Annotated in this window: 367 protein-coding genes, 29 tRNA genes, 9 rRNA genes, 17 pseudogenes, 1 riboswitch and 1 other annotated feature (2 of these 424 cut by a window edge); of the genes and pseudogenes, 78 read left to right on the forward strand and 344 right to left on the reverse strand. The window is 46.1% G+C overall.

Annotated features, from left to right (window positions below; all coding sequences use genetic code 11):
• The 7 genes and pseudogenes from QMK20_RS21495 to QMK20_RS21530 form a co-directional block, all read right to left on the reverse strand.
• Positions 1-144, reverse strand: the 5' end (the start) of a protein-coding gene (locus QMK20_RS21495) for a TetR/AcrR family transcriptional regulator (RefSeq protein WP_283653240.1). Its footprint begins 429 nt before the window's first position; 144 of the gene's 573 nt are visible here — the first part of the coding sequence; its start codon is at positions 142-144; its stop codon lies beyond the left edge, outside the window.
• A gap of 140 nt (positions 145-284) precedes the next feature.
• On the reverse strand, positions 285-461 hold the full coding sequence (locus tag QMK20_RS21500; RefSeq protein WP_283653241.1) for a hypothetical protein: 177 nt from the start codon (positions 459-461) through the stop codon (positions 285-287).
• A gap of 10 nt (positions 462-471) precedes the next feature.
• Positions 472-1,485: an NADP-dependent oxidoreductase gene (locus tag QMK20_RS21505; RefSeq protein WP_283656325.1), complete on the reverse strand. Its 1,014-nt coding sequence runs from the start codon at positions 1,483-1,485 to the stop codon at positions 472-474.
• An 881-nt stretch (positions 1,486-2,366) separates the two neighbouring features.
• Complete coding sequence (locus QMK20_RS21510; RefSeq protein ID WP_283653242.1) at positions 2,367-3,446, reverse strand: alkene reductase; 1,080 nt, start codon at positions 3,444-3,446, stop codon at positions 2,367-2,369.
• Between the two features lie 46 nt (positions 3,447-3,492).
• Positions 3,493-4,245 carry an SDR family NAD(P)-dependent oxidoreductase gene (locus QMK20_RS21515; protein ID WP_283653243.1) on the reverse strand — a complete coding sequence of 251 codons (753 nt, stop codon included), beginning with the start codon at positions 4,243-4,245 and terminating at the stop codon, positions 3,493-3,495.
• Between the two features lie 198 nt (positions 4,246-4,443).
• A pseudogene (locus QMK20_RS21520) lies at positions 4,444-5,228 on the reverse strand (SDR family NAD(P)-dependent oxidoreductase).
• Between the two features lie 169 nt (positions 5,229-5,397).
• Positions 5,398-5,976: a TetR/AcrR family transcriptional regulator gene (locus tag QMK20_RS21530; RefSeq protein WP_283653246.1), complete on the reverse strand. Its 579-nt coding sequence runs from the start codon at positions 5,974-5,976 to the stop codon at positions 5,398-5,400.
• A gap of 159 nt (positions 5,977-6,135) precedes the next feature.
• Between QMK20_RS21530 and QMK20_RS27445 the strand changes: the two genes are divergently transcribed.
• On the forward strand, positions 6,136-6,342 hold the full coding sequence (locus QMK20_RS27445) for an aldo/keto reductase (protein ID WP_349361870.1): 207 nt from the start codon (positions 6,136-6,138) through the stop codon (positions 6,340-6,342).
• On the opposite strand, the gene QMK20_RS21540 is transcribed toward QMK20_RS27445, so the two are convergent.
• The gene (locus QMK20_RS21540) at positions 6,264-7,157 is read right to left on the reverse strand and encodes a LysR family transcriptional regulator (RefSeq protein WP_283653247.1); all 894 of its coding nucleotides are present in this window, start codon (positions 7,155-7,157) and stop codon (positions 6,264-6,266) included. The two genes, QMK20_RS27445 and QMK20_RS21540, sit on opposite strands and share 79 nt — an antisense overlap.
• A 394-nt stretch (positions 7,158-7,551) precedes the next feature.
• Here QMK20_RS21540 and QMK20_RS21545 point away from each other — a divergent pair, with 394 nt between their 5' ends.
• Positions 7,552-8,136 (forward strand): LysE family transporter, encoded by a 585-nt coding sequence (locus QMK20_RS21545; RefSeq protein WP_283653248.1) that lies wholly within the window; start codon positions 7,552-7,554, stop codon positions 8,134-8,136.
• A 19-nt stretch (positions 8,137-8,155) separates the two neighbouring features.
• On the forward strand, positions 8,156-8,638 hold the full coding sequence (locus QMK20_RS21550; protein ID WP_283653249.1) for a YbaK/EbsC family protein: 483 nt from the start codon (positions 8,156-8,158) through the stop codon (positions 8,636-8,638).
• 391 nt (positions 8,639-9,029) lie between these two features.
• On the opposite strand, the gene QMK20_RS21555 is transcribed toward QMK20_RS21550, so the two are convergent.
• From QMK20_RS21555 to QMK20_RS21590, 8 genes are all read right to left on the reverse strand, one after another.
• Entirely contained in the window at positions 9,030-10,067 is a 1,038-nt protein-coding gene (locus tag QMK20_RS21555) for an aldo/keto reductase (protein ID WP_283653250.1), read from the reverse strand.
• Between the two features lie 639 nt (positions 10,068-10,706).
• Complete coding sequence (gene ptsP, locus QMK20_RS21560; protein ID WP_283653251.1) at positions 10,707-12,437, reverse strand: phosphoenolpyruvate--protein phosphotransferase; 1,731 nt, start codon at positions 12,435-12,437, stop codon at positions 10,707-10,709.
• Positions 12,437-12,703 carry a phosphocarrier protein HPr gene (locus tag QMK20_RS21565; protein WP_283653252.1) on the reverse strand — a complete coding sequence of 89 codons (267 nt, stop codon included), beginning with the start codon at positions 12,701-12,703 and terminating at the stop codon, positions 12,437-12,439. The genes ptsP and QMK20_RS21565 overlap by 1 nt, the downstream gene beginning before the upstream one ends.
• Before the next feature lie 51 nt (positions 12,704-12,754).
• Positions 12,755-13,342 carry a DUF6198 family protein gene (locus QMK20_RS21570; RefSeq protein ID WP_283653253.1) on the reverse strand — a complete coding sequence of 196 codons (588 nt, stop codon included), beginning with the start codon at positions 13,340-13,342 and terminating at the stop codon, positions 12,755-12,757.
• A 50-nt stretch (positions 13,343-13,392) separates the two neighbouring features.
• Positions 13,393-14,832 (reverse strand): glycoside hydrolase family 1 protein, encoded by a 1,440-nt coding sequence (locus QMK20_RS21575; RefSeq protein WP_283653254.1) that lies wholly within the window; start codon positions 14,830-14,832, stop codon positions 13,393-13,395.
• Between the two features lie 18 nt (positions 14,833-14,850).
• Positions 14,851-15,198, reverse strand: a complete 348-nt coding sequence (locus QMK20_RS21580) for a PTS lactose/cellobiose transporter subunit IIA (RefSeq protein WP_283653255.1) — start codon at positions 15,196-15,198, stop codon at positions 14,851-14,853.
• Between the two features lie 20 nt (positions 15,199-15,218).
• Positions 15,219-16,448: a PTS sugar transporter subunit IIC gene (locus QMK20_RS21585; RefSeq protein WP_283653256.1), complete on the reverse strand. Its 1,230-nt coding sequence runs from the start codon at positions 16,446-16,448 to the stop codon at positions 15,219-15,221.
• 16 nt (positions 16,449-16,464) lie between these two features.
• A complete protein-coding gene (locus QMK20_RS21590) occupies positions 16,465-16,773 on the reverse strand; it encodes a PTS sugar transporter subunit IIB (RefSeq protein WP_283656326.1) in 309 nt (102 codons plus the stop codon).
• Between the two features lie 158 nt (positions 16,774-16,931).
• On the opposite strand from QMK20_RS21590, the gene QMK20_RS21595 reads away from it, so the two are divergent.
• From QMK20_RS21595 to QMK20_RS21620, 6 genes and pseudogenes are all read left to right on the forward strand, one after another.
• Entirely contained in the window at positions 16,932-18,839 is a 1,908-nt protein-coding gene (locus tag QMK20_RS21595; protein WP_283653257.1) for a BglG family transcription antiterminator, read from the forward strand.
• Between the two features lie 74 nt (positions 18,840-18,913).
• A complete protein-coding gene (locus tag QMK20_RS21600) occupies positions 18,914-19,498 on the forward strand; it encodes a TetR/AcrR family transcriptional regulator (protein ID WP_283653258.1) in 585 nt (194 codons plus the stop codon).
• 107 nt (positions 19,499-19,605) lie between these two features.
• Positions 19,606-19,946 (forward strand): annotated as a pseudogene (locus QMK20_RS21605) (DMT family transporter).
• Between the two features lies 1 nt (position 19,947).
• A complete protein-coding gene (locus tag QMK20_RS21610; protein ID WP_283653259.1) occupies positions 19,948-20,262 on the forward strand; it encodes a DMT family transporter in 315 nt (104 codons plus the stop codon).
• A 948-nt stretch (positions 20,263-21,210) separates the two neighbouring features.
• Positions 21,211-21,576 (forward strand): site-specific integrase, encoded by a 366-nt coding sequence (locus QMK20_RS21615; protein WP_283653260.1) that lies wholly within the window; start codon positions 21,211-21,213, stop codon positions 21,574-21,576.
• Positions 21,522-21,902 (forward strand): tyrosine-type recombinase/integrase, encoded by a 381-nt coding sequence (locus QMK20_RS21620; protein ID WP_283656327.1) that lies wholly within the window; start codon positions 21,522-21,524, stop codon positions 21,900-21,902. Before QMK20_RS21615 ends, QMK20_RS21620 begins: the two co-directional genes overlap by 55 nt.
• Before the next feature lie 45 nt (positions 21,903-21,947).
• On the opposite strand, the gene QMK20_RS21625 is transcribed toward QMK20_RS21620, so the two are convergent.
• The 32 genes and pseudogenes from QMK20_RS21625 to uptA all read right to left on the reverse strand — a co-directional run bounded on the left by QMK20_RS21625 (position 21,948) and on the right by uptA (position 42,195).
• A tRNA-Leu gene (locus QMK20_RS21625) sits at positions 21,948-22,029 on the reverse strand.
• An 11-nt stretch (positions 22,030-22,040) separates the two neighbouring features.
• Positions 22,041-22,115: transfer RNA gene (locus tag QMK20_RS21630), tRNA-Cys, on the reverse strand.
• A gap of 12 nt (positions 22,116-22,127) precedes the next feature.
• Positions 22,128-22,199: transfer RNA gene (locus tag QMK20_RS21635), tRNA-Gly, on the reverse strand.
• 7 nt (positions 22,200-22,206) lie between these two features.
• Positions 22,207-22,281, reverse strand: a tRNA-Gln gene (locus QMK20_RS21640).
• Positions 22,282-22,293: 12 nt separating this feature from the next.
• A tRNA-His gene (locus QMK20_RS21645) sits at positions 22,294-22,366 on the reverse strand.
• Between the two features lie 19 nt (positions 22,367-22,385).
• Positions 22,386-22,459 (reverse strand) — tRNA-Trp (locus QMK20_RS21650).
• A gap of 7 nt (positions 22,460-22,466) precedes the next feature.
• Positions 22,467-22,552 (reverse strand) — tRNA-Tyr (locus QMK20_RS21655).
• A 5-nt stretch (positions 22,553-22,557) separates the two neighbouring features.
• A tRNA-Thr gene (locus tag QMK20_RS21660) sits at positions 22,558-22,633 on the reverse strand.
• Between the two features lie 22 nt (positions 22,634-22,655).
• Positions 22,656-22,728: transfer RNA gene (locus QMK20_RS21665), tRNA-Phe, on the reverse strand.
• Positions 22,729-22,767: 39 nt separating this feature from the next.
• Positions 22,768-22,844, reverse strand: a tRNA-Asp gene (locus QMK20_RS21670).
• 25 nt (positions 22,845-22,869) lie between these two features.
• A tRNA-Met gene (locus QMK20_RS21675) sits at positions 22,870-22,943 on the reverse strand.
• A gap of 27 nt (positions 22,944-22,970) precedes the next feature.
• Positions 22,971-23,046 (reverse strand) — tRNA-Val (locus tag QMK20_RS21680).
• Between the two features lie 69 nt (positions 23,047-23,115).
• Positions 23,116-23,187: transfer RNA gene (locus QMK20_RS21685), tRNA-Glu, on the reverse strand.
• 17 nt (positions 23,188-23,204) lie between these two features.
• A tRNA-Ser gene (locus tag QMK20_RS21690) sits at positions 23,205-23,296 on the reverse strand.
• 3 nt (positions 23,297-23,299) lie between these two features.
• Positions 23,300-23,375: transfer RNA gene (locus QMK20_RS21695), tRNA-Asn, on the reverse strand.
• Positions 23,376-23,442: 67 nt separating this feature from the next.
• Positions 23,443-26,370, reverse strand: a 23S ribosomal RNA gene (locus QMK20_RS21700).
• A gap of 404 nt (positions 26,371-26,774) precedes the next feature.
• Positions 26,775-28,332 (reverse strand): 16S ribosomal RNA (locus QMK20_RS21705).
• The 16S and 23S rRNA genes sit together here with 15 tRNA genes alongside, the layout of an rRNA operon.
• Before the next feature lie 497 nt (positions 28,333-28,829).
• A complete protein-coding gene (locus tag QMK20_RS21710) occupies positions 28,830-29,708 on the reverse strand; it encodes a nucleotidyltransferase-like protein (protein ID WP_283653261.1) in 879 nt (292 codons plus the stop codon).
• A 132-nt stretch (positions 29,709-29,840) separates the two neighbouring features.
• Positions 29,841-31,559: a glycosyl hydrolase family 18 protein gene (locus QMK20_RS21715; protein ID WP_283653262.1), complete on the reverse strand. Its 1,719-nt coding sequence runs from the start codon at positions 31,557-31,559 to the stop codon at positions 29,841-29,843.
• 165 nt (positions 31,560-31,724) lie between these two features.
• Positions 31,725-32,171, reverse strand: a complete 447-nt coding sequence (perR, locus tag QMK20_RS21720; protein WP_283653263.1) for a peroxide-responsive transcriptional repressor PerR — start codon at positions 32,169-32,171, stop codon at positions 31,725-31,727.
• 109 nt (positions 32,172-32,280) lie between these two features.
• Positions 32,281-33,684 carry a DUF4097 family beta strand repeat-containing protein gene (locus tag QMK20_RS21725; protein ID WP_283653264.1) on the reverse strand — a complete coding sequence of 468 codons (1,404 nt, stop codon included), beginning with the start codon at positions 33,682-33,684 and terminating at the stop codon, positions 32,281-32,283.
• 7 nt (positions 33,685-33,691) lie between these two features.
• On the reverse strand, positions 33,692-34,345 hold the full coding sequence (locus QMK20_RS21730) for a hypothetical protein (RefSeq protein ID WP_283653265.1): 654 nt from the start codon (positions 34,343-34,345) through the stop codon (positions 33,692-33,694).
• Positions 34,346-34,427: 82 nt separating this feature from the next.
• On the reverse strand, positions 34,428-35,141 hold the full coding sequence (locus tag QMK20_RS21735; protein WP_283653266.1) for an MgtC/SapB family protein: 714 nt from the start codon (positions 35,139-35,141) through the stop codon (positions 34,428-34,430).
• A gap of 76 nt (positions 35,142-35,217) precedes the next feature.
• Positions 35,218-35,679 carry a GNAT family N-acetyltransferase gene (locus tag QMK20_RS21740; protein WP_283653267.1) on the reverse strand — a complete coding sequence of 154 codons (462 nt, stop codon included), beginning with the start codon at positions 35,677-35,679 and terminating at the stop codon, positions 35,218-35,220.
• 162 nt (positions 35,680-35,841) lie between these two features.
• The gene (gene gatB / locus QMK20_RS21745; protein ID WP_283653268.1) at positions 35,842-37,287 is read right to left on the reverse strand and encodes an Asp-tRNA(Asn)/Glu-tRNA(Gln) amidotransferase subunit GatB; all 1,446 of its coding nucleotides are present in this window, start codon (positions 37,285-37,287) and stop codon (positions 35,842-35,844) included.
• Between the two features lie 26 nt (positions 37,288-37,313).
• Positions 37,314-38,771 carry an Asp-tRNA(Asn)/Glu-tRNA(Gln) amidotransferase subunit GatA gene (gene gatA, locus QMK20_RS21750; protein ID WP_283653269.1) on the reverse strand — a complete coding sequence of 486 codons (1,458 nt, stop codon included), beginning with the start codon at positions 38,769-38,771 and terminating at the stop codon, positions 37,314-37,316.
• 27 nt (positions 38,772-38,798) lie between these two features.
• The gene (gene gatC, locus QMK20_RS21755) at positions 38,799-39,086 is read right to left on the reverse strand and encodes an Asp-tRNA(Asn)/Glu-tRNA(Gln) amidotransferase subunit GatC (RefSeq protein ID WP_283653270.1); all 288 of its coding nucleotides are present in this window, start codon (positions 39,084-39,086) and stop codon (positions 38,799-38,801) included.
• Positions 39,087-39,454: 368 nt separating this feature from the next.
• Entirely contained in the window at positions 39,455-39,841 is a 387-nt protein-coding gene (locus QMK20_RS21760; protein WP_014278076.1) for a hypothetical protein, read from the reverse strand.
• Between the two features lie 80 nt (positions 39,842-39,921).
• Positions 39,922-40,131: a hypothetical protein gene (locus tag QMK20_RS21765; RefSeq protein WP_283653271.1), complete on the reverse strand. Its 210-nt coding sequence runs from the start codon at positions 40,129-40,131 to the stop codon at positions 39,922-39,924.
• Between the two features lie 244 nt (positions 40,132-40,375).
• Positions 40,376-41,005, reverse strand: a complete 630-nt coding sequence (locus tag QMK20_RS21770) for an MBL fold metallo-hydrolase (protein ID WP_283653272.1) — start codon at positions 41,003-41,005, stop codon at positions 40,376-40,378.
• Positions 41,006-41,008: 3 nt separating this feature from the next.
• Positions 41,009-41,579, reverse strand: a pseudogene (locus QMK20_RS21775) (thioredoxin family protein).
• A gap of 1 nt (position 41,580) precedes the next feature.
• Positions 41,581-42,195, reverse strand: a complete 615-nt coding sequence (gene uptA, locus QMK20_RS21780; RefSeq protein ID WP_283653273.1) for an undecaprenyl phosphate transporter UptA — start codon at positions 42,193-42,195, stop codon at positions 41,581-41,583.
• Between the two features lie 144 nt (positions 42,196-42,339).
• Here uptA and QMK20_RS21785 point away from each other — a divergent pair, with 144 nt between their 5' ends.
• Positions 42,340-42,663, forward strand: coding sequence for a dehydrogenase (locus QMK20_RS21785; protein WP_283656328.1), 324 nt, complete (start codon positions 42,340-42,342; stop codon positions 42,661-42,663).
• A gap of 115 nt (positions 42,664-42,778) precedes the next feature.
• Here QMK20_RS21785 and QMK20_RS21790 read toward each other — a convergent pair whose 3' ends face one another.
• The 4 genes from QMK20_RS21790 to yyaC all read right to left on the reverse strand — a co-directional run bounded on the left by QMK20_RS21790 (position 42,779) and on the right by yyaC (position 46,312).
• A complete protein-coding gene (locus QMK20_RS21790; RefSeq protein WP_283653274.1) occupies positions 42,779-43,993 on the reverse strand; it encodes a class I SAM-dependent methyltransferase in 1,215 nt (404 codons plus the stop codon).
• Positions 43,980-44,636, reverse strand: coding sequence for a DUF6483 family protein (locus QMK20_RS21795; RefSeq protein ID WP_044644449.1), 657 nt, complete (start codon positions 44,634-44,636; stop codon positions 43,980-43,982). Before QMK20_RS21795 ends, QMK20_RS21790 begins: the two co-directional genes overlap by 14 nt.
• Positions 44,637-44,840: 204 nt before the next feature.
• Positions 44,841-45,635: an alpha/beta fold hydrolase gene (locus tag QMK20_RS21800; RefSeq protein WP_283653275.1), complete on the reverse strand. Its 795-nt coding sequence runs from the start codon at positions 45,633-45,635 to the stop codon at positions 44,841-44,843.
• Positions 45,636-45,721: 86 nt separating this feature from the next.
• Positions 45,722-46,312, reverse strand: coding sequence for a spore protease YyaC (gene yyaC / locus QMK20_RS21805; protein ID WP_283653276.1), 591 nt, complete (start codon positions 46,310-46,312; stop codon positions 45,722-45,724).
• A 121-nt stretch (positions 46,313-46,433) separates the two neighbouring features.
• Here yyaC and QMK20_RS21810 point away from each other — a divergent pair, with 121 nt between their 5' ends.
• The 5 genes from QMK20_RS21810 to QMK20_RS21830 all read left to right on the forward strand — a co-directional run bounded on the left by QMK20_RS21810 (position 46,434) and on the right by QMK20_RS21830 (position 49,085).
• Positions 46,434-46,661: a DUF1128 domain-containing protein gene (locus QMK20_RS21810; RefSeq protein ID WP_283653277.1), complete on the forward strand. Its 228-nt coding sequence runs from the start codon at positions 46,434-46,436 to the stop codon at positions 46,659-46,661.
• Between the two features lie 354 nt (positions 46,662-47,015).
• Positions 47,016-47,729: a phosphatase PAP2 family protein gene (locus QMK20_RS21815; RefSeq protein WP_283653278.1), complete on the forward strand. Its 714-nt coding sequence runs from the start codon at positions 47,016-47,018 to the stop codon at positions 47,727-47,729.
• 141 nt (positions 47,730-47,870) lie between these two features.
• Complete coding sequence (locus QMK20_RS21820; RefSeq protein ID WP_283653279.1) at positions 47,871-48,128, forward strand: GlsB/YeaQ/YmgE family stress response membrane protein; 258 nt, start codon at positions 47,871-47,873, stop codon at positions 48,126-48,128.
• A gap of 41 nt (positions 48,129-48,169) precedes the next feature.
• Complete coding sequence (locus tag QMK20_RS21825) at positions 48,170-48,574, forward strand: YtxH domain-containing protein (protein ID WP_283653280.1); 405 nt, start codon at positions 48,170-48,172, stop codon at positions 48,572-48,574.
• Between the two features lie 97 nt (positions 48,575-48,671).
• The gene (locus QMK20_RS21830; RefSeq protein WP_283653281.1) at positions 48,672-49,085 is read left to right on the forward strand and encodes a DUF5665 domain-containing protein; all 414 of its coding nucleotides are present in this window, start codon (positions 48,672-48,674) and stop codon (positions 49,083-49,085) included.
• A gap of 91 nt (positions 49,086-49,176) precedes the next feature.
• On the opposite strand, the gene QMK20_RS21835 is transcribed toward QMK20_RS21830, so the two are convergent.
• From QMK20_RS21835 to QMK20_RS21890, 11 genes and pseudogenes are all read right to left on the reverse strand, one after another.
• Positions 49,177-50,145, reverse strand: coding sequence for a magnesium transporter CorA family protein (locus QMK20_RS21835; RefSeq protein WP_283653282.1), 969 nt, complete (start codon positions 50,143-50,145; stop codon positions 49,177-49,179).
• Positions 50,146-50,255: 110 nt separating this feature from the next.
• Positions 50,256-51,029, reverse strand: a complete 774-nt coding sequence (locus QMK20_RS21840; protein WP_283653283.1) for a sigma-70 family RNA polymerase sigma factor — start codon at positions 51,027-51,029, stop codon at positions 50,256-50,258.
• Complete coding sequence (rsbW, locus tag QMK20_RS21845; protein ID WP_283653284.1) at positions 51,026-51,478, reverse strand: anti-sigma B factor RsbW; 453 nt, start codon at positions 51,476-51,478, stop codon at positions 51,026-51,028. Before rsbW ends, QMK20_RS21840 begins: the two co-directional genes overlap by 4 nt.
• 18 nt (positions 51,479-51,496) lie before the next feature.
• Entirely contained in the window at positions 51,497-51,835 is a 339-nt protein-coding gene (locus tag QMK20_RS21850) for an STAS domain-containing protein (RefSeq protein WP_283653285.1), read from the reverse strand.
• A gap of 112 nt (positions 51,836-51,947) precedes the next feature.
• Positions 51,948-53,618 carry a response regulator gene (locus QMK20_RS21855; RefSeq protein WP_283653286.1) on the reverse strand — a complete coding sequence of 557 codons (1,671 nt, stop codon included), beginning with the start codon at positions 53,616-53,618 and terminating at the stop codon, positions 51,948-51,950.
• A 19-nt stretch (positions 53,619-53,637) separates the two neighbouring features.
• Entirely contained in the window at positions 53,638-54,507 is an 870-nt protein-coding gene (locus tag QMK20_RS21860; RefSeq protein WP_283653287.1) for a CheR family methyltransferase, read from the reverse strand.
• A 79-nt stretch (positions 54,508-54,586) separates the two neighbouring features.
• Positions 54,587-58,285 (reverse strand): response regulator, encoded by a 3,699-nt coding sequence (locus tag QMK20_RS21865; protein WP_283653288.1) that lies wholly within the window; start codon positions 58,283-58,285, stop codon positions 54,587-54,589.
• Positions 58,269-59,450, reverse strand: a complete 1,182-nt coding sequence (locus QMK20_RS21870; protein WP_283653289.1) for a PP2C family protein-serine/threonine phosphatase — start codon at positions 59,448-59,450, stop codon at positions 58,269-58,271. The genes QMK20_RS21865 and QMK20_RS21870 overlap by 17 nt, the downstream gene beginning before the upstream one ends.
• 234 nt (positions 59,451-59,684) lie before the next feature.
• Positions 59,685-60,026 carry a YflT domain-containing protein gene (locus QMK20_RS21875; protein ID WP_283653290.1) on the reverse strand — a complete coding sequence of 114 codons (342 nt, stop codon included), beginning with the start codon at positions 60,024-60,026 and terminating at the stop codon, positions 59,685-59,687.
• A 100-nt stretch (positions 60,027-60,126) separates the two neighbouring features.
• Positions 60,127-60,641 (reverse strand): annotated as a pseudogene (locus QMK20_RS27450) (hypothetical protein).
• 51 nt (positions 60,642-60,692) lie between these two features.
• Positions 60,693-61,214 carry a DUF948 domain-containing protein gene (locus QMK20_RS21890; protein ID WP_283653293.1) on the reverse strand — a complete coding sequence of 174 codons (522 nt, stop codon included), beginning with the start codon at positions 61,212-61,214 and terminating at the stop codon, positions 60,693-60,695.
• 259 nt (positions 61,215-61,473) lie between these two features.
• Here QMK20_RS21890 and QMK20_RS21895 point away from each other — a divergent pair, with 259 nt between their 5' ends.
• Positions 61,474-61,641: a DUF1328 domain-containing protein gene (locus QMK20_RS21895; RefSeq protein WP_283653294.1), complete on the forward strand. Its 168-nt coding sequence runs from the start codon at positions 61,474-61,476 to the stop codon at positions 61,639-61,641.
• Between the two features lie 140 nt (positions 61,642-61,781).
• Here the strand turns inward: QMK20_RS21895 and QMK20_RS21900 are convergent, their stop codons facing one another.
• Both QMK20_RS21900 and QMK20_RS21905 read right to left on the reverse strand, forming a co-directional pair.
• Positions 61,782-62,951, reverse strand: coding sequence for a C40 family peptidase (locus QMK20_RS21900; RefSeq protein WP_283653295.1), 1,170 nt, complete (start codon positions 62,949-62,951; stop codon positions 61,782-61,784).
• Positions 62,952-63,142: 191 nt separating this feature from the next.
• Entirely contained in the window at positions 63,143-64,012 is an 870-nt protein-coding gene (locus QMK20_RS21905; protein ID WP_283653296.1) for a cation diffusion facilitator family transporter, read from the reverse strand.
• A 541-nt stretch (positions 64,013-64,553) separates the two neighbouring features.
• Here QMK20_RS21905 and QMK20_RS21910 point away from each other — a divergent pair.
• Positions 64,554-64,739 (forward strand): hypothetical protein, encoded by a 186-nt coding sequence (locus tag QMK20_RS21910; protein ID WP_283653297.1) that lies wholly within the window; start codon positions 64,554-64,556, stop codon positions 64,737-64,739.
• A 178-nt stretch (positions 64,740-64,917) separates the two neighbouring features.
• On the opposite strand, the gene QMK20_RS21915 is transcribed toward QMK20_RS21910, so the two are convergent.
• The 8 genes from QMK20_RS21915 to isdC form a co-directional block, all read right to left on the reverse strand.
• On the reverse strand, positions 64,918-66,546 hold the full coding sequence (locus tag QMK20_RS21915) for an ABC-F family ATP-binding cassette domain-containing protein (protein ID WP_283653298.1): 1,629 nt from the start codon (positions 66,544-66,546) through the stop codon (positions 64,918-64,920).
• A 258-nt stretch (positions 66,547-66,804) separates the two neighbouring features.
• Complete coding sequence (locus tag QMK20_RS21920) at positions 66,805-67,608, reverse strand: ABC transporter ATP-binding protein (RefSeq protein ID WP_283653299.1); 804 nt, start codon at positions 67,606-67,608, stop codon at positions 66,805-66,807.
• Positions 67,598-68,581: a FecCD family ABC transporter permease gene (locus tag QMK20_RS21925; RefSeq protein ID WP_283653300.1), complete on the reverse strand. Its 984-nt coding sequence runs from the start codon at positions 68,579-68,581 to the stop codon at positions 67,598-67,600. Before QMK20_RS21925 ends, QMK20_RS21920 begins: the two co-directional genes overlap by 11 nt.
• A 14-nt stretch (positions 68,582-68,595) precedes the next feature.
• Positions 68,596-69,531, reverse strand: coding sequence for a heme ABC transporter substrate-binding protein IsdE (isdE, locus tag QMK20_RS21930; protein WP_283653301.1), 936 nt, complete (start codon positions 69,529-69,531; stop codon positions 68,596-68,598).
• A 158-nt stretch (positions 69,532-69,689) separates the two neighbouring features.
• Complete coding sequence (locus tag QMK20_RS21935; RefSeq protein WP_283653302.1) at positions 69,690-74,372, reverse strand: NEAT domain-containing protein; 4,683 nt, start codon at positions 74,370-74,372, stop codon at positions 69,690-69,692.
• A gap of 93 nt (positions 74,373-74,465) precedes the next feature.
• Positions 74,466-74,963 (reverse strand): NEAT domain-containing protein, encoded by a 498-nt coding sequence (locus tag QMK20_RS21940; protein ID WP_283653303.1) that lies wholly within the window; start codon positions 74,961-74,963, stop codon positions 74,466-74,468.
• A gap of 32 nt (positions 74,964-74,995) precedes the next feature.
• Positions 74,996-75,463 carry an NEAT domain-containing protein gene (locus QMK20_RS21945; protein WP_283653304.1) on the reverse strand — a complete coding sequence of 156 codons (468 nt, stop codon included), beginning with the start codon at positions 75,461-75,463 and terminating at the stop codon, positions 74,996-74,998.
• Positions 75,464-75,534: 71 nt separating this feature from the next.
• Positions 75,535-76,050: a heme uptake protein IsdC gene (gene isdC, locus QMK20_RS21950; protein WP_283653305.1), complete on the reverse strand. Its 516-nt coding sequence runs from the start codon at positions 76,048-76,050 to the stop codon at positions 75,535-75,537.
• A 397-nt stretch (positions 76,051-76,447) separates the two neighbouring features.
• Between isdC and QMK20_RS21955 the strand changes: the two genes are divergently transcribed.
• From QMK20_RS21955 to isdG, 4 genes are read left to right on the forward strand one after another with little or no spacing between them, the layout of a single operon-like run.
• Complete coding sequence (locus QMK20_RS21955) at positions 76,448-77,428, forward strand: ABC transporter substrate-binding protein (RefSeq protein ID WP_283653306.1); 981 nt, start codon at positions 76,448-76,450, stop codon at positions 77,426-77,428.
• A gap of 3 nt (positions 77,429-77,431) precedes the next feature.
• Positions 77,432-78,430: a FecCD family ABC transporter permease gene (locus QMK20_RS21960; protein WP_283653307.1), complete on the forward strand. Its 999-nt coding sequence runs from the start codon at positions 77,432-77,434 to the stop codon at positions 78,428-78,430.
• Positions 78,427-79,218: an ABC transporter ATP-binding protein gene (locus tag QMK20_RS21965; RefSeq protein WP_134912656.1), complete on the forward strand. Its 792-nt coding sequence runs from the start codon at positions 78,427-78,429 to the stop codon at positions 79,216-79,218. The genes QMK20_RS21960 and QMK20_RS21965 overlap by 4 nt, the downstream gene beginning before the upstream one ends.
• A gap of 1 nt (position 79,219) precedes the next feature.
• Positions 79,220-79,576: a heme oxygenase gene (isdG, locus tag QMK20_RS21970; protein WP_283653308.1), complete on the forward strand. Its 357-nt coding sequence runs from the start codon at positions 79,220-79,222 to the stop codon at positions 79,574-79,576.
• 114 nt (positions 79,577-79,690) lie between these two features.
• Here isdG and QMK20_RS21975 read toward each other — a convergent pair whose 3' ends face one another.
• The 4 genes from QMK20_RS21975 to QMK20_RS21985 all read right to left on the reverse strand — a co-directional run bounded on the left by QMK20_RS21975 (position 79,691) and on the right by QMK20_RS21985 (position 83,381).
• Entirely contained in the window at positions 79,691-80,695 is a 1,005-nt protein-coding gene (locus tag QMK20_RS21975) for an MBL fold metallo-hydrolase (RefSeq protein WP_283653309.1), read from the reverse strand.
• A gap of 194 nt (positions 80,696-80,889) precedes the next feature.
• Positions 80,890-81,000 (reverse strand): cytochrome bd oxidase small subunit CydS family protein, encoded by a 111-nt coding sequence (gene cydS / locus QMK20_RS27755; RefSeq protein WP_404520786.1) that lies wholly within the window; start codon positions 80,998-81,000, stop codon positions 80,890-80,892.
• A 6-nt stretch (positions 81,001-81,006) separates the two neighbouring features.
• Positions 81,007-82,038, reverse strand: a complete 1,032-nt coding sequence (locus tag QMK20_RS21980; protein ID WP_283653310.1) for a cytochrome d ubiquinol oxidase subunit II — start codon at positions 82,036-82,038, stop codon at positions 81,007-81,009.
• Positions 82,035-83,381, reverse strand: a complete 1,347-nt coding sequence (locus QMK20_RS21985) for a cytochrome ubiquinol oxidase subunit I (protein WP_283653311.1) — start codon at positions 83,379-83,381, stop codon at positions 82,035-82,037. The genes QMK20_RS21980 and QMK20_RS21985 overlap by 4 nt, the downstream gene beginning before the upstream one ends.
• A 465-nt stretch (positions 83,382-83,846) precedes the next feature.
• Between QMK20_RS21985 and QMK20_RS21990 the strand changes: the two genes are divergently transcribed.
• Complete coding sequence (locus tag QMK20_RS21990) at positions 83,847-84,980, forward strand: virulence factor (protein WP_283653312.1); 1,134 nt, start codon at positions 83,847-83,849, stop codon at positions 84,978-84,980.
• A gap of 122 nt (positions 84,981-85,102) precedes the next feature.
• Positions 85,103-85,304, forward strand: a riboswitch (Lysine riboswitch).
• A 134-nt stretch (positions 85,305-85,438) separates the two neighbouring features.
• Positions 85,439-86,905 carry an amino acid permease gene (locus QMK20_RS21995; RefSeq protein WP_283653313.1) on the forward strand — a complete coding sequence of 489 codons (1,467 nt, stop codon included), beginning with the start codon at positions 85,439-85,441 and terminating at the stop codon, positions 86,903-86,905.
• A gap of 122 nt (positions 86,906-87,027) precedes the next feature.
• On the opposite strand, the gene QMK20_RS22000 is transcribed toward QMK20_RS21995, so the two are convergent.
• Entirely contained in the window at positions 87,028-88,368 is a 1,341-nt protein-coding gene (locus QMK20_RS22000; RefSeq protein ID WP_283653314.1) for an MFS transporter, read from the reverse strand.
• A gap of 52 nt (positions 88,369-88,420) precedes the next feature.
• Complete coding sequence (locus QMK20_RS22005; RefSeq protein ID WP_283653315.1) at positions 88,421-89,548, reverse strand: transglutaminase domain-containing protein; 1,128 nt, start codon at positions 89,546-89,548, stop codon at positions 88,421-88,423.
• Positions 89,549-89,829: 281 nt separating this feature from the next.
• Between QMK20_RS22005 and QMK20_RS22010 the strand changes: the two genes are divergently transcribed.
• Genes QMK20_RS22010 through QMK20_RS22020 form a run of 3 tightly spaced genes read left to right on the forward strand, consistent with a single transcriptional unit; the run spans position 89,830 to position 92,288 of the window.
• Positions 89,830-90,075, forward strand: a complete 246-nt coding sequence (locus QMK20_RS22010; RefSeq protein WP_044644606.1) for a FeoA family protein — start codon at positions 89,830-89,832, stop codon at positions 90,073-90,075.
• Positions 90,066-92,075 (forward strand): ferrous iron transport protein B, encoded by a 2,010-nt coding sequence (feoB, locus tag QMK20_RS22015; RefSeq protein ID WP_283653316.1) that lies wholly within the window; start codon positions 90,066-90,068, stop codon positions 92,073-92,075. The genes QMK20_RS22010 and feoB overlap by 10 nt, the downstream gene beginning before the upstream one ends.
• A gap of 36 nt (positions 92,076-92,111) precedes the next feature.
• A complete protein-coding gene (locus QMK20_RS22020) occupies positions 92,112-92,288 on the forward strand; it encodes a FeoB-associated Cys-rich membrane protein (protein WP_082067089.1) in 177 nt (58 codons plus the stop codon).
• An 87-nt stretch (positions 92,289-92,375) separates the two neighbouring features.
• On the opposite strand, the gene xylB is transcribed toward QMK20_RS22020, so the two are convergent.
• Positions 92,376-93,899 carry a xylulokinase gene (xylB, locus tag QMK20_RS22025; protein ID WP_283653317.1) on the reverse strand — a complete coding sequence of 508 codons (1,524 nt, stop codon included), beginning with the start codon at positions 93,897-93,899 and terminating at the stop codon, positions 92,376-92,378.
• A 57-nt stretch (positions 93,900-93,956) separates the two neighbouring features.
• Complete coding sequence (gene xylA / locus QMK20_RS22030) at positions 93,957-95,273, reverse strand: xylose isomerase (RefSeq protein ID WP_283653318.1); 1,317 nt, start codon at positions 95,271-95,273, stop codon at positions 93,957-93,959.
• A gap of 159 nt (positions 95,274-95,432) precedes the next feature.
• Between xylA and QMK20_RS22035 the strand changes: the two genes are divergently transcribed.
• From QMK20_RS22035 to QMK20_RS22045, 3 genes are all read left to right on the forward strand, one after another.
• A complete protein-coding gene (locus QMK20_RS22035; RefSeq protein WP_283653319.1) occupies positions 95,433-96,605 on the forward strand; it encodes an ROK family transcriptional regulator in 1,173 nt (390 codons plus the stop codon).
• A gap of 355 nt (positions 96,606-96,960) precedes the next feature.
• Positions 96,961-97,401: a DUF4879 domain-containing protein gene (locus QMK20_RS22040; RefSeq protein WP_283653320.1), complete on the forward strand. Its 441-nt coding sequence runs from the start codon at positions 96,961-96,963 to the stop codon at positions 97,399-97,401.
• Between the two features lie 75 nt (positions 97,402-97,476).
• Entirely contained in the window at positions 97,477-97,830 is a 354-nt protein-coding gene (locus QMK20_RS22045) for a hypothetical protein (RefSeq protein WP_283653321.1), read from the forward strand.
• 484 nt (positions 97,831-98,314) lie between these two features.
• On the opposite strand, the gene QMK20_RS22050 is transcribed toward QMK20_RS22045, so the two are convergent.
• Positions 98,315-98,545, reverse strand: a complete 231-nt coding sequence (locus tag QMK20_RS22050; RefSeq protein WP_014278134.1) for a glutaredoxin family protein — start codon at positions 98,543-98,545, stop codon at positions 98,315-98,317.
• A 61-nt stretch (positions 98,546-98,606) separates the two neighbouring features.
• The gene (trxB, locus tag QMK20_RS22055) at positions 98,607-99,548 is read right to left on the reverse strand and encodes a thioredoxin-disulfide reductase (RefSeq protein ID WP_192511426.1); all 942 of its coding nucleotides are present in this window, start codon (positions 99,546-99,548) and stop codon (positions 98,607-98,609) included.
• Positions 99,549-99,829: 281 nt separating this feature from the next.
• Here trxB and QMK20_RS22060 point away from each other — a divergent pair, with 281 nt between their 5' ends.
• The gene (locus QMK20_RS22060; protein WP_044644496.1) at positions 99,830-100,561 is read left to right on the forward strand and encodes a ZIP family metal transporter; all 732 of its coding nucleotides are present in this window, start codon (positions 99,830-99,832) and stop codon (positions 100,559-100,561) included.
• Positions 100,562-100,640: 79 nt separating this feature from the next.
• On the opposite strand, the gene QMK20_RS22065 is transcribed toward QMK20_RS22060, so the two are convergent.
• Positions 100,641-101,099, reverse strand: coding sequence for a hypothetical protein (locus QMK20_RS22065; RefSeq protein ID WP_283653322.1), 459 nt, complete (start codon positions 101,097-101,099; stop codon positions 100,641-100,643).
• Positions 101,100-101,109: 10 nt separating this feature from the next.
• A complete protein-coding gene (locus tag QMK20_RS22070) occupies positions 101,110-101,664 on the reverse strand; it encodes an NAD(P)H-dependent oxidoreductase (protein WP_283653323.1) in 555 nt (184 codons plus the stop codon).
• A gap of 132 nt (positions 101,665-101,796) precedes the next feature.
• Here QMK20_RS22070 and QMK20_RS22075 point away from each other — a divergent pair, with 132 nt between their 5' ends.
• The 3 genes and pseudogenes from QMK20_RS22075 to QMK20_RS27760 form a co-directional block, all read left to right on the forward strand.
• Positions 101,797-102,432, forward strand: coding sequence for an HlyD family efflux transporter periplasmic adaptor subunit (locus QMK20_RS22075; RefSeq protein WP_137060298.1), 636 nt, complete (start codon positions 101,797-101,799; stop codon positions 102,430-102,432).
• 9 nt (positions 102,433-102,441) lie between these two features.
• Positions 102,442-103,965: a DHA2 family efflux MFS transporter permease subunit gene (locus QMK20_RS22080; RefSeq protein WP_283653324.1), complete on the forward strand. Its 1,524-nt coding sequence runs from the start codon at positions 102,442-102,444 to the stop codon at positions 103,963-103,965.
• A 461-nt stretch (positions 103,966-104,426) separates the two neighbouring features.
• Positions 104,427-104,621: pseudogene (locus QMK20_RS27760) on the forward strand (winged helix-turn-helix domain-containing protein); the annotation flags it as partial.
• Here the strand turns inward: QMK20_RS27760 and QMK20_RS27765 are convergent.
• Both QMK20_RS27765 and QMK20_RS22090 read right to left on the reverse strand, forming a co-directional pair.
• Positions 104,615-104,824, reverse strand: a complete 210-nt coding sequence (locus tag QMK20_RS27765) for a pentapeptide repeat-containing protein (RefSeq protein ID WP_404520810.1) — start codon at positions 104,822-104,824, stop codon at positions 104,615-104,617. The pseudogene QMK20_RS27760 and the gene QMK20_RS27765 overlap by 7 nt on opposite strands.
• Positions 104,825-104,903: 79 nt before the next feature.
• Positions 104,904-105,326 (reverse strand): MerR family transcriptional regulator, encoded by a 423-nt coding sequence (locus QMK20_RS22090; RefSeq protein ID WP_283653326.1) that lies wholly within the window; start codon positions 105,324-105,326, stop codon positions 104,904-104,906.
• Positions 105,327-105,497: 171 nt separating this feature from the next.
• On the opposite strand from QMK20_RS22090, the gene QMK20_RS22095 reads away from it, so the two are divergent.
• Positions 105,498-106,619, forward strand: a complete 1,122-nt coding sequence (locus QMK20_RS22095; protein ID WP_283653327.1) for an NADH-dependent flavin oxidoreductase — start codon at positions 105,498-105,500, stop codon at positions 106,617-106,619.
• A gap of 500 nt (positions 106,620-107,119) precedes the next feature.
• Here the strand turns inward: QMK20_RS22095 and QMK20_RS22100 are convergent, their stop codons facing one another.
• The 37 genes and pseudogenes from QMK20_RS22100 to QMK20_RS22280 form a co-directional block, all read right to left on the reverse strand.
• Complete coding sequence (locus QMK20_RS22100; RefSeq protein ID WP_283656329.1) at positions 107,120-109,102, reverse strand: heavy metal translocating P-type ATPase; 1,983 nt, start codon at positions 109,100-109,102, stop codon at positions 107,120-107,122.
• Positions 109,103-109,422: 320 nt separating this feature from the next.
• A complete protein-coding gene (locus tag QMK20_RS22105; protein ID WP_283653328.1) occupies positions 109,423-110,880 on the reverse strand; it encodes a PEP-utilizing protein in 1,458 nt (485 codons plus the stop codon).
• A gap of 273 nt (positions 110,881-111,153) precedes the next feature.
• Positions 111,154-113,568 (reverse strand): heavy metal translocating P-type ATPase, encoded by a 2,415-nt coding sequence (locus tag QMK20_RS22110; RefSeq protein WP_283653329.1) that lies wholly within the window; start codon positions 113,566-113,568, stop codon positions 111,154-111,156.
• Positions 113,569-113,755: 187 nt separating this feature from the next.
• Positions 113,756-114,124: an ArsR/SmtB family transcription factor gene (locus tag QMK20_RS22115; protein WP_014278144.1), complete on the reverse strand. Its 369-nt coding sequence runs from the start codon at positions 114,122-114,124 to the stop codon at positions 113,756-113,758.
• A 160-nt stretch (positions 114,125-114,284) separates the two neighbouring features.
• Positions 114,285-115,409: an NADH:flavin oxidoreductase gene (locus tag QMK20_RS22120; protein WP_283653330.1), complete on the reverse strand. Its 1,125-nt coding sequence runs from the start codon at positions 115,407-115,409 to the stop codon at positions 114,285-114,287.
• Between the two features lie 180 nt (positions 115,410-115,589).
• Complete coding sequence (cyoD, locus tag QMK20_RS22125; RefSeq protein WP_283653331.1) at positions 115,590-115,925, reverse strand: cytochrome o ubiquinol oxidase subunit IV; 336 nt, start codon at positions 115,923-115,925, stop codon at positions 115,590-115,592.
• On the reverse strand, positions 115,926-116,534 hold the full coding sequence (gene cyoC / locus QMK20_RS22130; RefSeq protein WP_137060315.1) for a cytochrome o ubiquinol oxidase subunit III: 609 nt from the start codon (positions 116,532-116,534) through the stop codon (positions 115,926-115,928).
• The gene (locus QMK20_RS22135; protein WP_283653332.1) at positions 116,534-118,510 is read right to left on the reverse strand and encodes a cbb3-type cytochrome c oxidase subunit I; all 1,977 of its coding nucleotides are present in this window, start codon (positions 118,508-118,510) and stop codon (positions 116,534-116,536) included. The genes cyoC and QMK20_RS22135 overlap by 1 nt, the downstream gene beginning before the upstream one ends.
• 25 nt (positions 118,511-118,535) lie before the next feature.
• A complete protein-coding gene (cyoA, locus tag QMK20_RS22140) occupies positions 118,536-119,513 on the reverse strand; it encodes a ubiquinol oxidase subunit II (protein WP_283653333.1) in 978 nt (325 codons plus the stop codon).
• Between the two features lie 367 nt (positions 119,514-119,880).
• Positions 119,881-120,129: a hypothetical protein gene (locus tag QMK20_RS22145; RefSeq protein ID WP_283653334.1), complete on the reverse strand. Its 249-nt coding sequence runs from the start codon at positions 120,127-120,129 to the stop codon at positions 119,881-119,883.
• 216 nt (positions 120,130-120,345) lie between these two features.
• Positions 120,346-121,692, reverse strand: a complete 1,347-nt coding sequence (locus QMK20_RS22150) for a GH1 family beta-glucosidase (protein WP_283653335.1) — start codon at positions 121,690-121,692, stop codon at positions 120,346-120,348.
• Positions 121,689-124,179 (reverse strand): annotated as a pseudogene (locus QMK20_RS27770) (glycoside hydrolase family 95 protein). Before QMK20_RS27770 ends, QMK20_RS22150 begins: the two are co-directional and overlap by 4 nt.
• Positions 124,180-124,295: 116 nt before the next feature.
• A complete protein-coding gene (locus QMK20_RS22160; RefSeq protein ID WP_283653336.1) occupies positions 124,296-125,990 on the reverse strand; it encodes an ABC transporter substrate-binding protein in 1,695 nt (564 codons plus the stop codon).
• A gap of 74 nt (positions 125,991-126,064) precedes the next feature.
• Entirely contained in the window at positions 126,065-126,967 is a 903-nt protein-coding gene (locus QMK20_RS22165; RefSeq protein WP_283653337.1) for a carbohydrate ABC transporter permease, read from the reverse strand.
• Positions 126,968-126,982: 15 nt separating this feature from the next.
• Entirely contained in the window at positions 126,983-127,996 is a 1,014-nt protein-coding gene (locus QMK20_RS22170; RefSeq protein WP_283653338.1) for an ABC transporter permease, read from the reverse strand.
• Positions 127,997-128,261: 265 nt separating this feature from the next.
• Positions 128,262-129,047, reverse strand: a complete 786-nt coding sequence (locus QMK20_RS22175; protein WP_283653339.1) for an ABC transporter ATP-binding protein — start codon at positions 129,045-129,047, stop codon at positions 128,262-128,264.
• Positions 129,048-129,066: 19 nt separating this feature from the next.
• On the reverse strand, positions 129,067-129,312 hold the full coding sequence (locus QMK20_RS22180; RefSeq protein WP_283653340.1) for an ABC transporter ATP-binding protein: 246 nt from the start codon (positions 129,310-129,312) through the stop codon (positions 129,067-129,069).
• A complete protein-coding gene (gene nikB / locus QMK20_RS22185; protein ID WP_283653341.1) occupies positions 129,309-130,250 on the reverse strand; it encodes a nickel ABC transporter permease in 942 nt (313 codons plus the stop codon). Before nikB ends, QMK20_RS22180 begins: the two co-directional genes overlap by 4 nt.
• A complete protein-coding gene (gene nikA / locus QMK20_RS22190) occupies positions 130,247-131,758 on the reverse strand; it encodes a nickel ABC transporter substrate-binding protein (protein WP_283656330.1) in 1,512 nt (503 codons plus the stop codon). Before nikA ends, nikB begins: the two co-directional genes overlap by 4 nt.
• A 209-nt stretch (positions 131,759-131,967) precedes the next feature.
• Positions 131,968-132,384, reverse strand: coding sequence for a cupredoxin domain-containing protein (locus QMK20_RS22195; RefSeq protein ID WP_283653342.1), 417 nt, complete (start codon positions 132,382-132,384; stop codon positions 131,968-131,970).
• Between the two features lie 130 nt (positions 132,385-132,514).
• Complete coding sequence (cydC, locus tag QMK20_RS22200; protein WP_283653343.1) at positions 132,515-134,335, reverse strand: thiol reductant ABC exporter subunit CydC; 1,821 nt, start codon at positions 134,333-134,335, stop codon at positions 132,515-132,517.
• On the reverse strand, positions 134,316-136,115 hold the full coding sequence (gene cydD / locus QMK20_RS22205) for a thiol reductant ABC exporter subunit CydD (RefSeq protein ID WP_283653344.1): 1,800 nt from the start codon (positions 136,113-136,115) through the stop codon (positions 134,316-134,318). The genes cydC and cydD overlap by 20 nt, the downstream gene beginning before the upstream one ends.
• The gene (cydB, locus tag QMK20_RS22210; protein ID WP_283653345.1) at positions 136,115-137,128 is read right to left on the reverse strand and encodes a cytochrome d ubiquinol oxidase subunit II; all 1,014 of its coding nucleotides are present in this window, start codon (positions 137,126-137,128) and stop codon (positions 136,115-136,117) included. Before cydB ends, cydD begins: the two co-directional genes overlap by 1 nt.
• The gene (locus tag QMK20_RS22215) at positions 137,115-138,521 is read right to left on the reverse strand and encodes a cytochrome ubiquinol oxidase subunit I (protein ID WP_283653346.1); all 1,407 of its coding nucleotides are present in this window, start codon (positions 138,519-138,521) and stop codon (positions 137,115-137,117) included. Before QMK20_RS22215 ends, cydB begins: the two co-directional genes overlap by 14 nt.
• Positions 138,522-138,928: 407 nt before the next feature.
• Positions 138,929-140,569 (reverse strand): response regulator transcription factor, encoded by a 1,641-nt coding sequence (locus tag QMK20_RS22220; protein ID WP_283653347.1) that lies wholly within the window; start codon positions 140,567-140,569, stop codon positions 138,929-138,931.
• Positions 140,562-142,352: a cache domain-containing sensor histidine kinase gene (locus QMK20_RS22225; protein WP_283653348.1), complete on the reverse strand. Its 1,791-nt coding sequence runs from the start codon at positions 142,350-142,352 to the stop codon at positions 140,562-140,564. The genes QMK20_RS22220 and QMK20_RS22225 overlap by 8 nt, the downstream gene beginning before the upstream one ends.
• A gap of 161 nt (positions 142,353-142,513) precedes the next feature.
• The gene (gene def / locus QMK20_RS22230; protein ID WP_283653349.1) at positions 142,514-143,095 is read right to left on the reverse strand and encodes a peptide deformylase; all 582 of its coding nucleotides are present in this window, start codon (positions 143,093-143,095) and stop codon (positions 142,514-142,516) included.
• Positions 143,096-143,325: 230 nt separating this feature from the next.
• Entirely contained in the window at positions 143,326-145,842 is a 2,517-nt protein-coding gene (locus QMK20_RS22235) for a glycoside hydrolase family 3 N-terminal domain-containing protein (protein WP_283653350.1), read from the reverse strand.
• Positions 145,843-145,844: 2 nt separating this feature from the next.
• Positions 145,845-147,110: a PTS sugar transporter subunit IIC gene (locus QMK20_RS22240; protein WP_283653351.1), complete on the reverse strand. Its 1,266-nt coding sequence runs from the start codon at positions 147,108-147,110 to the stop codon at positions 145,845-145,847.
• Positions 147,111-147,145: 35 nt separating this feature from the next.
• The gene (locus QMK20_RS22245) at positions 147,146-147,460 is read right to left on the reverse strand and encodes a PTS lactose/cellobiose transporter subunit IIA (protein ID WP_283653352.1); all 315 of its coding nucleotides are present in this window, start codon (positions 147,458-147,460) and stop codon (positions 147,146-147,148) included.
• A 43-nt stretch (positions 147,461-147,503) separates the two neighbouring features.
• Complete coding sequence (locus QMK20_RS22250) at positions 147,504-147,818, reverse strand: PTS sugar transporter subunit IIB (protein ID WP_192511402.1); 315 nt, start codon at positions 147,816-147,818, stop codon at positions 147,504-147,506.
• A 16-nt stretch (positions 147,819-147,834) separates the two neighbouring features.
• Complete coding sequence (locus QMK20_RS22255; protein WP_283653353.1) at positions 147,835-149,772, reverse strand: BglG family transcription antiterminator; 1,938 nt, start codon at positions 149,770-149,772, stop codon at positions 147,835-147,837.
• Positions 149,773-149,987: 215 nt separating this feature from the next.
• Complete coding sequence (locus QMK20_RS22260) at positions 149,988-150,962, reverse strand: polysaccharide pyruvyl transferase family protein (protein ID WP_283653354.1); 975 nt, start codon at positions 150,960-150,962, stop codon at positions 149,988-149,990.
• Positions 150,937-152,316 carry a lipopolysaccharide biosynthesis protein gene (locus QMK20_RS22265; RefSeq protein WP_283653355.1) on the reverse strand — a complete coding sequence of 460 codons (1,380 nt, stop codon included), beginning with the start codon at positions 152,314-152,316 and terminating at the stop codon, positions 150,937-150,939. The genes QMK20_RS22260 and QMK20_RS22265 overlap by 26 nt, the downstream gene beginning before the upstream one ends.
• Before the next feature lie 73 nt (positions 152,317-152,389).
• Positions 152,390-153,343 carry a glycosyltransferase family 2 protein gene (locus QMK20_RS22270; protein ID WP_349361973.1) on the reverse strand — a complete coding sequence of 318 codons (954 nt, stop codon included), beginning with the start codon at positions 153,341-153,343 and terminating at the stop codon, positions 152,390-152,392.
• A gap of 40 nt (positions 153,344-153,383) precedes the next feature.
• A complete protein-coding gene (locus QMK20_RS22275) occupies positions 153,384-154,325 on the reverse strand; it encodes a glycosyltransferase family 2 protein (RefSeq protein WP_283653357.1) in 942 nt (313 codons plus the stop codon).
• A 204-nt stretch (positions 154,326-154,529) separates the two neighbouring features.
• Positions 154,530-155,330: a DUF1836 domain-containing protein gene (locus tag QMK20_RS22280; RefSeq protein ID WP_283653358.1), complete on the reverse strand. Its 801-nt coding sequence runs from the start codon at positions 155,328-155,330 to the stop codon at positions 154,530-154,532.
• 223 nt (positions 155,331-155,553) lie between these two features.
• On the opposite strand from QMK20_RS22280, the gene QMK20_RS22285 reads away from it, so the two are divergent.
• Both QMK20_RS22285 and bacA read left to right on the forward strand, forming a co-directional pair.
• Positions 155,554-156,924, forward strand: coding sequence for a hemolysin family protein (locus tag QMK20_RS22285; RefSeq protein ID WP_283653359.1), 1,371 nt, complete (start codon positions 155,554-155,556; stop codon positions 156,922-156,924).
• A 128-nt stretch (positions 156,925-157,052) separates the two neighbouring features.
• Complete coding sequence (gene bacA, locus QMK20_RS22290) at positions 157,053-157,850, forward strand: undecaprenyl-diphosphate phosphatase (protein ID WP_283653360.1); 798 nt, start codon at positions 157,053-157,055, stop codon at positions 157,848-157,850.
• Positions 157,851-157,990: 140 nt separating this feature from the next.
• Here bacA and QMK20_RS22295 read toward each other — a convergent pair whose 3' ends face one another.
• From QMK20_RS22295 to QMK20_RS22325, 7 genes and pseudogenes are all read right to left on the reverse strand, one after another.
• Positions 157,991-158,317, reverse strand: coding sequence for a thioredoxin family protein (locus QMK20_RS22295; RefSeq protein WP_044644532.1), 327 nt, complete (start codon positions 158,315-158,317; stop codon positions 157,991-157,993).
• 207 nt (positions 158,318-158,524) lie between these two features.
• On the reverse strand, positions 158,525-159,436 hold the full coding sequence (locus QMK20_RS22300; RefSeq protein WP_283653361.1) for an aldo/keto reductase: 912 nt from the start codon (positions 159,434-159,436) through the stop codon (positions 158,525-158,527).
• 243 nt (positions 159,437-159,679) lie between these two features.
• The gene (locus QMK20_RS22305; protein WP_283653362.1) at positions 159,680-160,663 is read right to left on the reverse strand and encodes a siderophore ABC transporter substrate-binding protein; all 984 of its coding nucleotides are present in this window, start codon (positions 160,661-160,663) and stop codon (positions 159,680-159,682) included.
• Positions 160,664-160,675: 12 nt separating this feature from the next.
• Positions 160,676-161,434 carry an iron ABC transporter ATP-binding protein gene (locus tag QMK20_RS22310; protein WP_283653363.1) on the reverse strand — a complete coding sequence of 253 codons (759 nt, stop codon included), beginning with the start codon at positions 161,432-161,434 and terminating at the stop codon, positions 160,676-160,678.
• Positions 161,428-162,378, reverse strand: coding sequence for an iron chelate uptake ABC transporter family permease subunit (locus QMK20_RS22315; protein ID WP_283653364.1), 951 nt, complete (start codon positions 162,376-162,378; stop codon positions 161,428-161,430). Before QMK20_RS22315 ends, QMK20_RS22310 begins: the two co-directional genes overlap by 7 nt.
• Positions 162,368-163,321 carry an ABC transporter permease gene (locus tag QMK20_RS22320; RefSeq protein WP_014278186.1) on the reverse strand — a complete coding sequence of 318 codons (954 nt, stop codon included), beginning with the start codon at positions 163,319-163,321 and terminating at the stop codon, positions 162,368-162,370. The genes QMK20_RS22315 and QMK20_RS22320 overlap by 11 nt, the downstream gene beginning before the upstream one ends.
• A gap of 221 nt (positions 163,322-163,542) precedes the next feature.
• A pseudogene (locus QMK20_RS22325) lies at positions 163,543-164,072 on the reverse strand (GNAT family N-acetyltransferase).
• A gap of 250 nt (positions 164,073-164,322) precedes the next feature.
• Here QMK20_RS22325 and QMK20_RS22330 point away from each other — a divergent pair.
• Positions 164,323-165,294 (forward strand): ring-cleaving dioxygenase, encoded by a 972-nt coding sequence (locus QMK20_RS22330; RefSeq protein WP_283653365.1) that lies wholly within the window; start codon positions 164,323-164,325, stop codon positions 165,292-165,294.
• A gap of 162 nt (positions 165,295-165,456) precedes the next feature.
• Here QMK20_RS22330 and QMK20_RS22335 read toward each other — a convergent pair whose 3' ends face one another.
• The 4 genes from QMK20_RS22335 to QMK20_RS22350 all read right to left on the reverse strand — a co-directional run bounded on the left by QMK20_RS22335 (position 165,457) and on the right by QMK20_RS22350 (position 172,065).
• Positions 165,457-167,154 carry a M3 family oligoendopeptidase gene (locus QMK20_RS22335; RefSeq protein WP_283653366.1) on the reverse strand — a complete coding sequence of 566 codons (1,698 nt, stop codon included), beginning with the start codon at positions 167,152-167,154 and terminating at the stop codon, positions 165,457-165,459.
• Between the two features lie 199 nt (positions 167,155-167,353).
• Positions 167,354-168,163 carry a bifunctional hydroxymethylpyrimidine kinase/phosphomethylpyrimidine kinase gene (gene thiD, locus QMK20_RS22340; RefSeq protein WP_044644540.1) on the reverse strand — a complete coding sequence of 270 codons (810 nt, stop codon included), beginning with the start codon at positions 168,161-168,163 and terminating at the stop codon, positions 167,354-167,356.
• A 190-nt stretch (positions 168,164-168,353) separates the two neighbouring features.
• Positions 168,354-169,760 (reverse strand): DNA-binding protein, encoded by a 1,407-nt coding sequence (locus QMK20_RS22345; RefSeq protein ID WP_283653367.1) that lies wholly within the window; start codon positions 169,758-169,760, stop codon positions 168,354-168,356.
• A gap of 343 nt (positions 169,761-170,103) precedes the next feature.
• Positions 170,104-172,065, reverse strand: a complete 1,962-nt coding sequence (locus QMK20_RS22350; RefSeq protein WP_283653368.1) for a bifunctional 2',3'-cyclic-nucleotide 2'-phosphodiesterase/3'-nucleotidase — start codon at positions 172,063-172,065, stop codon at positions 170,104-170,106.
• Positions 172,066-172,304: 239 nt separating this feature from the next.
• Between QMK20_RS22350 and QMK20_RS22355 the strand changes: the two genes are divergently transcribed.
• From QMK20_RS22355 to phnE (QMK20_RS22370), 4 genes are all read left to right on the forward strand, one after another.
• A complete protein-coding gene (locus QMK20_RS22355) occupies positions 172,305-173,273 on the forward strand; it encodes a phosphate/phosphite/phosphonate ABC transporter substrate-binding protein (RefSeq protein WP_283653369.1) in 969 nt (322 codons plus the stop codon).
• A 134-nt stretch (positions 173,274-173,407) separates the two neighbouring features.
• Positions 173,408-174,178, forward strand: coding sequence for a phosphonate ABC transporter ATP-binding protein (phnC, locus tag QMK20_RS22360; RefSeq protein WP_044644544.1), 771 nt, complete (start codon positions 173,408-173,410; stop codon positions 174,176-174,178).
• On the forward strand, positions 174,175-175,029 hold the full coding sequence (gene phnE / locus QMK20_RS22365) for a phosphonate ABC transporter, permease protein PhnE (RefSeq protein ID WP_283653370.1): 855 nt from the start codon (positions 174,175-174,177) through the stop codon (positions 175,027-175,029). The genes phnC and phnE (QMK20_RS22365) overlap by 4 nt, the downstream gene beginning before the upstream one ends.
• The gene (phnE, locus tag QMK20_RS22370) at positions 175,026-175,823 is read left to right on the forward strand and encodes a phosphonate ABC transporter, permease protein PhnE (protein ID WP_283653371.1); all 798 of its coding nucleotides are present in this window, start codon (positions 175,026-175,028) and stop codon (positions 175,821-175,823) included. The genes phnE (QMK20_RS22365) and phnE (QMK20_RS22370) overlap by 4 nt, the downstream gene beginning before the upstream one ends.
• Before the next feature lie 90 nt (positions 175,824-175,913).
• Here the strand turns inward: phnE (QMK20_RS22370) and QMK20_RS22375 are convergent, their stop codons facing one another.
• From QMK20_RS22375 to QMK20_RS22455, 17 genes are all read right to left on the reverse strand, one after another.
• Positions 175,914-177,041, reverse strand: a complete 1,128-nt coding sequence (locus QMK20_RS22375) for an aminotransferase class V-fold PLP-dependent enzyme (RefSeq protein ID WP_283653372.1) — start codon at positions 177,039-177,041, stop codon at positions 175,914-175,916.
• 165 nt (positions 177,042-177,206) lie between these two features.
• A complete protein-coding gene (cysW, locus tag QMK20_RS22380; protein WP_283653373.1) occupies positions 177,207-178,082 on the reverse strand; it encodes a sulfate ABC transporter permease subunit CysW in 876 nt (291 codons plus the stop codon).
• Positions 178,083-178,157: 75 nt separating this feature from the next.
• Positions 178,158-178,991: a sulfate ABC transporter permease subunit CysT gene (gene cysT, locus QMK20_RS22385; RefSeq protein WP_283653374.1), complete on the reverse strand. Its 834-nt coding sequence runs from the start codon at positions 178,989-178,991 to the stop codon at positions 178,158-178,160.
• A gap of 27 nt (positions 178,992-179,018) precedes the next feature.
• Positions 179,019-180,080 (reverse strand): sulfate ABC transporter substrate-binding protein, encoded by a 1,062-nt coding sequence (locus tag QMK20_RS22390; RefSeq protein ID WP_283653375.1) that lies wholly within the window; start codon positions 180,078-180,080, stop codon positions 179,019-179,021.
• 372 nt (positions 180,081-180,452) lie between these two features.
• On the reverse strand, positions 180,453-181,136 hold the full coding sequence (locus QMK20_RS22395) for a hypothetical protein (RefSeq protein ID WP_283653376.1): 684 nt from the start codon (positions 181,134-181,136) through the stop codon (positions 180,453-180,455).
• Between the two features lie 121 nt (positions 181,137-181,257).
• Positions 181,258-181,752, reverse strand: a complete 495-nt coding sequence (locus QMK20_RS22400) for a hypothetical protein (protein WP_283653377.1) — start codon at positions 181,750-181,752, stop codon at positions 181,258-181,260.
• A 63-nt stretch (positions 181,753-181,815) separates the two neighbouring features.
• A complete protein-coding gene (locus QMK20_RS22405) occupies positions 181,816-182,547 on the reverse strand; it encodes a leucine-rich repeat domain-containing protein (RefSeq protein ID WP_283653378.1) in 732 nt (243 codons plus the stop codon).
• Between the two features lie 29 nt (positions 182,548-182,576).
• Positions 182,577-182,861, reverse strand: a complete 285-nt coding sequence (locus QMK20_RS22410; protein ID WP_283653379.1) for a hypothetical protein — start codon at positions 182,859-182,861, stop codon at positions 182,577-182,579.
• A 112-nt stretch (positions 182,862-182,973) separates the two neighbouring features.
• On the reverse strand, positions 182,974-184,164 hold the full coding sequence (locus tag QMK20_RS22415; RefSeq protein ID WP_283653380.1) for an MFS transporter: 1,191 nt from the start codon (positions 184,162-184,164) through the stop codon (positions 182,974-182,976).
• A 47-nt stretch (positions 184,165-184,211) separates the two neighbouring features.
• Entirely contained in the window at positions 184,212-184,784 is a 573-nt protein-coding gene (locus tag QMK20_RS22420; RefSeq protein WP_283653381.1) for a TetR/AcrR family transcriptional regulator, read from the reverse strand.
• 252 nt (positions 184,785-185,036) lie between these two features.
• A complete protein-coding gene (locus QMK20_RS22425) occupies positions 185,037-186,338 on the reverse strand; it encodes a pyrimidine-nucleoside phosphorylase (RefSeq protein ID WP_283653382.1) in 1,302 nt (433 codons plus the stop codon).
• Positions 186,339-186,370: 32 nt separating this feature from the next.
• Positions 186,371-187,078: a purine-nucleoside phosphorylase gene (gene deoD / locus QMK20_RS22430; RefSeq protein ID WP_283653383.1), complete on the reverse strand. Its 708-nt coding sequence runs from the start codon at positions 187,076-187,078 to the stop codon at positions 186,371-186,373.
• A gap of 54 nt (positions 187,079-187,132) precedes the next feature.
• Positions 187,133-188,314: a phosphopentomutase gene (gene deoB, locus QMK20_RS22435; protein WP_283653384.1), complete on the reverse strand. Its 1,182-nt coding sequence runs from the start codon at positions 188,312-188,314 to the stop codon at positions 187,133-187,135.
• Between the two features lie 32 nt (positions 188,315-188,346).
• Positions 188,347-189,525, reverse strand: coding sequence for a NupC/NupG family nucleoside CNT transporter (locus QMK20_RS22440; protein ID WP_283653385.1), 1,179 nt, complete (start codon positions 189,523-189,525; stop codon positions 188,347-188,349).
• Between the two features lie 77 nt (positions 189,526-189,602).
• On the reverse strand, positions 189,603-189,998 hold the full coding sequence (locus QMK20_RS22445; protein ID WP_044644559.1) for a cytidine deaminase: 396 nt from the start codon (positions 189,996-189,998) through the stop codon (positions 189,603-189,605).
• A 30-nt stretch (positions 189,999-190,028) separates the two neighbouring features.
• Positions 190,029-190,691 carry a deoxyribose-phosphate aldolase gene (gene deoC / locus QMK20_RS22450; protein WP_283653386.1) on the reverse strand — a complete coding sequence of 221 codons (663 nt, stop codon included), beginning with the start codon at positions 190,689-190,691 and terminating at the stop codon, positions 190,029-190,031.
• A gap of 312 nt (positions 190,692-191,003) precedes the next feature.
• Positions 191,004-191,939, reverse strand: coding sequence for a DNA-binding transcriptional repressor DeoR (locus tag QMK20_RS22455; protein WP_283653387.1), 936 nt, complete (start codon positions 191,937-191,939; stop codon positions 191,004-191,006).
• 266 nt (positions 191,940-192,205) lie between these two features.
• On the opposite strand from QMK20_RS22455, the gene QMK20_RS22460 reads away from it, so the two are divergent.
• A complete protein-coding gene (locus QMK20_RS22460; protein ID WP_283653388.1) occupies positions 192,206-192,619 on the forward strand; it encodes a chemotaxis protein CheW in 414 nt (137 codons plus the stop codon).
• A gap of 99 nt (positions 192,620-192,718) precedes the next feature.
• Here the strand turns inward: QMK20_RS22460 and QMK20_RS22465 are convergent, their stop codons facing one another.
• From QMK20_RS22465 to QMK20_RS22485, 5 genes are all read right to left on the reverse strand, one after another.
• On the reverse strand, positions 192,719-193,837 hold the full coding sequence (locus QMK20_RS22465; protein ID WP_283653389.1) for a slipin family protein: 1,119 nt from the start codon (positions 193,835-193,837) through the stop codon (positions 192,719-192,721).
• Positions 193,838-194,198: 361 nt separating this feature from the next.
• Positions 194,199-194,321 (reverse strand): hypothetical protein, encoded by a 123-nt coding sequence (locus QMK20_RS22470; protein WP_283653390.1) that lies wholly within the window; start codon positions 194,319-194,321, stop codon positions 194,199-194,201.
• 721 nt (positions 194,322-195,042) lie between these two features.
• Positions 195,043-196,143 carry a bifunctional diaminohydroxyphosphoribosylaminopyrimidine deaminase/5-amino-6-(5-phosphoribosylamino)uracil reductase RibD gene (gene ribD / locus QMK20_RS22475; RefSeq protein WP_283653391.1) on the reverse strand — a complete coding sequence of 367 codons (1,101 nt, stop codon included), beginning with the start codon at positions 196,141-196,143 and terminating at the stop codon, positions 195,043-195,045.
• Positions 196,140-196,904, reverse strand: coding sequence for a GTP cyclohydrolase II (locus QMK20_RS22480; protein ID WP_283653392.1), 765 nt, complete (start codon positions 196,902-196,904; stop codon positions 196,140-196,142). Before QMK20_RS22480 ends, ribD begins: the two co-directional genes overlap by 4 nt.
• 71 nt (positions 196,905-196,975) lie before the next feature.
• Positions 196,976-198,079 (reverse strand): FAD-dependent monooxygenase, encoded by a 1,104-nt coding sequence (locus tag QMK20_RS22485; protein WP_283653393.1) that lies wholly within the window; start codon positions 198,077-198,079, stop codon positions 196,976-196,978.
• A 351-nt stretch (positions 198,080-198,430) separates the two neighbouring features.
• Between QMK20_RS22485 and QMK20_RS22490 the strand changes: the two genes are divergently transcribed.
• The gene (locus tag QMK20_RS22490; protein WP_069290443.1) at positions 198,431-198,766 is read left to right on the forward strand and encodes a winged helix-turn-helix transcriptional regulator; all 336 of its coding nucleotides are present in this window, start codon (positions 198,431-198,433) and stop codon (positions 198,764-198,766) included.
• Between the two features lie 125 nt (positions 198,767-198,891).
• On the opposite strand, the gene QMK20_RS22495 is transcribed toward QMK20_RS22490, so the two are convergent.
• Positions 198,892-199,275 carry a winged helix-turn-helix transcriptional regulator gene (locus QMK20_RS22495; protein WP_192511468.1) on the reverse strand — a complete coding sequence of 128 codons (384 nt, stop codon included), beginning with the start codon at positions 199,273-199,275 and terminating at the stop codon, positions 198,892-198,894.
• Between the two features lie 160 nt (positions 199,276-199,435).
• On the opposite strand from QMK20_RS22495, the gene QMK20_RS22500 reads away from it, so the two are divergent.
• Positions 199,436-199,954: a DJ-1/PfpI family protein gene (locus QMK20_RS22500; RefSeq protein WP_283653394.1), complete on the forward strand. Its 519-nt coding sequence runs from the start codon at positions 199,436-199,438 to the stop codon at positions 199,952-199,954.
• A gap of 36 nt (positions 199,955-199,990) precedes the next feature.
• Here QMK20_RS22500 and QMK20_RS22505 read toward each other — a convergent pair whose 3' ends face one another.
• Positions 199,991-201,058 (reverse strand): DUF1835 domain-containing protein, encoded by a 1,068-nt coding sequence (locus QMK20_RS22505; RefSeq protein WP_283653395.1) that lies wholly within the window; start codon positions 201,056-201,058, stop codon positions 199,991-199,993.
• Between the two features lie 115 nt (positions 201,059-201,173).
• Here QMK20_RS22505 and QMK20_RS22510 point away from each other — a divergent pair, with 115 nt between their 5' ends.
• Entirely contained in the window at positions 201,174-201,878 is a 705-nt protein-coding gene (locus QMK20_RS22510; RefSeq protein ID WP_349361871.1) for a YoaK family protein, read from the forward strand.
• A gap of 7 nt (positions 201,879-201,885) precedes the next feature.
• Here QMK20_RS22510 and QMK20_RS22515 read toward each other — a convergent pair whose 3' ends face one another.
• Entirely contained in the window at positions 201,886-203,061 is a 1,176-nt protein-coding gene (locus QMK20_RS22515; protein ID WP_283653396.1) for an alanyl-tRNA editing protein, read from the reverse strand.
• 22 nt (positions 203,062-203,083) lie between these two features.
• The gene (locus QMK20_RS22520) at positions 203,084-203,959 is read right to left on the reverse strand and encodes a LysR substrate-binding domain-containing protein (protein ID WP_283653397.1); all 876 of its coding nucleotides are present in this window, start codon (positions 203,957-203,959) and stop codon (positions 203,084-203,086) included.
• A gap of 117 nt (positions 203,960-204,076) precedes the next feature.
• Between QMK20_RS22520 and QMK20_RS22525 the strand changes: the two genes are divergently transcribed.
• The 4 genes from QMK20_RS22525 to QMK20_RS22540 all read left to right on the forward strand — a co-directional run bounded on the left by QMK20_RS22525 (position 204,077) and on the right by QMK20_RS22540 (position 208,572).
• Positions 204,077-205,237 carry an MFS transporter gene (locus tag QMK20_RS22525; protein ID WP_283653398.1) on the forward strand — a complete coding sequence of 387 codons (1,161 nt, stop codon included), beginning with the start codon at positions 204,077-204,079 and terminating at the stop codon, positions 205,235-205,237.
• A gap of 117 nt (positions 205,238-205,354) precedes the next feature.
• Positions 205,355-205,885: a MarR family winged helix-turn-helix transcriptional regulator gene (locus QMK20_RS22530; protein ID WP_283653399.1), complete on the forward strand. Its 531-nt coding sequence runs from the start codon at positions 205,355-205,357 to the stop codon at positions 205,883-205,885.
• 133 nt (positions 205,886-206,018) lie between these two features.
• Entirely contained in the window at positions 206,019-207,338 is a 1,320-nt protein-coding gene (locus QMK20_RS22535; protein WP_283653400.1) for an HlyD family secretion protein, read from the forward strand.
• The gene (locus QMK20_RS22540; RefSeq protein ID WP_283653401.1) at positions 207,322-208,572 is read left to right on the forward strand and encodes an ABC transporter permease; all 1,251 of its coding nucleotides are present in this window, start codon (positions 207,322-207,324) and stop codon (positions 208,570-208,572) included. Before QMK20_RS22535 ends, QMK20_RS22540 begins: the two co-directional genes overlap by 17 nt.
• A gap of 89 nt (positions 208,573-208,661) precedes the next feature.
• Here QMK20_RS22540 and QMK20_RS22545 read toward each other — a convergent pair whose 3' ends face one another.
• Positions 208,662-209,222: an NAD(P)H oxidoreductase gene (locus QMK20_RS22545; RefSeq protein ID WP_044644578.1), complete on the reverse strand. Its 561-nt coding sequence runs from the start codon at positions 209,220-209,222 to the stop codon at positions 208,662-208,664.
• 164 nt (positions 209,223-209,386) lie between these two features.
• Between QMK20_RS22545 and QMK20_RS22550 the strand changes: the two genes are divergently transcribed.
• Entirely contained in the window at positions 209,387-209,773 is a 387-nt protein-coding gene (locus tag QMK20_RS22550) for a winged helix-turn-helix transcriptional regulator (RefSeq protein WP_283653402.1), read from the forward strand.
• A gap of 108 nt (positions 209,774-209,881) precedes the next feature.
• Here QMK20_RS22550 and QMK20_RS22555 read toward each other — a convergent pair whose 3' ends face one another.
• Positions 209,882-210,466: a LysE family transporter gene (locus tag QMK20_RS22555; RefSeq protein ID WP_283653403.1), complete on the reverse strand. Its 585-nt coding sequence runs from the start codon at positions 210,464-210,466 to the stop codon at positions 209,882-209,884.
• A 112-nt stretch (positions 210,467-210,578) separates the two neighbouring features.
• Here QMK20_RS22555 and QMK20_RS22560 point away from each other — a divergent pair, with 112 nt between their 5' ends.
• Together QMK20_RS22560 and QMK20_RS22565 are read left to right on the forward strand one after the other, a co-directional pair.
• Positions 210,579-211,133: a helix-turn-helix domain-containing protein gene (locus QMK20_RS22560; protein WP_283653404.1), complete on the forward strand. Its 555-nt coding sequence runs from the start codon at positions 210,579-210,581 to the stop codon at positions 211,131-211,133.
• Positions 211,134-211,164: 31 nt separating this feature from the next.
• Positions 211,165-212,391, forward strand: coding sequence for a sugar efflux transporter (locus QMK20_RS22565; RefSeq protein WP_349362261.1), 1,227 nt, complete (start codon positions 211,165-211,167; stop codon positions 212,389-212,391).
• A gap of 176 nt (positions 212,392-212,567) precedes the next feature.
• Here the strand turns inward: QMK20_RS22565 and QMK20_RS22570 are convergent, their stop codons facing one another.
• Entirely contained in the window at positions 212,568-213,785 is a 1,218-nt protein-coding gene (locus QMK20_RS22570; RefSeq protein WP_283653406.1) for a macrolide family glycosyltransferase, read from the reverse strand.
• Between the two features lie 275 nt (positions 213,786-214,060).
• Positions 214,061-217,426, reverse strand: coding sequence for a pectinesterase family protein (locus tag QMK20_RS22575; protein WP_283653407.1), 3,366 nt, complete (start codon positions 217,424-217,426; stop codon positions 214,061-214,063).
• A 231-nt stretch (positions 217,427-217,657) separates the two neighbouring features.
• Here QMK20_RS22575 and QMK20_RS22580 point away from each other — a divergent pair, with 231 nt between their 5' ends.
• Positions 217,658-218,497: a helix-turn-helix transcriptional regulator gene (locus QMK20_RS22580; RefSeq protein ID WP_283653408.1), complete on the forward strand. Its 840-nt coding sequence runs from the start codon at positions 217,658-217,660 to the stop codon at positions 218,495-218,497.
• Positions 218,498-218,725: 228 nt separating this feature from the next.
• On the opposite strand, the gene QMK20_RS22585 is transcribed toward QMK20_RS22580, so the two are convergent.
• The 12 genes and pseudogenes from QMK20_RS22585 to QMK20_RS22640 all read right to left on the reverse strand — a co-directional run bounded on the left by QMK20_RS22585 (position 218,726) and on the right by QMK20_RS22640 (position 231,246).
• Entirely contained in the window at positions 218,726-219,763 is a 1,038-nt protein-coding gene (locus QMK20_RS22585) for a threonine aldolase family protein (RefSeq protein WP_283653409.1), read from the reverse strand.
• Positions 219,756-220,178 (reverse strand): MarR family winged helix-turn-helix transcriptional regulator, encoded by a 423-nt coding sequence (locus QMK20_RS22590; RefSeq protein WP_044644586.1) that lies wholly within the window; start codon positions 220,176-220,178, stop codon positions 219,756-219,758. Before QMK20_RS22590 ends, QMK20_RS22585 begins: the two co-directional genes overlap by 8 nt.
• Before the next feature lie 207 nt (positions 220,179-220,385).
• Positions 220,386-220,850, reverse strand: a complete 465-nt coding sequence (locus QMK20_RS22595) for a hypothetical protein (protein WP_283653410.1) — start codon at positions 220,848-220,850, stop codon at positions 220,386-220,388.
• Positions 220,843-222,867: a S9 family peptidase gene (locus QMK20_RS22600; protein ID WP_283653411.1), complete on the reverse strand. Its 2,025-nt coding sequence runs from the start codon at positions 222,865-222,867 to the stop codon at positions 220,843-220,845. Before QMK20_RS22600 ends, QMK20_RS22595 begins: the two co-directional genes overlap by 8 nt.
• A gap of 45 nt (positions 222,868-222,912) precedes the next feature.
• On the reverse strand, positions 222,913-223,917 hold the full coding sequence (locus QMK20_RS22605; RefSeq protein WP_283653412.1) for an ABC transporter ATP-binding protein: 1,005 nt from the start codon (positions 223,915-223,917) through the stop codon (positions 222,913-222,915).
• Complete coding sequence (locus QMK20_RS22610; RefSeq protein ID WP_044644590.1) at positions 223,914-224,891, reverse strand: ABC transporter ATP-binding protein; 978 nt, start codon at positions 224,889-224,891, stop codon at positions 223,914-223,916. Before QMK20_RS22610 ends, QMK20_RS22605 begins: the two co-directional genes overlap by 4 nt.
• Before the next feature lie 23 nt (positions 224,892-224,914).
• Complete coding sequence (locus tag QMK20_RS22615) at positions 224,915-225,847, reverse strand: ABC transporter permease (RefSeq protein WP_283653413.1); 933 nt, start codon at positions 225,845-225,847, stop codon at positions 224,915-224,917.
• A gap of 17 nt (positions 225,848-225,864) precedes the next feature.
• Positions 225,865-226,782 (reverse strand): ABC transporter permease, encoded by a 918-nt coding sequence (locus QMK20_RS22620; RefSeq protein WP_044644592.1) that lies wholly within the window; start codon positions 226,780-226,782, stop codon positions 225,865-225,867.
• 84 nt (positions 226,783-226,866) lie between these two features.
• Positions 226,867-228,421 (reverse strand): annotated as a pseudogene (locus tag QMK20_RS22625) (ABC transporter substrate-binding protein).
• Between the two features lie 57 nt (positions 228,422-228,478).
• Positions 228,479-229,675 (reverse strand): M20 metallopeptidase family protein, encoded by a 1,197-nt coding sequence (locus QMK20_RS22630; RefSeq protein WP_283653414.1) that lies wholly within the window; start codon positions 229,673-229,675, stop codon positions 228,479-228,481.
• Between the two features lie 48 nt (positions 229,676-229,723).
• Positions 229,724-230,449 (reverse strand): FadR/GntR family transcriptional regulator, encoded by a 726-nt coding sequence (locus QMK20_RS22635; RefSeq protein ID WP_283653415.1) that lies wholly within the window; start codon positions 230,447-230,449, stop codon positions 229,724-229,726.
• 269 nt (positions 230,450-230,718) lie between these two features.
• Positions 230,719-231,246, reverse strand: a complete 528-nt coding sequence (locus tag QMK20_RS22640; protein ID WP_283653416.1) for a hypothetical protein — start codon at positions 231,244-231,246, stop codon at positions 230,719-230,721.
• A 383-nt stretch (positions 231,247-231,629) separates the two neighbouring features.
• Between QMK20_RS22640 and QMK20_RS22645 the strand changes: the two genes are divergently transcribed.
• On the forward strand, positions 231,630-232,982 hold the full coding sequence (locus QMK20_RS22645) for an alkaline phosphatase (RefSeq protein WP_283653417.1): 1,353 nt from the start codon (positions 231,630-231,632) through the stop codon (positions 232,980-232,982).
• 287 nt (positions 232,983-233,269) lie between these two features.
• On the opposite strand, the gene QMK20_RS22650 is transcribed toward QMK20_RS22645, so the two are convergent.
• Positions 233,270-234,142, reverse strand: a complete 873-nt coding sequence (locus tag QMK20_RS22650) for an SDR family oxidoreductase (protein WP_283653418.1) — start codon at positions 234,140-234,142, stop codon at positions 233,270-233,272.
• 149 nt (positions 234,143-234,291) lie between these two features.
• On the opposite strand from QMK20_RS22650, the gene QMK20_RS22655 reads away from it, so the two are divergent.
• Entirely contained in the window at positions 234,292-234,675 is a 384-nt protein-coding gene (locus QMK20_RS22655) for a winged helix-turn-helix transcriptional regulator (RefSeq protein ID WP_283656332.1), read from the forward strand.
• A 256-nt stretch (positions 234,676-234,931) separates the two neighbouring features.
• Positions 234,932-235,324 carry an IS630 family transposase gene (locus QMK20_RS22660; RefSeq protein WP_283653419.1) on the forward strand — a complete coding sequence of 131 codons (393 nt, stop codon included), beginning with the start codon at positions 234,932-234,934 and terminating at the stop codon, positions 235,322-235,324.
• A gap of 607 nt (positions 235,325-235,931) precedes the next feature.
• Here the strand turns inward: QMK20_RS22660 and QMK20_RS22665 are convergent.
• From QMK20_RS22665 to QMK20_RS27785, 13 genes and pseudogenes are all read right to left on the reverse strand, one after another.
• Complete coding sequence (locus QMK20_RS22665; protein WP_283653420.1) at positions 235,932-237,419, reverse strand: serine hydrolase domain-containing protein; 1,488 nt, start codon at positions 237,417-237,419, stop codon at positions 235,932-235,934.
• A 34-nt stretch (positions 237,420-237,453) separates the two neighbouring features.
• Positions 237,454-238,809: an FtsX-like permease family protein gene (locus QMK20_RS22670; RefSeq protein WP_283653421.1), complete on the reverse strand. Its 1,356-nt coding sequence runs from the start codon at positions 238,807-238,809 to the stop codon at positions 237,454-237,456.
• Entirely contained in the window at positions 238,784-239,560 is a 777-nt protein-coding gene (locus tag QMK20_RS22675) for an ABC transporter ATP-binding protein (RefSeq protein WP_137060489.1), read from the reverse strand. The genes QMK20_RS22670 and QMK20_RS22675 overlap by 26 nt, the downstream gene beginning before the upstream one ends.
• Before the next feature lie 139 nt (positions 239,561-239,699).
• Positions 239,700-240,776: a sensor histidine kinase gene (locus QMK20_RS22680; RefSeq protein ID WP_283653422.1), complete on the reverse strand. Its 1,077-nt coding sequence runs from the start codon at positions 240,774-240,776 to the stop codon at positions 239,700-239,702.
• Positions 240,773-241,507, reverse strand: coding sequence for a response regulator transcription factor (locus QMK20_RS22685; RefSeq protein WP_283653423.1), 735 nt, complete (start codon positions 241,505-241,507; stop codon positions 240,773-240,775). The genes QMK20_RS22680 and QMK20_RS22685 overlap by 4 nt, the downstream gene beginning before the upstream one ends.
• Positions 241,508-241,608: 101 nt before the next feature.
• The gene (locus QMK20_RS22690) at positions 241,609-251,256 is read right to left on the reverse strand and encodes an amino acid adenylation domain-containing protein (RefSeq protein ID WP_349362262.1); all 9,648 of its coding nucleotides are present in this window, start codon (positions 251,254-251,256) and stop codon (positions 241,609-241,611) included.
• A 2-nt stretch (positions 251,257-251,258) separates the two neighbouring features.
• Positions 251,259-259,034 (reverse strand): non-ribosomal peptide synthetase, encoded by a 7,776-nt coding sequence (locus QMK20_RS22695; RefSeq protein WP_283656333.1) that lies wholly within the window; start codon positions 259,032-259,034, stop codon positions 251,259-251,261.
• Positions 259,008-259,790: pseudogene (locus QMK20_RS22700) on the reverse strand (condensation domain-containing protein); the annotation flags it as partial. The pseudogene QMK20_RS22700 and the gene QMK20_RS22695, both read right to left, overlap by 27 nt.
• Before the next feature lie 11 nt (positions 259,791-259,801).
• Positions 259,802-268,252: a non-ribosomal peptide synthetase gene (locus QMK20_RS22705; protein WP_283653425.1), complete on the reverse strand. Its 8,451-nt coding sequence runs from the start codon at positions 268,250-268,252 to the stop codon at positions 259,802-259,804.
• Between the two features lie 134 nt (positions 268,253-268,386).
• The gene (locus QMK20_RS22710; protein WP_283653426.1) at positions 268,387-280,914 is read right to left on the reverse strand and encodes a non-ribosomal peptide synthetase; all 12,528 of its coding nucleotides are present in this window, start codon (positions 280,912-280,914) and stop codon (positions 268,387-268,389) included.
• 11 nt (positions 280,915-280,925) lie between these two features.
• A complete protein-coding gene (locus tag QMK20_RS27775; protein WP_481857805.1) occupies positions 280,926-284,021 on the reverse strand; it encodes a condensation domain-containing protein in 3,096 nt (1,031 codons plus the stop codon).
• Positions 283,998-285,260: pseudogene (locus QMK20_RS27780) on the reverse strand (amino acid adenylation domain-containing protein); the annotation flags it as partial. The gene QMK20_RS27775 and the pseudogene QMK20_RS27780, both read right to left, overlap by 24 nt.
• A gap of 24 nt (positions 285,261-285,284) precedes the next feature.
• Positions 285,285-286,607 (reverse strand): annotated as a pseudogene (locus tag QMK20_RS27785) (condensation domain-containing protein); the annotation flags it as partial.
• 636 nt (positions 286,608-287,243) lie between these two features.
• On the opposite strand from QMK20_RS27785, the gene QMK20_RS27790 reads away from it, so the two are divergent.
• A complete protein-coding gene (locus QMK20_RS27790) occupies positions 287,244-287,375 on the forward strand; it encodes a transposase (RefSeq protein WP_404559674.1) in 132 nt (43 codons plus the stop codon).
• A 148-nt stretch (positions 287,376-287,523) separates the two neighbouring features.
• Here the strand turns inward: QMK20_RS27790 and QMK20_RS22720 are convergent, their stop codons facing one another.
• The gene (locus QMK20_RS22720; RefSeq protein ID WP_283653428.1) at positions 287,524-287,949 is read right to left on the reverse strand and encodes a TetR/AcrR family transcriptional regulator; all 426 of its coding nucleotides are present in this window, start codon (positions 287,947-287,949) and stop codon (positions 287,524-287,526) included.
• Positions 287,950-288,199: 250 nt separating this feature from the next.
• Between QMK20_RS22720 and QMK20_RS22725 the strand changes: the two genes are divergently transcribed.
• The gene (locus QMK20_RS22725; RefSeq protein ID WP_283653429.1) at positions 288,200-288,343 is read left to right on the forward strand and encodes a hypothetical protein; all 144 of its coding nucleotides are present in this window, start codon (positions 288,200-288,202) and stop codon (positions 288,341-288,343) included.
• 266 nt (positions 288,344-288,609) lie between these two features.
• On the opposite strand, the gene QMK20_RS27795 is transcribed toward QMK20_RS22725, so the two are convergent.
• Positions 288,610-288,753 (reverse strand): hypothetical protein, encoded by a 144-nt coding sequence (locus QMK20_RS27795; RefSeq protein WP_404521949.1) that lies wholly within the window; start codon positions 288,751-288,753, stop codon positions 288,610-288,612.
• A gap of 859 nt (positions 288,754-289,612) precedes the next feature.
• On the opposite strand from QMK20_RS27795, the pseudogene arsM reads away from it, so the two are divergent.
• From arsM to QMK20_RS22740, 3 genes and pseudogenes are all read left to right on the forward strand, one after another.
• Positions 289,613-289,906: pseudogene (gene arsM, locus QMK20_RS22730) on the forward strand (arsenite methyltransferase); the annotation flags it as partial.
• Positions 289,907-290,222: 316 nt separating this feature from the next.
• Positions 290,223-290,936, forward strand: coding sequence for a beta-glucanase (gene bglS / locus QMK20_RS22735; RefSeq protein ID WP_283653430.1), 714 nt, complete (start codon positions 290,223-290,225; stop codon positions 290,934-290,936).
• Between the two features lie 766 nt (positions 290,937-291,702).
• Positions 291,703-294,552 (forward strand): alpha-amylase family glycosyl hydrolase, encoded by a 2,850-nt coding sequence (locus QMK20_RS22740; RefSeq protein ID WP_283653431.1) that lies wholly within the window; start codon positions 291,703-291,705, stop codon positions 294,550-294,552.
• A gap of 402 nt (positions 294,553-294,954) precedes the next feature.
• Here the strand turns inward: QMK20_RS22740 and QMK20_RS22745 are convergent, their stop codons facing one another.
• Both QMK20_RS22745 and QMK20_RS22750 read right to left on the reverse strand, forming a co-directional pair.
• On the reverse strand, positions 294,955-295,191 hold the full coding sequence (locus QMK20_RS22745; RefSeq protein WP_254349036.1) for a hypothetical protein: 237 nt from the start codon (positions 295,189-295,191) through the stop codon (positions 294,955-294,957).
• Between the two features lie 208 nt (positions 295,192-295,399).
• Complete coding sequence (locus tag QMK20_RS22750; protein WP_028541752.1) at positions 295,400-295,801, reverse strand: VOC family protein; 402 nt, start codon at positions 295,799-295,801, stop codon at positions 295,400-295,402.
• A 1,366-nt stretch (positions 295,802-297,167) separates the two neighbouring features.
• Between QMK20_RS22750 and mprF the strand changes: the two genes are divergently transcribed.
• On the forward strand, positions 297,168-299,813 hold the full coding sequence (mprF, locus tag QMK20_RS22755) for a bifunctional lysylphosphatidylglycerol flippase/synthetase MprF (protein ID WP_283653432.1): 2,646 nt from the start codon (positions 297,168-297,170) through the stop codon (positions 299,811-299,813).
• A 410-nt stretch (positions 299,814-300,223) separates the two neighbouring features.
• Here the strand turns inward: mprF and QMK20_RS22760 are convergent.
• The 7 genes from QMK20_RS22760 to QMK20_RS22790 all read right to left on the reverse strand — a co-directional run bounded on the left by QMK20_RS22760 (position 300,224) and on the right by QMK20_RS22790 (position 307,164).
• Positions 300,224-300,987, reverse strand: a protein-coding gene (locus QMK20_RS22760) for an IS5 family transposase (protein ID WP_283653433.1) whose coding sequence is annotated in 2 segments (ribosomal slippage) — positions 300,224-300,648 and positions 300,648-300,987 — 765 coding nt in all. Because the reading frame shifts where the segments join, the coding sequence is not laid out codon by codon here.
• 184 nt (positions 300,988-301,171) lie between these two features.
• The gene (locus QMK20_RS22765; RefSeq protein ID WP_283653434.1) at positions 301,172-301,648 is read right to left on the reverse strand and encodes an RNA polymerase sigma factor; all 477 of its coding nucleotides are present in this window, start codon (positions 301,646-301,648) and stop codon (positions 301,172-301,174) included.
• 93 nt (positions 301,649-301,741) lie between these two features.
• Positions 301,742-302,956: an ABC transporter permease gene (locus tag QMK20_RS22770; RefSeq protein WP_283653435.1), complete on the reverse strand. Its 1,215-nt coding sequence runs from the start codon at positions 302,954-302,956 to the stop codon at positions 301,742-301,744.
• Positions 302,953-303,690 (reverse strand): ABC transporter ATP-binding protein, encoded by a 738-nt coding sequence (locus tag QMK20_RS22775; protein ID WP_283653436.1) that lies wholly within the window; start codon positions 303,688-303,690, stop codon positions 302,953-302,955. Before QMK20_RS22775 ends, QMK20_RS22770 begins: the two co-directional genes overlap by 4 nt.
• Positions 303,687-305,081 carry an efflux RND transporter periplasmic adaptor subunit gene (locus tag QMK20_RS22780; RefSeq protein ID WP_283653437.1) on the reverse strand — a complete coding sequence of 465 codons (1,395 nt, stop codon included), beginning with the start codon at positions 305,079-305,081 and terminating at the stop codon, positions 303,687-303,689. The genes QMK20_RS22775 and QMK20_RS22780 overlap by 4 nt, the downstream gene beginning before the upstream one ends.
• A gap of 181 nt (positions 305,082-305,262) precedes the next feature.
• On the reverse strand, positions 305,263-306,279 hold the full coding sequence (locus QMK20_RS22785; protein ID WP_283653438.1) for a TolC family protein: 1,017 nt from the start codon (positions 306,277-306,279) through the stop codon (positions 305,263-305,265).
• A gap of 210 nt (positions 306,280-306,489) precedes the next feature.
• Positions 306,490-307,164: a phosphatase PAP2 family protein gene (locus QMK20_RS22790; RefSeq protein WP_283653439.1), complete on the reverse strand. Its 675-nt coding sequence runs from the start codon at positions 307,162-307,164 to the stop codon at positions 306,490-306,492.
• Between the two features lie 455 nt (positions 307,165-307,619).
• Between QMK20_RS22790 and QMK20_RS22795 the strand changes: the two genes are divergently transcribed.
• From QMK20_RS22795 to QMK20_RS22805, 3 genes and pseudogenes are all read left to right on the forward strand, one after another.
• Positions 307,620-308,210 carry a class I SAM-dependent methyltransferase gene (locus QMK20_RS22795; protein WP_283653440.1) on the forward strand — a complete coding sequence of 197 codons (591 nt, stop codon included), beginning with the start codon at positions 307,620-307,622 and terminating at the stop codon, positions 308,208-308,210.
• An 88-nt stretch (positions 308,211-308,298) separates the two neighbouring features.
• Positions 308,299-308,979, forward strand: coding sequence for a response regulator transcription factor (locus tag QMK20_RS22800; RefSeq protein WP_283653441.1), 681 nt, complete (start codon positions 308,299-308,301; stop codon positions 308,977-308,979).
• Positions 308,972-310,121: pseudogene (locus tag QMK20_RS22805) on the forward strand (sensor histidine kinase). Before QMK20_RS22800 ends, QMK20_RS22805 begins: the two are co-directional and overlap by 8 nt.
• A gap of 193 nt (positions 310,122-310,314) precedes the next feature.
• Here QMK20_RS22805 and QMK20_RS22810 read toward each other — a convergent pair.
• From QMK20_RS22810 to QMK20_RS22835, 6 genes and pseudogenes are all read right to left on the reverse strand, one after another.
• Positions 310,315-311,013, reverse strand: a complete 699-nt coding sequence (locus QMK20_RS22810; protein WP_283653443.1) for a polysaccharide deacetylase family protein — start codon at positions 311,011-311,013, stop codon at positions 310,315-310,317.
• 46 nt (positions 311,014-311,059) lie between these two features.
• Positions 311,060-312,229 carry an MGDG synthase family glycosyltransferase gene (locus tag QMK20_RS22815; protein ID WP_023990452.1) on the reverse strand — a complete coding sequence of 390 codons (1,170 nt, stop codon included), beginning with the start codon at positions 312,227-312,229 and terminating at the stop codon, positions 311,060-311,062.
• A gap of 549 nt (positions 312,230-312,778) precedes the next feature.
• Positions 312,779-312,904: pseudogene (locus QMK20_RS22820) on the reverse strand (winged helix-turn-helix domain-containing protein); the annotation flags it as partial.
• A 1-nt stretch (position 312,905) separates the two neighbouring features.
• Positions 312,906-313,502, reverse strand: a complete 597-nt coding sequence (locus QMK20_RS22825; protein ID WP_068938306.1) for a DedA family protein — start codon at positions 313,500-313,502, stop codon at positions 312,906-312,908.
• Positions 313,503-314,048, reverse strand: coding sequence for a class I SAM-dependent methyltransferase (locus tag QMK20_RS22830; protein ID WP_404580128.1), 546 nt, complete (start codon positions 314,046-314,048; stop codon positions 313,503-313,505). It lies immediately after the preceding gene.
• Positions 314,049-314,113: 65 nt separating this feature from the next.
• On the reverse strand, positions 314,114-314,578 hold the full coding sequence (locus QMK20_RS22835; RefSeq protein ID WP_283653445.1) for a DedA family protein: 465 nt from the start codon (positions 314,576-314,578) through the stop codon (positions 314,114-314,116).
• Between the two features lie 1,066 nt (positions 314,579-315,644).
• On the opposite strand from QMK20_RS22835, the gene QMK20_RS22840 reads away from it, so the two are divergent.
• The 3 genes from QMK20_RS22840 (at position 315,645) to QMK20_RS22850 (ending at position 318,152) form a co-directional block, all read left to right on the forward strand.
• Positions 315,645-316,211: a class I SAM-dependent methyltransferase gene (locus QMK20_RS22840; protein ID WP_283653446.1), complete on the forward strand. Its 567-nt coding sequence runs from the start codon at positions 315,645-315,647 to the stop codon at positions 316,209-316,211.
• A gap of 164 nt (positions 316,212-316,375) precedes the next feature.
• Positions 316,376-317,056, forward strand: a complete 681-nt coding sequence (locus QMK20_RS22845) for a response regulator transcription factor (RefSeq protein ID WP_023990458.1) — start codon at positions 316,376-316,378, stop codon at positions 317,054-317,056.
• Positions 317,049-318,152 carry a sensor histidine kinase gene (locus tag QMK20_RS22850; RefSeq protein WP_283653447.1) on the forward strand — a complete coding sequence of 368 codons (1,104 nt, stop codon included), beginning with the start codon at positions 317,049-317,051 and terminating at the stop codon, positions 318,150-318,152. Before QMK20_RS22845 ends, QMK20_RS22850 begins: the two co-directional genes overlap by 8 nt.
• Positions 318,153-318,642: 490 nt before the next feature.
• Here QMK20_RS22850 and QMK20_RS22855 read toward each other — a convergent pair whose 3' ends face one another.
• Complete coding sequence (locus tag QMK20_RS22855; protein WP_283653448.1) at positions 318,643-318,990, reverse strand: helix-turn-helix domain-containing protein; 348 nt, start codon at positions 318,988-318,990, stop codon at positions 318,643-318,645.
• A gap of 728 nt (positions 318,991-319,718) precedes the next feature.
• A complete protein-coding gene (locus QMK20_RS22860) occupies positions 319,719-320,660 on the reverse strand; it encodes a zinc-binding dehydrogenase (protein WP_283653449.1) in 942 nt (313 codons plus the stop codon).
• A gap of 126 nt (positions 320,661-320,786) precedes the next feature.
• On the opposite strand from QMK20_RS22860, the gene QMK20_RS22865 reads away from it, so the two are divergent.
• Positions 320,787-321,665 (forward strand): hypothetical protein, encoded by an 879-nt coding sequence (locus tag QMK20_RS22865; protein WP_283653450.1) that lies wholly within the window; start codon positions 320,787-320,789, stop codon positions 321,663-321,665.
• 100 nt (positions 321,666-321,765) lie between these two features.
• Here the strand turns inward: QMK20_RS22865 and QMK20_RS22870 are convergent.
• A pseudogene (locus QMK20_RS22870) lies at positions 321,766-322,545 on the reverse strand (transposase); the annotation flags it as partial.
• A 309-nt stretch (positions 322,546-322,854) separates the two neighbouring features.
• On the opposite strand from QMK20_RS22870, the gene QMK20_RS22875 reads away from it, so the two are divergent.
• Complete coding sequence (locus tag QMK20_RS22875) at positions 322,855-323,856, forward strand: IS110 family RNA-guided transposase (protein WP_283653452.1); 1,002 nt, start codon at positions 322,855-322,857, stop codon at positions 323,854-323,856.
• A 711-nt stretch (positions 323,857-324,567) separates the two neighbouring features.
• Here the strand turns inward: QMK20_RS22875 and glmS are convergent.
• The 26 genes from glmS to QMK20_RS23005 form a co-directional block, all read right to left on the reverse strand.
• Positions 324,568-326,400, reverse strand: coding sequence for a glutamine--fructose-6-phosphate transaminase (isomerizing) (glmS, locus tag QMK20_RS22880; RefSeq protein ID WP_283653453.1), 1,833 nt, complete (start codon positions 326,398-326,400; stop codon positions 324,568-324,570).
• Between the two features lie 632 nt (positions 326,401-327,032).
• Positions 327,033-328,373, reverse strand: a complete 1,341-nt coding sequence (gene glmM, locus QMK20_RS22885) for a phosphoglucosamine mutase (RefSeq protein ID WP_014278283.1) — start codon at positions 328,371-328,373, stop codon at positions 327,033-327,035.
• Positions 328,374-328,431: 58 nt separating this feature from the next.
• Positions 328,432-329,901, reverse strand: coding sequence for a CdaR family protein (locus QMK20_RS22890; protein ID WP_283653454.1), 1,470 nt, complete (start codon positions 329,899-329,901; stop codon positions 328,432-328,434).
• Positions 329,898-330,731, reverse strand: a complete 834-nt coding sequence (cdaA, locus tag QMK20_RS22895) for a diadenylate cyclase CdaA (protein ID WP_283653455.1) — start codon at positions 330,729-330,731, stop codon at positions 329,898-329,900. Before cdaA ends, QMK20_RS22890 begins: the two co-directional genes overlap by 4 nt.
• Before the next feature lie 221 nt (positions 330,732-330,952).
• Positions 330,953-331,573, reverse strand: coding sequence for a zf-HC2 domain-containing protein (locus tag QMK20_RS22900; protein ID WP_283653456.1), 621 nt, complete (start codon positions 331,571-331,573; stop codon positions 330,953-330,955).
• Positions 331,574-331,722: 149 nt separating this feature from the next.
• Positions 331,723-332,289 carry an RNA polymerase sigma factor SigW gene (gene sigW, locus QMK20_RS22905; protein WP_149096482.1) on the reverse strand — a complete coding sequence of 189 codons (567 nt, stop codon included), beginning with the start codon at positions 332,287-332,289 and terminating at the stop codon, positions 331,723-331,725.
• A gap of 189 nt (positions 332,290-332,478) precedes the next feature.
• A complete protein-coding gene (ppc, locus tag QMK20_RS22910) occupies positions 332,479-335,271 on the reverse strand; it encodes a phosphoenolpyruvate carboxylase (RefSeq protein WP_283653457.1) in 2,793 nt (930 codons plus the stop codon).
• Positions 335,272-336,019: 748 nt separating this feature from the next.
• Positions 336,020-336,090, reverse strand: a tRNA-Gly gene (locus QMK20_RS22915).
• A gap of 9 nt (positions 336,091-336,099) precedes the next feature.
• Positions 336,100-336,173, reverse strand: a tRNA-Pro gene (locus QMK20_RS22920).
• A gap of 18 nt (positions 336,174-336,191) precedes the next feature.
• A tRNA-Arg gene (locus tag QMK20_RS22925) sits at positions 336,192-336,268 on the reverse strand.
• A gap of 5 nt (positions 336,269-336,273) precedes the next feature.
• Positions 336,274-336,348: transfer RNA gene (locus tag QMK20_RS22930), tRNA-Gly, on the reverse strand.
• A 10-nt stretch (positions 336,349-336,358) separates the two neighbouring features.
• Positions 336,359-336,439, reverse strand: a tRNA-Leu gene (locus QMK20_RS22935).
• An 11-nt stretch (positions 336,440-336,450) separates the two neighbouring features.
• Positions 336,451-336,526: transfer RNA gene (locus QMK20_RS22940), tRNA-Lys, on the reverse strand.
• 4 nt (positions 336,527-336,530) lie between these two features.
• Positions 336,531-336,605: transfer RNA gene (locus tag QMK20_RS22945), tRNA-Gln, on the reverse strand.
• A gap of 55 nt (positions 336,606-336,660) precedes the next feature.
• Positions 336,661-336,736: transfer RNA gene (locus tag QMK20_RS22950), tRNA-Val, on the reverse strand.
• An 11-nt stretch (positions 336,737-336,747) separates the two neighbouring features.
• Positions 336,748-336,819, reverse strand: a tRNA-Glu gene (locus tag QMK20_RS22955).
• An 8-nt stretch (positions 336,820-336,827) separates the two neighbouring features.
• Positions 336,828-336,900 (reverse strand) — tRNA-Thr (locus QMK20_RS22960).
• Between the two features lie 5 nt (positions 336,901-336,905).
• Positions 336,906-336,978 (reverse strand) — tRNA-Asn (locus QMK20_RS22965).
• Positions 336,979-336,997: 19 nt separating this feature from the next.
• Positions 336,998-337,114 (reverse strand): 5S ribosomal RNA (rrf, locus tag QMK20_RS22970).
• Between the two features lie 154 nt (positions 337,115-337,268).
• A 23S ribosomal RNA gene (locus QMK20_RS22975) occupies positions 337,269-340,198 on the reverse strand.
• 265 nt (positions 340,199-340,463) lie between these two features.
• A tRNA-Ala gene (locus QMK20_RS22980) sits at positions 340,464-340,539 on the reverse strand.
• A gap of 21 nt (positions 340,540-340,560) precedes the next feature.
• Positions 340,561-340,637, reverse strand: a tRNA-Ile gene (locus QMK20_RS22985).
• Positions 340,638-340,675: 38 nt separating this feature from the next.
• Positions 340,676-340,792 (reverse strand): 5S ribosomal RNA (gene rrf, locus QMK20_RS22990).
• 159 nt (positions 340,793-340,951) lie between these two features.
• Positions 340,952-342,509, reverse strand: a 16S ribosomal RNA gene (locus tag QMK20_RS22995).
• A 439-nt stretch (positions 342,510-342,948) separates the two neighbouring features.
• The gene (locus tag QMK20_RS23000; RefSeq protein ID WP_013312131.1) at positions 342,949-343,179 is read right to left on the reverse strand and encodes a hypothetical protein; all 231 of its coding nucleotides are present in this window, start codon (positions 343,177-343,179) and stop codon (positions 342,949-342,951) included.
• 194 nt (positions 343,180-343,373) lie between these two features.
• A complete protein-coding gene (locus QMK20_RS23005) occupies positions 343,374-343,988 on the reverse strand; it encodes a stage II sporulation protein M (RefSeq protein WP_283653458.1) in 615 nt (204 codons plus the stop codon).
• 99 nt (positions 343,989-344,087) lie between these two features.
• Between QMK20_RS23005 and pdaB the strand changes: the two genes are divergently transcribed.
• A complete protein-coding gene (pdaB, locus tag QMK20_RS23010) occupies positions 344,088-344,867 on the forward strand; it encodes a polysaccharide deacetylase family sporulation protein PdaB (protein ID WP_283653459.1) in 780 nt (259 codons plus the stop codon).
• 106 nt (positions 344,868-344,973) lie between these two features.
• A pseudogene (gene gerD / locus QMK20_RS23015) lies at positions 344,974-345,713 on the forward strand (spore germination lipoprotein GerD).
• 34 nt (positions 345,714-345,747) lie between these two features.
• Here gerD and QMK20_RS23020 read toward each other — a convergent pair.
• The 4 genes from QMK20_RS23020 to QMK20_RS23035 form a co-directional block, all read right to left on the reverse strand.
• The gene (locus QMK20_RS23020) at positions 345,748-346,854 is read right to left on the reverse strand and encodes an Mrp/NBP35 family ATP-binding protein (protein ID WP_283653460.1); all 1,107 of its coding nucleotides are present in this window, start codon (positions 346,852-346,854) and stop codon (positions 345,748-345,750) included.
• A 60-nt stretch (positions 346,855-346,914) separates the two neighbouring features.
• Positions 346,915-347,691, reverse strand: coding sequence for an N-acetylmuramoyl-L-alanine amidase CwlD (gene cwlD / locus QMK20_RS23025; protein WP_283653461.1), 777 nt, complete (start codon positions 347,689-347,691; stop codon positions 346,915-346,917).
• Between the two features lie 69 nt (positions 347,692-347,760).
• Positions 347,761-348,930, reverse strand: a complete 1,170-nt coding sequence (gene sat / locus QMK20_RS23030) for a sulfate adenylyltransferase (protein WP_283653462.1) — start codon at positions 348,928-348,930, stop codon at positions 347,761-347,763.
• Between the two features lie 51 nt (positions 348,931-348,981).
• On the reverse strand, positions 348,982-349,674 hold the full coding sequence (locus QMK20_RS23035) for a phosphoadenylyl-sulfate reductase (RefSeq protein ID WP_283653463.1): 693 nt from the start codon (positions 349,672-349,674) through the stop codon (positions 348,982-348,984).
• Positions 349,675-350,046: 372 nt separating this feature from the next.
• Between QMK20_RS23035 and maeA the strand changes: the two are divergent.
• Positions 350,047-350,836, forward strand: a pseudogene (maeA, locus tag QMK20_RS23040) (oxaloacetate-decarboxylating malate dehydrogenase); the annotation flags it as partial.
• A 362-nt stretch (positions 350,837-351,198) separates the two neighbouring features.
• Here the strand turns inward: maeA and rpsI are convergent.
• The 92 genes from rpsI to QMK20_RS23495 all read right to left on the reverse strand — a co-directional run bounded on the left by rpsI (position 351,199) and on the right by QMK20_RS23495 (position 434,776).
• Positions 351,199-351,591 carry a 30S ribosomal protein S9 gene (gene rpsI / locus QMK20_RS23045; protein ID WP_013312140.1) on the reverse strand — a complete coding sequence of 131 codons (393 nt, stop codon included), beginning with the start codon at positions 351,589-351,591 and terminating at the stop codon, positions 351,199-351,201.
• 20 nt (positions 351,592-351,611) lie between these two features.
• Positions 351,612-352,049: a 50S ribosomal protein L13 gene (gene rplM, locus QMK20_RS23050; protein WP_014278298.1), complete on the reverse strand. Its 438-nt coding sequence runs from the start codon at positions 352,047-352,049 to the stop codon at positions 351,612-351,614.
• Between the two features lie 183 nt (positions 352,050-352,232).
• On the reverse strand, positions 352,233-353,018 hold the full coding sequence (truA, locus tag QMK20_RS23055) for a tRNA pseudouridine(38-40) synthase TruA (protein ID WP_025685927.1): 786 nt from the start codon (positions 353,016-353,018) through the stop codon (positions 352,233-352,235).
• Between the two features lie 150 nt (positions 353,019-353,168).
• Entirely contained in the window at positions 353,169-353,534 is a 366-nt protein-coding gene (gene rplQ / locus QMK20_RS23060; protein ID WP_013312143.1) for a 50S ribosomal protein L17, read from the reverse strand.
• A 34-nt stretch (positions 353,535-353,568) separates the two neighbouring features.
• Positions 353,569-354,513 (reverse strand): DNA-directed RNA polymerase subunit alpha, encoded by a 945-nt coding sequence (locus QMK20_RS23065; protein ID WP_014278300.1) that lies wholly within the window; start codon positions 354,511-354,513, stop codon positions 353,569-353,571.
• A 134-nt stretch (positions 354,514-354,647) separates the two neighbouring features.
• On the reverse strand, positions 354,648-355,043 hold the full coding sequence (gene rpsK / locus QMK20_RS23070) for a 30S ribosomal protein S11 (protein WP_013312144.1): 396 nt from the start codon (positions 355,041-355,043) through the stop codon (positions 354,648-354,650).
• 19 nt (positions 355,044-355,062) lie between these two features.
• Positions 355,063-355,431, reverse strand: a complete 369-nt coding sequence (rpsM, locus tag QMK20_RS23075; protein ID WP_007432560.1) for a 30S ribosomal protein S13 — start codon at positions 355,429-355,431, stop codon at positions 355,063-355,065.
• A gap of 21 nt (positions 355,432-355,452) precedes the next feature.
• Positions 355,453-355,566: a 50S ribosomal protein L36 gene (rpmJ, locus tag QMK20_RS23080; RefSeq protein WP_003333770.1), complete on the reverse strand. Its 114-nt coding sequence runs from the start codon at positions 355,564-355,566 to the stop codon at positions 355,453-355,455.
• Between the two features lie 118 nt (positions 355,567-355,684).
• Positions 355,685-355,900, reverse strand: coding sequence for a translation initiation factor IF-1 (gene infA / locus QMK20_RS23085; RefSeq protein WP_006212898.1), 216 nt, complete (start codon positions 355,898-355,900; stop codon positions 355,685-355,687).
• A gap of 2 nt (positions 355,901-355,902) precedes the next feature.
• Positions 355,903-356,211, reverse strand: coding sequence for a KOW domain-containing RNA-binding protein (locus QMK20_RS23090; protein ID WP_134912322.1), 309 nt, complete (start codon positions 356,209-356,211; stop codon positions 355,903-355,905).
• 9 nt (positions 356,212-356,220) lie between these two features.
• Positions 356,221-356,760, reverse strand: coding sequence for a M24 family metallopeptidase (locus QMK20_RS23095; protein WP_283653464.1), 540 nt, complete (start codon positions 356,758-356,760; stop codon positions 356,221-356,223).
• 5 nt (positions 356,761-356,765) lie between these two features.
• On the reverse strand, positions 356,766-357,410 hold the full coding sequence (locus tag QMK20_RS23100; RefSeq protein ID WP_283653465.1) for an adenylate kinase: 645 nt from the start codon (positions 357,408-357,410) through the stop codon (positions 356,766-356,768).
• A 90-nt stretch (positions 357,411-357,500) separates the two neighbouring features.
• On the reverse strand, positions 357,501-358,799 hold the full coding sequence (secY, locus tag QMK20_RS23105; RefSeq protein ID WP_025685931.1) for a preprotein translocase subunit SecY: 1,299 nt from the start codon (positions 358,797-358,799) through the stop codon (positions 357,501-357,503).
• Entirely contained in the window at positions 358,799-359,239 is a 441-nt protein-coding gene (gene rplO / locus QMK20_RS23110; RefSeq protein WP_013312149.1) for a 50S ribosomal protein L15, read from the reverse strand. The genes secY and rplO overlap by 1 nt, the downstream gene beginning before the upstream one ends.
• 43 nt (positions 359,240-359,282) lie before the next feature.
• A complete protein-coding gene (gene rpmD / locus QMK20_RS23115) occupies positions 359,283-359,468 on the reverse strand; it encodes a 50S ribosomal protein L30 (RefSeq protein WP_014278305.1) in 186 nt (61 codons plus the stop codon).
• A 12-nt stretch (positions 359,469-359,480) separates the two neighbouring features.
• On the reverse strand, positions 359,481-359,978 hold the full coding sequence (gene rpsE / locus QMK20_RS23120) for a 30S ribosomal protein S5 (RefSeq protein ID WP_013312151.1): 498 nt from the start codon (positions 359,976-359,978) through the stop codon (positions 359,481-359,483).
• A gap of 27 nt (positions 359,979-360,005) precedes the next feature.
• Positions 360,006-360,374 (reverse strand): 50S ribosomal protein L18, encoded by a 369-nt coding sequence (gene rplR, locus QMK20_RS23125; protein WP_010348806.1) that lies wholly within the window; start codon positions 360,372-360,374, stop codon positions 360,006-360,008.
• Between the two features lie 114 nt (positions 360,375-360,488).
• Positions 360,489-361,031, reverse strand: a complete 543-nt coding sequence (rplF, locus tag QMK20_RS23130) for a 50S ribosomal protein L6 (protein ID WP_014278307.1) — start codon at positions 361,029-361,031, stop codon at positions 360,489-360,491.
• Between the two features lie 33 nt (positions 361,032-361,064).
• On the reverse strand, positions 361,065-361,463 hold the full coding sequence (gene rpsH, locus QMK20_RS23135) for a 30S ribosomal protein S8 (protein WP_014278308.1): 399 nt from the start codon (positions 361,461-361,463) through the stop codon (positions 361,065-361,067).
• A 32-nt stretch (positions 361,464-361,495) separates the two neighbouring features.
• The gene (locus tag QMK20_RS23140) at positions 361,496-361,681 is read right to left on the reverse strand and encodes a type Z 30S ribosomal protein S14 (protein ID WP_013312154.1); all 186 of its coding nucleotides are present in this window, start codon (positions 361,679-361,681) and stop codon (positions 361,496-361,498) included.
• A gap of 76 nt (positions 361,682-361,757) precedes the next feature.
• Positions 361,758-362,303, reverse strand: a complete 546-nt coding sequence (gene rplE, locus QMK20_RS23145; protein WP_014278309.1) for a 50S ribosomal protein L5 — start codon at positions 362,301-362,303, stop codon at positions 361,758-361,760.
• 31 nt (positions 362,304-362,334) lie between these two features.
• On the reverse strand, positions 362,335-362,688 hold the full coding sequence (gene rplX, locus QMK20_RS23150; RefSeq protein ID WP_013312155.1) for a 50S ribosomal protein L24: 354 nt from the start codon (positions 362,686-362,688) through the stop codon (positions 362,335-362,337).
• Between the two features lie 36 nt (positions 362,689-362,724).
• Positions 362,725-363,093, reverse strand: coding sequence for a 50S ribosomal protein L14 (rplN, locus tag QMK20_RS23155; protein ID WP_007432573.1), 369 nt, complete (start codon positions 363,091-363,093; stop codon positions 362,725-362,727).
• 34 nt (positions 363,094-363,127) lie between these two features.
• A complete protein-coding gene (gene rpsQ / locus QMK20_RS23160; RefSeq protein WP_007432574.1) occupies positions 363,128-363,391 on the reverse strand; it encodes a 30S ribosomal protein S17 in 264 nt (87 codons plus the stop codon).
• Positions 363,392-363,441: 50 nt separating this feature from the next.
• The gene (gene rpmC / locus QMK20_RS23165; protein WP_014278310.1) at positions 363,442-363,639 is read right to left on the reverse strand and encodes a 50S ribosomal protein L29; all 198 of its coding nucleotides are present in this window, start codon (positions 363,637-363,639) and stop codon (positions 363,442-363,444) included.
• Entirely contained in the window at positions 363,629-364,063 is a 435-nt protein-coding gene (gene rplP, locus QMK20_RS23170; RefSeq protein WP_007432576.1) for a 50S ribosomal protein L16, read from the reverse strand. Before rplP ends, rpmC begins: the two co-directional genes overlap by 11 nt.
• A 2-nt stretch (positions 364,064-364,065) precedes the next feature.
• Entirely contained in the window at positions 364,066-364,731 is a 666-nt protein-coding gene (gene rpsC, locus QMK20_RS23175) for a 30S ribosomal protein S3 (protein WP_044647211.1), read from the reverse strand.
• A 13-nt stretch (positions 364,732-364,744) separates the two neighbouring features.
• A complete protein-coding gene (gene rplV / locus QMK20_RS23180; protein ID WP_013312157.1) occupies positions 364,745-365,077 on the reverse strand; it encodes a 50S ribosomal protein L22 in 333 nt (110 codons plus the stop codon).
• Positions 365,078-365,113: 36 nt separating this feature from the next.
• The gene (gene rpsS / locus QMK20_RS23185) at positions 365,114-365,392 is read right to left on the reverse strand and encodes a 30S ribosomal protein S19 (RefSeq protein WP_044647210.1); all 279 of its coding nucleotides are present in this window, start codon (positions 365,390-365,392) and stop codon (positions 365,114-365,116) included.
• 72 nt (positions 365,393-365,464) lie between these two features.
• A complete protein-coding gene (gene rplB, locus QMK20_RS23190) occupies positions 365,465-366,295 on the reverse strand; it encodes a 50S ribosomal protein L2 (protein WP_134912313.1) in 831 nt (276 codons plus the stop codon).
• A gap of 30 nt (positions 366,296-366,325) precedes the next feature.
• Positions 366,326-366,616, reverse strand: a complete 291-nt coding sequence (rplW, locus tag QMK20_RS23195) for a 50S ribosomal protein L23 (RefSeq protein WP_013312159.1) — start codon at positions 366,614-366,616, stop codon at positions 366,326-366,328.
• Positions 366,616-367,239 carry a 50S ribosomal protein L4 gene (gene rplD, locus QMK20_RS23200; RefSeq protein WP_013312160.1) on the reverse strand — a complete coding sequence of 208 codons (624 nt, stop codon included), beginning with the start codon at positions 367,237-367,239 and terminating at the stop codon, positions 366,616-366,618. Before rplD ends, rplW begins: the two co-directional genes overlap by 1 nt.
• Before the next feature lie 26 nt (positions 367,240-367,265).
• Positions 367,266-367,889: a 50S ribosomal protein L3 gene (rplC, locus tag QMK20_RS23205; protein WP_013312161.1), complete on the reverse strand. Its 624-nt coding sequence runs from the start codon at positions 367,887-367,889 to the stop codon at positions 367,266-367,268.
• A 32-nt stretch (positions 367,890-367,921) separates the two neighbouring features.
• Complete coding sequence (gene rpsJ, locus QMK20_RS23210; RefSeq protein WP_005544556.1) at positions 367,922-368,230, reverse strand: 30S ribosomal protein S10; 309 nt, start codon at positions 368,228-368,230, stop codon at positions 367,922-367,924.
• Positions 368,231-368,569: 339 nt separating this feature from the next.
• Positions 368,570-369,760 (reverse strand): elongation factor Tu, encoded by a 1,191-nt coding sequence (tuf, locus tag QMK20_RS23215; protein WP_028542619.1) that lies wholly within the window; start codon positions 369,758-369,760, stop codon positions 368,570-368,572.
• A 94-nt stretch (positions 369,761-369,854) separates the two neighbouring features.
• Positions 369,855-371,933 carry an elongation factor G gene (gene fusA, locus QMK20_RS23220; protein WP_283653466.1) on the reverse strand — a complete coding sequence of 693 codons (2,079 nt, stop codon included), beginning with the start codon at positions 371,931-371,933 and terminating at the stop codon, positions 369,855-369,857.
• A gap of 47 nt (positions 371,934-371,980) precedes the next feature.
• Positions 371,981-372,451: a 30S ribosomal protein S7 gene (gene rpsG, locus QMK20_RS23225; RefSeq protein WP_007432586.1), complete on the reverse strand. Its 471-nt coding sequence runs from the start codon at positions 372,449-372,451 to the stop codon at positions 371,981-371,983.
• 50 nt (positions 372,452-372,501) lie between these two features.
• Positions 372,502-372,924 carry a 30S ribosomal protein S12 gene (gene rpsL, locus QMK20_RS23230; protein ID WP_007432587.1) on the reverse strand — a complete coding sequence of 141 codons (423 nt, stop codon included), beginning with the start codon at positions 372,922-372,924 and terminating at the stop codon, positions 372,502-372,504.
• A gap of 143 nt (positions 372,925-373,067) precedes the next feature.
• Entirely contained in the window at positions 373,068-373,319 is a 252-nt protein-coding gene (locus QMK20_RS23235; RefSeq protein WP_014278316.1) for a ribosomal L7Ae/L30e/S12e/Gadd45 family protein, read from the reverse strand.
• Between the two features lie 234 nt (positions 373,320-373,553).
• Entirely contained in the window at positions 373,554-377,168 is a 3,615-nt protein-coding gene (rpoC, locus tag QMK20_RS23240) for a DNA-directed RNA polymerase subunit beta' (protein ID WP_044647203.1), read from the reverse strand.
• A gap of 144 nt (positions 377,169-377,312) precedes the next feature.
• Positions 377,313-380,858: a DNA-directed RNA polymerase subunit beta gene (rpoB, locus tag QMK20_RS23245; RefSeq protein ID WP_044647202.1), complete on the reverse strand. Its 3,546-nt coding sequence runs from the start codon at positions 380,856-380,858 to the stop codon at positions 377,313-377,315.
• 314 nt (positions 380,859-381,172) lie between these two features.
• Positions 381,173-381,814, reverse strand: a complete 642-nt coding sequence (locus QMK20_RS23250; protein WP_283653467.1) for a class I SAM-dependent methyltransferase — start codon at positions 381,812-381,814, stop codon at positions 381,173-381,175.
• Positions 381,815-381,963: 149 nt separating this feature from the next.
• Positions 381,964-382,329, reverse strand: coding sequence for a 50S ribosomal protein L7/L12 (gene rplL / locus QMK20_RS23255; protein WP_025685943.1), 366 nt, complete (start codon positions 382,327-382,329; stop codon positions 381,964-381,966).
• Between the two features lie 69 nt (positions 382,330-382,398).
• A complete protein-coding gene (rplJ, locus tag QMK20_RS23260) occupies positions 382,399-382,902 on the reverse strand; it encodes a 50S ribosomal protein L10 (protein ID WP_134912299.1) in 504 nt (167 codons plus the stop codon).
• A gap of 72 nt (positions 382,903-382,974) precedes the next feature.
• Positions 382,975-383,126, reverse strand: a sequence feature (ribosomal protein L10 leader region).
• 68 nt (positions 383,127-383,194) lie between these two features.
• On the reverse strand, positions 383,195-383,887 hold the full coding sequence (gene rplA / locus QMK20_RS23265; protein WP_014278322.1) for a 50S ribosomal protein L1: 693 nt from the start codon (positions 383,885-383,887) through the stop codon (positions 383,195-383,197).
• Positions 383,888-383,975: 88 nt separating this feature from the next.
• Positions 383,976-384,401, reverse strand: a complete 426-nt coding sequence (gene rplK, locus QMK20_RS23270) for a 50S ribosomal protein L11 (RefSeq protein WP_014278323.1) — start codon at positions 384,399-384,401, stop codon at positions 383,976-383,978.
• 73 nt (positions 384,402-384,474) lie between these two features.
• Positions 384,475-385,008, reverse strand: a complete 534-nt coding sequence (gene nusG / locus QMK20_RS23275; RefSeq protein WP_014278324.1) for a transcription termination/antitermination protein NusG — start codon at positions 385,006-385,008, stop codon at positions 384,475-384,477.
• A gap of 22 nt (positions 385,009-385,030) precedes the next feature.
• Positions 385,031-385,222: a preprotein translocase subunit SecE gene (gene secE / locus QMK20_RS23280; protein WP_044647199.1), complete on the reverse strand. Its 192-nt coding sequence runs from the start codon at positions 385,220-385,222 to the stop codon at positions 385,031-385,033.
• Between the two features lie 20 nt (positions 385,223-385,242).
• Positions 385,243-385,392: a 50S ribosomal protein L33 gene (gene rpmG / locus QMK20_RS23285; RefSeq protein WP_023990562.1), complete on the reverse strand. Its 150-nt coding sequence runs from the start codon at positions 385,390-385,392 to the stop codon at positions 385,243-385,245.
• 333 nt (positions 385,393-385,725) lie between these two features.
• On the reverse strand, positions 385,726-386,370 hold the full coding sequence (gene sigH, locus QMK20_RS23290; RefSeq protein ID WP_014278325.1) for an RNA polymerase sporulation sigma factor SigH: 645 nt from the start codon (positions 386,368-386,370) through the stop codon (positions 385,726-385,728).
• 177 nt (positions 386,371-386,547) lie between these two features.
• On the reverse strand, positions 386,548-387,069 hold the full coding sequence (locus QMK20_RS23295) for an NYN domain-containing protein (protein WP_044647198.1): 522 nt from the start codon (positions 387,067-387,069) through the stop codon (positions 386,548-386,550).
• A gap of 4 nt (positions 387,070-387,073) precedes the next feature.
• Positions 387,074-387,820: a 23S rRNA (guanosine(2251)-2'-O)-methyltransferase RlmB gene (gene rlmB, locus QMK20_RS23300; RefSeq protein WP_283653468.1), complete on the reverse strand. Its 747-nt coding sequence runs from the start codon at positions 387,818-387,820 to the stop codon at positions 387,074-387,076.
• Between the two features lie 58 nt (positions 387,821-387,878).
• Positions 387,879-388,337: a Mini-ribonuclease 3 gene (locus QMK20_RS23305; protein WP_014278328.1), complete on the reverse strand. Its 459-nt coding sequence runs from the start codon at positions 388,335-388,337 to the stop codon at positions 387,879-387,881.
• Positions 388,334-389,737, reverse strand: a complete 1,404-nt coding sequence (gene cysS / locus QMK20_RS23310; RefSeq protein ID WP_283653469.1) for a cysteine--tRNA ligase — start codon at positions 389,735-389,737, stop codon at positions 388,334-388,336. Before cysS ends, QMK20_RS23305 begins: the two co-directional genes overlap by 4 nt.
• Positions 389,738-389,761: 24 nt before the next feature.
• Positions 389,762-390,442, reverse strand: a complete 681-nt coding sequence (cysE, locus tag QMK20_RS23315) for a serine O-acetyltransferase (protein WP_283653470.1) — start codon at positions 390,440-390,442, stop codon at positions 389,762-389,764.
• Between the two features lie 491 nt (positions 390,443-390,933).
• Complete coding sequence (gltX, locus tag QMK20_RS23320) at positions 390,934-392,394, reverse strand: glutamate--tRNA ligase (RefSeq protein WP_283653471.1); 1,461 nt, start codon at positions 392,392-392,394, stop codon at positions 390,934-390,936.
• Between the two features lie 24 nt (positions 392,395-392,418).
• Positions 392,419-392,910 carry a 2-C-methyl-D-erythritol 2,4-cyclodiphosphate synthase gene (gene ispF, locus QMK20_RS23325; protein ID WP_283653472.1) on the reverse strand — a complete coding sequence of 164 codons (492 nt, stop codon included), beginning with the start codon at positions 392,908-392,910 and terminating at the stop codon, positions 392,419-392,421.
• Positions 392,907-393,605 (reverse strand): 2-C-methyl-D-erythritol 4-phosphate cytidylyltransferase, encoded by a 699-nt coding sequence (gene ispD, locus QMK20_RS23330; RefSeq protein WP_283653473.1) that lies wholly within the window; start codon positions 393,603-393,605, stop codon positions 392,907-392,909. Before ispD ends, ispF begins: the two co-directional genes overlap by 4 nt.
• Positions 393,606-393,675: 70 nt before the next feature.
• Complete coding sequence (locus QMK20_RS23335) at positions 393,676-394,761, reverse strand: PIN/TRAM domain-containing protein (RefSeq protein WP_283653474.1); 1,086 nt, start codon at positions 394,759-394,761, stop codon at positions 393,676-393,678.
• A gap of 192 nt (positions 394,762-394,953) precedes the next feature.
• Positions 394,954-395,700 (reverse strand): CDP-diacylglycerol--serine O-phosphatidyltransferase, encoded by a 747-nt coding sequence (gene pssA, locus QMK20_RS23340; RefSeq protein WP_044647190.1) that lies wholly within the window; start codon positions 395,698-395,700, stop codon positions 394,954-394,956.
• Positions 395,701-395,754: 54 nt separating this feature from the next.
• On the reverse strand, positions 395,755-396,831 hold the full coding sequence (gene disA / locus QMK20_RS23345; protein ID WP_134912280.1) for a DNA integrity scanning diadenylate cyclase DisA: 1,077 nt from the start codon (positions 396,829-396,831) through the stop codon (positions 395,755-395,757).
• A 12-nt stretch (positions 396,832-396,843) separates the two neighbouring features.
• Positions 396,844-398,217 (reverse strand): DNA repair protein RadA, encoded by a 1,374-nt coding sequence (radA, locus tag QMK20_RS23350; RefSeq protein WP_134912279.1) that lies wholly within the window; start codon positions 398,215-398,217, stop codon positions 396,844-396,846.
• Positions 398,218-398,518: 301 nt separating this feature from the next.
• Positions 398,519-400,963: an ATP-dependent protease ATP-binding subunit ClpC gene (clpC, locus tag QMK20_RS23355; protein ID WP_044647187.1), complete on the reverse strand. Its 2,445-nt coding sequence runs from the start codon at positions 400,961-400,963 to the stop codon at positions 398,519-398,521.
• Positions 400,964-401,007: 44 nt separating this feature from the next.
• A complete protein-coding gene (gene mcsB, locus QMK20_RS23360) occupies positions 401,008-402,072 on the reverse strand; it encodes a protein-arginine kinase McsB (RefSeq protein ID WP_283653475.1) in 1,065 nt (354 codons plus the stop codon).
• A gap of 29 nt (positions 402,073-402,101) precedes the next feature.
• Positions 402,102-402,626: a protein-arginine kinase activator protein McsA gene (mcsA, locus tag QMK20_RS23365; protein ID WP_044647185.1), complete on the reverse strand. Its 525-nt coding sequence runs from the start codon at positions 402,624-402,626 to the stop codon at positions 402,102-402,104.
• A gap of 69 nt (positions 402,627-402,695) precedes the next feature.
• The gene (locus tag QMK20_RS23370; protein WP_283653476.1) at positions 402,696-403,160 is read right to left on the reverse strand and encodes a CtsR family transcriptional regulator; all 465 of its coding nucleotides are present in this window, start codon (positions 403,158-403,160) and stop codon (positions 402,696-402,698) included.
• 569 nt (positions 403,161-403,729) lie between these two features.
• Positions 403,730-404,917, reverse strand: coding sequence for a GNAT family N-acetyltransferase (locus tag QMK20_RS23375; RefSeq protein ID WP_283653477.1), 1,188 nt, complete (start codon positions 404,915-404,917; stop codon positions 403,730-403,732).
• A gap of 161 nt (positions 404,918-405,078) precedes the next feature.
• Positions 405,079-405,195 (reverse strand): 5S ribosomal RNA (rrf, locus tag QMK20_RS23380).
• Between the two features lie 154 nt (positions 405,196-405,349).
• Positions 405,350-408,278: ribosomal RNA gene (locus tag QMK20_RS23385) — 23S ribosomal RNA — on the reverse strand.
• 265 nt (positions 408,279-408,543) lie between these two features.
• Positions 408,544-408,619, reverse strand: a tRNA-Ala gene (locus tag QMK20_RS23390).
• 151 nt (positions 408,620-408,770) lie between these two features.
• Positions 408,771-410,328: ribosomal RNA gene (locus QMK20_RS23395) — 16S ribosomal RNA — on the reverse strand.
• 395 nt (positions 410,329-410,723) lie between these two features.
• Positions 410,724-412,739: an NAD-dependent DNA ligase LigA gene (gene ligA / locus QMK20_RS23400; RefSeq protein WP_283653478.1), complete on the reverse strand. Its 2,016-nt coding sequence runs from the start codon at positions 412,737-412,739 to the stop codon at positions 410,724-410,726.
• Between the two features lie 87 nt (positions 412,740-412,826).
• The gene (gene pcrA / locus QMK20_RS23405) at positions 412,827-415,151 is read right to left on the reverse strand and encodes a DNA helicase PcrA (RefSeq protein ID WP_283653479.1); all 2,325 of its coding nucleotides are present in this window, start codon (positions 415,149-415,151) and stop codon (positions 412,827-412,829) included.
• Between the two features lie 41 nt (positions 415,152-415,192).
• On the reverse strand, positions 415,193-415,885 hold the full coding sequence (pcrB, locus tag QMK20_RS23410) for a heptaprenylglyceryl phosphate synthase (RefSeq protein ID WP_459542286.1): 693 nt from the start codon (positions 415,883-415,885) through the stop codon (positions 415,193-415,195).
• Positions 415,886-416,031: 146 nt separating this feature from the next.
• Positions 416,032-416,904, reverse strand: coding sequence for a phosphatidylinositol-specific phospholipase C/glycerophosphodiester phosphodiesterase family protein (locus QMK20_RS23415; RefSeq protein WP_283653480.1), 873 nt, complete (start codon positions 416,902-416,904; stop codon positions 416,032-416,034).
• Positions 416,905-417,010: 106 nt separating this feature from the next.
• A complete protein-coding gene (locus tag QMK20_RS23420) occupies positions 417,011-418,411 on the reverse strand; it encodes an undecaprenyl-phosphate glucose phosphotransferase (protein WP_283653481.1) in 1,401 nt (466 codons plus the stop codon).
• The gene (locus QMK20_RS23425) at positions 418,408-419,316 is read right to left on the reverse strand and encodes a glycosyltransferase family 2 protein (RefSeq protein WP_283653482.1); all 909 of its coding nucleotides are present in this window, start codon (positions 419,314-419,316) and stop codon (positions 418,408-418,410) included. Before QMK20_RS23425 ends, QMK20_RS23420 begins: the two co-directional genes overlap by 4 nt.
• A gap of 269 nt (positions 419,317-419,585) precedes the next feature.
• Positions 419,586-419,678 (reverse strand): putative holin-like toxin, encoded by a 93-nt coding sequence (locus tag QMK20_RS27800; protein WP_219727884.1) that lies wholly within the window; start codon positions 419,676-419,678, stop codon positions 419,586-419,588.
• 186 nt (positions 419,679-419,864) lie between these two features.
• Complete coding sequence (locus QMK20_RS23430; RefSeq protein ID WP_283656334.1) at positions 419,865-420,803, reverse strand: glycosyltransferase family 2 protein; 939 nt, start codon at positions 420,801-420,803, stop codon at positions 419,865-419,867.
• 165 nt (positions 420,804-420,968) lie between these two features.
• Positions 420,969-421,841, reverse strand: coding sequence for a dTDP-4-dehydrorhamnose reductase (gene rfbD, locus QMK20_RS23435; protein ID WP_283653483.1), 873 nt, complete (start codon positions 421,839-421,841; stop codon positions 420,969-420,971).
• Between the two features lies 1 nt (position 421,842).
• Positions 421,843-422,862 carry a dTDP-glucose 4,6-dehydratase gene (gene rfbB / locus QMK20_RS23440; RefSeq protein ID WP_283653484.1) on the reverse strand — a complete coding sequence of 340 codons (1,020 nt, stop codon included), beginning with the start codon at positions 422,860-422,862 and terminating at the stop codon, positions 421,843-421,845.
• A gap of 27 nt (positions 422,863-422,889) precedes the next feature.
• Positions 422,890-423,438, reverse strand: coding sequence for a dTDP-4-dehydrorhamnose 3,5-epimerase (gene rfbC, locus QMK20_RS23445; RefSeq protein WP_283653485.1), 549 nt, complete (start codon positions 423,436-423,438; stop codon positions 422,890-422,892).
• A 23-nt stretch (positions 423,439-423,461) separates the two neighbouring features.
• Positions 423,462-424,205: a sugar phosphate nucleotidyltransferase gene (locus tag QMK20_RS23450; protein WP_283653486.1), complete on the reverse strand. Its 744-nt coding sequence runs from the start codon at positions 424,203-424,205 to the stop codon at positions 423,462-423,464.
• A 35-nt stretch (positions 424,206-424,240) separates the two neighbouring features.
• Entirely contained in the window at positions 424,241-425,164 is a 924-nt protein-coding gene (locus tag QMK20_RS23455) for an NAD-dependent epimerase/dehydratase family protein (RefSeq protein WP_283653487.1), read from the reverse strand.
• Complete coding sequence (locus QMK20_RS23460; protein WP_283653488.1) at positions 425,161-428,427, reverse strand: glycosyltransferase; 3,267 nt, start codon at positions 428,425-428,427, stop codon at positions 425,161-425,163. Before QMK20_RS23460 ends, QMK20_RS23455 begins: the two co-directional genes overlap by 4 nt.
• A gap of 36 nt (positions 428,428-428,463) precedes the next feature.
• Positions 428,464-430,185, reverse strand: coding sequence for a glycosyltransferase family 2 protein (locus QMK20_RS23465; protein ID WP_283653489.1), 1,722 nt, complete (start codon positions 430,183-430,185; stop codon positions 428,464-428,466).
• 9 nt (positions 430,186-430,194) lie between these two features.
• Complete coding sequence (locus QMK20_RS23470) at positions 430,195-430,836, reverse strand: hypothetical protein (RefSeq protein ID WP_283653490.1); 642 nt, start codon at positions 430,834-430,836, stop codon at positions 430,195-430,197.
• A gap of 37 nt (positions 430,837-430,873) precedes the next feature.
• On the reverse strand, positions 430,874-431,239 hold the full coding sequence (locus QMK20_RS23475; RefSeq protein ID WP_283653491.1) for a Wzt carbohydrate-binding domain-containing protein: 366 nt from the start codon (positions 431,237-431,239) through the stop codon (positions 430,874-430,876).
• On the reverse strand, positions 431,239-432,087 hold the full coding sequence (locus QMK20_RS23480) for an ABC transporter ATP-binding protein (protein ID WP_481857780.1): 849 nt from the start codon (positions 432,085-432,087) through the stop codon (positions 431,239-431,241). Before QMK20_RS23480 ends, QMK20_RS23475 begins: the two co-directional genes overlap by 1 nt.
• 15 nt (positions 432,088-432,102) lie before the next feature.
• Complete coding sequence (locus tag QMK20_RS23485) at positions 432,103-432,849, reverse strand: ABC transporter permease (protein ID WP_283653492.1); 747 nt, start codon at positions 432,847-432,849, stop codon at positions 432,103-432,105.
• Positions 432,850-433,158: 309 nt separating this feature from the next.
• Positions 433,159-434,004, reverse strand: a complete 846-nt coding sequence (locus QMK20_RS23490; RefSeq protein WP_283653493.1) for a glycosyltransferase family protein — start codon at positions 434,002-434,004, stop codon at positions 433,159-433,161.
• Positions 434,005-434,503: 499 nt separating this feature from the next.
• Positions 434,504-434,776: a hypothetical protein gene (locus QMK20_RS23495; protein WP_283653494.1), complete on the reverse strand. Its 273-nt coding sequence runs from the start codon at positions 434,774-434,776 to the stop codon at positions 434,504-434,506.
• A 352-nt stretch (positions 434,777-435,128) separates the two neighbouring features.
• Between QMK20_RS23495 and QMK20_RS23500 the strand changes: the two genes are divergently transcribed.
• Positions 435,129-437,585, forward strand: coding sequence for a Wzy polymerase domain-containing protein (locus QMK20_RS23500; RefSeq protein ID WP_283653495.1), 2,457 nt, complete (start codon positions 435,129-435,131; stop codon positions 437,583-437,585).
• A 77-nt stretch (positions 437,586-437,662) separates the two neighbouring features.
• Here QMK20_RS23500 and galU read toward each other — a convergent pair whose 3' ends face one another.
• The 4 genes from galU to QMK20_RS23520 all read right to left on the reverse strand — a co-directional run bounded on the left by galU (position 437,663) and on the right by QMK20_RS23520 (position 445,245).
• Complete coding sequence (gene galU / locus QMK20_RS23505) at positions 437,663-438,556, reverse strand: UTP--glucose-1-phosphate uridylyltransferase GalU (RefSeq protein ID WP_283653496.1); 894 nt, start codon at positions 438,554-438,556, stop codon at positions 437,663-437,665.
• A gap of 193 nt (positions 438,557-438,749) precedes the next feature.
• Positions 438,750-441,260 carry a U32 family peptidase gene (locus tag QMK20_RS23510; RefSeq protein ID WP_283653497.1) on the reverse strand — a complete coding sequence of 837 codons (2,511 nt, stop codon included), beginning with the start codon at positions 441,258-441,260 and terminating at the stop codon, positions 438,750-438,752.
• Between the two features lie 781 nt (positions 441,261-442,041).
• Positions 442,042-443,955 (reverse strand): stalk domain-containing protein, encoded by a 1,914-nt coding sequence (locus QMK20_RS23515; RefSeq protein ID WP_283653498.1) that lies wholly within the window; start codon positions 443,953-443,955, stop codon positions 442,042-442,044.
• Between the two features lie 48 nt (positions 443,956-444,003).
• On the reverse strand, positions 444,004-445,245 hold the full coding sequence (locus QMK20_RS23520) for a S1C family serine protease (RefSeq protein WP_283653499.1): 1,242 nt from the start codon (positions 445,243-445,245) through the stop codon (positions 444,004-444,006).
• Positions 445,246-445,587: 342 nt separating this feature from the next.
• On the opposite strand from QMK20_RS23520, the gene QMK20_RS23525 reads away from it, so the two are divergent.
• Positions 445,588-447,213, forward strand: coding sequence for a nitrite/sulfite reductase (locus QMK20_RS23525; protein WP_283653500.1), 1,626 nt, complete (start codon positions 445,588-445,590; stop codon positions 447,211-447,213).
• Positions 447,214-447,370: 157 nt separating this feature from the next.
• Here QMK20_RS23525 and QMK20_RS23530 read toward each other — a convergent pair whose 3' ends face one another.
• The 3 genes from QMK20_RS23530 to uvrB form a co-directional block, all read right to left on the reverse strand.
• Positions 447,371-448,585 (reverse strand): hypothetical protein, encoded by a 1,215-nt coding sequence (locus QMK20_RS23530; RefSeq protein WP_283653501.1) that lies wholly within the window; start codon positions 448,583-448,585, stop codon positions 447,371-447,373.
• 408 nt (positions 448,586-448,993) lie between these two features.
• The gene (gene uvrA, locus QMK20_RS23535) at positions 448,994-451,855 is read right to left on the reverse strand and encodes an excinuclease ABC subunit UvrA (RefSeq protein ID WP_283653502.1); all 2,862 of its coding nucleotides are present in this window, start codon (positions 451,853-451,855) and stop codon (positions 448,994-448,996) included.
• Between the two features lie 169 nt (positions 451,856-452,024).
• Entirely contained in the window at positions 452,025-454,016 is a 1,992-nt protein-coding gene (gene uvrB, locus QMK20_RS23540; protein ID WP_283653503.1) for an excinuclease ABC subunit UvrB, read from the reverse strand.
• Positions 454,017-454,224: 208 nt separating this feature from the next.
• On the opposite strand from uvrB, the gene QMK20_RS23545 reads away from it, so the two are divergent.
• Positions 454,225-455,052, forward strand: a complete 828-nt coding sequence (locus tag QMK20_RS23545) for a flagellar motor protein (protein WP_134912246.1) — start codon at positions 454,225-454,227, stop codon at positions 455,050-455,052.
• The gene (locus tag QMK20_RS23550) at positions 455,036-455,848 is read left to right on the forward strand and encodes an OmpA/MotB family protein (protein ID WP_044646901.1); all 813 of its coding nucleotides are present in this window, start codon (positions 455,036-455,038) and stop codon (positions 455,846-455,848) included. Before QMK20_RS23545 ends, QMK20_RS23550 begins: the two co-directional genes overlap by 17 nt.
• A 231-nt stretch (positions 455,849-456,079) precedes the next feature.
• Here QMK20_RS23550 and QMK20_RS23555 read toward each other — a convergent pair whose 3' ends face one another.
• Positions 456,080-456,304, reverse strand: a complete 225-nt coding sequence (locus QMK20_RS23555) for an aspartyl-phosphate phosphatase Spo0E family protein (protein WP_283653504.1) — start codon at positions 456,302-456,304, stop codon at positions 456,080-456,082.
• A 257-nt stretch (positions 456,305-456,561) separates the two neighbouring features.
• Positions 456,562-457,983, reverse strand: coding sequence for a DNA-binding protein (locus tag QMK20_RS23560; RefSeq protein ID WP_283653505.1), 1,422 nt, complete (start codon positions 457,981-457,983; stop codon positions 456,562-456,564).
• Between the two features lie 256 nt (positions 457,984-458,239).
• Here QMK20_RS23560 and QMK20_RS23565 point away from each other — a divergent pair, with 256 nt between their 5' ends.
• Entirely contained in the window at positions 458,240-458,611 is a 372-nt protein-coding gene (locus QMK20_RS23565) for a helix-turn-helix domain-containing protein (protein ID WP_283653506.1), read from the forward strand.
• 99 nt (positions 458,612-458,710) lie between these two features.
• Here the strand turns inward: QMK20_RS23565 and QMK20_RS23570 are convergent, their stop codons facing one another.
• A complete protein-coding gene (locus tag QMK20_RS23570) occupies positions 458,711-460,108 on the reverse strand; it encodes a helix-turn-helix domain-containing protein (protein WP_283653507.1) in 1,398 nt (465 codons plus the stop codon).
• A gap of 43 nt (positions 460,109-460,151) precedes the next feature.
• A protein-coding gene (locus QMK20_RS23575) for a helix-turn-helix domain-containing protein (RefSeq protein WP_283653508.1) crosses the window boundary here: on the reverse strand, positions 460,152-461,373 show its 3' portion. Its footprint extends 176 nt past the window's final position; the window shows 1,222 of its 1,398 coding nt (coding positions 177-1,398); its start codon lies beyond the right edge, outside the window; the stop codon is at positions 460,152-460,154.

Raw genomic sequence — 461,373 nt, forward strand, 5'->3', positions numbered from 1 at the left:
AAAAGTATCATAGATGCTTTTTCTGTGAATTCCCATAAAGTCGACTAATTCTTGCATCGAGGTTTTCTCGTACCCTTGCATCCAAAAGAGTTGTATCGCTTTATCTAATACTTCATTAACTTCAAATTCTTTATATCTTGCCATTTCCATCACCTCATGCATTCATTATACATTTAAGTAGATGATCAGCAAACGTGAGGGTAAAACTCGAAAAAAATCAAGCGTGCGCTTTCGAAGCCTTGAAGTATATTCGAACAACCGAAAAACAGTTCGATTTATCAACTTTATGTTGTTGTTTCTCCCTCTTGTATAGTCATAAGAATCTTTCCTTGAGCTGTCCCTTTAACGCCCGCTACATATGTTTTGATCAATACTTGATGTTTGTTTATTCCAGGAATAGGAAAATCGTTGATGTGAGCTTCTAGCTTTTTTGAGTAGCCGTATATTTGTACTGCTTTCATCATTTTCTCCTTAAAAATTAATAATCACCTTCCCTTTTGGACGTCCATTTGCGACTAGTTCTAGCGCTTCATTAACGTTGCCTATGGTAAATAGTGTTGGATGAATCGGTGGAACAATGTTGTTTTTTTCAATGATTTTGGTAATCTCTTTTAGTTGTGCGCCGTCAGAACGAACGAAGATAAAGCGGTATTCCACGTCGTGTTTCTTGGCTTTGTTGTCATACTTTGCGCCAACAACAGAAAATAGCTTTTGTTTCCACCATGGAAAGTTATTGTCTTCTGCGAAACGTTTATTGGGTCCTGTACGAAGAGAGAGTAATCTTCCGCCCGGTTTAATGATTTTTAATTCATTGTCAAATTCTTCGGCTCCCAAGGTATCAATCACATAATCGACATTCGACAACAAGTCAACATAGTTTTCTTTCGTGTAATCCAAATATTGGTCTGCACCAATTTCCAAAGTGCGTTCTCGCGCTTGTGCGTTGCCACTAACAATGACATTTAGACCCATTGCCTTTGCGATTGGGACAGCCATTTGACCAAAGCTACCCGATCCACCTGGAATGAAAACAGATTTACCAGACTGTGCCTCAAGTTCTTCATGTAGACCTTGATACGCTGTGAGTCCAGTCAGTGCTGCAGCAGCGGCTTCCACATAGGATAAATTTTTTGGCATGGGGGAGATTGCGGCAGCGTCAATTGCGGCATATCCCGCAAAAGCACCAATTTTTTTTAGTGGGAGACGTGTATAGATATCGTCTCCTACGTAAAAGTTTGTCACATTTTTTCCGATTTTTTCGATAACGCCTGCCAATTCATTACCAAGCGTTAATGGGAAATCATAATCTTGAATCAGTTTCACGCTACCTGTGATAACCAACATTTCAAGTGGATTGACCGCTGCAGCTTTGACCTTTACCAAAACTTCGTTGTCAGCAATCTCTGGAATTGGAATGTCATTGACTTGGGCGTGGATTTTTTTTGAGTACTTGGTGATCTGAGCTGCTTTCATGAGTGTTTTCATTTTTAAATCAGCATCCTTCCGTTGAGTTACCTTCATTGGGTTTGTTCACCTTATTATTTTCACTTTCTAAATACCATAATCTAAATGAGCTTGTATTTTTTCAAAGTAGCGATAAGACAATAGTTTTCACTATTTCAATAGAAAAATGAGCACGATACTATACAGATAACCAAACTAATCGTTTCATGAATGCTATTGCTAGCTTCGGGTGCAGATGGATCAAAACACAAAAACCAGTGCTTGACAAAAGATATGGATTTATATGAAAAGCCACCTATTTCTATAATGTTGTAAGTCCTACCCAACACTGATGCGAATCCATGTGTATCATGAGCTGCGTGAACAACCGTTAACGAATATCCAGAGGCTGTCCAATAATTCCGAAGTTCTTCATATAGAAGCCTGGGCTAGAGGCACCTATCCCAAACCCTCCCAACTTGCCATTCCAAAGTGTATATAACTCGCAAAGGTTGCAACGACTCCAGAGTCATCTGGAACTTGACCGCTGAAGCCGGTGTTCCCGTACTCAATCGGTGGAACAGGCATTAAGATCTACATCGGCCCATAGCGTCCGAATGCAGTAAAAGCCTACCAGTACAGTGCAACCCATGCGTCAAGCACTGATTTTTAGATTGATCCAAGAAACTATACAAATATAATTTTATTTGACCTGAGGTTTTTTTCTCATAACATTGATGACTCACAGATAAATTTATGGCGTACAATTTTTTAGTTGTACGCCATTTTTAAACACTACTGTCTATATTGTAGTTTAAGTTTAAAACTACTTTGTTATTTCCTCTATTTCGTTTAAAAAATAGAGAATCACTTCCAGCTTCAAGCTGGTTGTAAAGCGTTGATATTTGCCATATAAGCTATACTTACCCCTTCTGAGATTCTAATTCTTTCAATGTAGGATAATCCGTATAACCCTTGCTTTCACCACCATAAAATGTTGCAGGATCTGCTTCATTTAATGGAGCGCCTGCTTTAAGCCGTTCCACAAAATCTGGATTAGCCAATGACCATCCCCCAATAGGTGCTAAATCAGCAAGACCACTATCGATATCAACGCTAAGATTTTCCAGTGCCCGTCCAGCCCGATTGACTAACAACGGATTCTTCCATAGAGATCGAATGTCTTGAAGCAGTTCTTCGTTTCCGAGGTGCATAATATGAAGGTAAGCCAAATTTAATTTAGCTAATTCTTGCGTCAGGTAACGATAAAGATCAGGACCTTGTTCACCATCTTGAATCCCACCAAGAGGAGTTCCTGGAGAAATACGGAAGCCAGTTCTCTCTGCCCCAATCTCGTCAACGATGGCTTTTGCTACTTCAATCGCGAAGCGAGTACGATTTTCTATAGAGCCACCATATTCATCCGTCCGTGTATTCGAATTTTCTCCGATAAATTGGTTAATCAGATAACCATTTGCTCCATGAATTTCAACACCGTCAGCTCCTGCTGCAATAGCAGCCGCCGCAGCTTTACGATAATCTGCAATGGTCGCTTGAATATCTTCTTTACTCAACTCACGTGGTACGGGGATATCCTGCATGCCTGTAGCCGTAAACGTTTCTAATCCTGGTGCAATTGCAGAAGGTGCAACCGGCTGCCGATGATGAGGTGTATTGTCAGGGTGCGATATACGACCGGCATGCATTAATTGGATATAAATATACCCGCCTGCTTCATGCACTGCATTGGTAACCTTTTTCCACCCTTCAATATGCTTTTCCGTATAGATCCCAGGTGTCCTTAAGTAACCTTGACCATCATCTGAAGGTTGTGCACCTTCCGTAATAAGAAGTCCTAAGGATGCACGTTGAACATAATAAAGTGCAGCCAACTCTCCAGGTGTACCATCTTCTTGCGCTCGACTACGTGTCATTGGTGCCATCGCTAATCGATGAGGCAATTCAATGTTACCAATTTTTGTTTTGCTCCATAATTTCTCCACTTTTATTCCTCCTATTTAAATGAGTTGCACGGATGTACAATTGGATTTAAAATTCTGAAATTACCGGATAGATTTGCCCTCTCAAATTGAAATTATAGTTCTGGTCTACAATTCCTACCACTTCGTTACTATCATAAAGATCCACCATGAAGCCCGCCATTTGCTTCGCAGTGTGATACTTAGGCATGTTTGCTTTAAAATCAAATTCTTCAGCATCTATTGATTTTTTCGCAAATTCCGTTTCCGTTATGGCTGGTGCTAAAACTTTTGCCTTCATTTTCGCACCTTTCAGTTCCAGTTCTTTTGCAAGCCCTTCGGTGAAGGCACTAACATAATATTTAGTTGCAGAATAAGTAACACTGCTAACGGCAACAGCATAACCAAGTGCTGAAGATACGTTAATTAACTGAGTTCCTTCTATATCAGCATAATCGTGTGCATATAGAGTAGAGAGAATTGTTAAGGTTTCTATATTAACACGCAGCATAGCTTCAACTTTATCTAAATTCTGATCCACTACAAAAGAGGATTCACCAAGCCCGGCATTATTAATCCAAGTCTCAATTTGATACTCCTTTAAATCGTTATACAGGGTATAGGCCTGATCAGTAACCGACAGGTCACTTGTAAGAATTACAACGTCTAAATCTGAATTTATTCCTTGAATTTTTGATTTAAGCTCTTCTAATTTTTCCAATCTTCTAGCTACAATAATCAAGTTTTTGCCGCGAGACGCAAAGGCCAATGCTGTCTCATATCCTATTCCTGAGCTCGCTCCTGTAATAACTGTGTACTTCATACGATTCTCTCCCTTTTAAAAAATATTATTTAGATAATTGAAGAATGATCATTCTACTTTAGTTAAAAAAATAAGAGTTAGATCTAACTTGGTCTAAGCATAGCATTTTTAGAATGATCAGTAAAGTATTTTTAATAAGAGGTGACCAATAGACCGTCAGCAGATTTAGCATTGCTTTGGATGTTATAGAAAATCAGGTCAATGCCCTGTTCTGTTTTGGGTGAATCTAACCATACGGGTCACCAATTTGCGTGGCAGTAATCGTGGAATGAACTTCATTAATCGGTTGCGAGCCCCTGGCATTATGAATGTCTTGCCGCGTAAAAAGCCTCGATAACCTTCCTCAGCTACCTGCCCGGCCTCCATGATAGCCCCATTCTGGAACAGTTTCGAGGCCCCCATACCCGAACGATCAACGAAGCCGGTTGATGTCAGACCTGGACATAGTGCCGTCACAGTCACGCCCGTTCCGTTCAATTCGTTTTCAAGAGCCTCGGTGAACGACAGCACATACGCCTTCGTTGCGTAGTAAACTGACATCATAGGTCCCGGAAAAAAAGCCACCAATGAAGCGACATTCATCACGCCTCCTTCGCCGCGTTTAACCATATCCGGCACGAACAACTTTGTCATAATCGTTAGGGCCTTTATATTGACGTCAATCATATTCGTCTCTTCCTCTAACTTCGTCTCCAAAAATGTCCCAAATAAACCAAAACCAGCATTATTGACAAGATAGTCGACGACGATCCCCTTCTCCTTGAGCTCCGCGAAAATCTCCTCCGGCACACCGTGCGACGCGACATCCTTGGCGATGACCGTCGCTCGGGTGTCATATTTTTTTTGTATTCTTTACCAAGCTCCACAAGCTTACTCTCACTACGCGCCACCAGCACCAAATCATATCCATCCTTGGCGAAACGATCTGCCAATTCTTTTCCAATCCCGCCAGATACTCCAGTGATAAGTACAGTTTTTCTCATCTTACAAGTTCACCTCTATTTTTTAGTATTAACCGTTTTTCAGCATTCAATAAGATTATTGATTTGAATGTTCGTTCTCCATATAAAAGACCTCTAATAAAGAGCGGCATGGAGAGATTGTACATACGAGAACGATTATTCTAGTAATGTGAAAAAAATATTAATCAAATCATTTTTCTAAAAACTGCATTGATATGTTGGCTATACGGTGAAGTTTCTCTCTGGGAATCGAGGTTCTTGCCATACTCCTTAATCCAACTCCTACATTATGCAGATACTCTGCCAATTCCCCAGCGTCGTAATCAGAGCTGAATTCACCGTCTCGTTGCCCCCAAAAAATTATTTCCTTGAGTAGTTGCTCTTCTGTTGTAAACGCCTCAGTAGACTTTTTATTAACATCGGCATCGCGCGCTGCCAATTCGACCGCCGAATTTACCATTAAGCAGCCGGAAGGCGAGTCCGTTTCCCCACTGATCAGGATGCCAACAATAAATTGTAGGGCTTCCGTTGCAGTCTTGGAACGTTTAACTCCTCCTGTAAGAGAGGCGTTGACTTTACTTTCATAACGATCCATCGCCTTTAGAAAAAGCGTATGTTTGTCGCCAAATGTGTCATACAAGCTTCTGCGATGGATGCCCATATGCTCAACCAAATCGGACATGGATGTTTTCTCGTAGCCCTGTTCCCAAAAAAGTTGCATCGCCTTATCCAATACCTTGGTCTCATCAAACTCCTTGTTTCTTGACATTTCAGTTCCCTCCTTCTTAAGAATTTAACATATCGGGAACGATCAGTAAAGAAAAAGCATGTTAAATACGTTTGCAGCCTCCCCACCATTATGCTCTCATGTGGATCAAATCAATCTCACAGCTCAAAATAATGGAGCAATCAAGCTGAAGAGGATAGTTTGCGAAGACTTCAAACCGATTATATCCATTTGCATCAACTACACCGACCTGATGTTCATACCAATATTGAAAAAACTCTTGATGCGCTTACGTATCTGGTCAGAAAAGGGAAGAATACTGCCTTACATTATACAGGTAGCAAAATTAATTCTTTCATCAGTCGAATGAATAATTCCATAGAGGAGCTTATCCACTTGTTTTTATGATAAGCACAAATTGCTGTGATTTTTTGTGTGTCAAGCTCTGTTTTGAGTTTTATCAAAGATTTATTTTTCAATTCTTCTTCGACTGTAAATTGCGGTAGATATGCCACCCCTAAATTACTTATCACACTTTGTTTAGTTGCTTCAATACTTGATAACTCAAGGGTGTTGTCAAGTACAATACCTTTATCTTTCAAGTATTGATCAAACATTTGCTGGAAAATGCTATCTGGATCATTATTGATCAAGCTGACCGATTTTCTTTGGTTTCCTTGCAAAAAATCCCTTTGATTGATTGGTAAGTTAGGCGAAGCAATTAAGGCCATGCCCAAATTGACAATAGGTTCAGTTAATATTGTTGGAGAGTACCCACCCACATCATAATGCACTGCAATATCTGCTCCACCGTTAATGATTTGGTCTCTTATTATATAACAATTTAATGCTTGCAACGATAACTTTACGTTAGGAGCCCGTTCTTTAAATGCTCTAAGTACAGGCTGCATCTTATAGATTAATAGCGACTCGGGCATGGCTACCTTTAGTGTACCGCTCATTTCGAGAATGCTTTTACCATAATTACTGATTTGCTCGGAAGATTGAATAATCGTATCAATGTACGGTAAAATATCCTTCCCCGCTTGTGTTAGGATCATTTTTCTCCCAATTCTTTCAAATAATTTTACTGATAGTTCTTGCTCTAATTGTTGTATCTGGAAGGTGACTGTGGACTGCGTATAATTGAGTTTACGTGCAGCATTTTGAAAGCTTCCAGTCTCCAAAATTGTTTTGACAGTGTTAAGATACTTTAATTCCATAGTTAATGACCCCTAAACATAATTCGATTTAATCGAATTTTAATATTTGCAATATCGATTTAATTAATATTTAGTTCGCAGAACTCTATCATAAGTAAAACAACCTGTCAAGGGGGATGTAAGGAGTAAATACGCGAGCAAGTTGTTTGAGATAACATTCAAAAATATAACAGAATCTATCCATTGCTTAATGGTGTGCCGTCAGTCCATGGCTTGGTTCTCGCAGATCTCCTTTCTATAATTCAATAATACTGAATCATAAGTTTTATTATTTCGATTTTTTTAATATTTTTATTTGTGGTATCGTTTCATAAAGTGGAGCAACCGATCCAGGAGGATATACGGAATAAAATAGATCTTTACTTTAAATGATATTGAAAGAAGGTTTATTTAGGTGAGTACAGTAATGTGGGTATCTTTCTTGTCTTATGCAATTACAACAGCTCTTTCGCCGGGCCCTAATAATATATTAGTCTTAAATGCAGTTAGCAACAATGGAATGAAGCGAAGTAAACAATTGATATTTGGAGTCTATTTTGGTTTTTTTAGTGTGATGGTCATATGTGGAATGTTTAGTGTAGTCCTCGCAAAGTATATACCTACTGCAATGCCATATATGAAGTACATTGGGTGTGCTTATATTTTGTGGCTTGCTTATTATACGGCAATAAGCAAGCCATCCAGCTCCGATGCCGAGGAAGGCTCTACTTCATTTATGCGTGGCTTTATTCTGCAATTTGTAAATGTAAAAATAATTTTATGGGGAATTACGATATTTACAGGCTATGTTCTTCCGTATTATTCATCTTTTGCAGCGGTAGCCGGTTTTATTGTTTTGGCTACTATTATTGGTGATGGAGCAACGCACCTATGGGCAATAGGCGGGGTAATCCTGCATAAAATCATAAATAAGTATTGGCGCCCAATTAATTTAATGATGGCATTGCTATTGGTTTACAGTGCATTAAGTTTAATATGAAATAAAAGGAGATTGGATTATGTCATTTGAAAAGGTTCGAAGCTATTTCGAAAAGCTTAACATGGGAGACAGAATCAAAAATTTTGATAGTTCCTGTGCCACGGTCGAACAGGCGGCAGAAACAATAGGTGTAGTTCCATCTCGTATTGCAAAAACACTGAGTCTAAGAAAAAACGATGGCTGTATGCTTATTGTGATGGCTGGAGATGCCGGTATTGATAATAAGAAATTCAGACATTTTTTTGGACTCAAAGCAAGGATGTTGACCGCTGATGAAGTGATGGAACAAATAGATCAACAGGTTGGTGGTGTATGTCCATTTGCAATTAAAGAGGATATACCAGTATATATCGATATTTCTGTTAAGCGTTTCGACTCCCTTTTTCCCGCTTGTGGAAGTCCGACAAAAGTCATCGAACTTTCTCCTGATGAATTATTTACCTATGGACACGCTATTGCATGGATTGATGTGTGTAAAGGCTGGGATTTATACCATCAGTAGTAAGCCATAAAATTCATTATGCATGGTTATATTAGCAGCCTATTTTTTTGGGGGGGGTGGCTTCTCAAAGCGTACGCTCTCCTTAAGCAGCATACCAGGGGGTTCGTGCACCATGTCCGGGTATTCTCAAGCTTTCTCAAAGTGATTTTCATCCAAGCGACCACGACATTCAATCTGTTACATGTGACCTGTTTCGAATGTCCCTCCTGAGACACCTTACACCTGCCATTCTTATTACCAATGCCAAAACACCTCCAAAGTTTGTCTGGGAAGTAATCTTTTGAAGGTGTTTTGGCTTATCTCACACTGAAGGTCATTTCCTCAACCTAAAACTTGCTCTCTTCCATAAAATTATTCCCTTTTTGCTGCTTTCAAATGTTCCATGACGTGTTTACCCATTGATTCTACGCTTGTCTGCTTGTAACCAATCGGGGGTCCATCCTTTTTCCATCGCATCCAGGGTCACTCCTGGCGGAACAATCGCATCTATCGCATCAAGTACATCACTGCTCAATCGAACGTCACTGCCCTTTAAAGTTTCCCGGAGCTGCTCGATCGTTCTAGCCCCAATGATGGCTGAAGTTATGGAAGGATGAGATTGTGTAAAGGCCATGGCCAGATGCGGTAAAGTTAACCCCGCTTCATCTGCAAGTGTTTGAAGCTTTGCTATGATTTCAAACTTGGTCCGGTTTTCTTCCCGATTAGGGTCGACAACAGATTTTAAGCTTCCCGCAAAGGTGGCTGCTCTTGAATCGGAGGAGTATGATTCCCCAAATCGGTATTTACCAGTTAATAGACCACCCGAAAGTGGACTCCAAACCAAAACGCCCATTCCGTATTTTGCTGTGGCAGCAAGCAAATCGAATTCGATACTTCGGTTTAAAATGGAATACGGGGATTGCTCAGAGACAAAACGTGCTGCATTTTTACGTTCGCTAGTCCATTGAGCTTCTGTTACTTGCCATGCTTGAAAGTTCGATGTGCCAATGTAGCGAATCTTCCCTTCTCTAACCAGATCCGTAAGCGCATCAAGAGTTTCTTCAATATCGGTGTTAACATCAGGCAGGTGTAGTTGATACAAATCGATATAATCGGTTTGAAGTCTTCGTAAACTATCCTCTACTGCTCGTTTGATCCAATATTTCGAGCTACCAGATTGATTGGGTCCACTGCCCATGGGAAAACCACCTTTAGTGGCCAAAAGGATATCCTCCCTGCGTCCTTTTAACAGTTCACCTAAAATTTCTTCTGCTTGACCACTTGAATAGACATCGGCTGTATCGATCAGGTTGACTCCTGCAGCCAGAGCTTCATCCAGAATGGGTTCACACTCTTTCTTCGTGTTGTTTCCCCAAAAACCAAATGTACCTGTACCTAATACAAAACTGCTTACTTTAAGACCTGTACTGCCTAATACACGATATTCCATCTTCACCCATTCCCCTCTGCTCGTTAATATTTAAACGAAAAATTTTTTCAGTACGGCAACCTCATTAATTTTCTTTTACAAACCGATTAACTAGATATTAAATTGAATAAAGGTTCCTCCTTGTTTAATACTCCTGCAAAATTAAAGAATGATCATTCTAAAAAGAATCGAGGTAGCCATTACATGTAGGGGGCAACTGTGTGCTCTTTAAATTCTTCACTTCTTGCCGTTGCATTTCCCTAGCTTGCATCATCAGTATAACATATCTAGAACGCTCGGTAAAGAAATGGTTTTTTATAGTGCTTTGTTCATCAACTAGACTCCGGCCAAAAAAAAGACACTGACTTTAGGCTGGTGTACTTCCTTGTTTCGCAGATTGTATTAGCCTTAAGGCAACGTCACTTGAAGATGTAGATTTATCTTTTTCCCGACTTTCTGCCATATGCATAATAAAGCTTCTTCCAATCCATTGGCAAAAACAGTTGCTCCATGGTATATTCCGTGTACAAAAAAAGCGAGTCCTTTGTAAAAGGTTGCTCGACACTTCCATTTTACCAAGGACTGGCTTCTTTTTGTGTTACATTTTTTTTGAAGTGGGCCGTCCCTCATTCATTTATGACTTTTGAGACAGCCCCGTCTTCATAAGGAGTATTCGATATAAAATGTCTTCTTTACATACTCGACGACCTCTTCCGAGGTTTTCAGGGAAAGAACGGCCTCTTTTATGCTTTTTGCCTGTTCTCCGGTCAGATCTCTGAGTTGCGTACGTACCGGAAGGATCGAGGTTGCGCTCATGGAGAACTCATCGAGTCCCAAGCCAAGCAATATAGGAACGGCCAGTGGATCGCCAGCCATTTCTCCACACATCCCAACCCACTTTCCTTCTTTGTGCGCTGCGTCAATAACCATTGAAATCAGCCGTAAAACCGCCGGGTTGAAGGGTTGATACAAGTAGGATACGCGTTCATTCATACGATCGACAGCCATAGTATATTGGATCAAATCATTGGTTCCGATGCTAAAGAAGTCAACCTCTTTGGCAAATAGATCAGCCATAACGGCCGTAGACGGTATTTCCACCATCATGCCGATTTCAATTTGCTCTGCTACTTTTACTCCTCTTTCCGCAAGCTTTTCTTGTTCTTCCATAAGAATAGTTTTTGCTTCCCTAAATTCAGATAATGTTGCAATCATCGGGAACATGATTTTCAAGTTTCCATAGACACTCGCACGTAACAAAGCGCGTAATTGCGTGCGGAAAATGTCCTGTTCTTCCAAGCATAAACGAATCGCCCTAAAGCCTAAAAACGGGTTCATTTCTTTGGGTAGTTTCAAGTAAGGCAGTTCTTTATCGCCACCGATGTCCAACGTACGGACAACCACCGGCTTCCCTTGCATTTTTTCCAAAACGGTTTTATAAGCGACAAACTGCTCATCCTCTGTCGGAAGCCTGTCTTTTCCCATGTAGAGAAACTCTGTACGGTAAAGCCCAACCGCTTCTCCTCCATTTTCCAACACACTTTTAACATCAGCCGGTGTACCAATGTTTGCGGCCAGTTCGACATGCACGCCATCTTTAGTTACCGTCGGCTCATGAACTAAATTCGCCCACTGTGCTTTTTGCGCTTCGTATTTTACTTTTTTCGCTTCATATTGAGCAATGACTTCTGATGATGGGTCAATGATGACTTCACCTTCCAAACCATCAACAATAACCACTACGCCGTTTTCAATCCTTGAAATAGCTTGTTTTGTTCCGACTACAGCCGGGATTTCCATGGAGCGGGCCATGATCGCCGAATGGGAAGTACGGCCACCGATATCCGTCGTAAACCCTTTCACATATCGGCGATTTAGCTGTGCGGTATCTGATGGTGTCAAATCCTCAGCGATGATGACGACTTCCTCGGAAATCAGGCTTGGATCGGGAATTTGCACCTCTAACAAATGCGCAGTCACCCGTTTCATTACATCGCGGATGTCTTTGGCGCGTTCCTGCATATATTCGTTTTCCATCGATTCAAGCATGGAAATAAACCTGTGGGCTGATTCTTTTAAGGCATATTCCGCATTTACGCCTTCCATACTTATGTTTTCGAAAACCGGATTTAATAGTTCCGGGTCATTTAACACCAATAACTGAGCAGCAAGAATTTCTGCTTTATCGGCGCCAAGCTCACAGTTTACGTATTCCGTAATTTTTTCAAGCTCTGCTTTTGACCGGCTGATGGCTTGCTCCAATCGCTGTTTTTCAGCTTCCTTGTCAATGACATTGTTCTTTAAAATTTGAAGCTCCAGTTCCTCCAGACGATAGGCTTTGGCGATCGCTATACCGGCTGACGCGCCGATTCCCTTTAAGCGATTCCCCATTACTCACCAAGCCCCTCGTTTTTCAATATTTCTTCAATCCCATGGATCGCCTTATCCGCATCGGAACCAACAGCAACAATTCGAAATTGTGCTCCTTGAGGAATACCCAGAGACATAACACCCACAATCGATTTCAAGTTGACACATCTGCCATTATATTCGATATTTAGCTCTGCATTATATTTGCTTGCGGCTTGAACCAGGATTGAAGCCGGCCGCGTGTGTATACCAACCTCATCAATAACTGTAAATGTTTTTTCCGTCATAGTCTCCTCTTTCTATATAAGTTGAATCTTTGGCGTAACTTGCGCTTTTTTTCAATTCACCTTATACAATCTTCCTAATTTCAATAGCATTTTTTCTAGCAGCATGGTTCCCGGTCCGGTTAAAGCAAACGCTATAACCGTTCCGATACCCACGATCCCCCCGAAAAAGAATCCGGCGCTTAAAAAGACGGCATCTACGCCGATTCTGCCGATATCATACCTTAATCCGAATTTTGACTCCGTATATCGCAATATAGCGTCTAAGGCATACATGCCGTTGCCAAAATTCATCAACAACACATAAGTGATGGAGAAACAAAAGTTAGCCAGGATGACAATGACGATTTTTATGAATAACGATAAATTAGACAGCTCCATATTGGCAATAAACGGATGAATCCAATTAATCAAGGGTCCTATCAAAAAGGAATACATAATGGAAGAAAAACCAATTGATTTATGATTTAACAAAAGACCCGCAGCCAGAAAAACAATACTTACGCAAAAGCTTGCAAGACCGACACTAACTCCGAGACTTTTATGCAATCCATCCAATAAAACCGTTAATGTATCGGATCCTATATTGCACTCGATAAATAAATTGACGGCTATAGCGCTTAACAAGGTGGCAACGGCCACAATAACCAATCGACCGCTAAATTTCGCAAAAGACGGGTATTTACACAACCTCAATCCAGATTTTCTCCATTAGAAGCGATCACTTTTTGCATCCAGTAAAAGCTGTCTTTCCGGAAGCGCTTTTTACTGCCCTTGCCGTAATCATCCTGATCCACGTAAATAAATCCGTAGCGTTTGCTCATTTCCGAGGATGAACAACTAACGATATCAATCGGTCCCCAAGCATAATAGCCTCTTAGATCCACCCCATCCTTAATGGCTTCTTTCATTTGCTCGATATGAGTCCGATAATAGTCAACCCGATAAGGATCATGGATCGAATTATTCTCTTCTAATTTGTCATGGTAGCCAACCCCATTTTCCGTGATATAAATAGGACATTGATACCGGTCATAAAACAGGTTAAGCAAGGTGCGAAGACCAATCGGATCAATCGTCCATCCCCATGAATTGGCCGGAAGTTCAAAATTGCGGTAAGGTCCTGTCTTGTTTTTCAAACTTTCTTCATCAAAAATGCGAGTATAGTAGTAGGAAAATGACATAAAGTCAGCCGTATTTCTCAATGCTTCTTCGTCGCCTTCCGCGAATTCAACGGTAATATTGTTGTCGTGGAAATAACGGAAAGCATAGCCAGGATAATATCCGCGCATTAACACATCGGAGAAAAAGTACTCCATTTGATTATTGCGCACGGTGGCGAATACATCTTCCGGTTTGCTGGTAGCCGGATAGGACGGTCCCCCGCAGAGCATCATCCCGATTTGCAAGTTGGAATCCAGGTTTTTGGCATACTTCGTGACCAAACCGCAAGCTACCATTTCATTATGCACACCTTGATATTTGGCGGAAGCTAAATCATCTACTACATCTTCCGCAATGCCCAGATGGTTAAAGGATTCATGAACAATCAAATTGATTTGATTAATAACAATCCAATATTTCACCTTTTTATGGTACCGATCAAGAATCACTTTGCTAAAGCGGACAAAAAACTCGATCATTTCTCTGGAGTACCAACCTTTATAAGCCAAGGTCAAATGCAGCGGCATTTCGTAATGGGACAGGGTGATCATTGGCTCCATCCCGTTCGCTATAATTTCGTCGATCAGGTTATCATAAAATTTCAAACCTTCTTCATTCGGCTGCTCTTCGTCACCGTTCGGAAAAATTCTTGTCCAATTGATCGAGGTGCGAAAGGTTTTGAGTCCAAGTTCGCTCAACAATTTCAAGTCTTCTTTATAAGAATGATAGAAATCGATTCCCCAACGTTTTGGAAAAATTCGCTCTTCATTTTGCATAGCTTCCTTAATATAGTCCATAGTCAGTTCTGTATTGTACTTTTTATCTAAAGGAATTTCATCCGTATATTCATTAATATCCGCTACGCTTAACCCTTTTCCGTTCACATTGTAAGCGCCTTCTGCCTGATTAGCAGCGATAGCTCCTCCCCATAAAAAATCGGCTGGAAATCCTGATGGAATATTTTTCATTTTTATTACTTCCTCCCTTTATTTATTGGTCATTTCTAATTGGGTCAGCCTCTGATTAAAACTCTCAAAAATATCGATTAACCGCTTGGCAATATTAATTTCACTATAGACCGTCATGAGCGTGTCTTGCGCATGGGCAAATAAAACCGAGTACTCTCCATTTGCTCCTTCTGTTTCTTTTTGGATGCAATTCGTTTGCACGCGATGAGCGATCACAATTTCCGCGTTGGCTAATTTCATCTTTTCCTTAGCGCCGTCAAAGTCGCTTTTTTCAATATCCTTTAAGGCATCCGTACAATGCTTTCTTGCTTCCCCTGCGTGCAAAATGATTTGCATCGCCTCTTGAGCTACTTGTTCCGAAGTCATAATAAAATCTCCTTAACAGATTAATTGGTTTGCGGCAATTCTTTTTCAAGTTCTTGTTTTTCGTAGGTTTTGAAAAATGGGTACCAAATCAGCGTAGCTACCCCGACGCAGATTAGCATCAAAATAATGCCTGTGATCGTTCCTGTCGTAATCCACGTGGAGATTGGAAAAGGAGCATACCACAGATCGAAGATCACTTTCGGGATGGAGCCGAAAGGAATGACTTTGGTCCCGATCCAAACGATCGCCGGCAAGATGATCCCCGTGATCCACATCGGCAGCATCAATATGGGGTTCCATACGATCGAACCGAATACCAAAGGCTCGTTGATATTAAAGATGGAAGGGACTAAACTTGCGCGTCCCAGCGCTTTTAGCTTGGTGCTTTTAGAGAAGACATGCATAATAACCAGGGGTAACGTACAGCCTACGCCGCCTACAAACAAGTATGCCGAAAAAATCGTTTCGGCCGTTACGAGATTATGCGCCCCCATGGTCGCGTTTGAGGTAATGGCCGCCAGAAAAATCGGTTTGGTGACAGGGGTTAACACCCAACTGGAGATCCCCATGGAATATAAGAAACAGTATAAAAATATAATCAGGATGAATCCCCAAGGCGTCTCTACCACGTTGGCCAACGGCATAAAAATATTTAAAATGATGTTGTATATATCAACATGAACGATATCGACCAACACCCAAGCCATAACCAAAGTGATACCGATGGGAAGCATGGAATCAAACCAGGCTCTGACAAAGTCCGGGATGACGGAATCTTCCTTGAAAAAAGAGAATTTTCCGAAAAGACTCATGATATATCCGGTGAAAAGAGCGGCGATGATGGCAACGAACATACCTCCGGTTCCCAAAGAACTATGGGAAAAGCCAACCGCACCGTCTTTGACGACCTGGGGAGTAATGATGATCAAGAAAACAATCAAACTGGTGCAACCGGCGATAAACCGCTGCTTTCTTAACTTCTTTTTCTCCATCAAATTGAACGGAATCAGGAAAGAAACCAAGAGCGAAAGCATGCCCATCGTCCATCCGAACGGAACCCAAAAATTAGGGTAGTTTTTGATTTGATAGACATCGCCGGGGATGGTGAGCAGGCAAAATACCGATCCCAGAAGAATGAAAGGCAATAGTTGCATGACGGAATCCTTGAGCGTGACGATCCATACATTGTTATTGACTTTATTCATCTTCGGAGAGAAGTCGTTTTTCAGCCATTCCATTAATTTGTTCATTTTCCTTATCCCCTTTTTAGCTGTTCAACTCATTCAGCATATCATCCAAAGCCGCTTCCCCATCCAAAGTGGAATAATAAGAAGGCTTCATTAAGAGCACTTTGACATCTGTATCTTTGGTAAGCTCGTTGATATCATCCATAATATATGCTAAATGTGGACCGACTAATAAAGCATCAATATCATGAATGTAATTTTCGATTTCCGCTTCCCCTCTGGCTTTGATGTCCATGTTCAAGTTTCTTTTTTTAGCGGCTTTGCGAATATTGGCAGCCATAAAGCCGGAGCTTGCTCCGGATCCGCAAACTAACAACACGTTTAACATTTCTTTTGTATTTCCCATGGTAATCCTCCTTGCTTTTATTTATAATGATTTGACAGCGCTATCTTTGTTACAACCAAACTATAATACAAACCCCAAAACGGGCTCAAATAAAAAAATGCACCCCTAGGGTGCAACATTTTAAAGCGAGGGATCATACCATGAAAACGCAGTATATTGATTTGATTCAATATTTAATCTCATATAACAATGAATGGATTTCATCGCAAAGTTTGGCGGACAAATATGATGTGTCCAAACGGACCATCAAATCTTATATAAGTGAGATTAATGCAATTCACCACGGGTTAATCCTATCTTCGAATAAAGGTTATAAGGTCAATACCGATCAAGTAAATAGGTTTCTAACCAGTGAACAAAAAGCAATCCCGCAAACCCAATCCGAAAGAATGGCGTATATTCTGAAAAAACTGGTGCAAACCAATGAGCCCATTTATATTTACGATTTAAGCGACGCTCTGTTTATCAGTGAGTCAACACTGAGACTGGATTTAAAGCTTATTAAAGAAAAGCTTACTAAAAACAACTTGGAATTGAGTTTGGTTAAGGAGCATCTAGGTTTACGAGGCAAAGAAAAGGACAAGCGCAAATTAATGAGTAGTATTTTGTACGAGGAGGCCAACGGAAGTTTTATTGATATCGATAAAATCAAAAGATTTTATCGGGATTTAAATGTGGATTATATTCGGGAAGCTGTCATTGAAACCTTTTCTTCCCATCACTTTTTTACCAATGATTTTTATTTAACCAATGTGGTCATCCATATTACCATTGCTCTGGACAGAATGAAACATGATTTTCAGTTTTTAAATAAGACTGTGAATTATACTACCAACAACACTACTTATTTAATCGCCAAAGAAATTGCCTTAAAATTGGAGTCTTATTTTCAAGTACAATATTCAGAAGACGAAATCGCTGATTTAGCGATCTTAATTTCATGCAATGGAACAAACGTTAACTTTACCCAAACCGAAATTAGTGACCTGGAACGTATTGCCGGAACAGATTGTATTGATTTGGTCAGTGAAATCGCAACCGACTTGGATAAATATTACTACATCAACATTATTGATGCAGATTTTATTATGCGTTTTACGCTGCATATTAAAAATCTTTTAATGAGATTAAAAAATCATTATTCGACGAAAAATCCATTAACGAATACGATCAAAAGAGAATGCCCACTCATTTATGATTGCGCCGTTCATGCTTCGCATGTGATTAAAGAAAAAACCGGCTATAGAATTAGCGATGATGAAATTGCTTATCTAGCTTTTCACCTGGGGTATGCCATTGATTTGCAGCGGCAAACGAACGTAAAAATCTCATGCACGGTACTGTTTCCACTTTACTACAGTATGAATGTGCAAATGATCAATAAATTACAGCAGTATTTTAGCGACGATATTTCGATTCATTCGATTGTAACCGATGAGAGCGATTTGAAATACGCAACAAGCGATTTTATTATTTCTTCCGTCCAATTACACAAAATTCCTGAAGTCCCTTATGTTGTGATAACTCCGTTTTTTGTTGAAAGCGACCTAAAAAAAGTATCGAACAAACTATTTGAATTAAAAGAGCAAAAAAAGAAAAATCAATTTAAGCTTTATTTAAAATCTTTTTTGGACGAAAGACATTTCTGCAACTCCACGGAAAGATGCGAGAAAGAAGACGTTTTACGTTTTATCTGTCACATCATGAACCGGGATGGTTATACGGACGAAGATTTTTTCGCCAAAATTATGGAACGGGAAGCGATGTCCTCTACCGCGTTCGGACAAGTTGCTATTCCTCATGCGATCAAAATGGAATCCCGCAAAACGGGCATGTTCATTTATTTGAATCCGAATGGCATCAAATGGGATAATTTTAACGTGAAAATTGTATTATTAATCACCGTCAGCGGGGAGGATCGAAAAATATTCCGCGACGTATTCGATGCACTCGCCACTATATTGACGGACGATAAACATGTGAATCTGTTATCTTCCGTTCATAGCTTCGATCATTTTATCAATCAATTAATCACCTGCTGGGAATAATTTTTCGACAGTATTACCACATTCTCGTATAATGAATGATAATCATTCACATTCAAGTAGGAGGGTAATGAATATTGGCAAATTTCTCTGATGGGAAATACAATCTCATTTTAAACGCGGCTATTGAGGTCATTACGGAAAAAGGATATGATAAGACGGCCATTTCAGATATCGTAAAAAAAGCAGGCGTTGCACAAGGAACGTTTTATTTATATTTCTCATCCAAAAAAGCGTTAATCCCAGCGATTGCAGATAATCTTCTGACCATTACTTTTAGTAAAATCAAAGAAAAAGCACAAGATAAAGAAAGCTTTTGGGAGGTGCTGGATATTGTAATAAACGAAACCTTCAACATAACCGATTCATACAAAGAAATCCTTGTCCTTTGTTACTCAGGTCTTGCTATCGATCATTCCCTGGAAAAATGGGAAGCAATCTATTCTCCTTATTATACTTGGCTTGAGGACATATTATTGAAAGCCATTAACAATAATGAGATCATCAGTGACCTTCATGCAAAATGGACTGCCAAACTTATCATAAATCTGATTGAAAATGCTGCCGAACGATTTTACATTGGCCTTGAACAAGAAGAACCCCTGAACGTATTTAAGACTCGGGTATTTAATTTCATAAAAAGATCATTATGGAGAACATGAAAAAGAGTACTGGAAAATCTGCATTTATTTTTTTGAAATAATATGACTGATGTTCATTCATTAATAGTCTGGTGACTTTTGTGAATTTCGGAAAGGAAAAATGGTCTATGAATAAGGGTTGGATTTTTGTCATTTTAACTTCTCTATTCGAATTATTTTGGGTTTTTGGATTTAATGTTGCCAACACTTGGTGGCACTGGATTATCATCATTACTATTATTATCAACAGTTTCTTTCAAAAGCATGTGAGTCATTGCCGACAGGTACCGTTTATGCCATTTTTGCAGCAGCAGGTACGGTAGGTACGGCTCTAATGGACATTATTATTTTTGAAGCGGAATTCAGTGTTGCAAAAGGTCTGTTTATGGGGATCCTGGTCATTGGAGTTATTGCATTGAAACTATTCGATAATAAGCCAGAATCTAGATCAGCAAAAGGAGCTCGTTGATATGGGTTGGCTATTCGTATTTATTGCTGCTCTATTGGAACTTATTGGAGTCATCGGTTTAAAAAAATTCAGCCAAAGGAAATCCATTTTGAACATACTGATGTTCTTTGGTGGATTTGGAGGTGCTCTTGCTTTTCTATACGCTTCCTTTAACTATCTTCAACTCAGCATTGCCTATGCTGTTTGGATTGGAATAGGAACTTTAGCTGCCGTTCTAGTAAACATGTTTTTTTTCAATGAATCAAAAAGCATTGGGCGCATTATAAGCATCATTATCATTGTTGTTGGTGTTGTTGGACTCAAAGCAGTTTCATAATGCCTGCAAAGCTGTATAAGCCATTTACAGCCCGGTTTATTTAAGGTTTATTATCAAAAAAGAGAATCAAATGCCGTCTCTTTCTCAGCTCGTGTACGGGAAAGTTTTTCTGAGGAAGGAATGCAGCGGTTTAAGCCTACCTCTCTGCCCCTAATAACAGAAGAAAACCCTAACAATCATCTGGCCCATTTCATTCACTTGTTTAAGCCAGAGAAGATGGGAAACGTGTATGTTCTGGAAGGAAATGAACTTTATATGACGGAGGAATTGAATCTGGACTACAACATAATTGTTATGGATTGCAGAGTTTTTGGAAAATAGCGCATTCAGGAAAACTTCGCAGGGGCGGATATTCACCTTCTCTGCGGATCTGCCATGCCCTATGAGGTGGCAAGATTTTATCGGGCAGTAGAGCAATGTAAGAGTCTCTCAGTGTGGTCCTTGGATTGTTTAACCCGCATGTAAATGATAAGGTTTATCGAAATTTGCTCGAAACTTAGATCATCGGCTGAAAAGATAGCGAATGAACGAATAATAGCAAGTAGGTGTCAATCATCTATGAACCAAGAGTATTTTGTCGCCGTGACTAAGAGGACAAGATTAGAACCAGACGGTTTGCTTAGGGACCGCTACTCCTAACATTGCGTCTTTTTTGACATAGCACCGAGAGTCCCCATTTATCCGCATAGATATGTTGCATTTCTGCCCCTTTTTAACCACAGGGTACGGCTTTGTCAATACATGCCACGACCAGAATTATCATATCCATTAAAGGCTACCTCTTCTTATTTGATATAGACGGGCAAAGCACAATTCGAACTAGGGATCGAGCTTTTGCAAAGCTATCCCTTACCTCTTGGCTATGGCGCCATCAATATTAAACAGAATACGAGCGGCCTTCTCCTTCTAAGATTTACTAGCTTCTATCTACTAAGAGTATAGCTATTATTGGCAGGTAATAAAACATCCAAAAACAAAGCCGAAATCTTGCTCCAGGAAGCCAGAAAGAATTATCACATGGAAGAACAGGCACTCGCGGAAGAAACCGAAAAAAATGCTGTAAAAGCAACAGAGGCTGTTCTGCTCTTTTCGGTTATAAGGGGCAAAAAAATTGAGCTAGCTGTGATACTTGCGGCTTTTTACGGACTAAGGAGAAGCGAAATCGTTGGACTTAAATGGTCAGCCGTTGATTTAACCAATCGCACATTACAATCAAACATACGGTTACATCTGGCAACCTCAATGGGAAGTACATTGAAATCGAGAAGGATCGAACAAAGAACAAAGCCAGTCGTCGAACCCTACCGCTGGTAGATACCTTTTATGAGCTTCTGGTTCGCATGAAGGAGCAACAAGAAGCCAATCGCTTATCTTACGGCAACGCTTACTGCACCGATTACCTGGAATATATTTATGTGGACGCATTAGGAGAACGCATCAAGCCGGGTTACCTGACACAGCAATTCCCGTATTTTCTGGAGAAGCACAGCTTCAGACGTATTCGATTCCACGATCTTCGGCATAGCTACGCCAGTCTATTGTTAGCCAGCAGTGTGGGCATGAAGGAAGTTCAGGAATGGCTGGGCCATAGCGATTATTCAACCACAGCCAATAAAATGAATGAGGTCATAAAAATATAAAAAAAGCTCATTAGAAAAATCTAATGAACTATCACGAGTTTTGATTGGTACCGGCGAGAGGACTCGAACCTCCACGGTTTCCCACTCGATTTTGAGTCGAGCGCGTCTGCCATTCCGCCACGCCGGCATATTCAATTATGGAGGCGCCACCCAGATTTGAACTGGGGAATAAAGCTTTTGCAGAGCTTTGCCTTACCACTTGGCTATGGCGCCAGAGTATTACAAAGCGGACGACGGGAATCGAACCCGCGACCCTCGCCTTGGCAAGGCGATGCTCTACCGCTGAGCCACGTCCGCATTAAGATGGCTGGGGATATAGGATTTGAACCTATGCATGACGGAGTCAAAGTCCGTTGCCTTACCGCTTGGCTAATCCCCATTAAAGGTAAAGGGCGACCGATGGGGCTTGAACCCACGAATGCCGGAGTCACAGTCCGGTGCGTTAACCACTTCGCCACGATCGCCGCAAAGACAAAAAAAATTTGGCAGGGGCAGCAGGAATTGAACCCACACCAACGGTTTTGGAGACCGTTGTTCTACCTTTAAACTATGCCCCTATAAAACTGGTGGAGGATGATGGATTCGAACCACCGAACCCGTAAGGGAGCAGATTTACAGTCTGATGCGTTTGGCCACTTCGCTAATCCTCCAAAAATGGTGCCGGCGAGAGGACTTGAACCCCCAACCTACTGATTACAAGTCAGTTGCTCTACCAGTTGAGCTACACCGGCACATAAATTATTCAATTAAGAGTGGCTCGGGACGGAATCGAACCGCCGACACGAGGATTTTCAGTCCTCTGCTCTACCGACTGAGCTACCGAGCCTTATTCTAAGCCTCTTCGACAAACATTGTATTACTAAAATGGCGGAACTGACGGGATTCGAACCCGCGATCTCCTGCGTGACAGGCAGGCATGTTAGGCCTCTACACCACAGTTCCAAGGGTATTTCCTAAGGGAAATTAATTGCGGGGACAGGATTTGAACCTGTGACCTTCGGGTTATGAGCCCGACGAGCTACCGAACTGCTCCACCCCGCGACAATAATAAGTATTCAATTTTCCAAGTGGTGGAGGCTGAGGGGCTCGAACCCCCGACCCTCTGCTTGTAAGGCAGATGCTCTCCCAGCTGAGCTAAGCCTCCACAACGCAACACTTCACATATTATACCATTACAAGCTTTTTATTTCAAGCTCTTTTATAAAATAGTTAATGACCCGTAGGGGAATCGAACCCCTGTTACCTCCGTGAAAGGGAGGTGTCTTAACCGCTTGACCAACGGGCCACACAATAAATAATATCTGGCGGAGAGAGAGGGATTCGAACCCTCGAGACGCTTTTGGCGCCTACACGATTTCCAATCGTGCTCCTTCGGCCAACTCGGACACCTCTCCATATGGCTCCCCGAACAGGACTCGAACCTGTGACAACTCGATTAACAGTCGAGTGCTCTACCAACTGAGCTATCAGGGAATAATAATCATTTATTCAAGGTTACACCCTGAAAACTGGATCCGAAACTCCATTGCGTCCTATACTTTAGGATAAGCCCTCGACCGATTAGTATTGGTCAGCTCCATGCATTACTGCACTTCCACCCCCAACCTATCTACCTCGTCGTCTTCAAGGGGTCTTACTAATTGGGAAATCTCATCTTGAGGGGGGCTTCACGCTTAGATGCTTTCAGCGCTTATCCCTTCCGTACATAGCTACCCAGCGGTGCTCCTGGCGGAACAACTGGTACACCAGCGGTACGTCCATCCCGGTCCTCTCGTACTAAGGACAGCTCCTCTCAAATTTCCTACGCCCACGACAGATAGGGACCGAACTGTCTCACGACGTTCTGAACCCAGCTCGCGTACCGCTTTAATGGGCGAACAGCCCAACCCTTGGGACCTACTTCAGCCCCAGGATGCGATGAGCCGACATCGAGGTGCCAAACCTCCCCGTCGATGTGGACTCTTGGGGGAGATAAGCCTGTTATCCCCAGGGTAGCTTTTATCCGTTGAGCGATGGCCCTTCCATGCGGTACCACCGGATCACTAAGCCCGACTTTCGTCCCTGCTCGACTTGTAGGTCTCGCAGTCAAGCTCCCTTCTGCCTTTGCACTCTTCGAATGATTTCCAACCATTCTGAGGGAACCTTGGGGCGCCTCCGTTACTCTTTAGGAGGCGACCGCCCCAGTCAAACTGCCCACCTGACACTGTCCTCGTACCGGGTCACGGTACCAAGTTAGAACCTAGATACGATCAGGGTGGTATCCCAAGGATGCCTCCTCTCAAGCTGGCGCTCAAGTCTCTTAGGCTCCCACCTATCCTGTACAGATCGTACCCAAATTCAATATCAAGCTGCAGTAAAGCTCCATGGGGTCTTTCCGTCTTGTCGCGGGTAACCTGCATCTTCACAGGTATTAAAATTTCACCGGATCTCTCGTTGAGACAGCGCCCAAGTCGTTACGCCATTCGTGCGGGTCAGAATTTACCTGACAAGGAATTTCGCTACCTTAGGACCGTTATAGTTACGGCCGCCGTTTACTGGGGCTTCGGTTCATAGCTTCGCCCTAAAAGGACTTACCACTCCCCTTAACCTTCCAGCACCGGGCAGGCGTCAGCCCGTATACTTCGCCTTGCGGCTTCGCACAGACCTGTGTTTTTGCTAAACAGTCGCTTGGGCCTTTTCACTGCGGCCCCCTCGGGCTATTCACCCTACCGAGGCACCCCTTCTCCCGAAGTTACGGGGTCATTTTGCCGAGTTCCTTAACGAGAGTTCTTCCGCGCGCCTTAGAATTCTCTTCTCGCCTACCTGTGTCGGTTTGCGGTACGGGCACCTTCTCCTGGCTAGAGGCTTTTCTTGGCAGTCTGAGATCATGACCTTCGCTACTATAATTTTCGCTCCCCATCACAGCCCAGCCTTACGATGTGCGGATTTGCCTACACACCAGCCTCACTGCTTAGACGGACATCCATCAGTCCGCGTCACTACCCTACTGCGTCACCCCATCGCTCATAACGGATTACGGTGGTACAGGAATTTCGACCTGTTGTCCTTCGACTACGCCTATCGGCCTCGCCTTAGGTCCCGACTTACCCTGAGCGGACGAACCTTCCTCAGGAACCCTTAGGCTTTCGGCGGATCTGATTCTCACAGATCTTTTCGTTACTCATACCGGCATTCTCACTTGAATGCAGTCCAGCGCTCCTTACGGTACACCTTCAACCCGCATTCAACGCTCCCCTACCCCTGATGCAAAGCATCAAGCCATAGCTTCGGTGGCGTGTTTAGCCCCGTTACATTTTCGGCGCAGAGTCACTCGACCAGTGAGCTATTACGCACTCTTTCAATGGTGGCTGCTTCTAAGCCAACATCCTGGTTGTCTGTGCAACTCCACATCCTTTCCCACTTAACACACACTTGGGGACCTTAGCTGATGGTCTGGGCTGTTTCCCTTTCGACAATGGATCTTAGCACTCACTGTCTGACTCCCGGAACCAAGTCTATGGCATTCGGAGTTTGACTGAGCTTGGTAACCCTTGCGGGCCCCGCACCCAATCAGTGCTCTACCTCCACGACTCTTATTCCGAGGCTAGCCCTAAAGCTATTTCGGGGAGAACCAGCTATCTCCGGGTTCGATTGGAATTTCTCCGCTACCCCCACCTCATCCCCGCATTTTTCAACATGCGTGGGTTCGGGCCTCCAGTGCGTGTTACCGCACCTTCACCCTGGACAGGGGTAGATCACCCGGTTTCGGGTCTACGTCCACGTACTAACTCGCCCTATTCAGACTCGCTTTCGCTGCGGCTTCAGCTCTTCACCTTAACCTTGCACGGGAACGTAACTCGCCGGTTCATTCTACAAAAGGCACGCCATCACCCATAGATCGGGCTCTGACTTCTTGTAAGCACACGGTTTCAGGATCTATTTCACTCCCCTTCCGGGGTGCTTTTCACCTTTCCCTCACGGTACTGCTTCACTATCGGTCGCCAGGGAGTATTTAGCCTTGGCAGATGGTCCTGCCGGATTCATACGGGGTTTCACGTGCCCCGCACTACTCGGGATCCGTCTCGGAGGGAACAAGTTTTGAACTACAGGGCTTTTACCTTCTCTGGCGGGCCTTTCCAGACCTCTTCATCTAACCGGTTCCTTTGTAACTCCATGTGAGACGTCCCACAACCCCAAGGAGCAAGCTCCTTGGTTTGGGCTAATCCGCGTTCGCTCGCCGCTACTGACGGAATCACTATTGTTTTCTCTTCCTCAGGGTACTTAGATGTTTCAGTTCCCCTGGTATGCCTCTGTTCTGCCTATGTATTCAGCAGAAAGTGACTGTCGATGAAGACAGCCGGGTTTCCCCATTCGGACATCCCCGGATCAAAGCTTGCTTACAGCTCCCCGAGGCTTTATCGTTGTTCGCCACGTCCTTCGTCGGCTCCTGGCGCCTAGGCATCCTCCGTGTGCTCTTTGTAGCTTAACCTAGACTTTTCTTTCACAGAAAGAAAATGTCGATGTTCAATAAAGAATGATTTTTGCCAAAGGCAAAAGATCTTTCCTTACCTGCTACCTTTATTTCACTTGTTTACACAAGATCAGCGTAAAGGAATATTCTAAAACGCAATTTCGTTTCGGTATCCAGTTTTCAAGGTGCAATACAGTTTCATCGAAACTGTAGCCTGTGTGAATATCGGTCCAACTTAACCGAGTGGATGATATTCATGCAGTATATTGAGAGTTTGAGCTCTCAAAACTGAGCAACGAGTGAGTCGCTTTGGATATCCATTTCATTCACACAGATGTGATGAACCGAATTGAATATCCGTTCGCAGGTACATTGTACCTGCTGATTTGAATGTTTCCGTTGCAGGAAACGATTCTCCATAGAAAGGAGGTGATCCAGCCGCACCTTCCGATACGGCTACCTTGTTACGACTTCACCCCAATCATCTACCCCACCTTCGGCGGCTGGCTCCCTTGCGGGTTACCCCACCGACTTCGGGTGTTGTAAACTCTCGTGGTGTGACGGGCGGTGTGTACAAGACCCGGGAACGTATTCACCGCGGCATGCTGATCCGCGATTACTAGCAATTCCGACTTCATGCAGGCGAGTTGCAGCCTGCAATCCGAACTGAGACCGGCTTTTCTAGGATTCGCTCCAGATCGCTCTTTCGCTTCCCGTTGTACCGGCCATTGTAGTACGTGTGTAGCCCAGGTCATAAGGGGCATGATGATTTGACGTCATCCCCACCTTCCTCCGGTTTGTCACCGGCAGTCTGCTTAGAGTGCCCAGCTTGACCTGCTGGCAACTAAGCATAAGGGTTGCGCTCGTTGCGGGACTTAACCCAACATCTCACGACACGAGCTGACGACAACCATGCACCACCTGTCTCCTCTGTCCCGAAGGAAAGCCATATCTCTACAGCGATCAGAGGGATGTCAAGACCTGGTAAGGTTCTTCGCGTTGCTTCGAATTAAACCACATACTCCACTGCTTGTGCGGGTCCCCGTCAATTCCTTTGAGTTTCAGTCTTGCGACCGTACTCCCCAGGCGGAATGCTTAATGTGTTAACTTCGGCACCAAGGGTATCGAAACCCCTAACACCTAGCATTCATCGTTTACGGCGTGGACTACCAGGGTATCTAATCCTGTTTGCTCCCCACGCTTTCGCGCCTCAGCGTCAGTTACAGCCCAGAGAGTCGCCTTCGCCACTGGTGTTCCTCCACATATCTACGCATTTCACCGCTACACGTGGAATTCCACTCTCCTCTTCTGCACTCAAGCTCCCCAGTTTCCAGTGCGACCCGAAGTTGAGCCTCGGGATTAAACACCAGACTTAAAGAGCCGCCTGCGCGCGCTTTACGCCCAATAATTCCGGACAACGCTTGCCCCCTACGTATTACCGCGGCTGCTGGCACGTAGTTAGCCGGGGCTTTCTTCTCAGGTACCGTCACTCTTGTAGCAGTTACTCTACAAGACGTTCTTCCCTGGCAACAGAGCTTTACGATCCGAAAACCTTCATCACTCACGCGGCGTTGCTCCGTCAGGCTTTCGCCCATTGCGGAAGATTCCCTACTGCTGCCTCCCGTAGGAGTCTGGGCCGTGTCTCAGTCCCAGTGTGGCCGATCACCCTCTCAGGTCGGCTACGCATCGTCGCCTTGGTAGGCCTTTACCCCACCAACTAGCTAATGCGCCGCAGGCCCATCCATCAGTGACAGATTGCTCCGTCTTTCCTCCTCTCCCCATGCAGGGAAAGGATGTATCCGGTATTAGCTACCGTTTCCGGTAGTTATCCCAGTCTCATGGGCAGGTTGCCTACGTGTTACTCACCCGTCCGCCGCTAGGTTGTTTTAAAAGCAAGCTTTTAAAACAACCCCGCTCGACTTGCATGTATTAGGCACGCCGCCAGCGTTCGTCCTGAGCCAGGATCAAACTCTCCATTAAAGACCAACCGAAGCTGGTTTATAGAAAGAGCGATATGCTCATTTTGAAACTGACGAGATAAAATATCTCATTGTTCGCTTCCATTTTATACAGCCTGACGGCATGTACCAAAATCTCAGCGTTGGATTTTGCAAGCAAAATCCGTACTCACTCGTTGTTCAGTTTTCAAAGATCAAACCTACATTTTGTCTTGCTTCGTTTCACCACCGCGTCTCAGCGGCGACTTAAATAATGTAACACATAACCTCATTTTACGTCAAGCATTTTTTTAAAATTTATTTTCATGCTTGTTTGCAACATATTTATCCTGCTGTAAACAGGTCTAAATTATTCATGCTGCTTAATGGGGCGAGTTATAACTTAGCATATCTTTTATAAACTCGTCAACCTTTAACGACAATTTTTATGTTTTGAGCGTCAATGTGACTCTATTACGAATAAAAAAGGAAGAAAAACCCGTTTTAACGGACCTTCCTCCCGCTGATTCGATGTATCAATTAAATAAGGGAATAACGTAATTCACTATGGTGTCCGCGATTCCTGAGATTCCCGCCAGCCGATTCCCTGATCAATGAGCGGTATACGAGCTTACGTAGCACTACGGTAAGATCCAGTTGGAGATTTTTTAGCTCAGGATGATTGATAAGCTCATCTATGGACCAGGGCTCCCGTCTGCTGCCTAAAATGCGGAATAGCGGTGCTGAGCACCCCTCCATTTTAGACATCACTGAAAATTCGCAAGCAAGCAGCACAAGCTCAACCCGCTGCTCAAGAGTTTCCGTACTTAACGTGAGTTCGTTGTACAGCTTGTAGATCGTTCGATCCAACGGCTGTGTCTGAACCCACAAGTGAACCGTCGGATAAATCCCCCGCTCAATAAGCTCAATGGATGCCCAATGATCCAACGCCTTCAGAATACTCTGATGAGCATCAATAATCCGACCTTCTCGCATCGCTCTTTTACCATGAACGTAATTAGCCAGAAAACGGGCGAACTCATGAAATTGCTTTTGCTCCCGTAACGGGCCGTTGAATTCAATAATTTCCCGCCTTAAAAGACTGACCCTTTCATCCCGCTCCCATATGATGTGGCCTTCCAGTAAATAATCTATTATGATGGCATGTTCACCGGCGATAATCCACCCTTTCAGACAATCCAGTGTTGCGTACAACACCTGACACCTTAAGCCATTAATCAGTAAATGCTGAATGGAACGGGCTGGCTTCCGGCTTTCTCCAATAATTAGAATGAGTTCATCAAAATCGTACAGCATGGCTCCATGAAAATATTCGCTCGGCTTTCTATACAAAATAATGCCGATCGAATCTTCCTGCAACAATTCATCATACATCAAGCTTAATTTGGTTAGCTGCACTTCTCCCTCCATACCTGTAAGGCGGCCATTACCGCTAAATTTGGATATATGTGAACATTTCTACATAAAAAAGAAACTTCCTTCTTCAATTCTATAAATTTTATGTTTTATTTCAGGATTTTTGCAAATTCCTCATTTACTTATTTCTTTTAAAGAATCCCAAGCGGCTTCATTCGCAAAGGTCCGGTTCCATACACCGATTCCCCCAAGTTTCAATGACTTGGCAAGTTGTACCCTCGCTTCCAGCGATACACGATCCTCCAGCCAAATCTTTTTAACAATGCCGTCTTCATTATACTCGACATAATTCTGGCCTTCCGACGCTCTGAATTTAGGCTTTAGCTTAAATTTCTCGATAATCGCTGCTGCTGACTCCATACCGAGTGATTTGGAGCTAACCTTGATGGTGTCCCCTTTAGGTGTTTCAGACCATACACGAGTGTATAACGGAATGCCCAAGACAACTTTTTGAGATGGTACTTCATCCTCCTGAATGATTCGCTTGATCGACGCTTCCACCCACGGCAGCGAGGCGACTGAACCAGCCTTCGGGCTGGCTGCCCAATGCTCATCATAGGCCATAACCATGAGATAATCCGTAATGGAACCCAATGATTTTCGATCCAGAAAAGCAGACCACATCTCACTTTGAGATTTAGGTGTCACATCAATAGACAATATCAAATCATGTTCACGTGCCATCGGCTTAAGCTCTCGCAGAAATTGGGTGACATTGGGTCCATCCTTCGTATGAACATTTTCAAAGTCAATATTGATACCGTCCAGACCATTTTCCCCGGCAAGTGTAATCATCTGATCTATAATCGACTTTCGCCGTTCAAAGGTAGACAAGGCCTCTGTCGTTAATTCAGGATTAAAGCTGTTGCTCAACAAGCCCCATACTTCCATCCCCTTGCGATGCGCCCAACTGACATAGGCAGGGTCCGCTTTGCTTTGTACGGTGCCCTCATTATCTATGACACTGAACCAGGTGGGACTCACCACATTCACTCCAGGCATAGGGTCAAATTTGGAAGGATCAGGTTTACGGTTGTAAACGGCCTCCCAGGCGAGGTTAACAGGTCTTCCCTCCCAGTGCTTCTCCGAGATAGATGGAGTATCTTTAGCCGGGGCGACCGCAAGCTCCTCTCCTTCAGAGATGTTGGCCGCCTGCACATATCCAGCGTAGCCGTTATCCAGTTGAACAAAATACCAATCAGCCTGTTTGGACCAAATGCGCACCTTCGTTTGTTGAGGTATATCCGTCAAAATAAAAGACAGGCTGGAGGCTTCTTTACGCAAAGCAATTTTGGCATCCTGTCGTCCATCCTTCTTCTCCACGTTTCCCAGTTTGACTTTCTCTCCGGCTTTCATCAGGATGACTGCACCCGTCACTGTGTCTTCATGAACGGATACACCATATACTTCACGGACAGCTTGCATAGGTATATAAACCGATCCACTAATAATCTGGGGAGCTGCACTGAGCGTATATGATGTTCCATTCAATTCCCCCTGCGGCTTGGAAACGGTCATTTGTAGCAAATTTTGCCTCGTAGCCAAAATGATAGTTTGGCTGTCATCCTCGTAACGAATCGCTGGATTGATTTTACTTTGCACAAATTTGAGTGGTACCAGCATGTTCTTGCCAGAGTTTTGAGCTTCATACCCGGTTAGCTTTCCCTGGATAAAAATGGGGCGGATACTGCCTTGCCAATCGGGTTTTTCATGCAGTGGATTACCGAACCATACGACAGTAATTGCGCAGATGATCGCTGCGAACAACAGCAAGCTTGTAGCCCCTTTGAAACGTGAACGTTTACGGCGGCGTCTGGAATGATTTCTGGCCAATATTCAACCTCCATTGTCGGAACTTTGAATTACAGGATAACGTAAACTGAACTGGTTGCTGACAGACAAGTTATTTAAACAAAAAAACGCGGTAAATCCCCGCTTGTGGGGAATTTCTCACGTTTCCAACCCATTACAATATATACATACCGCACCGAAAAACTTCTATTCCTTATTTTGCTGAATTTCCTTGTTCATGCAAGCTTTGCACACTCCGTATAACTCCATACGATGTCCATGCACTTCGAAACCTGTCTCTAACGAGGCATGGTGTTCCACAACTGCCAAATACGGATAACTGAAATCTTCAATCTTTCCGCATTTTTCGCAAATGATGTGATAGTGCTCCGAAACATTGGCATCATAACGACTGGCGTTATCTCCATAGGTCAACTCATGTACCATACCCGCTTCTATAAACATCTTTAAGTTATTATAAACCGTAGCCACACTCATGCTTGGAAACTTGGATTCGAGCGCACGATATATTTCATCAGCGGTCGGATGTCCCATAGATTCCATCAAATAGTTTAATATGGCATGGCGCTGGGGTGTTATGCGTACACCTGTCTTCTTTAGAAGTTCCAAAGCATGCTGGACGCGAGCTGCCATATATGTCCACCGCCTTATCCCTTACTTACGATTTGCTTTATTACAACTATTTTACATTCTATTCACGTTGTACGTCTATTCACATTGTACGGTCAATTCAAGTTTCTTGTCAACGCGCCGCATTATCGCTGGATGACCCGTTAGAGGCTCCGGTAGCGGGAGATTCAGATGGAGCCGCAGGCGTTTCTAACGCATTAGGCACATTCGTTCCTGCCGACTCGTCCAAGCCAGGCAGCGATGGCATTAGTAGCTTCTTGATCGTTAAATTACTGTTGCCTTCCACGTTGATCGAGTACTTACCTGTCCCATTTTGGCCTGAGATACTTTTACTATCTATTTTAAAAGGGAAGTCTGATCGAAGATTGCCGTAACTGCTGGACCCCTCCAACTGAAAGTCACCATTCGACGGAAGATCCAACGCAATATCACCGACAGCACTGTATATTTTCCAATCTCCACCTACCTGCTCGCTGTGCACCTTGATCCCGCCATTGAGCGAATTTGCATTCAGCTTGGCTGTGGGATTCAGAACGTTCATGTCACCATTTTGGGTATCAACCGTAATATCACCTTCCGAGCGGGCAAGCTGAATGTCGCCTACCATCGTGCGTAGCGCAACCGTTCCTTCAATATCCCCTGCCTGCATATCGCCGCGATTGGTTCGCATATCTACATCTCCGGTGATACGATGCAATTTGATCCGACCGTTCAAGGTGACTCCTTTGACATTGCCGATAGCATCATTAACCGTCAGATTCCCATTTCCGCTCTCAAGCCGGATGCTGTCGATAGCATCTACTCCGTTCAGGGTAATATCCCCGTTGGAGGTTCTGATCTGCATATTAAATCGCCGATCCTCTGGCACTGTAATTAGCATATTCGTACGGGGCTGACGTCTGCTCGATGCTCCGTATGATTGTACCTCAGGACGAATCTGAATGGTCTTGCCGTCGGTAGAAGTCAGCGAGGAGCCTTGAGCAATCTTGTCCGCTTCAGCAGCAGGCGCTTGATCCACCCACAGGGTCGCACGTACTTCTACATTGAATACAGGTCGTCTGATCAGCGTTACATCGCCATTGACCGAATCAACTATCAAATCGGACGTCTGCATCGTTACAGGCACCAGGATGCCGCCCATATCATATCGATTTCCTTTCGCCTGGCTAAAATCCATGGACGCCGCGGTCAGATTCAAACTAACCCTGTTCCACAGATACATATAATGATTTTGCTGGGTCACGATAAAAACAGCAGCGGCCACGACCAATGCGGAGACAATTCCCTTCAGATCAGGTCTGAAACGCCGTCCGTTGTCGGGCTTGCCCTCCTTGCGGTAGTACACCCCAAAAAAAATCAGATACTCCAGTCCCCACAGCACAAAAATAACGGGCCACCATATGAGCAGCAAAAGCATATATTCGGTATGTTGAACAACATCCAGGATAAGCAGAACGCCTACAGCCATCAACAGAAGCGAAGAGGTGTAGCGCCCGACTCTTATTTTGCGGTGCACGCCAGCTTCACCCTCTTTCCTTAACCTTTTTACGCTTGACCGACAAGCCGACTTCTCGCAAAAAGACTAATAGTCCGATCAGCATTAATAAAATAGCTAACGTCAAAAAGCCATAATCCTCGAAAAAGTTGCCCAGCCAGCGTGGTTTCATACGAAACAGAATCATAAGTCCGCCACCCGCCACAAGCAGCACGGCAAAAGACAAGCCTCTCTCCCAAGCATAAAATGGACTGCTTTGCTGTCCTCGTGCATCCATCTGTGCATTACGATCCGGCTTACGGCGATAGCGAACCATATAATCCGCTGATTGTAACACGTCATATACATTATAAAAATACAAAACAGGAATGAACAAGCCGAGCAAAATAAGCAACGGAATGTTAATTCTCAAGCCGTCAGAAGCGACATACAGCATCGCAAAAATATCTAACAGAAGCAATACGATAAATGTAAGCCCTCTAATGAAGAGCCCTAAAAAAAGATGCCCCAGTCCGGGTAACAATGCTGCCATTATAATGGAAATACCTTTGCGAAATTTAGCGTATTTAAAACGTTTACCCTGTTTGGGATGTTCCCGCTGTTCCGGCTCCGGTGACTTTTGTTCCTCTCCAGACAGTATCGGTTGTTCCGAGTCCATGCCATCCTCCCCCTTGAATTCCATGCGTGATCCGCAGCAAATGCTCCAATGGTTAGATAGTACCCCAATCGGATTCAAGAGTAACTGGAAAAAATATGTTAAACCCTCATTCCACGGAAACTGCCGCTACATCCTCCCACTGCCTGAGATCGGCTGCAATACGCACCGGATTAAAATCTCCGCGGGCCAGCACCTCCAAGGAAACCTCCATGCTCTGCCGATCCGGGTGGACCTCGTGAAAAGGTACATTTTCATGCTCTTTGATCACTATTTTACGTATTTCCACCTTTTCTTGCTCTAAATAAGTCGAAATTTGCTCCAGTAATCCGTGAGAGGACAACCCATACAGTGTAATCAGATGAGGCTGGCGTCCTCGCATATACCGCAACTCGATTTTGTTAAACACCCATAAGTTTAGAAATACGAGTACAGTCGCCGCTATAGATGGAAAATAAAACCCTGCTCCAATTCCAAGGCCAATAGCTGCTACCACCCAGATAGAGGCGGCTGTCGTTAAACCAGTGATGGACTTGCCTGTAAATATAATAGTTCCAGCGCCTAAAAAACCCACTCCCGTAATCACAGCTGTAGCCAAGCGAGCCGGATCAATACGTACATTGGCTTCTTTGATAAAATCGGCAAAGCCGTAAATGGAGAGCAGCATAATAAGCGTCGAACCGAGACTGACCATAATATGAGTCCTCAAACCAGCCGCATGCTTTGAACGCTCGCGCTCAAAGCCAATGCATCCACCGAGGAGCATGGACAGCAAAAGCCGTAAAATGATATGCGAATTGTCTATAACCCAAGGATTATCCATAAAGCTCCCTTCTCCGGTTATGTTGTGCTTCCCTCGCCGGGTTCGTGGTTTCTGTGCTAGTAAGGCTATTTGAGTGCTATCTCACGTTATGCAGGTGGTATGTGGTTAATTCCACGCCCGGAGCCACCTCTACCACCGATACGGGGCGAAAGCCATGTTTTCGATAAAGGGCCACCGCAGGAGCATTTAAAGTTCCTGTAGATACGATAAACAACGGTATATGATGATATTCATTCAAAACATGCTTCATTAAGGAGTCAGCAATCCCTTTGCGAAAATGATCCGGATGAACCATCATACGTGCAAGAGTGAGCGAATCGGACGACTCAGACTGCACCGCCAGCGCCCCTAGCAGGTCGCCGTCCTCAATCCAGCCATAGAATGTCTCTCCGCAGCTTCGCAGCGTATCAAACGTATCCATAAGGGGTGGTATTTCATCAAAACCGATCCGCTCAGCCTCCAGTCTGTAAGCGATGTGCTGAAGATGCCATATCTGACTGACCATTTCATCATCTTCCAATGAACATATGCTAATCATGCTGTATCCCTCCTTTTATTCAGGGCAGGCTGTGCTACTGCTTTCTATAGAGAAACTCGTAACATGCCATTGCACTTCCAAATTGCGTACCGCAGCTCATCACAGAGCCTATACAAAAAGGGGCCTGTCCCTATAAGACAAACCCCTTTCAAATCTATGCCATTAGCGGTTTAACACTTCCGTCAGCAGCTTGTTGGCGAGGCCAGGATTTGCTTTGCCCTTGCTCTCCTTCATCACTTGACCAACCAGGAATCCGATGGCCTTCTGCTTGCCAGCTTTGTAATCCTCAACCGATTGCGGGTTAGCCGCTACAACCTGCTCAACGATCGTCATGATCGCACCCTCGTCACTGATTTGCACAAGCCCTTTTTCTTCAACAATTTGCTGCGGCAGTTTATCACTCTCCAGCATTTCCTTGAAGACCGTTTTAGCGATTTTACTATTAATCGTCCCCTTCTCCAGCAGTCCGATCATTTCACCCAAGCCCCGACCTGTCAGTTTAACCTGCGACAGCTCCACACCTGCACTGTTCAAATACCCGAGCAAATCCCCCATAATCCAGTTGGATACTGCTTTGGCATCCTTCGTGTATTGAAGACTATCCTCGAACAAATCGGCCAGTGGCTTGGAAGACGTAATTACCTGTGCATCATACTCAGGCAATCCATATTCCGAGGTGTAGCGAACTTTTCGCTGGTCAGGCAGTTCAGGAATCGAAGCACGAATATGTTCTTTCCATTCTGCATCAATATGCAGCGTAACGAGATCCGGATCCGGGAAATAACGATAGTCATGCGCCTGTTCCTTACCGCGCATGGACAGAGTTTTACCTTGGGCCTCATCCCAACGACGTGTCTCCTGTACAATCGTTCCGCCTTCCTCCAGCGTCTGTTCCTGGCGGAACTGCTCATATTCCAATCCGCGCTGTACTCCACGGAAGGAGTTCATGTTTTTTAGCTCTGCTTTAGTACCTAGCTCTTGCTGTCCATGCGGACGAAGGCTAATGTTCGCGTCGCAGCGAAGCGAGCCTTCCTCCATCTTCACATCGGATACGTCACAATACTGCATAATAGCACGTATCTTTTCCAAGTAAGCCTTGGCTTCTTCAGGTGAAGATATTTCCGGTTCCGAAACGATCTCGACCAACGGTGTACCGACCCGGTTAAAATCAACCAAAGACGCATAGCCGCCATCGACATGTGTTAATTTGCCTGCGTCCTCTTCCAGATGCAGTCGGGTAATACCGATACGCTTTGTCTCGCCGTTCACTTCAATATCAATCCAGCCATGCTCGCCGATCGGCTGATCGTATTGCGAGATTTGGTAAGCCTTGGGTGAATCGGGGTAAAAATAGTTTTTGCGGTCAAACTTGCTCACATCAGCAATCGTGCAATTAAGCGCCATCGCCGCTTTCATCGCATAATCAACGGCCTGACGGTTTAATACCGGCAGTACCCCCGGATGCCCAAGACAAATGGGACATGTATGCGAGTTTGGCGGTGCTCCGAAGGATGTCGAGCATCCGCAAAATATTTTAGACTTCGTATGCAGTTCCACATGGACTTCCAGTCCGATGACCGTCTCATATTTGGATGTAGTAGTAGTCATGAATGGGTTCCCTCCTTTTCGGCAAATTACAGCTGCGGACGCTGCTTGTGAAATTCGGTATTTTGTTCAAATGCATGCGCTACACGCAGCACGGAAGACTCGTCAAAGGCTTTTCCGATAATTTGCAGTCCAACCGGCAATCCATCTGCAAGACCACAAGGGATACTGATGGCTGGCACTCCAGCCAAGCTCACCGGAATCGTCAAGATATCGTTCAAATACATCGTTAATGGATCATCCACTTGCGAACCGATTTTAAAAGCTGTGGTCGGCGCAGTAGGTCCGATAATGACATCATATTGTTCAAACACACGATCAAAATCCTGTTTGATCAGTGTACGCACTTTTTGAGCTTTCAAGTAGTAAGCATCATAGTACCCGGAACTCAGCGCATAGGTGCCCAGCATAATCCGGCGCTTCACCTCGGGGCCAAAGCCCTGCGTGCGGGATTGATGGTACAGATCCAGCAGGTTGTCCGGATTGTCTGCACGTACGCCATAGCGTACACCGTCAAAACGGGCCAGATTGGACGATGCTTCGGATGAAGCCAGCAGATAGTATGTGGCTACCGCATATTCGGTGTGCGGAAGAGAAACCTCTTCCCATACCGCGCCCAGTCCTTCCAGCGTTTTCAGCGCGTCCAGCACCTTTTCCTTGACCTGTGGATCGACACCCTCACCCAGATACTCCTTAGGTACAGCAATACGAAGCCCTTTTACATCTCCGGTCAAAGCGTTCAAGTAATCAGGAACGTCTACCTTGGCAGAAGTGGAGTCCTTGTGATCATAGCCTGCAATGGCTTGAAGGACGTACGCCGAATCCTGAACATTTTTCGTAATCGGTCCAATTTGGTCCAAAGAGGAAGCAAAGGCCACCAGGCCAAAACGTGATACCAGACCATAGGTTGGCTTCAAGCCCACTACGCCACAATAGGACGCAGGCTGGCGAATGGATCCGCCTGTATCAGAACCGAGGGTGAAATAAGCCTCGCCTGCTGCTACAGCCGCAGCCGAGCCGCCACTGGAGCCGCCGGGAACGCGTTCCAGATCCCAAGGATTTCGTGCCGGGAAGAAGCTGGAGTTCTCGTTAGAGCCGCCCATGGCGAATTCGTCCATGTTCATTTTGCCCAGTGTCACGGTTTGCGCCGTACGCAATTTGCCAACAACCGTTGCATCGTACACGGGATCAAAATTCTTCAAAAACTGACTGCCGCATGTTGTACGCAGCCCTTCTGTCACAATGTTATCCTTAATGCCGACCGGCAGGCCAAACAGCAAACCTCGTTCCTTTCCCGAGATCAGATGATCGTCCAGCTGACGTGCGGATGCACGTGCCTGCTCCTCGTCAACCGTAATATAGGCCTTGATCTTGTCTTCCCTCGCACCAATCGTCTCCAGAGCGTGACCCACCAGGTCACTCACGGAAATTTCCTTTTGATGCAGCTTGTTATGTATTTCCGGCAATGTATTATCAAACAAGCTCAATTTGCATCCTCCTTTCAAATGTGAAATCTATTCCAGAACAGCAGGAACTTTAAACTGTCCGTCTTCTTCTTCAGGTGCATTGCGCATCACTTGCTCGTGTGTCAAACTTTCGCGAACTTCGTCGTCCCGCATGACATTGCTGACGTGCAGCACATGAGTGGTCGGTTTTACCTCTTCCGTATCCAACTCATTCAGCTTCTCCGCATAATGAAGAATAGCGTTCAATTGCCCTGTCATTGTGTCTTCCTCGACTGCGGTCAGATTCAACCGGGACAGCTTGGCTACGTGACGGACATCTTCCGTGGAAATGTTCATACAAAAACCTCCTCGTGTATAAGAGGATTTTGCAAAAATCCAATAAGCGACTTCCAATGAACAATATATAGATCGAAAGGGTCTAGTTCGTCTATATATTGCACTTCAGAGCGACTGGAATCAAATTTTGCAAAATCCTGATATCAAAAATGCTGCACCGAACTTTGAAATAACGTTTTTAATTATAGGATAGAACCCTTTACAATTCAATCTTTGACGCGGTACAGAATCAAACTGTATAGCAGAGCGGTAAATGTTACTAAATGTATATAAAAAAAAGCACCTCTCGGTGCTCTTTCGAAAAGCGATAGGAGCTAAAAACGTGCTAATTATATATTCTTCAAAAGAGTCGGCATTAGCCGCCCCCCCTATATCCAAGCACGTAAATTGACTTGTCTAATAAAATCAGCCTGTGACAACAATTCTGTCGCGGTTTCTTCTTCCTCAACCTCTACCGAATCAAGACCACCGTTCATCACATGTCTGAACAGCTTCTCATTATGCGTAGCAAGGGCGTAATCTATCAGCGCTTCACGCTCAATCCGCTCGGCTTCCAGCTTCAAAATACTTTCTTCCAGCTCGATGTCCCCGGACGGTACAAAAAAGTTGCGATTCACCTTCGGGACGCGAATGACATAGTCAAAAGCATTGTCCGCGTTACGGTCGTAAGCAATGATATAACCATGTTCGCCTACAGGAAGATTCTGCTCAAAAGCATCCGCGACGATCATAATTCTAGTTCCTAAATGATGCATCGTTAGCCCCCCCGTTTGTCTGAACTTATCTGCTAAGTCTACTAAAAAAAAAGTAGCTTGTCTATATCATCTATGTATCTTCAAAACTGTCCGTCTCCACGTCCCAGTCTGTACTCATTCAGCCTTGTGTGCCAATTCTGTGCAATGGTTCCGTCCTGTTTTGTTACCTTTTTCCAAGTTATTACCTTCGGTTCAGAACCTTGCACAGAAGCTCCGTCTTCTGTCTTTATGGAAAAATGGCGGCTATCTCCATTCTCACGATGTAACCCAGATATATACTTCCTTTTCATTGATGCTCCCCCTTGTGATCTGACGGCCAAATGCCTCTTTATCCTCTTAATGGGCAAAAAAAAGAACGCAAACCGGGATTCATCCACAGCTTGCGTGCTTCGCGAGTTTAGTATGTAACTTCAATATGTGTATGTTAACAAAAATAAAAACCTTTGTCTATACATAATTTATAATTTGTTGTCGAAATGGGGCAAAACCTGTCACAACCTTGATTATGCCCCAGCTGAAAACATTCATCACTTTTTATCGTATATACGGATTGTTGGCTTTCTCATACCCGATGGACGTTTTGGGACCATGACCGGAATACACCGTAATGTCATCTCCAAGCGGGAACAATTTGTTCTGAATGGAATCGTACAAGTCCCGTTCCCTCCCACCTGTCAAGTCTGTGCGGCCGACACCCTGACGAAATAATACATCGCCGGAGAACAAGTCCTTACCACACAAAAAGCTGACGCTTCCGGGTGAGTGCCCAGGTGTATGGAACACCTTGAATGTATGCCCGATCAGGTTCAATTGCTGACCTTCCGCCAAATCATATTCGGCAGGCTCCGTCGAGATCGGCGGGGATGCCTCGGGCCACATCAAAGAGCCGTTTAATTTAGGGGATGTAAGCCAGTCCTGCTCCAAAGGGTGCAGATAAACCGGACAGCCCTTCGCTTTGCGAATCTCATCCACTCCACCGATATGATCAAAATGAGCATGGGTCAGCAAGATGGCTTCAATCTTCAGTGACTCAATGGCTCTCAGCAAAGAACCCGGATTCATGCCAGGATCAATGATAACGGCACGCTGCGGGTCATCCCCCTGAAGCAAATAGGCATTCGTTTGGAGCGGGCCCAGATTATAGCTGCGAATAGACAACGTCATATTTTAAAATCCCGAGATGAGCTCGCGCAATTCCTGAACAATTACAGGATGAACCTCGGTTCCCTCCCCCATATTTCTCAGCCATTTCTTTACGGGCCACCGCAATTTTTTCTTGATAATCATCGGCTTCCCGATCTGGATTTTCACGTTTGAACCCGATCATAATTTGTTGAACATGTGTAGGGCGCGGTCCCCAGTGACCCAGTACATGACCCCCTGTATCGGCAAAAATCACAATCGGCACAGCACGTCCGCCCATCGTCAGGAAGTCGTCCATCAGCGCTTGATGATTTTCCAAAATCAGTACTTCAGTCGGAATCCCGCTATTCTCCAGCGCGCGGAATACAACTGGCACGTTGCGAACTACATCTCCACACCAGTCGGCGGCCAAAATGAGTACACGCAGGTCGTCCCGATGGTTCAGGCTTTCAAAATACTCACGGTCCTCTTCACGGTTCCACACAAACTGATCATACCCGGAGCGGAAGGCTTCCTTGTTCTTTTCCATCCCCTCCATAAACTGTTCGGGGCTCAGACCTTTTCCAAAATATTGCGACACGTTAGTACGACTCATGTTATACACTCCCTTTCTTCTTTTTGGACACAATCCATTTGATAACAAAATAAATGATCAAGAGCGCAAGGGCAACCAGCAAAATCGGTTTGATATAAGGTGCTGCCACTTCGTCAATCTGCTCCCACTTGTCTCCAAGCAGCATTCCTAAATATATAAACAGAACAGACCAAGGTATAACTGCTAGCGTCGTCAAAACAATAAAGCGCCATACACTCATGCGAGCCAGCCCGGCAGGGATGGAGATCGCGTGACGCACAACAGGGATAAAGCGGGCTGTGAAAATGACCCCTGTGCCGTATTTGTTAAACCAGGCTTCGGCGTGGTCGACATGGCTTTTTTTGATGAGTATGTATTTTCCGTACTTATCCAATACCGGTCTGCCGCCATAGCGTCCAATCCAGTAAATAAACAGTTGTGCCAGCACTCCGCCAATGGTTCCAAACACGACCGCACCAAAAAAATTAATGTGACCCGAGGAAACTAAAAAGCCCCCATAAGCGAGGACAATTTCACTTGGAATGACCTCAACCATCAGGCCTAGCATAATACCAAAATACCCAAGACTACGAATGATCTCAAACAAATAATTAATGATACTAGATATATGGTCCATTTTTCTTCCCACTCCCTGCCTGTTTCTCTATTTTCATTAGTGTATCACAGCGGCAGAACAAGTCGCCACTTCGCCCAAACAGGGAGGTCAGTGACCCTCGCTCTTCTGCCCGCATAAGTTGTGAGAGAGAGGAGGGGATATGATATGCCTCCCGGCAAAATCCCCAAACATAACAATCCACAATCTCGTTTACCCACGGCTCGTGGTATCCGGCGCGCATGCAGCAAAGAGCTGTACCGAACCTGCAAGCGTCTGCCTCTTCACATCGCTCCCGAGCTGGTCAAGCAGGGCGAGGAGCTGTACTGCCGCAAGGTCGCTGGACACCTCATCTGGATCGCCGAAAACCACAGCAACCGCAGACTACTGTGCGACTGGTGGGATGAGGATGTCAGTGAGGAACTCGCGGCATTGTGGAAGGTAGATCGCGCCGTTTTGTGCACTGCCTTTAGAAGTGCCTATGGCGGATAATTCTGCGTATCCAAGAATAGGCTACGCAAAGGGAGCAACCTGTAACGGCAACTGTAAACTGTGATTTACAAAAAAAGTGGAGCCACCCCGCAGTGGCCCCACTTTTGCTATATTTCTATCCCTGTTTCTTCGTCTGCCCTGCTCCCTCGGGAAGCAAATCCGCACAAGCACGCTCCAAATAAGGATCAGCATGAATAAAATCCCGAAATGCCGTGTATTCACGCCATAAAACAGAGCGTTCCCCTGCTTGCCCTTTGACGGCACGGATCAAAATATTTTTAGGCGTATGCTCCATGTCGATAAATTCCAGTAACTGTGTCCGGTATCCCATCATATCCAGCAGCTTGGCCCGGATACCGTCTGTTGCCAGCGCTGAAAAGCGCTCCTTCAAAATACCATGGGAAAGCAATGGCTCCAGCACCGGATTTTCCAACTGGCTAAACAGCTCATGCTGGCAGCACGGAACCGACAAAATGACAGATGCATCCCAACGAACTGCCTTCTCCAGCGCGGCATCCGTTGCGGTATCACAGGCATGTAAAGTCACGACCATATCCACCTGCTCCAGCTCGTTATAGTCCGCGATATCACCGACCAAAAACTCCAATTGGCGGTATTGCAGCTTTTGAGCCAGAAGATTACAGGTTTCAATAACATCTGCCTTCAAATCCAGACCCACGATCTGCAAAGGTCGTTTTTGCTGTACTGCCAAATAATGATACAGCGCAAAGGTCAAATATGATTTGCCGCAGCCAAAATCCACAATGGTTAACGGGCGGCCTACGGGAAGGTTAGGCAGTACATCCTGCACCATTTCGAGAAAACGGTTGATTTGGCGGAACTTATCATACTTGCGGGCCAGTACCTTGCCGTCCTCATTCATAATCCCAAGCTCAATCAGGAAAGGAATCCGTTCTCCTTCTTCCAGCACATATTGCTTTTTGCGGTTATGAGACAGGTCGGCTGTACTTTTGCTCGGTGATTTTGTCAAAATAGACACTTTATATTTTTTACTGATCAGCACCTGATAGTCCGCATCCTTCGCACACAAAAGTCCTTGACGGAACGTGTCCTCAAACAAGGCGGTCATGCGCTCGTTAGCTTCGTCAGGGGGCAGGTTTTCATGAATGACTTTGTTGCTGTAATGAAAAGCAAACTGGTAATGCAGCTTGTTCTTCAATTCCACAGGCTTGATTTGCACTTTAGTAAAGGAAGCATCCTCCCGTTTACGAAGCTGACTCAGCGTCGCGGTTATGAGGGATCCTCCTGTAGTTAGTTGGTATATAAGTTCACGCAGTGAATCCAAAAGGTACATCTCACTTTCTTTCATGTAGTTGGGTAATCTCGACCAAACCCTCGGTTACTTCCCGGCGTGAAAGTCCACCCCGTTGAAGCTCCGCATCAGTCTTATCCAGCAATTGATTATAAAATGCCTCTGCTTCTGGCAGCAGCTCCGGCTGCTCCCATGCCAGTCCGAACCAGACATCAGCGGCCTCGTCCAGTCTGTCCTCTCGCTCGTAATGGACAGCCAGCAGCTTGCTTGTATCGGCTGGTAGCTCATATTCCCGAACCAAATTGACGATACACGCAATTCGTTCAGGCAGAACCTGAATGTCACGGGTCGCGCCATTCAAATCACTGTACAAGTATAGATGAAGGGATTTAATCAAGATTCGTATCCCCTCGTCTGTTCTGTCGGTTTCCAGGTAAATAGCGGCTTCTTCTTCCAATATGCGAGCCACCTGCTGAAGCTTGTCCGCTTCAATACCGGGACCCAGTCGGAAAAGCTCAATAATTTGTTCCGGCGGCAATCGTCTGAGCAAATCTGAACGAAGACGAAACTGCTTGTTAAGCAGGTCATCCAGTTGTTTCAGCGCTTCGACGTGTTTATTTTCACGCCTTAGACCGAGCACCGATGCCACTGCGGATGTCATTTCTTCCATCATACTGAGCAAATAATCTTTTCTGAGCAAGCCGTTCCCTTCCTTTCATCCCGATGCCTCGACAACCAGGAACCATTACACTTCTGATTGTAAGTCATCCTTGTGCAAAAGCCAAATGACTCAGTCAAGACGGAAACCAGTTTGTACAACCAAAATCAATTTAAAACGCAAAAAAGCCGGAGACCCTCTGTATTTGCACCAGATGGTTCCGGTTTTTGGCTTTGCTGCTCGGGCTTACTGCTGGATGTTTTGTTGTAAAAATGCCAAAATGGCATGTGCCAGTTGTTCCGGCGCTTCGAACAGGCTCATATGGCCAACTTCAGATATGGTGACCTGAGTGACCCCGGCCCGATCCGTCGTAAACGTCCGGGCGGGAGGAATCGCCTGATCCTGCTCCCCCGCCACTAACAGAGTGGGCAAGGTGGAAGCCGACAGCACGTCACGGCGGTCAGAACGCTCACGCATCGCCAAAGATGTGCCTACGGCTCCTTGTGGCGGCGTTTTATAACCGATTTCTTTGACCTTGAGCACCTGATCCGAAAAGGACTCTACGTGTTGTGGAGTAAAAAGTCCGGGAACGAGTCCATCTACAAATGCGGTGATTCCCTCTGTTTGAATGGTGGATACGGCCTTGTTCCGTTTTTCTTTTCCTTCCTCTGTATCCGCATAGGCGGTGGAGTGAATCAGCCCGAAGGCTGTAAGTCGCTCGGGATGGCGCTGTACCGCAGAAAGCGTCAAATAGCCCCCTAGGGAATGGCCGAACCAGGCAGCCTGTGGAATGTCCAGTTGCTCTTGAAGCTTAAGCACATCATTCGCCATTTGATCAATCGTGTAGGCTCCAAGCGGAGCATCGCTACGTCCATGACCACGCAAGTCCGGAACAATGCAGCGATAGCTTTGGGACAGCAATGGAACAACCTTATCCCAATAGGAAGAGCTTCCACAAAATCCGTGCAACAGGATGATGGGCTCTCCTTTTCCCTGTTCGGCATAGCAGATCGTCGTTCCTTCACATAGTACCTTTTCCATGTGGAACCCTTCTTTCTCTGTATATAATCTATTGGTGCGAATATATTATGATTAGAACATGCTGATGTATATTATTAAGCAGACCATCAATATCTGAAACGGTATCCCTCTGGAAATTCTTGCGAATCTGCTCTTAAGCCAAACCCGCAAGACGCAGCATGGGCTATGTGTGCAGCCATCGTCATGACGAGATGTAGTGATGTCATTTGCAATGTCCAGTAGGGTTTGGGACTACGCTCATTCACAATGGCTGCGACGCTGTAATCTCCGACAGACGGCAGGGCCAGTCCGACCGAACGCGCCGGAGTTAGCGGCTCACGGGCAACCAGAAACATCCCCGCCGATCCTTGCTGCCCCAGACAAGCGTCTATGGCAATCACATGATGGTCCTGGGGAATACGCTCCAAATACGAAACCAGATGATCCGCGTCGCACGGCTCAGTCATGGTGCCTATCACATGTGGAAAGCCCTGTTCCATAAGCATGGTGCCGACCAGCGGTCCCAGTGTATCGCCTGACGAACGATCCGTGCCGATACAAACAAAGGTCAGCTTATTCACCTCATGAAGAGAATGAATTTCCCGAAAAAACGGTACGAGCCCTTTGCGATCTGTTTTTTCTGCATTACTGTCTAAAGAAGAGCGCCTGGATACGGAAGCCCGATTATACAAAGACACCTTCGTCCATCCTCCTTGATCCGGCCGTTGACCGATAATCTGACTTTCAGTACATTCTACAACAAAAACATGGTACAATACAGGCAACTTCCCCTGATTATGAAAGGATGGAACATTAACGATGGATTTGTCTGTACCGTCTCATGCCAACATTGAACATATGATTGAAGGCATCAAAACCAAGCTTCGTATGGCGAGTGGCGCTGCTATGCAGTCCTCCGCTTTCTCTCTGGAGCAATACGAGGATCTCCGTGATGTCTATGAAATGGTGATAAGCAAGCCTAATCTGAGTATTTCAGAAGTCGAGGCCATCGTCTCCGAGCTGGGCAGATTACGTAATCCCTCCTGAATCAGAAGACAGATGCACGCCGTTTAGCTTACTTACAGCCTACCATCTTGGGTGACACTGTTCATGGTAGCGGCCTGTGCCCGTAAATAAAGCTCGTATCTCCGTTCGCATCAACAGACGCGCAACGGGATACGAGCTTTATTTTTTTCATTCTCTGATGGATTTCTTCGCGGATGTCTTTATCATAGATCTGCCAACACTAGTTCAGACACTTCCACATTACCTCTAGCTTGTATTTTTAATTAACAGAGCGGTGCTCCAGTCACGTTTTGCTCTCAAGTTCAATATTGGTTAAGTTTATAGTACGAAAAGATAAATCTATGTACGAAGCCATAAGGAGGAGATTCCCTACATATGCTGTCCCATGAACCTCAGCCATCCCGTTTTTTGCCATACTATTTACGTCGCAGTCTGTACGCATCCATCGTCTTGATTGCCGTTTTGCTTCTCATTGCCTACATTGTTCGATGGATCGGTACAGCTCCTTTTTTATATTGGGATGAACGCATTCAGGCTGCAATCTTTCCAGACACAACGGCGGCTCATCACAAGCCCCTGCCTGTCGCTGTATTCATTACGTCTTTCGGTTCCTTCCGTGTCTCTTTACTCATTGCCCTGGGTATTGCCGCCTTGTGCCGGGTATATCTCCGTTCGAGAGCTTATGCCTTTGCAGTAATAAGCAGCTTTACGGCCATGTGGGTGTTGAACACGCTCATTAAAGAAGTTTTGCAACGGGAGCGCCCATCCCTTCAACATTTGGTAGAAGTCGGCGGCTATAGTTTTCCCAGCGGGCACGCCATGATTTCCATGGGATTTTACGGCATGATTTTTGCCATTTGGGCGATAGAACGAAAAATTCATGAGTGCTCTATCTTCCTTCCCTGCGTTCTTGGCGTACTTTTGATTCTCCTGATCGGGCTAAGCCGTGTCTATCTGGGGGTTCACTTTCCAACCGACATAGCGGGTGGTTATATCGCAGGAATCATTTGGCTCGTGTTTACCGTTCCTGTTATCTATTGGCGAGCACGGCTGCAGGGTTCTCTGCCTCCTTCTGTTCCCCGCCCGTAAGCGGTTCGAGACGGTTTCTTGTTTCACACGGAGTCACGGCGTTTATATACGAAGTAAGCAAGACAACGCAGCACTCTAAACTCAGCACTCACAAAAAGCATTATGATTCTGCTAAACTGAAGGATAAAGGAGGCGATCCGTGTGTGGGGAATAGTATTAAGTATAGTAATGGCTATTATTATCGGATTGATTGGCGACGCTCTCGCTGGCCATGAAATGCCCGGCGGCATTGCAGGCTCTATGATCGCCGGATTTGTAGGAGCTTGGCTCGGTGTCACGCTGCTGGGAAACTGGGGTCCGGTCATCAGTGATTTTGCAGTCATTCCTGCCATACTCGGAACCGCATTATTTGTGTTCCTGCTCGGACTTGTGTCCAGGCTTTTAAGAAGTGCTACCTAACATTTATATATTTTTTTATTCTATAAGAGGAGTGATATGACATGAGTAACATTGATAATCAAAATACGGTAGGTAATACTTCAAGCTTTGCAAAGGGTTTATTCATCGGAGGTTTGATTGGTGCTGCGGCAGCCCTGCTGTTCGCGCCGAAGCCGGGTCGCGATTTGCGCAGCGATTTGTCTGATAAAATTACAGTGGTTGCCGATAAAACAAAAGACGTTGCATCCGTAGTCAGCAACAAAGCAACGGATCTGGCTAAAACGGTTTCCACTAAAACAGAAGATGTAGCTAAAACCATATCTGGTAGTAAAGACATTATTTTATCCAGCGTAGCCAGAGCCTCTGCCGATGTTGCTGATGAAGCAGTCAAGGCTGATCAAGAAATTATGGATGCAACGGCCCAAGCTGCCAAGGAAACGCAAAAACAATTAAACACCACTTCCTAATGACAGGGAATTCTGTGTACAACAAGAATAGACCTTAAAGCACTGAACAGCCAGCATGCACGAAGCTGGCTGTTTTTTAGATGACAGAAAGGCAGGGATGACGATGAGCAAGCCAAACTCGTATGGAGATAATCTTAGCGTAAACAACAAACGGACCTTTCATCCCCGACAGGGTCAGGATCAAACAAGGGATTTTGATGTGAATGAGCACCCTTTTGAACTGCGTCATGAGGTGAAGCGGCTTAATAAGCGCTTAGATCAAATAGCCGACATGCTGGAAAGAGTAGAATTTCGCGATGTATTGGAAACCTATTCCAATCCTAAAAAAAGGATCATCAGTAACCTGACCGCAGGCATTGCAAGGGGGCTTGGCCTTACGCTGGGTACGGTTGTCATACTCGCTCTGCTCGCTTGGCTGCTCAGCTTCCTTGTACAACTGAATCTTCCGATCATCGGAGATTTTATTGCCGAGCTGCTGGGCTATATTAAAATGAGCCAAGGCGGAAATTAGACGGCAAACGATCCATAGTAACCAGAGGTTCGTGCGTACACGTAGCCCATTACCATGGATCGTTTTTATCTGTACATTTTGGATGACTGAGCTAGAGCTTGTTGCGCTTGTTAGCTTTCAGCAAATCTCCTGTCCATCCCTTCATCATCAGCCAGCCGTACATCCCCACCATACTTAACAGGGTCGCCGCAATCACGGCGGTGAAGCCCCAGCCTGTTTTGATCCAGGGCAGGTTCTCGAAGTTCATGCCCCAAATGGCGCCCACTACGGTTGCAGGCGTAAATACGGCTGTTACAATGGTGAGTGTCTTCGTAATCTCATTTCCCCTAAATGCAGAAATGGCATCGTCAATGGAGATCAACGTGTCAATTTCCTTTTCATAATGCCGAAACAGCCCTTCCATTCGATTGACACGGTGAAGTAGCTGCTTAAAAAAGCGATTTTCCTCCAGCTCATCCAGATATGCTTCCCGGGAAGCCGTTACCAGTTCTGAAAATGGAATGAACATATTACTCCAATACAACAGCTCAAAACGCGCATTCAATATGGAGTCCATTAGCGTACGGGCATTTCTTTTCTCCATATTCTCTTCCAGTTTTCTCAGGTTAATCTCGAATTTGTCCATCCCCGTATGAAAATAATGAAGAACTGCCCTTGCCAGTACAAACATGCCATCAGCTGCACTTTCACATCGGTCGAGCATTTTTTGACGTTCGGCCGTGTGCATGATTTCGCGGGTATTCTGATCCAGGTTTAAGGTCACTAATTTCTGGCCAAGGACCAGAAAATAGAACTTGTTACAATCGCGTTGACTGTCGATTTCCTCCTGAATGGAATAGATCAGCGATCCGCATATCAAGGGTTGAACGCCATCCAGAAAGCGCACAGAAATAAAACTGGATGGGATGTCCTCTACCTTGTCCAGCCATTCCCGGGCCTCCGGAAGTTTCTCTTTCAGCTCTTGTATAATGGGGTCCTGCCAGTCTGTAGCGCCGATGTCCCACCATTCCCACCCTCCGCGAAAGGAGGAAATCTGTTCAAATTCTGCCGTAGATTTCACCCTTCCTCCCCCTCCTTTTCCGCTTTAAAAAAGGACACGCTTCCCTGATGGAATGGCGTGTCCTTACGATGTGACGTCCAGTAATCGAAACCATGAAGGTCGTCTTTCACTCATGAGATAGAAGAATTAGACATGATCTGTTTCAGCTTCTCGGTCGCCCGCTTCTGGATGCGGGATACGCTCATCTGCGATACGCCCAAGGTCTGCGCAATCGCACGTTGAGATTGACCATCCTGAAATGCCAGAAGGAGCACCTTCTGTTCCTGCTCTTTAAGCTGGCTTAAAGCTTGTTGTAAATCCATTCGTTTTTCCACGGTGTCGTAGTCATTGGCATCCGAGCTGATAAGCTCGCCTAACGTAGCCGCACTCTCCTCCTGGGATAAAGGTGAGTCCAGTGACACATAATGGTAGCACTCACGGCCTGCGAGCACTTCGATCGTTTCCTCCACAGTAAGGTCCAAATACTCCGCGATCTCGTTCACATTCGGCGAACGTTCCAGTTTAACAGTCAGTTCGTCGATGGCATGCTGAACGAGCGCACCCTTTTCCTTGATGCGGCGGGGAACCTGAATGTACCAGGATTTGTCGCGCAAATAATTTTTCATATGTCCCAGCATACTTTTCATTGCATACGGTTCAAAGGGGATACCCAAGCTGATATCGTATTGCTGAAGCAGACGTATCAATGCCATCTGACCGGTTTGATATAAATCCTCGTATAAGTCCGGACGGTTACGGGAGATTTTCCCGGCAGCCATCTTGACCATCGGCTCATACTTGCGGATCAGTACGGTAGCAATCTCGTTATCTTTGGTTCGCTGGTACTCCCAGATTAGACCAACGGCTTCATCCATCGACTCCGGGGGAGTTACCTTTTCATTCATACTTTTTCCTCGCTTCTGACCAGACGCTTTACAAGCACGACTTCCGTACCTTTTCCAGTCTCATTCAAGATATGGACATCGTCCATAAGCGCCTGCATGAGATAGAAGCCCAGTCCGCCTACCTGCGCATCATTCAGCTCTTTGTCATGCAAGGATGCAAGTCGGGACGGGTTCTCCATTCGTTCAAAGCTCTCCCCTTCATCTTTGACGCGGATGGACAACGAAGCTTCGTCAAATTCGAATGTTACTTCCACCACTCCGCCTTCATGACCGTAAGCATAAAGGACAGAGTTATTACAGGCTTCAGATACAGCCACTTTCATGTCTTCTATATCCTCGTAAGAGAATCCCATTTTCGCGGCAATTCCGTACAAATTTAATCTTACAATATCGACAAAGTCAGCAGTTGCCGGCAAATTAAGAATAACTTTTTGAATTTGAGCATTCATTTCTTTTTCTTTCCTTTCCTATTGGGAATTCTCCTGGGGGACAAAGAATTTGGCAATACCGGTCATATCGAACAGTTTTTGTATTTGAGGTGGTACCTCCTGAACGGCAAACCGGGACTCCATCCCATGCCTTGCCTTCAAAATAGATAACAAAATACCGATACCTGTACTGTCAATGTATTTAAGTTCTTTTAAGTTAATAATCAAGTCCTGGCCGGATTCCCCCACCAAAGGCTCCATCACCAGACGAAAATCAGGTGCCACCGAAAGATCCAGCTCTCCGCTAAGGTAAACGGTATTTACTCCTTCACTTGTTTCTGTAATCGCATTGAACTTCTCATTTTTATTAGTATTCATAGGCCTACTCTCCCGAAAAAAGATTTCCTTACATACTAACCCATTATACGATCGCTTGAATCACCGTATGATGCTTTCTGCACCTTCCAAATGTCACCATCTACGCATCAGGCTACGCCTCGTGAATTTGGTCTTTGCCTGATTGCATTGGAAAATGATTCGGAGAATGCCGCAGTAGAGCCTGTTTTACACTGCTGATTTTCACGGGTTTGCTAATATAATCGTTCATTCCAGCCTCAATACATCGGGGCTGAATACCTTCCATCACATTCGCTGTCATGGCGATAATAGCAGGCTGTGACCTTCCCACCAATTGTTCACGCACCTTGCCCGTACACTCTAATCCGTCCATCACAGGCATTTGCAGGTCCATGAAGATATAGTCATAATCCTGGTTAGCCATGACCATATCAAGCGCCTGTTGCCCGTCTGCTGCCACATCCGAAGCCAAACCGAGCTTATCCAGTATATTGACCATCAGCTTCTGGTTGATCGGATGGTCATCCACGACCAGTACAGGTTTACGGCTTGAGGAGTTCTGATGGGGAATTTCCCATTCGTGACTGGACTCTCCCTCCAGTTCATTTTCCTGAGCAAAGCCAAGCTTCGTTGTAAAATGGAATGTTACCCCCTGCTCTCCACTTGTATCCACACGGATATCGCCGCCCATCATGTTCACCAATGTTTTGCAAATAGCGAGCCCTAAACCAGTTCCACCATATTTGCGCGTCATCGAAGAATCAAGCTGGGAAAAGGGCTGAAACAGCCTTCCAACCTTGGCGGGCTCAATACCAATGCCTGTATCCTTCACGGAAAATTCAATGGTAAGTCCTTCGTCGCTACACTCTTTGACCGATGCAAAGACATATACACCACCACGATCTGTAAATTTGACGGCATTGGATACCAGATTAATGAGAACCTGACGCAGTCTTCCCATATCACCGTATAACACTGGCGGTAGCTGCTCATCCAGAAAATAATCCATCTCCAGATTCTTTCGATTTACTTCCACCGTAAACAGGCTGAAAACTTCCTTGATACAGGAAACCAGATCAAACGGATATTCCTCTATCTCCATTTTGCCTGACTCCAGCTTGGTAAAATCCAGAATATCGTTAATGACCGCTACGAGCGCATCTGCACTGCGGCGAATGATATCGGCATATTCCTGCTGATCGCTTTGCAGCTCTGTTCCCATTAACAGGTCAATCATGCCAATCACACCATTCATAGGTGTCCGAATTTCATGGCTCATCATAGCCAGGAACTCCGTTTTGGCATTGGCTGCGATTTCGGCTGCCTCCTTGGCGGCAATCAGTTCGCTATTCATCTTTTCCAGCTCATGCGTCTTCTGATGAAGCAGCATGGACTGTGTTTTCAGGCGTTTGTTGGTCAGATACATTTGCACAAAGCCTTCAATTTTGGACTTGAGAATTTGAGGGATGAATGGCTTCACCATATAATCAATACCACCCGCTGAATAACCGGCAAACAAATGCTCCGCTTCCTTACTGTTAGCGGAAATGAAGATGATCGGAATATCTTTCGTCTTCTCTCTGGCCTTAATCAGCTTTGCAGTCTCAATTCCATCCATACCCGGCATTTGCACATCAAGGACTACCAGTGCGAATTCATCTTTTAACAGACATCGCAGTGCTTTTTCCCCGGATGTTGCCTTTACCAAATTATATTGTTCACTCTCCAGCACCGCTTCAAGAGCGAGCAGGTTCTCAGGTCTGTCATCTACCAGCAGTATATGAATCGGTTCATGAAGCCCCATGGGATCCTCCTAAGCATCTCTATTTAATCTTCCGGTATATTTTTTCTACCCGGTCCAGCGGCTCGTAGGAATCACTATAATCGGTAAAATGTATGGATTCCTTGGCCCCAAGCACCAATACGCCAAAATGGCTCAAGCTATCATAAAACAACCCGTGTACATGGTTGCGAAGTTCATCGTTAAAATAAATCATGACATTCCGGCAAAAAATAACGTTGAACTCGTTAAAGGACCGGTCTGTCGCCAAGTTGTGCTCCGCAAAAATAATGTTTTTACGTAAAAAAGGATGAAACATCACTGAATCATACTTGGCTGTGTAATATTCGGAGAACGATTGCGTACCTCCTGACTCCAAATAATTTTTGGTATACAGCTTCATTCGATCAATTCCGTATACGCCTTCCTTCGCCTGCTGTAAAGACAGGTTATTCATATCCGTCGCATAAATACGGGCTTTATCATATAAGCCTTCCTCATGCAGCATGATCGCCATCGAGTATACTTCCTCACCTGTCGAGCAACCTGCATGCCATATTCGAATATACGGATATGTCCGTAAAATCGGAATTATTTTCTGCCTGAAATTCAGAAACAGCTCAGGATCACGGAACATCTCGGTCACTGGAATCGAAAGGCTTTGCACCAGTCTGTCGAAGGCGCTGCGATCATGCAGCACCTTCGACAGAAGCCCTGATATCGTGCTAACCTTCTCGGACTGTGCATGATAATAAATACGCCGCTTGATCGAAGGCAGAGCGTAGTTACGAAAATCGTAGCCGTACAGCCGATGAATGCCTTCCAGCAACAGCTCAATCTCAATCATCTCCCGCTCCGTTTCATTCGATTTCAGTTCAATAGCAGCATTATCCGCCGTATCCTTTGATGTCATAATCTCTCTCCAATTCCTGAATAGGTTTTGCCAGTACCGCTCCAATCATGTGTTGATTTATATTACCCATTTTTTCGGGCTACGAATACAGCCATACCCGCATTAATGACAAAAGCTGTTCGGTTTGAATCGGCTTCTTCACATAATCGGAAGCGCCTGCCTCAATACACTTGGAACGATCATCCTTCATAGCCTTGGCTGTGAGCGCAATAATAGGCAGCTTCTCGAATTGCGGCATCAGCCGGATTCGCCGCATGGCTTCATATCCGTCCATTTCAGGCATCATCATATCCATCAGCACCAGATCAAAATCAGGTGTCTGTTCCAGCATTTCCAGCGCTTCTCTACCATTTTCCGCAAAAGTAACCTCCATGCGGTAGCCTTCCAGCACGCTGGACAGGGCGAATACGTTTCGGATATCATCATCCACCAACAATATTTTTTTACCTTCAAACAATTCTTCCTTGTTATATAGCTTCTGCAAAATTTTACGTTTATCCTCAGGGAGATTCGCCTCGACACGATGCAGGAACAGGGTCGTTTCATCCAAAAGCCGTTCCGGCGATTTGACATCCTTAATAATAATGGACTCCGCAAATTTACGCAGTTGCGTTTCTTCTTTGCTGTCCAGATCTTTACCCGTATAAATAATAATCGGCAGATCGGTCAGTTGCTCATTGTCCCGAATGCGGCCTAGCAGTTCAAAGCCTGTCATATCGTTCAGCATGAGGTCCAGCACCATACAGTCATACCGCTGCATCCCCAGCTCATTCAGCGCTTCCTGCCCGGTCGAAACCGCCGTAATGGCAACATCGTCATGGTCAATCAGTTCAATAATGGATTTACGCTGATTATCATCGTCCTCGACCACGAGAAGACGTTTCACCATTTTATCTGTATATGATTTAATATGTGAAAATGCCTTATCCAAACTTTCCTTTGAAGATGGCTTTTTGAGATAGGCAATCGCGCCCATCATCAAGCCTTGCTTCACATCGTCGATAACCGAAATAACATGTACCGGAATATGCCGCGTAGATGAATTTCCTTTCAGCTCACCCAAAATGGACCAACCATCCATAACAGGCAATTGAATATCCAGAATAATGGCGTCCGGCAAATAGGATCTGGCCATGTCCAGCCCCTCGTCTCCCTGGAGAGCGATAAGTGCCTTAAAGTCACGGCTACGAGCCATATCGTACAGGATTTTAGCGAATTTAACATCATCCTCTATGATCAGTAATACCTTATCCATCGAGGCAATATCGTTACGGTCGTCGCCCGGGTGCACGATGTCCTCCGATTTTTCCTTCGAAGGCATCTGATACATAGGCAGCTGCTCAGCGGGAACAAGCATAGGAAAATCCGATTCTGCCGATGCTGCGACGCCACCCATATCCAGTGCCGTGCCCGATTGCGACTCTGCTCCCTCTGTTGTTTGCGTTTGTTCCGGCAGATACAGTGTGAAGCAACTGCCCTGCCCCGGCTCAGATTCTACTGTAATGACACCGCCCAGCAATCTGGAAAGCTCGCGGCTGATCGACAAGCCAAGTCCAGTTCCGCCGTATTTACGGCTGGTTGTTCCATCTACCTGCTGGAATGCCTCGAAAATCAGACCCGTTTTATCCGAAGCAATGCCGATACCCGTATCACGTACAGACAAGGCCAGATAGGATTTATGCGGATTTAGAAAACCGGGAAGCTGGTCACCGGTTGCCCTTGATACACTAAAACGAACAGATCCCTCTGTCGTAAACTTGAATGCATTGGACAGTAAATTCCGTAAAATTTGTTTGAGACGATAACCGTCACTTATAATGGCTTCCGGCAAGCTTTCTTCTATCTCGGTATGGAGTTGAAGCTCACGTTTGGCTGCGACCGGAGCAAAATTTTGCTCCACAAATATCTCCAGCTCTTTCAGGTTGACGGCCTCATGGTTAATATCCATTTTCCCGGCGTCCACTTTGGATAGATCCAGAATTTCATCAATCATTTTCAGCAAATCTGCGCCTGACATATAAATGGTCTGTGCATATTCAACCTGCTTGGGCTTAAGATTGCCGTCCTTGTTCTCGGACAGGAGCTGAGAAAGAATGAGCAAGCTATTCAGCGGAGTACGCAATTCATGCGACATGTTGGCTAAAAATTCCGATTTGTATTTACTTGTGATGCCCAACTGCATCGCCTGCTGCTCCAACTGGGCACGCGCACGTTCGATCTCGTCGTTCTTTTCCTCCACTTCCCGAACCTGCTCTTCCAGCGCTCTCGTTTTGGCAATCAGCTCGGTGTTAAAATGCTCCAGTTCCTCCTGCTGACGCTGTAGCAGCTCTTCCGAACGTTTAAGCTCCTCCGTCTGCTCCTCCAAATTTTCGTTGGAACGCTTGAGCTCCTCTTGCTGGGTTTGAAGCTCTTCGGACTGGCACTGCAATTCCTCAGTCAACGCCTGCGATTCGCGCAGCAGTTGCTCTACCCGCATCCGTCCCTTGATGTTGTTCAAAATAATCCCCAAGCTCTCCACTAATTGAGCAAGCAGCTTCGTTTCCAGATCACTAAAGCGATCCAGCGACGCTATTTCCACAGCACCGATGCATTCATCCTCGAACAATACAGGGAAAATCATAATCCCCACCGGCTTACTTGCCCCTAATGCGGAGCCGATGGACAAATATCCGTCAGGAGTCTCCGTAATCAGGATCGGTTTGCGATCCAGAACACTTTGTCCAAGCAAGCCTTCGCCAACATGGATAACGTCCTTGATCGAATCTTCAGCAACCTCCTTCGCGTAGGAGCCGTACAGCTTAAATTGATCATCTTCCACTTGCTTGCCTTGCAAATAAATCGCTCCGTAGCTGCCTCCCAAAATAGGCGTAAACTCACTGATAAACATCTGTGCGACCTGCTCCAGTGAATTCACGCCTCGGAACAGTTCTGTCACCCGTGCCGTGTTAGCATTGAGCCAGGCTTGATCCTTCTGCGTCTGAAGGACGGAGTGCTCGAACTTACGCTTTTCCTCCAGGTCTCCAGCCATTTGCTGAAATACACGGGCAACCTCCCCAATCTCGTCCTTGGAGGCTACGTTCATTCGGCTGATCGCCCTGTATTTTCCTTTGCCAAAGCCATTGATCATGAGGTTAACGATGTTTAGACCTTTCGCAATACTTGGAAGCACCCACAAGATAACCAATAACCCCATAAGTAGCCCGGCGACCATCAGAATTGTGGTAATCTGCACGGATTCCTGATAAGCCTGATTGGCTTGCTCCATATCATGATCTATTTCCCGATCCTGAAAAACGGAAAGTGTAGAAACACTGTCCAGCGCCTCCTGTTGAGCAGGTAACCCCGTACTATTACGGAAAGCATTTGCTTCCTCAATACGGTCTTGCCCCAACAAGGAAATCAGTCTTTGTTCATAGCTCAAAAAGTCTTTCCAAGCGGCCGCTACCCGATCCACTTGCTGCTGCTCCTCACTGGTACCAGAACCAGATTCCAATTCCTCCAGCACCTTAGTTCCGGAAGCAGTAATACCATCAAGCTCTCGCTTGGCTTCACTGACAGAGGACCCCGGATTTAATATCAGATTGGCCATAACCTTCGCCATATCGTTCACCTGACCGCGAATGGCCGTTGTTTTTCGGACCTTCATATAGCGGTCCTGGTAAACCTGATTCAGCTGCTCATTCAGACTCCCCATTCGATCATAGCTGATTAGTGTCAGCACAAGGAGGATCGCCATAAGCGACCCGAAGCCGATCAGCAGTTTATTTCTGATTTTCATGCAAGCTCTCTCCCTCTTTCAATGAAATCCAGATCAGGCACTTATCATCATCGCGATCCTGCGGTGCTTCTTTACGAAAAAAAGCATCCAGCATCGCTTCTTCATTCCATTCCTCATGCTTGCGCAGACACGCAGTCAAATACTCCAGTTGTTCCTCATATTCGCCCTCTACGGCCTCCAGCAAGCCGTCGGTATACAAAGCGATATGCCCCGTTCCTTCATAATGGACCGTGTGCATTTCCGCATCAATTTTATCAAATAAACCTACCGGACTGCACGCACGGTCAAATTTGGTGATGCTCCCGTCCTGACTAAACAGCAGCCCAGGTGGATGCCCCGCATTCACATAATCAATCCGCCGAGAACGGGTATCAATGACCATATAAATCGCCGTAAAATAATACTGCACGAGCTGCTTGCCCAAATCCAGTTGATTAAAGCGACGATTCAGCTCCTGAATCACCTTTTCGGGCTCTACGTATGTGGTCACGGTATCTTTGAGTACAGATGCAATGAACATGCAGAACAGTGAAGAAGAGATGCCATGACCCATCATATCCAGCAAAATGATCGCATATCTACCTTCCCCGAGCGGATACCAGGAATACAAGTCTCCCGCCAGTTCAAAGGAAGGCTGATACAGGGCATTTACTTGCAGCACCGGGTCTTGAATGGCAGGACTAAGCACAGCCTGCTGTACCATCGCGGCCAGCTTCAGCTCGTCCTGAATCCGCTGGTCCCGGTCTTTATGCCAGTCCTTTTCCTGTTTGAGACGCAAGGCAAGCCGTATTCTGGCCATTAATTCTACCTTATTAATAGGCTTGGTGACGTAATCGACGGCCCCTACATCCAGTGCCTCTGCCAGTTTCTTGGAATCGCCTACAGCAGTTACCATGATGATGGGTATATCTTTCAGATGCTCGTACTCCTGCACGATGCTGCAAGCTTCGATACCATCCATTTCAGGCATCATCATATCCAGCAGAACCAAATCAATATCGGAAGGTCGAGGACGCAGACTAATGGTACGGTCGCCGATCCCCAAATGCTCCAACATTTCTGCGGCTGAGCTGGCAGAGATAACATCCTTATAATTTTCTTTCTTTAATATTTCACGAATAATAATGACATTGGTCGGATTATCGTCAACAATTAGGATTCTCATTTCTCTCTCCTTATCTGTAACCCATGTATTATACTTACCTGTTTAAGCGGCAACGCCCTTATGGACATGAATTAGCTTTCCATAAGAAGGCATTCCAAAAACATAGATAAGGAATGAGGCCCTCGCCCCATTCCTTATCTATGTTTTTGGAGGAACCGCGAAGCACTTGTGCGGCGGTCAGCATCCTCTTTTTCAGCTCTAATGCCAGTCTATTTCCCTGCTCAACCGGCGTTATCAAGCTTTTTTGGCAATGACCAGAACTTTGCCCTGATCCAGTTCTTTTTCGTAAAAATCAGCTTCCGTATCTGTAAATCCCAAGGAAGTAATTTTAGCGCGAAGCTCGTCGCCACGGGAACGGAACAGATTGGCTAATGAATCAAAAACGCCCTCTTCCTTAATCCCGATTTCCTTGGCATCCACTGTATCTGCAATACGATCCGTCCGATCCTGATCATGAGCGAGCACAAACACATCCTCATAACGATAGCCCGTGTTGCGCAATTCATTCACCGCTTCGATGGCTTGTACACCGTTCTCTACCACTTTGGCATAAGATTTATGATGGGTCTGATTCATGTTTCTCACGCTCCTTATTAGGATTGACTTCTCTGACTATTACACGCTGTACATTCGTTTGAAACTTCCATGTTATGTCATGCTCTTAAAATTAGAAACATTACCATTCGGCTTCGTCAAAAAACTCGACATATTTAGGCTTATCGGACGCCTCATCCATAAAAACTTTGATCGCACGCTGTCCACGAACGTATACCTCGCCGTCCTCTGCCGTAAATTGTGAGCCACCCAGCACCTTATCCAGCGTTTGCCGTTTTAGCGGCAGCCACTGGTCATTGACCTTGATCCGTCCAGCAGCGGGATCTACATGCACATAAGAAACCATATCATCTCGCATACCGACCACGACGTCAGGATATTGATATTCCGTAGAAAGCAGCAGCGTATCCTCCTTTACTTGAAGGGGCTTGCCCAGTTTTTCAATACATCCGCACGCGTATCGTCCAAAGATATACCGTTTAGCGTATGAAAATCAGCCGGTACGGCATTTTTGGCGGGAATCGTCTGCACAGCCCTTACTACATGCCCCGCCGTATGCGGGGAAACGGCTTGCTGAACCGTATCCTGTCCGGAAAAGGGAGTGAGCAAACCAGCAGCTAGCAATATCTTCATCATAAATCTCACCCTTTCAATGAATTTCCTATAGTTTACGGTTCAGCCACTATGCTACTGACGCATTTTCTGCCACACCCCGGCAGCGATATCTACATAACCCAACCAGTTTTTGGCTGGCTTTGCTGCAGGCTCCTCGTAGGTCGCATTGTAGCTATGAACCGTCCGTTCCGTTGAAGTTTGTGGCCTGTTCGACGCAGCTGACTTAATCGCGGTTTCTGTACCGGTCTTTTTATCCACCGTATGATGCGGCTTCTGAAACCGGGTGATTAATGCCGCTGAAGCCTGCTTCGCAGCCAGAGTGACTTCGTTAAGCACCTCGCCCAAGTTTTTAACTGATTCCATTACAGGCTCCACCTGCTTCAATTTATGATCAACATCAGCGGTAATATCATTGGCATGTCGAACCGTTTGCTTTACTTCATAGCTCAGTTCATCTACCGTTTTTTGTACATCCTGGAGAGTCTGAGTTGCCTTTTCCAGAGAGCCTTGTGCTGCTTTAAGTGTTTTAATGAGGAAAATAACGAGAACTGCAAATGCGATAGCGATAATAAAAATACTGACCTGTGTTAACATGGCCTAACCTCTCTTTCGTTTTTCACGATGATGTTTATGATTACTGCATAGTTACCCCTTACATTCAGACACGAAACAACGTTGCAGCTTGCTTCCCCCCACTCCTGACGCTATGTTTCACGGATTCGGGCACGGTTTAAAACAACATATAACGATGGCAGAGCCACGAAAGATTCAAATGATTCAGCCGTCATTCGCAGCCACGCTCTACCGGCTGTGAGTATGCCACATTATATACAATTGAAGGAGGATGCAGAACATGCTGAAATGGCCCGCTTTATTTTTAGTTTTTGCCGTGATCGCCGGGATTTTAGGTTTTTTTGGTATCGTTGTATCCATAGCTGCTACAATCGCCAAAATATTGTTTGTGTTATTTCTGGTGTTGTTCGTCATTTCACTCTTTACCGGAAGAAGACGAGCGTCATAGGCGTAATAGAAGAAGTCTGAATCAAGTGTAGTGAAGATATATCATTATATAGCTTTAAAAATAGGATGTTCCCGCCCCAATTACAGGGTTGTGGAACATCCTATTTTTAATGCGGAATTTTTTTAAGGTTAATGATGCTTTTATTGGATTACGCTCCCCCCGAACAGGAAACGATCCTGCCAAGGCTTGCTGAAATCCGTAACTTTCACACCGCCACCCGCTACAGAAAACGTATGAAGAAGCTTGTTGTCTCCCAGATATACAGCTACGTGTGTAATCGTTTGGGAGGAATTGTCCAAGGACGTATACGCCCCGGAAGACGCATTGTAATTGGTAAAGAAAAGCAGATCGCCACGTTTCAGCGTGGTCATGTCTGTGTTTGGCTGACTATTCTGCTTGATCCACTCACCCTGTGAACGTGAATCCGCCGGAAGCTGAATACCTGCAGCCTGACGGAAAATTTGACGGGTAAATGCCGAGCAATCAAAAGTAGCCGTACTGTTACGATCCGAACCATATTCATACGGAGTACCGAGATAAGTCATCCCTGTGTTAATAACCTGTTCAATGGCAGCCACTGTGTCACCAGAAGGCAAGTTTATGGCTTCCGCAGGAGTTGCTACAGCAGGAATCGCGGTGGTGTCAGGAGCAGACGTCACCGGAGCAGCCACTGGCTGCTGCACAACAACGCCCTCGCCAATACGAATATACTGTGGGGACGAGCTGACATAGCCCACCGTGCCATCAGCATTGGTAATCTTGAACCAATAGGCGTTACTTGGATCTGTAATGGTGACGATATCTCCTGCATTCAAATAGCCCAAAACCTCGGATGAAGTGGATGCCTCCGCCCGCAAACGAACGGACGTTTGAATCGTAGCTTTCGTTTGACCGGCAGAACTATTCACTGAGGCTGGAGCCTCTTTGGCTGAACTGTTAGTTTTAAGCACTTCTTTGGCTTCCGGTTTACGGACGGCAGGCTCGGTGACAGCAGCAGCGACGCTGGTAGCGCCTACTTTTATGTACTTGTCGGAGCTGCTTGTGTATCCAGTTACCCCATCAGACGTCTTGATCTTATACCAATAGCTGTTTGTTTTCTCCAATACCGTTACGGCCTCTCCCTGCTTCATAAAGCTGACTACATCTCCCGTAGTCGAAGGGCCGGATCTAAGCTTTACAGCCGCCTGAATAACCGCCTTCTGTCCCGTAGATGCTGTCGATGCCGCTGCGTCAACCTGACCCGGCGCCACATGAATTGCTGCCAACAGCGCGGCTGACGTCATGAGCATTCCCATCACGCGTCTTCTCAATGTTGCACCTCCTGGCTGTTTTTACGAATTTGAAGAGCAAGTCCAATTCCGACGAATATAGCCGGACATGCTTTCATTATAGTAAAAGCAACAGGAAGAGAGATATAATCCAAACGTCACAAAAGGTAGCGCATACACCTTTTATACATAGGTCTAAAGTCATTTTTAACACTAATTATTAAATAAATAATCTATAATTTGGGTTCCACATGGACATGAACATGCATCGTATTATGAACCTCTTGCAGGCGTTCCTCAATCCGGTCGCTGATCCGATGTCCTTCAATCAGGCTGAGTTGCGGGTTCACCTCTATGACAACATCCACCAAAGCATGATTGCCGTGTACCCGCGCCTTGACATCACGAATCCCCTCCACACCAGGTATATGAGCAATCGTGCTGCGTAAGTCTGACAGCTCCTGCTCATCAAAACCATCCGTCAGGCTGTGTGTAGAGTCCTTGAAAATATCCCACGCCGTTTTACAGATAATAAATCCTACCGCTATAGCCGCAACCGTATCCAGCCATGGCAATCCAAACTGTGCCCCGATAATACCAACCGCTGCACCGATACTGACGAGCGCATCTGACAGGTTATCCTTGGCTGCCGCCAGTAACGCCTTGTTGTTAATTTTCCGCGCCAGTCTGTTGTTGTACATATATACTCCCAGCATAATGACCGCACATATTACCGCTACTCCTGCGGAAGTAACATCAGGCGTCTGCTTGCCGCCTCTGAAAATACTTCCGATCCCGTCAATAAGCACCTGAAGACCGACGACAGCCATAATAAAGGATGCCAGCAATGCCGCTATTGTTTCTGCCCGAAAATGTCCATAGGCGTGGTCGGAGTCCGGCGGTTTTTGAGATATTCGCAGCCCGATCAGTACGGCAACGGAAACCACAATATCGGTGACGTTGTTAAATCCATCGGCCAGCAACGCACTGGAAGCAAATATATATCCACTAATCAGCTTAAAAGCGGACAGAATAAGGTAGGCGATAATGCTCACCCATGCCCCTCGCTCACCTTTTCGTATTTCATCATACACATTCACCACAACGGGGGACACTCCTTCAAAATTAGAGTTCCCGACAGAACGTTCTCACCATAATAATCACGGGAAAACCGTAAAGTCAGGATAAACTTTTATACCATTCCATGCTGCGCCAACCAAAAATAAAAATAGCAGCGTAGCTGCCTGAAAATAAACCTTCGATCAAGCAGCTTAACTGCCCTATGCAATGGCCCTTTAAACAAGCAGCTTAGCTGCCCTGAAAATAACCATTTGCCGTTGGGTAACGGTTATTTTCAGGATAACAGACCATGTTTGTGTGGGTCTAGAGAAACAGTCTTTCCGCTCCGCATCGCTGTAGGAACAACGAAAAAGTATTGCCAAGCCCCATTCCTGTGGGGTATATAAAACTTTTTTTCCTTTATGCAAAAAATAGGCACCCCCTCTTCCGGCCCGCCCCGTCGTCATGTTATCATTGTTGCCCTTGTCCCATCTTTTAAAAACGTATAAAATGGGGACACAGCCGCGTTTTTCTTCAATCCAGCATGATTGACATGAATTTGGCGGCAACAGGAGGAATTTATTCATGAGCAATGCTAATGAACCACGTAAAGTTAATCTCGCAGATGCCATTCGGGAAAAGCTGGCACAAAAAAAACAGCAGTCCGGCGCTTCACAGCAGGGCGGCTTTCAAGGCGGTTCCGCCAAAACACTGAAAAGCCAAAATACGAAGAAGCCGAACAACCAACGCCGTCGTACAGGCGGATCATAAGCCAACCCATTAGGCTATACCGCATCGGACTCAGGCAGAATTATCTTCGCCCTGTAGCCCTGACGGTGTGAGCCATTGGTAATGGCGCAAACGAAAAAGAGGAGTCTCCGCCGCCATCATAAATGGCCTGAAGGAGCTCCTCTTTTTTATTTATCGATTTACTGAAGGTTAGCTGGTTTTAGACGATTTCTACCGGATACATACTTTCACGCAATTTCGTGATTTCATCGTTTTCCAAGTATTCATCATAGCTCATCGTACGGTCGATTACACCGTTCGGCGTAATTTCCACGATGCGGTTTGCAATAGTTTGAATGAACTGATGGTCATGCGATGTGAATAATAGGGTACCGTCAAAGTCGATCAGACCATTGTTCAGCGCTGTAATGGATTCCAGATCCAAGTGATTGGTCGGTTCATCCAGCAGCAGCACATTGGCGCCATTCAGCATCATCTTGGCCAGCATACAGCGAACCTTCTCGCCCCCGGACAGCACGCTTGCTTTCTTGAGCGCTTCTTCACCTGAGAAGAGCATACGCCCCAGGAACCCACGCAGGAACGTTTCGTCCTGGTCCTTGGAATATTGGCGCAGCCATTCCACGAGATTCATATCCACACCTTCAAAATAGGTAGAATTGTCTTTCGGGAAATAAGCCTGAGTAGTCGTAATCCCCCAAGAGAATTCACCGCTGTCCGCTTCGGTTTCGTTCATCAATACCTGAAAGAGCGTTGATTTAGGCAAGCCGTTCGGGCCAACAAACGCGATTTTATCGCCTTTGTTCACAACCAGGCTGAACTCATTCAGCACTTGCTCGCCTTCAATGGATTTGCTGAGACGGTCTACCGTCAACAGCTGTTTGCCCGCTTCGCGTTCAGGCTTGAAGTTCAGGAACGGATATTTACGGTTCGACGGACGAATATCGTCCAGCGTAATTTTATCCAGTTGTTTTTTACGTGAAGTAGCCTGTTTGGACTTGGAAGCATTCGCAGAAAAGCGCTGAATAAAGGCTTGCAGTTCCTTGATTTTCTCTTCCTTTTTCTTGTTGGCATCACGAGTCAAGGCAAGCGCAAGCTGGCTGGACTCATACCAGAAGTCGTAGTTGCCGACGTACATCTGGATTTTGCCAAAATCAATATCCGCAATATGCGTACATACCTTGTTCAGGAAGTGACGATCATGGGATACGACGATGACGGTGCCTTCATAGTCCATCAAGAAATTTTCCAGCCATTGAATGGATTCGAGGTCCAAATGGTTGGTAGGCTCATCGAGCAGCAAGTTGTTCGGACGACCAAACAACGCTTGAGCCAGGAGAACACGTACCTTGTCATTACCGCTCAGCTCAGACATGTTCTTGTCATGCAGGTCGCGCGTAATCCCAAGACCGATCAGCAATGAAGCCGCATCCGGCTCGGCATCCCATCCGTTCAGCTCCGCAAATTCACCTTCAAGCTCGCCGGCACGCAGGCCGTCTGCCTCTGTGAATTCTGATTTAGCATACAGCGAATCTTTCTCCTTCATGATTTCATACAGACGCGTATGACCCATAATAACGGTTTCCAGAACCGGGAATTCATCGTATTCGTAATGGTTCTGCTTGAGCACTGCCATCCGTTCGCCCGGTGTCATGTGAACCTCGCCTGAATTGGCTTCAATTTCACCGGAAAGAATTTTCAAAAAGGTAGATTTGCCCGCGCCATTTGCCCCAATCAGGCCGTAGCAGTTCCCAGGAGTAAATTTGATATTTACGTCTTCAAAAAGTGGGCGTTTACCATAACGAAGCGTTACGCCGCTTGTACTGATCATATGAGCATACCATCCTTATCATTAGTAAAGTGCTAATCACAAAATTACCGACGGCAATAGTATAACACACAACGGATCGGAATCGAACCGTGTGTCAACCGAACAACCCTGAAACCTCCGTCGATATTCTAAAAATAAAATAAAAAATGCTTCCGTCCCCACGATTGTCCCCTGACAAAAACGCGGGCCAGAACCATTTTTTCTTGTTTCCAAATTCGATGCCACCAGGAGACAGACGAGCCATTCAGTAGGCAGTATCTACACTCCCTGTGCTTGTAAATGTACGGAAGCTCCCACACCTATCGGAATAAGATACATTCCCGCCTCAGCGTCATGTCTTACGACTACTTCCACGCCGTATACTGCCTGAATCATATCGGATGTGACGACCTTAGCGGGCGGACCGTTCGTTATAATGCGTCCTTCCTTCATGGCAATCATAACGTCGCTATAACGAATAGCCTGATTGATATCATGCAGCACCATTACGATCGTCAGGCCGTATTCCTGATTTAACTGCCGGATGAGTTCCAAAATTTCAAGCTGGTAGTACATATCCAGATAGGTGGTCGGCTCATCCAAAAATAAAATCGGTGTCCGTTGTGCCAAGGCCATTGCAATCCATACACGCTGCCTTTCTCCCCCGGATAGCTGGTCCAGCGTGCGTGTTCTGCGTTCCTCCAGATTCGTACAGGCTATCGCCCATTCGACCGCCTGCTCGTCCTCGTCACGTCTGGCTGTGAACATGTTCTTATGCGGGAGTCTTCCGAAGCTGACGAGCTTTTCTACGGTCAAGTCAGAGGGTGCCTCATTCTGCTGATGAACTACCGCCAGTTGACGGGCTAGTTCCTTGGGCTTGTAGTGGGCAATCTCTTTACCGTCCAAAATCACTTGACCCAGGCGGGGAGCCGCATTGTTCGACATGACGCTAAGCAGCGTCGATTTGCCACAGCCGTTGGGACCAATGATGGTTGTAATCCGTCCCGGCTCAATGACAGCATTGATGGCGTGAAGACGATCCGTTTTCCGGTCATATGAAAAGGTAATATCCTTAATGTCCATAAGTGCGATCCGCCTTTCTGATCAGGAATATCAGGAACGGCCCGCCAATGACGGCCATAATAATGGAAGCCGGAATTTCATTGGGAGCAAGCACCGTCCGGCCCAGTGTATCCGCAAGCAGTAGCAACAAACCGCCGCACAAGGCGGAGAACGGAATCAGCCACTTGTGATCCGAACCAACCAAGTAGCGGGCACAATGCGGAACGAGCAGGCCGATAAAGGCAATAACTCCAGCAATGGCTGTAGCCGTTGCTGCAAGCAGCACAGCAATAACGGAGATCAAAAGCCGCGCACGCGTCACATTGAACCCCAGATTTTTAGCTGTTTTATCTTGCAGAGACAAAAAATTGCACCAGGAAAACACGAGCATGGCTAAAATCAGCCCAATCCCGCCATAGGTCACAATAACCTCGACATCAACCCATTTTTTCATGGACAAGGTTGAGGTTGTAACCTGATTAATGCTGGTGACCGCGTAACTGCCCCGATAGTTAAACGACTGCCCGAGACCCGAAAAAATCGCATTCACAGCGACTCCGATCAAGATCAGACGAATCGGATGCAGGCCGGATTTCCATGAAAATCCGTAAACCATGAGACAGGCCAACGCACCACCGATAAAAGAAAAGAAGGGCATCCAGAAATAGAGTGCCGGAAAGATCGTAACCGCAATCAGCGAAACCAAAGCTGCCCCCGAAGAAATACCGATAACCCCGGCATCAGCCAGCGGGTTTTTCATCACGGCTTGCAGTAAAACACCCGCCACCGCAAGCGTGGCTCCCGCCATCACGGCTACGATAATTCTCGGTAGTCTCAAATCCTTGACCACATTCACCTGATCATCCGTACCTGTCCACAATCCGGTCACCAATTGACTCAAATTCACCTTGAGACTGCCTGTCATCGCTGAATAGAGAATGACGCCGATGAGCAAGGCGATTACAACGATAAAGCTCCAACCTTTTTTCGACATGTCATCAGCTTCCTTTAATTCGAAGGATACAACATTTTCACTAGCTCATCCAGCGCCGAGTTTACCGCCAAATTTCCTGTTGTTCCAAACAGCGGCTCTGGCAGATCATAGACGTGTCCGTTTTTCACAGCGTTAAAATGTTTCCAAATATCGTTAGTTTTGAACTCTTCGTCGAACATTTTGACCACTTCATCTGGCATCCCGTGTGCAGCACGCAAGATAATATCCGGATTGGACTGTTGCAAGGCTTCTGTATTGTGGGCAATAAATTCAACCTTCTCACCTTGGACTACGTTCGTCCCATCTGCAATTTTAACCAGATCCCCGATATAGGAATGCTCGGTAGCCACCAGATAGCTTCCCGGTACCCCCAGCAAGATCAATACTTTAGGGGATTTCTTCCCTTTGATCTTTTGTTGAATCTCGGCTACTTTAGCGTCCAAAGCTCCATTAATCTCCTTTGCCTTTTCGGCTTTGCCGAACGTATCTCCCAGCTTTTGAATTTCTTTTTGCATATTCGCTAGACTTTCAAAATTCAAAAATTCGGCATTGATTTTCAAATCTTTAAATTTAGGCTCCAGATCATATTTTAGTGTCGTAACCGACAGTACGTCCGTCGGCTTCAACGACATCACCTTTTCCATATCAGGACTCATCGGATTACCCACATCAGGTACATCCTTGTAACGGTCAGGCAGTACTTTCATGCTTGTCGGCTTGCCTGCCAAATCCAGGCCCAGCGCATCCGTAATTTCTGCAATGGCTACCGTTGTAGCCACAATACGCGGCTGTGTTTTATCACCGGACGTTGCTGCTGATTTTGCGCCTTCATTATCGTTCTGTCCAGCCGCTGCTCCTCCCGAGCATCCGGCGAGCAACAAAAACACCAGACCCATCAACATATAAAAGCAGAACGATTTCCCTTGTACCAACGCTGTATATCGTTTCATGAAAGCCAAATCACCTCAATTCAAAATATAGAAGCTGCATGAGCCTCAACTTTTCGGGTAATGAAATGCTGACAAGTCTTGATGCCAGGGCACCAAGACTTGCTTGCATACAAGCTATTCTGTTATTTGAGCAGGTTTGATGCTACTGCGACCTGATGTTATTTTGCTTTCAGACTCGCTTCATCAAACTGGAATTGAACTGTATACCAGTGATCATATGGCACACCGCCAAGAACTAAACCAGGTACAATGACGTGTGTGTAGGCACTGATTTTCTGAGACAAGTCCCCTGCTTCAAATTGAACGACACGCGTATCGCCAGATGTCGAGATAACTTCTACATCTTTCAGGCTACCATTCTGCTCCACTTGTAGAACAGGCATCCAGGAGCTATTCTTCAAAGTGACTTGAATATAACGCTTGTCTCCCTTTTCAATCAATGTAGCAGGCTTGTCGAGGTATCCATCCATGACGGAAGCTTCGCTTGTTTTATCTTTAAATACGTTGTAATTGATCGTGTATTGCTTCTCGGAAGTGACTGTTTGAGCTGGTTGCTCAACTACAGGTTTCGTTTCAGCCACAGGTGTTGGCGTTTCTGCTGTCCGCTCAGTAGCTGGTGCGGTTGTAGCTGCATTGAGTCCCTCACCTTTAAGCGATGCACGGTCAAATTGAATTTGTCCGCCGAACTTCTCATTCAAAATAAATTTCTCAGGCAAGTATACCTGTGTGTACACGCTCAGCTTTTTGTCCAGATCAGGCACTTCAAAAGCGATGGTGCGCGTGTCACCTTTCGTGTTGGAACCAACAACGGTTGGATTGGCATAACGGCCTTCAAAGTCCGTTTGGAACAACTTCAAAGCCTGATTGTCCGTAACGGTTAGATGTGCTTGCACTTTGCCATTCTTCACAACCAGCTTCGCCAGACTCTGTACAAAAGGAGCCACAAGAGAATCCTTGTCCGTTCCATTCGCCAGCACACGGAAGTTCGCTGTGTACTCTCCATCGGCTAAATTGCTTTTCCCTTGTTCAACTTCGCCTGTCTTTTTATCGTTGTAATACGTTACATCGCTAGTATTGAATTTGAATTCAAAATCATATACCTTCTCCACACGATCCTCAGCCTTGAAGACCATCGGAGCAGCACTCGCTACCTTCGGAGCTTCGTAAACAACCAGTTGGCCTTTTACGTTGTTCTTAAAGTCGCTCACGCTAAAACGAACGTTCTTTGTATTACTTGCTGCATCTTCCTGGGTCACTTCTGCGTCTTTGTAGCCTCCGCTTGCGTTATCCCAAATGCGCAATGCCTTCACTTCATTACCGTTTTGCAGCTTCAGACCTACAAACCGTTTGTCGCCTTCCACGACCAATTGCGCTGGTTCATTGGCAATAAAGCGTTGAGCCGGAGAATTCTCTCCTGTTGTTCTATCCGCTAAAACAATACTGAATTTCAAAATATATTTACCATTGGCGAGCTTGTCAAAATCCAATTTAACGATTGGATCTGCCGCTCCTGTAGAGGACGGTTCGACAAAGCTGCGAATGGTAGCAGGCTCGAATTGATACTGCACGTCGTATACGTGGTCATAAGGGATGCCACCCAAATCCAGACCCGGTACAATGACATGTGTATTAACCATAACTTTATCCGATAGATCTGCGACTTCAAATTGGACGGTTCTTGTATTTGCAGAGGTCGATTGATCAATAACCTGAGCCTCTGCACCGTTTACCTTGAACGTTTTAATCCAGCTGCTCTTGTCCATTTTGATCTGGATCAAATTTTTGCCGGATTGCTTCAACAGAGTGGCTGGTTTTTGCATATAGCCATCCATTACAGATATTTCATTGCTTCCGTTTTTGAGCACAGAGAAATCAATGCTATATTTGCCGTTCTCAGTCCCAGGAGTTGTACCCCCATCCGTTCCTTTAACCGCAATGCTGCTACGGTCGAATTGAAGACGAATCTTATGGTCCATCTCATAAACTGTTCCGTTATAGCTCGTACTTACGTGGACCTGTGCATTCAGAATAGCGTCCAAGTCTGCCACTTTAAACTTTACAACACGAGTGTCGGCTTTCTTGTCCACACTTACGACATCTGCATCCGTCAACGTTCCGTTTTGTTCCGTTTTAAACTCCGTCACAGTGGCGCTGTCTTTGATCGTAAAGGAAGCTTCATACTTACCCTTTGATACCGTCAACGTTGCTGGAGACAACAAATATTGCGCCATTGCTGATTTTTGATCTTTCGTTGCATGCAATGCATCGAAGTTGATTGAATAAGTTCCATCAGCTAAGGCCTTTCCGGGCGTACCTGGCGTTCCAGGGTCAACCGGGGTTGTTGCCGCTCCTAACTGGAGATCAACATCATAGGTATTTACATAGTTCAATTCAGGCCAGTTGATGCTTACCCATGCGTTCAGCTTGGCAGGCACTTCTTTAACCTCGAATTCAATAACACGTGTATTGGCCGTTTTGTCTTCGCTTACTACGATTGCGTTGGTCAACACTCCGTTTTGTTCTACTTTGAAGCCATCAATTTGCTTGCTGTTTTTCAAAGTGAACTGTACATATTTCTTGCCACTACGTTCAACCAGAGTACCTGGTTTTTCCGTATATCCATCCATCATGGACTTTTCACTTGAACCGTCTTTTAACAGCGTGAAGTCCAGATTTGATGTTACCGGATTTGATCCATTGTCCGTTCCCGGCAGGCTACTTTTGTCAAATTTAAGGCGGATATTATGATCCATTTCATACGGAGTTCCATTAAAACTCGTGCTGATATGCACTTGTGCATTCAAAACGGCATCCAAATCGGCTACTTTGAATTTCACTACGCGAGTATTCGCTGCTTTATCCTCACTCACAATACCCGTGTCCGTCAAAGTTCCATTTTGTTCCGTTTTCAGCTTCGTTACTGTAGTGCTGTCTTTAACAGTAAAGGAAGCTTCATACTGACCCTTTTGCACCGTCAATGTTGCAGGAGACACCAGGTATCTTGCCATCGAAGATGCTTCTTCCTTGGTTGCATGAAGCGTATCGAACTTAATCGAATACGTTCCATCGGCCAAGCCTGATGAGGTTGCAGAACTTAATTGAAGATCCACATTATACGTCTGCACGTAGTTCAATTCAGGCCAATTGATGCTAACCCATGCATTCAGCTTGGCTGGCACTTCTTTGACTTCAAATTCAACAACGCGGGTGTTAGCAGTTTTGTCCTCACTTACCGTGGTAACATCCGCTAATACTCCCTTTTGTTCTACTTTAAAGCCATCAATTTGCTTGCTGTTTTTCAAAGTGAACTGTACATATTTCTTGCCACTACGTTCAACCAGAGTACCTGGTTTTTCCGTATATCCATCCATCATCGACTTTTCATCTGTTCCATCCTTCAAAAGGGTGAAGTTCAAATTAGAACTCGTTACTGAAGGAGATGTACCCGTTTCAGTAATGCTACTCTTGTCGAACTGGAGACGGATCTTATGATCCATTTCATACACAGTTCCTTGAAAACTTGTGCTTACATGTACTTGTGCATTCAGAATAGCGTCCAAATCCGCTACCTTGAATTTCACAATGCGAGTATTGGCTGTCTTGTCCTCACTTACAATATCTGCATCCGTTAGCGTTCCGTTTTGCTCTGTTTTGAACTCCGTCACTGTCGTGCTGTCTTTAATGGTGAAGGAAGCCTCATATTGACCCTTCGTTACCGTCAAAGTCGCCGGAGACATCAGATATTGCGCCATTGACGAAGCTTGATCCTTGGTAGCATGCAGAGTATTGAAGTTAATGGAGTATATTCCATCTGCCAAGGTGGATGGTGACTGTACCGCAGCCAACTGAAGGTCTACATTGTAGGTGCCTACATAGTTTACCTCCGGCCAGTTGATACTTACCCATGCGTTCAACTTGGCAGGCAGTTCCTGGACTTCAAATTCAATCATTCGTGTATTCACAGTTTGATCTTCACTTACTACGGAAGTGTCCGTTAACACCCCATTTTGTTCTACCTTGAAGCCATCAATCTGCTTACTGTTTTTCAATGTAAATTGGGCATATTGTTTACCGTTGCGTTTTATCAGAGCACCCGGTTTCTCCGTATACCCATCCATCGTAGACTTTTCATCTGTTCCATCCTTCAAAAGGATGAAATCCAAATCGGATAGCTTTTCTCCTCCACCAGGAGGCGTTACCGGTGGTGTTACTGGTGGAACAGTTGGATTCTCCGTTGAGTTTTTAAGTCTCAGACTGGAAGGATCAAACTCAATCCATTCCTTCACCGAATAGTCAGGATCAGTATCTACATACCATGGAGAACTGCTATTAAATCCAAACTCCGTATTTACATTTTGATGAAAATCATAAACATCGAAACTTACAGTTCCCGAAGTTTTTCCGGAATCTACTTCTATTTTTGCGGGAACCGTTTCCCCGTTTTGTTCTACCAGAAATTTCGAAAGACCTTGAGCTTCCGCAAACTTAAATGAAAAATGATATTTTCCATCTTGGATTGTCAAATCCCCAGGGAAGGTATAGTTCGTTTTAAAACTCGAATCCCGAGTACTTCCAGTAGAGGTCTTTCTTAAAGGCTTGTAGTCGATAAGATATTCCCCATTAGCATAGGTAGCCGTTGTGGCATTAGCAGGTTCGGTATATGTGCCAGGTGCTTCCTCATAGGTAGCATAGGTTGCACTAGTTACTGTAGTGCTGGAGCTAGACTGATTAGTTTGAGATGACTCATCCTCAGACGCCGCCAGTACATACGGGGAAAATAAAGAAAACAACATTATAATAGCGGCAAATGTCGTAAAATATTTGTTGAATCGGCTTTTCAAAGTGATGTATCCCCCTACTTAAAATATACTCATTTGGAGCTTTGAAACTCCAAATGAGTATTCAGTTCAAATCAATATTTTTACAAAAAAACCTTAAATATCGCTGTCGTCAAATTGGAATTGAACCACATAATCATGATCGTATGGAATACCACCAGTGTATTCTTCAGGCACACTTACATGCAGTTTAACGTTCAATTTTTGGGACGAGCTACTGACAGGGAACTCTACTATTCTTGTATCTCCTGATGTGCTTACCACAGTCGCATTCACATATTGACCATTTTGTTGCGTTTTGAATTCAGTGACCCAAGCACTTTTGGTAATAGCTACTCTCACTTTATTTTGACCATTCGTAACAATTAGAGTGGCTGGTTTTTTTACATAACCATTGGTATCCATGTAGGATTTTTCAGTGGTTCCATCTTTATAAATCGTATAAGGTAACTGATACGTACCGTTAGGCAAAGCCGCATGTGCTTGATTGGAAGAAAACGGAGCTAGTACCACAAAAACAAGCGCAGCCATCAATACAGTAAGCATCACTTTTTTTAAAGACAATTTTTCCATACGGTTCATGATCATGTTCATGTTCTCAGTCTCCTTTTACGTTGTATTTTGGATTAGATTTCGTCGAATTGCAGTTGTACGTCATACTTGCCTGTATAGCCAATGACTGGAATGGTGATTTCAGCATAAGCGTTGACTTTAGCATTCAGGTCAGCAACTTCGAATTCTACTACACGAGTGTTGTTGGCAGTATCTGTACTTACCACAGTCGCGTCTTGCAGTACGCCATTTTGTTCCACTTTGAACGTTGTGATCAGATTGCTGCTTTTCACGGTCAAACGCACAACATTTTTGCCATTAGCTACGATAACCTGAGCTGGTTTCGTCAAATAGCTGTCCAGACGGGAGGTTTCATTCGTTTGATCTTTCAGAACAGAATAGTTGACTGCATACGTGCCATCGGCTGCTGCCGCTTTAGCTGAGAATGGAGCAATAACTGCAAAAACAAGCGCTGTCATGATCAATGCTACGAGTACCTTTTTGAAAGAAAACTGTTCAAAGCGATTCATTACCATATTCATATCTACACACACTCCTCCATTTTTTATGCTTGAATTTATGTTGATTTCATGAACGATAAGATTGCTTGAATTTACTTCTTAGAAGATTTGGTTGATTTCGTTGATTGGACAGCTGCTACTTTTTTGACACTTTTGGAATCAAAAGCGAAGCGAATGGTATAGTCATGATCATAGTTATACGCAGGGACGGTAACATGAATTTTTGAAATTAGCGGGCTGTTCACAGTTGTTATTGGAAATTGTACAGTGCGGGTATCAGTTTTGGCATCCTTATGAATGACCTTTGTGTCGATGATTTTGCCTTTGTAATCCACTTTAAACCCGGTTGTCCATTCGCTGTGATTCAGCTTGATTTGCATGGTCATTTGGCCTTTTTTCACATACAACTTGGCTGGCTTCTCAAAATAATCATTAGCCATGGATACAGAATCGTTTTCGGCCTTGAGAATATCGTATTTAAGCGTGTATGTACCATCCGCCAATTTTGTAGAAGCCGTAGCGGCTACCACAGATGATGAAGTTGGCCAAAAGCTCAGCACACTGACCAGCAGAAACACAGCAATCATTGCAGAATAACCCTTCCTCATTTTGACAGCAGTCCCTCCCCACGAGAATATAAGTAATTGATTATCATTCTCAATTGAATTTTTAAAAAAATAGCTCTTCTTGAGCTGTTCCTCCCCACCTTCCCATCCAGAAATTCGCAAAACCAAGTGAACCCATCACCAATATATCTTACACTTTTCGAATATGTCAATATGTATTTGCGTGTATATAAGCCCTTGATATATGCTATTTTTTAAGAAAAATTTAGGACACCTTCCTCTATACCAAGAATCCCCTCCTCTCCATTTCAGTAAAAAAATTATTTAAAATTTTGGTTTTTTCAATTGACAATTCCTATTGATATTCATTATCATTCTCTTATACATAAATGAAAATGATTATCATTATTGTTTAACTTAAAATTGCAGGAGGAATGACATGAAATCTTATGTGTTGTGGTCATCCGCAGCGCTTTTATTGGCAGTTACCGGATGTAGTAATGGTACTCCGGCCGCAGATCACAAACCAACCACTGCATCTGTATCTGCCACTTCCGGCACAACAAGCGATGCGGCGATTCAGGTTACTGATTTTTCAAAACGGACGTTGGCGTTCCAAGGTGTCCCTCAACATATCATTGCACTCAGCAATGGCGATCTGGATATCATATATGCTTTGGGCGGGACAGCCGTTGGCAGACCCAACTCGAATGGACCTTCCGTCGTGCCTGCTGCTGAAAACGTTCAACAAGTAGGCTCTACTCATGAAGTCGATCTGGAGAAAATTACGATGCTCAAACCGAATGTCGTATTAGGCAATTACCCTATGAATGAGAAGGACATTCCAGCTATTGAAGGTGTCGGTTCACAGCTGCTGCTGACAGGGGCCAATTCAGTCAAAGATATTCAGTCGCAAATTACACTCTTCGGACAATTACTGCAAAAGCAGACTCAGGCCGTGAAGCTGAATCAGCAAATTGACCAACAGGTAGCCACATTACAAAAGGAAACAGCCTCAACCTCCAAACCTAAAGTGCTGCTTGTTTACGGAGCCCCGGCCACATATATGGCGGCATTGCCGAATTCATTAGGCGGAAATATTCTGGAAATGGCTGGCGGTGCCAATATTGCCGCTGATTTTCCGGGCCTGCAAAATTTCCCGCAATACGCGCAGCTAAACACGGAACGCATCGTACAGGCCGACCCTGACTACATCCTGATTATGACCCACGGCAATACGGAAGAGGTCAAAGCCGCATTTATCAAGGAAATGCAGGAAAATGCAGCCTGGAGCGGAATCAAGGCGGTCAAAAACAATCAGGTCGAGGTATTACCCTCCGATCTGTTCGGAACAAATCCGGGCACACGGGTTACTGAGGCACTGGATTTGATGCACCAAAAGCTGTATCCGGCGAAATAAGCGATGAACAAACTACAACGCGCCAGAAGACGCACCATCGCCTGGATTACGCTTCCGATCTTGCTGTTAGCTGTATCCGTGTACGGCCTGGCTTACGGATCGGTGTCGATTCCACTACGAGAAATCAATCAGGTTTTGCTACATAATGATGACTCCACCTATCGCACGATCCTAATGGATCTCCGGCTGCCCAGAGTATTAGTGGGTCTGCTCGTAGGAGCCTGTCTGGCAGCTGCGGGAGCACTTCTTCAGGGAGTCATGAAAAATCCACTGGCTGATCCCGGCATTATTGGTGTATCGGCTGGTGGCGGACTCGCTGCGGTCATCACGATGGTCATGCTTCCACAGCTTAGCTACCTTCTTCCGGTAACTGCCTTTTTGGGAGCCTTCCTGACTGCCGTTGCAATTTACCTGCTGGCTTGGGATCGGGGAGCCTCTCCCGTCAAAATCGTATTAGCGGGTGTTGCGATCAACGCACTGCTGGGCGCGGTCATGAACGGCGTGATGGTCATGTACAGCGACCGCGTGCAAGCGGTTCTCCCTTGGCTATCCGGCGGATTGAACGGACGAAGCTGGCATCATCTGGAGTTCATGGCGCCTTACGCCATCATTGGCTTAATCGCCTCCCTGTTTGCGATCAAGCCTGCCAATTTGCTGCTACTGGGCGACGATTCAGCGCAACTGCTCGGACAGCGTGTAGAGCTTCAGCGGCTGCTCATTATTTTGCTCTCTGCCCTGCTCGCCGGTACGGCGGTCAGCGTAGCGGGGCTGATCGGTTTTGTAGGACTGGTCGTTCCTCATGTTATCCGCCTGCTGATCGGGGAGGATTATCGCTTCCTCCTTCCCCTTTCCATTCTGGGCGGCGGGACACTGGTCGTACTGGCGGATACGGTGGCACGGTCCTGGTTTGATCCGATTGAACTGCCTGTAGGTATTTTGCTAGCCGTCATCGGAGCGCCGTTCTTTTTAATCCTGCTCAAGAAACGGGGGAATTTCGGATGACAGCCATTCAGGGTGAGCATATCTCCTTGCAGCGCGGGTATTTCAAGCTGGACGATGTAAATATCACCTTGCCCGCCGGACAGCTCACCGCGATTGTCGGGCCCAACGGTTCGGGCAAATCCACGCTTTTACGGATCATTACCCGGCTGCTCAAGCAGGATCAGGGGCAGGTTTCCGTACTGGGCAAGCCCGTGCAGGAGTACAAGCGGCGTGATTTTGCCCAGACGATTACCATGCTGCCGCAAATGAAGGATATGCTGCCTTTATTAACAGTTCGTGAGCTGGTCGCTTACGGAAGATCCCCTCATGCCAAAGGCTTGAGGACACGGCATACCGGACAGGATCAGCATATTGTGGACCATGTCATGGAAATCACAGGCATGAAGCCCTATGCGGATCGGATGTTCCATACTCTATCGGGAGGTGAACAACAAAAAGCGCGAATTGCAATGGCTTTGGCCCAACAAACGGGCATTCTTTTGCTCGATGAACCTACCACTTTTCTGGATATCGCCCATCAATTTGAGGTTATGGATATGCTGAGGCGTATCAATCACGAGTCCGGCTTAACGATTGTTATGGTACTGCATGATTTACAGCAAGCTGCGGCCTATTGTCATCATATGATTGCGCTTAAAAGGGGACGAATTGCCATGGCTGGCGAACCCCGTCAGATTTTGACGTCTGCTTTTCTTCGCGACATTTATGAAATGAACGCTACTATCAAATTTGAGGATGGCTATCCGGTCATTATACCGACCATACCACATCATTCAGGAGGAATTTAATATGATTATTGTTACAAACACATCTAAAATCACCCCGGGCAATGCCCACCTGCTCATCGAACGCTTTAACAAAGAAGGCAAAGTGGAGAAAATGGAAGGCTTCCTCGGTCTGGAAGTACTGCTCACTGAAAACACAAAAGATTATGAGGAAGTAACGATTAGCACACGTTGGAAGGAAAAAGAGAACTTCCAAGGCTGGACCAAAAGCGAAGCTTTCCGTGAATCACACAGCCACCGCCAAATTCCGGACTATATTTTAGAAAATAAAATTACGTTTTATGAAGTCAAAATCGTGCGGCATCCCATTACCAACACCGATTCCGATTCCTTTCTGGTGAACGATACCGAAGCGGTTTAATCCTGTAACACAGCGACAGACTTGTCTGCCTGCACCTTTTCACTCATTCAAAAGCAATCATAAAAAGCGACTCCGCAGACCATTGTCCGCAGAGTCGCTTTTTATGTGAGATCCTCAGATTGTAGTTGAACAGCGGCTTTGAATTTTCAGCGTCTCACCGTGTCCCAGTATATGAATGCGCTCCTTGGCGATGCCCAAGCGTTCACGCTCCGCTTCAAGACGATCCAGCGCCTCTTTCGGCGTATCATCCGCCAGCTTAAAGGCTCCGTAATGCATCGGGATCATCTGATCCGCGCCGCAATCCACGAACCCCTGCAACGCCTCCTCCGGTGTCACATGCTGCGAAGTCATGAACCATTCCGGCTCATATGCACCAATCGGCATAAAGGTCAGGTCAATGTCAAAGCGCTCGCCAACCTCCTTAAAGCCACGAAAATATCCGGTATCTCCCACAAAATACAACGTCGGTGCAACTGCTGTATCTGAATTAGAATCCGTTTCTGTGACGGACGTGGCAGAGCCAATCACCTGCTGCTCACTTTGCAGCACATATCCACCCCAATGCGAAGTATTCGTATCAAACGGCGTACGCCGCGTCCAATGCTGGGCCGGAACAAATGTGAAGCGCACCCCGCCTATCGTAAAATGATCCCACCATTTCAGCTCATGGCAGTTACGGAAGCCTTTGCGGACCATTTTCGACTTTAACCCCGAAGGTACAAGCATCAGCGTATCTGCACGATACAATTTGCGCAACGATTCCATATGCAAATGATCATAATGCGAATGAGACAGCAGAATGATGTCCAACGGCGGTACATCCTGAATGCGGATGCCGGGCGGAGCCAGTCTTTTGTCGAAAGCCATACGCTCAGCCCACACCGGATCCGAAACGATGTTCAGTCCAAGATACTGGATGAAAAAGGTAGAATGCCCCACCCAGGTCGCCGTCGTCGTTTCCCGGTTACTGTGCAAAAACTCCAGCTCCGGGGGATGGTTCGGAACAACGAACGTATAATCCTTCGTTTTGCTGCGGCGCTCCTGCCGCCATTGTCTGAATTGCTTGAGTGTTTTATCCGTGTTGACATGATCCATGTTGTTAAAACGAACTTTGGGCATGATGTAACTCCTCCCCTGATGGACCCGTTCTCCAAAGAAACCGAAACGGTTCAATTCATTTATATATTACACGCGAGTGTGAACATCAAATGATGCAACATGCTGGTGTATGTAAAGTATAATTCAATCCGCCTTTTACATGCAAAAATGGACCCTCCCCCATCAATCAGGAAGGGCCATCTCAGATGCTGCTGTCAGTCCTGTGGATTTTTAAAGCGTGCCGAGTACATAAACAGAAACACAATCGCCACCACAATAATAATAGGCGACTCATACATGATCGTAAAATGCTCGAAAGCGGCCATTTGTACTCACCCTTTCTTCCCCGCTTGTCCTCGCACATAATCCGCATCGAACAGGAACAGTCTCAAGATCAGGATCAGTGACGGAATCAGCACCAGCAGCCCCGCACTAAACGCCGTAATCAATGCATACGCCATGGCGGAGTTCGTAAAGCTGTGATGCACATTAATGTAGGGATACAAAACATACGGCAAATGCGAGCGGCCATAGCCATACCAGGCAAATGCAAATTGCAGCATGACCAGAATAAAGGAGGTTCCGAGATGACGCCGCCGCCATACCAGATAGACAGCTCCGACAAAGCAGACGAAGGAGGCGACAAACATCCATGCCATGTTCAGCATATTGGCAAAGTGGTCCGGATTTTGTTTGTTAATCTGAAAAAATGCGAGCAGACTCGCCACAATCGTTGGGCCGCTCCAGAGCAGCGCATATCCACGCACGATTTCAAAAGCAACCTTGTCTCCTGCCCTTTTGGCATAATAGGACAGAAACATCGCCGAGATATACAGCACACTCACCAGCGCCAGGAAAATAACCGCCCACGTATAGGAATTACTTAATAACTCACCCCAGCGCAGATGAACACCTGTGCTGTTTTCCACAATAATGCCGCCTTCCGAAATGGCGAGAACCGTCGACAGCGCCGCCGGAATCAGCAGCCCTGTCGCGCCGTACAATGCCATGTAGACGATATTATTTGTACCGGAATGTCCATACGTATTGTACGCATAATACACCCCGCGAATCGCGAGAAGCACAATTGCAATACTGCCGGGAACGAGCAGCGCTGTGCCATAGTAATAAGCCGCATCCGGGAAGAAACCATTCAGTCCCACCACGAAAAAAATGAGGAATACGTTCGTTACCTCCCACACCGGTGATAAATACCGTTGAATAATGTTGTGGATTTTGTTCTGGTGACCTGTCAGCACACTGTAAAAGCTGAAAAAGCCTGCGCCAAAATCAATAGATGCCACAATCAAATAACCGAACAGGAAGGTCCACAAAATGGCGATACCGACAATTTCATAGCTCACTTCCCTTCAGCCCCTTCCAGACCCAACTGCTTCAGCTCTTCCACTGCATCTTTATTTCGGAACAGCTTGCTGAGAACCTTAATGGCCGAGAAGCACAACACGAGATACAAAATGATAAACATCACGAGCATCCATCCCACACTGGTGGAGGTGGTCGCTGCTTCGGACACCTTCATATAGCCGCGCAAAATCCACGGCTGCCTGCCAACCTCCGCGAACATCCAGCCCAGCTCAATGGCTACCATAGCCATCGGCCCCACCAGAATGAGTGCCAGCAGCAGCCATTTGGGGTATGGTTTGCGTCCTGGCAAACGTTTGCGAATCAGATACAACAGCGGAATGACGAGAATCAGCACTCCAGTCGTGATTTTGAGATCGAACATATAGTGGATAGACAGCGGCGGACGCTGATCCACAGGATAATCATTCAGTCCCTTGACCTCCGTACTGGGCAGGTTCCCGGCTAAAACACTAAGCGCATAAGGCACTTTCAGGGCATACTTGATATCTCCGTTCTTGTCCATATAGCCGCCATATACGAAAGGAGCGTGCGTCATTGTATCAAAATGCCATTCGGCGGCAGCCAGCTTTTCCGGCTGATATTTAGCCAGGAATTTACCGGAAGCGTCTCCGATCATCACGGTGCTGATGGCAAATACAATGGTGCAGGTGGCGGTCAGCTTCAGCGCTTTTTTAAAATACGGGTGGTTACGCCCCCGCAACATACTATAGGCAGCCAGTCCCATCAGCAGCCCGGCGCTCAACGTATACGAAGAAGCCAGCACATGAGAAACTTTGGTGGGCGTGGCCGGATTCAGCATGGCCTGGATGGGATGAATATCTGTCATGACTCCATTTTTAAGTGTAAAGCCTTGAGGCTGGTTCATGAACGAGTTCACAGTTGTAATAAAAACCGCTGATGCAGATGAGGCAATCGCTACCGGAATGAGCAGCATCAGGTGAAAATATTTGCTTTTAAACCGATCCCAGGTGTACAAGTAGATACCCAGAAAAATGGCTTCAATGAAAAAAGCAAACGTCTCCAAAAACAGGGGCAGCGCAATCGCTTGTCCAGCCACCCGCATAAAGGTAGGCCAAAGCAAGCTGAGTTGCAGTCCAATGGAAGTACCTGTGACGACACCTACGGCAACGGTGATGACAAACCCCCGCGCCCACCGTCGGGCCAGCAGCGTATAGTGCGGATCACCAGTTCGCAGCCCGCGCCATTCCGCGAGCGCAATCATCAAAGGCACGCCAACGCCAATGGATGCAAATACAATATGAACAAACAGGGTAATTCCGGTCAACATCCGGCTTAGCAATACGGGGTCCAGTGAAGACAAATGGTACTCACTCCTTCATTTCACATTTTAAATAGAAAGCACGTGTATATTATTCCTTTGGATTAAGATCTAGGGAGTCAGGCGGGCTATACTTTTAATGACTGCGTACAGCATAATAGCCGCTATCACAATACACACAATAATGAGCGTCCTTTCCTGCTTGCGGAACATAGGAACGCCTCCTTTACTCGTCGTTTGGAGCATGGGGAGAACACATCTTAGTCTAGCTAAATTTTGTTATTTTTAACCATGCTGCCGTTATAAATTTAGCAGGATTCCATTTTGAATATTGCCATGTGCATTCGAATCGTTCTGGGCAGCTACTTTTTAGCCTCATTAGTGTGAGATTTATCATTGTATTTTCATCAAAATGACGAACTCCCTCTTTGGAGACGTTCATAGAATGAGGTACAATACAGATAAGCTATATATGGAGAACTTTTGAATAGGAGGCTATACCGAGCTATGAAAATAACATCTATCGAGCCAACTCCCAGTCCGAACACCATGATGCTGCATCTGGATGAGCGGCTGGAAGCGGGCATTCGCAGAACATATACACGGGATAATGAACGCTCCGCTCCCCCATTTATCCGGCGTATGCTAGGCATTGAAGGAGTCAAAAGCGTGTTTCATACGACGGATTTTGTAGCCCTTGACCGCAAAGGGAACGCAGATTGGTCTACCATTCTGGGTCAGGTTCGGGACCAGCTAGGCGAGGAAGGCGCAGACGCCAATTGGGACTTGCCGGAGGAAACCTCAGGGGAAGCGTTTGGTGAGGCACAGGTATTTGTGCAATTTTTCCGGGGCATTCCGATGCAAATCCGGGTCAAGGCGGGCCAGCAGGAGGAACGGATTTCCTTGTCCGACCGTTTCGTGCAGGCTGTAACCCGGGTAGCCAGCGCGACGCTGATCAAGGAGCGCAAGCTGAGCGATTACGGCGTCCGCTACGGAGATCTGCCGGATATCGCACGCGAGGTGGAGCAGGAGCTGGAGGCGGCCTTCCCGCAGGAGCGGCTGGAGCAGATTATCCAGCAGGCGATTGCCCACGGCGCGGACAACAGCGAATTCGTGGAGGAACGTCGCGAATGGAGCGATGCTGAGCTGGAGCAGGCCCTGGCGCACGAGGATTGGCGTACCCGCTACGCCGCGCTGGATCGGTTGGAGCCGACGCCTGAGCATTTGCCGCTCATCCGCCAAGCGCTGCATGACGACAAAATGCAGCTACGGCGGCTGGGGGTCGTCTATCTGGGCGATCTGCGCACACCGGAGGCGATGGAGCTGCTGTTCGAGGCGCTACGCGATCCTTCAGCGGCCGTACGCCGTACGGCGGGCGATACGCTGTCGGATATCGGCGACCCGGCGGCTACCGAAGCTATGATCGGAGCCTTGTCAGATAACAGCAAGCTGGTTCGCTGGCGGGCTGCCCGCTTTTTGTACGAGGTCGGCACCGAGGACGCGCGTGACGCGCTGGAGAAGGCTGTAGATGACCCCGAATTCGAGGTCAGTCTACAGGCCAAAATGGCGCTGGAGCGCATTGAGTCAGGCGAGCAAGCCGCAGGTACGGTTTGGCAGCAGATGGCCAAGCGTAACTCTTGATTTATGATTTTACGACTGGACCTTCAAAAAATTGTCGATTGTCAGAAGATGTACAGGTACGATATACTTTAGTTTGCTATACAATAACATATCATGTCATACACCTCATCAACCCTGTTTTATGATGAGGTAGAGGTCGCGGATGTAATCAGTACACCGGAGGAGACGCCAAGAGCCGTCTGTGATTCCTGTGGAAAGGTACACCCGCCGAAGTATGCGGAGCCGACTCTTTGTAATACTCCGAATGCTGGGGCTGCTGACCGAAAGGAGCAGAACTGTCACGCGATGTCCTGACACAGACACGTGTGTTGAGCTATCTTGTTATAGAAGAAGGTATGGTGCGGAATGCATAGACAAGACCGCAGGCGTATTCCCTGCGGTCTTTTGACGTTTGTAATCCCCCTCCTTCAGGCTCTTGCCCTGACATGAAATACTATTTCATGAAGGAGTGTTTGAACGTGCAACACAAAGCAACACCTGCCGCAACCTTGCGGAAAAGTCTCAAAGCCCGACATATGACGATGATCGCCCTTGGGGGCTCCATCGGAACAGGCCTGTTCCTTGCCAGTGGAGGCGCGGTTGCAGAAGCCGGACCCGGAGGTGCCCTGCTGGCTTATGCAGCGGTCGGCCTCATGGTTTACTTCCTGATGACCAGCCTCGGTGAGCTGGCTACGTTTATGCCTGAATCCGGCTCTTTTAATACCTATGCAGGCCGCTTCGTCGATCCGGCTTTTGGTTTCGCCATGGGCTGGAACTTCTGGTACAACTGGGCCGTGACGATTGCCGCAGAGTTGGCAGCGGCGACCGTGCTGATCAAATACTGGTTTCCCGAAAGTCACTCCGCTTGGTGGAGTTTGTTATTTCTGGCCGTGATCTTCGCGTTGAACGCGCTGACAGTCAAAGGCTACGGTGAATCCGAATACTGGTTCGCCATGATTAAAATTGTGGCCGTGGTTATCTTTCTCGCCGTGGGTGTGCTGATGATCTTCGGCATTATGGGAGGTCCAGCCATTGGCTTCGCTAACTTCACTGTGGGCGATGCCCCGTTCCACGGCGGATTTTTCGCCGTATTGGGCGTATTCATGGCCGCAGGCTTTTCCTTTCAGGGAACCGAGCTGATCGGGGTAGCCGCCGGAGAGAGCGAAAACCCGCGTGAAAATGTGCCTCGCGCCATCCGTCAAATCTTTTGGCGCATCCTGTTCTTTTATATTCTGGCGATTCTCGTCATTGGATTGATTATTCCGTACACCAATCCGAATTTGCTGCGGGGAGATATCAGTGACATCGGGGTCAGCCCGTTCACACTGGTATTTGAAAAAGCGGGGCTTGCGATTGCCGCCTCCGTTATGAACGCCGTTATTTTGACTTCCGTATTGTCGGCAGGTAATTCCGGGATGTACGCGGCAACACGTGTATTGTACGCTTTGGCACGGGAAGGCAAAGCCCCCCGTTTCCTCGGACATATCAATCGGCGCGGCATTCCCATGAATGCACTGCTGATCACGACCGCTGTCGGTATGCTGGCCTTCCTCGCCTCCCTGTATGGGGACGGTGTGGTGTACAACTGGCTGCTAAATGCTTCCGGGATGTGCGGATTTATTACATGGGTCGGTATTGCGGTCAGCCATTATCGTTTCCGCCGTGCCTTTACAGCACAGGGTCGCAGTCTGAGTGAGCTTCCGTACAAAGCCCGCTGGTTCCCGTTTGGTCCCTTATTTGCCTTCGCACTATGTATCATCGTGATTATCGGGCAAGGTGCCGATGCCTTTACCGGGCAAGCCATTGACTGGAAAACGATGATCGCTACGTACATGAGTGTGCCGCTATTCCTTCTTCTGTGGCTCGGCTACAAATGGATCAAGCGTACCAAAATCGTTCCACTAAACGAGTGTGATTTGGACCCGGATGCGTCTTCCGGTAAATAAACAATAGTAAAAAAGCCCGTCTCCGGGCATATACAGGTGGAAATGCGGATGAACGGTCCTATGGATCAGATCAGGTTCATCAGCATCTTCTCCCTGATATGTGGAGATGGGCTTTTTTTCTGTTATTCGGAAGAAGAAGCAATCGGAGCTGTCAAAGACATAGACAAGGCACGACGGCTAAAGATGCCATAAATCACAGCAATCAGCGTCAGCAGTGCAGAAAACAAGTACAAATTAACGATGCCCAGATGATCTGCAATCCAGCCCATCAGCAATAGCGAGATGCAAAACGTCATGCTCGTCAGCGTAGCCTGTGCGGATAGCACCTTGGGTAAATCGTGCACAGATACACTCATTTGCATCATCGTACGGCGGGATACGACGGACATTTCCGCAGGCAATCCCATCAACAGTACGATCAGCAGCGTCAGCGGCGGTAATGTGTTAAGCGCATACCAAGCCGTTAACAGTCCATAGCAAGCCATCCCCACCAGCATCGCGGGCAGCAGTCTGCGCTGTAAATACTTGACACTAGCGAGAACAATGATCCCGCCGCCAATCGCGCCTGCAAAATACGCCGCATTAATGTATCCCCACCATGCCTCGCTTTTGTGCAACACCTGCTGAGCGAAGGCAAGCGTGAATGCTCCTACCCAAACCGAACCACCCAGCAGGTCGATCATATCCATAAAAATAAGAGCTTTGAGCCTTCGGCTGGCTCCGATAAGACTCCACCCTTCGCGCAATATTTCCTTTTTGCGCTTGGGAGGTAACGCCGGGCTCTCCGACTCCGGGCCATACAGTGTATCTTCCAACTGTGCGGGCGATGTTGAAGCCAAAACGTCTCCGCTTCGCACCCGAGTTCCGGGTTGCAGTAAATAATGGGCTTTGCCCTCTAGCGGATCACGGATCAAGCTGGTAAAGATCAGGGCCACCGTATACAGCCCGCAAGCGACCAGCAGTGTTTTTTCCGAGCCCATCACGGCGACGAGCACACCGCTAAGCCCCCATCCGGCCAATTGCACTGTCTGATCGCTGACCGATACGAGACTGTTCGCACGCATCAACCCTTCCCCGGACGCAAGGCGCGGAATCAGCGCATTACGTGCAGGTGTGGTCCAACCGTCCAGAAAGGACATCGCTGCTACCAGTGTAAACACAAGCACCCATACCGGGTTTGTGCCCGCTGACCACAAATGCCCCAACAGGAGAGCGAAGAAAGCCAGTTGGCCAAATTGGGAAACGAACAGAATAAATGGAAGCTGGAATCGGGCCAATATCAGCGGTGCTAAAAAGCCGCTAATCATCTGTGCGCCCATTCGCAACAACGGAACGAGAACCGAGGAAAAGATCGAATCCGTTTCATGAAACACCAGAGAAACCAGCGCCATGATATAAAGAATATCGGCCGCATTCGACATCGTCTGCGTGCCGAGCAGATAAGTAAAAGAACGCTTATGCATATGAATAAAATACTCCCTTATGAATGTAGCTTTTTCTATTGCAGCAAAATGATCAGGTCCATTTCAGAGTTACACGGAGATTTCCGGTGCTGCCTAAATCCGTGATCTGATAGGAGATGGTTTTTAACCCGAGCTGATACAACGATTGTAAATCTTCTTTGAGACTTCGCTCTGTCCCCTGATAGCCAAAGGTAAGCGTGGCCCCTCCCTTATTAATCTCTTTGCGAACCTGCTCCTTGATTTCGGAGGATGATTTAACCAGACCCTTGCCGTCTTGCAGCGGATATTCCAGGTTATTGTACAGCTTTTGATACACAGCAGCCTTGGGTCCTCCCGCAGCTATCAACCCCGACAATGTCTGTCGATACGATGTGTTCGCCTGAGGATACTGTTTAACCCAGGAGTGATCCCTGCGCATTTCCGAATCAGTCAATTGATAATACGAAGTGCTTACCTCGTTGCCACGATCCGGGGTCGGATCATCCCATGTCGTATCCATGTGATACCAATGTCCATCCAGCAAAACAAGATTCCATGCATGCAGCTGGCCTCCTGCTCTTCCCTCTACAATCCGGTTGGTAATCCCAGAGCGTTCCAGCATTTTGTAGGCCAGCAAGGAATAGCCCTGACACACCGTGCTTCCGGTTTTCAGGCCATCGTATGCCGTGTACTTTTGCTGCGTTTCATCATATTTCAAACGAACCACGATCCAGTCATGAATGGCCTTCACCTTCTCATGATCCGTCATCCCCTTCGTAATGATGTCCCCCAGCACAGCTTTAACCGTGCTATCTACATATGCGGTCTGCTCCTTCGTCTCCCGGTAACTCAGACGGATCGTAACCTCAGCGGACGTGGTTGTGCCTGTATAGCTGAATGCGTAGCTTTTGATCGTATAATTCACATACGGGTCGCTCTCCATCGCCTGTTTGATGGCTGTCTGTAACTGCTGCTTAAGACCGTTCACCCGCCCTTGATATGTAAAGGTCAGCGTTTCACTCCGCGTAGCCATTGCCTGTAAAAGCTTATTTTGAAGCTGCTGTGACGATACGGACGGAGCCGGCTTGACCGACGCAGCATATACATTGTTCCCCCACTCCACAGCATGCGGCAGCAACACAGCCAGCGCTGCACCTGCCACCAGGCATTTTATAAGCCTAACCCCGATTTTTCTGTTCATACAGAGCGTTCCTGCCCTTCTTAGCATAATTGTAAACAGCTCTATCTTACCATAAAAACAGCTAACCCAAGCGCTCTAGTTTTGTCGGTTACAGGCGGGCGAGAATCTGGATAAAGACAGGTTTTGACACTACGCTTATCTCCCCGATTGAATAGGCAACAGACAGGCCATACCGTTCACAGAGAGTTTTATCACAGCAGCTTGGCACTCCTTATGATAAGGTACTGGCATCGGAAATCATTGATATTGATTCTCATTCTACATTAGAAAGGCTGAGCACCATGCCAGAATGTATCTCGCTCCTTCGTACTCCACCGGGTCAACCCGTGCGGCTGCAATCTCTTGCCTCTCTTCACCCCTCATTGCGTCGACGCTTAACGGACATGGGCATTGACGAAGGCTCCATTATACGGTTAAAAAAAATCAGTCTGTTGGGCGGCCCTATTGTTATTGAATGCAACGGTCAACTGGTCGGCCTCCGTCAAAATCAGGTAAAACAACTGGAGGTCGTTCCTTCATGGACATGATCGCTCTATTCGGTAATCCCAACACGGGGAAAACCTCATTATTCAACAAGCTGACTCGTACGTATGCAGAGGTAGGGAACTGGTCCGGGGTTACGGTGGAAAAGAAAACAGGTCTGCTGCGCGACAAGTCTGCCGTTTTGGTGGATTTGCCAGGTGCCTATTCCTTGCTTCCACTTTCGCTGGATGAAGGTATCGCTACCCGTTATTTGCTGGAAGAACCGCCTGCGGCTTTGATTAACATCGTGGATGCCTCCCAGCTCCAGCGTAATCTGTACCTGACTGTACAACTGCTGGAATATGGCCGTCCGCTCGTACTTGGCTTAAATATGACCGACGTAGCCGATGCCACGGGCCTTCTAGTGAACAAGGAATTGCTGGCTGATCAATTGAACGTTCCCATCATTCCCATGGTGGCACGCACGGGCAGTGGCAGTAAGCAAATGCTCGCATCACTTCGAGAGGTACGACGTTCGCCAAATTCCTTCCAGTTGGATTACGGCCCTGCCGTCGAAGCCGCTATAGCAGATATTTGCAGCTTGCTGACGAATACATCTGTGCCAAACCCTCGGTGGGCAGCTCTACAGTGTCTGGAAAACAATCCTGTCGTTATGGAATGGATGACGAATGAGGTACAGCGTGAAAAAGTAACGGATCGCATCCAGCGTTGCGAGAAAGAACTTCTCCGTGAAGGCTATTCGGCTACTCCCGCTCAGCATATCCGTTCTGTACGTACATCGTGGATCGCTGATCTGTGTACAAAGGCGCTCGACACGTCCAAACTCAAGCCGCACAGTCTGACAGACAAGCTGGACGCACTGCTAACCCATCGGTATCTGGGGATTCCGATCTTTTTGCTGCTGATGTACGCTACCTTCAAGTTCACCTTCGATTGGGCGGGTACTGTTCTTTCAGATATGCTGGACGGATTTTTTTCAGGGACACTAAGCAGTTGGATTTCTGAATTGCTCGTTCACTTGAACGCGTCCGCTTTTACGCAAAGTCTAGTCGTGGACGGCATCGTGGCGGGAGTCGGGGGCGTGCTCGTTTTTCTGCCTCAGATCGCTATTTTGTTCCTTATTATTTCGCTGATTGAAGACTCCGGGTATATGGCACGGGTCACGATATTAATGGACCGTCTCATGCAAGCTGTCGGCTTGAACGGGAAAAGCTTCATTCCCTTCATCATCGGCTTTGGCTGCAATGTTCCTGCGATTATGGCGGCACGCACCATTGAACAGCCCAGAGAACGCCTCATTACAACGTTGCTGGTGCCCTTTATGTCATGTTCGGCCCGCCTGCCGGTATATGCATTGTTTGCGGGTGTATTTTTTCCAACACACGCGGCAAGCATCATCATGCTGATGTATGTGTTAGGAATCACCGTATCGCTTATACTTGCCAAAATCTTTTCCAAAGTATCCATTTTATCGGGTGAGCCTTCCCTCTTCATCGTGGAACTCCCTCCCTATCGAGTGCCGCAGGCTCTTACACTATTTCGAAGCACATGGGAGAAGGTCAAGGGCTTCGTCCGGAAAGCCGGAACGATCATTCTTGCAGGCTCCGTTGGCATCTGGCTCTTGTCCAATTTCGGTCCACAAGGGTTCGGTGCAGACATGAATGATAGCCTGCTTGCCACTGTTGGAGGATGGTTCGCCCCCATACTGGCCCCTCTCGGCTTCGGTACCTGGCAAGCAGGCGCATCCCTGCTCACAGGCTTTATGGCCAAGGAGGTTGTGGTATCGACGATGAATATCATTTACCACGTTCCGGACATGCAGGGACTAGAAATGCAAGTAAGGCATGCCTTTACGCCATTAGCCTCTTTTAGCTTCATGGTGTTCATTCTGTTGTATGTACCATGCCTGGCTACGGTAGCGGTCATTCGTAAAGAAACCCTTTCGTGGCGCTGGACCGGATTTTCCGTGATCTATCCTTTGACCGTTGCATATATTATTGCCGTTGTGATCTATCAGTGTGGCAGATTATTAGGTTGGGGTTAAGTTAGAGCCCTATGAAAATAGAAGGAAGTGGATTCCATGATCAATATCATCATTTTACTGGTGATTCTCGGTTATAGCGCGTGGGTGTTCGTACGCTTTTTGCGAAAAAGCCGTCAAGGTGCTTGTGCCGGATGCTCATCGAGCAAATCATGTCCGGGCTGTGCCACGAGTGCTGTGAAGGAAGACCAAGCGAACATCAACAGAAATATCTAATCCAAGCTTAGCATCCCCATGAAAAAAGCGTCTGCGGGTTTATCCTGACCCGAAGACGCTTTTCCTTTACTCTCAAACTCACAATATTTAGCGGTATTCCGCCAACCGTTCATTTAGCTCCCGCGTGTGCAGGTAGACTTCACGATACAGCTCATACAGGCCTTCATATTGAACCACACGTTCCGGGTCTGGCGAGTATCTGGCTGCTTCACGGAGAAAAGATTCCGCGCACGCTTGCAACGATTCAAACCAGCCGCTTCCGTAAGCGGCCAGCATCGCCGCCCCCAAGGCAGGCCCTTGCTCGCTTTCCAGCTTGATGATATCCGCGTTAAAAATATCTGCCTGCATTTGCAGCCACGCTTCATTACGCGCACCGCCGCCGATGGAAATGATCTCATTCACCGCTTTGCCCGTTCCTCTGAGAATATCAATGGATTCCTTGAGCGAGAATGTAATTCCCTCCAGCACCGCCCGTGTAAAATGTGCGAGCTTATGCCCCGCATCCATCCCGATAAAGCTGCCTCGAATGGTTGCATCAGGATGAGGGGTACGTTCGCCGACAATATAAGGCGTAAACAGCAGCCCGCGGCTACCCGGCTCAATCGAGTCCACACCTTCCAACAGTGCATCAAAGGAATGCTCCGGTGCAAAGGTATCCTTAAACCACGTCAGGCTGTACCCGGCCGCGAGCGTAACGCCCATAATATAATAAGCATCCTGCTCACTATGATTAAAAAAATGCGCCCGACCCTGCACATCAATATCCTTGCGCTCCTCATAGGAAAGCACAACGCCTGAGGTGCCAATGCTGCACAAGGTGCGGCCTTCGCTCAAAATACCAGCGCCAATCGCACCACATGCGTTGTCCGCGCCACCTGCATACACCTTCGTTGCAGGCGAAAGTCCGGTCTGCTCCGCAATCTCCGGCAGCAGCGTGCCTGTCTGATCGAACGATTCCACCAACGGTGGGAACAGAGTCAACGGCAGTTCGAAAGCAGCAGCAATCTCTTGGCTCCACTGCTTTTTGGACACATCCAGCAGCAGCGTGCCCGCCGCATCCGAATACTCCGTTGCCAGTTCTCCCGTCAGGCGATACCGCACATAATCCTTCGGCAGCATAAAATGGGCTGCACCAGCCAGCACGTCCGGCTCATGCTCCTGCACCCACAGCAGCTTGGGCAGCGTAAAGCCTTCCAGCGCCCGGTTACGCGCGATACTTAGCAGATCCGGTCCGAGCTGTTCTTCAATGCGGCGGCACTGCGCCGTTGTACGTGTATCGTTCCACAGGATGGCTGGACGAAGCACTTGGCCGTCCTTGTCGGTCAGCACAAGCCCGTGCATCTGTCCCGAAAAGCTAATGCCGTCCACAGCATCTGCCTCGCCGATTCCAGCCTTTTCCACGAGCTGCTTCAGTGCTGTTAACGTACCGCTGACCCAATCCTCGGGATGCTGCTCGCTATACCCTGCCTTCGGTTGATGGAGTGGATAAGACTGGGAGGTTTCAAAAGCCACCTGTCCCTTGCGGTTGACCAGCACCGTTTTGACCGCGCTGGTACCCAAGTCCACGCCGATGACGTAGCGCTCTTGCTCCTGTTTCTGCTTTTCCTGCATCGAAATTCCTCCTTTCCTGTTACCATATAGACGCTGTCTCATGTATAGGTTCTGGCATTAATCCGCTAAAATGTATTGATTTAATGTCGCTTTCAGATACTCCTGACGACCGGATACGTTTTTGCGTGGTGCTTCGTTCGCCAGTGCATATTCAGCCAAAGAAGCAAGCGTTGCTTTACCGGATACGATGTCTGCTCCAATACCTTCTTTAAAGCTGCTATAGCGCTTGTCGATAAAGTCCTCGAACACGCGGTCCTCGATCAGTTTGGCAGCTACCTTCAGGCCTTTCGCATACGTATCCATACCTGCGATGTGTGCGAGGAACAAGTCTTCTGGCTCAAACGATGCTCTGCGCACCTTGGCATCAAAGTTGATACCGCCGCGACCCAAGCCGTCATTTTGCAGCACTTCATACATGGTCAGGGTTGCATCATACAGATCAACCGGGAATTCGTCCGTATCCCAGCCCAGCAGCAAATCTCCCTGATTTGCATCCAGTGACCCCAGCATGCCGTTAATCCGTGCTACACGCACTTCATGATCAAAAGTATGACCCGCCAAAGTTGCATGGTTAGCCTCCAGATTGAGCTTGAAATGCTGATCCAGATCATATTTTTGCAGGAAAGCAATCGTCGTTGCCGCATCAAAATCATACTGGTGCTTGGTTGGCTCCTTCGGCTTCGGCTCGATCAGGAACTGGGCATCAAAGCCGATCTCCCGCGCATAGTCTACGGCCAGATGGAACATCCGTCCCAAATTGTCCTGCTCCAGCTTCAAATCTGTATTCAGCAGCGTATCGTAGCCTTCACGGCCTCCCCAGAACACATAGTTGTCCGCGCCCAGACGTTTGCCCACTTCCAACCCTTTTTTAATCTGGGCTGCAGCGTGAGCGTATACATCTGCATTGCTGGTCGTTGCCGCTCCGTGCAAATAACGAGGATGACTGAACATATTCGCCGTGTTCCACAGCAGCTTTTTACCCGTTGCCTTCATATGATCTTCGATCAAATCCACGATGGTATCCAGGTTGCTGTAAAATTCCTTGAGCGACGCGCCTTCCGGAGCAATATCAACATCATGGAAAGCAAAATAAGGCAGGTTCAGCTTATCCAGCAGTTCAAAAGCAGCTTCCACACGGGCCTTCGCCAAATCCAGCCCGGTAAACTTGGACCACGGACGCTCCGCCGTCTCTACCCCAAATGGATCGGAGCCACCTGCAACAAGTGTATGCCAATAGGCCATGCTAAAACGCAAATGCTCTTCCATTGTTTTCCCAGCCACAATTTCCTGAGGATTATAAAATTTGAACGCAAAAGGATTATTGGATTGCTTGCCCTCAAAATTAATTTTAGATACCTGCTCGAAATAAGCCATTAATAAGTTCCTCCTTTGTGGTAACCGTTATAGCAATCTTTATAGTAAACGTTTACAAAAAAGATTCTAGCACAGCCAAAAGACTTTGTCTATTGCTTAAACTAAGTTTGTTTTTATGATATACTATTGGGAATTACACCAACAGGAAGTGAAAAAATCATGAATGTCACTGGCGATCAGGCGCTTGTCAAAAAGCTGAATAAATCCATTGTGCTGGAGCGTATTCGCCTCCATGCCCCCCTATCCCGAGCACAATTATCCAGTCAAACCGGGTTAAATAAGGCTACCGTCTCCAACCTGGTGGCGGAGTTGATCACCGACGGGCTTGTATATGAAACGGGATTAGGTGAATCCAGTGGCGGTCGCAAGCCTTTAATGCTGCTGTTTAACAGTCGTGCGGGCTTTGTTCTCGGCATCGAGGTCAGCGTGCAGTATATCAAGGGTGCTCTGACCGATTTGGCAGGAACCATTGAAACAGAGCTTACCTTCCCCCTTGCGCAGCATGATCCTGCTTTTGTTATGGAGCAGATTCAAAAGCTGGTTCAGGGACTGATGCAGACAGCCCCTCAATCCCCTCACGGTATCGTCGGTATTGGGCTAGGGGTGCCGGGTATGGTGGATGAATCGGGAACTGTTTTGTTCGCGCCCAATCTGGGCTGGGAAGAGGTTCCGTTGCGGCATCAGCTTGAGGAAGAGCTTGGCCTTCCCGTGGTGGTGGATAACGAGGCCAACGTCGGCGCACAGGGCGAGCTGTACTATGGTATGGACGGTGAGCATCGGCAACTGGTGCGGGATCTGGTCTACATCAGTGCAGGGTCCGGGATTGGGGCCGGGATTATCATTGACGGCAAGCCGTATCAAGGAGCCTGGGGGTACGCCGGAGAGACGGGTCATATGTCCATTGATTGGAACGGGCGGCTCTGCTCCTGCGGTAGCCGGGGCTGCTGGGAACTATATGCTTCGGAGAAGGCGTATGCGGCATCCACTTTCAAGCTGCCCGCACACAGTACAGCGGAATTACTGCCGTTTGCCCTGCAAGGTGACACGAATACGTTAAGCGTCTTTCGTGATATCGGGCGATATTTGGGCGTGGGCATTACCAACATTGTGAACAGCCTCAACCCCGGAATGCTTATCATCGGCGGTCCACTGGCGGAAGCCAGAACATGGCTGGAACAGAGTATGCGTGAGGTGATTGATGAACGTGCCTTGCCCTATCACCGACGGCAGCTGCAAATCCGTTTTTCCACGCTTGGCAGCCGTTCGACCATGCTGGGTGCAGCCTACGCGGCGACTGCTCCTTTTCTCGGGCGTGTAAGGGTATCTTTGTAATGAGAACCAGCTCTACGTATCAACCTTTATGCATATTATTCAATTAGTCAAATATAATAAAAAGACTCTAAGTAATTATATTAGTTTTCCCCCCTCACTCTGCGACTTATTTTTTGGGAACAATACTTCGCTTATTTATTTTTATAAAAATTCATATTATGAATAATTTTCCCAAATTCTAATTACTGCTTATTGAAGTACAATTGTTTTACAAAATATTATTACAAATCTTTTTTTATTCCATTTGATAGTCTCGAATGATAGGCAGAAATTCATATAAAAGGAAGTGACTTTATTAGTTGCTACAGTTCTGCCATTATTTCAAACTATAAATATCCAAAAAGGTGGAATACAAATGAAGAAGCTTTATGGATTAAGCGTTTCATTAATGTTGGCGTTTGTTCTTTTCCTGCTTCCTACTGTTGCTTCCGCGGCACCTACCCCACCACTGACAAGCCTCGAAATCGTCGGAATTACCTCTGATGGATACAACTATGAGTGGAGCAATGCTCATCTATCTGGAACAGAAGGCGTGATAGCTGTTCAGGTCAGAGGAACGATTTGGGGATCTCCTCCAAAACCAAACATTGTACAAGATGGTACTATCATTCCTACCACACAAGCCCTGCCCAATGACTATATAACAGATTCGGGAAATAATGTAATTGGCACGATCTACTATCGCGCTTTTGATCTTAGCGACGTAACTTCAGGACTTCTTTTTGCAACCGCCCAAGATTACTATCCTCCTAATAGAACCTTCACTGATAATATTGCTATCACCGTTGAAAAATAAAAACAGAAAAAGGTAAATGTTTACAACATTTTTGCCGATAACAAGAATGAGAACATTAACAAGGAGGGCTTATTCTTGGCAATTAGCGCAAAAATCAACGGGCAATTTACATCTGAATTTGCGGCTTACACTAAACTGACGCTTGTAAACCGTATTCAAAATCAAGTATGCCACATTCCAAACACTCCCCAATCCAAATCCATGAGTTTTCAACAGTTCATGGATGCGATACAGAAGGATCAGGAAGTGAACCACAGTAATGCTCGTCGTATATCAACTGATGAAGAAGCAAATAATCGTATCTATCAGCAGAAAAATGGATTTAATGTGTTTTCTAATCAAAGATTTACGACTATCGAGAAAGCCTACGAATTAGGATTAGTTGATCGGAAAGGTATTCTAATCTCATCCTTCAATGCCCAAGGATAAGATTTCAGAATTCAGGATTTGTAAAAGGGATGCTTCGTGAGTACTACGAAGCATCCCTTTTACAAATTAATTGCTCCTCGGTTGGCAACGCTTCCAGAGTAAGCAAATCTTGTATGGACAGCATAAAAAAACCGCCCTGATAAGATATCAAGGCCGATCCATGTTAATGTTTAAAGTTAAAACGGCACGACAGAGATCATCTCCCTGCGGGATAGGAATGGAACTAATTTTCCATCCATGAGGTGCCCCCAAGCGGGTACACGCGAGTGCCTGCATCAGCGTATTTGAAGTAATGGATACTCACTACTTAGTTATATTAAAAGCAATTTCTCACAAAAAATCAAACCAACTGATCACAGCCTAAGACTGTATTTTCACGAATATTTTTGTAAAAACAGGCCCCCATCGCAGTACGTAACTGCAGCGAAGGCCTTTTTTAAAACCATACGACGATCACAGAACCGTCGTCTGTTATGAAGTTGGATTAAGCGTTCAACACTTTTTCAAACTTGGTTTTGTTCATGCCGGAAATACGTTCTTCTCCGATCAGGGTCAATGGAACGGCACGAATGCCCATGTCCCAAACTTCTTGAGCGAAAGCATCATTGGTTTCGATGTTGCGTTCTTCGTACTCTACACCCTTCTCAGTCAAATAGCTTTTCACTTGACGGCAATGCGGGCAGTTTGTGGATGTGTATACAATCGCTTTTTCCATGAATATCACCTCATAAATTATTTTTTAGAAATTATATATATATTCATACTTGTACGAAATATTACAGGGCCAGCGCGCTGTGCTCTAGGCTTTCGATATACTTCTCGCTATCCATAGCGGCCATGCAGCCGCTGCCTGCTGCTGTAATCGCTTGTCTATAGCGTGTATCCTGTACGTCGCCACAAGCGAATACCCCAGGTACGTTCGTTTCGGAAGTACCAGGATTTACAACGATATAACCGTTCGCATCGGTTGTGATTTGACCACCCAGGAAGCCAGTATTCGGATGATGACCGATCGCCACGAATACGCCGCTAACTGTAATAATTTCCTCTTTACCTGTTTCATTATTCAATACTTTCAAGCCAGTTACCCCGTTCTCGTCAGCAATCACTTCTACAGGAGTACGATTCAGTGCCCATTCGATTTTAGTGTTTGCACGAGCGCGGTCCTGCATAATTTTGGAGGCGCGCATTTCTTCACGACGATGCACCAGCGTTACTTTGGAAGCAAAACGTGTCAGGAAATTTGCTTCCTCCAACGCCGAGTCTCCACCACCGATAACAACAATTTCTTTGCCACGGAAAAAGAATCCGTCACAGGTTGCGCAAGTGCTCACGCCACGTCCAATGTTATCCTGCTCGCCCGGAATACCCAGGTATTTCGCAGTCGCACCTGTGGAAATGATCAGCGTATCTGTAACCAATTCGCCCAAGCCCTCCACATCCAATGTGAACGGACGAGCGGCTGTGTCGACCTTGTTCACCCAGCCTGTGCGGAATTCAGCACCGAAACGCTCTGCTTGCTTACGCATATTATCCATCAGATCGGGTCCCATGATTCCTTCGGGAAAGCCAGGGAAGTTTTCAACTTCTGTTGTTGTAGTCAATTGTCCGCCCGGTTGCGGTCCTTCAATCACCAGTGGACTCATATTTGCGCGTGCCAGATAAATAGCAGCTGTCAAACCGGCAGGGCCGGTACCTATAATAATGGACTTGTACATATCTTTGTTCCTCCTAAAATATGATAAGAATGATATAGCGAATTTTCGGTACCGGGAGATGGGCTAATGCATATACTCTAAAAGTAGTTCTGCCAGACGCTCATTCAAAAATGTGGACACCCGGATCTTGCAAAAACGATTCACATATTTAATATCTTTTTATGACTTAGACTGATTCTAAATCCTAATTCCATTATGCGGAAAGAGCTGCAAACAGTCAAATGAAGTTTTCATGAAGCGAACCTTAAAGATTAATAAGGTATGGAGGGATTATCCCGATTATGAGTGACATGTTTGTAGGCAGCCTTATTTCTGCCCTGTCCACCGGGCTCGGTGCCGTGCCCATACTGTTTATGCGTAAAATTACGCACCGTCTTCGTGATGTACTGTTGGCTTATGCTGCGGGGATCATGACTTCTGCATCTGTGTACAACCTCATTCCCGAGGCCATCAATCATTCCAACTGGTTCGTGCTGTCTGCGGGGATTTTACTCGGCTGTCTTGTGCTGTTAGTGATGGAAATGTATATTCCACATGCCGATCTGGAGAACCCGGATTCCAAAACCTTTCATCTGGAGTCCAAATCTTTTCTCATCATCGCGGCCATTACACTGCATAATTTGCCCGAGGGACTTTCCGTCGGGGTCAGCTATGCGAGCGAAACTCAAAATCTTGGTAATCTCATTGCCTTTTCCATCGGTCTGCAAAATGCCCCGGAAGGCTTTATCGTCGCTCTATTCCTCGTGAATCAAAACATTGGGCGCTTCAAGGCATTGGGCATTGCTACCCTCACCGGGGCCGTTGAAATTATTACAAGTCTGATTGGATTTTATTTGAGCAGTTGGGTTAATGGACTGGTTCCTTACGGTCTTGCCTTTGCCGCAGGAGCGATGATGTTTATCGTCTACAAGGAGCTGATTCCCGAAAGCCACGGGGACGGGAACCAGCGTATCGCAACCTTCTCTTTTATTCTCGGTCTGATTACGATGATTGGTCTAACCGAATGGCTATAGCCGTGTATCACAAAAAGGCTGCCCTCTGCCTGTAGTCCAGACAGAAGAGCAGCCTTTTCAGGGATGGCTCGTTCGTAATTCATTTTTTTCGGTTCATAGAACGCAGCGCTTCACGATATTGCTCGTCCTCGCTTTTGTGCGTCTCACGTTCTCCATGGTTATTTCTATGCGGTTCTTCCTTTTCTTCGCCCTTTCCGGCAAATCCGCGTAAAGCCGCCCGATAGTCCTGATCCCCGTAGGAATCTTTGGTGTGTACGCTAACTCTCATCGGCCTGGTATTGGTATCTACGTCAGACTCCTCATGATGAATCTCCGCGTCCGCAGCCTTATGGCGCGTCTCTCGCGTAGAATCAGGATCCGGCAACTCCCTCGCCTTGGGCTCCACTTCCACCGGGTAAGGACGTTTGCTTCTTTGCCGTGAATCCTCGTCGGACGGGCTGACCGCTTTTTTGGGAGAGGGTTTACGCGCCATTTTCGTGTTGAATACCAGCAAAAAGATAAAAGCAACCGCAGCTACTACGATAAAAGCAATAGTCATGAGCGGCCTCCTATTCTCTGCCAGCGTTACGGTACCGTCCCGCCGTCTCAGCGACCCGTTGGCCCAAAGACCGACCAAGTGCAAGATCATCACCCGTTGGGAAATTTGCCGGACTGTTCGGGTCTGTCTCCACCGGACACGTCACCCCTACACCGTAATAGGAGCCATAGAGCGCATTTTCCGTAATATTGGCGGGCAGCCCTACGATAATCATGCCTTGATGCAGCATCGGAGTAATCAAATTCAGCAGTGTGGATTCCAAGCCTCCATGAACAGTAGCAGTTGTGCAGAACACCGCTCCGATTTTATCTACCAGCTTGCCCTGCGCCCACAGATACCCGAGCTTATCAATCCAGCTTTTCAAGCCACTGCTGATCGTTCCAAAATGACCCGGGCATCCCCAAATGATCGCGTCCGCGTTCACCAGTTCATTCACATCGGCTTCATCGACATGCTTCAGCAACACTTCTGTGTGCTCATGGCGTGCGCCTTCTGCAATGGAACGAGCAAGACGCTCCGTATGGCCATTTTCACTGTCATATACAATCATGATTCTGGTCGTCATTATGCGCATCATCCTTTGTCAGCAAAATCATCCTTTTCACATGCGCTCTTATCCTTCCCCAAAATCCCTCTGAATATTGTGAAACTTTTGGCGCATACTTTGAAAATCCAAGAACTAGGGAGGCATGTACACATGAATTCACGCGCCATATTGGTCAACCTGCTGGTTATTATCATTATTCTGGCAGGTGGCGGAGCCGCCGCCTATTACTACAATCAATCCGCTAACTACATAAAAACAGACAATGCCCAAGTGAGCGGACAAGCGGTCACCGTTGCCTCTCCAAGCGCGGGCAAGCTTACAGGCTGGAACGCTGAAGTCGGCAAAACCTACACGGCTGGAAGCACACTTGGCAGTGTAGAGGGTGGCGGAAGCCGGGTTAGCATCACCATTCCAACCGATGGCACCATTGTGCAGCAATCTGCGGTCAACAACTCGATTGTCGGAGCGGGTACGCCTTTGGCCAAGGCTTTTGATCTGAACAATTTATGGATTACCGCCAATATAGACGAAACGGCTGTGCAGGATCTTCAGGTGGGGCAGACGGTGGATGTATATATTGATGCATACCCTGACACGTCCCTAAGCGGCAAAATCGAAAAGATCGGTCTGGCGACTGCCGCCACCTTCTCACTGCTCCCTACTTCCAATACTACTGCCAACTATACCAAGGTGACGCAGGTCGTGCCTGTTAACATTTCCATTCAAGGCTACAAAGGACTGGGCATTATCCCGGGCATGAGTGCAAGCATCAGAGTACACAAGTAGGAGGCTGTCATGGAACAAAAAATGTCCATCGGACGAATCCTGTCCGTACTGCTGCTGGGCGCCTTCATTTCTATTTTGAATCAAACCCTGCTGAATGTGGCGATTCCGCATTTGATGAACGACTTCAATGTATCCGCAACTACCGTTCAATGGCTATCCACCGGATATATGCTGACCAACGGGATTTTGATTCCGATTACCGCCTTCATGATTGAGTCGTTCGGGACACGTGCGCTGTTTATTTCAGCGATGGGGCTGTTTACTGCCGGTTCTGTCGTTTGCGCCGTCAGTACCGGCTTTGCGCCTATGCTGGTCGGACGCATCATTCAGGCCAGCGGAGCGGGTATTATCATGCCAGTGGTTATGAACGTGTTCCTGACCGTATTTCCCCCGGAAAAACGGGGGGCAGCCATGGGAACGATGGGCATCGCGATGATGTTTGCCCCAGCGATAGGACCCACTTTATCCGGCTGGATAGTGGAGCATTACAGCTGGCGGCTGCTATTTTTACTAGTCATTCCGCTGGCGATCATTGATATTCTGTTTGCTGTACGCTGGCTGAAAAATGTGTCCAAGCTGACGTATCCTCATTTTGACCTGCTCGGAACGATCTTTTCGACCCTTGGCTTTGGCTTCCTGCTGTATGGCTTCAGTTCCGCTGGAGACAAGGGCTGGAGCAGCGATACAGTAGTGCTCACGCTCGCTGCCGGGCTCGTGTTTATTGTAATGTTTGTCGTACGCGAGCTGAATATAAGACAGCCCATGCTGGAGTTCCGTGTGTTTAAGTATGATATTTTTACGGTATCCACGCTGGTCGGCGCTACCGTCAATATGACGATGTTCGGCGGAATGCTGCTGCTGCCGATTTATCTGCAAAATATACGCAGCTTTACACCGCTGCAATCCGGTTTGCTGTTATTGCCCGGCGCACTGCTGATGGGTGTCATGTCACCGATATCGGGAGCGATTTTCGACCGCATTGGTGCTAGGCCACTGGCAATTATCGGGTTGATCATTACGGCAGTCACGACATGGGAATTCAGTCTGCTGACGGATGCCACGACCTATGGACACATTATGATCATCTATACGATTCGCAGCTTCGGGATGTCATTGTTAATGATGTCCGTACAGACAGAAGGGCTGAATCAGCTTCCTCCCCATCTGGGCAGCCACGGTACAGCCATGTCCAATACAGTAAGGCAAATTGCCGGGTCCATCGGCACCGCATGGCTCATTACGGTGATGAGCAGCCGGGCTACCATTCATTTGGCGGATTATGCGAATGTGGCTACCACCGCCAATGTTCCTTTAACCGAAGGCGTAGCTGAGCTGGGGCAGACCCTCGCGCAAACGGCTGGAGTTTCGACGGAAACTGGCTCGGCGCTTGCGTTACAGCAGGTATATCGAAGTGCCGTCACAGAATCGACGATCCACGGCATTAACGATGCATTTATCATTGCTACCGGAATCGCGCTGGCGGGACTGCTGTTCTCCCTGTTCTTGCGGCGGTCTATACCTCGACGGAGATAAACCTGCAACACGATAGGTGTTCGGTGAAAATAAAGTATTAGACTGGAGTCGTTGATTTAACGCGATTTTAAAATTAAAAAATCGTCAGCTTTTGAAAAATAAGTTTTAGACTGATCCATTAAACGAAGCAGCGGCGGACCAAGACTTGATAAATAAAGTCTTAGACTGCCGCTTTTATCATTCAACTAGCGTCTCCCGTTAGCTCAAGGGTCAACCCATTTCAGTATATGATGTGCAAAGTATTGTCCAACCTTGGTAGTTCCAGTCTTATCCGTTACAGGGCTCACTAAGAATGTAATGTCTTTAAAGTCAATCTTATAATTCAGTAAGGCTTTTAGAAATGCAGATCCGTACTGTCGTAACCATCTCGATCTTCTTTCCCGATGTAGCCTTACGGTTATACGCATGCTACTCTATAATCACTCAACAGCTTAAACCATTTAACTAAAGGGAGGATGGTTATGATTGATCTGAACAGCAGCGTTAATCTGTTACATGCGTTCAAAGATAATCAGAAGATGCTAAACGCTATTGGTGACGAAACCAGGCAAGCGATTATTATAACTTTAATGCAGAGTGCGGGAACGCCCGGTATGAGGGTTGGGGAAATTACAGAACGAACCAACTTATCCCGTCCAGCAGTTTTGCATCACCTGACTGAGAAATTTGTACCATCTAAAGAGTTACCAGCGAATATCGCATTATTGAGAATACAATTAGTAAAAATGCATGTCTTCAAATTCGAATTAATAAATCTCGTGGCTTCAAATTTAGAGCCTGAAAAGTCAATGGAGAATAGACACTCCTCAAAAGTAAGACCTGACTGATTTTTGACGTGTTCACAGAGACGCAGCGGCACATTTAGACTAAAAAATATAGTCTTAAGTTGCCGCTGTAATATTTTAACTAACGTTCTCCGTTAGCGTAAGTACATTACATTAATTCACCGTCTTAATCTCCAGGCCGTGACATTTAAAGTTATAGTTGGGGTTTTTCATAACCTCTTCTTTCTGAAGTCCATACATGGCTATTTTATAGTTTATTTCTTCTAAGTGTTTAAAACTTTCGTCAATTTTCTTCTGCACTTCCAATTTATGCTGCATCAACATTTCTTCTCTTTGTAAATAGGTAATATTTCCCAATTCATAAAGTTCCTTGTAATCCTTTATTTTTGAAAGAGGCATGCCTGTCTCTTTGAGGCAACGAATAAAAGAAATCCAATCTATTTGTTGTTCGCTATAAACTCTACGGCCTTTTTCGTCACGAGATATATTTGGTAATATCCCTTGCTCTTCATAAAATCGAAGCGTCTTTGCAGATACATTTAAATTCTCCACTACATATGTCATTGAATACAACATCTACTTGTCCCCCTCCTTTAGTTACAGTTACTGTAACTAAATATATATCATAAAGAGAATGACAACGCAAAAAATCTATATTTAACCATATAAAAATAAATACTTGACTTGCCGTAACGGAAACCAATTAAACTGAAATAGAAAAGAAAATATGAGAGCGAGGTTAATGAAATGAATCAGAAATACAGTAGGTTATTTGAATCCTTCACATTCAGAAATGGAATAACAATTAAGAATAGTATCGTTATGGCACCTATGACAACCTGGTCAAGTAACGACGATCTTACCATTTCGGATGACGAAGTAAAGTATTACAAACAAAGAGTGAATGGAGTAGGACTCGTCATTACAGGGTGTACTCATGTTACACCTAATGGGCAGGGTTTTACGAATGAATTCGCTGGGTACAATGATGAATTTACTCCAAGTCTACGAAAATTAGCTGAGGCAGCGAAAAGTGGAGGCGCCCCTGCGATCCTACAGATTTTCCATGCTGGCAATAAAGCCGTGCCTGGATTGGATGCAGTTAGTGCGAGTGCATTGCAACCCGAAGTTACTAATTTAGGTTCAACTTCAGAAACAAGAGAACTATCACATGAGGAGATCTTGTCGATTATACGTGCTTTTGGAGACACAACGAGAAGAGCGATTGAAGCCGGATTTGATGGCGTCGAAATTCATGGGGCTCATGGATTTTTAATTCAGAATTTCTGGTCGCCAGCGACAAATCAACGGACGGACCAATGGGGAGGATCACTTGAAAATCGCTTGCGTTTTCCATTGGCAATTATTGAAGAAATCAAAATTGTCATTGAAAAACATGCTACAAAACCATTCATTTTAGGATTCCGATTTTCCCCTGAAGAATCCTCCAAAGTGGACGGATTACGTATGAAAGACACGTATGAATTAATTGATATCCTTGTTGAACAGGATTTAGATTATATACATGCTTCATTAGACAATGTGTCTTCAAAGCCAGTAGATAGTCAAGATGAAAAAACACGGCTTGAATTAATTCTTGAAAGAGCAAACGGTAAGGTACCTGTGATGGCTGCTGGTTCCATAATAACACCGGATGATGCTCTTAAAGCTATGGAATTAGGTTTGCCGCTAGTCGCCATTGGGCATGCGTTAATTATGGATCCTAATTGGGTTGAAAAGGTCGCAAATGGACGTGAAGCCGAGGTAGATTCTGAATTGAACGTTTCGAAACTCAACCAGCTTAATATTCCAGAGAAACTTTGGAATGTATTTCAAGAAATGCCAGGTTGGTTTAATATTAGTAAATAAAGAGTAGTCCTAAAGGCTACTCAGATTGACGAGAAACCCAAGTCTTTTATGAGACTTCGGGTTTCTTTTGCTGATTCTAAGGTGCTCCGTCCATCCGTAGTTCGATAGGGCAATTCTTGCTGTTGCGGACACACATACCGCGTATGTTTCGATCTTGAAGGCCTTTGCAAATAGAGGGCGTTAAATAACCTGAATCTAAGGCTACCGCTCCAGAATATTGTTGCGTTAAACTGCCCGTTAGCGTAACGATCGATCCTCGATTAATGCTTTTTTTCTCAGTTTGGAAAATAAAAGGATCTACATATTAGTTATGCATAATATGTAGATCCTTTTATTTTAATAAGTTTTTTTCAACCAAGGTCTTGATAATTTTCAGTCTAATACTTTATTTTCCTTTCACGATAGGCTGGCACGCAAAAAAGGAGCATTCATCCCCTGTCCTTTAAGGGATGTGAATGCTCCTTCTCGTTTATCATCTTAGGATCATGATCTTATTTGCTTTATGACCGCAGCAAGCGCAAGCCGTTCAAAATGACAAGCAACGTGCTGCCCTCATGCCCGATAACGCCAAATGGCAAAGCTATATCTTGCACAAAGTTGCTAATGATGAGCAGTAAAATGACACTTACGGCGAAGATCATATTCTGCTTGACCACCCGTTGTGCCTTGCGTGCCAGTGCTACCGTCGGGGCAATCTCTTCGATGCCATCGTTCATCAGCACCACATCCGCGACCTCCAGTGCGGCTCCACTACCATGCATACCCATGCCCAGTCCGACCGTTGCGGCAGCCAGTGCCGGAGCATCGTTCACACCGTCGCCGACCATGACGACATGCCCGTACTGCTCCCGAAGCATGCGAATATGATTGACTTTGTCCTCCGGCATCAGACCAGCGTATACCGCATCGACTCCGGCCTGCGCCGCGATCACGGCGGCGGTTTCCGGGCGATCTCCGGTCAGCATAACGACCTGAATTCCCTGCGCTTGCAGGCGTCTCACCGCCTCCTGCGCCTGTGGCCGCAGCTCGTCGCGCAGTGCCAGCATCCCAACTATCCTGTCATCCGCGAGGATAATGGATACGGTTTTACCCTCGGCTTCCAGCCGGGCACGTGTTTCTACCCATTCCGGCTCTGCCAGCGGGCCAGCGTCATCCAGCGCATCCGTGCGCCCGATTTTCCACCTCACCCCGTCTACCATGCCTTCCATTCCCCATCCGGTTAGAGAATGTACTTGCTCCACTGCGGGAAGCTCTCGCTGCCCCAATTCAGCTTCGGCTTTGGCTACAATCGCTCGTGCCAACGGATGCATGGAGTAGCTTTCTATTGCCGCGACAATGCGTAACAGTTCATTAACATCGTAGCCTGTGGCGGTAATCCAGTCGGTTACAACAGGCGAACCGATGGTCAGCGTACCTGTTTTGTCAAAGGCGACGACAGATGTCAGCGCCATATTTTCCACATGCGCACCACCTTTGAACAGGATGCCCCGACGGGCACGGTTGGAAATAGCCGACAGCATGACTGGCATAATGGACGACACGAGTGCGCATGGTGAGGCCACAACGAGAAATACCATTGCCTTGTAAAATGCCGCTGCCCACGTCCATCCCAATACCATTGGCGCACCTGCAATAACAATCAGCGTAACCGCAACAACAATTCGGGCGTAAATCGACTCGAACCTTTTGATAAACCGTTGGGAATCGGGGACCTCTGTCTGCGCTTCCTCCACCATACGGATGATTTTTGAAAATAGAGTGCCTTCGGAGGATTGACTAACCTCCACGTACAGCACGCCTTCCCCGTTAATGGTGCCCGCATATACCTCATCACCCGCCGCTTTGTTCACCGGAATGGATTCCCCGGTAATAGATGCCTGATTCACCGCCGAAACCCCCTTGGAAATCCGGCCATCCGCCGGAATCAGCTCGCCCGGCTTCACCAGCAGCAGATCACCCGGCAGCAGTTGCTCAATACCGACCGTTTCTGTCCCCTCGCGGGACAGACGCAAAGCCGTTTCCGGCTTCAACGCCATCAGCTCGGAAATATCCTTGCTGCTGCGCTCGGTGGTATAGCTCTCCAGTGCACCGCTGAGTGCAAAAATGAAGATCAGCATTGCTCCTTCATTCCAATAGCCAATAGCCGCAGCCCCCAATGACGCTGCGATCATGAGCAGGTTGACATCCAGTTCACGTTCACGGACCAGCGTCTCAATGCCTTCTCTAGCTTTAGACCAGCCACCTAGGGCGTAGGAAACCACATACAGGATGACCGCCAGCCATTGCGACCAATGCGAGACGCCCCATGCCATCAGCATAAGTGTTCCACTGCCCAGAGCAGCCTGCATCTCCTTGTTTTTCAGCATGCTTTTGAGCTGGAATTGTGGTTTGCGATTCGGGCCTGGCCGTCCGCTGCCGCTGTTTTTTGAAAGTATCCGATCAGAGGGAGACAATGTCTTTTGAAGTTGTTGAACTGCTTGCATCATGTCACATTCCTTTCCTTTTTTGTTCTTTGTTACTGCATCTCATTGAGAATGATATCCATTGTTAAGTGCCTTAAAATAGCACATGCTGCTTCGGGAAGCCCGAAACAGCATGTTTGGCAATGAGAATGATAATCATTTTTGCATTTATGCAATTATTTTGGTTTAGAGAAACTTTCGCTTTATTATAACCCTTTTCTTCTCCAGTTGTAAACCAACATTCGCCCAAATAAAAAAGATACCTGCGCAAACAGCGCAGATATCCTATATATTTTAAAAGCATGCTGTCATACGAATTGCGTGTTACCTTCGGGATTGGGCTACAGCGGAAACCGCTGGGCGGGGCTTTGTAGAGCAACAGAGCCTTGTTGCTGCTCTGCTTGTTGCAGCAGTCCGAAGCGTGCAGCCGCAAGACGTGCAACGGAAGCTGCTTTTTCCGGGCAAATCACGCCCGTTAGCCCGCTTCCCCAGATGGCAGCTTCATCCAGCGAATCGTGAATAACATCTAACGCCACCCATACGGGCAGCTCGGATTTCACACCCCGAATAGCGTGCGTCATGCATTTTATCGTTTCACTGGTGTTCTCAAAACTACCAGCAACGGGTTGATTCAACCGATGCACGGCCTCGCCATTATATGATGGAATCGGTGCGATTTCCAAAATCACCGCATCGGCAAAACGCGCCATATCTGCGGCTTGAACCGCCTGCTTGATCTGTTGCGCTTTCACTTCCGGCATGAGGTTGGCGCTGGCAGACTCATGAGACGGTTTGGCCTGCCTGTTCCATGTTTGGCTGACGTTGAGCTTCGAGGGGGCATCGACCGTCAAAAGCACGCCTACCCGATATGGAATGCACCGCAGGCGGCCGCATAAGGTCTGCTCCGCAACGCCGTCTATCCAGTCCCGGGTTGCCTGGAATTGGTTCACGCCAGCCGGATTGCGCACCACAATCTCCAACTGCGGTTCTCCCCCCCGCTGCACACTTCGCAACGCCGCACGCAGCAACGCCTCCAACTGCATATCTTGCAAGCTTCCGATGCCCACCGCATTGTTTTGTTCGATCAGGGCGATTGTGAGTGGTAATCCGTTCAGAGACTCGAACAAGCCTTCATACTCTGTTTCCAGCAGCCCGATAATTCGCCGGGACAGATGCTCACACAATCCGGGCAAGCCAGATGCCTGATTAAAGGCTTTGTACGTGTCTGATGCACGGGAGCCTGGAATAAGGAGGGGGTCAGGCTCCCCGTCAGGACCATGAATCGTATGCCCGGACTCTGCCGCGTCCAGATAGGCACGGCATAATTCAGCCACACGGCTGGACGACTGCGACAAGGGGCCGTGCAGAAGACTATAGCCATCAAGGCTGCCCATACTTAGCCCTATCGCTGACTCCTTGCTTGTATAATTCACATGGGCAGGATCATCAGCATAGATACGTATGAATGTACGCCTGTATTCATCGCCCCACTCCAGCAGTGTGGTCATCGCTTCCCTGTCATCGTTGCCGTTATTCAGCAGCATTTCCTCTATTAGCTCGGAGTCCGCAGCCAGCAACGCCTCCTCTTGACTGATCCTGCCCTGTTCGGCTAATCCGACCAGCCAGCCCAGCGGGTCTTCCTCCTGTGAGGCAGATACTTCACTGCACCCTGCCAGCACCGACTCGATAGCCAGTCTCTGTGCAGCAGCGACCTTACTCCCTGACTCGGGGTCATCGCAATCCCGACTGTTTTTTTCACTCAATAGTTCTGCGAATACATGCATCAGTTTAGCCTCCATGCTACAAATCCATCCTTTCTCCCGTCAGCAAGTTGGCACACACGAATTTGAGTATCCCACCATAAAAGAAAACGTTTACCTATTAGACGTCAAGTGGAATTCAAATGAGCCTTACCTGTAAGGTCCCTACCTTAACGTATTAGGCGCACCCCACATTTATACATATCTGTAGAACGACAGGAAAGCATAGATTAAACTGCAGCATGAAACGAAAAAAAACCCGGATTTCAAAGGATGAATACATCCGATGATAACCCGAGGGCATTGATTTTTTTATTCAAAAGAACGTACTTTCAGTACACGCATAACATTCAGTACGGCAAGAAGTGTTACGCCCACGTCGGAGAATACAGCCTCCCACATGGTAGCAATACCGAACGCACCCAAAGTGAGAAACACGGCTTTGACGCCTAGTGCAAATATAATATTCTGCCATACGATGCGGCGTGTACGCTTGGCGATATGAATCGCTGTAACCAATCTTGAAGGTTCGTCGTTCATGATCACGATATCCGCCGCCTCAATCGCGGCATCTGAACCCAAACCGCCCATCGCTACACCTACATCCGCCAGTGCAAGCACAGGGGTATCATTAATCCCGTCGCCCACGAACAAAATCTTGTCGCCCGCTTTTTTACTTGCAGACAGTTGTTCAATCGCTTCGGCTTTATTCTGGGGTAACAGCTCTGCACGTACTTCATCCAGACCCAACTGTCGTCCAACGGCCTCTGCAACCGTCCGGTTGTCACCTGTCAGCATGATCGTTTTCACTATACCCAGCTTTTTCAGTGAAGCAATCGTTCGTGCCGCGTCCTCCTTGACTTCATCCGAAATCAGGATGCATCCGGCATACGTTCCGTCTACAGCCACATGAACGACCGTTCCTTCATCCATCGTTCCTGCACGTTGTGCATCGTCAAAAGCAACTTGCTCCCGCTCCATCAGCTTCGCATTCCCGGCCAACACCAGACGACCATCTATCTGCGCTTGAATCCCATGACCGGAAATCTCGCTATATTGCTGTACCCGCTCGGCTTGAAGCTCCTTGCCATAGGAATCACGCAGGGATGCCGCAATAGGATGCGTGGAATGCAGCTCCGCCAAAGCAGCCGTTTCCAGCAGGCTTTCCTTCGTAAATTCTCCGGCGGGATAAATACCTGTTACACGGAAAACCCCTTTGGTGAGTGTACCTGTTTTATCAAAAACAGCATATTTCACATGGTTCAGTGCTTCAAGATAGTTCCCGCCTTTAATCAGCACACCTGAACGGGAGGCTGCCCCGATGCCGCCAAAGAAGCCCAACGGAATGGATACGACCAGCGCACATGGGCAAGAAATGACGAGGAAAACAAGTGCACGATATACCCAATCTGCAAACTGCGCTCCCGGTACGACGAGCGGTGGAACGACTGCCAGCAGCAGCGCAACGATAACCACAACAGGAGTATAGTATCTGGAAAACTTGGTGATAAACTTTTCGGTCGGCGCTTTTTTGGCGCTCGCATTTTGCACTAGCTCCAAAATTTTGGCGACTGCTGATTCGCTGAATTCCTTGCTAACCTCTACAGTTAAAAGTCCGTTCGTATTGATAAATCCGCTCATCACACTGCTTCCCGGCTCTACGGTACGAGGCACGGATTCACCCGTCAGCGCCGAGGTATCCACATGCGATTTTCCGTCTACAACTTTACCATCCAGCGGAATCTTCTCGCCCGGCTTGATTACTATCAGATCACCTACACGCACATCCTCGGGTGACACCCGATTTACGGAATCAGCCGTCTTCAGGTTGGCATAGTCCGGTCGAATATCCATCAGGTCGCTGATAGATTTGCGCGAACGATTAACCGCAATGCCCTGGAATAGCTCACCGATTTGATAAAAGAACATGACGGCTACGCCTTCCGGATATTGCCCAATTGCAAATGCACCAACAGTAGCCAGCGTCATCAGGAAATATTCGTCAAAAGCCATTCCTCGCACCAGACTGCGCACAGCCTGCATGACTACATCTCCACCAACAATGATATATGCCAGTAAAAACAGTGCCAGCTTGCCTAGGCCCTCTACAGGCAACCACCAGGCAACAGCCGCAACGACTGCACCAATAGCCAAGCGTGTAATCATGCGGCGTATACCGTCTGTACCGTGGTCATGTGTATGCCCGGCATGGCTGTCATCTCCATGCGAATGTGAATGAGCATGTGTGGAATCACCATGATCATGTGCATGTTCGCCATGGTGGTGGCCATCATGGGCATGAACTTCCTCAGCATGTGCTTCATGACTATGAGTATGACCTGTGTGGCTGTGAACTCCATGTTGTTGGCCGTTCTCATGCGTATGTCCTTCACTATGCTCATGACTATGGGTGCGCTCCCCTGCGCTGCCTGCCTGTGCTGCACCCGCCACACTGCGACTGTTCTCACCAGAGCGTCCCCGGGCGCTTTTTACGATCATTCGGACGTGAGGCTCCAGTCTGTGAACCTTCCGTTCCGTTTGACGAAAAATCTCCTCTTTTTGATCCGAGCTTGCTGTCATCGTCAATGTTTTCGTTACAAAATTGACCGAGCAATCAAGCACACCTTCTATTTTACTGACTCCATTTTCAATCTTTAGAGCACAGTTGGCACAGTCCAAGCCTTCCAAAATCCATTCGTGCCGTTCCGTTCTTTTCAGAGCATCCATAATCATTGGCCTCCAATTAACTATATATGAGCAACTGTTCATATATTATTTATTAAACTCATTATATTCAGTATCATGAGTAAAAGTCAATGATAATAGCCCCTTTCCGCCAAATAAATCTATTTCATCGGACAAACACCAAAAGAGCGCCAATCGCTTGGCGCCCTGCTTTTTTTCTATCCCAAAATTATTGATGTGAAATGTGCTGGTGGGTTTGCAAAAATATCTGCTCCACATGATTATCATCCAGCGAATAAAACACCGTTTTGCCTTCCTTGCGCCGTTTGACAATGCGCAGATTGCGCAAATAACGAAGCTGGTGAGATACCGCAGACTGCCCCATATTCAACACCTGGGTCAAATCATGTACACACAGCTCCTTCTGGGCCAAAGCGTAGATTAGCTTGATCCGTGTCGGATCACCCAAGGCTTTGAACAGCTCCGACATTTTGTATGCGATGGAATCCTCAACAAGAGAAGATTTTATGTGTTCGATTTCTTTGTCTGAACCGTGACAAGCCGGCTCGCAATCCAAAGCTTCCGTTTCAGAATTCATCCTTTTCACCCCGTGTATTTCGACTTGATGCTCCTATTATAGCAAATTCGTAGAATTTACGAATAGCTTATATTACAGCTTGTCCCGTAACAGAGAATTTTCAAGTCTCGATGCCTGGCTATCCGCACTCCGCCCTATATAACGTTGCGCTAAATAAAGCTTAATTCAACGTTTTTAATGCTTCATCACTGTAAGGCACGAGTTCCTCTATCCGTTTATCACGTAACTTAACCGCAAACGCCGGGTCAACCAGCAAAGCCCGTCCAACCGCAACCAGATCAGCTTCCTCTCGCTCTACTTGTCCAACAAGTTGTTCTAATCTTGCCTGTACGCTACTCGAATTATCGGTCTGGCTGTTATTATTTTTTTCCAGTTCACTCAAAAAAGCCTTCTCCAAACCAATGGAGCCTACAGTAATAACCGGCTTGCCTGTTAGCTTTTTGGTCCAAGCAGCTAAATTTAGATCAGACCCTTCAAATTCCGGTTCCCAAAAACGGCGGCTTGAGCAGTGGAATACATCCACCCCGGCCTTCACCAATGGAGACAGAAACTGTTCAAGCTCCTCTGGTGTCTGTGCCAATTTCTCTCCATAATGGTACATCTTCCACTGGGAGAACCGCAGTACAATTGGAAAATCCGGACCCACTGCACGACGACAAGCCTCAATGACCTCCACCGCAAACCGAGTGCGCTGGGCCAAATTGCCTCCGTATTGATCTGTACGCTTGTTGGTTTTGTCCCAGAAAAACTGGTCAATTAAATAGCCGTGTGCACCATGAAGCTCAATGCCGTCGAATCCCACCTGCTGGGCATCCGCTGCTGCTTGGGCATAGGCTGCGATAATATCAGCAATCTCGGCCTCCTTCAACGGCTCAACTACCTTTTCACCAGCAGGAGTGATACCGGACGGACCGACGGGTAATGCCTCGGGATTCGGCTGGTTAGCCGCGCCTATTTTCCGGGCCGCACCCACATGCCAGAGCTGCGGTATAATCTTGCCACCCGCCGCATGAACCTCCTCGACTACCTTCGCCCATCCCTTCAATCCCTCACCATAAAAATTAGGAATGCTCGTATGCTCCACGGCTGCGGGATGATTAATAGCAGTTCCCTCCGTAATAATCAATCCGACTGCATTTTCCGCACGGCGACGATAATACGCGGCCACCTCAGGGCCTGGGATACCTTGAGGAGAAAAATTCCGTGTCATTGGAGCCATAACGATCCGATTGGGAAGAGATAAATTACCTGCCTTAAAAGGTTTAAATAGTATATCTGTATTCATTATTTTCATCCTCCGCTCTCAACTAGTGTTATCGTTTTCACCCTACTGTTATACAATTCCATTTTACACATAGATAAACTTGAGTTCAAGTAGCCACAGTTTATATTTCCAACACGATACTCACAAAAAAAGAGGAAGCGGCTCTAAGCTGCTTCCTCTTACCTAATTAGTTTGTACTTATTATTGTGCTACCATGTTGTATTCCATAATCCAGACAGAACCGCCAACAATGGTCAACAGGATGACTACACCGAAAATCAAAGTCATGACATTCCAGCGTGGTCCATTACTTTCACGGATATGCATGAAGAAGAATAACTGCACCAGAAATTGCAGCACTGCTGCGGCCAAAATAACAACCATAGTTGAAGTGCGACTCAACATATGATTCATGACCACACCGAGAGGAATGATGGTCAGTACGATGGACAGAATAAATCCGATTACATAGGATTTCACTGAACCGTGAGACTCATCATGACCATGCGAACCCGCTCCTGATTGATGCTGTGCCATCTACATCACCCCCATCAAATAGACGACTGTCAGCAAGAAGATCCAGACAGCGTCCAAAAAGTGCCAATACAAGCTCAATGCCGAAACTTTGCCCTTCGTCTCTGGAGTAAGCCCGCGTTTTTTCAACTGAAACATAAGGCCGATCATCCACACCAGACCTAACGAAACGTGAAGTCCGTGCGTACCGACCAATGTGAAGAATGCCGACAGGAACGCGCTCGTTCCAAAATTGGCTCCTTCGTGTACCAATTCAACAAACTCGTAAACCTCAAAACCGATAAAACCAAGACCCAGGATCGCCGTCACGATTAACCAGTTGATTAATCCCTTCATGCTTCCTTTGTTCATGGCCAACACAGCCAGACCGCTTGTGAAGCTGCTTGTGAGCAAGAGGAACGTTTCAATGATAACGCCCGTCATGTTAAACAGCTCTGCGCCCCCAGGTCCTCCAGCTGTGCTGTTCCGAAGGACGACGAAGGTTGCGAACAAGGTACTGAACAGGATTACGTCCGTTACAAGAAAGATCCAGAAACCAAGCATCTTCAATTCTTGTGGATCGTGATGCCCGTGGTCATGATCATGGCTGTGATGTGCTGCTGCTTGTGCCATTATACAGACCCCCTTATTGCCGCTTCCGTGCGTTTTACCTCATCCGCAGGGATGTAGTAGTCGCCATCATACGAGAAGAAAGAACGACAAATCATACAAATCGCAACGCCGATCAGACCCGGAATATAGAAGATCGACCACCCGAATACAAAACCGAAACCTGCGATGAAAAAGAATACCGACATAATGAATGGAATCGCCGAGTTTTTCGGCATATGAATCGCTTCAATTGGCGGTTGCTTTCTGAAAATTCCTTTTGCTCGTTTGTCTTTCTCTGCCCACCAGTCATCACGTTCTTCTACTTGTGGGATGGTAGCAAAATTGTATTCCGGTGCAGGTGAAGGGATCGACCATTCCAACGTATGACCACCCCAAGGGTCGCCAGTTGTATCCTTCAGCTTGCGGAAATTTTTGATACCCAGAAGAATTTGAAGAACCTGGAACAAGAAACCAATCCCCATCAGGAATGCTCCAACGGTTGATACAAGGTTAAGCGGCTGCCAGCCAGTATCCCAGCCGTAAGTGCTCAGACGACGTGTCATACCCATCAGACCGAGGGAATATTGTGGAATGAAACACACATAGAAGCCGATATTCCAGAACCAGAAAGCCCATTTACCCGGCGTTTCAGGCAGAGTGAAGCCGAACATTTTAGGCCACCAGTAGTACAGACCTGCCAGATAGCCGAACACTACACCGCCAATCAGAGCGGAGTGAAAGTGAGCGACCAGGAAGTAACTGTTATGGAACTGGAAGTCCGCAGGCGCTACAGACAACATGACGCCCGTCAAACCTGCAATCAGGAAATTCGGAATAAAGGCGATTGCCCACATCATAGGTGTCTTAAATGTGATCTTACCCCGATACATCGTGAACAGCCAGTTAAACACTTTAACCCCTGTCGGTATTGCAATAACCATCGTCGAAATGGCAAAGAATGCATTAACATCTGCGCCTGATCCCATCGTGAAGAAGTGATGCGCCCAGGTGAAGAAGGACAGGATAGCAATCATGAACATGGCGTAAACCATGGATTTGTAGCCAAACAATTTCTTTTTGGAGAATACGCTGATGACCTCGGAATAAATACCGAAGGCAGGTATAACCACGATATAAACCTCAGGGTGACCCCACATCCAGATCAGGTTGATATACATCATTGGGTTACCGCCGAAATCAAGTGTAAAGAAATGTCCTCCTCCGAAGCGGTCAAGGAATAGCAAAGCTAAAGTAACCGTCAAAATCGGAAACGCGAAAATGATGATAACACATGATGAAAATACGGACCACGTAAAGACAGGCATTTTCATCCAGGTCATACCAGGTGCGCGCATTTTAATAATGGTAACAATAAAGTTAATCCCCGTAGCCAATGAACCTATACCAGAAATCTGTATACCCCAGATATAAAAGTTCTGACCGACGCCGGGACTAAATTGCAGCTCCGAAAGCGGTGGATAACTCAACCAACCTGCGTCCGGCGAACCGCCAATAACGAAGGACAGGTTGAATAGCATCGCTCCCATAAAGAACAGCCAGAAGCTCAGCGCGTTCAGGAAAGGAAACGCAACGTCACGCGCACCAATTTGAAGTGGTACCGCGATGTTAAACAAACCAAACATCAATGGCATCGCCATAAACAAGATCATGATCGTGCCATGCGTTGTAAAGATCTGATTGTAATGCTCAGGATGCAAAAGTGTAACATCCGGTGTAGCAAGCTGTAAACGCATCAACAGTGCGTCCACGCCTCCGCGGAACAGCATCAAGATGGCTGCAAGGATATACATAATACCGACTTTTTTATGGTCAACGGTAGTCAACCAGTTTTTCCAAAGCCAGCCCCATTTTTTGAAATAAGTGAGCACAAACACGATCCCGATCATCGCGAGAGCGATAGAAACATCCGCTCCATAAATCATTGGGTCTCCAGTAACGAAGAAAGTGGATGCAAACTCTTTTATTTTGTCAAGCATTGGGGGCCTCCTTCCCTATAATCATTTAATTGTGTCCGCTCATATTCATATTACTCATGGTGCCTGTATCTTCAGTGCTGCCAGACTTGGAAGAACCTTCTGTGGATGCTCCGCCATGTCCGCCATGAGGATTAGGAGCTCCTTCCACTACATACTTGGTCACAATATCCTGGAACAAACCGTCTGGAATCGAAGAATACTCATCAGGCTGGGACAAACCTGGTTTTGCAAGCGCCAAATAGCCGTCCTTTGTCAGCGGTTTGGACTGCTTTTTAATGTTAGCGACCCAGTTTTTATACTCTTCATCCGACTGAACCTCTACATCAAAGCGCATTTGTCCAAAATGCTCACCGCTGAAGTTTGCGCCCGAACCAAAGTAAGTTCCTTCTTGATCAGCCTGCAAATGCAGCTTCATGGCCATGCCTGACATGGTGTAGATCTGGCCGCCCAATTGCGGAATCCAGAACGAGTTCATCGGCGCATCAGCAGTCAGCTCGAAACGGACCGGAACGCCTTTAGGAATGTGAATTTCATTGACTGTAGCAATACCTTCCTCCGGATACATAAAGAGCCATTTCCAGTCCAGTGCAGTTACTTGGATGGTTACTGGCTTTTGTGTGCTTGCCATTGGCTTGGAAGGCTCCAGCAAGTAGGTATATCTCGCAGTGATAACCGCAAGAATCAAGATGACAACAATCGGAATACTCCACCATACGGTCTCCAGTTTTTTACTGTCGTCCCAGTGGGGTTGGTACTTCGCCTTGTTATCCGGCGCGTCGCGATAACGCCAAATGATGAAAAAAGTCAAAAACATGACCGGTACAATTAGAAGTGCAGCCATAGACGTTGAAAGAATGATCAGCTCTTTTTGTGCTTGCCCAATAGGTCCTTTCGGATCGAAAACAACGTATTTTCCGCCAGCATAAAAACACGTCCAAATGAGCAATGCTACCGTGAGCACGGTCAAAACCAACGCAATAATCGCTTTTGGTTTTTTGTTCATGTTGTTCCCCTCTCCTTTAATAATAAATTACTCAAAACTTACGAACTCCTGTAATGTTGCCCCTATATAAGATATCAGAAAAGAGGGGACTTTTTTTATTGTTAACAGAATTGTCGATTATTTGTCCGTTTTTTGTGAAAAACCTCTCTAAAAATAAAATTTCTCTTGCAAATTCAAAATCTACTATTACTAAAAAGGTGACATAAGCCAAAACTATATCGAAGCATTCCAAGGAAGACAGACTGCTTGTAGCTGAAGTTTGTTCTTGCGATGTCAGGAAGCAAAAACGGGGCTCCAGACAGTTTATTGTTCCACACTGTACGAAGACCCACGTTGTTGTTTTTCTATAGATGTTTTTTCAGTTGTATTAACTGCGTCCCTTCTCCTGATCTTCCTTCTTGCGGGCAATGACCAGCCCTTTTCCGATCATATAAATAAAAAATCCGCCAACGACACATCCAATACCCACCATTAAATATATATTACGATCACTTAGATTACCTAAATTGAACAAAATAAGAATAACGCCTACAATCCAAGCGAGCCAGGCGATGACAGACACTGAGCGGCTCATTTGCTTTTCGTTCGATCCTGATTTTCTAAAATTCGAAGCCATATCCTCCACTCCCTCTGGTCTAAAATTGATGAAGCGCCCTCTTCGGGTATTTTTGTCAGTATGCACAATCCCTGTGATTATATTCTTAATCGCTTCACCATACTTTTAGCAACCTGCAATTCAACTTGGATATTATTACCCCAGAGAACTCGTTGTTCAAACAAAAGGGAGCGAAGACAGGCCAATGTCCGCTTTAGTATCAAAGTACATTTTCTTTTAACGTCTGGTCTCCAGCCAGTTGTTACTTACCACATTTCGATACCAATAGTAGCTTTCCTTGGGGGTGCGGGCCAGAGTGCGGAAATCGACATGAATCATGCCGAATCTCATATTATATCCTTCAGCCCATTCAAAATTGTCCATAAGCGACCATGCCATATAGCCTTTCACATGAAGGCCGTCATGAATCGCCCGATGTACCTGCACTAAATGCTGCTGCATATAGGAAATACGGCGGTCATCCTGAACCTTGCCATTCACAATCTCATCGTTGATACAAGCCCCGTTCTCTGTAATGTAAATGTCGATGTTGCCGTACTTTTGCAAATAATGCAGTACCTCATACAACCCGCGCGATTCCACCGGCCAGCCGATATCTGTCACAGGCAGCCCCATATTAATCTCTTCGGATTGAAGGAATCCAGCTTCGGGATTAAAACGATTGACGGACATAGCGTAGTAGTTTATACCGATCAGATCAATAGGTTCGCTAATAATGTCCATATCTCCTTCCTGAATAGGTACGGTAGCTCCTTGCTTAGCAAACCAATCTACCAGAAACTGAGGATACGAACCCTGATAGATGGGCTGGAGAAACCAGTCACTATGCAGGGAAACCGTACGCGCACACGCCGCTTTGTCTTCCTCGGAAGTGCTATAGGGCACAGCCCATGAGACATTCGGCGCTATGCCGATCTGACCGCTGGTGCCCAACTCGCGGAAACGACGTACAGATAGACCATGCGCAACCAGCAGATGATGCCCAACGTTGATGGCTGTCTGGAGATTTGTCAGACCAGGGGCATGAACTCCCAGCATATTGGATAAAAAAGCGATGCACCACGGCTCATTAAACGTCAGCCAATGGTGTATTTTTCCATGAAACTCACGGAACATCGTCTCCGCATACTGGACAAATGCCTGAATCGTGCGACGGTTCTCCCATCCTCCTGCATCTTGAAGTACCTGCGGCAGATCCCAGTGATACAGCGTACAAAACGGCTCAATTCCATTTTCGTTCAGCATATCTACTACGCGATGATAATAGTCCAATCCTTCTTGATTAACTTCACCGTCACCATTGGGGAATATACGCGGCCAAGATACCGAAAAACGATATGTACGAATACCCAGCTCCTTCATCAGCCGGATATCCTCTTCGTAGCGATGATAGCTGTCACAGGCTACATTCCCGTTATCTCCGTTGAACACCTTGCCAGGCGTATGGGCAAAGGTATCCCAGATGGACAAACCTCTTCCCTCCTCCTCATAGGCCCCCTCGATTTGATAGGCTGCTGTTGCCGTCCCCCACATAAAGTCCTGCGGAAATTGAAAAATGGTCATATTTGCTCTTCCTCTCCATCAATAATAATCGTTTGTCTGTCCGTTATTTCCTGCTCTTTGGTAAAATTCCATGACAAAATGAATCCTCCATGCTTCGGATCAGGCTGAGCCTGCCGAGCATCTGCGCTAAACGGATGAGCACTGCGAATCGTGCAGCGTCCCGTCGGGGCGGATGCGGTAAGTTCCGCGCGGACGAGCCGGGAACCGGACCATTCCATGCCAACCGTCATCCCGCCATGCCCCCGCAATCCGCTGACCCGCCCCTCAGGCCATGCAGAAGGCAGGGCAGGCAGCAAGGTCAGCTCACCCGGACGGCTTTGTAGCAGCATTTCCGCGATACCCGCCGTCGCTCCGAAGTTGCCGTCGATCTGAAAAGGCGGATGAGCGTCGAATAAATTGGGGTAGGTCGAGCGCGACAGCAACGTGCGAACATACCGATGCGCTGCTTCGCCATCCTCCAACCGCGCGTACAGGTTAATCAACCAGGCGCAGCTCCAGCCGGTATGACCTCCGCCATGATCGAGCCGTCGGCGCAGAGATATGCGGGCCGCCTCCGCCAGCTCCGGGGTATCGCGAACATGAATTTGTCGGCCAGGGTACAATCCATACAGATGCGAAACATGTCGATGTCCCGGCTCCGCTTCCTCAAAATCGGCAAACCATTCCTGTAACTGACCGTGACGACCGATCTGATAAGGCAGCAGGCGTTGCAGCGTTTCTTCACAGCGGTTGCGGAACTCATCGTCTAATTCCAGCAGCTCCGCAGCCTGAATGCAATTGCTCAGCAACTCCCGAATTAACGTCATATCCATCGTGGAGCCCATGGATATACTGCAATCCTCTCCGTCCGGAGTTTTAAATTTGTTTTCAGGTGATGTAGACGGAGAGGTCACTAGCCAGCCATCCGGGCCTTCCACGAGCCAATCCATACAAAAGGCGGCTGCTCCCTTCATCAGCGGATAAGCTTGCTCAGCCAAATAAGCCATATCCTGAGTAAACAGATAACGTTCCCATAAATGGGCGGTTAGCCAGACACCCCCCGAGCGGCCAAAAGGCCCAACTGGCATGGCCGCCTGACGGTCCGGCATACCTCCACACATCTACATTGTGATGGGCCGACCAGCCTTGCGCACCATAATGGATCGAAGCAACTCTGCGTCCCGTACGGCTGACTTCTCCAATCATGTGCAGCAAGGGTTCATGGCACTCAGCAAGATTGCATATTTCCGCCGGCCAATAGTTCATCTGGGTATTAATGTTAGTTGTATAATTGCTGTTCCACGGCGGCTGCACCCGGTCATTCCAGATACCCTGAAGATTGGCGGGCTGACTGCCTGAACGCGAACTTGCTATCAGTAAGTAGCGTCCATACTGAAACAACAGCACCTCCAAATCCGGGTCCGTCTGACCTTCGCGGTACTGCTCCAATCGCAAGTCAGTCGGAATTTGTCTTTTTGTCATTCGATCCGTCCCGATATCATTCCCAAGCTCTAACTCAACGCGGCCAAATAGTCCCCGATGATCTTGCTCATGCCGTCGCTTCACCTGCTCGTATCCAAGCGAGACTGCTTTATCCAAAGTAACTTGGCATACGCCTGTCGGTTCCGCTGCATCACTGTCCGGTTTAGTATCAAATCTCCGGAATCCGGTAGCTGCGGCTAAATACACCGTGAGTTTATCCGCACCCGATACACTCAGCACTCCGTCAGCATCCTCTGTCAGCGTCCCCCCCTCGGGGATAACCCGCGCCTGAACCGCAAAGGCCATCCCCAATTCATCCTCGTAAACAACCGACTGCGGATGATCCCCGCGATAATTTGACTCCACATGGCTGGGCGCTCGTCCGGTTAACGTAATTACGTCCCTCGTTGATTCATTAGATGGGCCATCTTCCTTGTGACTATCCCACGGGGATGAATCACCAAAATGTGCATCCTCGCCAGCCTCGGTTTCACAAGGATGCGGTGTAGTTATACGCACGATTGCATTGATCTTTCCAGGCCTATCCGCAGTCAGCGATACCATGATAATTCCATCTGGTGCACTGGCGATGACTTTACGAGTATAACGGATACCCCCGTTATGAAAAATGACCGCAGCCGTTCCGGTGGTCAAATCCAATTCGCGTTCATACTCCACAATTTCCCCAAGTCCCTGCTGTGTAATCCACAAATCTCCCAAAGGCTGATAAGCCTCCGTATCCCGCCCCAGCATATTCGTATTGATCAGATGCTCAGCATCCTTGTATTTTCCGTCCGCAATCAGTTCCCTGACAGGCTTCAAATATCTCAATGCATTATACTGAACGCCATCCCTGGGAAATCCGGACCAGAGCGTATCCTCGTTTAATTGCAAACGCTCCTCCCCGATCCCGCCAAAAACTATCGCGCCCAGCCTCCCATTGCCGACAGGCAATGCTTCCTCCCACACCTTAGCAGGCTGGTGATACCATAAACGCAGGGATTTCTGCTTTTCGCGTTGTCTCACATCAAACCCTCCCCCATTGAGATCAAACAGAGCGCCAATCCCGTATGAACCACAAGGACAAGCGCTCCGTCACTCCGACAACCCATCATTTTGTTGCGCCTCGTTAAGTCAGCTCGCTATTTAGAAGCCTTGCCGCTCCACAATTCCACTCTGTCCTTCACCAATTGAGTATATTGTTGCTCCATTTGTACCGCTCCGGCGGCATCCAGCTCTTTAATCATGTTGTCGTATATCGTATCAAAATTGGAAGCCGGAGCTAAAATAGCTTCCGGTATACGTTTGCGGATAATATCTGTCGTTTTTTTGAAGGTGACGTTATAGTTGGATTCATTGTCTGTCGTCAGGTTATAGGCTGCGCCCCAAGGCTTTACATCAAATTCTTTCTTGTCCGGGAACAGTTCTTTCCACGTTTTTACGCCATACGCTTTAAGTGATTCTTTCTCCGGCTCCGAATAAGCCGCGATAATTTGCTCCGGGAATTTGGCAGTGTAGTAGTTACCCGTAGGGTCCTTCACTCCGTCGCCATAGTGTCCGCTGAGTAACGTGTACAATTCTATTCCAGTGGATTTATTGAAGTTGGTTGCATTATTCGTTTTTTGCTCCAATACATCAGCCGGGATGACGCGTTTGCCGTCTTTGGTCTCATAATGCTTGCCTTCGATGCCCCAGTTCACTAGCACCTGTCCTTCATCGGATGCTAAATAATCAAGGAATTTAATAGCCCGCACCGGGTCCTTGCAATTTTCCGTAATACCTACACCATAACCGGACGTGAAACCCGTATCCTGAAAAGAACGATCCTTGTATTCCTCGGAAAGTGTAACTGGAAAATGGGCGTAACTGGAATCGGCCTTGCCTGACGCTTTTAACGCATTTTCGGCATCCTGATAACCCCACTCCTGGTCGATCAGACCGAGGACACGACCGCTGGCAATTTTGGATTTGTATTGATCACTTTTTTGCACAAACGAATCTTTATCCAGCAACCCTTCATTGTACATGTGGTTCAACCAACGGAAATATTCCTTTTCTTCTGGACGTTTATAATGAAGTTGGGCTTCAAATGTTTTGGGATCAATAAAATATTCACCATCATCCGGCGCTCCAGTCGTCTGGAAGGCAGGATTCGTTACGGTAATCATAATTCTCCAGTCATCTGCATCCAGCGTGAGAGGGATCGTTTTTTTGCCATTGATCGTCGGATGCTTGGCTACATAGGTTTTGAGTACGTTTTCATAATCCTGTAGCGTTCTTACCTTTGGATAACCTAACTCCTTGAGCACCTTATGCTGAATTTCAAATCCCCCCGTCGCGTCAAAACTCTCCTGTCCCACACCTGCATACGTAGGAAGGACATAGATGGATTGATCTTTATTACTGTATTTCAAACGATCCATATAGGGTCCGTATAGCTTTTTGAGATTGGGTGCGTGATTATTGATCAGATCTGTCAGATCAATCATGGCCCCCGCATCCACGAGCTTGCTAATATTCGCTTTAGGAGAAACCAAGTCCGGGTATTCTCCACTTGCTGCCATCAAAGCAATTCGGTCATCTCCACCTCCGCCGCTGACATCAAATTCCGCATTCAAGGTTACACCTGTTTTCTTGGTGATTTCCTTGCCTATTTCATCCTTCATTCCATTCCATTGCGGGCTTGTATCTGCTCCGAAGAAGCTAAACGTAATCGGGTCTGTGCCGCTGGATGTACCTTCCTTTGCTGCTTTATCGCTTCCCCCACAACCTGCGAGTGTGGTAAGTGACACCGCGAGCAAGGGAATTAGTGCAAATCTAGACCAGTGTTTTTTCATGTATAAATCCTCCTATATTCATATGATGACTTAGCCTGCAAATAACTGTTGCTTTACACTCAGGATTCTGGCTTTTATGATTTCACCGCTCCCAGCGTCATCCCGCCTACAAAATACTTTTGCAGGAACGGATATACCATCAGAATGGGAAGTGTAACCGTAATTGTAATTGCCATTTTAATCGACTCTGGTGAAATTTGAGCCATTTGCTTAGCCATATCGTTACTATTCGCCATACTGGAGCCGCCTTGCTGCGTACTTTGCAGTATCTTCATCAGCTCATACTGCAGCGTCGTCCATTGTGGCGCCCCACCATTATACAAATACGTATCAAACCAAGCATTCCACTGACCTACTGCCAAAAAAAGAGCAATCGTTGCCAATACTGGTTTGCACAGCGGCAAAATAATTTTCCAATAAATTGTAAAATCATTCGCACCATCCAGCTTGGCAGACTCCTGTAGCGCATACGGCAAACCATCCATAAAGGAACGAATGACAAACACGTTAAATGCGCTAATTAAGCCTGGAAAAATGTACACCCAAAATGAACCCAGCAGATGCAGATCCCGCATCAAAATAAACACGGGCACCATCCCGCCGGAAAAATACATCGTCAACGCCAAAAACGTAGAAATAAACTTACGAGCGCGAAACTCGACCCGACTCAATGTAAAAGCAAGCATAGACCCGCATATCAATCCGAGTACCGTCCCGACCAAAGTACGAAGAATAGATATTTGCAGACCCTGAAGAAGGCCATCGTACTGGAAAATTGTTTTGTAATTTTCAAGCGTAAATTGGCGGGGCCATATATAAATACCGCCGCGAACCGTGTCCGTTGAATTGTTCAGGGAAATCGCAAGTACGTTCAGAAACGGGTACAGCGTCAACACCACGATTAGAGCCATGAGGATATAGTTGAACAGGTCAAACAGCTTTTCAGACCGAGTAGCATTAAATGCCTTATTCGTCATTTCGCATCTCCCTCCCTACATGATGCTTTCTTTGGTCAGTTTTTTGAATATGCCATTTGCCGTAAACAACAGCAGGATGCTGACCAGTGAGTTGAAAATACCAATTGCCGTCCCGTAAGAGAAGCGGCCCAAATTAATCCCGTAATTCAGCGCATACAGATCCAGCACCTCGGAATAATCCGTCACGAGACTATTGCCAAGCAAGAACTGCTTCTCAAAACCGTTGCTCACCAAATGTCCAATCGCCATAATGAACAGAACAGCAATCGTCGAACGGATACCTGGCAGCGTAATATGCCACATCTGTCTCCAGCGGCTCGCCCCGTCCACACGCGAGGCTTCATACTGCTCCTGGTCAATTCCGGTAATGGCGGCTAAATAAATAATCGTATTCCAGCCTGTCTCTTTCCATATATCGGAAGCGGTTACAATGTACCAGAACCAGCTCCCCTTCGCCATGAACTGAATCGGCTCATCCACAATATGAAGCGCTATCAATAAATCATTAACAATTCCTCCGTCAATGGACAGCATTTTCGTAACCAATCCGGCGACAACCACCCAGGATACAAAATGCGGGAGGTAGGATATCGTCTGCACAAATCGTTTGAACAGCATCCCCCGTAGCTCATTTAGCAGAATGGCAAAAAAGATCGGTACAACAAAACCAAATACAATACCCATCAGGCTCATCGCCAGCGTATTGCGTAATACAAGATAAAATCGTTCATCCTGAAATAGCTCAATAAAGTTATTCAGCCCTACCCATTTCTGGTCCGAAAAAGATTTGGCCGGCTTATAATTTTGAAACGCCATCGTCCAGCCCCACAGCGGAAGATAACTGAAAACAAACACCCATATGACGAAAGGAATGGACATAAAATAAAGGTACTTTTGTTGCTTTACACTGTCCCACAAGCCTTTTTCTCCACGCCCGCGCTTCGGCCCGCGTACCTTGCGCAGTCTGCCCCGGTTAGACTCAGGAATCGTAGCACCAGCATTGGAAGCGGTTTCAGTTGATGATTCCATAGCAAGCTCCTCCTTGTATATAGTTACTATTATCATACTTTGCTGGCTTGAAAGCGGATACCCAACGAATTAGGAGAAAAATCAGTTCAAAATTAGATATATGGGGAGGGAGTTGAAAATTACGTTCGTGCCACTACGTATGCGGATGGTGCTTCCCATCGCTGTTGCTTGTACAGCACCATTCCGCCTGCTCCGTTTTCCGTGTGAATTTTCAAGTTAAATTATAGAATACAAAAAGACCAGCAATGTAAGCTGGTCAAACCTCTCAATCATATTCTGCAACTAATTGGCGGGTGTACAGATGTCTGTCGGGAGCAAACAGTTCCTCCTTTACAAACTCGTCCACCAAACGGCCTTCGTGCATGACTAGCACCCGGTCACACATATATTGCACCACAGGTAGGTCGTGGGAAATAAACAGATACGAAAATCCCAGCCTCCCCTGCAACTCCTTGAGCAAGTTTAGCATTTCTGACTGAATTAAGGTATCCAGGCTGGATGTTGGTTCATCCATAATAATGAGTGCAGGCTCCACGCTGATAGCTCTTGCCATGCAAAGCCGTTGCTTTTGTCCACCGCTGATTTCATGAGGATATCTATCCAGCAATCCAGGTGATAAGCCCACAATTTCCAGCAATTTCACTGCTATTTCTCTTCTGTCTGAACCACAGTCTTTCAAAAAAGATGGAACCTTTCGTTCCAGTTGATCCAGTGGCTCCATGACGGATTCCAGTAAACGAAACCTTGGATTTAGCGCCGCAGAGGGATTTTGAAATACGGCCTGCATCTGTCCTTTATAACGTTTTAACGACTGCCTGTTGCCTGCTTGAACGGGTGTTCCCTGAAACCGGATTGTTCCTCGATCTATAGCTTGCATAAGCATAATACAGCGTGCCAAGGTGCTTTTTCCACTGCCGCTTTCTCCGATCAGCCCCACACATTCACCCGCTCGAATCGTCAACGATACCCCGTCAAGCACTTGTCCCTTTTTGCGGTAAGATTTATGAAGGTCCTGCACGACTAAAAGTTCAGGTTCAAGTATCTGGTTCATAAAGATGTTACCGCCCTCTCTATATGGACTCATGCACGGATTTCATTGATGGGCGCAAGGATGGAATAGCTTCAATCAGCCTTCGGGTGTAGGGCTGTTTCGGGTTGTTCAACAATGGCAATGTGTTCCCCGTTTCCATAAGCTGGCCTTCACGCATCACAGTGACTTGATCGGCGTAGCGCTTGACGTTTCTCAGGTCATGCGAGATGAACAGTGCAGCTATTCCACCTATAAACAACCATAAAGGAAGTCGGGATGTACTCAATGTCCTCCCTCCTTCAAGCGGATTTCAGGGTTCACGTATCCCACCGTTACATCCGTCATCACGTGAAGCAGCATAATGACAGCACCCATAAATAAAATGTATCCCTGAATCATCGGGTAATCCCGGTTATGAATAGCTTCTACAATAAACTTTCCCAGACCCGGATAGGCGAATATCGTTTCTACCACGACACTTCCCCCCAGCAAGTTTCCCACACTGACGCCAAACATAGTCACTACGGGAGTCAGGCTATGGCGACACGCATGCAACCAAAAAATACGCTGCCTTCCAATCCCTCTGGACCTTGCACCCAGAATAAAATCCTGACTCAAGCTGTTTAACAGGCTGGAACGAATAAGACGTACATATACCGCAGCCATCGTAAGTCCCAGTGTCAGCGAAGGAAGCACCAGATGCATCAAAGTACCGTTCCCCATGGCTGGAAAGATCGACCACCTTACCGAAAATCCCTCAATAAGTAAAAGTCCTAGCCAAAAGCTGGGAATCGATGCTCCCATGATCGCGAGCACCCGGCTGACTCGATCAATCCACTTCTTGGGATATAAAGCTGAACAAGCGCCCAACGGTACTGCAACTCCGACCAACACCACAATGGAGGTAAACGTCAGAAGAAGCGTCGCAGGCATCCTCGTCCATATTTCTTCTACGACCGGACGATGTGTCATGTAGGAAGCTCCCAAATCCAAACGAATGAATTTCGAGAGCCATTCCCCATATTGCACGATAACCGGCTCATTCAGCCCCATGATCTCCCTTTGGATCTCCACTTGCTCGTTCGTAACCGCCACATCATCCACACGCAGCAGTAGTCGCACCGCGTCTCCCGGAGCAAGCTTGATTCCCGCGAAGCTGATGAGCGACAGAAGAAAAATAAACAGGAAAAACTCGATCAGCCTTTTCCCAAGCATTTGAATCATTTGGCTTCAACATCCAACTGGTTGGTAAGCATGTAATATTCGCTTTTGCTGGTTACCCAGTTTTTCACACGGTCTTTGTAAACAACCAGCGTGTTCGGATGCACCAGATAGGAATAGTACGTCTGCTCATGAATTCTCGTGAGCGCTTGAGATATTAGTTCATTCCGCTTTGCTGTATCTACGGTTTGATCTAACTGGTAAATCAATTTATTTAACGACTCATCGTTTATTTTTCCATAATTCAGCGTTCCATCTGGCAAAAACGATACATTCAAAAAGTAGCTGGCATCACCGCGAGGTGCAATCAACGGACTGTACATACCGAGATCCCAAGTCGTATCGTTCATCAAATAGTCTTCGTAATTTTCAACCTGCTCAATTTGCAGCGTAATGCCCAATTGCTTGGCTTCCGATTGCAAAGCTTGTGAGAAGATTGGGAACTCGGCTCTGGATGCATAAGTGACCAGTTTTAAGGTTAACGGCTTCCCGTTTTGCGTTACTTTGCCATTGTCCACCTGAAATCCGGCTTCCTTAAACCACTTGAGCGCTTCTTCAGCCCCGGTTTTGCGGGTTGGATATTCCGGTACAAACGGGAAATCCGGTAAAAATGGACCTTGCGCCACTGTAGCCTGTCCGCCCATAATAGCGTCCTTTAGTTCCTCACGGTTAACCAAGGCATCAAATGCCTTACGCAAATTCGCATTTTGGAACAAAGGCCTTTTCGTGCTAAAAATCAATTCATGTGTACGCAAGCTAACCACTGAATCCAGCTTGAGCTGGTTGTCTTGCTTCATTTTGTCCATGCTTTCAACAGGTGGGCGATAGACGATATCTGCATCACCGGATAAAATGGCGGATAAACGTGCATTCGCATCCTCGTTAAAAGCAAAAACCGCCCGATCCAGCTTGGCCGCCCCACTCCAATATGCATCATAGCGGGTAAGCTTTAATGATGTGCCTGCGGTGAAGGATTCTACTTGGAAAGGCCCTGTACCGATTGGCTTTTTATCCGGATCGGCTGCTTCTGTATCCAGAATGGCTGTATTGGGATGAACCAGTTCGGATGGGAACTGAGGGAATGGTTCTTCCGTCACCACATGCAGCGTTTGACCGGAGGCTTTCATGGATTTAATTCGCAATACCTGCTTAACCCCCGGATTCAGCTCTATTGAGCGTTCCAACGATTGCTTAACCGTCTCTGCGGTGAGTTTTTTTCCGTTTTGAAAGGTTACACCGTCACGAATCTGAAACTCCCAGTTTTGCCCGTCTTTACTCGACCATTGGGTAGCCAGCCATGGCTGGATTTTTACGTTCTCGTCCAGTTTAACCAACGTTTCTACGACACCTGCTCTTAACGGAGTATAATCCAGACCGGGATCAACGGTCTGACTAGCAAAGTTAAACAGAAAGGTCAGCTCTTTCTTTGGCTGCTGTGTTGCTTGCGTTGAACCCTCTTGAGGGCCAGAACAAGCAGCCAGTAAGACTACGGTCAAAAGCATACATACCATTGGGATAAACCTGTGTTTATTCATATTTCCCCTTCATTTCTCTATCGTTTCCTTCCATCTTACCTACCTTTGGCTTGTCATGACCTGGCCCACTTGAGCCATATATGCCTTATAACCTTGAACATTTTGTGACTATTATTATAGATACCTTGTATTAAGGCAAAAAAAATAGCCTCCCGGCAAAAATGTGCTGGAAAGCTGGTATTGATTTATTTTACCGTGATCGTCCCATAGAACATGTACATACCGCAGTTATACTCATATACACCCGGTTTCAGGTCCTTGACAGTAAAATAGTTATTTTCGTGGTCCATAAAGACGTCCATTCCAAGCTTCAACGATTGTACTTCATCTATGCAAGTAAAGGATGTCGATCTCTTAAAATTAATTTTAGTCGGGACACCAGCTTTTATTTCAATATTTTTAGGATAAAAACCGTCTCCCTCTACATTGACCGTAGCAATTTCATACTTGGCTTTGTCCGGCTCTTCTTGAACGGTTTTAGGTTGGCTAGCCGGAAAAGACGACACGCTCCCCTGAAAATAAAACAAGACAAACCCGCCCACGATCAGCGCTACAAAGCCAATCAGCATCAAGTGCCAATGCTTAGAGATAAATGTTTTCATTCAGATCATTCCCCTCCAGTTGACCGTTCGTGTGAAGCACGCCAACTCTAACCAGTATACAAAAGTTAACCAAAATTTAAAATACTTTATTCGAGCTATGTTGCACCGAAGCTTGATCTTCTCTACTTCTTTACAGACCGGGATGATCCAGCTCATACAGGTTGCGGTATCGGGGTTGCTCCTGCCAGAGCTGCTCGTGACTGCCTCGCATGGATATGCCACCCTGCTCCATAAAGATCACCTCGTCCATATGCTCCATTCCGGTCAGATGATGTGTAATCCAGATGAGCGTTTTGCCCTCCAGCACACGAAACATCGTCTGCATCAGTTCCTGCTCTGTCAGCGGATCGAGTCCTACGGTTGGTTCATCCAGCAGAACAATGGGGTGATTCTGAAGCAAAATCCGCGCCAGTGCAATTCGCTGTCTTTCTCCACCGGAAAAGCGTAGGCCCGTTTCCTGCATCCGAGTGTCATAGCCATCTGGCAAGGAATCAATCAGCGTTCCCAGACCCACCTGCTGCGTTACTGCACGAACCTCTTCCAACGTAGCATCGGGCCGCGCCAACCGAATATTGTTCGCTACCGTTGTATCGAACAAATACGGTTGCTGGTTTAACACTGCAAACAGGCTGGAATACGCCCCGCCTGTATACACGGGCGCACCTGCGACAGTGACGCTCCCTTCATCCGGCTGCAATGCACCCTGAATCAGATTCAGCAGGGTGGACTTACCCGCACCGCTACGACCAAGCAGTGCAACCTTACCCCCTTGCGGCACACGCAGGAAAATATCGCGCACGCTCCATTCTTGCGTTGCTGTATAGCGGTAGCTCACGTTGTTCAGCAGCAGTTCACCTGCGTTGCCCGATCGCTGGGCGGTAACATGTTCCGCCTCTATTTTATCTACTATGCCTCCTGCTGCTTGCCGCCCTGTATGCACAGAAGCCGAGGTCGAAAACGGTACAGATGCGGCAGTTGTAGGTGTATGTTTTTCCGAATCTTTCAACCGTCGTAGTGAATCTTGATACTCCGGCGCATGGACCACCGCTTCTCCAGCGCGGACGAAGGCATCCAGCAATGGAAAAGCAACAAGCGCAAAGGACGCCAGCCATGTTGCCTCTATGCGGTTCTCTGCTACCAGCCCTCCAGCCCATATGGTCATCATCACAATTCCGCCACCTACGACGCACTGTGCGATCCAATGAGAGCGCCATTCGCTTCGCCGAAGTGAATTTTCTACTACAGCAGCCTTGTTTTGCCGTTGGGTGAAGGAAGCCAGAAAATGTCCAGTCCGACCGCTCAGCACCAGATCACTCATGCCGAACAATGCATCGGTCAGCTCCTGATAGGCTGTGCTCCGTTCCTGCTTGAACGTTCGTCGTTTAGCGAGCGAGGTCCACAGCGAGATGGCCGGGGCGATAAAAAGTAAAAATCCGCAATACAGTGCCATCATCAAGGCAAAGGTTCCGTCCATCCATCCGAGTGCTGAAATCCCCAGAGCATAGATGAGCAACGCCGATATCGCAGGCAGAACCAGCTTCAAATATATGTTTTGAAGCTGCTCAATATCCTCCGCCAGCAAACCCAACAGATCCCCTGTGCGAAACTTGCTTCGAATCATAAGCGCTTGCGGTTCTACTGCCCGATACAGCCGCACCCGCATACGGGACACGAGACGCAGCGCGGCATCATGCCCCACCAACCGTTCCAGATACTGAATGACCGCTTTACTAAAACCAAACGTTCGTACAAGCACAATCGGAACGTACACCATCAATATATTTTCCGGTTTTAAAGCCGAACGGGTAATCAGGTGACCGGACGTAAAGAGCAATGCGCCTGCACATCCAATTGCCAGAGCGCCCAATAGCGCCGCAGCCAGAAAGGCCCAAAAATATTGTCTCAAATAAAATACAAACCAGCCTTGGCCGCTATTGTCCGTGGCTCTCATATCTTCCGTCCCCTCCTTCCGTCATTCCCGTCAGCAAACGGTAATATCCTCCCTTACGGGCAACCAGTTGCTTATGTGATCCTGCTTCCTCCAGACGACCTTGATTCATCATCCAGACACAGTCCATATCCGGCATCCAATGGAGTCGATGAGTCGCGAGAAACACTCTTTTATGTTGCAAAACAGATAAAATCGTCTGTTTTAGCTCCCATTCCGTCTCGATATCCAAATGTGCAGTCGGCTCGTCCAGCAAAATAACCGGACGATTACTCAGCAAAGCACGCGCCAACGCTATCCGCTGCGCCTGTCCTCCACTCAGCGTCCGGCCCGCTTCACCAATCGGCTCATCCAATCCATTCGGAAGACCATCCACCAGCTCACGCAGTCCAACCGCGTCAATCGCCCATTCCACTTGCTCGTTGGATGCCTCCGGTTCATAAAACCGGATATTATCCGCCAAGGAAGCGCTGAACAGGTACGGATGCTGCGGAATATAGGCAATATGTCGCTGCCATTCGGCTTTGGTATCACCAGCCAATGCCCACCCATTCACGTTCAGCTCACCCGACGTCGGTTCAGCGAAGCCTCCAAGCAAACTGAGCAGCGTTGTTTTGCCTGCACCGCTGGCTCCGACGATGCCGATCATATTCATATGCGACTCAACACTCGCGGATATGTGGTCAAGTCGTGCGGAACCGTCCTCATTAAGAAGGCATATATCCGATAGCCTGATCGTATCCTGTCCTGTGATATTTAGGGCATTGCCGTCACCCTTAGCATTGTCTGTGCGGCCACTCCCCGTAAGGATATCCACGGAATCTGTTTGCTGAGCCGCTTCATTCTCTGTACCGCGAATGGAGCGCATCGCGCCCCAAGCCTCCTTGCCATCCAGTGAGGCATGATAGTCCGATCCCAACTGGCGTACAGGCATAAAATATTCCGGTGCCAAAATCAGTACCGCAAGTGCCGCTTCCAGTCCCACCGATCCGCTAATCAGACGCAAGCCCAAGCCTACCGCCACAAAAGCGACCGACAGCATACTAAAAAAATCGAGCGCAAAGGAGGACAGGAACGCGACCCGCAGTGTACGCATCGTAGCCGTGCGGTACTGGTCGCTGACCTTCCCGACCGTTTCTCCATGCTCCCGGCTACGGCCCAAAAACCGTAGCGTCTGTAGGCCGCGCAACGAATCCGTGAAATGATGCGACAATAGGCGATAGGAGCGCCACTGTTTATCTGCCTGCTTCCGCGCCGCCAAGCCCAGCAGGATAAAGAAGCCAATCAGGATGGGCATCGTAGCCGTCAAAATCACACCTGAAATTACATCCAATGTGAAAACAGACACGAGCACAAGTATCGTCACACACATCATGTCAATCATACGAGGAATGGACAGTTCCAAATACGTGCGAAAACGATCCACTCCATCCAGCGCCAACGTCACCAGCTTGCCGCTGCCTTCCTTGGCAGCAAAAACAGGTCCTCGCTCGAACAAACGAGCAAGCAGACGCTCCCGCAAGGAAGCGCCTGATGCTTCGGCAAAGCGGCCTGCTGTCCGGCGTTGCAGCCAGATCATCGTATGCCTCGCCGCAAAAGCCGCGAAAAACAACGCCAGTGACGGCCAAGCCATCACCAGCGGATGTTTATCAAATAAAATCGTTATAGCCTTCGCCAAAAAGATCGCTTGCACAATCACAGCGGCCCCCTGGGCCAGGGAAAGGGCGGCCAGCAGCAGCATTACCGGCCGAATGCCCTTTAATCCAAACCATGCTTTATCCATTAGTATTCCAAATGGTCCTTTTCACTGAGACGCTTATGGAAAACAAAGTAGCTCCACGCCTGATAAGCCAGCACAAAGGGTAAAAGCGTTGCTGCAACAATCGTCATGGCTTTCAGGGTGTAATGACTGGAGCTTGCATTATATATCGTCAAATCAAATGCACTGTTGATCGAGCTCACCATAAATCTCGGGAACAAGCCGACGAACAACGAAACGAATGTCAGCAAAATGATAGCTCCCGTCATCCCGAAGGCCCAACCTTCGCGGCGTTGTTTCAGGAAATACCATGACAGCACATAGGCGACGATCCCCACTGCAACTGCAGCGTACATATAAGGGCCACGACGTGCGAATAAGTCTGTTGCAAAATAAGTCCATACCACCATACCCGCGAGCAAAACACCTAATATCGGAAGAAATTTTGACGCAATCACACGAGCACGATCCCGTACTTCTCCAATCGTCCGCAGAGAAATAAACGTTAGCCCATGCATCAGGCACATCCCAACCACGGTCAGTCCAATCCATACCGTATATCCGTTAAACACATCGGAGAATCCGGCTTTCAAGTCCATGTTTTGCTGAATAGGTACACCCTTTACCAAAGCCGCAAAAGCCATACCGAACAGCATCGGCGGCAGAAAGCTACCCATCAGAATGCAGGCATCCCACGTCCCTGTCCACCATTTCCCTTCTGCCTTACCCCGGAACTCAAAGGAAACTCCGCGTAAAATCAAACCAAGCAGAATAAATACAAATACTAGATAATATCCGCTGAACATGGTCGCATACCAGTGCGGGAAAGCCGCGAACATCGCACCTGCTGCTGTGATCAACCATACTTCGTTAGCATCCCAGAATGGACCAATCGTATTGATCATCAAGCGTTTTTGCTGATCATTACGCGGTACCAGACCTGTAGCCATACCCACGCCAAAATCAAAGCCCTCCAGGAAGAAGAAGCCGGTAAACAGCACAGCAATTAATAAGAACCACAAATCATTTAACGACATTGGTGTCACCCCCTTGAGCAAATGGATCATGGATTACCGTTTCCTGATGTGGTTCGATATCCGGACCTTTGCGAGCCGTACGGACAAACAGGAACGCCAGCACACCCGTTAAAATTAAATACAATGCGGTAAACGAGATCAGTGAGAACAGCACTTCCCCTGCCACAACGGTAGGCGAAACGGAATCTTTGGTTTGAAGTAAACCAAAGACCGTCCAAGGCTGACGCCCCACTTCTGTCATGATCCAACCCGCAGTATTTCCAATGAATGGAAGAGATATACCGAGCATCATCAACCGGAAGAACCAACGATGCGAACCCTCCAATTTTTTACGGAATGTCAGATAGGCTCCATACAAAGCAAGTACAATCATGGCACATCCGGCTGCAATCATAATGCGGAAGCTCCAAAATGTAGTACGTACCGGCGGAATATAATTACCGGGGCCGTAGGCTTTTTCGTATTGTGCCTGAAGCTCATTCATCCCCAGTACCGCGCCGGACAGCTTATTATAGGACAGCAAACTGAGCGCATAAGGAACCTTAAATTCAAAGCTGTTTTCTTTCTTTTCAGGGTCAATGCCTGCAATAACTGTCCAAGGGGCCGGGTCACTACTGTTTTCCCATAACCCTTCACTGGCAGCCATTTTCATTGGCTGTGTTTCCACCAAATATTGAGCCTGTCCGTGACCAAACATCGGGATTAACATCGAACTAATCAATGCAACAATAATACTTACTTTGAAAGAAGGCTTGAAAAAGTCCAGATTCTTTTTGTGCATCAGCTTCCATGCGCTAATACCTGCCACGAGAAAAGCCCCTGTCGCAATGGCTGCAAACAATGTATGTGGAAACTCCCATAACAGTTGTTCGTTCGTCAACAGAGCGAAAAAATCTTTCATTTCTGCGCGACCGTTATGAATCTCGTATCCTACCGGACGCTGCATGAATGAGTTGGCTGCCAAAATCCACAGGGCGGACAGCATCGTACCAATGGATACCAGCCACATACAGGTTAAATGGACTGCTTTGGACAGCCGTTCCCAGCCGAATACCCACAATCCGATAAAGGTTGATTCCAGGAAAAAGGCAAGCAGTGCCTCAATCGCCAGCGGCGTACCGAACACATCACCGACAAAACGGGAGAAGTCAGACCAGTTCATCCCGAACTGGAACTCCTGCAAAATCCCGGTGACCACGCCTACTGCAAAGTTAATCAGCAAAAAAGTTCCCCAGAATTGAGCCATTTTTTTGTACAAATCATTTTTTTTGATTACATACATGGTCTCCATAATTGCCACCAGCAACGACAATCCAATGGAGATCGGCACATAAACAAAGTGAAGAATTGTTGTGGTTGCAAACTGCAACCGTGCCAATTCTAATACGTCCATGATGTTATTCCTCCCCCTGCGCTTCTCTTAAGAATGAATGTTAATAATTGGGTTCTGAAGCCTCCCTTCATCCTTGTGATAGTATTCACATTATTACATATGGAACGATCACTTTTTATGAATAGCCCCCTCAGGCATCTTCATTACGGAATCTCATGATCCGGCTTCAGAATATCATCATTATATAGAATAGGTTTGAATGAAATAGAATCGAAAGTGTGAACATCGTGTCAAAGCTGTGTCGTAATGATGGCGAATTTATGAAAACAACTCAAATCTTCTAGTTAGTGTGACATTTTCGATTGATCTGTCTGATTTTTTTCCAAGCAAAAAGCCTCTCTTCGTCCGGAGACTTTTGCTCCGACATCCGCAAGAGAGACTTCATCAATTTAACCCACGGGAATCCATCAACTGCCATCCGTCCCTCTGTTCTTCTGAACCCGACTACGATAAGAGGAAGGCGACATCCCCGCATATTTTTTGAATTTGCCGTGAAAATAATCGGCATTGGCATATCCGACACGTCCTGCCACCTGATGCACCCTGATTCCCTGTGCAAGCAATTCCCTTGCCCGCTCGATCCTCACCTTGTCCAGATAGGCGTTAAAAGCTTCGCCCGTATGGCTTTTGAACAATTTGCCCAAATAGCCGCTGTTGTAATTAAACATATCCGCCAACAGCTCCAAGCGCAAATTCTCATCATAATGACTATGAATGAAATCAATCAATTGTTTCATGATCGTTTCCTTACCACCTGGATCGGTCTGACCAATCCATTGCAGCACATGCTCCATTGACCGATCCACCAGCTCTCCCAAGGTTGAATAGGCATATACATCCGTAATCAAGCGGGAATGCTCTTCCAGCACCGTACGGCTCTGTTCCTGTCCAGCCGCATACTTGTTCAGCGCCAAGGTAAATGTCTGTGCAAACGCCGCCTTGATTTCAGCCTCTGAACGATAGATCTGTGGAAATTGGACCTCCATTTCCTTCAATACACGTATTGCAGCTTCACGATTGGACATATCCAGCGCGTAGTACAGCTTCTCTGCATAACGCATGGGGTCTGATGCTTTGTCAGTCGTTTCGCACATTTCCTCGTCCGAAGTTTCCAAATCGTGCAGGTCACTGGTAAGCATCACCCTTTCCGCACGGAACAGGAAAGTACGCTCCAGTAGACGCAGCGCCTGTTCAAAAGAACTCGAAATATCATGAAGTCTCTCCACCGGATCACCAGCAGCTACGTATATTTTCGTTGCCCACGGCTTTAGCGCCTGTCGCCAGGAAGCCAGCAATCGAACAGCATTTTCTTCTGTGTCCACCGTGGAGGGAAGTAGCAAGCCTGTATATATTCCTGCCTCGAATACAATCCCCCTGCCCTGCTCCCCGCACATTTCCGTTAGCCGCAGCTTTGCTGCCGACTGCCGAGCTTGCCGATCCCAGTCGGGTATCCGAAGATCCAGCAGTACGACCTGATAGCTTCTCCAATCCAAAGAGGGTGGCGCCGGATGCTGGCCATGATGTTCAGCTTGCTCCGTTCCTCCGTGGAGAGGGTCGCTGTGTTCCAATGCACCACGATTAGCCCGATCTTCCTGAACCGGAAACAGCAGGATTTCGATCCAATCGCTCTCATGGGCAGGCGGGTTCCCCCACTTGCCGTCTTCTTTTTCGCTCTCAATGCTTCGCCTTACCCGTTTCAGCTCTGTCGTCATTTCTTCTTCGTCCACAGGCTTCAATAAATAACCATCCACGCCAAAGCCCATCGCCTGCCGCGCATAATCAAAGTCCGCATATCCACTTAAAATGAGAAAATGAAAAGGCTCGCCGTTCATTTCGCGTATGCTCCGTATGACCTCCAGCCCGCTCATCCCCGGCATACGAATATCAACAATGACCAGCTCCGGCCGGTGCTCCTTAAATTTATCCAATGCCTCGCGCCCGTTCCCTGCGGTATCTACAATATGAAAGCCGCAGTCTCTCCAATCAATAATGGAGGTTAATCCTTCACGAATCGCAGGCTCATCATCCACAATCATCGCTTTATACATTCGACCCCTCCTCCTTGGGTATTGAAAAGGTTACGGTTGTTCCTGCCTGCGGTACGCTCTCCATGTGCAGACCACAATGTTCACCATACATCAGCGTCAGACGCTGGTGAACATTGCGCAGACCAATACTGCTCCCTTCCGGCTCTTCCGTGCCTGTGATACGGTCAAGCAGACGGGCCAACTGTTCTGCCTCCATGCCAACTCCATCGTCGGCTACTTTTATTTGCAACTCTCGCAGCTCCATCGAAATATCGACTTTCACGGTAACCGGTTCTTCCTTGTTTTCCAGGCCATGAATAACTGCGTTCTCCACCAGCGGCTGTATAATTAATGGAGGAATGGACATTTCCTCAGCGCTTTCTGCCAGATTCACTTCATAGACCAAACGATTTCCAAACCGAAACTGCTGAATTTGTAAATAGGATCGCACCATATCCAGTTCCTGACGCACTGTCGTTTTACCGCTGCCAATCTCCAGATTCCGCCGCATCAATCGGCCAAGCAAACGCACCGTCGTTGCAATCTCGGCTTCCCCGTTCAGATGCGCCTTCATTCGAATAGACTCCAGCGCATTAAACAGGAAGTGCGGGTTAATCTGACTGGCCATCATTTTCAGCTTGATATCCTTTTGTGCCATTTCGAGCCTGTTGTTTTTCTCACTCGCTTCATACACTTGCCCCATCAACTGGCGGATGCTGGCAACCATATAGTTGAAGCGACGGGACAAGTCCCCGATTTCGTCCATCCCCTCCACGCTCGACACGACATGGAAATCCCCTGCAGCCACCTTACCCAGCTCATAACTCAATCGCTGTAGCCGTTTGGTGATCAGCCAGGAAATCATCGTAATCAGAATCAAAGCCATGACCAGCACCGCAAGAACACACAATGCGCCGATCAAGCTGATTCGGTTCGCTCCCTGTACAATGTGTTCCGTCGAAAACACCGAAATAATCGTCAATCCGCTCACACTTGAGGCTGGCAGCAGCTCATCCACAATAATGTTCGAGGATTTCCCGTTTATTTTTGCTTCATATATCCCCTTACCCCTACCCTGTACATCAAAGCCCAAATGCAAATCCGTCAATGTTTGACCCACGGACTGTGTATGGGTAGCCGCGACCACAATTCCGTTACGATCCACAATCAACGTTTCAAACGGCTCCTTGCTGAGCATATGGTTCAGCTCCGTCTGACTCAGTGCAATCATCAGAACTCCCTTGGTATTGTATTCGGGAAAGGGAATTTGCCTCACCAGACTCAGCCGATTAACCGGGTTGTCCTCTTTATCCTGAATATAAAACCAGTTAATCGCCGTCCCCTTCAAGGCCGTCTCGAACCACTTCTGCTGCTCAATGCCAGAATCTACAGGGACAAATTCCAGATTATTAACAAGCGTCGGATTATACGAATAAAACCGGATGGTCGCAATCTCTCTATACTGCTGTACATACTCATTAAAGTCTTTGTATTGATGATACGCATTCATCAGCTCTACCATGCCCGAATAACGGCGATTCGCCATCTCCCTCAGCCTTTTATCGAACATCAGCCCATTTGAAATATCCGTGGGTACGCGCAGTAAATTCGCAGTCTGGCTCTTGATCTTTTCCACATTGTTCACCGTTTGGGCAATCGCACTGTCCAAAGCCTGCTCCCGCAAATAAAACGTGACACAGCCGCCCACCACCAGCACCGGGATCATGACAATCAGCACGTAGGAGAACAGCAGCTTATTTCGCATACGCATATTATTCATCAGATGTCGAACTCCACGATACATGCCATCCCCCCGTTAGATAAGCGCTTACATTAATATGTATTACTTACTCACCGCATCACGATATACATGATTTCAGTTTAAAGCTTCGCAACATCTATATCTATATTTTTTGCAAAATAAAAATGTGGCGAACGGAGTCACCACACTTTACGGATCATGAACTATTCACGCACAAAAGGTTCGATATGCACACCCTGCGGCAGCTTTTGAGGATCGTCCGGGTTAATACGGTCATAGAACATAATGCCATCCAAATGGTCCATCTCGTGCTGTACCACAATCGCCGGATAGCCTTTGAAAGTCAGCAGTTCCTGCGTTCCGTCCGGCAAATTGGCCTTAATGCGAATTTTTTCATAACGCGGGACATATCCGGGTATGTAACGATCCACTGACAAGCAGCCTTCGCCCTGTTCCAAATAAATCATGGACGTCGAGTGGCTGACCAGCTTCGGATTAAACAGCGCATACTCAACCGTTTTGTCTCCATCCTGATAATAGACAGCACACATTCTTTTGTTCAGACCTACCTGATTGGCTGATAATCCCACACCCGGACGCAGATCATAACGGGTTGCCAGCTCTTCATTTTGACTATTTTTCAGATAATCCATCATCCACCGCATCTGTTGAAGATCCTCTTCACGCAGCGGCAAGCATACCGGATCAACCTTCGTACGCAAAATCGGTTCCCCTTCGCGCACGATATCCTTCGTGAGAAGCATGTCCATTGGTTGATTGCTCATTCGTCAGCCTCGATTCTACTGCAAGTTTTATCCCATAAATTATATCTATTCATGAAATGAATTGTCAAAAAGATAAACAAGAAAAGAGACTTACATATCACACTAAGTGATTTGTAAGTCTCCTGATCTATGACAGCCATACAAGCCCTGCTATAAATAAGTCGATACCAAAGAACTGAATGGGCACAATAACGATAATGCGCCCCTCCGACCATGTAGTGGCTTTTTTCTTAATCCAATAGCTCGAACGCAGCTTCCTGGACGTCTCTTGAATTAGTGCCGATCCATACTTTAAAATCTCCAGATTCTGCCTGAAAGGAGCCATCCGAAGTGTTGAATTTCAAATCATCCTCTGTAATGGTGAATATAACCTGCTGACTTTCACCCGCAGTCAGGGAAATCCGCTTAAAACCTTTAAGCTCTTTTACAGGCCTTACGACACTGCCGACCAAATCCCGAATGTACATCTGTACAATTTCTTCCCCGCAGTATTCGCCTGTATTAGTAACGGTGACACTCGCTGTGATACTACCTCCGCGATGTAGATGCTCGGAATTAAGGACTACTTCAGAATATTTAAAAGTCGTGTAGCTCAAGCCATATCCGAAAGGATATAAAGGCTCATTGGACGCATCCAAATATTTTGAAGCATATTTTCCTTTTCGTTCTGTAGCAGGTCTACCGGTATTGTAGTGATTATAATAAATCGGAATTTGCCCCTCATTATACGGAAAACTCATGGTGAGCTTGCCAGACGGGGTATAGTCTCCATACAATACATCGGCGATGGCATGTCCAGCCTGTGAACCGAGATACCATGTCTCGACGATGGCATCCATATGCGTCTCAAACCAGTCTAACAACACAGGACGACCATTTGTAAGTACCAATACCGTCGGTTTGCCCAGCTTTACGATTTCTTGAGCTAGCTCCAGTTGTGCTTCTGGCAGCGAAATTTTCGTTTTGGAAGCCGCTTCGCCGGAATGCTCGCTTTCCTCACCGAGAGCCAAAACGATAACATCGCTATAAGCAGCGGCTTCAAGCGCTTCGGTAATTCCACCCTCAATTTTATGTTCAACGGCACAGCCTGCCACCACTGTAACAGAATCGTTCGCCGCAAGCTTGGATAATACCCCTTCCAGCAGACTTACCGTTTGTTCTCCATAATTGGAGAATTGCCAGGAGCCCAACAAATCTTTACTTAGGGCAAACGGTCCAATTAAAGCGAGCTTTTGACCCGTCTTCTGTAAAGGCAGCACTTGTTTGTTTTTTAACAGCACAATGGACTTTCTCGCCAACGATCGGCTCTCCTCCAAATGTGCTTGAGACATGTATAGCCGTTCAGCCTCTTCCGGCCGAATGTAACGATACGGATCGTCCATAATTCCAATCTTGTATTTATAAGTAAGGATTCTGCTTACTGCTGCATTGATATGTTCTTCCGAAACCTGGCCTTCTGCCACCAGTTCAGGCAAAAACTTGGCATACATCTGTGTGACCATTTCGATGTCCAGCGTAGCATCCAGAGCTTGCTTGGCGGCTTGCTTGTTATCTTTGGCAACCCCGTGGACTGCAAGCTCCGAGATGGAACCATAGTCGGAAATAACCATGCCCTCAAAACCAAGCTCTTTTCTTAATAGCGTATTTAATATCTGTTTATTTCCGGCAATCGGTATGCCGTTATACGTGTTAAACGAGTTCATAACAGAGCCTGCGCCAGCAGCTAATCCAGCCTCAAAAGGAGGAAGATAGGTCTCTCTTAACCGCTGTTCCGATATATCTACCGTATTGTAATCTCGACCACCCTCAACAGCACCGTATGCGATGAAATGCTTGAGGCAGGCAATGATAGAGTCCCTGTCGGATAAATCTTCGCCCTGGAAGCCTTCGACCTGAGCTTTGGCTATTTGTGAGCCCAAATAGGGATCTTCGCCCGCCCCTTCTACTACACGGCCCCAACGAGGGTCGCGCGTAATATCCACCATGGGTCCATGGTTATAGGTCACGCCGGAGGCCGAGGCTTCCTTCGCTGAAATCGCAGTCGCCCGTTTGATCGCCTCCAAATCCCAGCTACAGGACCAAGCCAAGGGAACCGGAAAAATCGTTTGATAACCATGAATAACATCGGCATTGAAAAACAGCGGAATTTTCAGGCGTGATTTCTCTACTGCAATTTTTTGCAGTTCATACACCTTGTTCATATCAAAGGCTCCAAGGATGGAGCCTACTTTACCTTCTTCCACCAGTTTCTGCGGTGTGTCTGAAATGACCGTGTTGCCAAAGGAAAAAGCTGAGGCTACCGTTTGGCTCATTTGGCCGATTTTTTCTTCTAACGTCATTCGGTCTAGCCATTCCTTAACGGCTGCATCAATTTCCGCAGCACTTCTCTGAACGGGTTCGGAGTGTTTTTCTTCCTTAATTTTCTGTTTGAGTCCTTCGAGCAACGAGGGTCCTTCCCCTACAGTTCCCGCCAGTTTGATGCTTCCTAACTTGGGAAAATCAATAGAACCGCTGCATTTTTCCGCCTCAAAGCCCAGTTCCAAGGTCACTTCTTTGCCAGCCAGCAGAGCAGACCGTCCGACGGCCTTCAACTTTCTCTGATCCACCGAAACTTTAAAGAACTCCACGTTAAAGTTCATAGGCTCCATTTTCATATTTACGGTATAGCCATGGTCGTTGATAATTCTAAAAATGAACTTCATATTCAATACATCAGTTTGTACAATACAGTTCCAAATTCCTAACATATTCAGGCTGCACCTCCCAATTCTTCCTTCTTCGCGTGCTTATCAAGTGACTTGAAGAAAGGATAATAAGTAGCAAGAGATATGAGGATCAAAAATACCTGAAACAAAGCAACCCTCCAGCCACCGGACATAAAACCGTTAATAATAGGTGGAAGACCCAAAGGTACTTGCAGTCCCAGACGAGGCAATACATCCATCGTAGTTAGGAAGTAGGCCAGTGTGTAACTGATGATTGGACTGACGATGAAAGGAATCGCCAATACCGGGTTTAAAATAATCGGAGCACCAAAAATGGTCGGTTCACTGATCCCAAATATAGCCGATGGAAAAGCAATCTTGCCCAACGCTTTATAACGTTCACTTTTAGCCACAACCAGAAGAATAGCCAGTCCAATCGAACAGCCTGCTCCAATTCCGTACACAAACATGAAGTTCATGCCCACAATGTTCGGAAGAGGTTGTCCTGCGGAGTAGGCGGACAAATTCTGTAAATCCAAGGCCATAAAGATGGGCATCATCACCGACAAACAAACCATTCCTCCGTGAATCCCTACGACCCACAAGATTTGACTCAAAAGCCCGATCGTCAGAATAAAAGCCCAATACGTTCCTCCCAGATTTTGAAGAGGGGTCTGCAGGAGATGATAAACAAAGTTATGAATATTTCCATAGGAAGTTACATTGAACAAGCCATTAATACACAAATCAACCGCGATAATCACGAGTCCCGGGATCAGCCCGGCAAAAGATTTTGCAACGGACGGTGGAACGCCATCCGGCATCTTAATGGATATTCCCTTTTTAAGAAGCAAAGCATATAATCTGCCTACCATTAAACCCATAATAATAGATATAAATAATCCGGTTGCTCCCAGCCACTGAAACGGCAAGGAAAATGCTCCATCCTTACTCATATCCAATGGAGTGACGACTAAAAAGCTCAGCAAGGCCAGTATGCCTGCATTCAGTCCGTCTTGCTTATAATTTTTGGACATGCTGTATGCAATACTAAATACGGCATAGAGAGCGATCATGTCTGTAGTCAACTTGGTCGCCAACTGAAGGTAATTTTTCAATCCCGTGTCTGTAATAAAGCTTTGATAGGCATCTATGGGTAGGGCATTAACTAACGCCGCAATGGAGCCTACGAAAATAATCGGCATCGTCCCCATTAAGCCCTTGGAAATAGCATCGAAGTATTTATTATCTTGTAATACTCCCGCAAATTGCTGTAGTTTTTCAGTGAAGGACTCTATTGAAATTGCCATATGGCTGCGCCTTCTTTCTCGATGTTTGTATATTTTTAATGGTGCAATTCATAAAATACTTCAATTAATTCCTCAATTAAATCAATGGTTAATAAAGAGTTCATTAAATGATCCTGTGCATGTACAACCAGCAGATTCATTTCCAGCTTTTGATCGTCGGCTTCCTGCTGCATCAGCTTGGTCTGCACTTTATGTGCTTGAACCGATTCCTTGGAGGCTTCCTTAATCAGTGCTCTGGCTTGTTCAAAATTCCGTTTTCTCACTTCACCGAGTGCGGAAAATGCCTTTTTGTTGGCTTCGCCGGAGTGTAGAATAATTCCCATAATATGTTGTTCTGTCTCTGTCTCCATATTCCATCCCTCTTCTTTCTTTTTTATTTCTCACATATTTGGATCATAAATTGTTTTTATGAACTAACTCAATTGCAAACTCAACTACTTTTTTTCCGTTACCCATTCCGTAATCCAGAGAATTAATGACAGCAATCGGCTTACCGTAAGAACCGTACTCCTTCTCGACTCCCTTGAGCTTGTGGCTCACCTGCGGTCCCAATAAAACCACATCAAAGTTGTTAATGTAATCAGATAACTCTCCAATCGGATGAGCCTCAATGACCCAATCCTGTTGATCTGGCTCAAGGGACTTTTTCATTTTGCTGACCAATATACTGGTAGACATTCCTGCGGCACAAACTAATAAAATATTCATAATAAACGATCTCCTTTTATATTAAATTTGCCATAAAAGCCTGAAAATTTTCCGCGCTTGTGAGCGCTTTGACATGGTCTGTTTCCAAAATTCGTTCAATCATGCTGTACAATCGGTTCAGCTCTTCTTTTTCCTTCGGATTAATGGCCACCAGCATCACCAGTTTGATTTTTCTGCCTTCATGCTTGATCGGCTCCTCCAGCACCCCTACCGAAATAGCTGTTTTGGTGGAGATATAATCCATCGCATGTGGCAGAGCAATTAAATTTGCCAAAACAGTGGACTGCATCTGCTCCCGCTCAATGACAGATTGATAGAACTCTTCACCATCGCTAATCATGTGCTGCTCTAGCAAATTTGCTGTTAATGTACGTAGAACTTGAAAGTAATCACCCGGCTGTCTAACGTATTCAAATAATCCCTCGCTGAAAAAAGAATGGCCGTTCCCTGATTCGTGACTGTTCTGGCTGTGAATACGAATAGGACTTTGTAAATATTTCTCGATTTTATTCAGGTCTGACCGGTTCAGCAACGGATTGACCTGCAACACAGGAATGCTTGTGTCCGCTTCTATGGGTACCGTAGTCACTATAAAATCAACCTGCCCCAAGTCCCCATTCAATACCTGTTCAAGCTGATACATAGAGTACCATCCCAAAATGTTCAGCCGTTCACCATAATAGGACAACAGCTTGCGGTATAAAAGCTGAGCCGTTCCCAAGCCTGAGCCACACATAATGGCAACCGCAGGCTTGTCAAATACTTCTTCCAGCGCCACGGCAAGGTGTAATGAAATGTAGGTCAGCTCTGATTCATTAATCGTTAGCCCGTACCTTTCTTTAATGATAGGTACAAGGACATTCGATAGCTCAAAGGCAAAAGGATACTTTCTTCGCGTTTCCTCTTTTAAGGGATTAATCTCAAAAGTATGCGTTTTCAAACGATAGATCAGCGGACTTATATGTTGAATAAGATTATGGGTCAAATTCTCATTGTTCAGAAAATTAATACCAAATTTACTTCGTATCTCGACCAATAAGTGCTTCACAATGTCAACAGCTTCTTGGTTCTGTGTATATGAATCATCATTTTTCACATTTAACAGCCGCTTGGATTGGAAGCGTTGCTGTAGATACTTCAGTTCATTTTCCTCCGGTTCAGCCATAAGCTTGCTCATACCTGCCAAGACAATTTTCACAATATCCGGGTCCAGCTCTTCCTCAATCTGTTGATCTATAATAAATCCCGTCTGGCTGCGCTTCATGCTGATATAAAAATCTATAAACAAGGAGAAAATGTCCTGATCGGTTAGGAAGTACCCGTAAGAATTAAGCATATTCATAACTAGCTTCTGGAACTCAATAAGATCATCATAGACATGGGGTTCCTTGAACAGATATTTTATGCGATTCATAATTTCCAAGTGCTTGCCTGTTGTCCCCTGCTGTAGAGCATGGTATAGAAGCGCCCGCTTGGAAATTTCATTTCCCGACAGCAATAAGCCTTTGGTTTGAGATACCGTTAACTGCAAGCTTGAAAAGCTATGAACGACTTCACTCACTCGCTTGATATCATAATTAATGGTCGTCTTGGAAACGTAGATATCATCGGCTATAGTTTCCATCGTTATATAGTCGGTTGAAAACAAGAGCTTGAGCACGATATACACGGTTCTTTCAATAGGCGTATTCGGTACATCCGTCTCCTGATCCGTGAGATTGAACTCCTCGAAAATACCTCTAATGATTTTCTTATCTCTGGGCTCGATATAATAGCCGACTTGCTTCGATGAATGAATCTGGACTTTATATTTAGACAATTCGTTATTCAGCAGCTTAATATCCGAACGAACGGTTCTGGCACTGACCAAAAATTCTTTCGCAATGGAACTGCCGGTAAGTGGATCGTTTCCAAAGAGAATACGAAGAAGTATACTGATTTGACGATTGTTCATTTATGATCTCCCCCCTTTCACCACACTTTGCCCATATCACCCTCCCTGTAAACTCTATGAATTCATTGTAAACGACAAAGGATGTCAGAGATATTAAACGAATTTCCTATGACATTAGGAAATGATAAATAATCAGCTTTCCAAAGTAAAAGGCCCCCTGAACCAGTAAATGGTCAGGAGGCTTTTTGCGAGTTTATGGTGCGGAGGAATAGAGATTAAGAAAGCTGCTCCAGCGCATCAGGTGTATCGATGAACAGCTTCGCCTTGGGATTGGGCTGTGTCCAGGTGTTATAATACTGCGAGTTTTTGCCGTACGAATTATCAATGACGACATGCGGCATATCGAGCAGGCAGGCTAGAATATGACCGTGCAGCCGTGAGGTGCGAACCTCGCGGTAAGAGCTGAACAGCGTAACCGCCTTGTTCATGAGATGATCGGTATACTTGTACCAGAAGGTACGCGTTGGCAGCGGACCGCCGATTTTCTTGTCCAGACGGTAAAACTTCTGGAAGTAGACGATCCCTTTTACTTCCAGCGGAGTGAACAGAGTGTCCCAGTCCAGACGGTGGGCGGCATCTGCTTCGTCGTCGAATTGCTTTTGCCCCCCTACGGTTTCAATATCCGTACGCAGGAAGTACAGTACGTCCTTGACCGTTTCTGTCGTCGGCTTCAACGGCCAGAGCTGGTGTGCCATGTCCGGGCATAGCGTGATGCTGCACTGATTCAGCTTTTCCTTGGCCCACTGATAAGAACGTGTATCCCGCACAAACATATGTAAATCCGGGTGACCATTGAACAGCGCAGCGACCTCATTCCCCTTCTGTTCGGATTGAAAATGGATCGTCTGCGGCATGATTACAATGCGGTGGCTCGGGAAATCCCGCACGATACGTTCCCGCAAATTTTGGTGATTTGAATATAAATCGCCGAAATTGCCGCCTCCATGACACACGATAATCCAGTCGCCCGGAATTTGAAGCTGATCGGGAATATCCATAGCACTGTAACGGGCACGAACTCGGATACCGTTATCCTTGAAGAACGCCTCGGTGCCTTTCATGATGAGTACGTCCCCACCGTTGTTATACACGGGGTAGTCAACATAAATGATATTCGAACCTTGGGGGACTACGTCGAGAATGACGCTCAGCTTATTTTTCAGTTTAGCCATGGGATGCGAATTCGGCATCTTTCAGTTCTCCCTTCCTGCGCTTCTTTTGTATGGTCTGAATAACAAATGTGATATCACTTTTATCAAAAATGATCCGTGATAACGGAACATCGAAAAACATCGGGAATGAAAACAGAGAGAATGCCAACCGTACACAAGCGCCTACGAGCAAAGCAATGGCAATGCCGTCCAGACCGAAGATCGGGGTACAAATAAAGAACAGCCCGACGGTAATCGCATATGCCACAATTTGCCGAAACAGCACTAGCCCCGGCCGACCCAGTGCGTTGAAGGCCGAAGCCAGAATCCATGAGCCACCTCCGATGATGCACTCCAGTGACAGCAGGTAGAAGGTTAACGATGCTTCCAGAAAAGCGGGGCCATACAGCAAGCCCAGCATGTATCGTCCAATGAATAAAGCCGGCACGATGACGATCAGCATAGCAGCCATGGAGATGCGAAAAGCACGACCGACGGTTTCGACAATTTTGCTGTGCTCCATTCCAGTCACCTTCGGAAAGGTTACATTCGTAACAGCGTTCTGCACCACATTGAACACACGCGACAGAGCATAGACGACAGAGTACAGACCGAATGCTTTGGGTGACAGCAGCGCCACGATGACAATTTTGTCCGTTTGTGTGGACAGCGTCCCCATCAACTCCATCCCGTAGACTCTCGCTCCATAGCTATAATAAGGGCGGAGCACCTGGCGGCTGGTGAACGGGCGGAAAGTACGCAAATTCATATGCTTGCGCAAACGGAGGAACGCCCATACCAGCGCAAGGAAACTCGCGGCAAAATTCACGGCCCCCGCCAGCTGCACATTGAGCAGCCCCATCAGCCACAGCGTCACCAGACCGATGAAGTTCAGCAGCGGATAGTAAAACAACAGTCCATTATATACGCTAAACCGATCCAGCCCTTGCGATAATGCTGTTGTCAGCGCCGTAAGCACCGCCAGCGGTACCGCAGCCGCACAATAGAGCTGTGACAGGTGGACGATATCCGCACCATAGCCATTCAGCCACAGCGGCATACATATCCAGGCCACCGCCCCCGCTAGCAAGCTGGCAGGCAACTGAATCCACAGCGACAACGCCAGTAATTGTTCCGTCGTGCCTGTTTTCTTCTTGAGGTTATAAATCAGCGACGTTGGCAAGCCGAAGCTCAGCACGCTGCCGATTAGCGTAGGCCAGAACAGAACTGCCGCCAGTTCTCCTTTCCCCTCGACTCCGAGCATACGTGCGGTCAGGATCGAAGTCAGGGTCGTGACGATCAGCACGAAAAAATTGTTAAAGCTCGTGCGCATGATCGTTTTGGCGAGACTGTCACCCGTGAATACTTTCCTTGCTGCTGTCCATGTGCTCATGTTACGTCCAACTCCTGTTCCTTATTAAGCCTCTCGTCTCTATGCTCACATCAAGTCTCCTGCCGCACCTCCATCAGCCTACCGTTTTTTTGGAATTGCGTTCAGGTAGCTGCCCTCCGCCCATAGGCTCCTTCTGACTTGAAAAAATCGCCTTCAGTGCTTTTCTGTAGCCTTGAATGGCAGTATGATTTTTCTTGGGCTTCTCTCTCAAAATTTGATACAGCGTCGTCCAATACAGCGCAGCATAGCCAATCGGCCCAGATCGCTCGTCCCGCAACAGATAAATATGATTCATCACCCGCATATAAGTGACCTGCTCCATATTGTCGCGCGAGGACGGCGATTCGTGGTGAAGGAGCGTAAGCGCCGGGTTAATGTACAGCGAGCCGCTTTTCATGGCAATTCGTGAAAGTAACAGGTCTTCCCCTACGCTATAGCTTTGCAACCAAGGTACCGGCTCCAGACTGCGAATCGCCTCACGGCGAAATGACATATTGCAACCATGAAAGAACTCGGTTCGAAACGTCTTCTTCGCCTTGTGCCAGTTGTACATCGAGCCGGACTGACCGCTGAGAGACAGCTTTCCTTTGGACAAGGACTGCTGGAATGACAGCAGGCAACGAATGGTTCCCATGAAGCTGTTGCTCATGCCCTGCGCAATCCCGCCGACACCAGCGGCCTGCGGGTAAGCCTCATAGGTACGTATCAGCTCGTTCAAATAGTTGTTCGGCAGCTCAACATCATCGTCAAGAAACAAAATGATATCGCCCTGCGCCAGCTCAACTGTTTTTACACGTGAAAGCCATAAGCCCGGCTGCTCCTTGCGATGGTATCGGTAGGTAATCCCCGCTCTGCCCAATTGACGCTTATAGCGTTCCAGCACATGCCTCGGCAGTTCTCCATCATCAATAATCCACAGCTCGGTTTCACATGCCTCCGGTGCCCCACCAATAGCTATTGAATTAATGCATCGGGTCAGATCGTCAACCCGATTTCGGGTGCACAGGGCAATGGACAAGCTTAACATCATACTCCCCCTTTATCCTGAAAATGTGTGTGGAATCAGATTACTGAACCGCCGGGCCTAAATATTCGTTATATTTTTGCTTGCGCGGATTCAGAATGAACAGCACCCCCTGCTTGTATCCTTCTGCTGCATTAAAGTTACGACGTAGTATCTCCTTGAACATCAGGTAGGACAAGGTCCATAAAAGCGCCCCGTACTGGATGGCTCCCGCCTTTTTCAGAGCAAGGAAATAATAGTGATTGATCGCTGTAGCCTTGGCTACTTTGCCCGCCTTATCGCGCGAGCTTGAAGATTCGTGATGAATGATTGTTAAGTCGGGATTGATAACCAGCTTGCCGTAACGGCTCGCTAACTGGCACATATACAAATCGTCAGCCACGGCATAGCTGGTCATCCACGGATACGGCTTCATATCTCGAAGCGCAACCCGCCGGAATGACATGTTGCAGCCATGAAAAAATTCCGTGTCAAAAACCTCCGTCGCTTCTCCCCAACGCAGCAATGAACCTGCCAGACTACTGGGCGAAAGCTTGCCGAGAGACGGGGACATCTGAAATGTCAAAATGCCCAGCAGCTTCCCTGCCCGGCTCGAATGTAGTCCCTTTGCAATCCCTCCAACACCCACAATCGTTTCATCCTGATCATAGGTATCGAGCAAGCGCCGGATATAGAGTTTATCATCCAGTTCGGCATCATCGTCAAAATACAGCACGATATCATACCGTACGAGAGACAATGCTTCATAGCGGGATAACCAAACGCCGGGACGACTTTTTTTATGATACTTCAAAACGCCTTGAGGCAAGCCGGATACCATGTCACGGTACAGCTCGACCTGTTGGTCGGAAATATCGCCGTCATCCACAATCAGCAGCTCTACAGCCGTATGCTCCAGCTGCTGCTGTCCTGCGATAGATTGTATACAGCGTGTCAGATCTTCGATCCGATTGCGGGTACAAATGATGATGGAGACATCGGACATGCCATTACCTCCTGTGTGTGTATTCAGATGCTTTGGAAGAGATATTCAAAGTTTTTCCAATTGCTGGATGATATATGTTTATTGTATCTTTGACAGCGTTTGAGTGTATATACCTCTTTTGTATACTTTTTCAGTCTCCAAAAGGGTAGACAATACTCGAAAAAGGGCAAAAAAATAGGATCGGCTTCTAGCGCCAATCCTGATCTACCCTTGAAAGTCCAGAAACAACGTCGCATTCACATACCTGCGTGCTATGGACAAAAAATAACTATTTTGCACCGATACCGCAGCTACCAGCAATGTATTCCGAACGGCTTGACACTGGTTAGGGGTCAAATGCTGCAAACGGCTGGTGTATTGATCTGCCGCCTGAATCAGCAATTCCTCTGTCGCACCTTCCTGACGCTGCTGCCCTGTAGCGGAATTCCCGTTTTCTTTTGCAACCCCGGCGCCTGCCACATCCAGCAGTTGATCTCCATTCGCATCCAGCTCCTCAAACAAGGTTGAATAAGCAGCGTACAAATCGACCGGCTGGATTAGATCATCCGTATCATCCTCTGGCTGTTGGAACAGGATATGAAATAACTGACGGATGGATTCAAAATCAAGACACGATTTCAAATCCTCCACAATGAGCAGCAGTGCGGCCTGGTTGACTGAATATTTTTTACCGATCTTCGGTGATCCGAGAAATTCCTTGAAGTCGCGTTTGACCCAATTTTGCATAGAGGCCAATGAAACATGGCTATATTCGACCAGTTGACCAAGAGAAACAATCTCCTGTAACGAAAAGGCTGCGCTGTGCTTGCCCTTGATAATTTTATCCAGCACAGGCGTTACCTCAGTATACAAAAATGTCGGCATCGTGCTGCCGGGACGGCCCGGATGGATATGGGTGCGTCTCCAGGCATCCTGAAGAACGGCCAATGGCTGCAATTCGCGGCGACCTTCCATCGCCAGCAGCAAATGGGCCATATCACGGCGTGTGAGGGTAAAAGACTCCATCTGCTTTCCTCCCTTTAAACCATTTCAAGTTCATTTGAACTCATCATACGCCCATAAACTAGGCTTGTAAAGTGAAGCAATGATCCGTGCGGGTTCTGTTTTGCCTTATTTTCCGTGCAAATTGGAGGTAGGTGACCTGCTATGATTGGATATGAACCTTGTATATTTGCTTTTAAGTTCTTAAAATAAGTTCAAGTGAACTTAAAATGGAGTTCATTAAAAATTGAACGAAAAAGGGATGAGTGAAAATTACATGGGTATAGGTGTCAGTCTATTTTTGTTCGCGGTGTTGATTATATTTAGTGCTTTCTTCGTGGCTACCGAGTTTGCGATTATTAAAATCCGTTCCAGCCGGGTCGATCAGCTGGTAGTGGAGAACCGTAAAAACGCACTGGCGCTACAAAAGGTCGTCAATAATCTGGACGGCTACCTGTCCGCCTGTCAGCTTGGTATTACGATTACAGCGTTGGGACTCGGCTGGCTCGGTGAACCGACCGTGGTCAAATTGCTGGAGCCTCTCTTTCAACAGCTCAACATCAATGGGGAATTTTCACATATCCTGGCCTTTATTATTTCATTTGTCATTGTAACTTACCTGCACGTGGTTATCGGTGAGCTGGCTCCCAAAACGCTGGCGATCCGCAAAGCGGAAGCAGTAAGCTTGTTGACCTCCCCGGTCATCGTATGGTTTAACCGGATTATGTATCCGTTTATCTGGCTCCTAAATGGCTCGGCCAACCGTTTGGTTCGTTTGTTTGGTCTTCAACCGGCAAGCGAGCATGAGGAAGCGCATTCTCAGGAGGAAATTCAGATCATTTTGTCCGAAAGCGTGGAAAGTGGTAAGATCAATAACACCGAATATGGCTACGTGAATCGTATCTTTGCTTTTGACGAGACCGTTGCCAAAGAAATTATGGTGCCACGTACAGATATGGTATGCTTGTTTACGAATCGCTCGCTGAAAGAAAACATGCTGACCATTCACGAAGAGCAGTATACCCGTTTTCCGGTGGCGACAGAGAACAAGGATCAGATCATCGGTATGATTAATACCAAGCAGTTGTTCCTTGAGTATGACCGCAACCCTGAGCTTGATTTCAATAGTCTGATTCAACCGATCCTGACTGTTCCGGAAGTTATACCTGTCAACACGCTGCTCAAACGCATGCAGAAGGAGCAGGTTCATATCGCCCTACTCGTCGATGAATACGGCGGAACCTCCGGTCTGATTACTATTGAGGATATTTTGGAGGAAATTGTTGGCGAAATCCGTGACGAATTTGATAAGGATGAACGGAAGGAAATCGAGAAATTGACGGAGAACAGTTATTTGATGGATGGCAAGGTGATGCTTTCCGATTTGAGTGATCTGACTGGCTTGACGTTGGACGATGAGGACGTGGATACTGTCGGAGGGTGGGTGTATAGTCGGGTTCCGGAACCGAGACAGGGCAAGGAATTCATAGAAGATGATGTGAAATTTATCATTCGTGAAATGGGTAAAAATCGTATTCGACGGGTGGAGATTATTCTGCACAATGAATCTCCTGTATCCGAGTTGGAAGCGGAATCTGACACTTCTCCCCAGGAGTGAACCGCTGTGACCTGAGCGGCTTGCACTGTGCACTTGACACTTGCGTTCACTCCTACTGAAATGACATACTTCCAGGGCAAACGGCTTAGGCCGTTTGCCCTGCACGCGTGTAAGGAGGAACTAATAAAGTGGATATTTTATCATCTATTATTATGGGTATTATTGAAGGGCTGACAGAGTTTTTGCCGGTCTCTTCGACGGGTCATATGATCCTGACGGCTGATCTTCTCGGGTTAAACACGGAGAATGATACAGTCAAAACGTTCGAGGTTATTGTGCAGTTGGGTGCTGTGCTGGCGGTTGTCGTATTGTACTGGCGCAGGTTCCTGAGCTTATTTGATTTCAGACGCAGAATCTCGACCCAGCCGCGCCTGAACCTGCTCCATATTATTTTGGCCATGATCCCTGCGGGTGTGATTGGCGTGTTGTTCCGTGATGTAATCAAGCAATACCTGTTTGGCCCTCAAACTGTTCTGTACAGTCTGGTCATCGGAGGCTTGCTAATGATCGCGGCTGAAAAATTCCATCCGCCTATTAGATCACATACGCTGGATGAGATCACATACAAACAAGCATTTACCATTGGTATGTTCCAAGTCCTAGCTCTATGGCCAGGATTCTCCCGTTCAGGCTCAACTATGTCCGGGGGCCTATTCGCACGTGTAAGTCATACGGCAGCCGCGGAATTTACATTCCTTGTATCTGTTCCGGTCATGCTGGGCGCATCGGGTATTGATACGATCAAAAGCATGGATCATCTGTCTATGAGTGATTTCCCAGTGTTCGCGGCCGGCTTTATTACTGCCTTTATCGTCGGAATGCTGGCGATCAAAACGTTCCTCGGTCTGCTCAAACGCTTGAGCCTGACTTCATTCGCCATCTACCGCTTCGTATTGGCGGCTGTGTTCTTCTTCATTATTTTGTAAGCTGTTGTTTGTTGCCGCAAAGCCTTCATGCTTTTCAGCAATTACAGCTCGTTTCGTATGACAAAAAAGGGTTATCCCATAGGCTTGATTTGTCAGCCATGGGATAACCCTTTTTCTATTTCAGCATTTTGCATCATTCATTATTGTTTTGATTCCAACGTGGTCAGGTATTCGGAAATTTGTGCTGGCGTCTTGGCATATTTGCTGTGCAAATGAGCGATTTTTTCGCCGTTACGGAAAACGAGCAGGCTCGGAATTCCACGCACCTGGTTTTCTTCGGCAATCGGCTGGAATTTCTCAGCATCAAGTGCAAAGAAGCGCTTATCTGCATTTTCCTCGATAATGCCACCCATAAATTTATCCAGTGTCTTGCAATCCGGACACCAGGTTGTATCAAATTTTACGACCGTCAAGCCGTCACCGTTAATCAAATCCTGATACTGCTGCTGTGATTCGATGCGTTCCATTTGTTGGTTCCTCCTAGAGTATATTTATGAACGTCTCCATAACCAAATATGGATTATAAACCTGAGCTTATTCTTATATTGTAATGATTCTTTCATATATTGCAACTATGGCAAGTACACGTTCAAAAGTATGAGCCAATTTATCGGCTGGCAAATCGCATTTCCGACCGTGTGACAAAGATCCCCTCTGCCCTACCTGTGCTCATATTAACGGTATTGCGCACCATAGCGGTTAGCCCGGCTAATTTGCTGTAGTGCCTCCCGCTCCTGCTTGGATAACGGCGGGATACTGGCTGCTGCGATATTATGCTCCAATTGTCCCCGTGAGCTTGCACCCGGGATGACAGCAGCAACAGCCGGGTGAGACAGGCTATAACGGATAGCTGTCTGCCCCATGCTGCGCTCTGCACTCGTAAATGCCTTTAATTGCTTGCGTAAGTCCAGCAGCTCTGCCTCTTCGTAGTCCAGATAGCCCTTGGCTACCTTGCCTTCTCCTTCGTCGGTCAATACGCCGCTGGCGACAGGCCCGCGTGCAATGACGCTGATTCCCCGCTCCTGAAGTAATGACAGTACCTCTTCCTCTGCCCGACGGTCCAGCAAGCTATATTGATTCATGACGCTGACGATATTCGAACGCTCGACATATTCACGGATGACGTGAGGACGAATCGAGGAAATGCCATAATAACGGATGACCCCCTCCCTTTTGAGCTGTTCAAAAGCCTCAATCGTTTCGTCGATGGGGTCGTCAATCGTCCCACCGTGAAGCTGATACAGGTCGATATAATCCGTTCCCAGGCGGCGCAGGCTTTCTTTGACCGCAGACAGAATATACTCCTTGGACGGGTCCCACCCCCAGCCCTCTTGGCCCGGCATACGCCGATTACCGACCTTGGTCGCCAAAACGACATCTTGACGCCGTCCACGAATCGCTGCCCCCACAATTTCCTCATTACGTCCGTGATGGTACAAATCCGCTGTATCCAGCAGGTTCACGCCCCGATCCAACGCTTCATGGATCAGGTAAACACCTTGCTGTTCCTCCGTACCGACCGACATACAGCCCAAGCCAATCTCGCCTACCAGCAGATCCGAAGACCCCAGACGATTTTTCTTCATATATGGGTTCCCTCACTTTCATTAGCGTGTAACATTAAATTTTGAATATTACTCTATTATACGCAAAAAATAACCCCAAAGGGCATAGAGACTCCACGATCTCCAATCCTTTGGGATTATTGCATAAAGTCCATATTCCAATCGTGCTATCGGAACAACCACTTGACGGCCTCGGGGAATTGACGCTGGAAATCCAGATGACCTTTCATCGTATGCAAATCTCCATCATGTACAAGTTATCCATTACAGCGCGGCATCAATTTCCTTGATCATTTCGGACACGGATTCCAGACCGTTACCTGACAAGTACCAGTAGTTCGGGTCAAGATACACAATATGACCGTTTTTAAACGCATTGGTTTTCTTCACCAGCTCGTTTTCAATCGTTTGTTTGCCTGTAACCTGTTCCTTGCCTTTCTCTACCACGACTGCTCCACGGTCAACGACAAAGATGTAATCCGGATTTTTTTGCTGTACATATTCAAAAGAAACCTTTTGTCCATGCGTGGATACTTTAATGCTAGGGTCCACAGGTGTGACGCCCAGAGCGTCATGAATGATACCGAAGCGGGATTGCTCGCCATATGCGCTCAAGCTACCTTCATTCGTCAGAACGATCAGTCCTTTGGCTTTGCTCGCTACAGCCTTGTCATGTACGGCCTTGATGGAGCTATCAATCGTAGCCAATTCCTGTTTGGCAGCATCCTCTTTATCGAAGATTTGACCCAGTGTTTCAACGTTTTTCTTAAAGGAATTCACAAAATCCTTGGTGTCTACAGCTAACGAAATGGTCGGTGCAATTTTGCTCAATTCTTTGTACGCATCTGCCTGTCTGCCACCAATGATGATCAATTCAGGAGACAGATCGCTGATTTTCTCGTAATCCGGTTCAAACAGCGTGCCTGCACTTGCATATTTGGAATCTTTATATTTGCTCAAATACGTAGGAAGATCCTGCTGCGCTACCGCCGCAACGTCGACACCCAGCTTATCCAACGTATCCAATGAGCCAAAATCAAAAACAACGACATTTTTTGGATTAACTTTGACTTGGACCGGGTTTTCATCCAGTGCGTGTTTGACCGAGATGGTTTTCGATTCCGTTGTTGCAGCAGAAGATGAGCCGTTGCCAGTCGCTTCCTGAGTGGCTGGAGCCGCTTTGCCGCAGGCTGACACGATCAGTACCAGCGCCAGCATCAGCGTTAAAAACATCATATTTTTCTTCATTTTACATTCCTCCTATGTGAAATAAACGCAAATTTTATGATCACCGATCTGTTGAATCGGAATATCCATATCGTACAAATCCTTTAATACCTGACTATCAATCATCTCGTCAGCCGTTCCCTGCTTCAGTAGCCTGCCGTCCTTCATCCCCACAATATAGTCCGAATAGCAGGAGGCAAAGTTAATGTCGTGAAGCACGACCAGAATCGTTTTGCCGAGATCATCCACCAAAGCGCGCAGCGTCTTCATAATCTGAACCGAATGCTTCATATCCAGATTGTTCAGCGGCTCGTCCAACAGTATGTATTCCGTGTCCTGAGCCAAAATCATCGCAATAAAAGCCCGCTGTCGCTGTCCACCGCTAAGCAAATCAATATGCTTGTCTTTCATGTCCTCCAGCCCCATGTAGGCCATGGACTGCTCGACCATTTGGCGATCCTCGCTGTTCAATCTGCCTTGGGAATACGGAAAACGGCCGAAGCTGACCAGTTCCTTCACGGTTAAGCGGATGTTGACATCATTGGTCTGTTTTAAAATGGATATCTTCCGGGCCAGCTCCTCACTTTTCGTCAGGCTCACGGCCTGTCCGTCAATCAGGATTTCTCCCTCATCGCTGTCTGTCAGACGACTGATCATCGACAACAACGTGCTTTTTCCCGCGCCATTAGGTCCAATAAAGGAGGTAATGGTGCCTTTCGGTACGGTGACGGATACCTGATCCACCACATTTTTATTCCCGTAGCGTTTGGATACGTTTTTGACTTCTACCATGATTTATTCTCCCGCAGCAAAAGGTACAGGAAGTACACCCCCCCGATAAAGTTAATAATGACGCTGACCGTTGTCGATAAGTCGAATACTCTCTCTGCCAGCAGTTGGCAGCCTGCCAATGCAATGACACTGACACAGATGGAGGCTGGAATAATATATCGATGCCGATAAGTCTTCATCACTTGATAGGCCACATTCGCCACAATCAACCCGAGAAAAGTAATCGGTCCGACGAGCGCCGTGGAAATGGAGATGAGAATCGCCACGATCACCAGCAATCTTTTAATAATAAATCCGTATGGAAGCCCCAAGTTAATCGCATGCTCCCGTCCGAGCGACAGCACATCCAGATACTTGATGAACCTCCACGCATAAGCGAATACGAGCACTAGAATCACGACGGATAGCCACAGCAGCTCGGTATTCACATTACTGAAGCTGGCAAAGCTTTTGTCCTGAATTTTTGCATATTCGTTCGGATCAATCAGCACTTCCATAAAGGTAGATAAACTGTTGAAAAGCGTGCCGAACACCAGGCCGATCAGCAGAAGAACATAAATCCCGCGTCCGTCCTTGCGAAAAATTAATTTGTACAATAAACCCGCGAACAGTACCATCAGTCCCACAGATAATAAGAAATTCAGCTCTCTGCTGGTCGAAATGAACGGTACAGAGCCAAACGCAAAAACAATGGTCGTCTGAATCAGCATATACAGTGAATCCAGCCCGATAATGCCCGGGGTCAAAATTTTGTTATTGGTAATCGTCTGGAAAATAACCGTTGCAAAAGCAATCGATCCACCTGTCAGGATGAAGGCTGCTATCTTTTTCAATCTTCGTGGCAGCGCGTAGTGCCAGGTATGCGGAAGATCTATAAACACGAAAGCAGCAATCAACAGAAGCGCGGCAGCGGCTAATATGCCGATTTTTAATTTAGGATTCATAGGCCCTTCTCCTCAACAGCAAATACAAGAACAACGCGCTCCCGATCACACCAACCGTAAGCCCTACAGATATTTCATACGGATAAATGATGACCCGTCCCAAAATATCGCAAAACAACACAAAGACGGCGCCCAAGGTCGCGGTGTGGGCCAAACTTTTTTTCAGATTATCGCCCATATACATGCTGACCAGATTGGGTACAACCAGCCCCAGAAAAGGGATCGTTCCCACGGTCAATATGACGACGGAGGAAACCAAAGCCACGATCACCAGACCAACATTGACGGTGCGCTTGTAATGTACGCCCAAATTTGCCGCAAAATCCTCGCCCATGCCTGCAATTGTGAAACGATTCGCATATATGTACGCCAATGCAACCAAAGGAACACTAAGATACAGCATCTCATAGCGACCACTCATCACCAGTGAAAAATCACCCTGCATCCACGAGGAAATACTCTGGATCAGATTGTATTTATAGGCGAAAAAGGTCGTCACCGAATTTAAAATGCCCCCGAACATTAAACCGACCAGCGGGATAAATACCGGGTCCTTGAAACGGATTTTATCCAGTATTTTCATGAAAATCAGTGTCCCCGCTAGGGCAAACCCGAAAGCCGTCAGCATCTTCGTCCAAAATCCAGCCGCTCCAAACACCATAATAGCCATCAGCACACCTAATCGTGCCGCATCCATCGTCCCTGCGGTGGTGGGCGATACAAATCGGTTCCGGGTAAGCTGCTGCATAATAAGCCCACAGATACTCATACTCGCTCCTGCGATGATGATGCTGATCAAACGCGGTAGTCTGCTAATCAGGAGCACCTGCGCCTGATCATTGGTTAAGTGGAACAAATCAAGTGGAGTTACATCATGAACACCGATAAAAACCGAGGCGAAGGCCAGTACCAGAAAAGCCAGTATTAAATAACGCAATTTCATGTTCTAACCAAGGGAGCCTGTTCTCCAACAACCTGTACCAAGCTTCGGCCCTGTCCTCCCCTCCAATAATGATAATCATTATCAAAAATCAACTAGCATAAATTATATCAGTCATCTCGTATCTGTCAAATTTTTTGAAATGAACAAAACATGCAAAAAAAGCCGTCGGGAGCATCCCGACAGCTTGATCTACTTGATTTTAAAAATTTTGAATTAGGAGCTTACGACTTCCACTCTTCCCGCAAAAGCCCCATTCGGATCGAATCATAATACTGTCCATTATAATATCTGCACTTTCGAAGCCGGGCCTCCAAGGTCATCCCCAGCTTTTCCCCAACCTTCATCATCCGATGGTTTCCTGACCAGGTTGTAAAGCCCACTCTTACTAGAGGTAATGTATTAAACAAATGCGTGATCCACAGTCGAAGCGCCCTCGTACCATACCCATCGCTCTAATATTGCGAATCATAGATACCTATCCCCATTTCAAGCCATTGAGAAGGCTTATGCTCCCAATAATAGCTCACTGATCCAATGACCTTACCTTCCATTTCAATGAGCCAAAAGCATCTTGCCCGATTCGCTTTTCCTTATCTTTTAAATAATCATCAAAAGAAAGTGTCTTATGCTCATAATAAGGCGCATCCCATTGCTTCCATTCCGGCGATTCTTCTTTATAGGTTAGCGTCCAAAGAGCATGTAAGTCTTCTTCTGTAACGGGCCTAATGGTTAAATCCTTATCCGCATACATCGAGTACACTCCTTTTATAATAAAATTCATTCTATCTACATTGGGCTATATCGGGCTTTATTGTATCTGCTTTTGCACTATTTCGAATTTCTATTTTTGTCCGTCTTTGGAGTCAGTGTATAATTCAAGTTGACAAACAATCCAAAATAATATATCTTAATATCAAGATAATAAATAATAAAGAAAAGTTTACGACTGTTTATTTTGCTTTGAAAAACCTAATCATATAAAAACCAAGGAGGATAATGACATGAAACTGTTAGGATTGCATCACGTTTCGGCGATTACGGCGGCGGCGGCTAAGAATGTTGATTTTTATACTCAGGTAATGGGACTTCGGCTCATTAAGAAAACGGTGAATCAGGATGATGTTAGCGTCTATCACCTCTTTTATGGAGATGAGCGCGGAACGGCTGGTACCGAAGTCACTTTCTTTGAAATCCCACATGCGGGGCAAACTCGTACGGGGAATAACAGCATTTCGGCGCTTTCCCTGCGGGTACCGAATGACAAAGCACTGGATTACTGGAAAGACCGTTTCGAGCAATTGGATGTAAAACATGGTGAAATTACGGATCAAGCGGGACGTTTGGCGCTTTCGTTTGAGGATTTTGAAGGGCAGCGCTTCTTCCTGGTTTCGGATGAGCATGACAACGGAGTGCGGGGCGGTACGCCTTGGGAGAAAAGCCCTGTCCCTGCTGAATACGGCATCGTCGGACTTGGCCCAGTTCATCTGACCATTCCAAAAGCGGAGAACACGATCCTCATTCTGGAGCAGGTGATGGGCTTCCGCAAAAAGGGCTCCTATTCTTCCACCGTTGCCGGGCAGCCTGATGTGGTCATCTATGAAACCGGCGAAGGCGGTACCGGAACTGAGATTCATCTGGAAGAACGTAACGATCTTCCACAAGAGCGCCCGGGACGAGGCAGTGTGCATCATGTAGCCTTCCGTGTTGCGACTGAGGAAGAACTTAGACAGTGGGTTGATCGTATTAACCAACTGCAAATTTCCAGCTCAGGGTTCGTGGATCGCTTTTACTTCCGTTCATTGTATTTCCGTGAGCCGAACGGCATTTTGTTTGAATTGGCAACCGATGGACCCGGCTTTGATACAGATGAAGAACTGGAGTTTCTGGGTGAATCGCTGGCGTTACCGCCATTTTTGGAATCGCGTCGCGCTTCCATTGAGGCCAACCTCAAACCGCTGAATACCAAGCTTTAATAGAGCTATATTTGCTCTAAAAACACACAAAGCCGGGACTTCTACATCATGTAGAGGTTCCCGGCTTTTTCCGTGCAACAGCTCTGTTTCCATCCCAAAGGACATCTCATTTGCAAGCCTTTCAGCTTTTACTGGTAAGTGAAATGCCCTTTTGGGTTAAGCTTAAAGCTTTTTATCATCCACGCTGTTCAGCCAAGCTTCAATTTCTCCGATCACAGAGGCGATACATCCATCCTGGAACGGCGAAATCAGACCAGCCAGCTTCACCAATCCGGTAAATGAATGACTCCCCCCGGCACGGCACAGCTTCAAATAATCTTCCCACGCAGCTGTCCGGTCGATACTCATGCGTTTCCAGAATTGGAATGCGCACAATTGTGCAAGTGTGTAGTCGATATAGTAGAACGGGGATTGGAAAATATGTCCCTGCTTATGCCAGAACCCGCCCTGCTCCAGATACTCGTTGCCTTCATAGTCCAAATGCGGTTTATACTTGCGTTCAATGGAGCGCCATGCGCTTTTACGTTCGGCTGGCGTCCAGTCTGGATGTTCATATACTGCATGCTGAAATTCATCCACAGCTACGCCGTAAGGGACAAACAACAACGATGAGGACAAATGTTCAAAGTGATATTTATCCGTATCGTCCTCGAAGAACTGCTTCATCCAGGGCCATGCGAAAAACTCCATACTCATGGAATGAATTTCAGCCGCCTCCATGGTTGGCCAGTGGTACTCGGGGATTTCAAAATGTCGACTTTCATACACCTGGAAGGCATGACCCGCTTCATGCGTCAGCACATCGATATCACCGGATGTACCATTGAAATTGGAGAAAATAAACGGCGTGCCATACTCACTCAAAAACGTGCAATAGCCTCCGCTTTGCTTGCCCTTTTTGCTAGTCAGGTCCATCAACCCACGTTCGATCATAAAGCTGAAAAATTCATGTGTTTCCGGTGAAAGCTCCTCATACATACGTGCTCCATTACGAATGATCCACTCCGGGTCGCCTTTGGGTGTAGGATTGCCTGACAAAAAGTTAAAGCCTTCATCATAATAGCGAAGCTGATCCACTCCGATCCGCTCGCGTTGGCGCTCCTTGAGCTTTGTTGCCAGCGGAACGATATGTTTCAGCACTTGTTCGCGAAAATTGGCAACCATAGCGGCATTGTAATCGGTACGACCCAAACGGGCATAGCCCAGCTCTACAAAGTTATCGTAGCCCAGCTTGTGCGCTATGCGCGTGCGTACCTTAACCAGTTCATCGTAAATTCGATCCAGCTCATCCTCATGCTCGCTCATAAATTGATACTTGGCCTCGGAGGCCTGTTTGCGTGTCTCCCGGTTTGTCGCCATTTCAAAAGGCAGGAGCTGCGACAATGTACGTTCTTCTCCCTCGAACGGGATCTTCGCCGAAGCAATCAATTGGGAGTATTCGGAGGTCAGCTTATTCTCCTGCTGTAAATCCTCAATAATATCCGGGTGGAACGACTTGAGTGATACCTCGGCGATACTGAAAAGCTGGCTACCCCACTGGCTCTCCAGCTCGGCTCTGAACGGCGAGTCCACCAAGGCCCGGTAGTAATCGGTTACATACTCCTGAATGACCGGCATGAAATCATCAGCGTACTCTTGCTCTGCTTTGTAAAATGCGTCCTCCGTATCAATGGAGTGCCGAACCTCTACTAATTGCAATTGCGTTTCCACGTTACTGCGCAGCTTATTAATGGCATGAATGACTTCATTTTGACGCTCTACGCTGTCCGCTTCACGAAATTGCTGCAAAAGCGTTTTAAACCACTGTTCAATTTCAGTTTGCACTGGCCGGATATAAGCCATTTGGCTGAATAATGTCATTGCTTCGAGTCCTCCCTAAATTTAATAAATCTGATGCCTATTATACAGTACGATTAGAGCAAACTGGAAGATATAATTCCAAAAAAATACAACGTCAAAAACCGCAATACCCTGTATTGCGGCTTAAGACTCTAGCCTAACGCTAAATATATCGTAGATGCACTGCCTATAGCAGCCGTTTTATAAATGCATTCATGCTTTACTGATTTTGCAAACGATGTGCCGCATGCAGAGTCGGGCCGACGAATTCGTTCAGCTTGAAGCTGCCTTCAATCGCCTGGGTAATAAATTTTTTGGCCTGATCCACTGCTTCACGTACGGTCAGCCCCTGGGCCAAGCCAGCCGTTACTGCTGCCGACGTGGTGCAGCCTGCACCATGGGTGAAGCTTGTTTTCACAACATCCGCCTCGAACCAGTCGAAGGTGATTCCGTCATACAACAGATCCATCGCTTTACCTGCGCGAATTTTGCCACGGTCCTTAATCAGCACGTGCTTCGCCCCGCGCTCATGGATAATCGCAGCCGCTTCCTGCATCTGTTCCAGCGTCGTAATCGGTCCGTTCTTCGCCAATTGCGAAGCCTCGAACAAATTCGGCGTTACCAGATCAGCGCCCGGGATCAGAAATTCCAGCATCGCTTCTGTATTTTCCGGCTGAAGCACTTCATCCGTGCCTTTGCAGACCATAACCGGATCAATAACGACCCGTTTAAGATCATGCTTGCGCAGATGGCTGGCAACCAGTTCGATAATATCAACAGAACCGAGCATACCCGTTTTCATCGCGTCAAAGCCGATACCTTCCAATACCGTGCGCAGCTGTGCTTCTACCACATCCAGCGCAACAGGATATACTAGATGGTTCCATGTTTGGGGTTCCATCGCAACTACGGTTGTCAATACATTCATTCCATATACACCAAGCTCCTGAAAGGTTTTCAGGTCTGCCTGAATACCCGCGCCGCCGCTGGTGTCGGAGCCGGCTATCGTTAATGTTTTGGGAATCGTCATTTTCACATGCTCTCCTTCACTTACTGTGCTGCATTTATCCTAATCCCGCATGCGAAACTTGTCAACGCGCAATGCGTTCTTCCTATGCTAAAAGTCACAGAAAACAGTAGCATTAAAAAACGAGAACGTTCCCTTTTGACCGGGAACATCCTCACAAGAATAGGATCTATGAAGGTTTGAATGACAAAGATTACAAATACCCGCCGGTGCTGTGATCATAAGCATGATTCTTTTCATTTTCACGCACGCCCAGACAAAACTTCTGATACAAATGCTGCTGTTCCGGGGTAGCAAAATTCCGGTGCTGCTCAAACAAAGCCATGCAACCGATAATATGCTCAGTATAGCTATTGTCTACAGACAGCTGCAAGCAATGCAGTGTTTGCCCCAGTCCCTTCGCATAATCACCCTTCCGAAAATGATATTCGGCATACACCTTGCAAAAGGAGGCGAAGCGGAATGCATTAAAATGCTTGCGGTAGTGAGTGTCCCATTGATCCGGGGCAAGCTCCCAGAAGCTCTTGAGTTGCTCGCTGAATAGCCCCAGCTCGGCATCCGCAAAGTAACCGAACCTGTTCGCTGATTCCAGCAGCGTATTCAAGCCTTCCAGTGTCTCGTCCGGATGCTCGCGCAAATACGTAATATATTCATAAATTGCAGAGGTATTGCCCATTTTAATTTCGATACAGAGCCGATTGCCTTGAGCATACACACGATGCATGTCCACTACTTTCCGGCCTTCCTCGTCCAATCCTTCAAACCAGCTCAAATCTGCATACCCATCAATCCATTTCTTGGATTCCTCATACCTGCCCTGAAACTCATAGCAGCTGGCCTTGAGCAGATGACCCTGTGCATAATAGTAGACAAGCGGTTTGAGCAACTCCAGATGCTCATCTCCAAAGCGGTTCCGATTGCGGTATAGCGCCTGAGCCAATTCTCGCAGCTCGTCCGCATACATTTCCATCTCGGACCATTGCATTTTTAACGCAAACACTTGAGATAGCATATGTAAGCCTTCCAATGCGTAAGTTTCCGGCAACCGACCACGGTACAAATGGAATTGTACAGCAGCCTTCAAGCTCCGTTTGTTATCCTTGATCTGAACCTGGAATATACGGAAATAGCTGATCGCTAACCGCTCGGAGTGGGTATATTTTTCACTCTCGATGACGCAATTGTACAGCAGCATAGCGGCTTCATATCTGTCGTCTTCAAACATCGCTTCTGCGGTCTCAAAAATAGCCGGAATGTTCGATAAATCATCCATCAGATAGCCAAGTACGCTGCAAATACATTCCAGCTTGTTCAGCTCTGAACAACGGAGAAGAAACGGACGTAACCTCCTCCAGTGCGGTAAGGAATGAATAAAACATTCATCCACATACATCTCGAACAAGGCCCCTTCTTCCAATCCCATAGCCCCGGTAATCAGATCAAGCTGATTAACTGAAATCGGCCGTGGGGGATTCCGGTTAAGTATACCACTAAGTGTACCCGGATTTACCTTGGAAGCGTCTGCGAAACATTGCATGGAAATACCTTCACGCTGAATATACTTTTCAATTTCTGCACGAATCGTGGTGTTTTTTTCCAAAGGGACACCCCCTCCATCAAATGATGGTGACTTTTTCATTACCTTTTAAACCAAAATTTGTTTAATCAAAGTATATGTCTAATTATAACGGAGGTCAATAACTTAAACGCGACTCAGGACATATAAAATTACGAATTTCGTACGATTTCAAATAATCCGTGTGCAAAAAAACCACCCCTGAAGGGACAGTCTTTGCTCAACATTTGATGCCATAGGCTCATAAAGAATGGAAATGAGTCCGCTTTTCCCTCGTTGGATATGTTGTCATGTGTTGCTTACATACCGTATAACGGGGGAGCTTTCCGTTTGGATCACTTTGGATTCAATTTTTAAAAAAAAGAATTCAGGATCGTCCGAAATCCAGGGCAAACTTGGCGTATCCCTCTGCGGTCAATCCTTCATAAAGCAACTCCGAATAGGCTTGGGCGGCATCTGTTGCTTGCGGTGAGGTCAGGAATGTCACGTGCGGGCGGCCCGGCCATGGTGAGAGGGACCAGTGACCGTCTGCTTTGGGCGTCAACGTCTTCATATGCCGCACATATTCGGTCAGCACATGCCGATTTTCATCCGGTGAAGCGAGTACGATTCGTTCCCCACCCGGATTGACCAATGTAGAAGAAAACGCACGATAATTGTTCGTGACAACCAAATAGCTTCGCTGCATATCCATCGGCGCTCCATCCAAGGACATATGAATGATTCTGTGCGCATCCGGTTCCTTCAATATTCCAGCAGCATCATATCTGGCGGGCTGCGTCACATCAATCTGATACCTAATCCCGTCAATGATATCGAAGTTAAAGCTCGGAAAATCCGAATCAATCAGCTCTTGCTCCTGTTCTGCATAAGGATCAATTTGTCGGAATTGTCCGGCAGACCATTCGAGCCATTCCCGAATTTCTCCCCCGGTCAGTCGGACGACATGCAGTGTGTTTGGAAAATTGTACAGATCGGCGATATGCTTGATTGCCAAAGTCCCCGCCGGAATATCGGTATAATACGAGGGCCCGTATCTGCCGCCTGTTTTAAAGGGAGCCGCTGCCGACAAAACGGGCAGACCTTCGTACTCACTCCCCTGCATCTGCTGCTTCACATACCAAATTTGCGCGTCGTTCACGAGTTGAACGGAAGCATCGTCTATCACCTGGGCAAAAAAGCTGTTTACTGCTAATGTCGTCTGGCCAACAGGTGCGCGAATATAGTCCAGCGTTCCGGCATGCTCTTCCGCAACCGCCTGCTGAATGGCAGTATCCGGCTGCACCAGCGCTTGCTTGCGTACTGGATCATACACCGGACGTACCTCTGCAGAAGAGGCAGCCACTTGCCACGCTCCGTCCATAAGGGTCAGGTCCAGATCTATGACACCCAGATGATCTCCCCAAAAGCCCGGCTCTACCGCCGGAATATCATGTATGGTGCCTCGCTCCACGTCAACACGAGTTTTACCAACAAACGAAGGGCCGGGGAATACTTTATGCGCATGACCAAACAAAATAGCGTCGATCCCTTCTACATTGCTCAGATGCAGCACCGCATTTTCCATATATGGCGTTTCAGGAATATCTTCGAAGCCCGCGTGAGGCATGGCAATAATCAAATCTGCTCCCTCTGCCTTCATTTGCGGAATAAACCGTCTTGCTGTCTCCAGCATATCCTTGACGATGATTTTTCCTTCCAGCCACGCCTTGTCCCATTGCATAATTTGCGGAGGCACAAACCCGATAATCCCCACCTTCAACAAATGCTTGCCGCCTGCTTCATCCTCCACCGTCTTATCCAGTATCAGATAAGGTGTAAAGTAATTTCGTTCTTTTTCCACGACTGTATGGCTATCTGTAAAAATATCTTTCTTCGTATCTATATCTGTATCCGCCTGCATATAGATGTTGGCATTGATAAAAGGAAACTTGGCTCCTTGAATGCAAGTCTGTAAATATTCCAATCCATAGTTAAATTCGTGATTCCCGATATTGCCCGCTTCGTACCCAAGCAGATTCATCGCTTTGTAGGCAGGATGCACGGCGTTCGGGTCCTGTTGGAGAAGCTGTACAGCATAATCCCCCATCGGATTGCCTTGAATAACATCCCCGTTATCCAGCAGCAGGTGGTTAGGTACCTCGGACCGAGCTGCCTGGATTAGACTGGCTGTTTGCGCAAGACCGTACTGTAACGTTTCCCGATCCGTATAATAATCGTAATTCCACAAGCTGACATGCAGATCGGTCGTAACCATAATGCGAAATTTCACCCTCACAGGACATAACGTCTGCTGTCGTACCTCTTTATTGATATCTGAAATATCCAATCCTGTTCTCTCCCTCAGCTTCGGTCTTAGAGCTTGAACAAGTCTAACAGGGTACTGTTAAGAGAATGTTAAATGAACAGAAATGAGAGAGTATAAGATATATTTTACATACTTTTTACCAAAGTCAGGAATGGTTTTTACCCTAGCGACCGGACTAGCTGTTAAGATTCTGTTTGTCACAGAATTTACAGACTTTTTCAATTTTATTTTCGTTATTACTATTTTAGGGGGAAATTATTTTGTTTAAAAAAGCACTGACCTTGTGCATGACCTTCACACTGGCGGCAGGTCTGGCCGCTTGCAGCTCCAATGCAAGCAATAACAACAGCGCGTCCACTCCAGGCACAGATGGCACGAAAAGCGAAAGCACAGCCTATGTTCCTACAGAGTTAAAAGTACAGTTCGTTCCTTCACAAAATGCAGATACGCTCGAAGCCAAAGCCAAGCCGCTCGAAAAGCTGCTGGGCGACAAGCTCGGAATTCCGGTAAAAGTAACCGTGTCCCCCGACTACAACACGATTGTGGAAGCCATGTCTTCCAAACAGGTAGATGTAGGATTCCTTCCGCCGAATGCCTATGTATTGGCCCACGATAACCGTAAAGCGGCTGACTTGCTCCTGCAAGCCCAACGCTACGGCATTGAAGACGGTACAGGCAAGGATACAACTGAAAAAGTAAACTTTTATAAAGCGATGATCGTGGTGAAAAAGGATTCTCCGATTCAAAGCCTGGCTGATCTGAAGGGTAAAAAAGTTGGCTGGCAAAATGTAACCTCCTCCGCAGGCTATGTGTATCCGGCAGCAGAGCTGAAAAAAGCCGGCGTGGACCCGGACACAGATGTCCAGGGTGTAACGATCAAAGGCCATGATGCTGCTATTCTGGCGCTACTGAACGGTCAGGTTGATGCTGTAGCTGTTTTCCAGGATGCACGCAACACGGTAAAGAAGGAAATTCCGGATGTATTTGAAAAAACTCGTGTCATTCATTACACAGCTAAAATTCCGAATGATACGGTCAGCGTACGTTCCGATATGGATCAGGCGTGGAGAGACAAAATCAGCCAAGCCTTTATAGATATCGCCAAAGACCCTGCGGGCGGCGAAATCATTAAAGAAATTTACACGCATGTAGGCTATGAAAAGGGCGACGATAAAAACTTCGATTCTGTACGTGAATATGCCGAAGCCGTCGGCCAAGCGGTTAAGTAATAGGAGCAAACACGTAATTGTAATGAAGCAACAGCTACGAAACAGGCATTACGAATGACAGGGCAGCACCGTCCATGTATTCATGGCGGTGTTGTTTTCATTCCACCCCATCGGGGGGAGAAAGTTGGGAGCATATGATCGAATTCCGCAATGTATCGAAAACATACCCGAACGGCACCAAAGGGTTGAACAATATTAATCTGACGATTAAAGAGGGCGAAATGGTCGTCATTGTTGGCTTGTCCGGTGCGGGCAAGTCTACTCTGCTGCGTTCCATTAATCGACTGCATGACATTACCTCCGGCGACATTGTTGTGGGCGGCAGGTCTGTCACGTCTGCCGGAAGCAGCGAGCTGCGCCGTATTCGCCGCGATATCGGCATGATCTTTCAAAGCTTCAATCTGGTCAAGCGTTCCACCGTACTCCGCAACGTGCTTTCCGGTCGGGTCGGCTATCATTCGACGCTTCGGACCATCCTCGGTCTCTTTCCGAAGGAGGATATCGAGCTGGCACTAACCGCGCTGGAACGCGTGAACATCCGCGAAAAGGCCTACAGCCGGGCCGATGAGCTGTCCGGCGGTCAACAGCAGCGCGTATCCATCGCCCGCGCTCTGGCGCAGGAGGCCAAGATTATTCTGGCGGACGAGCCTGTCGCATCGCTTGATCCGCTGACCACCCGCCAGGTCATGGACGACCTCCAGCGGATCAATCGTGAAATGCAGATTACGACCATCGTCAATCTGCATTTCATTGATCTGGCGCGCGAATATGCGACGCGGATCATTGGATTGCGTGCCGGAGAGGTCGTCTTTGACGGCACGCCGGAGGAAGCTACGGATGATGCCTTTGCGGAAATCTACGGCCGGGCCATCAAGCATGATGAGCTGCTGGGAGTGGGATCATGAAGCCCGACTCCACTGTCCAGCCGCTCTCTTCGACGCCGCCGTCACCGCAAGCCGGACCGCCGCAGCCATCAAAGCCGACCGCAGGGCCAGCCCTGCCGGGTCGTTACAAGCGTTACGCCACCTGGATGATCTTTATTGTGGTGCTGGTGGCATGCTCCATTCATACGAATGCTACGCCTTACCAGTTGATCGTCGGCTTGCCGGAGATGGGCAAATTGCTGGGCGAAATGTTTCCTCCTGACTGGAGTTACCTGCCTACCATCTGGAAGCCGATGCTGGAAACCATCCAGATTGCCATTGTCGGCACGACACTGGGTGCGTTGCTGGCTATTCCTGTTGCGTTGCTGTGCGCCTACAATGTCATGCCGCGCAAGCTGATCTCGCTGCCGATGCGCACAATCCTGAACCTCGTGCGGACCGTTCCCGATCTGCTGTTTGCCTCCATCTTTGTGGCGGTGTTCGGCATCGGGCCGTTCGCAGGGATGCTCGCCCTGCTCTTCTTCTCCTTCGGCATCATTGCGAAGCTGACGTTCGAGGCCATTGAAGCCATTGATCCCGGCCCGCTGGAAGCCATGACCGCCGTTGGCGCGAGCCGCATTCAGGTGATTGCCTTCGGAGTCGTACCGCAGGCATTGCCCTATTTTGTGTCCTACTTGCTGTACACCTTTGAGGTCAATGTACGTGCGGCCTCTGTTCTGGGGCTGGTCGGCGCGGGCGGTATCGGCCTGCTGCTCGACCGTTCGCTTGGCCTGTTCCGGTATGACCGGGCAAGCATCATCATTCTACTGACCCTCGTCATCGTTTTGGCGATTGATTACGGCAGTAACATGCTACGGAGGAAACTATTATGAATGATTCCACACTTCGCAGACCTCTTCGCTCCAGACTGCGTTTATGGGCGATAGCCATTCTGCTGATCATCATTTATATTTGGGCTTTCCGTGGGATGCAGTTCGAAGGATTGCAGGGAACCGCCAAAAACGTCTCTCTCGCTATACTGGACGGCTTTCTTCATCCTGACTGGTCATTCGTGTACATTCCTGAAGGAGAGGACTTGCTGCGCGGGCTACTGGATACGCTGGTTATCTCCGTTCTCGGAACCTTCGTATCCGCATTTGTCTGTCTTCCGTTTGCCTTCTGGGCATCCAGCAACATGACTCGGTTACGCCCCTTGTCAGGCAGCGGTAAATTTGTACTCAGCGTCATTCGGGTATTTCCTGAAATGATCGTCGCGATCCTGTTCATCAAGGCCGTTGGACCCGGCTCATTCGCGGGTGTGCTTGCCCTCGGTATTCACTCGATCGGCATGCTGGCGAAGCTTTTTTCAGAAACGATCGAAAGCGTCGATCACGGGCCGCAGGAAGCCTTGATCGCCTGTGGTGCCAACCGTTTGCAGGTGATTTTCTTCGCTGTGCTGCCGCAAGTGATTCCACAGTTCCTTTCGTATTCGCTCTACCGTTTTGAAATTAACATCCGTTCCGCAACCACGCTCGGTCTGGTCGGGGCAGGCGGTATCGGTACTCCGCTGCTGTTTGCGCTCCAAATGCGCAACTGGAACCGTGTAGGTGTCATTTTGCTAGGCATTGTGGTCCTGATCATATTAACGGATTTAATTTCCGGCTGGCTGCGCAAGCGGATTGTATAATCAACAAGATTGAAAATGCCAAAAAAGCCTCTCCTGTGTAAAAGGGACAACATTACGCTCCCGTTACACAGAAGAGGCTTTTTAGATTCATCAAATGGCCGCTACCTCGTCCATCACCCGCCGGATTTCCTCTGCTGTATTGTAAAAATGCGGAGCCACGCGGATCACATCCTTCCGTGCCGAAACGATGATATTTTGTCTTCTCAAGCGCCTCTCAACCGCCGATGCATCGGCTACCTCAACAGCGATGAGGCCAGGTAAAGCTCCTTCCCCGGAAGGCAAACGTATGCTTAACCCTTTGCGGCGGCCATACTCCATAGAAAATTCCAGCAATTCGCTCATATACGCCTGAATGTCCGTGACCCCGATTTCCAGCAGCAGCTTTAAGGCCGCATTGGCGGCAAAGATACTAATGAATGAAGGCAATCCCGTCTCAAAGCGTCGGGCTCCTGCCGCCAGAACCGAGCGTGTAATATCAAACCGGGAAGCGGCTTCCTGTCCGAGCCATCCGGTAAGTTTGGGCTTGAAGCGGTCTATCCAATCGTTGCTTACATAAAGAAAAGCGACTCCCGGAATCCCCAGCATATATTTGCGGGCTCCTGCCACCAGAATATCCACGCCCATCGCTTTTACATCCATAGGTATGATTCCCGCAGACTGATAGGCATCTACAAACAGCAACGCCTGATTTCGGTGAGCCACATCCGCCATAGATTTTAGATCCTGCTGAAATCCGTTGGTGTAGTTCACATGGGACACCATAACAAGTGCAGTGTTTTCGGTAATGTGTTTCTCGTACTGCTGCAAAGTAACCTCACCATGCATGGAGGGGATACAACGAATGTGCTCACGGAATTGGTCCTGCGCTTGCCAGATGTGCCCTACGGTCGGGAAGTCAGTATCTGCGTACACAATACCTTCTTTTCCCGATACATAAGGAAGTGCAGTTGCCACCCCGGCAATCGCCTCGGAGGCTGAGGACAGCACCGCAATCTCGTCAGGCTCCGCCCCGATCAGTTTGGCAAAATGTCCTCTGGCCTCCTCCACCCGTGCCATAGACAAGTCGCCGTTATGCCCGTGTTGCAGCAAGCTTCGATGGTATTCCTCGATTGCAGCAGAAACTGGCCTTGATATGGCTCCTTGGGAGCAGCTCCCTAGATGAATATGTGAGGACAGCACTGGAAATAGCTGACGGTAGGACTGAAACGGATGTTTCATAATTCCCTTCGCTCCTCTTGGGCACAGCTACGTGCCTTGATATGATCATTTTATTATCCATATAAGTCATCTTAGAACAAGGGTCTCCCTTCCCATCTTATCGCCAAACATCGACGATAGACGCGAAGAGAGACCCTGTGGAATCAAGCATGTTCCTGCGTTTCATTAATGAACCCGTTTGCGCCCAAACCAGCTTTTAAGCACCAAGGTGGCGAGAGCCAACAATAACAGCAGCGAGGCCACCGCAAAGGATGCCGAGAATTGATATTCGTTATACAAAATTTCCACATGGAGCGGCAGTGTGTTTGTCTCTCCACGGATATGTCCCGAGACCACGGACACCGCCCCGAATTCACCCATCGCTCTCGCATTACACAAAATAATGCCATACAGCAGACCCCATTTGATATTCGGCAGCGTCACCTTCCAGAAAATACGCCAGCCGCGTGCGCCCAGCGTAACCGCCGCTTCTTCCTCCTGGTGTCCCTGATCCTCCATTAGCGGAATCAGCTCCCGCGCTACAAAAGGAAACGTGATGAACAGCGTCGCCAATATAATGCCCGGCAAGGCAAAAATAATTTTGATATCATGCTCGTCCAGCCACGGCCCAAGCCAGCCCTGTGCGCCGAATACCAACACATACATCAATCCGCCGACGACAGGAGAGATGGCAAAGGGCAAATCAATCAGGGTGACCAGCAGGCCCTTACCACGAAATTGAAACTTTGTAATCAGCCAAGCCGCCGCTACGCCAAATACCGTATTCAACGGTACTGTTATCGCCGCCACCAACAGCGTCAGCCGCAGCGCCGACATGGCGTCCGGGTCGCGTAACGCTTCAACGTATACGCTCCAGCCCTGCTTGAGCGCTTCGGTAAGTACGACGATCAGCGGCAGTACCAGCACCCACAGCAAAGCCAGAAAAGCGGCACCGATCAGCGTCCACTTCACCCAAGGGGCTTCGGTTGTAACCCTGTTGGGCGGTGCAGATGAAGGCACAGATGCATGGGTAAGCTCCTGTCCGGTTATCGCTTGTGACATGATGTTTCTTCCTCCTTAAACAGCGGATATACCGCTATCGTATGAACCAAACGCATACTGTCCTGCGTGATAACGTTAGACAGTACGTCGCCGCGACCAGCGCTGAATGCTGTTAATCACCAGCAGCAGCAGGAATGAAATGACCAACAGCATCAATGCTACCGCCGTAGCTCCGGCATAGTCATTTTGCTCCAGCTTGGACATAATGAGCAGCGGCGCGATCTCGGTCTTCATCGGCATATTGCCGGAAATGAAGACGACTGAGCCATACTCCCCGATGCCACGGGCAAAGGCGAGCGCAAAGCCCGTCAGCAGCGGTGGTATCAGCTCGGGCACAATAACGCTGCGAAAGGTACGCCATCTGCCCGCTCCCAGCGTAGCGGCGACCTCCTCCTCGTCCTTGTCCAGCTCCTCCAGCACGGGCTGGACCGTCCGCACGACGAACGGGATACCGATAAACATCAGCGCGAGCGTAATACCCGTCTGCGAGTAGGCCATCCTCCAGCCAAGCGGTTCGAACAACGAGCCGATCCAGCCATTTTGCGCATATAGAGCTGTCAAAGCAACACCCGCAACCGCTGTAGGCAATGCAAAGGGCAGATCAATCACCGCATCAAAAATCCGTTTTCCCGGAAATTCATAACGCACCAGCACCCAGGCGATCAGAAAACCGAGGAACAGGTCAATCAGCGCCGCAGCGGCAGCGCACAAAAAGCTTACCTTGTAAGAAGCCAGTACCCTGACGTCAGTCGCCACATCCCAAAACTTCTCCCACGTCAATCCGGTTGAGTTCAGAAGCAGCGCCGATAAAGGCACCAGCACCACCAGACTGAGGTACAGCACACTATATCCCATCGTTAACCCGAACCCGGGAAGTACGCGTTTTCGGGTGACTTGCACTTGACTCATGTTCTGTCCATCCCTCTCTGAAATCCATTAACTTCCAGGTACATAAATTTGGTCAAAGATGCCCTTGTCGCTAAAATGCTTTTGCTGCGTCTCCTTCCACGTTCCGAATACATCCTTCAAGGTCACCAGTTCCAGCTTGGGAAATTGATCCTTGAACTTCGCCTTTACGCTATCCAGCGTTGGACGATAATAGTTCTCGGCAGCAATGGTTTGCCCCTCTTCGCTGTACAAATATTTCAAGTACGCATCCGCTACCTCTCGTGTACCTTTTTTATCCACAACCTTATCGACCATCGCTACCGGAGGCTCGGCCAAAATGCTGATCGACGGGTATACGATATCGAATTTATCCGTACCCAGCTCCTTCACGGAAAGCAGCGCTTCATTTTCCCAAGCGATCAGTACATCACCAATTCCGCGCTCCACAAAGGTCGTTGTCGCTCCACGCGCACCGCTGTCCAGTACCGGCACATGTTTGTACAGCTCCTGTACAAACTGCTGGGCTTTAGCTTCATCGTTATTGTTTTTCTTGAGCGCATAGGCCCATGCCGCAAGGTAGTTCCAGCGGGCTCCACCTGACGTCTTGGGGTTCGGCGTAATAACCTGCACATCACCCCGGATCAGATCGTCCCAGTCTTTAATCCCTTTCGGATTACCTTTACGCACCAACAGCACAATGGTTGAAGTGTATGGAGAGCTATTATGCTCATATTTATCCTGCCATCCCTCTTTAATCAGCCCTTTTTCCTGTAACGCATCAATATCGTAGCCCAGAGCCAGAGTAACTACGTCCGCATCCAGCCCGTCCTGCACAGAACGGCTTTGTTTACCAGATCCTCCATGAGATTGCTTGATCGTAACCTTCTGCCCTTTCTCCTTCTCCCAGTGAGCGGCAAACGCCTTGTTATACGCCTCATACAGCTCACGGGTCGGATCATAAGAAACATTGAGCAGCTCCACATCTTTGGAACCCGCAGCAGAGCTGCCATTCGCCTGTGTTTCTCCTTTGCTTGCTCCGCAAGCACTTAACGTCAACGTCAAAACCAAAGATAGCCCGAGAATAAGTCCACTTTTCCATTTCCCTTTCATCAAAACCCTCCTAATTCTATGTAATTAATAAAAACAAATTCATTTACGCCTGTTATTGACAGACGTATCCAAAAAAAAGAGCGGAGAATTCCCTGATGCAGCCCTGATAGGTCAAACCTGTCGCTTGGACAGTGTCTGCCTGCTGTTCCTAGAGGTTCTCCGCCACAATGGCGAGATCATACTTTAATACTTTAATTCTTTAATTCCTACCTGTTTAATGAGTTATGTAGATATAATACGAGAGTTTATGAGCGTTGTCAAACCTTTTTTTGGGATGGATGATCTGTGCTTCGCTTCCTTCAGGGGATAAAAGTCAGGAACAACAGGATGTTCCCGACTGCTTACAGGCTATTTTCACACACGAGGTACTGCTTAATTGGCGACCGTTTCAAGATTGACTGAAAAAACTCCAAAAAGCTTCGGATTGTTTGTATCTCTTCTCAACCACAGCTCGCCTGAGCCAACCATGACTCCCTGATAATTGACAAACAAGTCGTCTGTCTTTTGATTCACCAACGCTTCACGAATTGCGTCCGTAAAAATCTGATCGTACTTGGCAATGAACTCTTTCTTATTCGGAATTGTTAGTGCCTTTTCACTGTCGTTGACGCGCAGAGGATAGAAAATGTAATTGGCCACCTTTTCCTTGTCATTGTCGGCAACAGCCTTCTGCAACGCTTTGAACGTGTTCAAAAACGCCTTAGGGTCCTGAATACCTGCTACCTCAAAAGGATTGTGGGATGGATTGGCGGATTTTGGGGAGGAAGAAACATCCGATGAAGTAGCCGGGGCCGATGGACTTGACTTTTCCGCTTCATTTCCGTTGTTTTCCGCACTCTCGCTCTCTTTCGCTACTTTTTCATTTGGGGCTGAACCACTACGATCCGCATCAGCTCCATGCTCTATCGCACTTGTATTGCTTCCGGTCTCGACGGTTTCAGCATTCTTATCCTGGCCGCAGCCAGCGAGAGCTACAAATGTAAGTGTAAGTAAAATGGCTGTGAGTGACAGCCTCCGTGACATTTTCTGATTACCGTATTCTTGGTTTTTGGGCACAACGGGTCATCCTTTCTGCTTCTGCTTTCTGCTCTGACCTATTCTGTTCATTAAGTCTTCAACCGTTCTATTGTAACATAAGTAGGCTAATGACCGCATGTCGTGCCCATATGGAAGGAGCTTACAGTGTAATATAAGCGAACGTTTTCACTGATCCTTTGGAGCCATCGTCCGTATTTACATCCAAAATCAGCTCAGTTGTGGAATCCTTCGTTGCTTCATTTTGTTCCTCCGGCTTTACCAACAACAGATCATGCCGTTCTCCCGGCTGCAACGTTCGGCTGGAAAATCCATCTGTCTGACCTGACAAGCCTGACGTACCCGCGCTTTTAAGCTTATATCGTATAGGTTGCTTCCCTGTATTCTTGATGCTGATATACAGCTTCCGTCCCTCTTCAAATGTAAAGTTCGTATGAGCAGGCCCCTCAAATTGCATCTCCTGATCATGTACAATGCGCTTCGTTACGCCCCCTTGCTCATTCTGCACACTTAACGGAGCAGCCGGGTGCACCACACTCGCCGTTGATGTAGTATGCGTAGTCGTCGATAAGTTGGCAAAAGCGGCATACCCCACAATTGCCCCTGCGACCCCCATCCAAACCCACTTATCTACCATTTCATTTCCTCCTTTATAGAAATATGTTGAATCCTAAACGATATAAGCCATTTTCCATACCATTTAGTCGTCGCCGTGATTACACAGATGGAACGGCTTATCTTCCACAAGAAAACGATCCAGCCAGGTCATTTTGAATATAAAATCGGGGGCAGATTCAATCAATCCGTTCACAACATTTAAGGAGCGCAGATTTTTCAGATTTTGTATTTCAGGGGGCAGTGTACGAATTCCGCTATATTGTATATCCAAATACTCCAACTGTTGTAGCTCTCCTATCTCAGGCGGCAAATGCCGGAATGACAACTCATCCTTGGGAATCACCTTGTAATCCGGTGCTGGACGGTCATAGCTCCCACAAGCGATATTCAAGCTTTGGAGTCGGGTTAGCTTGGCAATGTTGGCTGGTAGCTCTTCCAGATCCGCTACTTGTATCGTCAGTGACTCCAAGGATTCCAATTCGAACAAAGCTGGAGGTAATGATCGTATATCCTGCTCGAAGATGGTCAGATGCTGCAAAGAATACAATTCTCTGATCCGTTCCGGTATCTCCGTCAAAGCAAACCCCATCAACTCCAACCGATCTGGCTGATGCCGAATGGCATCGTTCAGAAAAGCATCTATATCCCGATGCTCAGGCTTGTGAATGAACACACCGGGGATAAGCTCCTCCAATGCAGCGACCTCTTCTCTACCCATGTTCAGTCTGCCTATTCGCTCGTGAGCAACGTTGATGATCCAATCCTCTCCTTCGGCATTCTGGAAACACAAATCCTCAGGTACTTTCGGATGCATCCAGGAAAACAAGCTGGACGCCGCTCGCTTTAACAGCTCCCCGCCGCCGGCGTGCATTGGTATCGATAGAACGTTCCTTGTGTGTAGGCTACAGCATGTTTTCCTCTCATCTCCTCATAGGAATGCGTTGACAGCAAAAATGGATTCAATTGCTGTAACAGTTCCTTGAACATGATAGTCGTGTCGAAATCAATACCCATGTCCTCTGTCTCCCATTCATGTACGCCTAGCATAAAAGTGTCCGCTCGTTCCATAGCATAATCAATCAGCCGTTCATAGGCCGTTCCCCGGACATCGCTGTATAATTCGAACATGTCTCTCCCCCTCTATGATGCCCTTCTGCCTTACTATACAAAAAACCGAACTCATATCTATTATGAGTCCGGCTGTCATATTTTTCAAACTTGATCCAAGGCATCTATGCGCTTATACGTTCAGCGTGTTACGGGACTTTTTCTTATCCAATACACTATAAACCACAAATATAATTAAATATGCCGCAATCAGGAGAGTGGAGAACAAATACATCGTTTTATAGGAGGTTAATCCCGCAACCATACCCAAAATCAAAGAGCCTCCCCCGATGCCCAAATCGAAGAAATTATAAAACGAACCCACGGCATCCTCTCGCTCATCTTCTCCGACCACACTGATGGCCCAAGCCTGCAAAGCCGGGAAAATAGCTCCAAAGCTCAAGCCATACAGCACAGCAGCGACCAAAAATTGCAATTCCGTCCGCGATGAGGCCACCATGATAATGGCGGCGATAAGCACAACCCCTGCGGGAATCAGGATATAAGCCGGGCCTTTGGTATCAAAAATTCTACCGGACACCAGTCGGACGAGGAAGCTTGCCATAGCCACCGTAAAGAAGAACCATGCTACGTTGGTGAATCCCTGCTCCTTGGCAAATAAGGCCACGAAAGACATCACTCCACCTGCCACTACGCCGACCAGCAGTACAAGACAGGATTGCAGCAGCACTTTTTTTTCAAATAATTTGAGTGGAACCTTCGTTTTTTCCTTCGTTGTATCTGCACTCGTCGGTTGAACAGAATGGCGACGAGCCAATACGATCATAGCAAGAGCTAGCAGCATAATGACAGCGCCCATGGAAAACAGTCCGTTAAAGCCCGCTGCATGCAGCATCCATATGCCAATCAACGGCCCCACGGAGATCGCTACCGTCTCACCTACGCCAAAATAGCCCATTCCTTCTCCCATACGATGAGAAGGCAATTCATCCGAGGCAGAAGTCGCATATAGAGTACTAGCAATACCAAATCCAAAGCCATGCACCAGCCGGAACACCAGCAACAGCAGCAAACTGGTGGAAAACATGTAGCTGCCCGTGGCAAGTATACAAATCGCCACCCCGATAATGAGAACATACTTCCTGTCCATAAGCTGGATTAGCTTACCGGAAAATGGACGAATGAATATCGCTGAGCACACAAACACACCTGTCACCAGGCCGATCTGTGACGGACTACCACCAAGACTTTCCACAAACAGCGGCAGCGTCGGCAAAAGCATTTCGAATGCCATGAATAATATAGCATTGGAAATCATCAAAAGTATAAAGTTTCTGGACCAAAAGCTTTCCTTCACAGACACAGCTCTCTTCCCCCAATAAAATTATGTTGACTCAAATGCCTGGATGCTCAGGCCTGAATCAAGCCATGCCAGTAAATATCCCAAGAGCTTTCCAGACGCGGATCAAAATCGGCGGTACCGTTATACACCAGCTCTACCAGCATGCCTTCGATCAAATTCATATAAGCTGTTGCAGCGGATCGAGCTGGAACACGAAGCTTAACCGATGTTTCGGCTGCCAGCCGCTCATATACCAAGCTGGTTTTATGCTCTACATAGCGTGTGACCAGGGCCTGAACCTGGGCTTCCAGCGTAGACGGAATTAGAAAGCCGACATACAGGATCAAACGCAAATTCATGGCGCTCTCATAGCGTTCCTTAAATTCAATGATTAACCCTCGCAGGACAGCTTCAAGGGACTGTTCGGATTGATCTTGAAAATAACGATCCAGCTCCAAAATCTCCTGATCCACCGCATCCGCAAATATATCCAAAAATAAATCGTCCTTGCTTTTAAAATGAGCATAAATCGACTGCTTCTTAATCCCTACCTCATCAGCAATCAGTTGCAGGGAGGCCGCATCGTATCCCTTTCTCGCAAATTGCTGCAAGCCAGCCGCTTTAATTTTCTGCAGTGTCATGTTCTTCCTCCAATAACCTTACGAACGGTCGTCAGTTTGTAGGTTCAGTATAGTACCCTCACTGGACATTGACAATAGCATTTTTTCCTTTCGGCTTAAAATAGCTCCGCTCATCCTTTCTTTTCATCATTGAAATTCCTTGTTGTTTGGTTAACCAAAGCGGGAGCTACAAAAGCCGGAAGCCCTCTAACTGAGGGTCTCCGGCTCGATAACCACGATATCTATTACAACCTTATGAGTACGGCTTAACGCTTACTCTGTCACCGTTCCGTAGATCAGTACGGGAGCTTCGGCGTGATCCGCAATGCGGATGTTCGCGTAAATTTTCTCCAGCACTTGGGCTACATCTTCACGGTTGGCATGAATGGTAACCAGTGAATCGCCCACTTTTACAGCATCGCCGACCTTTTTGTTCAGCATCAGGCCGACAGCCAGATCAATCTCGGATTCTTTGGTTGCGCGTCCTGCTCCAAGCAGCATCGCAGCCGTACCGATTTCGTCAGCCACGATTTCAGCGACCACACCATCCTGCTTCGCAGGTACTTCAATAAGATACTGTGCTTGTGGCAAGCGTTCTGGATGATCCACAACCGAAGCGTCACCGCCCTGGTTTGCAATAAACTCTTTGAATTTCTCCAGCGCTTTGCCGTTGCGAATGACTTCTTTGAGCTTCTCTTCGGCGTCTTCGAGGGAATTGGCTTTGCCAGCCAAAAATACCATCTGACTGCCCAAGGACATACACAGCTCTTCCAGATCCTTTGGTCCTTGACCGCGCAGTGTGTCAATCGCTTCTTTGACTTCCAGCGAGTTACCGATGGCAAGACCCAGCGGCTGGCTCATATCGGAAATAACCGCCATCGTTTTGCGGCCGACGTTGTTACCGATGCTTACCATCGCGTGTGCCAGTTCTTTGGCATCATCGACGGTTTTCATGAACGCACCTGCACCTGTCTTCACATCGAGTACGATGGCATCAGAACCGGCAGCGATTTTTTTACTCATAATCGAGCTGGCAATCAGCGGAATCGAGTTTACCGTAGCGGTAACATCACGCAGCGCATACAGCTTTTTGTCCGCAGGTGTCAGGTTGCCGCTTTGTCCAATGACCGCAATTTTGCTGCGATTGACCAGATCCACGAATTCGTCCTTACTGATTTCTACGTGGAAGCCTGCAATAGCCTCCAGCTTATCAATCGTTCCTCCGGTATGTCCAAGGCCGCGACCTGACATTTTCGCTACCGGAATATCCAAAGCCGCTACGAGCGGAGCCAGCACCAGCGTTGTCGTATCACCCACACCGCCAGTAGAATGCTTATCGACCTTCACGCCTTCAATCGCGGACAGATCAATTGTGTCACCTGAATGAACCATTGCCATCGTCAGATCCGCGCGTTCGCGCTCGGTCATATCTTTGAAGAAAATGGACATCGCTAACGCACTCACCTGATAGTCAGGAATTTCCCCCTGCGTGTAGCCCTGGATAATAAAATTTATTTCCTCGGTGGTCAGTTCTTTTCCATCACGCTTTTTCTCGATCAAGTCTACCATTCTCATATGTCATTTCTCCTCACTGTGCGTATGATCGTTTACAGGGATATTGCTGTATCCAGGGCAACTTCCATCATTTCTTTAAAGGTCGTTTGCCGTTCTTCCGCTGTCGTTTCTTCACCCGTCAGCAAATGATCGCTTACCGTCAGAATCGTCAACGCGTTTACGCCAAATTTGGCTGCCAGCGTGTACAATGCCGAAGTCTCCATCTCGACACCCAGTACGCCGTATTCCATCAGCTTTTGTGTAATTGATTTGTCATCACGATAAAAGCTGTCCGAGCTGAACACGTTACCGACATGCATTTTTAAGCCCTTGGCAACACCGCGATCATAAGCGCCCTTTAATAAAGGGAAGCTGGAAATCGGCGAATAGTCGTAGCCGCCAAAAATATGGCGGTTCATGCCGGAATCCGTGCAAGAAGCCTGTGCCAAAATAACGTCACGAACGTGTACATGCTCCTTCATCCCGCCACATGTACCTACGCGGAACAAGTTTTTCACACCGTACTCACTAATGAGCTCATTGACATAAATACTGATGGACGGCAGTCCCATTCCGGTTCCCTGTACAGACAGGCGTTTGCCCTGATACGTTCCCGTAAATCCGAGCATTCCGCGTACCTCGTTGTAGCAGGTCACGTCTTCCAGATACGTTTCAGCAATAAATTTCGCCCGCAACGGGTCTCCAGGCAGCAGAATCGTTTCTGCAATCTCTCCTGGTTTGGCTCCAATGTGTACACTCATGTTTTTTATTCCTCCGTCCCATTTGTCCGAGCTTAATCCTGATTCTAATTCCGATTATTGAAGCTCTGCCAAAAAGCTCGTTCCGTGTTCAGGCAGCTTCACACCAAAGTTATCCGCTACCGTCGCTCCGATATCCGCAAACGTTTTACGTACCGCAAGCTCCTTGCCTCCAGCTGCAAAACGTGGGGAGTACACCAACAGAGGCACATATTCACGTGTATGATCCGTTCCCCGATACGTCGGGTCATTCCCGTGGTCTGCGGTGATAATCAGCAGATCTTCATCCGTCATTTTAGCGAATACCTCCGGCAGACGGGCATCATAATCGTCCAAAGCCTGACCATATCCCTGCGGATCACGGCGATGACCATATACGGCATCAAAGTCGACCAGATTCAAGAAGCTTAACCCGGTAAAATCTTCATCCAGCGTAGTCACCAGCTTATCCATACCGTCCATATTAGACACGGTGCGCACTGCTTTCGTAACACCCTCGCCGTCATAAATGTCGGAGATTTTACCCAATGCGATCACATCCAGACCTGCATCCTTCAACTCGTTCATTGTGGTACGACCAAACGGCTTGAGCGCATAATCATGGCGATTGGAGGTGCGGGAGAAGTTCCCAGCCTCTCCTACGAACGGACGCGCAATAATCCGGCCCAGCATGTACGGGTCTTCCAGCGTGATTTTACGACAGAACTCGCAAATCTCATAAAGCTCCTTCAAAGGTACAACTTCCTCATGCGCCGCAATTTGCAGCACCGAATCCGCCGATGTATAGATGATGAGCGCTCCTGTTTTCACATGTTCCTCGCCCAGCTCGTCAATGATTTCCGTTCCGCTGGCAGGCTTGTTGCCGATGACTTTGCGGCCCGTATGCTCCTCAATGCGCTGAATCAGCTCATCCGGAAAACCATCAGGGAATACGCGGAAAGGAACCGCAATATTCAAGCCCATGATTTCCCAGTGTCCGGTCATTGTATCCTTACCGTTGGACGCTTCCTGCATTTTGGTGTAATACGCCAAAGGTTGCTCAGCGGCTTGCATCCCTTCAATAGAACGAATATTGGACAGACCGAGCTTACCCATATTCGGCATGTTCAGACCGCCGCGTTCGCGGGCAATATGACCCAGTGTATCTACATCGTAATCATCAAACTGGGCAGCATCCGGCGCTTCGCCGATCCCCACAGAGTCCATAACAACCAAGTGAATCCGTTTGAATTTAGACATGATGAAATTCCTTTCCTAACTCGCTGTTTTTTTTACAAAAACAACCCTGCAATCGTTGCCGACAGCACGCTAACCAGCGTCGCGCCGTACAACAGCTTCAGACCAAAGCGGGCCACCACATTCCCCTGCTTCTCATGCAGACCCTTCACAGCCCCGGAAATGATACCGATGGACGAGAAGTTTGCAAAAGATACGAGGAACACCGATACGATCCCGATTGTGCGATCCGACAAGCCCGTTTGCTTGGTCAGATCCAGCATCGCCACAAATTCGTTAGACACGAGCTTGGTGGCCATAATGCTGCCCGCCTGAACCGCTTCGCTCCATGGAATCCCCATGACAAAAGCGATAGGCGCAAACACATAACCAAGCAAGGATTGAAAGCTTATTCCAAGCGCCCAGGAGAAAATCCCGTTAACCATGGCAATCAGCGCCACAAAACCGATCAGCATCGCAGCTACCGTAATGGCGACTTTGAAACCGTCCATAATATACTCCCCGAGCATTTCGAAGAAGGACTGCTTCTCTTCCTCCTGAACCTCCAGCAAATCATCTTCCTTCTCAATCTTGTACGGATTAATAATCGAAGAGATAATAAAGCCGCCGAACAGGTTCAACACCAAAGCAGTAACCACATATTTGGGGTTCAACATTTGCATGTAGGCTCCCACAATCGACATGGACACCGTAGACATCGCAGACGCACACAGCGTATATAGTCGATGCTTCGGCAGGAGACCAATTTGCTTTTTAACGGAAATAAACACCTCGGATTGACCCAGAATAGCCGAAGCTACAGCGTTGTAGGATTCCAGTTTACCCATTCCGTTTACTTTGCTCAAGACAAGCCCGATATATTTAATAATAAAAGGCAGCACTTTTACATATTGCAAAATCCCAATCAGCGCGGATATGAACACGATTGGCAGCAATACACCGATAAAGAACGGCGCCGCTCCTTCATTCGCAATCCCGCCGAATACAAAGTTAATTCCTTCCATAGCATATCCAATCAGACTGTTAAACCCTTTTGCAAAACCTTTGACCAGAATTTCACCAATCTCTGTATGCAGCAATACAAAAGCAAGTGCCGCCTGCAATACAACCATTACCACCAACGGACGATACCTGATTTTACGTTTGTCACTGCTGGCAACGTAAGTAAGTGCAAATACAACAAGCAGTCCCACCAGAGCAATTACATATTTCATTTTATTTTCCCCCTCATTACATTAAGCGCTTACATTACCCATAAAAAGAATGCGCCCCGAAAGAGGCATTCTTTTTTTTATTTCCCCAGATCGGCAGGTCGAAAAGCACCCGGCAGTAGTTGGTCCACCGTCCACTCTTCCGTGTTGCCATGAAGGTTGGTCAGATACACTTTGGTATCTGGTTGAGCAAATTCGGAAATCACCTGACGACAGGCTCCGCATGGAGACACAGGCCCTTCCGTATCTGCTACAATCGCAATGGCATCAATTTTACGGCATCCTTCGGATACCATTTTAAAAATCGCTGTCCGTTCCGCACAATTGCATAAGCCGTAGGAGGCATTTTCCACATTACATCCTCGATAAATCGTGCCATCGCTTCCGAGAACCGCAGCACCGACCTGAAAATTCGAGTACGGAATATATGCCTGTTTACGCGCCTCAAGCGCTTCCTGAATCAATTGATCCTTCATCGCGAATCCCTCCATGACTTTAAAATGAACTTAGTAGGAAGATGTAGACTGCTGGCCCTCGATGATTGTCACACCGGAACTTGCACCGATCCGGCTTGCGCCCGCTTCTACTAATTTCTGTACGTCTTCCAGACTGCGTACGCCGCCGGAAGCCTTAACACCAATCTCAGGTCCTACGGTTTTGCGCATCAAAGCCACATCTTCCACAGTAGCTCCGCCTGTAGAGAAGCCTGTCGAAGTTTTCACGAAATTAGCTCCTGCTTTGACCGACAGCTCGCAAGCCAGTACCTTTTCTTCGTCTGTCAGCAAGCATGCTTCAATAATTACTTTTACCAGTGTACCCGCGGCTGCTTCCACGACTGCACGGATGTCCTGCTCAACGAGCTGTAAATCACGCGCTTTCAAAGCGCCTATATTAATAACCATATCAACCTCAGTCGCACCGTTAGCAATAGCATCCTTCGTTTCGAACGCTTTCGTTGCCGTCGTATTGGCTCCCAGCGGGAAACCGATAACGGTACAAATGTTCACACCTGTTCCTGCCAGTTGCTCTGCCGAGTAAGCTACCCAGGTCGGGTTCACACATACGGAAGCAAACTGATATTTCTTCGCCTCAGCGGTCAATTTTGTAATTTCATCCTTCGTCGCGTCTGCACGCAACAATGTATGGTCGATCAATCCTGCAATGTTCATTCTCTAAACGCTCCTTCATTAGAGAGATCGTATTAGGACCGATGTCCTTTACTTCTCTGTGATAAGACCATCATAGCACGGCATTGAACATATGTAAAACACATTTTGAAATTATGTTCAAGCCTGCACATAAGACGTTATCTACAGTCCACATTACCCATCTATGAACTGAACTTAAAAGTTACCTATTGCGCCACTTTGCGCCACTGCGCAGTCGGATGGTGCTTCGCTTGTACAGCACCACTCCGCCTACTCCGTTTTAACTGTTCATTTTTTAGTTTAGCTTATATTTCCTCACGCCGAACCATATGTCTACTGTAAAAGTGCCTGTGCCGTAAACTGATCCGTCACCAAAATATTCGCATACTTACCACGCAGCGATGCCCGTATGGCCTCCACTTTGCGCTGTCCTCCTGCTACGAGAATCGCCTTCTCCTTCTTGCGCAAATCAGGCAAATCAATGCCAACGGTACGACTGTTAATTTCCTGACTACATATATTGCCCTCATCATCAAAAAAACGTGAGCAAATATCGCCCTTGCCGATTTTTTGCAACAACTTCTGTTCCTCATGGTTAAAATAGCCCAATCTGAACAACAGCGCATCCTCTTTGACCGTCCCCACCGTAAACACGGCAATGTTCGCCTGCTTGCCAAGCTCAATGATACGCTGGATGTGCCGATCCTCCTCGACCATTTTCTTGACGGCGTGGCTATCAAAAATCACAGGCAACGGCAAATACCGTGCAATCGTGTGAAAGGCTTCCGCGAACAAATTCACCGTCTCCACGGCATACGTGTTGACATGCGAATGGCTTACGCCTCCTTTGAGCTGAACGACCTCGACGCCCTTCACCTGCTTTTGCTGGAGATGAAGCGCCACCGCATGCATCGTCGTTCCCCACGTCACTCCAATAATATCTGCATCTTGTACCGTTTCATGCAAATAATCGGCAGCTTTTTTGCTAATATGCTTCTTGATCTCCTGATATTCATTTAACGGCGAATAGCAGACCAGAACGGTATCCAGCCCGTATTTCTTCTTGATCTGCTCTCCGAGCTCATCCATATCCTCCATCGGATCAACAATACTGATTCTCACATATCCCTGTTCCTTGGCAGCTTGAAGCAACCGCGATACCGTGGGACGCGATACCCCGAGTCTGACTGCAATTTCTTGCTGGCTATAGTCGTTCAGATAGTATAATCTGGCTGCCTCGATACTTAGACGCTGCTTTTCATGATCCATTCTACCTCAACCCGCTTATCTTAAAATGTAGTGCCACCGGACACAACTTCAATCTCCTAAAGCATCTCATATTAGGAGAAACTGAGCGCCATGCCTTGGCCATTTGGAAGATTTAACTGCTATTTTGTGATATTCTGTGAATAGAACCTGGCTACATAGCACCTTCAACTTTATCTTTCCATTTGTTAAAACGCAATAGTTAACCCATTTTAACGTCACTTCACAACCTGTAGTAGTCTTATCTCAAATGTAAGGAGAATTGGCCTATGTCCGAATTTATTGTGTGCAAACTGGCGAGCAAAACGTTCGCTTTAAACTTTGTAGAAGTGGAAGAAGTCATGAATGCCAAGAAAGGAACACCGCTTCCTTTTTCCGAGTCATGGCATGAAGGAATGGTCACCATTCGCGGTGACGTATTTACGATCCTGAATTTGCGCAAAAAACTGCTGCTCCCTGCTTCAGGCGAGTCCTCCGAGGACAAAATGATTTTGCTCAGCCGGGCAAAAATTGCTCTGCTCGTCGATCAGGTAGAGGATACGGCTTCCGACCTGGACAGTCAGTTGAAAAGCAACGAGGAAGAGTGGCAACGCGAGCTGTTTCCTACCGTACTGGAGCATCAGGGCGCTCTCGTTCCGGTGATTGATATGGACGCTTTTCTCGCTTCGACTAAGACGAATTAAGCGTATTGATGTAAAATACCACCCAAAGCTTGAGCCGTCTCGCGCTCATCTTTTGGGTGGTATTTTGCGTTAAGGGGCGTGAAACCTACCGCTATCCCTCTATACGGTCCCCTGTCCATCCTTCATGTGAACCAGCGTGTTCAACTGTTCCAGCAGCGTATTCCCGCCAGTCAGCGAAATGGTACCAATCTTCTCGCAGATTTTTTCCAGAAACTCCAGCTCTTTGAGACGGTAGAGGGTGGCATTTTCGTCCATCAGCTTGGCGGTATTCAGCAGACTGCGAGTGGACGCCGTTTCTTCGCGCCGTGTGATGAGATTGGCTTGAGCCTTTTTCTCTGCCAGCAGCACCGTGTTCAAAATATCCTTGATATCCCCCGGCAAAATGATATCCTTCACCCCTGCCGACGTAAAAGCGACCCCATATTCGCCGCTTTGCTCATTCAGTCGGGTCAAGACATATTCCGCAATTTCCTGCTTCATTTTCAACAAATCATCCAGCTTCATCGTTCCGACATACTCACGCAGCACCAGTTGAAGCATAATGTACATTTGCTCCTCGAATGCCCGGAACTCCAGCGCCCGCAGCGGGTCAACAATGCGGTACTGACAGACGAAGTTCAGGCGCAGTGTGATTTTGTCCTCTGTCATGATTTCCTGCCCCATCAGGTCCATCTGCTGCTGACGCAAATCTATCGTTCTGATCTCCGTGTTCACCGTCGACATCCAGAAGTAATATTTACCCGGCTTCAGCTCGCCTTGCAACACGTTATCATAATACAGGAAGCCCAGCTCATAGCTTGCCACCTGAAGCGCCTTCCAGAAGCCCTGTGTCTTGGCCAAAAAGGCTTGCCCCAACGCCTTATCAATCGCAGGCTGCCGGGTATCCGCATGAACAAAACGATGCTCCTTGAGCACGTTCCAGAAGGCATATTTCCCAGCGGGCAGCAGCTCCACGAACCGATTATCCTCATAATGCAGCACATATTCATAATCCTCTACATCGACGACACTCAATTGCTCCAGCAGATCGGAATCCGTCAAAAACAAACGAATATCATGATCCGGTACAAAAAACGGTTCGGCAACATTTAAAATTTCAACCGTTTCCTGCTGAAATGTCTTCAATACGTAAGTCCCTGGGAGCAGCAGTTTGTGATAGCTTCCCTTTTTAAACAGCAGCCCGCGCTCATCCGATTTAATCGTTATTTTCTTAAACATCGTATCACTCCTAGTATTTAAAATCCTCAGCTTAAAAGTGTGCTTTTTTCTACGTGTGGCGGCTCCGCGGTCCATTTGATCTTCCGATCGCTGTTGCAGTGGAATTCCTAGGATTGATAAAACATTCAAAGGTAGGAATTCTACTGCAAAGGCGAACGCTTCGCTTCTTCAGATTCAAATGGACCGCTCCGCTGCTGCCCGCCTTAAAATCAACACATTTTTAAAATGAGGATTCTTCATTTTTATTCGTTGTAGTAGGGTTAGTGACCCTTGCAGAGCATCCCTCCGGTGTGGACGGCGGGGCCAAGCTTGAGGAAAAAGGAAGGTTCCGCCTGTTCCCGTGTTGCGAGGATGGAATTCATCAGTCCAACATCGACTGTAAACTCATATCTCCCGAAGCTTCGGAGCCTGTCAGCGCTTGCTCTCCCCGGTATCCGCTGGCCGCATAGCCACCTCCCCGATTTCTGTCATGTGGACCAGACATGGGATACTCATTAGGGTCTTTGTAGTGGTTTTTTTCGATTTTTTAAATACTCTACCATGAGTCGCGTGGAAGGCGATTGGGATTCGAACCCTAATTTGGTGGATACATCAGATTTACAGGATACCTCACCCGATCAGGCAGGCACTGCGGGACCATTTGAAATCCTCACCTCGGTAATATCTTTCTGTATCAGCCTTTATCATTATCACGCACACCCGCACTCACGAACATGGCGAAAGTATTACGACTCCATAAAAAAAGAAAAAAAAGACACCTGAGAAGCACATTCGCTTCCCTCGTGTCTTTTGCCATATTGCAATATATGTAAACTTCTTCATTCCCTAAACCATTCACACCATTAGGTGTTCACCCTATGAGTTATTCATCCCAATAACCATTCACCCTAATAAACGTTAGGTATACAAAAAAGAATCCTCCAGGCTTGTAGCCCTTCAGATCCTCAATCTTTGAAGTCTTTAAGTCTTTAAGCCTTTAAGTCCTTTTGCCCTTCCCCCATTGCTCCACACCATTTCGGAAAAATGAGTTACTTTGTGGCGGGTAGTAGCGGAGCGGAGGGGTTGAATCTGGAGAAGCGTGAGCGTTCGCCTTTGCAGTGGGATTCTTACCTCTACATGTCTTATACAATCCGAAGAATCCCACTGCAACAGCGATCGGAAGATCAACCCCTTCGCGGAGCGCTTTCTCCCACCCACAACCTCACTCATTTTTCCCGCCCAAAATACCCTTCTATTTTCCAATCCACGCCAACCTGCGTTACGCTCAAATCTTGTAGCCCAACCGCATCGCTCATGGCGGACACGCCTTCTCCCCCGAGAAAGCCCGGTGCTCCACGCCCTCCAACCAGCTTTGGCGCAATATACAGCACGAGCTTGTCTGCCAGTCCTTGCTGCACGAACGAAGCGTTCACCTCGGCCCCGCCTTCCACGAACACCGAAGATACCTCCGCCGTACCCAAAATATCCAGCATTTGCGGCAGGTTGACCCGATCACTGTTTTCATCCTGTGTCGGATATACCTTTACACCCAACTGTTCCAGCTGATTCCGCTTGCCTTCATCATAAGCACGTCCTGTAAATATCCAGGTAGGTGCCTCACCATCTGTAATAACACGGGCATCCAAAGGAATGCGTAGCGTGCTGTCCAGAATAATGCGAATCGGATTCCGACCTTCTGGCAGACGAGTTGTAAGCTGCGGATTATCGTGAATGACTGTCTGTACACCGACCAGTATCCCTACATGCTCGTGACGAAGGCGATGCACATCCTCTCGTGCAACCTCGGACGTTATCCATTTGCTTTCCGAGGTTCGAGTGGCAATTTTGCCATCCAGCGTCACCGCTGATTTGATCGTGATAAAAGGACGCTTGCTCACGATATATTGGTTAAACACTTCATTCATGCGGACAGATTCCTGCTCACATACCCCAACGATGACCTCAATACCCGCATCCTTCAGGATTTGTACCCCTCTGCCCGAAACCAGCGGATTAGGGTCCAGCGCCGCAATAACGACCCGACGAATGCCAGCCTTCACAATCGCTTCCGCGCACGGGCCTGTCCGTCCATGGTGGGAACACGGCTCCAGCGTCACATAAATCGTTGCTCCCTGAGCATGTTCACCCGCCATAAGCAAAGCATGAATCTCGGCATGTGGCTCGCCAGGCTTCAGATGAGCGCCAATCCCGACAATGCGGCCGTTGTTCACAATGACCGAGCCGACGAGCGGATTCGGTTCCGTTTGTCCCTTTGCACTTTTGGCATTTTCCAGCGCCAGACGCATATATTTCTCGTGAGTGGTCATAGAACCTCCCTGAAATCGAAATCCCGCAAATGGCCGGACCGTTCCACCTTCGTATTTAAATACCGTTCATTATATTGCGACACATCACCCCACAACGGCATACGCCCTGCGACATTCATACCGGATTGCTTCAAGGCTTCCAGTTTTTTAGGGTTATTCGTAATCAAGGTTACTGGTTTTTGTCTCAGGTGACGGAGCACATTAATCGCATCCGCATAATTGCGAGTATCATCTTCAAAGCCCAATTGGTGGTTGGCTTCGACGGTATCCATACCTTCTTCCTGCAAAATGTAAGCCATTGCTTTGCTAAACAAGCCAATCCCACGGCCCTCATGGTTTGCCAGATAGAACAACGCACCCGTTCCGTGCTCCACAATCATTTTCATGGACTGGTGGAGCTGAAATCCGCAATCACAACGCTTGCTGCCAAAAATATCTCCAGTATGACAAATGCTATGCATACGAACAAGCGCCTTTTCCGACTGTTGAAGATCGCCGTACACCAGTACGCTCGATTGCTGCCCCTCTGCCAAATTCAGTGTGGACAAACGCTTCACAATCGTGTCAGCGGTGGCATTCATCAAGTCCTGACGATCTTCCTCATCCCGTACAGGCAACCAGCAATACCATTGAAAAACAACCGTTTCCCCTTCCAAATTGACTGGCAGCTTAATCGGCCCTACCAAAATCGTCGAAGATTGCTCTCCGCGAATCGTTTGAATTTTATCATTAAGTAACGTAGCTACGTCTTTTTGGTTCATCTCTCTGCACCGTCCTTTATATAAGCTCTATCCATCCGGAAGCCCCGGCTATTTAAAGGCTAATCGCTGATTTATATGATTTGATTTTCTGCTTGTAAAAAATATTCATGAAACGTGGATTCCATCGTAAGCTGTCGTTCCTGAAGCTCTGTGACAGTCTGCCGCCGCTCGTCTTCGAACTCTTTTAGGCCCGCTGCGGTATATCCACCCTCCTGACGCAAACGAAGAAGCTCACTCGCCAGTACATCGGCATCCTTCAAGGCGGCGTTCAAGCCAAAAGCTCCGGAAGGTGTCATGGTATGCGCCGCATCTCCAATGAGGACCAGTCCGTTCCGCGACCACGTATCACTGCGGCTGCTGAAAATATCCAACGGTACGAAGTCCTTCCACGAACGAATGTGATCATGTACGCTATGCTCTAAGTCCGGGAAAGTCTCAACTAACAAGTGTATGAACGGTTCGAAAGACTGCTTGAACAAAGTTTGGAAGCTACCTTCCTCCACATTCCAGCCTATTTGAATATAACCCTCAGCCTGCGAAAATAAAGACAACTGCCGCCCGTTGACCAATGCCAGACGTGTGACAGGCTCCCATCCGGCAGGTGCAGTAATTTTGGCCCACAGCAGATCATAGCCGTGTCTGATATTCGTCACTGGCATCTGCGCCAGCTTGCGCACGGTCGAATAGCGACCATCTGCCCCGACAATAACAGAGCTGCGAATCGTAACCTCATCGCCGTTCTTATCGCAAGCGATCAAGCCCGTGTATCCCTGCTCGCTATCGCCTTCCAGCGCAGTCACTGTCGTGCCCGCCAAATAACGAAAGGACTCATACGTAGCCGCCTGCTTGAGCAAAGCGTCCAAAAAATGAGGCTGTGGAATATGGACCCCTACATTACCGACCGCTGGCTCAATCGTCTTCACCTGCTGCTGATGCTCCCAATATTCGATTCTCGTCGAAGCGAGGATGTAGTCCTCATGAATTTGTTCGAGCAGCTTATGCTTTTGGATCACTTGCTGACCCTCATCATTTAAAATTTCGCCGCGAAAAGCCTTTCCCGCCACGCTCTGCCGCTCAACCAATATCGTCGAAACACCTTGCTCCGCCAACAAACAGGATAACAAGGCCCCGGCTGGTCCCCCTCCAACTACGCACACTTCACATTCCAGCTTCATCTGACTTCCTCCTGCGCCTAAACCATGACCTCAACAATTAGTCCGTACCTGTTAATTTAATTGCATCGTTATAATATCAAATTTTAAGCATTTTGCAACAATCCCAAGAGCGATTTCGAATCAGCAATATATAGATCGAAGCGGTTTAGTTCGTCTATATATTGTACTTTCGAGCGTGGGGAATCGAATGATGGAAAATGCTATATATACGTCCGTATCGAATCCGACAAGTTACTTTATGTAACAAAGTATATTTATATCATTCTATTTCGTCAAGTAATAAATTTATGTAAAGTAAAATCATTTACTTTTAACAGTGGATCGTTAATAATAGGAGCATGAGGTGATCACATGAACATTCCGCAAATGTGCCCACGGTTTGAAAAAGCCATGGAGCTACTGAGCAAACGTTGGACGGTATTAATCGTGTTTCAACTAACTAACGGTCCGCAACGATTTGTCGCGATTGAGAATTCAATCCCCAATTTAAGCGGGAAGGTCCTTTCCGATCGCTTGAAGGAGCTTGAGGAAGAAGGAATCATACAACGTATGGTTTATCCCGAGAAGCCGGTTCGGATCGAATACTCCCTTACGGATAAGGGACGCGATTTAGCGCCGTTGTTTGACCATATCGGGACTTGGGCTACCCGCTGGATTGAAGTTCTGCCAGCAATTGAGCAGCAATAACCTGCGTTAAATCAACACGGACACAGACTGCTAACATGCCAAAGAACGCCTTGCGTCATGAGTACAATTGTACTCATGACGCAAGGCGTTCTATTTTTCATATGACGGATTGCCCTATGATTTACTTATATATCGTCGCGTAGCATTTCCTCGCGAATAGACTGAACCCGCTTTTTCCCCCAATCATACATCATTTCTACAATAGGTAAAATCGTCATCCCCAGCTCGGTCATTGAATATTCTACCTTTGGGGGCACCTCGGGATACACCTCTCGATGTACAATGCCGTCCTCCATCAATTCTCGCAACTGATTGGTCAGTACTTTATGAGACAGCTTCGGAAACAGCCTTTGCAAGTCACTGAACCGGTGCGGCCCTTCCACACCCAGATGCCATAAAATGACGACCTTCCACTTGCCGCTTAACACCGACAAGGTCAGTTCTTTTTCACAGTTATAGTCTCCGTTGACGATCTTCTCCCGTATTTCTTCTCTCAGCGTATCAGACATATATCGGTTAACTCCTTCTATTCCATCATGATCTTGCACCGTACTTGCACCGTAATAGTAACCTGCAGGTAACCTCCGCACTTGAAAGTGCATTCTTCACAGCCGGACGAAGCCATTCTACAATAATAGATATCGTTTCACATTCAAGGAGGAATGAAGTATGAGTAAAAAGGCTCTTTTTATTATACCCCCGGAACGCTTTAATGAAGATGAATTGTTTAAACCGAAGGAAGCGCTGGAGCAAGCAGGCGTTACTGTTACGCTGGCTAGTACCCAAACAGGTGAAATTATCGGTGACTACAACGGTAAAGCGACCGCGAATCTGGTTTTCACAGACGCTGTCCCTACTGATTATGACGTGGTCGCTGTAATCGGCGGATCGGGCACGAATGATCATCTGTGGAACAACGCGGATCTCCAAGCCCTGCTAAAACAAACGCATGAGCAAAAGATTCTGTTGTCCGGCATCTGTGCTGGCTCTGTAGCCGTGGCCCAAACCGGGCTGCTCTCCGGCAGAGCGGCTGCATGCTATCCGGTGGATGTGCAAAAGGATCAGCTCCAGACGCATCAAGTCGAATATGTGACTCAGCATGTGGTTGCACATAGCGACATTATTACTGCTGACGGTCCAGACGGCGCACAGGAATTTGGCGAAGCCCTCGTTCAAGCCTTGCAATAGGTTTGAGCCGAGCCCCCCACAGAACAGGTAATACGATCAAGCATTTTCAGGCCCTTTTTTTATTGGACTTGGAGATGCTTTCTTTCTAATACTATAACGTCTCATGGCTCCTGGAACGCCTTTGATTTCCAGCATTCCCTCATAAATCAGGGCTCGAAGCCGATATTCGAAAAATTCATCTCCCATCTGCTGATCCAGGTGCCCCATAGCTTCTCCGATCACTCTTGCTGATTTGATATAATCAGGCTGGACTTGCCGCTTGTGCAACTCATCCACCTTACTCATAATATAGGCATCATAATCGTTTTCTTCTACATTAACGATGCTCCCATCCTTCCATATACGTAGCACCTCAGGCTTCATCGCCAGCTTACACCATTCTTCCGCCATTCGTTCTCTTTCTTCTGGTGTTAAAGAAACATCCTTGTCCTCTCGACTTAGAATAGCTTGTAGTTTGTCGGCAGGTATCTCGCCTGATCTTAGGCCTGTAGCATCCGGACGTTTAAATACGCGGCTGTAAGCATCTGCCGCATTTTTAATCCGAATATCGTTAGACATATTCCTCAGCAGGTACATGCTCAAACGAAGCCCCACCTGCTCAGGAGTATTGCTCCCCGTCCAGATCGTAATATCCGCCTGCGCTGGAATAGCAGCAAACTGCTCCAGCAACAGAAAATCATCCCTTTCAGCATCCTCATCATGCTCATCATAAATATGATCTCTGAACCATTCCCGCCGTTGCCTGCGCCCCATTTCCTGCTGAAGCTGCCACAATGGGCCGATGGCATAGTTATCCCGAAAAGGAATAACCCGATGCGTATCTTCCCATCCCAGTTGTTTGAGTGCTATTTTCATACTCCCTGCAAAAGAATCGCCAATCACGATATGCACCTGCGTGCCACCCTCGTCAGGCTCCCACCATGAGCGTCTGTTTTGAGTCTCAAGCAAGTAATCATATAACTCTGACACTTGCTCATACAAATCATCTTTAGAAGCTTCGTTCCGTTTCACAGCTTCTGTCACTTGTATGATGTCTATCAGCCATAATCTTTGTTCGCCCGCAGTCATGCTGCGAATTGCCTCCACAAATCCTTTATTCTCCATGACTTTTTCTCCTTTTACACCTGTTTTTCGTGCCGCAGTGTCCAATGGAATTGTCGAATCGGAATAGTCGTGCTATGTTAAAGGAATCGACGTTGTAGCATAGGAGGCTTCTGCCGTGAATATGAAAGGCAAAATCCATTTACATCAAGTAACGTCCGAATCGTTACGACTGGGCGCCTTACTTTCTTTAGTAGGGGGGTTTCTGGACACATACACGTTTGTCGGAAGAGATGGCGTGTTCGCCAATGCACAGACAGGCAATATCGTACTGCTGGCTGTCAAAGCCATTCAGGGAAACTGGGGTCAGGCGTTAGCCCATATCCCGCCCCTGATCGCCTTTTCACTGGGTGTTTTTGTAGCCGAGGGGATTAAGAGAAAATCCACCCACCGCCTGACACCGGACTGGGCCCGTGCCATTCTACTGCTGGAAATTTTCATTTTTTTCATCGTGGGTCTGATTCCGCAGTCGGTTCCCAATACGGTGGTGACGGTGATCGTCTCGTTCGTCGCTTCCGTACAAATGACTTCCTTCCGCAAGCTCATTGATGCGCCGTACACCTCCACCGTCAGCACGGGGAACCTCAGATCTGCGACAGAGGCGGTGTATATCGCCATTACGACCAAGGACACGAATGCTGCCATTCGTGCCATGCGTTACGGTGTCATCCTGATCACCTTTCTGGTCGGGGCTTTTCTGGGAGGATTTTTGACGTTGGCTATTGGAGATAAAGCCATCTGGGGCGCTGTAGTGGCACTCATTTTTTCTTTTATTTTATTTACGGAAAAAGAACATAAGTGGAAGCTACCCCTGAGCCACTAATCCTGCATTAGCCCTGAATAAACTGTCGCTGGGCGGTTTCAAAAAAGTTCAAAAGGTCTTCACGGGACGAGAACGCTGCCTGAGCCGATTGGTTGCTGCCGCCACCCTTACCCTGAAACGCGCCCAGATGCTCTTTAAAGTATGCTCCGCAGGCAACATGCTGTGTGCCGTTATGCGTCAGAATGATTTTGTTTTCTGCTGTTGTGGCTAATAATACAAGTAAATCATGCTCAGATGTCAGCTTGGCAGCCATTTGCTGTAATTCCTGAAAGGTTTTTTGTTCAAAAATATGAGCCAAAACTTTCCCCTGAACAGCAGAAAGCAACTCTGCTGCCTGATACGAAGTATTTTCTTCTTGCAGGATGTCCACTTCCGCCTTGAGCTGCTTGTGCTCCTGCTCCCACTTTTCAAAGCGGGTCAAAATATCCTTGCGCCCGGTATTAAACTTCGCAGACAGCACGTCCAAAATCTGAAGACTTTCGTTAAAGTCCTGAAGCGCGCGAAGGCCGCATTTAAAATGGATTCTCGCTAGCCCCTTTTGCTTCTCCCATTTCAGACATTTGATCATTCCAATTTCCCCGGTTCGGCCAACATGTGTACCGCCGCAAGCATTGTATTCAATACCTTCAATCTCGACAATGCGGATATTCTCCGTTACTTTAGGCATTTTTACAAGTGGAATGTCCTTCAATTGCTCGTTCGTCACTATATAACTTTGGATGCTACGGTTACTATAGATTTGCCGATTCACTTCCTGCTCGATGGCGGATAACTGCGCAGGTGTCAGTTCAGAACAGTTTACATCAATTGTGGCGTACTCTTGTCCCAGATGAAAGCTTTCCGTCCGCGCTCCCAGCAGCTCCCGACAAATCGCCGACAACAAATGCTGTCCACTATGCTGCTGCATATGATCAAATCTGCGCTCCCAATCCAATGTGCAAGCCACCTTCTCAGCCTCCGGCAAACGTTCGACCTGATGCCAAATATCGCCCTCTTCCAGAAAAACATCCACCACCGGAACGCCCTGAATCGTTCCCGTATCACATGGCTGACCCCCTCCATGCGGATAAAAAGCCGTTTCCTCCAGCATAACAAAATATCCGCCGTCTCTTTCCATGCTGCGTGTAATATGAGTCTCCCACTCCGTAAGGGTCGGAGAAGAGTAGTATAGTTTTGTCGTCATTCAAGGTTCCTCACTTTGGATTTCAATTTGTAAAAAACGTCTCCATTTTTTGAATAAAGGCTTTTGCGGCTGGACCTACATATTTATCTACACGATAAAACATTTCCAAATGTCGGGTAGGTGCATGCTTGATCGGAATCGCGCGAATCCCCAGTGACCCGAAGCTTTCAATCAATTGGCTCGGCTGAATCGTAGCTCCTATGCCTTCTTTCACCAGTTGAAACAGAGATGTTGCTGAGCCTGTTTCCATCAAAGGATGGATTAAAACCCCCTGATCTTCACACCAACGATCCACCAGATCACGCCCGACAAATCCTTTGGGATACATCACTAAAGAAACTTTTGCCAAGTCTTCCGGTACAATTATATCTTTGTCTGCTAAATCATGTTCTGTATTTACATACAAGCTGTGCGTTTCCGTATAAAAAGGGATGCGGTGCAAACGGTGATCCGAATGAATCCCCAAGCCTACTCCAATATCCACTTTATTATCGAGCACTTCATTGTAAATATCAATCGAGGGAATGACCTGAACCTTCGTATGAGGAAACTCCTTGTGAAAGCTGATCAGTACAGGAGTCAGTCGATAATCCAGGTCAGAGGGCAGAACCGCAACACGCAAATGACCGGTATGGAGATGGGTCAGATCAGATATGGCGTTTTTTGCATTTTCCAATTGCTGAATGACTTGTGAAGCGTAGTGCTCCAGAAGCTCGCCTGCTTCCGTCTTTACGGTTTTCTTGCCAATACGGTCGAACAAAGGGACCCCCACCTCATCCTCTAATACCCGTATTTGCTGGCTCAGCGTGGGTTGCGAAATTCCCAGCTTGTAGGCGGCCTCAGAAAAATGCAGCTCTTTGCACAATCGAAGAAAATATTGCAATTGCCGTATTTCCATAGAATCTCGCCTCCAAATCATAGTTTATAACTATTGTTTATATAGAATAAATAGTATTGATCTATTATAGAGCGAAATCTACAATGAATTCAACGTTAAAGAAAAGAGGCGTTTTGTATGCGTTTGGTGTATCTTATCCTGATTATATTTTTTATCTCCTTAAATTTAAGACCCTCCATTACGTCCGTCGGGCCTTTACTGGATATCATTCAAGCTCATTTGGGATTAAGCGGGGTGACCGCCAGTTTAATTACGGCGCTGCCTATTTTCTGTATGGGCCTCTTCTCTCTGTCATCTATCTGGCTCCAGCATCGCTTAGGCGTTGAAAGATCTTTGCTTGCAGCCATGCTGTTGATCCTCATAGCCACGTTCCTGCGCATGTTCGTTCATCATACTTCCTTCCTGCTCGCTACCGCTATATTCTCTGGAATAGGTATCGGAATCGCAGGCCCCTTGGTTGCGGGGTTTATCAAAAAATATTTTCCCGAGAAACCAGGGTTAACCGGGCTTTATTCCGTTTCCATGGTAATCGGAGCAGCCGTTGCATCCAGCTTTTCTGTGCCACTTTTCCGACAAATGGACTCTTGGCAGCACGCTCTGAGCTTCTGGAGCATTTTAGCGGTTCCCGCTGTGCTACTCCTTCTCCCCCTGCTCCAAAAAAGAGAAGTTCCTGCAAAAAACCTGCGGAGTTCGTCTTTCTCGATCAGGAATAAACGGGTACATTTATTTACTTTATTTTTTGGCTGTATGGCGGGTATTTTTTACGCTGTGACTGCTTGGTTGGCCCCCATCGCGCAAGCTGCGGGTTTAGACCATGCTCAGTCCGGTATGGTGCTTACCCTATTTACCCTGATTCAAATCCCGGTAAGCTTCTTCATCCCTCTTCTTGCCGGTAAATCAGGAAACAGAACAACATGGCTGCTTCTATGTGGTCTATCTGAATTGATCGGCATTGTCCTGTTGATGACACACTCTTCTCCTTGGGTGGCTGCTATTTTCCTGGGCATTGGAGCTGGTGGATTGTTTCCTTTAGCACTACTCATTCCAATCGAAGAAGCAGCGCATACAGAAGAAGCTACCTCATGGTCTGCAATGATGCAATTTGGAGGATATTTGCTAGGCTCTCTGGGACCTGCCTTGATCGGGCTGAGCCTCGACCTTTTTCAGACGTTTATGCCAACCTTGTTCATACTGGCTATGATCATATGTACGATGATTTTGGTGGGCTTAAAGATAGGGAACAAAGATAAACGTTCGCTTTCCGATAAGAATTTATAAACTCCGTAAACAAAGATTTCATCAAAATTTAGCTTGTAATTTAAATATTATTGTATTATGATTAGCCAGCTAACAAAATTCCGAATTGTAATAACTTCCAGTCGAAAGGAGAACCCTATGGATTTTGATTTACGGGATTTGCCCACTCGTGAAACACTTCAAGAATTTTCCAAGCGTATTCCCGAGATTGATATCAAAGCCACAGAAGCCATGCTATTCTTTATGCGCGTATCCTCCAGTACTTTTAAAGTTAGCTTTGAGGGCTTTGAACAATTCGGTATATCTCATGGAAAATTTTCAATATTAATTCTCTTGTACCGAAACATGAACATAGGACTGATGGCTACAGAGCTTGCGGAGAAAGTGGGAATAAGCAAACCTACTGTTACCGGACTCATTGACCGCTTAGAGCGCGATGGTTTTGTCATTAGACAAAGTCACCCTTCTGACCGTCGTATGAGCATCGTTAAACTGACTGATCAAGGGACAGCATTGATGGAGCGGCTGCTGCCTGTACATTTTACAAGCACCTCCAAGCTGATGAGCCACCTATCCACCGATGAAAAAGAGTTATTGCTGACGTTACTGCAAAAAATAGAACTCGGCATTCCCCAAGCACAAGAAATATATAAAAAAGCGAAACCATAATAACTCTAAAATTTATGCTTTAGTTAGCCGGGTTACTTTTTAATTTTAAAATAAATAATATCTACATACCCTATTATTTATTCTATCTCCATGCCTAAGCCAATTGATTAACTTAAAGGAGCGTATTTACTCAATGAATCGCACACAAATCACCAGTCTCATTATTCCTCTAATTTCTATTGCCTGTCTGATCGGCGGAGGTTTTCTCCTTCAAACCAACGGACAAGACCAAGTCAATGCTTCACGATCTGTTAAAGGTACAACCCTGAATTCGGACAGCATTCATGTATCCTTTGAACAAGTAGGTGGAAAAGTCCTCAGCATTCCAGTAAAAGAGGAAACTCCCGTAAAAAAAGGTACTATCCTTATGACGCTGGACGCCAAAGATGTAGATTTGCAAATGGAGCAACTACGAACGCAAATTGCCCAGTTCAATACACAGATCAGCCAACAGCAAAAATCAATTGACTTAGGTTATGCACGAGCTGCAACTCAGGAAAAGCAGGCACAGCTCGATATTGCACAATCTCAAGTAACTCAAAGCAAGAGTCAAGCAGCATTGCAGCGGGCAGAAGCCGCTGAGCGTCAAGCCACGGCAGCGGAAAAGCACGTCAATGATGGTGCTCGGCATGAGGATGTCCAGCAACAGCGAATTGCAGTAGCCTCCGCAACCAAAAGCGTTCAGACGGCCCAAACTAACTATAATCGTAACAAAGCACTATATGATGCAGGCAGTGTATCCAAAGTTGCATTGGATGATGCCGATTCATCATTGACTTTAGCTAAAAATCAGTTGAGTCAGCAACAAGAGTCTCTGCAAAAGCTGCTCAATGGCGCAACCGCGGAAGAACGAATGCAAGCCAAAGAGCAAACGACACAAGCATCTGTTGCTGTAAAACAAGCAGCGGAAGAAATTCGTGGTGCCCAATTGTCCGTGGATCGTTCCAAAACACAACTGGAAACCATTCAGCAAAGTCGTCAACAGCTAGCAGATCAGAAGCTGGCCGTTGATCTTCTACAACAGCAAAAGGAAACCCAGGAAGTTCAGCTTAAAACGCTATTACTCAAAAAAGAACGTCTGGTGTTGAAAGCACCGCAGGATGGCAAGATCAGTGCTATCAGTACCAAAGTGGGCGAAAATGTGGGACAAGGGGCTCCCGTTATTACTTTAGAAACCAACGAGTTATATTACGATCTCTACGTGAACGAAGATCAAGTGGGGAAATTTAAAGCCAATAAAGAAGTTAAAACCCACATCTCGGCTCTAAATAAGGATTTGCAAGGTGTTGTACGCTATGTTACATCTGCACCACAATTCGCTAATGTAAAAATGTCTCGTGAAAAAGGTGAGGCGGATACCGCTACATTCCAAGTACGTGTATATGTACCAAAAGAGTCTACTTTGCTACCGGGTATGACAGTTAAGGTGAATACTGATGAAATCTCTTCGTGATGAATGGACGTACCTGGTTCATTCCAAGTATCCGATCATAGCTATCATTTTCCCGCTGATTGCAGTGCTGGGATATTCACTGCTACTCCCAAGCAGCCAAATTAACGAAGCTAACGTAGTCGTGGTGGATCAGGATAACACAGCCTATAGCCGTGAGTTCATCCAGAAAATAGATGCCTCCCCTAATATGAACGTGGCTGAGGTTGTTTCATACACTGACAACCCTGAACAATATTTTTATCACGAGAAATATTTGGCTGTTATTTCTCTGCCGAAGGGTTTGGAGGCCAATCACAATCGCTCCCTTTCCAGTCGTGTGGGGCTGATTCTGGATAACACCAATGTCCAATCTATTACTTTGATCCGCACGGCCATGCAGGAAATTAGCGTATCCGAGAATATGGGACTGTCCGTTCCAGCTATCATGAAAACCGGAATGAACGCGGAACAGACCCAGGGAGCATTAAATGGCATCGCTCTTGAGGTACGCTCCCTCTTTAATCCAACGAATGATTATCAGAATACAACAGTGCTTGCATTTACCTGTATGTTCTCTTTTATGATGCTTAATATTAACAGCTTACCTCTTATAGCCAGACTAAGGGTTTCCAGAAGGCTGGCTGCAGAACTTCAAAATCCGTTCAACATATTACTGCGTATTCTTCCTTACACGCTGTTTTCGACGGCAGGTTTAATCTTCTCTCTCGGAGTACTTAAAATGTTTGGGGGCAGCCGATTCGAGGCCAATCCGGTTCTCTTTATCATTCCGGTTGTTCTGTATGTATTCGGTACAGTTTGTATCAATATCCTGGTTGCTTGGGGCGCTGCACATCCGGGAGTAGCCATCGGCAGAATGGTTATTATACTCATGCCTGCTTTTGTTCTCTCGGGAGCCGTTCTCTCAAGATCGTTGTTTCCGCCTTTAGCAATCCAAATCGGTGATTTCTTCCCATTTGCATGGCTGTACAAATTTGTGCGCACGATGGGACTTCGTGGTGCGCCTTTACAAGAAATGCTTCCCGAACTTGGATCACTGTTGCTATATGTCGGTGTACTCTCCATGCTGGTCATAGCCAGAGCGCTGTGGGAAAAGCAAAAGCTGGCCAAAAATGCTACAGGCGATGCTCCTGGAATGGGGGCAGCTCATTCCGCTGGTCCAACTAGCACGCCTGGCGGCGGGATCTCTGTTCAAGGAGGAGCTCCAGCGCCTATACACGATCCAATAAAAGGGTAGCTATCCCCAATTCATACTTAAAATAAAAAGCACCTTTGAAATCACTATAAAAGTGGTTTTGAAGGTGCTTTGGGATAGCTCTTTCAAGTTTACTTATATGCTCGACCTAATTGATAGGCGTGCTCCAGCAGACCTTCAATGTATTCTTTCGATTCGGACAAGGTATCGTAGAAGAACTCAACCCTGGACTCTCTTACTCTCGCGTAGACAGCAATCACTTTGTTCAAATAATTAGTAACTATATCGTGGTATTCATACTTGATCAAATGTTCTTTCGTTCCTCCCGCCAAGCACAGCCACAAGACCTGTTTTGTCTTGAACTCCTCAAGTAAACCTATGTTCCACACTTTATCCAGGTACCCTTTTAGCATGGAAGGAACACTGTACCACCATAGAGGAAATACAAAGACCAGAGCATCCGCAGCAGCAATTCTGTCCATCTCTCTCCGTGTTTCAGGAGCATATTGTTTATGAGGCGTATTCCAATCCAGCTCATCTGCCGCGCTATATACCGGATTAAACCCATCCCGATACAAGTCCAAAATATCTACCTCGTGCTTATTCTCCTTCAATCCCTCTACAAAACGATTCATGGCTGCAAGGGTAAGTGAATCTTCTCTAGGATGCGTAACGACCAATAGAACTTTCATGTTATCCGTAACCTTCTTTCTCCTCGTGATTGGTGTACCCTGTCTACAGATGCTATTATGGTTGATATATATGAAAGTGTGAAGTACGCACTTCAATGTACCGTAGGTACTTTAAGGTTCCTTAGTGCTTTTTTTGCACTACAGATCCGAGAGGAGAAAAGCAAATGAAAGATAATACCAAAACATATATGCACGGTATTGAAGCGACCTTCGAGGTCATCGGCGGGAAATGGAAAGCCACCATCCTGTATCATTTAACCAACGGCAGAAAACGTACATATGAACTCCGTCAACTCATTCCAAAAATCACCCAAAAAGTGCTTACCCAACAGCTTAGAGAGCTGGAAAAGGACGAGATCATCCACCGAATTATCTATAACCAGGTTCCACCCAAAGTAGAGTATGAGCTTAGTGAATACGGAAGGAACTTTAAAGATCTGCTTGATCGTTTTTGCTTATGGGGGGAAGAACACTTAGACAGGGTTTATGGTGATAAAACAACGGTGCTGGAGGAATTTTCTGTGGAAGAGCCTTGTGTAGAAAAAAAGTAAAGCAGACTGAACGGCCTTTTCGCCATCGCTTCATCTGCTATCCACCAAAATACAAACAGTCCCAATGAAGGGTCCTTCAAAGGCGCTGTTTGTATTACTTGCATGTCGTCATTCTACAAGAATCGAAATTGCACTATATACTAATAACAAAGCCATTATTATATTAAACTGACTTCTATATTTTGATAAGAACTTTTGAAAAACGGAGCCAAACACACTCCAACAGAATGTACTCATAAAACCAACAAAAGCTAGAAATAACGAATACAATATCAAGCTGAAATTTGAATGGTGATATGGAAGGATGAAGGTTGATATAGCAGTGATACCATATAAAATTCCTTTCGGATTGATAAATTGCAAAAGCATACCTGTTAGAAAACTGTTATTCTTGCCCTCATCATTATCTTTACCACTATCTTTACTCATAATTATTTTTACAGCCAGATATAGCATATAGGCTGCACCCAGGATCGTCATCACAAATTGAATTTTGGGAATGAAATTTTCAAGTAAAAGATTAAAATAACTACTCAATAACATGATTACAAAGAAACCTGCACCTACTCCTGAACAAAATCGAATTGTCTTTTTAAGCCCGAATTTATTAGCAAAGAGCATGGCCATAATGTTATTGGGGCCTGGCGTAAAACTGGTAACAAAAACATATAGCAAAAATGATAATAAAGGCACTTTGGAACCCCCTCTTCGATGTATGCTATAATGTACAAAAAGAATAATATAACGTTTTACGTTTCATTGTACAATACAGACGTTATATTGTACACGGGTATAGGAGGTATTTATGGAGACGATCAATCTGATCATTGCCAAAAACTTAAAAGCCTTTAGAGAAAATAAGAAATTAAGTCTTGAAAGAGTTGCAGAACTCACTGGAGTAAGCAAAACGATGATCGGTCAAATTGAAAGAGGCGAATCCAGCCCTACGATTACAACGATTTGGAAAATAGCGAATGGATTAAAAATTTCTTTTTCTTCATTAATAAATAATCCGCAGCCAGATACAAAAGTGGTTTTAGGAAGTGAAATTCAAATATTAACGGAAGACAACGGAAAATATCGAGTCTATCCCCACTTCCCCTTCGAAGATAATAGACGCTTTGAAGTTTATTCAATCGAGATAGAACAAAAGGGCTTCCTAAGTGCTGATTCTCACGGAGAGGGAACGGAGGAGTTCTTGACTGTTTTTGATGGAGAATTAACTATTCGTGTAAATGACCTTGAATATACAGTAAAAAGTGGGGATTCCATCCGATTCAAAGCGGACAGACCCCATACCTATCATAATTCAGGTGAAACATTAACTCGGTTAAGTATGGTTATATACTATCCAATTTAAAAAGCCCGTGCTAAAGGAGTGTAAAATGGGTATGATAATGCGTATTAAAAATCTTTTCTTTATCCGTAACTACCCGCTATTCATGATCTGTATGTTATTGCAAGGTATGGCGATATCGATAAGTGCACCTTTTTTGGCTGTATATTTCACAACTACACTAGGCGTATCTGTTGGAACCTTTGGTGTTTTTACAGCTGTGACTTTGATTTGTGGTATATGGATAAGCTCTCTTATTGCCAAACGTTCTGATACTGGATTGGATCGTAAACAAATTTTGGTTATTTGTATGTTATTTAATGCCGTAGCATTTGCAGGATATCTTGTCATTCAAAATTTTTATGTACTTTTTGTATATATGACTGTCTTCACAGCAGTGGGAGCACCTGGAATGCCACAGTTATTTGCTAGTGCACGTGAAGCGGTAGATCGCAGTAAATCAGTTGATCATGCCTTTGCCAATTCAACACTTCGTTCTATGTTTTCTCTTGGGTTTATCACTGGGCCTCTATTGGGCTCCTTCTTGATTGCACATACGGGTTTTCAAGGTATCTTTATGGGTACGACCTCCATTTTTGTACTTATCGCAGTTCTACTATTCTGTTTTATTAAGCAGCCCCCTGCTCAACTCAAAAGTAAGGCTCAACTTTCACTTCATAACATTACATTGCATAAAAATATTGAGATTCTGATACCGTTCTCAGTTCTCACTTTGCTCTATGTGGCACACTGGATGAACAGTTTAAATATTTCATTGTTTATCATTCACAACTTAAAAGGGGACACGAATGACGTTGCTTTAGTATCCAGCATTTGTGCAATATTGGAAATACCTTTAATGATCATGTTAGGTGTATTTGCCGCTAAATATTCCAATCGCCTGCTTGTATTTCTGGGTTCTTTAACAGGGGTTGCCTATTACATTCTCGTCATTATGTCTACAGAAATGTGGCAGTTATTAGTGGGGCAGCTTCTTCTGGCCTTCTTTGTTGCAGTGATATCGGCCATTGGCATCAGTTACATGCAGGATTTGTTGCCTTCTCTTCCTGGTTATGCATCGACGCTGTACTCCAATGCGACAACCATTGGAAGACTGGTAGGCAGCTTAGCGGGTGGATTAACCGCTCAATGGATTGGCTATCGGAACTCCTATTGGGTATGTTTGTTCCTGATCCTCTGCTCCATCTGCCTTCTAGCGATATCAAAAAAATTAGATATTGCAAAAACGGTTGCTTTAAAACAAAAGGAACACAGTCTATAGAACCGTTTCATTGAAAAGTAGTAGACTGGACCTCATTAAAAAGAAGCAGCGGCAACCTTGGACGAAAAAATAAAGCCCAAACTGCCGCTGTTTTATGGAGCAATCTGTGCCCCACTAGCTTAATGGATGATTCGCTATAGTCTCCCCTGAATAAAAATGATTTCTTTACTGTCATATTATTTTTCTATTGTGGAGAAATGACTCCTAATTGTATCTGCCGCATGTCTATACCTGCCAGCCTGACGTAATGATTCACCAATCACATGGGCCTGCTGCTTATAGGTTGAATGATTCAAAACCTCTAATAAGGCAGCTTTTAAACTCGCGGGTGAAAGCTCATTTTTATTCACAGCAATACCCGCCCCCAGCTCTTGCACCCGATTGGCCACGATAGGCTGGTCTGATGTCATGGGAACCATAACCAGAGGCACATTGTAATACAAGGCTTCGCTTGTGCTGTTCATCCCCGCATGTGTAATAAATGCGTCTACATGCTGCAGCATTTCCAGTTGTGGAATATAGGGCTTGACAATAAAATTGTCAGGGATACAATCGGCCAATAGCTCCATATCTGTATATTTGCCTGATGAAAGTACAAACTGCACAGGTAAATCGTGAAATGCTGCAAAGCAAAGCTTATAAAACTCCAGGTCTTTATTCAAAATGGTTCCCATTGAGATGTAAACCGTCTGTGGATGCAGAGCACGAAGTTGTTCGAACGGGAAAGAGGGCGCATCTTTACGTGGTACAATAGAAGGACCTGTAAAAATATAACTGTTGTCCAGCTTTTCAGCTTGCGGTTGAAAATAACGGCTTGTATAAACAATTTTCAAGCGCCCGGCATGTGGAGCGATCTCATCCATAGCCGGGATGGCAACCTGAAGCTCATTAGCTAATTGATGCGTTACTTTCATCGTGGCCGTATACAGCTTTTTCACCTCTGGATCATTTTCATCCATGCCTTGTCCAGACCCCAAAGGTTCTACGAAAGCAAAAGAAGCGATAGAGCATATTGCAGGTATTCCCAGCTTCTCTGCTATAATCTTACCTCCCCAGCCCATCAAAGAGTCATAGATTAAATAATCATAGGTCCTGTTCTCTATAACTCTCAAAACCTCTGGAATGATCGGCTGAATCATACCTTTAACCATCATGTACACAAATTGATAATGATGTTTGTACTCCGCTGGCTTTAAATCAGCGTCTTTGGAAAAAGCATCATCAACAAAAGGATAGGTTATCAGTTTTGCTCCCGTTGGCTGAATTCTCGTACGAAATTCCTCCGTACATACATAATCCACTTCCTCACCACTGTCGACCAGCTGCTTAACTAATCCTAATGACGGATTAACATGGCCTTCAGCAGGCGTGATCACTACCAACACACGTGCCATCCCTACACCTCCGACATAATAAATTTACTAGAAATAAATGGGTGTATTTTCATGATGAACTACGAACAACATACAAGATGTAGTTTTTTTCTATTAAAAAAATACATCTCACACTTAATATATAGAATATTTTCCATAAAAACAAATGTATTCAATTTTAAAGTTATGTATTTTCCGAATTCAAAATTACTTGCACACCACACCAATAGGCGAGGTGAACGCTTGAAGCGCACACCCCGCTTATCTATTGAACATCACATTTGGAAGAAGCCGATTTATTTATTCAACTGTGGATTCCAATGATCTACCCCGCCCAAAACGGCTTTAACGGTGTACTGACTGGCTTCGTCAGCAGTAAGCTGCTTAGCCCAAGGTACACGTCCGGCACTCGCTGCACCTGGTCCATCATTATCAAACTCTACGAATCTTGCGGTCTGCTCATTGGATACCTTTCCCCAATTGTTCCAGCCGCCCGGCTTGATATGGTTATCCATGTAAGATTTTAGATAAGCAACATGGGCGTAAGGGCGCCATGGCCGTCCAAGATCTACCTTGCCTGTCAACCCATTTTCGGTTGTCAGACGACATTGAATAAATACCAAGCCTGGCATATTCTCTTCTGTTGAAGCTGCTGTTACATATCCGGCACGCAAGCTGTGTATAACCGAGTTCTCAAATACGGCAGGTGAATTGCCAAAAATAAAATCGACGCTGCCGCTGATATAGCTGTCCTTAAAATACTGTCTGCCACGGTTCACAAGCAATGTATCCTGTAGCCCAGTAATTTTGACATTGCGATACTGTCCACGATCACCTTCCGCATATAACGCCACGGCCTGCACCTGCCCGGTCCCTTCTGTATTCGCAACCGTCACATTCTCCAGTATAAAATCTGGACTTTGCACACGCATCGTATAGCTGTTGCTTGTTCCTAATTCTTTTCCGTCCACCACAGTTTTGGCCGTATCGTTAAAGGAGATAATCGTTTTCTCCCTATCCTCTCCAATAATGCTCAGATTTTTTTTGGAGGAATTCACTTTTATTTTTTCACGATAGGTACCATTTTTGAGGCGAATAACTGTCCTGGTGCTGCTGATGTCAGGGACTGCATCAATAGCTGCCTGTAGAGATGTAAAGCTGGCAGGGCCATAGGTCGCTACAACAACGCTATTCACCTCCCGGGCAGCAGCATATGGTTCTGTTTTAGCGGGAGCTGCTGCTGTTTCTGCCAGCTTGCGGATCGTAACATTGCTGAATTCCGACGTATTGTAATTCCATACATCGTTTTGTTGTTTGGATGCATCGGTAGCTAGCCCGAACAATAGCGGTTGATTATCCGGCAAATTCATAACGGTTTCACCAACTTTCTCCCAGTTCGTCAGACCATCTGCGGATACCCAGCCGGTAATCTTTTGTCCTTGTCGTACAAGACGAACCGAATATGGCGTTGTTATAAACGTCTCCATGGACGCACGTTTCGTATTGCCATCCGTTTGATCACGACTGATGAGAATACCCTGTTTACCATATTTAACAAATGCTAAAGCCATATAAGCCATTTTCGATCCAGGCTCCAGCGATTCACGAATCATGACACCCGCTTCGGCATGATCATCCACCGGGGTAATCTTCTCCACACGGGCTGTAATTTCAGCGTCTCCCTCCCATTTCTGATAAGCATAATGGAAAAAATCAGCTTTACTATCAACATCGCCCGCCGATTTCAGTCGTATGCTGCTGCCGCTCTCGTCATCCTTTAATACTTGAGTATGCCCTTTGATATAACCGTTGAGGCCCTCAGAGCCAATGTCTTCGCTAAGCCAGCTTCCCGACGGTGCAGTCGTGTTGACGTGAATGGCAACAGGATTGGAAAATGCAGCAGTCCCCTTGCGGTCGGTCACCCGTGCAACTATATAATGGGTACCGTCCGTTACCTGGTTCCAATCGAGACGATAAGGCGCAGTATTGACCTTGCCAGCAAGTACACCGTCAATGATAAATGCAACATGTGCAATACCATCTTTGTCATTGGCCGTAGCTATTAACTTGGCATTACGTCCTGCCTCTAAAATATCGTTATGCTTTAACGAACGGCCACTTTCGTCAGACACCTGAACGACGGCCTCCGGATTATCTACCTCGTTTCCATCCGACAGCTTTTCGATCAGATCATTTAAATAGACCTCCAAATTGGTGTAGCCCTTGGCAAAATGAGCATACGCCCCTGAGCTGGCAAGCGTCTGACCGTTACGGTCGTCCGCATTATAGGGGTCCAGCCCGTTGGCACGTTCCCACTCATCCGGCATTCCATCGTGATCGCTGTCGGAAAGCTCTGTCGTAGTTACGTTATCATCATCATAAATCCATCCAGCTTCACGCGGGGAGTTGATAAACGCACCCGTTCCATTCTTCACGTCATTCATAATACGGGCGTCCACTGCATCTCTTCTTGGCAGCGTGGCTCCCGAGCCTGCAAGCACCTCTGCATATGCCGTCTGTGCATCTGTCGCTTGGTAGGGAAAATACGCATCGAGGGAAATTCCATTGTCGTACTCCCCTCTTACTTCAATCGGCTCCGCCAGACGGGTGGAAGGGCCAATAATCGACCCAATGGATGTTCCAAGCTGCCAGTTATCTTGGGTAACCGATTCGTTGCCGTACATGTAGTTACCGCCAATGAACATGCGTGTTTTATATTTTTTACTACCCACGTCTACAAAGATTTGACTGCGAACATCCCGATATGTGCTGGGACCAGATTTATAATAGTTATTCAGCACATTATACGATCCTTCACCACCGCCGTATGAAGAGAAAAATCCCCAGTTATAAATTACATTATTGGTCATTTCCACTGCGTCAATTTCTCTTTTATCCGTTGGAAAACGCGGATTACGGCTTGCATTGTGAGCCAACAAATTATGATGATAGGTGGCGTTGCGTCCGCCCCAAATGCCGCCGTAGCCATGGCGCCCCTTTTGATGTGTAGTCATAAGCATACTCTCGGAGGCAATGGACCACTGTACGGTCGTATTTACGTTGTCATACAGGCTCAGCACCTCATCCACCGACCAGCTAAAGGAACAGTGATCAATCATAATGTTTTTATGGTATCTGGCTCCTAACGCGTCATCCTCACTGGGGTACCGGTCAGTTAATCGGAAACGCAGGTAACGAAGAATCACATTATCCGCATCAATCCCGGTCGTGTAATCGCTTACAGTAATTCCGTCGCCAGGGGCTGTCTGGCCAGCAATCGTCAGGTTACTCCCCTTGATTTTGAGCGACTCCTTGAGATGAATAGTTCCACCAACCCGAAAAACGACCGTCCGGTTACCGGAACTGACCGCTGCACGAAGCGAACCAGGTATGGTCTGTTCATCTTTGCCGTAGTCCGCCAGCGTGGTAACCTCGTATACTTCCCCTCCACGCCCGCCAGTAACATATTTACCGCCACCCTCAGCACCGGGAAACGCCGGAATATCCATAGCCACTTTTGCCACCTGTGCCATCTCTGTCCCAACCACCGCCTGACTCCCCACACCAGCTTCCGCTTGGATCAGTGGCGGACATAAGGTCAACAGCAATGAACCCACAACCACATTACATAACACCTTTTTCCATGTACGCTGCTTGTTCAAATCTATTTCCTCCCCTCAAATTTTCTTTCAAACCAGCCAGCAGTGTTATTCACCTCCTTTCCTTGGCAAACAGACGAATTCTCCAACTTTCTTGTTGTAATAAACTGTTCACATTTCTACTCGCAACTGCTTGGTTCATCCATCTTTTCTGCTTTTACCGTTGGCAGGTGTCATATATACTGTTGATATATGAATGCGCTTACTTATCTTAACTTGTAAAGGAAGAAGCACATGACGGAAACGAACGACGACAAATATGTCATTGGAGAACAGCAATTCTCCATTCATCACATCTACCGTACCGGATTCACAGTTATGCCAAAACCTCATGTCCACGATAGCTACGAGCTGTACTATTTACTACGAGGCGAACGCATCTACTTTATGAACGGTAAAGTATACATCGCCCGCAAGGGTGATCTAATATTTATCCTCCCTCATGATTTGCACTCTACCGCCAGTTCGCAATTGGAGGAAACGGAGCGCATTTTGATTCATTTTTCACCGACGTTCCTTCCACAGCAGGATCGTGACATTCTTAACCTGCCGCCGTATCAGCAATCTGCACTACTGCGCCTACCGGTTAGAGAGCAGATCGAAGTTGAACGCTTGTTCCTACAAATGAATACCGAGTGCCGAAATCAGCAGCCCCTGCATGACCGTTGCGTACAGCATTTACTGCTGGAATTGCTCATTCTGGTGCACCGATCGGAAGCGGTTGAACGAAGTGAGCCTGTTTCCTCTCATCCGATGCATCAGAAAATAACGGAAATTTCCTCTTTTATTCAGGACCATTACCATGAACCAATAACCCTTGAACAGGTGGCTGCCTACTACTTCATTAGTCCAGCCTACCTAAGCCGCATCTTTCCAAAATTGACTGGCTTTCATTTCAGCGAATACATCCGTGTAGTGAGGGTCAGGGCGGCCCAAACGAGACTGCGAACCACCAAAGACAAAATTCAGCATATTGCAGAGGATGTGGGATTCGGCCATGCTTCCCATTTTAATAAAATCTTCAAAAAAATAACCGGGCTCTCCCCTCTTCAGTACCGCAAGCAGATTCGTTAGATATTCAGTGTAAAGAATCAGAGGTAAATTTTATACATCTGCTCTTGTCTTGTTTTTCCATTTTTATATCCGCTTGCTCTTTCATGGAACTGAAGACAAACCGCTTTGGATTAAGTAAAATACACAACAAAAAAACCATACTTCGCTGCAATACATGCAACGAGGTATGGCCTATTACATAGTCATTCTACATCTTTAGGATTCTATGAACTGATTTTCACATTAAATTTACTGCAATGCTTTGATATCCTGAATCAGCATTTCAACATTGTCTTTCTTCGTAGCCCAACTGGTACAAAATCGAACGGCACTATGTGTAGCATCAACTTTTTCCCAAAAGGAAAAGGTATATTTTTCGCTCAATGCTTTTAAGATACGATCTGGTAAAATCGGGAACTGCTGATTCGTTGTAGAATGATATAGAAATTGAACTCCTTGTTTCGTTAACGAAGTTTGAATCAACATGGCCATATCTATAGCGTGCTTGGAAATTTCATAGTATAAACCATCTTCAAATAAAGTTTCAAACTGTATACCCAACATTCGTCCCTTCGCCAGCAGCCCCCCTTTTTGCTTGATCATGTATCGAAAATCTTTTTTCAAAGCATCATTGATAATGACTACTGCTTCTCCCATCAGTGCTCCAATTTTTGTACCGCCGACATAAAATACATCACATAGCTTCGCTATATCTGCTAAAGATACATCGTTGTCCACTGCAACCAGACCATACCCTAAGCGAGCGCCATCGATAAACAAGGGTAAGCCACATTCCCGGCAGACTTGACTTAACGCTTCCAGCTCGGATTTAGTATAAAGCGTACCATTCTCGGTAGGCTGAGAAATATAAACCATACCAGGCTGTACCATATGCTCAAAAGTGCCATCATTCCAGTGAGCGTCATACAGCTCTTTTACCTGTTCGGCCCGGATTTTCCCATCATCACTTGGCAAAGGAAGTACTTTATGTCCAGTAGCTTCAATCGCGCCAGTCTCATGTACAGCAATATGTCCAGAATTTGCAGCAATAACACCTTGATGCGGACGCAAAATAGAAGAGATCACCGTTGTATTGGTCTGTGTACCTCCAACTAAAAAGTGTACGTCCGCATTTTCGGAGTCACATGCTTTTTTAATATAAGCTCTGGCTCTTTCACAGTGCTCGTCCACACCATAGCCTGGGGTTTGTTCATCATTCGTCTCCAAAAGTCGCTTTAATATACGCTCATGGGCACCTTCGGTATAGTCGCATTCAAATCTAATCATTTTGTATTCTCTCCAATTTCTCTAGTTTGTTCTGAATGAACACCATAGAAGTATGTAATTCTTTAATCTCTTCTTCTGATAGACCTTGAACTAATTTTATGACTTGTTCGTCAGATCTTTCATCCAGTTGGTGATAAAACGCTTTTCCTTTAGGCGTCAAACGAATCAGATTTGTTCTATTATCCACCGAAGAATTTTCCTTAACAAGGAAGCCCTCTTTGCAAAGTTTAGCAATGATTCTACTCATATAACTGCGATCAATTTTAAGAGAATCGACTAACGTATTGGCTATACATGGCTCGATCATACCGATCTCTACAATGACCCGTGCCTCGGTAAAGGAATACCCGCTATCCAGCACATGTCTATCTAATAATCCAAGTATATTGGTATAAAATCGATTGAAATGTCTCATATCTGCGATGACCTTAGCATCTATATTGATTTATAACTCCCCCTATTTAGTGGACTTATGCAACAATTATATTAATGATTTTTGTGGACTCTGTCAACGAAATATGATGCAATTCAGTTTATTAATTAGCCCATAAAATAAAAAACAGTCCCGATCAAAAATGCTCATCAGGACTGTTGGGCGCAGCTATGGTAACTGATCTTCCCTTTAAAAGCTGTCATCATTTCGATATAAAAGCTTAATACTTACGGGCTTCTGCACACTGCCTACTTCATTTTCTTCCTTTATCACCTGCCACTGCCTGCCAATCAGCCCTTGCAAGGTATCAATTTCGATAGGATCAAGGTGCAGACCCTTCAACATGATTCCATCCTGCTTATAATCCTGATCTATGGTTCGATCAAAACGAAAATAAAGCAGCCTTTTCAGCCCATTGATGTGTAAAAACTTAAATTCATACCCGCTGCGGATCGCTTCTTCCCACTCGTCCCCTATGTCTTCTGCCGTTTGACAACGTTCTTTGAAATCCATTGTTTTTTCTTTAACTTTGCCGAGCAAAGGAGAAAATTCCTGTTTTTTGATACACTCAATGATGACGTCTTTCGGTTCACCACTTGTACGCAAGTTCTCGATCAGCAAGGCAACCGGAATCGACAATTGCACTTTACTCATCGGAGTCAACTCCTTTACTCAAGTAGGAATTAAACCAGGACACCACTTGCTCAAAGTTATCTACACGTAGAGATGGTTTACCACTCTTCAGCAAAGAATGATTGGACCCGGGATAGCGAATGAGGCGTGTTGTTTTGCCCAGCCGCTTCAGGGCTGTATATAACTCATCCCCTTGTCCAACCGGGCAACGCAGGTCTTCCTCACCGTGTAAAATCAGCAGCGGAGTTTCGATGTTATTTACATGTGCCAGTGGGGACTTGGACCAGAGCAGCTCAGGATCTTCCCACGGGTTAGTCCCAACGATACCCTCCGTGTAGGAAATACCGATATCACTCAAACCATAGAAGGATAGCCAATTGGAGATGCATCGCTGCGTAACGGCGGCGCGGAATCGGTTCGTGTGAGAAATGATCCAGTTGGTCATCAAGCCTCCATAGCTGCCGCCAGCCACGCCGAGCCGGGTTTCGTCTATATAATCAAACTGGTTCAGCGCAAAGTCCAAGGCGTTCAGTACATCCTGATAATCTCCTCCTCCAAAGTCTCCCCGACAGGCTTGTGCAAAATCCTGACCATAACCGAAGCTACCGCGTGGATTGGTCATCAGCACAGCATATCCCTGTGCAAGGAGTGTCTGCATCTCATGGCTATACGCGCCGGTATACATCGCATGGGGTCCCCCATGAATTTGTAAAATCAAAGGAACCCGTTCTCCAGGGCCCAGTCCAGTCGGTTTGAAGATCCATCCTTGTACCTTGAATCCATCCGAAGCCTCGAACCAAAAAGACTCCGGTACACTCACCTGCAAGGAGGCCATGTAATCGTCGTTATGGCGTGTGAGCCGCTTCTCTTCCCCTGTCTCCAGATTCATTTGATACAGCTCTCCAGGCCGGTCCGCATCAAGTGCAGCGAAAACCAGATAGCGACCATCAGCAGATAGCGTGTACTGATAGATATCTCTATCACTTCCGCCAGTCACCGCTTGAACATTCCCGTCCATTGTGATGCGGTATATATGAACAGCACCCTGCACTGTCCCGAGCACATACATTTCTGTCCTCAACCGCGCAGGAGCATATAATGGAGATAGAGACAGACCAAAGGATTTCATATCGCTTAAAGCGAAGTTGCCGATTTGCATGTCCAATTCAGGAAACAATAGTTCCGAGGCTCCCCCCGTAACAGGCACGGTATACAGTCGATTCTGGCTACCACTGCCATAAATACGATCGCTGGCGATCAGAGTCAATGTTTTGCCGTCCGGTGCATACGAAAATTGGCTGATCGCCAAGCTGGAATCCGTAACCTTCACCAGATGACTGCCGTCGCAATCGACCGTATACACATCCGAAAACGAAAACAGGTCTGCATCCAGCTTGTCGTCTTCTACACGTTTGGACAAAAACGAAATCCGCTTGCTGTCTATGGACCATACAGGGTAAGAAGCATTGCAAGGTCCCGAGGTTATTCGGGTTACCCGGCCGTTTTCAAGCTCCAGGACAAATAAATGACTAAATAGACCGTTCCACCAGCCCGATCCCTCAGCTTTGGGAGTGGTGCGATCCACGATACGCCCCCGCTCACCAGACTGCTTGCTATATTCCTCAAGCGCCATGGCTTCTCGCTCGGCGTTTATACTAACCATACTTGTAAATACAATATACTTCCCGTCCGGCGACCAGACGAATGCACCCACTCCACGCTTCACCTCGGTCAGTCGCTGTCCCTCTCCACCATCAGCCGGAACCATCCATAGCTGCTTGCTTCCATTCACCACACGTAAAAAAGCAAGCTGTGATCCATCGGGTGACCAAGCAGGAGCTGAATCCTTATTGCCATCGGTCAACGGCTTATCGTCAGCCCCAAAAAGCGATACGACACGGATGTGCGTATGGTAGTCATTCTTTGAACGATCTATGCTTTTGTGGACGTAGGCAATCGTTCCATCGGGGCTTATTGCCGGATCACTGACCCACTGATATCCGTATAAATCCTCCGGTGCAATCTGTCGTTTATTCATGAGTAGCCCTCCTTTTTCGGTTAAATCCTACTTCCAAAGGTTTATCTATTCATAAGCCATCTGCTTATGCAGGGGAAAATGGCAGGCCGCAATATGCCCTGGAGCATGCTCTTCGAGCAGTGGACTCTGTTGGCGGCATACCTCTTGTGCATATGGGCAACGCGTGTGAAAAGTACAGCCTGAAGGCGGATTAGCGGGATTGGGGATCTCACCCGTCAGTGTTATCCGTTCTTTACGCAGCCTCGGATCTGGAACGGGCACTGCCTCAAGCAGCGCTTTTGTATACGGATGCTGTGGCTGTGCAAACAACTCATCACGATCTGCAAGCTCCACGATTTTTCCCAAGTACATCACTGCGATGCGATCGCTAATATGCTTGACGGAGGGCAGACCGTGAGCGATGAAAATGTAGGTAAGCTGGAACTGCTGCTGAAGCTCTTTTAACAAATTTAAAATCTGAGCCTGAATCGACACATCCAGCGCAGATACAGGTTCATCGCAAACAATGAGCTTCGGTTTCATGGCAAGCGCTCTCGCTATGCCGATCCGCTGCCGCTGTCCACCACTGAATTCATGGGGATGCCGATCTGCTAAATGAGCACCTAATCCTACCGTCTGCAACAGTCGAAAAACTTCAGCTTTAAGCTCTTTCCCTTTAGCAATCCCGTGTATCTGAAGCGGTTCGGCGACGATATCAAAGACCTTCATCCTCGGATTTAAAGAAGAGTACGGATCTTGAAATACAAACTGTAAATCTCGTCTGACTTTGCGGACTTCTTCGTCCGTTAAATCAGACAGGCTTTGCCCTTGAAAACGAATTTCGCCTTCCGTGGGTTCCAGCAGTTGTGTAATCATTTGTCCCGTTGTTGATTTGCCGCAACCCGATTCACCTACAATACCTAAGGTTTCGCCAGGCATCACCTTAAAGCTCAATCCATCAACCGCCCGTACATAACCGCTTTTTTGGGAAAACCAGCCCTTTTTCATAGGATAATATTTTTTAAGCCCATTCACTTCGAGAAGCGGTATTCCCTGTGCTGTCTCATTCATACTGACACCTCCTCCATCCGCAAACATCTGACATAGTGTCCTTGATCCTTTGCTTGTATTTCAGGATGAATCTTGGTGCACTGTTCCTGGGCATAAGGACAGCGGGGATGAAATGGACAGCCGCTCGGCATCTGCATCATATTAGGAACGGTACCGGGAATGGAATCCAGCCATTCTCTCTGTTCAGTAAGCTTGGGGAGTGATCCTAGCAAACCAATCGTATAAGGATGACCCGGCTTTTCAAACAAATCAAATACGTCCGCTTCCTCGACCACTTCCCCGGCATACATCACGACCACCCGGTCCGCCATTTCCGCGACGACACCTAAATCGTGGGTAATGAGAATGATGCCTGTATTCTCTTCCTTGCTCAGCTTGTGGATTAAATTCAAAATTTGAGCCTGAATCGTAACGTCCAGTGCCGTCGTCGGTTCATCAGCGATCAGCAGTTTAGGCTGACAGGCCAAGGCCATGGCGATCATCACCCGCTGACGCATTCCTCCAGACAGCTGATGCGGAAAGTAACTTACCACTTTCGATGCACCAGGTATGCCTACCCGTTCTAGCATCTCAATACTTTTCTGCCGTGCCTCCGATTTGCTCAGCTTCTGGTGCTGCCGGATGACCTCACTGATTTGGTTACCAATCGTAAATACCGGATTCAGCGAACTCATCGGCTCCTGAAAAATCATGGATACCTCGTTCCCCCGATATTTTCGCATTTCCCCCTTGGACAGTTTGAGTAAGTCTCGGCCTTCAAGCAGAATCTCCCCGCCCACGACTTTACCCGGCGCAGCCACTAAACCCATAATAGACAAGGAGGTTACACTTTTACCGGAACCGGACTCTCCAACAATAGCCACCGTTTCGCCTGGATTCACAGTGAAGCTGACACCGTTGACCGAAGGAACGATGCCATCCTCCGTTTTAAAGTAGGTTTTCAAATGGTTCACTTCAAGCAATTTCGTGGTCATCTTTTCCGATCCCCCGCTTTCTGTTATTCTTTCGCTTTCATATGGGGATCTAACACGTCTCGAAGCCAGTCACCGAGGAAAATGACGCCCAGGACCGTGATGGTAATCGCCAGACCGGGAAACGTTGCAACCCACCAGCTCGTGGCTACATACTGTCTCCCATCGCTCAGCATGCCACCCCAGGACACTGCTGGCGGTGTGATCCCTAATCCGAGAAAACTAAGAGAAGCTTCCATAATAATCGTTGTCGCCACGCTCATACCAGAAATTACAATGAACGAAGACAAGACATTGGGTAAAATGTGCTTCAACAGAATCCTGCTATTTTTTGAGCCAATCGCCTTGGCTGCTTTAACGAAGTCCCGTTCCTTGATACTCAATACCTCGCCCCGGACCACCCTTGTATAGGAAACCCAATTCGTAACGCCAATAACAAAAATAAGCGTAGTCATTCCAGGACCCACCACGGCCAAGACGACCAGCATCAGCAGAATAGCCGGAATGGCCAAAAAGGCATCGGCAACTCTCATAATGATGGCATCCACCCATTTACCATAAAAACCGGCGAGGAGTCCGAGAATTGCGCCAATAGTGCCTGAGACCAGAACTGCACCGACACCGACGATAAGCGAAACTCTCGCCCCGTATACGATACGGCTCCACATATCCCGTCCCAGGTTATCTGTACCCAGCCAATGCTCCGGCAACCCACCTGCCAGCCACATGGGCGGCTTCAGACGATTCAGCGGGTCAATATCCGCAGGATTGTGACTGGCCAGCAGAGGGGCACATAGTGCCGTTAAGCAAACGAGCAGTATGATTATTGCACCGACCGTTCCGGTTTTACTTCGTAACAGTTGCTTCCATATACGCCCGATACTAGACGGTTGTGCTTGCTTTTTGCCATCCAGGTCTGGGTCTGGACCAAGGGCTTGTACATCATGAATACCTGCCACACTTCCTCCTCCCCTCTCTAGTTGTATTTAATTCTTGGATCAAGCAGTCGGTAAACGACATCGGTTAAAATATTGCTGATAACCACAATAAAGGCAATCACAAATACAGCGGCCTGAACGATAGCCATGTCGTGGGTATTCACAGCGACGACAAGTAACTGCCCCAAACCCGGCCATGCAAATACCGTCTCTGTAATCAGTGTGCCGCCGATCAAGCTCGTAAATTGCAAGCTCATAATCGTGACGACCGGAATCAATCCATTGCGAAAAGCGTGTTTTCCGATCACTACGATTTCGAGAATCCCTTTACTTCGGGCTGTTCGTATATAGTCCTGATTCAAAATGTCCAGCATACTGGAGCGAATGAGTCGAGTCATCTGTGCAGAAAGACCGACACCCAGTGTAAATGCCGGAAGTATCAAATGCTCCATCCCGCCCCGACCGGACACCGGAAGCATCCCCAGCATGACGGAGAATAACAATATGAGCATAATCCCCATCCAAAAGTTAGGCATGGCTTTTCCGACTACGGATAAACTGGAAATGATTAAATCGGTAAAGGTATTACGTTTGACTGCTGAGATGACGCCCAACGGCACTGCGATGATAACCGCAAAAAACATGGCGGCTACTGCTAATTCAAAACTGGCAGGCAGCCGTTCCAGCACTAATGGCAAAGCCGATTCACCATAGCGAAACGAGGTGCCAAAATCGCCTTGTAAGGCACTGCCAATAAATTTAATGTATTGTGCATATAATGGCTGATCCAGCCCAAGCGCTTGTGTCAGTACTGCACGGTCCTCAGCTGTAGCGGTCTCCGGCAGCATCAGGGCTACAGGGTCCCCGGTTACCCTCACCAGGATGAATACAATCAGAGAGACAATCAGCAGTACAGGAATCACCTGCAGCAGCGATTTGGCGATATAAGTTTTCAATCCGTCACCTCCATAACCAGCAGGCTTTTTTTAAAAGGACGGGCAGGAACCTTCATTGAGGTCCCCGCCCGTTCACTTCTCGTTTTATTTTGCAGGTGTAATATCTTCTGCATAGAACATCTCATCACTTCTCGGTTGGAAATTCACACCGTTACCAGTGCCATAAATCCCTTCCATTTGGAAAAGATAGACGGCCGGACGATCTTCAGCCAATATCTGCTGCACTTGCTGATACTCTTTTTCACGCGAGGCTGTATCCAGATTCGTCAGGGCATGCTGCAACAGCTTCTCTACCTTCGGATTGTTATAATCCGTTTCGCCTTTAGACTCTTCTAGCAAGTAGCGATTATAGTTATTGGAAGCATCAAACAGGGAATTACCAATGCCGATCATAAACATTTCTTTGAAGGATTTGGAGCTATAACGCTCACTGAAAGCACTTGGCTCCAGTACGTCCAATTTAATTTTGAAGCCTTCTTTATTTAACATGGCGGCTACGACCTCAGCATACTCTTTGTATATTGAGGATACCGATAAGGTTAATTCTGGACCTTCACCAGTGTAACCGGCCTGCTTCAGCAGTTCTTTGGCTTTAGTCGGATCATATAATGATTTCTCATACAAGGAAGGATCGGCACCAAAATTACCTGGTGTAACGGAAGTACGAGTAACAATCCCCGCACCGCCTGCGATGCTGTCCACGATTCCCTTTTTTATCGATCGCGAGGTCTATCGCCTCTCTCACTTTCGGGTTAGCCGTAACACTGCCTTGGCTTTGACGTAAAATCAATTGCAGCACTCGCTGAATCGGTGCCTTAACGATTTTTTTGCCGTCTTCGCCTTGAATACGTTCTATATCGGTGGAAGGGATTCCGGAAGCAATGTCAATCGAGCCTGCGAGCAGTTCAGATACACGCGTAGAGGCTTCCGGGATGGAGCGAAAAACAACTTGATCCCATTTCAGCTGACCTTCATAATACTTATCGTTTTTAACCAGTACTACACGATCATCCTTAATCCATTGACTAAACTTATAAGGGCCTGTACCGATTGGATTTTTAAGGAATGCCTCTATGCCATTTTTCTCAATATATTTGGAAGGTAAGATCCCAGCTCCCATTTTGGATAAACGATTGAGCAGCAGCGGATCTGGCCCGTCGGTTATGATATCTGCTGTATGTTCATCCACCACTTTCACTTCTTTAATATTTTTAAAGTAGGAATTTTGTTTGAGCGTGTTATCCTTTGCAACTCTTTCTATCGTATACTTCACATCTTCCGCCGTGAATGGATCACCGTTATGGAAGGTAACCCCTTCGCGCAAGTGAAAACGCCAAGTCGTATCATTTACCTTTTCCCAAGAAGTTGCGAGTCCAGGTACTTTCTTCTGCTGACTATCATTTTTCAACAAGTAGTCAAATACGTTAACCAGAACGGCTTCACTTGCAGTGTTGTTATTGTTATGAGGATCAAAGCTCTCAATATCCGTAGCATTCGCTATCGTCAGCACTTTACTGTCAGTCGATGTCGATGCTGCACTGTCTTTACTACCGCCTGTGGATGGGGCACCGCAGCCTGCCAGGATAATTGCTGCAATCAGTAACGTAATCCCGCTTGTAAACCACTTATGTCTATTCATCTTGTCCACTCCAGTCCATTGAGGTTGTATATTGCCACACAGCTGCTTCTGAGCGTCTCAAACCCGATTTTTATTTTGTTTCAAAAAATTCAGCGCTATGGCCGACATCATGGCTACTCCATAAGGCAGTACCGATTCATCCAAATCAAACTTGGAATGATGCAATGGATAGCTTGTATCTTCATCTCCTCTCCCCGAGCCCAACCGGAAGAAAACACCGGGTACCTGCTCACAATAAAAAGCGAAATCTTCCCCGCCTGTTGACGGTTTGATGTAGTTCCACTCCTTGGAGCCAAACAGTTGCTCACTGGTTTCGGTCATTAAATCAACCATATCCGGGTCGTTCTGAACAACCGGGTAGCCAAGCCGATAATTCAACTCATATCCGGCTCCGAACGATTCACATGCTCCACGGACTACCTGTTCGATCAGTTCAGGCATCCGGCTGCGCAACTCTGCCGACAAAGTTCGCACGGTGCCGATCATCTCGACTTCCGGTGCAATGGCTGCCCCCATGTAGCCACCACTAATTTTTCCGATCGTAATGACAATGGTCTCAAGCGGATCAACCAGACGGCTTGGTATATTTTGCAGGGCAGAAATAACCTGCGCGGACACGGCAATCGCGTCTATCCCCTCATGCGGACGGGCAGCATGACCGCCTTTGCCTATAATCTTAATCGTTAAGCTATCTGCGGAGGCAAAAGCTACCCCTTTGCTGACCCCAAGCGTTCCTGTCTTTAGACCCGGGAACATATGTAGTCCTGCCATCGCATCTACTTTTGGATTTTCCAACACACCATCATCAATCATAGCCTTGGCCCCGGCTAAACCTTCTTCTGCTGGTTGAAAGACAAATTTGATATTTCCTCTTTCAGGCCGTTCCAGCTTCGTAAGTAACTGCGCGGCTCCCATCAGTATTGCGGTATGGGCATCATGCCCACATAAATGTGCCTTTCCCGGAATCTGTGACCGATAGGGAACCGTTTTTTCATCCTGAATCGGTAAAGCATCCATATCTGCCCTTAGACCGATTGTAGGACCCGGGCTTTTTCCTCGTAACAGACCTACAACCCCGGTTTTACCTACATTTGTTATCACTTCCAGCCCAAGTTCACGTAAGTGTTCAGCCACAATTCCCGATGTACGAACCTCTTCATAACCGGTTTCAGGATGGCGATGAAAGTCTCTGCGCCAAGCAATCAGCTGATCTTGAAGCGGTCTGGATAATGCTAAAAGTTCATTTATATTCATTTTTATCATCCCCGCTCGAATCATCTTATTTTTTCTGTATAGTACCGACTAGCCTTTTGCAACCAGTCTTGCATAAATGGCGTCTGCGGAATGTCCGATATGGTGCCTCATCACTTCCCGCGACTTCTCAGCATCCCGTGCCCGAAGTGCACTCAGAATTTCCGTATGGACGTCGTAGTTCACCGTCCGAATCTGATCGTCATAGGGCATGAGATCTAGCGATGGGTTAATTTTGGTCCGAATCTGCCTCACAGCGGCTTCACAAAATGGGTTGCCCGATGCCTTGGCAATGGCTAAATGAAACTTTACATCCAAGGCCCGAAACCATTCGCGAGTACAGTCCGCTTCAATGCTCTGATCCAGATAACGCTGAAGCAAGTCCAGTTCATCTGTGGTGATCCGCGCAGCCGCTAAAAAAGCACCCTCAGGTTCCACAATCATCCGATATTCAAAGACCTTCAACATATGCTCCCAATCTTTTGCGATTTCTGCTCGGGTACGTTTATGAGAGTTTGCTGTCACGGGAAGAACAAAGGTCCCTCCCTTGGCACCTACTCTCTTCTCAATGAGTCCCTTCGACTCCAATTGGGATAGCGCCTCACGGACTGTAATTCTGCTGGCATTAAATATCTCTGCGAGTTCCCGCTCTGTTGGTAGCTGCTCCTCGCTAAGCAACTCTTTTAGAATAATAGCCTCTTCCAACTGCTCTCTAATAAAATCACTCACTTTTTTAGCTGATACTTTCTCAAAGCGCAGAGGAGATTGGATTATCATACGAACACTCCGATCCATAAATCTTTAAGGTCTAAACCTTATACCTTTTTAAAGAACGAAAAAATATAAATCTGTTGTTATCATAATGCCTAGTAAACCTATATGCAATACTTTTTTCTAATATTAATGAATGATTTTGTAATAAATATAAAGAAGCAGCCCCTTTATAGAGCTGCTTCTTTAATATTTCACATTTTTGCGGGATGACAAAGGCTGAAAATTCTACTCCCAATCTTTGGCCGGTTATCTATAATCAAAATCTAAAGGTTCTAGTTGTCAACCGAGCTATACCTCTGAGTATTGAAGTCACGCTGACGCTTTTCAATATCCTCTCTTAAATACGTGCTGGCATCGTCTGCTGAAATATTCAAAACATACATTAGCTCGCTTTCCAGCATCTCTCGTGCCAAGCTTAGAATAGACCTGTCATGAGAATTCAGTTTGAGATTGTAGCCTTTGGCACAAATCATATCCCTGATTATGCCAAAATGGTCATGAAGACACCCCGACTCGATCCTGGCTTGCAGAACGATACGACGTTCAGACGTGTTAAAGGGCAATCGAGCATATTCTCCAAAAAATAGAGCCCTTGAACTCAGTATGGAATCTACATTGGACAACGGACGAATGCCCTTTTGTTGTGCTCTCTGTTTGGGAATTAACATGTGTAGTTCTTGTTTTGGAAAATACAAGCTATAACAACTCAATAGATCTTGTAAGTCACTTTTCTCCTCCCCAGTCTCCATAGAGCAGACGCCATACATTGGATAAAAAAGAAGTTCTCTAGACGGTACCATACAAAAACCTCCATTCACTTCAAAGCTTAGTGTCCATCAAAATGAACACCTTCATATTCCTGATCCTTGTATTGATACACTATATACCTCCAGCATTAGTAGATGTTTGAACTTTTTTTTCAATATACCACATGCCTGTCAAGTACCTGCCTAAAATCGAACAAAAGTCAAGCCTCTTTTTTATAAAATACTTTGAACACGTCATCCCCTACTCAACCAGTGGTGCTTTTCCAAAAAAAATGATATGGCTCTCCTTTCTTTTTCTTCCTCTTTACATTTTGATTACATAAAACTATCTTTCCCTTCATATACGAATACTAATATTATCTATGTGTTAGCCGATTATCATCGGTAATCTACGAATAAATAATAGGGGGTACTTTATGTTAGGCCATTTTTTCAAAAAAATATTACCTATCGTTATGGTGTCATCAATCACAATTACTGGCATTGTGTCAGGAGGAGCTTCTACACAAGCAGCTTCAGACACACAAAAAATTAAAAATGTAATTTTTTTAATTGGTGATGGCATGGGTCCATCATATATTTCTGCCTATCGGTATATGAAAGATAACCCGGCAACCCCTCTCATGGAAAAAACAGAGTTTGATCAGTATCTTGTAGGTGCTCAAACGACGTATCCGGAAGATGAGGCTCAAAATATAACAGACTCCGCTTCAGCTGCCACAGCAATGTCTGCTGGTGTTAAAACATACAATGCTGCCATTGCCGTAGATAACGATAAAACTGATGTCAAAACGGTATTAGAGCAAGCCAAGGAAAACGGGAAATCTACCGGCTTGGTTGCAACATCTGAGATCACTCATGCTACTCCTGCAGCATTTGGCGCACATGATGTTAGCCGTAAAAATATGAACGCTATTGCTGATGATTACTTTGATGAAAAAATTAATGGAAAGCACAAGGTGGATGTCCTGCTTGGTGGTGGGCTAAGCAATTTTGTACGTAAAGACCGAAACTTAACTGAAGAGTTCAAGAAAGCCGGTTACGGTTATGTCACTGACCGGGAAGGATTGCTGAACAATAAAAACGATCAAATTCTCGGTCTATTTGCCCAAGGTGGACTAGATAAAGCAATCGATCGTGCCAAAGAAACACCTTCTTTAGAAGATATGACTAATGCTGCAATCAGCCGATTAAATAAAAATGATAATGGTTTCTTCCTGATGGTTGAAGGAAGCCAAATTGACTGGGCAGGTCATGACAACGACGTGGTTGCTTCCATGAGTGAAATGGCGGATTTTGAAAAAGCATTTAAAGCAGCGATCGACTTTGCCAAGAAAGACGGCAATACATTAGTAGTTGCAACTGCTGATCATTCTACCGGCGGATTTTCGGTCGGTGCAAATGGAGAATATAACTTTAATGCAGCACCAATTAAAGCAGCAACGCGCACACCAGATTTTATGGCTAAAGAAATTGTTGCTGGCGCAAGTGTTGAAGATACACTTAAGAAATATATCTCCTTAGATCTTACAGAAAGTGAAGTTCAATCGGTCAAAACTGCTTCTGCTACAAAGGACGAAGTTAAAATCGATAATGCCATTGAAGCCATCTTCAACACTCGTTCATTTGCTGGCTGGACAACAGGTGGTCATACTGGAGAAGATGTGCCAGTCTATGCTTACGGGCCAGGGAAAGAATTGTTTGCGGGACTTATCGACAATACAGATAATGCAAAGATCATTTTTGATATTCTGAAAAAAAACAAATAAAATAACAAAAGAAAATAAGCTGCTTCCGGTACTCAACCGGAGGCAGCTTATTTAATCTTCGTTGCGGTCGATGTTGGTTATAGATTTTGAATATAGGCTTGAATTCTCCTTTGTGCCTCGTCCACATTTCCGATATCATAAGGGTAGAGTCCTTTCGTCGTCCTCGCTGATCCAGAAGTCCGAACTCACCGAGCCCCTTATATTTCCACATACATTGTTTCAACCGATGTCGATCTGCAATTCCTAACTCCTCCATAAGCCTATTCACATAAGAAAATTAATGAAAATTATACTGACTTACGAATTTCATCGATGATTTGAGTTAGAGCTTCTTTAGCGGGAGTAACTGGACGACCGAGAAGTTTTTCTAAGTCGTTGCTCTCAACTTCTAATGCACCATTACGAAAGCCCTTTTGGGTGTTTACAAGCATCGGAATATAGGCTTCGGGTACTCCAGCTCCTTTCATCATTTCTGCAAAAGTAGCGTCATCTACTTGTTGTACAGGTATATCTTTACCTAATACATCACTGAGAACGGTAGCAAATTCCTCTTGAGTCATTAATCTACCTGACAGCTCGTAAACGGTATTTTCATGCCCTTCACCAACCAATACTTTTGCTGCCGCCTCTCCTAAATCTTTTCGAAGTACCCAGCCCACTTTCCCTTTTCCAGCAGATGTGACCCAAGGTGCTCCTGCCATAGCACCTTGAATACTTCCAACTTCATTTTCAAAATACCAATTATTTCGCAAAAATGAGTAGGGGATACCTGTTTTCAATATAACTTCTTCTCTAGCGTAGTGTGGTATGGCTAAGAAAAAGTCACTTTCACTTGCTTTGCTTACACTGGTATAGACGATAAATTTAACTTGAGCACGTTGAGCCCCCTCTATAGCATTGGTATGTTGTCTCATGATTGTTTCGTGATCACCAAAGGTAGAAATAATGAGGAGGCGATCAATTCCTGCAAATGCAGATTTTAATGTCTCGGGCTTATCAAAATCCCCGTATCGAACCTCAATTCCACGAGATTGGAACCATTCTGCCTTTTCTGCATTTCGAATACTAACCACTATATTGTTTGCTGGTACAGTTTCTATTAAGGATTCCACAACTTTAGATCCTAAATTTCCCGTTGCACCTGTAACTAGAATTTTCATGGATTTTCCTCCGTGTAATTTGTCTTGTTAATTATCATTCGTGTTGCTTGGGTATATAATATAATCATAGTCAGCATAATAGAAGTAGGCACAATTTAATGACTTAGTCACAAAAATAATACCGTTATGAAATGAGAGGGGAAATTACGATAGCTCGTTTTAATTTCCAAGGAGAACCGCCTCCTGAAGATCAAGAAGTATTGTGTCATTTGACACTTACACAAAACGTAATCGCCGGAAGATGGAAAATTATTATTTTATGGCACCTAAGCCAGCGAACAAGAAGATTTAGCGAGCTTCAAAAGTTGTTAACGGGAATATCAAAAGGAATATTAACAAGACAATTGAGAGAACTGGAGGAGGATGGTATGGTACACCGCGAAGTGTATAAAGAGGTTCCTCCTAAAGTAGAGTACTCGCTAACAGAGCAGGGAATAAGATTTATTACGGTACTGGATACTATGAAAGAGTGGGGAAAAGAATTTATGAAGAAAAAAATAGAGGAACACAACTATTTCTCACAAAATGATTAGTTGTAGTGTGATGTAAAGCCCTGTTAAGTATCCACTAAGTAATGCTACTTATTACTGTTAGTTTATTTTCATGAGTCGTAGCAGAGTGGATCAAGCAAGAGTTTGACGTCACTATGAGTGTGCGCGGAATCAGCGCGATGCTCAAACGGATGAACTTCAGCTTCACCAAAGCAACCTATACGCTGGCCAATGCCGAGGAGGCGCGGGCTTATTTTCGCAAGCATACCTTCGCACAACTCAAGAAGCAGGTGCCAAGTTGTTTGGAGCGATCCACTACGAAACCGGACAGGTGCATCACCGTGAAGAAGAAAAGGCTGATGTGGAGGCCTTTATTCGCTTCCTGCAAGATCTTCTGTCGGCGTACCCTATCGGGAAGATGGCTATGATTCTGGACAACAGCCGGATTCATCATGCCACGGGGTTGCAGCCTTTTTTAAAGGAGCATCCACGTTTGCAACTCGTCTTTCTGCCGCCTTACAGTCCAAACCTGAATCCGGTCGAAGGATTATGGTTGTGGCTCAAATCCGATGTGGTCAACAACGTCTTTTTTGAGAAGTTTTATAAGTTTAAGCTTCACGTCAGCCAGTTTATGAAGCGAATCAATAAGCAACCGATGGAAACGATTGATCGCCTGTTGATTAGGTTTTAATCTTAATTGCGGTTTATATAGCTGCACTTTTTTACAACATAGCCCTTTACCAACTCAATACTCCTCGACCGCTACCGGGGAAAACTTGTTTTCCCTTATTAGGTTTCGACAATCCAACGATACTACGTGTTCACGGAAATTCCAAGTTCTCAGGTGACTTGAGCAACCGATTTACCTTCATCACAGCTTTCAGGGATACCCTCGCTTTGTAATGATACATTCCACTTCATGCACGCTAATCGCTGTTACGGCCATTCCCCTTGAAGAACCGTATCCAAAAATTTTTTCCGACTACTATAATATCTCCGGTTTTAACTTCAGACGAAAATTCAGGAAGAAGTGTTTCCAGACGGTGTGAATCCATTTCTTTTTTATCTAAGTTTTGGTCAGTAACTTATGTAAAAAGGCCATCAATTAGCCTGATGACCTAATTTAAATCATTTTTAATAATGTATTTCAATATAACTGTTGTGCCCTACGCCTACAAATAACGTTTGCTGGGCAGTTTTGTATGCCAAGCCGTCGGCCACATTTCAATTGTGATGTCAACCTTCTCTCCAAGCTGGTAAGATTGAGCTCATGCTGGATTCTTCATTGAGGGCTTCCATTATACTAAATGATGTTTTTTCTTTAGAATAGTTCGCATCACAAGTGCCGTTTTTACAACACCGACACCTAACAATAAAATAAGAATAAAGTAAATGACATGTCCCAGACCAGGTAAGAACAGTTTAATAACAGGCCAAGGAACCAGCAATTTGGGGAGTGTCATTAATAACAGAAATGGAATCAGCACATGGAAGAAAAGGATACTTACAATGTGAAGCAAACGCCCTAAAGTCGTTCGGGAACGGGTTTTCCAATTAAACAAACCGAATACAGACTGAGCAAGAATGGCGAGAATTGTAAGACATACCCAATTTACAAGCAAAAAAATAGTTCTCTCTAAGTCTGACATCCCAATTTGAGGTGTTTCTCCTCCATTCAATATGGCGTTGATGCCGGTCATGATCTTGTCATACGATTGTAAGTCCAAATAATCCAGTGAATTGACAAGCAGGATGACTCCATAGTTTTCATTAATTATCATTTTTGAGTACGTATTTTCGGTAGCGCCATTATGAGAAATACCATTCTTATCCACGACCCAGCCCATAGCATAATAGCTTCCTCCACCCATATAAGCAACGGGTTTGTGTAAAGTTCTAATGCCTTTTACCGACAAAACGGGGGGATTCCCATTCTGCCCTTCATTCATCTGTGCCGTCAAATAATGTGCCATATCTTCGGCACTAGAGATTAAATACCCTGAGGCTACAGTACCTTCATGATTAAGCTGCTTTGTCGGGAGCATAAAACCAAATACAGGCTGATACCCGGTTGCCAGTCCGTCTTTTTGGGCTTCGTCAGGCGAAGTATAGCTATGTTTCATATGGAGCGGCTTGAAAATGTGTTGTTGTACATATTCCGTATACGATTGACCGGAAGCAGCCTGAATGACACCGCTCAAAATGTTATAGTTCAAATTCGAGTATTGAAATACAGAACCCACCGGCGCGGTCAACTGGACATGCTTTAGACTCCGGATATGCTGCTCGATGGATTCATCGCCCGTTGTTAATGTACTCTCCCCTGCATAAGTAGACAATCCACTGGTTTGATTTAGCAGTTCCCGGATTGTAATCTTTCTGGAAGCTTCTAGATCTGCTACGCGAAACCATGGCAAATAATATTGAACTGGGTCATCAAGTCGAATTTTACCCTTTTCTACTAGCTGTATTACAGCCATGGCTGTAATGGATTTGCTCGTTGAACCGAGGACGAAAGGTGTCTGCGGCGTCACCGGAGAGCTATCCGGCCCTGATACCCCATATCCTTCCATATAAACAATGCGACCCTCTTTGACGATTGCGAGTGAAGCCCCTGGAATATTTAATTCATTCATCGCCGAATTCACAAATTGATCAATCTGAGCGGTATCCACACTGTCCTCTGCAGGTTGAGCATGTACCGAAAGCGGAATAAGCAAGCAGACAATCGTAAATGGAATTATAATTACAGCTTTCCACAAGTGTAAAAGCACCAAAGTTTTCATGGTAACGTCCTTACTGTTTAATTTTATGATCATGCTACTGCAATGTAGCTCCTTGCATCATACTTTTCATGTAATCGTGGCAGGTAAGCAGAAAATAGATGGTTTGCATAATAAGGTATACACCAATAACAACAAAGGAATAACTCCAATTGGAGTATGTCAAAATGTTTTCTAAAGCTTTCATAGCGAACAGAGCATGAAAAATACCCACAATACAAGGGACAAAAAAGATAATCGCTAATTGTGTCACCACGATTTTACGAATTTCCTGCTCTGTCATTCCGATACGCAACAATGCTCTGAATTGAGCCTGATCTTCCTGAAGTTCTGTGAAAAGCTTGAAGTAAATCATACTTCCTGAGGCGATAAAAAACAGTAGACTGATAAACATACCGATAAACATAGTCAGTGAAGCGATTTCCTTTAAATATTCATATTGAACGGATTTGACCAGAATGTAGAAAGCACCGGAAGCCGTTAAAATGACTGCACTGAGAATTGACACCATAAACAGCATCCGTGCATTGTCTTTGATCTTGTAACCAAGCTGTGCAACAATGACCATATTCGTTCGATGATAATAAATCTGATGGCGTTTTCGAATAAAGCTAAGCAGCAAAACACTAAACTGGGAAAAAAATAAATACGTTCCTAATGTGACAGGAATCAAAATTAGCAGTGTCATCAAGATGAATGCTTGAGCATCCAACAAATAAAAATTGGATCCGTTGAACGTCATAGCGATACCATATCCAGTTGCCAGGCAAACAATTGAGAGCGCCACCAGCCACGGAGAATAGATCAGTTCGCCCGTAGAGCGGCGTGAGGCTTTGAATAAATCAACAATCTCGGTTCTTCCTATTCTGAACACTGTGCTCAAAGATGTTATAGTGAATAAAATTAGAAATCCCCCAACTGTGAACCACACCGCCTCCAAAGGTACAGCGAACTTAATCGGCTCCTTCATATCGAGCAACGCAGCGAGAGCCATAAAAAATAGTTTGCTGAACAGCATACCAAGTACGATTCCGCACCCGATGGCCAAAACGGAAATCATCATATTTTCATAAATGACCATTTTGCGAAGTTGCATACGTGTCATTCCGAACAGCGAATAAAGACCAAACTCCTGCTTTCTTGTTTTCAGATAGGCTGAGTTGGCATACAACACAAACAGGAAGGAAAAACCAACGATAATATACTCACAAAAAATCATGCCCTGCCTTACCTTATCTGCTGCAATAATATGACCGTTGACGACGTCGGGATGAGCAAGAAATGAAGCGTAAATGTAAAAAATCATAACAGAAAATACACTGCTCATAAAAAATGCACTGTAAGAGCGCCAGTTTCCCCGAATGCCACTAAATGCGAGCGAACGGAACGTCATCAAAATTCCCTCCCAAGACGCTGAGCGCATCCAAAATTTGTTGAAAGAAAGCCTGACGGTTCGCACCGCGGCGTATTTCGGAAAACAGCCTTCCGTCTTTAATAAAGACAATTCGCTGGCAATAGCTTGCAGAAAAAGGATCATGTGTAACCATAAGTACTGTAGCGTGCAATCGCTCGTTCATATCTTTGAGAGCATCCATGACGTCTTTGGCTGCTTTAGAATCCAGATTACCTGTCAATTCATCAGCCAACACCAGTGAGGGCTCATGAATGAAGGCCCGTGCAATGGCTGCTCTTTGCTTTTGACCACCAGACACTTCATGTGTACGTTTGGACAAAATACTGTCGATTTGCAGCCATTCCGCGAGTGGCTTGAGACGCTGTTCAATAAGTTGCGTAGAAGTGCCGTCCAGCACCAAGGGCAAAATAATATTTTCCTTTAAAGACAAAGTATCCAAAAGGTTAAAATCCTGAAAGACAAAACCGAGCTTGCGGCGACGGAATAAAGCCAATTTCCGGTCACTCAGTCGATTCGGATTAATACCTCCAATTTCAATTTGTCCTGACGTAGGACTGTCTATCGTAGCCAGTAGATTGAGCAGAGTTGTCTTTCCGCTGCCTGAGGGTCCCATAACGCCGACGAATTCTCCGGATTCAATATGCAAATTAATATCTTCCAGTGCTTTATAAGCTATATTTCCTTTAGAACTATAGGTTTTCCCAAGCCCTTCAGCACGTAGTACACTCATTCAGTTATCCTCCCGCTTTAAAAAAATATTAAATGTCATTTGTAGCTTTAGTATAGCTGTACACTCACGTGTGGCCCCATCGATTTCTCTTACAATTTGCATAAAGCTACCTTACATTATTGTCACTTTGCTCAGTAATCTAATTGTGAATCATATGAATTCCACTGTTCTCAAAAGTGATCGTGAACGTTGTCCCTTTGCCTAACACAGACGTAACTGACAAACCATGTCCAAGCCGGGTACATACCTCTTTAGCCAAATACAAACCCATGCCCGTTGACTCACCCGCCATCCGTCCGTTCTCGCCGGTGAAAAAAGCGTCAAAAATTCTGGGAAGATCGTAGTCTGCTATACCAATCCCTTCATCTGTGACCCTAAGGATTCCTCCCCCCATTCCATTATCTTTAAGCCAAAACTTGAGCGTCTTGTTCCCTGATTTACTTTTACTGTACTTAATCGCGTTGCTGACAAACTGGTTTAGCACGAAAGTCATCCACTTCTCATCCGTCTCAATCCACATTTCACCATCAATACTGGGAAAAATGGAATTCCTTATACAAAGACGCTTGTGTGCGTTTATCACCGAGCGGATTAACTCGTGGAGAGCCGTGGTACGAAGATGCAAATCGATTTCAAACTTGTTCAGGCGGGCTGTATACAGCATCATTTCCAGTCCGCTGGTCATACGCTCGGTTTCCTCTTGGACACTCAGCGAGAGCTGCTTCATGTCCACTGGTTTCGAGTATTTTTGCCGTATCATCTCTTGAGCTAGCAAGTCGATTACGGATAATGGTGTTTTCATCTGATGCACCCATTGCATGACAAAATGATTGTGCATCTCTTGCTGACGACGGTAATTGTGAAGCTCGTTCATATAAGCGTTGTATTGTTGTTCCAGCAGGAATGTAATCATCCGTTGTTCACTGGTAATCGAGGATTGAACGATGATTGTCGCCTGCAATTCATCAGAGCGTTCAAGAGCACCTCGCAGCTGCGCATAGTAACGACGTTGGCGTATGTAATCAAATATTAAGCAGCTGATCAGCAAAAATGAAGATAAAATAATAAAATAAGGAATTGAACCCATGTCATCACGCCCAGGCTGATGTGCCTTTTCCAGTAGCATAAAGCCTACTCCCAATGCAATAACAATCAAATACAGACCGATATATATGAAACGGTCCCGAATAAAATTAATTTTAGGCCCTTTCCTCATAATTCCTCCCGCATTTCAGCAGCTACATCCAGCTTGTACCCTTGTCCGCGAACCGTTTCAATGGCTTTGGGCAGGCCCAACTCCTCTAGCTTTTTCCGTAATCGTGTCACATTTACCGTCAAAGTGTTGTCGTCAACAAACTGTACATCATCCCATAACGCTTCAAGCAATTGCTCACGGGTAACAACCTGACCCGAATGTTGGAGAAAACATTCCGAAAGCAATTGTTCATTTTTGGTCAGTTGCATCCGTCTCTCCCCCCATACCAGCTCATTACGGCTGCTGTAAAGCTGAAGACCGTTCACATTCCAGTCAGGTTGCGGTGCCCCTTGCTGTGCAAGATGTACTTGGCCGCCAATCGCATATTCCCCATAGACCCGCCGAAATACACTTTTCACCTTTGCCATCAACAGGTCCAGGTGGATTGGCTTAGTAATATAATCGTCACCACCATGTTCGATGGCCATAACCTGATCCATTTCTCCAGCTCTCGCCGATATGAATATAATAGGAATACTGGAACGGGAACGAATTTGACGACACCAGTAATAACCATCGTAATAGGGCAGGTTAATATCCAGTAATACAAGATGTGGAGCAAAAGCCTCCAACTCCGGCAAGAGCTCCCGGAAATGCTCTGCACAAACAGACTCAAATCCATACTTCTCCATATTCTTCTGTAAAATACGACTGATTTTGTCGTCATCCTCTACGATAAAAATTCGGTACAAAGCTTTTCCTCCTTTTCAATGCTTTCTCTTTCGTACAAAAAGGCCGCCATAGGATGGCGGCTAAAATGAATGTTATACCCATTAAATCCCGTTATTTATCACTACACATATAATTTCTTTCTATTACTAGCAGACGAACAAAAATAATTTGCAAATGCTTCGAACAGTTCAAATTTATTTACTATACTTTGATTGCACATCAGGAAGGCTCCGGTCTTCTGGTCCGGGAGCAGCCACATCAACGCACTAAAGCCGGGAAAGTTGCCGCTCTTAACCAAAATACGTTCGCTTCCGTATTCTGGATGGATGTTCATCTCGAATCCGTTTCGTCCGTAAGGCTTGCCTGCTTCAATGTCCGGTTTTACGGACATTAAAGCTTGAGCCGACTCTCGGCTTAAGATACGACTACCACCATAAGCCCCCTCCCCCAGCATCGCAAGCATGAAACGGGCCATATCGTCCCCAGTGGACACCATACTTCCTGTGGCCGTGTCTATTGGGCTATACAGGTAAGCCGGAACAAGCTGCTGGTCAGGATGGTAACCTTTCGCTAATCTATTTGACCATTCTGCTGGCAATGTGAAACTACTGCTGTTCATCCCGAGCGGCTGAAGGATGTGGCTATGGGCATATTGCCCGCATGACATGCCTGTAATTTGTTCAATGATGTACCCCAGAATAATGTAAGCAAAGTTGCTATATTGATATTGTTCCCCAGGAATATGAACAACGGCAGGCATATACTTATGGATAAACTGCTTCAATGTCATAGTCAAAGGGACTTCACCCCTGATCAGGTCATCCATCCCCGAATCCGGATGATCCAAACCGGATTCATAATTCAGTAGATGCTTCAAAGTTAACGACTCGTTAAACGGTCCAGGAATGTCAATGTCCTCGATGAGAGAACGGACCTTTGCATTTATATCTAATTTCCCCTGCTCTGCCAATTGCCGGATAACAACCGATGTAAATATTTTATTAATGGAGCCGACCCTCATCAGCGTAGTAGCCGGATCTACCTTAGTAGAACGTGTCAGATCGGTATAACCGCACCCCTGATTCACAACAATTTTGTTATCTTGAACCAGAACCAAAACAGCTCCTGTCACACCATCCATCCAAGGAGAATGAAGCAATCTGTCAGCAAATTCGTTTGGTTTTTCCATATAGCCTGTATACTTTATATCCTCAGAAGAAGGTATACGAAGGTTTTCACCTTGACGAACACAGTGCTTAATGATCGTTCGCAGATTGTCCTTCATAAGGTCTCCAAGCCGTTGAATGGATACATTCTGGAACTGTTTTGTGCTATAACTGATAGCCAGTGTGAGCTTGCCGGAGGTGATACTGCCGACAATATCCAGTACATAGCGTCTTTGTTGCATCTCACTTACATCATTTCCTTTGGAATATGGTGAAATACCAATCGCACTGTACTGCAGCTCCTGGTCAAACTGTCCAAGATAATTAAAACTGACTTCCGGCTGTATGGCGTCTTTGAACTCTTGCGCCCAATCGGATATATAGCGCAGTATTCCAAAGCCGATACCCTTATTCGGAATCTGGCGTAAATGATCCTTTGTTTTCAATATATGCTGTGAGATATCATCGTTCGCATCTGCCACGAGTCTGACCGGATATTGGCTCGTAAACCAGCCAACTGTGCGTGTGATATCAATTCCGGGAATGATTGCCTCCCTGCCATGACCTTCCAAATGTATTATCGTCTGATAAAGATTTTTCCATTGGTACAGTGCCTGGCTCCATGTAGCGAGCAGCAAATCTTGAATGTCTGTATCATATGCTTGATGAACCTGTGTAAGCAGTTGCCGCGTTTCTTCGTTCGACCACTCTATAGTGATGGTCACCGTGTCTTTGACAAGGGAAGTCTGCTCCGTGTAATCCTTAGGAATCGGCTGACTTCCCTGGGACGCAACCTCCTGCCAATACGCACGCTCATGCTGCAACTGCGGCTGGTATGCATAAGCATGGAGCGCCTCCGCCCAGTTTTGGAAGGACGCAGTTTTGGGAGGGAAAGTTATGACTTGCCCGTTGACCGCTTGCTCATACCCTGATGTAATGTCCTCCAGTAAAATCCTCCAGGATACCATGTCCATAACAAGATGGTGGACTACAATCAGCAAATGATCGCTAGGATTACAACGGAACAGAACCAGCTTAACCAATGGGCCAATGTCCAATTGAATGCTGCTTTGTACCCGGTTGGACGCTTCCTCAATAGCAGTAGCTGGATTGGTTAACTGGATACAATCCCTGACTTCCAGCGTATAGAGCTCTCCTTCATCGACTTGCCGAATATAAGGAATGTATTGTTCACCGCTCCGGCGGAATACGGTCCGCAGTCCATCATGATGTTCCGTAATACGCCGCATGACCCGATGAATGGCTTCCAGATCCAGACGATCAACCCCGGCAAAGAGCATGGATTGATTAAAATGATGAAGATTTACACTATCCGGGCTTTCCAGAAACCACCGCTGAATGGGGGTTAATCGAACCGTGCCGCTCACTGGACCTTGATCTACCTTATCATTCACTTGCTCCACATGTACGCTTAACTCTGCAATCGTCTGACTCGTATACCAATGTCTCATTTCCAGCTGGAATCCGGCCTGAGACAGTCTGGAAGATACCTGAATCGATTGAATCGAATCCCCTCCCAGATCAAAAAAATCATCATGGATACCTACCTGTGGCACTCCCAGAATCTGCTGCCAGATTTCAACCAACAAGCTCTCTATTTCCGTTCGTGGTGCTGCATATCCATTTCCAGGTGTTTTCACACTATTTTCAGGAGCAGGGAGTGCATTACGGTCAATTTTTCCATTCAAAGTCAGTGGCATGGCTGGAAGCTTAATGATAAAGGCCGGAATCATATACGCAGGCATGTCCTGTTTCAATATCGTTCTTACACGTTCCGGTGTCAGGGTAGAACTACCTGTGTAGTAAGCACACAGCTGCTTGGTCCCGCCTTCCTGTTCTCTGGCAATGACAATGGTTTCCTGAATCTGCTCAATACTTAAGAGTCGAGTTTCAATCTCTCCAAGCTCCACGCGGTGACCTCTTATTTTAACTTGATGATCTATTCTGCCCAGATATTCAATCGCACCGTCCGGGAGCCATTTTACCCAATCTCCGGTTCGATAGACTCTCTCTCCATGGGAGAAAGGATTGGGAATAAATTTTTCGGAAGTCAGTTCCGGCCGGTTGAGGTACCCGCGGGCAAGTCCGCTTCCACCCACCCATAATTCGCCTGGTACACCCGGTGGCTGAAGCTGTCCTGCTTCATTCACAATGTAAGTGCTCGTATGACTTACCGGATATCCAATAGGAATGATTGCTTTGTGTTCTGTGATATCATTGACGTGATAGGCGGTTGCAAAGACTGTACTTTCTGTCGGCCCATAGACATGGATAAGCCTGTCTGGTCCAAGGTAACTCAATGCTTTCCTGACATGATCTACAGACACACGCTCTCCCCCGAAAAGGATTTTACGGAGTGAAACTAGGCGGTCCGGGTATGCATCAAACATAACGTTAAATAAAGCGGTTGTAACAAACATAACGCTGACATTATGCGCAGCCATATGTTTCGTCAGCTTATCCATATCCAGCAATGCTTCTTTTGAAATCAGCACCAAGCCAGCTCCATTAAGCAAAGCTGAATAAATGTCAAAGGTGGAGCCGTCAAATGCATAGTTGGACAACTGTAATATCCGATCTTCTGGTTCAATTGTAATATAATTACTCTCATACGCCACTCGGATAATGTTACGATGAGTTGTCAATATTCCTTTGGGCTTGCCTGTTGTGCCTGAAGTATAGATGACGCAGGCCAGCGAGTCCGAATGGGCCAGCCGTGGTTTTGTTTGCCTGGATAATTTCTCCTTCTGATCATTTAGAGGGCAGGTTTCATCATTAAAAACGATGAACGTACCGCTAAAGAACGCGGCTACCTTTTCCTGCAAATGGCTTTGCAGCAGCAAAATATCGACGCCTGAGTCCTCTAACATATAACGGATTCGCTCCTGCGGATACGTCGGATCTACTGGCATGTAGGCTCCACCCGCCTTGAGAATTGCTATCATGCCGATGATCATGTCAGGGCTGCGATCAGCCATCAGACAGACGATTCGCTCAGGCTCGACTCCGTAAGCAATGAGCTTTTGGGCAAGTCTGTCTGCCTGTTCATTCAGCTCACGGTACGTTAACTGAACATCGCCATGCACTAGTGCAATATGATCAGGGTAACGCTCTGCTTGTTCCTCAAATAGCTGATGAATCGTTTTCTCGGTACATTCAGGCCCGGCTGCCTGATAGCACTGTTCCAGTGTCTGCCTTGTCTCCTCCACGGTCAAAAGCTGCAATTCTGCCAGCTTGCTATCCGGCTTGCCCACAATCTGTTGCAAGAGATGATGCACATGCTCACCTATGCGCTTCACATTTTCCGCAAGAAAGACACGCGCATTATAGTTGAAGCGGATGCTGATTTTCTCACCCGGAACTACAATGATATTAAAATTATAGTTCGTTTGCTCCTGAACTTCAGCGTGAAGAATGTCAAGACGACCCGCGCTTGGCAAGCCGCTGTCTTCAAGTTGTTGTTCTACAGGATAATTTTCAAAGATCATAATATGAGTAATAAGTTGTTTCTGCACCAGCTGGGATTGAATTTCATAAAGCGGATACGTATCAAAGGCTCCTGATGCCACAGCCTGCTGCTGATTGCGTTGCAGCAGCTGAGTGAAAACCTCTCCTTCCTCCCAGCGAATACGAACCGGAATCGTATTAATAAACAAGCCGATCATTCGTTCAATGCCGGGGATTTCAGCTGGTCTGCCCGAAACAACGCTACCAAATACAGTATCTCGGGCCCCATTATATTTGTGCAGCACAATCCCCCAGACCGTTTGCAGAAGTGTATTCAGGGTTACATGATTTTCTTTAGCCAGCTGTTTCAGACTGTTAGTCAGTGCTGTGCTCAATTCGATTGCGGTTTCGGCAAGCTCGTATTCTTGATGTATACTTGTATCTGCCCCTGGAAGTATGGCCTGTCCTTCATAATATTCCAAATATTGCTTCCAGTACAGGGAAGCCTTGGCACGATCTTGTCTTTCCAGCCAAGTAATATATTCACTGTAAGGAGCTGTTGGAGGCAATTCAAGTTGAGTATGATGAAGCTTGGCATAATATATTTCAAGCAATTCGTTAAACAAAATCGGTGCGCACCATCCGTCCATAAGTACATGGTGGAAGCTCCAGACAACGTGGTACATGGTGTCATCTTTTTGAAATACGGAAATCCGCATGAGTGCATCGGATGCAAGATCCATACCGCGCTTTTTATCATTGGCTGCATACATTTCCGTCCACTGTTTGGCATCCTCGTTCGTCATATACCGAATATCTGCAACATGAAGGGCCGGTTCTTTCTCACGGTACACCACTTGCAGCGGGGTATCCCTCCAGCCAAAATAAAAGTTGGTCCTCAGGATGTCGTACCTGTCTATGATTTGACGAAGACTTTCCCTGAAAACACGCACATCTAGCTCACCCTGCATATCAAACGTAATTTGCTCAAAATATGAGCCCGAATCAGGAGCAGCCAAGCTGTGAAAAAGCATCCCCTTTTGCATAGCGGTCAACGGATATATATTTTCAATTGTACCTGTTTCTGCCGTATCTCGGGTCAGTTGCTCCAGCTCAGCCATTGTGATCCCGGTCAACATAATATCGCTTGGCGTAAGCTCAGGAGATGTCGCTTTCTGTGTGCAATGGGTAATAATGTCCAGCAAGCTGTCATGCATCAATTCAGCGAGCTGCTCCATTGTTTCTTTCCTGTAGTCTTTTCTACTGAACCCAATCCCCATCGACAATACTCCTCCTGTAATCATTCCATTGATGTCCAGGGTGTAAGGTCTTTCCTGAAGGGAGCTCATATCCGGTCCACTGGAATAAGGCGACAGTTGGATGCTGCTGTTCTCCATGTCTTGGTCAAACTGTCCAAGATAGTTGAAGCTGATATCGGGTCGGATTTCGCAAATGTCATGTGTATTCGAAGCAGCTAAATAACGGAGCAAGCCATAACCCATGCCCTTGTTCGTCATTTGCCGCAGCATTTCTTTGGTCTGTTTGATTTGTCTGGATAGTTCATCGCCTGCATCTATTTGAAGCACCACAGGGTATTGACTCGTAAACCACCCTACCGTGCGTGTAATATCCAGACCGGGAATCATCGACTCACGGCCATGCCCTTCCAAATGAACAGCAACCTTCCCCAATCCTTTCCACTTATTAATCGCTATCCCGAGTGCTGTCAGCAGCAAATCGTTTATTTCCGTCGAGTACGCTTTATGAGCGTATTTTAGCAATTGTCCGGTTTCGGTTGCAGTCCAACGCACAGCAACCGCCTCACTGTCCATCACTCTGGAAACTCCCCTATCCAAATCTGTTGGCAGCGGTAATACCGGAATTGTACTGATGTCCCTCCAGTAATTACGTTCTTTCTCTATTTCGGGACTGTTCGCATACTCTTGCAGTTGCTTTGACCATAGCTGGAAAGAGTCGGTTTTGAGTGGAAGCTGAATACGTTCTCCTTTCACGGCCTGCTCGTAAGCCTTCTGTAAATCTTCCAGCAAAATACGCCAAGAGACGCCATCCACGACTAGATGATGAATGGTGATTAGTAAATGATCGCCATCCATACAGCGGAACAATCCCGCTTTGACAAGAGGCCCCTTATTTAACTGAAAACTGGACTGAATCCGGCTGGACGCTCGCTCAACAGCCTCACCTGCATCGGTATGTTCACGAAAGTCAAATACGTCCAGACCGTAAAGCTCTCCATCTCCAACCGCACGGTTCCAGGCCTCATAGCCGGGGTCGGCTTCATGAAAAACAATCCGCAGTGCATCGTGGTGTATTACTAATTCTTTTAACGTTGCATGCAGTGCTTCTTCCTGAAAAGCATCTTTTCTATACAGCATAAAGGATTGATTGAAATGATGAGAGTCTTCGGTCTGGCGCTCCAGAAACCATCTCTGAATAGGTGTAGACATGACAGGTCCGCTGATTTCTCCTTGGTCTGCTGTCTGGCTAACCTTTTGGACATGTGGGCTTAACAATTCAATGGTTGTATATTTGAATAAATCCTTTACATCTACTTTGTAGCCAGCCTGGTATAACCGGGAGGATACTTGTATCGCTTTAATAGAATCACCGCCGAGATCCAAAAAATGATGCTGGATGCCGACGGGAGATACGCCAAGCACGGCTTGCCAAATCGTAACAAGCGTCTCCTCTACAGCGGTCCGAGGAGCCATATAGTCCTCGTTCCCACGCTGAATTTGTTCTTCGGGAGCAGGGAGCGCTTTACGATCCACTTTTCCGTTAGGTGTCAGAGGCATCTGCTCCAGCTTCACAATAAAAGCAGGAATCATATATTCCGGGATTTTCTCCGACAGGGCGCTCCGGATATCTGACGTACGGAATTCTCCACTGCCTGCAACATAAGCACACAAATGAGGAATACCTTCCCCATTTACGTGTGTAACTACCACGGCTTCCCGAATAAAGGGCATGCTTAATAGAGCTTCTTCGATCTCGCCTGGTTCGACCCGATAACCGCGGATTTTGACCTGGTCGTCTATTCGTCCAAGGTACTCAATGCTGCCGTCAGGTAGCCAGCGTGCCAAATCACCTGTTCTGTATATACGGCCGTCAGGAACAAAAGGGTCCTCCGTAAATCTCTCCGCTGTTTCCTTCGGTAAATGGAGGTAACCTCTTGAAAGACCCGGCCCTTTAATACACAGTTCGCCTGGAGCATAGACAGGTTGAAGCTGATTCTCCCTATTTAAAATATAAACTGTAGTATTGGCAATAGGTTTCCCGATGGAAATGACTTGGTCTGTAGCACCCATTCTCCGCATAGTAGTGATGACGCTATTTTCAGTTGGCCCGTACTCATTGCAAATCTCGATCTGCTCGTTAAGTCCAGTTAAATGACGGATAAGCGCTGGGGTGATATTTTCACCACCGACTACTACATTTTTTAATGAAGATACGTCCCGGACATCCATCATGTCCAAAATACGGTACAAAAATTGCGGAGTGCTCTGCAAATGAGTGATTTTCCAGCGTCCAACCGCCTCCTTAATTGCAAAAGCATCTGCACTCTGCTGTCCATCAAGCAAATAGATGGTAGACCCTGAAATAAGCGGACCGAACAGATGTGTAATAAAGGAGTCAAACACAAAGTTGCTCATCATCAAAACACGATGTTCTTCCGTGAATGCATACGACTGTGCTTTCCATTGCAGGGTATTGGTGATGCTATGGTGCTCAATCATCACTCCCTTAGGAGTGCCAGTTGTGCCTGAGGTATAAATTAAATAGGCCAAATGCGTATTACCTGTATCATCCAGATCAGCAGTATTTTCATCATATGCAGCTAATTCATCGAGATAAACAACTTCTCCGCTGTAGTCTGACGGGACGGAAACATGCTTTTGAATTAAAACCATGTCTGCTGCCGAATCAGTCAACATATACTTCACGCGCTGCTCCGGGTATGCAGGATCAATAGGAACATACGCGCCTCCTGCCTTCAGGATACCTAAAATACCTACAACCATCTCAATAGAACGGTCTGTAATCAGAGCGATGAATTGTTCTTTTCCAACTCCTCTGGACTTTAGAGTGCGCGCCAGACGGTTAGAGCGTTCATGTAACTCACGATATGTAATCTGTACACTTTCCATGACAATGGCTAGATGGTACGGTGTGCGCTCTGCTTGTTCTCGGAACAGTTGGTGTATCGTTTTTCCCTCAGGATATTCGATAGCAGTGTTATTAAATAATGCTAACCATTGTTCCGCTTCACTGGAGGACAACAATCCCGCACTGCCGTAGTGCAAATCCGGCTCAAATAAAATAAGAGACAGTATGTGCTCCAAATGCTGTACGAGCTGATTCATATACGCGGGATCGTACAAATCCGCGTTACAGGACAATGTTAATTGAATGCTATTCTCTACATGCTCAAACTGAAACCATGCATCAGAAGAAATCCGTTCGTCACATGACTCCACATGAAGATGGCGTAAGGAAACAACGGTATGAAAAACAGGAGTATGATCCGGTGTATATGTGAGGCTCAGATTTTTCACCATTTTTCGAAATGGAAGATTTTGATGCTCAAGCGCTTCTGTTACCGTCTTTTTAAGCCCGGAAAAAGCGGATCTAAACGTACTGGATCGGCTCAGCCTCGTTTTGACAGGAAGGCATTCGTTCATTGGAAGCTCTGTAGTAGCTTGTTGCTGTAAAGCCGGCATGCCTACAATGATCTGCTCTTCCCCGGTATATTTATATATCAGGCACTCCACGCCAGCCAGCAAAATTAAATAAATAGCCATAGGAGTACCCTTGGACATAGACAGGATACGCTCAGAAACTTGCGCGGATAACAAAAAAGACATGTGATGCAAACGGGGAATAGAGCCAGCGTCAGCTTCTTTTGAATTCAGACTGGAATATGGTAACATGTTCATCCGATCCTCGGGACTGAGCATTTGTTCCCAATACAGTTCATGTTCCTTGAAAATAGACAATTTATATACCTCCCATTGTGTGTACATGACATCAAGCTGCGAGCAGGTAGCACAAATCTTCAATTGGCACAGAATGAACGGAAAAAGCACGCAAAAGCGCACTCTTTCCGCTGTCATCGTCAAAAGTTAAGCTCTATCGCGTCCATGTCTACGATAGGTTGGGCCTCTGCTTGTTGCAATTGAATTTCATTGATTTTAATGGAGACGTGTTGGGCAACCACTGAAAGAATATGTGTATAATCAGCGACAAGCTTGTCAATCATCTGTTTTTTGAAAAGGCTGGTGCTATATTCAAAGTTTCCGTAAATCCTGTTTCCATCCTCATGCATGTACAGCGTCAAATCAAATTTAGCCACGGTGGTGTCACCTAGATCATACGGCTCCATTCTTAGAGAACTGCTGTGAATTGCTTCAGCATTCATGTTTTGCAGGACAAAAAACGTATTAAACAAAGGATGTCGATTGGCTGGTGCCGAAATGCCCAGACGGTGAATCAGCTGCTCAAAAGGGTACTCCTGGTTTTCATAGGCTGACAGCATAGTTTCTTTAACATGGCCCAAATAATTGGTGAATGTCAGTTCACCTTGAGGATCTGTGCGGATTGCCAAAGTATTTACAAACATGCCAATGAGCGGCTCCATATCCACGTGGGTTCTACCCGCAACAGGAGTTCCTACAATAATATCTTCCTGACCGCTGTATTTGGACAGAAGTATCGTATAAGCAGACAGCAAGATCATATACAGGGTTACTTTTTCGTCCTCTTCCATTTTGCTTATCGACCTTGTTAAAGCTTCATCCAGCTCGAAGGACACGACTGCTCCCTCTGGATTCCATACAGTCGGACGGTTAAAATCCGTAGGAAGTTCCAGTTGCGGTGGAATTTCGCTAAACCTGTTCAGCCAATAAGCTTCTTTTTTCGCGAGTTGATCCCGGCGGAAATGTTCCGTTTCCCACACCGCATAATCTTTGTATTGAATACGAAGCGGCGGCAACATCTCCCCTTCATACAGGCTGACCAGCTCACGCACGAGAAAGTTCATGGATACTCCATCAGATATCAAATGATGCATGTCAAATAACAAAATATGGCGTTCCCGTTCAAGCACGATGATAGATGCTCGAAGCAGCGGTGCTTGCCTCAGCTCAAACGGCCGAACGAAATGACGAACATAATCCACCTTTTTTTCCTCCCCGACAATGTCGATGGAAAAAGGAACCTCAGCGTGCACCCGCTGTCTTGGCAGCCCCTGAATGAACTCAAATCCCGTGCGGAGCGACTCATGTCTTGCTATAAGCAGTCGAAATGCTTCTTCCAGACGAGCGATATCCAGCTCTCCCTCAATGACCATACCACTTGGCATGTTATATCCAGTTCCGCCGCTTTGGGATTGGGCTGCCAAGTATAGCCGTGTTTGCGCTGGAGAAAGCGGATAGTGCTCTTTGCTTGCCGCCACCGGAATCGGGATATAGATTTGCTGCTCCAGAGCCGAGATGTATTGCGCCATTTGTCCCAGAATCGGATGCTGGAATACATCCCTGATTTTTAACGGTATATTCATGCTCTTTTGAATTTTGGAAACCAGTGTAGTTGCTTTCAGAGAATGGCCTCCAAGCTCAAAAAAATGGCCCTCCAACCCAATCGGTGACAAACCAAGAACTTCCTCCCATATTCCACATAGCTGTATTTCCAGTGTTGTTTGTGGGGCAGTATACCGATCCTGCATAAAGTCCACTTTATCAGGCTCCGGGAGAGCCTTGCGATCCAGCTTTCCATTGGATGTGACAGGCAGATGGTCAAGCTGCATGACAAAAGAAGGTATCATGTAAGCTGGAAGCTGTTGGGACAGGGTTTCCATAATCTCGGAAGCGGATATGGGAACAGCTGCTGTAAAGTATCCGCACAGGAGAGGTTCACCTGTATGGTCCTTCCTCGCCATGACGACAGCTTCATGTACATGCGGTACTTTTAGCCACATCGCTTCGATTTCACCAGGTTCAATCCGGTAACCCCGGATTTTCACTTGATGATCGATACGCCCTAAATACTCCAGATTTCCATCGGGCAACCAGCGAGCCAAATCACCGGTTTTGTACATGCGCTCTCCGGAAGCATACGGGCAAGCAACAAATTTGTCTGCCGTCAGCTCAGGACGGTTGATGTAGCCACGAGCCAATCCGATTCCGCTGATGCATAGCTCTCCTGGAACTCCTATTGGCTGCAAATGATGATCCGCATCTACGACATACAGCTTGATGTTATGAATCGGTTTTCCTATAGGTATTTTCCCTGGAGCCACGCCTTCCGGACAATCATAGTAAGATACATCAATGGCTGCTTCCGTCGGACCGTACAAATTCACCAGCCGTGTCCCGTTAGGTTCTCGCAGCAGTGAATTGAAGCGGCTAACATGCTGTGGTTTCAGCGCCTCTCCACTGGCAAATATCCAGCGCAAGCTGTGTAACGATATGTCCTGGATACTACTTGCCACACCATCCAGAAAAACGGACAGCATGGAAGGAACAAAATGTAGCACCGAAATCTGATAGCGATCTATGACCTGAGCGATCGTAAATGGGTCCTTTTCCGCTCCCGGCTCCAGAAAAACAACACTTGCCCCTTGAGTTCCCCACCAGAACAACTCCCATACAGACACATCGAAGCTAAAGGTAGTCTTCTGCAAAATAACGTCCTTATCGTTCAGAGGATAACTGAATTGCATCCAATGGATCCGGTTTATGACAGAACGATGCTCAATCATAACCCCTTTTGGATGACCGGTCGTACCTGAAGTATAGATGACATACGCCAAATCTTCAGGACCGGCAACAGGAGTCAAATTGCTGTCATCCTCCTGGTAACAGCCCGGATCTTCCAAAACAAGACAGCAGCCTGTAAAGGAAGTTTGTGGCTGAAGATGAGCCTGCAACAGCATTACAGTTACGTCTGCATCGTGCAGCATGTAGGCTATGCGTTCCTCAGGCAGCAGCGGGTCAATCGGCATGTAGGCCCCGCCAGCTTTAAGTATGGCAAGCAGCCCAACCATCATTTCCAGCGATCTATCCGTCATCAGCCCGACGATTTGGTTGGGTCCAGTTCCGTTTAATCTCAACGTCCTTGCCAACCGATTGGCCTGTCCGTTAAGTTCCCGGTACGTGAATTGCCGATCCCCCGCTATCGCAGCAACCTGGTCCGGTGTCTGCACCACCTGTTCTTCAAACCATTGATGAAGGGTCAGATTGGACGGATATGCTCTATCCGTATGATTGAACTCATCTAATATCTGTGTCTGCTCATCTTCTGTAATACAGGTCAATGCTTGTACAAGAAAAGTCGGGCACTGTGCGACCTGAAATAATAATTGCAGCAGATGACCACCCAATCGTTGCACATCTTCTTCCGCATAAGCCAGCTCGTTATACTGAAAACGGAAGGTAAGCGTTTCTCCGGGAACGATTATGAGATTAAAATCATAGCCTGTATATTCATCAAGTGAAGCATCTGTTACCGTCAATGTACCGGAATTATGATGACCAGCATTTACTTCTTCCATCTCCTGCTCTACTGGATAGTTTTCAAACACCAGCAGGTGTGTAATTACACTACGAGATACGCCGGACTGGGCCTGTATTTCATACAATGGATATGTGTCGTAAGCATGAGAGGCTATAGCCATCTGCTGAGTCCGAGCCATTACTTGATCGAAAGTATCTGTAGGTTCACAGCGAACACGCACAGGGACCGTATTAATGAACAAGCCAACTATATGTTCAACTCCCGGGATTTCAGCGGGTCTGCCGGACACAACGCTTCCAAATACCGCATCCTGATGACGATTCCACTTTTGAAGCAGTATTCCCCACGCCGTTTGAAGCAGTGTGTTTAAAGTTACCTTATGCTCAGCGGCAATCTGCCTTAAACGGGCAGTTAATTGTGAATCGACTGAGAGGGTCCATTGCTGCGGATCATACGCATTCGCTTCAAACGCTTTGGTTGCTGTCAGCTTGCTTCCTGGAAGAAGTGTCTCCCCTTCATATTGATGCAAGTAAGTTTTCCAGTAAGTTTTTGCTGCCTCCTCATCTTGCTGTTCCAGCCATTCAATATACGTCGTGTAGGGTACTGCCTCAGGCAAACGGGGTTCCCGTCCCTCCTGTGCCGCAGTGTAGATTTCCAGCAGTTCGCGGAGGACCAGCGGTACACACCATCCGTCCATGAGGATATGGTGAAAACTCCAAATAAAACGATAAGCTGTGTCACCAGTACGCAAAACCGACATCCTGACAAGTGCATACTGTGACAAATCAAAGCCCCGAGACGCATCATCCCTTGTGTAAGCATCTATATAGCCTTCACGATGCTCTTTGTTCATCCCCCGGATGTCTTGTTCATGAAACTCAAAGTTCCTTTGCCGATAAATAACTTGAAAAGGCATATCGCTCCAGCCACTGTAAAAGTTAGTACGGAAAATAGCATGTCGTTGCGTAAGCTGCTGTAAACTTTGCTTCATTAAAGAGATATCCAAATTCCCCTGGATATTAAAATTTGCTTGTTCAAAATAAGCCCCGGACTGCGTATGAAGCTGGCTGTGGTATAACATGCCTTTTTGCATGGGAGTTAACGAGCATACATTTTCGATCTCTCCAGTATCCGCTGTATACTTCACCAGTTCATCAAGCACAGGAATCGTCAATCCACGGAATGAGACATCACTTGGTGTTATCTCTGTACGTGTATGGGCCGCACAGTGTTGTATGACTCTACAAAGCTCCGTCCGCACATATTCACCAAACAGGCGCACAGTCTGTTCGTCATACTGGTGATCACTGTATCCTATGGACAGGGTTAAGGCACCGCCGGAAATAATGCTGTTTAAATCCAAAGCATAATGTCGCGGATGATTTTCACTTTCCAACGGACCGACGCTATAAGATGATGGACGAAGCGATTGCTTATTCAAATCCTGATCAAATTGACCAAGATAGTTAAAGCTGATTTCCGGTTTGCACAGGACATTGCGTTCCGTCTGTCGGGCGTACAAATATTTGAACAGACCATAGCCAATCCCTTTACGTGGAATCTGGCGAAGCCCTTCTTTCACATGTTTAATATGGTCCGATAGTGTATGGTTCCGGCTGATATCCAGCAGAACCGGATATTGGCTCGTGAACCAGCCAACCGTCCGCGTCATATCCAGATCCGGAGAAATGGCTTCACGTCCATGGCCCTCCAAATTAACTATAACCTGCTCAAAGCCGGTCCAACGCTGGACCGCCAATCCGAGTGCAGTTAATAACAGATCATTAATTTCAGTATTGTATGCTTGATGCGTTTTCTTTAATAGCATCTGTGTCTCTTCTTCGGTCCACTGTACAGTTACCACCGCGTTGTCAGCCATTCGTCCATTATCCGCCTGTCTGTCCTTAGGTAAAGAAGATACAGACAAGGCTTCCATGCGTTCCCAATACTCGCGTTCTTCCTGTAAATGCGAATCATTGGCATGCACGCTAAGCCACTCCGTCCACTCCCGGTACGAGCTTGTCTTATATGGGAATTGGATACTCTCCCCTTTAAGCGCCTGGTCATATCCTGTTCCTATGTCTTCCAGCAAAATACGCCATGAAACCCCGTCCACCACTAAATGATGAATGGTGATGAACAAGTGATCGCCTTCTGCGCATCGGAAAAGAGCAAGTTTTATAAGAGGACCGTTGCACAAATCCATGCTCTCCTGTATCTGCCACACCTTTTGCTCTATTGAACGAGCAGGGTTCTTTTCGCGGGTGAAATCGTAGGTATAAAGGCAAAACGTTTCTCCCTCATTGCTTCCCCGATTCCAAGCTTTATAGCCTTGCCCGCTGTCCCGGAATACCGTGCGCAGCGCATCATGATGACATACCAGCTGCGACATGACTTTACGTAGCGCAGTTTCCTCAAACGATTCCGCACGGTAGAGCATGACAGACTGATTAAAGTGATGAACATCCGTAGTCATCTGTTCATAGAACCAGTGTTGAATCGGGGATAATTTCATCTTCCCCTGTACTTCCCCTTGATCAACCGTCCGGCTTATTAACTGGATGTAAGGACTTAATTCCGCAATAGTCGGATACTTGAACAGCTCCTTCATACCAACCTTGTATCCTGCTTGATACAATCTGGAAGATACCTGAATGGATTTAATGGAGTCTCCTCCCAGATCAAAAAAATTATCGGTAATGCCCACTCTCGAGGCACCAAGAACATTTTCCCAAATGACAGCCAAAGCAGCTTCCGCTGGCGTACTCGGTGGTACATAAGCTTTATCGGTATGCACCATAGTCTCGGGAGAAGGCAGAGCTTTGCGGTCAATTTTCCCATTTGGTGTGAGCGGCATTCGTTCTAACTGAATAAAATGGGATGGTATCATATATGTGGGCAAATGCAGGGCAAGCTGCTCTCTCAAGCCGGCTGCCGTCACACGTTGTTCTGCCACCACATAAGCGCAAAGCTGCTGTTGCCCTGCTCCATTTTCTCTGGCAATAACTATTGTTTCCTGGACTGAAGGGATTTTCATAAGCTGTAATTCCACTTCACCCAGCTCAATGCGGTATCCTCTGATCTTCACCTGATGATCTGCGCGTCCCAAATATTCCAGATCGCCGTCTGGAAGCAGACGGGCCAAGTCTCCGGTTTTATACATTTTTGCACCGGACACGAATGGATGCTCCACAAATTTTCCTGCTGTTAGCTCTGGTTTTTGTAAATAACCCCTGGCTAATCCGTCGCCAGCTACATACAATTCGCCGGGCACGCCTACAGGCATTAGCTGCTTCCGGTTATTTAATACGTAAGCTTGCAGTGTCGGGAGGGGTTGTCCGATATTGCTTTTACCAGACTCTATCTCTTGCTCTCCAATTTCCTTGTACGTGACATGCACGGTCGTCTCTGTAATGCCGTACATATTGATTAATTGTATCGCTGGATATCTTTCTCGCCATTCCTTGAGTATCGCAGGACGGAGTGCTTCCCCGCCAAAAATGATTTTCCGTAAATGCAGCATAGTCGGACTGTACAAGAACTCCTCCTGAATGAGCTGTGCAAAATAAGTGGGCGTCTGATTCAGAACTGTAACCCTTTCAGACAGAATCAGTTTTCTGAGCTCCTGCGGATTTTTAGCCGTTAAAGTCGGTACGATGACCAATTTACCCCCGTTCAGCAGTGCCCCGTACATCTCCCAAACAGAGAAGTCAAAACAATAGGAATGAAACATCGTCCAGGTGTCTTCCGCTCCAAAGTCAAACCGGTTTTGACTGTTAAACAACAGCCGTACAACATTTTTGTGTTCAATTAGAGTCCCTTTAGGTTGGCCCGTAGTTCCAGATGTGTAGATTACATAAGCAAGTGCTTGCGAATGCACGGGATATTGAGGATTAGAGTGAATCTCAGCATACGAATGTGCATCGTCCAGCAGCAGAACCTTTACATTGGCAGAAGTACCAACCTTCGCTTGAAGATGGCTTTGTGTCAAAATAACCTGAACGCAGGAATCATTCATCATATACTCAATCCGTTCCTGCGGGTATTCAGGGTCTATAGGAACATAGGCGCCTCCAGCTTTCAAGACGGCCAAGATTGCAACGATCATGGCCGGAGAACGATCAACCAGTATACCAACTAAGTGATCGGTAACTACTCCCTCCGCTCTTAATGTTCTTGCCAGCCGATTAGCCTGCTCATTTAGTTGTCTGTAGGTTAAGCATTGATCTTGATATACAACAGCAGGATGATCTGGTCTGAGACAGGCTTGTTTCTCAAACAAGCCGTGAATGGTCTCTTCACGTGGATAATCTGCTTGTGTGGTATCGTTTAAATAGGTCAAAAGTTCTTGCTGCTCTGCGGCAGACAGTATGTCCATTTGGCCTAATTCCAGTCCAGGCTGATCCATCATCAATGTAAATATGCCGATAAAGTGCTCCATCACTTTGCGCATATAAGATTCGTCATACAGCCTGCTATTGTATTGGAGGGACATCTCTAGCGTCCCCATGTTCTGGCTGAACGTGAAGATACTATCGGTTATTGCCATATCACGGAACTCGGAAGCATGTAATTCACGAAGTGACACAACGGTATGCACACTAGGCATACCGTTCTCAGCAGTCGGTAGATGCAGATGCTCCGTCATTTTGTGAAAAGGGAAATTCTGATGCTTAATGGACTCATTAACCGACAGGTTGACCTCCCTTAACAGCGATCGGAAAGTAGAAGAATCGCTTATTTCTACTTTTAAAGGCAGCATTTCCTCAATATATGGATACATTTGCTGATGAGCCTGTGTAGTCGGAATTCCTAAAATGAGGTCCTTTTCATTAGTGTATTTGAACAGCAGCCCGCTCAAGCCAGTTAAAACAATCAGATACACTGCCATATCCGAATCCTTAGCCATAGACAATACACGGCTGGATATTTCGGAAGGCAAATCAGTCTGAATTGTTGCCCATGCTGGCTGCCCTCCGTTTTCCGGGTGACTGTAGGGAAATGTTGTCATCCGACTGTCAGAATCAAAACGTCCGCTCCAAAATATGCCTTCTTTTTCAAATCCGTTCATTGCGGCCCTCTCCTTGGAAAATTGTTGGAAGTACAGTGAAATCAGTCTACCCATACCGTTTTGGTAAAGATGTCTTAAATCGAGATTTCAATCAGTCCAAGCTCATTTTCATCCATTTCACTCAATGAAATGTCCATTAATTTCCTTCTCGGGTCAGTAGATATGGCAATCAGTATAAGAAGCAGATCATTGGACATGCGCTCCATCGTTTTGGCCTTGAAGAGACGAGTACCATATTCAAAACTGAATCGTAAGCCCTGTTCATCAGCCGTCGCATATAAGGTTAGATCAAATTTTGCGGTATTATAGGCATTAGTGTATGGCGTAAATGTCAGTGACTCTATTGCCAAGGTCGTCTCCTCTGTATTTTGAAGTACAAGCATCGTATCAAATAATGGAGTCCGGCTAATGTCCCTTTTTAAATGGAGCTTGTCCACTAATTCCTCAAATGGATAGCTTTGATGCTCGAAGGCACTTGTCATCGTATCCTTGACCTCTTGGAGAAGCGTGAGGAATGATTTCTCTGCTGAGGGATAATTCCGAATAGCGAGTGTATTCACGAACATACCAATTAACGGCTCCGTATCTACATGCGTCCTGCCCGCCATCGGTGTACCCACAATCACATCCTCCTGCCCACTGTATTTTGCAAGCAATACCGTATAAGCTGCCAATAATATCATGTGGAGGGTTGCACCTGTATGTTTCTCCAGGTTCATAATGCCTTGGCTAACCGTAATATACGCCTCAAATTGAAACTCTTCGCCTTCATGACTTTGCACAGGTAACCGTTCATAATCTGTTGGTAATTCAAGCTTAGGTAAATCACCATTAAACATATTAAGCCAGTATTTTGCATGCTTGTTCATCTCTTCATTTTCAAGCTGCTGTTGCTGCCAAACGGCATAATCCTTGTATTGAATAGTAAGAGGAGGCATCGATTTACCCTCATATAATTCAATGAATTCTTTCATGAAAATATTTATAGAAATGCCGTCCGAAATCAGATGATGCATATCAAACAACAGCAAATGCCGACTGTTGCCAAGCGGGACAATCCCGGCACGCATTAAAGGAGGCCGATGAAGCTCAAAGGGCCGGATAAAGTTACTTATTATGACGTCAACCGCTGTTTCGCCAGCAGTTATTTGCTCAAGGTCAAACACTGCTTCTGCATGCACATATTGCACAGGTTCCCCTTCAATTGCCTCAAAGCCCGTTCGCAAAGGCTCGTGCCGTTGAATCAATTGCCTCAACGAATATTCCAGTCGATCTACATCCAAAGCCCCTTCCACAATCAGCACAGCAGGCATATTGTAGGCCATTTCTCCACCTGTAGACTGGCTTGCTATAAACAGCCGCTTCTGTGCGGAAGAAACAGGGTAATACACACTCTCCGGGGCTTTCGGTATAGGAGTATACGATGTACGGTTCTCCATCCGGTCTACATACCCCGCCATGTCTTCAATTGTCGGGTATGTGAAAATATCCTTGAGTGTAACTTTCGCATTCAGTTCCTTATGAATTTTGGCTACAAGTTGAGTTGCTTTAAGTGAATGACCGCCGATATCAAAGAAATGATCCGTGATGCTCACTCGTTCTCTTTTCAATATGTCAGCCCATATCGCTGCAAGCAGCTGTTCCGTATGTGTGCGTGGCGGAATGTAGACTTCAGCTGACTGCTGATCTGCGGCTGGTACAGGCAATGCCTGGCGATTGATTTTCCCGCTGGTTGTCCACGGCATACGATCTAGTTGTATTACATAGGAAGGAACCATGTATGCAGGCAGATAACGTGCAACTGCTGTACGTACATCTTTGGTGGAGAGGTGTTTCCCTGCTGTAATATAAGCGCATAAAACCTTGTCCCCGTCGCCATCATCTCTTGCCAGCACGATCGCTTCCTGAACAGATTCCAGCTTAAGCAGTATGTTTTCGATCTCACCCATTTCAATACGGAATCCCCGGATCTTAACCTGATCGTCCAGACGGCCAAGACAGTACACATATCCTTCTGGCCCAAAGACCGCCAAGTCTCCGGTGCGATACATTTTCGCGTTCGGTTCGGTCTGGAACGGGTCCGGCACAAAACGGGAAGCGGTTGCTTCCGGTTGATTCACGTATCCTCTTGCCACACCAGCTCCCGCAATGTAAAGTTCGCCTGCGATTCCAATAGGCTGCGGCTGTAAAAATTCATTTAAAATGTATAGACGAGTATTGAGATTGGGCGTACCGATAGGGATGCTATTTTCAAAGTGCTGATCATGACACAAGTAACTGGCAACTTCAACGGTTGCTTCAGTAGGCCCATAGGTGTTATACAACTGCGATCCATTCGGGATTGTCAGCACATCATAAAATTGCCGGGCTAATGACGACGACAGCATTTCGCCCCCAACCGATATATATTTTAATGTTGCAAGCTGATCTGCTGCGCTGTACTCGCGAACATAATCTACAAAAGCTTGAAGCATGGAGGGTGCGAATTCGAGATGTGACACCCCGTATCGTTGGACGGCGGCTGTGATAGCTGCCGGGTCTTTCTCTTCTCCGGGCTCCAGTATACTGAGACAAGCGCCCTTTAGCATCCACCAGCACAATTCCCACACAGATGCGTCGAAAGAGACAGAAGTTTTTTGCAAAAGTACATCTTCCGGTTCAAGTGGACCCCGTTGTTCTAATGTATGAAGAAAATTCAAGACGGAACGATGCTCTACCGCCACGCCTTTAGGCTGGCCGGTTGACCCCGATGTATAAATGATATAAGCCAAATTAGAAATGGAACAATTGCATACCAAATTGTGGGAATCCTCATCACCGCATGGCGTGTGATCAACTATTATGCTCTCTCCAGCAAAGTTTATATGGTGCTGCGTATGATAGTCCGTCAGCAAAACCGCTGCCCCCGAATCCTCTAGCATGTACTCGATTCTGCTCGCCGGATATTCTGGATCAATGGGTACATATGCCCCGCCCGCTTTCCAAATGGCCAGCATACTGAGAATGACCTGGGGTGAACGCTCAAATAGCATAGCTACAGGGTGATCCTCACGAACGCCTGCTTTTCTTAATGTGCGAGCCAACCTGTTGGCTTGCGCGTTTAATTCTGCGTAAGTCATTTGTACCTCACCATATACCAGTGCGATGCGCTCTGGTGTTCGGGCTGCTTGCGCTTCAAAAAATTGATGAATAAGAATATGTTCCGGGATAACTGCCGCTGTATTGTTAAAGTGTTCAAGAATATTTTGGGATTCCTCGCATGTCAGTATATCCAGCTTGCGGATTACAAGGTCTGGTAAATTGGTAACTTGGGTAATTATACGCTCTAGATGTCCCTTCATCCTTGCCACATGTGCATGGCTGTATGTCTCTGTGTTGTATTGAAATTCGATTTGCATATTTTCACCAGGAACGACACTTATCATGAAATCATAATTGGTTTGCTCAGATGTCTTGACGTCCAAAATCTGCAATGATGTTGCTTCCGGATCACTGCCTTGTATCAGAGCCTGTTCAATCGGGTAATTTTCAAAAACCATAATATGGCTGATTAACTTTTGTTTTTGCTCTGTTTGTGCCTGAATTTCATATAGCGGGAACGTCTCATAGCTGTGTGAAGCAACAGCTTGTTGTTGTACGATACGGATGATTTCAGAAAAAGTCTGATCTGGACTGCACTGAATACGAACAGGCACGGTATTGATAAACAAACCGATCATGTCCTGAATTCCGGGCAAATGAGGCGGTCTACCAGATACAACACTGCCGAACACGACATCAGTGGTGTTATTATATCGCTGCAGCAGCAGGCCCCACACCGTTTGCATCAAGGTATTGACAGTAACATGCTGACGGATGGCTGTGTTTTTTAATTTAGTTGTCAGGTCTTCTCCCAAGCTCCAAGCCAGCTTCGCTTGATATGGCGCTCCAACAGGAGACGCTGGTAAAACGGATGATAGGCTGGTATGCCCTTCATAACCTGCCAAGTAATGTTTCCAGTAATCGGATGCCTCCTTCTGATTCTGCGCTCCAAGCCAGTTCACATAGCTGCTGTACGGAAAAACTTCTTTCAGCCGGGGAGGACGACGCTGGCTGATGGCATCATAAAGCTCAAACAGTTCTTGTGTAACCATCGGAATGCACCAGCCATCCATTAACATATGATGAAAACTCCAGATCAAATCGTATTCATCAGGACCTGATTGCAAAACCGTAAACCTCGTTAGCGGGTCTTGCTCTAGATCAAAGCCTCTTCTTCGGTCTTCAGCCGCCAAATTGAACACCCTATCGTTTCGTTCTGATTTATCAATGCAATTGATGTCCTGATAAACCAGATCAATTCGGCTTTTTTGAAATACCACTTGCAGAGCTTCCTTGTTCCAGCCACTATAAAAGCTGGTTCTGAACACAGCATGTCGCTGTCCTAATCTGTTGAGACTTTGAGCAAGAATATCCATATCCAGATGACCCTCCAAATGAATGATCATCTGTTCAAAATAGGCCTCCGATTGGGAATCGAGCAAACTGTGAAACAACATGCCTTTTTGCATCGGTGTCATCGGATATAAGCTCTCCAATTCACCCAGCTGTTGTGTAGATTGGATCAAACGGTCCAACTCGGAGATTTCCATTTCAGAAAACGATACATCACTAGGTGTGAGTTCTGTTCCTTCTTTAGAAATACAATGAAGTATAATTTCCTGCAGACTCGTTCTCAGGCAGTTGCCAAGCTGTTCTATGGACTCCTTCTTGTACTGGGTGTGGCTATAGGAAATAGTCAGCGACAATTTCCCCTCATAAACCATTCCGTGTATCTCAAGAAGGTACGTACGAACATGACGCTCGCTTACAGTTAGGCCGCCATGATACGGTGATGGTCGCATATGACCATCCGGTTTCAAATCATATTGCCCCAGATAGTTAAAGCTGATTTCCGGTGTTTGACCAGCCGGTCCATCCTCGGTCTGATCCGAGGTGTAGCGCAGCAGCCCATATCCTATACCTTTGTTGGGAACCCGCCGCAGCTCCTCCTTCACCGTCTTGATTTGCACGGATAATGCCTGTCCTGCCGGAAAGGACAGCCGTACCGGATAGCGACTGGTGAGCCATCCTACCGTCCGCGTTACATCCAGTTCCGGCACGATTGCCTCTCTTCCATGCCCCTCCAGGCTGAGCGCTACTTCCGTGATGCCCGTCCATGCCTGTATAGCCCGTCCCAGTCCGGTCAGCAACAGATCATTCATCTCTGTCGTATATGCCCGGTGACTTTGCTTGAGCAACTGCTCCGTCTCTCCCGCTGTCCACTGCACCGTCACTTCTTCACTGTTCTTTACCAAACATACGCCCGTCTCGGCGTAGTCCTGCGGCAGCTGCGGTGCTGCTGTTGCTTGGATGCCCGCCCAGTACCCTGCTTCCGCCTGCAGTGCTTCACTCCTCGCATAGTGCGACAACCCCTCTGCCCAAGCCTGAAAGGCGTCCGTTTTCATCGGCAGCCGGATCGGTTCCCCTTGCTGTGCCTGGGTATACGCTGTGCCTAAATCCTCCAGAAGTATGCGCCAGGAGACGCCGTCGATGACCCAGTGGTGGATCGCCACCAGCAGATGATCGCCATCCGTACACCGGAACAATCCCAGCTTGACCAGTGGGCCTTCGCTCAGATCCATCGTCGCCTGAATCCGGCTCGCCTCTGCCGCAATCGCTTCCTCGCTGTCTGTATCCGGTGCCATGTCCAGCACCTCCAGGCTGTAGCCCGCTCCTTCCCCGATCTGGCGGGTCCACGCCGTATAACCGCTATCGCTCCGGCGCAGCACGGTCCGCAGGGCATCATGGTGATCCGTTATCGCCTGCATCGCGGCTTGCAGCGCCCTCACTTCCCAACCGTCCGGGCGCTGCAAAACGACACACTGGTTATAGTGATGCAGGTCGGTCGCCTGCTCGATCACGAAGGCCTGCTGGATCGGGGTCATTCCCGTAACCCCGCGGATCTCGCCTTGCTCTGCCGTCCGCTTCACCGGCTCGACATGGGAACTTAAGGCGGCAATCGTAGGATTGGTCAGCAGTTCTTTCATCCCCACCTGGTAGCCCGCTTGGAACAGCTTCGCTGACACCTGGATGGACTTGATGGAGTCCCCGCCCAGATCCAGGAAGGAATCATAAATGCCGACCTGCGCCACCCCCAATACCGCTGCCCAGATCGAGACGAGATGCTCCTCGACTGCATTGCGCGGCGGTGCGTAAGCAACACCTGGCTCCACGTACGCCTGTGGCGCGGGCAGTGCCTTGCGGTCCATTTTTCCGTTGGACGTCAGCGGCAGCGCCTCCAGAGGCACGAAGTAGGTCGGGATCATATACTCCGGCAGCGACGCACTCAGCGCTGCCCGCAATTCTCTACCCGTCATGTTCCCGTCCGTGACGACGTAGGCACACAGCTCCTGCCATCCGCTCTCTGCCGAACGGGCGATCACTACCACCTCCCGGACCCCAGTCAGCGCCCGAATCGCACCTTCCACTTCCCCCAGTTCAATCCGGTAGCCCCGGATTTTCACCTGATCGTCCGTGCGTCCGATATACTCCAGCTCCCCGTCGATCCGCCGGCGCGCTACGTCACCCGCCCGGTACATCCGTTGCCCCGGCACAAAGGGATTCGCCACAAACTTCTCCGCCGTCTGCTCCGCCCGGTTCAGGTACCCCCGGGCTACCCCGTCTCCGCCAATGTACATCTCGCCTGCGACCCCGGCCGGCACTGGCTGTCCATACGGATCCAGCACGTAAATGCTCGTATTCGCTGCCGGACGGCCGATCGGCACATACTCGCCCATCGGGCGGGCCGGATCATACAGATAGCTCATACAACCGACGACGGTCTCCGTCGGGCCGTATTCGTTGAACAGGCGCACCGTGCCCCCGCTTTGCTCCCAAATCCCCGCCGCAAGCTTCGCGCTCAGGTTTTCTCCTCCGACGATCATTCGGCGGATCGTGCTGTCCTGCACCAGCCCCAGTTCGTGCACCAGATGCAGGTGAGCCGGGGTCAGCTTGATCAGATCGATCCGGGGATCACGGAAGATGCGCGGCAGCAGTGCCGCTTTATCGTCACCCGGGTAGACGATCACTGTATTTCCCGTGATCAGCGGCGTGAAGATGCTCGTCACCGTCAGGTCAAAGGCCAGGGAGGAATACAGCGGGAACGTCGTCTTCATCCCTTGCACATACGTGCGGCTGGACCACCAAATATAGTTGGTCAGCCCCTGATGTTCAATTAACACGCCCTTCGGCTGGCCCGTGGAGCCGGAGGTGTAAATCATGTAGGCCAAATGCTGCATCCGATCTCGGGGAGCGTCCAGCTCCTCCACAGGGGTAGCCATTTCCTCCGGTGCCCCGTTCGCCCCAAGGGACAGCACCCTGCCGTTATAGTCCGCCGGAAGCTGGACTCCGTCCCCCACCAGCGCGATGCGAGCGCCTGAATCTTGAAGCATGTAGGCGATCCGTTCATCCGGAGAAGCCGGGTCCATCGGCACGTAGGCCCCGCCTGCTTTCAGGACGGAGAGAATGGCGATGACCACCTCTGCGCTGTGTCCGGCACAGATCGCAACCCGATGGTCGGCCTGCACCCCGGCTGCCCGGAGGCTATGCGCCAACCGATTGGCCTGAGCATTGAGCTCCCGGTAGGTAAGCCTGCGATCCTCGCAGATGACTGCCGTCTGTTCCGGTGTACGCGCCACCTGTTGTTCAAACAGCTGCTCCACCGTCTGCTCCCGCGGATAATCTGCCGCCGTATCGTTCCAGCGGTATAGATATTCCTGACTCTGATTTTCCGGCAGCGTCTCTATATCACCGAGTGCCCGATCCGGTTGAAACAGCATCACAGATAAAAGGTGGTTTAAATGCGCAACCAGTTGCTTGATATAAGCTTCTTCGTAACTTTGCACATTGTACTGAAGCTGAACATTAATGCCATCCTTCTTCATTACAAAATGAAACTGTGTATCCACATTTACATTGGTTGTTTCCAGAAGTGAATGGAGGCTATCCAATGCAACAAGCGTAGGAATGACAGGATGGTTGGCCGAATCATATTGCATGCGGAGTTTTCCGGCCATTTTTCTGAAAGGCAGCCCTTGATGCTCCAAACTATCGCTTAACGACTGCTTAACCTCATTAAATAATGACTTAAATGAATGAGTGGGCTCCAGTTTACTTTTAATAATAAGAAATTTATTGATCCGGTTATGTACATCTTTTGATGTGGGTATACCGAGCAAAACGTTATTTTCGCCTGTGTATTTATATAATAAACTGGTTACCCCAGCTAACAGAATTATAAAAACCGCCATGCTGGAACCGCCAGACAGTTGTAAAATCCGCTGTGAGACTGCTGCAGATAACGGTTCACATAGGGTTTCCCGTCCATTTATGTGTAATTCTGCTCCACCCTTAGAAGCAGAATTGCAAAATGGGAAGGCCGTAGGTGCATCGTCAGCTTGAAACGTTTGATTCCAAAATAACTCCTGTTGTTTAAACTCTGACATGATCTGACCCCCAGTATGTTAATGATGAATTATGGTACATAACCATCTAAATAGCATCTATAGAGCAACTTATTCAGCCTCTTCCGAAATGGAGAGAATGTGTCTTACACACCCTCTCCTTCCGAAAGCAAGAATTAGAAACTCAGTTCAATGGAACGAATAACACTTTCATCCGGTACCCTTTTTTCAATTAATTTAATGTCCTGAATAGGAATTTCCGGCTGTTGTACCACTTCAGACAGAACGGACAACAAATCTGTGGCAAGTACATGAATCGTTTCCGTCTCAAACAAATACCGGCTGAATTCAAACTCGCATCGCAGTTGTTCTCCTTCGGGCTGAACATATAACGTTAAATCAAACTTGGCACTTTTCCGTGACTGTTCGTAAGAAGAAAAGACGAGGGAGTCCATTTCAACTGCTATTTCACCCATATTCTGATATACCAGCATAGTGTCAAACAAAGGATTGCGTCCCGGATCACGTTGCAGCTGCAAATGTTTCAAAATCTCTTCAAACGGATAATCCTGATGCTCGTATGCATTAAGCATCGTTTGTTTTACATCCTGTACATAACTGGAAAATGTTTTTCCAGCAAATGGTTGATGGCGCACCGCCAGTGTATTGACGAACATTCCAATTAACGGCTCCATGTCGGCGTGGGTTCTTCCCGCCACGGAGGTACCAATAATCATGTCATCCTGTCCACTGTATTTAGCCAGTAAAACGGTATATGCAGCCATGAATACCATAAAGAGCGTTGCGTCCGTACTGACGGCAAGCTGCTGTAACTCCTGTGCAAGAGATTTTTCAATTACAAAATGATGGACATCTCCTTCATAGCTGCGCACTGTTGGTCTTTCATAATCTGTAGGCAGCTCCAGCTGGGGCAAGTCTCCTTTGAACATCTCCAGCCAGTAATCCTCGTGGCGCTTGTATGCACCATCTGCTATTTGAGCTTGCTGCCAGACTGCATAATCTTTGTACTGAATACGAAGCGGCGGTAACGTTTCTCCGCCATACAGTCTTATAAATTCCTGGACCAAGATGTTCATCGAAACCCCGTCCGATACCAGGTGATGCATATCAAATAATAAAATATGGCGTTCAGCATCTGTTTGAATGATTCCAACACGAAGCAACGGAGGGCGCTGCAGGTCAAACACACGCACAAACTCACAGATACAAGAATCGATTTGATCCTCCGTTGCGTGAAGCAGCTCAACCTCAAACGGAGCATTTGGATAAATAAACTGTGCTGGCTCTCCTGCTGCCAGTTCAAACCCGGTTCGCAAAGATTCGTGCCGCCCTATGAGTTGTTGGAAGGCCTGTTCCAGACGGTGGACATCAAGAGAGCCAGTAACGATCAACACACCTGGCATATTATACGTAAGCTGCGCACCTTCAGCCTGACCTGCGAGGAACAGGCGTCTTTGGGCTGAAGATACTGGATAATATGCCTGCTCCGCAGCAACCGAAATGGAATAATACGTATGTGAATCCAGCCCGGTAATCAGCTCCGACAAACGTTCAATGGTCGGAAAGCGGAATATATCCTTCAAAGAGATGGATGCATCCATCTGTTTTTGAATTCGGGAAACGAGTGTTGTAGCTTTGAGTGAATGTCCCCCTTTGTCAAAAAATGAATCCGTTATTCCGATACGCTCTACATCAAGTATTTCTGCCCAGATCGAGACGAGATGCTCCTCGACTGCATTGCGCGGCGGTGCATAAGCGGCACCCGACTCCAGGTACGCCTGCGGCGCGGGCAGTGCCTTGCGGTCCATTTTTCCGTTGGACGTCAGCGGCAGCGCCTCCAGAGGCACGAAGTAGGTCGGGATCATATACTCCGGCAGCGACGCACTCAGCGCTGCCCGCAATTCTCTACCCGTCATGTTCCCGTCCGTGACGACGTAGGCACACAGCTCCTGCCATCCGCTCTCTGCCGAGCGGGCGATCACTACCACCTCCCGGACCGCAGTCAGCGCCCGAATCGCACCTTCCACTTCCCCCAGTTCAATCCGGTAGCCCCGGATTTTCACCTGATCGTCCGTACGTCCGATATACTCCAGCTCCCCGTCGATCCGCCGGCGCGCTACGTCACCCGCCCGGTACATCCGTTGCCCCGGCACAAAGGGATTCGCCACAAACTTCTCCGCCGTCTGCTCCGCCCGGTTCAGGTACCCCCGGGCTACCCCGTCTCCGCCAATATACATCTCGCCTGCGACCCCGGCCGGCACCGGCTGTCCATACGGATCCAGCACATAAATGCTCGTATTCGCTGCCGGACGGCCAATCGGCACATACTCGCCCATCGGGCGGGCCGGATCATACAGATAACTCATACAACCGACGACGGTCTCCGTCGGGCCGTATTCGTTGAACAGGCGCACCGTGCCCCCGCTTTGCTCCCAAATCCCCGCCGCGAGCTTCGCGCTCAGGTTTTCTCCTCCGACGATCATTCGGCGGATCGTGCTGTCCTGCACCAGCCCCAGTTCGTGCACCAGATGCAGATGAGCCGGGGTCAGCTTGATCAGATCGATCCGGGGATCACGGAAGATGCGCGGCAGCAGCGCCGCTTTATCGTCACCCGGGTAGACGATCACTGTATTTCCCGTGATCAGCGGCGTGAAGATGCTCGTCACCGTCAGGTCAAAGGCCAGGGAGGAATACAGCGGGAACGTCGTCTTCATCCCTTGCACATACGTGCGGCTGGACCACCAAATATAGTTGGTCAGCCCCTGATGTTCAATTAACACGCCCTTCGGCTGGCCCGTGGAGCCGGAGGTGTAAATCATGTAGGCCAAATGCTGCATCCGATCTCGGGGAGCGTCCAGCTCCTCCACAGGGGTAGCCGTTCCCCCCGGTGCCCCGTTCGCCCCAAGGGGCAGCACCCTGCCGTTATAGTCCGCCGGAAGCTGGACTCCGTCCCCCACCAGCGCGATGCGAGCGCCTGAATCTTGAAGCATGTAGGCGATCCGTTCGTCCGGAGAAGCCGGGTCCATCGGCACGTAGGCCCCGCCTGCTTTCAGGACGGCGAGAATGGCGATGACCACCTCTGCGCTGTGTTCGGCACAGATCGCAACCCGATGGTCGGCCTGCACCCCGGCTGCCCGGAGGCTATGCGCCAACCGATTGGCCTGAGCATTGAGCTCCCGGTAGGTGAGCCTGCGATCCTCGCAGATGACTGCCGTCTGTTCCGGTGTACGCCCCACCTGTTGTTCAAACAGTTGCTCCACCGTCTGCTCCCGCGGATAATCTGCCTCGGTATCGTTGAAAACTTCTAAAATATCTCGTTTTTCTTCTTTTGTCAGCCAATCCAGTTCATGGACTCCCATGTCTGGTTTAGCGGCAGCCTGCTCCAACATTTGGAGGAATCGGCCTGCTACTTGTTCTATTATTGAGGTGTCATAGGCATTGGTATTAAATTCAAAATGCACTGTTATGTCTTCGCCAGGCAACACAATGACATTAAAGTCGTAATGCGTCTGCTCCGTGACGTGTGCATTGGAAATCAGCAAACTTTGACCATCGTCTTCATCCATACTTGTCAACTGCTGCTCCAACGGATAATTTTCAAACACCATAATATGCGATAGGAGCTGGTGCTTCTGTGGTGTTCGCGCTTGTATTTCCATTAAGGAATACGTGTCAAACTCATGAGCAGCGAGTGCTTGCTGCTGCATCCTTAAAGCCAAATCAGCAAACGAATCATCCGCATCACAATGAACACGTACCGGAATCGTATTAATGAACAAGCCTACCATGCTTTCAATACCTGTAATAACAGGCGGTCTGCCTGACACCACCGTACCAAATACAACATCCATATGGTTATTGTATTTTTGCAGTAGAATCCCCCATACAGCTTGCATAAAAGTATGAACCGTTACACGATTGCTATTCGCTGCCTGCTTGAGCGAATAGGTCAGCGAATGTCCAAACCGGCGGATTACTCTGCCCGATTCGTAGCCTTCAAATTCCGCAGCTTGGACCAGCTTCCCTGGTAGTATCGTTTGTTCTTCATAGCCTGCAAGATAATTACTCCAGTAAGAAGCGGCTTCCTCGACAGGACGGGATTCAAGCCATTCGATATAGTCGCTGTACAGAGGAGCGTCTTGTAATCGAGGCTGTCTCTCATTTCGAATTGCTTCATACAATTCAAACAATTCTTGGGCGACAAGCGGTACGCACCAGCCGTCCATAAGGATATGATGAAAGCTCCAAACCAGACGGTATGAGCGTTGCCCTGTACGTAAAACAGATAACCTCATTAACACATCCTGTTGGAGATTAAATCCTTTGGCCTTGTCTTGATCGGCATAGGCTGTCAGCCACTGTTCCCGCTCTGATTCTCGGATACCCCTAACATCTTCTGTGCGAAAATCAATGCGTGAATCCTGGTATACCACTTGAAGTGGGGTATCTTTCCAGCCAGTATAAAATCCAGTTCGCAATATAGCGTGTCTGTGTGTTAATTGATCCAAGGCTTGGGCAAAAGCCGCTTCATTCAAGACACCTTCCATATCAAATGTAGTCTGTTCAAAATAGGCGGCAGACTGAGGATCCAGCAGACTGTGGAACAGCATTCCTTTTTGTACAGGCGTTAATGGGTAAATATTCTCTATTGCTCTGTCCTGTCCCATATGCAATATGATCTGTTCCATTTCTGGAATGCTTATCCCTTTGCATAAAATATCGCTTGGGGTCAGCTCCATCTGTTTTTTCGACATACAGTGGTTAATGATTTCGCGCAAGGAGCATTGGAGTTTCTCAGCCAGGTGTTCCACCGTTTTTTGACGGTACTGCTTTCGATTGTAGCTGATAGCGAGATTCAGACATCCGTCTGTAATCATACCGTGGAACTCCAGCACATATGGTCTCCGCCCTCCCTGGCTGACATCCGAGCCACCAGAATAGTGTGAAATAGACATTCCACTGTTGCTTAAATCCTGATCAAACTGGCCTAGATAATTGAAACAGATTTCAGGTTCAACCAGCTTACCCATTTCTTCACCATGATGGGAGAGATGACGCAACAAGCTGAATCCGACTCCCTTTTGCGGTATTTCACGCAATGCTTCTTTGACCGTTTTAATGCGAAGTCCCGTGTCTGCGTCCGTTGGAATGTGTAGAAGAACAGGATATTGACTCGTGAACCATCCTACCGTCCGGCTGATATCACAATCCGGCAACATATGCTCTCTACCGTGGCCTTCCAAATTTACAAATATATTTTCACTGCCTGTCCACCCATGGATTGCAGTTCCCAGCGCAGTAAGCAACAGATCATTAATTTCAGTACGATAGGCACGGTTCGTCTGTTTCAGCAGTTGCTCCGTCTCCATCTTTGTAAACCGCAGTGTCAGTAATTCGCTGTCTCCAATCGTGCCTTGACCCGTCTCGTCATAATCTCTAGGTAAAGGAGCTGTCTCAAAGTCTTTTACGCGTCTCCAATATTGAAGCTCCTGCTCGATGGACGTACTATTTGCATACTGCACCAGTTGATTGGCCCATACCTGATAGGCATCCGTTTTTGACGGCAGCTTGATATCCTTGCCCGACTCTGCTTGCCCGAAGGCATTCGCCAAGTCCTCCAGTAAAATTCGCCAGGATACGCCGTCTACCACCAAATGATGAATGACAATCAGCAGATGATCACCGTCGGGACAACGGAACAGTCCCAGTTTTACCAACGGACCTTTTTCCAGATCAATGCTGCGCTGAATTCGATTCGCGGCTTCCTCAATTTCTGCCATAACCTCAGTTGGATTGGAGGCTGCGAAGTCCATGACTTCCAGATCGTACAATTCCCCTTCACTGATTCCACGATTCCATGCTTCATAGCCGCTGTCCGTCCGTCGATATACGGTACGTAAAGCATCGTGGTGCGTAATTATGCTGTCCATTACCTGCCGCAATGCCTCTTCTTTAAAGCCCGAAGGTCTGTGCAAGAAAAACGACTGGTTAAAATGTGCTTCATTTCCCGTTTCTTGCGTGAATAACCATCGCTGTATCGGTGTCAACTCCACTTTTCCACTAATTTCACCTTGCTCGGGTATTCTGGTCACCCGCTCTGTATAAGGACTGAGCGCAGCAATGCTCGGATATTTAAACAGGTCTTTCATTCCAATTTTGTAGCCGGCCTGAATCAATCGGGACGATACCTGAATGGCCTTAATGGAATCGCCACCCAAATCAAAAAAGTTATCCCCTGTTCCTATCTGCGGCACACCGAGCACCTTTTGCCAGACAGTGACCAGCACCTGCTCCACTTCGTTTCCAGGCGCGGTATACTCCACTCCGGTTTGAATACTCGCCGTTGGCACAGGCAGCTCTTTACGGTCCACTTTCCCATTAGGCGTTAGCGGTAGCCGTTCCAGCGGAATCATATAGGCTGGTATCATATACGCTGGCAGCTCTTCCAGCAGAGCTTCCCGTATCCGCGTCCCCGTCATCTCGCGCTCAGCTACATAGTACGCCGCCAATTGCTTCGCGCCATCCTCCGCTTCATGGACAACCACAGCCGCTTGCTGGACGAAGGGCAGGCTCTGCAGCTTCGCTTCAATCTCTCCCGGCTCAATCCGGTATCCACGGATCTTCACCTGCTGGTCCATCCGTCCCAGATAGCTGATCGTTCCGTCTGGACGCCAGCGTCCCCGGTCCCCCGTCCGGTATAACCGTTCACCCGCTGCCCATGGATGCGCTACAAACCGCTCACGGGTTAATTCCTCCTGATTCAAATAACCACGGGCCAGACCGGCTCCCCCGACCCAGATTTCTCCCGCCATCCCTATCGGCAGGAGCCGCCCCTCTTGATCCATGATGTAGGCGGTCGAGTTGGCTATCGGTCGCCCAATCGGAATATTGTTGGTATAGTCCTGGTCAATCTCAAAGCTGCAGGAAAAGGTCGTGTTTTCCGTCGGACCATAGCCATTCACCAGCGTGACATTCGGGCATGCGCGGCGTACCGCCGATACGACCGATGGCACGAGCGCATCCCCTCCCACAATGAGATAACGCAGCGGCTCAAACTGTGCTGGCTCTTGCTGCACCAACTGATGGAACAGTGGCGCGGTCAGCCACATGACCGTAATTTGGTGCTCCCGGATAGCTTCCCCCAGCAGCTCTGCACTCAGCAGAACCATCTCGGGTACAATGACCAGCCGCAGCCCGTTCAGCAAGGCCCCCCAAATTTCAAACGTACAGGCGTCAAAAACCAGCGCCCCTGTTAGCAAAATACGGTCAGCAGGTGTCCATGCTACAACATTTGTTCCTTTGACCAAACGTACGACACTTCGCTGCTCCACCATGACCCCTTTGGGTTGTCCGGTCGAACCGGAGGTATACATCACATAAGCCAGATGATGGGCTCCTGATACGCTTGGCAAGTCAGAGTCATCCGCAGCATATGCATTTTCGTCCCCCAGGTCCAGCATTCGGCCCTCATATCCGGCCTGTTTGACCCGTTCCATGGCCTGATGAACGGCATCTCCAGTTCCGGCAGATGCCGTCAGCAGCACGTTGACCTGACCATCGGCCAGCATAAAGCGAATACGCTCCGAAGGGTAAGTCGGATTGATCGGCAAATAGGCGCCTCCAGCCTTCAAAATGGCTAACATTCCCACGATCATGTCTGCAGAGCGATCCGCCAAAATCCCGATCCGCTGATCCGGCTGCACACCGCAGGCCCGCAGCGTATGCGCCAGCTGGTTCGAGCGTTTCTGCAAGGCACGGTAGGTCCAGCTCTTGTCCCCGCACACAACCGCAATTTGCTCGGGTACACGCGCTGCCTGTTCTTCAAACAACTGCGCAATGGGTTGCTCATGCGGATATGCTTGGGCGGTATCATTAAAGACGTCCAGAATCAGACGTTTGTTCGCCTCGGTTACCCACTGGAGCTCGTTGACACGCATGTGCGGGCGTTCCGCTATTTGCCGCAGAAGATGAAGCAGTTGGTTACTGATTTGCTCTATGTCTGCCTGACTATAGACGCTTGCATTGTATTGAAATTTGAATGTGAATGTTTCGCCAGGCAGCACAATGAGATTAAAATCATAGTTCGTCTGCTCACGAATCTCCGCATCAGCTATAGTCAAGCCCGTCGTATGCTCGCCTTGAATAAGCTGCTGCATTTGCTCCTCTACAGGATAATTTTCAAAAACAAGCAAATGTGTGATTAAGTCCTGTTTTTGATGGGTATGAGCCTGAACCTCATACAATGGGTACGTATCGTAAGCCGCTGATGCCACGGAATTGGACTGAGTCCGAATCATGATTTCAGACAGAGAATCCGTGGAATGGCATTGAATACGCACCGGGATTGTGTTAATAAATAATCCGATCATTTGCCCGGCTCCCGCCAAATCTGACGGTCTGCCCGACACAACTGTACCAAAAACTACATCTTGGCTTGCGTTTGCCATTTGGAGCCATAGCCCCCATACTGTTTGCAATACTGAGTTTAACGTCACCTGATGTATTGCTGCTATCTGCTTTAACTGTCGGATTGAATCGTTATCAAGCTCAAGCGCCACTTCTTGGCGGATATATTTTTGATCAGAGTCCCCTTCCCTCTCTCCAGGGATAGCAGTATGCTCCTCATACCCCGACAAATATTGCTCCCAGTAGTGGGCTGCTTGCTCATCATCCTGCGCCGCCAGCCACTCCATATACTTGCTGTAAGGAGCTGATTGCTGTACATTAGGCTGTCGGTTTATCAGAAAAGCTGAGTAGTACTCGAACAGTTCACTCGTGACCAGCGGTACACACCAACCATCCATCAAAATATGGTGAAAGCTCCAAATGAATGAGTACGTCTCATCCGCAATACGGAAAACTGCCATTCGCATCAATATATCCTGTGACAGATTGAATCCCCGTTGCTGATCCGTCTCTGCATAGGAATGCAGCCTTTGCTGTTGCTGTACCTCTTCCAGTTCCCTTATGTCTTCTGCATACAGCTCGACTTGTGGGTTCTTGTAGACGATTTGGAGAGGATAGTCTTTCCATGCTCCATCAAAACGGGTACGGAGGATAGCGTGCGCTTTCGTCAATTCCTCCAGACTTTGCCCAAAAACGTCCAGCTTCAAGTTTCCTTGCATTTCAAAAGTAATCTGCTCAAAATAGACGCCAGATCTGGAATCCAGCAAATTGTGAAACAGCATCCCCTTTTGTAAAGGAGTCAACGGATACACATCTTCAATGTCACCTATATGCTGTGTCTGCTGAATAATCTGCTCCAACTCTTCCATGGTCAAATGTTTTAGAGATAAATCACTTGGTGTGATTTCCGTCCGTTCGCAACTTGCACAGTGTTCGATGACTTGACGCAAGCTATCTTCCAGATATGCTGCAAATTGCTGCATAGTTTGACTTAGATATTGTTTTTTACTGTAACTTAGCTGTAACGATAAATTGCCGTTAGTAATACTGCCGTTAATTATTAACTTATATGGCCTTAATTGATTCCCACTCACCTCGGAGCCGACAGAATAAGTGGACAGGCGCATAGAGCTATTTTCCAAATCCTGATCAAACTGACCCAGGTAATTAAAGCTGACTTCAGGCTGCAGGTCGCCAAATGTTGCATTTCGGGCACCGTGATTTTCAGATAAGTACCGCAGTAAACCATATCCGATCCCCTTGTTAGGAATCTCCCGTAATCCTTCCTTAATGCCTTTAATTCGACTGGCTATACTAGTATGATGACGAACGGAAAGAATGACCGGGTATAGACTCGTGAACCAGCCAACCGTACGTGAAATATCAACATCATCCATAATGCTTTCCCGGCCATGTCCCTCCAGCATAATTGCAACCTTCTCCATGCCAGTCCAGCGATGAACAGCTATGCCAAGAGCTGTAAGTAGCAAATCATTTATTTCCGTGTTATAAGCCCGATTTGCCCCTTTTAACAGCTGTCCGGTCTCCTCTTCAGACCATTGCAAGGTTATAGTCTCGCTGTCTTTTATCAAGGAACGGCTTACTTCCAAGTCCACAGGAAGTGGTGAGACGATGGTATGATCCACTGCTTCCCAAAAAGAACGCTCCTGCTCAATTGCATTGCTAGTGGCATGATCGGACAGCTTATGTGCCCATGTCTGAAAAGAATCAGTCTTCACAGGTAGTTGAACAAAAGCTCCGGCTTCTACCTGTTCATAAGCTCTTGCGATATCTTCCAGCAAAATCCGCCAGGATACACCATCCACCACCAAATGATGAATGACAATTAGTAGATGATCACCATCTGCACAACGGAACAGACCCAGCTTTACTAATGGACCTTTTTCTAAATCAATGCTTTGCTGTATCCGGTTAGCTGCAGCCTCAATTGCCGCAAAAGGCTGGGAATCGGCTGTAAAATCTACAATTTCCAGATGGTACAGCTCCCCATCATCCATTCCACGATTCCATGCCTCATACCCATATTCTGTCTGACGAAATACCATACGAAGCGCATCATGATGGGTTATGACACCCTGCATGGAATGTCGCAGCGTCTGTTCATCAAACCTTTGCTCTCTAAAGAGCAGCATGGATTGATTCATATGATGAGGATCGGCAATTTGATTTTCCAAAAACCAGTACTGGATAGGAGAACGCTTGACCTTTCCAATTACCGTCTTTTGATCCGCTACTCTGTTCAGTATGTGAACATGAGAATTTAGCGAAGCGATGGTTGGATAAGAAAATAAATGCTTCATCTCCAAGTGATATCCCGCTTGTCTTAAACCGGATGAAACTTGAATGGCCTTAATGGAATCGCCACCCAAATCAAAAAAGTTATCCCCTGTTCCTATCTGTGGCACACCGAGCACCTTTTGCCAGACAGTGACCAACACCTGCTCCACTTCGTTTCCAGGCGCGGTATACTCCACTCCGGTTTGAATACTCGCCGTTGGCACAGGCAGCTCTTTACGGTCCACTTTCCCATTAGGCGTTAGCGGTAGCCGTTCCAGCGGAATCATATAGGCTGGTATCATATATGCTGGCAGCTCTTCCAGCAGAGCTTCCCGTATCCGCGTCCCTGTCATCTCGCGCTCAGCTACATAGTACGCCGCCAATTGCTTCGCGCCATCCTCCGCTTCATGGACAACCACAGCCGCTTGCTGGACGAAGGGCAGGCTCTGCAGCTTCGCTTCAATCTCTCCCGGCTCAATTCGGTATCCCCGGATTTTCACCTGCTGGTCCATCCGTCCCAGATAGCTGATCGTTCCGTCCGGACGCCAGCGTCCCCGGTCCCCCGTCCGGTATAACCGTTCACCCGCTGCCCATGGATGCGGTACAAACCGCTCACGGGTTAATTCTTCCTGATTCAAATAACCACGGGCCAGACCGGCTCCCCCGACCCAGATTTCTCCCGCCATTCCTATTGGCAGGAGCCGCCCCTCTTGATCCATGATGTAGGCGGTCGAGTTGGCTATCGGTCGCCCAATCGGAATATTGTTGGTATAGTCCTGGTCAACCTCAAAGCTGCAGGAAAAGGTCGTGTTTTCCGTCGGACCATAGCCATTCACCAGCGTGACATTCGGGCATGCGCGGCGTACCGCCGATACGACCGATGGCACGAGCGCATCCCCTCCTACAATGAGATAACGCAGCGGCTCAAACTGTGCTGGCTCTTGCTGTGCCAACTGATGGAACAGTGGCGCGGTCAGCCACATGACCGTAATTTGGTGCTCCCGGATAGCTTCCCCCAGCAGCTCTGCACTCAGCAGAACCATCTCGGGTACAATGACCAGCCGCAGCCCGTTCAGCAAGGCCCCCCAAATTTCAAACGTACAGGCGTCAAAAACCAGCGCCCCTGTTAGCAAAATACGGTCAGCAGGTGTCCATGCTACAACATTTGTTTCTTTCACCAAACGTACGACACTTCGCTGCTCCACCATGACCCCTTTGGGTTGTCCAGTCGAACCGGAGGTATACATCACATAAGCCAGATGATGGGCTCCTGATACGCTTGGCAAGTCAGAGTCATCCGCAGCATATGCATTTTCGTCCCCCAGGTCCAGCATTCGGCCCTCATATCCGGCCTGTTTGACCCGTTCCATGGCCTGATGAACGGCATCTCCAGTTCCGGCAGATGCCGTCAGCAGCACGCTGACCTGACCGTCAGCCAGCATAAAGCGAATACGCTCCGAAGGGTAAGTCGGATTGATCGGCAAATAGGCGCCTCCAGCCTTCAAAATGGCTAACATTCCCACGATCATGTCTGCAGAGCGATCCGCCAAAATCCCGATCCGCTGATCCGGCTGCACACCGCAGGCCCGCAGCGTATGCGCCAGCTGGTTCGAGCGTTTCTGCAAGGCACGGTAGGTCCAGCTCTTGTCCCCGCACACAACCGCAATTTGCTCGGGTACACGCGCTGCCTGTTCTTCAAACAACTGCGCAATGGGTTGCTCATGCGGATATGCTTGGGCGGTATCATTAAAGACGTCCAGAATCAGACGTTTGTCCGCCTCGGTTACCCACTGGAGCTCGTTGACACGCATGTGCGGGCGTTCCGCTATTTGCCGCAAAAGATGAAGCAACTGGTTGCTGATTTGCTCTATGTCTGCCTGACTATAGATGCTTGCATTGTATTGAAATTTGAATGTGAATGTTTCGCCAGGCAGCACAATGAGATTAAAATCATAGTTCGTCTGCTCACGAATCTCCACATTGGCTATCGTTAAACCGGATTTGTGCCCCCCTGTACGAGCTTATGCATCTGTGCGTCCACCGGATAATTTTCAAACACCAGTATATGCGTAATCAATTCTTGCTTTCGACCGCTCTCCCTCTGCATCTCATATAATGGATACGTATCATATGCGATGGAAGAAATCGCCTGTCGTTGACTCATTTGAAGCAGCTCTGCAAAGCTCATATCTGCTGTTGTGCGAATACGTACCGGGATGGTGTTAATACATGGTCCCACCATAGTGGAGACACCTTCCAGTTCTGCCGGTCTACCTGACACTACGCTACCAAAGACAACATCATCACTGTCGTTATGTTTTTGAAGTAGCGTTCCCCATACAGTCTGTATAAAAGTATTGACAGTAACTTGCACGTCAGCGGCTGCCATCTTCATGTAACGTGTTAATTCTCCATCTATAAGGCAAGTATGTTCTTCACATACATAGCTGTCGTTCGCTTTTTGAAGAAGCGTAGCGGCAGGGACATTCGCTTGCCCTTCATACCCATCCAAATAAGCCTGCCAGTAGGCAGATGCCTCTTCATGGTTTTGCGCTTCAAGCCACTCGATATATTGGGAGTATGGAGCTACAGCAGGTAGCTCAGCCTGCCGTTGCTGGAGTGCAGCATCGTAATGCTCCATCAGCTCACCGAAAAAGAGTGGCAGACACCAACCGTCCAGAATGATATGATGAAATGTCCAGATACACTGGTATTGATGGTCTTTTGTGCCCAAAATGGTCATGCGCATCAATGGCCCGCGTGCCAAGTCGAATCCGAGCTCCTTTTCTTGCAACGCGCATAACCTTACATGCTCCTTATACTGTTGTTCATTTAGTGCGCCCATGTCTTCATAAACGAAGCTCAACCGGGCATTCCGATATACTATTTGCAGCGGAGCATTCCGCCAATTATCCATAAAAAAAGTACGAAATACGCTATGTCTCTGCATTACTTTTTCCAAAGCATTTGCAAAGTGATCCACGTTAAGCTGACCATGCAGCTTAAATAAAATCTGCTCGACATAAGCAGATGATTGCCTGTCAGCTACGCCGTGAAACAACATTCCCTTTTGCATCGGCGTTAAAGAGTAAATATTTTCAACCTCTTGAGGATGCTCGCAAGCATGCTGCAGTTGCTCCAGCAGTTCGTCCAATTCTCCAACGGACAATCCTTTCATTGAAACATCACTTGGCGTAAGCTGCACCTGTTCCTGACTCACGCAATGCTCCATAATTTCAATGATTTTATCGTGCAGCAGCCAAGCCAGCTTTTGTATACTTTGCTTTTCAAATTGTTTGGCACTGTAGCTGATGCTGAAAGACAGTTGTCCTTGCGCCACGATGCCGTTAATATCAAGTGCATAGAGTCTGCTCTGGTTGGGACTGACAGATAGTCCGCCCATAAAAGCCGCTACCTGCATGCCTTCATAACCAGTCTCCGTATCGAATTGCCCCAGATAGTTAAAACTGATTTCCGGTGTTTGGCCAGCCGGTCCATCCTCGGTCTGATCCGAGGTGTAGCGCAGCAGTCCATACCCTATACCTTTGTTGGGAACCCGCCGCAGCTCCTCCTTCACCGTCTTGATTTGCACGGATAATGCCTGTCCTGCCGGAAAGGACAGCCGTACCGGATAGCGACTGGTGAACCATCCTACCGTCCGCGTTACATCCAGTTCCGGCACGATTGCCTCTCTTCCATGCCCCTCCAGGCTGAGCGCTACTTCCGTGATGCCCGTCCATGCCTGTATAGCCCGTCCCAGTGCGGTCAGCAACAGATCATTCATCTCTGTCGTATATGCCCGGTGACTTTGCTTGAGCAACTGCTCCGTCTCTCCCGCTGTCCACTGCACCGTCACTTCTTCACTGTCCTTTACCAAAGATACGCCTGTCTCGGCGTAGTCCTGCGGCAGACCCGGTGCTGCTGTTGCTTGGATGCCCGCCCAGTACCCTGCTTCCGCCTGCAGCGCCTCACTCCTCGCATAGTGCGACAACCCCTCTGCCCAAGCCTGAAAGGCGTCCGTTTTCATCGGCAGCCGGATCGGTTCCCCTTGCTGTGCCTGGGTATACGCTGTGCCTAAATCCTCCAGAAGTATGCGCCAGGAAACGCCGTCGATGACCCAGTGGTGGATCGCCACCAGCAGATGATCGCCATCCGTACACCGGAACAATCCCAGCTTGACCAGTGGGCCTTCGCTCAGATCCATCGTCGCCTGAATCCGGCTCGCCTCTGCCGCAATCGCTTCCTCGCTGTCTGTATCCGGTGCCATGTCCAGCACCTCCAGGCTGTAGCCCGCTCCTTCCCCGATCTGGCGGGTCCACGCCGTATAACCGCTATCGCTCCGGCGCAGCACGGTCCGCAGGGCATCATGGTGATCCGTTATCGCCTGCATCGCGGCTTGCAGCGCCCTCACTTCCCAACCGTCCGGGCGCTGCAAAACGACACACTGGTTATAGTGATGCAGGTCGGTCGCCTGCTCGATCACGAAGGCCTGCTGGATCGGGGTCATTCCCGTAACCCCGCGGATCTCGCCTTGCTCTGCCGTCCGCTTCACCGGCTCGACATGGGAACTTAAGGCGGCAATCGTAGGATTGGTCAGCAGTTCTTTCATCCCCACCTGGTAGCCCGCTTGGAACAGCTTCGCTGACACCTGGATGGACTTGATGGAGTCCCCGCCCAGATCCAGGAAGGAATCATAAATGCCGACCTGCGCCACCCCCAATACCGCTGCCCAGATCGAGACGAGATGCTCCTCGACTGCATTGCGCGGCGGTGCGTAAGCAACACCTGGCTCCACGTACGCCTGTGGCGCGGGCAGTGCCTTGCGGTCCATTTTTCCGTTGGACGTCAGCGGCAGCGCCTCCAGAGGCACGAAGTAGGTCGGGATCATATACTCCGGTAGCGACGCACTCAGCGCTGCCCGCAATTCTCTACCCGTCATGTTCCCGTCCGTGACGACGTAGGCACACAGCTCCTGCCATCCGCTCTCTGCCGAACGGGCGATCACTACCACCTCCCGGACCCCAGTCAGCGCCCGAATCGCACCTTCCACTTCCCCCAGTTCAATCCGGTAGCCCCGGATTTTCACCTGATCGTCCGTACGTCCGATATACTCCAGCTCCCCGTCGATCCGCCGGCGCGCTACGTCACCCGCCCGGTACATCCGTTGCCCCGGCACAAAGGGATTCGCCACAAACTTCTCCGCCGTCTGCTCCGCCCGGTTCAGGTACCCCCGGGCTACCCCGTCTCCGCCAATATACATCTCGCCTGCGACCCCGGCCGGCACCGGCTGTCCATACGGATCCAGCACATAAATGCTCGTATTCGCTGCCGGACGGCCGATCGGCACATACTCGCCCATCGGGCGGGCCGGATCATACAGATAACTCATACAACCGACGACGGTCTCCGTCGGGCCGTATTCGTTGAACAGGCGCACCGTGCCCCCGCTTTGCTCCCAAATCCCCGCCGCGAGCTTCGCGCTCAGGTTCTCTCCTCCGACGATCATCCGGCGGATCGTGCTGTCCTGCACCAGCCCCAGTTCGTGCACCAGATGCAGATGAGCCGGGGTCAGCTTGATCAGATCGATCCGGGGATCACGGAAGATGCGCGGCAGCAGCGCCGCTTTATCGTCACCCGGGTAGACGATCACTGTATTTCCCGTGATCAGCGGCGTGAAGATGCTCGTCACCGTCAGGTCAAAGGCCAGGGAGGAATACAGCGGGAACGTCGTCTTCATCCCTTGCACATACGTGCGGCTGGACCACCAAATATAGTTGGTCAGCCCCTGATGTTCAATTAACACGCCCTTCGGCTGGCCCGTGGAGCCGGAGGTGTAAATCATGTAGGCCAAATGCTGCATCCGATCTCGGGGAGCGTCCAGCTCCTCCACAGGGGTAGCCGTTCCCCCCGGTGCCCCGTTCGCCCCAAGGGGCAGCACCCTGCCGTTATAGTCCGCCGGAAGCTGGACTCCGTCCCCCACCAGCGCGATGCGAGCGCCTGAATCTTGAAGCATGTAGGCGATCCGTTCATCCGGAGAAGCCGGGTCCATCGGCACGTAGGCCCCGCCTGCTTTCAGGACAGCGAGAATGGCGATGACCACCTCTGCGCTGTGTTTGGCACAGATCGCAACCCGATGGTCGGCCTGCACCCCGGCTGCCCGGAGGCTATGCGCCAACCGATTGGCCTGAGCATTGAGCTCCCGGTAGGTGAGCCTGCGATCCTCGCAGATGACTGCCGTCTGTTCCGGTGTACGCCCCACCTGTTGTTCAAACAGCTGCTCTACCGTCTGCCCCCGCGGATAATCTGCCGCCGTATCGTTCCAGTCATAGAGCGTTGCCTTTACTTCGTCTTCATTCATCATGGATAATTCGGCTATAGTACAATTCGGAGAACCTGACATTCCACGCGCAATGTTCAGTAGATAAGACATGATGGATGAAATTTCCTCACCGTTAAACAACTCTGTACGATAATCGACGTATATTTCCATCGCATGCTTATCTATTTTTTCGACGACATGAATCAACAAATCGTTGACCTCATCCCCACAAAAATTCGTATAAGCAATTAACGGAGCCCCGTCGATTTCCTGCACGGTCAGTGGTCTATACTCCATTGCCGTTCCAAACAACCTTTGAATGTCCTGAGCTGTATGCAACTCACGAATATCCTTGATGAGCTGGTTATATGGATATTTTTGATGACGTAAAATTTTGGACTGCAACTTAGATACCTTTTGAAGAAAGGAAAGTACTTCTTCCTGAGGGTCTACAAATATTCTTACAGCTGTGGTGCTCACATACATTCCGAGAGTTTCTTTTTCCTCTCTCGTAGAGCGATTCACATAATTGGTTCCAACCACCATATCGCTTTCGTGCGTCATTTTATTCATGTATACGTAGAATGCGCTTAGGAAAAACGTAAACATACTGATTTTATATTGATCCGAAAACAGCTTAATACGTTGATATAATTCGGCATCAATATCAAAATATTTTCGTTCACCCTTGGTACTTGTCAGTAATGAATTGTGTGGTTTGAGTTCGGTTAGAACCGGTAACGTTTGAAACTGCTCCAACCAAAACGCTTTATCTTTTTGATAACGTTCCGATTGTTCATAATTTTTTTCAGTAAATATGTAATCGATGTAAGAGCCTGCATTCGACGAGGGTGGGAATTGACCCTCTTTAATATCCGTGTAGGTTTTTGTAATTTCGTTTACCAGATTAGCCAGACTGATTCCGTCGGATATTATATGATGAATTTTGATGTTGTAACCAAAGCATTTGTCTTTAATTTTAAAAATTATGAATTGGTATAAATCAGAATCATAGAGTTTGAGAGGTTCTCTATTATGAATATCGAGCCAACTGTCCACATACTGTTCATAGTTTTCTTCCGGTATCTCCACATGAACTATTGTATTATATGTAAGAGGACCGATATATTGCTTCGTTTCCTCCCGCTCAGTCATCAGCTTTATGCGGAAAGCAGTGTGCCGCTTAATGACTGTTTCAATAACATGCTGTAATAAATAAAGATTTATAGGAACCGTGAATTTAATCGTGCCCGAAAGAAGACAGGAAGCCGTATTCGGATTCAGCATTTCGGTATACCAGATTCGTTGTTGTGCTTGTGTTAACGGATACAATGTTTTTTCAGTATGTTCCATATTTACGCCTCGCTTTATGTGCTAATTTGTAATACGAACCTTGTCAACACAAAACGTAAAAACATTAATTTACCAACATCCATATCATAACATCATATTTTTGTCGAAGTAACGTTAAAATTGTCGAATTGTTAAATTATTGATTTATTTTTTTCTACTAACCTTTAACATATCATCTATAATTGAAAACGCTTTATAAATTCCCCTCCTTCTGGGAATCGCTTTTATTTTTTCTTGAATAATCTGGATTTTTACACTGGTTTACCTAATTTCTCAAGGAAGACGGTGTTAAATCTATTCTTTGATTCTCGGGTTCCGATCTGATATTAAATTGAATCCTCTGCTCTTTAAATTCAGCTTTAAAAATACGTCTTTCTTATTCCGGTCACTCATTTCTCAGTGGGTTGTCTGTAATCTACTAAACCACTTTTTTCTGTCTATATACACAATATACACAATCATGATTTCTCATTCGCAAACACAGCATGAAAATAGCGAGTAGGCTTGTAGAGTTCAAGATGACGCAAAACTAAAAAGTGGACACCAAGAAACGAGAATTCGAGAATAAAATCAAATTCATTCGAGGTGTCCAAATGAGCAAAAAATATGATAAAGCATTCAAAGTTCAGCGTTCAAATGATTCAAGAAACAGGGAAAGCTGTTGCGCAAGTGGCGCGTGAGCTTGGGATTTCCGCAAACACGCTGTACCGTTGGGTTGCCGAATGCAAACAGGATGACAGCGAGACCTTTCCAGCCAGCCCAATGTAGCGCTTCCTCCCGTCAGCCGGATATCCGTACTTAGCTTTATCTGCACGTTGGAGGATTCTGTAATCCCGGCCACCTCTCCGAATGTCCCAACAATATCGACGTTGCCGTCCTCCGTTTAGAATCACGACACCCGCCGTGAATTTAGCTTCTATATTCGTTTCTGGAGGCACATGAGCTTCAATGAGGATTTTTTTGATTCACTCCCTGCTTCAAATAAGATACGAAGTTTCTTCCCTCGCACAGTAATGTACTGCCAGAAACAAACTAATTGTTGAGGTAGCAGATGTGTTTCGACGGAAGTCACAAAGCTAATCTCTTCCTCTGCATCAAAACAAATCAACAGTAGATCGTTTTCTTCTCTTGGATTATGTTCAATAGCTTGATTAACGACCCATTTACCGTGTAGGACTTTGATCATTTTGCAATGTATCCAATTTTCTTGGTTAAATTCCTTTTGCAGCACTTCAAATAATTCATAAGGATCTTTGTAGTAAAGATAGAAGGTCCTGTGGTTAATGTCAGCTTGTTTGCATATTTCGGTGACCGTTATTTGAGGCAATTTTCTCGTTTCCAACAGAGCAAGGAAACTCTTCTTGATGAGGTCTATCGTATATTTGGTTCTTCTATTGTTCTTACTCCGACCATACGATCCTCCTCTTCCCACATCATTTAAACAAACACTAGACGATTTGTTGAATTGATAACATTAACTCGTTTATTGGTTATTGTGATTCTGGATATTTTGAGATTGTACTAACAATGTGGTATTTAATCTAAAGGTGTTTATCTTATGAAAATAATCGAAACGGAGTATTTGATATGAGATGAGAACCGTGGCCGTGGAAGAAGCGAAGAATGGCATACTCGTGAACCTGTTGGATCCGGGCAATTTGAAAACCAAAAAAAATCCACATGGAACCGGATACCCTACAACGGTAGTTGATAAAATAGTTACTTTGGCTTCCTGACGCAAACTGTACTATTCATACCAACAGTGACGGACGCAGGGGGTGAACTCACACTTAGAAGCAGGTCTAGTTAAACGATTCCCTCCGATATTTCCCCTACTGGCAAACAAAATGCATAAAAAATTCTAAAAATAGTCTAATGACATCGGAGGACCCCGAATTCATGATATGGAATATCTGGTCTTTTATACACCGAATAAATATCATCACTAATCTCTTTCAACTTGTACTGACCACAATGTAGTCCGGTTGAGCCAACGCTTCGCTCACGAGGCCATCATGTTTGGAACCAGCGTTTCGACCACCTGAAGGGGTTGCCCATTTTGGACTCGTAAAGCGACATGAAGTTTAATACCTGCGCGCTCCCCGTGATAAGGAGCCCAGGGCAGTCGTGTTTTTCCCACCGTCATGGTGGTCGAATCGATCAGGAGTAATTCTTTGGGAAACGTAAGTTTTCGGCGTGTTTCTCGGCTACACTTGTGAATGACCCGATGAAAAGCTCCTTAAATATAGCAAAGGGGATTTCGGCCGCTTTGGTGGAAAAACACGAATAATGAATCTTAGGTAAGCCACTGCGAGCGGCATGGTCCACACCGGAACGATAACTGTCCCATTGTTCTAAGGCAGCTACACACCAGTATTGAAGTAAGTGGGTTACTGTGAATTTACGGGCTTTGTCTTCATAATCTGCTCCCTTGGCAACGCTTTGCACTTCTTCCGGTGTCAGAATAGATTGAAGGATGAATGGGATCGTGATAGACTTTTTCTACCATTTAGTGGTTAATCAACAGGTGTGTTACATTATAGAAATAATCTTATTTTCTGTCATTAATTTTAGTGCACAACTTCACTGTCCGTAGACAACTATTTTATTTTAGATATAAATCTTTTTATTTACTGGTTTTATAATTATTAGTCACAGAAGGATGTACTGTATTCTACAACACATATTAGCATTTGAAAATCGATTTCCATATCCAAAATTAATAATAGTCGATCAGGTCTAACTTTCGAAATCCTGAGATAAGTTTGATTCAAGATTATCTAATAGCACACAAAATAACCCATTATCGGAACTTACATACTCCTCCATTAGCAGCCACTCCAAATTAACATTAAAGTTTAGTTTTAGGGCGATTAAGGTTTCTATTGACGGCTTATATTTATCTTTTTCCAATTCACTCAATTGTGCGCCTTGCTGCTAACAAACATAAGAAGCATTCAAATTCTGCTCCACCTATCCCATTCAAATTAAAGGAGTGTTTTGATATGAATAAACTGACGAATGATGAAATCCGCCAAAATGTACGGAACCATTACCAACAGATTGCTGTTAAGGAAGTCAATCCCCCCCCCGCAGCAGGCAGCTGCTGTGGAGCTCCGTCAGATGCGGATAGCCTCTCATCACAAATGGGTTATTCGACTGAGGAGTTAACAGCTGTCCCTCAAGGAACAAATCTTGGACTTGGCTATGGTAACCCACAAGCTATTGCAGAACTGAAAGCAGGAGAAGTTGTTCTCGATCTGGGCAGCGGCGGCGGATTCGATTGTTTTTTGGCTTCTGCTGCGTGAAACGAACGACAGGAACATAGAGCGCTTTGGCCGGGTTGCTCTCGCCCGACGTAGGCGCTCTAGTTATCGGCGTGAGTAGCGGCCCAGCGGTGCATTTTTAAATCACAACTTGATAAAATTTAGTTTTTTTAAAATTATGTTTCGAGCGTTAAGTTTGCTATAGTGTACGCCTCAATTTTAGACTACAATGAAGATACCAAATATGGAAGCGTTTTATATCTGTCCGGTAAGTTGGCCAATACTTGAAATAATGTATCATTGTCAGCCATTTCTTTCATGTTTGGTCAATCTTTTATGGAGGTGTAAAATGAAGAAGAAATCTTGGTTTACTTTACTGGCAACTGGAATTGTCTCTTTGTTGTTTACGGTAAACGCTTCTGCGGGGTATGTTTTTTGGGAACCACTTAATTACTTTAATTCAGGTGCATGGGAAAAGGCGGATGGATATTCAAATGGGAACATGTTTAATTGCACTTGGCGTGCCAATAATGTCAATTTTACTAACGATGGCAAAATGAAGCTTGGCTTAACGAGTTCTGCATACAATAAATTTGACTGCGGAGAGTATCGATCGACGAACACTTACGGATACGGCTTATACGAGGTCAGCATGAATCCTACTAAAAATACAGGAATCGTATCTTCCTTTTTCACGTATACGGGACCTACTGATGGCACGCAATGGGATGAAATAGATATTGAATTTTTAGGCAAAGACACGACAAAAGTGCAATTCAACTATTATACAAACGGGGTCGGTGGTCACGAGAAGATTGTAGATCTGGGCTTCGATGCATCAAAAGGCTTTCACACCTATGCATTCGATTGGCAGCCAGGATACATTAAGTGGTATGTTGACGGGGTTCTAAAGCATACGGCAACTACAAACATACCAAGCACGCCAGGCAAGATTATGATGAATTTATGGAATGGCACTGGCGTTGACGACTGGCTAGGTTCGTATAATGGAGCGAATCCGCTATACGCTGAATATGATTGGGTAAAATACACGAGCAATTAGCCCATAGTACCAAAAGCAGCCCTGTAGTGGCTGTTTTTTTTGATGATGCATTCGGCCATGAATAAAATCGCTGGAAATCTATTCAAAGCTGGCGATCACCGATGCGCAGCTGAATATAATCAGGTATTTAATAAATCCCCTGTTTAACCCATATGTTTGCGGATGGTTAGCATTTTCCTGCTTCAATTACTTTAAAGATACCAATACAGGAAAGGGGTCATGTAACTCCAATCGGTTTATAACTCAGGAACCAACTTTAATGAAGGGAAGTCAGACAACAAGTATTACGTTTGAAGGAATCATCCCCGGTTCAGCTTCAAGTTCAAGCTTATATTGCTGTCCATTCCACCTTAGGATACTCACGCTCGCGTTTTCTATTTTCTTTCCTGACCATATACTGCTTATTGACATCTGCTTAGCGACTCGCTTTGATACATTAACATGTGCCTTTCAAGGCTTTTTGGACGTTGGCTTCAATTATGAACAGGCTAGCTTAGGTTTGAAATATGTTCCTAGCAATTCATTGACCAGTAAAAGTATGGATGATATAATCATAAAAGGAAAAAATCATTGGTATAGAGCCATGCGTGAATGGGCTTTTCTCATAATTTCTTTTGTAAGCGCGTACAATGATTATTTTCCATATATACCACGGAGGAGGCGATCAAAGAATCCATTTTATCAAAATAAATGTTTTCTTTTTTTTATTTTTAATGCAACCGGTTGCATTATTTATTCCACTAAATATTATCAGGAGGTTGTTAACTTGCTAGGAAAAAAAACTGGGAGTTTTATTTCTTGGTTGATTATTTTGTCGCTTTGCTTCAACTTCTTCGGTTTACCCGGCGTAGCTTCGGCCAGTAGCACCGATTATACAGCCACCTACACGAATTCCACAGCGACTACCCTTCCCTCTACAACCGCTTCGATCACGTCTACCGTTACCGCAACGTATGCACCTACCACAATACCTAAATCAACTCAAACTGGGTTAACGGTTCACTTTAAGAAACCTTCAAGCTGGAATTCAGCGATTCGAATCCATTACTGGAATCTGAATCCGACAACCGTTCCGATAAGCGGAGCGTGGCCGGGAATCCTGATGAAGTCGGATGGAAACGACTGGTACAGCTACACCATTGCCGAGGCCACAGGCTCAAGTCTCATCTTTAATGACGGTAGCGGCAAACAGACGGCCGACTTGTCCCGCAGTGTGAAAGAGGGCTGGTATTACACAGATAACACATGGTATGATACCAGCCCGGAAATGCCTAAAATTCCGGCGATTTCCGCCTCTCCTGTACCCAAAACATATGATTCGTCCCAATCGGTGACGCTTTCCAGCACCAACAGTGACGATAAGATTTACTATACGATAGACGGCTCGACACCTACGACATCCTCTACCTTGTATACCTCTCCAATCCAAGTTGCTTCCTCTTTGACCATTAAGGCCTTCGGTGTCAACTCAATCGGTCAAACTGGAAATGCATCCTCTTTCGCTTATATGATTGACCTGAATTCAGATCTGCAAGCTCCGACAATCACAGCGAATTTGCCTACCAGACATTCCGATTCCTCGGTGACTGTATCCTTCAACCTAAATGATAACAAGGCGGCAACGACCAAGGCATACTACACGGACGATGGTACGGAACCAACCATAAGCTCGAAAGTATATATCCTCGGCAACGCTATGGCCGGATTGACCGGACCGTCCATCCTTATTTCCAAGACCACGACATTAAAATTTCTCGTTATAGACGGCGCTGGCAATCAAACCAAACAAAGCTTTGTTTATAATATTGGAAATAAAGGTGATTTTCGGGAAGATACTATTTACTTCGTGATTACTTCCCGGTTCTATGACGGTGATCCGAGCAACAACATGCACGCATGGGATGATGCCAAGGCGCGTAATCCGGATTCGGACCCGGCTTGGAGAGGGGACTTTAAGGGGCTGATTCAAAAGCTCGATTATATCAAAGCCCTCGGATTCAGCGCCGTCTGGATTACACCTGTTGTGCAGAATGCCAGCGGTTATGATTATCATGGTTACCATGCAATAAATTTCGCCAAAGTAGACCCAAGATATGAATCGGCGGGAGCTTCTTACCAGGATTTGATCAATGCGGCCCATGCCAAAGGGCTGAAGGTTATTCAAGACATCGTTGTCAATCATACCGGTAATTTCGGTGAAGAGAATCTGTACCCCATGTTCAAGAAAGATCCGGCTAAACCGGATACGGCTAACAACTTGGTGAAAACTACGGATAAGCTGCCGTCAAACTATGATACTATGACACCCGATCAGCAGTATCAGGCAAGGCTCGCTTTAATGAAGAACGCGGAAACGAACAATAACATTTACCATACAGAGAAAAGCCTCTCCTGGGAATCCTATACTGTTCAAACTGGTCAGATAGCGGGAGATTGCGTGGATTTGAACACGGAAAACCCTGCAGTTAACGAATATTTAATTGATACCTACAATCACTATATAGACATGGGTGTTGACGCTTTCCGTGTCGATACGGTGAAGCATGTGAGCCGGTATATTTTCAATAAATACTATATTCCTGCCTGGAAGACAAGAGGCGGCTCGGATTTCTATATTTTTGGAGAAGTAGCCACCCGTTACAGAGATGTCTGGAACAGTGGAATTCCGGCGATCTCGACGCCATTCTATACTTGGAAAAGCTCGAAATCGTATCCGGGCGATGGAAAGAATGATTACGCCTCCAATAAAGTGTCGGTTGAACAAGAGTGGGCGGACAACTCTACTACAGCAGGACAGCCAACCTCGAACAATGCTCTCTTAAACGGAAATACCTATCATACGCCTGACTATTCAATGAAATCGGGCATGGATGTGATTGATTTTCCGATGCATTGGGCATTCAAGACCGCGCAGGAAGCATTCAATATGAGAAGTGGCGATCAATACTATAATGATGCTACCTGGAATGTAACCTATATCGACTCGCATGACTATGCGCCCGACCAGGCTCCGGAAAATCAAAGATTTGCGGGCACACAGGACACTTGGGCCGAGAATCTCGATCTGATGTTCACCTTCCGCGGAATACCCGCTATCTTCTATGGTTCCGAAATCGAATTCCAAAAGGGGGCTGTCATTGATCCGGGTCCAAACGCACCGCTAAGCAAAACGGGACGGGCATATTTCGGCGATCACATGGAAGGCAATGTTACAGTACAAGATTACGGCAAATACACAAATGCTACCGGCACGCTTGCGGAATCGCTCAACCATCCTCTGGCCAAACATATCAGACAGCTTAATTTAATCAGAAGAGCTGTTCCCGCCTTGCAAAAAGGACAGTATTCCACAGAGAATGTAACGGGCAATCTGGCGTTTAAGAGAAGATATACCGACAGCGCCAAAGGCATTGACAGCTTTGCATTGGTCACGATTTCAGGAAACGCCACATTTACCGGAATTCCGAACGGAACCTATGTGGATGCGGTGACTGGTAATTCCAAAACCGTTACTGATGGCAAGATCACCCTGACATGCTCCGGCAAAGGAAACGCAAGGGTATATGTATTGAATGGCAGCGGTGGAATTGGAGAAACGGGAACCTATCTGAAGTAAACGGCAGTATGTCTTAGTTAACTGAAGCAACCTCAGTTCGGTATTGCACCGTGCTAAGGTTGCTTCCAATTAAAAAGTATATCCAAGAGAGAGAGTCAGGATATTGCTCTGGACTAAATTTTTAACGGATGGGAGTGAACCAAGATGCACCAACGACAGCTTCTATGTGCGTACATTCCTCCGTATATTTAATGACCAACAACCATCAAGTATTAACGGGTTCTGGCCGGTCATCCGGATATGTTCTACTGCATACAACGGGTACAAGCGTTAGACCAAAAGTACCTAAAGCATATGATAATTGAGGATGTCCTTCATGAATGTATAATGCTATTGCCATAATAATGATAGGCAAAACTGTAATACAATCATTATAGTTGTTTCCTCCATTTGCATTGTATTTCACACACGTTTCTTTAACAATTTTTTCAGCTGTGTGTTCGGGTCAGCAAAAGACTGAATAATCTCCTTCATACCTTCTAGAACGTTTTTTGAAGTTGTTAGATACAAATCTATTACTTCCGCAGGCCAGCTGTTAAAGTTGGCCGTGATTTTTATAACTTCTGTTCTTAAAGAAAAAGCACTTAAATTATTAGGGTCTAATCCCGCATTATTAAGCAAATGGGTCAATCCATGCACAAGTTCTACTCTTGAGCGAACGAGATTTTCAAAAGGATTGAAAATATCTAATATATCCCTTAGCTTAGGGATAGCCCAGGTGATTTGTATAAATTTAACCCACGAATTTTTCCTTCTAAGCAACGATTTTGATTTGAATTACGGATATGAGATTATAGGGGGTGTAAAAAACACCGGTGACCTTAAGCAGGTGACCGGTGTTTTCATATTAGCGTTTCGGCATTTTGCTCTCATCCATGTACAGCAGGTTCCAGCGGTGACCGTCCAGGTCGGCAAATCCTGCGCCGTACATCCAGCCGTCAATTTCACTCGGTTTGCCAAAGATGTTTCCTCCGGCAAACTCTACTTTTTGAATAAAGGCATCTACTTCTTCTCTGCTTTCAGCGCCAATGGAAAATATTACTTCTGCGGTATGGGAAGTATCTGCGATTTTTGAACCTGTAAATTTCTCAAACGCCGCATCCGGGAACAGCAGAATCGTTGTTTGGCCTATAGCAAGCTTGGCTCTCTCGTTACCAACGCTAGCCGCATGTAATCCAATCTCATTGAAAAAGGCAGTTGACCTCTCAACATCTTTGACCGGCAGATTAATCCAGATCTCCTGTGACATGGCTGTAGCCTCCTGGAATATATTTTCAACTACTCCTACTATACTCTACTTCTGGCAGCAGAAGCGAATCTTATAAAAGAAACCGCAAGGTATGACATTCCTGTCATTCATTCTGCGGTTTCCTTAGTAAACTTATTTACTTGACTGCTCCAGCATCGTCTCCGTCAAGGTATCGATTTTCGCATCAAAGTAATGACTCTCTTACAACAATTCTGCACTCTTCAAGTTCTTCGGGATCCGTATCTAGGTAAAGAAACTTCCAGTCAGTTGGGTATATTGAATGCGCATGCTGATAATGGATAACCAAAGGTGTCACTGAAGCAAAATCATATATTTTCAAAGAATCTGATTTTAGGGGCATCATCGTTCTTCCCTTTAGCTTATAACTATATTTATTGGCAATAAGATTTTTTATATTCAAAAAACAATAAAATATTCGAGTATTAATAAATTGAATACGATTCAGTCAAGAATATATTCAACTCTTCATGCGTAGTTAGAGCTTTCACACTGAATTCCGTCTTTTAACCGAGATGGGGGGCGCTGAAGCTTAATCATGGAGCTTGCAACTGGAGCACTTGCGTAGGAAGCCCTGTTCAACTTTAACGGTGGAGAGTCTTAGCGAAAGAATCTCCATTTCAAGTTATTACTTAGTTATACAAATTCTTTAGATTTTCTTTAGAAATATACTCATTAATTCCTTAGTTTTTTTTATTATGCTTTCTGAAAGAAAAAGAGAGAAGTTCAAAATGGTCAGTAATAACTTAATAAATCTAATTAACACTATGCCTATCTATTCTTATTTCGCCCTCTCTCTGAGTTCTTTTAGAATACAATCCCATATGAAACTACATCTAATATCCTCGTATCTGGCCCACGGTAAGGATGAAGCGTACGTAGCCACAATAATTGAACATAAACCCGCTTGCATACTCCCATCAACAATGCCGATCGTACGGAGTTGTTCATAGAGATTGCGCTAGGTGTAATCATCACACAGTACCCCGCAGGCAGCTTATTCACAGCCACTGCTAACTGAACCAAGTAGTTTGCTTGCTAGGCGGATATGGAAGCTATACTTAACCTGCTAGTTTATTTTGCTGACGCTATTTGTCCTAGCAACGCGGTTTGAATGAAAATGCTAACGGTTTACTGCTGGGTTCCTCCCCAAGAGTACTGATGGCTTGGGTCACGGATGAAGATCTCCTTCATTTACTGGATCTAATTAACCACCGACCCCGAAAATGTCTGGATTGGAGGACCGCTCACGAATCTTTCACAGAAGTCCTGTCGCATTTGGTTTGACAATCCGTCTTGTATTAAAAATATCGATATTATTTTGTCCGAAGGTGGAGTCGACGACACAATGAGAGAATTGCTTCGAAAGCTTAAAATTTTACAGCTATTTATGGCTTTGTACCGTGCTAAAATTATTAGGATACTGATTCCTGTAGCTGTTTTAGTCATTATCTATGTATATGGAAGACACGAAATTCAGAATATTAACTTAGCTAAAATTATTCATGAATTACGCATGATGCCCGTTCATGTCGTTATTCAATTGATCATTGCTTCTTTTATAGCGGTATCTGTAATGAGTACTTATGATTATTTAATACGAAAACAATTTAAGCTTGATATCAATTGGAAAACGACTTATCGATATGCATGGATAGCCAATACATTTAATAATATGATTGGGTTCGCTGGTCTTACCGGTCTAGGACTACGTACATTACTGTATAAGAGAAGTGGCGTTCCTATGAAAACAATGGGAGCTGCTGCACTCTTTTTATCGCCTATCGTATTAGTCGGTCTATCTTTACTTGGCTGTCTTGTACTGGTCGGTGTTTTTCCTGTAGAACCTATTTTTGAACAACTTCCTTGGCTTCGTATCGGTGTATGGGGAGTTTCATTGTACTTACCGTTCTTCCTATTAATGCAACGATCTTCCCTGTTCGCCAAATGGTTTCATAAGGGCGATGGCAAGTTACCTTGGAAAGTAGTCATCGCTTCTCTAGGTTCCTCTGTTCTAGAGTGGGCTTGTGCAGGGGCATTATTTTGGTTATTCACTTTTTATGATCTGAATCATTTACCGTTTGCCCCGGTATTCGGTGTGTATATTGTAGCAGCAATTGCAGGGATTATTAGTATGGCGCCAGGTGGTATTGGAGCATTTGATCTGATCGTGTTGCTTGGACTTCAGACATTAGGTGTTGATCCATCACGTGCACTAACGATTTTGTTATTGTTCCGCATTTTTTACTTTGTAGTTCCTTGGTTGATCGGTCTTGTGCTAGCTACGTTTGAGATGAGTCCGAACAGTAAACAAATGCGTGAAATGATTACAACTAGTCTGGACGCTTCACGTAACACATGGGTCAAATTCTGGGGCTGGCCTTCTCATTTCGGTCTACTTAGTGATCTAGGAGCATGGGCGCTTGGAAAGTTAGTATTCACCAGTGGTATCATATTACTACTTTCTGCGGCTACCCCAGGCCTAATTGCTCGCCTACGTTTTATGGAACATGTGTTATCTTTACCTATTATGCGTTTTTCAGAACAGTTATCTGTGACTATCGGTATTATGCTTATTGTCGTATCACGTGGTATTTCAATGCGTACTCGTCGCGCTTACATATGGACGGGAGCATTGTTGTTAGCAGGTGCTATCTTCACATTTGCCAAAGGGTTCGATTACGAGGAAGCTATTATTTTACTTATTGTTGCATTGGTGCTATGGATATCTCGGGCTCGATTTAACAGTGAAAGTGCTAGTATTTCTTTACGTAGTATCTGGATTTGGGCGTTCCTTGCTTTTATCTCATCGTTATCGTATTACGTTATTGGTACACATATTCATCCAGCTATTTTGCGACATCTACCAATGCGTGCTCAACAATGGTTTTTGAACCCGCATGAATATGCAGTGACGGCTCTTGTTGGATTAATCGGTGCTTTAATTTTAATGGCATCTATATTCACATTACGCCCGCATCGCTACACAGGAATACGTCCAGATGAGGCGGGTATAGAGAAATTAACTCAATTTATTGCCAAAGAAGACGGTAATCTTTTGACTCATCTTCTCTATCTAGGAGACAAAAATTTTTATTGGGCGCAAAATGATCAAATTTTAATTCCCTATTCTCGAATGCGTCACAAATTAATTGTACTTGGCGACCCAGTTGGTAATAAAAATCTTGTCTCTGCTGCGATTCAAGAATTTCAGAGGTATGCGGATCAGTATGCATTAACCGTTGTTTTTTATCAAGCAACACCTGAATATCTATCGATCTATCATGAGAATGGTTACAAATTCTTCAAACTAGGCGAAGAAGCTTTGGTTCCTCTAACTACATTCACATTAAGTGGGAAAAGTAAGCAGAACTTGCGAACTGCTAAAAATAAATCAGATCGTGAAGGTCAAATATTTGAAGTGCTTGCCCCACCCTATCATTCAGAATTACTGTCTGAATTACGTCAGATTTCGAATGAGTGGCTAGGCGATCGTAAAGAAAAAGCTTATTCTTTAGGTTGGTTCAACGAAGCGTATATTCAACGCTCTCCCTTAACCTTGCTTCGTAATGCTGAGGGTCACATTTTGGCTTTTGCAACATTAGCTCCAGCTTATGACCAAAATAAAGTGATCTCAATTGATCTGATGCGCCATTTGAATGATACACCGAATGGAACGATGGATGTGTTATTTGTACGTATAATTGAATGGGCAAAAGAACAAGGTTATTCTTATTTCAATTTGGGTATGTCTCCGCTCTCCAGTGTGGGTGAAAATCAGAATGCGCATCGTGAAGAAAAATTAGCTCGGCTGGTGTTCCGATATGGTGGGCACTGGTATGGATTTGAGGGATTGCGCCGTTACAAGGAAAAATTCTCACCTGAATGGCAAGCAAGATATTTAGCTTATCCGGCAGGTATGACACTTCCAATGCTTACGCTGGATCTTGTCCGACTGGTATCTCGTCGTCCAGAACAAGTAGAGCTTCTTTAACCTTCAGAATAAATTCTTTGGATAGGCTACAGTTACGTGGACTGAAAAAATGAGGGCAGTAGAATGAAAGCAATAACCAAGGAGAGAATCTCTGGCCCTGGTCGGAACTGAAAGTCCGTATTGCATGCCAACGGTGGAACGATTAGGTTATCTCAACGAGTAAGTAATCGATTTATACATCCATGATCTTTTTTTAATGTCAATGCGGTTTTCTCCCGAAACGTTCTTTGCTCTCCTGGATCTGCAGTAGCCAAGTTAACTTTGTTATCTTTGTTATTTTTCACGGTTAGATATTGGGAAGACTAAGGTGGTCACTTGACCACCTTTTTAATGTTTTGACTTAACTATTCTGCCTTCACTCTTCTAGACATAAAAAATTTGGTTTATTGTATTAGGGCGTGTATTCAAACCTAAGCAAGCCAGATCATAATCGAGGCCAACGTCAAAAAAGCCTTGAAGGTGCATGTCAATTTATCAAAGCGAGTCGCTAGGCGACGGTAGTGTTTGGTTTTGTTGAAAAAGCACTCCACTAAATGCCGTTCTTTGTAGATTGCTTTGTCCCATTTTCGCTGTACTCGACGGTTTTTCTTGCTGGGAATCACTGGAGTCGCCTCTTGCTCTTCTAGGAGTTGGAGAATCCGGTTCGTGTCATATGCCCGATCGGCCAGAACTTGCTTTTGGGTTAAATCCATCGACTTCAGCATTTCATAGCCCATGACCGAGTAGTGACGTTGTCCGGCCGTCAACTCTAAGCGCAACGGGTTGCCTAAAGCATCCACAATAGCGTGAATTTTAGTGGTCAGTCCGCCTCGGGATCTTCCTATGGCCTGGAGATACTGCCCCCTTTTGCCCCGGCTCCATGCTGATGAACACGAACAATAGTCGCATCAATCATTACACTTTCGAAGTCAGGTTCAATCGAAACATGCTCTAAAACTCGATCCCAAATGCCAGCGATTTGCCAGCGGCGGAACCGGGTGTACACTGAGGACCAAGAAGGATAATACTCTGGCATATCGCGCCATGGCGCTCCTGTCCGGGCGACCCACAACATCGCGTTGAGCATCACCCGATTGTCTGTTCCAGGTCGACCTCCTTGTTTTTTTCGTTCCGGTGGCAGCACGTCTTTAATCTTTTTCCACTGATCATCTTGGATTTCGTATCGTCTCTTCATACTTCTTAATTTACCACGATTTAACTTTGTTTTGTAGTTTGAATACACGCCCTAGATAACAGATAAACTAGAGGTATTTGTTGGATCAATAAAAAGAAATTTAAGGATCAGAGCTTGAAAAAAAGCTCTTTCAGCAAAAAGAATACTGTCAGTCCTACTGCTTATTAGGTTCTTCCCAATCAGTTCATGAAATATATCTTAATTTAATATGTTTAGAAGCTCTGTACAGCGACGACTTCACGGCAGCTTCGCTCTTTTTTAAAATTTTTGCTGTTTCTTTTATGGAGTATCCTTGGACTAGGCGCAATTCGAGTACAGTCCTTTGCTCGTCATTACTTATCATCAAAAGAATTCGCTCGACTTCCTCTTGAATTTCAAAATCGATGGTATCACAGTGACAATAAATAAGTTCCCTATGTGTAAAGTATCCTGCCATCTTTTTTCGTTTTCTTAATACATCTATAGCAAGATTTTTGGCAATTCTCAAAAAATAAAATTTGATACGATCTTTTGGCAAGTCAAGGGAAGCTCTTATAAACCGAATAAAGCATTCATGCAACAAATCTTCGGCATCCTGTTTGTTATGCAATATTCTAAAAAGGTATCCAAAGAGTTCTGATTTATAAGATAAATATAGATCCTCCAATTCTTTAATATCCATATCATTACTTTTCCTTCCTGTTTCGATTGCTTTTCAACAAATACTGAACTCTCATCACTACTATTTACGTTTCATGAACACTTTTCAATAAAATTATTCGTATCTCAATGCATCTATCGGCTTCAATCTCGCTGCTTTATAAGCTGGGTATACCCCAAACAAGATACCTATACCTGCAGAGCTGAGAAACGAATATATGATCGGCGAGACCGTGAATTCAATGGTCATACGAGTTGTTGCTTCAATTATTTTAGACGCTCCTATGCCAGCAGCAACCCCAAGTATACCTCCCATTAGACCGAAAATGACTGCTTCGGACAGGAATTGAATCATAATATCTCTAGGCTTGGCACCAATCGCTTTCCGAATACCGATTTCTCTTGTACGCTCTATAACGGAGACCATCATAATATTCATAATTCCTATTCCCCCTACCACGAGCGATATTGCGGCTACACCTCCCAGCAATTTGCTCATGATATTATCTACACCCAAAGCTGCACCTGCTGCTTCGGACAGACTCATAGTTTGAAATTGATCCGGTTCTGAGGGTTTTAGCTGATGCGTCACACGCAAGCTCCCCAATATATCTGAACGAGCTTGATCCATCAGAGCTGGTGACTTGGCGGAGACATCCAGGCTGGTGATATTTCTCTCACCCAGACGGTTCATCATGGTTGTAGCAGGGATGTAAATTTGATCATTCGTACTGCGGCTTAAATTCGTAACGGGCTGAGAATTCAATACTCCGATCACTTTGAAGGGGATCTGTTTAATTTGAAACGTTCGTCCCACCACGTTTTTGGTATCCCCACCAAAAAGACGTACAACCGCTTGGCTTTCCAGAATAGCAACATTCATACGTTTATCCAACTCATCGTTGGTAAATGTCCTGCCTTCAGCAAAGGAAAGCTTTTTAACTTTATAAAATGAAGCGGATGTTCCTATAATAGTTGCATTATAGTTATATCGACCCCATACAACTTTTGAATTACTCGAAATACTGGGCATTAATGCCGCAATCGAACTCTTTTGTTCCATTGCCTTGATATCAGCCCACGTAAAGGAGGGCAAGTTGTCCCCATTGACTTCTTCCTCGGTCATTGGCATGGCTGGAGCAACCATAATCACGTTATTCCCTAGACTATTTATTTCCTCCTTAATACTGGCTTTAGAACCGTTTCCGATTGCCATAATGGCAATAACCGCTGCCACCCCAATAATAATACCGAGTATCGTTAAAAATGAACGCATCTTGTTAGTGGTTAAGCTATTCATGGATACACGGATCGTTTCCATCACATTCATAGGCTTACCATCCTTGATGAAATTCGTCTATTCGTAATTTGCTCATCCCGCTCAATATTACCATCCCGAAAACTAATCAAGCGTTTGGCATATTCAGCGATTTCCAGCTCATGAGTAACCAGAACTATAGTTTTTCCCAGCTCATTCAACCCTTGAAACAGTTCCATAATCTCAATACTCGTTTTCGTATCCAGTGCGCCCGTAGGTTCATCTGCCAGCAGAATAACAGGATTATTTACCAATGCACGTGCAATGGAGACACGCTGCTGCTGACCACCAGAAAGCTCGTTAGGCTTGTTATACATCCGTTCGGCAAGGCCAACGCTTCGTAGCGCCTCCACGGCTCGTTCCCGGCGTTCCTTGGCAGGTATACCTGCATACATCATAGGTAGCTCTACATTGGCTAATGCTGTAGTTCGGGGAAGTAAATAAAATTTTTGAAACACAAAACCTAGTTTCTGATTTCTAATCTCCGAAAGTTCGTTCTCACGAGCATCCAATATGGAATACCCATCCAGGTAGTATTTTCCGGTATCCGGATGATCCAGGCAACCAATGACATTCATCATGGTAGACTTGCCTGAACCAGAGGGTCCCATGATAGCAACAAACTCACCTTCGTTAATAGATAAGTTCACACTACGTAGAGCCTGAATCTCCTGACCGCCTACTTCATACATTTTTTTCAGTTCTTTAATTTCGATCACCGTTTTATTGGATTGAGTTTCGCTCATTGTGCCTGCCCCCCTCCACTGCCATTCGGATCAGCACTGCTGTTCTGAGGAGGAATAACAATAGTTTCTCCTTCCTTGACACCAGACTTGATTTCGGCCTGATCCGCCGTATAGACACCTAGTTTCACCGGTCTAAACCCATAATCAGCAGGATTTGCCGCGTTCTTCGCCACATATACTCCATCTACACCACCTTCAGATCTCAGTGCAAACAATGGCACAGACAGCGCATCTTTGTGTTCAGCTAACAGAAGGGATACATCCATGTTCATCCCTGGTTGCAGCTTTATTTTTTGACTATCTAAAGACAATTCAACTTTGTATGTAGTCACATTGGATTCCACAACTGGCTCTGGAGAAACAAAGAGAACTTCTCCTTTGAATTGCTTGTCCGGGAATGAATTTGTATGCATTGTAGCCTGAAGTCCAGTCTTCAATTTGGCGATATCACTTTCGTTAACCTTGGCACTAACCTTCATGACCCCTGTGTTGGAGTTATTCATTATGATAAAAGGTGTAGTAGGACTGGTACCCACATCGCCGTTGACCTTCAAAATGATCCCGTCCCACGGCGCTGTAACCTGTAATTTGCTCAGGACACTTTTCTTCTGCTCTAATGCCGTTTCAGCCTGCTGTAAAGAAGCCTGTGCAGATTGAATGTTGGAAGCTTCAGGCGGGGACTGTGCTGCCTTTAATTGAATCAAAGCGGTTTTATAGCCCATTTCAGCATCTTCAATAGCCTGGTTTTGTCTGATCTGTGCCTTCTTGTATTGAAGCTCGGCATTACTCATATCCAATTTTGCCTTATCCAAGCTTTGCTTGGCCGTCGCCAGGTCACTTTCTGCGGCCGCATCATTCTGAACTAGATAAGTCTGGTCATCATAATCCTTCTGGGCTTTATCCAAGGTCACCTTGGCAACCTCTTTTTGTGCAGCGGCTTCCTCTAACTCCGTCTCGTCCTTGGCTGTTTTAATCGCCATCTGTGTCTTTAGGACATTTGCCTTCTGGAGCTCAATATCACTTTGCTTTGGTCCACGCTTGGCTTCCTCTAGCTTGGCCCTTGCAATCGCAACATTGGACTGGGCATCTTTAATTTGTAATTTGGCATCTGAATCATCTAAACGAGCTAAAACCTGGCCCGCCTTAACACTATCTCCTGCTTTGACATTGACCGCAATGAGCTTGGCACCCTCGACATTTGTAAAATTAATATTCACTTCCTTGGAAGCCTGAACGGTCCCAGTCACGGCAAGCGATTCGGTTATATTGGTTTTTTTCACCTGAACAATCTGATTCGCAGGACCCTCCACGGGCTTTTCCTGCCCCCTATTCATATAAACAGTACCACCGATTCCCACTATAATGATCAAGGCCAGAATACCTATGATCACTTTTAATCTTCTTTTTTTCTTAATATTTGCAATGCATCTTTTTTTACTGTTTCCGGCAATGTCATATCCCCTTAAATATATTTTTTTAAATCCTATACACTCCACGGTTTGTTTAAAGCATGTTGTAACTGTGTCATTTGAACAATCAATTCATCCATATTCCGTTCTATTTGCTTCACTTTTAACTGATTAGTAGCGACCTCCGTACCTGTGGCAAATCCCCGTTCCTTTTTTTACGAGAAATGTTTAATACTTTATTAGCGTTCTGCAGATTACTTTGCAGTTGTTCGTATTGCTCATCATTTTGCTGTAAATTAAAGTACATACTCTTCAATGTTTCTGCCAATTGGTCTTTGGTATTTTCCAGTCCGCCTTGTGCTGAATCTACATCAATCTGTTTAATTTCATAATCATCATTCCCTGAGTTCCACGTGTAATATTTAACTTCCATCTTTGCCAGCTTGACAGCCTCCTCCTGTCTCCATACCGAAGGACTCGCCGAAATGGCACGTGTCACAAGCGTATCCAAATTCGTGCTATCCATTTTTCGGTAAACAGGTCGATCCACCAGTTCATAGACCGTACCTTGCAGTTGCCCCATTTGGGTATTTAGTGAATCCATCGCTTTTTGCAACGCAGCTTTTGCAATCTCTATATTTTTTTGTGCTTCTATACGAGTCTGAATAATGCTGCTTTGATCGCTTGGAGAAATTTTCCCACGGTTGGCTTTTGCCTCAGCAGCTTTTTCCTCCAATAATGCAAGCGAAAGTGCATCCTCACTGCTCTTCACCTTGTTATCAGCCAGAAGTACCTCATAATAGTTCTTCATTGTAGTGTAGTCTGTCTGATCTTGGGCAAGCTCGATTTGCTTCTTGGATTCCAGATAAGAAACCGTCGATGAGGCATACCCCTTCCATGCTGAACTACTGGCCGCATCCTCTTCTCCATTACCTGTACCTGCGGGAATGAAGTCCAGATTCTTACCTGCATTTTTCAAGTTAATCCGATTGCGATCTATCGTTTGCTGGGCCTCCTTCAAGCTAAAGCTATTGGATCGTGCCCATTGCTGGGCTTGACTCAATGTTAGTTGCACACTTGCATTGGAAGCCAATTGCTGCCCCTCTGCTTGAACAAAGGACCCTGAAAAAGAACTGGTTGATAAGGCCAACAGCAATAAAATGAACATACGTTTTTTCATAGAACCCCCTCTTTCTATTTTTAAATAATTGTACAAACACATTCTTATATGAATTATCTATTGTTCTCTTTTGAGCAACTACAAATGAATCATAGACACGTGCAGATTGCTTTCTGCTTTGGCTAAAAGTATTTCGGGATGAAACGATCTAGCAATGTAATCATATGTCAGGGTTTTCTCATAAAATGAGATATGAATGAGCGTCTCTCTTTACTCAGCAGAAACATGACGCTCGCCTCCTTTCAGAGTCAGGCGATTTCTATGTCCCCGTAGGTATGATAAGGCTATGCCCGCAGATCGGTACAACAGCTCTCCGGCTAGAATACCGCCAACGACATCCGCTAGTACATGCTGCTTGACCAGCAAAGTGGACGCTATAATGACAATAGACATCGCGGTGACTGCCCAGCGAATCGTTCTTCCGAATACCCTTGCTCCACGAAGCATCAGGTAGCTGGTTAGCACATGAATGCTCGGGAAACAGTTAAACGGCTGGTCATGGCTGTACACCAACCAGACCAAACGGTTGATGACGCCTGTCTGGGCTAGATTGTCTGGACGGTGAACAGCCGTTTGGAAAAGGGCATAGACGATATAAGAAAGGATCAGCCCTCCACAGAGCGAAAGTAGCGTCCGGTAATAAGCTGTTCTGTCCTTGAACGCAAGTCCGATCAGTACGGCTGCAATGAACGGGTACCAAAGAACATAAGGAATAATAAAGGACGGAACGAATGGCGTTAGGCGATCTAGATCCGTTACGAGGCTATAGACGTGTTCGGTAGGATGGTTAAGTATACCGTAGAAAATATACAATAACGGAACCACTGTAAGCCATAGAAGAGACAGCCAAGTTGAAAGGAAGGATTGTTTTGTAGGGTGAGTCACGTTATCATCTCCTGATTAGGTTTATCTATAGCAATGAACCCATCATAATGATAAACTCTGAAGAACTTTAGAGGATTTTTCTAAAGAATTTCTTAACATTAGTTGGTAAGGGGTATTCCCTCTCGCATCTTATTTATAGGGAATCTTATCAACAATTTACGTAATAAAAAAGCCTCGCCAACTTTTTTGTTGGCAAGGCTTTTTGGGTTCTTCAATCAGATCAGCTTTCTGATTTTCATGCACTTCTTGCAGACTTCGAGTCTGAATAGTGTACATATCTTCAGATTTTCTTTAGATATATCCTCGTAAAATCCTTAGATTTTTTCGTTACTATTTTTATATTGATATAAATAACAAAACGAGGAGATATGGCAATATATTTTGGATTATTCCTTCCAGTTGTTCGGTATATCATCCCTTTATTTGTTGGGTACCCAAAAGGGAGAAATTAAATAATGGGGGAAAAACAGTTGAATATCAGTGAATGTCTACTTTTTTTGCAAGGATTTCTCACAAATCCACAACGAGTAGGAAGTGTTATACCTAGCTCCCGATTTCTAGCAGCTAAAATCGTTGAGTCTATACCATGGAATGAGGTAAAGGCAGTCGCAGAACTCGGGTCAGGTACAGGTGCTATTACACGTTTCATGAAGCCACATTTAACCGGATCAACAAAAGTGCTATTGTTCGAAAGGGATAAGAAAATGAGAGCTACTTTGAAGACAAAATACCCGAATTTCGCGTGTCATTCAAACGCTTGCCAATTAATCAAAAAATTGAATCAAGATGACATCGGCCAGCTTGATTGTATTATTAGCGGATTGCCATTTTTTAATTTTACGAGTGAAATGCGAGAAACCTTACTTAATCAGATTATTAAGGCACTAAAACCAGAAGGAATTTTTGTCGCTTATCAGTACTCACTTCAAATGAAAAAAAAATTTGCCGAAGATTTAATCATCGAAAAAATCGAGTTCGTACCTTTCAATTTCCCTCCAGCTTTTGTATATACCTGTCGCAAAAGGGGAGGCAATAATCGGTATTAATAAACTTTTCATAGCAATCATTGGATTTGTCTTAATTATAGAATTTTAGTAGCCGTAATCATAAAAAGTAGGAAAGGGGCATCATGTAATGGATACAATACTTGTTGTAGGTGACGATACAGAGATTCGAGATGTCATTCACGTTTATTTGCGCAATGAAGGATACTTTGTCATAGAAGCTGCAAATGGTCTGGAAGCGTTAGATTTAATAAGATCAATCTCTTTCGAACTTGTCATCTTAGATATTATGCTGCCACATATGGATGGCATTAATGCTTGCATTAAAATAAGGGAAATATCGAACACCCCCATTATCCTGCTATCGGCCAAGGAAGAAGATATTGATAAAATTGTGGGTCTTACTCCCGGTGCGGACGATTACATGATAAAACCCTTTAATCCGTTAGAATTACTCGCTCGAGTAAAAGCTCATTTGCAGCGACAATCATTAATAGGAAAAGAAGAATTTAATTCTCTTATATTCTTCAAAGATCTTGTTATCGATAAAACTAAATATTCCGTTACATTGAAAGAAAATAACATTTCACTGACCCCTCTTGAGTTTTCAATTCTAGAGTTGCTTGCAAGCCACCCTGGGCAGGTATTTAGCTTTGATAAGATTTACGAAAGTGTGTGGAAAGATCCTATTGGGTATTCCGATAATACCGTGATGGTCCATATTCGTAATTTACGAGAGAAATTAGAGAAATCCCCCAGAGATCCTCAGTATATTAAAACGGTTTGGGGAGTTGGTTATAAAATTGACTGAAAATGTGCAAAAGCCAAAACGAAAAAAAAGGATGATTCAGGTCAATATTTTAATCAGAATGATGCTAAGTCTTATTATCGCCACAACCATAAATAACATGTTCATTTTTACTTTTACTGGAGATTGGCTATGGCATGAAATCCGAGTGGCTCCTCAATTTCATTCCGTATATTTTCCCCCCCTTGTTTATGGTTTTCTTTATTATTACTTTCCTCGCTTTGACTCGAAGAATCGTAAGAGACTTAATTTCGTTAGAGCAGGGGCTTCAAATTATATCCGAGGGTAATTTAAACTATCGAGTACCTGTCATGCGAAAAGATGAACTCGGGAGGGTTGCGTTTAATATCAACTTGATGGCGGAACGTCTGCAACAGCAGATCGAAAAGGAACGTAAACTAGAAAACTCCAAGTTGGAGATGATAACAGGCATATCACACGACTTGCGTACGCCACTTACAAGTATTATTGGCTATATAGAACTTTTAAGAACAAATTCATTTCAGAATAAAGATGAATATACGCGGTTTGTTCAAAACACTTATAACAAAGCTATTCATTTAAAAAAATTGCTCGATGATTTGTTTGAATATACCCGACTTACTTCGGTCGATACCCGTCTGGACCTAAATAAGATCGATGTATTCCAGCTTCTAGATCAATTAATTTTTGAATTTGAACCGATCGCTCAAGAGAACGGTATCCATATTATTAAAGACTTAGGTAACTCTCCTATTATAACCGTTATTGACAGTAAAAAAATTGCCAGAGCAATCGATAATCTACTCATGAATGCCCTTAAGTACTCTGTAAAGCCAGGAACCGTTCGTATTTTAATGAAGTTGGATAATAAGCAAATTAGTATTGAGATCGAAAATAAAGGGAATCCCCTCACACAAGAGCAAGAAAATAAACTCTTCAATCGTTTTTATAAAGTAGACCATTCAAGAAGTAGTGAAGGCATTCAAACGGGAGCAGGTCTGGGCCTTTCTATTGCTAAAAACATTATTGAGTTGCATGGAGGAACCTTAACGCTCATTCATATAAATAACATATTTAAATTTACTCTTACTTTGCCTTTCGAAGGAGTTCTGACCAGTTCCATTGGATCAGAAGAAGGCCACTCCGGCAACCTTGATGTATAAGTTAAAAAACTTAAGCCCCGAACAATACTTTGTCCCGGGCTTAAGTTTTGATTTTTAGTATCCAAATTAAACTTACTCTGTTTTTTAAGTATAATCTTCGAGAGTGCTGACAGATAATGTGTTTATGTAAAACAAAAAAGCCGCGCTTATCACGGCCGTACCATAATTAATGCTCATATATTTAGCCTGTTCATTATGCAGCTCTTTTCTCATCTACTCTCTGAAAACAATATCCCGTATATAATGCTTCAATGATAAATTCATTTAATGCCTCCAACATGTATGCAGGTGCATCCCTGTCTGCTCCAAACGTTTGCCCGCTATCATGAAGAACGATAACAGCTCCACCCTTTAGCTTGGACAGCAGCCTTTGCTTAACTTTTTGCTTGCCGCCAGAGCTCTTCCAGTCACCTACAATAACAGACCAAAGAATCATGCGAAATTGCTTCATCAGAAAAAAATCAAATAGGTTAATGACTCCCCACGGGGGCCGATAATAGAAGGCTTTCTCTCCAATAATACGATTAATGACATTGGCCGTTTTGTTTACCTGCTCGCGAACCCTCTTAGGACTCATTAAAGCATTTGACCAATGTACATAATTGTGGATTCCGACAAGATGTCCTTCATTGTGCATCCGTTGGATTAAATCGGGATATTTCTCTGCTTTGCGACCAAGGACAAAAAAGGTACCCTTTATATTATATTTCTTTAATAAATCAAGCAAAAGAGGCGTAAATTCTGGGTCCGGACCGTCATCAAAAGTTAACGCAATGGGCTGCTCGCCCGTTCCCCTTTTATAAACTCCGATTCCAAATAGTCGGATTATAAGGGTCGGGATAATCGTGTAGACGAGTAATGCACTAATGAGAATTATCAATGTCTGCTTCATGATCCTGCTCCTTTTTAACAGTAATAAATCCATGCTTGCCTTTTTTCTAGGAGCATATCTTTATTTCACTGGATCTATTATTCATTGCAATAGTTCCAAAAATAACTTCTAATGAAGCAAACGCGGACTCTTTAGGATGGAACTGTTTAGTATTTTCTATCATATGTTGAAGAAGTTTTGCATCATCTAGTAATTCCGATAGGCGCTCGGTTAGATCCCCAGATGTCTCTGCATGAATGGCTACCCCAGAACGAACTAAAAATTTGGCATTATCCTGTTCTTGACCAGGAATTGGTTTACAAAGTAGCATCGGCAGTTCCATAGCAATCGCCTCAAAAGTCGTGACTCCTCCTGGTTTGGTAATCATAATATCAGATATAGCCATTAACTCATGAACATAGTTAATATAACCTGTTAAATAGATGCGATGTTTGGAAATTTTCAGACTCTCATTCAATTTCATTCGAAGTTTTTCATTATGCCCACAAACAATGATGAATTGTACAGGCTGTGACAATAGATCAAATTTCTGAATAGTAGAGCTTCCATCGCCAATCATGCCGCAACCTCCTCCCATCACAAGCACAGTAGGCATATGAGGATCTAAACCATACTTCTTAGCTGTTTTCTCTCTTTCTATGGACTGAGAAAATTGCGGGCGAATGGGAATTCCCGTATCTGCAATCCGAGTCTCTTCAACACCTAATTGAATTAAAGAATCACGTACACTTCTGGAACCCACAATATATTGATCTGTATATGGATAAATCCATGAACTATGATCCGTGTGATCGGTAATGATAGTAACAGTATGAATATCGATTGAACCATATGATTTCAACTTCGACATCACGCCTGCCGCCAAAGGGAAGGTGCATACTACAATAGCAGGCTGTATTTCATTAATCAATTTCATCATTCGTCCGATTCCTGTAGAAAAAACGGTCTTTATAATATAGGATAGGGTGTTTTGTCTCCGCGTTTTCTGATATAGATATCCATAAACTTGAGGGAATGTTTTTACGGCTTGGAGATAAACATTTCGACTCAAATGATTCATATAAGGATGGACCCATTCCATAAAATCAATAATGACAGGTTCCATATGAGGAAATCGAATTTGCATCGCATCTTGTATCGCTTGGGCTACTTGAATGTGACCATCTCCATAATTTCCGGTAAGAATCAACATTTTTTCTTTCGTTCCTTTTTTCATGGAACACAGCTCTCCTTTTCAAAAAATCAAATCTCAGAAACGGTTAAGAACTTACTTTCCTTTTATGTTAAGAGAAATCGGCATAAACTGAAGGCACAGAAAGGATGCTTTCATATGCCAAAGAAACGATTCTTATTATTGATGATGAAATGAAATTCGGGAGTTGGTGGGGGTATATCTAACTACGACGATTAATATTTTTAAATCAGCATTTCGCCTTATGTGAAAATCGTTTGAGCTGCTAGAATATATAGCAACAGTGAAATCATAACTTTGTTGTATTTCCTTTAAATCTATCAAAAGTGAACTTGCGAACCTTCGGGCAAATCAAAAATGTATTTAAACATGTTTCGGGTCAGTTTAAAAAAAGGGGAAAATAAAGGCTGGTCTAGCTTTAGAAAAAAATATCCCGCTTGTAATCGATTTACAAACAAATTGATACAAGTTATTACAATGGCGAAACTGAGATATGCAATGACGAGACTGAAAACTAACGCCAAAAAAATCTCAAAGCAAACATTTCTTTTGCCGTTTATCAGTTTCAATTTTCTACCCAACTCCCCAAACGGTTTTTATATATCGCGGCTCTCTTGGGAGATCATCTATTTTCTCGTGTAAATTCAGAATTTGAACTACTACCGTATTATCTAAATCTCCTAAAGGTTGATTCCACACATCATGCTTTGCTCCTTTTCCGACTTTTAAGAATCATGAATATGACAATTCCTATGATTAAGGCAAGTCCCACATATATACCGTAGTGATAAATCATTGTCCCGATTGTTTCCACATGACCACCTGCAAATTGGCCAACTACAAAAAAGACAGACGTCCAAACAAGACCGGCTGTATAGGAATAAAGAATATAACGGCGAAATGACATTTTATTAATTCCGACTAAATAGGGAACAATATGCCTTACCACCGGAAAAAAGTAGCTAAAACTCAATGCAATATTTCCATATTTATTTAGAAGGTGTTCTGATGTTTGTATATGCTTCCCCAAATTTTTTTTATGGCGAAGTTTATCCAGCACCGGCGAACCGAAAAACCTGCCTAGAATATAACCAAGAGATAGCCCGGAGATAACTCCTAAATAAGTGATAATAAATGCTGGGAAATAATGGAGTAATCCTACTTTGCTAACGGCTCCGCCGGTCATAACGACAACCTCGTCCGGTATTGGCATTCCAACAATTCCGAGCCATAATGCAAAGAATAAAGCAGCATAACCAAACTGCGCAATCCAATGAATTAGTGTGTCATAACTCACTTAAATCCCCTCCTTCTTACGGCATGTATAAACAAAAGCAGGAGGAAAATTGAGGGGCACAAAATCGATTTTATCAATAATGAATTTCTCAGATAAATGTTTCTTCATCTGAAGGGAGTATTGAAAAGCGATAAATTTGCCCTCTGGTTTTAAGGATTCGGTAATTTGATGGAGTAAAGTTTCTCTTAATTCGCTCTTAAAATTAAAAAAGGGTAATCCGCTAATAATACAGTCCAACGAATCAATACCTTTTTGATTCATTATTTTTGTTAAATGACAAGCGTTTGAATGACATGAGAAGTTTGGGTAGGTTGTTTGCAAAACCCTCCTCATCTTATCGTCCATTTCAAACAATAACACCTTAGCAGATCGATTTACTCGCAGTTCGATAAAGCGTGTGATAGCTCCTGTCCCAGAACCGAATTCTGCAATTGTGCTCACATCATCCCATGACACAGATTGAACCATTTTACTCGCCAGAAACCGTGAACTGGGCAAAACACTTCCAACTCGCTTTGGATTTTTAATAAATCGTTGCAAGAACATTGCATACTGATTTGAAATCAAATAACTCTCCCCCTTTCATCTATTTTTTTCATTTGTCCACCAGCTTATGCAGTAAGGTCGGATAATTTCGACTTGAACCACTTGGTTGTGATAAAGGTGCCAACGGCTATGATTAAAGCAACCACGGCCAATTTAGGATCGATCAAATCTAGCAAATTCAATATATAATGTCCAAGGAACTTGCCAAAGGCAAAGAACGTAGCGGTCCAAACAAACGCGCTGGAATACGAAATCAAAGCAAACTTCTTGTATGAGGTACCGTTTAGACCAACGAATACAGGCAAAATATACCGAATGACTGGTGTGAAATGTCCAAGACACATTGCGATATCTCCGTGTTGTTCAAAAAATTTCTCTGCTTTCTGAAAGTGACGGTTGTTTTGAAACTTTAGTTTAAATTTTTCTCCAAAGATTCTGCCCGCAAAATAAGCAATTGTAATTGCTGTAAATAAGCCAGCGAGAATAACAATATATACAATCCACGGGTTTAAAGCTCCGTTGTTACTCAAAATTCCACCTGTTAGTATGGTTATTTCATTTGGAACCGGGACGCCGAATGGGCCTAGACAGAAGGCTAAGAAAAAAAGAGATATCCATAATGATCGACTAGCTGTAAGACGATATCGCTAATCATGTTCTAACCTCCTCGTTAATGTCGATGAAAGTATATTATTATAAAAATCTTAGGAGCTTATAGGGATATTTCTAAAGAAATTCTGAAGTAATGCAAAAACGCCTTTAATTCTCCCCTCCAAGCCATGGCTTGACATCTTAAACTGTTTTACGCCCAATGTAGGAAAGGTCTGATCAGCTTTTAACCAAGCTAATCAGACCTCAACTTTATCCTAACACTTTGGTAATTCTACTTCTTTAGCACTAATGGAAATTGAAAAAGAGAGAATTCTCTCTCCTATTCCCGCTCGTACTGACATTGAAAGAATGACAATAGCAATTAGTTATCTTCTGATCAAAGTTATTAAGTACTCCACTGAGCCCGGGATCATCACCTTGTAATGAAGTGTAACAAAGGCATCCCATTTTGAGAGTGAAAGCAAAGCTTCACTCTACATATAAGTAGAAGAAAATACACGATCATAAACGATCACAAACATCCTCCTCCCCAACATTATGAAGGGATACAAATTAGAGTAGCGCTTGGCCTTTCTATAGCCATAAATATCATTGAATTGCGTGGCGAAACAGTTTGCCCTTATAAAAAAGCCTTACCGACTTGGTCGGTAAGGCTTTTTGGGTTGGATGATATAGATTTTAAACCTTCTATAGATGAATCTTTAGATTTTCTTTAGAAATATACTCATTAATTCCTTAGTTTTTTTCATTATGATTTCTGTATCGAAATAATAAAGAGGTGCAGAAATAGAGGGGATTGGGCCATGTGCATCGGTGTGTTCTTCCCAATCGTACGACATTTCCTCCTTATGTCTTTTCTTCAATTTTCTCATTTTTAATCGTTTCGGTATCCATCCGTTTCGATAAAAGAAATAATTTTGTTTAATATTTGTACCTTATTCAGCATTGTTCCTGACAATAAAAACAGTAATGGAGGAAAATCAGTTGAAACTTAATGAATACCTTTTATTTTTGCAAAGCTTTATTCGCAGCCCAAAAAATGTAGGCAGTGTTATACCAAGCTCCCGATTTCTAGCGACCAAAATGGTGAAACAAGCCCCCTGGAACGAGTTTAAGGCAGTCGCAGAACTCGGATCGGGTACAGGTGCTATCACCCGTTTTATCAACGCCCAGGTGAGCGAACCCACGAAAGTATTATTGTTTGAGATGAATGAGACTATGAGGAAAAATTTACAGACAGAATACCCAGACTTCTCCTGTCATCCGAACGCTGCTCAGTTAGTAGAAGCAATGAAGCAAGAGAACATTCATCAGTTAGATTGTATTTTTAGCGGACTACCTTTTTTTAATTTTGATCGTGAATTGAGAGATACCTTGGTTGAACAGATCTATAAAGCACTCAAACCTGGAGGCTTGTTTATCGCCTTTCAATATTCGCTTCAAATGAAAAAGCAGCTTTCCGAAAAATTTATCATTGAAAAAATTGATTTAGTGCCTTTCAATATCCCTCCCGCTTTCGTTTACGTCTGTCGCAAAAAGGAAACAATTTAAATGATGATGACACTTTAATTTACTCAATTAAATGTTTTTCTTATGCATATGTAGAAAAAGTGAAGACTTTACCTTATCATCAAGATATCTATACTAGTTGCAGTAATTTCAGGAACCTTAGATACGCTAATTCTACCAAGTCAAAAAAGAAGGAGCAGTCAGTAATGAATACCATTCTTGTTGTGGATGATGATTCCGAGATTCGGGATGTCATTCATGTATATCTTCGTAATGAAGGATACCATGTAATTGAAGCAGCCGATGGTGAAGAAGCCCTGGATGCCATAAAGACAACACCGATTCAACTGGTTATCCTGGATGTCATGATGCCACGAATGGATGGAATCAGAGCATGCCTTAAAATAAGGGAAATATCGAATACTCCGATTATCATGCTGTCAGCCAAGGAAGAAGATATTGATAAAATTAACGGATTGACCACTGGGGCCGATGACTACATGATTAAACCGTTCAATCCATTAGAATTGCTTGCTCGCGTAAAAGCGCAGCTACGTCGTCAAACATTAATAGGAAAAGAAGAATTTAATTCCCTTATTCTTATTAAAGACCTGATCATCGATAAGAGTAAACATTCCGTGAAGTTAAAGGGCAACGAAATTTCGTTGACTCCTCTTGAGTTTGCTATTCTGGTCTTGCTTGCCAGCCATCCTGGGCAGGTTTTTAGTTCGGAGCACATTTACGAAAATGTGTGGAAGGCGCCATACGGATTTTCTGATAATACCGTAATGGTTCATATTCGTAATTTACGAGAAAAATTAGAGCAGTTCCCAAGAGATCCTCAGTATATTAAAACGGTGTGGGGAGTTGGCTATAAAATTGAATGAACATGTACAAAAGTCAAAACAAAAAAAACGAATTCAAGTCAACATTTTAATCAGAATGGTACTAAGTTTTATTATCGCCATTGCTATAAATGATATTCTCATTTTACTTTTCTTGAAAATTAGCAGTGCTATGGAATGGCATTGGTTTCGCAATTTTTTTCCTTATCTTCTTACCCCCTTGTTTATGGTAACGTTTATTTTTACTTTTTTAGTTTTGACACGGCGAATCGTTAGAGACTTAATTACATTGGAGCAAGGGCTTCAGATTATTTCCGAAGGTAATTTAAAATATCGGGTACCTGTTGTTCGGCAAGATGAACTTGGACGGGTTGCGCTCAACATCAATCGAATGACAGAACGTTTAGAGCAACAGATTGTAAAAGAACGTGAAATAGAGAAATCCAAGATGGAGTTGATCACAGGTATTTCACATGACTTGCGCACGCCTCTGACAAGCATTATCGGCTATATCGAGCTTTTAAGAACAGACTCATATCAGGATAAAGATGAATATACGCGCTTTGTTCAAAACACCTATAACAAAGCAATTCATTTGAAGAAGTTGCTCGATGACTTGTTCGAATATACTCGGCTCACTTCTGTCGATACCCACTTAAATCTCAGAAGCATCAATTTATTTCAACTATTGGATCAATTGCTATTCGAGTTCGAACCCATTGCTGAAGAAAACGGTGTATATATCGTGAAAGATATCGGTGACTCCCCGATCGTTACCTCCATTGACAGCGATAAAATTGCTAGAGCAATCGATAATCTTCTCATGAACGCCTTAAAGTATTCCTTGAAGCCGGGAAGCATTTGCATTCGACTGAAAACGAGCCCTGAGCAAATTACGATTGAGGTCGAAAATAAAGGAGCTCCTCTCACGCAAGATCAAGAGGAGAAGCTATTTGATCGTTTTTATAAAGTTGACCATTCAAGAAGTAGCGAAGGTATTCAAACAGGAGCAGGACTGGGCCTTTCCATTGCTAGAAATATTGTTGAGTTACATCAAGGTACCTTAACGCTTAATCATAGTAATAACGTATTTACATTCCAATTGAAATTGCCTTTTGAAATTAGCTCAAGTAGCTAACCGTATCGATTAAAGTTTTTTCTAAAGACTTCTATGGAATGCGGAGAAGCTCCGCTTCCTAAACCTCTTATTTCAATCCCCCATTTCTTACACAATTACTCATAAGTTTTCGTTAAGTTTCTAAGGTACGCCGAGTACATTGCGTTCTCCGTTCCAGTTGTCTGGTATACTGTGCTTTCACTTGTTGAAATACCAATACAGTCCTTAAAGAATAATTATACAGTGGCGGATTATTTTGATTTTACATCTTCATTTTCATAGTCTACAATTTTATTTTCCATATTCCCCTGGTTAATAATATGATATTTCTATAAATTGATTACAAACAAGACCCTCGAAGATTTTAAGTCCATACGACTGATGATCGATAATCATCATCTGCTTCGCCTGTATGATTGTCAACTCGTAATTCAGTTACACCTCAAAGATACTCCCCCGTTATAATCAAATAAATCCATTTGCAGCGACTAAGTATATTCCTAATTTATATTTATTTATATTTATAACGTTTTAGCTTTAAATTTATGATTTCCTGAATTTCATGTTTGTCTCCCACATTTAACTTTCGAAATTCTGAAATTAAATTTGATTCAAGATTATCTAATTGTGTACAAAACAACGTACTATTAGAACTTATATACTCCTCGATTAGCAGCCACTCCAAGTTAACATTAAAGTTTAGTTTTAGGGCAACTATGGTTTCTAATGACGGCTTATATTTATCTTGTTCCAATTCACTCAATGTCCCTTGTGATACGCCAATAATCTGTGAGAACTGAATTTGATTGAGTTTATTCGTTTTCCGAATACTCTTTATTTTTTCTCCTATAGTCTTCATTGTTCCACCTACTTATCTATAAAAATAAAAACAGTCCCGATATAAAAACTTTTCATCGGGACTGTTTGAGTTAATGTACTGTATTTTCTTGTAGGTAATATTTCAAATTAAGAATGGTGTTGTATTTATAATGGCAAAAAAGTCATAAAAGTAACTTCATAACTATAATGTAAACTTCACAACTATAATGTCACTGGACATGAACAATTTGTTCTCTTCGGACAATAAAGTTGTGTACTAGTACCCCTTGGTGTATCAACGTTTTTAGTTTATTATGTGATTCTATATATACAATAAAGTTGTGTACTAGCGAGTCAATTACAAATATTTTCACCTGTGTGATATACAATAAAGTTGTGTACAAAAATCCAATATATGTGATTTATATTTTTTATTAAAATTCTAAAAATATGAACGTTAATTCCTTATAAATATGTTGTCCTGTTGTCCGAAAAAAATAAAGTGTTAGACTGGTGAGCACTTCATTAAGCCAACTGGCAGAATAGTGAGAGAAAATGAACATTCTTAAAGCGGTGCCACTGAGGGTAGAGGAATAACTGTGTTGCTATTAAAGCTGGATGGATTACTATACGAAATATAAAGGTCAAATAGCCGGGTTCATTGAAAGGCAGCGGTACTCCCACTCAAACGAGTAAGGGTGTACTACTGCCGTTTCTTTTTCAGATTCGTTTTTAGATTCCTGGGATTATAGTTACAAACTTATATAATCAATCTAAGTGAAGCACGGCTTTGCCCGAGAATTTCCGTTCCATAAGATTACGGGCAACGGTGTCAATTTCGGTCCAAGGCGCCTCCACTTGGATTCGTGGGATTAACCGCTCATCTGTGACCAGCCGGGCCAGCAAACTCAGATCGTCCGCGGCTGATTGACGAGTGAGTTCCTCACCTAAAAAGAAGCTGTACAAGGTTCTTCCTCCGCTGGTCACCATATTCTTCATATCGATCATTGCGGTATTTGAAGAGGAAAATCCTACCGCAACGCAAATCCCTTGGGGCGCTAGCTGCGGCAGCAACGCCGCCAGTGCATTGCCGCCTACTGAATCGATGATCAGATCGTACGGCCCAAATTTGCTGGCTGATGAAATTGCGGTATATCCAATGATCACTTCGTCGGATCCGACCTCCCGAACAAGCTCAGCCTTCTCTTCCGTGCTTGCCGTACCTACAACGTATGCGCCGGATTGGGCTGCAAGCTGATGGGCGAATAGCCCAACTCCGCCGCTAGAGCCTGTAATGAAAATCCGTTTGCCAAGCAGCATGCCGCCTTTTCGAAGTGCATAAAGAGCCGTGAGCCCTGCTACGGGGAGGGTAGCCGCCTCCGTAAAAGTGAGTTTGTCTGGGATTTCGGCCAACAACGATACGGGAGCAGCCACTCGCTCGCTCCAGGCTCCCATCGGGAGCAAACCAACAACCCTAGCCCCTTTTTGCGGTCCTGCGCCGTTCTCTGCCGGCTCGATGACAATCCCGGCGAAATCCCAGCCAGGACGGCTATATATTTCCTGATTTTTAGCGTCACTCACTTCACCGCGGTTGAGTGAGACGGCCTTCACTTGCACAAGCGCTTCCCATGGCTTAGGCTGCGGGGCGTCAACTTCCTTGAAGGCCAAATGAGACGGGGCATGCGGATCAACAACAATAGTACGAATCATATCGGTTTTCCTCCATATTGGTTATGGTCATTAGATGACCTTCATTTCAATGAGGAGTATACTTTAAATAAAGGTTCGGCCCAAGTGCAGAATTACACTTCATAAGAGAAGGGAAGAGAAGAGAAGATGGATATAGATACGGAGAATTCCAGACATAGAATCGTAATGGGAGAAATTGAAGCCCTGCGGATAAAACGCCAGCAAAAGCTTGTCGATCGACCTCAACCGTCCTTGAAACGATTTACTCAACAAGAGCTGAACGACGAGGCTTTTCCTTCGTATAAAAATCTGCTGGTTGGACGTACCCGCCGCATACCGACCCGCCAGACGATAATAAATATTGCAGAATATCTTGAGTGTACATCCGACGAGCGTAACGATTTGCTTTTGGCAGCCGGCTTTCTTCCAATTCAGACCGAATTGTATGGACGGTCGTTGGAGCGTGCATTAGAGTGGGCTCAGCAAACGATGAGGAGTATTCCTTTTCCCGCCATGGTCGTAACACATACTCAGGACATCAAGGGATTAAATGAGCCGTTTCATCAATTGTTCGAAATCCCTCTCGACCGTTCATATGACGGTTTAATGAATAGGGTCGATTTACATTTTAATTCTGGTTTTCCTATCCGGTCCCGCTCCACGTTTGACAAGACGTCGTTTAAGCAGTGGGAGGAGCACATCATAAACGGAATACAAGCCTTTAAGAGTGAGCACATGCTCTCGCGTTATGATGCGTGGTATCAAAAATTGCTGGATAGAGTTCAGAAATATAACGCGTGCGAATATCTGAGTGTGCCGGATGTAGGGGGAAATGTTGATCAAATACAAACAATTCTAGCCAGAATAGAAAGCTCCGGAGACCTTATTCCCGTACGCTACAAACAGGTTTCGATTTCCGCAGGCGGCCGCTTATATCCGCAAATTGAGGTTTTCCTGCCGGTAGATTCTGCCGCGCGCACAGTTTTCGAGAACCTGGGATGTCCAGCCGATTGTGCATTTGTCTAATCCGATACTTACAAGAGGATGGAATCGAAAAGTTATTGGTAGCTAATAATTCAGAATAGGTGGTTTATTAAACTCCCTCAATATGATTTAGTTTTCTCGCTTTCCACGCCCTACTCTTCTCTTTGTGGTAGCTGCCGTATTTCACGACAGCCTGGATCTCTTCCTTTTCCAGATCGGCATAGTTTTCTTCACTGCCATAACCCGCGTCGGCAATGACCGTCTGTGGAAGTGTCCCCAGGATCTGCCGAACTTTTTCCATGTGTGGCTGTAAGCAGCGGGTATCCGTTGGTCTTTGGTGGACACTGTAGGCTAAAATAAACTGATTCTCCGTTCCGATCTGCACATTGTAACCCGGTTTTAGCTGTCCATTTCGCATGTGGTCTTCTTTCATACGCATGAAAGTCGCATCCGGATCGGTTTTGCTGAAGCTACTGCGGTTCCGGAGCAACTCCTGGTAGTTCTTGTATTTGTACAGTCGGGGAAGCAGATCCTTACGAAGCTTACGAACGGCTTTCTTCAGTGGCTTGCTTTTGGGCTGGTCGGCGAGCTCTGCCTCCAGTTCCTGTGTCAGTTGTTCCAGTTTCTCACTGCGGATTTCGGAAGGCTCGCCAAGTTCAGCGAGATCTTTGCCTTGATGCTCGCGTTCTTCTTGATGCTCTGCGGCTTCAATGCTGGTAAACAGGGTATGTACATTCTCTTGCAATTTGGCCTTGTGTTTAGTTACGGCCTTGCTCCAAACAAAAGTGTAGCGATTGGCATTGGCCTCAATCTTGGTACCATCTACGAAGTAATGCTCCAGGGAGATATATTTTTCGTCTGCGAGAAATTGAAGAACGGCGATAAATACGGTTTCGAGGACATTCCTCATCCGCTCGCTCCTTTTTGAGATGGTTGGTGGTACTTCCATTTTACCAAAAAGGGCGATTTCTTTTTTCGTGTTTTTTAAGTATTGTAGACACTTATTGTGCTCAAAGCAGCGGAGAGAACGGAACGATTGTGGAAAAGCGGCAGCGGTCGCCTTTGTCCCCGGATTTTCACCGCTAAGGAGAATAAATAAAATCTGGGGATAACAGTTATTATGAACGAGACAGACTCCCCGTAATTGCAACTTCTTAGGTTACTTTTGGCAATAATGGTGTAGTGGAGCTATACCAAAAGCAGAGCTAAATTACAAAGGAGAGTCTGTATTATGCAGGATGCCATGAAATACGTAGGATTAGACGTGTCAAAGGAAAAAATTGCGGTAGCCGTTGCTGACGAAGGCAGAGAAAGTGCCCGATATTGGGGCATGGTTCCTCACAACGAGTATCAGATCCTAAAGGTACTCAAAAAATTGGGTCCACCTGAAGAACTAAGCATTTGTTATGAAGCAGGTCCAACGGGATATCCGCTAGTGCGCTTGTTAACAGCACATGGATACCACTGCATCGTTATTGCACCATCCCTTATGCCAAGCCGTCCTGGAGAACGGGTGAAAACAGATCGCCGGGATGCTTTGCGTTTAGCCCAATTACTTCGGGCGGGTGAGTTAACAAGCATCCATGTGCCTACTCCGGAGGAAGAGGCTCTCCGTGAATTGGTTCGGATGCGTGAAGACATAAAGGAAGATCGAACCCGAATTCGGCAGCGGATCGGAAAATTTCTCCTTCGGCACAACATTGTGCCGGAGGAGTCTCTTCGGCGATGGACAGCGAAGTATCGACTATGGCTTGGGCGTATTCCATTGGAGTCTACTTCACGGCGCCTGGTATTGCAGGAAATGCTGTATCAGATGGATGAAAATGAAGAACGACTAAAACGTATCGAGACGGCTATTCACGAAGAAGCGACCAAAGGAAATAATGCTCCGTTAATTCAAGCTCTTCAAACCTTACGTGGAGTTGCTGAAACCACAGCAACAGGCATCGTAGCTGAAGTATGTTCATTCACTCGATTTGGAAATGCGAAAGCATTTATGGGTTACACCGGTTTGGTTCCTCGAGAGTATTCGAGTGGTCAGAGCCGATGGCAAGGAAAAATCACAAAATCCGGTAACACACATCTTCGTCGATTGTTGGTAGAAGCTGCTTGGAGTTATCGCTACAAACCGGCGTTGCAAGGTGAGTTAAGGAAACGTCAGCAAGGTCAGCCAGTCTGGCATTCAATCTATATCTTGGAAGGCTCAACATCGACTGCATCGAAAATACACTAAAATGTTGTCCCAAGGTAAGCCAAGTGGAAAAGCGGTTGTAGCCGTGGCACGTGAATTAAGTGGTTTTATTTGGTCAATTGCCCGGGAGATCGAGGAAAAGAGAGGCATGGATGAGGTAACCTACAAGTTAGACCGTGCCTAAAATTGAGCGTTATTATTTCGAAATAACATGACCTAATAGACAAGTGGTGATTGAAAAGCTGAGTTAGAAGGCAAAGGGAAAAGCCGTAAGAGAGAATCCACGTAATCGCTATGTGCCTACTCCTTCCCTAAAAGGAAAGATGCACGACAACAGTTCGTGGTGCACTCTCTACAGACGGAGAGAAAACATGCGGTATCCAACCCGCGGATATCAGACTGCTCACCGTTGATAGCTTTTGCCTTCTAGTTCAGCTTGTTCAACCCCCGTGTTAAAAAGGGAATGAAGAGGAAACCAGGTGGAGTTTCAACCGCTGATTGACAGGTCTCGTTCATATCAGCGATTGGAACAACGGTCTGTTCGCGGAGCGTCCACCCATGTGCTCACGCGCAGCCTACTCAAAAAACCAAGGGGCGTCCCAAGCAGCCATTTCATGGCTTTTGGGACACCCCCTTTTGATTTTACTAAAAGTGATTCTTTTATTATGTTTCCTTGATATTTAGTACACAACTTTATTGTTTAGTACATAACTTTATTGTCTGTAGACATTTGTGTTTAGAATTTACTAAAGCTTATTCTACAGTAACACTTTTCGCCAAGTTACGTGGTTTGTCAACATCATGACCCAGTGCAAGGGAAGCGTAGTAAGCCAGCAGTTGGAGAGATACAACCGAAATCGCAGCAGACAGGATTGGAAGTGTCTTCGGAATTGCAAATACCTGATCCACGGACTTCAACAACTCAACAGCGTGCTCTTCGTACGTAATCGCAAGAACGTCTGCGCCACGTGCTTTCACTTCCTTGATATTGCTCACGGTTTTCTCCAACACGGATTCCTGTGTTACCAAAGCGATAACCGGAATACCGTCTTCGATCAATGCCAATGTGCCATGCTTCAGTTCACCCGCAGCATAAGCCTCGGAATGAATGTAAGAGATTTCCTTGAGCTTCAGGGAGCCTTCCTGTACTACAGCATAGTCCTGACCGCGACCAATAAAGAACAGATGCTTGTGGCTGGCAATTTGCTCAGCATAGGCTTTGATCGCATCTGCTTTACCCAGCATTTCTTCCACCTGCTCTGGCAGTGATTCCATAGCAGCCAACACTTGAGCTACTTGCTCATCCGTTTGTGTGCCACGTACTTGAGCCAGATACAGACCAAACAGGTAAAACGCAACCAACTGCGAAGAATATGCCTTGGTGGAAGCTACGGCAATTTCAGGTCCTGCCAGTGTAACCAACACATCATCTGCATCGCGGGCAATGGAGCTGCCAACTACGTTTGTAATCGCCAGTACATGAGCGCCGTTCGCTTGTGCTTCACGCAGTGCTGCCAACGTATCGGCAGTTTCACCGGATTGACTCACTACGATTACCAATGTCTCTGGTGTTACGATTGGCGAACGATAACGATACTCGGAAGCCACATCGTTTTCCACCGGAATACGAGCCAGGCTTTCAATAACCGTACGACCAATCAAACCAGCATTGTAGGCTGTACCACAAGCAACGATTTGAATATTGCGAATATTTTTAATTTGTTCTTCTGTCAGCTTCAACTCAGGAAGAACAACTTTTTTAGCTTCTTTGTCGATTCGGCCCAACATCGTGTCACGGTAAGCCTTAGGCTGTTCGTGAATTTCTTTCAACATGAAATGCTCATAGCCGCCTTTTTCCGCTGTTACAGCATCCCATTCGACATGAATCATTTCCCGAGAAATAAATTGGCCTTCGATTGTCATTAATTCGACGGCATCACTGGTCAAAACAGCCATTTCGCCATCGTTCAAAATAAATACATTGCGTGTATATTTCAGAATAGCCGGAATATCGGAACCGATAAAGTTCTCGCCTTCTCCCACACCGATAACCAGCGGGCTAGCTTGACGAACAGCTACCAGCTTATTAGGCTCGTGCTCTGTCAGCACACCCAGTGCAAAGGCACCGCGCATAAAGGTAATTGCTTTTTGTACCGCTTTGACGATATCCCCTTGATATTCGCGCGCAACCAGATGGGAAATAACTTCCGTGTCCGTTTCGGAAATAAAGGTATGACCTTCGCTGATCAGCTGTTCTTTCAGTTCCAGATAGTTCTCAATAATCCCGTTATGAACCACGGAGAACTTTTGGCTCTCATCCAAATGCGGATGGGAGTTTTCATCTGAAGGCTTACCGTGTGTTGCCCAACGTGTATGCCCGATACCTGCATGGCCTACCAGCGGCGCACCATCCAGCTTCGCTTCCAGATTCGCCAGACGACCTTTAGCCTTGGCTACTTGCAGTCCTGAATCTGTAAACACGGCAATACCCGCAGAGTCATAACCGCGGTACTCCAGCTTTTTCAATCCGTCAATCAATACCTCTTGCGTATTCTGATCACCAATATATCCTACAATGCCACACATATTCGTTATCCTCCCGATCATCATTTCACAGGACGACTCATCACAGGACTAACGTGTGCGGTAGATTGAGGAATAAAGTTCATTCATCTATGAAGTTGTCAATGATAACTATAGAAAATTACAGGCATCTCTTCACGAATGTAACGAAATTCCCAAACCGCGCACGCCAATGATGATGGCCGCACATTCATGAAATGAATCTTATAATTTAGGTTATAAAATAAAAGCATCTATCGGTGCGTTGTGTAAACAGTTGCCTGCTTATTTTCCGCTGCCGATTTACGGCTCGATGCTTCACCGGAAGGTCCCCGCCGAATGTTTCGAACACCCTCACCTCGTCAGCTCGCTTTGCCGTGAACCTATCTGTTAGCAACATCATCCCAACTGGATAATCTGCTTCACCAACAAGTTCCCCCGCGCAAAATCAAGCTCTGGCGCTTGTATTACATTACCTTACAACCCTCGCTTTCTCTATCTGAGTCACAGCATCCTTATATTATATTCAGCTCAGCAACATTTGGCAATGACACTTTATTCATATTTGCAAGTTCAGGTAAGTATTCAATTAAAAATAATATTTGCAAACGCGGTCGCCTGCTTACTTTCAACAGGCAACCGACGTTTACAAAATTTTAAACCAATTCTTTTTTTACAACATCTACGATCTGTCCGACAAACTGCTCCAGCTCATCCTTATCCGGCCCTTCAGCCATAACACGAATAAGCGATTCTGTACCGGAAGCACGAACCAATACGCGTCCATTATCACCCAATTGCTGTTCCACCTGCTCAATCGCTTCTGCAATGGCAGGATTGCCCTCGTAATTGCGTTTGTCCTGTACACGCACATTAACCAGCACTTGCGGATACTGCTTCATGAGCGATTTCAGTTCACTCATCTTTTTACCGGAAGCTTTCAGGGTATCCACCAGTTGAATCCCGGTCAACATGCCGTCGCCCGTCGTATTGTAATCGAGGAAAATAACGTGACCAGACTGCTCACCGCCCAGATTAAAGCCGCCCCGGCGCATTTCTTCCATCACATACCGGTCACCAACCGCAGTTTTTGCAGTCTTGAGCGCCAGCTTTTCTGTTGCTTTGTAAAAACCAATATTACTCATCACAGTCGATACAATAGTGCTGTCCTTGAGCTTTCCAGCGCGGTTCAGCGCATCCCCACAGATACAAAGGATATAGTCGCCGTCTACCTCTTCACCGTTTTCATCAATCGCGATCAGACGGTCTGCATCGCCGTCAAAGGCCAGACCAATGTCGGCTTTCAAACGGCGTACTTCCTCTTTCAGCTTTTCAGGATGAGTTGAACCGCAATGATCGTTGATATTCAGCCCGTTTGGCTCCGCACCGATGGTGTGCACTTCGGCTCCCAATTCCGCAAAAAGCTTCGGCGCCAGCTCATAAGCCGCTCCGTTCGCACAATCCAGTACGATTTTGAGCCCTTCAAAAGAATGGCTAATCGTTGTTTTCAAAAACTCCAGATAATCGTAGCGAGAATGCTCGTCTACAACAACCGTACCTAATCCGCCACCAATTGGACGAGGCAATTGATCCTCCTTGGCATCCATCAGCTCTTCGATTCTCAGTTCCGTTTCATCTGTCAGTTTAAACCCGTCGCCGCCAAAAAACTTAATGCCGTTGTCTTCCACCGGATTGTGGGAAGCCGAGATCATTACACCAGCGTCCGCTTTCAATTGACGTGTAAGATAAGCGACTCCCGGCGTTGAAACGATACCCAGACGAACCACATTAGCCCCGATAGACAGCAAACCGGCTACAAGCGCCGATTCCAGCATCAGACCGGACACCCGTGTATCCATACCGATAACAACTGTTGGTTTTTCTACATTCCCTGCTAAAACATATCCGCCGCAACGGCCAATACTATATGCCAGTTCTGCTGTAAGTTCCTGATTAGCAATGCCTCGTACACCATCTGTACCAAAATATTTCCCCATGATAATGACTCCCTTTTTTGTCTAATGAACCTTAAATATTTACTACAGATAAATCATGTTATGGCTGACCGCTCTCCGGGGTTCCATTTGCAGAAGAATCTGCGCCGTTATGAGGATTTGTTTTATCCTCCGCAGCCGCATTGTCCCCGGGTTTCGCATCAGAGGAGCCGCCTTGACCGCTCTGGCCCTCCTGTGGCCTCTCCTGCCCCTTATTACCGCTGCCGGAAGGGGTTGATTCATTCCCACTGCTTGGATTCGTTACAGCCGGCGTTGAAGGGCTCTCAATGTTCACCGTTGCCGTTAGCTGGCTGGCGTTTCCGGATTGCGTAATGTATTTGGGCAAGCCTACCTTCAAAGCAACCTCATGCTGACCAGCCTCCAGACCACTCACGTCTGCAACCAAACTAATATCATCGTTGGTTAAATTGCTGATCATATCCTGCGGCCCCTTCACAGTAACATCCATCGTCTTGTCTGCAGGCGTTGTAATCGTCGCAGTCGTCCCGTCTGCTGCCCCCTGCACAACAATCGGAATGCCTGACAATGTTCGCTCCGCATCGGTCACCTGATTAGATGGCACAACTGTCACCTGAATTTGTATCGAGCCAGGCTCGATTTTATCAGAACCGGCGGGCGCTGCCAAATTAGCTTGAACTGTGTGGGTCCCTGCTTCCGTTAATTGGCTCAGATCGAGTGTAGCCGTAACATAGGAGCTAAGGCTGCTCAAAACATCCTGCGAGGCGTATACGATCGCTTCTTTTACATTTGCATTTACTTTGGAAAGCGCCAAACCGTTCGGCAGCTCTCCGGAATAGACAATTTTCACAGGCACGGACTTCGTTTGCTGGGTTACCGGGATTTCAACAGACACTGTGGAAGGCTCAATAACCGCTCCTGTAAGTTCCTGCCCCTTTTTGTTGTAAGCCTTCAGCTTCACCCGTTTCTGTTCAAACTTCTCCGAGATTCCCTCCGTATCAACAGCCCCCTGCACCGCAGCCACTGTACTCAACTGGCTTTTAGGCAAGGTGACCTTCACCGTTTGAGGGGCAACCACAGGCTCTCCGAGCTGCAAGCCGGTATCCGGTTTACCCTTGGAAACAATAGAAACATCAAATGATTTCGTTTGCTTTTCCTCAATCGTGACTGTCACACGACTAGGAGTCATAGATACCAACTCCACGCCATTGGGCAGATTCGCTACGAGTGGCAAGGTTTTGGTGCCTGCTCCCAACCCACTTAAATCCAATTGGGCCTGGTAATTATCTGCGAAAAAAGAAGTCAGCACGGAACGCTGTCCTCTAACCTCCATCTTCACATGGTCAGTATCCATTGTAGATAATACATATTTTGACTCATCCAGACCGCTGGCCTGAATACCTACATTATCAATCACTTTATTATCATAAGAAACGGTCAGCGTGGACGAAGGCGTACCTGTATCCAGATGAACCATTCCCCACAGCAGGACGGCAACCGCGAGTGCCAATATTTTAGAAATCGTATTGTTGTTAATCCATTTGTCCATCATGAATTTCCACGGCCTCCCCTCCGATTCCAGAATGAGCCGCGTTTTTCCTTCAAAGTCGGTGTCGGCCGCAGCTCCTCATACAGCTTGGATATTAAGGATTCTTCTTTAATATCGCGCACGACCTGCCCATTGATAGCCAAAGAAATTTGCCCTGTCTCCTCTGATACCACCACAGTTACGGCATCCGTTACCTCACTCACCCCAATCGCTGCCCGGTGACGAGTTCCCAGCTCCTTGCTGATAAACGGATTTTCCGACAGTGGTAAGTAACAGGCCGCAGAAGCAATCTGCTTATTTTGAATAATAACTGCACCATCATGCAGAGGCGTATTTGGAATAAAGATGTTGATAAGCAATTCGGAACTGACCACTGCCTGTGTCTTGATACCAGACTCCGTGTATTCGTTTAGCCCCGTTTCGCGTTCAAATACGACCAAAGCCCCTATTTTTCTACGTGATAAATAATTCAGCGCCTTAATCATTTCCCCGATTAACTTGTTTATCTCCTCATCATCCGCAGACGAACGCCCAAACAGCTTGCCTCGCCCCAGTTGTTCCAAGGCACGGCGCAATTCAGGCTGAAAAATAATGAAAATAGCTACCACACCAAAGGTGAACATCTGATTCATCAGCCACTTGAGCGTATACAGATCAAACCACGTGCTAACTGCCCAAATGACGACCAGGAACAGAATTCCTTTAAGCAATTGAACTGCACGCGTTCCGCGAACAAGTAAAATAAGCTGATACATAATATAGGTTACGATCAGGATGTCGATAATATCTTTAATGGACTCTTTCCAAGTCAGGTCCGCGAAATAATCCAACATGCGCATGCCCCCGCAATTTTCTGTAGTGAGTGAGTGTAATATGTACACAGTATGTTCTCTCTATCTAGGTTATAACGATAAGGCCCGCGTTGCAAGCCGCACGACAAAAGAACCACTAAAATCAGTAAAATACAGTACAAATCGCCAGCTTCATATACAAAAAAAGCGCCTTTTCCAGCGGAAGAGGCGCTCGATATCATTCTTGCCAGTTCAAGCTTCTTTTATGGAGAGAACGTATCTCCGAACAAATCAGTAACTTTATACCAAATCCAGTCCAAGGTTTGATCAATACTTTTGACCTGTCCTGCAATGTGTGCTGTAGACGCTTGATAGTAAGAACCGTCAATTACAGTTACATTGCCTTCCACATCGCCATATACCCGAGCCTTGCCATTTTGCACGGTCAAATCTCCAGCAATGGATTTACCCTCAGGCACAATTACAGTATCCCCTTGAATAACAACCTGATCCAGATGGCTTCCCTTGACTACCAATTGATGGTCTGTGGTTGAAAAGCTTGCCATACTTGAGCATATAATAACAAGAAAGAAAGCTGCGGCCGTAACAGCCGGGTGCCTTTTTACCCAAGTCAGCATAGGCACAATTGGCGCTCTTCTATGCGGCGGCAAAGCATTCATAATGCGAAGTGTCAGCTCATCCGATACACACGGCACTTGATGCCGTGTACCATAAAGCATCGCATCCGTCCGCTCCAGCTCTTTAAAACGCATGCGGCATTCCGGGCAGGTGAACAAATGATGCTCTAATTCCTGTTTGTCCTGCTCGGACAGGTCGCCATCCAGATAGTCATGCATAAAAGAGACGGCTTGTTTGCAATCCATATGAGCCAATCCTTTCTAATATTCTTCCGTGTTTCTCTACATAACATGCTCCGGCTTAGAAACTTTGCTCACTTTACATACGCTACAACGAGCAATATGTTTCACAAAAACATCTGTGCGAGCACTTTTCAAGACCCTGAACACATGATTTACAGCTTGTGCTCCAATTTTTTGCGTAGAAAATCCCGGCCCCTGTGAACCCTTGTCTTAATGGTAGTGACCGGAAGATTAAGCACATCGCTAATTTCCTGCAAGGAAAGCTCCTGCAAGTAACGCAAAACCATAATTGTCCTGTATTTGTCTGGAAGGCTGTCAATGGCATTATGAATTAAGGATTGTGTCTCGGACAACAGCGTATGGCCCTCAGGTGTGAGCTCTTCGCTGGCGAGCATTGCATAGCCATCCACACCTTCCTGCTCATTCATCTCAGCATCCAGTGAATATGTAGGCTTTCTCCTTCGCAGACGATCAATGCACAGATTCGTCGCAATCCGGTAAATCCAGGTTGAAAACTTCTGCCCATGATCATATTTTTCCAAATTACGATATACACGCAAAAAAGTTTCCTGCACCAGATCCTCCGCCTCATGGCGATTACCTAGCATCCGGTAGGAAAGATGAAAAATCCGATCTTTATATAACTCGACTAACTCCGCAAAAGCTCGCTGATCACCTTTCTGCACCAGCCTAACCAAGCGGCTTTCCATATTATCCACTCTATACTCCCCCAGACTTGCTGATGGGTTGCTCATTACATTGTTATGATAATTCATCGTAGTTCAATTTTATTGGAAAATCAACTGTAGCGTTGACCCAATAGGACTCCTGCTCCGTCATATGCATGCAGACAGCACAATCGGGCACCCATAAGCGCCCGATTGCCTGTATTCATGCGCCAAGCTGTATCAGCCTGTGTTTCTCAGCCCTGCGGCGATTCCGTTAATGGTTAACAGTACCTCACGCAGCAGCTCCGTATCGTCCCCGTTCTGGTCACGCAGTTCGCGTAGCTCACTAAGCAACTGAACTTGCAAGTAGCTTAACGGATCGACATAAGGATTACGCAGCCGGATGGACTCCTGAATTACCGGCACATCGTCCAGAATTTCCGATTGTCCTGTTATTTTCAAAATCAGCTCGGACGTCAGCTTGAATTCCGCTGAAATTTGTCCGAAAATGCGCTGGCGAGCCTCTTCATTATCGGACATCCCTGCATATTCCTCTGCAATCAGTAAATCCGCCTTCGCAATCGCCATTTGCAGTGTATCAATAAGGGAGCGGAAGAAAGCTGATTCCTTAAACATTGTTTGCAGCACCTTGAGGTTATCCTCATTGTTCTGATAGAAGCTTTGCAGCCCAGTTCCGGCCGCGTACCAAGCAGGCAGCAAGTAACGGCTTTGCGTCCATGCAAAAACCCATGGAATTGCGCGCAAGTCCTCAAAACGTTCACTGTTCTTACGCTTGGACGGACGAGAGCCGATATTCAGCTCACCCACCTCAGGCAATGGCGTTGATTCCTTGAAGAAAGTGAAGAAATCAGGGTCGCGGAAAATCAAATCCTGATACTTCTCCAGCGATACCTCGGAAATACGGGCAATGATCTCTTCCCAGCTCTCCTCGAACACTTCCTTCTTACCGGAACGGTTATATGCTACTGCGGTAATCAGAGCTGACGTTGCCTGTTCCAGGCTCCGATAAGCGATGCCCTTGAGCGAGTATCTGGATGAGAGTACCTCACCCTGCTCCGTAATCTTGATGCCGCCTCCGATCGTATGAGGAGGTTGGGCCAAAATGCTGCGATTAAGCGGCATTCCTCCGCGTCCCAGTGCTCCCCCGCGTCCGTGGAAAAACTTCACTTTTACGCCGAACTCATTAACCACTTCCGTAATGCTGTTCATCGCAACCCGAAGCTCCCAGTTCGCCGTCACCACACCGCCGTCCTTGTTACTATCTGAATATCCCAGCATGATTTCCTGAAGCTGATCCATTGCTGCCACAGATTGGCGATATACAGGCAAATTCAGCAGCCTCTTCATAATACTAGGGGCAGCATGCAGATCATCTATCGTTTCAAATAGAGGAACGGATTGCAGTGTACATACGACTGTGCCATCTTTCTCGATACGGAACAGACCCACTTCTTTAGACAGCACCATAACTTCCAGCAAGTCGCTTGCTCCCTGAGTCATACTGATCAAGTAGCTTGTAATGGATTGCTTGCCAAATTCCTCCTGAGCCAGATAAATCGTACGATATACATCAAGACATTCCTGCGTGCTGTCGCTATATTTCAAATACGGCGACGTGATCGGACGAGGCTCGTTCAGCAGCTTTTCCAGCAGGTCTATTTTTTCTTCCTCAGGGAGCTTGCCATAATCCGCAACAATATTCATTTTAGAGAGGATTTCAGTCATTGCATTTTCATGCTCCTGACTATGCTGACGTACATCCAGCGTAGCCGTATGGAAGCCGAACAGCTCTACCTGACGAATCATCTTTTGAATATAAGTATCTGCCACATAATCCGCAAAATGATGACGCAGGCTGTCGTCAATAACGTTCAGATCCGCAATAAGCTCTTCAGCAGAGCTATAACGTTCCTTCGTGCCCTGCTTGCTTTCATCCAGGATATTATTCACCTTGGCTATCATGTAGGCCAGCTTGATGCGATAAGGCTCTTTTTCGTTATGCCACACTTCCATCTTTTTAAGCGTAATATGGGTCCGGTCTTCCTCAATAGAAGCCAGCAAATCATCAGAGACACGTATAATGCTAGTGCTAAAGCTCAGATAACCCATAAATTCCTTCAGCGTGTGCTGATATTCTCTCAAAGCCAGCTTACGCTGCATACGTAACGTTTCCCAAGTAACATGAGCCGTAACAGACGGGTTGCCGTCCCGGTCCCCACCGATCCAGGAGCCAAATCTCAAATAGGTCGGAATATGCCATTTCTGCTCAGGATAATATTTGCCTAAACATCGTTCCAATTCTTGGTATACGTCCGGCAGCACATGAAACAAAGTCTCATGAAAATAATACATCCCGTTTCTAACTTCATCTAACACAGTTGGCTTACGATCACGAAGTTCGTCTGTCTGCCATAGTGTAATCACTTCATTCAGCAGATTTTCCCGCACCTGTTCCCGCTCCCGCAAGGTAAGCATAGGATTATCCAACAGCATGACGTCCTCGGAAATGCGCTTGTGAATGTCCAAAATCACCCGTCGCGTGGCTTCTGTAGGATGTGCGGTCATAACCAGCTCCAGTGAAAGCTCCTCCAGCAGACTGCTAACGTCCTCAGCCGAAAATCCACCCTGTTTAAGCTCCTGAACAGAGCTTTCAATTGAACCACGTTGAACATCTTCACCAGCAGAATGCTCATAGTCCCGTTTGCGGCGGATACGATGATTTTGCTCGGCAATATTCACTAACTGAAAATAAATCGCAAACGCGCGAATAACCTGGTGACGAATGTCCGTATCCAGTCCGCTAACGATTTGTTTGAAATTCTCATACAACTCCGGCTGATACCCGGCACGTAACGATTTACTTGTCTCACGTATCTTTTCCACGATATCCAAAAGTTCGTTGCCACCCTGATGAACCAAAACCTCACCAAGAATATTCCCCAGAAAACGAACGTCCCGCCGTAGCAGATTGTTGGATTGGTTTTTGTTAGCGGTTAACGTAAGCTCAGTCATGCTTTTCCCCCCATCTGATCTGTTCACACCAAATACAGCTTTGTTGCAAAGGTACGTATACACACGAAATTTGACACTTTCTTAACATCATACAATAAAAACGCGTGAAAAGCTGCAAAATTTACAGTAAAAAGTCACGCTTTTAAAATACTTTTTTTGAGAATATATTGGTTTTTTATGCATAAAAATGAAATTTAATAAACGAAATTTCTTTATGGCCTAGAGAATCATCGAAACTTTATGCACAGGTGTTATAAACAGCATGATTTCCTAAACAAAAAAACATGCATCATTATGTGCATATGTTTATTATTTGTTGACAAAGTGAAACCCAATAAGCTTCTATCCACAAAGATATACACAAATCAACCATAATTTCAATATTTCCGAGCTATTTTTCCTTCCAGACTCAGCTATACCCACATAAAAAGAAGCCATTGTGTACAACTCAATACAGCTGCCTTGGAGTTATCACCATGAATCCGGATCGTTAATGGTCATAGGATTCCTATATCGAAGGAATTTGATCACAAAATTAGCCTTACTACAGGAGAAAGGGATACGTAAAAGGGGAAATACGGGATCTGGGTGTTAAAAGTAACGAGCGCCTATGTACAATATGCACAATATGCACAAGTCATCCCCAACTGTGCATGACAGGAGATTTTTGCAATAACCTATACACAGAGAAAGCTCATGTAATGTGGACAAAATAAAAAGAAGCCTCTCGGCTTCTAGGTAATCAGTAAGCGGGTGATGGGAATCGAACCCACGCTATCAGCTTGGAAGGCTGAAGTTCTACCATTGAACTACACCCGCAAATTAGTATCGGGATGACACGATTTGAACATGCGACCCCCTGGTCCCAAACCAGGTGCTCTACCAAGCTGAGCTACATCCCGACGTATAATTTTTTAAAATGGCGCGCCCTGAGAGATTCGAACTCCCGGCCTTTTGATTCGTAGTCAAACGCTCTATCCAGCTGAGCTAAGGGCGCAAATATGGAGCGGACGACGGGAATCGAACCCGCGACCCTCGCCTTGGCAAGGCGATGCTCTACCGCTGAGCCACGTCCGCAAAAACAAGATGCGCGTGGAGGGACTTGAACCCCCACGTCAAAGACGCTAGATCCTAAGTCTAGTGCGTCTGCCAATTCCGCCACACGCGCATGTAATAAAATGGTGAGCCATGAAGGATTCGAACCTTCGACACCCTGATTAAAAGTCAGGTGCTCTACCAGCTGAGCTAATGGCTCTTAATGGCTGGGGATATAGGATTTGAACCTATGCATGACGGAGTCAAAGTCCGTTGCCTTACCGCTTGGCTAATCCCCAATATGCATATGATTCACAATTCCCCAACATTTCAACCAGGTAAGAGGATGAAATATGGTGGAGGCTGAGGGGCTCGAACCCCCGACCCTCTGCTTGTAAGGCAGATGCTCTCCCAGCTGAGCTAAGCCTCCATACTATCCTATGACCCGTAGGGGAATCGAACCCCTGTTACCTCCGTGAAAGGGAGGTGTCTTAACCGCTTGACCAACGGGCCCTAACACAAGCTCTCAACCGGGTTCGAACCGGTGACCTCATCCTTACCATGGATGCACTCTACCTGCTGAGCTATGAGAGCAAAGGCTCCCCGAACAGGACTCGAACCTGTGACAACTCGATTAACAGTCGAGTGCTCTACCAACTGAGCTATCAGGGAATAGTAATCATAAGGATTCGCTTGGCGACGTCCTACTCTCCCAGGACCCTGCGGTCCAAGTACCATCGGCGCTGGAGGGCTTAACGGTCGTGTTCGGGATGGGTACGTGTGGAACCCCTCCGCTATCGCCACCAAACATGAATTTGTAAAACAAATTCTTCCGTACAGGTATTCGGTTCATCACTAACCGTGTGAATGAATAGCCCTGCGCTTGTCGTATGTATCTTCTACATACCTTCAAGGTGTTACACCCTGAAAACTGGATCCGAAACTCCATTGCGTCTTATACTTAGGATAAGCCCTCGACCGATTAGTATTGGTCAGCTCCATGCATTACTGCACTTCCACCCCCAACCTATCTACCTCGTCGTCTTCAAGGGGTCTTACTAATTGGGAAATCTCATCTTGAGGGGGGCTTCACGCTTAGATGCTTTCAGCGCTTATCCCTTCCGTACATAGCTACCCAGCGGTGCTCCTGGCGGAACAACTGGTACACCAGCGGTACGTCCATCCCGGTCCTCTCGTACTAAGGACAGCTCCTCTCAAATTTCCTACGCCCACGACAGATAGGGACCGAACTGTCTCACGACGTTCTGAACCCAGCTCGCGTACCGCTTTAATGGGCGAACAGCCCAACCCTTGGGACCTACTTCAGCCCCAGGATGCGATGAGCCGACATCGAGGTGCCAAACCTCCCCGTCGATGTGGACTCTTGGGGGAGATAAGCCTGTTATCCCCAGGGTAGCTTTTATCCGTTGAGCGATGGCCCTTCCATGCGGTACCACCGGATCACTAAGCCCGACTTTCGTCCCTGCTCGACTTGTAGGTCTCGCAGTCAAGCTCCCTTCTGCCTTTGCACTCTTCGAATGATTTCCAACCATTCTGAGGGAACCTTGGGGCGCCTCCGTTACTCTTTAGGAGGCGACCGCCCCAGTCAAACTGCCCACCTGACACTGTCCTCGTACCGGATCACGGTACCAAGTTAGAACCTAGATACGATCAGGGTGGTATCCCAAGGATGCCTCCTCTCAAGCTGGCGCTCAAGTCTCTTAGGCTCCCACCTATCCTGTACAGATCGTACCCAAATTCAATATCAAGCTGCAGTAAAGCTCCATGGGGTCTTTCCGTCTTGTCGCGGGTAACCTGCATCTTCACAGGTATTAAAATTTCACCGGATCTCTCGTTGAGACAGCGCCCAAGTCGTTACGCCATTCGTGCGGGTCAGAATTTACCTGACAAGGAATTTCGCTACCTTAGGACCGTTATAGTTACGGCCGCCGTTTACTGGGGCTTCGGTTCATAGCTTCGCCCTAAAAAGGACTTACCACTCCCCTTAACCTTCCAGCACCGGGCAGGCGTCAGCCCGTATACTTCGCCTTGCGGCTTCGCACAGACCTGTGTTTTTGCTAAACAGTCGCTTGGGCCTTTTCACTGCGGCCCCCCTCGGGCTATTCACCCTACCGAGGCACCCCTTCTCCCGAAGTTACGGGGTCATTTTGCCGAGTTCCTTAACGAGAGTTCTTCCGCGCGCCTTAGAATTCTCTTCTCGCCTACCTGTGTCGGTTTGCGGTACGGGCACCTTCTCCTGGCTAGAGGCTTTTCTTGGCAGTCTGAGATCATGACCTTCGCTACTGTAATTTTCGCTCCCCATCACAGCCCAGCCTTACGATGTGCGGATTTGCCTACACACCAGCCTCACTGCTTAGACGGACATCCATCAGTCCGCGTCACTACCCTACTGCGTCACCCCATCGCTCATAACGGATTACGGTGGTACAGGAATTTCGACCTGTTGTCCTTCGACTACGCCTATCGGCCTCGCCTTAGGTCCCGACTTACCCTGAGCGGACGAACCTTCCTCAGGAACCCTTAGGCTTTCGGCGGATCTGATTCTCACAGATCTTTTCGTTACTCATACCGGCATTCTCACTTGAATGCAGTCCAGCGCTCCTTACGGTACACCTTCAACCCGCATTCAACGCTCCCCTACCCCTGATGCAAAGCATCAAGCCATAGCTTCGGTGGCGTGTTTAGCCCCGTTACATTTTCGGCGCAGAGTCACTCGACCAGTGAGCTATTACGCACTCTTTCAATGGTGGCTGCTTCTAAGCCAACATCCTGGTTGTCTGTGCAACTCCACATCCTTTCCCACTTAACACACACTTGGGGACCTTAGCTGATGGTCTGGGCTGTTTCCCTTTCGACAATGGATCTTAGCACTCACTGTCTGACTCCCGGAACCAAGTCTATGGCATTCGGAGTTTGACTGAGCTTGGTAACCCTTGCGGGCCCCGCACCCAATCAGTGCTCTACCTCCACGACTCTTATTCCGAGGCTAGCCCTAAAGCTATTTCGGGGAGAACCAGCTATCTCCGGGTTCGATTGGAATTTCTCCGCTACCCCCACCTCATCCCCGCATTTTTCAACATGCGTGGGTTCGGGCCTCCAGTGCGTGTTACCGCACCTTCACCCTGGACAGGGGTAGATCACCCGGTTTCGGGTCTACGTCCACGTACTAACTCGCCCTATTCAGACTCGCTTTCGCTGCGGCTTCAGCTCTTCACCTTAACCTTGCACGGGAACGTAACTCGCCGGTTCATTCTACAAAAGGCACGCCATCACCCATAGATCGGGCTCTGACTTCTTGTAAGCACACGGTTTCAGGATCTATTTCACTCCCCTTCCGGGGTGCTTTTCACCTTTCCCTCACGGTACTGCTTCACTATCGGTCGCCAGGGAGTATTTAGCCTTGGCAGATGGTCCTGCCGGATTCATACGGGGTTTCACGTGCCCCGCACTACTCGGGATCCGTCTCGGAGGGAACGGGTTTTGAACTACAGGGCTTTTACCTTCTCTGGCGGGCCTTTCCAGACCTCTTCATCTAACCGGTTCCTTTGTAACTCCATGTGAGACGTCCCACAACCCCAAGGAGCAAGCTCCTTGGTTTGGGCTAATCCGCGTTCGCTCGCCGCTACTGACGGAATCACTATTGTTTTCTCTTCCTCAGGGTACTTAGATGTTTCAGTTCCCCTGGTATGCCTCTGTTCTGCCTATGTATTCAGCAGAAAGTGACTGTCGATGAAGACAGCCGGGTTTCCCCATTCGGACATCCCCGGATCAAAGCTTGCTTACAGCTCCCCGAGGCTTTATCGTTGTTCGCCACGTCCTTCGTCGGCTCCTGGCGCCTAGGCATCCTCCGTGTGCTCTTTGTAGCTTAACCTAGATTTTTCTTTCAAAGAAAGAAAATATCGATGTTCGATAAAGAATGATGTTTACCAAAGGCAAAATATCTTTCCTTACCTGCTACCTTTATTTCACTTGTTTACACAAGATCAGCGTAAAGGAATATTCTAAAACGCAATTTCGTTTCGGTATCCAGTTTTCAAGGTGCAATACAGTTTCTTCGAAACTGTAACCTGTGTGATTATCGCTCAAACTCCGAAGAGTTGATGATCATCATGCAGTTTTTTTGATGAAGTTGTAATTGGTGGAGCCAAGCGGGATCGAACCGCTGACCTCCTGCTTGCAAGGCAGGCGCTCTCCCAGCTGAGCTATGGCCCCAAAGAGTAATATAAAGTTATATGGTGGGCCCTAGTGGACTCGAACCACCGACCTCACCCTTATCAGGGGTGCGCTCTAACCAGCTGAGCTAAGGGCCCATAATAAACCACCAAAGAAATTCTTCTTTAGTGGTTGCGCTTGGCGACGTCCTACTCTCCCAGGACCCTGCGGTCCAAGTACCATCGGCGCTGGAGGGCTTAACGGTCGTGTTCGGGATGGGTACGTGTGGAACCCCTCCGCTATCGCCACCAAACGTTTGAGAGTTTAAGCTCTCAAAACTGAGCAACGAGTGAGTCGCTTTGGATATTCATTTCATTCACACAGATGTGATGAACCGAATTGAATATCCGTTCGCAGGTACATTGTACCTGCTGAGTTGAATGTTTCCATTGCAGGAAACGATTCTCCATAGAAAGGAGGTGATCCAGCCGCACCTTCCGATACGGCTACCTTGTTACGACTTCACCCCAATCATCTACCCCACCTTCGGCGGCTGGCTCCCTTGCGGGTTACCCCACCGACTTCGGGTGTTGTAAACTCTCGTGGTGTGACGGGCGGTGTGTACAAGACCCGGGAACGTATTCACCGCGGCATGCTGATCCGCGATTACTAGCAATTCCGACTTCATGCAGGCGAGTTGCAGCCTGCAATCCGAACTGAGACCGGCTTTTCTAGGATTCGCTCCAGATCGCTCTTTCGCTTCCCGTTGTACCGGCCATTGTAGTACGTGTGTAGCCCAGGTCATAAGGGGCATGATGATTTGACGTCATCCCCACCTTCCTCCGGTTTGTCACCGGCAGTCTGCTTAGAGTGCCCAGCTTGACCTGCTGGCAACTAAGCATAAGGGTTGCGCTCGTTGCGGGACTTAACCCAACATCTCACGACACGAGCTGACGACAACCATGCACCACCTGTCTCCTCTGTCCCGAAGGAAAGATCTATCTCTAGACCGATCAGAGGGATGTCAAGACCTGGTAAGGTTCTTCGCGTTGCTTCGAATTAAACCACATACTCCACTGCTTGTGCGGGTCCCCGTCAATTCCTTTGAGTTTCAGTCTTGCGACCGTACTCCCCAGGCGGAATGCTTAATGTGTTAACTTCGGCACCAAGGGTATCGAAACCCCTAACACCTAGCATTCATCGTTTACGGCGTGGACTACCAGGGTATCTAATCCTGTTTGCTCCCCACGCTTTCGCGCCTCAGCGTCAGTTACAGCCCAGAGAGTCGCCTTCGCCACTGGTGTTCCTCCACATATCTACGCATTTCACCGCTACACGTGGAATTCCACTCTCCTCTTCTGCACTCAAGCTCCCCAGTTTCCAGTGCGACCCGAAGTTGAGCCTCGGGATTAAACACCAGACTTAAAGAGCCGCCTGCGCGCGCTTTACGCCCAATAATTCCGGACAACGCTTGCCCCCTACGTATTACCGCGGCTGCTGGCACGTAGTTAGCCGGGGCTTTCTTCTCAGGTACCGTCACTCTTGTAGCAGTTACTCTACAAGACGTTCTTCCCTGGCAACAGAGCTTTACGATCCGAAAACCTTCATCACTCACGCGGCGTTGCTCCGTCAGGCTTTCGCCCATTGCGGAAGATTCCCTACTGCTGCCTCCCGTAGGAGTCTGGGCCGTGTCTCAGTCCCAGTGTGGCCGATCACCCTCTCAGGTCGGCTACGCATCGTCGCCTTGGTAGGCCTTTACCCCACCAACTAGCTAATGCGCCGCAGGCCCATCCATCAGTGACAGATTGCTCCGTCTTTCCTCCTCCCCCCATGCAGGGAAAGGATGTATCCGGTATTAGCTACCGTTTCCGGTAGTTATCCCAGTCTCATGGGCAGGTTGCCTACGTGTTACTCACCCGTCCGCCGCTAGGTTGTTTTAAAAGCAAGCTTTTAAAACAACCCCGCTCGACTTGCATGTATTAGGCACGCCGCCAGCGTTCGTCCTGAGCCAGGATCAAACTCTCCATTAAAGACCAACCGAAGCTGGTTTATAGAAAGAGCGATATGCTCATTTTGAAACTGACGAGATAAAATATCTCATTGTTCGCTTCCATTTTATACAGCCTGACGGCATGTACCAAAATCTCAGCGTTGGATTTTGCAAGCAAAATCCGTACTCACTCGTTGTTCAGTTTTCAAAGATCAAACCTTCTTGTTCTCTTGTTTTCGTTCTTACTTTGTTTCATCACCGCGTCTCAGTGGCGACCTTTATAATATATCATTACTTTTTAAGATTTGCAAGAGTTTTTTTAAATTTCTTTTTTCGAGCAAATTCCTTAAAAAGGAACGAAAATTAATTTACCATGAATCCTAAATAGAGTCAATACTTATTTTGATATCAGAAAGTATAAACTTCTTAAGAGTTAACTTCCTGATATCTCTGGATTTATAAGTTGGCTCTTATATCTTTTATTGTTTGGTTTGCGGGACGCGCCCTCTACGGGCATATTTGGATAGTTCCTTGGCGGGTGCAAAGCGGGCGTACATGCGGAAAACTGTTTTATACCGAAGCGCTATCGCATAACGAATATCCTGATCCAATCGGGTATCGCTCATATCAAGCAGCATTTCATCAAGTTCCTTACGAAGAACATAATCCAGTTCCTTGCATTCTTTTTCGTTAAACAGCATTCCCAGCATATGACCATACTCCCTTATCAGCTTATTATATAGTGCTTATATTTGCCCAACTATTGTTCCAGTCTTTACCTGTTTTTAAACTCAACTGCTAAGGTTTCAAACTTATTCGGATTTAATTCCATGTTTTCTCTTTGGGCTCTCCCCTTTGTTATGTTCAATTTTCAGGAAAAATATAAATAACCGACCATAATATTTTAATGTGACATTAAACGATATGTTATTCCACTCTCAATTGCAGCTGCAATAAGCAGCAGAACAACGGACCATATAGACACCCTCAACGTCTGTTTCATAAAGAGCTCCCACGTTTGGGCAAGCCCTTTTCGTTTCAAACCTATGCCTGCACTGATCGAGGACATTACTTGCCCCCCAAACTTCAAACCGAAAGCACAGGCGATAATTAAAACAGGTAATTCAATCACACCATGCGGAAGCAGTCCTTTTACAATAACCTCATACAAGCTTCTGCCCATATCCGTCTGTAAGTGTACGACAAACCCCAAAACCATCCCATTCATAATCAAAAATACAATCGGTACGATTCCAAATAAAGACCCGATAAATATAACCAGCACACACTTGATCGCATTATTGAAAAAGATGAACACAAAAAAGCTCCATTGAGGATGTTCAGACTGTTGTAAACGCTGAGCCACTTCCCCCAACCCTGCCATTTGTTGAGCCAATATGGATTGAATAGCGCCTGTACTTAACCAACCCACCAGAATACTTATGCAAAACAGAAATGCGGAAACTAAAATCAACCGTCTTGTAGTGTGTAAATCGTGAAGAAATGCTTTTAATCCCATCAGATCAATCCCTCCTGTTAGTCCAATGGCATAATTGACAACCCCAGGCATAGCTTTAAGTAAACAAGCACTTCTATGATGAAAGGGGCGTTATTAACCATGAATTCTTTTTTCTATGTACTGAACGGCAAAAAAATTAAACGGTTCTTTATCGTAGCAGCGGCGGCCATTTTCGCTATTGGGGTTATTTATGTTGAAACCGATAATGTTACCGTTTTTTCCGAGGAAGCACCAGCGGCCATTTATAGTGTACCCACAGACAAAAAGCTGATCGCTCTTACCTTTGACATTAGTTGGGGAGATAAGCGTACTGAACCCATCCTAAAGGTTCTCAAGGACAAAAAAGTGACCAAGTCCACCTTCTTTCTTTCTTCCCCATGGAGTAAAACGCATCCGGAGCTTGTGAATCGGATTAAAGACAGCGGATATGAGATCGGCAGCCATGGACATAAACATGAAAATTACAGCAGTCTAAGTGATGAGGACATTCGTAAGCAGATTTCAACAGCCCACACCACGTTGACTGAGCTGACCGGGCAGCCGCCGAAGTTGATCCGTATGCCTAATGGTGATTTCGACAAAAGGGTTCTTCAGGTCGCCAGCACTTTAGGCTACAAAACAATCCAGTGGGACACGGATTCTTTAGATTGGAAAAACCCAGGTACTCAGGTCATTATTGACCGTGTTGTGAAGAAAGCACATCCCGGCGACATTGTTCTTCTGCATGCCAGTGATTCCTGTAAACAAACTCATGAAGCGCTGCCCGTCATTATCGACAAATTGCGTGCGCAAGGTTATGAATTTGTAACTGTATCCGAACTGCTTCAACAGGGCACAGTAAAAGGCAAAGAGGTTCGTGATCAGGCCATGGGGCTTTAAGGAGTTATTTTACAACGTTCTCAACAAAAAACCAAAAGTCAGGCGACATATTTCACCTTATCCATTCGCATACTATCCACATTCATGATGAAGGAGGAATACGGCCATGAATTGGACTCGTTTGCGATTAGTCAGCATGATATGTGTACTGGGCGTTGCGCTGACCGGCTGTGGTTCGGACCAGAGCTCCGCGCCTCCCCAGAACAGCTATAAAGAAATGAAAACGATGGTTGTCGATATTTTAAAAAGCGATGACGGGAAAAAAGCAGTGGAGGAGGCTTTGACGGGAGAAAGCAGCTCCTCCAAAGAAGGGCAATCCGGTCAAGGCAGCGAAAGCGGTGGATCTGGGGGAGGTTCCGGCGGCGGCAGTATGGGGATGAAAATGATTATGCCCACACAGTCAGCAGAACAGATGAAAATCGCAGTCAAGGATACCCTGGTTTCTCCGGAATACAAAAAGGAAATCGAAAAAATTATGACTGATCCGCGCTTTGCCGGTGAATTTGCCAAGGCCATCAACAGCCAAAGTAAGCAACTTCATATGCAACTTATTAAAGACCCTTCTTATCAAAAATCTATTGAAGCGATGCTCAAATCTCCAGAACTGACCAAAATGTATATGGATTTAACTAAAACCCCTGAATACCGCAAACAATCTATGACGGTTATGCACGATGCGATGCAGAATCCTATTTTCCGACTTGAGGTCATGAATTTACTCAAAACTGTCGTACAAGAAGAGCTTCAACCCAAGGTTGAGAAAAAAGTGGTGGTCAAGACGGATCAAGCGGTGAAAAACAAGGTGGCGGTAGTGGTGATAGCAGCGGCGGACAAGGAGGTCAATAATAAAAAGGCTGGTTCAGCAACCAGCCTTTTTTTCTTATTCAGATTCGGCGTGTAGCGTCGTAATTTGAGTGGCGATATCGTTATAGATCGCTCCCGTTGCCGATTCGGATTTATATACAGATGGTGAGAAATCCGCCTCTGACGGATGGTTATCTGGAATACCCAGCGGAATTTGCGCCAGCAGCTTTGTATGAAGGGTGTCCGCCAGCATAGCCCCACCTCCACGGCCGAAAACATAGTCCTTCTCTCCGGTAGAGGATACATAATAGGACATGTTCTCCACAACGCCAATGACCTTATGATCCGTTTGGAGCGCCATTGCTCCTGCACGTGCGGCGACAAAGGCTGCCGTGGCATGAGGGGTAGTCACAATAATTTCTTCACTCTGAGGGATCATCTGGTGTACATCAAGCGCTACATCCCCGGTTCCCGGTGGTAAATCAAGAATCATATAATCCAGCTTGCCCCATTCCACATCGCTAAAAAACTGTCTGAGCATTCTTCCCAGCATGGGACCTCTCCAAATCACGGGGTTGTTCTCCCTGACAAAAAAGCCCATAGACATAATCTTGATGCCAAATCGCTCCACCGGCTGAATAATACCGTCTTCTACGGTAGGAACGTCCTCGACTCCGATCATATCCGGTACGCTAAATCCATAAATGTCAGCATCAATCAAACCCACACGTTTGCCCTGTCTAGCCAAAGCAGCCGCTAAATTTACAGCCACCGTCGATTTACCGACACCCCCTTTTCCGCTGGCAATCGCAATAAATCGTACGCCAGATGCCGGATTCAGCAGCTCATGTTCTTCCATACCAACAGCATGTCCCTTGGTCAAAACCGGGTCAGCCACTTCCTCCGCATTCTCTCCCGTGTGAATGGCGGATCTTTCATGCTCAGACGCTTCACGGATACGAATATGAATATGGTTCAGCCCCGCTCCTTCCAACGTCTGTCTGATTTCCCTCTCCAGCTCTACCCTCGCCCCTTCCTCTGGGTTCAGACTAATCGCGGTCAAGGATACACGATCCTCTTTAATAACAACATCCCGAATAAAATGAAGATCGACCAAACGATGACCCGTGTGAGGCTCTCGTACCTGTTGAAGTAGCTCTATAACTTGCTCTCTGGATTGCATGAATAATCAGCACCTCTGCTTCAATGAATTTACGTAGTTGTAAACACTTACAGTATACCACTATCTGACCTCAGGTGCTGACGATGACCTCTTTTCCCCAGCGCTATAACGCAACAATCCCTTGTATATTGCTGCCGCCACCTGTCTCTGATAGGTCTCGTCACTCAGTCGTCTGGCTTCCTCTGGATGGGATAAAAAGCCGACTTCTACGAGGGCTGATGGCATTTTGAGGGCCTTGAGCAAATATACCGTATTCACCGTCTTGGCCACTCTGTTTGTGTTCTCCAGGTTGCGTTTAATCTCCTCCTGAATGAGGGAGGCCAAATTTTCGTTATCCGCATGATTAGGGACGTAAAAGGTTTGGGCTCCACTCCAGCGGCTCGACGGGACGCTGTTCATGTGAATACTTAAAAAGAGATCCGCTTTATGTTCCTCAATCATGCGTACACGCTGCTTCAGGTCCTCCGTTTTTCTTCTCGCATAGCCCCTGGTTTCTTGCTGTGCCAGATCACGGTCAGCCTCCCGAGTCATGACGACAACGGCTCCTGCTTGTTGCAAATAATCTCGCAAAAAAAAGGCAATCGCCAGATTAATGTCCTTCTCAATGACACCTTCTTTGCTGACAGCCCCTCCATCGGGCCCTCCATGTCCTGCATCTATGGCAATTACTTTACCAGTAAGCGGAAGACTCCAATGGGTCCAGGCTCTCGAAGCAGGTATCTCATATAGAGCCAGCGTGATAAACAGAACGGCGAGACAGCAGCCCAGCAGTATTTTTTTCAGCGTCCGATAGCGAATCCACAGTGTAACCTCGTGTTTACGATTATTTTTTTGCATAACAAAACGCCTCCGTCCCTATACAGATACTAATGATCTATATGGGACGAGGCGTGTAAATAGTACAACTCAGGAATGAACAAATTCTTTCATACCTTCAATCAACACTTGGGCGACTTCCGGTCGTGTAAATTCAGGAGGCGGACAAACCCCCGAACGTAACAATTCCCGAACTTTGGTGCCTGAAAGCGTCAAATGATGTTCCTTGGGATGAGGGCATGTTTTGCTAGAGGCCATATTTCCACATCGGGTGCAATAAAAGCTGTGTTCGAAGAACAACGGGATGATCTCCAGTTCCTCAGGTGTGAAGTTTCTGAAAATGTCCTGTGCTTCGTATGTGCCGTAATAGTCTCCTACACCCGCATGGTCCCTTCCTACAATAAAATGGGTACAACCGTAGTTCTTCCGCACAATCGCATGAAAAATGGCCTCTCTCGGACCAGCATATCGCATGGCAGCAGGAAACACACCCAGAAAAGTACGGTCAGCCGGATAATAGTTGTCCAGCAGCACCAGATAGCTCTTCATCCGCACATCTGCTGGAACGTCATCTGACTTGGTTTCACCAACGAGCGGATTCAGAAATAACGCATCTACAATCTCCATCGCGCTTTTTTGGATATACTCATGCGCCCGGTGTACGGGATTACGCGTTTGGAATCCTACTACTGTTTTCCAGCCTTTTTCAGCAAAATGATTGCGCGTCTGCGCCGGTGTGTAATAAAACTCACCAAATTGCGCGGGTTCTGGCCGATTCAATACCTGTACAGATCCCCCTACATAAGTAGTTGGTCGCTCCAAAAGTTTATTGACACCAGGATGCGCCGGATCATTCGTCTTGAATACACGTCTGGCCTCCTCTGCCTGATCAACCTGATATATACTCTCAATATCAAGTACAGCATAAATGGTACCGTCCGTTTCGCCCACTAGAGCGACCTGTTGCCCTAATGTCAGTTCCCCGGCTATGCTCTCCGTAACCGCAAGCGTAATGGGGATACTCCAGACTGTGCCATCGGCAAGACGCATATCCGCTACCACTGACCGATAGTCGGCTTCGTTCATAAACCCTGTCAGCGGAGAAAATGCCCCCACTCCAATCAAATCCAGATCGGAAATAGTCCACGAATTTACACGGATAGGAAACAATTCACGGGCGGCCTGCAAAAGTGTTTTTTGCTCTGAACCTGTAATGATTCTATCTATAAGCGTTCCACCATGCGGGAGAATTGCAGTCATAATGCACTTCCTTTCTGTTCATAAATGCCATTCACAGCTAATTGTGTATCGTTATTGATGGAGTCCACACTCCGTTTTCTCATTACCTGACCAGCGTCCAGCACGAGGATCTTCGCCCGGAAGGACTTCACGCGTGCACTGCTCACAACCGACGCTGGGATAGTTACGATCATGTAGCGGATTATACAGCACTTCATGCGTATGAATATAGTTCCACACGTCCTCTGATGTCCAGCTTGCCAAAGGATTGAATTTAACGAGACCGAACTTTTCGTCATACTCAATCTTTTTTGCATTTGCACGGGTAGGAGCCTGATCTCGGCGAATGCCAGTAATCCATGCATCGTATTGCGATAAAATACGTATTAGCGGCTCTACTTTACGTATACCACAACATGTGTTGGGATCTGATTTCCAAAGCTCTTCTCCATGCTTAGCCGCTTGCTCTTCCGGAGTAATTAAGGGAGATACCCGCACAAAATCCATGTTGTATTTTTCCTTCATCTGATCACGCGTATCGTAAGTTTCTTGAAAATGAAAGTCAGTGTCCAAATAAAAAACATCACTGGAGGGACTAATTTTTTGCAGCATATCTACAAGCACTACATCCTCCGCCCCAAAGCTACAAGCAAAGGTTAGATTGGGGAATGTATGAACAGCATACTGGATAATTTCCTCGGGCGTAGCCTCTTCCAGCTCAATTGCCTTGACCTTAATCAATGCTTCTTTCTCCAATAAGTTCATTATTAATGCGCCTCCGTCTGAAGATTCATAAATAAGTGCCATATTCCAAAAGCCGACTAAACTAATAAGAATAAATAAAGTATAAAACTTTCATATTCATTGTCAATCCACAGTATGTGGGCCTGAGATAACCATTTTTAAGCCTGAAATTAGCAGGATCGTTGTTCTGTCAGCATTCTATAACCCTATCCTTCGTATCCGACCAGGTTCATTGACTTTATATAAAATATTCTTATACAGTTCATTTGGGAATGATCCTAAAGTTACTTGGCAACTAAAAGTAATTAGTCAAAGAAAGAAGGTTTGCTTGAATGGAAGCTTTTTACGTCAACGAAGACGGTTCGCTCGCTACTCCGCTCAAAGGAAAAGATTGGCCCCGGTGCTGCAGGGATTGGAAATGCCGACCAGATTCGAGATGCTATGATGAAGCAAGGACTATCTGAGAAAGAAAATAGCCAACGTTTTTGGCTTTATGTTTACCGAGGGCTGTTAATCGAGGGGATGGAGAATATATTCGATTTCCAAAAGCCCTATCTACGTTCCGAAGACGAAGTACGTTCATGGGCACGGTCCGATGACGGTAAAATTACTCTGCTTGAGGTCATTCGTCAGATTAAGCCTACTATACTGATCGGCACCTCAGGTGTCCATGGGGCTTTCTCAGAGAAAATTATAAAAGAAATGGCTAACCACGTTGAACGGCCTATCATTATGCCTATGTCTAACCCTACAGCGCTCGCAGAGGCAATTCCAGAGGATCTGATCCGCTGGACACAAGGTAGGGCGCTTATCGCTACTGGAAGCCCCTTTGAGCCTGTCACCTATGAAGGGACGGTTTATGAGATTGGACAATCGAACAATGCATTTGTGTTCCCAGGATTGGGGCTTGGCGCGATTGCAGTACAGGCCAAGACGATCACTGGAAGTATGTTTACTGCCGCTGCAAATGCTGTAGCCGAGATGGTGGACAGCACTAAACCCGGAAGCGCCCTTCTCCCCAGTGTACACAAGCTGAAAGAGGTATCCTTTGCTTGTAGCCTTAGCCGTGGCCAAAGCAGCTATACAGGACGGTACAGCCAGTGTCCAAACAGATCATATAGAACAGTCGCTTCGTGAACTCATGTGGAAACCGAACTATAGACGTGTAACTGCGCTAAGCTAAGACGATTATACGGAAGTATGTTAAGTATTCACTTCTTGTTGTATTTAGTCACAGGTTATGAACATAACGGGATAAACTGAGTTAAAAAACAAATAAAATTATGCATAACGTAACTGCCTCTGATCACAACGTGGACAACTTCGAGTGTTCCTTGCAATCAAGGCGGTTATTTTGTACCCATACGGCTTTATAATTCACTCCTACACTTTACTATCTGGTTACATGAAGGGTTGAGGACGAATCAAACGTTCTAGTTAGGGCAGCTATAGTACTTATCCACATGTGGATATTTTCAAAAAATATTTATAACAGCAAAAGAAGAACCCTTTCCATAAGGAAAAGGTTCTTCTGTATTCGAAATATTAACGTTTCGAGAACTGTGGAGCACGACGAGCGGCTTTGAGGCCATATTTTTTACGTTCTTTCATACGTGGGTCACGAGTCAGGAAGCCTGCTTTTTTCAAAGCTGGACGGAATTCCGGATCTGCTTTCAGCAGAGCACGGGAAATGCCGTGGCGGATTGCGCCCGCTTGACCAGAGATACCACCACCATGAGCGATAACAAGTACGTCATAGCTACCCACTGTTTCAGTCAGGTTCAATGGTTGTTTTACGATCAGTTTGAGTGTTTCCAAACCGAAATATTCATTAATATCACGCTTGTTGATGACAATGCGTCCTTCACCCGGTACGAGACGAACACGAGCTACCGAATGTTTACGACGACCTGTCCCATAGTATTGTACTTGTGCCATGAAACTGTCCTCCCTTTTAATTATCCGCGAAGTTCGTAAACTTCAGGTTTTTGTGCTGCATGTGGATGCTCTGCGCCTTTGTAAGCTTTAAGTCTCAGCTTCATTTTCTCGCCTTGACGAGTTTTAGGAAGCATACCGTGAACAGCCAGTTCCAGCATACGCTCAGGTTTGTTCTTAACCATGTCTTGTGCAACCGTTACTTTCAGACCACCCGGATGCAGGGAGTGACGGTAGTATTTCTTCTTCTCCATTTTCTTACCAGTCAATACGATTTTCTCCGCATTGATTACAACAACAAAATCACCTGTGTCCACATGTGGTGTAAACTGTGGCTTGTGTTTGCCGCGAATCAACGCAGCCGCTTCGCTTGCCAGACGGCCGAGCGTTTTGCCTTCGGCATCAATGATGTGCCAGTTGCGCTCAACTTCATTTGGCTTCGCCATATACGTAGTACGCATGAAAAGTTTCCTCCTTAAGTTCGTTAACAGAAATCATCATTTATCTTCGTTCGTTAAGTTGCTGCATTATTGATGGATTAGATGTTGTTTGAAAGTGATCGTCTTAATTGGGGCTGTGGGAAAGCCATTAAGAAAACACAACTTTTATATTACAGGATAACCATCAATTCTGCAAGGGTAAAATCAATGTTTTTTGATGTTTTCGTCGTACTCCACATTCCAGAGGGTTAAAGCATGTCCAACAGCCGTAGGACCGGCCTTTGAGCGATTTTTAGCCTCCAAAATGGAAGGAATATCATCCGCCGATTTTTTGCCTTCTCCCACTTCCAGCAAAGTCCCCATAATGATCCGAACCATGTGCTGCAAAAAACCGCTGCCAGTAATATACGTATGAATAATTCCCTGATCATCCGAACCCGGACGTGAAAAGGAATGGTCTACCGTCATGTAGGCTTCGTAAATTGTACGGACATGGTTCGTTTTCTGGGAACGTCGGGATGCGAACGATGTATAGTCAAAAGTGCCGATCAAATGGGCCAGCCCTTCCTCCATCGCTCGTATATCCAAACTCGTCGGGTGATGTGCCTGTGTACGACGGTGAAAGATGTCCGGAAATCGGTTCGCATTAATGCTGTACCGATACGTCTTCCGCTTCGCCATACGGCGTGCATGAAAGGACAACGGCACCTCTTTCGCATCCGTAACGATGATATCACGAGGCAGCCAAGCATTGAGTGCCAGACACCAGCGCTGTATCGGGATCGGTGATTCAGTATGAAAATTGAATACCTGTCCATATGCATGTACACCTGCGTCTGTGCGGCCTGAGCCTGTGATTTTTAGACGTTCGCCCGTCAATGAGTAAATAGCATTTTCAAGATAGTCCTGAATGGTATTACCACTGGGCTGCGTCTGAAAGCCATCATAGCGGGTTCCGTCATAGTTCACCTTCATGCACAAGTTCCGCATGTCTCTCACACCTTTGCGGGGTATTCACTGGCCTTATAAGGAATAACCGTACATAACAAAGGAGAAGCCCCTCAAGGACTCCTCCAAGAGAAAAAAAGGGTTGTTCAGAATCAAGCTGATTCTGTCCACCCTTCCCTCATCTTCGCCTGTTTACGCGCGGTCAACCAGTTCCAGATATACCATTGGAGCGGCATCGCCACGACGAGGTCCCAATTTCAGGATACGAGTGTATCCACCTGGACGCTCGGTGTAACGTGTAGCCAATTCGCTAAACAGCTTTTGGATTGCATCCTGCTCACCATCCAAAGTTTCACGGCGAACGAACGCAGCCACTTGACGGCGTGCGTGCAGATCTCCTTTTTTCGCTTTGGTGATCAGTTTTTCAGCAATAGAACGAACTTCTTTCGCTTTAGCCTCAGTAGTTTGGATACGCTCGTACAAGAACAAATCGGTTACCAAATCACGAAACAAAGCTTTACGGGCACTGGAGTTACGGCCCAATTTTTGGTATGCCATGTAGTTTCCCCTCCTTCACAAAAACGTTGCTGTACTATTCTTCCGTACGAAGTCCTAAACCAAGTTCCTCGAGCTTCTCTTGTACTTCTTCCAAAGATTTGCGGCCCAGGTTGCGGACCTTCATCATATCTTCTTCAGATTTAGTAGTGAGTTCTTGTACCGTATTGATACCAGCGCGCTTAAGGCAGTTATAGGAACGGACGGAGAGATCCAGCTCTTCGATCGTCATTTCAAGAACTTTTTCTTTCTTGTCTTCTTCTTTTTCGACCATAATTTCCGCATCTTTTGCTTCGTCGGTTAGACCCACGAACAACATCACATGCTCGGTCAAAATTTTTGCTCCAAGGCTTACTGCTTCCTCAGGGCGGATACTTCCGTCAGTCCAAACCTCAAGTGTCAGCTTGTCATAATTCGTAACCTGGCCGACACGCGTATTTTCTATGCCATAGTTCACGCGTGAAATCGGAGTGTAGATGGAGTCGACGGGAATGACGCCGATCGGCTGGTCATCACGTTTATTCCGATCCTGCTTAACGTAACCGCGACCGCGATTGGCGAAAATACGCATGTGAAGTCTCGAACCCGGTCCGAGCGTAGCAATGTGAAGATCCGGATTAAGAATTTCCACATCACTGTCCGCACGGATATCTCCTGCCGTTACAACTCCTTCGCCTTCCGCATCGATTTCGAGTACCTTCTCTTCATCCGAGTGGATTTTAAGCGATAAAGCTTTCAGGTTCAGTATGATCTCCGTTACGTCTTCCTTCACACCGGGAACCGTTGCAAATTCGTGCAAAACTCCATCGATCTGAACCGATGTGACTGCTGCCCCCGGTAATGAGGATAACAGAATACGGCGAAGCGAGTTTCCCAGCGTCGTACCGTACCCGCGTTCCAGCGGTTCTACTACGAATTTTCCATAGGTGCCATCATCATTGACGTCTACCGTCTCAATTTTCGGCTTTTCGATTTCTATCACTGCAATATCCCTCCTTCAAAACGTCGCTCCTATATGAAACATTCACCTATCCATAGTCTATCATGCAGTATGCCTAAACATCCATTCTTGGCAGTTTGTGCCGGATTTATACTACACGCAGAGGAGAAATCTCATTAGACGCGACGACGTTTTGGAGGACGGCATCCGTTATGAGGTACCGGAGTTACGTCTTTAATCAGGTTAACTTCCAGTCCAGCTGCTTGCAAAGAGCGGATTGCTGCTTCGCGTCCTGCGCCTGGTCCTTTAACCATGACTTCGACAGTCTTCATGCCGTGTTCCATTGCAGCTTTAGCAGCTGTTTCTGCGGCCATTTGAGCTGCGAATGGAGTAGATTTACGGGAACCACGGAATCCCATGCCGCCTGAGCTGGCCCAAGAGATTGCGTTACCGTGTGGATCTGTGATCGTAACGATCGTGTTGTTGAACGTGGAACGGATGTGTGCCACGCCAGTCTCGATATTTTTACGGTCACGGCGTTTTGTACGTACAACTTTTTTCGGTTTAGCCATTGAATGTTATCCTCCCTTCTTATTTCTTTTTGTTCGCTACAGTCCGACGAGGACCTTTACGGGTACGAGCATTAGTTTTGGTACGTTGTCCGCGAACAGGCAATCCACGACGGTGACGAACACCACGGTAGCAGCCAATCTCAGTCAGACGTTTAATATTCAAGGAAATTTCACGACGCAGATCGCCTTCTACTTTAACTTCTTTGTCGATCGTTTCACGTAATTTGCTCACTTCATCTTCAGTCAAATCACGAACACGCGTGTTTGCACTGATGCCTGTTTCCTTCAAAATTTTCTGAGAAGTCGTTTTACCGATTCCGAAAATGTAAGTCAAGGCGATCTCAACGCGTTTGTCACGTGGCAAATCCACACCAGCTATACGAGCCATTTTACGCTACACCCCCTTCTATTAACCTTGTTTTTGTTTGTGTTTCGGATTTTCGCAAATAACCATTACATTCCCTTTACGGCGAATGACTTTGCATTTCTCGCAAATAGGTTTTACAGAAGGTCTTACCTTCATGTTGATTACCTCCTCCAAGCTTTACCCTGGTAAAACTCGCTTCGTGAACATTCACATCGTTTTGCCGAGCAAAACAAGTTTTTTTAAAATGACGTACGTTTAATTAAACCTGCATGAATTACTTGCGGTACGTAATACGGCCTTTAGTTAAATCGTAAGGCGATAACTGTACAACCACCTTGTCGCCTGTCAAAATACGGATAAAGTGCATCCGCAGTTTTCCGGAAACATGTGCAAGAATTTGATGACCGTTCTCCAGCTCTACCTTGAACGTAGCGTTCGGCAGTGGCTCGATTACCGTACCTTCAACCTCAATGACATCTTCTTTGGCCAAAGTCAGTCTCCTTTCTCTTCAGCTTGGTATTCGGACGACTCCAAGAAAGTTTTCACTGCATGACGCAGCTTTCCATTTGTCACCCGACCGCTTTCGTTTAAACTGTTTACAACCTCGCTACTAATCTTGGGCTGAGGCATCAGATGAAGAACGTTTTTCTTCTTCGACTGATCAAACTTTCGTTTGTCCCCATCCGCAATATATACAAACCTGCTGTCCGCTATAGAAACGACAACCGCAATCTGTCCGACATCTCTGCCTTTCAGAATCTTCACCAGCTGACCGATTTGCAGGTTTCCTTGCTGAATCATTCAAATCACCTACGCACTCAGTTTCGTGAAAATGTCCATGCCGTCCGTTGTGACCGCCACCGCTTGCTCGTAACGAGCACGAGAGGCCACGTTCACCGTTACGACCGTCCAGTTGTCTTCCAGCGCCCCCACATGGCGAGAACCTATATGAACCATGAGTTCAATAGCCAGCACCATGCCGGTTTTCAGCCTCGGCCCCTGCTCGGGAATACCACGGTTTGGATTCTCAATATATTGCCGAATGGCATGCGACATTGTAAACTGGCGAGTCTTCGCGATGATATCGCCTTTGTTTAACTTGCGTTTGCCGGGAAATCCGTGCACCAGTTGTTCGTTGACTGAAGCGCAAATGCTGGCAGGAAAACCGTTATAACCTTTAAAAGACGGCACAGCTCCTTGACTGCGAATATACCGATCAGCTAAATGATCAAGTTCACCGGTCGTCATACCGGGCTCGAGGTGTTCCACCAAGAAATGATTCGTTTCCGTATCCACTCTCTCAGCTTTCCTCATAAAGCTTAATTCCGTCCCCGACTTGCAAATGATCATTACAGCTAACCCCGCAACAAGGACACGATATTTTTGGAAACCACATCAATATCCTGTTCTCCGTCAATATGACGCAGAAGATTCTGGTTCTCATAAAACGTGAGGAGTGGTGCTGTTTTATTACTATATTCGTCAAGTCGTGTTCTTACGCTATCCTCGTTATCGTCAGGGCGCTGATAGAGCTCCCCGCCATCTTTATCGCAAATGCCTTCAACCTTCGGAGGATTAAAGACAACATGATAGCTAGTTCCACAGATTTTGCAAACTCGCCGTCCTGTGATTCGTACCAACAATTTGTCACGATCCACTTTCAGGTTGATGACATCATCAAGCTTCGTATCCAAACGACCCAAAATTTGATCCAAGGCTTCAGCCTGAGCCAAAGTTCTTGGAAAACCGTCCAGCAAGAAACCTTTCTTACAGTCCGGCTGTTGCAGCCGCTCTTCAACGATGCCAATCGTTACATCATCCGGAACAAGTTCACCCTTGTCGATATATTCCTTGGCTTTAATGCCAATAGGTGTTCCCTGTTTCATCGCCAGGCGAAACGCGTCACCTGTCGAGATATGAGGAATGCCGAATTCCTTCACAATGACATCTGCTTGTGTACCTTTACCAGCCCCCGGAGGGCCCGTGATTAAAATATTCACAATCTGTCACTCCTCAAGACGACCCCTACACAAGAAACAGCACAAAAGGTGCCGGTAAGTATGCGAACATCCTAAGCCGGAACCTGTTGCCTATTTGTTGATGAAGCCTTTGTAATGGCGTTTGATCAGTTGGCTTTCAATCTGCTTCATCGTATCCAATGCTACACCGATAATGATGAGCAATGAAGTACCGCCAATTTGCACGGAACGAGGCAAGCCCGAAAGCGAACCGAAGAATACCGGCAATACGGATATGACTGCCAGGAACAAAGCTCCTGTCATTGTCAAACGTGACATTACTCGTGTCAGGTATTTCTCCGTGGCTTTACCCGGGCGAATTCCCGGAATATAACCGCCGTTTTTCTTCATGTTGTCGGCCATTTGCTGCGGATTCATCTGTACAAAGGTATAGAAGAATGTGAAACCGATAATCATTACGACATACAAAACCATACCCAGCGGCTTGTCATAATACAAGTAAGTGGTAATCCACTTCGCCCAAGCATGATCTGCCCAAAAACTCGCAATAATTGTCGGGAATTGCAGCAATGATACCGCAAAGATTACCGGAATAACGCCTGCCGCATTAATTTTCATCGGAATATGCGTATTCTGGCCACCGTACATTTTGTTACCAACTACACGTTTGGCGTATTGTACCGGGATTTTCCGAATACCTTGCTGGATGTAGATAACACCCACAATAATCAGAATAATCACCAAGGCAATAATAATTGCCTTCAGAATATTCATAAACAGCTGATCTGCCTGAATAAACTGGGATTCTACAACCGTCCGAATATGTCTTGGAATACCTGCCGCGATCCCTGCAAAGATAACGATAGAGATACCGTTGCCGATTCCCTTTTCGGTAATTTGCTCACCTAGCCACATAAGGAACGTAGTTCCTGCTGTAAGCACAATAGCTATTACCAGATAATCTGCAAAAGTGGCTCCTGGAATCATCGCTGCACCATACAGTCGGTTAAAGCCGATCGACGTTCCGAATGCTTGAATCAAGCCCAGTATTACCGTACCATACCGTGTAAGTTGAGCCAACTTCTTTTTACCATGCTCTCCTTGTTTAGCCCATTCCGCAAGTTTCGGAATAACGTCCATTGACAGCAACTGTACAATGATGGACGCTGTAATATATGGCATAATCCCGAGGGCGAAGATCGAGAACTGATACAAAGCGCCCCCTGAGAAGGTGTTAAGGAGTCCAAACAACTCGCTTCCTGCCTGATCCTGAGAAGTAAAGACTTGCTTATTCACGCCGGGAACCGGCACGAAGGAGCCAATACGATATACAAACAGTATAAACAGGGTAAACAGGATTCGGGTTCTAAGATCCTCAACCCGCCATATATTTTTCAGGGTCTTGAACATTAGATCACCTCGGTTTTACCGCCGGCAGCTTCAATTTTCTCTACCGCAGATTGAGAGAACTTGTTCGCTTTAACTGTCAATTTCACAGTGATTTCACCGTTACCCAGAATTTTAATTCCGGATTTCGCGTTTTTCACAATGCCATTGTTCAGCAAAAACTCAGGGCTTACTTCTGTACCTGCTGCAAAACTGTTCAAATCTTCGATATTCAAAACCGCATACTCTTTACGAGTAGGATTTACGAAACCGCGTTTAGGCAAGCGACGATACAGTGGGTTTTGACCACCCTCGAAGCCCGGACGTACACCACCGCCGGAACGAGCGTTTTGACCCTTATGACCACGACCAGAAGTTTTACCCGTACCGCTACTAGGACCACGACCCAAACGTTTACGTTCTTTGCGGGAGCCTGGAGCTGGGGAAAGCTCATGTAACTTCATCGTTCGTTGCACCTCCTTGATTATTGTTAAAATGCTTTATTTCTTAAGCCTCGATTTCTTTAACAGAAACCAAATGGCTAACTTGATTAATCATCCCGCGAATCGCTGGATTGTCGGGTTGAATTACTTTATGGTTGATTTTACGCAAGCCGAGCGTTTTAACAGTCGTTCTTTGAGTACCAGGACGACCGATCAACGAACGAACGAGGGTAATTTCTAATTTCGCCATGACATTCCCTCCTTAGCCCAGCAGCTCTTCGATGGATTTGCCGCGCAATTTTGCAACTTCTTCAGCGCGTTTCAAGCGGGACAAACCTTCCAGTGTCGCATTGACCATGTTCATGGAATTCGAAGAACCCAGAGATTTTGTCAAGATATCACCTACACCAGCAAGTTCCAGTACAGCACGAACCGGACCGCCAGCGATAACTCCAGTACCTTCCGATGCCGGTTTCAACAGAACCCGGCCAGCACCGAACTTACCTGTAACAAGGTGAGGAATAGTTGTTCCTACGAGTGGAACGTGAACCAGGTTTTTCTTAGCATCTTCAATACCTTTGCGAATCGCATCAGGTACTTCGCCAGCTTTACCGATTCCAGCGCCTACCCAGCCGTTACCGTCGCCTACTACTACCAGAGCACTAAAGCTGAAACGGCGTCCGCCTTTGACAACTTTAGCTACGCGATTAATATTTACTACTCTTTCAGTCAGTTCCAAAGTGTTCGGATCTACACGCAAGTCGTTAACCTCCTTTTGAGAAATGTCTTAGAATTCAAGGCCTGCTTCGCGAGCAGCATCAGCCAAAGCCTGAATCCGTCCATGATACAAGTATCCACCACGGTCAAATACAATGTTAGCATGACCTTTTTCTTTTGCACGTTTAGCAACGAGTTCGCCAACCTTACGAGCTGCTTCTACGCTACCGCCGCTTTTGATTTCACTGCTCAGTTCTTTATCCATAGTGGATGCAGATACCAATGTTACACCAGCTACATCATCAATCAATTGTGCGTAGATATGTTTGGAAGAACGGAACACGTTCAGACGAGGACGAACAGCCGTACCTTCGATTTTCTTACGTACACGCAGATGTCTTCTGACACGTGCTTTATTTTTATCTTGTTTTGTAATCATCTTAAGTTTTCACTCCCTTCAGTTTGCCTTTTAAAGCTTTATACTAAGACGCACTGGGTAAAAAGAAGTACGAAGTCTTTCCGGTAGAAAGACCGCACAAAGTCGGTAAGAAACTTATTTCTTCTTACCGGCTTTACCTTCTTTACGAATGATGCGCTCGCCTTCGTATTTAATCCCTTTACCTTTATACGGCTCAGGTTCACGAACGGAACGAATTTTAGCAGCGTAGGCACCTACACGCTCTTTATCAATTCCGCGAACGATGATTTTAGTGTTCGAAGGAACTTCGAATTCGATGCCCGCTTCCGGTGTGATTTCAACCGGATGAGAGTATCCAACGTTCAGAACGATTTTATCTCCGGATTTGCTTGCACGATATCCGACCCCAACCAGCTCCAGAGATTTTGAAAATCCTTCAGTTACACCACTTACCATGTTGTTGACAACGCTGCGGGTTGTTCCATGCAAAGAGCGGTGAAGTTTGTTGTCCGAAGGACGAATTACGTTGATTTCATTGTTTTCCACAGTAACGGACATGTCTTTATGAAGCTCACGAGTCAATGTTCCTTTAGGACCTTTAACTGTGATCGCTGTGTTGTTCAAAGTTACGTCAACACCACTTGGTACTGTGATTGGCTTACGACCAATACGGGACATATCTGTTGCACCTCCTATCTTTTAAACGTTATCTTACCAAACGTAGCAAACCACTTCTCCGCCGGCTTTAGACTGACGCGCTTCTTTGTCGGTCATGATACCTTTGGATGTCGAAATGATCGCGATTCCGAGTCCACCCAGAACGCGTGGAATCTCATTGCTCTTCGTGTAAACGCGAAGACCTGGTTTACTGATTCTTTTCAAACCTGTAATAACACGTTCGTTGTTTGCACCGTATTTCAAGAAAACACGGATGATCCCTTGTTTGCTATCTTCAACAAATTCCGCATCACGAATGAATCCTTCACGTTTCAGGATGTCGGCAATTTGTTTTTTCATTGTAGATGCAGGCATTTCTACTGTTTCGTGACGAACTGTGTTCGCGTTACGAATACGAGTAAGCATATCTGCAATTGGATCAGACATAGTCATTGTGTATAAACCTCCTTCCCAAACAGGACTTTTTACCAGCTTGCTTTTTTCACGCCAGGAATCTGGCCTTTATAAGCTAATTCACGGAAGCAAATTCTGCAGATCTTAAACTTTTGCAGCACCGAATGTGGACGACCACAACGCTCGCAACGAGTATAAGCACGAACTTTAAACTTTGGTGTGCGTTGTTGTTTGACTTTCATTGAAGTTTTTGCCACTTAGCCTGACACCTCCTAAATAGTTTCGGAGAACAGGGTGTCTTTTATATCAGACGCCCGAAACGATATGCCAACATTACTTTGCGAAAGGCATGCCCAGCTGAGTCAGAAGCTCACGGGACTCTTCGTCAGTCTTGGCAGTCGTTACGATAACGATGTCCATACCACGAACTTTATCAACTTGATCGTACTCGATTTCCGGGAAGATCAATTGTTCTTTCAGACCAAGCGTGTAGTTACCACGTCCATCGAAAGCTTTTGTTGAAACACCATGGAAGTCACGTACGCGAGGAAGCGTGATATTGAACAATTTGTCCAAGAAGTAATACATACGCTCACCACGAAGTGTTACCTTTACACCGATCGGCATGTTTTCACGCAATTTAAAACCTGCAATAGATTTTTTTGCGCGAGTGATTACTGGTTTTTGACCAGCGATCAACTGCATGTCGTTCACAGCCGAATCAAGCACTTTGGAGTTTTGGACTGCGTCGCCAACACCCATGTTGATTACAACCTTCTCGATTTTAGGCACTTGCATTACCGATGTATAGCTGAACTTCTGCATCAAGGCAGGAGTGATTTCTTTCAAGAAACGCTCTTTCATTCTTGTTGTTGCCATGAATCATAGACCTCCTTTCATTAAAAAATAATTAGTCGATCACTTCGCCAGAACGTTTTGCAATGCGCACTTTTTTTCCGTTGTCCAATACTTTGTAACCAACACGAGTTACTTTTCCGCTCTTCGGATCAATGTGCATAACGTTGGAAACGTGAATCGGAGCTTCTTTCTCGATGATGCCGCCTTGTGGATTCAGCTGATTAGGCTTTTGGTGTTTTTTAATCATGTTAACACCTTCCACAAGCACACGGTTTTGACGAGGGTAAGCAGCGATAACGCGACCTTTTTTACCTTTATCTTTACCTGTAATCACCAGAACAGTATCGTCTTTTTTGACGTGCAGCTTGTTGTTATGGGATTCCAGAACTTTTTTCACTTTTGGCATTTAGTACACCTCCTACGGGCACATTTTAAGGTGAATTTAGATCACTTCCGGAGCCAAGGAAACGATTTTCATGAAGTCCTTGTCACGAAGCTCGCGAGCAACTGGTCCGAAAATACGAGTACCACGTGGGCTCTTGTCTTCTTTAACGACCACTGCTGCGTTCTCGTCAAATCCGATGTAGGAACCGTCTTTACGGCGGATAGAACGTTTAGTACGAACGACAACCGCTCTTACTACATCACCCTTTTTGACAACGCCGCCTGGTGTTGCTTGTTTTACGGAACAAACGATCAGGTCACCAATTTGAGCTGTACGACGTCCCGTACCACCGAGCACACGGATACACATCAGTTCCTTCGCGCCGGAATTGTCAGCTACAGTCAAACGTGTAAATGGTTGAATCATTTATTTATCCTCCTTTCGGAAAAACTACACTACATTAGATTATAACAGCTTTTTCAACGATTTCGACCAGTCTCCAGTTTTTGTCTTTGGACAAAGGACGAGTTTCCATGATTTTAACAGTATCACCGATTTGTGCGGTGTTGTTTTCATCATGAGCTTTGAATTTCTTTGTTACTTTAATGCGTTTATGGTAGAGATCATGTTTTTTGTAAGTTTCTACAGCAATCACAATCGTTTTGTCCATTTTATCGCTGACTACTTTACCGACTAACACTTTACGGGCATTACGTTCGCTCATTGTTGGCCTCCTTCCTAATTACAGGCGGAATCTCCACCCGGTCTGATATCTTAGCTAATCCCAAGTTCTCTTTCACGGATCACGGTTTTAGCACGAGCAATTTCCTTACGTACATCGCCGATCCGAGTCGGGTTATCAAGCTGACCGGTAGCGAGTTGAAAACGAAGGTTAAAGAGTTCTTCTTTGAACCCAGAGATCTTTTGTTCAATTTCAGCAGTGGTTAGGTTGCGAAATTCACTAGCCTTCATTTGCTTCACCACCCAATTCTTCACGTTTCACAAACTTAGTTTTGATTGGCAGTTTGTGAGCGGCAAGACGCATTGCTTCACGAGCAATCTCTTCCGGAACACCAGCAAGTTCGAACATGATCTTACCTGGTTTCACTACTGCAACCCATTTTTCTACGTTACCTTTACCACTACCCATACGAACCTCAAGAGGCTTCTGAGTAATTGGTTTGTCAGGGAAAATTTTAATCCAAACCTTACCACCACGTTTGATGTAACGAGTCATCGCGATACGAGCAGCTTCGATCTGACGGTTAGTAATCCATGCAGGTTCAGTAGCTTGTAAACCATACTCACCAAAGTTCAGTGTAGTGCCGCCTTTTGCACGACCCTTCATATGACCACGTTGTTGCTTACGATGTTTTACGCGTTTTGGTACCAACATGATTAGTTGCCTCCTTCCTGAGGAGCTTGTTTCTTAGCTGGAGGAAGAACCTCTCCACGATAAATCCATACCTTTACGCCAATACGACCGTAAGTTGTATGAGCTTCCGCTGTACCGTAGTCAATGTCGGCACGAAGCGTATGCAGTGGAACTGTTCCTTCGCTGTACCCTTCGGAACGAGCGATTTCGGCACCGCCAAGACGTCCGCCTACTTGAGTTTTAATTCCTTTTGCTCCAGAACGCATAGTTCTTTGAATTGCTTGTTTCAAAGCACGACGGAAAGAAACGCGACGTTCCAATTGTTGTGCAATGCTCTCAGCAACCAAGATTGCATCCAGCTCAGGATTTTTAATTTCAGAAATATTGATGTGTACCTTTTTACCACCTGCGATTTTAGTAATTTCATTACGCAAGTTTTCAACTTCGGAACCACCCTTACCGATAACCATACCAGGCTTCGCAGTGTGAATCGTTACGTTGACACGGTTAGCTGCTCTCTCGATTTCAACACGGGATACAGCGGAATCTTTCAATCTTTTTTTCAGATGTTCACGAATTCTAACGTCTTCTAGCAAAAGATCACCGAAATCTTTGCCTGCATACCATTTGGATTCCCAATCACGGATAATACCGATTCGGAGTCCGATTGGATTTACCTTTTGGCCCACACGTTTTCCCTCCTTATTTTTCAGATACCACCAAAGTAATATGACTGGTGCGTTTATTGATGCGGCTTGCACGTCCCATTGCACGCGGGCGGAACCGTTTCATTGTAGGACCTTGGTTCACAAAAACTTGCGATACAACCAACTTGTTCACGTCCAAAGAGTAGTTGTGGTCTGCATTTGCAATAGCAGAGTTCAACAGCTTCTCAACGACTGGAGAAGCGGATTTCGGAGTATGGCGAAGAATTGCGATCGCCTCACCAACCTGCTTGCCGCGAATCAAATCGATAACGAGTTTAACTTTACGAGCGGAAATCCGTACGGATTTAGCATGTGCTTTTGCTTCCATTGAGTTTACCTCCTCTCAAACACTACGCTGTGTTGATTATCTTCTTGTTTTCTTATCGTCATCCGAATGGCCTTTATAGGTACGTGTTGGAGCGAATTCGCCCAATTTGTGTCCGACCATATCTTCCGTTACGTATACTGGCACGTGTTTACGACCATCGTATACACCAAACGTATGTCCGATAAATTGCGGGAAAATTGTAGAGCGACGGGACCAAGTTTTGATCACGACTTTTTTGTCCGATTCGTTCAAAACCTCTACTTTTTTCAGCAAGTAACCATCAATGAATGGTCCTTTTTTGAGACTGCGACCCATGTATGAATCCTCCCTTCGTTAAAACGTTGTCGTTCCTTAATATGTTAACGTGCGACTTAAGCGCACGTCTTATTACTTAGTACGACGACGAACGATGTATTTATCAGATGCTTTGCCTTTTTTACGTGTTTTGTAACCAAGGGTTGGTTTACCCCATGGAGACATTGGAGATTTACGTCCGATTGGAGCGCGACCTTCACCACCACCGTGTGGGTGATCATTAGGGTTCATAACAACACCACGAACTTCAGGACGTTGTCCCAACCAACGGCTACGTCCGGCTTTACCGATCTTCACCAATTCATGGTCTTCGTTACCAACAGAACCGATTGTAGCGCGGCAAACTTTCAGAACGCGACGAACTTCACCAGAAGTCAAACGAATTGTTACATACTTCTCTTCTTTACCAAGAAGCTGGGCTTCCGTACCGGCAGCGCGAACGAGTTGACCACCTTTGCCCGGTTTCAATTCGATGTTGTGGATAACCGTACCTACTGGAATGTTCTCCAAAGGCAAAGAGTTACCGATTTTGATATCGGAACCTACGCCGGAAACCACTTCGTCCCCTACTTTCAAGCCTTTAGGAGCGATGATATAACGTTTTTCACCATCCACATAGTGGATAAGTGCGATGTTGGACGTACGGTTCGGATCATATTCGATCGTAGCAACGCGGCCCGGTATTCCATCTTTGTTACGTTTGAAGTCGATAATACGGTATTTACGTTTGTGTCCACCGCCATGATGACGAACCGTAATTTTACCTTGGTTATTACGTCCAGCTTGCTTGCTCAGAGGCGCCAGCAACGATTTCTCGGGCTGATTAGTTGTGATCTCCTCGAAAGTAGATACAGACATAGCGCGTCTGGCCGGGGACGTCGGTTTATACTTTTTAATTGGCACTGAGTTTCCCTCCTTACTTTACAGTTTCAATTATACCGTTTCAAAAAACTCAAGCGGCTTACTGTCTTTGCTCAGCGTTACGAACGCTTTTTTCCACTCGCTCGTATAGCCGGAATGACGTCCGTAGCGTTTTGGTTTTGCAGGAACACGAAGCGTGTTTACGTTACTTACTTTCACGTTAAAGATCGCTTCGATTGCTTTTTTAACTTCGACTTTATTGGAACGAATGTCTACCTCGAAAACGTATTTCAAGTCATTCATCATACCAGCCGTACGTTCGGTGATAACCGGACGTTTGATAATATCACGAGGATCCTTCATTACGCGAGCACCTCCTCTACCTTCTGAACTGCTTCCTTCGTAATGATCAGTTTGTCGTGTCCAAGCACGTCAAGAACATTAATGCCGTCTGCGGCTACAAACTTCACACCAGGAATATTACGAGCGGACAGGGCCACATTATCATCATAGCTAGGAGCTACGATCAATGCTTTACGGTCAGCTTTAAGGTTGTTCAAAATGGCTGCGAATTCTTTCGTTTTAGGTCCGTTCAGTGTAAGAGCGTCCAATACGATGATTTCATTCTCAATCACTTTGGAAGACAAAGCCGATTTAATCGCCAAGCGACGAACCTTTTTAGGCAATTTGTAAGCATAGCTGCGTGGAGTCGGACCAAATACAGTACCGCCACCAACCCATTGCGGCGCACGGATCGAACCTTGACGAGCGCGGCCAGTACCTTTTTGTTTCCAAGGCTTACGTCCGCCACCACGTACTTCAGAACGTCCTTTTACTTTGTGAGTACCTTGACGCAGGGAAGCCAATTGCATAACAACAGCGTCATGAAGAACGTGTTTATTCGGTTCGATACCGAATACTGCGTCGTTCAATTCAATTTCGCCAACTTGGCTGCCGCTAATATTAAAAAGTGCTACTTTTGGCATTTCGTGTTCCTCCTTTCTTCAGTTGTTTATTTTTTCACCGTTTCTAATACTTTAACGAAGCTGTTTTTAGGTCCTGGAATGGAGCCCTTCACGAGCAATACATTACGTTCTGTATCGATCTTAACAACTTCAAGGCGTTGGATCGTTACCGTTTCATGCCCCATGTGTCCTGGCAGGTGTTTACCTTTAGGAACGCGGTTAGCTTGAATGGAGCCCATCGAACCTGGACCTCTGTGGTAACGCGAGCCGTGTGCCATTGGTCCGCGGCTTTGTCCCCAACGCTTGATAACGCCGGCAAAACCTTTACCTTTAGAAATACCTGTTACGTCAACGAATTCGCCTTCTGTGAAGACATCAGCCTTCAGTTCTTGGCCAACCTCGTACGCAGCAAGGTCGATGCCACGAAGTTCACGAACGTAGCGCTTAGGTGCAGTATTTGCTTTTTTCGCATGTCCTGCTTCAGGTTTATTGGATCTTTTTTCTTTTTTATCAGAGAAACCGAGTTGAATAGCTTCGTATCCATCGTTTTCCAGATCTTTCTTTTGCAGAACAACACAAGGGCCCGCTTCGATAACTGTAACAGCAAGTACGTTACCTTCAGGGGTAAACACTTGAGTCATTCCGAGTTTTTTTCCTAAGATACCTTTCATGTTGACACCTCTTTTCTTTTCCTAATCACAAATTACAATTTAATTTCGATATCTACACCGGACGGCAGGTCCAAGCGCATCAAGGCATCCACAGTTTGTGGAGTCGGGTTAACAATGTCGATCAGACGCTTATGTGTGCGCATTTCGAACTGCTCCCGGGAATCCTTGTACTTGTGTACCGCACGGAGAATAGTAATGATTTGTTTTTCAGTTGGCAGCGGAATTGGTCCGGATACACCTGCGCCCGAACGTTTAGCTGTTTCAACAATTTTCTCAGCGGATTGATCAAGAATTCTGTGGTCGTAAGCTTTCAAACGAATACGAATCTTTTGCTTTGCCATTTTAGTCCCTCCTTCTATCGCCCAATTTGGTATCGGACATACTCCGTGAAAATTTTCCGACATCCCTCCCATGGCAAAGGGGCCGGGTGTGTCAGTAACCTCTCACATCATCGCACAGTCACAAACAACATTAGTTATTATATCTAATAGTTCTGCCTATTGCAAGCAAAAACGAAAAAACAATGTATCTTATTTTGAAAAGACACAATTGCACTCGCAGCTCGCGATTTATTCAAGAGAAAAGCCCCCGCACTAGGGCGGGGGCTTTTTTCAGCTCCGTTCCAATACAATGTTACTCGTTCCAGTACAATGTTGCTTTATTTAAAAGCCAAAGCCTTCTTATTTAGAGATTGTTGCTACCGCACCGGCGCCAACTGTACGTCCACCTTCACGAATAGAGAACTTAGTTCCTTCTTCGATAGCGATTGGGTTGATCAGTTGAACAGTAACTGTGATGTTGTCACCAGGCATTACCATTTCGGAACCTTCTGGCAAAGTGATGATACCAGTTACGTCAGTTGTACGGAAGTAGAACTGTGGACGGTAACCAGTGAAGAAAGGTTTGTGACGTCCACCCTCTTCTTTAGTCAAAACGTAGATTTGAGCAGAGAATTCTGTATGAGGTTTAACAGAACCTGGTTTAGCCAATACTTGGCCACGCTCGATTTGTGCACGGTCTACACCGCGAAGCAATGCGCCGATGTTATCGCCAGCTTGAGCAGAGTCAAGCAATTTACGGAACATTTCTACGCCTGTTACTACGGATTTACGGGATTCTTCTTGAATACCGATGATTTCGATTTCGTCGCCCACTTTAACAGTACCACGCTCTACACGGCCTGTAGCAACTGTACCACGACCTGTGATGGAGAATACGTCCTCGACAGGCATCAAGAAAGGCTTGTCAGTGTCGCGTTCTGGAGTTGGGATGTAAGTGTCGATTGTTTCGAACATTTCAACGATTTTCTTAGCATAGTCGCCCTCTGGGTTTTGCAGAGCTTCACGAGCGGAACCGCGAATGATTGGAGTGTCGTCGCCTGGGAAGTCATATTCGCTCAGCAAGTCACGAACTTCCATTTCAACCAGTTCCAACAACTCTTCGTCTTCAACCATGTCACATTTGTTCAGGAATACAACGATGTAAGGAACGCCTACTTGGCGGGACAACAGGATGTGCTCGCGAGTTTGCGGCATTGGGCCGTCAGCTGCGGATACAACCAGAATCGCTCCGTCCATTTGTGCAGCGCCAGTGATCATGTTTTTAACATAGTCGGCGTGACCTGGGCAGTCAACGTGTGCATAGTGACGGTTAGGTGTTTCGTATTCCACGTGTGCTGTGGAGATTGTGATACCGCGTTCGCGCTCTTCTGGAGCTTTATCGATTTGGTCGAATGCTACAGCAGCACCACCGTAAGTTTTGGACAATACAGTTGTGATTGCAGCAGTCAAAGTAGTTTTACCATGATCGACGTGACCAATAGTACCGATGTTAACGTGCGGTTTGTTACGTTCAAACTTAGCCTTTGCCATTTGAACAATTCCTCCTCAATAACTTGTTTTATTTTTAGGCTGCCGGCTTTCTCTTGGAAAAACCTTGATTATACCGGTCAGCTGATACATTGTATTACTCGCCGCCTTTGGTTTTAGCAACGATCTCTTCAGCAATGCTCTTCGGAACTTCTTCATAATGAGAAAGCTCCATGGAGAACACGCCGCGTCCTTGTGTACCGGAACGAAGTGTAGTCGAGTATCCGAACATTTCGGACAAAGGCACCTTTGCACGAATGATTTGAGCTCCACTACGGGAATCCATACCTTCAATCCGGCCACGACGGGAGTTCAACATACCCATTACGTCTCCCATGTATTCCTCAGGAGCCGTTACTTCAACTTTCATAATCGGCTCAAGCAATACTGGTTTACATTTGTCTTTCGCTGCTTTCAGCGCCATTGATCCGGCAATTTTAAACGCCATTTCATTGGAATCGACATCATGGTATGATCCGTCCACGATTGTAGCTTTAACGTCCACAAGCGGAAAGCCTGCGATAACGCCGTTTTTCATTTGTTCCTCAATACCAGCAAGAGCAGGAGCGATGTACTCTCTAGGAACAGAGCCGCCGACTACCTTACTTTCGAATTGGCTACCAGTACCTGGCTCAAGCGGTTCGAACTCAACCCATACGTGACCATATTGACCACGACCACCGGATTGACGAACGAATTTACCTTCGACACGTGCTGGAGCACGGAACGTTTCACGGTAAGCAACCTGTGGTTTACCCACATTGGTTTCCACCTTAAACTCACGACGCATACGGTCGATGATGATATCAAGGTGAAGCTCACCCATACCTGCCAAGATGGTTTGGCCTGTTTCTTCGTTAGTATGAGCGCGAAGAGTTGGATCTTCTTCGGTCAATTTACCGAGGGCAACAGACATTTTATCTTGGTCGGCTTTGGTTTTAGGCTCAACCGCGATTTCGATAACCGGATCAGGGAAATTCATGGACTCAAGAATAACTGGATTCTTCTCATCACACAGTGTATCACCTGTACCTGTATCTTTCAAACCTACGGCTGCCGCAATATCACCGGAGTAAACTACAGTGATTTCTTGACGGCTGTTCGCATGCATTTGAAGAATACGTCCGATACGTTCGCGCTTGCCTTTTGTTGCATTCAATACGTATGAACCGGATTGAAGAACACCGGAGTATACGCGGAAAAATGTCAACTTACCAACGTAAGGGTCCGTCATGATTTTGAAGGCCAATGCGGAGAAAGGCTCTTCATCGGAAGAGTGACGTTCAACTTCCGTACCGTCTTCCAAATGCCCTTGAATACTTGGCACGTCAGTAGGAGCCGGCAAATAGTCGAGAACAGCATCCAACATCAGCTGAACACCTTTGTTACGGTAAGAAGATCCACAGATAACTGGGAAGATTTTAACTTCTACAACACCTTTACGGAGAGCGGCTTTAATTTCAGCAACCGAAATTTCTTCGCCTTCCAGGTATTTCATTGTCAAATCTTCGTCCAGTTCAGCAACCTTCTCAATCAATTCATTACGGAGTTCTTCAACTTTATCTTTGAATTCCGCAGGAATTTCGACTTCTTCGATATCTTGACCAAGATCATCTTTGTACATATGAGCTTTTTGTTCAACGATATCGATGATACCAGTAAAATCATTTTCTGCGCCGATTGGCAATTGAATCGCAACTGCGTTCGCTTGAAGGCGATCACGCATGTCGGAGACAACATTCAGGAAGTCGGCACCAATGATATCCATTTTGTTTACATATGCGATCCGTGGAACGCCGTAGCGATCAGCCTGTCTCCATACGGTTTCGGACTGAGGCTCAACGCCTTCTTTCGCACTGAAAACACCAACTGCTCCGTCCAATACACGAAGGGAACGTTCAACTTCAACAGTGAAGTCAACGTGCCCCGGGGTGTCGATGATATTGACGCGGTGACCTTTCCAGGCAGCGGTCGTCGCAGCGGAAGTAATCGTGATTCCGCGCTCTTGTTCTTGTTCCATCCAGTCCATTGTCGCAGCGCCTTCGTGAACTTCACCGATTTTGTGCGTACGTCCTGTGTAGAACAAGATCCGCTCTGTTGTTGTGGTTTTACCCGCGTCAATATGAGCCATGATCCCGATATTACGTGTATTCGTCAAGGAGAACTCTCTTGCCATGAAATGGGTCTCCCTTCAAAATTGAAGTTATTTTTTTGAGCTGAATCCTACCAACGATAGTGAGCAAACGCTTTGTTCGCTTCAGCCATTTTGTGCGTATCTTCGCGTTTCTTCACGGAAGCGCCTGTGTTGTTGGAAGCGTCGATAATCTCAGCTGCCAAACGCTCTTCCATAGTTTTCTCGCCGCGGTTGCGGGAGTAGTTTACGAGCCAACGTAAACCCAGGGAAGTACGTCTTTCTGGTTTTACCTCGATTGGTACTTGGTAGTTGGCACCGCCGACACGGCGTGCTTTAACTTCCAGGACTGGCATGATATTCTTAATAGCTGCTTCAAAAACTTCCATCGGGTCATTCCCCGTACGTTCTTGGATAAGCTTGAACGCATTGTACAGAATGCTTTGAGCAACGCCTCGTTTTCCGTCGAGCATGATGCGGTTGATCAGGCGGGTAACCAACTTGCTGTTATATACCGGATCTGGCAACACGTCTCTTTTGGTAACTGGACCTTTGCGTGGCATGGATATCCCCCTTTCTTACATGTTAAACCGATTTATTCGGTTTATATTCATTAGGATTTTTTAGCTTTAGGGCGTTTTGCGCCGTATTTGGAACGAGCTTGCATGCGGTTGTTTACGCCTGCAGTATCCAAAGCACCGCGAACGATATGGTAACGTACACCTGGAAGGTCTTTTACACGACCCCCGCGAATCAGCACTACGCTGTGTTCTTGCAGGTTGTGTCCGATACCCGGAATGTAAGCAGTCACCTCTACACGGTTCGTCAAACGAACACGAGCATATTTACGAAGTGCGGAGTTTGGTTTTTTGGGAGTCATAGTACCTACACGAGTGCATACTCCGCGTTTTTGCGGGGCACTGATGTCGGTAGCTTCACGTTTCAAGGCGTTAAAACCTTTTTGCAAAGCCGGTGATTTCGATTTCTCGATTTTGGCTTGACGTCCTTTACGAACTAGTTGGTTAATAGTTGGCATTGTGGTTGCCACCCCCTTCCTCAATTTTTACTGTTGCTTCACAAACCATTTCTAAGCCCACAGACCCAGGCGGTTCATAAAAGAACAAATGAAAAGTCTTTGCCGCCAAGAATTCATTCTCTTAGACAAAAACGTTCCTTACCCTATTGTTTTACGATAGCAGCCATAGCGGCTCCCACTTCAATCCCACATGCAGCTCCGAGATTTTTCATTGTATCTACAAGAGTCACTTTGACTCCTTGCTTGTTGCACAAAGCAATGATGTTGGAAGTGAGACGTGGATCTGCGTCTTCTGCCACATATACTTCAGAGGCGAAGCCCAATTCGACCATACGTATGGTTTGTTTGGTACCGATTTTGACATGAGCATCTTGCAGTCCCTGTTCTTTAGACATATCTCATTCCTCCGAAAAGACACAATAGCATATAGGCTGCTCACGCACCTTTGCTATATTAGCATTGACTATAAGCAATGTCAAGACAATTATCGACTATAGTTTGCTTAACAAAGCAATACAATAAATTTCATTTCAAGAAAAAGCGCCGGAACACCGTCTGATAGAGCATAATCTAAAAGCTCCACCAGAGAACGATGTTCCGGGCCCATCATGCCATTTGTTAACGTTATATTACTCGGCCGAAATCGGTTCGAGTTCTTCGGACGAGGATTGCTCCCCTTCCGGTTGGGCAAATTTCACACTGCGGTAACGGTTCATTCCTGTACCTGCAGGGATCAACTTACCAATAATAACGTTCTCTTTCAGACCAAGCAACTGATCGACTTTGCCTTTTATAGCTGCATCGGTCAGCACGCGTGTGGTCTCTTGGAAGGAAGCTGCTGACAAGAAGGAGTCAGTTTCCAGAGATGCCTTGGTGATACCAAGCAGAACCGGTTTGGCTACCGCTGGCTCTTGGCCACTGAGAATTGCTGTCTTGTTCGCATTTTCATACTCGTGCACATCAACAAAGGAGCCTGGAAGCAGCGTGGTATTCCCCGCATCAAGGATACGGATTTTACGCAACATTTGACGAATCATAACTTCCACGTGCTTATCATTGATTTCTACGCCCTGATTCCGATATACGCGTTGAACTTCCTGAAGGATATAGTTCTGTACCCCGCGAATACCTTTAATGCGCAGCATTTCTTTAGGGTCGATTGAACCGTCTGTCAGTTCATCCCCGGCTTCAACAGTCATGCCTTCGCTTACGCGCAGACGAGAACCATACGTAACCGAATAAGTTTTCGTTTCAGCTTCACCCTGAATATCGATCTCACGGCGATCTTTACCTTCACGAATTTCTTTAACTGTACCGTCAATTTCACTGATGGTTGCCTGACCTTTAGGATTACGTGCTTCGAAAAGCTCCTGAATACGCGGCAAACCTTGTGTAATATCGTCGCCCGCTACACCGCCTGTGTGGAATGTACGCATTGTAAGCTGGGTTCCTGGTTCACCGATGGATTGTGCCGCGATAATACCAACTGCTTCACCAATCTCAACGTGTTTGCCAGTAGCCAGATTGCGACCGTAGCATTTCTTGCAGACGCCATGTTTGGCACGACAGCTCAGTACTGAACGAATTTGAAGCTTTTGTACACCAGCTTTAACAATTGCTTCCGCTTTGTCGGAATCGATCAATTCGTTACGGCCAGCCAAAATCTCGCCAGTCTCCGGATGACGTACCGTTTCAAAGCAATAGCGACCTTCCAGACGGTCATACAGATCCTCAATAACTTCTTTACCGTCCTGAATACGGCTTACTGTAAAGCCTTTGTCCGTTCCGCAATCTTCTTCACGCACGATAACATCCTGCGCCACATCGACAAGACGACGAGTCAGGTAACCTGAGTCAGCCGTACGAAGCGCTGTATCCGCCAAACCTTTACGCGCTCCGTGAGTGGAGATGAAGTACTCGAGTACTGTCAAACCTTCACGGAAGTTCGATTTAATTGGGAGCTCGATAATACGACCGGATGGATTCGCCATCAGACCACGCATACCGCCGAGCTGGGTAATCTGTGATTTGTTACCCCGCGCTTTGGAGTCTACCATCATCATGATGGAGTTATAGCGATCCATGGACTTCATCAGCACTTCGGTAATATCATCTTTCGCTTTGGACCAAATATCAATAATCCGGTCATAGCGTTCCTCGTTCGTAATCAGACCACGACGGTATTGATTCGTTACGACTTGCGCTTTGTCCTCAGAACCTTTAAGAATTCCTTGTTTTTCCACCGGCACGATAACGTCCGACACAGCAACAGTTACACCTGAACGAGTAGAATACGTAAAGCCAAGCTGTTTGATTTTATCCAAAATCACAGCTGTTTCTGTTGTATGGTAAGTTTCAAAGCAACGGGCAATAATGTTACCAAGGTAATCCTTACCTACCCCGTTAGCTTGCGGAGCATTTTGAATCGCTTCTGTAAGGTTTACACCCTTTTCGTAAACAAAGAACTCCTCAGCAGTACCATAAAGCAGGTTAGCACGGGTAGCATCATTGATGTACGGGAAGCTGGCCGGAAAAATTTCATTAAAGATAATTTTACCAACCGTAGTGATCAGCATCGCATCCTGTTGTTTTTCCGTAAAGCTCGTTTTATTCAAAGCTTTAACCGGAATAGCTACACGAGCATGAAGACCCGCTGTACCGCGCTGGTAAGCCGATATAGCCTCGTTCATATTGCGAAGGATCATGTTGCTGCCTTCTTCTTCTTTGTTATCCATAGTCAGATAGAAAGAACCAAGGACCATATCCTGGGAAGGAGTAACAACAGGTTTGCCGTCTTTCGGATTCAAAATGTTACCGGATGCCAGCATGAGCAAACGAGCTTCTGCTTGGGCTTCCGCAGACAATGGAACGTGAACCGCCATTTGGTCACCGTCAAAGTCGGCATTATATGCCGTACATACGAGCGGATGCAAACGGATTGCACGACCTTCAACCAAAATCGGTTCAAACGCCTGAATACCGAGTCTATGCAGCGTAGGGGCACGGTTCAGAAGAACCGGATGCTCCCTGATTACTTCTTCGAGCACATCCCATACTTCTGCGCTCACGCGCTCTACTTTACGTTTCGCGCTCTTAATGTTGTGTGCAAGACCTTTGTTCACAAGTTCTTTCATGACAAAAGGTTTGAACAGTTCCAATGCCATTTCTTTCGGCAAACCGCATTGGTACATTTTCAAGTACGGACCTACAACGATAACGGAACGACCGGAGTAGTCAACACGTTTTCCGAGCAAGTTTTGACGGAAGCGTCCTTGTTTACCTTTCAGCATATGGCTGAGGGATTTCAAAGGACGGTTACCCGGACCTGTAACAGGGCGGCCACGACGACCATTATCGATCAGGGCGTCAACAGCTTCCTGCAGCATCCGTTTTTCATTTTGTACGATAATATCCGGAGCACCCAGATCTAGCAGGCGTTTCAGACGGTTGTTACGGTTAATAACACGGCGGTACAAGTCATTCAAGTCAGAGGTAGCAAAACGTCCACCATCCAGCTGTACCATCGGACGAAGCTCCGGAGGAATAACAGGCAGCACGTCCATGATCATCCAGTCCGGCTGGTTGCCGGAGTTACGGAACGCCTCAATCACTTCAAGACGCTTGATCGCACGGTTGCGGCGTTGTCCTTGAGCTGTACGCAGCTCTTCTTTCAGGAATTCCAGTTCTTTGTCTATATCCAAATCTTGAAGGAGCTTCTTAACCGCTTCAGCACCCATACCTGCCTGGAATCCGTAGCCGTATTTTTCACGGTAGCTGCGGTATTCTTTCTCGGACAGGAGTTGCTTTTTCTCCAATGGCGTATCTCCTGGATCAGTTACAACATAAGATGCGAAGTAAATGATCTCTTCCAGAGATCTTGGAGACATATCAAGAGCAAGACCCATACGGCTCGGGATGCCTTTAAAGTACCAAATATGCGATACAGGGGCAGCCAGCTCGATGTGACCCATACGCTCACGACGAACCTTAGCGCGGGTAACCTCTACACCACAACGGTCACAGACAACACCTTTATAGCGCACGCGCTTGTACTTACCGCAATGACATTCCCAGTCTTTCGTAGGTCCGAAAATTTTCTCGCAAAATAGTCCTTCTTTTTCCGGTTTAAGCGTACGATAGTTAATCGTCTCCGGTTTTTTGACTTCTCCGCGGGACCAAGAACGAATCTTTTCGGGGGAAGCAAGCCCGATTTTCATATATTCGAAATTGTTAACGTCCAACAAGGAGCAACCCTCCTTAACCAAATCCTGAGTTTTTAGGTTTGATACCGCCCGGCAGCACCGGGCGGTATCAAGAAGCCCGATCCATCCTGTAGAAAATGGATCGAGGCATATAACAAAGCTGATATGATTCAGTCAGCAGACAGACTACTCTACGCCAACCTCAGAGCCTTCCAGATTCAAACTCAGCTTGTCGCTGGTTGTATCATCTTCATCATCAAGCTCTCTCATTTCGATCTCTTGTTCGTCTCCGGACAGAATCTTCACGTCCATACCCAAGCTTTGCAGCTCTTTGATCAAGACCTTGAATGATTCAGGCACACCCGGTTCAGGTACATTTTCACCTTTGACGATGGATTCGTATGTTTTAACACGTCCAACCACATCATCGGATTTGACAGTCAAAATTTCCTGAAGCGTGTAAGCCGCGCCGTAGGCTTCCAGTGCCCATACTTCCATCTCCCCGAAGCGCTGACCACCGAATTGAGCTTTACCACCCAACGGCTGTTGCGTAACGAGAGAGTAAGGACCTGTAGAACGAGCATGGATTTTATCGTCAACCATGTGCGCCAGTTTGATCATGTGCATGACACCGACAGTAACTTCACGTTCAAAACGATCACCGGTACGTCCGTCATACAACACCGTCTTACCATTGCGCTGCATGCCTGCCTCTTCCATCGTATCGAACACGTCATACTCCTTGGCACCATCAAATACAGGCGTTGCCACATGAATACCAAGGCGCATTGCAGCCATACCCAGATGAATTTCAAGCACCTGTCCGATGTTCATCCGTGAAGGTACCCCCAGCGGGTTCAGAACGACTTGTACTGGTGTACCGTCCGGCAGGAACGGCATATCTTCTTCAGGCAAAATACGGGCAACGACACCCTTGTTACCGTGACGTCCGGCCATTTTATCGCCTTCGGAAATTTTGCGTTTTTGAGCAATGTATACACGAACCAGTTGGTTCACGCCTGGTGGCAGTTCGTCGCCATTCTCACGTGTAAATACTTTGACGTCCACAACAATCCCGTCTGTTCCGTGAGGAACTCTCAAAGAAGTGTCGCGAACCTCGCGTGCCTTCTCACCAAAGATCGCATGCAAAAGGCGTTCTTCGGCTGTCAGCTCCGTCACACCCTTAGGCGTTACTTTACCAACGAGAATGTCACCTGCGCCGATTTCGGCACCAATGCGGATAATTCCACGCTCATCCAAATTACGGAGCGCTTCTTCACCGACATTCGGAATATCACGGGTGATTTCTTCCGGTCCAAGCTTCGTGTCGCGGGCTTCGGATTCGTATTCCTCAATATGAATGGAGGTGTATACGTCTTCCTTTACCAGCTTCTCACTCAGCAGGATCGCATCCTCGTAGTTGTAACCTTCCCAAGTCATGAAGGCAACGACAACGTTACGTCCCAATGCCAGCTCGCCCATCTCTGTGGAAGGACCATCTGCGAGAATATCGCCAGCTTTCACCACATCGCCTCTATTGACGATTGGACGTTGGTTAATGCATGTTCCTTGGTTTGAACGCATAAATTTGTGTAATTTATACTTAATTATGTCGCCCTTCACTTCAGAACCATCTACTGTTTCGATGCGACGCAGCCAAATTTCGTTAGCTGAAGAACGTTCGATTACACCGTCGTATTTGGATACAATACATACCCCGGAATCTTTCGCAGCCTTATGCTCCATTCCTGTTCCGACCAAAGGAGACTTCGGAATCAACAAAGGAACGGCCTGCCGTTGCATATTGGAACCCATCAACGCACGGTTCGAGTCATCGTTCTCCAAGAACGGAATCAGTGCAGTTGCCACTGACACGACCTGCTTAGGCGAAACGTCCATATAGTCAACACGGCTACTTGCCATTGGAATGATGTTATCAGACTGCTTGTTGTAACGGACAATGACAACTTCTTCCTTAAAAGTGCTGTCCTCTGTCAGTTCCTCATTTGCCTGGGCTACGATGTAGTTATCTTCTTCATCAGCCGTCAGGTAATCAATTTGGTCTGTAACTTTTCCGGTTTTCGGATCTACCCAACGATAAGGAGCTTCGATAAATCCGTACTCGTTGATACGTGCGAAGGTAGACAAGGAGTTGATCAAACCAATGTTTGGTCCCTCTGGTGTCTCGATAGGACACATACGACCGTAGTGACTCGGATGGACGTCACGTACTTCCATGCCTGCGCGTTCACGTGTCAAACCGCCGGGTCCGAGTGCGGACAAACGGCGTTTGTGTGTCAATTCAGCAAGTGGATTCGTCTGATCCATAAACTGGGACAGCTGGGAGCTACCAAAGAACTCCTTGATCGAAGCAATTACCGGACGTATGTTAATCAGTGCCTGTGGCGTAATCACATTAGCATCCTGAATCGACATTCTTTCGCGCACCACGCGTTCCATACGGGATAAACCGATACGGAACTGGTTCTGGAGCAATTCACCGACAGAGCGCAAACGACGGTTGCCCAAATGGTCAATATCGTCCGTGCTTCCGATTCCGTGAAGTAAGTTAATAAAATAACTGATGGAGGAAATAATATCGGCAGGCGTAATATTTTTAACCGATTTATCAATATTTCCGTTGGCAATCAGTTTTACAACTTTACCATCCTCAATCGGCGAGAATATATCGATCGTTTGAAGAGGAATATCGTTGCTTTCCAGCACGCCAGTAGCAACATGATACGTACGGTGTCCTACCGATTCCTCAAGCTGGGCCAAAATCTCGTCCAACAGGCGGCGATCCACCATTTGTCCTGCTTCAGCGATGATTTCGCCGGTTGTCGTATCAATCAAAGTCTCAGCAAGCCGTTGATTGAACAGTCGGTTTTTGATATGAAGCTTTTTATTGATTTTGTAACGGCCTACGTTGGCCAGATCATAACGTTTTGGATCAAAGAAACGTGCAACGAGCAAGCTCTTTGCATTATCCAGTGTAGGTGGCTCACCCGGACGAAGACGCTCATAAATCTCAATCAGCGCTTTTTCCGTAGAGTCCGTGTTGTCTTTATCAAGAGTATTACGGATATATTCGTCATTGCCGAGCAAATCCAGAATCTCAGCATCAGTGCCAAAGCCAAGCGCACGCAGCAACACCGTAACCGGAATTTTACGGGTACGGTCAATCCGGACATAGATAATGTCCTTCGCATCCATCTCCAGTTCGAGCCAAGCCCCCCGGTTAGGAATTACCGTTGCGGTGTATGTTGTTTTCGCATTCTTGTCGACTTTTGTGCTGAAATAGACGCTGGGAGAGCGAACCAACTGGCTGACAATAACCCGTTCCGCACCGTTAATAATAAACGTACCCGTATCAGTCATCAGCGGGAAGTCTCCCATGAATACTTCCTGCTCTTTCACTTCCCCGGTCTCTTTATTAATAAGCCGGACTTTTACCCGAAGCGGTGCTGCATACGTTACGTCGCGTTCCTTTGCGTCGTCAACGGTATATTTGGGTTCTCCGAGAGAATAATCGATAAACTCCAAAATCAGATTTCCTGTGAAATCCTGAATTGGCGAAATATCCCGAAACATTTCCCGCAATCCTTCCTCCAAAAACCAATCATAGGATTTTTGCTGGATCTCAATCAGGTTCGGAACCTCGAGTACCTCGTTAATACGTGCATAACTGCGCCGAGTGCGTCGACCATATTGAACAAGATGTCCTGCCAACTTAAACTCACCCCTCATGTCTACTCACTTTAAAAATTCATTGCGAACCTTTGTTTGTGACCTTATAATAAGACACAGACAGAAGATTCAATCCACAAATACAGAAAAGCCCTTACTCGAATGCATTCGAAAAAAGAGCGACGTATCTGCAGAATCCTCTTACCGGAAGATCTTCATCACTTGTAGATTTGCCCAAAATGATTGTATTATACGTAATAGGTATAAATACTATACCCTTCTACGCATAAATCTATTGACATTTCAACAAACTAAAGCCATGGAGGGCATCCTAATACTGACATTTTATAATAATATCACAGACCAGGATTCAAGTCAATGGTCCTATTGCATTTTTCTAAAACTTTTTTCGCCTTCAAAATACGGTAACCTTTATCCTTCGTAACTTCCTCCACACGTCCGAAAAGGCTCTCAATTTTAGCGCTTGCCGAAGGGGCACCCTGCTTTTTCTGAATAACCACCCACAAAGTTCCACCTTCATTTAAATGTTCATAAGCAAGCTCAAAAATGGTATGAACCGTTTCCTTACCCGCACGTATAGGGGGATTCGTTAGAATCACGTCAAAACGATCATCTTTCACTTGCTCAAACAGATCGCTTTGCTTTATGGTCACATTGGTAATCCCATTCCGTTCGGCATTCTCTATTGCCAGTTGAACGGCTCGCTCGTTAATATCTACCATTGTAACGTGACCATTCGGTACAAGCGTCGCTGCCGTCAAACCAATCGGTCCATAGCCGCACCCTACATCCAGCACCGAAGCCTGTGCTGGAAGCTGCATCGCCTCAATTAACACACGGCTACCGTAATCAATTCCCTGCTTGGAGAAAACGCCTGAATCGCTGGCAAAACGGTATGTCCGCCCCCGCAGCTCTGTTTCGAGGCTCCGCCGTTCATGCGCCGTTTCTGGCCGTTTGGAGTAATAATGATCAGACATTCATGACCACCTCCTTTGGTTGGTAATACCATCATAGCCTTCACTATTACGTTCCAGACATGCTTGTACTGCCGATTTACAGCAACAAACCCCTTGAAGATCACCTCAAGGGGTTTGTTTTAGTGCATTGTCTGCTAGATAGCAGTCAATTATTTCACTTCTACGGAAGCGCCTGCTTCTTCCAATTTTGCTTTCAAGGAATCAGCTTCTTCTTTCGCGATTTTTTCTTTCAGTGGTTTTGGAGCGTTGTCAACCAGTTCTTTTGCTTCTTTCAGGCCAAGACCTGTGATTTCGCGAACTGCTTTGATAACGTTGATTTTGGAAGCGCCAGCGCTTGTCAAAATTACGTCGAACTCGGATTGCTCAGCTTCTGCTGCGCCACCTGCTGCGCCGCCTGCTACAGCTACTGGAGCTGCTGCAGTTACGCCGAATTCTTCTTCGATTGCTTTCACGAGATCGTTCAGTTCCAATACGGACATACCTTTAATCGCTTCCAAGATTTGCTCTTTACTCATGGTTGAACCTCCATTTAAATTCTTATTTTTTTGTTTTCAATCTGCTATACAGCAGCTTTAATCCCTAACTTATGCACTTTGCTCTTCTTTTTCTGCAACAGCTTTAACTGCAAGCGCGAAGTTGCGCACAGGAGCTTGAAGCACGCTGAGGAGCATGGAAAGGAGACCTTCGCGGGATGGCAGTTCTGCCAGCGCTTTAATTTCCTCAACACCGATAACACGGCCTTCTACAACTGCACCTTTTAGTTCCAGCGCAGTGTTTTTCTTAGCGAAATCATTCAAGATTTTAGCTGCAGACACTGCATCATCTTTGCCGAACGCGATTGCAGTAGGACCTGTCAATACTGCGTCCAGTTCAGTCAATTCTGCTGCCGCAGTTGCACGACGAAGCAGCGTGTTTTTCAGCACTTGAAATTCGATTCCTGCTTCGCGAAGCTGCTTACGCAGCTCAGTTACTTGGGCAACATTCAGACCGCGATAGTCAGCAACCACAGTCGTTACGCTCTCGCGCAATTTTGCAGCTACAACTTCAACAGCTTCTTGTTTTGCTTGAATCACTTTTGCATTTGCCAAACTGTACACCTCCTGATCAATTTATCCGCTCTGCTCGACCAACCTATCCGGTGGTCGTCCAAAGCTACCTTCATGAGCATGAAAAAAGCCTCCGTAGAGTACGAAGGCTTGATAAATCTACATGGACGAGACGAGCCCGTCACATGAAACGTTCTATCATAACACCTCGGTAGGAAATTAAGCCCGAAGGCACCTACTGTCTACGGTAAGCATATTCAACTTTAATGGTCAGTCACACGGACTTACAACTTTTACAGAATAACAAAATCAATTGAACGTGTCAATCAAAATATTATTTGTAAACAGATGCGTTCACACGAGCACTTGGTCCCATAGTCGAAGAAATAGCGATGTTTTTCAGGTATACACCTTTAGCAGCCGCTGGCTTCGCACGGTTCAAGGCTTCGATCAAAGCTTTAAGATTCTCGTTCAGTTGTTCAGCACTGAAGGAAGCTTTGCCGATTGGCGCATGAATTTGACCTGCTTTGTCGAGACGGTATTCGATTTTACCGGCTTTAATTTCTTGAACAGCCTTGGCAACGTCGAAAGTAACTGTGCCTGCTTTAGGGTTTGGCATTAAGCCTTTACCACCGAGCAAACGACCCAGTTTACCAACCTCACTCATCATATCAGGTGTCGCAACGCAGACGTCGAATTCGAACCAGCCTTGTTGAATTTTGTTGATCATATCTTGATCGCCAACAAAATCAGCGCCAGCCGCTTCGGCTTCTTTCACTTTGTCACCTTTTGCAAATACCAGAACACGTTGTGTTTTACCCGTACCATGCGGCAGGACAACAACACCACGAACAGCCTGGTCTTGTTTACGGGAATCTACGCCCAGACGGACTGCTGCTTCAACAGTTTCGTCAAATTTAGCAGTTGCGCCTTTTTTCACCAATTCAACGGCTTCCAAAGGCTCATAAGTCGCTTCGCTGTCGATCAGCTTAGCGGCTTCCAAGTACTTCTTACCATGTTTAGCCATAATCTTTTCCTCCTTATGTGGTATTAGCGGATATTCCTCCCACACTTGCCGGACAGTCAAACTGCCGGCACACGAAGACTAATAAAAATTAGTCTACGATGGTGATACCCATGCTGCGAGCAGTACCTTCAACCATACGCATTGCCGATTCTACGGAAGCTGCGTTAAGGTCAGGCATTTTTTGCTCAGCAATTTGACGAACGGTAGCGCGATTTACAGTTGCAACTTTCGTTTTGTTCGGTTCACCGGAACCTTTTTCGATTTTAGCAGCAACTTTCAACAGCACAGCAGCCGGTGGAGTTTTGGTGATGAACGTAAAAGAACGATCTTCAAACACCGAAATTTCAACCGGGATGATCAGGCCTGCTTGATCAGCAGTACGAGCATTGAACTCTTTACAGAATGCCATGATGTTGACACCTGCTTGACCCAAAGCTGGACCTACTGGAGGCGCTGGATTAGCTTTACCTGCAGGGATCTGCAGTTTTACCATTTTGATTACCTTTTTTGCCACGGATGACACCTCCTTGACTCAATAGTGGTAGACGGACCTAATGATCCTCCCACAAGAAACCTGTAAGAAAAATCTATATTTTCTCCACCTGAGTATAATCCAACTCAAGCGGGGTTTCCCGTCCAAACATGTTGACGTGAACCTTAAGCTTGCTCTTCTCAACCAAAATTTCTTCCACGGAGCCCACAAAATTCGCAAAAGGACCAACTTTAATTCGCACGGATTCCTTAACATCGAATTCGATCTTCGGTTTCGGCTCTACCATGCCCATATGCTTCAGAATCTGTTCAACTTCTTCTGGAAGCAAAGCTGTCGGTTTGGAACCCGAGCCTGTTGATCCTACAAATCCCGTAACACCTGGTGTGTTGCGCACAACATACCAAGAGTCGTCAGTTTGAACCATTTCGACCAAGACATAACCAGGGTAAACTTTACGCATAACGGTCTTTTTCTTACCGTCCTTGGTTACCAGTTCTTCTTCCATTGGAACAAGAACGCGGAAAATCTTGTCCTCCATGCCCATGGACTCAACGCGTTTCTCCAAATTGGCTTTGACTTTGTTCTCATACCCTGAATAGGTATGAACGACGTACCATCTTTTTTCCATATCAAGCCACCTGGAACCCTTCCTAGATAATCGCTTCGATCGCAGCGGAAATGCCGATATCGAGAACCCAAAAATAAATCGTGACAAACGCAATCGTCCCAATGACAATCAGCGTATAGTTGGTCAGTTCTTTACGATTGGGCCAGCGAACCTTCTTGAGTTCAGCCCAGCTTTCAGAGAAAAAGGAAAACAGAGACTTGAAACTGCGTTTCACGCCGACTACACCTCCAAAAACTATCTAGTTTCCCGATGAGAAGTCTGTTCGTTACAGGACTTACAGAATTTCTTCATCTCCATGCGGTCGGGGTGATTACGCTTGTTTTTCGTCGTTGTGTAATTTCTTTGTTTGCATGTTGTACAAGCCAAAGTAATAATTACCCGCATGATGTGCACCTCCCGAAGACATCCAACACCGGAAGTCTCATAATTGATCCTAAAAAAAACCGCGAATTTAGGCCTACCTAAAACACTTTATCACACGCGGTTTTGCATGTCAACGAATGTTTGCATACATTTCGCAGTCCCGGCTGTGGTGCATTTTAACATCTGTTCATCCTTTAAAAGTCATCTCTGAAAAACCTCTCCAAGATCCATGCGATATCTATTATTTGTCTTTTTCAGTATAAATCATTCTTAACACATATAAACCTGCATATCCTGCCCTTAACGAATAAAAAAAGACTCAGACTCGAGCCTTTTCCCTGCCAGCCTCTACTTTCAGCTATCCCTTACTTCCAAATACTTTTCAAGTTTGCGCTTGACCCGTTGCAGCGCATTATCAATAGATTTCACGTGGCGGTCAAGGTCCTCGGCAATTTCCTGATATGAACGTCCGTCCAGATACAGCATAAGTACCTTCCGTTCCAGCTCGCTCAGAATCTCGGACATCTTGTCCTCAAGGCCCACAAACTCTTCCTGATTGATAATCAGCTCTTCAGGATCACTTACCTGTGTTCCGCAAATCACGTCCAGTAACGTTCGATCCGACTCTTCATCATAAATGGGCTTGTCCAGAGATACGTAGGAATTCAGAGGAATGTGCTTTTGTCGTGTAGCTGTCTTGATTGCCGTAATAATCTGTCTTGTAATGCACAGCTCGGCAAAGCCCTTGAACGAAGCAAACTTGTCTCCCTTAAAATCACGAATAGATTTGTAGAGACCAATCATGCCCTCCTGAATAATATCCTCGCGATCAGCGCCGATCAGGAAGTAGGATCTGGCCTTGGCCCGCACGAAGTTCCGATATTTATTAATCAGAAACTCCAGTGCCTCCCCATCACCTTCATGGACTGCTCCGACAATGTCTTCATCATTTTTGTAATCAAACTTTGACAACATGATATCCTTGAGGTCCACACTCACTAACAATCCCTCCGGCTGCAACGCAAGATACCCGTTACTCTCTCAAATATACGACAAGTATACGCGATGTAACCTAATACCGTCAACCACAACAGCCTAAAAAAGAAGAGCGCTAACAAAATTGTCAATGGTTTCAAAATGGGGAAGTGTCCAATTAATGGATTTTCTTTCTCTGGGCTATTCTCTTCTCCAGCGCTCAAACAGCTTTCGAATTTCCGGGCTCAGCTTGGCATCCAGCGAATTGCGGGACAACTTAGCGCTATCCTGCTCTATCCGCTTTTTCACTTCCTTTTCAGATTCCTCAATCTCGATCAGAAGCTCACGCGCCGACACCCTGAGCGCTCCTTGCCCAAAAGCGACATGTTGTTCCACCTGATCACTTGTTGCCACATAAATGCTTCTTCTCCGGCTGCTTAACTCCCGAACCAATCGCTCGATGCACTCGTCAGCGGTCTCTTTTTCTTTGGTAAAATAAATCTGTACTTTACTCTGGGAATACGTTTTACCCAATCCTGGCACCCGGTAAGCATCAAAAACGACGATGACTCTTCTGCCGGAATACGCCTGATGATCCGCGAGTCGTTCAAGCAGTCTGTCCCTCGCTTCCTGCATACCAGATTGTACCAGTGCGGAAAGTTCGGGCCAGGCTCCAATCATATTGTAACCGTCCACAAGCAGAACATCCCGCGTGTCAGCCATATCATTAGTCCCGTGCCTGTCGGCCGCGCAACACTTCGTACATCACGACACCTGCGGCTACAGAAGCATTCAGGGAATTGATTTGCCCAGCCATCGGCAGCTTAACGAGTACGTCACATTTCTCGCGGATCAAACGGCCCATCCCTTTATTTTCGTTACCAATGACGATAGCAACTGGCCCTGTGAATACACCATTTCCAAAAACCGGGTCCGTAGCTGTCACATCTGTGCCAACTACCCATACACCTTCCTCTTTGAGACGGTCGATGGTTTGCCCCAAATTGTTTACACGCGCCACCGGAACATACTCAACCGCCCCCGCTGATGTTTTGGACACCGTTACAGTTACTGCCGCTGAACGTCTTTTCGGCACGATTACGCCATGTGCCCCTGTGCAGTCCGCTGTCCGAAGGATAGACCCCAGATTATGTGGATCTTCAATCTCATCCAATAGGATCAAAAACGGCTCTTCTCCCTTACTACGTGCAGTTGCAAGCAGTTCTTCCACTTCAGCGTAGGCAAAAGGTGCAGCCTGTGCAACCACTCCCTGATGCTGTATTCCCGGAACCATTTGATCAAGCTTTCGCTTATCCACCTGTAAAACAATGATCCCCGCTTTTTTAGCCTCAGCCGTAATGGGCAATGTCAGATGCTTTTGTGCATTATCCGCAATCCATATTTTATTTATCGTTCTGCCTGAGCGAAGCGCCTCCGTTACCGAATGCTTACCGGCAATCCATTCTTCTTCCATATCTAGCTTCCTCCCGGAAAACGGCGGATGTTTGGCGCATTTGATCCGACGTTCCCAATTAAGATTTTTCTGTATTTTCCATTTGTGCAATACCATACGTAATCAATTCTCTCATTCTGTCCAAACGTCCGTCACAATAAAGAAAGCCAAACAATCCCTCCAGCGCAGTAGCATGACGATACTCAAGTACATCCGCATTTTTGGGCAGGCTTCCTGACTTGGCATTTCTGCCTTGTCTGACAATATCACGTTCTTCCTCCGTCAGCACCGTCTCCAGCAGCACGAGCATACGGCTCTGCGCCTTGGCAGAGACCAGCCCTGTGGCCCGCCGATGTAAATGGTTCGGACGCAGATTGGGCTGCGCCAGCAAATATTGCCGCACCGCGACCTCATACACAGCATCGCCAATGTAAGCCAGTGCAATCGGCGGCATCAGGCGGGCTGGCTTGGACGCAGGATACGGGAACCAGTTTCCCGCACCTTCCGAAGCCCCCGTGTTCAATGGCTTATCACTCATTTTCGCCGCCACCGCATACCCTGCGCTGTATCCTCAAGCACGATTCCTTTGACAGCGAGCAGATCGCGAATTTCATCGGCTCTGCCCCAGTTCTTGGTTTTACGAGCTTCGACACGTTCTGCAATTAATTGCTCAATTTCATCATCCAGCAGTTCTTCTTTTGGTTCCGAATATATGCGAAGTACATTATTCATCGAATGAAAGGTATGCAGCACCGCCTGCAATTCTGCCTGATTGACAACGTCACGCTGCAACAAATGGTTGGCTTCGCTAACCCATTCAAATACAGCAGTAATCGCATCAGGCGTATTGAAATCATCATCCATTTTTTCGACAAACTGCTGCAAAATTCCGTCAAGCTTCGTTTGCAGCTCGGCCGATACTTCTTCATTACCTTTCAACGCATTAGCTAAACGATGCTGCACGTTGGCCACTGCATTGGCAATCCGTTCGACACTGTTCTCCGCCTGACTCATCGTCTCATGATTGTAGTTTAACGGATTCCGGTAATGCGTCGACAGCATAAAATAACGTAAAGCCTCGGGCTTGTGACGAACACGCAGATCTTTAACCAAAATACCATTACCGAGTGATTTCGACATTTTTTCATTATCAATGCGAATATATCCGTTATGCATCCAGTAACGCGCCAATGGCTTACCCGTAATCACCTCCGATTGTGCGCATTCGCATTCATGATGTGGGAATTGCAAATCCTGTCCGCCCCCGTGAATATCCAGCGTATCTCCCAGATAGTGGCGGGCCATGGCAGAGCATTCGATATGCCAGCCCGGGCGGCCGTCGCCCCAAGGACTTGACCAATAAATTTCTCCTGGCTTGGCAGCCTTCCAGAGAACAAAATCCTCGGCATTTTCCTTACGTTCATCCACATTAATGCGAATCCCGAACTGAAGCTCCTCCAGATTCTGACCCGACAACTGACCGTAGCATTTGAATTTTTTCGTCCTATAGAACACATCGCCATCATTCTCATAGGCATATCCTTTATCTACCAGTTCCTTGATAAAATCAATAATCAGATCCATACTCTCAGTTACACGCGGATTCATACTGGCGGCAGGAACATTCAATCCTGTCAGATCCTCATGGTAGGCTGCAATAAATTTCTCGGCAACTGCCGGAACATCCATATCAAGTTCCCGAGCTTTGCGGATCAGCTTATCATCGACATCCGTAAAATTCACCACATAATTCACATCATAGCCCAGATACTCCAGGTAGCTGCGCACCACGTCAAACACAATTACAGGTCGTGCATTACCAATATGAATGTAATCATACACAGTAGGTCCGCATACATACATTTTAACCTTTCCAGGCTCCAGTGGAACAAAAGGCTCTCGGCTCCTCGACATTGTATTATAAATTTGAAGCGGCATCGTTGTATTCCTCCCTCATGAAAATTATCCTTGTAATTTATTCTCTTGAGTCACCTGATGTTTCTGAGCAGATCGCTCATCCTTCAAATCAGACAATTCTGCACGTAATCGTTCTATTTCCAATTGAAGCTCCCGCATAGAATCCACAACCGGATCAGGCAGTTGGTGACTAAGTCGGTCTGGACGTCTGCCATCTTGTCTGACCACTCGCCCCGGGATCCCCACCACCGTACTGTTTGGCGGAACCTCTTTAAGTACAACCGAGTTGGAGCCAATGTTGGACTGCGCCCCAATTGTAAAAGAGCCCAATATCTTTGCGCCGGAGCCTATAACAACATTATTCCCAATGGTGGGATGGCGCTTCCCCTTCTCTTTCCCCGTCCCTCCAAGAGTGACCCCCTGGTATAACACAACATCGTCGCCGATCTCACAGGTTTCGCCGATGACCACTCCCATGCCATGGTCAATGAACAGCCGATCTCCAATACGAGCGCCGGGATGGATTTCAATCCCTGTCATAAACCGCGATACCTGAGATATAATACGGGCTAGAGTACACCACTTTCGCAGATAAAACCAATGTGCGATTCGGTGTGCCCAAAGGGCATGAACGCCGGAATACGTAAAAATAACCTCCAGCTTACTCCGGGCGGCCGGATCATTATCCAAAACAGTTTGAATGTCGGATTTGATATGTCTGAACATGTCGCCCTCCTATTTCCCCCATTTCCTTGCCGCATCTTCACACAACTCCATGTTTCGCCAATTTTCGCATTCGTCAGCACACTTCGACATTTTTCACCTTTAACGAGCTTGAGTCTGATAAAAATGAAAAAGCGCCTCCGCAGCCTAAGCTGCAGAGACGCATGAACGTGGTCCCACTCTGCTTCAGGCAAACCTGCTGCATATAAGCAGAGAAGCCCGTCTTTGGCGTCCGGTAACGAGAACGATTCGGCACACCCTTGCCATATCAGCAGTCGACGCTGACGCTAATTAGGGTTCGGGCGCACGGCTCCCAGGTGCATTTCCTCCGCAGGTCATCTGGACGGCTTCCAGCCCCGGGGTTCCCCTCGGCCGTCCTCTCTGGCAAATGCCCTTATGCAGTGTACTTCTCCTGTTCTCAGCCTTTACACGTAAATATCAATCCGTATCAATGGAGTCATTATAGCGAAAAGACAACAAATTGACAAGAAATATCAGCCTTTAATTTGTGCCCTGAGACGGTCCAGTACCTTGTCACGTCCGAGCAAAAAGATCGTTTCATTCAAATCTCGTCCATGAGTTTGACCTGTAAGGGCCACACGAATCGGCATAAACAACTGTTTCCCTTTAAAGCCGGTTTCCTTTTGAACTTCCTTGATCAGCTTGGCCATTTGTGGAGCCGCAAATTCCTCACTCGCTTCCACCTTGCCAGCAAAGGCTTTAAGCACCTCAGGAACCTGCTCTTCAGCCAGCACAGCCGCAGCTTCCGTATCAAGCTCCAGATGCGAACGGAAAAACAACTCAGACAAAGCCACAATGTCGGACGCAGAGTTCATTTGTTCCTGATACAAGCGAACAAGAGCCTTGGCCCAGTCCTGCTGCTCCGCAGATAATTCATTCGGTAACAGCCCCGCTGCTTGCAAATGAGGAATCGCCATACCAGCAATCCGCTCAGGATCGGCTTTTTTAATATAATGATTGTTCAGGTAAGCCAGCTTGTTGGTATCAAAGACAGCCGGACTTTTGGACAAACGGTTGGGATCGAAAATCGAAATCAATTGTTCCCGGTCATAAATTTCTTCTTCGCCTTCCGGGGACCAACCCAGCAGCGCAATAAAATTGAATATAGCTTCTGGTAAGTAGCCTAATTTGTCGTACTGCTCCATAAACTGAATAATGGACTCGTTGCGTTTGCTAAGCTTTTTGTGATCATCGCCCACGATCAGTGTCATATGACCAAAGATTGGAGGCTCCCAGCCAAGCGCTTCAAAGATCATCAATTGTCGCGGTGTATTGGAGACATGATCCTCGCCTCGCAGCACATGCGATATTTTCATCAAATGATCGTCCACCGCCACTGCAAAGTTATATGTCGGAATACCATCTTTTTTGACGATAACAAAATCGCCGCTTTCCTTCGAATTGAACGTGATTTGGCCTTTGACCATATCATTAAACGTATATTCGCGATCTTCTGGTACGCGGAAACGGATACTTGGTACACGACCCTCCGCTTCGAATGCCTGACACTGTTCCTCCGTCAGATCACGGTGTTTCCCGGAGTAGCGTGGTGTCTCCCCACGTTCCGTCTGTTCTTCACGTTCGCGTTCCAGTTCTTCTTCGGTACAGTAGCAGCGGTAAGCCAAGCCACGATCCAGCAGATCCTGCCAATAGGTTTTGTATATATCCAAACGTTCAGTCTGACGGTAAGGTCCATACTCGCCTCCGACATCCACGCTTTCATCCCAATCCATACCCAACCATTTCAGATATTTAAGCTGGCTTTCTTCCCCGCCTGCAATGTTGCGTTTCACATCTGTATCTTCAATACGAATAATAAACTTGCCACCTTGGTTCCGAGCATACAAATAATTAAATAATGCCGTTCTGGCATTTCCAATATGCAGATGCCCTGTTGGGCTTGGGGCATAACGTACACGAACTTCCGTGCTCATAAAATCTCCTCCAAATCTAAGTTCTCAAGATGATAGCATACCCTTTACAAGACAGACAACCGATTGAGCCGCGATTCCTTCACCCCGCCCGGCAAAGCCAAGCTGCTCCGTCGTAGTTGCCTTAACGTTTACTTGGGAAGGATCTTCTGCTTCCAACGCACGAGCGATAACTTCATTCATCTTCGGGATGTAAGATGCCATTTTGGGCTTTTGCGCAATAATCGTAGAATCAATATTCCCCAAGCGGTATCCCCGCTCTTTGGCCAAACTCCATACATGCTCCAGCAGCTTGAGACTGTCGGCATCCTTGAATTCCAGATCGTTATCCGGAAAGTGCTTCCCAATGTCACCCAGACCGAGCGCGCCCAGAATGGCGTCGCTAACCGCATGCAGCAGCACGTCAGCATCGGAATGACCCAGCAATCCCTTTTCATAAGGAATATTCACGCCCCCGATAATGCACGGCCTTCCTTCCACCAGCTGGTGAACGTCAAACCCTTGTCCCACTCTGATCATCTGATATCCTCTCCCTCTGTCTTTACCCATAACTCCGCCATATCCAAGTCCTCAGGCGTGGTAATTTTGATATTTTTGTAGCTGCCCTGAACGACAGTGACCGGAATACCTAATCGCTCCACCAGCATCGAATCGTCTGTCCCCAAAAATCCTGCCTGCTCCGCTTCCTCGTAAGCCAGCAGCAGATCGGAAAGACGAAAAGTCTGTGGCGTTTGAATGCTCCACAGACTTCGGCGATCCGGCGTTGCCGTAATGACACCATCCCCGTTCACTTGCTTAACTGTATCCTTTACAGGTACTGCCGCTACAGAAGCACCGGTACGCTGGGCTGTCTCCAGACATGAACGTATAAGCTCAGGCTGAATGAGCGGGCGTACACCATCATGCACCATCACCCAATCTGCTTGCAGGTGGCTCAGACCGCGATATACCGAATGCTGACGTTCACTGCCTCCAGCCACCACCTGTACGTCCTTGCCGATTCGGTATTGACTAATCCACTCTTGACAGCGCTCGACATCTTCTGCCCCCGTCACCATCACCATTTCATCCACTTCGGGCATGGCTGCGAATATCTCAAGTGTATGTATGAAGATGGGCTTGTCCCGCAAAAGCAAAAATTGCTTGCTTTCCGGCGTTCCCATACGGGAGCCGCGCCCAGCCGCCACAATGACGACTCCTACCCGATTGTTCATTGAAATGACTCCTGCCTTGATCGCACTTGGACGATCCGTATGATTACACATCTACTTCATCATACCGCGTTTATTGAGCTTTTTCCAATAATTTCGGTTTGGCAAAAATCATACGGCCCGCAGAGGTCTGAAGTACGCTTGTAACCAGCACCTCCATCAGCGAACCGATGTAGTCACGTCCGCCTTCCACAACGATCATCGTACCATCATCCAGATAGGCCACACCTTGCCCATGCTCCTTGCCGTCTTTGATAATCTGCACCATAATTTCCTCACCGGGCAGCACTACAGGCTTCACTGCATTTGCCAGGTCATTAATATTCAGCACCGATACACCTTGAAGCTCACACACCTTATTCAGGTTAAAATCGTTCGTTACCACCTTACCCTGTAGCACCTTTGCCAGCTTGACCAATTTGCTGTCGACCTCTGAAATCTCCTCAAAATCGCCTTCGTAAATCAATACATTTACATCCAACTCTTTTTGAATCTTGTTCAAAATATCCAGACCTCGCCGCCCGCGGTTACGCTTGAGTAAATCCGACGAATCTGCAATATGCTGAAGCTCCTCCAGCACAAATTCGGGAATAACAATCGTTCCTTCGATAAAACCAGTCTTGCAAATATCCGCAATACGTCCGTCTATAATAACACTGGTGTCCAAAATTTTATGTTCCTCCAGCTTGCGTTCTTCCACACCCGTACCTCGACCAAAAAAACCCGAACTCCAAAATGAGGACAGCTCGTCCCGCTTTTCCAGTCCGACCATCACTCCCACATATCCGCATACGATGGTAACGGCCGTTTGAATCAGTTGACCTGGTGCCCCTAGCCATGACAAGAGCGGGTAAACCGCTAAGGAAAGGATCAAGCCCACCGCTAATCCAATCGCACCTGCCATCATCTCGTTCATCGGAATCCGTACCAAACCTTCGATCCCCTGTTGTAACCGATTAGCCACAGCTGTTCCGGCGAGCGAGCATCCAGCCATAAACAACACAGCTCCCGCAATCATCCAAACAGCCATTCCCGGTAAAGAACCATCACTCAGCCAATGGGGCAACCATGATACGATACCTCCTACCCGATGGTATAACGTATAGCCGAACCACGCTCCGCACAAACCTGTAAAAGTTAAAATAGCCTTTCTCCACATCGAGTCTCTATACCTCCTTTGTTTTCTGTTCGTACACCCTGTATTTATTGGATATACATCACTTTCCTTACCAGTATGATCCAATTTTCACTCAACTAACCCTATGTATTTGATTTTTTATGCATAAAAAAAACATCTATCTCCCTAAAGTGATCCAAGGAAATAAATGCTTAATTGTTTTCTCGCTTAATACTAATGCTGTGAATGACGATATTGATCATCCTGTTCTTCCTGAGTGGAACGTCCTCGACCGCGTCCACGTCTACGTGACAGCTTACGGATATTGAGTTTCATGCCATACAATGCATACAGCACCAACGGCACGAAAATCAGCTTCGATAATTGATCCGGGAATTTAACCGCCAGTACAACGGCAGCAATTACAACCCATGGAGCGATCCAGATCGCTTTCTTCGGAAGGCCCACCTTTTTTAAGTTCGGATATTTCATCGAGCTGACCATCAAATAAGAGACAAGCAGCATCGCAATCGACATGTATAACAGAGAAATATCGTTATGGAATAAGGACAAAGTGGCTAACACACCACCTGCTGCCGGAATCGGCAAGCCTGTAAAATAACCCGGTACACCAGGACGTACATTAAAACGAGCCAAACGTAACGCTCCGCACATCGGAAAAATAGCCGTAACCGTCCAGGCCAAAGCCGAATTAGCATCATGAAAAGCAACCATGTACATAATAACTGCGGGAGCTACACCAAAAGATATCATATCTGATAAGGAGTCCAGTTCTTTACCGAATTCGCTCTGGGCATTTAGCGCCCGGGCCATTCGTCCATCCAGTCCGTCCAACAACATGGCGACAATAACCATAATAGCGGCAAGACTGTATTTTCCGTCTACGGCCAATAAAATGGCGATCATTCCGAGAAACAAGTTACCTAAGGTACACATGTTCGGAATTGATTTGGTAATCATCTCTTCACCTCAATGTATGAATTGTTCCATTATAATCCTTTCACTGTATTACATTTACATTTGCCTGTCAATGAAAACTTGTTCCTGCAATCGTTTGAGTCCCTCTTTAATGGTACGCGCACGGACTTCTCCAATGCCATCTACTTCATCCAGTTCTTCAATCGTCGCTGTCATAACATGCGGAAAACGTCCAAACCGCTCCACCAGATTGTGAATGATCACATTCGGTAGACGTGGTATCTTGTTCAGCACCCGATAACCGCGCGCCACGATATATTCTTCTGATGTCGCAGCCGAAGACGGGTATCCCAGCAAACGCACAATATGATTTGCATCCAGCAGCTCATCGTCCGTGGAACGCTTGAGGCCCAATATAATGCCACGAATTTTCTCATCGCTATCGTCTTTGGCATAATCCTTATACAGTAGCCAAGCCTCTTCCTCGATATTACTGACAAGCTCATCCATCTGCATGCTAATTAAACGGCCCTCATTCCCAAGCTCGTTAATAAATCGTTTGATTTCCATTTTGATGCGCAGCACCATTTCGATCCGTTGGATAACATTTACCACTTCGGGCATGGTCACTAATTCTTCAAATTCGGATGCCGTCAAATTCGTCGAGGCTTGCCCCAACACGGATCTATACTTTTCCAGCGTCTGAATGGCCTGATTGGCTTTGGTTAAAATAACTCCGATTTCCTTGAGCGCATATCTCAGCGTTCCCTGATACAATGTAATAATATTGCGCCGCTGCGAAATAGATACGACTAACTTGCCAGTTTGCTTGGCGACCCGCTCCGCTGTCCGGTGACGAATACCCGTTTCAATCGATGAGATAGAAGAATCAGGAATCAATTGCGTATTTGCGTATAAAATCCGTTTCAAATCCTCACTCAGTATGATGGCACCGTCCATCTTAGCCAGTTCATACAAATAGTTCGGTGAAAAATCACAGTTAATCGAGAAGCCGCCATCCACGACCTCCATTACCTCCGGGCTATAGCCAACGACCAGAAGAGCGCCCGTTTTGGCGCGCAACACGTTTTCCAGTCCGTCGCGAAAGGGAGTTCCCGGTGCCACAAGCCGCAGCAAATCATTCATTTTATCCAGTTGGCTCGCTTCTTTCATTCTCATTGCCCCCTAATCTAATGCGGCTGCCAATGCATCTGCCACCGTTCCTACTCCTACAATTTGTATCCCTTTCGGATGCGTCCAGCCCTTCAGGCTCTTCTCTGGCATAATCACCCGTTTAAAACCTAGCTTCTCCGCTTCCCGCACACGCTGCTCCGCTCTGGATACAGCACGCACCTCACCCGTCAGCCCCACCTCGCCAAAAATCACATCGTATGGCTTGGTAGGCGCATCTCGAAAACTGGAAGCAATACTCACCGCTATTGCCAGGTCCACCGCTGGTTCATCCAGCTTTACGCCCCCGGCCACATTTAGATACGCATCCTGATTTTGCAAAAACATGCCCATCCGCTTTTCCAACACGGCTATAATCAATCCCATTCGATGATGGTCAACCCCTGTACCCATTCGGCGTGGAGAAGGAAAATGCGTGGTCGCAATCAGCGCCTGCAGCTCAACCAATACAGGTCGTGTTCCTTCCATACTGGCGACAACAGTCGAACCAGCCACCCCCAGCGGTCGTTCGGACAAAAACAGCTCGGAAGGATTCGACACCTCACGCAAGCCGCTTTCAGCCATTTCAAAAATACCAATTTCATTCGTAGAGCCAAAACGATTCTTAACCGCACGCAACAGCCGATACGTATGATGGCGCTCTCCTTCAAAATAAAGCACACAATCGACCATATGCTCCAACAGACGCGGGCCTGCAATGGCCCCTTCCTTGGTTACATGTCCTACCAGCACCGTTGCAATTCCTAATCCCTTGGCAATCCGCATAAAACGTGAAGTACATTCCCGTACCTGTGCTACACTCCCCGGCGCACTCGTCACCTCAGGCAAATATACAGTCTGGATAGAGTCAATCACCAGAAACTCCGGTTTCAAGCTGTCTACCGCTTCTTCAATCGTCTCCAAATTCGTCTCACATAATACGTATAAATTGGGGGACAGGGCACCGAGACGGTCTGCACGCAGCTTCGTCTGACGGACCGATTCCTCACCTGACACGTACAGCACCTTTAAACCGGTTAAAGCCAGCTCATTCGATGTCTGTAGCATAAGCGTAGATTTTCCAATCCCCGGATCACCGCCCACCAGAACGAGTGAACCTGGCACCACGCCTCCCCCGAGCACGCGATTCAATTCGCCTATTCCCGTCAAAATTCGTGCTTCTTTGCCGCTCTCCACTTCGATAATAGGGAGCGGTTTATCTTTTGTGCTATGAGTAAGAAGGGAAGAACCCATTCCTTGAGTTTTAACAACGCTTTCCGTTTCCTCCACCATGGAATTCCATGCCTGGCATCCGGGACATTTTCCATACCATTTGGGCGATTCATAACCGCACTCCGTACAGGAAAATTTAGTTTTCACTTTAGCCATACTTTGTTCCTTGGCTCCTTATATGACAACGATCAATGTCGGATTTATCTTCACACAGCCGGAAAGAGCTGTAACAATAAAAGTTTACCATTGAAGCTTGGCGGACGTAAAGCGATATCACAAACTTTTCCAAAGCTCTTATCCGACCGCTCCACAGTGCTTTATACACAAAAAGGGCGCCCTCGCCACAGCTTTTCAGCCTGCGAGACACCCTTTCTGACCACTTTTATTGTGCTAATCTATCGTACCTCTGTCCTTTTTGGGCAAAAGCCGATGATTATCGTTAACTTTTATTGCCTGCTCAGGACTTCGCGGATACGTTATCCTTTTTTGTAACGGTCAACGCACCGTTCTCTTCATCAATAAAGAGAGAATCACCTTTAGTGATATTACCCGACAGCAACTCCTCAGACAGACGGTCCTCGATATGCTTCTGGATCGCACGACGCAATGGACGCGCACCATACGCCGGATCAAAGCCTTCCTTCGCAAGGAATGCCTTAGCCTTGTCTGTCAACTCAAAGTCCACCTCGTACTCATTCAGACGCTTACGCAGCTCTTCGGACATAAGGGACACGATTTCGGCAATGTGTTTTTCTTCGAGAGAATGGAAAACGATAATTTCATCAATCCGGTTCAAGAACTCGGGACGGAAGCTTTTCTTCAGTTCATCCATCACTTTGCCCTTCATGTTATCATAATCCGCTCCAGCGTCCACAACAGCTGTAAAGCCGAGCGTGGAGTTACGTTTGATCGCCTGTGCACCCACATTGGATGTCAGGATGATGAGTGTGTTGCGGAAATCGACAACACGGCCTTTGGAATCCGTCAGACGTCCATCTTCCAGCACTTGCAGAAGAATGTTGAACACTTCTGGATGTGCTTTTTCAATCTCATCCAGCAGTACGACGGAGTAAGGTTTACGACGCACCTTCTCAGTCAATTGACCGCCTTCTTCATATCCAACATATCCTGGAGGCGCTCCTACCAGACGGGACGTGGAATGTTTCTCCATGTATTCGGACATATCGATTCGGATAACCGCATTTTCATCTCCGAACATGGATTCAGCCAACGCGCGTGCCAGCTCAGTTTTACCAACCCCGGTTGGACCGAGGAAAATAAAGGAGCCGATTGGACGTTTCGGATCTTTCAGTCCGGCACGTGCCCGGCGAATAGCCCGGCTAACTGCCTTAACTGCTTCATCCTGCCCAATTACCCGCTCATGCAGCAATTCTTCCATATTCAACAAGCGATGCGTTTCTTCCTCTTTCAGCTTGCTAACCGGAACACCTGTCCAAATCGCAACGACCTGAGCAATATCCTCCGGTGTTACTTCGGAATCTGTACGTCCCTGTTGCTCTTTCCATTGGTTTTTCGTAACATCCAGCTCTTCACGAATTTTCTGCTCTGTATCACGCAATGCAGCCGCCTTTTCGAACTCTTGGCTTTGTACAGCCGAATCCTTTTCCTTACGAATATCTTCCAGACGGTTTTCCAGCTGTTTCAGGTTTGGCGGTACTGTATAGGAATTCAGCCTTACCTTGGAACCTGCTTCATCAATAAGGTCAATTGCTTTATCCGGCAGGAAGCGGTCGGTGATATAACGATCTGACAATTTTACTGCCGCTTCAATGGCTTCATCCGTAATTTTCACACGGTGATGCGCTTCATAACGGTCACGCAGGCCGTACAGAATTTGAACAGCTTCTTCTGGAGAAGGCTGATCTACCGTAATCGGCTGGAAGCGACGTTCCAAAGCAGCGTCCTTTTCAATATATTTGCGGTATTCGTCCAGCGTTGTCGCACCGATGCATTGCAGCTCGCCACGTGCCAGAGCAGGCTTTAAAATGTTGGAGGCATCAATGGCACCTTCAGCTCCACCAGCACCAATCAGCGTATGCAGCTCATCAATGAACAATACGATGTTTCCTGCTTGACGAATCTCGTCCATAATCTTTTTCAAACGATCCTCAAATTCACCACGATATTTGGTGCCTGCTACCACAGAGCCCATATCGAGTGTCATTACGCGCTTGTCGCGCAACGTTTCGGGAATCTCATTGGCAATAATTTTTTGCGCCAATCCTTCGGCAATTGCTGTTTTACCTACCCCTGGCTCACCGATCAGAACCGGATTGTTCTTTGTACGGCGGCTGAGCACCTGAATTACACGTTCAATTTCCTTACTGCGCCCAATGACAGGGTCCAGGTTGTTTTCCTTCGCAGATGCCGTCAAATCACGTGCCAAGCTGTCCAGCGTTGGTGTGCTGACATTAGCTGGAGCACCATGATGGCTGGAAACAGCCTCACTGCTGCCGAGCAATTGAAGCACTTGCTGACGTGCTTTATTCAGGCTGATACCTAGGTTATTCAGTACACGGGCTGCTACACCTTCGCCTTCACGGATAAGACCGAGCAAAATATGCTCCGTACCTACATAGGTATGGCCCAACTTACGAGCTTCATCCATAGACAGCTCGATGACCTTTTTGGCGCGTGGAGTATAGGCAATGTTCGTCGGTTGTTCTTGACCGCGTCCAATCAGCGTTTCCACTTCATCCTGAATTTTTTCCAGTCCCAGCCCTAAACCAATCAAGGCTTTCGCTGCAATTCCTTCACCTTCACGAATAAGGCCGAGCAAAATGTGCTCCGTGCCAATGTTGTTGTGTCCCAATCGAACAGCTTCTTCCTGAGCCAAGGCAAGCACTTTTTGTGCGCGTTCCGTAAATCTTCCAAACATCATATATCCTGCACCTCCACAGTGTGTATTCCAGATCATTCTATATATTAAAGGGTTGTGCCTAATTTTTGCCGGATCAGCTTCGCCCGGTACATATCGCGCTCACCGGTGTTCATTTTATCACCAAAGCTTTTTTGCAGAAATCCGGGTTGCGTCATCACATTCAGCTCATTCATCGCTGCTGTGGATGGACGCTCCAAAATCCCCAAGTCCACGCCAAGACGTACATCAGACAACCGCTGTGCGGCCTCCTTGGATTCCAGTACCGCTGCATATGACAAAATACCGAATGAACGCATCACCCGATCTGTAATCCGCAGCATGGACTCATTCATCAGTCGTTCCCTGGCGGAACGTTCATGCTCTATAATTTGCAGCACAACGCCATGCAGATTTTCGATAATTTCCGCTTCGGTCTGTCCCAGTGTAATCTGATTGGATACCTGAAACAGATTGCCGACCGCTTCGCTTCCTTCACCATAAATACCGCGAACGGTAAGACCTACCTGTGAAACAGCGGACAAAATTCGATTAATCTGATGAGTCATGACCAATGCGGGCAGATGCATCATCACCGAAGCTCTCATCCCTGTGCCAACATTCGTCGGACAACTGGTCAGAAAGCCTCTACGATCATCAAATGCATAATCGACATGCGCCTCAAATGCATCATCAATAACCGTAGCACGTTCCCAAGCTTCTCTAACCTGACATCCCGGATATAAGCACTGGATACGCAGATGATCCTCTTCGTTTATCATAACACTAACCGATTCATCATCGCTAATCAAAACAGCACCGTTACGAGATTCGTTCGCCAAATTAGGGCTAATCAAATGCTTCTCAACCAGTACCTGCTTATCGATCTCATCCAACTCGGATATTTTCAGGGTATGAAAGGTACCAAAGCGGCCTAAATCATCATACTGAAGGATATCCGTCAAACGTTGAAGTGCTTCTTCCGACTGCTGGTTGGTAGCAAGCATGGGAAAAGGCAGATGCTGCAAGTTACGCGCAATTCTCACCCGGCTGCTAATGACAATCTCCGAATCCGCAGCTTCACCACGCATCCAATCACTTAGCGGCTTTTCCGTAAACCGGATATTGGGCATTACGCATCCCCTCCTACTCTTCACAAACTTTACTCTTCGGTCATTTCTTTTTCAAGCTTTCTGATTTGATCCCTAAGCTCAGCGGCTGATTCGAATTCTTCCTGTACAATATGCTGTTGCATCTCTTTTTTCAGATCATCAATTTGCCGTTTAACCTTCAATCGGCCTCCGGTGCGAACCGGAACCTTGCCCACATGGCTCGTACTGCCATGCACACGCTTGAACAAAGGGTCTAGACGGCTGTCAAAATATTGATAGCACGACGGACACCCAAAGCGCCCCAGCTTACTGAACTGTGCATAAGTCATGCCGCAATCCTTGCATTGCAGATTTTGCGGACCGCTATGGCCTGGCGACTGGCTCTTTGTGCTGGATTCAAAATCCAGCATACCCGACAACAAGCTATGAATTGAAAAGCCGTTAGGTGTACCAGGGATCATCTCCCCTTTTTCCTTCGCACACGTCTCACAAATATGAAACTCTGTCTTTTCGCCATTCACAATTTTGGTGAAATGCAAAGTTGCCGGCCGTTTATTACATTCTTGGCACAGCATAAAAGCACCTCCTTCAGCGTCAGGATTTTTGCAAATCCCTACTCCAAACCGTTAATCTTGAATCACACGCTATCTGGCCACCAGCAACGAAATCAGCATAGCCTTAAGCAGCCTTGCCCGTAGCTGGTCACGATAAGGAAGCTTCAGCAATAATGTGTCCCTTGATAAAGCAGCCTTCATTAAACCAGCTTCCCTTTTGCTTAAAAAAAGTGCTTCTTCCAGCTGATAAATCAGCCCTTCCGCTGCCGATTGGCTAATTTCCTCTCCAATGCTTTGATGGAGATGTGTATGAATCGCATGCTGTGCAGGCAGTTGAATTCGCTGAATGCGAATGTAACCCCCACCACCGCGTTTGCTTTCCACCACATAGCCTTTTTCCAGCGTAAAACGGGTACTGATTACATAATTAATTTGCGACGGCACGCAGGAAAAGCGGTCAGCCAAATCATTGCGCTGAATTTCCACTAAACCTTTGGGACTTTCCAGCAATATGCTCTTCAAATATTGTTCAATAATATCGGAAACATTGCGCATTTCATCATCCTCCACTAACGGAAACGCAAATATTCAGTACATTTCACGCTCCACAGAGTCCGCCGTATATTGAACTTAACCGAACGGTAAAGTCATGAATCTAAGCCAGTATCGAGGCTAATTAGCCCCCCCTACCTCACTTAGAAACATCCCGTTTAGTTTCTAGTGTGACCTTTATTCGTAATAAATCATACACCTTCCCTCATGCTCATGAGATTACAGTGACGTTTATCTACAGATCAGGTCTGTCTTTTCATGCTGTGTTGGTGTCAATGTATTATATACGGCTAAAAACTCAGCGTATTCACACCATTCTAATGAAGCACTATAGACTCGATTGACTTTGACTTTCTTTGACTATATTCACATTATAGCACAAAATATATTTTTGCCAAGGGGTCAATATCATTTTTCGCAATCTAATTATGTTTTATACAATATAAGAAAAACTCTTCCCTTTACGGAAAGAGTTCTGAAAAATGTCGTTAAAATCATCCACACCTCATGCAAGGTATTTAAGCCAGACTCCCTAAAGAATGAAGACTCAAGAGCATTTAAGAGCATTATAATTAGAAAAAATCCAGCAAAAATGTTTGTTTTATCGGTATTACACGTTCTAATACAGACACAGACTCACCTCGCCCTGTAATACGACTCCACTTATACAGATCATCAGGCCGCTGATAGCCAAGCATCAGGGTGGTCAGCGACTGGATTCCCACGCTCAAGTCAGCTTCTACACCGTCCTCGGAAGAACTGCTTGGATCCACTCTGTCCAAATGTCCTTGCCCTTCCGCGTTGACCATCAATATCCATATACCTTCATTCCATGGAGCATAATGATCTGTCAGATGTAAGGTCAAACGTGTTTCCTCTCCAATTGCCTCAAAAGGATATTTCTCCACAAAAGCAGCTGCATCTACAATACGGCCCATAAAATAAGGCACTGTTTCCTGCTGAATTCGCGGATCTTCTAGCAGAAATGGCAGATTGTCATCAGCCGGAATGTAAATGAATTTACCCTGGGTTATCATCGAATCATGATTTGCAAAATACGTCCACAACGCCCGCCGTGCCGTCTCATTAAGATATACCAGTTCGTCGCAATTCAGCTGCTTATCTTCAATTTTGTAGAGTGCATATCCCTGAGGATCGCCTGCTTCAGAGTAATACACTGCGGTCCGGTAGTTCTTATTTAATGTCCGCTCTTGCCACCATTCCTTATCTCGTACCAGCGTACCATTATAACGCGAAGCATATGCTTGATACACTTGGTCCAGCTCAGAAATATCTTTGACATCCCGTTTGACCGTACCTTCGGTTTTAAGCTTGGCAGGGAATTTATCGATCGGAATAATATACTTTTTGTATTCTATATACGTTTCCCATCCAAATTTACGATAGAAGGCAAAAGAGAAAGGATGTAGAAAAGAAAGGCTCTGTCCCGCGACCTTCATCTCTTCAAGCACATGCGTTAAAAGGCGTGAAACCAGACCACCGCGTCGCTTTTCCGGCCATGTTGCCACACCAGCAATACCCCCCATGTCAAAAACCTGACCTTGTATGTATACCTGTAACGGTAGCAAAGTCAGCTTTGCATTCAAGTCATTTCCGTCGAAAATCCCCCAAGTTTGTTCTGGTTTGAATTTCTTTTTGGATTTCTCCAGATCCTCCGGGGACATTGTAAACTGAAAAGCATATTGAGACAACTCAATAGCAGCTTCAAATTCCTCACGTTGTAATTGTCTGATTTCCATAAGTTCGTCACCTCGCTCGTATACTTGGACTTCCGCAAAAAGATCACACCCTTAGAGTGTCGCAAAGCCTTCGTTCTCTGTCAACCTCAGGAACAGATGTTATAGCAAAAACACAAAAAAATAACCACAATCTCAAAGAGATCATGGTTATTTTTACTTTTGCTTGGCGACGTCCTACTCTCCCAGGACCCTGCGGTCCAAGTACCATCGGCGCTGGAGGGCTTAACGGTCGTGTTCGGGATGGGTACGTGTGGAACCCCTCCGCTATCGCCACCAAACATGAATTTGTAAAACAAATTCTTCCGTACAAGTATTCGGTTCATCACTAATCGTGTGAATGAATAGCCCTGCGCTTGTCGTATGTATCTTCTACATACCTTCAAGGTGTTACACCCTGAAAACTGGATCCGAAACTCCATTGCGTCCTATACTTAGGATAAGCCCTCGACCGATTAGTATTGGTCAGCTCCATGCATTACTGCACTTCCACCCCCAACCTATCTACCTCGTCGTCTTCAAGGGGTCTTACTAATTGGGAAATCTCATCTTGAGGGGGGCTTCACGCTTAGATGCTTTCAGCGCTTATCCCTTCCGTACATAGCTACCCAGCGGTGCTCCTGGCGGAACAACTGGTACACCAGCGGTACGTCCATCCCGGTCCTCTCGTACTAAGGACAGCTCCTCTCAAATTTCCTACGCCCACGACAGATAGGGACCGAACTGTCTCACGACGTTCTGAACCCAGCTCGCGTACCGCTTTAATGGGCGAACAGCCCAACCCTTGGGACCTACTTCAGCCCCAGGATGCGATGAGCCGACATCGAGGTGCCAAACCTCCCCGTCGATGTGGACTCTTGGGGGAGATAAGCCTGTTATCCCCAGGGTAGCTTTTATCCGTTGAGCGATGGCCCTTCCATGCGGTACCACCGGATCACTAAGCCCGACTTTCGTCCCTGCTCGACTTGTAGGTCTCGCAGTCAAGCTCCCTTCTGCCTTTGCACTCTTCGAATGATTTCCAACCATTCTGAGGGAACCTTGGGGCGCCTCCGTTACTCTTTAGGAGGCGACCGCCCCAGTCAAACTGCCCACCTGACACTGTCCTCGTACCGGGTCACGGTACCAAGTTAGAACCTAGATACGATCAGGGTGGTATCCCAAGGATGCCTCCTCTCAAGCTGGCGCTCAAGTCTCTTAGGCTCCCACCTATCCTGTACAGATCGTACCCAAATTCAATATCAAGCTGCAGTAAAGCTCCATGGGGTCTTTCCGTCTTGTCGCGGGTAACCTGCATCTTCACAGGTATTAAAATTTCACCGGATCTCTCGTTGAGACAGCGCCCAAGTCGTTACGCCATTCGTGCGGGTCAGAATTTACCTGACAAGGAATTTCGCTACCTTAGGACCGTTATAGTTACGGCCGCCGTTTACTGGGGCTTCGGTTCATAGCTTCGCCCTAAAAGGACTTACCACTCCCCTTAACCTTCCAGCACCGGGCAGGCGTCAGCCCGTATACTTCGCCTTGCGGCTTCGCACAGACCTGTGTTTTTGCTAAACAGTCGCTTGGGCCTTTTCACTGCGGCCCCCTCGGGCTATTCACCCTACCGAGGCACCCCTTCTCCCGAAGTTACGGGGTCATTTTGCCGAGTTCCTTAACGAGAGTTCTTCCGCGCGCCTTAGAATTCTCTTCTCGCCTACCTGTGTCGGTTTGCGGTACGGGCACCTTCTCCTGGCTAGAGGCTTTTCTTGGCAGTCTGAGATCATGACCTTCGCTACTATAATTTTCGCTCCCCATCACAGCCCAGCCTTACGATGTGCGGATTTGCCTACACACCAGCCTCACTGCTTAGACGGACATCCATCAGTCCGCGTCACTACCCTACTGCGTCACCCCATTGCTCATAACGGATTACGGTGGTACAGGAATTTCGACCTGTTGTCCTTCGACTACGCCTATCGGCCTCGCCTTAGGTCCCGACTTACCCTGAGCGGACGAACCTTCCTCAGGAACCCTTAGGCTTTCGGCGGATCTGATTCTCACAGATCTTTTCGTTACTCATACCGGCATTCTCACTTGAATGCAGTCCAGCGCTCCTTACGGTACACCTTCAACCCGCATTCAACGCTCCCCTACCCCTGATACCTAAATATCAAGCCATAGCTTCGGTGGCGTGTTTAGCCCCGTTACATTTTCGGCGCAGAGTCACTCGACCAGTGAGCTATTACGCACTCTTTCAATGGTGGCTGCTTCTAAGCCAACATCCTGGTTGTCTGTGCAACTCCACATCCTTTCCCACTTAACACACACTTGGGGACCTTAGCTGATGGTCTGGGCTGTTTCCCTTTCGACAATGGATCTTAGCACTCACTGTCTGACTCCCGGAACCAAGTCTATGGCATTCGGAGTTTGACTGAGCTTGGTAACCCTTGCGGGCCCCGCACCCAATCAGTGCTCTACCTCCACGACTCTTATTCCGAGGCTAGCCCTAAAGCTATTTCGGGGAGAACCAGCTATCTCCGGGTTCGATTGGAATTTCTCCGCTACCCCCACCTCATCCCCGCATTTTTCAACATGCGTGGGTTCGGGCCTCCAGTGCGTGTTACCGCACCTTCACCCTGGACAGGGGTAGATCACCCGGTTTCGGGTCTACGTCCACGTACTAACTCGCCCTATTCAGACTCGCTTTCGCTGCGGCTTCAGCTCTTCACCTTAACCTTGCACGGGAACGTAACTCGCCGGTTCATTCTACAAAAGGCACGCCATCACCCATAGATCGGGCTCTGACTTCTTGTAAGCACACGGTTTCAGGATCTATTTCACTCCCCTTCCGGGGTGCTTTTCACCTTTCCCTCACGGTACTGCTTCACTATCGGTCGCCAGGGAGTATTTAGCCTTGGCAGATGGTCCTGCCGGATTCATACGGGGTTTCACGTGCCCCGCACTACTCGGGATCCGTCTCGGAGGGAACAAGTTTTGAACTACAGGGCTTTTACCTTCTCTGGCGGGTCTTTCCAGACCTCTTCATCTAACCGGTTCCTTTGTAACTCCATGTGAGACGTCCCACAACCCCAAGGAGCAAGCTCCTTGGTTTGGGCTAATCCGCGTTCGCTCGCCGCTACTGACGGAATCACTATTGTTTTCTCTTCCTCAGGGTACTTAGATGTTTCAGTTCCCCTGGTATGCCTCTGTTCTGCCTATGTATTCAGCAGAAAGTGACTGTCGATGAAGACAGCCGGGTTTCCCCATTCGGACATCCCCGGATCAAAGCTTGCTTACAGCTCCCCGAGGCTTTATCGTTGTTCGCCACGTCCTTCGTCGGCTCCTGGCGCCTAGGCATCCTCCGTGTGCTCTTTGTAGCTTAACCTAGACTTTTCTTTCACAGAAAGAAAATATCGATGTTCGATAAAGAATGATGTTTACCAAAGGCAAAATATCTTTCCTTACCTGCTACCTTTATTTCACTTGTTTACACAAGATCAGCGTAAAGGAATATTCTAAAACGCAATTTCGTTTCGGTATCCAGTTTTCAAGGTGCAATACAGTTTCTTCGAAACTGTAACCTGTGTGATTATCGCTCAAACTCCGAAGAGTTGATGATCATCATGCAGTTTTTTTGATGAAGTTGTAATTGGTGGAGCCAAGCGGGATCGAACCGCTGACCTCCTGCTTGCAAGGCAGGCGCTCTCCCAGCTGAGCTATGGCCCCTCACAAGTTCCATCAAAACTGAACAAATGGAATGATGATAGAATTTATTTTCATTCACACAAATGTGTAGAACCAATAACAAATTCCAGTCGCAAATCTAATAGATCTGCTTGATTTGAATGTTTCCGTTGCAGGAAACGATTCTCCATAGAAAGGAGGTGATCCAGCCGCACCTTCCGATACGGCTACCTTGTTACGACTTCACCCCAATCATCTACCCCACCTTCGGCGGCTGGCTCCCTTGCGGGTTACCCCACCGACTTCGGGTGTTGTAAACTCTCGTGGTGTGACGGGCGGTGTGTACAAGACCCGGGAACGTATTCACCGCGGCATGCTGATCCGCGATTACTAGCAATTCCGACTTCATGCAGGCGAGTTGCAGCCTGCAATCCGAACTGAGACCGGCTTTTCTAGGATTCGCTCCAGATCGCTCTTTCGCTTCCCGTTGTACCGGCCATTGTAGTACGTGTGTAGCCCAGGTCATAAGGGGCATGATGATTTGACGTCATCCCCACCTTCCTCCGGTTTGTCACCGGCAGTCTGCTTAGAGTGCCCAGCTTGACCTGCTGGCAACTAAGCATAAGGGTTGCGCTCGTTGCGGGACTTAACCCAACATCTCACGACACGAGCTGACGACAACCATGCACCACCTGTCTCCTCTGTCCCGAAGGAAAGCCATATCTCTACAGCGATCAGAGGGATGTCAAGACCTGGTAAGGTTCTTCGCGTTGCTTCGAATTAAACCACATACTCCACTGCTTGTGCGGGTCCCCGTCAATTCCTTTGAGTTTCAGTCTTGCGACCGTACTCCCCAGGCGGAATGCTTAATGTGTTAACTTCGGCACCAAGGGTATCGAAACCCCTAACACCTAGCATTCATCGTTTACGGCGTGGACTACCAGGGTATCTAATCCTGTTTGCTCCCCACGCTTTCGCGCCTCAGCGTCAGTTACAGCCCAGAGAGTCGCCTTCGCCACTGGTGTTCCTCCACATATCTACGCATTTCACCGCTACACGTGGAATTCCACTCTCCTCTTCTGCACTCAAGCTCCCCAGTTTCCAGTGCGACCCGAAGTTGAGCCTCAGGATTAAACACCAGACTTAAAGAGCCGCCTGCGCGCGCTTTACGCCCAATAATTCCGGACAACGCTTGCCCCCTACGTATTACCGCGGCTGCTGGCACGTAGTTAGCCGGGGCTTTCTTCTCAGGTACCGTCACTCTTGTAGCAGTTACTCTACAAGACGTTCTTCCCTGGCAACAGAGCTTTACGATCCGAAAACCTTCATCACTCACGCGGCGTTGCTCCGTCAGGCTTTCGCCCATTGCGGAAGATTCCCTACTGCTGCCTCCCGTAGGAGTCTGGGCCGTGTCTCAGTCCCAGTGTGGCCGATCACCCTCTCAGGTCGGCTACGCATCGTCGCCTTGGTAGGCCTTTACCCCACCAACTAGCTAATGCGCCGCAGGCCCATCCATCAGTGACAGATTGCTCCGTCTTTCCTCCTCTCCCCATGCAGGGAAAGGATGTATCCGGTATTAGCTACCGTTTCCGGTAGTTATCCCAGTCTCATGGGCAGGTTGCCTACGTGTTACTCACCCGTCCGCCGCTAGGTTGTTTTAAAAGCAAGCTTTTAAAACAACCCCGCTCGACTTGCATGTATTAGGCACGCCGCCAGCGTTCGTCCTGAGCCAGGATCAAACTCTCCATTAAAGACCAACCGAAGTTGGTTTATAGAAAGAGCGATTCGCTCATTTTTAATGCTAGCGATTCTTCTTTATATAAAGAAGAAATCTTTATTTTCATCATCCATTTGTTCAGTTTTCAAAGAACTTGTCTGTCCTCGTTTCTTCAACGAGTCAGGAATTAGATCATATCATGTTGGTTGCTTTCTTGTCAAATCTTTTTTTGATTTTCTTTTCAGCATCCTCCGCTTCGAGAAATGTTATTCTCAAAGCAACGTCTAATAATGTAACATGCCTAAAGTTATTTAGCAAGCATTTTTTTAATTTCTTTTTCCCACAGCTATAATACCTCCTACTATAAACAGTAGATAACAAAACAGCCACCCCGTAATAGAACGGAATGGCTGTACTCTTGCAATCTAATTATTCTTGCTCCAGCAGTCTGATGAATTCATCCTCATCTTCTATGGTATCAATTCCGAGCTGTTGGGCCTTGGCCAGCTTACTTCCTGCCTTTTCACCAGCTATGACTAGATCCGTCTTTTTCGATACAGACCCGGTCACATGGGCGCCCAGTGCCTCCAGCTTGGCAGCAGCTTCATCACGCGTAAGTTGATGCAGGGTACCTGTAAGCACAACCGTTTTGCCACTGAAAAAGCTGTCTGTCTTCTTCTCCTGTGGAGCTTGGGGAGCCTGAGCCTTTACCCCTAGGGATAACATCTTTTCAATCCCCGCTTGGGTGAATGGATCAGCAAAGAAGGCAACGATACTCTCAGCTACAATCCCGCCCACATCCGGCAATTCTATTAATTCCTCTACCGTAGCGGACATGACCTTGTGCAAATCACGGTAATGATCAGCCAACATGCGTGTAGTCGCTTTACCGGTATTCGGTATACCAAGGGAATAAAGGAATGAAGCCAAATCCCTCTCTTTACTCTGCTCAAGCGCTGTCAGAAGGTTATTGGCTTTTTTCTCACCAAATCGCTCCAGCTTCACAAGATCATCGAATTGAAGTGTATACAGATCCGCAGGCTCGCGCACTTCCAGTTCGTCATGCAACTGGATTGCCGTTTTGTCGCTGAAGGTTTCAATATCCATGGCATCACGTGACGCAAAATGAGAAATACGAGCCACAATTTGTGGCTTACACCCCAGCTTATTATCGCAGAATAAATGAGCCCCTCGCTGCTGCAACGGGAATCCACAGGCCGGACAATGATCCGGTACGATAATTTCCTCTCCGTCGTCCTCAGACGTAACTTTTCCCAAAATTTCCGGAATGACATCATTCGAACGGCGGATAAACACACGAGCACCCAAAGCGAACTTCAGATTTTTCCGCTCGATATCCCCAGCATTGTTCAGTGTACAATTTTGTACGGTGACTCCCGCCAGCTCTACCGGTTCTACCCTTGCCAGTGGCGTAATTTTACCCGTACGACCTACATTCCACTCAACAGAGTTAAGCACCGTGGTCGTTTCCTCCGCCTCGAACTTATACGCCACTGCCCATCGCGGAAATTTATCGGTATAGCCGAGAACCTCACGTGTGCGCATATCCGTAATTTTGAGTACCGCCCCGTCAATGAGATAATCCAGTCCGGCACGAGACTCTTCGATATCAGTCAGTTGTTCCATAGCATCATCAAAATCGTCAAAGTAAGTCAGATACGGATTCACCTTAAAATGATTGTCACGCAGGAACGTCATCATCTCCTGGTGGCTGCTAAACTGGATGCGGTCCGCGTACCCCACATTGTAGAAAAATGCATTCAATCGTCGCTCTGCTGTTGTTTTGGGATTCAAATTACGCAGAGCGCCTGCTGCGGCGTTGCGTGCATTTTTAAGAGGGTCCACAGCGGTCTCATTATATTTGGCCAGCACAGACAGATTCATAATGCCTTCTCCCTGTACTTCAACGGTCCCATCCTGAAAAGGAATCGTAAGCGGCACGGATTTAATGGTCTTCACCTGTGCCAATATTCCCTCGCCCACCACGCCATTGCCGCGTGTAGAAGCCTGTACCAGCTTCCCGTCGGTATAAGTCAGGTTCAGCGTCAGTCCATCAAATTTAAGCTCTATCGCATATCCTGGAGGCGGTAAAGGCTGCTCCGGGTTCTTGGTGTTGTAATCGTTGACCAGCTTCACGACACGCACGTTCCAGGCACGCAGCTGCTCCACATTCTGTGCTTTATCCAAGCTCCATAACGGGGCCAGATGGCGATGCGGTGTGAAGCCTTTGAGTAACTCCCCGCCCACACGCTGTGTCGGCGAATCCGGCAGCACAAGACCGCTCGTCTGTTCAAGCGCTACCAGCTCGTCATAAAGCACATCATATTCTTTGTCGCTGATCTTGGGCTCATCCAGTGTGTAGTAATGATAATTATATGTGTTCAGCTCAGCAACAAGCTGCTCCATCCTGTGCATTGGGTTCATGCAGGCGTATCCCTCCGGGAACTTCATCAGGGCAGAAGCCTAAGCCAACTGCCGCTGTGAGGTTCGAGATTTAATGATGTTTGAGATTTATTCTACTTTTGTAATCGGTGCAAAGCCAGCCAGCAGGCGTTTAACCCCTACTGGAGCCGGGAAAGCAATCTGAAGCTCCATATCATTGCCTGTACCTTTTACAGCTACAATGGTTCCAATTCCCCACTTGCCATGCTGTACCTTGTCTCCGGCAGCAAAAATGGAGGGGCCTCCTGCCGAAGCAGCCGGAGTTGGTTTCGCGGATGAAGATGTTGTAACGGTTACGCGGGGCGACGTGGAAGCCGACGAACCACTGCGGCTCATCGTATCAAAGGAACGTTCTCCGCCAAAGTTACTACCGTTGGTTTTACCCAGTCCACGTCCGCCATAAGAGCCGCCTACATTGCCGGAGCGGCGATAGCGGTCACGTTTGATAATTGTATCCTCTTTGAGCTCTTCCGGAATCTCTTCAAGAAAGCGGGAAGGCGGATTAGCGGTGGTACGGCCAAACAGCGTGCGCATCTGTGCGCATGTAAGAAACAGTTGCTCCTCTGCACGGGTAATCCCAACATACGCCAATCTGCGCTCTTCCTCCAGCTCTTCATTATCCAAAAAGGCCCGACTGTGAGGGAATACTCCCTCCTCCATACCGACAATAAATACAATCGGAAACTCCAGTCCTTTTGCGCTATGCATGGTCATCAATACAACCGCATCGCTTTGTTCCTCTTCATCGTCATTCATGGAATCAATATCCGCGATAAGAGCAAGATCGGTCAGGAAGGAGACGAGTGACTTGTCCTCCGCTCCTTTTTCAAATTCCATCGTTACCGACAGGAACTCATCAATATTCTCCAGACGTGAGCGTGATTCAAGCGTATTCTCGTTTTGCAGCTCCAGTCGATATTGGCTGGTTTCCAGCATTTTTTCCGTTAACTCGGTGACCGAGAGATAGTCCACCATCCGACTCAAGCCTTCGATCATATCGTAAAACTCTACAAGCGCATTGCGCGTACGTCCGGCAAAGCCCAAATCGTCTACCACCTGCAGCACACGGAAAATAGAAACTCCACGCTCCGCTGCGGCTGCTTGCAATTTACCGACCGTTGTATCCCCAATACTCCGTTTTGGCACATTAATGATTCGGATCAAGCTGATATCGTCATCAGGATTGGAGAGCAGGCGAAGGTACGCCAGCAAGTCCTTAATCTCTTTACGATCATAGAACTTGATGCCGCCAACGATCTGGTACGGAATATCCGATTTGATCAAAATTTCCTCGACCACCCGCGACTGGGCATTGGTACGGTACAAAATAGCATGATGGCTATAGGTTTTGCCTGCATTGATATTTTTATGAATTTCGGAGGCGATAAAATAGCCCTCATCATGCTCCGAGTCAGCCCGGTAAACTTTAATCTTGGCCCCGCCTTCTTTGTCGGTCCATAGTTTCTTCGGCTTGCGGCCCGTATTTTGCCCAATCACTTCATTGGCGGCATTCAGAATATTCGAGGTTGACCGATAGTTTTGCTCCAGCAAAATGGTACGTGCTTCCGGGTAGTCCTCTTCAAAGTTCAAAATGTTGCTGATATCCGCCCCGCGCCAACGATAGATGGACTGATCGCTGTCACCTACTACGCAAATTCGGTGATGCTGGTCAGCCAGCATTTTACACAGCATGTACTGCGCACGGTTCGTATCCTGATATTCATCGACATGAATGTATTGGAATTTCTTCTGATAGAAATCCAGTACCTCAGGCACTTCTTTAAATAGTTGAATCGTTGCCATAATCAGATCATCAAAATCCAGAGAGTTGTTATTTTTGAGACGTTGTTGGTATTTGGTATATACCTTCGCCACAATCCCCTCAAAATAGTCGCCAATCTTGCGCTCATACATTTCAGGAGTGACCAGTTCATTTTTAGCTGTGCTCATCATGGACTGAACCGCTTTGGGTTCGAATTTTTTGGTGTCTATGTTCAGATCCTTCATGCAGTTCCGAATAACAGACAACTGATCTGTAGAATCGAGAATACTGAAATTGGAGGTAAATCCGATCCGCTCGATATCTCGACGCAAAATACGCACACACATGGAGTGAAAGGTGGATACCCACACATCTCTCCCCTGCGGGCCAATCAGCCTGGATACGCGATCCTGCATTTCACGCGCGGCCTTGTTCGTAAAGGTAATTGCCAAAATGCCCCATGGAGCCGTCTTGCGGGTCGCGATGAGGTAGGCAATCCGGTGCGTGAGCACCCGGGTCTTTCCACTGCCTGCGCCAGCCATAATCAGCAACGGTCCGTCTATCGCCTCCACTGCCTGACGCTGAGGCGGATTGAGGCGGGCTACAGCCTCGTGTATATCTATTGATTGCATGCGTGCATGCTCCTTTCTACAAGCTTCCATAAAATCACGTTCTATACTTCCAACTTCACAGCTACCGTCTCCAGTGCTTTCGCCAAGTCACGGTAAATGATGTTCCCTACTACAATGGTGTCACAAACGGCAGCCGCTTGTAACGCGGTAGATTTATCCACGATACCCCCTCCATATAGGACACGGGCGCGCTCCGTACTGCGATGTATTTTTTGTACCAGTTCCATATCTCCAAAGGCACCGCTATACTCCACATATACAATCGGCAGATGCATGAGCTTGTCAGCAACCTCTGCATATGAAGCGGCAGATGAAGCATCGAGTGATGCATCCGCTCCGGTAAGCTTGGCCACCGTGGAATCACCATTCAAAACAATATATCCTTCTGTCACAAGTAAATCCCAAGGGATCATATAACCAAACTGCTCAATCGCACGCTGGTGCTGTCCTACGATCCAATTACTGTCCGTTGTATTGAGCACCATTGGAATCATATACAGATCAAACCCGGGCACCACAGCCTCCAGATCAGACACTTCAAGCACACACGGTACCTCATAACGCCGGATCCGCGACAGCAAATCCACCGTATTTTCATAGGTAACGCCCGACGAGCCTCCTACCATAATGGCATCCGTACCAGACATGCACACGGCATCCAGTCCCTCATCGTCCAGTTCCTTGTCAGGGTCCAGCTTAAATACATGCCTCCATGATTGAATTGAATCTGCCAACACACATTCCTCCAGCATCCATTGTGCTTTTGCCACGATCCGGTCTAACCGGATTCTAATATCCAAAAGCGTTCTATGCTAAGTCTATGACAGTGCACAAAAGGTGTCAATGTTCGTATTCGATGGGAACACTCCGTTCACACATCTCAGGGCCGTAACGCATACAGCCAACTGCGTTTTTGGAGTTCCTTTTCCGTTAAAACATCCGTATAGAATCCGCGCACACCCATCTGTTCGTAGTCAGCGGCATCTTTTAGATCGTTAATTGTATTTACGTAGCACACCGCCCCCGCCTGCCGCAAGCTTTCCACTAAAGCACCACTAACTCTGTTCTCCGGTAAAGTCACTGCTGTTATATCGTTTTGTTGTACAAACCGGATGATTTGGTCGTCCGTATCTTGTGTCGCATAAAGCGTATAAATAATGGAGGTATAGGGATAGATGCTCCGCAGCGTTCGCAGCATTTCTTCGTCATAAATTTGCGGGACAATGCGGGACAAAAGATTCGGATTTTTGTCCTGTGCCTGACGGGTCAGTTGCGCAAATAACTGTTTTATTTGGGCCGGGTCCTGTTCTTTCGTATCCGTCACAACATAGGCATCCGGGTATTTCTCCAACAGATCCAATGCATCATTCCAGTCCACCGGGGTGTAGGAACCATGTATGGGGGTGTTTTTGAATTGCTCGTAGCTCCAGGGCTTCCCGCCCTGTTCTGTACTAACTACCTGCTTCTGCTGCATTTGCTCTGTAAAAGACTCCGTCCATTCATGGCGCGCCACCAAATGTCCGTCCGAAGTAAACATCAGGTCGACCTCAAATACGCGGCTGCCTTTTTTATAATTATTCACAAATGCTTCACGCGCATTGGTATAGGCTAAACCGTCAACGGCTCCCATAGCATGCGAAATCACACGATGGGTGGTAAAACCGGTATGCTCCTCCGTGGATTGCCCTCTGTAAGCCAATAAAAACGTGCCAATCAACATTAATAGAATTACCGCCGCAATCAGTCGTTTCATAGGGTGTCACATCCTTTTCGTACAGGTCAATACCCTGCATGCGCACACTTAAAACAACTTCTAGACACAAAAACACCCTCCGGCTGAACCGAAGGGTGAATCTGGATTAATACGCATTCTTGAAACCGTTGCGGATGGTACGGAAAATAATTTTAATATCGAATAAGAGCGACCAATTCTCAATATAGAAAATATCATGCTTAATCCGTTCCTCAATGGACGTGTCACCACGCAACCCGTTGCTCTGTGCCCAGCCTGTAATACCAGGACGAACATGGTGCTTCACCATATATTTTGGGATTTCCTCGCGGAACTGATCCACGTAATACGGACGTTCCGGGCGGGGGCCGACAACACTCATATCTCCTAGCAACACATTGAAAAACTGTGGCAGCTCATCGAGACTCGTTTTACGAATAAAGGTGCCAAAACGCGTTCGACGTGGGTCATTGGCCGTCGTCCAGCCTGTATCGTCAGTCCCGGGTGGTAGTACCTTCATTGAGCGGAATTTGTACATCATGAAGGTACGCCGATTCAAGCCCACCCGCTCCTGTTTGAAAATGACTGGGCCTCTCGATGTCGTCATCACGCCAATTGCCACTGCCAGCATAACCGGAGAAGTCAGAATAATAGCGAACAATGAGAACAGAATATCGAACGAACGCTTAAACAATCGGTTCCCCGCCACATCCAGCGGAATATCCCGTACATTGATCATTGGCATGCCTGCAAAGTTATCAAAATACGGTCGAGCTGGCAGATAATCGAAAAAGTCAGGAATAATGAGCGTACGTACCCCTGCCTTTTCACACATGTTGATAATCTTGGGATACTTATCATGTGCATCCAGCGGAAGAGCCAAAATGACCTCGTCAATCATCATACGCGACAGCGTAGCTTCTAACTGATCCAACCCTCCAAGAATCGGGCGAAAATGCGCTTCTTCCTCTTCATCCCAGTGGCGTTTATCATCGAGGAATCCCACCACTTCATATCCCAGATCAGGATACTGTCCAAGATTATGATAAAAGCGTTGGCCCAGAGTACCCGCCCCGAGAATGAGCATGAACTGCTTGTTATAGCCTTTTTGGCGGAGAGCTTTAAGTACCTGTTTCAAAAAATACCGATAAAATAAAATAAGCAGTACGTTCCCAATCATATAGATCGCCAGATAGGACCGTGAAATGTCGATTTGCTTCACGAAGAACATGACACTCAACAGCACGAACAGGCCAACAATATGAATCTGGGTGACGCGAAATACGTCGTCTGCAAACCGTTTTTTACGTTTGGGTGAATAGAGAGAGAATAACATCCCCAGCACCACGGCAATCAGACCGTAGATTAAGCTCCAGCCTCCATATACTTGAATAGGAAGCGGCTCTTGATAGGTAATCCATTCACTTTCAAATTTGAAGAACCAGGCGATCAGAAAGGATAACTGAATGACCGCGAAATCCGCCACAATATACAATTGGGTTAAAAAACGTTGATTTCTGCGTATCATACTTTCACCTCGGTACGAGATTGTTCGCCACTGTCCGGCTTGGCCGGTGCAGTGAGCTTATTTTTCAAAAAGGCCATTCCAAATTTCACTGTAATTCCCGCGTATACAGCCATGTTCGTGATCCAGCTATACTGCTGTTTATAATGCTTGCGGTGAAATACCCACATGGCTCTATGAAACTCGTAAATAATTTTCAAAGGACGACGACGAGCGCTGCCACCTTTGATATGAATAATATATGTGCGCGGATAGTAGTAAATGCCCCATCCCGCCTGCTTAATCCGGTAACACCAGTCAATGTCCTCGCCATACATGAAAAAGGTTTCGTCCAAGCCGCCGACCTGCTCAATCGTCTCCCGACGCACCAGCATAAAAGCACCCACCAGCACATCCACTGGATACTCATCATCCGGGCTTAAGTGCCCGAGCTGGTATTGATTGTACTTGGGGTTATCCGGGTAACGCTTCGACCAGCCGAAGGCGTAATAAAAGGAGGCAGACGGCGTTGGAAACCCACGCTTACAGGCCTTATCCAGCGAACCATCCGGCAAAATAACCTTGCAGCCCGATGCCCCTATCTCCGGATGCGTGTCCATGAACCGAATCATCGTATCGAGCGTGTGCGGTTGCACCAACGTATCGGAGTTCAGCAACAATACGTAACGCCCGTCCGCTACCTCGATGCCCTGATTGTTTGCCTTGGCAAAACCTGTGTTATCCTCATTGGCAATCAACGTAATCTCCGGATATGCAGCACGAATGGCTTCCACAGACCCATCATTGGAGTGATTGTCGATAACAATCACTTCATATCGATATTGCGTCTCTGACGCATACACCGACTGCAAACAATCCAGCGTCAAACGGCATGTATTATAGTTGACGACCAGTATGCTTACATCCATATTTAAAACGCTCCTGACAAATTCAGTAATCTATTCTACTATCGACTATTATAACATACCCAACAGATCACGGGGCGCAAAAAACCACATAACTTGTAACCTTACACAGTTAGCAGGATTTTGCAAAATTCTTGAGGTATAAAAATCATCGTGGTAAGATATACATGGAAAAAGGGCTGGTGCCAGCCAGCCCCTGCGCAACCAACGCTCCAAGAGCGGACGGTTTTGGAACATCAGGCCGAAAATAGACCCTTCCTTTCGGGGGCGGTCTATTTTCGTTTGTTAAACTCTAACAGTGTGACGATCAACGCCCCGAACGTCAGCATTAAACTGAGCGCCTCAAACACTGTCACAGGCTTCACCCCCCTCCTCGGGAGAGTTAGCCGACCGCCCTTGCCAGCCTATATCGGTTGCACCCTTCAATTATACTATATTTTTCCATAAAGGAACATGTATTCGATGGATTTTTATCTAGTATTCATTTGTACCTTTGATTATTTGACGCTTCTAGATGGAAAAAGTTGCAATATTTTTTTCTTTCCATATCTCTATAATTTCCCCAGTATGAAAACTAGCTTATAGATCCAGTTGTCCATTTGTGACTGTCTATAAAAGGGAGTGTGCCGAATATATTTCACACGGGAAAATATGCCCTTTTGGTAGCTTTCCAGGAACTGATCCATATCTTTATACATTTGAGGAGACATGTCTTGTCCATAAAGTTGAATAAATTGCTGGGCTTGTTTGCTTAAAATATAGCGATTTTTTCCTTTTATAAATCTACTTAGTCTTTTCCTCCACTTACTAACCCAGCCATCAGTAGAACCTCCCAACACATTGTTTTGATGCTGCCGATACAAAATGGACGGCTCGGGGTCAAAAACAACCTCACCAAAAGAGGAGGTGCATAAGTAAATCCACCAGTCATGCATAATAATGTTATCCAAAGAAGTCGGAATTCTCTTTTTCACGAGCTCGAGTGTTTCTTTATTGATCACCATGGTACAACCTACACACACATTCTCAATGAGAGCATTATAGAAGGATACAGGTCGTGGGATGTCAGCTGGCCATACTTTGAGTGGTTCCAATGTTTGAGAGACCATTTGTGTAGCAGAACAGTACATCAGCGGCCGACTTCCATCCTGATCCCTGAGATGAGACACAGCCTGAGCGAGTTTGTTCGGCATCCACACATCATCCTGATCACAAAAAGCATAATAGTCGAATGTCTCAGACGATCTTTGAATCAAATCAAAAAAGCTTTTAATAACCCCTACATTGCTCTCGAGGCATAAAATAATCTGTTGAGGATAACGTTGCTTCAGCACTCTCAACTTGGCAACCGTATCATCTGTCGAGCCATCATCACGAATTAGAATCTGAACTTCTACGTCTTTTTGATTGATGAGACTTTCTATTTGCTCATCTAAATAAGCTGCTCCATTATATGTAGACAATAAAATTTGTATGTTAGGTCTGTTCAGAGTAATGACCTCCTTCTTTTAAAATGTGTAATAGAGGGACAATAGGTTCCATCTGCTTATACATTATAAATGCTCAGCGTCCTTAATCAACATAGGCTTTAATATAATAAAATCTCCCAATCATGAACTGATGGGAGATTGCTGATATTTATAATAAGGTTTTAATTACTCGGATTTACTAAGACACTCCTGCAAAAAATCACGCAATCCCTCACGCCAGTCGCGCAAATCATTTAACCCGTTGGTTCGGATCGCTATATGCTCCATAACAGAGTTGCGTGGCCGCGCTGCCGGTCTGGGGAATTGCTCTGTGCTGCAAGGCTCCAATTTCGCTGTGATCTTGGCATCTAATATTTCCGCCGCATCCTGTAAAATAGCTTGCGTAAATTCATACCAGGTACAGGAGCCACTATTGGATGCATGGTATACGCCATACTTCTCCGTTTGAATCAATTCCGCCAAAAAACGTGCCAAATCCACTGTATAGGTAGGTGAACCCTTCTGATCATTCACCACCTGCAGGAGCGGCTTCTCCTGACCAAGCTTCAGCATCGTTTTGACAAAATTGTTCCCGTGAAATCCATATACCCAAGATGTACGAACAATAAAATACCTAGAGGAAAGTGTATGGGTCAATACCTCTCCTGCCCGTTTGGACTTTCCGTAGATACTCTGCGGATTGGTATTATCGTACTCATGATATGGCTCTTTTGCCGTTCCATCGAACACATAATCTGTGCTGATATAAACCAGCTTGGCTCCAACCTTTTCCGCAGCCAGCGCCATATTACGTGTACCTGCCGCGTTGACTTGATAAGCCCCGTCTACATCGGTCTCCGCTGCATCCACAGCCGTATACGCTGCACAGTGGATTACGGCGTCAGGTTGATATTGTCCTACAATCTTCACCGTCTGCTGCAAATCCGTGATATCTAATTGTTCGCGATCGTAACCCAGGACATCATGTCCTTGCTCCTGAAAAACCTTTACTACATCTTTACCAAGTTGACCGGATGTTCCAGTAACTAATACCTTCATTCTACCCATCCCCCAAGCGGGAACCGTACTGCTTTGCATAGTATTGTTGATATTCGCCAGATTGAATGCGAGTCCACCATTCTTCATTGTCCAGATACCAGCGAATCGTTTCTATAATGCCGGTTTCAAAAGAGTGCTTTGGCTTCCAGCCCAGCTCATTCATGGTCTTCGTTGGATCAATGCCATAACGGCGGTCATGTCCTGGACGATCCTGCACATACGAAATCAGAGATTCTGGCTTGCCCAGCTCCTCTAATACCGTTTTGACGATATGCACATTTGTCCGCTCGTTATTTCCCCCGATATTGTATACTTCACCCAGTTTACCTTGATGAATGACTAGATCAATTGCGCTGCAATGATCCTCTACATACAACCAATCGCGAATGTTCAAGCCATCCCCGTATACAGGTAACTGTTGATCGCTCAGTGCACGGGAGATCATTAGCGGGATCAATTTTTCAGGAAATTGGTATGGACCATAGTTGTTAGAACAACGCGTGATATTCACTGGTAAACCGAAGGTTTCATGATATGCACGAACTAGCAGATCGCCACCTGCCTTGGATGCAGAATAAGGACTATTAGGCTGCAACGGAGTTTCCTCCGTAAACAAGCCTGTTTCTCCCAAAGATCCATACACCTCATCTGTTGATACCTGTACAAACTTGGTCACGTTATATTTCTTGGCTGCGTCCAGTAGCACTTGCGTACCCAATACGTTTGTTTTCACAAATACTTCCGGTTCCAAAATACTCCGATCCACATGTGACTCCGCTGCAAAATTAACTACCACATCGATTCCCTGCTGCATCAACTGATCAATCGCTTGTGCGTCGGTAATATCTATTTTGATGAAGCTATGTTTGGGATTATTTTCAATGGATTTCAAATTTTCCAGGTTACCTGCATAGGTAAGAGCATCTATATTTACAATTTCGTAATCTGGATGGTGTTTTAGCATATACAATACAAAGTTACTGCCTATAAATCCGGCCCCGCCGGTGACAAGAAGTTTCATACAGACCTCCTAAATCTTATTATTCCTCTAATCAAAATTAATGTCTGCGTCAGCCAGTGCTGGATGCTTCTGATCCTTCTCCGAAAGAATAGCATGAGAAGTTGGCCAATCAATCCCTAGTGCAGGATCATTCCACAGAATTCCACGATCATTTTCAGGTGAATAATACTCGTCTACCTTATACAGCACTTGAGTGTTAGGAACAAGCGTACAGAACCCATGAGCAAAACCCTTAGGCACCAGTAGCTGACGTCTATTATGCTCGCTTAAGATGACTCCGACCCATTGACCGAACGTCGGAGAACTTTTACGAATATCCAAAATCACATCGTAGATAGCTCCAGAAAGCACACGAATGAGTTTGGTCTGCGCTTTAGGATTAAGTTGGTAATGCAAGCCACGAATCACACCGGCTTCTGCAGACAAGGATTGGTTATCTTGAATAAAAGCATGGTCTATTCCGTTTTCTTTCATGATCTGTTCATTGTAACTTTCCATAAAAAATCCACGGTGATCACCATGAACCACGGGTTCAATGATTTTTGCACCTTCTAGTTTCAAAGGGATTACCTTCATTTCGTTCGCATCCTCCCTTTATTTTAAAGCTTTAGCTTTCCAAACTCTTCACCAAACACGATATCCTTAGCCAATTCATTAGCTCGCGCAAGAGATGGGTGAGTTCCTGCATCTGTCCACCAGCCTTGAAGAATATCATACGTCAATGTTCCATTAGCAATATATGCATTGTTAACATCAGTGATCTCAAGTTCTCCCCGAGCTGAAGGTTCGAGCGTTTTTACAATTTCAAACACACTATGATCGAACATATAAATGCCTGTTACAGCATAATCACTTTTTGGTTCTTTAGGTTTTTCTTCAATTGACACAATACGCTCCCCTTGAAGCTCGGCCACTCCAAAACGATGTGGATCCTGTACCTGTTGAAGAAGAATTTTTGCACCCGTGGTTTGATTACGAAAATTATCCACGAAAGGTGCAATATCATCTTCAAACACATTATCGCCTAAAATAACAACCATTTGATCATCACCTACAAATTGTTCAGCCAGATCAAGAGCTTGTGCGATCCCGCCTGCCTCATCCTGAACTTTATAAGTGAATGTTACGTCCATCTCACGACCGCTGCCAAGAAGGTTAACAACATCCCCCATATGTTCTTTACCTGTAACAATAAGGATATCTTGAATGTCAGCTTGCTTGAGCTTGTATACAGAATGGAAAATCATTGGATACTTACCAACGGGTAATAAATGCTTATTAGTTACTTTAGTTAAGGGGTATAGACGTGAGCCTGTACCACCTGCAAGAATTATACCTTTCATCAAAAATCCTCCCGATTTTCTGTTAGTTTTATCGTTTATTTAACAGAAATATTTTGATAGTAGTTGATTGTTTCTTTCAAGCCTTGATATAAAGTAAACTCACTTGTCCAGCCAAGAATGGATTGCGCCTTTTGATTGCTTAATGAGCTGTATTTAATATCGCCTATACGCTCCTGCATATATTTTGCACAAGCACCGGTTTCCAGTATGTTACACATCATTTCAAACAATTCTTTCACCGAAATTTCTGTTTGCGTGCTGATATTAGTAATGCAATTTTCCCCTTTGGTAAGAGCAGCGATATTGGCGTTCACGATATCTTTGACATAAATGAAATCGCGAGTCTGAGCGCCATCACCATGAATTTGAGTCTCCTTGCCGGTAAGAAGGTTATCCAGGAAAATTGAAATCACGCCGCCTTCTCCTTTAGGATCCTGCCGTTCGCCGTAAGCATTGCTGTAACGCAAAATCGTATATTTAAGACCATGAAGATTAGAGTACAACTGAATATAAAATTCAGGTGCTAACTTGGACAGTCCATAGGGTGACAGCGGAGAAAGCTTGGCACTCTCTTTTACAGGGAGTTCATCTGGATAGCCATACACTGCTGCTGAAGAAGCATAGATAATTTTTTTTACTCCGGTTTTATAGCAACAATCCAAAATATTGATCGTTCCGCTAATATTGATCGATGCGTCCTGTGAAGGATCAGCAACCGAATGCGACACACTAATCTGGGCAGCATGATGTATTAGAATCTGCGGCTTAAAGTTCTCAAACACTTCCAATAACTGTTCACTGCGAATATCCACATTATAAAATATAGCCGCAGGATTAATATTTTCTTGCTTTCCGGTGGACAAATTATCAACGATGCATACTTCATGTTGTTCAGCAATCAACCTGTCAACAATATGAGAAGCGATAAATCCAGCTCCTCCGGTCACTAATATTTTCATACCTCTACCTTTCCAATACTATGATTTTTATAATACATCTCTTCCAATGTATCAATGCTTGGCTCCCATCTCCATTCTTCTGCTGTCTTTCTGCCATTCGCAGTCAGACGCTGTCTAAGCTCAGTATCTTCGATAAGCTTCTTAACAGCTTGCTTTGCGCCTTCAACATCCCCGATCTTCACGACCAGTGCGTTATAGTTATCGACAATATACTCATCATAACCAGTCACATCTGCAACTACGCAAGTTCCTCCACAAGCCATCATTTCCAGAGGTGGACCAAAAAATCCTTCAACCCTACTCAGTTTAACGAGGATATCACAACTGGAATAGATTTGGTTCATCTGGCCCATTGGAACCTTTTCAAAGAATACGTCGCATTTCCATTCTTTTTTCGGTTTACCCGCTGAACTTACACACCATACTTCACAATCCAGATCATTAATAGCATTAAAAGCATCTTCCATGCCTTTAAATGGAATATCGATCGGTCCTTCAAGCAGTACCCTTACTTTATCGCCTTTTTTGGTAATTGGATCCGTTTGAAAAATAATATTCTCATCCAATCCATTAGGAACATAGGTAGCGTCGTGACCAAACTTTTCTTTCAGCCATTTTTGAATCCATTTTGCTTCGGTCATATATTCATAATCAAATTTATACGAATCCCATGCTTTTTGACTTTCAAAAGATCCTACAGGATAAAAGCGGCTCTCATCGGATTGAACAAAATATACTTTTCTCTTTGCAGGAATATCAGTGATGGTATAAGCAGTGCTCCAACCTGTTGCAACAAGAATATCCAAATTAGTCGGTGCTTCATCAATGCCGATTATCTCAACTTTTTGGTTTGGGAACCAGTTGATTTCCCGATGAATATCCTCAGTAATAAGCAGCACATCATATCCACGATTTAACAAACGGTTTGCGTGCTGACACACTACTGCGATACCGCCAGATATGCCGCATCCAGGAATAAGATAGGCAATCTTAGGCTTCATCTCCACAATGTTTTTGTGCTCTTCCAGCATTAGATCAAACCAGTGATTATCGTCGTCTTTGAACGAAAGTTCCAGGTTGTTTCCGTGTAATCTAAGATTAGTTAACATCAAAGGAATTGATTTGAACTTATATCCTTTATACGCCATTCTGAGCCATAATTCGTGATCCTCGCGATAGCGCATATTTGTTTTCAATCCACCTACGGCTCTGACAGCATCCAATCGCAACATTACAGTACTTTGGCAAGGGACACACATCTTGAGCAATTCATCATATCCGCAATCCGGACTTAATACTTCCTGTCCATTCTTAATATTAATCATGCGTGATCCGTCCACAAGAGCTCGCCAGCCCCCATAAACGACATCCGCTTTAAACTCATTAATATAATTCAAAGAAATTTCCAGGCGATTCGGTTCTGCAATATCATCGCTATCCTGAAAAGCCAGAAATTCTCCGCGCGCCTCACGAATGGCTTTGTTTCGTCCACGTACCGCGTTACCGCTGTTGTTATAATATTTAAAAATGCGAACTTTCTCGTGATCTTTATACTCATCTACAATTTTCAGCGTTTCATCTGGAGAACCATCACAAACGATGATCAGTTCAAAGTTTTGATACGTTTGATTCAAAATCGAATCTATACTTTGTCGTAACACATCTGTTCGGTCATATACAGGAATGACTACACTGATGCGAGGAATATCTCCAACTTCTTGTTCCACATAATTATTTACAGGGATAGGAGCGGGAAGCAGCTGATTCCAATTGGTCAATTTTTTGATCGCCCATTTTGGATTAGCTATGCCTTTTTTGACCCAGCCTCTATATTTTTCGACTTTGGTAATCAATTTCCAGGAACGAGAACTGTAAATACTTACCAATTCCTTATCTTTTTCCCTTGTGAGTTCCAGCAAGTATTTTGTATTGTTTTCTTTTTGATCCAGCTGATTAAGGAACCCATCTCTTTCAAATTCCAGCTGATTAAGAAATCCTTCTCTTTCAAATTCCAGATCTTGAATTTGAATGTCTTTGCTGGTCGCCATCTGTGTCAAAGTAACAATTTCGCGATTCAAAGCCGCTTCAGATATTTCCAATTCAGATTTTAATTGGGCCTGCTGCTTCACTGCCTCGTCTCGTTCTTGCATAAGTTTTGCTTGCTCAGCTTGCATTTCTGTCAGGCTTTCACTCAATCTGACTTCATTGGCCTCATTAACTTTTTTAACTTCCAGCAAATACTTTAAGTTTTTCTCTTTTTGTACAATCTCTTTTCCAGCAAAGGAATAACCTTCTATGAGATACTCCATAATTTGCGGATCGATAGTAACGATACTATCTCTTTTTTGCTCGCCAAGCTTATACAGCTCAAAATACTGTTCCGCAATCGTTCTAATGTCATGGAATTGAACAGCAAGTTCCAGATTGGCTTCAATAATCTCAGGCGTGTAGAATTTTTGAATTAATTCAATAATTTGATCAGCAGTGTACTTTTCACTGTTTACTCTTCCAGAAAAATTCTTCTGACGGAAATCATAATAAGTATCCGGTGTTACAATACCGTCGCCGCCATTATAATCAAACACAAGAGGAAGTCTACCACAACTCATGGCTTCCAGTATGCCTCGTCCCAATGAAACAACCACATCGGAATTCAAAATTTCCTCTTCCACATCCCACACATTGTTGTGTGATTGACCAACAATGTTAAGCTTCATGCTTGCTTTGTTGGCTGCTTCTTCCAAAACCTCTTTAACATCAGGTGTATAACGGTTAGACAACAACAAGATGGTTTCGGGTTTTTCGTAAACCGGGGTGCTAGGACGGAACCGGGTTTGATCGATTCCATTACGGATAATGGAGATTTGATCTTCTTGAATGTCCCAGTTTTGAATCAGATGTTGTTGTACCTCTTCACTAACAGCTACATACTTGACAATTGAGGGAATAAAGACCGGCTTCTCTTGCCATGGAATAATGCCATGCGAAGTGAATACCATAGGTACAGAGGGATATTTATAATAAACGGAGATGGCTTCTGCACGATGCTGGGCATGGATAATGTCAACATCATCAGGCAAAGAAGCAATTTCGTCTGTGACAAGTACACCGATCTCGGTATATTTGTCTGCTACCTGACCAATTCGAGTGGAATAAAGAAAGATTTCATGGTCTTGTCGCAAAAATTCTTTGACGAGGCTGTAAGTGAAGGTTTCCGTCCCTCCACTGTATTGTAAATCATGAAGAGTAAATAAAATTCTCATTTGACCAGGCGCTCCTATCAAAATAAAAGATTATATTCAAAGTTCTACAGGTTTATATAAAAAATCAAGGGGATAATAATGATCCCTATCTTGCAGATAACCTTTATATTTCTCTAGCATAACTTCCCGTTCATTTTCAGGCCATGAATAGGAATGGGATTGTTGAGTATATAAAAGCTCATGATTCACCAGTTTTACGTGACCGGAATGAATATTGACACGCAGACAATAATCCACAATGGTCAAATCGGTAGTATAGGCTTCATCAAAATCTCCATAATATTTGTAGGCATCTTTTTTCAACAGGAACAATTCAGGACTGATTGCTGTAACATTTTGCGCAATTTTGAGTCGACCGAAATAACCAAAAAAGCTAGAATTGATATTATGATACAGATTTATGATCCCTTTTTGGTTAACTGCAAGTCCATAACTGCTGATTTTATTTTTTCTGTTCAAAACTTTGGGAGCTATAACAGCTGACTCGGTTGCGATGGCTTCCGCAATTAGAATCTTGTACCAATCATCACCCAGTGAGCGAATATCCGCATTTAAAACGATAGCATAATCAGCATTGCTTGTTTTTAATAAACCATTTAATGCTTCAGCAACATTTTTATCACTGCAGTCATACACTTTATAGTATGAGGACTGCTCGGCAATGCTGTCTGCATCTTTATTAAATGGAGTGAAATTCATCATCATTACATCAAACAGTCGGTATTCGGAAGAGATATTCAGACTGGCATAGTACTCTTTTACAGACTTTGTATTTCCCCAATTGCCCAGGCAAAACAAAGCCGCTGTCTGTATCTCATTTATAACTGGAGTTATATTAAAAGCGCCATGAAATGCGCCTTCATTCACTATCAATGATTCGTTTCGGTTTGACACATAGTTCTGCAGGGCGTCTTTCCCGGCCTGCAGGGCGTAAGACTTGGCTGAATAGCTGGCAGCTGTGGAATTTTCGCTGATTCGCCAATGATACAAAACTTTTGGAATATGATGGATACATACTGCTCGTTCAGTCAATCTTAAAATAAAATCGTAATCCTGGCTTCCATCGAATTGACAATTAAATAGTCCCGTGCTTTGAAGCAACGAAGCTTTAAAAACCAAAAAATGACAAATGTAATTATAGCTTAGCAATGTATCTGGAGACCAGTCCGGTTTTTTGTGGACACTGATATGTTGCCCGGTATTACCGATAATTTTGTCTTCATCGGAATAAATGACGTCTGCACCGTATCTGTTAATAGCATCTACGCATTCATATAATGCGTCTGGCGTCAACAAGTCGTCATGATCAAGCAACCCTATATATTCTCCCGTTGCCATTGCCAGTGCTCTATTTGTATTTTCAGAGATTCCATAATTAGTTTCCGAGCACGCATGGACTATTTTATCACTTTTGGATATAAAATGGTTTATTACTTTCTCGACATCGCCCTCTGTACTCCCGCCATTAAATAGGCACAATTCAAAATTGGAATAGGTCTGGTTCAGTACAGAGTCAACCATCTGCTCCAAAAACAGGGGGTTTGTATTGTAAACAGGGACGACAATACTGATTTTGGGTTGGATGTCGAATATTTTGTTTTTCTGCTCTTCAAGCTGCTGTTCAGTCAACGGCACAAAAGGAGGCTCTGAAAAAGATAGATGAAACCATTTTTCATGAGCCTTGTTGATAAAGCTTTTTATGCCTTTATCGCGAATCAGGTGAATTGCACGCATGATTACTCGGAACTTATTAATCATAATTGTCCCCTACTTATTTTTTATGAATCGCAATAATTCAAACAGAATAATATTCAAAAAACTAAAGAAAAGACCGTTAATTATAATATCCTTAATAGTAAGTTGGTTCTGGTAAATAAGTTTGCCTACCAGACTGCCTTCCTGGTGCTGTCCCGCAAATGACAGGTTTCCGTCCGACAGGCTGGTGTTGTCCTTCCAAAAGGTTACTGTTTGGGAAGTATCACTTGTATTGGAGCTTATCCTCAAAATATACATCTTGTCTTTTGAATTCTCAACAGGATCGAAGGACAACTCGCTATAGGCATTATCTTTAGCCTGAACGTTATTGAATTTTGCCTGTCTTATTAATTGGTTTGTATCTGCTTCATATAGAGATAACAGCGTTTCACTGTCATTTTGTCTGTTAAATGTAGAAAAAAACAGTTCGACTTTGGCAAGACCATCCTGCTTGGCAGAAAAGGACTGTTCAATTACTTTGTTATCTGTAACCTCGCCAAAGTTTGCATTCAGATTTGTGCCCAGATTGATCGTCTTGAGCTTAAACACCTCTGGGGCAAACAGATTGCTATTTTTGATAGCAGATACTGAAGATACAAAAGTAAACGTGACGATTATTACAATAACAAAGCGCAACATCTTTCTAATCATCATACACCACCCAAACTCACTAAATTATTCCAACACTAAGTCACTCCAGTATCTCCCATTCATGCTTACATCTAAAATATCCTTCCCCAATAGGCAATCCGCGCAGATTTTTCTTGGGCAATACTCTAAATTCGGACACATAGTCATTGCGATCATATGGATACATAGCCATTTCATCAGAGATATGAACGGAAATGAAATATCGTCCATCTAAAAAGTCATTATTCTCCACTTTAATTTTAAATACGGAATAAGGCTGGTCTAATTTCATATCATCACGAACAGTATTAAACAGAGTGACAATGTCGCCTTTCTCATTATAAATGATCAATCCCACACCGTATTTCAAACCGGATTCTCTGAAGCCAAGTTCAATTGTGAATACAATATCTTCTCCGGTAACCATTACGTTTTTATTAATTTGAATTTTTTTACAAAAATCTTATTTTTAGCTTTACTGGCAAGGGAATCAGTAAGTTCTTCTGCATCAGTAGCCTTTACAATTTCTTTTGCTTCTTTTTGTTCGATAAAATATTTATATTTTTCGCAAATTTCATCTGCTGGTCCCTCTTCTTTCAGTATGCCTTTTTCAATCCAGACCGCACGATTGCAAAAATTACGGATTGCGCTTAGGCTGTGACTCACAAACAAAATTGTAGCTCCGCTTTGTACCATTTCCTTCATTTTCTCATAACATTTCTCCTGAAAAAACATATCCCCAACAGCTAGCGCCTCGTCCACAATCAATATATCCGGCTCAACATTGATGGCTACTGCAAATGCCAACCTGGCAAACATACCGCTCGAATAAGTTTTTACAGGCTGGTAAACAAAATCCCCAATATCAGCAAAGTCGAGAATTTGCTGCAACTTCTTATCAATTTCATCCTTGCTCAGATTCATCATGGTTCCATTCAAATAAATATTTTCAATGCCAGTGAGCTCCTGGTTAAATCCTGCACCCAGTTCCAAAAGCGCGGATATTTTGCCATGAACACTCACTGTACCACTCGTTGGATTCAATAGACCGGTAATAATTTTCAGAATGGTGGATTTACCGGAACCATTTGTACCGAGTATCCCTACAATTTCCTTTTTTCTAACTTGGAATGAAACATTGTCAAGAGCAGCATAATCGTTATGATATTTCTTTTTCATTGGATGCAATGCTTCTTTAAGCCGGTCAGCTGGCTTGCCATATAACTTGTATACTTTGCTGATATTTTTTACATCAATTACAACTTCAGCACTCATTTCAACACTCCATCCTTATAAAACGTCAGCAAAATGAGGTTTTAATTTTTTGTAGAACAATGCTCCAACCAGAAAAATAATAAAGGAAACACACCAAAAGTATAGCGTCATCTCGGGCTTTTGCCAGAACCAGACTTCACTTACCAGCGAGTCCCTGTATCCTTCAACAATGTAATACATAGGATTCAGTTTCAATAAAGTTAAATATTTGGCCGGAAACAAAGAGGGTTGCCACAAAATAGGTGAAAGCCATATTCCAAATTGCAATATGATAGCCACGATTTGATTTAAATCGCGAAAAAAAATGACGCAGGAAGCCATAATGTAAGACAAACCCAGCAACAAAAAGCACAGTGCAAAAAGATAATAAAGAAGTTGCACAATATAAATTGTGGGCTCATAACCATACAAGAAATACACATACAGTAAAAAAGCCATAAAAAACACGTGCACAAACAGTGCCGAAATAATTTTAACGCTTGGCAAAATGCTGACTTTAAACACAACTTTTTTTACCAGATAACTGTATTCAATTAAGCTGTTGGTCGAGTTGCCAAGGGCTTCGGAAAAAAAGAACCATGGAATAAGACCACACATCAACCATAAAATATATGGGATATTGTTGAGCGGAACTACACGGAATCCAATTTCGAAAATGAACCAATATACAAAAATTGTCATCAGAGGCTGGACAAAAGCCCACAAAATCCCAAGTTGAGAACTGGCATATTTAGCCCAAAAATCATTTTTAGCTAGTTTCAAAACAAGGCCTTTGGAATTATAAAATTCTTTAAAAAGAGTTAGAATCTTTATCACTTCTTTCGCATGATATCATCCCATTATCTTATAGTTGGACATCATATAATGTAAGAATCTTTCCGATTTGACTCGCAATGCAATTCCGTATCATTTCCTCAGTCAAGTTTCCCACCGTGGACAAAGGTATCCTATTGTTTTTGATATCCTTCTATACCCTTTCCTCTGTAGCAAAAGTATTTTCAGATCCCTTAGGGCTAAAAACAGATACCGTTTAAAAGACGATGGATTTAGAACTCGCCCTGTACAATTAAATTATGGCTTAATATTAATTGCATTACTGAAAAGCTCATCTCCCCATTTATACAAAGCACGACCAAAGTCTGACTTTTCATGAACCGCCCTTCCCTTTCTTTCAATCCATTTTTTCCCATAGGACTCATATGGAAAATAATTAGCATAATAATCGCAAGTTTCTTCCCAATGCTGAATTGACAGAGATTTCCCATAATGTTGGCAATAAAACAAGGTAGCTATACTACTGTCCTCAGTATATGAAGGCTCTCTTGAATCCAATCCAATATATTTAATACTCGCATTTGGTCTCCATAACATAACAATATCTCGTCTTTCAGGCCCGAAATATTTTCTGAAGTTGAGGAGTTTGCTCGTAGGAGCATAAGGCTGCTGATCCTCCTTGGTTATATAGGCATCAAACAGTTGAATTTTAACTATATCAACGTTTTGAGAATCATTAGAGTTTATAAATTCTTTTATTCCTCCTATATATCGCTCATCAGCGTCGGTACAAAATATCCATTCAGGAGAATAACGGGAGGATAACTGAAGAAGATTATCACGATGTTCTGTTTCACTTTTTAAACGTTCCTCAGGTGTTGTCTCCCAATGAAAGTTTCTAATTACTGCAATAACCTTCTCATGATTCTTTAAAATTTCAAAAGTATTATCCGTACTTGCGTCATCATAACATATAATCCCATCAGCAAATTCACTCAAATGATTTAATGTATCTTGGAGAATTAGAGATTCGTTTCTTATCCGCAACATTGCTAAAAGTTTGTAATTTTTAGTTTTTTTATAATCGAAATAATATATTCTTTTCTTTTTTAAAAATTTATAAAACCAATTTAATAATCTCATGAACATTTACTCCTCATCATTTCCATATGCAACTGGAATATCGGCTTTATTCCTTTTCGTATCTATGTGTAAATTAGCCATAAAATTTTTCCTATTGTAATAAAACAAGGATAACTCATCAGAAACAAATACGGTTACAAAGCATTTTCCTTTAACAAAATCAATCTTTTGGTATAGTAAGCAAGCGAATACTATTTATAGCTGATCAAAATAAATATCATATCGTACTGTATTAGATAGAGTTACTATGTTTCCACTTGAGCTATAGATAATAACTCAAAGCCCAAAATGAATTCTCCCCACAGAGATTAAAATCATTATTGTCGGCTGTAAATTGCCCCAAATGGTTCCTAAGTAAGGTCCAATGTATTTGCACTTAAATTACCACCTGTTCAAAGCAGGTGGATTTAGACATCAATGTCGACAACTAAAGTCGTTACGTAAAACTCAAGTTCTTCTGAAAGCCCATACGCTCAAGTAAACTTCCTAAAACTCTTCCTCAATCTTGAAGATTCCGCTCTTTTTCTAACAAAATTGATTCGCAATGTAGAGCCGTATTATTTCTTCCGTCAAATTCCCCACCGTTACCCGCATGCCATCCTTCTTGATAGAGCCTTTCCACAATCTGTTCTAGAGTCCATGAGACCTGAAGCTTCTCTTCGATGAGCGTAGCCTCTTCGAGTGTCCATCTTCCTGCAGTCACGGAGAACTTACAAAGCTGGGCATAACTTTCCTGAGAGTGCTCTGCTTGATAGATTTTCCTGATCTGCATTCCGACGAAGCTCTCGGCTTAGTCGTGGCAGGGTGTCTGTCAAGCTCCTTGACGAAGGCTCTGGCGCTGTTTCCCTACTGGTGTAGGCTTTCTAGCTCACTGTGTTAGACTATGCTAAGATAAGTGTAGCTCATATTGGGTTCTCCTTATGTGAATGTGCGTGTAGGAACTTTCATTTTTAAAAAAATCCGGTCATGAGCCCATTTTTTTATTTATTTACAGAAGGTGTCGCAATTCATTTCAAAATCCGTCTTGCACTGATCTATGTTGATAAAAACTATTAACTGTACAGTTGTAATAATTGTTATGTTAAAATACTAGCATTACCTTCAAAAAAAGGAGATTGTAAACCTTGTCGAATCCAGTATACGGGAAACAGGCCAAAACGTCGACCCGTGACGATAAAAGGCCGGCTATGTTTTGGGTGTTAATTGTTGGCATGATTCTGTTTTTAGCTTGGGCTCCCTTCCAGGCTGCACTTTTTAATGGGCAAATGCTTGATTTTGAGAAGCCACTCTATTGGGCTTTGATTATCAGCACGATTCTGCTGATTTTGGGAATCGTATCTTATTATAAGAAATTCAAGCTGGAAGAGCAAAGGGATTGGCTGGCTGTATGGGTACTGCTGCTTCCCCTGACTTATGTGCTTTCACTAACTTCAGCAGCTTCACATTACCTGGCCATGAATATGGTGGTGGTACAGTGCATATATGCCGCTCTGTTTATCATCTCAATTTATCTACTTCAGGATCGGTTAGGCAATAAGATTCTTCACAATCTGATTATGACCGTTGCTTATGTCATTGTAGGCTTTGGCTTTATCAACTGGTTCGGACAGTGGGTGCTTACCGGCAAGCTGGTAGGTTGGTTTAGCCAATATGTTTATCAAAACCGTTATACCAATGCAGTCATGACAGATACAAATGGGCTCCGGCTGACATCGGTGTTTCAATATGCGAATACATATGCCGCCTTTCTAATGGCTTTCCTATTCGCTGCCGTTTTTTGTCTGATGAAATCAAAATCATGGTATGGCAAAGCTACTCATGGCTTCATGTTGGTGCCAATTCTGGTCTCGCTATTCCTGACCCTGTCACGGGGCGGTCTGGTTATGCTGCCAGTCGTATTCGTGCTGCTCTTGCTTTTCTTTAAACCTGCACGCCAGATTATATGGATTTTACATTGCGCCATTGCAGGTGTAGCGTCAATATCTATCTTGACTCCGATTACAAATATGGGATTACAACTCAATAAGACCTACAACGGCGGAGAGGCGGCCAAGGCTTGGGGATTACTTATTGGTGTCTCCCTTGCTGTTGCTGTCGTACTGTGGCTTGTTGAACGTTATCTGGCACCAAAGCTGGAGAGTGCCCTCACAGGGTGGACCTCCCGAAAGTTATCCAACCTGTGGCTGCCTGTCGGATCGGTTGTGGTGATTGGCTTGCTGGCTTTTCTGTTTATTGGAACTGGCCTGCGCAGCGTACTGCCTGATAACGTCCAGGTCCGGTTAGAAAACATCAATTTCCGGCAGCATAGTGTTCTGGAGCGGCTTGTATTCTATCAGGATGCTGCCAAATTAATTAAGGATTACCCTGTAATTGGCACTGGTGGTGGCGGTTGGGCTACTTTGTATGAAAAATACCAAGACTATCCTTATACTAGCCGTCAGGCTCATAATTTTTTCATGCAGTATTTAGTTGAAGTGGGCATTCTCGGTTTCGTAATTTTCATGTCATTCATCTTATATATCTTCTATAAATATATTCGTAGCTATATTAGACAAAATGATGAAGATCGAGATTCTCACTTTCTGTATCTTATTTTGGCACTCTCGATCTTACTTCACAGCTTGTTGGACTTTAATCTTAGTTACGTGTTCATGGGCATACTGGTATTTATGAGTCTTGGTGGTATGGCCGCTGCTATGGACAGCAAGCCGCTTAAACGCCTGTCTATGAACGCTTCCGGATTCCGGATCATGTACAGTGCAGTCATTGGTGTCCTGAGCATCGTGCTGCTTTTTGCTGGTCTCCGCTTCGTGCAATCAGCTAATGCTGCCACATATGCGAAACAGATCATGGCGGTCAGTACATCATTTGAGGAAATTCAAAGTGCTATTAATAAAGATCTTGAACTTCGTCCTACACATCCGGATTCGGTTATAAGACTGGCTGCACTGTACAAGAATGTTTATCAGCAAACGAAAAAAGAGGAATTTTATACTGCTGCAATAGAGGTGCTAAATACGGGCCTGAAAGCAGAACCGTATAATAAATTCATGTATAGCTCCAAAATTAACCTTTTACAAATAAAGGGTGAGAATGAGCAGGCCCTCAGCATTTTGGAAAATAACATCTCTAACTTTAGATGGGACAATGACTGGTACAATATGTTGATTACTCAAGCTTATTCTCTTGGTGATCAGGCACGTGAGCAGAAGGACACGGCCATGGAGCAGAAATATTTCCAAGCAGGTCTTGCTGCTTACCAGCAGGTTCTGGATGGGGTAGCTCATATTAAGACGGTTCCACCTGAAATTCAATTGACACGTACTTTTGAAGTAACCCCAAGCATTGCGCTCAGTACTGGCAAAATTGAGTTCATGTCAGGTAAGCCTGCAGAGGCTGCCAACATCCTCAAAAACGGCTTGAAGGACGACCTGAGTGACGCTACAAATCGTGAGGTGGCTCGTTATTATATCGTCGCTCTGCAAAAGCAGGGACAGGATGACAAAGCATTGTACGATAAGCTGATAAAAGCTGATCCGAAGGAGAAAGAGCTAATTGCTCAGTTGAAATCGGAGAAATAGAGCAACACAAAAAGAGACTGCCGTGATATAACACATCATCTGGCAGTCTTTTTTTTATACTGAGGAAGAGGGGCTTATTACGGTGATACTTTTTTTTGCTGATCCATCTTTTCAATAACTTGCCTCATATAAGCCAGCACTTCATCTTTAATCTCATCATGTTGTAGAGCATAATGAATGGTTGTTTCAATGAACCCCAACTTTTCTCCAACGTCATGGCGATTTCCATCAAATTCGTAGGCCAGGATCGGATTCTTTTCACCCAGTTTGGACAATGCATCCGTCAATTGAATCTCCCCGCCTACTCCAGCGGATTGCTGACCAAGGATGTCGAAAATATCTGGCGTCAAGATATAGCGTCCCATGATCGCCAAGTTGGAGGTTGCTTCTTCTTTCTTCGGCTTCTCCACCAAACGTTCTGCCTCAGAGATCTTCGAAGTAAGTGCATGACCCTCAACAATCCCGTAACGATGAACCTCGTCCCAATCTACTTGTTTTACTCCTACAACAGAACGCTGATACTCGTCGAAAACGTCCATCATCTGTTTGAGACATGGATTCTCAGACTCAACGATGTCGTCACCTAAAAGTACAGCAAAAGGCTCATCCCCTATGAATTTACGTGCACACCATATAGCGTGACCTAAACCTTTGGGCTCCTTCTGACGAATATAGTGGATGTCTGCCATCTCTGATGGCTTGCGCACCTCATTGAGCAGATTCCATTTTTCCTTGGCTGCCAGATTATGCTCCAGCTCAAATGAGTAATCAAAATGATCCTCAATAGCTCTTTTACCTTTACCAGTAACGATAATAATATCTTCAATCCCAGATGCTACAGCCTCTTCGATAATATATTGAATGGTTGGCTTATCTACAATCGGAAGCATTTCCTTAGGCATCGCTTTGGTAGCAGGTAGAAAACGGGTTCCTAATCCCGCAGCAGGAATAATCGCTTTACGGATTTTCATGGGTTAATCTCCTTTGTCTTCAATATAACGGATAGATATACTTCTATGATTATAACAGGAAGATGGATTCATTTAATAGGCTAAAGAAGAAGACATCTTCCCTCAAAGAGAAAATGTCCTCCAATCACTAGCTTGCTATATGAATATATTATGCTTCTGTAATCTTTTTAGCTCCAGACAAATATACAGTTATTTACTTCACCAGTTGCCCGCGTGTAACACCCAACTGGTTCGTCGCTTTAAGCGTCTTCCAGACCTGTGTACCACTGATCTCTCCGCGCAAGGCACGGTTGTAGAGGTCAATCACCTCTCGTACCTGCTCCGGTGTCTCCTCCAAAAACTCCACGCGATAGCGGGACACGCCCAGCTCCATAAAGTTGGACAGGTACTCGGCACCTGATTGCTCGATGGCGTTGTATACCGTGTTGCGGCAGCCTTCGTCCACGCGAACGGGGTGAGACATACCAATACGGTCGCGCAGGGATGCGCGATGGTCCTCACATGGACGTCCGCAGTTGGTGTAGTCCGTGCCTTCGCTCATGAAGGTGCAGTATACGCAATGTTCGGTATGGAACATCGGCATATGCTGCTGAATCACGATCTCCAGCTTATCGGTACGCGTGCGTCTGAGCATATCGACCATTTGCTGGATGTTCAGATCATACGACGGCGTAACCAGGTCACAGCCGGAATCCAGGAACAGATCAGCCGCTTTGTGGTTAGCGACATTCAACGAGAAGTCACCGATCAATTGCGGATGGTGTGCATCTGGGTTTTCTAACCGATGACGCATGTAGAAATACAGCGCACCCGGATTGCGTACCAGCACAGCATCGGGCTTCAGGCGCAGGATGTTGTTGTGGTAGCCGTTTTCACCCGGCATGTGAATACGCGGGGTCGCCAGCGCAATTCGACGCCCTGCGGCGTGTACAGCCTCCACGGCTGCCGGGAATTGCTTAATGAACTCGAAGTCGGCGTAGATAAACTCGACGCCGGCCTCCAGCGCAGCCTCAACCTGCGGGAGGCTGCGGCACAGCGCGGTCAGTTCTGCCTGACCGCGTGCCACTGGCGAAGCGGGAACCGATGCATCGCCATACACCTCTACCGCCCGCTTCGTGTACACGGGCGGTTTGGGGCGCTCGCCCGCGAGCAATTCCACCGCCTGACGGCGGATGCTGTTCAGCTCGCGCATCGGCACGATGACGTCCCCATGCAGATGGACGTCCAGTTCATCCAGCTGGAACACCGTTCCGCCCAGTCGGCCGAACTGCTCCTCGAGCAGTTCGCGCGTCATTGGATGTTTCTGGGCGATTTCAAGTTCCAGCTCGGAATCCACGCGGACCGTCGTGCCTTTCTGCACATCGGTCCACCAGGTCGACAGCGGCTGCCCTGGAGAGCCGCTGACACGCACATGTACCGGGAAGACGCGGTACGGCTTGTCGGTGTCATACGTCTGGCGCAGACGCTTGTCCAGCGCCGGGTCGTTGGTCTTCCAAATGCGGTCGCCGACATGTACACGGCGCAGATCCACATCGTTGCGTCCCGCTACGATGTCGATAATCCAGCCTTCTCCGGCTTCGCCTTCGATCTTTACACCCTTGCGACGGATATCGTATACGCGTCCGCCTTCTTCTTTTTGCGTGGGATCTCCCGCATCGAATACAATACCATCGCCACGTTTTAGCGGTGCATCAATACGGCATACTACACCGTCACGAAGGATTTGTTCCACCCGGCCCAGATACACACCCCGGCTTTTCGGGAATGTACCATCAACCAGCTTCTTGTTATTCGTTCCTTCCAGAAACCCGTGCGTAAAGCCGCGTGAAAAGCTTTGCTGAAGCTCGCGGATATCTTCTTTGCTGGTCTTGGACGTGTCACCTTCAAAATACTTATCAATCGCTTTACGGTACTTGCTGACCACGTTGGCTACATACTCAGGCGTTTTCAGTCGTCCTTCGATTTTAAAAGAGATGACGCCTGCGCCAATCAACTCCGGCAGCAGATCAATGGCAGCCAAATCCTTAGGTGACAGCAGATACGTCACATCGGCCATCGGCTTTTGCTCACCATCCACCATCAGATCGTAAGGCAAACGGCATGCCTGTGCGCATTCGCCACGGTTCGCAGAGCGTCCGCCCCACATTTCAGAAGTCAAGCATTGACCCGAGTAAGATACACATAACGCGCCATGCACGAATACTTCCATCGGAAGTCTCGCTTGCTCACCTATTTTTTGAATCTGTTTTAAGTTATTTTCACGTCCGAGCACGACCCGCTCAATGTTGTACGGTTTCGTAAACTCTACCGCCTCCGGCGAGGTAATCGTCATCTGGGTAGAGCCATGGATCGGAAAATCCGGGGAAATATCGCGAATCATTTTCACCAAGCCCATATCCTGAGCAAGCAACGCGTCCACACCCGCATCCACGCAGGCATCGACCAGTTCCTTGGCGTCCTCCAGCTCGTTTTCAAACACCAGTATATTGAATGTCAAAAAGCCTTTAACCCCGTAGCTATGCAAAAACGCCATAATTTCAGGCAGTTCATCCATACGGAAATTGTTCGCCCGTGCCCGTGCGTTGAACTTTTCCACCCCGAAAAAGATCGCATCGGCTCCATTCGCCACCGCCGCACGCATACAATCCCAATCACCGGCCGGTGCCAGAAGCTCGACATCTTCTCTTCGTACTGCTGATTTCATCATTGTCCTCCCTATATGCTGAAAACGAATGATCACCCATTGGCTAATCGTTGTTTTCAGGGCAGCTATGCTGCTTACTTGGTAATCTTATGAGTAATTCATCGACTCATTCCAAAGCTGATCATGTTGAGTCAGGGAAATTAAAGTCTATTAGGAATCACATTTTTAAATCCTATCTGTTTCTATCATCTTGTCCGATCATCCACACCTTGAACCATCGGTTCCTCGCATGAATTACATCCAACTCAAAAAATCCGCACAACAAACATTTGCGGCATAATCATTCTTATCTTGTAACTAATCTAGTGTACCAGACTGCGCCCCAAGCTTCTACACTTTCCAAGCGATTCCTTGCAAAAATATCATACTAAAAACAAAAAAACACCTCCATATCCGTCAAGCAGTGCTTTGGAGGTGAATCATATAAAACTAGAAAGAAGCGAAGTAAATATCGCTGCTCAGACTACTTCTTAAAAAAAGGAAAAGTAGATAGGATAGGCAACCTAGTAAAACGTACAGTCTTTGCTCTTCTCTGCTCACCTCACTCTTTAAAAAGATTGGCGATCTTATGGCGGGTGCCAGCGGAGCGGGCCATTTGAATCCGGAGAAGCGTCAGCGCTCGCCTGAAAGCTTTCCAAAGGAAAGCTACTTCGTAAGCATACGCTTGCGGGATTTTTACCATTCAATCCCTTATACAATCAAAAAATTCCGGGTCAACAGCGATCGCAGGATCAAATGGCACGCGTAGCGCTCCCCCACCATAACTCGCTAATTCTTTCTCCTACTTCACAAACATAAACGAATTCAGCGTTGAATCCAGTGCATTAGACTGCACGCCCGTATTGTTCGCGTCATTCAGCGTCGTTGTCACGGTATACGTTTTTCCGTCACGCTCCAGAACGATTTGGCGGCCTGTATAGCCAATGCCTTCTTCCACGCGGTGGAATGTAAAGGAAGCTGCCGGAACCCCGGCGAACGTCACGTCCTTAACCTCTTCAACCTTGAGGTTTTTGTAGCTTTTACCCTGCTTATCGTAGAAGTCCTTGAGCTGGGATACCGTTAACTCGAACGATTTGTCATTATCGACTTTGATGGAGAAGCTTCCTCCGGTAAACTGGTACTCCACATCACCCAATTCAAATTGGTCACTGATCGCTGTCCAGTACCGTGGAATATTCACCGTGTACTCATAGGCTTTCGAAGTCTTTTTGACCGTTTTCGTTTTGTCTGCCAGATAGTCGTCCTCTTCCAGTTGTCCGAAGTTGCTCGCTACAGTTTGGAAATCGATTTGAAGCGAGGAAATGAGCGCATTGAACTGATCATTCCCTTTGCTCACTTTTTCCGGCACAGCGTATTCAGCCAGATAGCGGTATCCATTTTGCTGAATCAGCACATTGTATTCCTTAACCCATCCGTCGCCAAAGTTGTATCGATACTCCTGAACCAGCCCCTGAACCCCCGCAACCTCAAGTGGATACGTCTTCTGGGCCTCATAAGCTGTAGAGACAAATGAATCACTCAGCCACTTTTGCAGCTGTTGGCTCCAGTTTTCCAACTTGGCATCAGCCGGAGCTGAGGTCACTTTCAAGCGGAAACTTGATCCATCGTTGCTTTCGTACTGCATCCGCTGATCGTCCATTTTCCAGCCTGCCGGTATGCTAAGCGACACACCATAGTCCGGGTTTCCAGCCTCACGTGTTCCCCCCACAACGGTCGACAGGTCTTTAATGCTTTTATCCTGTGCATTGAAGGAAGTCTTGAAGGAATTTAACAGACCCGCATACTGTGCGAGATCCTTATAATTCGTTGCTTTGGCATCGGAAAAATAAATGACGTACAGTCGCCCGTTGTCATAATACTGACGGTTTTCCCACAGCACGCCGTCTCCATCCTTCGTAATGACACGCGCATAAGGTACCTTCGATTTCGGGAAGGATTTTCGATCTACAACGATTTCTCCCGTCTCCTTGGCGGTTTGCACCAATTGTTGGAGAAGGTCGTCCGCATTCAACGGAACCGGCTGTAAGGCCGTATGCACTTCCAGATAATACGCACTATTCTCGTCCATAAATGTAGAGATGCTCTCATCACCGCCACCCTGACCGATGACCAGTCCTGTCGGATAGTTCATGGACCAATCGTAGTAGCTGTTCCCGATTTGCGTCTTTCCCTCATCATTATCGATGCTTGGCGTCTCTTCCGCTACCTTACCTGCCTCTTCTTGCGCCTCCATCCGAATGACAATTCCCGCACCATTCTTCTCCAGCTTGCCCCCGAGACCTTCTGCTACTTGACGCAACGGAACCATCAGGATACCTGATGACATCTCCGGTGGAGCCGGAAGTGTCACCTTGTGACCTCTCACCCAGGCAGTGCGGCTCCCGATGGTCAGCGATACGACGTGAGCGCCACTACTAATTTTGACCACATTATCTTCAGCCAGCCGAATTTTGCTGTTAAATGCTTTTTTGAACACACCAGCCGGAACCATCAGTGCACCGCTTTTCGAATAGGGTTTGGCAATACTTGCATTCTGACCGTTCACGATGGCTGTGTTGCTGCCGCCTTGCAGACGCAGCTCCAAGATCGTTTTATCGCTGTCCGCCGCAACTGCCGGCAAAGTAGATAGCAGAACGGACAATGCAACGGCGCCAGCTCCCAGCTTATGCATCATTTTTCTTTGAATATGCTTCACAATAATCTCCCTCTAGCTATATTTGATATCATAACGCACCGTTTTCAATTACTTTCCTGTAACGGCCGCCTGTTGGACTGACTCAGATGCTTCCTTGGAAGGCGCTACATTGCCATCACCAGCCGACTCATCCGAGTCCGCAGAATCCTCTCCGCCCTGAATAGATTCATAGATTTCGCCATTATCCTGTGACAGTACCAGCTTGCGTTTTACAATATCGCCGTCCGTCTGCATAAGCAAGCTCACCGTCTGCCCAGGCTGATAGCTTTTAAGCAACTCGTTGACGTCGATAGCGGAAGCCACACGCTTGCCGTTTATGCTATACAGCTCGTCGCCTTCCTTGATTTTGGCCTGAAGAGCACTAGCCGAAGTAATTTTTGTGACTTTCAAAGGGTCCTCCGTAGGCAGCCCCACGATCGCCGACCAGCTCTCTTCCAATCCTAGACCAAGACTGGCACGCCGAACCTCACCATACTTGAAAAATTGAGCAATCACATATTTCACTGTATCCGAAGGAATCGAAAAGCCCATATTTTCAATACCAACAGCCGAAAATTTCATTGTATTGATCCCGATTACCTCACCCTTGAGGTTTACAAGCGGACCGCCACTGTTACCAGGATTGATCGCAGTATCGCTTTGGATAAGTCGATAGGCAGCGTTGACGCCACGGTTCAATCCGCTGACGACACCCGAAGTTGCCGAATTACGCAGGGAAAAAGAGATAGGCGTTCCGATAGCCACTACCTGCTCTCCCACCTGGAGATTGTTCGGCGAGCCTGCTAGGGTAGCAGGTTTGAGGCCGCTTGCTTTGATCTTAACCAACGCCAGGTCACTGACCGGATCGCTGTAGCTATCTGTAATCCCGTAGGATTTACCGTCCGATGTCACGACCACAGCATCATTTAATCCTTCAATGACGTGCGCATTCGTGACAATCCATCCATCTGTCCGAATGATGACCCCTGTGCCGTGAGCAAGGTTGTACCGATCTCCGCCTGCCACGGCTTGTCCCGTTGCTGAGCGGCCGATGATGCCTACCACAGAGGGAGATACGTTTTTAACCACCTGCGGCACACGATCAGCCGATAACGTATATGTACCATTTGCGCTGTTATACGCGCCGCTGGTTCCTAATGCTTTATTCATATCGCCTACATTGACATAGACTCCGCCGTTAATGACCTTTGCCTTCAAAGCGGTTCCGCTGCTGGCTGCACCTGCTGTTCCAGATACACACAAAGCGCTGCCCAAAGCCAGTATGACCGCCCTTTTCCCCATCTTACGCATATGTTCACCTTTTCCTCTCTAACATGACCCTGTTCTATCAGCTAGTCCAAATCTACCATAGAGGAGACACGCATACAATCGCTTTTAGCCCTATCTTTTTCTAAAAAAGCTATGTTTGCCGCTAACATGACCCCTCATGTCATTTATACTATAAAATTACCAAATCCTTATATCAAAAAAATAAGCAAATACGATAAATAATCGTTATAGCGTTTGGGTCATTCCTTCGTTTACGGGCACAACCAACTATGATACCATCACATTATATCTTAGTTCTATTGTCGGAAATAAAAGTATAACTTTGAATCCCTGTAAACAACGCTTATGAAGGAGGTTAAAAGGATGGCTTACGAACCAATCTGGACCGCTCATCCCGATAAACTGAACAAATTCGAATTTGCCAAGCTGGAAAAGGACGGCCTCGACGTCATACGCACCATTATCGAAAACTATGCGAGCGCAGGCTTCGATTCGATCACTGCGGACGATATGGATCGTTTCAAATGGGCCGGAGTGTATCAGCAAAAGCCCAAGGATGGCCATTTCATGATGCGTGTCCGCATCAACACAGGTATCATGACATCAGCGCAGGCACATGCATTGGCGGACATAGCCACGCTGTACGGACGCGGTCTCGTTGATGTTACCACCCGTCAGGCTATTCAGTTTCACTGGCTGACGGTTCAAGACTTACCTGATATTTTCGAGCGGCTGGAAAAAGTCGATTTGTACTCCTTTGAAGCCTGTGGCGACTGCCCGCGTACAATTGTTGGCAATCCTTTGGCAGGCATTGATCCGAATGAATTGGTCGACACCAAAGACATTGTGGATGAAGTCAACCGTTTTTTCGTATTAAATCGGGACTTCTCCAATCTGCCGCGTAAATACAAAATGTCCATCTCCGGTAATACGTACAATAACGCGCAGGCTGAAATTAACGATTTGTCCTTTACGCCAGCCACTAAAGTGATCGACGGGAAAGAAGTCATCGGCTTCCATGCGATGGTCGGTGGGGGCTTATCCGCCAAGCCGCATTTGGCGCAATCGCTGGACCTGTTTGTCCGTCCTGATGAAGTTTTGAAGGTTTCTATTGCAGTCACCACCATTTTCCGTGATTACGGCTATCGGGAAAAACGGCACCATGCTCGCCTGAAATTCCTCATCGCCGATTGGGGCCCGGAAAAGTTTTTAGCCAAGCTCACCGAGTATATCGGCGAAATGCCCGGCCGGGGCGAAGATAAAACGATCGGCTGGCAAGCAGCTTATTTTGACGGCGTGCATCCACAAGCGCAGCAGGGTCTAAACTATGTCGGCCTGAACGTGCCCGTAGGCCGTCTGGATGCTGACGAGCTGCATGAGCTGGCCGACCTGGCTGATCGCTATGGTGATGGACAGATTCGTACCACCATGTCACAAAATATTTTGCTGAGCGGCGTCCCGGACGACCAGGTGGATGAATTACTACAGGCTCCTGTGCTACAGCGCCTGACGCCACAGCCCAAGCATTTTATGAGCCGTACAGTTTCATGCACCGGGAATGAATTCTGCAATCTGGCGATTGTGGAGACTAAAAAGCGGGCGATTGACGTTGCCGAGTATTTGGATCAGCACGTAGAGCTGGATGAAAAAGTGCGCATTCATTTCATCGGCTGCCCGAATTCCTGCGGACAAAAGCATATTGCTGACATCGGTCTGCAAGGCTCGCTTATTAAGACACCCGAAGGCATGGTCGACGCGTTCGATATTGCTGTCGGCGGAGCGCTCGGACCGGGTGCCCAGTTCAATAAAGCGCTCAAAGGCCGCGTACGTGGTGATCAGGTCGGCCCTGTGTTGGCAGAACTGATTCTGTTTTACAAAGAAAATCGAAACGCCGATGAAACTTTTTATGCGTATGTACAACGAGTAGGCATTCCGACTTTTCAGGAAAAGCTATCTGCTATTTTGCAGTCCAGCACCGTCGCTTCCTGAGGCTTGTAAGTAAAGCTCTTCTATAATGTGTTCTCTTAACCTAATAGGCCTTCCAAGGCAGCCTGTTTGTATCTCGCATACAAGCAGGCTGTTTCCTTTTGGTCAAAACATGGCTGCAAAAGGTCATCTTCTGCGCTTTCAAAAAAAAGACACCGGATTATTCCGGTATCCATATTTTCGCAAAATCAAGCACTACCGGTTTATGAGCGCCACCGGATGTGAATGTCACCACTGCATAGCCTGTCGGTATTTTGTATAAGAGTCCTGTGTCATATCGGATGCCGAAGGAATTGTCTTCCTTGTAATGGGTAGTGGTTTCCCAAACCTTCGCACCGTTTCCTTTCAAGCCAGTGATGGTGATCCCATGCATCTTCGTGGTGCTTCCCAGCGGATCATATCGGTCACTAAACCGAACGTACACCTGCTCCTCCGGCAGATATACCCGGTCAGTCGGATAATCCTCTGTATCACCGAACAATTGCAGTCCGTTGCTCAAAATCTGTGTACGCTTGCTGTTCCCTTTAAGCCCTGTCACGGCAATATGGCCGCCAGGCAACTCGCGTACTTCTGCAATGTCTTTACCAGAGCCCAGGTCAAAATTGATGTTACGGATTTCCCGTCCGTACACATCTGCCTGTACTCCTACCGGGCCATGAGGACTGTTCATAAGTGCATAATATCCATCGTGATTGCCAACCAACCAACCCGAAGTCACCCCGTCCTTCGTTCGATTCCACAGCTCCTCACCAGCTTCTGAGTATTTGAGTACGGTAAATGCTTGCTCATCCCGGTTCAGAGAGGATACAAGAAATCCGCCGTCCGCAAGCGGTTCCAAACCTATAAGAGAGTTTTGTCCATGGGATGCCAAGCCATCCGTTTGTAATGTTCTGGACCACACGGCATTCCCGTCCACATTCAACCGTGAAGCCTGTAACTCCCGTATCCCATCCGGCTTCGTGTAGTCAATAAGCAACAGCGAGCCACCATCCGACGTCTCCCGCTGGACTCCCCTACTGCTTGCACCAGACTGCACGTTCAGATCCAGCTCATGCTTCCACACACCCTCCAGCGAGCTGTCCAGCTTGCCGTACGTGACATGCGCCACGCTTGCCTCAGTGTTGTCTTCGATGTTCAGTACCAGAAATCCACCATTCGCTGCGGGCTGAATATAATTGTGTGGGTTCCCTTCATCCTCAAAGCTTCCAATCGCTGCGCTTGTTTCAATCTCAGCTTGCTTGGGCACGGCCGCTTCGGACACCTCGGATGCATAAGACGGAATAGCGCTAAACCCCATGACCAATGTCGCTAAAGCAACTCCTGCTGTCCATGAATAAACACGTGTTCGTAGAAACCCGTTTCGCGTTCCCTTCAAACGTTCCAGCTCCCTTCATGACTTTACCTCAGAGATGTTTTTAAAAACCTTAGATGTGATAAGACTACAAACGGTTTCGCTTCAACTTGTAATGGTTGTCACGTGGGCACGGAACTTCATGCGATGCTATACAATCATGAGTTATATATTTACCTCTTCAAGCCCGAGCCCAAACATTTGAAACTCCAAAATGGAGACTGCTCAGAGACTTTCTACCGATGAATATACGTATAGATTTATTATTCCAGCGCTTGGTAAACTATGTGTCACATGCTTTAACGCAAGATTTGGATAAAAGTTCTCTTTTTTTACAAAATAAAGCCCCACCAAGGCAAAGGAATGAATACGCTAATTCGTATTCTGCCTTCATACCTGTGTGGGGCTTATAAAACTTACATTAAATGACGTCTACAGATCGGCTGTCTGAAGCGCCTGGCTGCGCTGTGTATCCCGTTCAAGGATCGGCTTCAAATACCGTCCTGTATAGGATTCTTCGACCTTCACGAGCTGCTCAGGTGTTCCAGTAGCCAAAATCGTTCCACCGCCGCTACCGCCTTCCGGTCCCAAATCAATCAGATAATCGGCTGTTTTAATCACATCCAGATTATGCTCGATGACCAGTACTGTTTCTCCCGAATCTACCAGACGATGCAGTACCGTCAGCAATCGGTCAATATCATGAACATGCAGCCCCGTTGTCGGCTCGTCCAAAATGTAAATCGTCTTACCCGTGCTGCGACGATACAGTTCGGAAGCCAGCTTCACGCGCTGCGCTTCGCCCCCGGACAAGGTAGTCGCAGGCTGTCCCAGCTTGATATATCCCAAACCTACATCCAGCAGCGTCTGAATCTTGCGATGAATCTTCGGAATATTTTCAAAAAACTCTGTCGCATCCTCTACCGTCATCTCCAGCACATCGGCAATACTTTTACTTTTGTACTTCACTTCAAGAGTTTCCCGATTATAGCGTTTACCTTTGCATACTTCACACGGAACGTATACATCCGGCAGAAAGTGCATTTCAATCTTTATAATGCCGTCGCCCTTGCAAGCCTCGCAGCGACCACCCTTAATGTTAAAGCTAAAGCGACCTTTTTGGTAGCCTCGGACCTTGGCCTCATTTGTTTTTGAAAATAAATCACGAATATCATCAAATACCCCGGTATAGGTTGCAGGATTTGAACGCGGCGTGCGGCCGATCGGAGACTGATCAATCTCAACGACCTTATCGATATTTTCAAGCCCGCGAATTTCCTTATGTTGACCTGGACGCACTCTGGCCCGGTTCAGATCGCGCGCCAGCGTTTTGTATAGAATTTCGTTGACCAGCGTTGACTTCCCAGAACCGGATACGCCAGTAACAGCCGTGAAAACACCTAACGGGATTTTAACATTCAAATTTTTGAGATTGTTCTCCTTGGCCCCGCGGACCTCCAGCCACTTATCCGTAGGCTTGCGCCGTTCGGTATTGACCGGAATGAACTTGCGTCCGCTCAAATATTGCCCGGTTAAGGAATTCGGGTCTTCCATGACTTCCTGCGGAGTCCCCTGTGACATGATCATTCCGCCGTGGATTCCGGCCCCCGGACCGATATCAATAATATAATCGGCCGCCATCATCGTATCTTCGTCATGCTCCACCACAATCAGCGTATTCCCGAGATTCCGCATATGCTCCAATGCACTAATCAGGCGGTCATTATCCCGCTGATGCAACCCGATGCTTGGCTCGTCCAAAATATACAGTACACCCATCAGGCTGGAACCGATCTGTGTCGCCAACCGGATACGTTGTGCCTCACCACCGGATAACGTGCCCGCTGCACGACTTAAGGTCAGGTACTCCAATCCAACATTAACGAGAAATCCCAAACGGCTGTTAATTTCCTTAAAAATGAGATTGGCAATGGACTGTTCCTTCTCACTCAACACCAGCGTTTTGAAAAATTGAGACGCTTCGCCGATGGACAAATCAGTTACATAGGCAATGTTACGCTCCTGAATAGTCACCGCCAGAGTTTCTTTCTTCAAACGGTGTCCCTTACAGGTGTTACACGGCTTTGCGCTCATAAATCCTTCAATAAATTCACGGATACCGTCAGAAGCTGTGTCACGATAACGACGCTCCAGATTCGGGATAATTCCCTCGAAGGTCACGTAGGCTTCCTTGCGTTGTCCAAAATCATTTTCATAACGGAATCGGATCTTCTGGTCACCCGTTCCATTTAATATGGTGTTCATCTGTTCCGTGGTCAGCTGGCTGACAGGAATGTTCTGTGGAATACTATAATGCTCGCATACGGACTGCAAAAATTGCGGATAATAGGTGGAAGTTCCTCCACTCCACGCCTGAAATGCTCCATCTTCTACATTTTTCTCCGGATCAGGAATGAGCAGGTCGGGGTCGACCACCATTTTAACGCCCAATCCGTCACAATCCGGGCAAGCACCGAACGGACTGTTAAAAGAAAACATCCGTGGCGACAGCTCGTCTATACTGGAACCACAGATCGGGCAGGCAAAATTAGAACTGAAGCGCAGCTCCTCTTGCCCCATCATGTCCACCAGCAACTGACCTCCTGAAAGGTTCAATGCTGTCTCAATAGAGTCGGACAGACGTGCACGCACATCCTCCTTCACTACGATCCGGTCTACAACCACTTCAATGGAATGCTTCTTGTTTTTCTCCAGCTCGATCTTTTCGGACAATTCACGCAGTTCCCCATTGACACGCACCCGTACAAAGCCTTGCTTGGCAATATCCGAGAATAGCGTTTTATGCTCACCTTTGCGTCCCGAAACCAATGGGGCCAAAATCTGCAGCCTTGTCTTTTCAGGGTATTGCAAAATGCGGTCCACCATTTGTTCAACCGTTTGTGATGTAATTTCAATGCCATGTTCAGGACAATGAGGGTGACCAATTCGGGCAAACAACAGCCGCAAATAGTCATAAATCTCTGTAACCGTACCGACAGTAGAACGCGGATTACGGCTCGTAGTCTTTTGGTCAATGGAAATCGCAGGAGACAGTCCGTCAATGGAATCCACGTCCGGCTTCTCCATCTGTCCCAGGAACTGACGCGCATACGCAGATAAAGACTCCACATAACGCCGCTGTCCTTCTGCATAGATCGTATCGAAAGCCAGTGACGATTTACCTGAGCCACTTAGCCCCGTGAGAACGACAAATTTGTCCCTTGGGATAGTCACGTCAATATTTTTGAGATTATGCGCCCTTGCGCCTTTGATGATGATGCTTTCATTCGCCAAATGTTTCATCTCCTTAGCCATAGTTCACGTCATGCTATACTGCAATGGAATACCCCATGCAAGTGATATATCGCAAAGAGAACGACCGCATGGGCCGCCCTCTCTATTTTCAAAAGCAATCATCCATTTCATTTTCAATGTGTTCGCGCTACTAGCCGCCCCTGAAAGCTTAGTCAGCCCGTAGCTCCAACAAAGCGTCACGCAACTCGGCAGCCCGTTCGAACTGAAGATTCTTGGCGGCATCCTTCATCTCCGCTTCCAAACGCTGAATCAGCGACTGACGCTCCTTCTTGGAAAGTTTACCTGTCTCGCCAGGAAGGTAATCATTACGTGCCTCGGCCACCTTGGTCGCTTCAATGACATCACGAATCTTTTTACGAATCGTTTGCGGGGTAATGCCATGGTCTTCATTATACTGAATTTGAATCGCACGGCGGCGTTCGGTTTCTTTTATCGCTTTATCCATAGAATCCGTAATTTTGTCACCGTACATAATAACACGACCATCGCTATTCCGTGCTGCCCGTCCAATGGTTTGAATGAGCGAACGTTCGGAACGCAGGAAACCTTCCTTGTCCGCATCCAAAATCGTCACCAGTGATACTTCTGGCAAATCCAGTCCTTCCCGCAACAGGTTGATCCCAATCAGTACATCAAAGGTACCCAAGCGGAGGTCCCGTAAAATCGCCATCCGCTCCAGTGTCTTAATGTCTGAATGCATATACCGGACCTTGATACCCACTTCTTTTAAATAGTCGGTCAGATCCTCAGACATCTTCTTGGTAAGCGTGGTGACCAGTACCCGCTCCTCACGCTCCATACGAAGCCGTATCTCGCTAATGAGATCGTCGATCTGTCCCTTGCTTGGACGAACCTCGATGATGGGATCAAGCAGGCCTGTAGGTCGGATGATCTGTTGTACAGTCGTTTCGCATTTCTCCAGCTCATAGGGGCCTGGTGTAGCTGATACGTAGACGATCTGACTCACCTTGTCCTCGAACTCTTCAAACTTCAGCGGGCGGTTATCCAACGCAGATGGCAGACGGAAACCATGGTCCACCAGTACATTCTTACGTGCTTGGTCACCATTATACATCGCCCGAATCTGCGGCAACGTAACATGAGACTCATCAATCACGATCAGCATATCATCCGGAAAATAATCCATCAACGTATACGGTGTCGCCCCCCGCTCGCGGAATGTCAGTGGACCTGAGTAATTCTCGACGCCGGAACAAAAACCGACCTCTTTCATCATCTCGATATCATAGCGGGTACGTTGCTCCAAACGTTGTGCCTCCAGCAGCTTCCCCTGTTCCTTCAGCTCCACTAACCGCTCTTCAAGCTCACGTTCAATGTTGACCAGTGCTACCTTCATCGTATCCTCATGAGTAACGAAGTGAGATGCAGGGAAAATGGCAATATGATCACGTTCACCGATCAATTCACCCGTAAGCACATTAATCTCGGTGATCCGTTCAATTTCATCCCCGAACAGTTCTACCCGTATAGCGTGTTCCCCATGGGAAGCCGGGAATATTTCAACAACATCCCCCCGTACACGGAAAGTACCCCGCACGAAGTTGATATCGTTCCGCTGATATTGAATATCGACCAAGCGGGACAAAATCTGATTGCGGGGTTTCTCCATGCCGACTCTAAGCGAGAGCAGCAGGCTTGAATATTCTTTCGGGGAACCCAGACCATAAATGCAGGAGACACTCGCTACAATAATAACGTCGCGACGCTCAAACAGAGAGCTTGTGGCTGAGTGGCGAAGTTTATCAATCTCCTCGTTGATGCTGGAATCCTTCTCAATATACGTATCGGAAGACGGAATGTATGCTTCCGGTTGGTAGTAATCATAGTAACTGACAAAATAATCGACTGAGTTATTCGGAAAAAAATCCTTAAACTCACTCGCCAGTTGGGCAGCCAAAGTCTTGTTATGCGCAATAACCAGAGTAGGCCGATTCAATTTGGCAATCGTCTGTGCGATGGTAAACGTCTTACCCGTTCCCGTAGCACCCAACAGTGTTTGATGCTTTTTTCCTTTTGTAATCCCCTCTACCAGTTCAAGAATGGCATGAGGCTGATCGCCTTGAGGCTGGAATTCCGACTGAATTTCAAAAGTCTTATCGCTAACAACGATATCACTCATTGCCCTGCATCACCCTTATCGTCTAAAATGGAAACATCATGTTTCTACAACAGTCGAGCTGAAACGTCTTTACCTGTAAACCTATGTCGATATTTCCCGAGCAATGATACTTGGGAAATATGGTTGGATAGGAATGTTTGTTCCCGTATTATACCTCTTTCTTTCCTTGGATGCAAACGATAAGTCTTGAATAGGAGTGAATTAAATTTTGGATATCACCATCGTGTTGGGCATCATCGCCGGAATCATAGCATTAATCGGTGGCTTCTTATGGGAAGGCGGACAATTTACAGGGCTGCTTCAAGGTACATCGGCTCTGATTGTGTTTGGCGGAACGCTCGCCGCAGTGGTCATCAGCTACCCCGCCTCTAAACTAAAGACCATACCAGCTGCCCTTCGGATGGCCTTTAGCCGTGAGGACAACCTCTCCGAGCAATATATTGAAGATTTGGTTTCCATGGCAGCCACCTCCCGCCGATCCGGAGTGCTTGCGCTGGAGCGTATTTCCTCAGAACATCCGAATGCATTTCTGCGCGAAGGTCTTCAACTGGTCATTGACGGAACCGAGCAGGAACAAATTAAACAAATTCTGGAACTCGAGTTAGATACCATTGAGCATAAGTACGAAGGATATGCCAAAATATTTGAATCTGCAGGCGGCTATGCCCCTACGATGGGGATTATCGGTACTGTGATGGGCCTGATCCATGTACTCGGTAGCCTGACCGAGCCGACAGCGCTTGGACCGTCTATTGCCGTCGCTTTTATCGCTACACTATACGGCGTTGCCAGCGCCAATCTGATTTTCCTGCCCATCGCATCCAAGATCAGAGCATGCAGCGAAAGTGAAATGGTCACGATGGATTTACTGCTGCAAGGCATTCTCGCCATCCAAAACGGAGAGAATCCGAAGCTTGTACGCAAAAAACTGGAGTTCTTTATCCGTTCAGAGCAAAATCTGGAGCCTAAGCCGCCTCGTCGCTCACGTTCAGAGGACGCTACTCCAAAGGAGGACTTCCATGAGAGCGCGCGCTAAGCGCCGCCAACGTCAAGGAGGCGGGGACCATCGTGACCGCTGGATGATTACCTATGCCGATCTGATCACGCTGCTGCTCATTTTTTTCGTCGTGATGTACGCTATGAGCAGCCTGGATGCGAAAAAATACGATGTCGTTGTTCAATCCCTACAGGATACGTTCCATAAAGGCGATTCTATTTTGGAGCAAGGTTCAGGGATTACGGGTACTGCTGACCGTTACACAAGCAAGAATCCGCCCACAACCAAGCAACCTTCATCCGATAACAAAGCAGCCGGACCGACCAAACTGACCGAACGTGAGCAGGCATTTCGCAAGCAGGAAAAAGAACTGCAAAATCTGATGAGCGTCATTGAGCAATATATTTCGGATAATAAGTTGCAAGGTCAGATTTTCGTATCCGATCAGCCACGTGGTATTGTCATCACCCTGAACGACCGCTTTTTATTCGATCAGGGCAGGGCTGCACTCAAGCAAGGCTCTGCAAACACGTTATCCAAGCTGGCCAGTCTGTTCCGGGATTTGAAAACGCCGATCAGCATCGAGGGCCATACGGACAATATTCCGTTCACACGCTCTTCGAACGCTTCGACCTACAAGGACAACTGGGAGCTTTCCGGGGCACGGGCGCTATCCGTGCTTCGATTCTTTCTAGACAGAGAAGGATTATCTCCTACAGAATTTCAATACGCAGGTTATGCCGATACACGACCGGTTGGCGATAATACCACCGAGGCCGGACGACAAAAAAACCGCCGTGTCGAAATTACCGTACTGCGCCAGCTTCAACAGTAAATGCCAAAAACCTCCTCAGTCACACTCAACGTGAACCGGGAGGTTTTTGTATACATTTTATAGTTCTACATGGCTTCCGCTCTGATGACGCAGAACAATAAACCGTACGAACAGCGTTGTATAGAGCGGCGTACGAGAGATGAGGGAGGTTATTTTGTTTAAGTCTATATTCCCACTATGTATTAGAAGCCAAGGTGAAGTTAGATAAAGCCTGGTCATGATGCTGGAAAATCAATAAGATAAGGCAAACTCGTGTTGCTTCTCTCGCACTGGTGAAGTTGTGGAGATGCTCTGCTTGTGATAGCTATATTTCCAATCGCTGTACAAATTAAGGAGCCGATCCAACTCCATAGACTTGGTCAACACCTGTCGATCCTTCAATCCCACTTCTTTCGCCAAATCATTTAATTCCTTACGCTTTTCTTCGATGCAATCCTCCAATTCTTTCAATTTCACATCAACAAACCTCCTGTTTGGTATGGTATTTATAGTTAGTTTACAAGCTGATACCTTCCCTACAGGTTAATAATATAATAAAACCCATTTCATCCCTTTAACGGAATAAATCAAAAAAACCAATCTGAGAGGATTGGCTTATTTATATCTTTAATATTAATAAAAATACCCAACCCTAACCTCCTGCACCATGATAAAAAACACTAATACCACTTGTATCTTTATAGTAAGTTTCCAAATGTCCAATATTCCATATACTAACCAAGCTTATAAGCAATAGAAGCAGGGGAATTTTCTTTCGCATTCTTAAGCACCTCTTCCATAATTTTTTGATATTCTAACAATTGAATTTCAGAAGATCTAATACGATACTTTTCAAAAAGTGCAGTACATTCTGCAAAGCTATTTCTATTATTTATTTGGAAATACAATTTCAAACTCTGCAAAATATAATGTAGACCCTCAGAATAAGAAGAATGTATAAATTTATAAACTGCAATTTGTTGAAAAAGATTAGCACAACTATCTAAAATAAAAGTGGATTCATAATAGCTTTCCCTAACATGCACTTTTGAGCTAACTGTTTTCAATTCTTCAGCAAAAATTTCAAGAATGTTATCTATTAAAAACCCATGTCTGTTTGCTGATTCTGTAATTGTCCATAATCCAGGTAACACTTCTTGAGGATTACACTTAAGAAACTCTACGTACTCAGTAAGTTTCTCGACGTTCCCCATAATTACACTTAAATTCAACAAGTTAGCTTCTGCCCATATCCTAAATTTTTCCACTTCCATTATTCCAACCTGATCTAGTCCCTCAAACCAACTCAAATCACTATAACCACAAATGTACTCTAATTCTTCTTCATAAAACCCTTGCTTTTCTAATGCAAGTCCTTTTAATAAGTACCCTTGCCCATAATAAACAACAAGTGGTCTTTCAGTTACCAAGCATTTATACTTATATTTATTTTTCCGTTTCTGAACTTCATTCTTATACACAACAGTTGCAAGATTTCGCAATTCATCTGCATATTTCTCTACCTCTTTCCACTGATGTAGATTGAAGTATATATTAGCCAGTTTTAGTAAAGCGTCCAAGTGATAATTCTCGGGTAAGCGATTACGATAAGGAATAAATTTTAATACAGACTCCAAGTTTTTCTCGAAATCTTGACCTATTGAAGCTACAAACAATTTATAGTGACTAATTGCCAACCTCTCGGAATGTTGGTACTTCTCATTTTCAATAACACATTCATAGAAAGGAATTGCCTCTTTTAACTTCCCTTCTTCATACAACTCCTCTGCCAAAGCAAAGATCGTTGGAATGTGGTTAAGATCCTCCATTAACCGTGAAAGTACCTTCTCCACGCACCGCAGATTTCCCACCTCAACACAACGAATTAGAAAGGGTTTAACCCTTTTCCAATGAGGTCTTCCATCATAAAAGCATTCATCTACATATAAGTCATACAACCAGTCCTCTGGATAGTTAAACGCTTTAGTAATTAAGTCCATTTGTCTTACAGAGATAGGTTTAGGCGGATTTCCGTTAAGCATAGCACTAAATATGCCCCGATTAAGACCCGTAGCTTGTCCAAAACTATTAAAAGTGTAACCACCAAGTTTTAATTCTTTCTCAATTTCCGAACGAATCGTGGTTGCATTTTCCAATAAAAACACCCCCCGGCGTATTCAGATGATTTTAAAAAATCACCCTCCTCGACAAACAATTACAATATACTAGAAATTATATGAAAAAACTGGATGATGGTCAACCCCTTTTTTACATCGTTTTAATATATATTGGAATTTAATGTGTGTTTAATAGTCTTTTCAAGAACTTAATATTATACTATTTAGGCAATACAATTACCTCCACGCTTGATCTACCTTTGTCTACACTCATACTATAGGAGTGTGGATGTCTATGGAAACAACAAATCTCATAGGAGCGAAAATCCGCCAATTTCGGACGTTGCGTGGTATTACACAAGAACAACTGGCGGAAGCATCCGATTCAACAGGTTCCTATATCGGCAAGTTGGAACGTGGTGAGGTCAATGTACAGATCAAAACACTAGAGAAAATAGCCGAAGCCTTGGGAACAAATGTATTCGCATTTTTTGACTTCAATCCATATGAAGAACTCAAAAGTCAGCCCTGGATATGGGAATGTGTCCATTTACTCTCCCAGCAGAATGAAGCCGATCAAAATAAGGCATATCGGATAATGAAGGAACTGTTCACCTCTTCAGAAAGCGGGCTTACAGCAAGTAACCCCGATAAGCCCAGCGAATAACGAAAAAAAATATTTTTTTCCCGATTGGTCATGAACATTATATTTCAAAAGGGCTATGTTACTCTACCTTAGTAGTAGGTTACATAGCCCTTTTATGTTCTAAGAGGTCATCTGCTTGATGTTATATTCTACTTCTTTAAGCACTTTTTCATATTCTGCCCGCTGTTCATGTGTCGAGTGATCTTTATATTTCTCAAACAACAACGTGATGGACTTGATATAGTAAGCCTTATCGTTCAACTGTGAGGATGCTTTGAGACTATTCAACATACTGTCTATTGCCTCAAAGTAGCTTCCTTTATTAAAATAGTAGCGACTAAGCTCAAGAAAAAAACGGGAATAGGTCACCAGATTGTAATTTGTATGATAGTAAGAAATATTTGTACGCAAGTCCCTAAACTCATTAATATTTTCTGCAAAAAGGAGAAGAATATCGTCTATGGAGTGATTGTAATTATTGGCCGATTCCATAATGGTCAATAGCCCATGTAATATTTCCTGAGGATTATTCCTAATAAGATCAACATAGGCAGGTAATCTAGTCATATCTCCCATTAGAATTTCTAAATTCAAACGGTTTGCTTTAGCCCACATTTTAAATTTCCGCGCCTCTAGCATTCCAAGCTCATCCAGTTCCTCGAAGCCAGTTAAATCTGCATAGTAAGGTATGAACCTCATAGCATCTTCATATTTCCCTTGCTTTTCGAGGGCATTCCCCTGAATTAAATAGGCTTGACCATAATAGACAATTAAATGTCTTTCTGTATTTAGAGTTCTAACTTCACTCTTTTTCGCTCTCGCTTGAATCCGCATCTCATAAATAATTGTAGCTAGTACCATTAGTTCTTTCGCATAGTGTACAGCCGTCTCACAATCAAGAACTTGGAAATACACGTTTGCCAGCTTTAACAGAGCGTCCAATTGATAATTTTCAGGCAAATTTTTGCGAAAAGGAGCAAATTTCATAGCCAGTTGGCGATTATTCTCCAGATCTTTATTTAAGGAGTAAGAAAATAACCGATACTGACTGATCGCTAGCCGCTCTGAATGGTAATACCTTTCGTTCTCTACCACACACTCGTAAAAAGGAATTGATTCCTTTTCCTTTCCTTCTGCGTGTAGTTCTTCTGCAAGTTCAAATATGGTCGGCACATAGGACAAGTCCTCTGTTAGCCTCGATAAAACCTTCTGAATGAAGTCGCGCCTCTTCAACTCCACACAGCGCAATAAAAAAGGCTTAATCCGTTTCCAGTGCCCTTTTCCTTCGTAAAAACATTCTTCTATGTACAACTCATATAGCCAACCGTCAGGATACCCCAACGCCTTGGTAATCAAGTCCATCTGCCGAACGGAGATCGGCTTGGGTGGGTTGCTGTTCAGCATGGCACTGAATGTGCCACGGTTAATACCGGAGATTTTACTGAAGCTGCTAAATGTATAGCCCCTTTGCTTCAATTCTGTCTCTATCTTTGAGCGGATCGTAGGTGTATATTCCATGTTCATCCCCCCTGTGTGGTCAGACAACAAGATAAATATTAGTTTAGGGAACCATTTGCTTCATACCATAACGCACTTCTTCAAGTACTTTTTCATATTCTGCAAGTTGTTCATGTGTAATATGTCCTGTTAGTTTTTCGAATAACAAGGTTACTCCCTTAATAAATGTACTCTTCGTGTTTAATTTAGAAGATACTCTAAGGCTTTTGATTATATTATCAATAGCTTCTGAATATCTGCCTGTATTGAAATAGTAACGCGCAAGTTCCAAATACAAGCGAGAATAATTCCATAAAAGAGTGCTTATTTGATAGTGTGAAGATTTTGAAACAAATTTCTTATAGTCACCAATTTCCTCAGAGAAAACATCTAGAATACTTTCTAAAGAGAAATTGTACTTATTTGCCGACTCTATAATAGTGATTAATCCATGAGAAATTTCTTGGGGATTTTGCTGTAAAAGCTCGACATAAGATGATAGACTGCTGACCTCTCCAATTAAAACTTTTAAATTAAGAAGATTAGCCTTTGCCCACAATTGGAGTCTTTTCACCCCTTGCAGCCCATTTTCATCCAGACTCTCAAACCATGTTAAATCTTCATAATAGGGAATGAATTTTAAAGCCTCTTCATACAATCCTTGATTCTCCAACGCATTTCCGTGCAATAAATACCCTAAACCATAGTATACGACTAGAGGCTTTTCAGTATCGAAGCTATCTAGTTGCCTGTTTTTTGAACGGTTATAAACCTGTTGATGATAGACACTTATAGCCAGTGTACGGAGTTCTGTCGCATACTTTATTGCAGCCTCCCAATTACTTACGTTGAAATAAACATTAGTTAACTTTAATAATCCATCCAACTGATAATTCTCTGGCAAACTTTTGCGGAACGAATTAAAAATAATAGCAGCCTGTAAGCTGCTTTCTAAATCTTCGGTAAGCGAGTAACAAAACAATCTGTATTGACTGATCGCTAGCCGCTCCGAGTGATAATATCTTTCGTTCTCTACTACACACTCGTAAAAGGGAACGGTCTCCTTTTCCTTGCCTGCTTTATGCAACTCTTCTGCAAGCTCAAATATGGTCGGCACATAGGACAAATCCTCTGTCAGCCTCGATAAAACCTTCTGAATGAAGTCGCGCTTCTTCAACTCCACACAGCGCAACAGAAACGGCTTAATCCGCTTCCAATGCCCTTTTCCTTCGTAAAAGCATTCATCTATGTACAACTCATACAGCCAGCCCTCAGGATATTCCAAT

The sequence above is a fragment of the Paenibacillus sp. RC334 genome (assembly GCF_030034735.1).
Taxonomy (GTDB): domain Bacteria; phylum Bacillota; class Bacilli; order Paenibacillales; family Paenibacillaceae; genus Paenibacillus; species Paenibacillus terrae_A.

Excerpts from the sequence above, each read along its gene's own strand:
- galU (WP_283653496.1), bottom strand. The coding sequence starts at position 438,556 with ATGAAAATCCGTAAAGCGATTATTCCTGCTGCGGGATTAGGAACCCGT.
- QMK20_RS21735 (WP_283653266.1), bottom strand. The coding sequence starts at position 35,141 with ATGGATAATCCTTGGGTTATAGACAATTCGCATATCATTTTACGGCTT.
- QMK20_RS21565 (WP_283653252.1), bottom strand. The coding sequence starts at position 12,703 with ATGACGGAAAAAACATTTACAGTTATTGATGAGGTTGGTATACACACG.
- QMK20_RS22405 (WP_283653378.1), bottom strand. The coding sequence starts at position 182,547 with ATGCATCCGAAAGTACCTGAGGATTTGTGTTTCCAGAATGCCGAAGGA.
- QMK20_RS22060 (WP_044644496.1), top strand. The coding sequence starts at position 99,830 with ATGAGTGACATGTTTGTAGGCAGCCTTATTTCTGCCCTGTCCACCGGG.
- QMK20_RS23415 (WP_283653480.1), bottom strand. The coding sequence starts at position 416,904 with ATGAAACGACTGATTGCGGCGGTAATTCTATTAATGTTGATTGGCACG.
- QMK20_RS21910 (WP_283653297.1), top strand. The coding sequence starts at position 64,554 with ATGAGCAATGCTAATGAACCACGTAAAGTTAATCTCGCAGATGCCATT.
- QMK20_RS21895 (WP_283653294.1), top strand. The coding sequence starts at position 61,474 with ATGCTGAAATGGCCCGCTTTATTTTTAGTTTTTGCCGTGATCGCCGGG.
- QMK20_RS21515 (WP_283653243.1), bottom strand. The coding sequence starts at position 4,245 with ATGAAGTACACAGTTATTACAGGAGCGAGCTCAGGAATAGGATATGAG.
- QMK20_RS23565 (WP_283653506.1), top strand. The coding sequence starts at position 458,240 with ATGGAAACAACAAATCTCATAGGAGCGAAAATCCGCCAATTTCGGACG.
- QMK20_RS22175 (WP_283653339.1), bottom strand. The coding sequence starts at position 129,047 with ATGAACCAGATACTTGAACCTGAACTTTTAGTCGTGCAGGACCTTCAT.
- QMK20_RS22315 (WP_283653364.1), bottom strand. The coding sequence starts at position 162,378 with ATGAATCCTAAATTAAAAATCGGCATATTAGCCGCTGCCGCGCTTCTG.
- QMK20_RS22605 (WP_283653412.1), bottom strand. The coding sequence starts at position 223,917 with ATGAATGAGACAGCACAGGGAATACCGCTTCTCGAAGTGAATGGGCTT.
- QMK20_RS22390 (WP_283653375.1), bottom strand. The coding sequence starts at position 180,080 with ATGAAAGGGAAATGGAAAAGTGGACTTATTCTCGGGCTATCTTTGGTT.
- QMK20_RS21945 (WP_283653304.1), bottom strand. The coding sequence starts at position 75,463 with ATGAATATGGTAATGAATCGCTTTGAACAGTTTTCTTTCAAAAAGGTA.
- QMK20_RS23235 (WP_014278316.1), bottom strand. The coding sequence starts at position 373,319 with ATGTCTAAAGAACAGGGACTGCAAGATGCTCATGTCAAAATCGGTACC.
- phnE (WP_283653371.1), top strand. The coding sequence starts at position 175,026 with ATGAATGATTCCACACTTCGCAGACCTCTTCGCTCCAGACTGCGTTTA.
- QMK20_RS22035 (WP_283653319.1), top strand. The coding sequence starts at position 95,433 with ATGAATGTCACTGGCGATCAGGCGCTTGTCAAAAAGCTGAATAAATCC.
- QMK20_RS22865 (WP_283653450.1), top strand. The coding sequence starts at position 320,787 with ATGGATATAGATACGGAGAATTCCAGACATAGAATCGTAATGGGAGAA.
- QMK20_RS22310 (WP_283653363.1), bottom strand. The coding sequence starts at position 161,434 with ATGGTAGAAGTCAAAAACGTATCCAAACGCTACGGGAATAAAAATGTG.
- QMK20_RS22610 (WP_044644590.1), bottom strand. The coding sequence starts at position 224,891 with ATGACCACGAAATTGCTTGAAGTGAACCATTTGAAAACCTACTTTAAA.
- QMK20_RS22145 (WP_283653334.1), bottom strand. The coding sequence starts at position 120,129 with ATGGCTTCGAATTTTAGAAAATCAGGATCGAACGAAAAGCAAATGAGC.
- QMK20_RS22075 (WP_137060298.1), top strand. The coding sequence starts at position 101,797 with ATGAATTCACGCGCCATATTGGTCAACCTGCTGGTTATTATCATTATT.
- isdC (WP_283653305.1), bottom strand. The coding sequence starts at position 76,050 with ATGAGGAAGGGTTATTCTGCAATGATTGCTGTGTTTCTGCTGGTCAGT.
- mprF (WP_283653432.1), top strand. The coding sequence starts at position 297,168 with ATGAGAGAATTGCTTCGAAAGCTTAAAATTTTACAGCTATTTATGGCT.
- radA (WP_134912279.1), bottom strand. The coding sequence starts at position 398,217 with ATGGCTAAAGTGAAAACTAAATTTTCCTGTACGGAGTGCGGTTATGAA.
- rpsI (WP_013312140.1), bottom strand. The coding sequence starts at position 351,591 with ATGGCACAAGTACAATACTATGGGACAGGTCGTCGTAAACATTCGGTA.
- gatB (WP_283653268.1), bottom strand. The coding sequence starts at position 37,287 with ATGACTACTACTACATCCAAATATGAGACGGTCATCGGACTGGAAGTC.
- QMK20_RS21585 (WP_283653256.1), bottom strand. The coding sequence starts at position 16,448 with ATGAACAAATTAATGGAATGGCTGAAAAACGACTTCTCTCCGAAGATG.
- QMK20_RS23005 (WP_283653458.1), bottom strand. The coding sequence starts at position 343,988 with ATGGGATTAAAAGCATTTCTTCACGATTTACACACTACAAGACGGTTG.
- thiD (WP_044644540.1), bottom strand. The coding sequence starts at position 168,163 with ATGACGATTCCCAAAACATTAACGATAGCCGGCTCCGACACCAGCGGC.
- QMK20_RS22400 (WP_283653377.1), bottom strand. The coding sequence starts at position 181,752 with ATGGTAGATAAGTGGGTTTGGATGGGGGTCGCAGGGGCAATTGTGGGG.
- QMK20_RS22490 (WP_069290443.1), top strand. The coding sequence starts at position 198,431 with ATGAACATTCCGCAAATGTGCCCACGGTTTGAAAAAGCCATGGAGCTA.
- QMK20_RS22110 (WP_283653329.1), bottom strand. The coding sequence starts at position 113,568 with ATGGATGCTCTGAAAAGAACGGAACGGCACGAATGGATTTTGGAAGGC.
- QMK20_RS23425 (WP_283653482.1), bottom strand. The coding sequence starts at position 419,316 with ATGGATGTAAGCATACTGGTCGTCAACTATAATACATGCCGTTTGACG.
- QMK20_RS22635 (WP_283653415.1), bottom strand. The coding sequence starts at position 230,449 with ATGATAATCCAATCTCCTCTGCGCTTTGAGAAAGTATCAGCTAAAAAA.
- rplL (WP_025685943.1), bottom strand. The coding sequence starts at position 382,329 with ATGAGTAAAGAGCAAATCTTGGAAGCGATTAAAGGTATGTCCGTATTG.
- QMK20_RS23480 (WP_481857780.1), bottom strand. The coding sequence starts at position 432,087 with ATGAGTGCTGAAGTTGTAATTGATGTAAAAAATATCAGCAAAGTATAC.
- xylB (WP_283653317.1), bottom strand. The coding sequence starts at position 93,899 with ATGCAGGAAAAGCAGAAACAGGAGCAAGAGCGCTACGTCATCGGCGTG.
- rplD (WP_013312160.1), bottom strand. The coding sequence starts at position 367,239 with ATGCCAAAAGTAGCACTTTTTAATATTAGCGGCAGCCAAGTTGGCGAA.
- QMK20_RS22115 (WP_014278144.1), bottom strand. The coding sequence starts at position 114,124 with ATGAATTCTGAAACGGAAGCTTTGGATTGCGAGCCGGCTTGTCACGGT.
- QMK20_RS21855 (WP_283653286.1), bottom strand. The coding sequence starts at position 53,618 with ATGGGGCTTCATGAACCGATTCATATACTGCTGGTAGATGACAGACCT.
- clpC (WP_044647187.1), bottom strand. The coding sequence starts at position 400,963 with ATGATGTTTGGAAGATTTACGGAACGCGCACAAAAAGTGCTTGCCTTG.
- QMK20_RS22070 (WP_283653323.1), bottom strand. The coding sequence starts at position 101,664 with ATGACGACCAGAATCATGATTGTATATGACAGTGAAAATGGCCATACG.
- QMK20_RS22050 (WP_014278134.1), bottom strand. The coding sequence starts at position 98,545 with ATGGAAAAAGCGATTGTATACACATCCACAAACTGCCCGCATTGCCGT.
- rplX (WP_013312155.1), bottom strand. The coding sequence starts at position 362,688 with ATGCCAAAAGTGAAAAAAGTTCTGGAATCCCATAACAACAAGCTGCAC.
- fusA (WP_283653466.1), bottom strand. The coding sequence starts at position 371,933 with ATGGCAAGAGAGTTCTCCTTGACGAATACACGTAATATCGGGATCATG.
- QMK20_RS21540 (WP_283653247.1), bottom strand. The coding sequence starts at position 7,157 with ATGGAATTAAAGTATCTTAACACTGTCAAAACAATTTTGGAGACTGGA.
- QMK20_RS22515 (WP_283653396.1), bottom strand. The coding sequence starts at position 203,061 with ATGACGACAAAACTATACTACTCTTCTCCGACCCTTACGGAGTGGGAG.
- pcrA (WP_283653479.1), bottom strand. The coding sequence starts at position 415,151 with ATGCAATCAATAGATATACACGAGGCTGTAGCCCGCCTCAATCCGCCT.
- rplN (WP_007432573.1), bottom strand. The coding sequence starts at position 363,093 with ATGATTCAACCATTTACACGTTTGACTGTAGCTGACAATTCCGGCGCG.
- QMK20_RS22650 (WP_283653418.1), bottom strand. The coding sequence starts at position 234,142 with ATGAAAATTCTAGTTACAGGTGCAACGGGAAATTTAGGATCTAAAGTT.
- QMK20_RS21790 (WP_283653274.1), bottom strand. The coding sequence starts at position 43,993 with ATGAAAGAAAGTGAGATGTACCTTTTGGATTCACTGCGTGAACTTATA.
- QMK20_RS22645 (WP_283653417.1), top strand. The coding sequence starts at position 231,630 with ATGTTAGGCCATTTTTTCAAAAAAATATTACCTATCGTTATGGTGTCA.
- QMK20_RS23550 (WP_044646901.1), top strand. The coding sequence starts at position 455,036 with ATGAGAGCGCGCGCTAAGCGCCGCCAACGTCAAGGAGGCGGGGACCAT.
- rpsK (WP_013312144.1), bottom strand. The coding sequence starts at position 355,043 with ATGGCTAAACCGAAAAAAGTTGTACGTACAAAACGCCGTGACCGTAAA.
- QMK20_RS22680 (WP_283653422.1), bottom strand. The coding sequence starts at position 240,776 with ATGAGGAAAGGGCCTAAAATTAATTTTATTCGGGACCGTTTCATATAT.
- QMK20_RS22010 (WP_044644606.1), top strand. The coding sequence starts at position 89,830 with ATGCCAGAATGTATCTCGCTCCTTCGTACTCCACCGGGTCAACCCGTG.
- QMK20_RS22860 (WP_283653449.1), bottom strand. The coding sequence starts at position 320,660 with ATGATTCGTACTATTGTTGTTGATCCGCATGCCCCGTCTCATTTGGCC.
- rplW (WP_013312159.1), bottom strand. The coding sequence starts at position 366,616 with ATGAAGGATCCTCGTGATATTATCAAACGTCCGGTTATCACCGAACGT.
- QMK20_RS22875 (WP_283653452.1), top strand. The coding sequence starts at position 322,855 with ATGCAGGATGCCATGAAATACGTAGGATTAGACGTGTCAAAGGAAAAA.
- QMK20_RS23470 (WP_283653490.1), bottom strand. The coding sequence starts at position 430,836 with ATGATGATTAGAAAGATGTTGCGCTTTGTTATTGTAATAATCGTCACG.
- QMK20_RS22595 (WP_283653410.1), bottom strand. The coding sequence starts at position 220,850 with ATGAGTAAAGTGCAATTGTCGATTCCGGTTGCCTTGCTGATCGAGAAC.
- QMK20_RS22250 (WP_192511402.1), bottom strand. The coding sequence starts at position 147,818 with ATGAATATTTTATTAGTTTGTGCCGCAGGAATGTCTACCAGTATATTG.
- QMK20_RS23375 (WP_283653477.1), bottom strand. The coding sequence starts at position 404,917 with ATGGAAATCAGACAATTACAACGTGAGGAATTTGAAGCTGCTATTGAG.
- QMK20_RS22080 (WP_283653324.1), top strand. The coding sequence starts at position 102,442 with ATGGAACAAAAAATGTCCATCGGACGAATCCTGTCCGTACTGCTGCTG.
- QMK20_RS22855 (WP_283653448.1), bottom strand. The coding sequence starts at position 318,990 with ATGAAGACTATAGGAGAAAAAATAAAGAGTATTCGGAAAACGAATAAA.
- QMK20_RS22525 (WP_283653398.1), top strand. The coding sequence starts at position 204,077 with ATGCGTTTGGTGTATCTTATCCTGATTATATTTTTTATCTCCTTAAAT.
- QMK20_RS23295 (WP_044647198.1), bottom strand. The coding sequence starts at position 387,069 with ATGGCTGACACGCGGGATGTTCTGCTTGTGGACGGTTACAATATGATT.
- QMK20_RS22305 (WP_283653362.1), bottom strand. The coding sequence starts at position 160,663 with ATGAAGAAAAATATGATGTTTTTAACGCTGATGCTGGCGCTGGTACTG.
- QMK20_RS22675 (WP_137060489.1), bottom strand. The coding sequence starts at position 239,560 with ATGAGTGTACTACGTGCTGAAGGGCTTGGGAAAACCTATAGTTCTAAA.
- QMK20_RS22225 (WP_283653348.1), bottom strand. The coding sequence starts at position 142,352 with ATGTATCGTGGAGTTCGACATCTGATGAATAATATGCGTATGCGAAAT.
- QMK20_RS23090 (WP_134912322.1), bottom strand. The coding sequence starts at position 356,211 with ATGATTCAGCAAGGAAACCTGCAAATCGGTCAGCTGGTGAAGATTCTG.
- QMK20_RS22270 (WP_349361973.1), bottom strand. The coding sequence starts at position 153,343 with ATGTTAAGCTTGTCCATTGCCCTGTGCACCCGAAATCGGGTTGACGAT.
- gatC (WP_283653270.1), bottom strand. The coding sequence starts at position 39,086 with ATGAACATTTCCACGGAAGATGTCCGTCACGTAGCCAAGCTGTCCCGG.
- QMK20_RS22500 (WP_283653394.1), top strand. The coding sequence starts at position 199,436 with ATGAGTAAAAAGGCTCTTTTTATTATACCCCCGGAACGCTTTAATGAA.
- QMK20_RS21990 (WP_283653312.1), top strand. The coding sequence starts at position 83,847 with ATGAAAATAACATCTATCGAGCCAACTCCCAGTCCGAACACCATGATG.
- QMK20_RS22105 (WP_283653328.1), bottom strand. The coding sequence starts at position 110,880 with ATGGAGGCTAAACTGATGCATGTATTCGCAGAACTATTGAGTGAAAAA.
- isdG (WP_283653308.1), top strand. The coding sequence starts at position 79,220 with ATGATTATTGTTACAAACACATCTAAAATCACCCCGGGCAATGCCCAC.
- mcsB (WP_283653475.1), bottom strand. The coding sequence starts at position 402,072 with ATGCCCAATATCCGGTTTACGGAAAAGCCGCTAAGTGATTGGATGCGT.
- QMK20_RS22785 (WP_283653438.1), bottom strand. The coding sequence starts at position 306,279 with ATGAAAAAACGTATGTTCATTTTATTGCTGTTGGCCTTATCAACCAGT.
- trxB (WP_192511426.1), bottom strand. The coding sequence starts at position 99,548 with ATGTACAAGTCCATTATTATAGGTACCGGCCCTGCCGGTTTGACAGCT.
- QMK20_RS22590 (WP_044644586.1), bottom strand. The coding sequence starts at position 220,178 with ATGAGACATTTCAATCGATTTTATACCAATATACTTGGATTATTAGAT.
- QMK20_RS22420 (WP_283653381.1), bottom strand. The coding sequence starts at position 184,784 with ATGACACTGCAGAAAATTAAAGCGGCTGGCTTGCAGCAATTTGCGAGA.
- ispD (WP_283653473.1), bottom strand. The coding sequence starts at position 393,605 with ATGAACAATCGGGTAGGAGTCGTCATTGTGGCGGCTGGGCGCGGCTCC.
- rfbD (WP_283653483.1), bottom strand. The coding sequence starts at position 421,841 with ATGAAGGTATTAGTTACTGGAACATCCGGTCAACTTGGTAAAGATGTA.
- QMK20_RS21860 (WP_283653287.1), bottom strand. The coding sequence starts at position 54,507 with ATGACATCAAAGGATACGGCGGATAATGCTGCTATTGAACTGAAATCG.
- QMK20_RS23335 (WP_283653474.1), bottom strand. The coding sequence starts at position 394,761 with ATGTGGAGAAAGGCTATTTTAACTTTTACAGGTTTGTGCGGAGCGTGG.
- QMK20_RS22265 (WP_283653355.1), bottom strand. The coding sequence starts at position 152,316 with ATGAGCACATGGACAGCAGCAAGGAAAGTATTCACGGGTGACAGTCTC.
- rplQ (WP_013312143.1), bottom strand. The coding sequence starts at position 353,534 with ATGGCATACCAAAAATTGGGCCGTAACTCCAGTGCCCGTAAAGCTTTG.
- QMK20_RS21830 (WP_283653281.1), top strand. The coding sequence starts at position 48,672 with ATGACGATGAGCAAGCCAAACTCGTATGGAGATAATCTTAGCGTAAAC.
- uptA (WP_283653273.1), bottom strand. The coding sequence starts at position 42,195 with ATGGACCATATATCTAGTATCATTAATTATTTGTTTGAGATCATTCGT.
- cysE (WP_283653470.1), bottom strand. The coding sequence starts at position 390,442 with ATGTTCAGACATATCAAATCCGACATTCAAACTGTTTTGGATAATGAT.
- QMK20_RS22160 (WP_283653336.1), bottom strand. The coding sequence starts at position 125,990 with ATGAAAAAACACTGGTCTAGATTTGCACTAATTCCCTTGCTCGCGGTG.
- QMK20_RS22890 (WP_283653454.1), bottom strand. The coding sequence starts at position 329,901 with ATGATGGACAAATGGATTAACAACAATACGATTTCTAAAATATTGGCA.
- QMK20_RS21840 (WP_283653283.1), bottom strand. The coding sequence starts at position 51,029 with ATGAATGAAAAGGTAACTCCCCCGGAGTCGATGGATGAAGCCGTTGGT.
- QMK20_RS21530 (WP_283653246.1), bottom strand. The coding sequence starts at position 5,976 with ATGTCAAGAAACAAGGAGTTTGATGAGACCAAGGTATTGGATAAGGCG.
- deoC (WP_283653386.1), bottom strand. The coding sequence starts at position 190,691 with ATGAACATTGCAGGATTGATCGACCATACATTGTTGCGTGCAGACGCG.
- ribD (WP_283653391.1), bottom strand. The coding sequence starts at position 196,143 with ATGACCACTCACGAGAAATATATGCGTCTGGCGCTGGAAAATGCCAAA.
- QMK20_RS21800 (WP_283653275.1), bottom strand. The coding sequence starts at position 45,635 with ATGGAAAAGGTACTATGTGAAGGAACGACGATCTGCTATGCCGAACAG.
- perR (WP_283653263.1), bottom strand. The coding sequence starts at position 32,171 with ATGGCAGCTCGCGTCCAGCATGCTTTGGAACTTCTAAAGAAGACAGGT.
- QMK20_RS22090 (WP_283653326.1), bottom strand. The coding sequence starts at position 105,326 with ATGTTGTATTCAATGACATATGTAGTGGAGAATTTAAATGTATCTGCA.
- QMK20_RS21815 (WP_283653278.1), top strand. The coding sequence starts at position 47,016 with ATGCTGTCCCATGAACCTCAGCCATCCCGTTTTTTGCCATACTATTTA.
- gltX (WP_283653471.1), bottom strand. The coding sequence starts at position 392,394 with ATGAGCACGGAAGTTCGTGTACGTTATGCCCCAAGCCCAACAGGGCAT.
- ispF (WP_283653472.1), bottom strand. The coding sequence starts at position 392,910 with ATGATCAGAGTGGGACAAGGGTTTGACGTTCACCAGCTGGTGGAAGGA.
- QMK20_RS22260 (WP_283653354.1), bottom strand. The coding sequence starts at position 150,962 with ATGCCGAATTCGCATCCCATGGCTAAACTGAAAAATAAGCTGAGCGTC.
- QMK20_RS23450 (WP_283653486.1), bottom strand. The coding sequence starts at position 424,205 with ATGAAAGGTATAATTCTTGCAGGTGGTACAGGCTCACGTCTATACCCC.
- QMK20_RS22795 (WP_283653440.1), top strand. The coding sequence starts at position 307,620 with ATGGGGGAAAAACAGTTGAATATCAGTGAATGTCTACTTTTTTTGCAA.
- QMK20_RS22765 (WP_283653434.1), bottom strand. The coding sequence starts at position 301,648 with ATGGATATTAAAGAATTGGAGGATCTATATTTATCTTATAAATCAGAA.
- nikB (WP_283653341.1), bottom strand. The coding sequence starts at position 130,250 with ATGATTCAAATGCTTGGGAAAAGGCTGATCGAGTTTTTCCTGTTTATT.
- QMK20_RS21940 (WP_283653303.1), bottom strand. The coding sequence starts at position 74,963 with ATGAACATGATCATGAACCGTATGGAAAAATTGTCTTTAAAAAAAGTG.
- nusG (WP_014278324.1), bottom strand. The coding sequence starts at position 385,008 with ATGGAAAAAAGATGGTACGTCGTTCATACCTATTCAGGGTATGAGAAC.
- QMK20_RS22770 (WP_283653435.1), bottom strand. The coding sequence starts at position 302,956 with ATGAATGTGATGGAAACGATCCGTGTATCCATGAATAGCTTAACCACT.
- rplP (WP_007432576.1), bottom strand. The coding sequence starts at position 364,063 with ATGTTGGTACCAAAACGCGTAAAACATCGTAAGCAACAACGTGGTCAT.
- QMK20_RS22690 (WP_349362262.1), bottom strand. The coding sequence starts at position 251,256 with ATGACAGCGGAAAGAGTGCGCTTTTGCGTGCTTTTTCCGTTCATTCTG.
- QMK20_RS27790 (WP_404559674.1), top strand. The coding sequence starts at position 287,244 with ATGATTCAAGAAACAGGGAAAGCTGTTGCGCAAGTGGCGCGTGAGCTT.
- phnC (WP_044644544.1), top strand. The coding sequence starts at position 173,408 with ATGATCGAATTCCGCAATGTATCGAAAACATACCCGAACGGCACCAAA.
- QMK20_RS22000 (WP_283653314.1), bottom strand. The coding sequence starts at position 88,368 with ATGCATAAGCGTTCTTTTACTTATCTGCTCGGCACGCAGACGATGTCG.
- QMK20_RS22750 (WP_028541752.1), bottom strand. The coding sequence starts at position 295,801 with ATGTCACAGGAGATCTGGATTAATCTGCCGGTCAAAGATGTTGAGAGG.
- QMK20_RS22520 (WP_283653397.1), bottom strand. The coding sequence starts at position 203,959 with ATGGAAATACGGCAATTGCAATATTTTCTTCGATTGTGCAAAGAGCTG.
- QMK20_RS22410 (WP_283653379.1), bottom strand. The coding sequence starts at position 182,861 with ATGTTCGAATTATACAGCGATGTCCGGGGAACGGCCTATGAACGGCTG.
- QMK20_RS22135 (WP_283653332.1), bottom strand. The coding sequence starts at position 118,510 with ATGCTTGACAAAATAAAAGAGTTTGCATCCACTTTCTTCGTTACTGGA.
- QMK20_RS22245 (WP_283653352.1), bottom strand. The coding sequence starts at position 147,460 with ATGGAGACAGAGACAGAACAACATATTATGGGAATTATTCTACACTCC.
- pdaB (WP_283653459.1), top strand. The coding sequence starts at position 344,088 with ATGAATTCTTTTTTCTATGTACTGAACGGCAAAAAAATTAAACGGTTC.
- QMK20_RS22425 (WP_283653382.1), bottom strand. The coding sequence starts at position 186,338 with ATGAGAATGGTAGACTTGATCGAGAAAAAGCGTGATGGAAAAGAACTG.
- QMK20_RS22330 (WP_283653365.1), top strand. The coding sequence starts at position 164,323 with ATGAAACTGTTAGGATTGCATCACGTTTCGGCGATTACGGCGGCGGCG.
- QMK20_RS22670 (WP_283653421.1), bottom strand. The coding sequence starts at position 238,809 with ATGACGTTCCGTTCGCTCGCATTTAGTGGCATTCGGGGAAACTGGCGC.
- QMK20_RS23510 (WP_283653497.1), bottom strand. The coding sequence starts at position 441,260 with ATGAAATCAGCAGTACGAAGAGAAGATGTCGAGCTTCTGGCACCGGCC.
- rpmG (WP_023990562.1), bottom strand. The coding sequence starts at position 385,392 with ATGCGGGTAATTATTACTTTGGCTTGTACAACATGCAAACAAAGAAAT.
- QMK20_RS22440 (WP_283653385.1), bottom strand. The coding sequence starts at position 189,525 with ATGAAATATGTAATTGCTCTGGTGGGACTGCTTGTTGTATTTGCACTT.
- QMK20_RS22465 (WP_283653389.1), bottom strand. The coding sequence starts at position 193,837 with ATGTTTAAGAAAATAACGATTAAATCGGATGAGCGCGGGCTGCTGTTT.
- QMK20_RS21850 (WP_283653285.1), bottom strand. The coding sequence starts at position 51,835 with ATGAATACTAATAAAAATGAGAAGTTCAATGCGATTACAGAAACAAGT.
- cysS (WP_283653469.1), bottom strand. The coding sequence starts at position 389,737 with ATGCCGCTTCAAATTTATAATACAATGTCGAGGAGCCGAGAGCCTTTT.
- QMK20_RS23475 (WP_283653491.1), bottom strand. The coding sequence starts at position 431,239 with ATGGTTACCGGAGAAGATATTGTATTCACAATTGAACTTGGCTTCAGA.
- deoD (WP_283653383.1), bottom strand. The coding sequence starts at position 187,078 with ATGAGTGTACACATTGGAGCCAAACCAGGAGAGATTGCAGAAACGATT.
- ptsP (WP_283653251.1), bottom strand. The coding sequence starts at position 12,437 with ATGGGGAATCGCTTAAAGGGAATCGGCGCGTCAGCCGGTATAGCGATC.
- QMK20_RS22280 (WP_283653358.1), bottom strand. The coding sequence starts at position 155,330 with ATGGAGTCTTTTACCCTCACACGCCGTGATATGGCCCATTTGCTGCTG.
- QMK20_RS21825 (WP_283653280.1), top strand. The coding sequence starts at position 48,170 with ATGAGTAACATTGATAATCAAAATACGGTAGGTAATACTTCAAGCTTT.
- QMK20_RS21730 (WP_283653265.1), bottom strand. The coding sequence starts at position 34,345 with ATGGAATTCAAGGGGGAGGATGGCATGGACTCGGAACAACCGATACTG.
- QMK20_RS23520 (WP_283653499.1), bottom strand. The coding sequence starts at position 445,245 with ATGCGTAAGATGGGGAAAAGGGCGGTCATACTGGCTTTGGGCAGCGCT.
- QMK20_RS22600 (WP_283653411.1), bottom strand. The coding sequence starts at position 222,867 with ATGAATAAACGACAGATTGCACCGGAGGATTTATACGGATATCAGTGG.
- QMK20_RS21505 (WP_283656325.1), bottom strand. The coding sequence starts at position 1,485 with ATGAAAACACTCATGAAAGCAGCTCAGATCACCAAGTACTCAAAAAAA.
- QMK20_RS22665 (WP_283653420.1), bottom strand. The coding sequence starts at position 237,419 with ATGAAAACTTTGGTGCTTTTACACTTGTGGAAAGCTGTAATTATAATT.
- QMK20_RS21765 (WP_283653271.1), bottom strand. The coding sequence starts at position 40,131 with ATGAAAAGGAAGTATATATCTGGGTTACATCGTGAGAATGGAGATAGC.
- rpmJ (WP_003333770.1), bottom strand. The coding sequence starts at position 355,566 with ATGAAGGTAAGACCTTCTGTAAAACCTATTTGCGAGAAATGCAAAGTC.
- QMK20_RS22485 (WP_283653393.1), bottom strand. The coding sequence starts at position 198,079 with ATGAAGCTGGAATGTGAAGTGTGCGTAGTTGGAGGGGGACCAGCCGGG.
- QMK20_RS22480 (WP_283653392.1), bottom strand. The coding sequence starts at position 196,904 with ATGAACCAAAAAGACGTAGCTACGTTACTTAATGATAAAATTCAAACG.
- QMK20_RS22275 (WP_283653357.1), bottom strand. The coding sequence starts at position 154,325 with ATGTCCGATGTCTCCATCATCATTTGTACCCGCAATCGGATCGAAGAT.
- QMK20_RS22705 (WP_283653425.1), bottom strand. The coding sequence starts at position 268,252 with ATGTCAGAGTTTAAACAACAGGAGTTATTTTGGAATCAAACGTTTCAA.
- glmM (WP_014278283.1), bottom strand. The coding sequence starts at position 328,373 with ATGGGGAAATATTTTGGTACAGATGGTGTACGAGGCATTGCTAATCAG.
- QMK20_RS22150 (WP_283653335.1), bottom strand. The coding sequence starts at position 121,692 with ATGACCATTTTTCAATTTCCGCAGGACTTTATGTGGGGGACGGCAACA.
- QMK20_RS23455 (WP_283653487.1), bottom strand. The coding sequence starts at position 425,164 with ATGAAAATATTAGTGACCGGAGGAGCTGGATTTATCGCTTCTCATATT.
- QMK20_RS21920 (WP_283653299.1), bottom strand. The coding sequence starts at position 67,608 with ATGGACATTAAGGATATTACCTTTTCATATGACCGGAAAACGGATCGT.
- QMK20_RS23460 (WP_283653488.1), bottom strand. The coding sequence starts at position 428,427 with ATGAGAATTTTATTTACTCTTCATGATTTACAATACAGTGGAGGGACG.
- QMK20_RS22445 (WP_044644559.1), bottom strand. The coding sequence starts at position 189,998 with ATGAAGGATCAATTGATTCAGGAAGCGCTTGAGGCGCGTAAACAGGCA.
- ligA (WP_283653478.1), bottom strand. The coding sequence starts at position 412,739 with ATGAACCCAATGCACAGGATGGAGCAGCTTGTTGCTGAGCTGAACACA.
- QMK20_RS22695 (WP_283656333.1), bottom strand. The coding sequence starts at position 259,034 with ATGGACATACTGTCTGCCGCAGAGCAGCAAGAACTTTTGACCTATTTA.
- QMK20_RS22530 (WP_283653399.1), top strand. The coding sequence starts at position 205,355 with ATGGATTTTGATTTACGGGATTTGCCCACTCGTGAAACACTTCAAGAA.
- QMK20_RS22775 (WP_283653436.1), bottom strand. The coding sequence starts at position 303,690 with ATGAGCGAAACTCAATCCAATAAAACGGTGATCGAAATTAAAGAACTG.
- rplR (WP_010348806.1), bottom strand. The coding sequence starts at position 360,374 with ATGATTACAAAACAAGATAAAAATAAAGCACGTGTCAGAAGACATCTG.
- rpmC (WP_014278310.1), bottom strand. The coding sequence starts at position 363,639 with ATGAAGGCTAGTGAATTTCGCAACCTAACCACTGCTGAAATTGAACAA.
- QMK20_RS22580 (WP_283653408.1), top strand. The coding sequence starts at position 217,658 with ATGACGGAAACGAACGACGACAAATATGTCATTGGAGAACAGCAATTC.
- rpsH (WP_014278308.1), bottom strand. The coding sequence starts at position 361,463 with ATGACTATGTCTGATCCAATTGCAGATATGCTTACTCGTATTCGTAAC.
- QMK20_RS22255 (WP_283653353.1), bottom strand. The coding sequence starts at position 149,772 with ATGAACAATCGTCAAATCAGTATACTTCTTCGTATTCTCTTTGGAAAC.
- QMK20_RS23370 (WP_283653476.1), bottom strand. The coding sequence starts at position 403,160 with ATGCGCAATGTTTCCGATATTATTGAACAATATTTGAAGAGCATATTG.
- QMK20_RS21960 (WP_283653307.1), top strand. The coding sequence starts at position 77,432 with ATGAACAAACTACAACGCGCCAGAAGACGCACCATCGCCTGGATTACG.
- mcsA (WP_044647185.1), bottom strand. The coding sequence starts at position 402,626 with ATGCTGTGCCAAGAATGTAATAAACGGCCGGCAACTTTGCATTTCACC.
- rpsG (WP_007432586.1), bottom strand. The coding sequence starts at position 372,451 with ATGCCACGCAAAGGTCCAGTTACCAAAAGAGACGTGTTGCCAGATCCG.
- QMK20_RS21595 (WP_283653257.1), top strand. The coding sequence starts at position 16,932 with ATGAAAACGCAGTATATTGATTTGATTCAATATTTAATCTCATATAAC.
- QMK20_RS22900 (WP_283653456.1), bottom strand. The coding sequence starts at position 331,573 with ATGGATTGCAAACAAGCCGTCTCTTTTATGCATGACTATCTGGATGGC.
- QMK20_RS22455 (WP_283653387.1), bottom strand. The coding sequence starts at position 191,939 with ATGGATCATGAAAAGCAGCGTCTAAGTATCGAGGCAGCCAGATTATAC.
- QMK20_RS23000 (WP_013312131.1), bottom strand. The coding sequence starts at position 343,179 with ATGCTGGGAATGCTGTTTAACGAAAAAGAATGCAAGGAACTGGATTAT.
- rplE (WP_014278309.1), bottom strand. The coding sequence starts at position 362,303 with ATGGCAACAACAAGAATGAAAGAGCGTTTCTTGAAAGAAATCACTCCT.
- QMK20_RS22335 (WP_283653366.1), bottom strand. The coding sequence starts at position 167,154 with ATGACATTATTCAGCCAAATGGCTTATATCCGGCCAGTGCAAACTGAA.
- QMK20_RS21870 (WP_283653289.1), bottom strand. The coding sequence starts at position 59,450 with ATGAGAATCCTAATTGTTGACGATAATCCGACCAATGTCATTATTATT.
- QMK20_RS21740 (WP_283653267.1), bottom strand. The coding sequence starts at position 35,679 with ATGATTAGCATATGTTCATTGGAAGATGATGAAATGGTCAGTCAGATA.
- QMK20_RS23490 (WP_283653493.1), bottom strand. The coding sequence starts at position 434,004 with ATGAGATTATTAAATTGGTTTTATAAATTTTTAAAAAAGAAAAGAATA.
- QMK20_RS22065 (WP_283653322.1), bottom strand. The coding sequence starts at position 101,099 with ATGACTATTGCTTTTATCGTAGTAGCTGCGGTTGCTTTTATCTTTTTG.
- QMK20_RS22725 (WP_283653429.1), top strand. The coding sequence starts at position 288,200 with ATGAGAACCGTGGCCGTGGAAGAAGCGAAGAATGGCATACTCGTGAAC.
- QMK20_RS21915 (WP_283653298.1), bottom strand. The coding sequence starts at position 66,546 with ATGATCAGTACAAGCGGCGTAACGCTTCGTTATGGTAAACGCCCACTT.
- QMK20_RS21550 (WP_283653249.1), top strand. The coding sequence starts at position 8,156 with ATGTCATTTGAAAAGGTTCGAAGCTATTTCGAAAAGCTTAACATGGGA.
- QMK20_RS21770 (WP_283653272.1), bottom strand. The coding sequence starts at position 41,005 with ATGACGTTGTCTATTCGCAGCTATAATCTGGGCCCGCTCCAAACGAAT.
- cyoD (WP_283653331.1), bottom strand. The coding sequence starts at position 115,925 with ATGGCACAGCATCAATCAGGAGCGGGTTCGCATGGTCATGATGAGTCT.
- QMK20_RS22215 (WP_283653346.1), bottom strand. The coding sequence starts at position 138,521 with ATGGACGTATTAGAATTGGCACGGTTGCAGTTTGCAACCACAACAATT.
- QMK20_RS22565 (WP_349362261.1), top strand. The coding sequence starts at position 211,165 with ATGATAATGCGTATTAAAAATCTTTTCTTTATCCGTAACTACCCGCTA.
- QMK20_RS27795 (WP_404521949.1), bottom strand. The coding sequence starts at position 288,753 with ATGACGGTGGGAAAAACACGACTGCCCTGGGCTCCTTATCACGGGGAG.
- QMK20_RS22640 (WP_283653416.1), bottom strand. The coding sequence starts at position 231,246 with ATGGTACCGTCTAGAGAACTTCTTTTTTATCCAATGTATGGCGTCTGC.
- QMK20_RS22845 (WP_023990458.1), top strand. The coding sequence starts at position 316,376 with ATGAATACCATTCTTGTTGTGGATGATGATTCCGAGATTCGGGATGTC.
- rlmB (WP_283653468.1), bottom strand. The coding sequence starts at position 387,820 with ATGGAAGAAGAATGGATTGCCGGTAAGCATTCGGTAACGGAGGCGCTT.
- feoB (WP_283653316.1), top strand. The coding sequence starts at position 90,066 with ATGGACATGATCGCTCTATTCGGTAATCCCAACACGGGGAAAACCTCA.
- QMK20_RS23250 (WP_283653467.1), bottom strand. The coding sequence starts at position 381,814 with ATGTCTGATCATTATTACTCCAAACGGCCAGAAACGGCGCATGAACGG.
- QMK20_RS21955 (WP_283653306.1), top strand. The coding sequence starts at position 76,448 with ATGAAATCTTATGTGTTGTGGTCATCCGCAGCGCTTTTATTGGCAGTT.
- QMK20_RS21975 (WP_283653309.1), bottom strand. The coding sequence starts at position 80,695 with ATGCCCAAAGTTCGTTTTAACAACATGGATCATGTCAACACGGATAAA.
- rplC (WP_013312161.1), bottom strand. The coding sequence starts at position 367,889 with ATGAAAGGTATCTTAGGAAAAAAACTCGGAATGACTCAAGTGTTTACC.
- QMK20_RS22460 (WP_283653388.1), top strand. The coding sequence starts at position 192,206 with ATGTCCGAATTTATTGTGTGCAAACTGGCGAGCAAAACGTTCGCTTTA.
- QMK20_RS21875 (WP_283653290.1), bottom strand. The coding sequence starts at position 60,026 with ATGAATCAGACCCATCATAAATCTTATGCCAAAGTGGTAGAGAACGGT.
- cwlD (WP_283653461.1), bottom strand. The coding sequence starts at position 347,691 with ATGCAAAAAAATAATCGTAAACACGAGGTTACACTGTGGATTCGCTAT.
- QMK20_RS21785 (WP_283656328.1), top strand. The coding sequence starts at position 42,340 with ATGCCTCCCGGCAAAATCCCCAAACATAACAATCCACAATCTCGTTTA.
- QMK20_RS22815 (WP_023990452.1), bottom strand. The coding sequence starts at position 312,229 with ATGAAAAAAGGAACGAAAGAAAAAATGTTGATTCTTACCGGAAATTAT.
- QMK20_RS23495 (WP_283653494.1), bottom strand. The coding sequence starts at position 434,776 with ATGCAGATCAGGAAAATCTATCAAGCAGAGCACTCTCAGGAAAGTTAT.
- cysW (WP_283653373.1), bottom strand. The coding sequence starts at position 178,082 with ATGTCACAAGCGATAACCGGACAGGAGCTTACCCATGCATCTGTGCCT.
- QMK20_RS22375 (WP_283653372.1), bottom strand. The coding sequence starts at position 177,041 with ATGAAACATCCGTTTCAGTCCTACCGTCAGCTATTTCCAGTGCTGTCC.
- QMK20_RS22240 (WP_283653351.1), bottom strand. The coding sequence starts at position 147,110 with ATGGCAATTTCAATAGAGTCCTTCACTGAAAAACTACAGCAATTTGCG.
- rfbB (WP_283653484.1), bottom strand. The coding sequence starts at position 422,862 with ATGAAACTTCTTGTCACCGGCGGGGCCGGATTTATAGGCAGTAACTTT.
- QMK20_RS21890 (WP_283653293.1), bottom strand. The coding sequence starts at position 61,214 with ATGTTAACACAGGTCAGTATTTTTATTATCGCTATCGCATTTGCAGTT.
- QMK20_RS21865 (WP_283653288.1), bottom strand. The coding sequence starts at position 58,285 with ATGAAAATCAGAAATAAACTGCTGATCGGCTTCGGGTCGCTTATGGCG.
- rpsJ (WP_005544556.1), bottom strand. The coding sequence starts at position 368,230 with ATGGCAAAGCAAAAGATTCGTATTCGTTTGAAAGCTTACGACCACAGA.
- cyoC (WP_137060315.1), bottom strand. The coding sequence starts at position 116,534 with ATGGCACAAGCAGCAGCACATCACAGCCATGATCATGACCACGGGCAT.
- QMK20_RS21590 (WP_283656326.1), bottom strand. The coding sequence starts at position 16,773 with ATGTTAAACGTGTTGTTAGTTTGCGGATCCGGAGCAAGCTCCGGCTTT.
- QMK20_RS21580 (WP_283653255.1), bottom strand. The coding sequence starts at position 15,198 with ATGACTTCGGAACAAGTAGCTCAAGAGGCGATGCAAATCATTTTGCAC.
- rpmD (WP_014278305.1), bottom strand. The coding sequence starts at position 359,468 with ATGGCGAAATTAGAAATTACCCTCGTTCGTTCGTTGATCGGTCGTCCT.
- QMK20_RS21810 (WP_283653277.1), top strand. The coding sequence starts at position 46,434 with ATGGATTTGTCTGTACCGTCTCATGCCAACATTGAACATATGATTGAA.
- truA (WP_025685927.1), bottom strand. The coding sequence starts at position 353,018 with ATGCGGAACTTGTGCATGAAGGTGAACTATGACGGAACCCGCTATGAT.
- QMK20_RS21610 (WP_283653259.1), top strand. The coding sequence starts at position 19,948 with ATGGGTTGGCTATTCGTATTTATTGCTGCTCTATTGGAACTTATTGGA.
- QMK20_RS22545 (WP_044644578.1), bottom strand. The coding sequence starts at position 209,222 with ATGAAAGTTCTATTGGTCGTTACGCATCCTAGAGAAGATTCACTTACC.
- QMK20_RS21925 (WP_283653300.1), bottom strand. The coding sequence starts at position 68,581 with ATGTCGAAAAAAGGTTGGAGCTTTATCGTTGTAATCGCCTTGCTCATC.
- QMK20_RS22300 (WP_283653361.1), bottom strand. The coding sequence starts at position 159,436 with ATGAAGAAAAATCGTCTGGGGTCTTCGGATCTGCTGGTAGGCGAGATT.
- nikA (WP_283656330.1), bottom strand. The coding sequence starts at position 131,758 with ATGGTATGTATGCTTTTGACCGTAGTCTTACTGGCTGCTTGTTCTGGC.
- QMK20_RS21965 (WP_134912656.1), top strand. The coding sequence starts at position 78,427 with ATGACAGCCATTCAGGGTGAGCATATCTCCTTGCAGCGCGGGTATTTC.
- pssA (WP_044647190.1), bottom strand. The coding sequence starts at position 395,700 with ATGATTACCAAATCAATTCCGAACATGTGTACCTTAGGTAACTTGTTT.
- QMK20_RS22100 (WP_283656329.1), bottom strand. The coding sequence starts at position 109,102 with ATGCAAGCAGTTCAACAACTTCAAAAGACATTGTCTCCCTCTGATCGG.
- sat (WP_283653462.1), bottom strand. The coding sequence starts at position 348,930 with ATGACTGCAATTCTCCCGCATGGTGGAACGCTTATAGATAGAATCATT.
- QMK20_RS22810 (WP_283653443.1), bottom strand. The coding sequence starts at position 311,013 with ATGAAGCAGACATTGATAATTCTCATTAGTGCATTACTCGTCTACACG.
- QMK20_RS22165 (WP_283653337.1), bottom strand. The coding sequence starts at position 126,967 with ATGACGAATAAGGCATTTAATGCTACTCGGTCTGAAAAGCTGTTTGAC.
- QMK20_RS23305 (WP_014278328.1), bottom strand. The coding sequence starts at position 388,337 with ATGAGTGATAAGCCATTGAACACGGGGGCTTCGGAAGGTGCGGGAAAC.
- rpsL (WP_007432587.1), bottom strand. The coding sequence starts at position 372,924 with ATGCCAACTATTAACCAACTAGTTCGTAAAGGACGTCAAGCCAAAATC.
- cydC (WP_283653343.1), bottom strand. The coding sequence starts at position 134,335 with ATGAGAGCCACGGACAATAGCGGCCAAGGCTGGTTTGTATTTTATTTG.
- secY (WP_025685931.1), bottom strand. The coding sequence starts at position 358,799 with ATGTTCAAGACCCTGAAAAATATATGGCGGGTTGAGGATCTTAGAACC.
- ppc (WP_283653457.1), bottom strand. The coding sequence starts at position 335,271 with ATGACTGAGCTTACGTTAACCGCTAACAAAAACCAATCCAACAATCTG.
- QMK20_RS22220 (WP_283653347.1), bottom strand. The coding sequence starts at position 140,569 with ATGTATAAAGCGATGATTGTGGATGATGAGCCTGCGATTCGTGAAGGA.
- tuf (WP_028542619.1), bottom strand. The coding sequence starts at position 369,760 with ATGGCAAAGGCTAAGTTTGAACGTAACAAACCGCACGTTAACATCGGT.
- QMK20_RS22005 (WP_283653315.1), bottom strand. The coding sequence starts at position 89,548 with ATGAACAGAAAAATCGGGGTTAGGCTTATAAAATGCCTGGTGGCAGGT.
- QMK20_RS22505 (WP_283653395.1), bottom strand. The coding sequence starts at position 201,058 with ATGGAGAATAAAGGATTTGTGGAGGCAATTCGCAGCATGACTGCGGGC.
- cdaA (WP_283653455.1), bottom strand. The coding sequence starts at position 330,731 with ATGTTGGATTATTTCGCGGACCTGACTTGGAAAGAGTCCATTAAAGAT.
- QMK20_RS22540 (WP_283653401.1), top strand. The coding sequence starts at position 207,322 with ATGAAATCTCTTCGTGATGAATGGACGTACCTGGTTCATTCCAAGTAT.
- cydD (WP_283653344.1), bottom strand. The coding sequence starts at position 136,115 with ATGGATAAAGCATGGTTTGGATTAAAGGGCATTCGGCCGGTAATGCTG.
- QMK20_RS22170 (WP_283653338.1), bottom strand. The coding sequence starts at position 127,996 with ATGGAATCATCAACTGAAACCGCTTCCAATGCTGGTGCTACGATTCCT.
- cydS (WP_404520786.1), bottom strand. The coding sequence starts at position 81,000 with ATGGCCGCTTTCGAGCATTTTACGATCATGTATGAGTCGCCTATTATT.
- QMK20_RS23570 (WP_283653507.1), bottom strand. The coding sequence starts at position 460,108 with ATGGAATATACACCTACGATCCGCTCAAAGATAGAGACAGAATTGAAG.
- cysT (WP_283653374.1), bottom strand. The coding sequence starts at position 178,991 with ATGAGTCAAGTGCAAGTCACCCGAAAACGCGTACTTCCCGGGTTCGGG.
- QMK20_RS22495 (WP_192511468.1), bottom strand. The coding sequence starts at position 199,275 with ATGTCTGATACGCTGAGAGAAGAAATACGGGAGAAGATCGTCAACGGA.
- QMK20_RS22235 (WP_283653350.1), bottom strand. The coding sequence starts at position 145,842 with ATGTTAGGAATTTGGAACTGTATTGTACAAACTGATGTATTGAATATG.
- rplF (WP_014278307.1), bottom strand. The coding sequence starts at position 361,031 with ATGTCCCGTATTGGTCGTAAGCCAATCACAGTACCAAGTGGTGTTGAC.
- cyoA (WP_283653333.1), bottom strand. The coding sequence starts at position 119,513 with ATGAACAAAAAACCAAAAGCGATTATTGCGTTGGTTTTGACCGTGCTC.
- uvrB (WP_283653503.1), bottom strand. The coding sequence starts at position 454,016 with ATGAGTGATATCGTTGTTAGCGATAAGACTTTTGAAATTCAGTCGGAA.
- phnE (WP_283653370.1), top strand. The coding sequence starts at position 174,175 with ATGAAGCCCGACTCCACTGTCCAGCCGCTCTCTTCGACGCCGCCGTCA.
- QMK20_RS22120 (WP_283653330.1), bottom strand. The coding sequence starts at position 115,409 with ATGAATACAGATATACTATTTAAACCTTTTAAGGCAGGTAATTTATCT.
- QMK20_RS23420 (WP_283653481.1), bottom strand. The coding sequence starts at position 418,411 with ATGATACGCAGAAATCAACGTTTTTTAACCCAATTGTATATTGTGGCG.
- QMK20_RS22585 (WP_283653409.1), bottom strand. The coding sequence starts at position 219,763 with ATGATTAGATTTGAATGCGACTATACCGAAGGTGCCCATGAGCGTATA.
- QMK20_RS23525 (WP_283653500.1), top strand. The coding sequence starts at position 445,588 with ATGGCTTACGAACCAATCTGGACCGCTCATCCCGATAAACTGAACAAA.
- QMK20_RS23095 (WP_283653464.1), bottom strand. The coding sequence starts at position 356,760 with ATGATCATTTGCAAGTCGGGGACGGAATTAAGCTTTATGAGGAAAGCT.
- QMK20_RS22095 (WP_283653327.1), top strand. The coding sequence starts at position 105,498 with ATGAATCAGAAATACAGTAGGTTATTTGAATCCTTCACATTCAGAAAT.
- rpsM (WP_007432560.1), bottom strand. The coding sequence starts at position 355,431 with ATGGCTCGTATAGCTGGTGTGGATTTGCCACGTGACAAACGCGTTGAG.
- QMK20_RS22320 (WP_014278186.1), bottom strand. The coding sequence starts at position 163,321 with ATGAAATTGCGTTATTTAATACTGGCTTTTCTGGTACTGGCCTTCGCC.
- rfbC (WP_283653485.1), bottom strand. The coding sequence starts at position 423,438 with ATGAAGGTAATCCCTTTGAAACTAGAAGGTGCAAAAATCATTGAACCC.
- rpsQ (WP_007432574.1), bottom strand. The coding sequence starts at position 363,391 with ATGAGCGAACGTAATGCCCGTAAAGTGTTAGTCGGTAAAGTAGTCAGC.
- QMK20_RS22830 (WP_404580128.1), bottom strand. The coding sequence starts at position 314,048 with ATGTTCTTGCAACGATTTATTAAAAATCCAAAGCGAGTTGGAAGTGTT.
- QMK20_RS22560 (WP_283653404.1), top strand. The coding sequence starts at position 210,579 with ATGGAGACGATCAATCTGATCATTGCCAAAAACTTAAAAGCCTTTAGA.
- deoB (WP_283653384.1), bottom strand. The coding sequence starts at position 188,314 with ATGTCTAAATTCAAACGGATTCACTTGGTTGTTATGGACTCTGTGGGG.
- QMK20_RS21575 (WP_283653254.1), bottom strand. The coding sequence starts at position 14,832 with ATGAAAAATATTCCATCAGGATTTCCAGCCGATTTTTTATGGGGAGGA.
- rplV (WP_013312157.1), bottom strand. The coding sequence starts at position 365,077 with ATGGAAGCAAAAGCACATGCTAAATCCGTACGGATTTCCGCTCGTAAA.
- bglS (WP_283653430.1), top strand. The coding sequence starts at position 290,223 with ATGAAGAAGAAATCTTGGTTTACTTTACTGGCAACTGGAATTGTCTCT.
- glmS (WP_283653453.1), bottom strand. The coding sequence starts at position 326,400 with ATGTGTGGCATTGTAGGATATATTGGTGATCAGAATACGCAAGAGGTA.
- QMK20_RS23020 (WP_283653460.1), bottom strand. The coding sequence starts at position 346,854 with ATGCAATCCAGAGAGCAAGTTATAGAGCTACTTCAACAGGTACGAGAG.
- QMK20_RS21555 (WP_283653250.1), bottom strand. The coding sequence starts at position 10,067 with ATGGAATATCGTGTATTAGGCAGTACAGGTCTTAAAGTAAGCAGTTTT.
- QMK20_RS22800 (WP_283653441.1), top strand. The coding sequence starts at position 308,299 with ATGGATACAATACTTGTTGTAGGTGACGATACAGAGATTCGAGATGTC.
- QMK20_RS21760 (WP_014278076.1), bottom strand. The coding sequence starts at position 39,841 with ATGCATCATTTAGGAACTAGAATTATGATCGTCGCGGATGCTTTTGAG.
- disA (WP_134912280.1), bottom strand. The coding sequence starts at position 396,831 with ATGAAAGAAGCGAGCCAACTGGATAAAATGAATGATTTGCTGCGGCTT.
- QMK20_RS23465 (WP_283653489.1), bottom strand. The coding sequence starts at position 430,185 with ATGATTAATAAGTTCCGAGTAATCATGCGTGCAATTCACCTGATTCGC.
- QMK20_RS22295 (WP_044644532.1), bottom strand. The coding sequence starts at position 158,317 with ATGGAACGCATCGAATCACAGCAGCAGTATCAGGATTTGATTAACGGT.
- isdE (WP_283653301.1), bottom strand. The coding sequence starts at position 69,531 with ATGAAACGATATACAGCGTTGGTACAAGGGAAATCGTTCTGCTTTTAT.
- rplA (WP_014278322.1), bottom strand. The coding sequence starts at position 383,887 with ATGGCTAAACATGGTAAGAAGTACTTGGAAGCCGCTAAGCTGATCGAC.
- QMK20_RS22020 (WP_082067089.1), top strand. The coding sequence starts at position 92,112 with ATGATCAATATCATCATTTTACTGGTGATTCTCGGTTATAGCGCGTGG.
- QMK20_RS22570 (WP_283653406.1), bottom strand. The coding sequence starts at position 213,785 with ATGGCACGTGTGTTGGTAGTGATCACGCCTGCTGAAGGCCATGTTAAT.
- QMK20_RS22195 (WP_283653342.1), bottom strand. The coding sequence starts at position 132,384 with ATGAAAACATTTATCTCTAAGCATTGGCACTTGATGCTGATTGGCTTT.
- QMK20_RS22040 (WP_283653320.1), top strand. The coding sequence starts at position 96,961 with ATGAAGAAGCTTTATGGATTAAGCGTTTCATTAATGTTGGCGTTTGTT.
- QMK20_RS22535 (WP_283653400.1), top strand. The coding sequence starts at position 206,019 with ATGAATCGCACACAAATCACCAGTCTCATTATTCCTCTAATTTCTATT.
- rplO (WP_013312149.1), bottom strand. The coding sequence starts at position 359,239 with ATGAAGTTACATGAGCTTTCCCCAGCTCCAGGCTCCCGCAAAGAACGT.
- QMK20_RS22550 (WP_283653402.1), top strand. The coding sequence starts at position 209,387 with ATGAAAGATAATACCAAAACATATATGCACGGTATTGAAGCGACCTTC.
- rsbW (WP_283653284.1), bottom strand. The coding sequence starts at position 51,478 with ATGAATGCTCAAATTCAAAAAGTTATTCTTAATTTGCCGGCAACTGCT.
- QMK20_RS21500 (WP_283653241.1), bottom strand. The coding sequence starts at position 461 with ATGAAAGCAGTACAAATATACGGCTACTCAAAAAAGCTAGAAGCTCAC.
- QMK20_RS22470 (WP_283653390.1), bottom strand. The coding sequence starts at position 194,321 with ATGTCTGGTCCACATGACAGAAATCGGGGAGGTGGCTATGCGGCCAGC.
- rplM (WP_014278298.1), bottom strand. The coding sequence starts at position 352,049 with ATGCGTACTACGTATATGGCGAAGCCAAATGAAGTTGAGCGCAACTGG.
- xylA (WP_283653318.1), bottom strand. The coding sequence starts at position 95,273 with ATGGCTTATTTCGAGCAGGTATCTAAAATTAATTTTGAGGGCAAGCAA.
- cydB (WP_283653345.1), bottom strand. The coding sequence starts at position 137,128 with ATGTCGTTAAATGATTTGTGGTTCTTATTAATTGCTGTGCTGTTTACC.
- QMK20_RS23035 (WP_283653463.1), bottom strand. The coding sequence starts at position 349,674 with ATGAACTTATTGGAGAAAGAAGCATTGATTAAGGTCAAGGCAATTGAG.
- def (WP_283653349.1), bottom strand. The coding sequence starts at position 143,095 with ATGAGCAATCAACCAATGGACATGCTTCTCACGAAGGATATCGTGCGC.
- rpsS (WP_044647210.1), bottom strand. The coding sequence starts at position 365,392 with ATGGGTCGCAGTCTCAAAAAAGGACCATTCATTGATGGTTACTTGCTG.
- QMK20_RS22630 (WP_283653414.1), bottom strand. The coding sequence starts at position 229,675 with ATGAATATAAATGAACTTTTAGCATTATCCAGACCGCTTCAAGATCAG.